The organism is Flavobacterium sp. (genome assembly GCF_039595935.1).
In the GTDB taxonomy this organism is placed as follows: Bacteria; Bacteroidota; Bacteroidia; order Flavobacteriales; family Flavobacteriaceae; genus Flavobacterium.
In genome coordinates this window covers 933,455-1,394,827 of the sequence record NZ_JBCNKR010000004.1, presented here as the reverse complement: position 1 = coordinate 1,394,827, position 461,373 = coordinate 933,455, and the positions used below count along the sequence as shown (strand labels likewise).

The 461,373-nt window shown below is 33.9% G+C and carries 369 protein-coding genes, 7 tRNA genes, 3 other RNA genes and 8 pseudogenes (2 of these 387 only partly in view); 183 read left to right on the top strand and 204 right to left on the bottom strand.

Annotated elements, in window-relative coordinates; all coding sequences use genetic code 11:
• From ABDW27_RS06015 to ABDW27_RS05995, 5 genes are all read left to right on the top strand, one after another.
• On the top strand, positions 1-145 hold the end of the coding sequence (locus ABDW27_RS06015) for a hypothetical protein (protein ID WP_343695048.1). Its footprint begins 230 nt before the window's first position; 145 of the gene's 375 nt are visible here — the last part of the coding sequence; its start codon lies off the left edge, out of view; it ends in the stop codon at positions 143-145.
• Between the two features lie 169 nt (positions 146-314).
• On the top strand, positions 315-1,397 hold the full coding sequence (locus tag ABDW27_RS06010) for an efflux RND transporter periplasmic adaptor subunit (protein ID WP_343695047.1): 1,083 nt from the start codon (positions 315-317) through the stop codon (positions 1,395-1,397).
• 59 nt (positions 1,398-1,456) lie between these two features.
• On the top strand, positions 1,457-4,624 hold the full coding sequence (locus ABDW27_RS06005) for an efflux RND transporter permease subunit (RefSeq protein WP_343695046.1): 3,168 nt from the start codon (positions 1,457-1,459) through the stop codon (positions 4,622-4,624).
• Positions 4,617-6,056, top strand: coding sequence for a TolC family protein (locus tag ABDW27_RS06000; protein ID WP_343695045.1), 1,440 nt, complete (start codon positions 4,617-4,619; stop codon positions 6,054-6,056). The genes ABDW27_RS06005 and ABDW27_RS06000 overlap by 8 nt, the downstream gene beginning before the upstream one ends.
• Positions 6,057-6,184: 128 nt before the next feature.
• Entirely contained in the window at positions 6,185-6,550 is a 366-nt protein-coding gene (locus tag ABDW27_RS05995) for a hypothetical protein (protein WP_343695044.1), read from the top strand.
• Between the two features lie 73 nt (positions 6,551-6,623).
• On the opposite strand, the gene ABDW27_RS05990 is transcribed toward ABDW27_RS05995, so the two are convergent.
• Positions 6,624-7,373, bottom strand: a complete 750-nt coding sequence (locus ABDW27_RS05990) for a DeoR/GlpR family DNA-binding transcription regulator (RefSeq protein ID WP_343695043.1) — start codon at positions 7,371-7,373, stop codon at positions 6,624-6,626.
• Positions 7,374-7,461: 88 nt separating this feature from the next.
• Between ABDW27_RS05990 and ABDW27_RS05985 the strand changes: the two genes are divergently transcribed.
• A complete protein-coding gene (locus tag ABDW27_RS05985) occupies positions 7,462-7,995 on the top strand; it encodes a 5'(3')-deoxyribonucleotidase (RefSeq protein WP_343695042.1) in 534 nt (177 codons plus the stop codon).
• A gap of 87 nt (positions 7,996-8,082) precedes the next feature.
• Here ABDW27_RS05985 and ABDW27_RS05980 read toward each other — a convergent pair whose 3' ends face one another.
• The 11 genes from ABDW27_RS05980 to ABDW27_RS05930 all read right to left on the bottom strand — a co-directional run bounded on the left by ABDW27_RS05980 (position 8,083) and on the right by ABDW27_RS05930 (position 17,671).
• Positions 8,083-9,435: a GH1 family beta-glucosidase gene (locus tag ABDW27_RS05980; protein WP_343695041.1), complete on the bottom strand. Its 1,353-nt coding sequence runs from the start codon at positions 9,433-9,435 to the stop codon at positions 8,083-8,085.
• A 427-nt stretch (positions 9,436-9,862) separates the two neighbouring features.
• On the bottom strand, positions 9,863-10,273 hold the full coding sequence (locus tag ABDW27_RS05975) for a hypothetical protein (RefSeq protein ID WP_343695040.1): 411 nt from the start codon (positions 10,271-10,273) through the stop codon (positions 9,863-9,865).
• 79 nt (positions 10,274-10,352) lie between these two features.
• Positions 10,353-11,420, bottom strand: a complete 1,068-nt coding sequence (locus ABDW27_RS05970) for a type I restriction endonuclease (protein WP_343695039.1) — start codon at positions 11,418-11,420, stop codon at positions 10,353-10,355.
• A 165-nt stretch (positions 11,421-11,585) separates the two neighbouring features.
• Positions 11,586-12,485 (bottom strand): hypothetical protein, encoded by a 900-nt coding sequence (locus ABDW27_RS05965; RefSeq protein WP_343695038.1) that lies wholly within the window; start codon positions 12,483-12,485, stop codon positions 11,586-11,588.
• A gap of 1 nt (position 12,486) precedes the next feature.
• Complete coding sequence (locus ABDW27_RS05960) at positions 12,487-13,758, bottom strand: ABC transporter permease (RefSeq protein ID WP_343695037.1); 1,272 nt, start codon at positions 13,756-13,758, stop codon at positions 12,487-12,489.
• A 3-nt stretch (positions 13,759-13,761) separates the two neighbouring features.
• Positions 13,762-14,157 carry a hypothetical protein gene (locus ABDW27_RS05955; RefSeq protein ID WP_343695036.1) on the bottom strand — a complete coding sequence of 132 codons (396 nt, stop codon included), beginning with the start codon at positions 14,155-14,157 and terminating at the stop codon, positions 13,762-13,764.
• Between the two features lie 15 nt (positions 14,158-14,172).
• Positions 14,173-14,442, bottom strand: a complete 270-nt coding sequence (locus ABDW27_RS05950; RefSeq protein WP_343695035.1) for an excalibur calcium-binding domain-containing protein — start codon at positions 14,440-14,442, stop codon at positions 14,173-14,175.
• Positions 14,443-14,450: 8 nt separating this feature from the next.
• Positions 14,451-14,675, bottom strand: a complete 225-nt coding sequence (locus ABDW27_RS05945; RefSeq protein WP_343695034.1) for a DUF4236 domain-containing protein — start codon at positions 14,673-14,675, stop codon at positions 14,451-14,453.
• A gap of 368 nt (positions 14,676-15,043) precedes the next feature.
• On the bottom strand, positions 15,044-15,712 hold the full coding sequence (locus ABDW27_RS05940; protein WP_343695033.1) for a response regulator: 669 nt from the start codon (positions 15,710-15,712) through the stop codon (positions 15,044-15,046).
• 6 nt (positions 15,713-15,718) lie between these two features.
• Positions 15,719-17,419: an ATP-binding protein gene (locus ABDW27_RS05935; protein ID WP_343695032.1), complete on the bottom strand. Its 1,701-nt coding sequence runs from the start codon at positions 17,417-17,419 to the stop codon at positions 15,719-15,721.
• 54 nt (positions 17,420-17,473) lie between these two features.
• Complete coding sequence (locus ABDW27_RS05930; RefSeq protein ID WP_343695031.1) at positions 17,474-17,671, bottom strand: hypothetical protein; 198 nt, start codon at positions 17,669-17,671, stop codon at positions 17,474-17,476.
• Positions 17,672-18,048: 377 nt separating this feature from the next.
• Here ABDW27_RS05930 and ABDW27_RS05925 point away from each other — a divergent pair, with 377 nt between their 5' ends.
• A complete protein-coding gene (locus tag ABDW27_RS05925) occupies positions 18,049-19,038 on the top strand; it encodes a hypothetical protein (protein ID WP_343695030.1) in 990 nt (329 codons plus the stop codon).
• 122 nt (positions 19,039-19,160) lie between these two features.
• Positions 19,161-19,583: a lipocalin family protein gene (locus tag ABDW27_RS05920; protein WP_343695029.1), complete on the top strand. Its 423-nt coding sequence runs from the start codon at positions 19,161-19,163 to the stop codon at positions 19,581-19,583.
• Between the two features lie 102 nt (positions 19,584-19,685).
• Here the strand turns inward: ABDW27_RS05920 and ABDW27_RS05915 are convergent, their stop codons facing one another.
• Both ABDW27_RS05915 and ABDW27_RS05910 read right to left on the bottom strand, forming a co-directional pair.
• A complete protein-coding gene (locus ABDW27_RS05915; protein WP_343695028.1) occupies positions 19,686-23,330 on the bottom strand; it encodes a PAS domain S-box protein in 3,645 nt (1,214 codons plus the stop codon).
• A 12-nt stretch (positions 23,331-23,342) separates the two neighbouring features.
• Complete coding sequence (locus ABDW27_RS05910) at positions 23,343-23,792, bottom strand: response regulator (RefSeq protein ID WP_343695027.1); 450 nt, start codon at positions 23,790-23,792, stop codon at positions 23,343-23,345.
• Positions 23,793-24,298: 506 nt separating this feature from the next.
• On the opposite strand from ABDW27_RS05910, the gene ABDW27_RS05905 reads away from it, so the two are divergent.
• On the top strand, positions 24,299-25,735 hold the full coding sequence (locus ABDW27_RS05905) for a glycosyltransferase family 2 protein (RefSeq protein WP_343695026.1): 1,437 nt from the start codon (positions 24,299-24,301) through the stop codon (positions 25,733-25,735).
• A 52-nt stretch (positions 25,736-25,787) separates the two neighbouring features.
• On the opposite strand, the gene ABDW27_RS05900 is transcribed toward ABDW27_RS05905, so the two are convergent.
• The 3 genes from ABDW27_RS05900 to ABDW27_RS05890 form a co-directional block, all read right to left on the bottom strand.
• On the bottom strand, positions 25,788-26,177 hold the full coding sequence (locus tag ABDW27_RS05900; RefSeq protein ID WP_343695025.1) for a DUF5367 family protein: 390 nt from the start codon (positions 26,175-26,177) through the stop codon (positions 25,788-25,790).
• 4 nt (positions 26,178-26,181) lie between these two features.
• On the bottom strand, positions 26,182-27,012 hold the full coding sequence (locus ABDW27_RS05895) for an NAD(P)H-binding protein (protein WP_343695024.1): 831 nt from the start codon (positions 27,010-27,012) through the stop codon (positions 26,182-26,184).
• A 72-nt stretch (positions 27,013-27,084) separates the two neighbouring features.
• Entirely contained in the window at positions 27,085-27,993 is a 909-nt protein-coding gene (locus tag ABDW27_RS05890) for an AraC family transcriptional regulator (RefSeq protein ID WP_343695023.1), read from the bottom strand.
• Between the two features lie 177 nt (positions 27,994-28,170).
• Here ABDW27_RS05890 and ABDW27_RS05885 point away from each other — a divergent pair, with 177 nt between their 5' ends.
• The 4 genes from ABDW27_RS05885 to ABDW27_RS05870 all read left to right on the top strand — a co-directional run bounded on the left by ABDW27_RS05885 (position 28,171) and on the right by ABDW27_RS05870 (position 32,984).
• Complete coding sequence (locus tag ABDW27_RS05885; protein WP_343695022.1) at positions 28,171-28,752, top strand: TetR/AcrR family transcriptional regulator; 582 nt, start codon at positions 28,171-28,173, stop codon at positions 28,750-28,752.
• Between the two features lie 65 nt (positions 28,753-28,817).
• Positions 28,818-30,008: an MFS transporter gene (locus tag ABDW27_RS05880; RefSeq protein ID WP_343695021.1), complete on the top strand. Its 1,191-nt coding sequence runs from the start codon at positions 28,818-28,820 to the stop codon at positions 30,006-30,008.
• Between the two features lie 409 nt (positions 30,009-30,417).
• Positions 30,418-32,280 (top strand): T9SS type A sorting domain-containing protein, encoded by a 1,863-nt coding sequence (locus ABDW27_RS05875; protein WP_343695020.1) that lies wholly within the window; start codon positions 30,418-30,420, stop codon positions 32,278-32,280.
• A 68-nt stretch (positions 32,281-32,348) separates the two neighbouring features.
• The gene (locus ABDW27_RS05870) at positions 32,349-32,984 is read left to right on the top strand and encodes a sugar-binding protein (protein ID WP_343695019.1); all 636 of its coding nucleotides are present in this window, start codon (positions 32,349-32,351) and stop codon (positions 32,982-32,984) included.
• Positions 32,985-33,280: 296 nt separating this feature from the next.
• Here the strand turns inward: ABDW27_RS05870 and ABDW27_RS05865 are convergent, their stop codons facing one another.
• Positions 33,281-34,321, bottom strand: coding sequence for a substrate-binding domain-containing protein (locus ABDW27_RS05865; RefSeq protein ID WP_343695018.1), 1,041 nt, complete (start codon positions 34,319-34,321; stop codon positions 33,281-33,283).
• 320 nt (positions 34,322-34,641) lie between these two features.
• Between ABDW27_RS05865 and ABDW27_RS05860 the strand changes: the two genes are divergently transcribed.
• From ABDW27_RS05860 to ABDW27_RS05805, 12 genes are all read left to right on the top strand, one after another.
• The gene (locus ABDW27_RS05860; protein ID WP_343695017.1) at positions 34,642-35,550 is read left to right on the top strand and encodes a sugar phosphate nucleotidyltransferase; all 909 of its coding nucleotides are present in this window, start codon (positions 34,642-34,644) and stop codon (positions 35,548-35,550) included.
• Between the two features lies 1 nt (position 35,551).
• A complete protein-coding gene (locus ABDW27_RS05855) occupies positions 35,552-36,655 on the top strand; it encodes an aminoglycoside phosphotransferase family protein (RefSeq protein ID WP_343695016.1) in 1,104 nt (367 codons plus the stop codon).
• 5 nt (positions 36,656-36,660) lie between these two features.
• Positions 36,661-37,587: an NAD-dependent epimerase/dehydratase family protein gene (locus ABDW27_RS05850; protein ID WP_343695015.1), complete on the top strand. Its 927-nt coding sequence runs from the start codon at positions 36,661-36,663 to the stop codon at positions 37,585-37,587.
• A gap of 33 nt (positions 37,588-37,620) precedes the next feature.
• Entirely contained in the window at positions 37,621-38,994 is a 1,374-nt protein-coding gene (locus tag ABDW27_RS05845) for a sugar MFS transporter (protein WP_343695014.1), read from the top strand.
• Positions 38,995-39,223: 229 nt separating this feature from the next.
• A complete protein-coding gene (gene nagB / locus ABDW27_RS05840; RefSeq protein ID WP_343695013.1) occupies positions 39,224-41,152 on the top strand; it encodes a glucosamine-6-phosphate deaminase in 1,929 nt (642 codons plus the stop codon).
• 233 nt (positions 41,153-41,385) lie between these two features.
• Positions 41,386-42,768 (top strand): phosphoglucosamine mutase, encoded by a 1,383-nt coding sequence (glmM, locus tag ABDW27_RS05835; RefSeq protein ID WP_343695012.1) that lies wholly within the window; start codon positions 41,386-41,388, stop codon positions 42,766-42,768.
• Between the two features lie 609 nt (positions 42,769-43,377).
• Positions 43,378-46,632 carry a TonB-dependent receptor gene (locus tag ABDW27_RS05830; protein WP_343695011.1) on the top strand — a complete coding sequence of 1,085 codons (3,255 nt, stop codon included), beginning with the start codon at positions 43,378-43,380 and terminating at the stop codon, positions 46,630-46,632.
• Between the two features lie 12 nt (positions 46,633-46,644).
• A complete protein-coding gene (locus tag ABDW27_RS05825) occupies positions 46,645-48,117 on the top strand; it encodes a RagB/SusD family nutrient uptake outer membrane protein (RefSeq protein WP_343695010.1) in 1,473 nt (490 codons plus the stop codon).
• 70 nt (positions 48,118-48,187) lie between these two features.
• Entirely contained in the window at positions 48,188-49,555 is a 1,368-nt protein-coding gene (locus ABDW27_RS05820) for a DUF4832 domain-containing protein (RefSeq protein WP_343695009.1), read from the top strand.
• A 26-nt stretch (positions 49,556-49,581) separates the two neighbouring features.
• A complete protein-coding gene (locus ABDW27_RS05815) occupies positions 49,582-50,454 on the top strand; it encodes a PKD domain-containing protein (RefSeq protein WP_343695008.1) in 873 nt (290 codons plus the stop codon).
• A 158-nt stretch (positions 50,455-50,612) separates the two neighbouring features.
• Positions 50,613-51,710: a DUF5009 domain-containing protein gene (locus ABDW27_RS05810; RefSeq protein WP_343695007.1), complete on the top strand. Its 1,098-nt coding sequence runs from the start codon at positions 50,613-50,615 to the stop codon at positions 51,708-51,710.
• Between the two features lie 58 nt (positions 51,711-51,768).
• A complete protein-coding gene (locus ABDW27_RS05805; RefSeq protein ID WP_343695006.1) occupies positions 51,769-53,139 on the top strand; it encodes a Gfo/Idh/MocA family oxidoreductase in 1,371 nt (456 codons plus the stop codon).
• 104 nt (positions 53,140-53,243) lie between these two features.
• On the opposite strand, the gene ABDW27_RS05800 is transcribed toward ABDW27_RS05805, so the two are convergent.
• Positions 53,244-54,725 carry a PLP-dependent aminotransferase family protein gene (locus ABDW27_RS05800; protein WP_343695005.1) on the bottom strand — a complete coding sequence of 494 codons (1,482 nt, stop codon included), beginning with the start codon at positions 54,723-54,725 and terminating at the stop codon, positions 53,244-53,246.
• Between the two features lie 67 nt (positions 54,726-54,792).
• Here ABDW27_RS05800 and ABDW27_RS05795 point away from each other — a divergent pair, with 67 nt between their 5' ends.
• From ABDW27_RS05795 to ABDW27_RS05760, 8 genes and pseudogenes are all read left to right on the top strand, one after another.
• The gene (locus ABDW27_RS05795) at positions 54,793-56,658 is read left to right on the top strand and encodes a TonB-dependent receptor (protein ID WP_343695004.1); all 1,866 of its coding nucleotides are present in this window, start codon (positions 54,793-54,795) and stop codon (positions 56,656-56,658) included.
• Positions 56,659-56,915: 257 nt separating this feature from the next.
• Positions 56,916-57,293: a hypothetical protein gene (locus tag ABDW27_RS05790; RefSeq protein ID WP_343695003.1), complete on the top strand. Its 378-nt coding sequence runs from the start codon at positions 56,916-56,918 to the stop codon at positions 57,291-57,293.
• 119 nt (positions 57,294-57,412) lie between these two features.
• Positions 57,413-57,811: pseudogene (locus ABDW27_RS05785) on the top strand (IS1595 family transposase); the annotation flags it as partial.
• Positions 57,812-57,993: 182 nt separating this feature from the next.
• Complete coding sequence (locus tag ABDW27_RS05780; protein ID WP_343695002.1) at positions 57,994-58,797, top strand: DUF2490 domain-containing protein; 804 nt, start codon at positions 57,994-57,996, stop codon at positions 58,795-58,797.
• Between the two features lie 97 nt (positions 58,798-58,894).
• The gene (locus tag ABDW27_RS05775; RefSeq protein ID WP_343695001.1) at positions 58,895-59,599 is read left to right on the top strand and encodes an acyltransferase; all 705 of its coding nucleotides are present in this window, start codon (positions 58,895-58,897) and stop codon (positions 59,597-59,599) included.
• Between the two features lie 10 nt (positions 59,600-59,609).
• On the top strand, positions 59,610-59,990 hold the full coding sequence (locus ABDW27_RS05770) for a hypothetical protein (protein ID WP_343695000.1): 381 nt from the start codon (positions 59,610-59,612) through the stop codon (positions 59,988-59,990).
• 152 nt (positions 59,991-60,142) lie between these two features.
• The gene (locus ABDW27_RS05765) at positions 60,143-62,833 is read left to right on the top strand and encodes a PAS domain-containing protein (protein ID WP_343694999.1); all 2,691 of its coding nucleotides are present in this window, start codon (positions 60,143-60,145) and stop codon (positions 62,831-62,833) included.
• Positions 62,834-62,835: 2 nt separating this feature from the next.
• Entirely contained in the window at positions 62,836-63,291 is a 456-nt protein-coding gene (locus tag ABDW27_RS05760) for a response regulator (RefSeq protein WP_343694998.1), read from the top strand.
• Between the two features lie 3 nt (positions 63,292-63,294).
• On the opposite strand, the pseudogene ABDW27_RS05755 reads toward ABDW27_RS05760, so the two are convergent.
• From ABDW27_RS05755 to ABDW27_RS05720, 8 genes and pseudogenes are all read right to left on the bottom strand, one after another.
• Positions 63,295-63,372: pseudogene (locus tag ABDW27_RS05755) on the bottom strand (helix-turn-helix transcriptional regulator); the annotation flags it as partial.
• A 73-nt stretch (positions 63,373-63,445) separates the two neighbouring features.
• On the bottom strand, positions 63,446-64,162 hold the full coding sequence (gene pgl, locus ABDW27_RS05750) for a 6-phosphogluconolactonase (RefSeq protein ID WP_343694997.1): 717 nt from the start codon (positions 64,160-64,162) through the stop codon (positions 63,446-63,448).
• A pseudogene (zwf, locus tag ABDW27_RS05745) lies at positions 64,143-65,676 on the bottom strand (glucose-6-phosphate dehydrogenase). The gene pgl and the pseudogene zwf overlap by 20 nt, the downstream one beginning before the upstream one ends.
• A 26-nt stretch (positions 65,677-65,702) precedes the next feature.
• Positions 65,703-67,112, bottom strand: coding sequence for an NADP-dependent phosphogluconate dehydrogenase (gene gndA, locus ABDW27_RS05740; RefSeq protein ID WP_343694996.1), 1,410 nt, complete (start codon positions 67,110-67,112; stop codon positions 65,703-65,705).
• Positions 67,113-67,531: 419 nt separating this feature from the next.
• Complete coding sequence (locus tag ABDW27_RS05735) at positions 67,532-68,440, bottom strand: helix-turn-helix transcriptional regulator (protein WP_343694995.1); 909 nt, start codon at positions 68,438-68,440, stop codon at positions 67,532-67,534.
• 283 nt (positions 68,441-68,723) lie between these two features.
• Positions 68,724-69,539: an oxidoreductase gene (locus tag ABDW27_RS05730; RefSeq protein ID WP_343694994.1), complete on the bottom strand. Its 816-nt coding sequence runs from the start codon at positions 69,537-69,539 to the stop codon at positions 68,724-68,726.
• Positions 69,540-69,835: 296 nt separating this feature from the next.
• Positions 69,836-70,233: a transfer-messenger RNA gene (gene ssrA / locus ABDW27_RS05725) on the bottom strand.
• A 267-nt stretch (positions 70,234-70,500) separates the two neighbouring features.
• Positions 70,501-71,703 carry a serine hydrolase domain-containing protein gene (locus ABDW27_RS05720; protein ID WP_343694993.1) on the bottom strand — a complete coding sequence of 401 codons (1,203 nt, stop codon included), beginning with the start codon at positions 71,701-71,703 and terminating at the stop codon, positions 70,501-70,503.
• Positions 71,704-71,944: 241 nt separating this feature from the next.
• On the opposite strand from ABDW27_RS05720, the gene ABDW27_RS05715 reads away from it, so the two are divergent.
• A complete protein-coding gene (locus tag ABDW27_RS05715; protein ID WP_343694992.1) occupies positions 71,945-73,147 on the top strand; it encodes an NAD(P)-dependent oxidoreductase in 1,203 nt (400 codons plus the stop codon).
• Between the two features lie 113 nt (positions 73,148-73,260).
• Here the strand turns inward: ABDW27_RS05715 and fumC are convergent, their stop codons facing one another.
• The 3 genes and pseudogenes from fumC to arsC all read right to left on the bottom strand — a co-directional run bounded on the left by fumC (position 73,261) and on the right by arsC (position 78,288).
• Positions 73,261-74,646, bottom strand: a complete 1,386-nt coding sequence (fumC, locus tag ABDW27_RS05710) for a class II fumarate hydratase (protein WP_343694991.1) — start codon at positions 74,644-74,646, stop codon at positions 73,261-73,263.
• 722 nt (positions 74,647-75,368) lie between these two features.
• A pseudogene (locus tag ABDW27_RS05705) lies at positions 75,369-77,851 on the bottom strand (outer membrane beta-barrel family protein).
• A 92-nt stretch (positions 77,852-77,943) separates the two neighbouring features.
• Positions 77,944-78,288 (bottom strand): arsenate reductase (glutaredoxin), encoded by a 345-nt coding sequence (arsC, locus tag ABDW27_RS05700; RefSeq protein WP_343694990.1) that lies wholly within the window; start codon positions 78,286-78,288, stop codon positions 77,944-77,946.
• Positions 78,289-78,403: 115 nt separating this feature from the next.
• On the opposite strand from arsC, the gene ABDW27_RS05695 reads away from it, so the two are divergent.
• Both ABDW27_RS05695 and ABDW27_RS05690 read left to right on the top strand, forming a co-directional pair.
• Positions 78,404-79,357: a CPBP family intramembrane glutamic endopeptidase gene (locus ABDW27_RS05695; protein WP_343694989.1), complete on the top strand. Its 954-nt coding sequence runs from the start codon at positions 78,404-78,406 to the stop codon at positions 79,355-79,357.
• Positions 79,358-79,364: 7 nt separating this feature from the next.
• Positions 79,365-80,405 (top strand): AMP-binding protein, encoded by a 1,041-nt coding sequence (locus ABDW27_RS05690; protein ID WP_343694988.1) that lies wholly within the window; start codon positions 79,365-79,367, stop codon positions 80,403-80,405.
• A 358-nt stretch (positions 80,406-80,763) separates the two neighbouring features.
• Here ABDW27_RS05690 and ABDW27_RS05685 read toward each other — a convergent pair whose 3' ends face one another.
• The 3 genes from ABDW27_RS05685 to ABDW27_RS05675 form a co-directional block, all read right to left on the bottom strand.
• Positions 80,764-81,978, bottom strand: coding sequence for a methyltransferase domain-containing protein (locus tag ABDW27_RS05685; protein ID WP_343694987.1), 1,215 nt, complete (start codon positions 81,976-81,978; stop codon positions 80,764-80,766).
• Positions 81,979-82,126: 148 nt separating this feature from the next.
• A complete protein-coding gene (locus tag ABDW27_RS05680; protein WP_343694986.1) occupies positions 82,127-84,097 on the bottom strand; it encodes a KUP/HAK/KT family potassium transporter in 1,971 nt (656 codons plus the stop codon).
• A gap of 132 nt (positions 84,098-84,229) precedes the next feature.
• Positions 84,230-85,531 carry a hypothetical protein gene (locus ABDW27_RS05675; RefSeq protein ID WP_343694985.1) on the bottom strand — a complete coding sequence of 434 codons (1,302 nt, stop codon included), beginning with the start codon at positions 85,529-85,531 and terminating at the stop codon, positions 84,230-84,232.
• 238 nt (positions 85,532-85,769) lie between these two features.
• On the opposite strand from ABDW27_RS05675, the gene ABDW27_RS05670 reads away from it, so the two are divergent.
• The gene (locus ABDW27_RS05670; RefSeq protein ID WP_343694984.1) at positions 85,770-86,831 is read left to right on the top strand and encodes an oxidoreductase; all 1,062 of its coding nucleotides are present in this window, start codon (positions 85,770-85,772) and stop codon (positions 86,829-86,831) included.
• 81 nt (positions 86,832-86,912) lie between these two features.
• On the opposite strand, the gene ABDW27_RS05665 is transcribed toward ABDW27_RS05670, so the two are convergent.
• The 5 genes from ABDW27_RS05665 to ABDW27_RS05645 all read right to left on the bottom strand — a co-directional run bounded on the left by ABDW27_RS05665 (position 86,913) and on the right by ABDW27_RS05645 (position 89,942).
• Positions 86,913-87,368 (bottom strand): sensor of ECF-type sigma factor, encoded by a 456-nt coding sequence (locus ABDW27_RS05665; protein ID WP_343694983.1) that lies wholly within the window; start codon positions 87,366-87,368, stop codon positions 86,913-86,915.
• Between the two features lie 18 nt (positions 87,369-87,386).
• The gene (locus ABDW27_RS05660; RefSeq protein ID WP_343694982.1) at positions 87,387-87,806 is read right to left on the bottom strand and encodes a hypothetical protein; all 420 of its coding nucleotides are present in this window, start codon (positions 87,804-87,806) and stop codon (positions 87,387-87,389) included.
• A gap of 33 nt (positions 87,807-87,839) precedes the next feature.
• Complete coding sequence (locus ABDW27_RS05655; RefSeq protein WP_343694981.1) at positions 87,840-88,382, bottom strand: sigma-70 family RNA polymerase sigma factor; 543 nt, start codon at positions 88,380-88,382, stop codon at positions 87,840-87,842.
• A 75-nt stretch (positions 88,383-88,457) separates the two neighbouring features.
• On the bottom strand, positions 88,458-89,681 hold the full coding sequence (locus ABDW27_RS05650; RefSeq protein WP_343694980.1) for a transcriptional regulator: 1,224 nt from the start codon (positions 89,679-89,681) through the stop codon (positions 88,458-88,460).
• 72 nt (positions 89,682-89,753) lie between these two features.
• A complete protein-coding gene (locus ABDW27_RS05645; RefSeq protein ID WP_343694979.1) occupies positions 89,754-89,942 on the bottom strand; it encodes a hypothetical protein in 189 nt (62 codons plus the stop codon).
• Positions 89,943-90,024: 82 nt separating this feature from the next.
• Here ABDW27_RS05645 and ABDW27_RS05640 point away from each other — a divergent pair, with 82 nt between their 5' ends.
• Entirely contained in the window at positions 90,025-90,405 is a 381-nt protein-coding gene (locus tag ABDW27_RS05640) for a nucleoside triphosphate pyrophosphohydrolase family protein (RefSeq protein WP_343694978.1), read from the top strand.
• Positions 90,406-90,698: 293 nt separating this feature from the next.
• Here ABDW27_RS05640 and ABDW27_RS05635 read toward each other — a convergent pair whose 3' ends face one another.
• Positions 90,699-91,769, bottom strand: a complete 1,071-nt coding sequence (locus ABDW27_RS05635) for a branched-chain amino acid aminotransferase (protein ID WP_343694977.1) — start codon at positions 91,767-91,769, stop codon at positions 90,699-90,701.
• A gap of 307 nt (positions 91,770-92,076) precedes the next feature.
• Here ABDW27_RS05635 and mnmD point away from each other — a divergent pair, with 307 nt between their 5' ends.
• Together mnmD and ABDW27_RS05625 are read left to right on the top strand one after the other, a co-directional pair.
• The gene (mnmD, locus tag ABDW27_RS05630; protein WP_343694976.1) at positions 92,077-92,742 is read left to right on the top strand and encodes a tRNA (5-methylaminomethyl-2-thiouridine)(34)-methyltransferase MnmD; all 666 of its coding nucleotides are present in this window, start codon (positions 92,077-92,079) and stop codon (positions 92,740-92,742) included.
• A 166-nt stretch (positions 92,743-92,908) separates the two neighbouring features.
• Positions 92,909-93,106 carry a hypothetical protein gene (locus tag ABDW27_RS05625; RefSeq protein WP_343694975.1) on the top strand — a complete coding sequence of 66 codons (198 nt, stop codon included), beginning with the start codon at positions 92,909-92,911 and terminating at the stop codon, positions 93,104-93,106.
• Between the two features lie 29 nt (positions 93,107-93,135).
• On the opposite strand, the gene ABDW27_RS05620 is transcribed toward ABDW27_RS05625, so the two are convergent.
• The gene (locus ABDW27_RS05620; RefSeq protein ID WP_343694974.1) at positions 93,136-94,083 is read right to left on the bottom strand and encodes a LysR substrate-binding domain-containing protein; all 948 of its coding nucleotides are present in this window, start codon (positions 94,081-94,083) and stop codon (positions 93,136-93,138) included.
• Positions 94,084-94,193: 110 nt separating this feature from the next.
• On the opposite strand from ABDW27_RS05620, the gene ABDW27_RS05615 reads away from it, so the two are divergent.
• From ABDW27_RS05615 to can, 4 genes are all read left to right on the top strand, one after another.
• Complete coding sequence (locus ABDW27_RS05615) at positions 94,194-94,673, top strand: Dps family protein (RefSeq protein ID WP_343694973.1); 480 nt, start codon at positions 94,194-94,196, stop codon at positions 94,671-94,673.
• Positions 94,674-94,806: 133 nt separating this feature from the next.
• Positions 94,807-95,088, top strand: coding sequence for a hypothetical protein (locus tag ABDW27_RS05610; RefSeq protein WP_343694972.1), 282 nt, complete (start codon positions 94,807-94,809; stop codon positions 95,086-95,088).
• A gap of 82 nt (positions 95,089-95,170) precedes the next feature.
• Positions 95,171-96,820: a SulP family inorganic anion transporter gene (locus ABDW27_RS05605; RefSeq protein WP_343694971.1), complete on the top strand. Its 1,650-nt coding sequence runs from the start codon at positions 95,171-95,173 to the stop codon at positions 96,818-96,820.
• Positions 96,821-96,939: 119 nt separating this feature from the next.
• Complete coding sequence (can, locus tag ABDW27_RS05600) at positions 96,940-97,575, top strand: carbonate dehydratase (protein ID WP_343694970.1); 636 nt, start codon at positions 96,940-96,942, stop codon at positions 97,573-97,575.
• Positions 97,576-97,624: 49 nt separating this feature from the next.
• Here the strand turns inward: can and ABDW27_RS05595 are convergent, their stop codons facing one another.
• Both ABDW27_RS05595 and ABDW27_RS05590 read right to left on the bottom strand, forming a co-directional pair.
• Positions 97,625-98,827: an LETM1-related biofilm-associated protein gene (locus tag ABDW27_RS05595; RefSeq protein ID WP_343694969.1), complete on the bottom strand. Its 1,203-nt coding sequence runs from the start codon at positions 98,825-98,827 to the stop codon at positions 97,625-97,627.
• A 109-nt stretch (positions 98,828-98,936) separates the two neighbouring features.
• Positions 98,937-99,464, bottom strand: a complete 528-nt coding sequence (locus tag ABDW27_RS05590) for a superoxide dismutase family protein (RefSeq protein WP_343694968.1) — start codon at positions 99,462-99,464, stop codon at positions 98,937-98,939.
• A gap of 215 nt (positions 99,465-99,679) precedes the next feature.
• Between ABDW27_RS05590 and ABDW27_RS05585 the strand changes: the two genes are divergently transcribed.
• The 3 genes from ABDW27_RS05585 (at position 99,680) to ABDW27_RS05575 (ending at position 101,220) form a co-directional block, all read left to right on the top strand.
• Positions 99,680-100,105, top strand: a complete 426-nt coding sequence (locus ABDW27_RS05585; protein WP_343694967.1) for an META domain-containing protein — start codon at positions 99,680-99,682, stop codon at positions 100,103-100,105.
• 30 nt (positions 100,106-100,135) lie between these two features.
• On the top strand, positions 100,136-100,657 hold the full coding sequence (locus ABDW27_RS05580; RefSeq protein WP_343694966.1) for a DUF4251 domain-containing protein: 522 nt from the start codon (positions 100,136-100,138) through the stop codon (positions 100,655-100,657).
• Positions 100,658-100,737: 80 nt separating this feature from the next.
• Entirely contained in the window at positions 100,738-101,220 is a 483-nt protein-coding gene (locus tag ABDW27_RS05575) for a hypothetical protein (protein WP_343694965.1), read from the top strand.
• Between the two features lie 76 nt (positions 101,221-101,296).
• On the opposite strand, the gene ABDW27_RS05570 is transcribed toward ABDW27_RS05575, so the two are convergent.
• The 8 genes from ABDW27_RS05570 to ABDW27_RS05535 form a co-directional block, all read right to left on the bottom strand.
• A complete protein-coding gene (locus ABDW27_RS05570) occupies positions 101,297-102,391 on the bottom strand; it encodes a glycoside hydrolase family 18 protein (protein ID WP_343694964.1) in 1,095 nt (364 codons plus the stop codon).
• A gap of 334 nt (positions 102,392-102,725) precedes the next feature.
• The gene (locus ABDW27_RS05565) at positions 102,726-104,531 is read right to left on the bottom strand and encodes an acyl-CoA dehydrogenase family protein (protein WP_343694963.1); all 1,806 of its coding nucleotides are present in this window, start codon (positions 104,529-104,531) and stop codon (positions 102,726-102,728) included.
• Between the two features lie 48 nt (positions 104,532-104,579).
• The gene (locus ABDW27_RS05560) at positions 104,580-104,930 is read right to left on the bottom strand and encodes a four helix bundle protein (protein WP_343694962.1); all 351 of its coding nucleotides are present in this window, start codon (positions 104,928-104,930) and stop codon (positions 104,580-104,582) included.
• Positions 104,931-105,058: 128 nt separating this feature from the next.
• Positions 105,059-106,240, bottom strand: coding sequence for an acetyl-CoA C-acyltransferase (locus ABDW27_RS05555; RefSeq protein WP_119792240.1), 1,182 nt, complete (start codon positions 106,238-106,240; stop codon positions 105,059-105,061).
• A 98-nt stretch (positions 106,241-106,338) separates the two neighbouring features.
• Complete coding sequence (locus tag ABDW27_RS05550; protein ID WP_343694961.1) at positions 106,339-108,729, bottom strand: 3-hydroxyacyl-CoA dehydrogenase/enoyl-CoA hydratase family protein; 2,391 nt, start codon at positions 108,727-108,729, stop codon at positions 106,339-106,341.
• Positions 108,730-108,763: 34 nt separating this feature from the next.
• Positions 108,764-109,222: a MarR family transcriptional regulator gene (locus tag ABDW27_RS05545; protein ID WP_343694960.1), complete on the bottom strand. Its 459-nt coding sequence runs from the start codon at positions 109,220-109,222 to the stop codon at positions 108,764-108,766.
• Positions 109,223-109,444: 222 nt separating this feature from the next.
• Positions 109,445-110,482 (bottom strand): WYL domain-containing protein, encoded by a 1,038-nt coding sequence (locus ABDW27_RS05540; RefSeq protein WP_343694959.1) that lies wholly within the window; start codon positions 110,480-110,482, stop codon positions 109,445-109,447.
• Between the two features lie 131 nt (positions 110,483-110,613).
• Positions 110,614-111,228 carry a hypothetical protein gene (locus ABDW27_RS05535; RefSeq protein WP_343694958.1) on the bottom strand — a complete coding sequence of 205 codons (615 nt, stop codon included), beginning with the start codon at positions 111,226-111,228 and terminating at the stop codon, positions 110,614-110,616.
• A 121-nt stretch (positions 111,229-111,349) separates the two neighbouring features.
• On the opposite strand from ABDW27_RS05535, the gene ABDW27_RS05530 reads away from it, so the two are divergent.
• From ABDW27_RS05530 to ABDW27_RS05470, 13 genes are all read left to right on the top strand, one after another.
• Positions 111,350-112,867, top strand: coding sequence for a TROVE domain-containing protein (locus tag ABDW27_RS05530; RefSeq protein WP_343694957.1), 1,518 nt, complete (start codon positions 111,350-111,352; stop codon positions 112,865-112,867).
• 1,051 nt (positions 112,868-113,918) lie between these two features.
• On the top strand, positions 113,919-115,340 hold the full coding sequence (locus tag ABDW27_RS05525; protein WP_343694956.1) for an RtcB family protein: 1,422 nt from the start codon (positions 113,919-113,921) through the stop codon (positions 115,338-115,340).
• Positions 115,341-115,494: 154 nt separating this feature from the next.
• A complete protein-coding gene (locus tag ABDW27_RS05520; RefSeq protein ID WP_343694955.1) occupies positions 115,495-116,292 on the top strand; it encodes a TatD family hydrolase in 798 nt (265 codons plus the stop codon).
• Positions 116,293-116,458: 166 nt separating this feature from the next.
• Positions 116,459-120,379, top strand: a complete 3,921-nt coding sequence (locus ABDW27_RS05515) for a hypothetical protein (RefSeq protein WP_343694954.1) — start codon at positions 116,459-116,461, stop codon at positions 120,377-120,379.
• Positions 120,380-120,594: 215 nt separating this feature from the next.
• On the top strand, positions 120,595-120,864 hold the full coding sequence (locus ABDW27_RS05510; protein WP_343694953.1) for a hypothetical protein: 270 nt from the start codon (positions 120,595-120,597) through the stop codon (positions 120,862-120,864).
• An 829-nt stretch (positions 120,865-121,693) separates the two neighbouring features.
• Positions 121,694-121,768 (top strand) — tRNA-Arg (locus tag ABDW27_RS05505).
• 20 nt (positions 121,769-121,788) lie between these two features.
• A tRNA-Asp gene (locus ABDW27_RS05500) sits at positions 121,789-121,861 on the top strand.
• Between the two features lie 133 nt (positions 121,862-121,994).
• Positions 121,995-122,068, top strand: a tRNA-Leu gene (locus ABDW27_RS05495).
• Positions 122,069-122,148: 80 nt separating this feature from the next.
• A complete protein-coding gene (locus ABDW27_RS05490) occupies positions 122,149-122,718 on the top strand; it encodes a DUF5565 family protein (protein WP_343694952.1) in 570 nt (189 codons plus the stop codon).
• 35 nt (positions 122,719-122,753) lie between these two features.
• The gene (locus tag ABDW27_RS05485) at positions 122,754-123,539 is read left to right on the top strand and encodes a hypothetical protein (RefSeq protein WP_343694951.1); all 786 of its coding nucleotides are present in this window, start codon (positions 122,754-122,756) and stop codon (positions 123,537-123,539) included.
• Positions 123,540-124,404: 865 nt separating this feature from the next.
• Positions 124,405-125,502, top strand: a complete 1,098-nt coding sequence (locus tag ABDW27_RS05480; RefSeq protein WP_343694950.1) for a slipin family protein — start codon at positions 124,405-124,407, stop codon at positions 125,500-125,502.
• A gap of 65 nt (positions 125,503-125,567) precedes the next feature.
• Positions 125,568-126,122, top strand: a complete 555-nt coding sequence (locus ABDW27_RS05475; protein WP_343695276.1) for a metallophosphoesterase family protein — start codon at positions 125,568-125,570, stop codon at positions 126,120-126,122.
• Positions 126,123-126,143: 21 nt separating this feature from the next.
• Entirely contained in the window at positions 126,144-126,689 is a 546-nt protein-coding gene (locus ABDW27_RS05470; RefSeq protein WP_343694949.1) for a 3'-5' exonuclease, read from the top strand.
• A gap of 59 nt (positions 126,690-126,748) precedes the next feature.
• Here the strand turns inward: ABDW27_RS05470 and ABDW27_RS05465 are convergent, their stop codons facing one another.
• The 3 genes from ABDW27_RS05465 to ABDW27_RS05455 form a co-directional block, all read right to left on the bottom strand.
• Entirely contained in the window at positions 126,749-128,527 is a 1,779-nt protein-coding gene (locus ABDW27_RS05465) for a long-chain fatty acid--CoA ligase (protein ID WP_343694948.1), read from the bottom strand.
• A gap of 178 nt (positions 128,528-128,705) precedes the next feature.
• A complete protein-coding gene (locus ABDW27_RS05460; protein ID WP_343694947.1) occupies positions 128,706-129,137 on the bottom strand; it encodes a hypothetical protein in 432 nt (143 codons plus the stop codon).
• A gap of 148 nt (positions 129,138-129,285) precedes the next feature.
• Positions 129,286-131,688, bottom strand: a complete 2,403-nt coding sequence (locus ABDW27_RS05455; RefSeq protein ID WP_343694946.1) for an outer membrane beta-barrel family protein — start codon at positions 131,686-131,688, stop codon at positions 129,286-129,288.
• A 233-nt stretch (positions 131,689-131,921) separates the two neighbouring features.
• Here ABDW27_RS05455 and ABDW27_RS05450 point away from each other — a divergent pair, with 233 nt between their 5' ends.
• Entirely contained in the window at positions 131,922-132,209 is a 288-nt protein-coding gene (locus ABDW27_RS05450; RefSeq protein WP_343694945.1) for a hypothetical protein, read from the top strand.
• Between the two features lie 201 nt (positions 132,210-132,410).
• Here ABDW27_RS05450 and purL read toward each other — a convergent pair whose 3' ends face one another.
• From purL to ABDW27_RS05430, 4 genes are all read right to left on the bottom strand, one after another.
• The gene (gene purL / locus ABDW27_RS05445) at positions 132,411-136,064 is read right to left on the bottom strand and encodes a phosphoribosylformylglycinamidine synthase (protein WP_343694944.1); all 3,654 of its coding nucleotides are present in this window, start codon (positions 136,062-136,064) and stop codon (positions 132,411-132,413) included.
• Positions 136,065-136,387: 323 nt separating this feature from the next.
• Positions 136,388-138,226 carry an endonuclease gene (locus tag ABDW27_RS05440; protein WP_343694943.1) on the bottom strand — a complete coding sequence of 613 codons (1,839 nt, stop codon included), beginning with the start codon at positions 138,224-138,226 and terminating at the stop codon, positions 136,388-136,390.
• Between the two features lie 185 nt (positions 138,227-138,411).
• Positions 138,412-139,011: a hypothetical protein gene (locus ABDW27_RS05435; protein WP_343694942.1), complete on the bottom strand. Its 600-nt coding sequence runs from the start codon at positions 139,009-139,011 to the stop codon at positions 138,412-138,414.
• 100 nt (positions 139,012-139,111) lie between these two features.
• Entirely contained in the window at positions 139,112-140,620 is a 1,509-nt protein-coding gene (locus ABDW27_RS05430) for a hypothetical protein (RefSeq protein WP_343694941.1), read from the bottom strand.
• Between the two features lie 246 nt (positions 140,621-140,866).
• Between ABDW27_RS05430 and ABDW27_RS05425 the strand changes: the two genes are divergently transcribed.
• The 5 genes from ABDW27_RS05425 to ABDW27_RS05405 all read left to right on the top strand — a co-directional run bounded on the left by ABDW27_RS05425 (position 140,867) and on the right by ABDW27_RS05405 (position 145,393).
• Positions 140,867-141,295, top strand: coding sequence for a PaaI family thioesterase (locus tag ABDW27_RS05425; protein ID WP_343694940.1), 429 nt, complete (start codon positions 140,867-140,869; stop codon positions 141,293-141,295).
• Positions 141,296-141,328: 33 nt separating this feature from the next.
• Positions 141,329-143,389: a M48 family metallopeptidase gene (locus tag ABDW27_RS05420; RefSeq protein WP_343694939.1), complete on the top strand. Its 2,061-nt coding sequence runs from the start codon at positions 141,329-141,331 to the stop codon at positions 143,387-143,389.
• The gene (locus tag ABDW27_RS05415) at positions 143,382-144,446 is read left to right on the top strand and encodes a chorismate-binding protein (RefSeq protein ID WP_343694938.1); all 1,065 of its coding nucleotides are present in this window, start codon (positions 143,382-143,384) and stop codon (positions 144,444-144,446) included. The genes ABDW27_RS05420 and ABDW27_RS05415 overlap by 8 nt, the downstream gene beginning before the upstream one ends.
• 88 nt (positions 144,447-144,534) lie before the next feature.
• The gene (bshB1, locus tag ABDW27_RS05410) at positions 144,535-145,251 is read left to right on the top strand and encodes a bacillithiol biosynthesis deacetylase BshB1 (RefSeq protein ID WP_343694937.1); all 717 of its coding nucleotides are present in this window, start codon (positions 144,535-144,537) and stop codon (positions 145,249-145,251) included.
• 68 nt (positions 145,252-145,319) lie between these two features.
• Positions 145,320-145,393 (top strand) — tRNA-His (locus ABDW27_RS05405).
• 233 nt (positions 145,394-145,626) lie between these two features.
• Here ABDW27_RS05405 and ABDW27_RS05400 read toward each other — a convergent pair.
• From ABDW27_RS05400 to ABDW27_RS05365, 8 genes are all read right to left on the bottom strand, one after another.
• Positions 145,627-146,475 carry a neutral zinc metallopeptidase gene (locus ABDW27_RS05400; RefSeq protein ID WP_343694936.1) on the bottom strand — a complete coding sequence of 283 codons (849 nt, stop codon included), beginning with the start codon at positions 146,473-146,475 and terminating at the stop codon, positions 145,627-145,629.
• A 92-nt stretch (positions 146,476-146,567) separates the two neighbouring features.
• Positions 146,568-150,620: a PAS domain S-box protein gene (locus ABDW27_RS05395; protein WP_343694935.1), complete on the bottom strand. Its 4,053-nt coding sequence runs from the start codon at positions 150,618-150,620 to the stop codon at positions 146,568-146,570.
• Between the two features lie 94 nt (positions 150,621-150,714).
• Positions 150,715-151,503 carry a hypothetical protein gene (locus tag ABDW27_RS05390; RefSeq protein WP_343694934.1) on the bottom strand — a complete coding sequence of 263 codons (789 nt, stop codon included), beginning with the start codon at positions 151,501-151,503 and terminating at the stop codon, positions 150,715-150,717.
• Between the two features lie 115 nt (positions 151,504-151,618).
• A complete protein-coding gene (locus ABDW27_RS05385) occupies positions 151,619-152,947 on the bottom strand; it encodes an aldehyde dehydrogenase (protein WP_343694933.1) in 1,329 nt (442 codons plus the stop codon).
• Positions 152,948-153,023: 76 nt separating this feature from the next.
• Positions 153,024-153,713 carry an RNA pseudouridine synthase gene (locus ABDW27_RS05380; protein ID WP_343694932.1) on the bottom strand — a complete coding sequence of 230 codons (690 nt, stop codon included), beginning with the start codon at positions 153,711-153,713 and terminating at the stop codon, positions 153,024-153,026.
• Between the two features lie 195 nt (positions 153,714-153,908).
• Positions 153,909-154,727 (bottom strand): 3-methyl-2-oxobutanoate hydroxymethyltransferase, encoded by an 819-nt coding sequence (gene panB / locus ABDW27_RS05375; protein ID WP_343694931.1) that lies wholly within the window; start codon positions 154,725-154,727, stop codon positions 153,909-153,911.
• Between the two features lie 50 nt (positions 154,728-154,777).
• Positions 154,778-155,971 (bottom strand): SH3 domain-containing protein, encoded by a 1,194-nt coding sequence (locus ABDW27_RS05370; protein WP_343694930.1) that lies wholly within the window; start codon positions 155,969-155,971, stop codon positions 154,778-154,780.
• 84 nt (positions 155,972-156,055) lie between these two features.
• Positions 156,056-157,483: an L-serine ammonia-lyase gene (locus ABDW27_RS05365; RefSeq protein ID WP_343694929.1), complete on the bottom strand. Its 1,428-nt coding sequence runs from the start codon at positions 157,481-157,483 to the stop codon at positions 156,056-156,058.
• A 320-nt stretch (positions 157,484-157,803) separates the two neighbouring features.
• Here ABDW27_RS05365 and ABDW27_RS05360 point away from each other — a divergent pair, with 320 nt between their 5' ends.
• Genes ABDW27_RS05360 through ABDW27_RS05350 form a run of 3 tightly spaced genes read left to right on the top strand, consistent with a single transcriptional unit; the run spans position 157,804 to position 161,103 of the window.
• Complete coding sequence (locus tag ABDW27_RS05360; protein WP_343694928.1) at positions 157,804-159,951, top strand: cation:proton antiporter; 2,148 nt, start codon at positions 157,804-157,806, stop codon at positions 159,949-159,951.
• A gap of 29 nt (positions 159,952-159,980) precedes the next feature.
• Complete coding sequence (locus ABDW27_RS05355) at positions 159,981-160,724, top strand: DUF2625 domain-containing protein (protein WP_343694927.1); 744 nt, start codon at positions 159,981-159,983, stop codon at positions 160,722-160,724.
• A 16-nt stretch (positions 160,725-160,740) separates the two neighbouring features.
• Positions 160,741-161,103 carry a VOC family protein gene (locus tag ABDW27_RS05350; RefSeq protein WP_343694926.1) on the top strand — a complete coding sequence of 121 codons (363 nt, stop codon included), beginning with the start codon at positions 160,741-160,743 and terminating at the stop codon, positions 161,101-161,103.
• Between the two features lie 83 nt (positions 161,104-161,186).
• Here the strand turns inward: ABDW27_RS05350 and ABDW27_RS05345 are convergent, their stop codons facing one another.
• From ABDW27_RS05345 to ABDW27_RS05185, 33 genes are all read right to left on the bottom strand, one after another.
• The gene (locus ABDW27_RS05345) at positions 161,187-161,867 is read right to left on the bottom strand and encodes a mutarotase (RefSeq protein ID WP_343694925.1); all 681 of its coding nucleotides are present in this window, start codon (positions 161,865-161,867) and stop codon (positions 161,187-161,189) included.
• Entirely contained in the window at positions 161,864-162,232 is a 369-nt protein-coding gene (locus ABDW27_RS05340) for a DUF1801 domain-containing protein (RefSeq protein WP_343694924.1), read from the bottom strand. The genes ABDW27_RS05345 and ABDW27_RS05340 overlap by 4 nt, the downstream gene beginning before the upstream one ends.
• Before the next feature lie 84 nt (positions 162,233-162,316).
• The gene (locus ABDW27_RS05335; RefSeq protein ID WP_343694923.1) at positions 162,317-162,784 is read right to left on the bottom strand and encodes an SRPBCC family protein; all 468 of its coding nucleotides are present in this window, start codon (positions 162,782-162,784) and stop codon (positions 162,317-162,319) included.
• Between the two features lie 115 nt (positions 162,785-162,899).
• Positions 162,900-164,096, bottom strand: coding sequence for a tRNA modification GTPase (locus ABDW27_RS05330; protein ID WP_343694922.1), 1,197 nt, complete (start codon positions 164,094-164,096; stop codon positions 162,900-162,902).
• Between the two features lie 58 nt (positions 164,097-164,154).
• Positions 164,155-164,736 carry a TIGR00730 family Rossman fold protein gene (locus ABDW27_RS05325; protein WP_343694921.1) on the bottom strand — a complete coding sequence of 194 codons (582 nt, stop codon included), beginning with the start codon at positions 164,734-164,736 and terminating at the stop codon, positions 164,155-164,157.
• Positions 164,737-164,895: 159 nt separating this feature from the next.
• Complete coding sequence (locus tag ABDW27_RS05320; protein WP_343694920.1) at positions 164,896-165,423, bottom strand: GNAT family N-acetyltransferase; 528 nt, start codon at positions 165,421-165,423, stop codon at positions 164,896-164,898.
• Positions 165,424-165,438: 15 nt separating this feature from the next.
• Entirely contained in the window at positions 165,439-166,563 is a 1,125-nt protein-coding gene (locus ABDW27_RS05315; protein WP_343694919.1) for a lactonase family protein, read from the bottom strand.
• A gap of 161 nt (positions 166,564-166,724) precedes the next feature.
• Positions 166,725-167,828 (bottom strand): MBL fold metallo-hydrolase, encoded by a 1,104-nt coding sequence (locus ABDW27_RS05310; RefSeq protein WP_343694918.1) that lies wholly within the window; start codon positions 167,826-167,828, stop codon positions 166,725-166,727.
• Positions 167,829-167,831: 3 nt separating this feature from the next.
• On the bottom strand, positions 167,832-168,254 hold the full coding sequence (locus ABDW27_RS05305; RefSeq protein ID WP_343694917.1) for a DUF1801 domain-containing protein: 423 nt from the start codon (positions 168,252-168,254) through the stop codon (positions 167,832-167,834).
• 5 nt (positions 168,255-168,259) lie between these two features.
• Complete coding sequence (locus tag ABDW27_RS05300; RefSeq protein ID WP_343694916.1) at positions 168,260-169,309, bottom strand: serine hydrolase domain-containing protein; 1,050 nt, start codon at positions 169,307-169,309, stop codon at positions 168,260-168,262.
• Between the two features lie 107 nt (positions 169,310-169,416).
• A complete protein-coding gene (locus tag ABDW27_RS05295; RefSeq protein WP_343694915.1) occupies positions 169,417-169,785 on the bottom strand; it encodes a nuclear transport factor 2 family protein in 369 nt (122 codons plus the stop codon).
• A 73-nt stretch (positions 169,786-169,858) separates the two neighbouring features.
• Positions 169,859-170,074, bottom strand: a complete 216-nt coding sequence (locus ABDW27_RS05290) for an ArsR family transcriptional regulator (protein WP_343694914.1) — start codon at positions 170,072-170,074, stop codon at positions 169,859-169,861.
• A gap of 7 nt (positions 170,075-170,081) precedes the next feature.
• A complete protein-coding gene (locus ABDW27_RS05285) occupies positions 170,082-170,507 on the bottom strand; it encodes a hypothetical protein (RefSeq protein WP_343694913.1) in 426 nt (141 codons plus the stop codon).
• Positions 170,508-170,570: 63 nt separating this feature from the next.
• Positions 170,571-171,485 carry a helix-turn-helix transcriptional regulator gene (locus ABDW27_RS05280; protein WP_343694912.1) on the bottom strand — a complete coding sequence of 305 codons (915 nt, stop codon included), beginning with the start codon at positions 171,483-171,485 and terminating at the stop codon, positions 170,571-170,573.
• A 12-nt stretch (positions 171,486-171,497) separates the two neighbouring features.
• Positions 171,498-172,394, bottom strand: coding sequence for an NmrA family NAD(P)-binding protein (locus ABDW27_RS05275; RefSeq protein WP_343694911.1), 897 nt, complete (start codon positions 172,392-172,394; stop codon positions 171,498-171,500).
• Positions 172,395-172,591: 197 nt separating this feature from the next.
• Positions 172,592-173,077, bottom strand: a complete 486-nt coding sequence (locus ABDW27_RS05270) for an SRPBCC domain-containing protein (protein WP_343694910.1) — start codon at positions 173,075-173,077, stop codon at positions 172,592-172,594.
• 114 nt (positions 173,078-173,191) lie between these two features.
• Positions 173,192-173,638: a hypothetical protein gene (locus ABDW27_RS05265; RefSeq protein ID WP_343694909.1), complete on the bottom strand. Its 447-nt coding sequence runs from the start codon at positions 173,636-173,638 to the stop codon at positions 173,192-173,194.
• Positions 173,639-173,707: 69 nt separating this feature from the next.
• A complete protein-coding gene (locus ABDW27_RS05260) occupies positions 173,708-174,121 on the bottom strand; it encodes a 3-hydroxyacyl-ACP dehydratase FabZ family protein (RefSeq protein WP_343694908.1) in 414 nt (137 codons plus the stop codon).
• A 98-nt stretch (positions 174,122-174,219) separates the two neighbouring features.
• Positions 174,220-175,077 carry a DUF4261 domain-containing protein gene (locus tag ABDW27_RS05255; protein WP_343694907.1) on the bottom strand — a complete coding sequence of 286 codons (858 nt, stop codon included), beginning with the start codon at positions 175,075-175,077 and terminating at the stop codon, positions 174,220-174,222.
• 68 nt (positions 175,078-175,145) lie between these two features.
• Positions 175,146-175,751, bottom strand: a complete 606-nt coding sequence (locus ABDW27_RS05250; protein ID WP_343694906.1) for a hypothetical protein — start codon at positions 175,749-175,751, stop codon at positions 175,146-175,148.
• A 33-nt stretch (positions 175,752-175,784) separates the two neighbouring features.
• Positions 175,785-176,381: an NAD(P)H-dependent oxidoreductase gene (locus tag ABDW27_RS05245; protein WP_343694905.1), complete on the bottom strand. Its 597-nt coding sequence runs from the start codon at positions 176,379-176,381 to the stop codon at positions 175,785-175,787.
• An 89-nt stretch (positions 176,382-176,470) separates the two neighbouring features.
• Entirely contained in the window at positions 176,471-176,677 is a 207-nt protein-coding gene (locus ABDW27_RS05240; RefSeq protein WP_343694904.1) for a helix-turn-helix transcriptional regulator, read from the bottom strand.
• A gap of 2 nt (positions 176,678-176,679) precedes the next feature.
• Positions 176,680-177,219 (bottom strand): hypothetical protein, encoded by a 540-nt coding sequence (locus ABDW27_RS05235; RefSeq protein WP_343694903.1) that lies wholly within the window; start codon positions 177,217-177,219, stop codon positions 176,680-176,682.
• 167 nt (positions 177,220-177,386) lie between these two features.
• Entirely contained in the window at positions 177,387-177,794 is a 408-nt protein-coding gene (locus ABDW27_RS05230) for a hypothetical protein (RefSeq protein WP_343694902.1), read from the bottom strand.
• A gap of 84 nt (positions 177,795-177,878) precedes the next feature.
• Entirely contained in the window at positions 177,879-178,268 is a 390-nt protein-coding gene (locus tag ABDW27_RS05225) for a DUF1801 domain-containing protein (RefSeq protein ID WP_343694901.1), read from the bottom strand.
• A gap of 11 nt (positions 178,269-178,279) precedes the next feature.
• Positions 178,280-178,711 carry a GNAT family N-acetyltransferase gene (locus ABDW27_RS05220; RefSeq protein WP_343694900.1) on the bottom strand — a complete coding sequence of 144 codons (432 nt, stop codon included), beginning with the start codon at positions 178,709-178,711 and terminating at the stop codon, positions 178,280-178,282.
• Between the two features lie 200 nt (positions 178,712-178,911).
• Positions 178,912-179,814, bottom strand: a complete 903-nt coding sequence (locus tag ABDW27_RS05215; protein ID WP_343694899.1) for an arginase family protein — start codon at positions 179,812-179,814, stop codon at positions 178,912-178,914.
• 138 nt (positions 179,815-179,952) lie between these two features.
• Positions 179,953-180,465, bottom strand: a complete 513-nt coding sequence (locus tag ABDW27_RS05210) for a TPM domain-containing protein (protein WP_343694898.1) — start codon at positions 180,463-180,465, stop codon at positions 179,953-179,955.
• 139 nt (positions 180,466-180,604) lie between these two features.
• Positions 180,605-181,279 (bottom strand): carbonic anhydrase, encoded by a 675-nt coding sequence (locus tag ABDW27_RS05205; protein WP_343694897.1) that lies wholly within the window; start codon positions 181,277-181,279, stop codon positions 180,605-180,607.
• 202 nt (positions 181,280-181,481) lie between these two features.
• Positions 181,482-182,444 (bottom strand): DUF6620 family protein, encoded by a 963-nt coding sequence (locus ABDW27_RS05200; RefSeq protein WP_343694896.1) that lies wholly within the window; start codon positions 182,442-182,444, stop codon positions 181,482-181,484.
• Positions 182,445-182,468: 24 nt separating this feature from the next.
• Positions 182,469-183,425, bottom strand: a complete 957-nt coding sequence (locus tag ABDW27_RS05195; RefSeq protein WP_343694895.1) for a hypothetical protein — start codon at positions 183,423-183,425, stop codon at positions 182,469-182,471.
• 12 nt (positions 183,426-183,437) lie between these two features.
• Entirely contained in the window at positions 183,438-183,683 is a 246-nt protein-coding gene (locus ABDW27_RS05190) for a hypothetical protein (RefSeq protein ID WP_343694894.1), read from the bottom strand.
• Positions 183,680-184,633: an SPFH domain-containing protein gene (locus ABDW27_RS05185; RefSeq protein WP_343694893.1), complete on the bottom strand. Its 954-nt coding sequence runs from the start codon at positions 184,631-184,633 to the stop codon at positions 183,680-183,682. Before ABDW27_RS05185 ends, ABDW27_RS05190 begins: the two co-directional genes overlap by 4 nt.
• 273 nt (positions 184,634-184,906) lie before the next feature.
• Here ABDW27_RS05185 and ABDW27_RS05180 point away from each other — a divergent pair, with 273 nt between their 5' ends.
• Positions 184,907-185,881, top strand: a complete 975-nt coding sequence (locus ABDW27_RS05180; protein ID WP_343694892.1) for an integrase core domain-containing protein — start codon at positions 184,907-184,909, stop codon at positions 185,879-185,881.
• 170 nt (positions 185,882-186,051) lie between these two features.
• Here the strand turns inward: ABDW27_RS05180 and lpdA are convergent, their stop codons facing one another.
• From lpdA to truA, 9 genes are all read right to left on the bottom strand, one after another.
• Positions 186,052-187,440 carry a dihydrolipoyl dehydrogenase gene (gene lpdA / locus ABDW27_RS05175; RefSeq protein ID WP_343694891.1) on the bottom strand — a complete coding sequence of 463 codons (1,389 nt, stop codon included), beginning with the start codon at positions 187,438-187,440 and terminating at the stop codon, positions 186,052-186,054.
• 489 nt (positions 187,441-187,929) lie between these two features.
• Positions 187,930-188,514 (bottom strand): NUMOD4 domain-containing protein, encoded by a 585-nt coding sequence (locus ABDW27_RS05170; protein WP_343694890.1) that lies wholly within the window; start codon positions 188,512-188,514, stop codon positions 187,930-187,932.
• A 226-nt stretch (positions 188,515-188,740) separates the two neighbouring features.
• Positions 188,741-189,505, bottom strand: a complete 765-nt coding sequence (locus ABDW27_RS05165) for a LytTR family DNA-binding domain-containing protein (RefSeq protein ID WP_343694889.1) — start codon at positions 189,503-189,505, stop codon at positions 188,741-188,743.
• Between the two features lie 501 nt (positions 189,506-190,006).
• Positions 190,007-191,326 carry a RagB/SusD family nutrient uptake outer membrane protein gene (locus tag ABDW27_RS05160; RefSeq protein ID WP_343694888.1) on the bottom strand — a complete coding sequence of 440 codons (1,320 nt, stop codon included), beginning with the start codon at positions 191,324-191,326 and terminating at the stop codon, positions 190,007-190,009.
• An 11-nt stretch (positions 191,327-191,337) separates the two neighbouring features.
• The gene (locus ABDW27_RS05155; protein WP_343694887.1) at positions 191,338-194,676 is read right to left on the bottom strand and encodes a SusC/RagA family TonB-linked outer membrane protein; all 3,339 of its coding nucleotides are present in this window, start codon (positions 194,674-194,676) and stop codon (positions 191,338-191,340) included.
• 21 nt (positions 194,677-194,697) lie between these two features.
• Positions 194,698-197,286, bottom strand: a complete 2,589-nt coding sequence (locus ABDW27_RS05150) for a zinc-dependent metalloprotease (RefSeq protein WP_343694886.1) — start codon at positions 197,284-197,286, stop codon at positions 194,698-194,700.
• A gap of 86 nt (positions 197,287-197,372) precedes the next feature.
• On the bottom strand, positions 197,373-198,983 hold the full coding sequence (locus ABDW27_RS05145; protein ID WP_343694885.1) for a histidine kinase: 1,611 nt from the start codon (positions 198,981-198,983) through the stop codon (positions 197,373-197,375).
• Between the two features lie 18 nt (positions 198,984-199,001).
• Positions 199,002-200,756 (bottom strand): ABC transporter ATP-binding protein, encoded by a 1,755-nt coding sequence (locus ABDW27_RS05140; RefSeq protein ID WP_343694884.1) that lies wholly within the window; start codon positions 200,754-200,756, stop codon positions 199,002-199,004.
• Between the two features lie 82 nt (positions 200,757-200,838).
• Positions 200,839-201,573: a tRNA pseudouridine(38-40) synthase TruA gene (gene truA, locus ABDW27_RS05135; protein WP_343694883.1), complete on the bottom strand. Its 735-nt coding sequence runs from the start codon at positions 201,571-201,573 to the stop codon at positions 200,839-200,841.
• A gap of 531 nt (positions 201,574-202,104) precedes the next feature.
• Here truA and ABDW27_RS05130 point away from each other — a divergent pair.
• On the top strand, positions 202,105-204,033 hold the full coding sequence (locus tag ABDW27_RS05130; RefSeq protein WP_343694882.1) for an SPFH domain-containing protein: 1,929 nt from the start codon (positions 202,105-202,107) through the stop codon (positions 204,031-204,033).
• Between the two features lie 203 nt (positions 204,034-204,236).
• Complete coding sequence (locus ABDW27_RS05125) at positions 204,237-204,731, top strand: metallophosphoesterase family protein (RefSeq protein ID WP_343694881.1); 495 nt, start codon at positions 204,237-204,239, stop codon at positions 204,729-204,731.
• A 7-nt stretch (positions 204,732-204,738) separates the two neighbouring features.
• Here ABDW27_RS05125 and ABDW27_RS05120 read toward each other — a convergent pair whose 3' ends face one another.
• The 3 genes from ABDW27_RS05120 to ABDW27_RS05110 all read right to left on the bottom strand — a co-directional run bounded on the left by ABDW27_RS05120 (position 204,739) and on the right by ABDW27_RS05110 (position 206,895).
• Entirely contained in the window at positions 204,739-205,503 is a 765-nt protein-coding gene (locus ABDW27_RS05120) for an ATP-binding protein (protein ID WP_343694880.1), read from the bottom strand.
• Positions 205,504-205,668: 165 nt separating this feature from the next.
• Positions 205,669-206,331, bottom strand: coding sequence for a response regulator transcription factor (locus tag ABDW27_RS05115; protein ID WP_343695275.1), 663 nt, complete (start codon positions 206,329-206,331; stop codon positions 205,669-205,671).
• A 147-nt stretch (positions 206,332-206,478) separates the two neighbouring features.
• A complete protein-coding gene (locus ABDW27_RS05110; RefSeq protein ID WP_343694879.1) occupies positions 206,479-206,895 on the bottom strand; it encodes a DUF4293 domain-containing protein in 417 nt (138 codons plus the stop codon).
• Between the two features lie 183 nt (positions 206,896-207,078).
• On the opposite strand from ABDW27_RS05110, the gene rho reads away from it, so the two are divergent.
• Positions 207,079-208,890 carry a transcription termination factor Rho gene (gene rho / locus ABDW27_RS05105; RefSeq protein WP_343694878.1) on the top strand — a complete coding sequence of 604 codons (1,812 nt, stop codon included), beginning with the start codon at positions 207,079-207,081 and terminating at the stop codon, positions 208,888-208,890.
• A 167-nt stretch (positions 208,891-209,057) separates the two neighbouring features.
• Here the strand turns inward: rho and ABDW27_RS05100 are convergent, their stop codons facing one another.
• The 7 genes from ABDW27_RS05100 to ABDW27_RS05070 all read right to left on the bottom strand — a co-directional run bounded on the left by ABDW27_RS05100 (position 209,058) and on the right by ABDW27_RS05070 (position 217,017).
• Positions 209,058-210,080 (bottom strand): M28 family peptidase, encoded by a 1,023-nt coding sequence (locus tag ABDW27_RS05100; RefSeq protein WP_343694877.1) that lies wholly within the window; start codon positions 210,078-210,080, stop codon positions 209,058-209,060.
• Positions 210,081-210,087: 7 nt separating this feature from the next.
• Positions 210,088-211,083, bottom strand: a complete 996-nt coding sequence (locus tag ABDW27_RS05095; RefSeq protein ID WP_343694876.1) for a DUF3667 domain-containing protein — start codon at positions 211,081-211,083, stop codon at positions 210,088-210,090.
• Between the two features lie 44 nt (positions 211,084-211,127).
• Entirely contained in the window at positions 211,128-211,901 is a 774-nt protein-coding gene (locus ABDW27_RS05090) for a dienelactone hydrolase family protein (protein WP_343694875.1), read from the bottom strand.
• A 98-nt stretch (positions 211,902-211,999) separates the two neighbouring features.
• Positions 212,000-214,198 (bottom strand): penicillin acylase family protein, encoded by a 2,199-nt coding sequence (locus ABDW27_RS05085; RefSeq protein ID WP_343694874.1) that lies wholly within the window; start codon positions 214,196-214,198, stop codon positions 212,000-212,002.
• 2 nt (positions 214,199-214,200) lie between these two features.
• Positions 214,201-215,052, bottom strand: coding sequence for a cyanophycinase (locus tag ABDW27_RS05080; RefSeq protein ID WP_343694873.1), 852 nt, complete (start codon positions 215,050-215,052; stop codon positions 214,201-214,203).
• Between the two features lie 13 nt (positions 215,053-215,065).
• On the bottom strand, positions 215,066-216,544 hold the full coding sequence (locus ABDW27_RS05075) for a M20/M25/M40 family metallo-hydrolase (protein WP_343694872.1): 1,479 nt from the start codon (positions 216,542-216,544) through the stop codon (positions 215,066-215,068).
• A gap of 20 nt (positions 216,545-216,564) precedes the next feature.
• A complete protein-coding gene (locus ABDW27_RS05070; protein WP_343694871.1) occupies positions 216,565-217,017 on the bottom strand; it encodes an Lrp/AsnC ligand binding domain-containing protein in 453 nt (150 codons plus the stop codon).
• 423 nt (positions 217,018-217,440) lie between these two features.
• On the opposite strand from ABDW27_RS05070, the gene rocD reads away from it, so the two are divergent.
• Positions 217,441-218,694 (top strand): ornithine--oxo-acid transaminase, encoded by a 1,254-nt coding sequence (gene rocD, locus ABDW27_RS05065; RefSeq protein ID WP_343694870.1) that lies wholly within the window; start codon positions 217,441-217,443, stop codon positions 218,692-218,694.
• A gap of 173 nt (positions 218,695-218,867) precedes the next feature.
• Entirely contained in the window at positions 218,868-219,317 is a 450-nt protein-coding gene (locus ABDW27_RS05060; RefSeq protein ID WP_343694869.1) for a DUF1810 domain-containing protein, read from the top strand.
• 165 nt (positions 219,318-219,482) lie between these two features.
• Here ABDW27_RS05060 and ABDW27_RS05055 read toward each other — a convergent pair whose 3' ends face one another.
• The 13 genes from ABDW27_RS05055 to ABDW27_RS04995 form a co-directional block, all read right to left on the bottom strand.
• Positions 219,483-220,877, bottom strand: a complete 1,395-nt coding sequence (locus ABDW27_RS05055) for a RagB/SusD family nutrient uptake outer membrane protein (protein ID WP_343694868.1) — start codon at positions 220,875-220,877, stop codon at positions 219,483-219,485.
• Between the two features lie 10 nt (positions 220,878-220,887).
• On the bottom strand, positions 220,888-223,866 hold the full coding sequence (locus ABDW27_RS05050) for a TonB-dependent receptor (RefSeq protein ID WP_343694867.1): 2,979 nt from the start codon (positions 223,864-223,866) through the stop codon (positions 220,888-220,890).
• Between the two features lie 329 nt (positions 223,867-224,195).
• Positions 224,196-226,127 carry a family 2A encapsulin nanocompartment cargo protein cysteine desulfurase gene (locus ABDW27_RS05045; protein ID WP_343694866.1) on the bottom strand — a complete coding sequence of 644 codons (1,932 nt, stop codon included), beginning with the start codon at positions 226,125-226,127 and terminating at the stop codon, positions 224,196-224,198.
• A complete protein-coding gene (locus ABDW27_RS05040) occupies positions 226,111-227,031 on the bottom strand; it encodes a family 2A encapsulin nanocompartment shell protein (RefSeq protein ID WP_073416579.1) in 921 nt (306 codons plus the stop codon). The genes ABDW27_RS05045 and ABDW27_RS05040 overlap by 17 nt, the downstream gene beginning before the upstream one ends.
• 105 nt (positions 227,032-227,136) lie before the next feature.
• Positions 227,137-228,057, bottom strand: a complete 921-nt coding sequence (gene cysK, locus ABDW27_RS05035; RefSeq protein WP_343694865.1) for a cysteine synthase A — start codon at positions 228,055-228,057, stop codon at positions 227,137-227,139.
• Between the two features lie 69 nt (positions 228,058-228,126).
• Entirely contained in the window at positions 228,127-229,782 is a 1,656-nt protein-coding gene (locus ABDW27_RS05030) for an arylsulfatase (RefSeq protein ID WP_343694864.1), read from the bottom strand.
• A 782-nt stretch (positions 229,783-230,564) separates the two neighbouring features.
• Positions 230,565-231,827 (bottom strand): putative sulfate exporter family transporter, encoded by a 1,263-nt coding sequence (locus ABDW27_RS05025; RefSeq protein WP_343694863.1) that lies wholly within the window; start codon positions 231,825-231,827, stop codon positions 230,565-230,567.
• Between the two features lie 344 nt (positions 231,828-232,171).
• The gene (locus tag ABDW27_RS05020) at positions 232,172-233,785 is read right to left on the bottom strand and encodes a sulfatase-like hydrolase/transferase (RefSeq protein WP_343694862.1); all 1,614 of its coding nucleotides are present in this window, start codon (positions 233,783-233,785) and stop codon (positions 232,172-232,174) included.
• Between the two features lie 88 nt (positions 233,786-233,873).
• On the bottom strand, positions 233,874-234,581 hold the full coding sequence (locus ABDW27_RS05015; RefSeq protein ID WP_343694861.1) for a rhodanese-like domain-containing protein: 708 nt from the start codon (positions 234,579-234,581) through the stop codon (positions 233,874-233,876).
• Between the two features lie 90 nt (positions 234,582-234,671).
• Entirely contained in the window at positions 234,672-235,739 is a 1,068-nt protein-coding gene (locus tag ABDW27_RS05010; protein WP_343694860.1) for a sterol desaturase family protein, read from the bottom strand.
• A gap of 332 nt (positions 235,740-236,071) precedes the next feature.
• Positions 236,072-237,994 carry an arylsulfatase gene (locus ABDW27_RS05005; RefSeq protein WP_343694859.1) on the bottom strand — a complete coding sequence of 641 codons (1,923 nt, stop codon included), beginning with the start codon at positions 237,992-237,994 and terminating at the stop codon, positions 236,072-236,074.
• A 29-nt stretch (positions 237,995-238,023) separates the two neighbouring features.
• Entirely contained in the window at positions 238,024-239,499 is a 1,476-nt protein-coding gene (locus ABDW27_RS05000; protein WP_343694858.1) for a RagB/SusD family nutrient uptake outer membrane protein, read from the bottom strand.
• A gap of 16 nt (positions 239,500-239,515) precedes the next feature.
• The gene (locus ABDW27_RS04995) at positions 239,516-242,641 is read right to left on the bottom strand and encodes a TonB-dependent receptor (RefSeq protein ID WP_343694857.1); all 3,126 of its coding nucleotides are present in this window, start codon (positions 242,639-242,641) and stop codon (positions 239,516-239,518) included.
• Positions 242,642-243,569: 928 nt separating this feature from the next.
• On the opposite strand from ABDW27_RS04995, the gene glp reads away from it, so the two are divergent.
• From glp to moaA, 9 genes and pseudogenes are all read left to right on the top strand, one after another.
• Entirely contained in the window at positions 243,570-244,742 is a 1,173-nt protein-coding gene (gene glp, locus ABDW27_RS04990) for a gephyrin-like molybdotransferase Glp (RefSeq protein WP_343694856.1), read from the top strand.
• Between the two features lie 119 nt (positions 244,743-244,861).
• Positions 244,862-245,608 carry a sulfite exporter TauE/SafE family protein gene (locus ABDW27_RS04985; protein WP_343694855.1) on the top strand — a complete coding sequence of 249 codons (747 nt, stop codon included), beginning with the start codon at positions 244,862-244,864 and terminating at the stop codon, positions 245,606-245,608.
• A gap of 228 nt (positions 245,609-245,836) precedes the next feature.
• Positions 245,837-246,412: a molybdenum cofactor guanylyltransferase gene (locus ABDW27_RS04980; RefSeq protein ID WP_343694854.1), complete on the top strand. Its 576-nt coding sequence runs from the start codon at positions 245,837-245,839 to the stop codon at positions 246,410-246,412.
• Positions 246,413-246,417: 5 nt separating this feature from the next.
• The gene (cobA, locus tag ABDW27_RS04975) at positions 246,418-247,206 is read left to right on the top strand and encodes a uroporphyrinogen-III C-methyltransferase (protein ID WP_343694853.1); all 789 of its coding nucleotides are present in this window, start codon (positions 246,418-246,420) and stop codon (positions 247,204-247,206) included.
• A gap of 2 nt (positions 247,207-247,208) precedes the next feature.
• On the top strand, positions 247,209-247,448 hold the full coding sequence (locus tag ABDW27_RS04970) for a MoaD/ThiS family protein (protein ID WP_343694852.1): 240 nt from the start codon (positions 247,209-247,211) through the stop codon (positions 247,446-247,448).
• Between the two features lie 10 nt (positions 247,449-247,458).
• Positions 247,459-248,529 carry a HesA/MoeB/ThiF family protein gene (locus ABDW27_RS04965; RefSeq protein WP_343694851.1) on the top strand — a complete coding sequence of 357 codons (1,071 nt, stop codon included), beginning with the start codon at positions 247,459-247,461 and terminating at the stop codon, positions 248,527-248,529.
• A gap of 230 nt (positions 248,530-248,759) precedes the next feature.
• On the top strand, positions 248,760-249,191 hold the full coding sequence (locus ABDW27_RS04960; protein ID WP_144219007.1) for a molybdenum cofactor biosynthesis protein MoaE: 432 nt from the start codon (positions 248,760-248,762) through the stop codon (positions 249,189-249,191).
• Positions 249,192-249,200: 9 nt separating this feature from the next.
• Complete coding sequence (gene moaCB, locus ABDW27_RS04955) at positions 249,201-250,115, top strand: bifunctional molybdenum cofactor biosynthesis protein MoaC/MoaB (protein ID WP_343694850.1); 915 nt, start codon at positions 249,201-249,203, stop codon at positions 250,113-250,115.
• Positions 250,102-251,108, top strand: a pseudogene (gene moaA, locus ABDW27_RS04950) (GTP 3',8-cyclase MoaA). Before moaCB ends, moaA begins: the two are co-directional and overlap by 14 nt.
• 262 nt (positions 251,109-251,370) lie before the next feature.
• On the opposite strand, the gene ABDW27_RS04945 reads toward moaA, so the two are convergent.
• From ABDW27_RS04945 to ABDW27_RS04935, 3 genes are all read right to left on the bottom strand, one after another.
• The gene (locus ABDW27_RS04945) at positions 251,371-251,976 is read right to left on the bottom strand and encodes a hypothetical protein (RefSeq protein ID WP_343694849.1); all 606 of its coding nucleotides are present in this window, start codon (positions 251,974-251,976) and stop codon (positions 251,371-251,373) included.
• Between the two features lie 377 nt (positions 251,977-252,353).
• Positions 252,354-253,784 carry a rubredoxin gene (locus ABDW27_RS04940; RefSeq protein ID WP_343695274.1) on the bottom strand — a complete coding sequence of 477 codons (1,431 nt, stop codon included), beginning with the start codon at positions 253,782-253,784 and terminating at the stop codon, positions 252,354-252,356.
• 268 nt (positions 253,785-254,052) lie between these two features.
• Positions 254,053-257,568, bottom strand: a complete 3,516-nt coding sequence (locus ABDW27_RS04935) for a molybdopterin-dependent oxidoreductase (protein WP_343694848.1) — start codon at positions 257,566-257,568, stop codon at positions 254,053-254,055.
• 168 nt (positions 257,569-257,736) lie between these two features.
• Between ABDW27_RS04935 and ABDW27_RS04930 the strand changes: the two genes are divergently transcribed.
• On the top strand, positions 257,737-258,441 hold the full coding sequence (locus tag ABDW27_RS04930; RefSeq protein ID WP_343694847.1) for a Crp/Fnr family transcriptional regulator: 705 nt from the start codon (positions 257,737-257,739) through the stop codon (positions 258,439-258,441).
• Positions 258,442-258,597: 156 nt separating this feature from the next.
• Here the strand turns inward: ABDW27_RS04930 and ABDW27_RS04925 are convergent, their stop codons facing one another.
• The 11 genes from ABDW27_RS04925 to nirB form a co-directional block, all read right to left on the bottom strand.
• Positions 258,598-259,218 carry a class I SAM-dependent methyltransferase gene (locus ABDW27_RS04925; RefSeq protein ID WP_343694846.1) on the bottom strand — a complete coding sequence of 207 codons (621 nt, stop codon included), beginning with the start codon at positions 259,216-259,218 and terminating at the stop codon, positions 258,598-258,600.
• Between the two features lies 1 nt (position 259,219).
• Positions 259,220-259,933 (bottom strand): endonuclease/exonuclease/phosphatase family protein, encoded by a 714-nt coding sequence (locus ABDW27_RS04920; protein ID WP_343694845.1) that lies wholly within the window; start codon positions 259,931-259,933, stop codon positions 259,220-259,222.
• 447 nt (positions 259,934-260,380) lie between these two features.
• Entirely contained in the window at positions 260,381-260,722 is a 342-nt protein-coding gene (locus ABDW27_RS04915; RefSeq protein WP_343694844.1) for a hypothetical protein, read from the bottom strand.
• Between the two features lie 165 nt (positions 260,723-260,887).
• Entirely contained in the window at positions 260,888-262,141 is a 1,254-nt protein-coding gene (locus tag ABDW27_RS04910) for an alginate export family protein (protein ID WP_343694843.1), read from the bottom strand.
• A 78-nt stretch (positions 262,142-262,219) separates the two neighbouring features.
• Positions 262,220-263,719, bottom strand: a complete 1,500-nt coding sequence (locus ABDW27_RS04905; protein WP_343694842.1) for an MFS transporter — start codon at positions 263,717-263,719, stop codon at positions 262,220-262,222.
• 94 nt (positions 263,720-263,813) lie between these two features.
• Positions 263,814-264,239 (bottom strand): hypothetical protein, encoded by a 426-nt coding sequence (locus tag ABDW27_RS04900; RefSeq protein WP_343694841.1) that lies wholly within the window; start codon positions 264,237-264,239, stop codon positions 263,814-263,816.
• Between the two features lie 7 nt (positions 264,240-264,246).
• Positions 264,247-264,906: a response regulator transcription factor gene (locus ABDW27_RS04895; RefSeq protein ID WP_343694840.1), complete on the bottom strand. Its 660-nt coding sequence runs from the start codon at positions 264,904-264,906 to the stop codon at positions 264,247-264,249.
• An 891-nt stretch (positions 264,907-265,797) separates the two neighbouring features.
• Positions 265,798-267,609 (bottom strand): ATP-binding protein, encoded by a 1,812-nt coding sequence (locus tag ABDW27_RS04890; RefSeq protein ID WP_343694839.1) that lies wholly within the window; start codon positions 267,607-267,609, stop codon positions 265,798-265,800.
• Positions 267,610-267,618: 9 nt separating this feature from the next.
• Entirely contained in the window at positions 267,619-268,203 is a 585-nt protein-coding gene (locus ABDW27_RS04885; protein WP_343694838.1) for a DUF4202 domain-containing protein, read from the bottom strand.
• A gap of 267 nt (positions 268,204-268,470) precedes the next feature.
• Positions 268,471-268,848 (bottom strand): nitrite reductase small subunit NirD, encoded by a 378-nt coding sequence (gene nirD, locus ABDW27_RS04880; RefSeq protein ID WP_343694837.1) that lies wholly within the window; start codon positions 268,846-268,848, stop codon positions 268,471-268,473.
• A gap of 254 nt (positions 268,849-269,102) precedes the next feature.
• Positions 269,103-271,616: a nitrite reductase large subunit NirB gene (nirB, locus tag ABDW27_RS04875; protein ID WP_343694836.1), complete on the bottom strand. Its 2,514-nt coding sequence runs from the start codon at positions 271,614-271,616 to the stop codon at positions 269,103-269,105.
• Between the two features lie 265 nt (positions 271,617-271,881).
• On the opposite strand from nirB, the gene ABDW27_RS04870 reads away from it, so the two are divergent.
• Both ABDW27_RS04870 and ABDW27_RS04865 read left to right on the top strand, forming a co-directional pair.
• Positions 271,882-272,661, top strand: coding sequence for an META domain-containing protein (locus ABDW27_RS04870; protein ID WP_343694835.1), 780 nt, complete (start codon positions 271,882-271,884; stop codon positions 272,659-272,661).
• A gap of 107 nt (positions 272,662-272,768) precedes the next feature.
• Positions 272,769-273,200, top strand: a complete 432-nt coding sequence (locus ABDW27_RS04865; RefSeq protein ID WP_343694834.1) for an META domain-containing protein — start codon at positions 272,769-272,771, stop codon at positions 273,198-273,200.
• Positions 273,201-273,256: 56 nt separating this feature from the next.
• Here ABDW27_RS04865 and ABDW27_RS04860 read toward each other — a convergent pair whose 3' ends face one another.
• Positions 273,257-274,546 carry a DUF2130 domain-containing protein gene (locus ABDW27_RS04860; protein WP_343694833.1) on the bottom strand — a complete coding sequence of 430 codons (1,290 nt, stop codon included), beginning with the start codon at positions 274,544-274,546 and terminating at the stop codon, positions 273,257-273,259.
• Between the two features lie 334 nt (positions 274,547-274,880).
• Positions 274,881-275,759 carry a LysR substrate-binding domain-containing protein gene (locus tag ABDW27_RS04855; RefSeq protein ID WP_343694832.1) on the bottom strand — a complete coding sequence of 293 codons (879 nt, stop codon included), beginning with the start codon at positions 275,757-275,759 and terminating at the stop codon, positions 274,881-274,883.
• A gap of 224 nt (positions 275,760-275,983) precedes the next feature.
• Here ABDW27_RS04855 and ABDW27_RS04850 point away from each other — a divergent pair, with 224 nt between their 5' ends.
• Complete coding sequence (locus ABDW27_RS04850) at positions 275,984-276,691, top strand: class I SAM-dependent methyltransferase (RefSeq protein ID WP_343694831.1); 708 nt, start codon at positions 275,984-275,986, stop codon at positions 276,689-276,691.
• Positions 276,692-276,781: 90 nt separating this feature from the next.
• Here ABDW27_RS04850 and ABDW27_RS04845 read toward each other — a convergent pair whose 3' ends face one another.
• From ABDW27_RS04845 to ABDW27_RS04830, 4 genes are all read right to left on the bottom strand, one after another.
• The gene (locus ABDW27_RS04845; RefSeq protein WP_343694830.1) at positions 276,782-277,243 is read right to left on the bottom strand and encodes a DUF3291 domain-containing protein; all 462 of its coding nucleotides are present in this window, start codon (positions 277,241-277,243) and stop codon (positions 276,782-276,784) included.
• A 118-nt stretch (positions 277,244-277,361) separates the two neighbouring features.
• Positions 277,362-277,640: a putative quinol monooxygenase gene (locus tag ABDW27_RS04840; RefSeq protein ID WP_343694829.1), complete on the bottom strand. Its 279-nt coding sequence runs from the start codon at positions 277,638-277,640 to the stop codon at positions 277,362-277,364.
• A 2-nt stretch (positions 277,641-277,642) separates the two neighbouring features.
• Entirely contained in the window at positions 277,643-278,245 is a 603-nt protein-coding gene (locus ABDW27_RS04835) for an NAD(P)H-dependent oxidoreductase (protein ID WP_343694828.1), read from the bottom strand.
• A gap of 390 nt (positions 278,246-278,635) precedes the next feature.
• Complete coding sequence (locus ABDW27_RS04830) at positions 278,636-279,622, bottom strand: aldo/keto reductase (protein WP_343694827.1); 987 nt, start codon at positions 279,620-279,622, stop codon at positions 278,636-278,638.
• 119 nt (positions 279,623-279,741) lie between these two features.
• Between ABDW27_RS04830 and ABDW27_RS04825 the strand changes: the two genes are divergently transcribed.
• A complete protein-coding gene (locus ABDW27_RS04825) occupies positions 279,742-280,587 on the top strand; it encodes an AraC family transcriptional regulator (protein ID WP_343694826.1) in 846 nt (281 codons plus the stop codon).
• Positions 280,588-280,681: 94 nt separating this feature from the next.
• Here the strand turns inward: ABDW27_RS04825 and ABDW27_RS04820 are convergent, their stop codons facing one another.
• Positions 280,682-281,443: a C40 family peptidase gene (locus ABDW27_RS04820; RefSeq protein ID WP_343694825.1), complete on the bottom strand. Its 762-nt coding sequence runs from the start codon at positions 281,441-281,443 to the stop codon at positions 280,682-280,684.
• 63 nt (positions 281,444-281,506) lie between these two features.
• Entirely contained in the window at positions 281,507-282,685 is a 1,179-nt protein-coding gene (locus ABDW27_RS04815; protein WP_343694824.1) for an acetyl-CoA C-acyltransferase, read from the bottom strand.
• Between the two features lie 239 nt (positions 282,686-282,924).
• Between ABDW27_RS04815 and ABDW27_RS04810 the strand changes: the two genes are divergently transcribed.
• The 4 genes from ABDW27_RS04810 (at position 282,925) to ABDW27_RS04795 (ending at position 283,833) form a co-directional block, all read left to right on the top strand.
• Positions 282,925-283,008, top strand: a tRNA-Ser gene (locus tag ABDW27_RS04810).
• Positions 283,009-283,022: 14 nt separating this feature from the next.
• Positions 283,023-283,097 (top strand) — tRNA-Pro (locus ABDW27_RS04805).
• Between the two features lie 35 nt (positions 283,098-283,132).
• A tRNA-Arg gene (locus tag ABDW27_RS04800) sits at positions 283,133-283,206 on the top strand.
• 105 nt (positions 283,207-283,311) lie between these two features.
• A complete protein-coding gene (locus ABDW27_RS04795) occupies positions 283,312-283,833 on the top strand; it encodes an AAA family ATPase (RefSeq protein ID WP_343694823.1) in 522 nt (173 codons plus the stop codon).
• Between the two features lie 59 nt (positions 283,834-283,892).
• Here the strand turns inward: ABDW27_RS04795 and ABDW27_RS04790 are convergent, their stop codons facing one another.
• The 8 genes from ABDW27_RS04790 to ABDW27_RS04755 form a co-directional block, all read right to left on the bottom strand.
• Positions 283,893-284,894 carry a type I glyceraldehyde-3-phosphate dehydrogenase gene (locus ABDW27_RS04790; RefSeq protein WP_343694822.1) on the bottom strand — a complete coding sequence of 334 codons (1,002 nt, stop codon included), beginning with the start codon at positions 284,892-284,894 and terminating at the stop codon, positions 283,893-283,895.
• 153 nt (positions 284,895-285,047) lie between these two features.
• Complete coding sequence (locus tag ABDW27_RS04785; RefSeq protein WP_343694821.1) at positions 285,048-285,986, bottom strand: ring-cleaving dioxygenase; 939 nt, start codon at positions 285,984-285,986, stop codon at positions 285,048-285,050.
• 278 nt (positions 285,987-286,264) lie between these two features.
• Positions 286,265-286,615 carry a hypothetical protein gene (locus ABDW27_RS04780; protein ID WP_343694820.1) on the bottom strand — a complete coding sequence of 117 codons (351 nt, stop codon included), beginning with the start codon at positions 286,613-286,615 and terminating at the stop codon, positions 286,265-286,267.
• Positions 286,612-287,232 carry a dienelactone hydrolase family protein gene (locus tag ABDW27_RS04775; protein ID WP_343694819.1) on the bottom strand — a complete coding sequence of 207 codons (621 nt, stop codon included), beginning with the start codon at positions 287,230-287,232 and terminating at the stop codon, positions 286,612-286,614. Before ABDW27_RS04775 ends, ABDW27_RS04780 begins: the two co-directional genes overlap by 4 nt.
• Before the next feature lie 56 nt (positions 287,233-287,288).
• The gene (locus tag ABDW27_RS04770) at positions 287,289-287,579 is read right to left on the bottom strand and encodes a GNAT family N-acetyltransferase (protein ID WP_343694818.1); all 291 of its coding nucleotides are present in this window, start codon (positions 287,577-287,579) and stop codon (positions 287,289-287,291) included.
• Positions 287,580-287,740: 161 nt separating this feature from the next.
• Positions 287,741-288,544 carry a 4'-phosphopantetheinyl transferase superfamily protein gene (locus tag ABDW27_RS04765; protein ID WP_343694817.1) on the bottom strand — a complete coding sequence of 268 codons (804 nt, stop codon included), beginning with the start codon at positions 288,542-288,544 and terminating at the stop codon, positions 287,741-287,743.
• Positions 288,522-292,532: an amino acid adenylation domain-containing protein gene (locus ABDW27_RS04760; protein WP_343694816.1), complete on the bottom strand. Its 4,011-nt coding sequence runs from the start codon at positions 292,530-292,532 to the stop codon at positions 288,522-288,524. Before ABDW27_RS04760 ends, ABDW27_RS04765 begins: the two co-directional genes overlap by 23 nt.
• Before the next feature lie 78 nt (positions 292,533-292,610).
• Positions 292,611-297,971 carry an amino acid adenylation domain-containing protein gene (locus tag ABDW27_RS04755; RefSeq protein ID WP_343694815.1) on the bottom strand — a complete coding sequence of 1,787 codons (5,361 nt, stop codon included), beginning with the start codon at positions 297,969-297,971 and terminating at the stop codon, positions 292,611-292,613.
• Between the two features lie 1,027 nt (positions 297,972-298,998).
• Between ABDW27_RS04755 and ABDW27_RS04750 the strand changes: the two genes are divergently transcribed.
• The 5 genes from ABDW27_RS04750 (at position 298,999) to ABDW27_RS04730 (ending at position 303,334) form a co-directional block, all read left to right on the top strand.
• Positions 298,999-299,424 carry a T9SS type A sorting domain-containing protein gene (locus ABDW27_RS04750; protein WP_343694814.1) on the top strand — a complete coding sequence of 142 codons (426 nt, stop codon included), beginning with the start codon at positions 298,999-299,001 and terminating at the stop codon, positions 299,422-299,424.
• An 11-nt stretch (positions 299,425-299,435) separates the two neighbouring features.
• Positions 299,436-300,173: a hypothetical protein gene (locus ABDW27_RS04745; RefSeq protein WP_343694813.1), complete on the top strand. Its 738-nt coding sequence runs from the start codon at positions 299,436-299,438 to the stop codon at positions 300,171-300,173.
• Entirely contained in the window at positions 300,170-302,362 is a 2,193-nt protein-coding gene (locus ABDW27_RS04740; protein ID WP_343694812.1) for a hypothetical protein, read from the top strand. The genes ABDW27_RS04745 and ABDW27_RS04740 overlap by 4 nt, the downstream gene beginning before the upstream one ends.
• A 459-nt stretch (positions 302,363-302,821) precedes the next feature.
• Positions 302,822-303,055 carry a helix-turn-helix transcriptional regulator gene (locus ABDW27_RS04735; RefSeq protein WP_343694811.1) on the top strand — a complete coding sequence of 78 codons (234 nt, stop codon included), beginning with the start codon at positions 302,822-302,824 and terminating at the stop codon, positions 303,053-303,055.
• A gap of 75 nt (positions 303,056-303,130) precedes the next feature.
• Positions 303,131-303,334 carry a helix-turn-helix transcriptional regulator gene (locus tag ABDW27_RS04730; RefSeq protein WP_343694810.1) on the top strand — a complete coding sequence of 68 codons (204 nt, stop codon included), beginning with the start codon at positions 303,131-303,133 and terminating at the stop codon, positions 303,332-303,334.
• Positions 303,335-303,406: 72 nt separating this feature from the next.
• Here the strand turns inward: ABDW27_RS04730 and ABDW27_RS04725 are convergent, their stop codons facing one another.
• Positions 303,407-303,874 carry a UpxY family transcription antiterminator gene (locus ABDW27_RS04725; RefSeq protein ID WP_343694809.1) on the bottom strand — a complete coding sequence of 156 codons (468 nt, stop codon included), beginning with the start codon at positions 303,872-303,874 and terminating at the stop codon, positions 303,407-303,409.
• 520 nt (positions 303,875-304,394) lie between these two features.
• Between ABDW27_RS04725 and ABDW27_RS04720 the strand changes: the two genes are divergently transcribed.
• From ABDW27_RS04720 to ABDW27_RS04595, 26 genes are all read left to right on the top strand, one after another.
• Positions 304,395-304,829: an adenylyltransferase/cytidyltransferase family protein gene (locus tag ABDW27_RS04720; RefSeq protein WP_343694808.1), complete on the top strand. Its 435-nt coding sequence runs from the start codon at positions 304,395-304,397 to the stop codon at positions 304,827-304,829.
• Positions 304,819-305,823, top strand: a complete 1,005-nt coding sequence (locus ABDW27_RS04715) for a mannose-1-phosphate guanylyltransferase (protein WP_343694807.1) — start codon at positions 304,819-304,821, stop codon at positions 305,821-305,823. Before ABDW27_RS04720 ends, ABDW27_RS04715 begins: the two co-directional genes overlap by 11 nt.
• An 18-nt stretch (positions 305,824-305,841) precedes the next feature.
• Complete coding sequence (locus tag ABDW27_RS04710) at positions 305,842-306,792, top strand: GDP-L-fucose synthase (RefSeq protein ID WP_343695273.1); 951 nt, start codon at positions 305,842-305,844, stop codon at positions 306,790-306,792.
• A gap of 82 nt (positions 306,793-306,874) precedes the next feature.
• A complete protein-coding gene (gmd, locus tag ABDW27_RS04705) occupies positions 306,875-307,999 on the top strand; it encodes a GDP-mannose 4,6-dehydratase (RefSeq protein WP_343694806.1) in 1,125 nt (374 codons plus the stop codon).
• Positions 308,000-308,323: 324 nt separating this feature from the next.
• Positions 308,324-309,784 (top strand): UDP-glucose 6-dehydrogenase, encoded by a 1,461-nt coding sequence (locus ABDW27_RS04700; RefSeq protein ID WP_343694805.1) that lies wholly within the window; start codon positions 308,324-308,326, stop codon positions 309,782-309,784.
• Positions 309,765-311,063 carry a polysaccharide biosynthesis protein gene (locus ABDW27_RS04695; RefSeq protein WP_343694804.1) on the top strand — a complete coding sequence of 433 codons (1,299 nt, stop codon included), beginning with the start codon at positions 309,765-309,767 and terminating at the stop codon, positions 311,061-311,063. Before ABDW27_RS04700 ends, ABDW27_RS04695 begins: the two co-directional genes overlap by 20 nt.
• Positions 311,064-311,180: 117 nt before the next feature.
• Positions 311,181-312,131, top strand: coding sequence for a hypothetical protein (locus ABDW27_RS04690; RefSeq protein ID WP_343694803.1), 951 nt, complete (start codon positions 311,181-311,183; stop codon positions 312,129-312,131).
• Between the two features lie 10 nt (positions 312,132-312,141).
• The gene (locus ABDW27_RS04685; RefSeq protein WP_343694802.1) at positions 312,142-313,152 is read left to right on the top strand and encodes a hypothetical protein; all 1,011 of its coding nucleotides are present in this window, start codon (positions 312,142-312,144) and stop codon (positions 313,150-313,152) included.
• Positions 313,149-314,120, top strand: a complete 972-nt coding sequence (locus tag ABDW27_RS04680) for a hypothetical protein (RefSeq protein WP_343694801.1) — start codon at positions 313,149-313,151, stop codon at positions 314,118-314,120. The genes ABDW27_RS04685 and ABDW27_RS04680 overlap by 4 nt, the downstream gene beginning before the upstream one ends.
• A gap of 28 nt (positions 314,121-314,148) precedes the next feature.
• The gene (locus ABDW27_RS04675; RefSeq protein WP_343694800.1) at positions 314,149-314,994 is read left to right on the top strand and encodes a glycosyltransferase; all 846 of its coding nucleotides are present in this window, start codon (positions 314,149-314,151) and stop codon (positions 314,992-314,994) included.
• Between the two features lie 9 nt (positions 314,995-315,003).
• The gene (locus ABDW27_RS04670) at positions 315,004-316,083 is read left to right on the top strand and encodes a glycosyltransferase (protein ID WP_343694799.1); all 1,080 of its coding nucleotides are present in this window, start codon (positions 315,004-315,006) and stop codon (positions 316,081-316,083) included.
• Positions 316,080-317,327, top strand: a complete 1,248-nt coding sequence (locus tag ABDW27_RS04665; RefSeq protein ID WP_343694798.1) for a glycosyltransferase family 4 protein — start codon at positions 316,080-316,082, stop codon at positions 317,325-317,327. Before ABDW27_RS04670 ends, ABDW27_RS04665 begins: the two co-directional genes overlap by 4 nt.
• A 13-nt stretch (positions 317,328-317,340) precedes the next feature.
• On the top strand, positions 317,341-318,627 hold the full coding sequence (locus tag ABDW27_RS04660; RefSeq protein WP_343694797.1) for a hypothetical protein: 1,287 nt from the start codon (positions 317,341-317,343) through the stop codon (positions 318,625-318,627).
• Position 318,628: 1 nt separating this feature from the next.
• Positions 318,629-319,795 carry a glycosyltransferase gene (locus ABDW27_RS04655; protein ID WP_343694796.1) on the top strand — a complete coding sequence of 389 codons (1,167 nt, stop codon included), beginning with the start codon at positions 318,629-318,631 and terminating at the stop codon, positions 319,793-319,795.
• Positions 319,792-320,904, top strand: coding sequence for a glycosyltransferase (locus tag ABDW27_RS04650; RefSeq protein WP_343694795.1), 1,113 nt, complete (start codon positions 319,792-319,794; stop codon positions 320,902-320,904). Before ABDW27_RS04655 ends, ABDW27_RS04650 begins: the two co-directional genes overlap by 4 nt.
• Before the next feature lie 29 nt (positions 320,905-320,933).
• Positions 320,934-321,473 (top strand): putative colanic acid biosynthesis acetyltransferase, encoded by a 540-nt coding sequence (locus ABDW27_RS04645; RefSeq protein ID WP_343694794.1) that lies wholly within the window; start codon positions 320,934-320,936, stop codon positions 321,471-321,473.
• The gene (locus ABDW27_RS04640; RefSeq protein WP_343694793.1) at positions 321,466-322,284 is read left to right on the top strand and encodes a glycosyltransferase family 2 protein; all 819 of its coding nucleotides are present in this window, start codon (positions 321,466-321,468) and stop codon (positions 322,282-322,284) included. The genes ABDW27_RS04645 and ABDW27_RS04640 overlap by 8 nt, the downstream gene beginning before the upstream one ends.
• A 7-nt stretch (positions 322,285-322,291) precedes the next feature.
• Positions 322,292-323,263 (top strand): UDP-glucuronic acid decarboxylase family protein, encoded by a 972-nt coding sequence (locus ABDW27_RS04635; RefSeq protein WP_343694792.1) that lies wholly within the window; start codon positions 322,292-322,294, stop codon positions 323,261-323,263.
• Positions 323,264-323,457: 194 nt separating this feature from the next.
• Positions 323,458-323,778: a glycosyltransferase gene (locus ABDW27_RS04630; protein ID WP_343694791.1), complete on the top strand. Its 321-nt coding sequence runs from the start codon at positions 323,458-323,460 to the stop codon at positions 323,776-323,778.
• 153 nt (positions 323,779-323,931) lie between these two features.
• On the top strand, positions 323,932-324,204 hold the full coding sequence (locus ABDW27_RS04625) for a hypothetical protein (protein WP_343694790.1): 273 nt from the start codon (positions 323,932-323,934) through the stop codon (positions 324,202-324,204).
• A 78-nt stretch (positions 324,205-324,282) separates the two neighbouring features.
• A complete protein-coding gene (locus tag ABDW27_RS04620; protein ID WP_343694789.1) occupies positions 324,283-325,056 on the top strand; it encodes a polysaccharide biosynthesis/export family protein in 774 nt (257 codons plus the stop codon).
• Between the two features lie 87 nt (positions 325,057-325,143).
• The gene (locus tag ABDW27_RS04615) at positions 325,144-327,483 is read left to right on the top strand and encodes a polysaccharide biosynthesis tyrosine autokinase (RefSeq protein WP_343694788.1); all 2,340 of its coding nucleotides are present in this window, start codon (positions 325,144-325,146) and stop codon (positions 327,481-327,483) included.
• Between the two features lie 32 nt (positions 327,484-327,515).
• Entirely contained in the window at positions 327,516-327,962 is a 447-nt protein-coding gene (locus tag ABDW27_RS04610) for a VanZ family protein (RefSeq protein ID WP_343694787.1), read from the top strand.
• A complete protein-coding gene (locus tag ABDW27_RS04605) occupies positions 327,932-329,332 on the top strand; it encodes an exopolysaccharide biosynthesis polyprenyl glycosylphosphotransferase (RefSeq protein ID WP_343694786.1) in 1,401 nt (466 codons plus the stop codon). The genes ABDW27_RS04610 and ABDW27_RS04605 overlap by 31 nt, the downstream gene beginning before the upstream one ends.
• A 17-nt stretch (positions 329,333-329,349) precedes the next feature.
• Complete coding sequence (locus ABDW27_RS04600) at positions 329,350-329,550, top strand: hypothetical protein (protein ID WP_343694785.1); 201 nt, start codon at positions 329,350-329,352, stop codon at positions 329,548-329,550.
• Positions 329,551-329,958: 408 nt separating this feature from the next.
• Positions 329,959-330,357 carry a hypothetical protein gene (locus tag ABDW27_RS04595; protein ID WP_343694784.1) on the top strand — a complete coding sequence of 133 codons (399 nt, stop codon included), beginning with the start codon at positions 329,959-329,961 and terminating at the stop codon, positions 330,355-330,357.
• Between the two features lie 73 nt (positions 330,358-330,430).
• On the opposite strand, the gene ABDW27_RS04590 is transcribed toward ABDW27_RS04595, so the two are convergent.
• Positions 330,431-331,858, bottom strand: coding sequence for a hypothetical protein (locus ABDW27_RS04590; RefSeq protein WP_343694783.1), 1,428 nt, complete (start codon positions 331,856-331,858; stop codon positions 330,431-330,433).
• Between the two features lie 79 nt (positions 331,859-331,937).
• Positions 331,938-332,387, bottom strand: coding sequence for a hypothetical protein (locus ABDW27_RS04585; protein WP_343694782.1), 450 nt, complete (start codon positions 332,385-332,387; stop codon positions 331,938-331,940).
• Positions 332,388-332,778: 391 nt separating this feature from the next.
• Between ABDW27_RS04585 and ABDW27_RS04580 the strand changes: the two genes are divergently transcribed.
• Both ABDW27_RS04580 and ABDW27_RS04575 read left to right on the top strand, forming a co-directional pair.
• A complete protein-coding gene (locus ABDW27_RS04580; RefSeq protein WP_343694781.1) occupies positions 332,779-335,055 on the top strand; it encodes a polyprenyl synthetase family protein in 2,277 nt (758 codons plus the stop codon).
• A 106-nt stretch (positions 335,056-335,161) separates the two neighbouring features.
• A complete protein-coding gene (locus tag ABDW27_RS04575) occupies positions 335,162-335,983 on the top strand; it encodes a phospholipase A (RefSeq protein WP_343694780.1) in 822 nt (273 codons plus the stop codon).
• Between the two features lies 1 nt (position 335,984).
• Here the strand turns inward: ABDW27_RS04575 and ABDW27_RS04570 are convergent, their stop codons facing one another.
• The 4 genes from ABDW27_RS04570 to ABDW27_RS04555 form a co-directional block, all read right to left on the bottom strand.
• Entirely contained in the window at positions 335,985-336,752 is a 768-nt protein-coding gene (locus tag ABDW27_RS04570; protein WP_343694779.1) for a ThuA domain-containing protein, read from the bottom strand.
• A 10-nt stretch (positions 336,753-336,762) separates the two neighbouring features.
• Positions 336,763-338,541, bottom strand: coding sequence for a glycoside hydrolase family 9 protein (locus ABDW27_RS04565; protein WP_343694778.1), 1,779 nt, complete (start codon positions 338,539-338,541; stop codon positions 336,763-336,765).
• 213 nt (positions 338,542-338,754) lie between these two features.
• Positions 338,755-339,693: an alpha/beta hydrolase gene (locus ABDW27_RS04560; RefSeq protein WP_343694777.1), complete on the bottom strand. Its 939-nt coding sequence runs from the start codon at positions 339,691-339,693 to the stop codon at positions 338,755-338,757.
• A 77-nt stretch (positions 339,694-339,770) separates the two neighbouring features.
• Positions 339,771-340,526 (bottom strand): hypothetical protein, encoded by a 756-nt coding sequence (locus tag ABDW27_RS04555; RefSeq protein WP_343694776.1) that lies wholly within the window; start codon positions 340,524-340,526, stop codon positions 339,771-339,773.
• A gap of 238 nt (positions 340,527-340,764) precedes the next feature.
• On the opposite strand from ABDW27_RS04555, the gene ABDW27_RS04550 reads away from it, so the two are divergent.
• Positions 340,765-341,868, top strand: coding sequence for a fatty acid desaturase (locus tag ABDW27_RS04550; protein WP_343694775.1), 1,104 nt, complete (start codon positions 340,765-340,767; stop codon positions 341,866-341,868).
• Positions 341,869-341,941: 73 nt separating this feature from the next.
• On the opposite strand, the gene ABDW27_RS04545 is transcribed toward ABDW27_RS04550, so the two are convergent.
• The gene (locus tag ABDW27_RS04545) at positions 341,942-342,598 is read right to left on the bottom strand and encodes a hypothetical protein (RefSeq protein ID WP_343694774.1); all 657 of its coding nucleotides are present in this window, start codon (positions 342,596-342,598) and stop codon (positions 341,942-341,944) included.
• A 350-nt stretch (positions 342,599-342,948) separates the two neighbouring features.
• On the bottom strand, positions 342,949-344,697 hold the full coding sequence (locus ABDW27_RS04540; RefSeq protein ID WP_343694773.1) for a CocE/NonD family hydrolase: 1,749 nt from the start codon (positions 344,695-344,697) through the stop codon (positions 342,949-342,951).
• Positions 344,698-344,775: 78 nt separating this feature from the next.
• Here ABDW27_RS04540 and ABDW27_RS04535 point away from each other — a divergent pair, with 78 nt between their 5' ends.
• Positions 344,776-345,426, top strand: coding sequence for a M15 family metallopeptidase (locus tag ABDW27_RS04535; RefSeq protein ID WP_343694772.1), 651 nt, complete (start codon positions 344,776-344,778; stop codon positions 345,424-345,426).
• Here the strand turns inward: ABDW27_RS04535 and ABDW27_RS04530 are convergent, their stop codons facing one another.
• The 9 genes from ABDW27_RS04530 to tsaD all read right to left on the bottom strand — a co-directional run bounded on the left by ABDW27_RS04530 (position 345,427) and on the right by tsaD (position 353,732).
• Complete coding sequence (locus tag ABDW27_RS04530) at positions 345,427-345,993, bottom strand: hypothetical protein (RefSeq protein ID WP_073416498.1); 567 nt, start codon at positions 345,991-345,993, stop codon at positions 345,427-345,429.
• Between the two features lies 1 nt (position 345,994).
• Positions 345,995-347,173 (bottom strand): class I SAM-dependent methyltransferase, encoded by a 1,179-nt coding sequence (locus ABDW27_RS04525; RefSeq protein ID WP_343694771.1) that lies wholly within the window; start codon positions 347,171-347,173, stop codon positions 345,995-345,997.
• 2 nt (positions 347,174-347,175) lie between these two features.
• A complete protein-coding gene (locus ABDW27_RS04520; protein ID WP_343694770.1) occupies positions 347,176-348,267 on the bottom strand; it encodes an AI-2E family transporter in 1,092 nt (363 codons plus the stop codon).
• Positions 348,268-348,371: 104 nt separating this feature from the next.
• Complete coding sequence (locus tag ABDW27_RS04515; protein WP_343694769.1) at positions 348,372-349,328, bottom strand: zinc metalloprotease; 957 nt, start codon at positions 349,326-349,328, stop codon at positions 348,372-348,374.
• A 307-nt stretch (positions 349,329-349,635) separates the two neighbouring features.
• Complete coding sequence (locus ABDW27_RS04510) at positions 349,636-350,139, bottom strand: TrmH family RNA methyltransferase (RefSeq protein ID WP_343694768.1); 504 nt, start codon at positions 350,137-350,139, stop codon at positions 349,636-349,638.
• 9 nt (positions 350,140-350,148) lie between these two features.
• On the bottom strand, positions 350,149-350,787 hold the full coding sequence (locus ABDW27_RS04505) for a DUF4159 domain-containing protein (RefSeq protein ID WP_343694767.1): 639 nt from the start codon (positions 350,785-350,787) through the stop codon (positions 350,149-350,151).
• A gap of 68 nt (positions 350,788-350,855) precedes the next feature.
• Complete coding sequence (locus ABDW27_RS04500; protein WP_343694766.1) at positions 350,856-351,830, bottom strand: integrase core domain-containing protein; 975 nt, start codon at positions 351,828-351,830, stop codon at positions 350,856-350,858.
• A gap of 169 nt (positions 351,831-351,999) precedes the next feature.
• Positions 352,000-352,707 carry a 16S rRNA (uracil(1498)-N(3))-methyltransferase gene (locus tag ABDW27_RS04495; RefSeq protein ID WP_343694765.1) on the bottom strand — a complete coding sequence of 236 codons (708 nt, stop codon included), beginning with the start codon at positions 352,705-352,707 and terminating at the stop codon, positions 352,000-352,002.
• A gap of 2 nt (positions 352,708-352,709) precedes the next feature.
• The gene (gene tsaD / locus ABDW27_RS04490) at positions 352,710-353,732 is read right to left on the bottom strand and encodes a tRNA (adenosine(37)-N6)-threonylcarbamoyltransferase complex transferase subunit TsaD (protein WP_343694764.1); all 1,023 of its coding nucleotides are present in this window, start codon (positions 353,730-353,732) and stop codon (positions 352,710-352,712) included.
• Positions 353,733-353,940: 208 nt separating this feature from the next.
• On the opposite strand from tsaD, the gene ABDW27_RS04485 reads away from it, so the two are divergent.
• From ABDW27_RS04485 to ABDW27_RS04465, 5 genes are all read left to right on the top strand, one after another.
• Positions 353,941-358,428: a translocation/assembly module TamB domain-containing protein gene (locus ABDW27_RS04485; RefSeq protein ID WP_343694763.1), complete on the top strand. Its 4,488-nt coding sequence runs from the start codon at positions 353,941-353,943 to the stop codon at positions 358,426-358,428.
• 310 nt (positions 358,429-358,738) lie between these two features.
• Positions 358,739-359,725, top strand: coding sequence for a 6-phosphofructokinase (pfkA, locus tag ABDW27_RS04480; protein WP_343694762.1), 987 nt, complete (start codon positions 358,739-358,741; stop codon positions 359,723-359,725).
• Between the two features lie 96 nt (positions 359,726-359,821).
• Positions 359,822-360,826, top strand: a complete 1,005-nt coding sequence (gap, locus tag ABDW27_RS04475) for a type I glyceraldehyde-3-phosphate dehydrogenase (RefSeq protein ID WP_057120708.1) — start codon at positions 359,822-359,824, stop codon at positions 360,824-360,826.
• A 122-nt stretch (positions 360,827-360,948) separates the two neighbouring features.
• Positions 360,949-361,800, top strand: coding sequence for an N-acetylglucosamine kinase (locus tag ABDW27_RS04470; RefSeq protein ID WP_343694761.1), 852 nt, complete (start codon positions 360,949-360,951; stop codon positions 361,798-361,800).
• Between the two features lie 10 nt (positions 361,801-361,810).
• A complete protein-coding gene (locus tag ABDW27_RS04465) occupies positions 361,811-362,185 on the top strand; it encodes a methylglyoxal synthase (protein ID WP_144339264.1) in 375 nt (124 codons plus the stop codon).
• Here the strand turns inward: ABDW27_RS04465 and ABDW27_RS04460 are convergent.
• Together ABDW27_RS04460 and ABDW27_RS04455 are read right to left on the bottom strand one after the other, a co-directional pair.
• The gene (locus ABDW27_RS04460) at positions 362,166-362,546 is read right to left on the bottom strand and encodes a RidA family protein (RefSeq protein WP_343694760.1); all 381 of its coding nucleotides are present in this window, start codon (positions 362,544-362,546) and stop codon (positions 362,166-362,168) included. The genes ABDW27_RS04465 and ABDW27_RS04460 overlap by 20 nt on opposite strands.
• A gap of 24 nt (positions 362,547-362,570) precedes the next feature.
• Positions 362,571-365,306, bottom strand: coding sequence for a putative LPS assembly protein LptD (locus ABDW27_RS04455; RefSeq protein WP_343694759.1), 2,736 nt, complete (start codon positions 365,304-365,306; stop codon positions 362,571-362,573).
• 49 nt (positions 365,307-365,355) lie between these two features.
• On the opposite strand from ABDW27_RS04455, the gene ABDW27_RS04450 reads away from it, so the two are divergent.
• The 8 genes from ABDW27_RS04450 to ABDW27_RS04415 all read left to right on the top strand — a co-directional run bounded on the left by ABDW27_RS04450 (position 365,356) and on the right by ABDW27_RS04415 (position 372,805).
• Positions 365,356-366,474 (top strand): N-acetylmuramoyl-L-alanine amidase, encoded by a 1,119-nt coding sequence (locus ABDW27_RS04450; protein WP_343694758.1) that lies wholly within the window; start codon positions 365,356-365,358, stop codon positions 366,472-366,474.
• A gap of 51 nt (positions 366,475-366,525) precedes the next feature.
• Positions 366,526-367,491, top strand: coding sequence for an MlaD family protein (locus tag ABDW27_RS04445; RefSeq protein ID WP_343694757.1), 966 nt, complete (start codon positions 366,526-366,528; stop codon positions 367,489-367,491).
• 6 nt (positions 367,492-367,497) lie between these two features.
• On the top strand, positions 367,498-368,832 hold the full coding sequence (locus ABDW27_RS04440) for a (Fe-S)-binding protein (RefSeq protein ID WP_343694756.1): 1,335 nt from the start codon (positions 367,498-367,500) through the stop codon (positions 368,830-368,832).
• Between the two features lie 133 nt (positions 368,833-368,965).
• Positions 368,966-369,757, top strand: coding sequence for a (Fe-S)-binding protein (locus tag ABDW27_RS04435; protein ID WP_184162348.1), 792 nt, complete (start codon positions 368,966-368,968; stop codon positions 369,755-369,757).
• Between the two features lies 1 nt (position 369,758).
• Positions 369,759-370,364 carry a hypothetical protein gene (locus ABDW27_RS04430; RefSeq protein ID WP_343694755.1) on the top strand — a complete coding sequence of 202 codons (606 nt, stop codon included), beginning with the start codon at positions 369,759-369,761 and terminating at the stop codon, positions 370,362-370,364.
• A gap of 60 nt (positions 370,365-370,424) precedes the next feature.
• Positions 370,425-370,907, top strand: coding sequence for an ABC transporter ATPase (locus ABDW27_RS04425; RefSeq protein ID WP_343694754.1), 483 nt, complete (start codon positions 370,425-370,427; stop codon positions 370,905-370,907).
• 310 nt (positions 370,908-371,217) lie between these two features.
• Positions 371,218-372,354: an N-acetyl-alpha-D-glucosaminyl L-malate synthase BshA gene (gene bshA, locus ABDW27_RS04420; RefSeq protein ID WP_343694753.1), complete on the top strand. Its 1,137-nt coding sequence runs from the start codon at positions 371,218-371,220 to the stop codon at positions 372,352-372,354.
• 28 nt (positions 372,355-372,382) lie between these two features.
• Positions 372,383-372,805 (top strand): protease complex subunit PrcB family protein, encoded by a 423-nt coding sequence (locus ABDW27_RS04415; protein ID WP_343694752.1) that lies wholly within the window; start codon positions 372,383-372,385, stop codon positions 372,803-372,805.
• Positions 372,806-372,979: 174 nt separating this feature from the next.
• Here the strand turns inward: ABDW27_RS04415 and ABDW27_RS04410 are convergent, their stop codons facing one another.
• Both ABDW27_RS04410 and ABDW27_RS04405 read right to left on the bottom strand, forming a co-directional pair.
• On the bottom strand, positions 372,980-373,477 hold the full coding sequence (locus ABDW27_RS04410) for a hypothetical protein (RefSeq protein ID WP_343694751.1): 498 nt from the start codon (positions 373,475-373,477) through the stop codon (positions 372,980-372,982).
• Between the two features lie 156 nt (positions 373,478-373,633).
• Complete coding sequence (locus tag ABDW27_RS04405; protein ID WP_343694750.1) at positions 373,634-374,458, bottom strand: UDP-2,3-diacylglucosamine diphosphatase; 825 nt, start codon at positions 374,456-374,458, stop codon at positions 373,634-373,636.
• 188 nt (positions 374,459-374,646) lie between these two features.
• Here ABDW27_RS04405 and aroC point away from each other — a divergent pair, with 188 nt between their 5' ends.
• Both aroC and ABDW27_RS04395 read left to right on the top strand, forming a co-directional pair.
• Positions 374,647-375,705, top strand: coding sequence for a chorismate synthase (aroC, locus tag ABDW27_RS04400; RefSeq protein WP_343694749.1), 1,059 nt, complete (start codon positions 374,647-374,649; stop codon positions 375,703-375,705).
• A 51-nt stretch (positions 375,706-375,756) separates the two neighbouring features.
• Complete coding sequence (locus tag ABDW27_RS04395) at positions 375,757-377,043, top strand: dicarboxylate/amino acid:cation symporter (RefSeq protein ID WP_343694748.1); 1,287 nt, start codon at positions 375,757-375,759, stop codon at positions 377,041-377,043.
• Between the two features lie 91 nt (positions 377,044-377,134).
• Here ABDW27_RS04395 and ABDW27_RS04390 read toward each other — a convergent pair whose 3' ends face one another.
• On the bottom strand, positions 377,135-377,263 hold the full coding sequence (locus ABDW27_RS04390; RefSeq protein WP_343694747.1) for a hypothetical protein: 129 nt from the start codon (positions 377,261-377,263) through the stop codon (positions 377,135-377,137).
• Positions 377,264-377,566: 303 nt separating this feature from the next.
• On the opposite strand from ABDW27_RS04390, the gene ABDW27_RS04385 reads away from it, so the two are divergent.
• Positions 377,567-379,753: a response regulator gene (locus ABDW27_RS04385; protein ID WP_343694746.1), complete on the top strand. Its 2,187-nt coding sequence runs from the start codon at positions 377,567-377,569 to the stop codon at positions 379,751-379,753.
• Here the strand turns inward: ABDW27_RS04385 and ABDW27_RS04380 are convergent.
• Both ABDW27_RS04380 and ABDW27_RS04375 read right to left on the bottom strand, forming a co-directional pair.
• Positions 379,750-380,997: a DEAD/DEAH box helicase gene (locus ABDW27_RS04380; protein WP_343694745.1), complete on the bottom strand. Its 1,248-nt coding sequence runs from the start codon at positions 380,995-380,997 to the stop codon at positions 379,750-379,752. The genes ABDW27_RS04385 and ABDW27_RS04380 overlap by 4 nt on opposite strands.
• Before the next feature lie 126 nt (positions 380,998-381,123).
• A complete protein-coding gene (locus ABDW27_RS04375) occupies positions 381,124-382,170 on the bottom strand; it encodes a formimidoylglutamase (protein WP_343694744.1) in 1,047 nt (348 codons plus the stop codon).
• Positions 382,171-382,267: 97 nt separating this feature from the next.
• On the opposite strand from ABDW27_RS04375, the gene ABDW27_RS04370 reads away from it, so the two are divergent.
• Complete coding sequence (locus ABDW27_RS04370) at positions 382,268-383,149, top strand: hypothetical protein (protein WP_343694743.1); 882 nt, start codon at positions 382,268-382,270, stop codon at positions 383,147-383,149.
• A gap of 201 nt (positions 383,150-383,350) precedes the next feature.
• Here the strand turns inward: ABDW27_RS04370 and hutI are convergent, their stop codons facing one another.
• Positions 383,351-384,586, bottom strand: a complete 1,236-nt coding sequence (gene hutI, locus ABDW27_RS04365) for an imidazolonepropionase (protein WP_343694742.1) — start codon at positions 384,584-384,586, stop codon at positions 383,351-383,353.
• Between the two features lie 135 nt (positions 384,587-384,721).
• The gene (locus tag ABDW27_RS04360) at positions 384,722-385,771 is read right to left on the bottom strand and encodes a glutaminyl-peptide cyclotransferase (RefSeq protein WP_343694741.1); all 1,050 of its coding nucleotides are present in this window, start codon (positions 385,769-385,771) and stop codon (positions 384,722-384,724) included.
• A gap of 88 nt (positions 385,772-385,859) precedes the next feature.
• Between ABDW27_RS04360 and ffs the strand changes: the two genes are divergently transcribed.
• From ffs to ABDW27_RS04335, 5 genes are all read left to right on the top strand, one after another.
• An RNA gene (gene ffs, locus ABDW27_RS04355) (signal recognition particle sRNA small type) lies at positions 385,860-385,957 on the top strand.
• Between the two features lie 276 nt (positions 385,958-386,233).
• Positions 386,234-387,037: an SDR family oxidoreductase gene (locus ABDW27_RS04350; protein WP_343694740.1), complete on the top strand. Its 804-nt coding sequence runs from the start codon at positions 386,234-386,236 to the stop codon at positions 387,035-387,037.
• A 17-nt stretch (positions 387,038-387,054) separates the two neighbouring features.
• Positions 387,055-388,137 carry a hypothetical protein gene (locus ABDW27_RS04345; RefSeq protein ID WP_343694739.1) on the top strand — a complete coding sequence of 361 codons (1,083 nt, stop codon included), beginning with the start codon at positions 387,055-387,057 and terminating at the stop codon, positions 388,135-388,137.
• 278 nt (positions 388,138-388,415) lie between these two features.
• Positions 388,416-389,072 carry a fructose-6-phosphate aldolase gene (fsa, locus tag ABDW27_RS04340; RefSeq protein WP_343694738.1) on the top strand — a complete coding sequence of 219 codons (657 nt, stop codon included), beginning with the start codon at positions 388,416-388,418 and terminating at the stop codon, positions 389,070-389,072.
• Positions 389,073-389,163: 91 nt separating this feature from the next.
• Positions 389,164-389,658 (top strand): hypothetical protein, encoded by a 495-nt coding sequence (locus ABDW27_RS04335; RefSeq protein WP_343694737.1) that lies wholly within the window; start codon positions 389,164-389,166, stop codon positions 389,656-389,658.
• A gap of 116 nt (positions 389,659-389,774) precedes the next feature.
• Here ABDW27_RS04335 and ABDW27_RS04330 read toward each other — a convergent pair whose 3' ends face one another.
• From ABDW27_RS04330 to ABDW27_RS04320, 3 genes are all read right to left on the bottom strand, one after another.
• On the bottom strand, positions 389,775-391,211 hold the full coding sequence (locus ABDW27_RS04330) for an MFS transporter (protein ID WP_343694736.1): 1,437 nt from the start codon (positions 391,209-391,211) through the stop codon (positions 389,775-389,777).
• 168 nt (positions 391,212-391,379) lie between these two features.
• Positions 391,380-392,081, bottom strand: coding sequence for a LytTR family DNA-binding domain-containing protein (locus ABDW27_RS04325; RefSeq protein ID WP_343694735.1), 702 nt, complete (start codon positions 392,079-392,081; stop codon positions 391,380-391,382).
• Entirely contained in the window at positions 392,071-393,123 is a 1,053-nt protein-coding gene (locus ABDW27_RS04320) for a histidine kinase (protein ID WP_343694734.1), read from the bottom strand. Before ABDW27_RS04320 ends, ABDW27_RS04325 begins: the two co-directional genes overlap by 11 nt.
• Positions 393,124-393,393: 270 nt before the next feature.
• Between ABDW27_RS04320 and ABDW27_RS04315 the strand changes: the two genes are divergently transcribed.
• The 10 genes from ABDW27_RS04315 to ABDW27_RS04270 all read left to right on the top strand — a co-directional run bounded on the left by ABDW27_RS04315 (position 393,394) and on the right by ABDW27_RS04270 (position 416,715).
• Positions 393,394-396,588, top strand: a complete 3,195-nt coding sequence (locus tag ABDW27_RS04315; protein ID WP_343694733.1) for a SusC/RagA family TonB-linked outer membrane protein — start codon at positions 393,394-393,396, stop codon at positions 396,586-396,588.
• 11 nt (positions 396,589-396,599) lie between these two features.
• On the top strand, positions 396,600-398,123 hold the full coding sequence (locus tag ABDW27_RS04310; RefSeq protein ID WP_343694732.1) for a SusD/RagB family nutrient-binding outer membrane lipoprotein: 1,524 nt from the start codon (positions 396,600-396,602) through the stop codon (positions 398,121-398,123).
• Between the two features lie 70 nt (positions 398,124-398,193).
• Positions 398,194-399,219 (top strand): glycosyl hydrolase family 18 protein, encoded by a 1,026-nt coding sequence (locus ABDW27_RS04305; RefSeq protein WP_343694731.1) that lies wholly within the window; start codon positions 398,194-398,196, stop codon positions 399,217-399,219.
• A gap of 328 nt (positions 399,220-399,547) precedes the next feature.
• The gene (locus tag ABDW27_RS04300) at positions 399,548-402,580 is read left to right on the top strand and encodes a SusC/RagA family TonB-linked outer membrane protein (RefSeq protein ID WP_343694730.1); all 3,033 of its coding nucleotides are present in this window, start codon (positions 399,548-399,550) and stop codon (positions 402,578-402,580) included.
• A gap of 10 nt (positions 402,581-402,590) precedes the next feature.
• On the top strand, positions 402,591-404,171 hold the full coding sequence (locus ABDW27_RS04295; protein ID WP_343694729.1) for a RagB/SusD family nutrient uptake outer membrane protein: 1,581 nt from the start codon (positions 402,591-402,593) through the stop codon (positions 404,169-404,171).
• 111 nt (positions 404,172-404,282) lie between these two features.
• The gene (gene nagB, locus ABDW27_RS04290; RefSeq protein WP_343694728.1) at positions 404,283-406,223 is read left to right on the top strand and encodes a glucosamine-6-phosphate deaminase; all 1,941 of its coding nucleotides are present in this window, start codon (positions 404,283-404,285) and stop codon (positions 406,221-406,223) included.
• Positions 406,224-406,379: 156 nt separating this feature from the next.
• Entirely contained in the window at positions 406,380-408,446 is a 2,067-nt protein-coding gene (locus ABDW27_RS04285; RefSeq protein WP_343694727.1) for a family 20 glycosylhydrolase, read from the top strand.
• Between the two features lie 468 nt (positions 408,447-408,914).
• The gene (gene chiA, locus ABDW27_RS04280; RefSeq protein ID WP_343694726.1) at positions 408,915-413,648 is read left to right on the top strand and encodes a T9SS-translocated chitinase ChiA; all 4,734 of its coding nucleotides are present in this window, start codon (positions 408,915-408,917) and stop codon (positions 413,646-413,648) included.
• A gap of 399 nt (positions 413,649-414,047) precedes the next feature.
• Positions 414,048-414,821, top strand: coding sequence for a TlpA disulfide reductase family protein (locus tag ABDW27_RS04275; protein ID WP_343694725.1), 774 nt, complete (start codon positions 414,048-414,050; stop codon positions 414,819-414,821).
• A gap of 274 nt (positions 414,822-415,095) precedes the next feature.
• Entirely contained in the window at positions 415,096-416,715 is a 1,620-nt protein-coding gene (locus ABDW27_RS04270; protein WP_343694724.1) for an ABC-F family ATP-binding cassette domain-containing protein, read from the top strand.
• Between the two features lie 152 nt (positions 416,716-416,867).
• Here the strand turns inward: ABDW27_RS04270 and ABDW27_RS04265 are convergent, their stop codons facing one another.
• Both ABDW27_RS04265 and ABDW27_RS04260 read right to left on the bottom strand, forming a co-directional pair.
• Positions 416,868-417,041, bottom strand: coding sequence for a hypothetical protein (locus tag ABDW27_RS04265; RefSeq protein WP_179005013.1), 174 nt, complete (start codon positions 417,039-417,041; stop codon positions 416,868-416,870).
• A 558-nt stretch (positions 417,042-417,599) separates the two neighbouring features.
• The gene (locus tag ABDW27_RS04260; protein WP_343694723.1) at positions 417,600-418,928 is read right to left on the bottom strand and encodes a hypothetical protein; all 1,329 of its coding nucleotides are present in this window, start codon (positions 418,926-418,928) and stop codon (positions 417,600-417,602) included.
• A 182-nt stretch (positions 418,929-419,110) separates the two neighbouring features.
• Here ABDW27_RS04260 and pyrR point away from each other — a divergent pair, with 182 nt between their 5' ends.
• From pyrR to ABDW27_RS04230, 6 genes and pseudogenes are all read left to right on the top strand, one after another.
• Positions 419,111-419,650 (top strand): bifunctional pyr operon transcriptional regulator/uracil phosphoribosyltransferase PyrR, encoded by a 540-nt coding sequence (pyrR, locus tag ABDW27_RS04255; protein WP_343694722.1) that lies wholly within the window; start codon positions 419,111-419,113, stop codon positions 419,648-419,650.
• A gap of 102 nt (positions 419,651-419,752) precedes the next feature.
• A complete protein-coding gene (locus tag ABDW27_RS04250) occupies positions 419,753-420,679 on the top strand; it encodes an aspartate carbamoyltransferase catalytic subunit (RefSeq protein ID WP_343694721.1) in 927 nt (308 codons plus the stop codon).
• A 222-nt stretch (positions 420,680-420,901) separates the two neighbouring features.
• A pseudogene (locus tag ABDW27_RS04245) lies at positions 420,902-421,230 on the top strand (ribonuclease Z).
• Between the two features lie 98 nt (positions 421,231-421,328).
• The gene (locus ABDW27_RS04240) at positions 421,329-422,234 is read left to right on the top strand and encodes a ribonuclease Z (protein WP_343694720.1); all 906 of its coding nucleotides are present in this window, start codon (positions 421,329-421,331) and stop codon (positions 422,232-422,234) included.
• Positions 422,235-422,417: 183 nt separating this feature from the next.
• Positions 422,418-423,062: a pyridoxamine 5'-phosphate oxidase gene (gene pdxH / locus ABDW27_RS04235; protein WP_343694719.1), complete on the top strand. Its 645-nt coding sequence runs from the start codon at positions 422,418-422,420 to the stop codon at positions 423,060-423,062.
• A 173-nt stretch (positions 423,063-423,235) separates the two neighbouring features.
• Positions 423,236-423,736 carry a CAP domain-containing protein gene (locus tag ABDW27_RS04230; RefSeq protein WP_343694718.1) on the top strand — a complete coding sequence of 167 codons (501 nt, stop codon included), beginning with the start codon at positions 423,236-423,238 and terminating at the stop codon, positions 423,734-423,736.
• A gap of 117 nt (positions 423,737-423,853) precedes the next feature.
• On the opposite strand, the gene ABDW27_RS04225 is transcribed toward ABDW27_RS04230, so the two are convergent.
• From ABDW27_RS04225 to ABDW27_RS04210, 4 genes are all read right to left on the bottom strand, one after another.
• Positions 423,854-425,788, bottom strand: a complete 1,935-nt coding sequence (locus ABDW27_RS04225) for an OmpA family protein (RefSeq protein WP_343694717.1) — start codon at positions 425,786-425,788, stop codon at positions 423,854-423,856.
• Between the two features lie 12 nt (positions 425,789-425,800).
• Entirely contained in the window at positions 425,801-426,718 is a 918-nt protein-coding gene (locus ABDW27_RS04220) for a type IX secretion system membrane protein PorP/SprF (RefSeq protein WP_343694716.1), read from the bottom strand.
• A gap of 158 nt (positions 426,719-426,876) precedes the next feature.
• A complete protein-coding gene (locus tag ABDW27_RS04215) occupies positions 426,877-439,521 on the bottom strand; it encodes an Ig-like domain-containing protein (protein ID WP_343694715.1) in 12,645 nt (4,214 codons plus the stop codon).
• 37 nt (positions 439,522-439,558) lie between these two features.
• Entirely contained in the window at positions 439,559-440,110 is a 552-nt protein-coding gene (locus ABDW27_RS04210) for a hypothetical protein (RefSeq protein ID WP_343694714.1), read from the bottom strand.
• Positions 440,111-440,606: 496 nt separating this feature from the next.
• On the opposite strand from ABDW27_RS04210, the gene ABDW27_RS04205 reads away from it, so the two are divergent.
• The 5 genes from ABDW27_RS04205 (at position 440,607) to ABDW27_RS04185 (ending at position 445,409) form a co-directional block, all read left to right on the top strand.
• A complete protein-coding gene (locus ABDW27_RS04205; protein ID WP_343694713.1) occupies positions 440,607-441,092 on the top strand; it encodes a histidine phosphatase family protein in 486 nt (161 codons plus the stop codon).
• A 5-nt stretch (positions 441,093-441,097) separates the two neighbouring features.
• Positions 441,098-443,176 carry a polyphosphate kinase 1 gene (gene ppk1, locus ABDW27_RS04200; protein ID WP_343694712.1) on the top strand — a complete coding sequence of 693 codons (2,079 nt, stop codon included), beginning with the start codon at positions 441,098-441,100 and terminating at the stop codon, positions 443,174-443,176.
• Positions 443,177-443,211: 35 nt separating this feature from the next.
• Positions 443,212-444,102, top strand: a complete 891-nt coding sequence (locus tag ABDW27_RS04195; RefSeq protein WP_343694711.1) for an exopolyphosphatase — start codon at positions 443,212-443,214, stop codon at positions 444,100-444,102.
• The gene (locus ABDW27_RS04190) at positions 444,102-444,662 is read left to right on the top strand and encodes a Crp/Fnr family transcriptional regulator (protein ID WP_343694710.1); all 561 of its coding nucleotides are present in this window, start codon (positions 444,102-444,104) and stop codon (positions 444,660-444,662) included. Before ABDW27_RS04195 ends, ABDW27_RS04190 begins: the two co-directional genes overlap by 1 nt.
• 168 nt (positions 444,663-444,830) lie before the next feature.
• Positions 444,831-445,409, top strand: coding sequence for an NAD(P)H-dependent oxidoreductase (locus ABDW27_RS04185; RefSeq protein WP_343694709.1), 579 nt, complete (start codon positions 444,831-444,833; stop codon positions 445,407-445,409).
• Positions 445,410-445,508: 99 nt separating this feature from the next.
• Here the strand turns inward: ABDW27_RS04185 and ABDW27_RS04180 are convergent, their stop codons facing one another.
• Complete coding sequence (locus ABDW27_RS04180; protein ID WP_343694708.1) at positions 445,509-445,925, bottom strand: DNA polymerase III subunit gamma/tau; 417 nt, start codon at positions 445,923-445,925, stop codon at positions 445,509-445,511.
• Positions 445,926-446,185: 260 nt separating this feature from the next.
• Entirely contained in the window at positions 446,186-447,271 is a 1,086-nt protein-coding gene (dnaX, locus tag ABDW27_RS04175; protein ID WP_343694707.1) for a DNA polymerase III subunit gamma/tau, read from the bottom strand.
• 196 nt (positions 447,272-447,467) lie between these two features.
• Here dnaX and ABDW27_RS04170 point away from each other — a divergent pair, with 196 nt between their 5' ends.
• The 6 genes from ABDW27_RS04170 to ABDW27_RS04145 all read left to right on the top strand — a co-directional run bounded on the left by ABDW27_RS04170 (position 447,468) and on the right by ABDW27_RS04145 (position 450,556).
• On the top strand, positions 447,468-448,043 hold the full coding sequence (locus ABDW27_RS04170) for a hypothetical protein (protein ID WP_343694706.1): 576 nt from the start codon (positions 447,468-447,470) through the stop codon (positions 448,041-448,043).
• A gap of 10 nt (positions 448,044-448,053) precedes the next feature.
• Positions 448,054-448,551 carry a LemA family protein gene (locus ABDW27_RS04165; protein ID WP_343694705.1) on the top strand — a complete coding sequence of 166 codons (498 nt, stop codon included), beginning with the start codon at positions 448,054-448,056 and terminating at the stop codon, positions 448,549-448,551.
• Positions 448,552-448,568: 17 nt separating this feature from the next.
• The gene (locus ABDW27_RS04160; RefSeq protein ID WP_343694704.1) at positions 448,569-449,078 is read left to right on the top strand and encodes a hypothetical protein; all 510 of its coding nucleotides are present in this window, start codon (positions 448,569-448,571) and stop codon (positions 449,076-449,078) included.
• A 13-nt stretch (positions 449,079-449,091) separates the two neighbouring features.
• Positions 449,092-449,589, top strand: a complete 498-nt coding sequence (locus tag ABDW27_RS04155) for a hypothetical protein (RefSeq protein WP_343694703.1) — start codon at positions 449,092-449,094, stop codon at positions 449,587-449,589.
• A 110-nt stretch (positions 449,590-449,699) separates the two neighbouring features.
• Positions 449,700-450,179: a BON domain-containing protein gene (locus ABDW27_RS04150; protein WP_343694702.1), complete on the top strand. Its 480-nt coding sequence runs from the start codon at positions 449,700-449,702 to the stop codon at positions 450,177-450,179.
• 5 nt (positions 450,180-450,184) lie between these two features.
• A complete protein-coding gene (locus ABDW27_RS04145) occupies positions 450,185-450,556 on the top strand; it encodes a LysM peptidoglycan-binding domain-containing protein (protein ID WP_343694701.1) in 372 nt (123 codons plus the stop codon).
• Between the two features lie 202 nt (positions 450,557-450,758).
• On the opposite strand, the pseudogene ABDW27_RS04140 reads toward ABDW27_RS04145, so the two are convergent.
• A pseudogene (locus ABDW27_RS04140) lies at positions 450,759-451,051 on the bottom strand (hypothetical protein).
• A gap of 125 nt (positions 451,052-451,176) precedes the next feature.
• On the opposite strand from ABDW27_RS04140, the gene rnpB reads away from it, so the two are divergent.
• The 3 genes from rnpB to ABDW27_RS04125 all read left to right on the top strand — a co-directional run bounded on the left by rnpB (position 451,177) and on the right by ABDW27_RS04125 (position 453,811).
• Positions 451,177-451,503, top strand: an RNA gene (gene rnpB, locus ABDW27_RS04135) — RNase P RNA component class A.
• 31 nt (positions 451,504-451,534) lie between these two features.
• Positions 451,535-452,785 (top strand): cation:dicarboxylase symporter family transporter, encoded by a 1,251-nt coding sequence (locus tag ABDW27_RS04130; RefSeq protein WP_343694700.1) that lies wholly within the window; start codon positions 451,535-451,537, stop codon positions 452,783-452,785.
• Between the two features lie 108 nt (positions 452,786-452,893).
• Positions 452,894-453,811 (top strand): 2-dehydropantoate 2-reductase, encoded by a 918-nt coding sequence (locus ABDW27_RS04125; protein WP_343694699.1) that lies wholly within the window; start codon positions 452,894-452,896, stop codon positions 453,809-453,811.
• 3 nt (positions 453,812-453,814) lie between these two features.
• Here ABDW27_RS04125 and ABDW27_RS04120 read toward each other — a convergent pair whose 3' ends face one another.
• The 5 genes and pseudogenes from ABDW27_RS04120 to ABDW27_RS04100 form a co-directional block, all read right to left on the bottom strand.
• A complete protein-coding gene (locus ABDW27_RS04120; RefSeq protein WP_008467912.1) occupies positions 453,815-454,009 on the bottom strand; it encodes a hypothetical protein in 195 nt (64 codons plus the stop codon).
• A 95-nt stretch (positions 454,010-454,104) separates the two neighbouring features.
• A pseudogene (locus ABDW27_RS04115) lies at positions 454,105-454,792 on the bottom strand (response regulator transcription factor).
• Between the two features lie 10 nt (positions 454,793-454,802).
• Positions 454,803-456,161, bottom strand: coding sequence for a HAMP domain-containing sensor histidine kinase (locus ABDW27_RS04110; RefSeq protein ID WP_343694698.1), 1,359 nt, complete (start codon positions 456,159-456,161; stop codon positions 454,803-454,805).
• A 575-nt stretch (positions 456,162-456,736) separates the two neighbouring features.
• Positions 456,737-457,342: an RsmD family RNA methyltransferase gene (locus ABDW27_RS04105; RefSeq protein WP_343694697.1), complete on the bottom strand. Its 606-nt coding sequence runs from the start codon at positions 457,340-457,342 to the stop codon at positions 456,737-456,739.
• Positions 457,339-458,160, bottom strand: a complete 822-nt coding sequence (locus ABDW27_RS04100; protein WP_343694696.1) for a DUF3822 family protein — start codon at positions 458,158-458,160, stop codon at positions 457,339-457,341. Before ABDW27_RS04100 ends, ABDW27_RS04105 begins: the two co-directional genes overlap by 4 nt.
• 315 nt (positions 458,161-458,475) lie before the next feature.
• Between ABDW27_RS04100 and ABDW27_RS04095 the strand changes: the two genes are divergently transcribed.
• The 3 genes from ABDW27_RS04095 to ABDW27_RS04085 all read left to right on the top strand — a co-directional run.
• On the top strand, positions 458,476-459,885 hold the full coding sequence (locus ABDW27_RS04095; RefSeq protein ID WP_343694695.1) for an AAA family ATPase: 1,410 nt from the start codon (positions 458,476-458,478) through the stop codon (positions 459,883-459,885).
• Between the two features lie 89 nt (positions 459,886-459,974).
• Positions 459,975-460,805 (top strand): 4,5-DOPA dioxygenase extradiol, encoded by an 831-nt coding sequence (gene ygiD, locus ABDW27_RS04090; protein WP_343694694.1) that lies wholly within the window; start codon positions 459,975-459,977, stop codon positions 460,803-460,805.
• Between the two features lie 290 nt (positions 460,806-461,095).
• Positions 461,096-461,373 carry the start of a class I SAM-dependent methyltransferase gene (locus tag ABDW27_RS04085; RefSeq protein ID WP_343694693.1) on the top strand. Its footprint extends 535 nt past the window's final position, so 278 of the gene's 813 nt are visible here — the first part of the coding sequence; it begins with the start codon at positions 461,096-461,098; its stop codon lies off the right edge, out of view.

Below are 461,373 nucleotides of genomic sequence, written 5' to 3'. Positions count from 1 at the left end.
TGTTTCGTATAGTTTAGTAGACACTTTGTATCTGGCACTTTCAGATCAGTCTGCTGCAAATGATTCCAATCGTTTTAAAATTTTCGGGCCATTCTCTGGTCATTCAAATCCTATCTACATTACTCAACGAGTATTAAGAATTTGATTTTATAGTATACATCGGTTACCAAAGTTGCAACCCGCATATTTTGTTGATGTATATTTTTCTACTTCCACTTATATGAATTAAGGTTCAGACTGAGGCTGACTGATGCATTTATCATCTTAAGAATCATTATTTCAAGCATTCAATCGCTTAATTTCCAAACTAAATCATGAAAAAAATTATCGTGTTCACGGGCTTAATGGCCCTAGTGTGCCTAACTAGTTGTACATCTAAAAAAGAAGAAAAAGAAGAAGTAGAGAAATTCACAGTTACTAATCCTGTTAGAATTGATACTTCATTTACTAAAGAATATGTTTCGCAGATTAAGTCTGTTCGAAATATCGAAATCCGCGCTCAGGAAAAAGGTTTTTTACAAAATATTTATGTTGACGAAGGTCAGTTTGTAAAAGCCGGGCAATTATTGTTCAGAATTATGCCAAACATGTATCAGGCAGAATTACTTAAAGCGCAGGCTGAACAAAAATCTACAGAAATTGAACTGCAAAATGCAAAATTACTGGCAGATAAAAACATCGTTTCTAAAAACGAATTAAGTGTTGCACAAGCAAAATTACAATCTGCAAAAGCAGAAGTTGCATTGGCAAAACTGCATTTATCATTCACAGAAATCAGAGCGCCATTTGACGGAACTATTGACAGGATTCCATTAAAACTAGGAAGTCTTATCGATGAAGGTGAATTGTTAACAAGCCTTTCAGACAACAGTCAGATGTTTGCTTACTTCAACGTATCAGAGCCAGAATATCTTCAGTATCAAACTGATGTAAAAGACCGCGCTGCAAGCAAAGTGAATTTGGTTTTGGCTAACGGAGAAACTTTTAAAGAAAAAGGAAATGTTGAAGTTATCGAAAGTGAATTCAACAACGAAACCGGAAATATTGCTTTTAGAGCAAGGTTCCCAAATTCAGGAAAACTGTTAAGAAACGGAGAAACAGGACAGGTTCAAATGAATGTTCCGCTTAAAAATGCTATTGTAATTCCACAAAAAGCAACTTATGAAATTCAGGATAAAAAATACGTTTTCATCGTGGATAAAAATGATAAAGTAAGTTCAAGAGAAATTACAATTACTGGTGAAATCCCTGATTTATACGTAGTAAAAAGCGGAGTTACTGAAAATGATAAAATTTTACTTGAAGGAGTTCAGAAAGTAAAAGAAAGTGATAAGATTAAATATGAATATCAATCGCCAAAAGAGGTAATTAATCACCTGCGTGTTAAAGCAGAATAATTTCTGTGTTGATTATCTATTGATTCGCATTTATTTTAATCATTAAAAAAGTATAAAAAATGTTTAATAAATTTATTCAAAGACCGGTACTGTCGATAGTAATATCGCTTATCATTGTCTTTTTGGGTGTACTTTCGGTATTAAATTTACCAATTACCCAATTCCCTACAATTTCACCTCCAATGGTGAATGTTACCGCAGATTATCCGGGATCTAATGGTGAGTTGATGATCAAGGCGGTTGTTATTCCTCTTGAAAGAGCTTTAAATGGTGTTCCTGGAATGAAATATATGGCTTCGGATGCCGGAAACGACGGTGAAGCTACTATTAAAGTGGTATTTAACTTAGGAACAGATCCTAATCAGGCGGCCATTAACGTTCAGAACCGTGTGGCTTCGGTTACCAATAAATTACCTCCATTAGTAATTCGTGAGGGTATTAAAATTACCCGTGAAGTACCAAGTATGCTTATGTACGTGAACCTTTATAGTACGGACAAAAATACCGACATGAAGTTCTTGTACAACTATGCTGATATCAACGTACTTTCTGAATTAAAAAGGGTAAACGGTATTGGTTCCGGAGATATCTTAGGTACACGTGAATATGCTATGCGTATCTGGCTGAAACCAGATCGTATGCTGGCTTATAAAATTTCTGCTGATGAAATAATGGAAGCATTATCAAGTCAGAGTTTGGAGGCTTCTCCGGGTAAAACGGGAGAAAGTTCTGGTAAACGTTCTCAGGCGTTTGAGTATGTATTGAAATATTCAGGGCGTTTTACAACAAAAGAACAATATGAAAATATCGTAGTAAAAGCCAATCCAAATGGAGAACTTTTAAGACTTAAAGATGTTGCCAAAGTTGAATTTGGAAGCTCGATGTATGATATCTATTCTAACTTGAATGGAAGACCTTCTGCGGCAATTGTATTAAAACAATCTTTTGGAAGTAACGCAAATCAGGTTATTGAAGAGGTAAAAGCTAAATTGGAAAAAATCAAACAAAAGTTTCCAAAAGGAATGGATTATGAAATTTCGTATGACGTTTCTAAATTCCTTGATGCTTCTATCGAAAAAGTAATCCACACACTTGTAGAAGCTTTTATTCTGGTAGGTTTAGTAGTATTCCTTTTCTTAGGAGACTGGCGTTCTACTATTATTCCGGCAATTGCGGTACCCGTTTCGCTGGTAGGAACCTTTGTGTTCATGACATTCTTTGATATTTCATTAAACTTAATCACATTATTCGCTCTGGTTTTAGCAATTGGGGTCGTGGTCGATGACGCGATTGTGGTTATCGAAGCCGTTCACGCCAAGATGGAAGAGGAGCATCTGTCGCCATTTAAGGCAACTAAAAAAGCAATGCACGAAATTGCGGGGGCAATTGTTGCTATTACTTTCCTTATGGCGGCAGTATTTATTCCTGTAGCGTTTATGTCTGGTCCGGTTGGAGTATTCTACAGACAGTTTTCTGTTACTATGGCAACGGCAATTATCCTTTCTGGTATTGTGGCCTTGACATTGACACCGGCACTTTGTGCTATGATGCTAAAAAATAACCACGGTGCTCCTAAAAAGAAAACCCCTATAAATATGTTTATAGATGGTTTCAACAACAAGTTTAATCTTGCTCAGGGTAAATATCAAAACTTATTAGGTAAAATTGTTACCAGAAGAGCGGTTACTATTGTGGCACTTCTTGGTTTCTGTGCCGGAACATGGTTAATAAGCAGTTCAGTTCCTTCAGGATTTATTCCGAATGAGGATCAGGGAATGTTCTATGCGGTTATTCAGACACCTCCGGGTTCATCGTTAGAAAGAACAAATAATATTGCAGAAAGAGTTCAAAAAATTGCTGAAACTATCGATGGAGTAAAATCAGTTTCTTCATTAGCAGGTTACGAAATTTTGTCTGAAGGTACAGGAGCCAACTCAGGAACGTGTTTGGTTAACCTTAAGGACTGGAGCGACAGAAAAGAATCTGTTGTTGAGATTATGCATGAAATGGAGGAAAAATGTAAAGATATTGCGGGAGCAAATATCGAATTTTTCCAACCGCCAGCTGTACCGGGTTATGGTGCTGCTGGAGGATTTGAGCTTCGTTTATTAGATAAAACAGGTTCTGGAGATTACAAAAGAATGGAGCAGGTTAATAATGACTTCGTTGCTGAATTGAACAGACATCCTGAATTATCTAACGTATTTAGTTTCTATAGTTCTAGTTTCCCTCAATATATGATGAAAGTAGACAATGATTTGGCACAGCAAAAAGGTGTTTCTATCGAAAATGCTATGAATACATTGTCAACTCTTGTGGGAAGTAACTACGAAATCAGTTTTATTAAATTCGGAATTAACTATAAAGTAATTGTTCAGGCATCTCCAGAATATAGAGCTTTACCAGAAGATATCCTGAAATTGTATGTGAAAAATGATCGTGACGAAATGGTTCCGTTTTCAGCTTTTATGAGATTAGAAAAAGTATACGGACTTTCTGAAATCACAAGACATAACATGTACACTTCTACACAAATTAGTGGTTCTGCTGCTGCCGGATATAGTTCAGGAACAGCGATTAAAGTAATTCAGGAAGTAGCGGCTAAAAAATTACCAAGAGGTTATGATATTGACTGGGCAGGTATTTCTGCCGATGAGGTTGCTCAGGGTAATCAGGCAATTTGGGTATTCCTGATCTGTTTAGGATTTGTTTACTTAGTATTAGCGGCACAATATGAAAGTTTTATTCTGCCATTATCAGTAATTCTTTCTTTACCAGCGGGTATTTTTGGAGCTTTCCTTTTACTAAAATTAACAGGATTAGAAAACAACATTTATGCTCAGGTTGCAATGGTAATGCTTATTGGTTTATTAGGTAAAAATGCCGTACTGATCGTAGAATTTGCGATACAAAGGCATGCAGCCGGAAAATCAGTTCTTGAAGCAGCTATGGAAGGAGCAAAAGAAAGATTCCGTCCAATTTTGATGACTTCATTTGCCTTTATCGCTGGTTTATTACCACTTGCATTTGCAACTGGGCCGGGTAAAATTGGTAACAGAACCATTGGTACTGCGGCAGCAGGAGGTATGCTTGTAGGAACAATTTGCGGAGTATTTGTAATTCCGGGCTTGTATTTCATTTTTGCTAAAATTGCCGAGAGATACAAACTGGTAAAACATGAAGAAGAAAATCCATTAACAGAAGAAATTGATAATAATCATGTATAAAGTTAAATTATATAAATACAGTATTGCATTAGGCCTATGTCTTGCCGTGGCAGCATGTAAGGCTCCTGCACCAGAAACAGCGAGTGCAAGCGCTCTGGTTCCTGAAGCATTTGGTGCTGTAAAAAATCAGGATACTACCAATACAGCAACGCTGCAATGGAAAGAATTCTTTAAAGATCAAAATCTGGTAGATTTAATCGATATTGCCCTGAAAAACAATCAGGAACTGAACATGACTTTGCAGGAAATTGAAATTGCAAAAAATGATATTCGAGTACGTAAAGGTGCTTTATTGCCAACTGTAGGAGTTCGTGCGGGTGCCGGAATTGAAAAAGTTGGTCGTTACACAAGTCAGGGTGCCGGCGACGCTACTACAGAAATTAAACCGGGAGTTGAAACACCAGATCCGTTACCGGATTATACCATTGCGGCTTATGCAAACTGGGAAGTTGATATCTGGAAAAAACTGCGTAATTCTAAAAAAGCAGCCGTAAACAGATATTTAGCAACGGTTGAAGGTAAAAACTTTGTAGTTACAAACCTTATTGCAGAAATAGCCGATTCTTATTACGAATTACTGGCTTTAGACAGTCAGTTAGATATTGTAAAACAAACTATCGAATTGCAGACAAACGCTCTTGAAATTGTAAAAGTTCAAAAGCAGGCTGCCAGAGCGACAGAATTAGGAGTACAGAAATTTCAGGCTGAGGTTTTAACTTCAAAAAGTTTAGAGTTTGATATTTTACAGAAGATTAAAGAAAACGAAAACAAAATCAACTTTTTGTTAGGACGTTATCCGCAGGAAATTAAAAGAGAGAAATCTAATTTTACAGATTTGCTTCCGGCAGCTGTAAACTCTGGAATTCCATCTCAATTGTTAACTAATCGTCCTGATGTGAAACAGGCAGAGTTAGAATTGGTTGCTGCTAAATTAGATGTAAAAGTAGCTCGCGCAGAATTTTATCCTTCATTAGATATTTCTGCAGCTTTTGGAGTTCAGGCTTTTAAACCATCTTATTTATTTACTTTTCCTGAATCATTATTGTATTCATTAGCAGGAGATCTTGCTGCACCGCTTATCAACAGAAATGCAATTAAAGCAGAATTTTCAAGTGCCAATGCAAGACAGCTTCAGGCATTGTACAATTATGATAAAACTATTCTGAATGCTTATTTAGAAGTTTCAACTCAGCTTTCTAAAATCGAAAATCTTCAAAAAGGATACGATTTAAAATCTCAGCAGGTTGATGCTTTAAACAAATCAATTGATGTTTCAAACGATTTGTTTAAATCGGCAAGAGTAGATTATTTCGAAGTTTTAATGACGCAGAGAGATGCATTAGAAGCTAAACTGGAATTAATTGATACTAAAAAAGAACAACTTAACGCTGCAGTTCATGTTTACAGAGACCTGGGCGGCGGATGGAAATAATATTGCCAATTAATTTGTAGAAAGAAAGCCTTTTAAGAGTAAAATCTTGAAAGGCTTTTTTGTTTATTAAATAGATTTAATTCTAAGATAAAAATATCTATATTTATAAAATAATAAAGCGTATTTCCATGAAAAAGTTTTTACTATTACTAATCGTTCTGTGCACATTTGGGTGTAAAAAATATGTTGTTTCATTTGAACAGCCAACCGATAAGAAGCTGGATAATTTAAAGATGGAAATTCTTCTGGATAAAAAGAAAATTCAGGACATTAATTTAAAAGCTGCAAACGGACTGCCTACTTATGAAACGATTGGGCTTTCGGTATCTGATGATGGAAAACACCAGCTTCAGGTAAAAGTAAAAGACACCGTATTTAATTATGAAATAAAATATCCCGAAGAGAAATATGTTTTGGTAACAGCCCATTTAAAAAACAATGGTAAAATACATGTTGGGATTTTAAAACAAGCTTATAAATACAGACTTCGTTGATAAAATGATATATAATTCAAAAAGCCTTTCGGAAGTAAAATTCTGAAAGGCTTTTTTTGTTTTATGCAAAGAACTATAAAATCGTGAGTCCCGTATTTTTATATGTTTTTAAAATCTCATCTTCCGGCGAAACGTTGGTTACCAATACATTGATATCTTTTATCGGGCAGACAAAATAAGATTCGGCAGTTTCTACTTTTTCAATAGAACTCAAAGCGATAACAAAATTAGAGTTCTGAATCATGTTCTTTTTTAACATCGAATCATCATATAAAATACCGGTAATGCCTCGTTCGTGATGAATACTGCAGATTCCTAAAATACAGACATCGGCTCGAAAATTTCTAAAAAAATCGATGGTTTCAATACTGGAAGTAGCAAAGGAAGTTTTACACATTTTTCCTCCGGCAAAGATTAAATCGATGTTCGGTAAATCTTCAACTAAAGCAGCAACAGGAAAACTATTAGTAATAACTGTTAATTTTAAATCATAAGGAAAACTGGCAACAAGAGCGACAGAAGTTGTTCCGCCATCTATAAAGACAACTTGTCCGTCTTTTAAATAAGAAATTGCTTTTTGGGCGATGATCTTTTTGTTTTCTACGTCGTGTTTTTCTCTTTTTCGATAATGCAGCGGAATAGGAGAAGGCGCAACTGCACCGCCTCGAACTGCTTTTAAAAGACCCTGATCTGAAAGTTCTTTTACATCACGTCTTATAGTATCTTCAGAAACGCCCAAAAACTCACTTAATTCTACTGATGCCGCACGATGCTCTTTAGACATATATTCTAAAATAGCTTTTTGACGTTCTTCCTTCTTCATTTATTTTGCGATTTAATATTGCAAAAATACATTTAAAATTGCAATAATTTGCAATTTTTGCATAATTTTACCGCAAAATAAATTTACAATGAGAAAGAAAACTATCGCAATTGACATGGACGGTGTGTTAGCCGACATTGATGCACAATTAATTGACCATTATAATAAAGCGCACGGAACTGCTTTATCAAAGGAAAGTATTAAAGGTTTAGCTTCTGATGCTGCTTTTGAAAAAAGAGATTTTATTCATGAACTTTTGCATTCAGAGAATTTCTTTAGAACACTGCCTGTAATGCCCGATGCTGTAGAAAGTTTGCTTGAATTAGATAAAGATTTTGAAATTTTTATTGTATCAGCAGCGACAGAATTCCCTGTTTCACTTTCAGAAAAAATGGCCTGGCTTGCAGAACATTTTCCTTTTATTAAATGGAACAATATTATTTTGTGTGGTAGTAAAAACATCATCAATACTGATTTTATGATTGATGACCATTGTAAAAATCTGGATTATTGTATGGGTAAACCTATTATGTTTACAGCCTATCATAATGTAAATCATACACATCACGTAAGAGTAAACAACTGGAAAGAAGCAGTTGCCATTTTAAAAGAAACATTATAAACTGTAAAAGGTTATAATTATTTGTTTTTTGAAGAGAAAAGCCTTTCCGTAATTACGGAAAGGCTTTTTATTTGAGAAGAATTTAGTTTAAGATAAAAAGTCTTTAAACCACAATCCTGAATTTTTGATGGTTCTCTTCTGAGTTTCAAAATCGACATGAATTAATCCAAAACGGGCGTTGTAACCTTCAGCCCATTCGAAGTTATCGGTTAAACTCCATACAAAATAGCCTTCAACATTTAGTCCTTCGCTTTTTGCTTTTAAAATCTGTTCTAAGTTATCCTGTATAAAATGAGTTCGCTTAATGTCAAATACTTTTCCGTTTGTTACCGTATCAGGAAAAGCGGCGCCATTTTCGGTAATGATGATTTTTTTGATGTTTTTATATTCGTTGAATTTTTTCAGAACATGGTACAATGCGGGTGGATAAACTTCCCAGCCCATTTCGGTAGAAATTACGTTTCGTTTTTCGGCACTTACCAATTCAGCACCAATATACGGAATCAATATGGCTGATTTTACCACTTCACGTGTGTAACACTGTAATCCGATGAAATCAAAATCGAAAGCGAGATTATTTAAATCATCTTCTAAAATATAATTGTTGAGTTTTTTTAGCACCGGAAGATCTTTCTGCGGATATCCTAATCCTAAAATGGGCTCAATAAAAGTGCGGTTCAGTAAAGTATCAACACGTTTTGCAGCTTCTATATCTTTTTGACTGTCCGTTGCCGGTTCAATATGTGTGCATGAAAATGTCGTTCCGATATTAGCATGCGGAATTTTGTTCCGTAATATTTTTGCACCTGCAGCCGTTGCCAGAGTAACGTGATGCATCGCTTTTAAATAATTCGTAATTCCTTTTTTCCCAGGCGCGTGAATACCCAGAAAATAGCCGGCTCCTGTAAATACAGAAGGTTCATTGATTACCATCCAGTTTTTGACACGATCACCAAAATATTGCGCGCAGACTTCGACATATTCTGAAAACCATTTAACAGATTCTCTGCTTGTCCAACCGCCTTTTAATTCGAGTTCATGAGGTAAATCCCAATGATAAAGCGTAATCCACGGTTCAATTCCTGATGCGAGTAATAAATCGATAATTTTGTTGTAATAATCAATTCCGGCCTGATTTACAGGATGAACTCCAGTTGGCATAATTCTGGGCCAGCTGATAGAAAACCTGAAATTCGGAATATTTAATTCCCGAATTAAATCAATATCATTTTGATAAGAATTGTAGAAATCGCAGGCAGTCAGTGCATGATCTCCGTTTTTAATTTTTCCTTTTTGAGAAGTAAAAACATCCCAGATAGAAGAACCTTTTCCGTCAGAATCATGCGCTCCTTCAATTTGGAAAGCGGCGGTAGAAACACCCCACAAGAAATCTTCACCAAATTGGTTTTTGTTCAAAAATGAGTTTTCAATTTTATTCATTCAATAGTACTTTCCTTTATTTTAAACGGTTTATTAGTGTAGGAAAGAAGATTGCATAGCTCTTAAAAAAAGCCATTCTTTGAATGATACCAGAAAATTTAGATTAAAGAATTTCATAACGATTAGTTTTATATCAAATTAAGAAAACTAATGTGAAATTATTGTAAACTCATTATTATCAAATGATTAAATATAAAAAATGGGAAGATCTAATCTTCCCATCCGCAAATTGTCAAACCCATGTTCTGAGCTTGTTTGAGCGTAGTTTTTACCACTTCACGACTGCAGGATGACAAACCTCTGCAATGTTCTTTGAGATGGTACTTTTTTGCACCACTCGATCCGCAGATATAAACACTGGTTTCTGGCGGTCGAAATGAACTAATAAGGATTAAAAGTAAGAGTAAAGTATATTTCATTGCGTATTTTATTTGACAATTAAATTGTATTCATTTCCTTTTTTATCAGTCGCTTTTAGTTTTCCGTAAGCAACCCACTCGGTATTGATTTCAATTTCTGCAACCGTATCACTGGTTAAAATTCCGGCACCGTATTTTCCGCTGACATTTATATTCCCAAAAACCGAATCGCCTTGAATGTTTATTCCTTTCACATCATAATTATATTCGTAATTCCCTGAATTTCCGGTTCGGTATTCATAATGATAGGTTTTATTTACATGATACGTTTTAGCTTCTTCCGGCGTAATTGTTTTGCGGTCATCTGGCGTAATTACCTCTTTATAAAATGGTTTTATTTGGGTTAGAGGAGGAGCAGAAGCCTTTTCGCAGGAATAAAATGTAAATAGTAAAAGTATGATGAAGTAGTTTTTTGGCATAGGCGTGTGGTATTTGGTTAGATTTATTAGTTTTTGGTGCGATAAATCTAATTAGAATTAAGCTTTTTAAAATGAGTATTTATACGGGATTTAATTCTGTTTCGTAAAGCGCAGCAGTTTCTAACAACTCTTTTTCATATTGATAAATGTCGTCAATTGATGATATTGCGATTTTAGCTTCGATTTTATTATTGTTGAAAAGACTTATATATTTTTTACTTCCATTAAGATGAAGTCTGCATAAAGGTTTGCGATTGTTATCGTCTAGCAGAATTCCAAAATAAGATTGTGTATCGCGATGTATGATTCTGCTGATTGGGAGGTTTCTTCGCAAAATAGCAACTACAATACGATAACCATCAAGTTCTTCTTCTGTGGTAACGATCTTATTATCATCTTCAACAGATATGATTTCTTCATCCTGCTGTTTGATGGTTTCCTTTGTAAGAGCAGCATTTAGGCGATCATTAATTTTATCATTGATGAATTGACTAACTGATTTTTGAACTAAATCTTTAAATTCGTCAACCACTTTTTCAGTTAATCTTCCGGTATAAATTCTGCTCGCAAATATTTTTGTAAAATCACTTGATGGACTTTCTAATTCTTCATTTATAAGTTTCTTAATTTCTTTAATGTATTTTAAAGAACTGGCATTGCTTACAATATTGTCTACATCAAAATTGGCTTTGTGAAATTTTGCAATTTCGTTTATTGTACTTTCTTTTAAATTGCTGATGTCAAATTCCAGAAATGGTTTTTCGTCCATTTTGTTTTGATCGTCCAGGTCAGTAAAAAACTGATAATGGATTCCGTTTGTTAAAAGAGCAAATCTGGTTTTGGTAACATGGAAATATCGGAACAATTGTGAATTATGAACCGTAAGTTTTTCTTTCCAGCTTTTGCATTCGACTATAATAATAGGCTCTCCGTTTTGAAAAATAGCATAATCTACTTTTTCTCCTTTTTTTAAGCCCAAATCGGCAGTAAATTCTGGAACAACTTCTAGCGGATTAAATGCATCATATCCTAAAACATGTATAAAAGGCAATACAAAAGCATGCTTAGTAGATTCTTCGGTTTCAATTTTACTTTTCAGCTGATTTATTTTATCTGCTAACGATTTTAGTTGAATATTCATTTCCATTGGTTTGTAGTTTTAAATTAATAATTCAAATGTAAAACCAATAAAAATCAGTGTTTTATGGAAATCCGTAATGTGGTAAACTTTTTAATTTTTTTTATAAAGAAGGTTTAAACAAAAAAAAGAGGACAATCAAATTCCTCTTTAAAATAGCGTCTATATGGTGTTTTATGCTTTTTCTAAAATAAAATCTTTGATAATTTTATCCATGTTCGAAGGCAGTTCTGCACTTTTAATCTCAAAATGACTGATTTTTATTTCCTTAAGCCATTTTGCCCAATATGCCTTGATTACTTTTTCTTCATACGGATTTTTTTTGTCTGGATTAATGCCTAAAACCAGCACTTCAAGATTCGATAAATTAGTATCTGTTTTAACAAAACCAAAATTTTCAGTTGTAAATTTCTTTTCCCAGTCGTTTGTATTTAAACCATTTTGTTTAATTAGTTGAGGCGTTAGATAACTGGATAAATTACCATTTTTAAATTTTGTTCCATCATAATACATATATCCGTCGGTTAAGATAACGAGGATATTTCTGTAGCCTTTCTCGACACATTGATCCTCTGCTTTGCTGTCGAAAAAATTCCAAATATCTGATCCAATATATTTATCGTCGTCAATTGCCGATTGGTATATTTTTGATGTCTTCGTAGCATAAGTTTCATTTATGGAATTAAGCAATTTTTTTGACGCATTATTTTTGTCTACCGAAATTTTTAACTGATCTGCGATTGAATTAATTTCCGGACTCTCTGGTTCAGGATTAAAGAATAACTGCATTTTATCATCAATCTGCCTCATTCTTTTTGACTTTAAATGCTGCGTAAAAGCTTCCGAAACAGATTTGATATATCCTAAATCTCTCTGATAAAACTCCATTGTTGGGTTTGGATTTTTTTTGAGACTTATGCGATCTGATAAATCAACCAAAATGCTGATATTGTAATTTTCAGAAACAGAGCTTTTTACTGCAGTTTCTTTTTCTTCATCTTTAGAATCTTCTTTACATGAAAAAAATAGAATCAGCAGCAATGACAGTGAAATCTTAAGTAAAGTATTTTTCATTTTAATTAATTTTAGAATATATCAATTGTTGAAAATCAGGATCAACTAAGTTTAATCTTCCTAAATGTTCTTCGGATAAATTTTCGCAGTTTTCCAGTAATTCTACTTTTTCTTTATGAGGTAAAGCGATCTCTGTATTTATGGCCTGAAACCATCCTTCTTTATATTGGTGATGATAATGTAGATATTCTTTTACAGGAAAAACAAAACCATCAATTTTGGCCTGCAGTTCTGATATTTTCCCGTTTATGGTCACAATCTGTTCTTTAAAACCATTTATTTTATTGATGTATTCTGATTTCAATTTTTCTAAATCGATCAGGTTTTCTTTTTTACCTCTTATAAAAGCTCTGATTTTATCAATGTTTTCAAATTCTTTCATTACAAAATCAAAAACAAGTCCCCAGATAATATACACCACGAATCCGGCAAAAATTATCATCCAAAATTCAGCTTCTCCCAAAGCGATATTCAAATTGTAAGGTGCAGAATCTGTAGTTTTATTAAACTCATATATTTTTTTCTCGATTTGATAAGCCAGGAGGGCATCAAATAAAAAAGTGGTAATAAATAAAGCGGCCATTCTTAGGATATTTTTTATGCCTTTTCCTTTTTGCACCATGTGAATTACATAACCTAATCCCATAAATACAAACGGAATTGTTACAACCAAAACACCTTCGAGCCAGCTTGCTTTAAAAGAATTAGTTAAAGCGTCGGCATCAAAAATTGCAGCCGTTAAACTATCGTTTGCAAATTCCTTGAAAAAAGCAGAATACGAAGCCGAAACATAAAAAACTAAAACATAAAGTGTAATAGGAAGAAGCAAAAACAAACCAATATAAAACTGGGCTTTCAAGCCTTTTCCATCTTCAATTCCGTATTTATCGGGATTACGTTTTACTTCGATAATTTCGTTTTTTATCTGATCGATATTTTCATTGATATCCTGTTCTTTTTTCTCATAAATACCAATTGCCGCTTCAGATTTTTTCAGCTCCGTTCTGTTTTTTTCCTGTTCTTCGCGATACGGTTGTTTTAATCTGTCTTGCTCCATTTTTTGTTTTCGGCATTGATCTTCAAAACTCATATATAAATTCTGGAGGCAGGCTTTTAAAACAATAGGTTTTCCGGTTGCTTTTACAGAAGCAGCAAATCCGCTTTGGTAATACGTAATTCTAATTTGTTCTCTGTCTTCTTCATTTTCTTCTGAAATTTTAAAAGAAGAACCTTCAGGTTTTTTTAAACTAAATAATTGGGTAAGTGTTTTCATAACTTATGCGTTTAGTTGACTAATAATTTCTTCTTTTCCGATGTTTTTTTGAACACAATCAATCAGATAATCAGATAAATCGTTGATGTTTTCTTCGACAAAATCAAATTTTCTGCAATACTTTCTCAGCATGTTTAATTCGTCATCGGTAATTTTTCCATCGGCCCAAATAATTCTCGTAAGATCGTATAGATATTCAATTTTTGTGTTTAAAGTTTCCGGAACAATAAATTCGGTATTAATTGGATTTAAGAAAAGCTTATCAAGCTCTTCTTTCGGAATTCCTCTTTCGTCTGCAAAATGATACAGCATTTGAAGTTCTAATACATCAAACTGATCATCAGATAATGCCATTTGATATAATCTTAAAAAATGACTTTTTAGTTCTAGTGTTATCATGGTTTGAATAGTTTTTTATTTTAAATTTTCACATGCTTTTCCGTCACCGTCACTATCTAGATTTTTATAACAGCTTTTATTACTGTTGTAAGTCGCTTGTGCCTGTGCCTGAGATGAAAAATCGGCGCAGGTTTTTGTTGGGCAGTTTGAGTTTGAACCTGAACTTGAGCCAGATCCTGAGTTTGAACTTTCATATGATGAATCGGATGATTCTGAACAAGAAATAACTAGTATAAAAATCGCTAGAATTGAAAATAGAAGTGTTGTAATTTTTTTGGTTTTCATGGTTAAAATTATTTTAGATTATAAATTAAAAATGTGATAAAGCCTGTAAAGACAAATAATACTAAACATCCGCTGTTTTGGTATCGAACTCCGGGAATTCCTGTTTTTGTAGAATAACCTCTTTTACTAAATGTTCCCATTTTAGTTCTTAAACTTGGAGAAATACCGGATTTACTAATATTTAATCCAAGTCCTCCTCCAAGATTTATTCTTTTTTGAAATCGAAAGCCCATGATTACTTAGCTTGTGTGGCAATCAGAGCAACAAGTTTTACAACCGTTTGATTTTGAGTAAGTTTTTTTTGCTTCACTCACTGCAGGTTTACAGTTTGAATAAAGACCAAGATATTTTTTACTTATAATACTTTTAAAGAATTGACATTCATCAGTATGAACTTCATGATCTCCGTTTGATTGAGCTGTGTTGTTTACATAATAATGTTTCATGATTTCTAAGGTTTTGATTAATATTAAATTGATTTATATTTCAAAAGTAAACCCAATCAAAACCAGTATTTTACGGAAATCCATAATCCGTATTTTTTTAGGAAAAGAAATAAAAAAAGCTCCCGAAGGAGCTTTAAAAAGGAAGTGAAGAGAATTTAAATAATCCCCATATCTTTTGTAATTGAAACTAAATGGATAGTATTATTAGCTTTAAAAAAGTCTTTGAGTTTAGCCAATCTTTTTTCTACGGCACTTTTACTGTTGGGTTTAATATTTGAGCTTTTGAAAATCTCGATGATTTCATCCTGAGAAGTTCCGGCAGATAAATATTTCAGGATTTTAATGTCGACATCGTCAATTTCGTAATTGTTTTTTTCTAAAAGTGAAGGAGCAACTTCAGGTGAAATAAATTTTTGATCAGAAGTCGAAATTACATTAATCGCTTTTTTTAGTTCTACTATACTATTTCGGCTTTTTAATACAAAAGCGTCAATTTCAGCATTATCAAAAAGAGATTTAATGCGAGGACTTTTATCTTCGATAGAGTAAGCAATGATTTTAATATCGGGTTGTATTTCTCTAACTTTTTGGATCAGCTCGTCGCCATTACTGATTTTTACTTCACGATGATCCTTTTTAAAAGAAAGATCACTAATTAATAAATCAAAAGGTTCATTATCCTGAATTGCTTTTCTTATTTTCAGAAAAGCATCGTCACAATATTTTGCGTGTTGAAAATTGACAATGTTGAGATCTTTTAAAGTTTGTTCGACAGCTAAATTAAATTCTTCAAAATCTTCGGCAATAATTACTTTTTTAAACATAAACTCTTATTTAGGCATTATTATTTTAGCTTTAAAACCTCTATCAGGTTCAGTTTCAAAAGTAATAGTTCCTTTTACAGCCAAAATACGGTTTTCCATATTTTGCAAACCATTTTTTATAATTTTTGATTTATCACAGCCTTTTCCGTTATCTGAGTAGTTTATAAATAAAGCATTTGAGTTACTTTCAAACTTTAAAACCACAACCGAAGCACCACTATGTTTTTTCATATTAACCATTAATTCATGCAGCACTCGCTGAATAGCTATCTTTTTTAAGTCTTCAACAGAATCCCAATTTACTTTTTCGATTCTGTTAATACTAACGTTAATTTCATTACTACTATAAGCAGAAAGCATTTCTTTTAAATTATTAAAATAATTTGTTCCGGTATCAATATCATTATTTTCTCTCGAAATACCTCTTACACGTGAATAAATATGATCTAGTTTTTGAACCAAAGCTTCTTTAGTGTTTTGAAATTCTAAAGGTTGTGTCTGTGTAAAAGTTATGGTGTTAAAAACATCATTAGCCAATCCGTCATGAATATCTTTGGCAATTCTGGTTTCGGTTTCATACGCTGTTTTTATTTCAACCAGCTTCGTTTTGTTTTTATAGTGTTTTCTCAAATAAGCCAGTAAAAAGAAAAGCGATACAATCCCGATTATATAGAAAATGTTTTGAAATCGGGCTCTCTGAAGCGATAATTCATTTTCTGCTCTTTCTAATCGAAGCTTTTGATTTTCATCTTTTTCTTTTTTAGAATCGTATTTTATTTTGGCAAATTTGTTTTTATAATTGTTCCTAACTTTTATTATGCTGTCGTTTATCGAAATATATTTTTGTCCGTATTGTATTCCGGCATCATTAGAAATTAAAAATGACAAAGCTCTCAAACGCTCGTCTACGCTATTAAATTTAGTTGCGATTTCGTAAGCGTTCTTTGCATATTCATTTGATTTTTTAATATCGGTTTTTGCATAAAATTCGGATAGATGAAGGATACTTTCAATACTTCCGTAATAATCTTCATTTTCGGTTCTAATATCGAGACTTTTATTCAGCATTGCTAAGCCTTTTTCTTTTTGACCAATTTTAAAATACGCAAAACCTAGATTATCAATTACTCTCGATTTACTTTTTATAGACAATATGCTGTCTGCATCTTTTTTATTTAAAATAGATTCTAAGATTTGGATAGCTTTATCGTATTTCTTTTGCTGGATATAAACTACGGCAATATTATTTAATGGTGATTGTTTACAAATAGGATCCGTACAATCTTTAATAGCTTCTTTATAATAATAAACCGCATCATCATAAATAGAAAGTTCTTTATCGGCAATTCCGAAGAAATTATTTATCGAAGCACTATAAATATCTTTTTTAGTAATGTATGGTAAGGCCTCAGTAAGGGTTTCTTTACTTCCATAGTAATCGCCATTTATTTGCTGGATGGAAGCCATTTGAATAAGATTATAGACAATATTAGCACTGTCTTTTATCTTTTCGTAAGCAATTTTAGATTTGTTGAAAGAGTAAAATGCACTATTGAAGTTTTTTTCCTGAAGTTTTTCTATCCCTTTTTCTCTTAATTTAAATGCCTCTTCTCTAATATTTTTGTCATTAATAATGACAGGTTTTTTTTCTGTGCATGAAAAAACAACCAGAGAAATAAAAAGGTATAAAAAAGGGGATCGTATCATAAAGAATACTTTCCCCGAAATTAATAATAAAAAATAAATTAAGTATTTTAATTGTTATTTTTTTGGTGGTGGTACCACGATTGGATCATCACCAGGTCCTGGAGGCGGATCACTCGCTTGTGTATTATCAGCAGGAATTACCTCTTTTTGTATTTCAGTTTTTTTAGCTTCTGTTTCGAATTCGTCAGCAGTGCAAGAAAATAATGTAGTTGATAACAGGACGCACGTTCCCAATAAATATAGAGTTTTCATTTTTTTAATTGATTAAAAATTAGACATGGGTATTGCAGGCCGGAACTATTTCCGGTTTTTTGGTTTTTTTGCAACACCATTTTTTTTGGGAAGTGAAGTGCGTAGAACAGTAAGATTTTTATTTATACTTCCCGGATAAACTCCGTCTTACGGTTTTCCACACTTTGATTTAAACTAGTTTTGTACATTTGTTTTTGACCTGCAGATCAAAGCGCTAACTAATTTTGTTGAAGCAAAGTAACGGCGGTTTTAGAGCTGCATGGATCGAAAAGTCGGGAAAGTCGAATATATTTTTTTAAAGTCGGGATAAGTTCGAAGAAGTAATAAAAAGTAGAATAAAGTACTTTAGAAAAGTTTTAAAAAGTTTAAAAATGCCTATGTCTAACTATACTTTTGAAGATTATAAAAAAGCTATTAAAGCTAAATATGAAGAGGAAATAGAAGGAGAATATTCTAATAATTTAAGTTCGCCAACTCCAGCAAACCTCAAAAAATTATGCATAAAAAGATTCAAATCAAATAATAGTAAAGATGACTTAACTACTTTTGAATCTTTTTTTGATTTTCCATTTGATAAGGATAAGAAAAATTTGTTCGGAGATGATGAAATGAACAAATTAGAAGCAGTTAAGAGATTTTTTTTAGGTAGAACAGAAAATCCTGCAGAAGATACGATTCAATTAGCTGCAATACTTGTAGACCTTCAACCAAGACCTTTTAGAGAATTTAGAAAGCAAATTGATCCAGATGATCAGGAAATCATAAATGACCTTAGAGACACTGAATTTTTTAAACCACAAAAGTCTTCTGATGATTTGATTGATGAGGTGGAAACCGCAAATTCTATGGATTCTGACTCAACTTTTACCGTTGAAGAACCTGAATTGTTTCAAAATCAAGAACCTGTGGCGACGAAAACATCTTTACCAATATCAACTTTTGTTACTATAGATGAAAAACCCATGTCTAAAGATGATAAACCAATATCTATGAAATGGGGATATTTAGGAATCACAGCTGTTATTATTGGATTAGGTTTAATTCTTTATTTAACCTTATCCAAAAAAGATTGCATACAATGGTCTGGTGACCATTATGACGAAGTAAGTTGTGATTTGAAAATAGAGGGAACAGGAACATTTAACTCACCTGAGCCTTATGATGAGAGAATTATTAATCTTAGAAGAATTAAAGTTTGCGATACAACAATCTTTTTTAAAAATGAAAAAGCTGTTGTTTGGTATGCTAAGGTGGGAGATAGTGTTGAGTTTTTTAACACACATGGAATGCATCCAGAAAACGGCAGAGCCTTAAGGCCTATTACTCAGTATATTATTAATAAGTATGTAGTAAAAAATAAAAAATAAAAATATTAACCTTTTGAAATAAATGCGATTTATGTAAAATATTCCTAAAATCATGGAAATTTCTGTAAGATTATACTTTTAATTTAGCATTATTAAATTAAATCAATAAAAAACAAATCGACATGAAAAGTAAAAACATATTATTCGTATTAGCCTTAAGCTTGGGAATGTTTGCTACGTCTTGCAGCAACGATGATAATGAAGGAGAAACAATTGTTCCGTTAGCAGGAAAATATAATCTTAGCCAAACAGGAACTATTGTTAATGGACAAGAAGTATTAGTAGATGCTCCGGAAAACCAGGAAGGATGCACTAGTAATAGAGATTATTTAGAATTAAAATTAAGTAATACAGCAGTTATAGGTGATTATAGTGGTTCAAATTGTGCTTTAGTAGAAACTACAGGAACTTACGTAAGATCTCATAATGATTTAACGATTACTATTGGTAATTCAAGTACAACCAGCGATATCATGAATTTAACTAATAAGGAGTTGAAACTAAAAGATAAAACTACTGGTGTAATTACAGTTTATACGAGATAAAAGCAAACTGAAAGTACTCCTAATTCAATCGAATCAGGAACAAAAACGGAAATGATTTAGTAAAGTCATTTCCGTTTTTTTATAATTTTATTTTGATGATTGTTACAGAGGAATATAGATGTCAAACGCGGCGCCTTTATTTAACTCGCCTTTTGCCGAAATGATTCCGTTATGGTTTTCGACAATTTTCTTTACGATCGCAAGACCAATTCCGGTGCCGCTATAATGATCCCGACCATGTAATCGCTGAAAAACATCAAAAATCTTTTTACTGTATTGAGATTCAAAACCAATTCCGTTATCAGAAATAGTAAGATGCCAGTATTTATTTTTCTTAGATAAACCTTTTTCTTCAAAATCAGAACCTTTGATGATTTCGTTATCTATTTTTATAACAATTGGAATATCAGGCCTTGAAAATTTAAGTGAATTGCTGATTAAATTATACAACAGCTGCCTGAATTGAAAAGGAATAATATTTACTTTGCCAATTTCATTACATTCGATAACGGCATTTTTTTGTTCTAATTCTTCTTTCAGATCTTCTTTTACTTCATCGATTATTTTAGAAAAATCTGTTTTCTCAAATTTTCTTTCCTGAATATTCGTTCTCGAGTACGAAAGCAAATCATTAATCAAAGTCTGCATTCGCTGCGCCGCATTTTGCATTCGCTGGAATTTATCCTTCCCATAATCAGATAAATTATCGTACTCTTTTTCCCTAATCATTGTTGCAAAAGTTTGAATTTTTCTCAAAGGCTCCTGCAAATCATGACTTGAAATATAAGCAAAAGACTGAAGTTCCTTGTTCATTTGCTCCAGTTCCGCATTTTTTTGTTCTAACTCTAAAGCATTTCGTTTAATCTTATCATCGGCTTTCTTTTTCTCTGTTAAATCATGTGTAACTTTCGAAAAACCAATAATATCATTGTTTTTATTGTGAATGGCAGTAATTACCACACTAGCCCAGAATAAACTTCCGTTTTTACGCACACGCCAGCCTTGCTGAACCGCACGTCCGGTCTCGCGAGCCAGCTGCAGGAGCGTATTCGGCAGATTACTTTTTTGATCTTCAGGCGTATAGAAAACAGCAAAATGTTTTCCTGTAATTTCCTGAGCTTTGTAGCCTTTAATTTTTTCGGCTCCCACGTTCCAGTTTTCTACAATTCCTTCATGATTCAAATACAAAATCGAATAATCCTGAACCTCTTCAACCATTAAATGATAACGTTCTTCGCTTTTCTTTAGAGACTCATACATCTGGCTTAACTCTCTCGTTCTTGCCGTAACCTGTTGTTCAAGTTCTTGAGTAAAAGCTTTTTCGGTATGAATATCTGTAAAGGCACCAACCCATTTCACAATTTTGTTATCAGCATCAAGAACAGGTTCTCCAATCACGGCATGCCATCTGTAATTTCCATCGTTTCTTAAAACCCTTACATCCGATCTAAAAACCTGACCTGTTTTCAGGCTGTGATTCCAGATTTTTATATTTTCTTTATAATCATCCGGATGAATCAAAGACTGCCATTCAGTATCGGCAGTAGGTTTTATTCCGGTATACTCAGTCCATTTACGGGATGCATACAATCCATTTCCTTTTTCATCCGTTTCCCAGATTAACTGCGGAATACTTTCGGTTAGAGAACGGAAACGTTTTTCACTTTCGGCAATTTTATTTCGGGCTTCGACTTTTTCTGTTACATCGATCATTGTAGCTCTGATGCCCGAAACCGTATTATCTGTTTCATACATTGGAGCATATTCAAAATCCATATAAAACAGCTGCTCACCGTTGCCGTCATTTATAAAAATTGGAGATTCAATTTCTGAATGAATTTTGCCAGTAGCAAAAACTTCTTCTAATAAACGACTGTATTTTTGATTGAGAAGTTCCGGAAAAACATCAAATAATTTTTTTCCCTGAACTTCGGTTTCCTCTCTTTTCCAGATATTTTTCAGTAAAGCCAGATTGGCAATTTCAATCACCATTTCTTTACCTTTCAAAATGGCTTTCGGAACTGGCGACTGCATAACAAGGTTTCGAAATCTTTTTTCGCTTTGTTCTAATTCCTGCTGGTGTTTTTTCTCTTTAGTGATATCACGTACAGTCCCAATTAGTTTATCAGGAATGTGGTTTTCGTCATAAAAAACCTTTCCTTTTCCTTCGAGCCAGTGAATCGATTTGTCATGCCAGATCGTTCGGGCTTCATAATGTAAATTTCCTGACGAAAGAGCATCTTTAAAAGCTTTATTTCGAATATGCATATCATCAGGATGCAGATGCTGTAATAATTGTTCGTGAGTTAAAACCACATTTTCCTTGTATCCGCCCACAATTTCAAGATACCTTTGCGAGTAATGAGGTTTTCTCGTTTTGGCATTCAGTTCCCAGGTTCCTAATTCACTGGCTTCAACAATAATATTTAAGCGGTCTTCGTTTTGTTCTATTTTTTTTCGGACTTCAACTTTTTCAGAAACCTCAGTTACAGTTACGATGATTCCGGTAATTTCTCCGGTTTCTTCTCTTAATGGATGATAAAGAAAGTCGAAATACCAGATTCCGTGTTTTCCATATCGGTTTAAAGGAATTGGAACTTCATTTCCGTGATACGGAATTCCGGTTGTTAAAACTCCTTTTAATAAAGAATCTACAGAATCTTTAACCTCCGGAAGTGATTCAAATAAAGGCTTTCCAACAAAACTTTTTTCTTCGCGATCGACAAGTTTAAGATAAGATTCGTTTGCAGATTCGACAATATAATTAGGTCCGCGTAAAATAGTAATTCCAAGCGGTGCTTGTTTTACGGTATCACGAAAACGCTTATCGGCAATTTCTATTTTTTTTGATGCCAGATGTAAATCTGTAACATCAGCACCAGTATTCATTACTGCATAAACATTTCCGTTCCTGTCATACAATGGCGTAAAACTATAATTAAAATAAAAAGTTTCGAGTTTATTATTTATCGTAATATCAACCCGGGCATTTTTATTATGAAAAGATTTTCCGGTTTCGAGAACACTTTCAACTTCTTGAAAAATAGTTTGATTATTTAATTCAGGAAGAATTTCTCTGTATGATTTTCCAATTACATCGTCGCCTTTTCCCCAAACTTTTATAATAGAATCATTGGCAAGTTCGATTCGCATTTCTTTCCCAACATAAACCGCAATAGGAAAAGGAGCATTTTCAACAATCTGTCTTATTTTCTGCTCACTTTCTTCAAGCTGTGCACGCGCTTCGACCTGATTTATAACTTCTTTTTTCTTTGCGGTAGTTTCAACAACTGTTACTAAAACGCCGCCAACTTCACCATTTTCAATGCGTATTGGCGAATAAGAAAAATCAAAATAACAGGTTTCAACAACACCGTTTTTATTCATCGGAATTACAAAATCAGGAAAAGAAATAGAATTTCCCTGCATTACCTCTTCAAACATAGGAGCTGTAATATTCCAGATTTCTGAAAAGGTTTCTTTTGGAGAATTTCCTAAAGCTTCAGGATGTTTATCAGAAGCAATAATTTTTAAAAAAGCATCATTGTACAGCTGTGTTAATTCTTTCCCCCATGCCATATACATCCCAAAAGGATTGTTGAGCATTACAGAAGTCATAGTACGCAGGCTCTGAGGCCAGTTTTCGGGATCACCCAAAGGCGTTTTGCTCCAGTTTTTAGAACGGATTAATTCTCCCATTTCTCCACCATCGGCTAGAAAATAATGTTCCTTATTTGAATGGCTCATTTGGAAGAAATTTTAGGGTTGAATTATAAATTCCGATCTGTCGGGCTGTTTAAAATCATTTTTAGATGCAGTAAGTAAAGCATTTTGTATAACTGATTTTAATTTTGAATAATCGCCCGGTTTACGAATATAATACGTTGCCCCTTTTTGATACATAACATCTACGATTTCAGTATCAAGAGAAGTAGAAAAAATAATAATTGGAAAATTTTTTAAAGTTTCTATCTGTTTAATTTCTGCAAGACATTCTGAGCCATTTTTTTTCGGCATATTCAAATCAAGAAATAATAAATCAGGAAGACTTTCATGAGAAGTATCAGTTAAAAAATCCATTAACTGTACCCCGTCATTAACCGTTACAAGAGTTGTTGCAAGTGATAATTCATCAAGGGCTTCTTCAAAAAAAGAGCAGTCATCGCTGTCATCATCGGCAAGTAAAATGTTGTAAATCTGGTTGTTCATGCGCAAATTTTAATTTATTGTAATACTAGAATCCATCTCATTTCTGCTAAAAATTGAATGAATAATGGCAGAAGTTTTAGTAAAGATTTCTATAAAATTAACTTTTTTAATTGACAATTAATAATCTATTTGACTTTATAAATTTTTGAAAAGGAATTTCAGAAAAGAGATTTAGAATTATTTTAAAATAAAACTTTATGTACTTAGACAATTTTACAGATAATTGACCGTTTTAATACTTTACAACACTTCTTCGCACATACGAAAAATCCTTTATTTTACGGCTCTTTACACACTTTAAAATGTATAAACATTCTACAAAGTGTAAAAATATTACACACATTGCTTTTTTGTGAAATTACGTAAACGGCTTAATTTCAGTTTAAAACCTAAATGGCATACCGCTTGCAAATTGTGAACATGTCACTCTTTAATTTTTTTGATGAAAAAAGAAAGAAGACGATTTGATAAAAGCCATTTTAGAGAATTAATACAAACAAACGGACATGGAAAGCGAAACAATTATCTCAAAACAATTTTACACAACAGGCGATATAAATAGTGAAGTAATAAGCCCATCAATTTTTAAAATAAACAATAACTCAACCACAAAACATATTGAAAGACCAAAGAGTACTTTTGGAACTCTGGTTCTTGTCGCTACATTTTTGCTGTTATTTGGCGGCTCTTTTTTAGTTCTTCAATTTCAGCCTGATTTCGATCAGCTGCATTTAGAAAGATTAAATTCTACTGGCGGAATGATTTTACTGATTGTTTCTGCAGCATTATTCCTTTTTAAAGGCGGAATGTTTTTATACAATCTTTTTCTTTATTACAAATACAAACCAATCGAATCAGTTTCTGATGAATTACTGCCAACTTGTACGGTAATTGTTCCGGCTTACAACGAAGGAAAACTGGTTTATGAAACTTTAATGAGTTTGGCCGACAGTGATTTTCCGGCACATAAACTTGAACTTTTGGCAATCGACGATGGAAGTAAAGATGACACATGGTACTGGATTCAGCAGGCAAAATTAAAATTGGGCGATAGAGTTTCAATTTTTCAGCAGCCTCAGAACAAAGGGAAACGTCACGCTTTATACCGCGGTTTTAATTTAGGAAAAGGAGAAGTTTTTGTAACTGTTGATAGCGATTCAATCGTAAAAAAAGACACGTTAAGAAATTTAGTAAGTCCTTTTGTTGTGGATGAAAAATGCGGTGCCGTTGCCGGAAACGTTCAGGTTTTGAACAATGAAAAAGCCATTTTGCCAAAAATGCTAAACGTAAGTTTCGTAATGAGTTTTGAATTCATGCGTTCTGCAGAAAGTGCACTAGGCTCTGTACTTTGTACGCCAGGCGCATTAGCAGCTTACAGAAGAAATGCCGTTTTTGCCTGTTTAACAGAATGGATCGACCAGACTTTTATGGGACAGCCTTCTGACATTGGAGAAGACCGTGCGATGACAAATATGATTTTAAAACAAGGACACCACGTTTTATTTCAGCGTAATGCGTATGTATTAACAAACGTTCCTGAAAATTATACCGGACTATATAAAATGTTTATCAGATGGGGAAGAAGTAATGTGCGTGAAAACATTATGATGGCAAAATATGTTTGGAAAGATTTTAGAAAAGAATCTAAAGTAGGCGCAAGACTTTTGTATACAGAACAATTTATAAGAATCTTAATGACATATCCTTTCTTTATTTTTATGTTCTATTTTATCGCCACACATCCTTTATTATTTGTGAGTTCAGCACTTTTAGGAATATTGCTGGTATCAACTTTTTCAGTATTGTTTTATGCCAGAAAATATTCATTGGGCGAAGCATTTTGGGCGTATTCTTATAGCGTTCTTTATACTTTTTCATTATTCTGGATTGCACCTTATTCGATCATTACAGTTCATAAAAAAGGCTGGTTAACAAGAGGTTAATAAATTCCACAAACTACTATTATATTTTTAATCCGCAAAAACTCCTGTTCCACTAAACAGGAGTTTTTTTATTATTCAGCTTTCGCCAAAGAAAAACAGAAAAGGCATTTACAAAAGCCAGAATCCATAAAACAGGACTTGCAAAAAAGCTTTCGTAACTTCTTCCATTCGGAATTTCGACATAAGGAACTGTAATAATTACATCAAGAAATAAAGCCGTAAGTGACATTATGATGCCAAGCCGGAGTCCGCTCATTTTGTAATTTTTTATATAATAAAACTCAGCAGAACCAATGGCAAAAAACACAATAAAAATGGTTGTCATAAACGACTGCCAGAAAAAAGCATCGTTTACAATTAGAATATTTTCTAAAATATAAAAAGAAAAACTAACGCCAGCCCAAACCAAAATCCCCGAAAATATTGCTCTGAAATATTTCATAACGCTAGTTTTCAGAATTCCAGATTCCCGTTTTGGCAGTTTCTTCTGCATAAGCACTAAAATCTTTAGCTTTTCTCCCTAAAACTTTTTCAATATCAAAAGTTACGCTCGAATTTCTTCCGTCGAGAACCTGCTCAAAAAGATAATTCGCCAGCCAGATATGATCTTCAGGAACCTGATATTTTCTAAGCATCTGCGTATATTCTTCTAAACTTAAACCCTGAAACGAAATATTTCTGCCGCTTGCATTCGCAATTTCGTTTACAGCATCTTTAAAAGTTAATAATCTCGGACCGGTTAAATCATAGGTTTTTCCGTTGTGGCTTTCGTCTAAAAGTACAGTTGTAACAACATCTGCAATATCATCGGCATCGGTAAAAGGTTCAAGCGCTTCGGCTCTTGGCAGAGCAACAATTCCGTAAAGAATAGGATCTAAAAAGAAACTTTCGCTAAAGTTTTGATTGAACCAGCTTGCGCGGATAATCGTCCAGTTTTTAGAATTTTTCTTTACGATTTCTTCGCAAATCTGCGCTTCTTTTTCGCCTCTTCCGGAAAGTAAAACTATTTTTTGAACACCCGATTTTGTGGCAAGCTGTGTGAAATTTTCTATTGCTTCTGCAGCAAAAGGAACCGCCAGATCGGGTTGAAAAGTAATATAAACCGTGTCAATATTTTTCACAGCATTTTCCCAGGTTTCGGGCTTTTCCCAATCAAATGGAATATTGGCATTTCGCGAACCTAAACGCACTTCAACTTCAGCATTATTTTCTAATCTTGCAGTAACTCTGCTTCCTGTTTTTCCGGTAGCACCCAGAATTAAAATTTTGATTTTCATATCAATATCTTTTTAAATGATTACTGATACAAAGTTGCTGCGATTAAAAAAGAATCATTTGTCGCAAAAGAATTATGATTTGTTTGAAAAGAACTGCTGTTTTACATCATTCGGGCGCATTCCAAATTTTTTATGAAAAGCATTCGAAAACGAACTCAGACTTTCATAACCAACTTCCCAAGCCGATTCCTGAACTGTTTTTTCGCTTTCGCGGAGTAATTCATATGCCTTATTCAACCGTTCTTCCTGAACATATTTAAAAACCGGAATTCCGAATAGTTCTTTAAAATTCTTCTTCAATTTATTGCTGTTGAGTCCCACCATTTGCGATAATTGCGTAATCGACGGAGGCGTAGAAAAGTGTGTTGTTACAATTTCTTTGGCCTGATACAATTTGTTTTTGTCTATTTCAGACAAATCCGATTTTTTATCAGAAGCCAAAAGCGCGTAGAAATGCGCCAAAAGTTCATTGATCTGGCTTTTTAAAAACAATAAACGTGTATTTCCGGTATACGAAGTATTAAATATTTTTTGAACAGCCAGCTGCATTTCGAGCGTCATATAAAAAGACGGACCTTTTACAAAATGTTCTTTCGGATTTAATAATTGCGGCAAATAACTTTCAAAAATTTCTCTTTCGGCTTGCGGAAGCGAATTAAGATTTTTTAGTTTCGTAAAAATACTAATCGATTGTAAAGGCTTATCAGGTTCGATTTTATGGGAGAATTCTACTTTTTGATTTCCAAAAAAACAAATAGCCAAACCCGTAGTGTTTTCCAGATATTTAGTTTGATTATTATGTTTGATTTCCAACTCAACATTGCCCGAACCATAAAAAGCAAAACCCACAGCATCGCCGTCAATTTCGCATTTTTGCACTATAGTTTTATTCGTATTCGATTGTTCTACTAAAACAATACAATCATGTAATTCTATAATATCAGTTGTCATAATTGAGGTTGAGGTTAGAATAAAAAGCATGAAAAGTTACTATTTATTTTTTAAATCGGTGTTTTTAAAAGCGTGATTTAGAATTTATTCGGAATAAAAAAACCTTGTTTTTACTTGGTTTTTAATGATTTATGAAAAATAAAATAAAAAATATTTGGATAATTAGACCGATCGGTCTAAATTTGCAGTGTCAAAATGAAAAAGATTATGAGTAAAGCAGAACGTACAAGACAATTTATTATTGAAAAATCGGCAGAGATTATCAATAAAAAAGGAATGGCAGGAACTTCTTTAAGTGATATTATGGAAGCGACAAAACTGGCAAAAGGAGGTATTTACGGAAACTTTGAAAGTAAAGAAGAAATTTGCAAAGAATCATTTTTGTATTTAAGATCGCAGTTAGCTGCCAAATTAGACAATGCAGTTTCGCAGGGAAAAACTGCAAAAGAAAAGCTTTATAAATTATTGGCGGTTTATGAAAATAAAAATAATATGACCGACGGCTGTCCCATTTTAAATTTTGGGATTGAAGCAGATGATACCAACCCTGTTATAAAAGAACAGGTAAAAAAAGCTATTGGCTCAGCGCAAAAAAGATATACGGATATAATTGAATTGGGAGTTAACAACAATGAACTATTGCCAGAAATTAATCCGGAAAAATTTAGTATTATGGCATTTACAATGATTGAAGGCGCTATTTTGTGCCGAAAAGTTTTTGATAACAATGACCAGATGAAAATTGTTTTAGAAATCTTAAAAAATGAATTCGAAAAATATGTTGTATAACATATTTTTTTTAAAATATTTTAGACCGAACGGTCTATTTTGTAATAAATTAATTAATAATAAGAATGAGAAATTTAAAAGAGGATCATAAAGGATTCAGCACCATATTGGCTTTGGCCTTAATTCCGTTATCAGGTTTTGCGACAGATGTTTATCTGCCTTCGCTTCCGGCAATGACAAAAGATTTGAATGTTTCAACATCGGCAGTACAGCTTACGCTGGTATTTTTTATGTTTAGTCTCGGTATAAGCCAGATTTTTATCGGCAGTATATTAGATAGTTTCGGGCGATTTAAAATCAGTATTGCGTCGCTGGCTGTATTTTCTATAACTAGTTTTATCATAGCACTTTTCCCCAATATATACGTTATATACGCGATGCGAATTATTCAGGGAATTGCCATTGCTTTTATCGTAATTGCGAAACGCGCTTATTTTGTAGATTTATTTAAAGGCGAAAAATTAAAAAGTTACATAAGTCTGTTTTCTATAATTTGGGCAAGTGCGCCTATTTTAGCTCCATTTTTGGGCGGATATTTAGAACACAGTTTTGGCTGGAAATCTAATTTTTATTTCCTTGGCGGATTATCTTTACTTATTTTATTTTTAGAACTTATTTACAGTGGAGAAAGTATCAAAGAACGTCATCCGTTTAAATTCAAATCGATAGCCAATACATATTCGAACATGCTGAAATCTAAGGATTTTACTTTAGGATTCGTAATTCTGGGAATCACTTTTGCGATCGTTTTAATGTTCAATTTATCAAGTCCGTTTATCATAGAACGCATTTTTGGATATTCGGCAATCGAAACCGGTTACAGCGCTTTATTGTCCGGATTATCAGTTATGATTGGCGGAATCACAGCAAAATCATTAATCAAAAAACCATTGGCAAAAAAAGTTGGAACAGCGATAACTATTCAGCTGATTTTAGCTTTACTCATGATTTTTACAAGTCAGTTTGAAAGTAATATTTATACGTTGGTTGCTTTTACAATGGGATTGAATATCTGCGGAGGTTTTATCTACAATATCGTTTTGGGTTATTGTCTAAGCCGATTTTCTAAAAATGCCGGAGTTGCCAGCGGATTAACCGGTGGTGGCGCTTATATGGTAAGTGCACTTTTTAGTTATAGTTTCGTAAATATTTATGCAGTAAAAAGTCAATTTTTATTAGGATTAGCGAACATCTCTTTACTCTTAATTGTAGGTGTAGTTTTTATCATTTTCAATAAATACAGATTGAAAAATTAAGACTCAGAATTACGAATAAAAAACTGCCTTTAAAACCTAAATTTTAAAGGCAGTTTTTTTATACTTCAAATTTTAAAATAAATTATTTTGTAGTATAATATTTATTTGTGCTCAAACACATTTTGTATTTATTCAAAAAACATTAAAAGCATGTAATAAAAAACTTTCAAAATATTAAAATTTTGTGTTCGAACACATTTTTTCTAATTATTTTCTTGCAAATTAGAATACAATATTTACTTTAGTCAGAAATAAGCTTTTTTATGTTATTCAAAAAGAATAAAATAGAACATTAAAACGATGTTTTTGAGTTCGAAATTGAAGTACAGAAAAAGCGTATTTGAAATAGAAAATATTGCAATATTCTATCTATAATTTTTTTTAGTTGTTAACCCAAAATATCAAAATTATGAAAGTCAAGAAAATTACATTTTTTATTTTATTCTGCTTTATACAAGGTTTTTCGCAAACCTATGTTTCTACAACAGGAAACGATACAACAGGAACAGGAACTGCCGCGCTTCCTTATAAAACGATTGTAAAAGGAGTTCAGGCCGCGCCATCTGGAGGAACCGTTTTAGTACTTTCCGGAACTTATGCCGTAACAGGTCCAATTTATGTTGGAAAACCTTTAACAATCCAAAAAAGCGGATCTGGAGCCGTTATTGTAAATGCTTCCGGATGGACAAGTACAGATACTTATGTTCTTGGAATCGTAAATACTAGCAATGTTACCATTGACGGTTTGACTATTTCGAACAAAATTGGAAACGGAAGTAAAGGAATCTGGATTTTGGCCAATTCTGGCGCAACAGCCAATTTAAATAACATCACAATCAAAAATTGTATTGTTAAAAATATCGGCTGGACCAGTAATAATCTTTCGGCAATTCCTGCAAACAGCGGTATTGTGGCCAACGCCATTAAAGTAGATGGTGGAAACGGAACTTATGCCATTACAAACGTAAAAATCGATAATAATGAAGTAAACAATTGTGCTACCGGCTGGGGAGAAGCTGTTACGGTAACAGGAAACGTAAACGGATTTTCGGTTTCAGGAAATACGGTTTATGATATTGCCAATATCGGAATTGTGGCTGCTGGGAATTATTTATCAACCGGAGCTTCAAGTAATAATCAGGCGCGAAATGGTATAATTGCTTCAAACGAAGTTTTTAATTGTATGAGTGCAGTTGCAAACAGTGCCGGAATTTATGTTGACGGAGCTTTAAACATTACGGTACAAAGAAATGAAGTTTTTAGATGTGGAGTAGGGCTTTCTGTTGGTGCAGAACAAAATACTTCAACCGGAAACGGCGGACTTTCTACAGGACATATTGTAAACAACAATTCGGTTTATAACAATGTAATAACCGGAGCAATTTTTGGAGGTGTTAACGGTTCTGGTTACACAACAAGTGTTGCGAATACCAAAATCTTCAATAATACTTTTTATAAAAACAGAACCGGTGCAACCATTAACGGAGTTACAACTATTCAAGGAACTTCGGTTGCTACATTGGCTGATAATTTTGGAGGTGAAGTACATTTTCAAAACAGTTCTGGAATCACTTATAAAAACAATATCATGTATGCAACGACCAATAAAAAAGCATTTTTAGCTTCATACGGATATACAATTTCAGGTTTTGTTTCAAACTACAATTTATATTACAGAGAAACAAATACTGATTTTATCATCGATTTAACGGGAACAAGTTTTAACGGAAGCTCAACAACTGGATCGTATAACGCGGCGCAGTTTGCCACAACAACAGGACAAGATGTTAATTCTGTAGTTGGTTTACCAGGATTTACAAACGCTGCAACTTTTAATTTTACACTGGTTTCTGGAGCTTTTGCGACAGATAAAGGAGATCCAACTTACAATTCGACTTATTCAGGAACTTTGGATTTTGATGATGATATTCGAAAAAGAAACGGAAGAATCGATATTGGATGTTCTGAACTTCAGACAGGATCAACAGCTAAAAAAGCAAATATCGCAGTTGCCGAAGAACAAACAGCAGCGAGTTTTTCTGTTTTCCCAAATCCGGCTTCAGATGAAATCAATATTAATTTCGGAAAAAGTGTCAAATCAGCTAATGTGATTTTATTGGATTTAAATGGAAGAGAGCTTTTAAAACAAGATTTCAGTTCTGTTGAATCAGCAAGAATTAATATTTCAGGTTTAAAGGTAAATTCCCAATTAATTATCCTTCAAATTAATGCTGATAACGAAATAACACACAATAAAATTTACTTAAAATAATGCAGTTCAGGGGCAGAAGATTTTTTCTTTTGCTCCTTTTTCTTTTTAAAATTTCGTACCTTTTTAAAATGAAAAATTACAATGTAAACCGAATCGAAAAAAACATTTTACAAATAAATGGTTTGGGAGATAATCCTTTTTGGAATCAGGCAGAAATTCTAACCGATTTTACTTCGCCCTGGAGCGATTTAGAACCTGAAAAAATAGAATTCAGATCGTTATGGGATACCGAAAATATGTATTTCTGCTACAAGGTTTATGATGATAACATACACATTGACAGACAAGACGATTCTATTGACAGTATTGGAGAATCAGACCGCGTAGAAATTTTTTTCAGAACAGATGAAAACCTGAATCCGTATTATTGTCTGGAAATTGATCCGACGCCAAGAATTATGGATTTTATGGCTTCTCCTAAAAAAAGATTTGATTTTGACTGGAATTGGCCAGAAAATAATCTGTCGGTGAAATCAAGTATAAAAAGCGATCATTTTATTGTAGAATTCTCAGTCAGCATTCAATCGCTGAAAAATTTTCAATTGATAAAAGATAACGTTATTGAAGCCGGAATTTTCAGAGCCAAATATATCAAACAAGAGAATAAACTTTTTGAACCAACGTGGATTACGTGGGTAAATCCAAATACGGAAACTCCAAATTTTCATATCGCCAGTTCTTTTGGAACGCTGATTTTAAAATAGCGAAGATTTAAACACATAGAGACATAGGTTTAAATGTGTAAAAAAAGAATATCAAAAAAAGAATATCAAAGAAACAAGTTTCTACACATAGTTCTCAAAGTTTGTCATCTCGACGAAGGAGAGATCTGCGCAAGAAACTCCGCATGAAAAATCGTCAATCTTTGTAGAGTTTCTTGTGCAGATCTCTCCTTCGTCGAGATGACAAGATTGTGTGTGTATTGATGCAAGTGAAATGCCTTTTAAGCACCACAAAAAACCTATGTTTCTATATGTTTAAATAAATACCCGCAAAGAAACTATAAAAAATAATCCTTAGCGTTCTCCGTATTTACAATATCAATTGGAAGTAACTTTTCAGGGCTGATTTCTTTTTCAAAAATAAAATGCTCAATCAAACTTGTCGTTCCAAGATAAGCCTGACGTTTCGGGTTTTGATGAATCAAAAAGTCTATCGTTTTATTGTTCAGATATTCCAGATTATTCTCTAATAAATCATAACCCACAAGCGCAATTTTTCTTTCAGGATTTTTCGAAATAATCTTCGCAACCTGATACGCTTTAGAAGTCGTAACAAAAAGACCTTCAATAGCTGGATTTGATTCCAGATATTCTTTTAGAGTAGTTTTAAACTGCGGATGTTTTACTTTGAAGGTTTTAACTTCGAATTTTCCTTTTTCAAGTGAATCAAAATAATCTCGGAAACCTTTCTCTTTTTCCTGCATGTGAATAGCGTTTTCGTAATCTTCATCAATATGAACAATTGCGATGGTACCTTTCTTAATCAATAAATCTAATAAACGCGCGGCGATTCTTCCACTTTGAAATAAATCCTGTCCAACAAAACTTTTGATGGCGCTCGATTTAAGCTGATTATTAAAAATACTCGAAATAATGCCTTTAGAATTGTAAGTTTCAATAGCGTCAAGAGCTTCTTTATGAAATAACGGAACAAGCAAAACCGCATCTGGAGATGAATTTAATACGTTTTGATTCGTTTCTACGAAAGAAGAAGTGCTAGTAGGATCAAAAAGGAAAACCTCCACTTTTACGTTAAAAGATTTAAACTCTTTTTTAGCTTCATTAATGCCATCAATGCAAGGCTGCCAATACGGATCGTTTGCAGAATCAGGAATTAGGACGCAGATAGAATAAATTTGTTTTTTCTTTAAGCTTCGTGCCATCAAATTAGGCTGGTAATCAATCTTGTCCAGAACTTCATTGACTTTTTTCAAAGCATCTTCAGACACTTTTCCTCTTTTATGCAAAACGCGGTCAACAGTCCCTTTTGAGACTCCCGCAAGCTCCGCAATATCCTTAATAGTATAAATCTTCTCCATATAGAAACAAATATATATAAAAATCAAATATGAGAAAATATTAAATTACATGTGTTCGAAAACATTTTTATTGTGTTCGAGCACATTTTAACACAATTTTCTTTTTTTATAAAATATTAATATATACTTTAGCCGAATATTAATCACATTACGCATGATATTAACGATATAATTGTCAGATTAATATTTATTTTTCATTTTATAAGAGAAATTTTCAATATCTAAAAATTACAAAATAACCGCTTTTATAAAACCATTTAGAAAAGCCGAAAAAAGACCAAAAACTTTAAAAATAATAACCAACTAATAATACTATTTAAATGAGCAAAAGTAAACCTACTCTCGTGATCCTGGCGGCAGGTATTGGAAGTCGATATGGAGGATTAAAACAGTTAGATACATTTACGCCCGAAGGAGATACCATTATGGATTTTTCGATATATGATGCATTACAGGCAGGTTTTGGAAAATTTGTATTTATTATAAGTAAAAACATTGAAGAAGAGTGTAAAGAAATATTCAATAAAAAACTGGAAGGAAAAGCTGAAGTAGGATATGTTTTTCAGGAAATTGAAAATGTTCCCGCACAATACTTAAATCCCGAAAGAAAAAAACCGTGGGGAACCGGACACGCACTTTTAATGGCTAAAGATGAAGTAACAGAAAACTTCGCCATCATAAACGCCGATGATTTTTACGGAAAAGAAGCTTTTGAAATTATGGCAAAAGCCTTGACAGAAATGGATAAAGAATCATACAATTTTAATATGATGGCGTATCTTTTAAAAAATACTGTTTCAGATCATGGTTTTGTTTCCAGAGGAGAATGTCAGGTTGATGAAAATAATTATTTAACCGATGTTACAGAACGCACTCACATCGAAAAAATAGATGGAAAACTGATGCGTAAAGACGATAATGGAGAATTTATTCCGATTGATGAAAATACAATCGTTTCTATGAATTTTTGGGGATTTACACCAAAATGTTTTGAGTTTGGAGGCGCACTTTTTGAGCAATTCCTAAAAGATAATGAACACGATTTAAAAGCCGAATTTTTTATTACATCTGTCGTAAACGAGATTTTAAAATCAGATAATGCGTCTGTCGAAGTGCTTCAGTCCAATGCAAAATGGTTTGGGGTAACGTATAAAGAGGATAAAGAAATAGTAAAAAAAGAAATTGAAAAGTTAAGAGCGCAAAAAGTTTATCCAACAAATCTTTGGTAATATGACAGCCGAACAACTAAAATTTATATTCGAACAGTTTGATCATATTGAGGTTTTCAAAACCTTTGAAGAACTGTCTTCCGGTCATATTAATGACACTTATTTGCTAACAACTCAAAGTGGTAAACAATTTATTTTACAGCGCATAAACGAAGGCGTTTTTAAAGATGTTCCGGGTTTAATTGCTAATAAAGTCAGCGTTAGTAAACATTTACAGAAGAAATTAAAACATTTGTCTGAAGCCGAATTAAAGCGCAGGGTTTTAACTTTTATCGGAACAAAAAAAGGCATTTTTTATTATCAGGATAAAGATGGAAATTTCTGGAATGTAATGGTTTATATTGAAGGAAGTCTGACTTTTGAAACCGTTAAAAATGAAGAAATTGCATATGAAGGCGGAAAACTTTTTGGTGAATTTTTAAATCTTACCAGCGATTTTGATGCCAGAAAATTGACAGAAGTAATTCCGAATTTCCATAATATGGCATTTCGTTATTCACAGTTTGATACGGCTTTAAAAGAAGCTTCTGGACAAAGAATCGAACAGGCAAAAATCTTAATTCAGAATGTTAAGGATTTAAAAGAAGAAATGCATATTCTTCAAAATTTAAAAGATGCCAAAAAAATTAAATTAAGAGTTACGCACAACGATACAAAAATTTCAAACGCACTTTTTGACCAAAACAAAAAAGGACTTTGTGTAATTGATACTGATACTGTTATGCCCGGAATTATTCATTATGATTTTGGAGATGCGATCAGAACTATTTGCAATACAGCGGCCGAAGACGAACAAAATTTAGATTTGGTAAACTTCAATCTGGAGTTTTACAAAGCGTATGTAAAAGGATTTTTAGAAAAAACGAATTCATCACTTTCGACATTGGAAATAAAATATCTTCCGCTTGGCGCAAAAACAATGACATTTATAATGGCACTTCGTTTTTTAACCGATTTTTTAAATGACGACGTGTATTATAAAACAGAATATCCGGAACATAATCTGGATCGTTCAAGAAACCAGTTTAAGCTGATTGAAAGTCTGTCGGAACAATTCAAAGAAATGGAAGATTATAATTTGAATTTCGTTGGATCATTAAAATAAAAAAAATGAAAAAATATGTAATTACCGGAGGTGCCGGTTTTATAGGAAGCCATATTGCCGAACATTTATCCAGTCAAGGACACGAAGTTTTGATACTTGATAGTCTTAGAACGGGATTCGAACACAATCTAAACGGATTAAATGTTGAATTTGTAAAAGGCGACATTCGCGATGAGAATCTGGTTAACGAAGTAATAAGCGGAGCAAGCGGTGTTTTTCATTTAGCAGCTTTAGTAAGCGTTCCGGAATCTCTTTTGAAAATCAAAGAATGTATCGAAATCAATACCATCGGAACAATTAATATTCTCGAAGCAGCAAAAAATAATGCAAATTGTAAAGTCGTATTGTCAACATCGGCAGCGAATTATGGAAACAATCCGGTTTTACCGAAAGTTGAAACCATGTTTCCGGAACCAATGACACCATATGCCATCACAAAGTTAGATGGAGAATATTATTTGAAAATGTATTTAGATCAATATCAGGTTCCAACAGCTTCTTTGCGATATTTTAATGTATTTGGTCCGCGCCAAAATCCCGAATCGGCCTATGCGGCGGCAGTGCCTATTTTTATTAATAAAGCACTTCAAAACGAGCCTATAACTATTTACGGAGACGGCTCGCAAACCAGAGATTTTATTTATGTAAAAGATGTTGTAAAAGCTAATATTCTGGCTTCGCAAAAAGGAAGCGAAACCTATAATGTTGCTTTAGGACATAGTACATCGGTTTTAGAACTTGCTGAAAAGATTATAAAAATCACCAATTCTAAATCGCAGATTAAGTTTTTAGACGAAAGACCCGGCGATATTAAACATTCTAAAGCAAATCCTGAAAAATTCAACCAATTAGGTTTTAAACCAGAGTATACAATCGATCAGGCATTAGAAGAAACGATTCTTTTTTACCATCAGCAATTAGTCAGTAAATAAATCCAAAATTAACCTAAAACCAAAACCAAAAATATGTCACAACTAGATCTTACACTAAAAAAAGAGCAAAACAGCACTTTGATTCCTATGGTTATTTTAACCTCATTGTTTTTTATTTTTGGATTCGTAACCTGGTTAAACGGACCGCTGATTCCATTTTTTAAATTAGCGTGCGAACTAACTGAATCACAATCGTATTTTGTGACTTTTGCCTTTTATATTGCCTATTTTGTAATGGCGATTCCGTCTTCATTTTTAATTGAAAAATTAGGTTATAAAAACGGAATTTCAGTTGGATTATTAATAATTGCCGTTGGTGCATTATTATTTTATCCCGCCGCTGAAGCCAGAACTTTTGGACTTTTCTTAATCGCTTTATTTGTAATGGGAACTGGTTTGGCAGTTTTGCAAACGGCTGCAAATCCGTATGTTGTTGTAATTGGTCCGCGCGAAAGTGCCGCAGCGAGAATCAGCGTTTTGGGAATTGCAAATAAACTGGCAGGTTTTCTCGCTCCGTTATTATTGACATCTTTGGTTTTGTCTAATATTGGAGATTATTCGGCTGATAAAATTGCCGTTATGACTTCGGTACAAAAAGAAGCGGCTTTAGATGCATTGGCTTTGCAATTGCAGTCGCCATATATTTATATGGCAGTGATTATGCTGGTTTTGGCTGTTTTGGTAAAATTTTCTCCACTTCCGGAAATTGATTTAGATGATGAAGGACAAGTAGAAAATCTGAGTATTTTCAAACAAATAAAAGCCGCTTTCAAACATCCGCAATTGGTTTTCGGCGTAATTACCTTAATGGTTTATATCGCTGCCGAAGTTTTAGCCGGAGATTCCATCGGTGGATTCGGAAAACAATTGGGAGTTTATGGAGAAAACGGCTCTTTCTATCTAAAACTGACTTCGTTTACTATGACTTTTATGGTTATCGGTTATATTTTAGGAATTACCTTGATTCCGAAATACGTTTCTCAGGTTTCTGCTTTAAAAGTTTCTGGATTTTTAGGACTTATTTTGGTTGCTTTAATCGTAATACTTTCTCCAAAAATTATGGTTCATTTACCGGGAATTCCACAATTACCGTTGATTATTATTTTGGTTGCTTTATTAGGTTTGGCAAATGCACTTTGCTGGCCGGCGATCTGGCCAATGGCACTTCAGGATTTGGGTGGATACACAAAAATTGGCGGTGCAATTCTGATTATGGGAATTATTGGCGGTGCCGTTTTTCCTTTATTTTACGGAATGATTGCCGACTCAATTAATGCTTCTAATGTGGCAGCGGGAATTACAGAAACCGCAAAAAGTGGAAATCAATTAGCCTATTTAATATTATTGCCAGCTTATTTAATGATTGTGTTTTTTGCTTTTAAAGGACATAAATACAGGAAATGGTAAGTAATGCAAAGTAGGTCATTGCGAGGAACGAAGCAACCGCGCTAAAAAAACTCGACAAAGATAGACACGCAGAACTTTGTCAAAGTTTAGATAAACACAAACATTTTTATTTCAACATAAAAAATCAAGCACTCAAATATCACATTTGATGTGTTCCAGCTCAACTTATGCCTTTTTTTAACCAAATGGCATTAAAAAATTAAACAAAAACATATTAAAAATATCCACAATGTTAAAAAGTAAAATAGACAAAGCAACAGGTTTCGAAAAGCGATTCGAAAACATCAATACTGTTGTTTTTGAAAATTCAACAGAAGCTTCAAAAGAAGTAGCAAAGGAAATTGCGGCTTTGATTAAAGAAAAACAAAAAGAGAACAAACCTTGTATTTTAGGTTTGGCAACAGGTTCTTCTCCAAAAGGACTTTATGCAGAATTGGTAAGACTTCATAAAGAAGAAGGTTTGAGTTTTAAAAACGTAATTAGTTTTAATCTGGATGAATATTATCCGATGGAACCCAATTCAATCAACAGTTATGTTCGTTTTATGAAAGAATTTTTGTTTGACCACGTTGACATTTTACCTGAAAATGCTCACGTTCCGGACGGACTTTTAACAAAAGAGCAAATCGCAGATTACTGTCACGAATACGAAGCAAAAATTGAAGCTTTAGGTGGAATCGATTTGCAGATTTTGGGAATTGGAGGAAACGGACATATTGGTTTTAACGAATCGGGTTCGCTTCAAAACTCAAAAACAAGATTAGTAGCTTTAGACCATATCACAAGAGTTGCAGCAAGTAAAGATTTCTTCGGATTAAACAATACACCAAGAACAGCTATTACGCTTGGAGTAAAGAAAATTATGGAAGCCCAAAGAGTTATTCTATTGGCTTGGGGAGAAGGAAAAGCTAATATTGTAAAAAAATCCGTTGAAGACGAAGTAACCAACCGCGTTCCAGCTTCATTTTTGCAGGAACATGATAATGCTGTTTTTATCTTAGATAAAGAAGCTTCTTCAAAATTAACGAGAATCAACAAACCCTGGCTGGTAGAAAAAATTGTCTGGACAGATAAATTAACTCGTAAAGCAGTATTAGGATTAGCATTAGACCTAAAAAAACCAATTTTAATGCTTACCGATGCCGATTATATCGAAAACGGAATGAGTGATTTATTAACAGATTATGGCCCTGCATACGATATCAACATTAAAATATTCAATAAACTTCAAAATACAATCACGGGCTGGCCGGGCGGAAAACCAAATGCAGAAGACACCAACCGTCCTGAAAGGGCAGAGCCGGCTAAAAAACGTGTGCTGATTTTTAGTCCGCATCCGGATGATGATATTATCAGTATGGGAGGAACCTTCATGCGTCTGCAGGAACAGGGACATGAAGTACACGTGGCGTATCAAACCTCTGGAAATATTGCTGTTGCAGATGATGAAGCGTTACGTTTTGCAAGATTTGTGATTGATTATAATGAGAAATTCAACATTAAAAGTGAAGAGGCTGATAACATTTACCAAAAAGCACATACATTTTTAGAAAATAAAAAGAACAGCGAAATTGATATTCCAGAGGTAAGATACATTAAAGGATTAATCAGAAAAGGGGAGGCTAGAGCAACAAGTCATTTTGTAGGTCTGCCAGACAGCCAGATTCATTTTATGGAACTTCCGTTTTATGAAACCGGCACAATTGAGAAAAAACCAATCGGACCAGAAGATATTCAGCTGACAATGGATTTGATCGAAAAAATCAAACCGCACCAAATCTATGCCGCAGGAGATTTAGCAGATCCGCACGGAACACATAAAGTTTGTCTGGATGCTATTTTTGAAGCGGTAAAAGCTTTAAAACCAAAATCCTTCATGAACGACTGCTGGCTATGGTTGTACAGAGGAGCTTGGCAGGAATGGGGAATTGATGAAGTTGAAATGGCGGTACCAATGAGCCCGGATCAGGTTTTGGCAAAACGCCACGGAATCTTCAAACACCAATCTCAAAAAGACGGAGTTGTTTTTCAGGGAACTGATGCAAGAGAATTTTGGCAGAGAGCTGAAGATAGAAACCGAGAAACGGCACAAGTTTACCAACAAATGGGACTTTCAAGCTACGCAGCAATGGAGGCTTTTGTGAGATGGCATTATTAAGGTGCTGAGGTTCTAAGATGCTGAGGTACTAAGTTTTGCCACTCCCGATAGCTATCGGGATAAATGGATTAAAAAGATTTTTAAAAGCTGCACTTAAATCAGAAACTGCTTTTAAACAAAGCTTTGCGGACTTTGAATTGAAAATTCAACTAAAAAACTACTTAGTGAACTTTGCGTAAAAACTTTGCGCGCTTTGCGGTTAAATTTTTTCACAGCATAAATATTATACAAAAATGGCATTAATAAAATCAATTTCAGGAATAAGAGGCACAATTGGCGGGGTTGTCAATGAAAATTTAACTCCGGTAAATGCGGTCAAATTTGCCGCAGCTTACGGAATGTGGCTTAAAAGTGAAAACTCAAATCAATCATTAACCGTAATTATTGGTAGAGATGCCCGAATTTCGGGAGAAATGATCAGTAATCTGGTTTCGAATACGCTTACGGGTTTAGGAATTAATGTGGTTGATATTGGTTTATCGACAACACCAACTGTTGAAGTTGCTGTGACTTTGGATAAAGTTGATGGCGGAATCATTATTACGGCAAGTCATAATCCGAAACAATGGAACGCTTTGAAATTACTAAATCATAAAGGAGAATTTTTGAATGCTGAGGCAGGAGAAAAAATCTTGAAAATAGCTGAAGATGAAAATTTTCTATTTGCAGAAGTGGACGATTTAGGAAAATACGAAAAGAAAGAAGGTTACATTGAAAAACATATTGACGAAGTTTTAAAATTAGCTTTAGTTGATGTTGAAGCGATTAAAAAAGCCAATTTTAAAGTAGTTGTCGATGCCGTTAATTCTACGGGCGGAATTGCGATTCCAAGTTTATTAGAAAAATTAGGAGTAGAATGTGTGAAATTATATTGCGAACCAAACGGACACTTTCCGCATAATCCGGAACCTTTAAAAGAACATTTGACTGATATTTCAGAATTGGTTGTAACAGAAAAAGCCGATTTCGGAATCGTTGTTGATCCAGATGTAGATCGTCTTGCAATTATATGCGAAGACGGTTCGATGTTTGGCGAAGAATATACTTTGGTCGCTTGTGCCGATTATGTTTTAGGAAAAATAAAAGGTGACACGGTTTCTAATTTATCCTCTTCAAGAGCGTTGCGAGATATTACTTTAAAGCACGGCGGAAAATATCAGGCAAGTGCAGTTGGCGAAGTAAATGTTGTAGAATTAATGAAAAGCACAAGCGCTATAATTGGCGGAGAAGGCAATGGCGGAATTATTTATCCGGCTTCACATTACGGACGAGATTCTTTGGTGGGAACTGCATTGTTTTTGTCGCATTTGGCACATCAGAAAATATCGTGCAAAACGCTTCGCGAAAGTTATCCGGATTATTATATGAGTAAAAGCAAAATTGAATTGACTCCGGAAATTAATGTCGATGAAGTTTTGGAAAAAATCATTCAAAAATTCAAAAATGAAAACCCGAATTGCATCGATGGAGTTAAAATAGATTTTGATGAAGAATGGGTGCATTTGAGAAAATCAAACACAGAACCAATCATTAGAATTTATACTGAAAGCAAGTCACAAAAAAATGCCGATGAACTGGCCGAAAAATTTATCTCGATCATTGAAAATTTGCTGTAAAATAATTGTTCAAAAACTGATACTGAATCGAATGTAAAATTTATTGTAAATCAAATAAAGTGTTGATTTTAAAATAATAAAAAAATCATTTGACTGCTGTTTTTAATTAAATGAATATCAAAATAAATGATTTGCTTTTCGGTTGATAATAAAATTTTTTAGACAAATTATTAAATTCTTACAATAGAAATAATTAAAAATCATAAGAATTTAATAATACTTTTTCTAAAAAATGTGCTCGAAAACACTTTTTTTATGTGCACGAACACATTTTTTTGATTTTGCCATTGTTTATTAAAAAATATTATTTAGTTTAGCCATAAGTAAGTCAAAAAACAGCTTTTTTTTATCCATTTTTTCAAGCTTAAAAATCAATTTTAAAACTCAAAAAAAGGACTTCAAAAAAATAAATAAGCAGCTGATTATTAAAAGAAAATAAATATCAAATAAGAAAAATAACCAAACTCAACAAAAACAAAAAACAGACAAAAATTATGAAATCAAAAAAAACATAACCGACCCATTTCGCTTTGCGTTTGAAAAAGCCTTAACCAATTTTTACTCACGCAAAGTTGCTTTTTACATTAACCATTAACTAACCAGAATAATATGAAAAAAAGTAACAAGTTACTATACGGTAACTATCAGGAAATAAAATTTAATTTAAAGACATTACTCACGGTCTTATTTCTGATAGTAACTGTTGTAAAAGTAAATGCGGCTTCTTCTACAGAAAACGAGAAAAAGTCAGAAATAATAAATAAAGAGTCAGAAGCAGATATTACAATTAAAGGAATTGTTTTAGATGAATTGGGACAGCCAATGATTGGAGTTACCATTTTGCCAAAAGGATCTTCAAGAGGAACAACAACAGATTTTGACGGAAGTTATACAATCGTAGTTCCTGCTGCTACAGAAGCACTTTTGTTTTCTTATGTAGGTTACGAAACAAAAGAAGTTGCAATAGCAGGCCAAACTACAATTAAAGTTTCATTAGTTCCATCGTCAAAAAGCTTAAATGAGGTAGTTATTGTAGGTTATGGAACTCAAAAGAAGAAAAATGTATTAGGCGCAATTTCTTCAGTAAAAGGAGAAACGCTGACTTTATCTTCTGCACCTTCAGTTTTAACGGCCCTTCAGGGGAAAGTTGCCGGTTTGCAAATTGCTCAAAACAGCGCGCAGCCAGGAGGAGGATTTAATATCCAGATTCGTGGAGCAGGTTCTATTAACGCAAGTAATGATCCTTTAATAGTTATAGACGGATTTCCGGTTACAAATTTAGAACAGCCGGGAACTGGAAATCGCTACAATGGCGGAACGCAAAGTATTTTAAATTCATTTAACCCAAATGATATCGAATCTATTGAGGTTTTAAAAGATGCGAGTTCAACAGCAATTTATGGAGCCAGAGCTGCAAATGGTGTAATCTTAATTACGACCAAAAAAGGAAAAGAAGGCGATGTAAGAGTGGATTATTCAGGTTCTTATTCTTATCAGGCTTATAATAATGCGTATGAAGTTTTAGATTTAAAAGAATGGATGCAGTTAAGAAACGAAGCTGCAAAAGAAAACTGGGAGTTTATTAATAAAGTGTATCCGTATTCACCAAAAACTCTGGAAGAAGCAAATGCTGCTCCGGTAAACGGAATTCCGTACAAAAGACTTTATTCTGATGAGCAAATCAGAAACGCAGGAAGAGGAACAGACTGGCTTGGACTTGTAACGAGAGACGGAATGATCGAACAAAATAACCTTTCGCTGCGTGGAGGAACAAAAACTACAAAATACTTTTTATCAGGAAACTTATTCAATCAGGAAGGAGTTATTAAAAATTCTGGTTTAAAGAGAAGCACTTTACATTTCAGCATTGATCAAAAACTGACAGATTATATCAATTTTGGTATGAATATGACCAAAAGCCGAATCAAAAATCAAAACTCACAACTTGGCGGCGATCAGTTTGAAAATTCAGGAATCATAAGATCAGCGATACAACAGAGCCCGGAAATTTTAGCCATAGATGAACTAGGAAATTATCCAATAAACCCGGATAATGCTTTAGAACCAAACCCGTATTCATTATTAACCATTTCTGATGAAGGTGTTATCGATCGTACATTAACAAATTTCTATGCAGAGATAAAACCAATTACGGGACTTACAGCAAGATTTCAGGCCGGTTTTGATCAGGGAAATTCAAAAAGAAGTACTTACCTGCCAAGAACTACTTTGTACGGGGCTTTAGAAAATGGTAAAGCAACGATAAATTCTCAGGAAAAAAATGATGATTTGTTTGACTTCACATTAAACTATACAACAAAAATAATGGAAGACAATACTTTTGGTCTGATGGTAGGTTATTCGCAGCAAACTTATAGAACAGAAGCGGCTACATTAGGAAACAGCAATTTTATTACAGATGCTTTTTTATGGAATAATATTAATGCCGGTGCAGGAACAAAAGTTACAGCATCATCAAAATCTGAAAATAATTTTGTGTCTTATTTTACCAGATTCAATTATTCATACAAGGATAAATACATGCTTACATCGACAATTCGTCGTGACGGAGCGAGTGTGTTTGCAAAAAATAATAAATATGGATTGTTTCCGTCAATTGCAGTAGGTTGGGATGTTTCTCAGGAATCATTCATGAGAAAGATAAACGATTATGTTTCTCAGCTTAAACTTAGATTTGGATACGGACAAACAGGTAATGCTTCTATTGGAGGAAGCGCTTTTGGAGCTTTCTACGCACAGCCGGCTTACTTAAATCCAGATGAATCGATAATAATTGGCGTATTCCCTTCAAGACTTGAAAACCCTGATTTGAAATGGGAAACAACAACAGAAAAGAATTTAGGTCTTGATTTTGAAATTTTAAACAGAAGAGTTTCAGGATCGGTTGAAGTTTATGACAGAGTAGTTTCTGACTTGTTAACTTTAAAACCAATTAATAGTTATCAGGAAATCAACACCGTTTGGGCAAATATTGGAAGTACACAAAGTAAAGGTGTTGAGGTTACATTAACTACTAAAAACATTGATAGTCCAGATTTAAAATGGAATACGACTTTTACTTATTCACAATTTAGAACAAACTGGAAAGAACGTGCTCCAGACTGGAAACCTTCAGTTTATATGAATTATAATGATCCTGTTCGTGCACAATACAGCCAAATTGCAGATGGTGTTATGCAGATTGGAGAAGTGGTTCCGGCGCAGCCAGATTTATATCCGGGACAAATTAAAATTAAAGATCTTAACGGTTTTGTGAGAGATGCGAACGGAAATCCGGTAACGGATGAAAATGGAGTATTCTTAAGAACTGGTGCTCCAGACGGCAAAATTGACGAAGCTGATACTGTTTTATTGGGTTCATCAGATCCGGATTTTGTAGCAGGTTTAAGCAATACAATTATCTGGAAAAACTTTCAGTTAAACTTTCAGTTTAATGGAATGTTTGGAAGAAAAATTGTTGATCAGACTGATTTTGCTTATGGCGTAACTGCAGTAGGTGTGGCACAAAATGGTAGAAATGCCATAAGAAGTATTTATGACAGATGGACTCCGGATAATCCAACCAATACGCGTCCGGGTTCGCATTTTGGATATACACAATATGGTTCAGGAGATTTCTTCCTGCAAGACGCTTCATTTGTTCGTTTACAAAGTGTTTCACTTAGCTATAATTTTCCAAAAAAATGGTTTGGAAAATACATGCAGGGAGCAGCAATTAGACTTGACGGGCAAAACCTTTTTACCATTACAAAATATGATGGTATAGATCCTGAAACAGATGGATATGCAGCAGCTTATCCAAATGTAAAAACATACACAGTAGGTATTGATCTTAAGTTCTAATAAAAAAGAGATATGAAAAATTTAAAAAATTATATAGTTGTATTATTGATGCTTGCCTTTTCCGGATGTAGTGAAGATCTGGAGTCTATCAATTACGATGAAATTAACCCGAGTATTTTTCCAAGCTCGGAGGCTGATATTCAGGCTATAGTAGCTTCTGCCTATTATCCGTTAAGAGGTTCATACGGAAACGGAATCCACTCTACTTCAGAAAACGGATTAATGTTTATGCTGGATGCAACTACAGAAATTCTCCAAGGTCCTTACGGTGTGCAGCAAGAAGCTTCTCTGCACAGTTATAAAGTAACGTCGACAGCGTTTACCCGTTTTTATGATGTGTTTTACAACAAAATAAGCGGTATGACTTTGAGCATCGACAGAATCCAGTCATCAAATGTAAATGAGTTGATAAAAAAGCAAGCTATTGCTGAAATCAAATGCGCAAGAGGATTATTGGCTTACGAACTTTTTGATTTATACGGACCGCTTGTTGTAGCGCCTTTAGATGTATTAAAAAATCCTTTGAAAGAAGAACCTTTGGCAAGACTTACAAATGCACAAATGGTAAGTTTTATTGAAAATGATTTGAAAGACGCTGCAGCAGATTTAAAATCTCCTGCCGAAACTGCTTACGGAAGATTCAGCAGCGGAATGGCAAGAATGATTTTGATACGATTATATCTTCATGAAAAAAGATGGGCAGAAGTTGAGGAACAGGCTAATGCTATCATGGCAATGAATTATTACGCATTAGAATCAAATTATGTTGGTTTGTGGGATGTAAAAGCGCCTGTTGACAGCAAAGAGGTAATTTGGGCAGTTCCGGCAGATTATGCAGGAACAAGTGAAAACCAATGGCAGCTAATGGCGTTACCAAATAATTTCCCGGGCCGCGGCGGTTACGGAACTATTCAAAGCTCCTGGACTTTTTATGATTCTTTTGAAGCTACAGATATTCGTAAAACAGCACTTGTTGCCGAGTTTACAGGAACTGATGGCGTAACATATAACAGACAAAATCCTGCAAACTATATGCAGTTAGGACCAATTCCGTTAAAAATCGATCCGGATGCAGCCAGAACAACAGCATTAACAACTGTAGATATTATTGTATATCGTTATGCCGATGTTATTTTATCAAAAGCTGAAGCATTGGTAAATAAAACCGGAACGCCAACACAAGAAGCAATTGATTTGGTAAACATCGTGAGAAAGAGAGCGCAGATCAGCGAAATTCAATTAGCTGATTATAACACGCTTGCCAAATTCAACGATATGATTCTTTTAGAAAGATCTCACGAATACTGGTGTGAAAACGGACAATATCGTTCAGACTTAATCAGACACGGAAAATATACAGAACATGCTCTTGCCTTAAACGGTTCAGCAAGTCAAAGTGCCCCTTACAAAGCTTTAATGCCATTTTCTTTAGAAAGAATAAGCGAAGGCAAAGGTAAATTTATTCAGAATCCTGGATATAATTAATTTAAAGACAGACGGATATCACAATTGGTGAAGGAATAAAATAAATCAGGATAATTTAATTATACAAAAAATGAAAAATTTACTAATGTTAATCTGCCTTTTTCTAAATGTCGCGTCAAGCTGTCAAAGCGATGGAGGTGATAAAAATGATGGCGGAGAAGTAGACGGAACTTCAAAAGTAACGTATACCGCTTCCAACGAAGTTTTTACAAATCCGGAACGTGGATTTATGCATACGTGGCAGGTAAATTCAGAAGGTGCGGCAATGACTGCTGCATCTTTAAACAATCTGAAAAAAGAAAACGTAAGCCTTATTCTGCGTTTGTATTATTTGGAAAAGTTTAAAACTTCGGCTTTAAGCCAGACACAATTAGATCTTATCAAAACTGATTTTATGCGTCTTAGAGAAGCTGGATTAAAATGTGTTTTACGTTTTGCGTATACAGATGCACAAGATGGTTCTGATGCTTCTGTGGCTGTAATTTCAGGACATTTAGATCAGTTGAAACCAATTCTGGAAGAAAACAAAGATGTAATTGCTTTTGTTCAGGCAGGATTTGTTGGAGCTTGGGGAGAATGGTATTATACTACAAACCAGCTTACAACGCCGGCAAATAAAAAACTGATTATAGACAAGCTTTTAGCATCTTTTCCAAAAGAAGTAAAAATTCAGTTAAGAACTCCAAAAATCAAACAAGATTACGTTGGAACAACAATAGCAATGGACGCGACAGCTGGTTACGGAACTTCAAATACTGCTCGTTTAGGTTTTCATAATGACTGTTTCATGGCAAGTGTAGACGATTACGGAACATATATAGACATTACTTCCGAAAAAACATATATAAGCAATGAAGCATTGTATGTGCCAACAGGAGGAGAAACTTGTCCGCCAACAGATGTTCCGGTTGCGAGCTGCAGTACAGCCGAAAAAGAAATGTCTCTTTTGAAATGGACGTATTTAAATCTTGATTATTACGGTCCGGTTTTACAGGAATGGAGAAACAACAACTGCTTTACGGATTTTGAAAGAAAACTGGGTTACAGACTTTCATTAGCATCATCAAGTCTTAAAAAAGAAGCAGCTGTAAATGGTACTTTAGAGTTTCAGGCATTATTAAATAACGGTGGTTTTGCTCCGGTATACAATCCTAAAAATGCTTATTTAATTTTAAGAGCAACTTCTGGCGGAACAGTTTATAAGAAAAAGTTAAACTTCGATGTTAGAAAAGTAGTGCCAAGAGTAACGTACGATTTAAAAGAATCGGTGAGCTTATCCGGAATTCCGGCAGGAACTTATGAATTGTTTCTTAAGATTGAAGACAGCTCAACAAAACTAGTTGACAGACCTGATTATTGTATTCGTTTTGCCAATACTGGAGTATGGGAAACTGCAACAGGTTTCAATAAATTATCACAAACGGTTATCATTAAATAGTTATCAAAACATTTAAATTAAAAACCATGAAAAAAATAAAACTAACCAAATACATAACATTGCTAGCCGCTTTGTTATTGCTAACGGCTTGTTCGAGCGATAGTTCGTCAGACGATTCAGCAACAAAACCAACCGCAGATTTTTCATTTACAAATGATGGAAGTACGTTCACTTTTACCAATCTTTCAACAAACGGAACAAAATACCGTTGGGATTTTGGAGATTTATATTATACATCCGGAGAAAAAGATCCGGTTTATACCTATAAAATTGGAGGTGAAATCAGAGTTTCTTTGACCGTAACAAACGACAAAGGCGAAGAAGCATTCATCACCAAAACTATAACTGCCCCAAGAATTATTATTATAGATATTAAAATCGACGGAAAATTTACAGATTGGGATGATGTTGCCGTAACCGATCAAAATACATCTGGAAATGGTTCTATCCAAAAAATTAAAATCTGGGCTGGAGGTCCAAATGTAAATGTGTATTTAGAAGGAAATAAAAAAATGCTGATGGAACTGGTTGATATGTACATCAATACCGATGGAAATACTCAAACGGGATTCTTACACAGCAATTGGTCACAAGGTTCTGGAGCTGAATTTTTATTCGAAGGTCCGGTTGTAACCAACGGCTGGGGACAATTCTACAACCACACCGATCCAAACGGAGGCTGGGGCTGGGCCGGAATTGCAGGTTCTGGAGCCAATTTAAAAGCGTCATCAATTGTTAGTTTGAATGACACCACAAATGCTATCGAATTCAGCATTCCGAAATCACAATTAGGAACATTAGGAAGTTCAATAGGAATTGCCATTACCGAAATGAATTCAGGCTGGGGATTAGTTGCCAACTTCCCTGAGGCGCCTAAGTTTTCTACACTTCAATTGTAGTTTGTCATCGATAGCCGATCAAAATGTGCCATTTGGCGAAGAGTTTTTTGGAGATTAATTTTTTAAGCCAAATGGCATAAGCTATCGAGTTTACATAATTAAAATAATCCCGGTCAATTAAATATAATCCGGGATTATTAAAAAAAGAAATTGAGAATATGACTAAAACAATTGCAAATAACCGATTAATGTCGGTAGACGTACTGCGAGGATTTGATCTATTGATGATTATAGTGGCAGACCGATTTTTCTATAATTTGAATACTGCAGCAAATACAAGTTTAACAAAAACACTTGCCGACCAATTTGAGCATCCGGAATGGATTGGTTTTCATTTATATGACGTTATAATGCCTTTATTCTTATTTGTTGTTGGTGTTGTAATTCCGTTTTCATTAGGAAAAAGAAGCAAAGAAACGTATTCAGATTTTAAATTATACCGACACATTTTAAAACGATTTGTCGTGCTGTTTATATTGGGATGGATTGTGCAGGGAAATCTTCTTGAACTAAATATTTCAAAATTTCACATTTTTAGCAATACGCTTCAGGCCATTGCAGTAGGCTATTTATTTTCGTGCATCGCTTATTTGAATTTATCAAAAAGAGGAAGATATATCTTTTTTATAATTTGCCTTGTTTTATACGCCGTATTATTATCAATTCCGAGCTACTTTGGTCACAATTTCGAATTATTACCAGAAAAAAATCTCCCAATATTTATCGATCAGCAGGTTTTCGGACCATTTTACGATCAAACGCAGTATTCCTGGCTTTTAACAGGTTTAGGATTTACAGCCACAACATTATCAGGATTGTTTGCCGGAGAATTGCTATTATCTTCTCTTTCAAGAAAAAAAATAGCACTTTACCTTTTCTTAATCGGAGTAACTGCAATTATTCTGTCATTAATAATTGGTATCTGGCATCCCATTATCAAAAAAATATGGACAAGTTCATTTGTAATTTTTTCATCAGGAATCAGCTTTGTTTTATTAGCTTTATTCTATTGGGTTGTCGACGTTCAGGGTTATACAAAATGGGCTTATCCATTTAGAGTAATTGGTCTAAATGCAATTGCAGCTTATGTTGGGTCGCATGTTTTTAATTTCTCCTTAATAGCCAAGCAGATTTTTTTTGGGTTTGAGCAATTTACAGGCGCTTATTATGACGCATTTTGCGACTTGGCCGGTTTTGGAATTCTTTATTTCATACTTTGGTATATGCACAAAAACAAAACCTATATAAAAGTGTAATAAAACAAATGGTTACAAATAAAACGTTCAAACAAAAAATATCATTAAAATAAACAAAATGAAAAGCTTAAAAATTTTATTACTAGCATTTTTGCTATTCAAAGTCTGCGATACATCGGCGCAGCTTATTAAAACCAAAACACCAAAAAGAGACAAAGGGCAAACCGATGTTTTACGTTTGGCAACACCAGCAATTCCGCATGTACGTGTAGCAGTTATTGGTCTGGGAATGCGCGGTACGGGAGCCGTAGGACGTATTCCGCATGTTCCCGGAGTAGAAATTGTAGCCTTATGCGATATGCTTGAAGAAAGAACAAAAGCAGCAAACGATACTTTGGCCAAACTTGGAGCACCAAAAGCACAGGAATTTTTTGGAGAAGATGCCTGGAAAAAAGTAACAAAACTAGATAACGTTGATTTGGTTTATATTGTAACCGACTGGAAACACCACGCTAATATTGCAGTGCAGGCCATGAAAGACGGAAAACACGTAGCTGTAGAAGTTCCGGGAGCTTTAACCATGAGCGAAATCTGGGACATTATCGATACTTCAGAAAAAACACGTAAACACTGCATGATGCTGGAAAATTGTGTGTATGATTTCTTCGAATTGACAACATTAAACATGGCGCAACAAGGAGTGTTCGGAGAAATTCTTCACGCAGAAGGTTCTTATATTCATGGATTGCAGCCATATTGGGGAAATTACTGGAACAACTGGAGAATGGATTACAACCGTAAACACAGAGGAGATATTTACCCAACACACGGAATGGGACCTGCTTGTTTAGCACTAAATATTCACAGAGGAGATAAAATGAATTTTCTGGTTTCTATGGATACAAAAGCAGTTGGAAATCCGGCTTTTATAAAAGAAAAAACAGGAGAAGTCGTAACCGATTTCAGAAATGGAGATCACACAATGACGATGATTCGTACCGAAATGGGAAAAACAATCCAGATTCAGCATGATGTTACAAGTCCGAGACCTTACAGCAGAATGTATCAATTATCTGGAACAAAAGGTTTTGCTAATAAGTATCCGGTAGAAGGTTATGCAATTGATGCCAAAGAAGCCGGAGCAGAAATTGCTAAAAACTATCAAAATCTTAATGCCGAAGAATATGTTTCTGAAGATGTAAAAAAGATTTTAATGGAAAAATATAAAAATCCAATCGTAAAAGATATCGAAGAACTGGCTAAAAAAGTAGGAGGTCACGGCGGAATGGATTTTATTATGGATTACAGAATGTTTTATTGTCTGCAAAAAGGACTTCCGCTTGATATGGACGTTTACGATTTAGCGGAATGGTCTTGCTTAAGTCCGTTAACAGAAATCTCTTTAGACAACAATTCGGCTCCGGTTGAAATTCCGGATTTTACACGCGGAAGCTGGAAAAAATTAAATACAGTTGAGTTTTCTAAATAAAACTTATTAAATGGGCATTTAGTTTTTTAGTGTTAATATTGTTAGTTATCCAAAAGCCTGTAAATCCCGAATTTACAGGCTTTTTTGTATAGTTTTTAAAATGACTAAATAGCTTCGATAGATTTACACAAAATAGAAACAGCTTTTTCCATTTCCTCTTTTTCTAAATGTCCAAAACCCAATCTTGTGGCGGTTAAATCTTTAGTTTGATATAAAATGGTTTTGGGCAGAAACAAATCATTTTTGGCGCATTCTTTTTGCAGCGTAATCAAATTAAATTTATCAAGCCATTCAATCCAAACCGCCAAACCTCTTGCAGGAACTTTAAATTTAATTTTGCCTTTCAGTTTTTCATTCAATAAGGAAACAAAATAATCGCGGCGTTCTTTGTAGATTTTTTTATTTTTTTTCGAAAGCCTGTGCACTTCGCCTTCGTTAATCCATTCCGTTAAAACCTGTTCTTTGAGAACGTCAATTCCTGGTTCGAGAATATTTTGATGTTTTTCTAATTCAGAAATAAATTCGGGAGGAGCGGCCACAAATCCATAACTAAATCCGGATGGAAGTGATCTTCCAAACGAACCGATATAAACCACTTTTTGATTCGAATCAAAAGCCGCCAAAGGCAAAATTGGATTATTATCATAATGGAAATCAAAATCGTAATCATCTTCCAGAATCACAAAACCATATTGATTGGCAAGTTCCAGTAATTCTTTTCTTCTTTTGGCACTTAAAGAAATAGTTGTTGGATAATTATAATTAGAAGTCAGATATAAAACCCTGATTTTGGTTTCTTCACAAATTTCTTTTAATCGATTCGTATCAATTCCGTCCTGATCGACGGGAATTGTAATAATCTGCGCTCCGGTATTGGTCAGCGTCATGTTTGAAATATAATATCCCGGAGAAGCCACAACCACTTTATCACCTGGAGAAATCAGCACTTTTGTAACCAGATACAAACTAATTTCATGACTGCTTGTTGTCAATAAATCTGCAGTAGAAATGCGTAAACCGCGCGTAAGGTTTAAGTAATTTGAAAAATGGATTTTAAAATTGAAATGCGACCGAATTTGAATCTGTTCGTATGTTTTTGAAGTTTTTTGTCTTTTTAATTTTGAAACATACAGGCGTGCCAAAATATCATTTTGAACCAATCTTAAATCCGGCATTCCGTCATTAAATTGATAAGTAAGATTACTTTTTTCGGTAGGATTTTCAAGAATAGTTGAACGTCTGAATTCAAAACCAATGTTAACTTCTTCTGTTTTATTTCCCTTTTCAATTATAAAATCTTCACTAATTTTTTGTTTATGCTGAGAAAGAATAAAAGTTCCTTTGTTGGGAAGCGTTTCAATCCAGCCCTGCGATTCTAAATCCTGAAACGCTTTTATTAAAGTATTTCGGTTTACAGACAAAAGTTTACATAAAATGCGAGTTCCCGGTAATTTTGTTCCTTCGGGAAGAAATCCGGTTTGTATTGCTTTTATAAATTCAAAAACGATCTGAAGATAAATTGCCGTGTTTTCTTCCGGCTTAAGCCGAATAAAACTTTGAAAAGGAATTTGAACCGGACCACTCATAATTATAAAACTGGTATACTTTATTAGTACGGCAAGGTACTACTTTTGCAAAAAAATTAAAACCAGAATGAAAAAAATCTATTTTGCTATTACAGCATTAATATGTACCAACTTTTACGCCCAGACAAAAAGGGATTCTATTATAGAAATTGATGAGGTAATTATTCATGAAAACCGTTTAAGCACGCCAATTTCAAAACAAAACAGAAACGTTTATGTTATTAGTAACGAAACGATTAAAAAATTACCGGGAAGAACGCTTCAGGAAGTTTTGCAATATGCAAACGGAGTTGATATCAGACAAAGAGGACCTTTTGGAGGACAGGCCGATATAAGCGTAGACGGAGGAAGTTTTGAGCAGACTGTTGTTTTGTTAAATGGCGCGAAAATAATTGACTCTCAAACGGCTCATAATATGCTTAACCTGCCTCTTCCGGTCGAAGCAATTGAGAGAATCGAAGTTTTGCGTGGTCCGGCTGCGAGAATCTTCGGAATCAACAGCTTAACGGGAGCGATTAATATTATTACTAAAAAGCCAACAAAATCAGGAGTTTTATTGAGTACTTACGCAGGTTCTAATTTTGAAAAAGATTCTGACGATACCGGAGATACATTTTTTGGGACTGGAGTTCAGGTTGGAGCTGTTTTAGGAAAAGAAAAACAACAGCATTCTATTTTTGCATCTCACGATAAAAGCAACGGATACCGCTATAATACAGGATTTGAAAACAATAAAATCTTGTATCAGGGAAATGTTCAAATCAATGATTCTAATGAAATTTTAGGTTCGTTTGGTTATGTAAAAAACGGATTTGGTGCAAACGGATTTTATGCAGCCCCTGGCGATAAGAATTCTACCGAAATTGTGCAGACAACTTTTGCTAATATTCAGTCTAAACATTCTATTACAAACAATTGGAAAATTATGCCAAGAGTTACGTACAGATATAATTATGACGATTACAGATATTTAGGAAATAATAATTTAAATGTTGGAAGAAGTCAGCATTATACCAATTCTATTGCGGCAGAACTGAATTCTTCGATCAAAACAGAAAATGGAGAAATTGGTTTTGGGGCCGAATTTAGAAACGAAGATATTCATTCGTCTAATATTGGTGATCACGACCGTGAAAATGTGGGACTTTATGCAGAATACAGAACGTCTTTTTTTGAGAAATTAAATGTGAATTTAGGAACATATTTAAATTATAATTCAGATTATAAATGGCAAATTTATCCAGGACTTGATGCGAGTTACGAGTTGACAAACGAGTTTAAGGTTATTGCTAATGTGGGGACTAGTCAAAGGATTCCTTCGTTTACAGACTTGTACTTGAATCAGCGTCCGGGAAATATCGGAAATCCTGATTTGGTTTCTGAAAATGCTTTTCAAACAGAATTCGGATTTAAATTCAACAGAAAATCTTTAAGCTTAAACGCTAATTATTTTTACAGAGAAATAAGCAATTACATCGACTGGACCAGAATGGTAACAACTGTGCCGTGGCAAAGTCAGAATTATGGAGATTTAATTACAAACGGAATCAATATGCGCGGATCGTATAGTGTTAATTTTTCTAATGATTCTAAATTGAATTTCACTTTAGGATATTCTTACCTGGATTCTAAATTTAAAGATACACGCCCGGAACCATATTCTAAATATTTAATTTCATCTTTAAAGCATCAGGTAACCAATACAATAGATTTTCAGCACAAAGATTTTTCAGTTTTACTGGCAACCCGTTTTAACGAAAGAGTTACCGGAGCTTCTTACTGGATTAATGATGCGAGAATTAGTCAGTCTATCAAGAAATTTACAATTTTCATTGATGCTCAAAATATATTTAATACTACATATTATGAAGTTGGAGCATTTCCTTTACCGGCAAGATGGTTTAGTTTAGGAGCAAAATTTGTTACTTTTTAAATTATAAAAGAGTTAGTTATAAAAAAGGGAAAGATTGTTAAATATCTTTCCCTTTTTTTATACATGATATTTTCTAACTTATTCAAAATCTGTAAGTAAGGAGTTTTATTACAAATTTTATTTTATCGTAAGAAAAAGTATTTATAAAAAAAACAAATTAGGTACGCATTGCGGATAATTTAAGTAAAATCAGATCTATAAATTTGTGTAAATCCACAAGAAAAAACTTTTTAGAACTTTAAAATATACCAAAAACTATGTCTGATTTTTTAAAACAATTTGGAGAAGATCTCAAAAAAAATGTACCTGGTTTTATCGCAGTTTCTGTAGCCGAAATTAATAGCGGAATGTCATATTATTCTCAATCAGCCGTAAGCGACTTTGATCCCGAACTTGCATCTGCATATAATCTGGAAGTTGTAAAAGCCGAAATGAATGCTATAAAAGCCTTAAAATTACAAGGTCAGGTAATCGATAATGTCATGATTACTCTTTCGTCTCAAATTCATATTATAGACGTATCTGACAATCAGGAATATTTTATTTATTTGGCAGTAGATTCAAGTAAATCAAATTTAGGTATGACAAAATCTATACTCAATAAATACAAAAAAGAAATTGCCCACAAACTGTAATAATACTTTTATAATTTTAAAAGAGGATTTTCGTATTTGAATTTCCTCTTTTTTGTTTGTTATAGTTTTGATGTATCCAGATTGTTTTATATTTAATTTTTCAAAGCAATTTTTAATAAATGGAATTACGGAAATACTTCGAAAAATACAATGATGAAGAAACCTGCATTGAGGAGTTTAAAAACAAACGACTCGAAAATGGTTTGTTTTGCAAAAAATGCGGACACGATTCACATACTTTTAGAAGAGTAGATTTGAAATTTCAATGTAAAAAATGCAAAAACAGAGTCAGCCTTCGATCTGGTACTGTTATGGAAAACTCCAATCTGCCCATAAAATACTGGATGATCTGCATCGAATTAATGACACTTTCTAAAAGAAAATTTTCTATTTTACAACTTCAATATTTATTAGGACATAAGCGTTATGAACCCATTTGGTTAATGGTTCAGAAAATTCGTCTGGTAATGCACGAACGAGATGAAAAATATACTTTGCGCGCTTATTCTGAATTTGATTCAGAGTTTCTTAGAGAAATTGAAAAACTTACTTTTTCAAAAAAGAGAAATGAAAATCAATAAAAACTTGGTTTCATATTATAATCTGCAACCTATAATCTTTTAAACATAACTGGATGAGCTTTTATCTTTGTTGTACCGCTGTATAGAAACATTTTCTTTAAATAGGTAAATTGAGATTTATGAGCATATTTAAAAAAAGCTTCATCATTTTATTTTGTATAATTACTGTACAACTTTTAAAAGCACAAGATGCTCCGTATTCTATGGGTTTTATTCCCGCGTCTATTGAAGAAGGAGATATCGCTTTTCCGATATACGATAAATGGCATTTGAGCGGACAGGTTGATTTTCAATTAGTAACACAAGGAGCGTATACTAATGGTAATCCTTTCGAGTACACACAGCGCGTTGTTGTAAGACCCTGGATTATGTATTCCGGGTTTAAAAAAGTAAAATTATGGCTGGGTTATGCTCATAATCAAAAGTATGCTGTGGAAGAAGCCGGAAATTATGAAACACTCGAAAACAGGCTGATTGTAATGGGAACTTTTTCTCAGGATATGCCAAAAGGATCTATTTTTGAACAAGTGCGTTTTGAAACCAAATTTTTTGACGACCGAAATGGCGTTCCGCAGACAATTCCCAGATTAAGAGCTAGATTCGGTGTCAATCATTTTCTTCGTCAAACAAAAGAAAAACCTATTTTTCTGGCACCAAATCTGGGATATTATACAGAATTGATGCTCAAGTTTGCTTCAAAAGATTATGCCGATGAGCATTTTGATATCTTCAGATTATCAGTTTACTACAGTGCCGGAATTACACCAAATCTTCATTTTTTAGCTGGAATTATTGGGCAGATGCAATTACGAACAAACGGAACCCAGTTTGATGTTTATTACGGCCCTATGGTTTCAGTAAAATACAGTATCAGACCAAAAGAAAGAGAAACTTTTGACAGCGTTGACGGCGGCGCTGACTAAATCTGCATTTTGATTTGATTATTAATTTATATAATTTGCGACAACAGTAAATTCGGTCTATAAGCCATTTAAATTAATCGCATAGTTATAAATTATAATGAATACAAGCAATTCTTCCGGAACAATTTTAAAAACCAAACAACATTTTGAAATTCTCGACGGACTCAGGGGAATTGCAGCTTTAGCAGTAGTAGTATTTCATTTTATGGAATGGATTTTTACCGATCCAGGCCAGAATTTTATCGGACATGGTTTTCTGGCTGTTGATTTCTTTTTCTGTCTTTCCGGATTTGTAATTGGATATGCTTATGACGACCGCATTGCAAAAATGGGACTTCGCAATTTTTTTATTTCCAGAATTATAAGGCTTCATCCGCTTGTAATTGCAGGATCTGTATTAGGTTTACTGGCTTTTCTATTTGATCCGTTTGGGGGACATCTCGAATTGTACAGTTCAGGAAAAATTATTCTCACTTTTATCTGTTCTATATTTCTTATTCCGTTTCCTGCAATAGAGGATCGCGGTTTTAACTTGTTTAGTTTCAATGCGCCTGCATGGTCACTTTTTTGGGAATATATAGCCAATATTGCTTACGCATTTATACTTTTTAAAATTAAGCGTAACATTTTGTTGTTGTTAACACTGCTTTCTGCCGGAGCCATTTGTTATGTTGCTTACAGTTCAGGTAATTTATTAGGAGGCTGGAGTGGTCCCACATTTTGGGATGGCTGTGCGAGAATATCTTATTCTTTTTTAGCAGGATTATTAATTTACAGATCGAATTGGATCATCAAAAAATAAATTCGGTTTTTTGGGGCTTTCCATACTTTTACTTTTGGCTTTTATAATGCCTTTTTCAAAATTCAACTGGATTTTTGAACCTCTTGTAGTATTGTTTTATTTTCCGCTTCTGGTTTCTTTAGGTGCTGGAGCAGTTTTAAAACCAAGTCTCAAAACGGCTTGTATATTTTCGGGACAAATTTCTTATCCTTTATACATGACACATTATGCCGCGTTGTGGATGTTTGGAAACTACTATACTAATTATAAACCATATACTACTCAATTGGTTATAGTCGTTGTTAGCGGCGTAATTTTATTGCTTGGATTTGCTTATCTGGTAATGAGATTTTATGATATTCCTTTTAGAAAATATTTAAGTGATAAAAGGAAAAATAGACTTTCGAAATAAAATTAAAACAATAAAAGATATTCTTTTAGCAGTAAATTATATAAGAATTTCTTCTTTAAATGTAACAATGCAGAATTTGTAAATAATTACTTTTCCTCAAAATTGTTATATTAACATTACAAATACATTCATACATACTTTAAAAAGCACCAATGACGGCAGCAGAAAATAATGATCTCTTTCAAACCGTTTTTAACTCTGCTGCAAACGGAATTGCGGTACTGCAGTCTTTGTATATTGAGAAAGGAAAATTAGAAGATTTTTCAATATTACTTTTTAATGATTATACAAAAATCTGGATTGGTGATATCGATTATAAAAACAAACGATTCAGCGATGTTTTTCCTACGACAAAAGAAAACGGAATTCTCGAAAAATTTCTCAATACTGCCCAAACCGGAATCACAGCTAATTTTGAATGCTGGTATGACGGCGAAGGAATACAGCGTTGGTTTAGATTCACTTCTGTAAAACAAGGCGAATTACTTGTTGTAACTACAGAAGATATTACAGAAAGAAAACAAGCCGAGATCACGCTGAGTAATGCTTTAATCGCGGCTGAAAAACAAAAACGACTTTATGACTCTATTACCAGCACAACGCCAGACTTGGTATATGTGTTCGATTTGTCTTATAAATTTACGTATGCTAATAAAGCCCTGCTCACCATGTGGGGAAAATCTGCAGAAGATGCTATTGGAAAAGAATTAAGAGAAAATGGATATGAAGACTGGCATGCAGAAATGCATGAACGAGAAATTGATGAAGTTGTCTCGACAAAAAAAGCGATCAGAGGAACGGTATCTTTCCCGCATGCTGAATTAGGGAGGAGAATTTACGATTACATTTTTGCTCCGGTTTTAAATGAAAATGGAGAAGTAGAAGCAATTGCAGGAACAACGCGTGATATTACTGAAATAAAGCTGGCAGAGGAACGACAGTTTTTATCGAGAAAAAAAATTGAAGAAAGTGAGGCGAGATTAAAATCGATGATCGACCAAACGCCTTCTCCAACTTTGGTTTTAATGGGTGACGATTTAGTAATCGAACAGATTAATAAACACATGCTCGCCATGATTGGCCGCGGTGAAGAAATCATCGGGATGCCTTTAATAGATGTTTTGCCGGAATTAAAAGGGCAGTATGTCTGGACTCAGGTTCAAAAAGTTTACAACGAAGGAATTCCTTTTGATCAAAGCGAAGTATTGGTTCCGCATAATCGTACAGGCGTAATGCGAAACTATTATTATAATCTCGCTTATCGTCCTTTGGTAGAAGGAGAAAAAATAACAGGAATGATTCAGGTTGCGGTTGACGTAACCGAACAGGTAGAAGCAAGAAAAAAAATGGAAGAGAGTGAAAATCGATTCCGTGCTTTAGTAAATGCATCTTCTGATGTTGTTTATCGCATGAATGCCGACTGGACTATAATGAGTAACCTCGAAGGAACCGAAATGGTATCAGATACAAATGGGCCGCTTTTAAAATGGATAGATACTTATATTCATTCAAAAGATCGGGAAAGAGCTGTAAGTCTTATAGCAGAAGCCATCACAAATAAAAAGATATTCGAACTTGAACATCAAATTTTAAAAGAAGATGGTGAAATTGGATGGGCATTTTCGAGGGTAATACCAATACTTGATTCTCAAAATAATATAATTGAATGGTTTGGCGCTTCAAGTGATATTACTTCACAAAAAGAAGTACAGCAGATTATTAAAGAAAGTGAAGAAAAATTCAGGCAGCTTGCCGATCTTGTACCGCAAATAATCTGGACAGGTCAGCCAGACGGGTTTATCGACTATTATAATAAACGCTGGTATGAATATACCGGTTTTGATGAAAATCAATTTGGAGATGCGAGCTGGGCTCCTATGATTCATCCTGATGACGTATCAGCTGTATTGGAAGTTTGGTATCAATGTGTGCAAAACGGACTTCCATATCAACTTGAATTACGGTTAAAGAAAGGAAATACAAACGAATACAGATGGTTTTTAAGTAAAGCTGTGCCTGTTAAAGATGCGAGAGGGATTATCATTAAATGGTTTGGTACCTGTACCGACATTCACGAACAAAAAACTATTACCGAAAAATTAGAAATTCTGGTTAATGACCGTACAAAAGAATTAAAACGTTCAAACGAAGATTTGCAGCAATTTGCCCATGTTGCTTCTCATGATTTAAAAGAACCGGTTCGAAAAATTAAAACATTTACAAGCAGACTCGAAGATCATCTTGACGGAAAGATAGATGAATCGGCATCGAGATTTATTGAAAGAATTCATGTTGCCGCAGATCGAATGTACAATATGATCGATGGCGTTCTGGCTTATTCTAAAATCAATGCCGATCTGCAAAAACCAACTTTAGTTGACCTTAATGAAATTATAAAAAACATTGAGATTGATTTAGAAATCGCCTTGCAGAAAACAGGAGGCAAGATTGAATATTATAATCTTCCAGCGTTAGAAGGAGCCTCAGTACTTCTATATCAGCTTTTTTATAATCTTATCAATAATTCTATAAAATTTGCCAAAAATAATGTGGCGCCGCAAATAAGAATATCTTCAAAAATAACAGCCCGTGAGAATCAAAATTTTGCCGTAATTTTGTTAGAAGATAATGGAATTGGTTTTGAACCTGAACAGGCAGAGAGAATCTTTGAAACCTTTACCCGCCTTAATTCTAAAGACAGTTACGAAGGAACAGGTTTAGGATTAGCACTTTGTAAAAAAATAGCAGAACGACACGGAGGAAATATAGTGGCAGAAGGTAATGAAAATGGTGCTGCTTTTATGATAACGCTTCCCTTACAGCAAAATGAAAATGATATTTAATTATGGAAAAGAAAATAATTTTATTGGCAGATGATGACATTGATGATACAGAAATGTTTTGTGAAGCATTAGAAGATATAAATGAGAATATTGTTTGTCATTGTGCCGTCAATGGTAACCAAGTATTTGAAATACTAAATTCGATCAATGAAAAACCGGAACTCATTTTTCTGGATCTGAATATGCCGATCATGAATGGATGGGACTGCTTGAAATTACTGAAAAAAGACAGTAATTATCAGGATATTCCGGTAATTATGATTTCAACATCTTCACATAAAAAAGATATGGAAGCTGCCGCTGGTTTAGGTTCCATTTGTTATTTTGTTAAACCCAATAATTTTAATGATTTAAAAGAAGTTTTACGAATCATTACTTCCAATTTAGGACCGGATTTAAAAGAGGCTATTGTTAATTTACTCAACAAATCTAAACATATTTTTACCTGTAGTGATTAAGGACTAATTTAGATTTCTAAATTCTAAAGGCGTTTTTCCAGTTCTTTGTTTAAAGAGTTTATTGAAATATTGAGGATATTCAAAACCTAATGATAATAAAAAAGCCTGTAAATATTACGATTACAGGCTTTTAATATTTTATAAGACAAATTGTTTAATTAGTTCCCGCAGCAATTTTATCTACAAGGAACAACAACTCTCCAGAAGTTGGTTTAATCAACTGCATCGGATAAAGTGTCGGATTATATTCTCCTGCAGTAACTTCTTTTAAGGCATGTATTTTTTTCTCTCCAAACGCTACTACGACAATTTTTTCTGCTTTATTGATCAATGGCGCAGTAAGTGTAATACGATACATTTTTTGAGGAGCTAAATAATAAGCATCAACCCATTTGGTTTGTTCTTCTAAAACTGCTTCACCAGGGAAAAGAGAAGCCGTATGTCCGTCGTCTCCCATTCCTAACAGAATAAGATCGAATTTTCCTTCCTCGCCTAAAACTTTTCTGATTGACTGTTCGTATGTAACCGCATATTCTTCTGGTGTAACGCCATCTTTATACATCTCAAAAATGTTTTCTGACGGAATAGGAACGTGGCTTAACAAAGTTGAATAAGACATTTTTGCATTGCTCAAATCATCGGTAAGCGGAACCCAGCGTTCGTCTCCCCAGAAAATGAACACTTTACTCCAGTCTATTTTGTTTTTATAATCATCAGAAGCTAATAATTTATAAATTCCTGCCGGAGAAGAACCTCCTGTAAGAACAGCTGTAAACTGACCTTTTTCAGCAATTGCTTTTTGAGCTGATGCCGTAAATAAATCTGCAGCTGTTTTATTAATTTCTTCTGTATTATTGTGTATCTGTATCATCTAAAAGTTCTTCTTTTGTTTGTGTGTTCGGAATCCATTTGTGTCCCTGACGGGCTAATAATTCATCCGCTTCTTCAGGTCCCCAGCTTCCTGCTTTGTAATTAGGAAAATTGGTTGGCGCAGTAGTTTTCCAAACTTGCTGAATTGTATCAATTGCATCCCAGGCTTCTTCTACCTGATCCCAGCGCATAAATAGAGTAGGATCTCCTAACAATGCATCGGCAATTAATGTTTCATAAGCTTCTGGTGACATTGTTGAGCAGGCAAAATAATCAAAAACCATTTCGGCAGGCCTTAAAGACATTGATAAACCTGGTTTTTTGGTCATAAACTGCAGTTTAATGTCCATTGAAGGCTGAATGTTGATAATCAATCGGTTTGGTGTCATTCCTTCTTTTCCATAAGAAAATGAAGAATGCGGAACAGGTTTAAACTGAATGATAATAGAAGATTGTTTTTCTTCCATTCTTTTTCCGGAACGCAGGTAAAACGGAATTCCCTGCCATCTCCAGTTATCCAAATAAATTTTCATTGCCACATATGTTTCTGTATTAGAATCTGGAGCAATTCCTTTATCCTGACGGTATCCCGGAACCGGAGTTCCTTTTATTTCACCTGCAGCATATTGGCCTCTTACAATATAATGATCTACTTCTTCTGGTTTAATACGACGAATCGATTTCAAAACATCAGCTTTACGATTACGAATGTCATCAGCATTTAATGAAGCAGGCGCTTCCATAGCTGTCATACATAAAATTTGAAGTAAATGGTTCTGAATCATATCTTTTAAAGCCCCGACACCTTCGTAAAATCCGCCTCGTTCTTCAACGCCCACTTCTTCTGCAACGGTAATCTGAACAAAATCAATAAAATTTCGGCTCCATAAAGGTTCGAACATTGAGTTTCCGAAACGGAAAGCTAAAATATTCTGAACCGTTTCTTTACCTAAATAATGATCAATTCTGTAAATCTGTTCTTCTTTGAAAGTTTCAGAAAGCATTTCGTTCAATTCGATTGCAGAAGCTTTATCGTAACCAAAAGGTTTTTCGATAATAATACGATCTTGTTTCGGATTTGCCGCAAGTCCAATCTTTTTGATATTACTTGAAATTGTCGAAATAAAAGAAGGCGTAATTGAAAGATAGAAAAGACGATTAGCACGTTCGCCAAAAGCCAGATCAAAATTGTTGATTTTTTCGTTTAACCCAATATAGGATTCTTCTTTGTCAATATCAAGACTATGATAAGTTATATGAGAAAGAAATTTTTCTGTTTCAGGATCCGAAATTCCTTTTTTTTCTTGAAAAAAGATTCAGGTTTTCTAAAACATAGCTGCGAAAATCTTCATTGGTTTTTTCTGCTCTTCCAAGAGCAATAATCTGAAACTTTTCAGACATACGTCCGTCAAGATACAGATTTTGAAAAGCGGGAAAGAGCTTTCTCTTTGCCAAATCTCCGGTTCCTCCAAAAATAACAATGATTGTTGGATTCTTAAGTTTATTTTTAGTCATTGTGTGTAGTTGTGTTGCTTTAAGTTTTATTCAGACCATTGTGTGTGGAAAACACCTTCCTTGTCGATACGCTCGTACGTGTGAGCTCCGAAGAAATCACGCTGCGCCTGAATTAAATTTGTTGGCAGATTTGCAGATCTGTAAGCATCAAAATAAGCTAATGAATTCATTAAACCTGCAACAGGTAATCCTTTTTGAACTGCAAACTGAATTACGGTTCTCATTCCGGCTTGGTTTTCTGTTAATTTTGAAGCAATTCCAGCATCTAAAAGTATATTTGGCAAATCTGATTTAGTAACAAATGCTTTTCTGAAATCTTCTAATATTGTTGCACGAATAATACACCCACCGCGCCAGATTTTAGCAACAGTTTCTAAGTTTAATCCGTAATTATATTCTTTAGAAGCCGTATGAAGCTGCGCTAACCCTTGCGCGTAAGTCACAACAATAGAAAGGTATAATGCAGATTTTAATGCAGTAATTGCTTCACTTTGAGAAACATTTGTTTCGCCGGCATTCCAGATTAATTTTTTAGCAGCTTCAATTCTTTCAGGCTTAGTTTTAGACATATCGCGCATGTTAACCGCTGCGTCGATAGTTGGAACCGGAACCTGCAGATCCATAGCGTTTTGCGAAGTCCATTTTCCTGTGCCTTTAGATCTTGCCCAATCTGAAATTTTATTGATTAAAAGACTTCCGTCTTCGTCTTTTTGTTTTAGAATTTTTCCGGTGATTTCGATCAAATATGATCTAAGATCATCAGTTTGGTTCCATTCTTCGAAAGTTTTCTGAATCGTTTCGTCATCCAGATTATAACCTCTTTTCATAAGGTCATAAATCTCAGAGATTAACTGCATGATTCCGTATTCGATTCCGTTGTGAACCATTTTTACATAGTTTCCGGCAGAACCGTTTCCAAGATATTCAACACAAGGCTCGCCGTCTACTTTTGCTGCAATCGCTTCAAAAATAGGGCGAAGTCTTTCGTATGCTTTTTGATCACCTCCCGGCATCATAGCAGGACCGAAACGTGCGCCTTTTTCTCCTCCTGAAATTCCCATTCCGAAGAAATGAATTCCTTTTTCAGATAATTCTAAAAATCTTCTGTCAGTATCAGTGTAAAAAGTATTTCCGCCGTCGATAATAATATCTCCTTTATCTAAATGAGGTAATAAGCTAGCGATTGCGCTGTCAACAGGTTTTCCTGCAGGAACCAATAACATAATAGCTCTCGGCTGTTGAATAAGCTCAACGAAATGTTTTACATCCGTAGTAGCTTCAATAGTGTGATCAGAATCGGCTTCTTGCTGAAGAGAGTTTACTTTTTCGGTATCTAAGTCTAGACCAGCCGCCGCGAATTTATGGCTTGCAATATTTAAAAGCAGGTTACGGCCCATTACACCGAGTCCTACAATTCCAAAATCAAATTTGCTCATAGTTTTTAATTAACTAAATTATTAGAAGAATGTTTTAGCAGCAAAAAGTAAGAGAAAGTATGGTAAATCTTTTTCAATCAATGTTTTGCGGAAAAACATAGTTTATTTTAATCTTACATTTTAAAATGTAGACTGCTAAGTTAGAGAAAAATGATGAAAAATGAGGGGTAAAATTGTACGGTTTTAGGGTTTATTGTGATAGTTTTTTAAGTGTGGAAATTATACTTATTTTAAAGCTTGCGACTTTAAAAATGTATTTATGATTTATAAGTTTTGATACTTTTAGAATTAAAAAAAGCCTGTGAAAAATAAAGTTTACAGGCTTTTTTACTGATGATACAAAAAGATCGAAGTTGAACGCTTGATGTCTCCTCTTATTTATTTAACAGAATGTAATAATGTATTCACGATGTTTACATTTAATTTTGACTCCTGTATTCTTGAGGAGTCAATCCTGTTTTGTTTTTAAATAACCGACTAAAATAATGCGGGTAATTAAATCCTAAAGAATAAGCAATTCCATTAATTGATTCTGTTTCACAAAGCAATAATGTTTTCGCCTTTTCAATGATAAAATTATTTATGTGGTCTTTTATAGAATAACCGGTTTCTTTTTTTAATAAATCACTTAAATAATTTCCAGAAAGATATATTTTTTCTGAAAAGTATTCTACTGAAGGTATTCCTGATTCTGTAAACTTTCCATCTTTATAATAACTGCTCAATATTGTATGAAATTGGCTGACAACATCTGAATTTTGTGATGATCTGGTATTAAATTGTCTCTCATAATAACGTTTGGATAAATTTAATAACAATTCTAAAGAAGATGAAATTACAGTTTGGCTGTGATTGTCAATACGTTCAGATATTTCGTTTTGAATCATAGACTTACAATCTGTAATAGTCTTTTGTTCCAAATCTGACAAATGAAGTGCTTCATGTACATCGTAAGAGAAAAAACCGTAATTATCAATGTTATTTCCTAATGAGTTATTTCGAATTAAATCTGGATGAAAAAATAACATCCATCCTTGTATTTCATCTAATTTTTGTGATTTTGAAACTGACTGCACTTGATTAGGTGCTGTGAAAATTAGCACGCCTTCATCAAAATCATAAGTATTTCTTCCGTATTGTAAACCACAGCTTTTGTCTTTTAAACCAATAGTATATAGTTCTGAGGTATATTTTACACCAATAAAATGTTCTGGTATTTCCCATTTTGAGACATCAACGATACTAATCAAAGGATGAGTTGGTTTATCAAACCCAAAAACCTGATGCAGTTGGCTAATTGAGTTGATGGTATTAATTTCTTGTTTCATTTCACTTACGATTTTCGATGCGTTGTTTTGAAATATTCATTGATACTGAAATTCAACTTGTGTTTAAAATTTTATATAGTCGGAATAAATGCTCCACAATAATGCAGAATTTGCTTCTTGAACTCTTTTTTAAATCACATTGTATTTATTTTAAAACTTGTCAAACCTTATAAAACCTTATTTTCAAAGGTACAATAATCCTAAAATTTTATAAACTTAATTACAATGCATTAATGATTATTGATTTATTGTATTGTTTGATTGTGCACTCTTTTAAAATTATTTAGAGTTGGCTCATTAAAATTTTATCAAATATTTTATCTCCCAAATTTAAACGCATCCAAACCATTGGTTTAGCCATAAAACCTACAAGATAACGTGTTTTTGGTTTATTTGTATTGACTATTTTAAGTATTGTTTTCGCTATTACATCTGACTTAGATCCTAGGTTTTTTTCATACATTTTTTTACTTGATGCAATAAGCTTATTTGTTAAACCTGAGTAAGCTCCGTGCAAAGAAAATTTGCTGATGTTTTGCAGCATAATATCTGTCCATTCGGTTTTGATAATTCCAGGTTCTAAAACTACTACGTTGATATTGAATTCTTTCAATTCAATTCTTAAACAATCGCTAAAGCCTTCTAAGGCATGTTTACTCGCATGATACCATGCACCCATTGGAGTGTATAATTTTCCGCCCATTGACGAAGTGTTGATGATGGTACCTGAATTAGCTTTGCGCATGTATGGAATAATTTTTTGAGTTAAAGATGCTAATCCAAATAAATTGACTTCGAATTGTTTTTTGGCTTCTTCCATAGGTACATCTTCCACCGATCCATAGAGTCCATAACCAGCATTATTCCAAAGCACATCAATTTTACCTTCTTTTTGGATAATGCTGTCGACTACTTTTTGAATATCTTTTTCGCTGGTCACATCCATTTCTATTGGATTTCCTCCTAATTGTTTCAAATCTTGCATTTGCTCAATACGTCTTGCTAGTGCATAGACTTTGTGCCCTTGATTAATAAGTACTTTAGCCGATTCTTTTCCCATTCCTGAACTGGCACCTGTTATTAAAATTACTTTTTTCATTTTCCTAAATTTTTAATGTTATAAATTATTTACACTGCAAATTTAGTTTGGAGAATACGGATGAATTAACACAGTAAAAGGAATAGCTAACACAAATTACTGAATGTAGAAGTTTGAATTTAATCAGGAATGTTTAAGATGATTTTACACTGTATAATAATATTTTAAGCCCTAATGATCAATCTGACAGACTAAATGTAAAATTTTTGTCGAAAGATTTTCTGATTGCAAATTAGATTTGAGTTATGAGTACTTAAAAAATAAAAGGGAAGATATATTAAAATATCTTCCCTTTTCAGTGGAGTCGCCGGGAATCGAACCCGGGTCCAAACAAGCAACTAAAGAGCTTTCTACACGCTTATTTCCTGATTAGATTTTCGATGTTAAGCTAGGCCAGAAACAGCCACCGAACACTTATCTTCTTAATTTTCGAAATCCACCCGAAGCTCATGGATATCTAGGTTTATTTTTACGGTTCCCCTGAACGGAACGCCACAAACCAAGGCTTTCCAGGAGAATCCAGCTTCCCTACCTTGTAGAGACGTGGCGCAATCGTACTATGATTCGGATTATGCAGCTAAAGCGTAATTATTTTCGCCGTGTAAAAGTTTGAGATCTTATATTTACGAGCAAGGTCTCAATGCTCGACGTGCTTACTGTTCAATTCGACTCGCTGTCAAAACCAGTCGACCCCAAAAAATAAGTCTGCAAATTTATACTATTTGAAATTACTTTCTACTAAAATTTTCAGAAAAATTTGTAAGTCATAAAGTCCAAAGTCGAAAGCCAAAAGTTGAAAATCAAAAAGTGAAAGTTGTAAAATTTTTAAAGTCAAATACTTGTTTGCTATTGCTTCTTCTTATTTTCCTCAATTGGGTTGTTTGAAAAAGGATAAAGTCAATATTAGCAACTATTTTTGAGACTTTACGACTTTTGACTTTCGACTTTATGACTATTAGTTTTACTCTTCGTCTTTAAAATTAAAAGGATAATCTCCAAAAATTGGAGCCAGTTTACGAACCGCATAAGTATTTCTTGTCATTTTGTTAGACAAGGCGATGATCGTAACATTTTCTTTCATTAAAGTAATATAAGAAGAAGTATTTCCATGCCACCAGCCATTATGGAAATAATAGTTTTGACCCGTTTCCCAATTAATCATTCTAATTCCTAAACCGTAATTTTTAGTTCCTTTGCGTTCATTACTATAACCTGTATACACTTGTTTTAGCAATTCAGGTTTTAAAAAGTCAGGCGATTGTCTTGCTCGGTCAAATTTTAAAAGATCTCTAACTGTTGAGAAAATATTTTTATCACCGTAAACATTGTCAAGATAATCAAAACCAATTTCAACACCATTCCCTTTATAAGACGGAACAATTTTTTTTCTGTCTTTGTCATCATCAAAAACATAGGTATGTGTCATTCCCAAAGGTTTAAAAATCATTTGAGACATCGCTTCTTTATAACTTAAACCGGTAATTTTTTCTATAATTAAAGCCAGCATCGCATAATTGGTATTGCAATATCCAAAACGTGTTCCGGTTAAAGATTCTAAACCAACGTTCTTAGTAGCCAGAATATCTAAAATGTCTTTATTAGTCAATTGATTATGTCTGTCCCAAACCGATTTGTCATGATCTGTAAAATAAGCATAATTACGCATTCCGCTGCGATGATTTAAAAGCATTCTGATAGTGCATTCTTCGTATGGAAACGTTTTTAAAATAGTATTTACCTTTTGGTCTAAATCTATTTTTCCGGCGTTAACTAATTTTAAAACAGCCGTAGCCGTTAAAACTTTGCTGACAGAAGCAATTTGTACAGGAGTATCAGCTGTAATTTTTGTGCCTTCATTTTTATTGGCAAAACCATTATATCTTTCAAAAATTATCTGACCATTTCGGGCTACTAAAAAGCTTCCGTTCATGCTGTTGTTAGGCCAGTTTTTATTGTAAAAATGATTTATTCTGCCTATTACCGAGTTTTTATATGCCTGAGAAATTTTTGGCTCAGGACCTAACGGTTTCATTTTAGGTAAAGTATCTTCGACTGTAGGTGTAGTGGCAGTTTGTGTGTTTTTGTCTTTACCACACGAACTTAATACTAGTATAGAAAAAAGTATTTGTGGTATCTTTGTTTTTTTAAGTAAAATCATTTTCATCGTTCTTTAAAAACAAATATATCGAATTCAATTTTGTTGTTTTCGCAATTTTAAACCGTTTACAGAGGTTGTTTTAACATAATATTAACTATTGTTTTTTTTATTTCTTTGTTTTTCAGCCTCTAACGTTTTGTATGCATTCTAAATAGCAATTTAGAAAGGAAATTTTAACTAAATTTGTTATATTTGAAACAAATACGATGTAAAAAGTTATATTATTAAATGCTTTAAATCTAACTAAATGAAATTTGGAATAATAAAAGAAAGAAAAAACCCACCAGACCGAAGAGTTGTTTTTTCTCCAGATGAGCTGGCTAAACTAAAACAGGTTTACCACGAAGCTTCAGTTGAAGTTGAAAGTTCAGATATCAGAATTTTTTCAGATTCTGAATATAAAAACATGGGAATTACCGTTACTGAAGATGTCTCAGATTGTGATGTTTTATTTGGTGTAAAAGAAGTTCCTGTTGAAAATTTAATTCCAAATAAAGCGTATTTCTTTTTTTCGCATACCATTAAAAAACAGCCGCATAACAGAAAGCTGCTTCAGGCAATTTTAGAAAAAAATATTGATTTGTATGATCACGAAACTATAGTTGATTCGCTTGACCGCAGATTAATTGGTTTTGGAAAATATGCCGGAATGGTTGGTGTTTATAACGGAATTCGTGCTTTCGGAATTAAATTTGAATTATTTAAATTGCCTAAAGCCGAAACTCTTTCAGGAAAAGAAGATTTGATAAAGCATTTAAAACGTATCACAATGCCAGCCTTGAAATTTGTCGTTACCGGAACCGGAAAGGTTGGGAGCGGAGCCAAGGAAATTTTGGATGCTATTAAAGTAAAAGAAATTACGGTTGATAATTACTTAACCAAAAAATATGCTCAGGCAGTTTATGTGCAGTTAGATGTTTTAGAATATAACAAACGTATTGACGGTCAGGTTTTGGATTTTAAAGATTTTGTTGAAAATCCACAGGACTACACTTCAGATTTTGAAAAATTTACTAAAGTTTCAGACATTTATTTTGCGGGTCATTTTTATGCAAGTGATGCTCCTATGATTTTGACCAAAGAAATGCTGAATGCAAGCGATTGTAAACTAAAAGTTGTTGCTGATATTTCCTGCGATGTAAACGGACCAATTGCGTGTACAGTTCGTTCTTCGACAATTGCAGACCCATTATATGGATATTTTCCTTTAGAAGATAAAGAAGTAGATTTTTTCCATCCGGCAGCGGTTGCGGTTATGGCAGTTGATAATCTTCCGTGCGAAATTCCTAAAGATGCCAGCGAAGGTTTTGGAGAACAGTTTATGGAACATGTAATTCCGGCTTTCTTCAACGGAGATAAAGACGGAATTTTAAAACGCGCGAAAATCACCGAAAACGGAAAATTAACAGAAAGATTTAGTTATCTGCAGGATTATGTAGACGGGAAATAATTATTAATTGTGAATGGTTAATTATTAATGAAAAATAGCTTTCTAAATTTTAGAAAGCTATTTTTTTATATAATGATGATTTGATAATTAACCATTAACCATCAACAATTAAATTAAACCATATCCTCCGGTTTTACCCAAGCATCAAAATCTTCGGCAGAAACGTAACCTAAACGAACAGCTTCTTCTTTAAGAGTTGTTCCGTTTTTGTGAGCAGTTTGAGCGATTTCGGCAGCTTTGTAATAACCAATTTTTGTGTTTAAAGCTGTTACCAACATTAAAGAATTATCTACTAATTCTTTAATACGTTTGTGATTAGGTTCGATTCCCTGAGCGCAATGTTCGTCAAAAGAAACGCAGGCATCGCCAAGCAAACGTGCTGATTGAAGGAAGTTTGCTGCCATAACAGGTTTAAAAACATTTAATTCATAATGTCCCTGCATTCCGCCAACTGCAATTGCCATATCGTTACCAATGACCTGAGCGCAAACCATTGTTAAAGCTTCGCATTGCGTTGGATTTACTTTTCCAGGCATGATAGATGATCCCGGTTCATTTTCAGGAATATGAATTTCGCCAATTCCGGAACGCGGGCCGGAAGCCAGCATTCTAACATCATTAGCAATTTTATTTAGCGAAACAGCCAGTTGTTTTAATGCTCCATGAGATTCAACAATGGCGTCGTGAGCCGCCAAAGCTTCAAATTTATTTTCGGCAGTTACAAAAGGATGATTGGTAAATTTTGCAATATATTCGGCCACTTTTACGTCGTAACCTTTTGGAGTATTTAATCCGGTTCCAACTGCAGTTCCTCCAAGGGCAATTTCAGATAAATGGGCTAAAGTGTTTTTTAAAGCTTTTAATCCGAAAGCCAATTGCGCTGCATATCCGGAAATTTCCTGTCCTAAAGTTAAAGGCGTTGCGTCCATTAAGTGTGTACGTCCGATTTTTACAACATCTTTAAATTCGGCAGCTTTTTTAACTAAAGTGGCATGTAGTTTTTCTACTCCCGGAATTGTAGTTTCGACAACCATTTTATAAGCGGCGATGTGCATTCCGGTTGGGAAAGTATCATTTGATGACTGCGATTTGTTTACATCATCATTTGCTTTTATAAATTGTTCGCCCTCACCAATTTCAAAACCTTTAAGAACCTGAGCACGGTTGGCAATTACTTCATTTACGTTCATGTTACTTTGCGTTCCTGAACCAGTCTGCCAGATTACAAGCGGAAACTGATCGTCTAATTTTCCTTCCAGAATTTCATCGCAGACAGCTGCAATGGCATCTCTTTTTTCGATTGGCAAAACACCTAAATCATAATTGGCATAAGCGGCTGCTTTTTTTAGATACGCAAATCCTTCGATAATTTCATGTGGCATCGAACCTGAATTTCCTATTTTGAAATTATTACGTGAACGTTCTGTTTGTGCACCCCAGTACTTATCGGCAGGGACCTGAACTTCGCCCATGGTGTCTTTTTCTATTCTGTATTTCATTATAATTATATGTAAAAAGTTATATGTAAAATGTGATATGTTTATTGAAAATGAAGTTCTTTTGAAAACGGATGCCCTAGCTCTGATGGCAGCGGCATCCTTTTTGTTTTTTCTTTAAAAACAAAAAGATATAGCGGACAGCAGGTTTCAGCTCCTTAAAATACTCATGTTCTTCTAATTTAGATAGTTGAATAATATTCGGAAAAAATCCTTATTTAAAATGAGTATAAATATACGTATAAATGTTATTTAACGAAAATTGATTTAGATTTTATTGCTGAGGAAAAATATATACCCTACATTTGTCGTAACATTCAAAAATTCCGGAAAACATGTTTGAATTTTCACAGTACTTAGGCTTTTTACTTTTCTTAACCATACTAACTATAGGGTTTTGGTTAATGTTTTTCTTAGTTGGTTTCGTATCTTACTGGGTTACGGGTGCTAGCTGGGAAATGTTCAAAGAAAAGAGAGCTAAAAAAAGACAAGAAGAACAATCAATTTAATTTAAATTGATTTCACTAAAAAAGAACCCAATTGGGTTCTTTTTTTTTGCTTTAAAAAAGAAATTTCAATACTAAAAATCCAGATTACAATTTTACTCGGAAATACTAAAAAAAGAAATTCCAAATCCCAATTATAAAGTTGGAATTTGGAATTTCTTTTATTCGAATTTATCTCAAAAAGAAATTGGAATTTCAATATTGAGATTTAAAAGTTTTTTATCCCGGGAAATCGCCGCCGCCGTCTCCGCCGCCCTCGTTTCTTGGCTGTGCATTTTTGTCTCTTTCACCTTTTGGTTTGTTGAAACGGTAAGTGAACGATAAATTGAATTGACGTTTACGGAACTGCATTTCGCCGTATGATTTTTGACTTTCACCAGTTACATCATTTGTAAGATAAGTATAAGATCTCATGATTCTGGAATTGAAAATATCACTGATGTTAAAAGCAATTGTAGCTTTGTCTTTCATGATATCTTTACTTAAAGCAGTATTCATAGAAAACTGATCTAAATTTTTCCCTGAGCTGTTTTTTGTTCACCGTTATAAGTACCGTTTAACTGCCAGTCAATTTTGTATGGTAATGTAATTTTTGAATTTGCTCTTGCAAACCAAGTGTTAGCTTGATTATCAAGATTTTGAACAACCGTATTTCCATTTGTATCAATGTAAGTGTTCTCTCCGGTTGTTTTTACATTGTAAAGATTAAAGTTGCTGTTTAATCTCCACCACTTGAACGGAGTATAATTAAATGTAAACTCAAAACCAAATTTTTGCTCGTGTCCTAAGTTAATAGGTCTGCTTAAAATAACCGGAATTCCGTTTACATATTGACCATTTGGAGTTCTTACAAAGCTGAAAACATCTTTTGTATCTTCAAAATAAGCTGAAGTATTAAAAGTTACTTTGTCCCAGCGTTTGATGTAACCAATATCATATTTGTCTGTTAAAGACGGATCTAAGTCTGGATTTCCCTGAAAAATATTAACGTTGCTTGAGTAGTTAACAGCAGGGTTCATAAAACGTCCGCGAGGTCTTGTTAAGCGTTTACTGTAACTAGCCGAGAAATTACTTTGATCTGAAATTTCATAACTAATAAAAGCACTTGGAAATAAGTTGTTGTATTTTTTAGTGTTGAAATCGCTGTTGTCTAATAAATTTACATGAATATCAGTGTCTTCCCAGCGTAAACCAAATAAATAAGAGAATTTGTTTATTTTGAAACCGTATTGGGTATAAAGAGCATTAATATTTTCTTTGTATTCTAATGTATTTGATAAATTAGGATCTTTTACATAGGTATTATTTGCAGGGTCGTATTCTGTGACGTAATATTCATTACTTAAGTCGCCAAAACTTCCTTTATATCCAGCCTCAAACTGACTTCCTTTTCCTATTGGCAATACATAATCTGCTTGCACCTGTACTTGTTTTTGTACCTGATCGTTTAAGGTATTATTGAAGTTTGGAGAAGCTGTAATTTGGCTGTCACTGTCATCAGTATTTCTTGAAATCGATAAATCGGCCGTAAGTTTGTGACCTTTATCGTTGAAATTTTTGATGAAATTAGAAGTATACTCTACGTTTTGACTTCCTGTATCTCCATTATTCAAACGAGATGAAGTTCCAGTAAAATTATGAGCAGCGTCAAAATTATTATAATTGATTAAATCTGTCGTGTTACCTGAATTGTTTTGATAATTGATGGCATTTGTCCAGTAGGTGTTTGGTGCAATTGTCCATTCTATACCAGCTCTCCCGTTAAATCCGTCTGATTCTCTTTTGGTATCACGATCTTCATCTAAGAAACCTTTTGGAGTTCCATCAGCATTAAGGTAAGATGTATTAGTTAAACCACCGCCTTCATTAGTTCTGTGGTTATATCCTAAAGTTGTAAAATAGTTTAATTTTTCTGTTTTATAATTTAGGTTTGCAGTTAATCCATACGTTTCCGGAATACCTGTTGAAGCAATAAAAGTTCCGTTAAGACCTTGATTTTTACCTTTTTTAAGAATGATATTGATAATTCCAGATCCACCTTCGGCATCGTAACGCGCAGATGGATTTGTAATAACTTCAACTTTATCAATGGCATCTGCAGGAAGCTGACGTAAAGCCTCGGCAACATTTATCGCATTTGAAGGACGTCCGTCGATTAAAATACGAATATTATCACTCCCTCTTAAACTAACATTTCCTTCAGAGTCAACAGAAACAGAAGGAACGTTATCCAAAACGTCGCTTACAGTTCCGCCTTTTACCATCATATCCTGACCAACATTGTAAACTTTTTTATCTAGTTTAATTTCAACTGTTGATTTATCGGCACGAACCACAACTTCACTCAATTGTGCAGCATCTTCAGATAAATTGATGCTGCCTAAATTAGTATCTCCTTCAATGCTTTTTTGTTTAATTTCTGTAGATTTAAACGAAATGAATTCTACTTTTATATCGTAAGTTCCCGGTGCTACGGCAACTTCAAATTCTCCTTTAGGATTTGTAATTCCACCGGCGATTACTTTTGTATCATTAGGAGCCATGATCGAAATAGTAGCATATTCAAGCGGCTGCTTGCTTACTTTTTCGAAAACTTTTCCGGTAATCTTAACTTTATTTCTTGCAGGCGGTCCTTGTTGTGCGTAGCTGTAAAAGCCTGTAAGAAATAACACAAGCATTACGGCAAAATTGATTTGTTTCATTTTTTCTGGTTTCTTTTTCTTCTTAGACGGCAAATTTACTTTTTGGTTTAAAGAGAAAGATCATAAAAAAATGTTAATTGATTATTTTATAATCAATCTAAAAAAGAAGCCACTTTCTCCAAATCTCTCCCAATAATTGCTTTTCCATCTTTTACAACGATTGGTCTTTCGATTAAAATGGGGTTATCTGTCATAGCCTGAATTATTTCGTCGTCGTTTAAATCTTTGCCTTTATAATTATCGATCCAGATTTTTTCTTTGGTTCTGACTAATTCTCCTGGTTTTAAATTTAATTTTTTAAGAAGTTCTTTCAATTCGCTAAGAGTCGGAGTATCGGTTAAATAAGGAATTATCTCATATTTTTGTTTAGTGTCTTCAATAAAAGCTAAACAATTTCTTGATTTTCCGCAGCGGGGGTTATGGTAAATTTGTATCATTTTGTTATATTTAATGTCTGTTAAAATAAGATCTCATAAAAAGTGTTCTTATTTAGTACAACAAAAATAGGATTTACTATTTAAATCAAATTCTCATTTTAAAAATTTTAAGTTTATGTTTTTAGAACAAGGAGTTAAGCCTGGAAATTTTTTTTGGAAATATCTTTTAGGATCCGTTATTATCATCACAGCGTCATTTATAGGTCAGATTCCTTTTTCAATTGCGGTTCTTTATAAAAGTTATAAAGAACATTCCGTTTTCCCTACAGACAATGATTCGGCTTTAAAAATGTTTGAGCCCAATCTTACTTTGTTTTTGGTAATGCTGTCGTTTGTTTTTGCTTTTGCAGGGATTTATTTTGTGGTAAAATATATGCACCATCAAACACTTTTATCTATTACTACTAGTAGAAAAAAAGTCGACTGGAACCGCATTTTCTTTTCTTTTTTGTTGTGGACTATATTCTCTGTAATTAGTTTTTTTATTCTTTATTTTCAGTCTCCGGAAAAATTTGTGTGGAATTTTAAATTAGTTCCGTTTCTAATTTTAGTTGTTGTTGGAACTATTTTAATCCCCATTCAAACCAGTACCGAAGAATATGTTTTTAGAGGATATCTTTTGCAGGGTTTCGCCAATTTAGCAAGAAACAGATGGTTTCCTTTAATGATGACATCGCTTATATTTGGTTCAATGCATATTCTTAATCCTGAAGTAACCAAAATGGGTTACATCATTATGATTTATTATATAGGAACAGGATTGTTTCTTGGAATTATTACTTTGATGGATGACGGGATGGAACTCGCATTAGGATTTCATGCTGCAAATAATCTTATTGGCGCTTTATTGGTAACTTCAGACTGGTCTGTTTTTCAAACGCATTCGATATTTAAAGACATGTCTAATCCTTCTGCCGGGGCCGATGTTATTTTACCGGTTGTAATTGTGTATCCTATTTTGCTTTTTATTTTTAGTAAAAAATACAATTGGACAAATTGGAAAGAAAAACTTACAGGTAAAATTGAAATAAAAAATGATGAAATAACTGAATTTTTAAACTTAAATTAAATATATCATGCCAACTTTAACTCATAGAAATGTACATAACTACTTTAAACTGGATGGTTATCATTTAAATGCCGCAGATTTGTGCCGAATTGGTTATAGTTTTATCAAAGAAGGTGATGCATACGAAAGAGCTATTGGTGAATTTTTTCTGGATTGGTTTGATCATAAAGAGTATATCGAAATGACAACTTCCGGAACTACAGGACTCCCGAAACTGGTTAGGTTAGAAAAACAAGCCATGATTCAGTCGGCATTGGCAACGGGAGATTTCTTCGGTTTAGAACCCGGAAATAAAGCTTTGCTTTGTCTTCCAACTCAGTTTATTGCCGGTAAAATGATGCTTGTTCGAAGCTTAATTTTAGGTTTAGAACTGGATATTGCTGTTCCGTCTACAGAGCCTTTGGCTTATAATAATAAACAATATGATTTTGCGGCGATGGTTCCGTTGCAGGTTCAAAATTCGCTTGAAAAACTAGGAAATATAAAGAAGTTAATTATTGGAGGTGCAAAAACCGACAGTGATCTTATGGAGAAACTTCTGCCGTTTAAAACGGAGATTTACGAAACTTACGGAATGACCGAAACGATTACTCACATCGCGGCCAAAAGAGTAGGAGAAACTGCTTTTACGATTTTACCAAATGTGAAAATTGAAAAAGATGATCGAGGATGTCTGGTGATTTATGTTTCTTCAATTTCTGATGAACCTGTTGTTACAAATGATTTGGTTGATTTAATAAATGAAAATCAATTTGTGTTTTTAGGAAGAATCGACAATGTTATTAATAGTGGAGGAGTGAAGCTTATTCCGGAACAGATTGAGGCCAAATTAATTGGTAAAATTAATAACCGTTTTTTTGTAACGGGTGTTCCTGATACTGTTTTAGGTGAAAAACTGATTTTGGTGATTGAAGGAGAAAAATATGATTTTTCGGAAGACTTTTTTGATGATTTAGGAAAATTTGAAAAGCCGAAAGAAATTGTTTTTGTTCCGAAATTTAAAGAAAACGAAAACGGAAAGTTATTGCGAAAATCGAGTTTGGTGTAGAAAAATTCCAAATATTTTAAATTCCAAATTCCAATTTATAGTTGGGATTTGGAATTTTTTGTTTTGGGGATATATAATTCATTTAGTCCCTATGGGACATCTGATGGAGACGGAACATTTTTTTCTACCGATATGTAACTCCTAACGGAGTTTTTCCAGATTATCTCGCAGAGTTTTCTAACGACATATAATTCGTAACGAAGTTTTTCCCAAACTATCTCGTAGAGATTACATATCGGTAGAAAAATACATGCAATAAAAAAATGTCCCGTAGGGACTAAACTTTTAAAAACAAAAAATTCCAAATCCCAACTATAAATTGGAATTTGGAATTTAAAAATATTGAGATTTTATAATTTTATTTCTTACGCTCTAATAATGCCATATAAAAACCATCAAAACCAGATTCAGAAGCTAATAATTTACGATCTTCTACAAAAGTAAATTGCTGCCCGATTTCTGTTTTCAGGAATTTTTGAACTTGCTCCTGATTTTCAGAAGGTAATACAGAACAAGTTGCATAAACTAATTTTCCTCCAGGTTTTACAATTTTCGAATAGCTTTCTAAAACTTCACTCTGAACTTTACGAATGTTATCGATAAATTCAGGCTGTAATTTCCATTTAGAATCCGGATTTCTTTTTAAAACACCTAATCCGCTGCAAGGCGCATCAATTAATACACGATCTGCTTTTTCATGTAATTTTTTGATCACTTTTGTAGTGTCAATAATTCGATATTCGATATTAAAAGCACCATTTCTTTTGGCTCTTAATTTTAATTGCTTTAGTTTGCTTTCGTACAAATCCATTGCAATCAATTGTCCTTTATTTTCCATTAAAGAAGCAATATGCAATGTTTTTCCTCCGGCTCCGGCACAAGTATCAACCACACGCATTCCAGGTTTTAAATCGAGGAAACCGGCAACTAATTGCGAATTGGCATCCTGAACTTCAAAAAGCCCTTGTTTGAAAGCATCTGTTAAAAATACGTTGGCTCTTTCTTTTAAAACTAAAGCTTCCGGCTGATCTTTTAAATATTCTGTTTCAATATTCAAATCCATCAAAGTATTTCTCAGGCTTTCTTTAGTTCCTTTAAGCGTGTTAGTTCTTAAAATAACTTTAGCAGGCTGATTTTGAGCGGCGATTTCTTTTGCCCAAACTTTTTCACCTAATTCTTTTACACCTAATTCATCCATCCAGTCCGGAATAGATTCTTTTAAAGCTCTAACTTTTGAAAGTTCGTCAAAACGCCCTTTTATTTTTCTTTCCGGAGTTCCTTCAAGTTGTCTCCAATCCGGAATTGGATAACCTCTTAAAACAGCCCAAACTGCAAACATTCTCCATAAATTGTCTCTGTCGTAAGGTTCTTTTACTTCTGCAATTTCTGCATATAAACGTTTCCAGCGAACAATTTCATATATCGTTTCAGCAACAAACTTCCTGTCAGAACTTCCCCAACGTTTGTCTTTTTTTAAGGCTCTTGCTACCACTTTATCTGCATATTCTCCTTCATTGAAAATTGCATTCAAAGAGTCGATGGTAGTATAAACTAAATTTCTGTGTAATCTCATTTCTAATATTTGAGGTGCAAAGGTACTATTAATTGATTGAAAGTTAAATTTTTAATTGTGTATTGTTGTTTAGCTTTCGTTTTAAAATAAAAAACACTCTGATAAAAATTTTAAAAGAGTGTTTTTAATTTGGTTTTCTGCGTGCAGATTATTCTTTTGTAATTCTTGTCAATCCAATATTTTCAGGAGCATGAAGCACCATCGGGAATTTCTCTATTTTAACAGAGCTGCTGTCTAATCCAAAAGCTCTTTCCTCAGATAAACTTAATTTTTTGATGAAGAAATAAGAGTTCATGATAATGTTTTCATGCCATCTTAAATCATTGTCATTTGATAAGAATTTCTCAGACAATACAAATTTAAAGTCTCCAATAATATTGTTTTTATTTAAAGATTCGTATCGGCTTGTGATATCAACTTCACCACGTTTTACCATGTCACGAATTACTTCTCTAAACATTAAATTGATTTTAGTAGGCTCTCTAAATCCTAGATTAAAATCGATTCTGTAAATATCATCTTTTGCAATCTCGGTAACTTTATATTGTGTTTTATATGGTTCAGTAAGAATGTTTACGTGTACAAACCAATAGATATCAGCTCTTTTTGGTCGTTTTTGTAAAATCGAATAAATTACTTTTTCCTCTAATTCGTCAACACGGTTCGCATTGGTCATATAAACCAAATGTGTTGCGTATTTAGGAATAGATAAGTCCTGACTCAATTCGACTAATACTTTTTTGTAATCGTCAATTTTGATGATTTTAGTATAGCTTTTGTTGATTTTCTTAGCTAAATACCAAATTGTCATTACTGAAATAAGTAAACTGGCAATGATTAAAGTTACGAAACCTCCATCAATAAATTTGGTAATGTTGGCAATTAAGAAACTAAATTCAATCAATAAATAAATTGTAATAAGCGGTACCATAAAGTATAGTTTTACACGCTTCATGATTAAATAATAGTTCAGTAAAATAGTTGTCATGATCATGCACAAAATAATGGCAAGACCATAAGCATGTTCCATATTACCAGATTCTTTGAAGTGTAATACAATACCAACACAGCCAAAAAATAATAACCAGTTAATTGACGGAATGTATAATTGTCCTTTTACCTCAGTAGGATATTTAATTTTTACTTTAGGCCAGAAATTTAAGCGCATTGCTTCATTTATTAATGTAAATGATCCACTAATAAGAGCTTGAGATGCGATAACAGCAGCTAAAGTTGCAACAACAATTCCAAATGGTAAAAACCAGTGAGGCATTATTAAATAAAAAGGATTGTCACCTCCTAATTGTCTTAATGTTTTTCCAACGTGATGTGTTAAATATGCAGCCTGACCAAAATAGTTTAATACTAAAGTTGCTTTAACAAATATCCAGCTAATTCGGATGTTTTTTCTACCGCAATGTCCCATGTCTGAATATAAAGCTTCAGCTCCGGTTGTACATAAAAACACTAATCCAAGAACAAAAAAACCTTCTGGGTGAACTTGTAATAAATGATATGCATAGTATGGATTAATGGCTTTGATTACTTCTGGATGATGAATAATCTGAATCAATCCTAAGGTTCCTAACATAGCAAACCAAATTAGCATCATAGGAGCAAAAAACTTCCCTACTAGTTTGGTTCCAAATTGTTGTATCGTGAATAAAACAAATAAAATTGTAATTACAATACCAACAATCGTATCGGTTTTCATTGTTGGATAGAAAGCTCTAATTCCTTCTACAGCAGAAGAAATCGAGATTGGCGGTGTTATAATACCATCGGCCAGCAGCGCACTTCCTCCAATGATAGCGGGTACAATGAGCCATTGAATTTTTGTTTTTTTAACTAATGCATAAAGTGCAAAAATTCCACCTTCGCCATGATTATCGGCGCTTAAAGTGATAAGAACATACTTTATGGTGGTTTGTAATGTCAAGGTCCAGAAAACACAAGAAATACCTCCTAAAACAATATCAGTATTTATAATGTCTCCACCAAGAATGGCCTTCATTACATACAAAGGAGATGTACCAATATCTCCATAAATAATCCCTAATGTTATCAATAAACCCCCAATAGACAACTTACTATGTAAGTTTTTATGCGATGCGCTCATGTATATTTTTAATAAAAGACGGTTGCAAATTTACTGTTTTAAAATAAATTAGCGACAATTATAATTAAAAAGATAAAAAAAAGCACAATCCCCAAATTGTGCTTTTAATTTTGAACATTAATTGAGAGATTCTTAACCTCTTCTTCCGCCTCCTCTAGAGCCGTTACCGCTTTCTCTTTGCGATTGTCCGCCTCTTGATTCCTGACTCATACGTGGTGATTCAGAACGTTGAGGAGCGCTTTGCGGTCTAGAAACATTAGAATTAGATCTGTTTTCAGAGTAGCCTCTTGGTGCTTCTGTTCTTTGAACTGGAGCTGACTGAGGTGTGCTGGCTCTGTTTGATGAACTTCCTCTGTTTTCAGAATAGCTTCTTTGCGGCTGATTCTCTTGTGTAGATGTTCTGTTTGTATAATTTCTGTTTTCAGAATTTCCTCTTGATACTGATGGGCTAGAATTGTTTCTTCCGTAATCAGGTCTTTGAGTGTTTTCGTTTCTTGCCGGAGTGTTTACATTAGCAGAGTTGTCTCTGTTGTTATTTGTTACACGATTTGTGTTGCTGTAACTTCTATCAGATGTATTTCTGCCAGAATTGTAATCTCTGGTTGTGTTTCTGTTTTCTACAGAAGCCGGACGTCCGTTATTAGATCTGTTATAATTGTAATTGTTTGAATTTCTGTTCACATCTCTGCTGGCAATTCTTCTTTGATCTAAGTCATATCTGTTGCTTACGTTAGAATGTCTGTCAGCAAAACTGAAGTTTGGTCTCATTCTTTCATAACCATAAGTACGTCTTGTTTCGTAAATAGCAGGAGCTCTGTAGCTTCTTCTAGTGTTTACATAATTGTAACTGTTATGTACATTAATACATACATTTATGTTGTTTCTGTATCTGTAAACAGGATAAGGTCTCCATGCTGAATAATACGTTGGGTAATAACCCCAATACCAAGTTGAGTAATAAGGTCTGTAATTTGTAACCCAAAATGAAGTATAAATTACCGGTACTACACTGTAAACAGGCTCATAAATGTAATTGTCTCCATATAAGTAAGTATTACCTACAACCTGAACACTTACTTTGTTATAATTGTCTCTTTCAACATCAATTGTAGCAACATCCTGATAAACATCACGGTCAAGTACAGCCTGAATAATTACAACGTGAGTTCTGTCTTCTACAGATTCGATTACACGTAAATAATCTACTTCGTCATCTCCATTTAAATCAAGGTTAGAAATTTGATATTTAGGATCGTTTAATCTTCTTTCAAAATCCTGAAGGTTAGCAGATTCACCAAACATCGAAGCTACTGCTCTAAGGTCTAGGTTATCGCTTATATCTGAGTTTTTTGCATAAACAGTAGTTTGGCTTTGCGCTCCGCAAGAACTCAAAACTGATGTTACAAGTGCTATAAAAAGTAATTTCGTTTTCATGATAAAATCATATTAAATTATTTGTATTAGGAGATATCCAATTACTGTGCCACAATTTTGTTTTTCTATCTTGGTATTTGTAATAGTCATTAAATCAGTTGTTTGTGTTTTTGTTCAATTGTTGTTTGCTATTTATTAAACAGAAAAAAATGCTGTAATATTATTACCTGAAAAAAGACAAAACCTATTTTGATATGTTATAAATAATTGTATTTTAGCATTAACAAATCTGATTTATATGAAAAAACTAATTTTATTTTGCGGTATTTTTATTTTATTGATGTCTTTTGGAACATTTAATAAAAAAACTGAGGTAAGACCTGGTGGAGGCTTTACATCAATGACAATAGATACTTTGTTTAAAGATAGAATTAGTATAAGAGCCATTGTAGTTGATAAAAATAAAATTTGGTATGGCGCTGATAATTCTCGTTTTGGATGTTATGATTTAGACAAAAAAGAGAAATTTGAAGAACATATTTATCGTGATACACTTAAACTCGAATTTAGAAGTATTGCTCAAACTTCAGATAATATTTTTCTTTTAAGTGTTGCAAATCCAGCGTTACTTTACTCAGTTTCAAAAAAAGACAGAAAAGTAAAATTAGTTTACAAAGAAGTTAATCCGAAGGTTTTTTATGATAGTATGCAATTTTGGAATGATAAAGAAGGAATTGCCATTGGAGATCCTACTGAAGATACTTTTTCTATGATTGTGACTCGTGATGGAGGGGAAACATGGACTAAAATATTATCTGATAAACTGCCGACAAATGCAGTTGGTGAAGCGGCATTTGCAGCAAGTAACACGAATATTGTTATAAATGGAAATGATACATGGCTGGTTTCCGGAGGAAAAAAAGCACGTGTTTTTTATTCTCCTGATAAAGCAAAAACATGGAAAGTTGTTGACACACCCATCGTACAGGGAAAAGCCATGACCGGAATTTATACAGCAGATTTTTATGATTCTAAACACGGATTTATTGCCGGAGGAGATTATGATCTGCCAAATAAAAAATCAGGAAATAAAGCTTTTACAAAAGATGGCGGAAAAACCTGGGAATTAATAGGGCAGGATATGGGCTTTGGATATGCATCTTGTGTTCAATATGTTCCCGGCGGAAACGGAAAAGAAATTATTTGTGTAGGTTCTGAAGGAATTCAATATTCTCAAAACGGAGGCGAAAACTGGACACAATTATCTACTGATACAAAATTTTTTACAATACGTTTTGTTAACCGAAATACTGCAATCGCTGCAGGATATAATAAAATGGTCAGACTCAATTTTAAATAAAAAATGAAAAATAAAAAAGCCCCTAAATAAAGTAAGTATTATTTAGGGGCTTTTTCGTTGTTGTTTCTTCTTCAAAGGAAATTATTTCCCTGCTTTATCGCGATACTGTTTTAGCAATTTTCGATTAAAATCATCTTCAGATTTTTTAAGCTTTAATATCTTTTTTGCCGGTAAAACCTTTTTAATGCTGGTCATAAACTTTTCACGCAAAAGATATAATTCTTTATCCGTCGTTTCAATTTGTGATAGCAATACAACGGCTTCTTTCTCTGAAATAGAATTTAAATTGTCGTCGTCTAATTTTTTCAAATAAGTTTTCATTTTGTCGTGTCTCAATTCAAATTGCTTATCGTCGTAAGCATTATAAATTGGCCAAAACTTCTCTGCTTCTGTAGGTGTCAATTCTAGCTCTGTAGTTAAAAATGAAACCTTAAATGCTTTAATCTTTTCACGTTTTTCATCTATTTTATCACTTTGAGCATAAAATGAAAAAGTAACTAAAAACAGAAGTAATGCTAATATATTTTTGATTTTCATATTTGTATAATTTTGTTTTTACTCAGAAATTAGATTTTCAATATTTGGATTAGAAGCTAAAATGTCTTCTAAAGTTTCTTCATCTTCAAGAGCTACACTTTTATTTAGTTTGTCAATGTCTTTTGTATCTAATTCTTTCATTAAATCATATTGATTCAAATTTGACTGATAAGCTAAATAAGTTTCTAATGTTGCTTCATCAAGTTCTTTCGATGCTTTATAATAATGGTTTGCTGTTGGAATTAAAAAAGCAATAAAAACTGCAGCCGCCGCAGCAATCGAAATAACTTTTCTGCGTTTATATAGCGGAATTACTTTTACTTCTTTCTCTTTTTCAATCTGCTCAAAAACCTTTGCTGAAAGAGTATCAAAGTAATGATCCGGAGTTTTAAATCCCGGCGCTATTTTCGGTTCGTTTTCTAATTTAAATTCTTTCATAATGCTTATAAGATAAGGTTTGCTATAAAAGGTTTAATTTGTTGTAACATATAATTCTATTTTTTTTACCGCATGATGATAAGATGCTTTTAATGCACCTACTGAAGTTCCTAAAATTTCAGCGATTTCTTCGTATTTTAATTCTTCAAAATACTTCATCTTAAAAACCAGCTGTTGTTTTTCCGGCAGTGTAACTATTGCTTTTTGAAGCTTGATCTGGATTTCATCTCCATCAAAATAAGCATCTGATTTTAAATTGTCGATCGTTTTATTCTGTAAATCCTCAGAAGTAATGCCTTTTAATTTTGCTTTTTGGTTTAAAAAAGTCAAAGCTTCGTTTGTTGCGATTCGATACATCCAGGAAAAAAGTTTACTTTCTCCTTTAAAGTTTTTTAAATACTGAAAGACTTTTACAAAAGTATTCTGCAAAACATCATCTGCATCATCATGATTCAAAACAATGTTTCGAATATGAGAATACAGCGGTTTCTGATAATCAGATATAAGTTTTTGAAACGCTGAATTTTGCGTTTTAGGATCTAATAATTGTTGTATAAATTCTTTTTCGTCGATCAAACTTTTTGATTTATCAAACTTTATAATCAGTTAGATTGAATTTTATTCAAAAGGTTTAATCGGCCTTTTAAAAAATTAAAATTCAGAGTCCTCTTCTGGTTTTGCAGCCGGAGTCGCCGGCGGTGCAGCTGCAGGTTTTGGTGTAACCGGTTTTTTAACTACTGGTTTTGGAGTTGTTGTAGTTGTGGTAGGAGCTGCAGTTGCTGGTTCTGTACCTGTCGATACATCAGTTCCTGTTTGAGGCTGATAATCAGGTGTTGTAGTTTGAACCGGAACAACTTTTGGTTTAATTGGGAAATAAATTTCTGTAATTAATTTCGACGGACTTTTTACATCTAATTTACTTGCTGTCAAAATTTCAAGATGTGACCAGCCTAATTCAGGTATTATTTTTTCATTATTAATATAAGCTGTAGTTTTTGCGATAGCTTCGGCTGAATGTGAATAATCTCCATTTAAAGTTGTTTTTACAGCATCAAATCCATTCAGTTTTCCTGATAGAATATCGCTTCCAGAGCTGATTGATATTTCTTTATTGATTGGTAAACAAATAGAAATCTTTGCCAGTCCTTTTGCAGTATCGTAAGTATGATAAATAATAAAAGGTTTCCCGTTTGCGCTTAATCCGTTAGTTTCGCTAAAATGAATAAGTTTAGGAATTACGACTCTTGCGTTTTTGTTAACCTTAGAAATTTCACTTGTAAAAGTTTGTTTGATATAAGGAGTTTCGGTTTTTTTAACTACACCGTTTACTTTTATAGCATACGTTTTAGTTTCGTAATCCAGATTTTTGTCAATGTTTACAAGGCTTTTTTCGTAAATAGTCCCAATAACTTTATCCGAACCTCCGTTTAACGCTGTATAGATTTTAAACAAAAAGCTCATTGTTCCTTTTGCTTTCCAGGTAACTTTTGTTTTTCCTGCCAAAGTATCTTTAAATGTCCATACAACATCAGCTTCTGTGCCGTCGTATTTGATTTTTTGCTCAATGCTTTCTCCATCTTTTGTTTTTAAGGTAATAGCATTTCCTTCTCCTTCTTCTCCAGACCAATAAAATGCACCTCCATTACCGCTGGTTTTATTAGGATAAGTATAGTTTAAAGTTGAATCTTCGACTGCCCACGACTCAAAATCTTCGTAATTTCTAAAATCATTTACATAATTATAAACGGTTGCTTTTGGCGAATTGATTACTTTACTTCTTTCTACAGAAAAAATCCCTTTTTGGGTAGCAACAAAAACGGTAAGAGCGACTAAACTTAATAATAGTAAAAGAAATAAATATTTTAGAATCTTCATTGGTGCAGGTTTTTCGTAAAGTTATAAATTTTATTGGGAGTCTAAACTAATAACTAAAAATAATAGGTTGTATTATCTTTTTAAAAAGATTTTGATAACAAATAAAAGAACAATAAAAAGTATAAAGGCAAGCAATACTTTGTAATTTCCTTTGTAAAATATTTTATGAAGAGCAAGATCTTTACGGTAAGCAAAAATCATTATGATTACAAATGCGATAAAAAAACAGAGCGCGAATATTAATTGTCCTTGACTAAACATACTTAAAAATTATTTTTGACAAATTTAGAGAATTGTATGCGATTTGTTGCTAATTTGGCATCTCAATTAATAGAATAAAAACATGAAAAAACAACTTGACGCAGTTACTGAATTTCATACTGCTTTTAAAATAGGTCACAGCCAGACTCCAATTGCTGATTTAGGAGAAACTAAAAAATTGCTTCGTTATAATTTGATGAAAGAAGAAAACGAAGAATATCTTGAAGCGGTTAAAAATAATGATTTGGTTGAAATTGCTGATGCTCTTGGAGATATGATGTATATTTTGTGCGGAACTATTATTGAACATGGTTTACAGGATAAAATTGAAGCTGTTTTTGACGAAATCCAGCGTAGTAATATGAGTAAACTTGGCGAAGATGGAAAACCAATTTATAGAGAAGACGGAAAAGTAATGAAAGGCCCAAATTACTTTAAACCTGATTTTTCGAAGTTGTTGTAAAAGATTAACCGCAAAGAACGCTAAGGTTTTTTTTCTGTTGTTCTTGTTAAAGAGGAAAGTTCGCAAAGCTTTGTGTCATTTTTGTCATTTCGACGAAGGAGAAATCTACGCAAGTAGCTTGACAAAGATTGTCGATTTGCAATGAGGAGTTTCTTGCGCAGATTTCTCCTTCGTCGAAATGACAAGATTGTGTTTAATCTTAGTAGTTTTTGCTGAAAATTAATAATAAACGAAATAAAAAACCCGACAAATTTTTAAAATCTGTCGGGTTTTATTTTTATTCTGATTTTGGATTATTGTACTTTAACTGTCCATCCGTAAGTATCTTCAGAAAGTTTGTTTTGAAGACTTGTTAGTTTTTCTTTTAAGAATGAAGCGTATGAGTTTTCAATTGGAGCCATTTCATAATACTCATCTTTATATGAGAAACCTTTGATAACGCTGATTACCGCAGCAGTTCCTGCTCCGAAAATTTCTTTTAAAGAACCATTTTTAGCAGCTTCAACTAATTCTGAAACAATTACCGGACGAACTTCTACATTTAATCCTTCTTTTTCAGCCATTGTGATCAAACTTTTTCTGGTTACACCATCTAAAATTCTTTCGCTTGTTGGAGCCGTTAATAAAGTATCATTAATTCTGAAGAAAACGTTCATTGTTCCTGCTTCTTCTAATTTTGTGTGCGTTGCGTCATCAGTCCAGATAACTTGTTGGAAACCATCTTTGTTTGCCAAATTTGTTGGGTAAAACTGTGCAGCGTAGTTACCGGCAGCTTTTGCAGCACCAATTCCGCCATTTGCAGCTCTACTGTAATGTTCAGCAATAATTACTTTAACTTCACCGCCATAATATGATTTAGCAGGAGAAAGTAAAATCATAAATTTATATTCATCAGAAGGGTTTGCAATAACGCCAGGGCCTGTTGCAATCATAAACGGACGGATATACATACTTGCTCCGTTACCTCTCTGAATCCATTCTTTATCAATTTTTAATAATTCGTATAAACCTTCCATGAAAATATCTTCCGGAATTTCTGGCATTGCCATACGAACAGCAGAACTGTTTAAACGTTTGTAGTTTTCATCAGGTCTAAACAACCAAACATCATTATTTTCATCTTTATAAGCTTTCATTCCTTCAAAAATTGCCTGACCGTAATGAAAGACTTTTGAAGATGGATCCATCAAAATAGGAGCGTAAGGCTTAACGACCGGATTTTGCCATTGTCCGTTTTTGTAATCACATTCGAATAAATGGTCTGTAAATACAGCACCAAAACTTAAGTTTTCAAAGTCTACAGAGCTTATCTTAGACGATTCAGCTTTTCTGATTTCAATTTTGCTTGTTTGAGTTGTACTCATAATTATGTAAAGTTTATCTAATTTGTATTTTCAGCAGATAAAAACTAACGTAATGATCTGGTGAAGAATAGGTTTTTATAAATGCAAAATTACGGAAAAATATATTATTTGCTTGGTAAAACTGCATTAATTCCTGTGTTTGACTGAGATTTATTTATCTTATAATAAACCTAAAATTTTAGCGAAGTTTTATAAAGAATTTATGAAAAAAGTATCGTTTTTTAAGGCTTTACGCATTTGTTTTAATTAAATTTGACTGCTAAAATGGACTGAAAATCAGGAAATCGCCATTATAAAATTCGAAATTGTGAAAAGAGAAATAATTAAAACGCTAGATGGTTCAACGACAATTCATTTGGAAGAATGGAATGAAAATTACCATTCAAAACATGGTGCAATACAAGAAGCAAAACACGTATTTATAAAGAATGGATTGTCATTATTTGAGAATAATCCAGTTTCTATTTTAGAAATAGGTTTTGGTACTGGTTTAAATGCGTTTATTACTTTTTTAGAATCTGAAGAAAAACAACAGCAAATTGATTATTTTGGGGTAGAAGCTTATCCGATAGATGAAAATGAAGTGCTGCAGATGAATTATGTTTCTGAACTGGATGCATTGAAATTTGACAACATTTTTGAGAAAATGCATAAAACAGAATGGAACAAGAAAAACGAAATTAGCGCCCTGTTCTCGTTAACTAAAAGGAAACAATTTTTTGATGAAATTGACGATTTTGAAATTTTTGATTTGATTTACTTTGATGCCTTCGGATATCGTGTGCAGCCGGAGCTTTGGAGTACTGAGATTTTTCAAAAAATGTACAATAGTTTAAAACCAAATGGGGTTCTTGTAACTTATGCAGCAAGGGGAGTTGTAAAAAGAAGCATGATTTCTGTTGGGTTTACAGTCGAAAAATTAGCTGGCCCACCTGGTAAACGAGAAATGTTTAGAGCCTTTAAAAAGGTTTAAGTGAGTTATTTAGAATTATTCTATATTGATTTATATGTACTAAGAAAACGTATTCGTTGATAAAGTTTTTAAAAAAATAAGTTAAAAAGAAACTTTATATGTGATTAATGTTTACATTTGGTGCGAGTTTAAAAATATAGATAACCCCCAAAAATCTTATTTTATTATGTCAAAAATGATGTTTGATTACACGAAATCAATACTTGAAAGAGTAAGTTTCGATCCGGTACTTTTCTACAGAGAATTAGAAAAAGCTATCAAAACCCTGTTACCATACGAAATGGAGCAATTACAAGAATGGTTATTAAATTTTATTATTGAAAAACCAGAATTAAAACCAAGTCTACAGCTAATTAAAGTATAAAAGAAAAGGAGCCAAATTGGCTCCTTTTTTTATGCTTGCTTTTTTTGCAGAGGACTAATGATTTGAACATTCTGAAAAACAATGGCGCCTTTTACTACGCCGGCAATTGTAGATCGAATGGCATCGATGATTTGCATTTTTAATTCGCTCTTTGGGTAAATTAAACTTACCTCTCGGGCTGGTTTTGGTTCCTTAAAGTTTCGTAGTTTCAGTTTATCGGATTCTTTTAAGTCTAAGGTGTGCAAGTACGGAAGTAATGTTGTGCCCAAACCTTCGTCGGCTAATTTTATCAGAGTTTCAAAACTTCCGCTCTGGATTTGAAAATTAGTTTGATCGATATCAGAACCGTTTTTACATAAATTTAAAATTCCGTCTCTAAAACAATGCCCATCTTGTAAAAGTAAAATTTCATTCAAATTCAGGTCAGCAACTTCAATTTCTTCTTTTTGAAAACTGTGATGATGTTCCGGAATATAAGCTACAAAAGGTTCGAAGTATAAAACAATCTCTTTTATTTTTTCATCTTCAAGCGGAGTGGCAGCAATGGCAGCATCCAGATGGCCGTTTTTAAGTTTTACAATAATTTCTTCGGTATTAAGTTCTTCTATAAGTAGTTTAACTTTTGGATATTTCTTAATGAAATTATTTAAAAACATTGGTAAAAGAGTAGGCATAATGGTTGGGATAATTCCTAAACGAAATTCGCCTCCTATATATCCTTTTTGCTGCTCAACAATATCTTTGATTCTATCAGCTTCATTTACAATGTTTTTAGCCTGATTTACAATCTTCTGCCCAATATCTGTAAGCTGAATTGGTTTTTTACTTCTGTCGAAAATTAAAATATTAAGTTCTTCTTCAATTTTTTGAATCTGCATACTTAAGGTAGGCTGTGTTACAAAACACTTTTCGGCAGCAAGTGTAAAGTTTTTGTGTTCTGCAACTGCTAACACATATTGTAATTGAGTTATCGTCATTTTGATAGTAATTTGTGATGCAAAAATAAGTAAATATAATTTTTTTTTATAATTTTTTTAAAGAAGTTACTTTAAATTTGTAGTAAACTTAGTGATAAAAAGTAAGAATTATGAAAACAAATATTTTAGGATTACCTGTAAAAGAGTCAGAATTATTAGTAAAAGAATTAAATGTTCTATTGTCGAATTTTCAGGTATACTACCAAAATTTAAGAGGAATTCACTGGAATATTCGCGGAAAACGTTTTTTTGATTTACATGTTAAATTTGAAGAATTATATACAGATTCACAATTAAAAATTGATATGATTGCAGAAAGAGTTTTAACAATAGGAGGAACTCCGTTGCATACTTTTGAAGATTATATTAAAAACAACAAATTAACAGTTGGAAAAAATATTTCGAATGATGAAAAAGCAGTTCAGTTAATTGTTAATTCTTTATCGGATTTATTGAAAATTGAAAGAGAAATTTTAGCAAAATCAGGCGAAATTAACGATGAAGGAACAAATTCCATGATGAGTGACTTTATTGCTGAGCAGGAAAAAACAATCTGGATGATGAATGCATGGCTGGATGAAACAATCTAATTCGTTGTAATATAATATATTAAAAAGCAGAATAATCGAATTTGATTGTTTTGCTTTTATATTTTTGTTAAAAATGTATAAAATTTTTGCTCTGTCGCTTTGATTTTATTTGTTTAACGCTATTTTTGTTTCGATGAAAATATTAGCACGCATATTATTATTCATATTTATTGCCTTTTTATCGACGCCAACAATTGTTCAGGCGATAAAAAAAGGGAATAGCAGCTGTGTGTCTTTTAATTTTTCTGAAGAAGAAGTTCATAAAGAACTTAAATCTGTAGTTCATCCTTTAATTTTAGAGCACGAAGCACCGCTTCCTCTTTATATCCAAAAGAAAACGATCGTTTCAGGAAATATCGTTAAGCTGGATAATATTTCTCCGAGCATATTTGCTCCACCTCCCAACTTAGTATAATACTTCCGATTATTTAAAAAACAACTGTATTTAAATTCTTAAATACGGAAAGTTTTAATGTATCCATTTTTAGTATTGTATTATGACAAAAAAAATCAATCTTTTTGCCAACCTTAAGTCTGACTTTGCCTCAGGTTTAGTGGTTTTTTTGGTGGCTCTTCCGTTGTGTTTAGGTATTGCAATGGCATCCGGAGCGCCGTTATTTTCTGGAATTATTGCTGGTGTAGTTGGTGGTATTATAGTAGGATATTTAAGCCAGTCACATATTAGTGTTTCTGGACCTGCCGCCGGTTTAACAGCTATTGTATTAACAGCTATTACTGATTTTGGTGCTTTTGATGTGTTTTTGCTGTCCGTTTTTATTGCAGGACTAATTCAATTGGCATTAGGATTTTTAAAAGCCGGAAGTATATCCAATTATTTTCCAACAAACGTAATTGAAGGGATGCTTGCAGGTATCGGAATTATTATTATTCTAAAACAGATTCCACACGCTTTTGGTTACGATGCTGATTTTGAAGGTGATCAGGCTTTTATTCAAAATGATGGAAGCAACACCTTTTCGTTTTTATTTGATATTTTAAATCATATTCAATTAGGTGCAGTTGTAATTTCAGCAATTTCACTTGTAATATTGATTTCATGGGATAAAGTTCCGTTTTTAAAGAAGTTAAAATTAGTTCCGGGAGCATTAGTAGCCGTTATTTTAGGAGTTTTGCTGAATGAATTTTTTATCTCTTCAGGAAGCTCTCTGGCAATTGCAAAAGAGCATTTGGTTTCTTTGCCTGTTCCAAAATCTTTTGATGATTTTAAATCAATTCTGATTATGCCAAATTTTGCAGCGATATCAAATCCGCAGGTTTGGATTGTAGGAGTTACAATTGCCATAGTGGCTTCTATCGAAACACTTTTGTGTATTGAAGCATCTGACAGAATGGACGTTCAAAAACGCTATACTGATACTAATGTTGAGCTTAGAGCACAAGGTATTGGAAACATTGTGAGTTCACTTTTAGGAGGTCTGCCAATGACATCGGTTGTAGTTAGATCATCTGCAAATAATAATGCAGGCGCAAAATCAAAAATGTCAACCATTATTCATGGGGTGCTTTTAATGATAAGCGTTTTGTCTATTCCTGTGATTTTAAATAAAATTCCATTAGCAACACTGGCTACAGTTTTAATTTTGGTTGGTTATAAACTAGCGAAGCCAGCAACCTTTATGCATTTCTGGAAAAAGGGAAAATACCAGTTTGTCCCATTTATAGCAACTTTGGTCTTTGTGGTTGCAACAGATTTGCTTAAAGGAGTTGCTCTGGGGATTATTATCAGTATCATTTTTGTTTTGAGAGGAAACTTAAAAAGAGCTTATATCTTCAAAAAAGAAGAATATGAGGATGGCGACATCATTCATATCGATTTAGCTCAGGAAGTATCTTTTTTAAATAAAGCGGCGATTAAACAAACTCTGAGTGAAATTCCACAGAATTCGAAAGTAATCATTAATGCACATGATACAGAATATATTGCACATGATGTTCTGGATTTAATTCGTGAGTTTAAAGAAACCAGAGCTATTGATGATAATATCAAAGTGAAACTAAAAGGTTTTAAAGAAGCATACGAATTAGAAAATACTCCCGATAACAATAACCATGTTACAATAGAACATTATTATGACGTTGCAAAACGCGCATTAGTAAAAAGGGAAGAAGTAAAAGAAAATTTTTAAACAAATTATATCAATAAAGATATTTATCAGGTTTGAGAAATGTCAAAAAATAAATAACTTTACAAAAGTCTTTTTTGACATGCTGAAGCATTGATAATACTACAAAAAAATAAAAAGAAATGAGAAAGTTTTATGAACAAATATTGGAGAACAATAAAAAATGGGTCGAAGATTCTTTAGCAAAAGACCCTAACTATTTTGCTGATTTAGCAAAAGGACAGTCACCTCCTTTATTATGGATTGGATGTTCTGACAGCCGTGTACCTGCAAATGAAATTATTGGGGCAAAACCTGGAGAGGTTTTCGTTCACCGTAATATTGCAAACATGGTCGTGCATTCTGATATGAATATGTTAAGTGTACTGGATTATGCAGTAAACGTTTTAAAAGTAAAACACGTTATTGTATGCGGACATTACGGTTGCGGTGGTGTAAAAGCCGCAATGGGAAATCAATCTGTTGGAATTATCGACAACTGGCTTCGTCACATTAAAGATGAATACCGTTTGCATGATAAATATCTAAATTCTATTGAAGATGAAGACAAACGTTTTAATGCTTTTGTAGAAATCAATGCAAAAGAGCAGGTTTATAACTTAGCAAAAACTTCGATTGTACAAGGAGCCTGGAAAACAGGTCAGGATTTAATGCTTCACGGTTGGGTTTACGGTTTAAATTCAGGTTTTGTAACTGATTTAAATGTAACCATTAGTTCTAATGAAGAACTTGACCAAGTTTATCAATTAGATCTTTAATAGTTAAATATAGATAAAATAAAAAATCGCCTTAAATAGGCGATTTTTTTTATTCGTTCTCATCAAGATTTTCGTTAAATGCCGATGGCAGCATTGTTGGAATAAACTTAATTAATATAGGCAGTAACAAACTTCCGCCCGGAAGTAAAAATATTGTTAGCGACGGGATTGTTTTACAAATATCCAAAAGCTGTTTTTTTACTTTTTTCTTTTCTTTGGCGTCCAAATCTCTTGTTGTAGAGTAAGCCAGCAAAACCATCAATTCTTTACTCTGAACAATCTCTTTAATCAATCTGTTTTTATTTCTTATAATCAGTTTTACAACGCTGTGCGTCATCTGATCATAGAAATGTTTAACAGGATTTGAATAATTAAAATAAGGGATTTTCTTTTTATGGGTTGTAATAAAAGTATGCGTTGTGTCGATACTTTTGGTTACAAAATCATCTCCAACACCCATCATAGAACCTAAAGAATACAAGAAATATGATTCTTCATTTTCTACAACACCATCGCTCCATAAAGCCATTCCAGCCATGTCGATTAAATAATAATGCTCTAATCGGTTTTTAAAATAATCAAGCTGTAAAGTTTCTAAGGTGTCAACTGTAACTTTCGAAAATTTAGAATAACGTATCGAAGCTTCAAAAAGTTTAATCAATAAATCGTCGTGCTGAGATTTTACGGTTTTAGTTTTTAAAGCCAAACCCACAATTCCAAGCACGGTTTCTTCAATTCTTTTTAAATATTTTTCCGGAATTACGCCATGTTCCAAATATTGTCTAAACGCCAGAACATCAATAAACAAAAGTGCATTAGTAACTAAATGCGAAAAGTTTTTACTGATGATACTGTCATTGGTTTGTACTCTTTCATCGATTATGGTTTCTAATGAATGAGACGGCGTATCTTTTGGAAGCAGAATTTTAAACAAATTAAAACCTTCCGGATTCATTTGTTTATAGAATTTTACAGCTTCAGCAATAAAATTATTGGGTTCAGAATTTCTTTTTTCTAAACAAAAAACGTGGTAAAGTGTATTTAATAAGGCGACTTTAGAAATTTCGGTTTTAAACCAGCCTTTTATCGGAATTGGAATTTGAGAATCAATTGCAATAATGTGCCCGTAGATAAAACCGGTTTCTCTCACTTTATAGTAAAAGTAGTCTGGAGTTTCAAAAGGAATTGCTTCTGAAAACTTCTGTTCACTAAAAAATTTATCTATCCAGCCGTGTGCTGATGGGTTAATCATTGCTTTGAATTTATAGCTGCAAAGCTATATCTTTTTCTTGTTTTAGAAGAGAATAAAAATAAAATAACCACTACATTTTTGTGAAATATAGTGGTTATCAGTGTTTTTCTTATTTTATGATACCTGCACAGGCAACTCTGCCGCCTGCATTTCCTGTTGGCTGAGTGGTAAAATCATCTGTTCCCTGGTGAACAATTAAACCTTTTCCTAAAACATCTTTTGTTGCATCACCACATCCAATACACCATTCATCAGTAGTCAGAGTAATTGTTCCGTTACCTTTTGCATCTGCAGTAAAGTTCCCGATATCACCTTTATGATATTCTCCAACTCCCCATTTTCCGTGTTTTTTAAAAGTAGGATTCCAGTGTCCACCTGCTGAACTTCCGTCTGCTGCAGTACAATCTGCTTTTTCATGAATATGTATAGCATGAACTCCAGGCTGTAAACCAGAAACTTTTGCAGTAAAAGTTACTTTTCCGTTTTTTTCAGTAAAAGTAGCAGTTCCGCCTACAGTACTGTTGCTTTTTGGTTCTAAAGCAACCGTTAGGGTTTTAGCATCATTTGATTTTGTATTAGTCTTACAGCCAATGATTAAGGCTGTAATTATAGCGAAAGATACGATCAATTTTTTCATATATAAGGGCATTTTAAATTAAAGATTAAGTAAATTTAACATAAAATAACGGAATACTTTAACTCTAAAAGTTAAAAAAAAGTCAAACTATACGTGCTAATTTAATATCAATTGAGCGCATAACCCAAAAATATTGTTTAAATTCGTAATAGTTTTAACGAAAAATTTCTGAAACTATACTTTTCTAATTCGTTCATATTTAATTCTTTAATATTATGATGAAAAAGATTTTTATTCTTGTTGCTTTTAGTTCGATACTATTTTCATGCAAATGCAAAAAGACAGATACGGTTTCTAAACTTGATGGAACCTGGGAACTAAATTATATCACCGGCCCAAAAATTACTTTCGATGGTTTGTATCCCAATAAAAAACCAACGATAAGTTTTAATACAAAAGAAAATCAGGTTTCTGGCAATAGCAGTTGTAATAATTATACCGGAAAACTAGTCATAGACGGAAATAAAATTGATTTTACCCAGCCAATGGCCATGACAAAAATGATGTGTCTGGACGGGCAAGGTGAACAAACCTATATGAGTACGCTTCAAAAAATAACATCATACGATATTACAGATGATGGTAAAAGGCTGAATTTCATCTCGGGAGATATTGCAATGATGCGATTTACGAAAAAATAAATTTCTTTAATAATCTAAAATTGGATACACATGAAAACGAAATTATCCATTTTACTACTATTATTGTGCTTTTTGAATTTTTCTGTTTCAGCACAGCAAAAAAGCAAAAAAGAACTAAAAGCTGAAAGAGAATTGCAAAAACAAAAAGAAATTGAAGCTTTGATCGATTCTAAAAATTTTGTTTTTGAAGCCCAAAAAGTCACTCCACAAGGCGGGCGTCTTATTATTTTGGATTATAATACGTATTTCTTAAAGTTTAATGCAGAGAAAACAACATGCGATCTTCCGTTTTTCGGACGTGGTTATAATGTGGGATACGGCAGCGACGGTGGAATTAAATTTGAAGGGACTCCAGAAAATATGAAGATAGAGAAGAAGTCAAAAAATTATAGAGTGAGAGCTACTGTTAAAGGCAAAGACGATGTTTATGATTTGTTTTTTACCATATTTTTTGATGGAGGTGCGACACTTTCGGTAAATAGTAATAATCGTGCTCCAATTTCTTATGATGGACAAATAAGTGCTCCAAAAGCTGAGGAAGATAAAAAATAGAATAAATTGTTTTGAATCCCATTTTAAACAAGAATATTTAGAATGCATAATTATTTAGAAACACATTAAAAATCAAAACTATGAAAAAATTAAGTCTTATTTTTATTATGGCAATTGCCACGTTTTCATCTTATGCACAATCTACATTTAAAGAAGATGTAGAAGTTTTACAAAGTCTTTACGGAAAATCTAAAAATGATTTGGTAAAACAGTATATGAATTTGTCTGATGCACAGTCTGCAGCTTTTACAAAAGTCTATGATGATTACGAAACACAGCGTAAAGCTCTCGGACAAGCTAAATTTCAATTAATTAATGATTATGCGGCCAATTACGGTACTCTTACTGATGCAAAAGCTGATGAATTGGCCAAAGGAACTTTTAAAAATCATATGGCTTATGAAAAATTATATTGCAAGACATACAGCAAAGCTAAAAAAGCAATTGGAGCTATAAATGCTGCTAAATTTATTCAGTTAGAAGTGTATTTGCAAACTATAATTAGAGCAGAAATTTTAGAAATTATTCCTTTTATAGGAGAATTAGATAAATCAAAGATTTAATAAAACTTATATTACAAAACAAAAACGGCGGTTATTAGAAAAATAACTGCCGTTTTTTTATTTGTTTAATCGAAATTTATTTAGCGGTTTTAACTTCATAAATTGCATTTACCATTCCGTTGCGGAAACTATCCAAAGTTAATTCCCAGAACATGATTCCGCCCAGTTTTTTAGACTTTACATATTCAGTTTTGGCTTTAATAGATTTAATATCGTCAGAAGTTGCAAATGTTTTTGTTCCTTCATTATACCAATAAGGTGCTTGAGCTTTTTCATCATAAAAATATTTCCAGCCGTTTGCTTCTGTGTAAGTTGTAGCATAGTTTTTAAAATCAGCACCTTGAAAATGTTCTCCTGCCTGATACAAACCGTTATTGATGTTTTCTACATTTTTCCATTGTCTGGTATAAAATGCGCCTCCAATTACCAATTTTTCAGCAGGAACTCCAGCTTTCAATAAAAATTTAACAGCTCTGTCTGTAGATTCTTCTTTTGGATTTGTACTGTATAATGGAGTGTGATGTCCAGTTACTTTAGAATATCCGTTTACTAAATCATAACTCATAATATTAATACGATTAACTAATGGTGCAACGGCTTTCCAGTCGATAGATTCATCTAAATATTTTTGAAAACCTCCGGCAGCAAAACTTAATTCGTATTTTTTACCTAAAGTTGAACGTAAAATTTTAATTAATTCTGTAAAATTAGGTTTATCAGCAGGCTGGAATAAATGTCCAGGAAGACCTTCGATTGCAGGATATTCCCAGTCAAGATCTAAACCATCAACTTTAAAATAATCGCTTACTTCTTTTACCGATTTAGCAAATTTCAAACGTCCATCAGCAGTCGAAAAAGCATCTGAACATGGTTCGCAGCCGCCCCATCCGCCAAGAGATAAAACGATTTTTAATTGTGGATTTTTAGTTTTTAGTGAAACTAAATGTTTTATAGTAAGAGAATCTTTAGAAGAATCAACGATTAGTTTACCGTCTTTTAAATGACAGAAACTAAAAATAATCTGATTTAATTTATTGACTTCATACTCGTCAATTAGTTTAGAATCACCAGTGTAATAAGCGATGATGTCAAATTTTTTATTCTTCTGCGCAAAAATGTTTGTGGAAAAAAGGCAGATAGATAAAAAGGCAATTAGGCTAATTTGTTTCATTTTATGTTTTTTGAAGATTTAAAACGCTAAATATAAAACATTAGAAATTAAATTTTGCTATTAATCTTGTAACATAACCGCAATTTTAATAAAGATTTGTGAAATTGGGTTTAACCATATAAGTGATAGAAGTTCATTTAGGTACAGCTCAATAACACTAGAGAAACTTTGTCAAAGTTTAAAACTTTGACAAAGTTGGTCAACAGTAAAAAATACATTCTTTTAAATGAACTTATATAACTTATATGGTTCAAAAAAAATAAAAAAATAAACCCGCACAGTTTCGGACAAGTGCGGGTTTATAACAAATTAAAAGCTAAAAACTATTTTGAAATTAGAAGCAGTATGAATTTTCTGCAACTAATTTTTCTGCAATTTTTTCTCTTAACGCTACCACGTTTGGCAGGTTAGTATATTTAGTGAAACGTTTAAGTCCCATTAACATCATACGTTGTTCGTCTCCTTCAGAGAAAGAAGCAATTCCTTCTTTACCTCTTAAGTTTACGATATCTACAGCTTTGTATAAGTATAATTTTGCCATAGCAATTTGCTCCTGAACTTTATCTTCTCCTTGAGATTTAGCTAATTTCTCAGTTCTCAATATAGTACTTTCCGCCATGTAGATTTCGATTAAGATATCAGCAGCAGCCATTAATAACTGTTGGTGAGAATCTAATTCAGGACCGTATTTTTGAACAGCGCTTCCGGCAACCATTAAGAAAACTTTTTTCAAGTTAGCCACGATTACTTTTTCTTCTGAGAATAATTCAGAGAAATCTGGAGTATCAAAAGATGGAATTCCCATTAGTTCTTCCTGAACTTTCATTGCTGGTCCAAGTAAATCAACGTGTCCTTTCATTGCTTTTTTAATCAACATACCTACAGAAAGCATTCTGTTGATTTCGTTTGTTCCTTCGTAGATACGAGCGATACGAGCATCTCTCCACGCACTTTCCATCGGAGTATCTTCAGAGAATCCCATTCCTCCGAAAACCTGAATACCTTCGTCAGAACAGTTTTGAACGTCTTCAGAAACAGCTACTTTCAAGATAGAACATTCTATAGCATATTCTTCAACACCTTTCAATTCTGCTTCTTGATGACTTGTACCTTCCGCTTCACGAGCAGCAATTCTGTCTTCAATGTCTTTTGCTGCACGGTAAGAAGCACTTTCTCCAGCGTAAGCGTTAGTTGCCATTTCAGCTAATTTAGAACGGATAGCTCCAAAAGAGGAGATAGAAGTATTGAACTGAATTCTTTCGTTAGCATATTTTACCGCTCCAGAAGTAACTCTTCTTTGAGCATCAAGACAAGCAGCAGCCAATTTAATACGACCAACATTTAAAGCATTCATTGCGATTTTGAAACCGTTTCCTCTTTCAGATAACATGTTTTCAACCGGAACTTTTGTTTCGTTGAAGAAAACCTGACGAGTAGAAGAAGCACGAATTCCTAATTTATGCTCTTCTTCATTCATAGAAATTCCGTTTGAAGGATCGTTTTCTACGATGAAACCTGTAATGTTTTTATCATCTCCAATACGAGCAAAAACGATGAAAACGCTGCAGAATCCTGCATTCGAAATCCACATTTTTTGACCTGTGATAGAGTAGTATTTTCCGTCTTCAGATAAAACTGCTTTAGTTTTTCCTGAGTTAGCATCAGATCCTGCGCCTGGTTCAGTTAAACAATAAGCTCCAAACCATTCTCCAGAAGCCAATTTCGGAACGTATTTTTTCTTTTGTTCTTCAGTACCATAAAGTGTAATTGGCATAGTTCCAATTCCAGTGTGAGCACCAAAAGCAGTTGAGAAAGAACCTGTTGCTCCAGAAATATAGTCGCAAACCAACATTGTGGAAACAAATCCCATTCCTAATCCACCGTATTCTTCAGGAACTGCAACTCCAAGAAGTCCAAGTTCTCCAGCCTTACGCATAGAAGCTTCTGTATACGCATAATCTTTTTTCTCAAAACGATCTTTATGCGCCCATAATTCTTTGTCTACGAACTCCTTTACAGAGTCACGCATCATTAACTGCTCTTCTGAGAAATCTTCTGGTGTGAAGATGTCCTCGCATTTTGTTTCTTTAACTAAAAACTGACCACCACGAGTCACGTTTTTTTCGATTGTATCTGCCATTTTGTTTTTGTTTTTTATAAAAGATGAAAGAAGCAAGAAGCAAGATTTTTAATCTAACTTATTTATGAAGCCTGTGGTCATCTTTTGAAATTCAATTATTTTGTTCTCTATTTCTACTGTTTTTGTTTTGGATAGATAATCATTTTGACAAGCTATCAACAATTGTGTTTGTAATTCAAATGACGAGCCTAAACTAATATTCAAATAATGCTGAAAGTGTTTATTTCCTCTGTTTGAACCTTCAGCAATATTAGAAGGCATTGAAACAGAACATCGATTCATTTGATTTGACAAACTATAGGTTTCTGACTTTGGAAAAGTAGACGTTAGTTTATAGATATCATTTGTAATTTCCATAGCTAAAATCCAAATTTTCAAATTCTTAAAATTGTGTTTCATGTTTTTTGAGGCAAGATAAGAAGAAAAATTAAACGTAAGTTTTTTACTACTTTTTAAAAATCCATTTCAGACTAACTTTTCATCCCAAATAGAAAGTCTTTCCTCTTGCTTCTTTCCTCTAAAAAGTCTTATAAAACCTCATAGATTCCAGCGCTTCCTTGTCCAGTCCCCACACACATAGAAACGATTCCGTATTTATTGCCTCTGCGTTTCATTTCATCAAATAACTGAACAGAAAGTTTAGCTCCTGTACATCCTAGAGGGTGTCCTAAAGAAATTGCTCCACCGTTTACGTTTACGATTTCTGGATTGATATTTAATTCACGAGTTACTGCTAAAGCTTGTGAAGCAAAAGCCTCGTTTAACTCAATTAACTCGATATCATTCAATGTTAATCCCGCTTGTTTTAAGGCTTTTGGAATAGCTTTTACTGGTCCGATACCCATAATTCTTGGCTCAACACCAGAAGAAGCAAAATTTACCAAACGTGCAATTGGCTCAAGGTTTAATTCTTTTACCATTTCTTCGCTCATGATTAAAACGAATGCAGCACCGTCGCTCATTTGAGAAGAGTTACCGGCAGTTACACTTCCGTCAGCAGCAAAAACTGGTTTTAAACCTGCCAAAGCTTCTTTAGAAGTTCCGGCTCTTGGCCCTTCGTCTTTGTTTACAACGTATGATTTAGTTTCTTTTTTACCATTTTCATTGATGAAAGTCTGCTCAACAGTAATTGGAACGATTTGTTTGTCGAATTTTCCTTCTGCTTGCGCTTTTAAAGCTTTCATGTGAGAGTTGTAAGCAAACTCATCCTGATCTTCTCTAGAGATTTTATATTGGTTAGCAACCGCTTCAGCAGTTAAACCCATTCCCCAGTAGTAATCTTCGTGACCTGCAGCAGCAACTTTATAATCCGGAGTTGGTTTGTAACCTCCCATCGGAATATAACTCATACTTTCTGCACCACCTGCAATGATACAATCTGCCATTCCTGATTGGATTTTAGCAGTCGCCATTCCGATAGTTTCTAATCCAGATGCGCAATAACGGTTTACGGTAACACCAGGAACGTCTTCTACTTTCAATCCCATCAAAGAGATCAAACGTCCAACGTTCAGACCTTGTTCTGCTTCCGGCATGGCATTTCCTACCATAACGTCGTCGATACGTTTTTTGTCGAAATTAGGCAGTTCGTCCATCATAAACTGAATGGTTTCAGCTGCTAATTCATCAGGTCTTTTAAATCTAAAAACACCTTTTGGAGCTTTTCCAACCGCTGTTCTATATGCTTTTACTATATATGCTGTTTTCATTTGTTTTTGTTTTTTTAAGATTTATTAGAAGAAAGAGGCAAGAGAAAAGACAAAACTTTGTTTTGAAGTCTTGTTTCTTGCATCTTTCTTCTTATTCTCTAATTACGAAGCGGTTTTCCTTTAGTTAACATATATTGAATACGCTCCAGAGTTTTTCTTTCTGTACATAAACTCAAGAAAGCTTCACGTTCGATATCTAATAAATATTGTTCAGATACTAAAGTTGCTTCAGATAAATCACCACCAGCCATTACATAAGCCAGTTTGTTAGCGATTTTCTTATCGTGCTCAGAAATGTATTTTCCAGCCTGCATTTGATCCGTTCCAACTAAGAACATTCCAAGAGCCTGTTTTCCTAGAACTTTAATATCGTTTCTTCTGATTGGTTGTGTATAGCCAGCTTCAGCTAATAATAAAGCATGTTTTTTAGCTTCAGCGATCTGACGATCTTTGTTTACTACGATAATGTCTTTTCCATGTTGAAGAAGTCCAGTATCAAAAGCTTCATAACCGGAAGTCGAAACTTTAGCCATAGCGATTGTTAAGAAATACTCTTGAAGAACGTTCAATTCCACGTCGTTTTTGCGGAATAAATCAGACGCTCTTAAAGTCATTTCTTTTGAACCACCACCGCCAGGGATAACACCGACACCAAACTCAACTAATCCCATGTAAGTTTCTGCAGCAGCAACAACTTTGTCAGCATGTAAGCTCATTTCGCATCCACCACCAAAAGTCATTCCGTGAGGAGCCACTACAACTGGAATAGAAGAGTAACGAACGCGCATCATTGTATCTTGGAACAATTTAATTGCCATGTTCAATTCGTCATATTCCTGCTCAACGGCCATCATGAAAATCATTCCGATATTAGCACCAACAGAGAAATTCGCTGCTTGGTTTCCAATAACTAAACCTTGATATTCTTTTTCAGATAAGTCGATTGCTTTATTGATAGCCTGAAGTACATCGCCACCAATTGTATTCATTTTAGATTGGAATTCTAAGTTCAAAATTCCGTCTCCTAAATCCTGAATAATTGCTCCACTGTTGCTCCAAACTTTTTTGCTTTCGCGAATGTTGTTCAGAATAATGAATGAATCTTGTCCAGGAACTTTTACTTGTGATTTTGTTGGAATGTTATAGAAATAAGTCGCTCCTTCTTTTACAGAATAGAAACTTTCGCTTCCAGAAGCCAGCATTTCAGTAACCCATGCAGCAGGCTCTAAACCTTCTGCTTTCATGATTTCAATTCCTTTTTCAACACCAATTGCATCCCAGATTTCGAATGGACCATTTTCCCATCCAAATCCAGCTTTCATAGCATCATCAATTTTGTAGAATTCGTCTGTGATTTCAGGAACTCTGTTTGAAACGTAAGCAAACATTCCAGCAAAACTCTTACGGTAGAATTCACCTGCTTTATCTGTTCCTTTTACTAAAACTTTAAAACGATTGATTGGTTTATCAATAGTTTTAGTTAATTCTAAAGTAGCAAAATTTGCTTTTTTTGCAGCTCTATATTCTAATGTATTTAAGTCTAAAGAAAGAATATCTTTATCTACTTTTTTGTAAAATCCTTGTCCAGTTTTGCTTCCTAACCAATTATTTTCCATCATTTTGTTGATGAAATCCGGAAGTTTGAACAATTCGTGTTGCTCGTCGTTTGGACAGTTTTCATAAATACCGTTGGCAACGTGTACCAAAGTATCCAATCCAACAACGTCAACCGTACGGAAAGTAGCCGATTTTGGGCGACCAATTACTGGGCCAGTCAATTTATCAACTTCTTCAATAGTTAATCCCATTTCTTTCACTAAATGGAATAAACTCTGGATTCCGTAAATACCAATTCTGTTTCCAATAAACGCCGGAGTATCTTTTGCAACAACCGAAGTTTTTCCTAAGAATTTAGATCCGTATTCGTTTAAGAAATCCAATACTTCAGTAGAAGTTTTTGGCCCAGGAATAATTTCAAATAATTTTAAGTAACGCGCAGGGTTAAAAAAGTGAGTTCCGCAGAAGTGCTGTTGAAAATCTTCGCTTCTTCCTTCACTCATAAAGTGAATTGGAATACCAGAAGTATTAGAAGTAACTAAAGTTCCCGGTTTACGGAATTTCTCGATTTGTTCAAAAACTAATTTCTTAATGTCTAAACGCTCTACAACAACCTCGATAATCCAGTCAACATTAGCAATTTTTGCCATATCGTCTGTCGTATTTCCAGTCGTAATTCTATTTGCGAATTTTTGACTGTAGATAGGAGATGGTTTTGATTTTAATGAATTCGCCAAATGTTCGTTTACCACACGGTTGCGAACGGCTTTACTTTCAAGTGTTAATCCTTTTTTAGCTTCAGCTTCGGTCAGTTCACGCGGTACAATGTCCAGAAGTAAAACTTCGACACCAATGTTAGCAAAATGACAAGCTATACCTGAACCCATAATTCCGGATCCAATTACAGCAACTTTTTTAATTGTGCGTTTCATATTGTTATTATTTGTTTGTAGGAGGAAAAGAATATTATTCTTTTTCTGTGTTTTCTGTTTGATTAAATATGTTTTTGTCCTGAATTAATTCATTAATAATTTCAGAAACTTCGATAAAATGTTTCAGTTTTTCGTCTGATACATGTTTTCTAACCGTTTCATTAAATTTCAGAACTGTATTTTTAGATAAATCTCTTTTTTCTTTTCCAAATTCGGTTAGGTAGATTAAAACACCTCTTCCGTCGCTTGGGTTTTTCTTTCGAACAATCAAACCTTTTTCTTCCATAGATTTTAAGGTTCTTGTTAAGCTGGTGGCTTCCATTCCCATTCTTGGGCCAAGAGCTGTTGACGGAGTTCCTTCTTCCTTATCCATACTTAAAAGAGCAAATCCTGTTGCCATTGTTGCATCGTATTTTGCAGCTTCTTCGTTATACATTCTTGAAACAGCCTGCCATGTCGCTCTCAAAATATAATCTATCGTTTTATCTTTCATAGGTAACTATATCGATTTCAAATATAATTAAAAAATACTATGCATGCATATAATTTTTTAATAATTTTTTGGTTAGTTAAAAAATGCCCCTGATTTAGAGGGGTTTTGGTCGTTTATTTAAAGTGAAATATACTATTCTTTTTTTAGATTTTAACATTTTTTATATGTGAAAAATCCTTTTTTTGTTTTTAAAACGCTTTTAATTCTGTATTCTTTAAAAAATTATGCATTTAATTCATTAGAGTTTTCAGAATCGTAACGTAAAAGTGCATCTTGAAGTACCTTTTTCATTCGGTTTCTCAGACCTTCAGGTTTTAAAATTTCCATACAATTTCCGAAACCTAATAAAAGACGCTCCATTTCATAATTCGGAATAACGAACAAGTTCAAAATAATACTTCCGTCTTCATTTTCCTTAATTATGCGTTGAGAAGTATGCAGAGGTTTTGTGATCACATAAGGTGCATTTGAAGCATCCACCCAAACTTCAATTCGTCTCGCTTTTAATCCAGAATTGACCGTAACACCAATTACATCCTTATAATAGGCATCTGCATCAAAATCTTCTTCTAAATATGGAAGTGTAAATTCGTAATCAATAGATATAATTCTGTCGAGTGCTAAATTGGTAATAGGCTGCGACTCTTTTTTCTTCCCGATTAGAAACCAGCGATTGTTGAATTCCTTTAATATAAAAGGATGAAAATGAAATTTTGTTTCTTCTCTGGATTTAAACGATTTATAGGTAATAATCAAAACCATTTTCTTGATAATCGCCTGATAAATTTCATCCAGATAATGAAGTCCTTTTAATTTTTCGTTTTTATCCAGATAAATAACGGGTTTGGTATGCGACTTTTCGGCGTAGATTTTATCTTCTAATCGCTGTAAAATATCAGATACATCATTAAAAAGAGAGAAATCTTTAAACTGTTTCAACATCGAAACCGTTTCAGTCAAAACATTCATATCCGTTTCCGTCAGCGGAATATCGGTTATGGTAAAATCTTCGTCTTCATATTTATAATACTTTTTATCGTAAACCACGATTGGCGCATTATAACCCAGTTTTTCACTTCGCATCAATTGAATATCCATTTGAATAGTTCGCTTGCTGATTGGGTTTTGTCGGCCTTCATATTCAAATAAAGCTTCAGAACAGCATTCAATTAAATCTTCTAAAGTCCATTGCCGGTATTTATTCTGCAGACATTTATCGATGGTTTTGTATCGAATTAAGGCATTTTTGTTTTGTGACATGGTTGTGTTGTTTAAACGTAGAGACGCAATTCATTACGTCTAAACATTGTGGATGTTCGTTGTGGATAATCATTGGCTGTGCGTCTAACATTGTGGATACATTCGTTGTGTAGACGCAATGAATTGCGTCTCTACATTAATAATGAAATCTCTTTTTCAATATTAATTCTCGCTTTCTCTTCATATAAATTACGGAATTCATCGGTTTGAAAAATAAACTCATTTTCCAAAAAATGCTTCAAGGCTTTCGCACGCCCGGGCTTGTATAGAAAATCAGGATAAATGCGATATTCTTTTCTGATTTGTTCGAAATAAATTTTATAATCATCCCAATCTTTAGCGAGAATTTTCAAATCAAAATCAATTAGCCAGTTAATATCTTCAATTTCATTTTGCGGATGTTGATGAGTTGCGCAGATCGCATCAAAAACCAATTGTTTATTCAGATTGCTATTTTCAGGTAAAATAGCCAAAGCATATTCAGCACTTTTGAGTTCGTTATCTTTTTTAGAAGCCGAATAAACAAAATCATGATAAAAGATTGAAAATAATATTTCGTCAGGATTTTGAAGTTTGTCCCGATACGTTTCAAAACTGGCAATCATTTCTTTTAAATGCGTGAGATTGTGGTAATGCCTTGATTTTTTGGAATATGCCTTTTCTAAATCCAGCCAGTTTTGCTGAACTTCATTTGCTGAAAAGCCAATATTAGGGAGTAATTCAGAATAAATTTCTTTTAAATTCATCTTGTTTTTTACTCAAATTTAAAATTCTTTTTTTACTGCGCAAAATAATTGCGTAGTGGTTTTGAAATCTTTGCTCAGGAAATAAAACAATAACCATTGTCTAATTTTAAAACCAGAAATTATGAAATTCAATTTTTTAGCAAAAGAGAAAAACAACATAGTTAATCACGAAAATGCACCAGCTTTTTCATTAACATCAGAATACGAATTGTACGCAGCAGTTGTAACAACAAGCTTAAGTGCTTCATTTTATGAAAAAGATACCACTCGTTTAGAAAGAATACAAAGCTTAATCAAAAAAAGCAATCCGGTATTTGTGGCAAAACTTGCTGTTTATGCCCGCAACGAAATGCACATGCGTTCTGTGCCATTAGTTTTAATAGTAGAATTAGCCAAAATATATTCTGGCGATTCATTAATCAGTAAAATGATTACACATGTTATACAACGTGCAGACGAAATAACAGAATTATTGGCTTATTATCAAATGGCAAACGAACGAAATGGTGTTAAGAAATTAAACCGTTTATCAAAACAAATACAAAAAGGTTTAGCCGTTTCGTTCAATAAATTTGACGAATACCAATTCGCAAAATACAATCGTGATGGTGCAGTAAAATTAAAAGACGCTTTGTTTTTGGTTCATCCAAAAGCAAAAGATGAAGCACAACAAGCAATATTTGATAAATTGGTAAACAATACTTTGCAAACGCCATATACATGGGAAACTAAATTGTCACAATTAGGTCAAATCAAATTTTATAACGAAACTGAAAAACAAAGAGCATTCAAACAAAAATGGGAAGAATTGATCGATAGCGGTAAAATAGGTTACATGGCATTGTTACGTAACTTACGAAATATCTTAAGCGCCAATGTTTCAGGTTCTCATATGAAAAAAGTATGCGATTACCTTTCGGATGAAAAAGCAGTCGCCAACTCGAAACAATTGCCATTCCGATTTTTAGCAGCGTATCGTGAAGTGAAAGATTTGAATTTCAAATTTACTTCTATGGTTTTAGATGCTTTAGAAGATGCCGTTATGGCAAGTTCACAAAATATAAAAGGTTTTGATGTAAACACATCAGTTGTAATTGCGTGTGACGTTTCAGGTTCAATGCAGCAGCCAATTTCTCCAAAAAGTAAAGTATTGCTTTACGATATTGGTTTGATGTTAGGTATGTTAATGCAAAGCCGTTGTGAGAATGTTGTGAGCGGTATGTTTGGTGATCGTTGGAAAATAATCAACATGCCAAAACGAAGCATATTAGCCAACGTTAACGAATATTACAAGCGCGAAGGTGAAGTAGGTTATGCTACAAATGGTCATTTAGTTTTAGAAGACTTAATAAGCCGAAAAGAAATTGTAGAGAAAGTAATGTTGTTTACAGATGTTCAAATGTGGAATAATGCTTACACAAAAGACTCATTTGCAAACTCCTGGAACCGATACAAAAGTATCGCACCAAACGCAAAATTGTATTTATTTGATTTGGCTGGTTACGGTCATTCCCCAATAAACATCGAAAAAAACGATGTATATTTAATAGCCGGCTGGTCAGATAAAGTTTTTGATGTTTTGAATGCTTTAGAAGATAAAAAGAGCGCGTTGAATTACATCAACCGAATAGAATTGTAAATTTTAAATATACTGCGCAAAATAATTGCGCAGTATCATTTGAATATTTGTAAAAGAAATAAGTTCATTGAAAATATAGAAAAAAACAAGTACCGTAAAAAAGAATTACTTCGTGTCGTGGGTTCAATTCCCATCATTTTAATTTAAAAACTAGAGATGTAGCTCAGCTGGTTAGAGCAGAAATTTCTTTTTGAATGTTGTCTTGTTTTAAAAAAAACATTGGTGTCGTAGACAAGAGTTACTTCGAGGGAACTGTATTACAGGTTCGAATCCTGTTCAGATAATCTGATAGTGTAAGTGGTAACACGCATAAATAGTCTCTTGTCGCTCATAACCCGATAAAATAAAAAGAATGTCGTAAATAAGAGATACTTCGTCACCATTTAGGGGAGGAATAACGAAGTTGTAAAATCAGCAAGGTTATCCAGTTCGACTCTGGCAAAGACAAAGCCCCGCCCAATTCTCTTGTTGTTTGTAACTTCTTTTAAAAAATGAAAAATGTCGTGTGTAAAGAGCTACTTCGTTCAAAAAATAACTCTTGCCAATTATTACTTTTTCAAAAAATAAGATGCCGTGTATAAAGTGCTACTTCGTTGGTTGATTTATTAGGTTCGAGTCCTAAATTATCACTTATACAATATTGCTCTTAAAAAAAAGAGTGTCGTCAGGAAATGGTTACTTCGTTCCAAAGAAAATTAAACCATTCCTAAATGTTGCCTCTTTAAAAATTAAAAAAATAGATGTAGAAAAAACACTATGAAAATAAAGATTAAACACACAGTATGTCATTTCGACCGAAGGGAGAAATCTGCGCAAGTAACTCTACAAAGATTGGACTCTCGTTACGGAGTTACTCGTGCAGATTTCTCCTCCGTCGAAATGACATAAAATGAGAAAAAATCATTTTAATCTGTAGCTAAATAAAACTTTGCGTCCTTGCGACTTTGCGAGAAAATTGCTCGCTAATAAATAAAAAAAACTTAGTTTTAAAACCTAAGCAAAATAACTGCGCAGTAGTTAGTAACCTTTGTACTATCAAAAAAACAAAAACATGAAAACCCAAATAAACGGTACAGACATATTAGAATTAGGATTTCCAGAAGGAAAAATAATCGGGATTGCCTTAAAAATAAACAGCAAAAGAAACGGATTCACAAGAGACGAAATGATCACAAATTTCAAAAACGTCTTAGAAACTCCGGAAAACTATATAAACGATAAAATCTTCAGCAAATTGGCTGTTGCTTTAATCGAAAAATCGAATGAAAAACCAGAAGATTTTATTGCTTTAAATGAAACTCCGAATGCGTATTCAGCTTACGGATTAGATCATATCGAAGACGGAGCCAGAAAACAAATGGAAGTGGCCATGAAATTGCCTGTGACGGTTGCCGGAGCTTTAATGCCAGACGCGCATCAAGGTTACGGATTACCGATTGGCGGAGTTTTAGCCACAAAAAATGCCATTATTCCGTATGGAGTTGGAGTTGATATTGGGTGTAGAATGGCGTTGTCGGTTTATGATATTCCTGCAGCTTTTTATTTTGAAAACGAAGCTAAATTCAAAAAAGAATTAATCGCGAATTCTATTTTTGGAGCAGGTCACGGATTTCACGGTCAGTACAAATCAGATCACGCGGTTTTAGAGAACGATACATTTAATATGAATCCGTTTGTGAAGAACTTAAAAGATAAAGCTTGGTCACAATTAGGATCTTCAGGTGGTGGAAATCACTTTGTGGAATTCGGAATCATGGAATTTGCCAAAGACGATGCGGTTTTGAATATCCCAAAAGGAAAATACGTCGCTTTGTTAACGCATTCCGGTTCACGCGGAATGGGAGCAACGATTGCCGGACATTATACTAAAATTGCCAAAGACGAATGTAAACTTCCAGAAGTAGCAAAAAACTTAGCGTATTTGGATCTGAATTCGCAATTAGGACAAGAATATTGGTTGGCAATGAATTTGGCAGGAGATTACGCTTCGGCTTGTCACGAGATTATCCATAACAAAATGGAACGCGCTTTGGGAGCAACGATTTTAGCCAAAGTCGAAAACCACCATAATTTCGCCTGGAAAGAAACCTGGAACGGCGAAGAAGTGATCGTACATAGAAAAGGAGCAACTCCAGCCGGAAAAGGCGTTATGGGAATCATTCCGGGAAGTATGACCGCACCGGGATTTTTGGTGAGAGGAAAAGGCGAGGAGAACGCTATAAATTCAGCTTCACACGGAGCAGGAAGACAAATGAGCAGAACCCAAGCGATAAAAAACATCACACAAACCGAAATGAAATCAATCCTGAAAGATCATGGCGTTACACTTATCGGAGCAGGTCTAGACGAAGCCCCAATGGCGTATAAAGATATCAATCAGGTCATGGAAGCGCAACAGGATTTAGTTGATGTAGTAGCGAAGTTTACACCGAAATTGGTTAGAATGGCAGATGATGGAAGCCGTGAAGACTAAGAAGAAGCAAGAGGCAAGAGGCAAGACTTTTTAGATTTTGTTTCCTGCTTCAGAAATTTTAAAAATGTTTAGAAAAGAGAAAAGCAAGAGAAAAAGAATAAAAATCAAAAAGTCTTGCCTCTTGCTTCTTTTCTCTACAAAATCTTAAAAAAAAATGAAATATATAGACATAGGAATCAACCTAACCAACAAACAATTCCAAAACGACATAGACGATGTCGTACAAGACGCGCTCGACGCCAATGTATCGCAAATGATACTCACGGGCACCAGCGTACGTAATAGCGAAGAATCTGCAAAGATTGCGAGACAATACCCGGGCGTGTTGTACGCTACGGCGGGCATACATCCGCATGATGCAAAGAGTTTTGATACGCAGAGTATTTCGAAACTCAGGAAATTATTAGAACTGAAACATGTCGTTTCAGTTGGCGAATGCGGACTCGATTTTGATCGTGATTTTTCGCCCCGAAACAAACAGGAAGAATGTTATAAAGCCCAATTAGAATTGGCTATTGAAGTACAGAAACCGTTGTTTTTGCACGAAAGAAGCGCTTTTAGTTCGTTTATGAATATCACAAAAGACTATTTACCGAAACTGCCAAAAGCCGCTGTGCATTGTTTTACAGGAAGTCTGCAAGAAGCCAAAACCTATCTCGATAACGGATTTTATCTGGGTTTTACGGGAGCCATTTCAGATGCCAAACGTTTCAGCCATTTAAAAGAAGTCATTCAGTACGTACCGCTCGACCGAATGATGATTGAAACCGATGCGCCGTTTATGCTTCCTAAAAATGTACCAAACAGTCTCTTGAAGAAATACCACGAGCGCCGTTGCGAACCTGCTTTTCTGCCATATGTGGCCGGAACAATTGCACAGTTTAAAGGGATTACTTTGGCTAAAGTGGCGGAGGAAACGACTCGGAATTCTAAAAGTTTTTTTGGGATTTAAGATTATTAATTTGGCTTTTAAATCAGGTGTTTGTACTTGGTTTGAAGGCTTTTTGATTATATATATTTGAAAAATCACAAGATTAAAATTAGTGAGGAAAACCGTAAGATTAAATCTTATATAATTAATAACTTTCGCTGTTCTAAATTTAAATAAACGCATATCTATGACAGAATACATAAACTCAAATATCTTAGTTTTATTAGCTATCCTAATAATTATGTGGTCTTTTAAGAGAAGTAAAAAGTTCTTAATAGATAAATTTGAAATGTTAAAAGAGTTTTTGATTAAGTGTTTACAGATACTGTTTAAAAATACTATTGATTATCTAACTAAAGTTGAAATTATCTTATATAAAGATAATCCAGTCAAAAATCAATTGTCACTTGAAGATTTGACTGCAAATTTGCCTAATGAAACAAGAAACAATCAGATAAATAAATATCTTGATGCTTTATCTTTTGCAATACACAATGAAAATGTAACAAATATTGCTTTAACTGGCGGATTTGGAACAGGTAAAAGCACAATCATTAACGAATTTTGTAAAAGAAATAGAGGTAATGAATATTTACATATTTCTCTAGCAAGTTTTAAAGATGATAAATCGGATGAAAAATTAATAGAAACGAGTATAGTTCAGCAAATTCTTTATTATGAGAAAAAAATAAAAATAAAAGAATCTTCATATAAAAGAATTGATTTTACTAAGCCTTTTCGAAAATTAATTTTCATATGCTTACTGACATTGTGGTTCTATTCTTTAATTTTTTTATTTTTTGAAGGGATTAATAAAAAGCTTATTCTCTTTAAAGGAATTAGCACAAATACAGAATTTATACGATTATTTTTTATTACTGGAATATTTTATATTTTTTATAAATCATTTGATAAAATAAAGAATTTAAAACTCTCAAAATTAACTCCAAACACTCTTGAAATAGTTAATGAAAAAACAGATAAAGATCTTTCTGTTTTTAATAGAAACATCGATGAAATAATTTACTTCTTTGAAAAAACTAATACGAATATTGTTATTGTTGAAGATATTGATAGATTTAGTGATGATGTAGCTATCAAATTATATTCTAAAATTAGAGAACTTTCTATTTTAATTAAACAGTCTAAGGATGTTATTCAGCCAGTTAAGTTTATTTATTCAGTAAAAGATGAATTAATTTTAGAAGATAAGACAAAGTTTTTTGATATAATTGTTCCTGTCATACCAATTACTGATTATAGTAATTCAAAAAATATGTTTCTTTTAAAATTAGAAAGATTTTTTCAAAAGGAAGAAAATGAAAGTGCGGTTGTCATAGAAAATAAAAGTTTTTTAGATAAAAATTTCATTTCCGAAGTTTCTAATTATGTGTATGACATGCGTACAGTTATCAATATTTGTAATGAATTTAAATTGTACAACGAGATTTTAATTATTGATAAACCTAGTATTGATAAAAATAAACTCTTTGCAATTATATTTTACAAAAACATATTTCCAGATGATTTTGCGAGAATTCAAAAAAATGAATCGAAACTGCATCGAATTTTTAAAAAAGATTTTAAAAAAGACAAAGATTTGGAAAAAATTATTGTGGGAATTGACGATCAGTTGAAAGCTAAAATTGAAGAAAAGAATGAATTGGAAAAATTACTGAGTAAACAAGTCTTGAGAGATGTAAACGAGCTAAGAAAAATTTATATTTTTAATTTGATGGTGTTAATTGAGGAAAAACATTTGCAAAAAATTATAGATATAGAGGGGATGAAGTTGAGTGATAACCTGATTACTGATGAAAATTTCGAAAAAATAAAAGAATCTCGTAATATTAAGTTCAGTTATGATTATGTTAGAAATCATAACTCAGGTATTTCTTTTAAAGATGTTGAAGATGAAATGGATAGCGAATTAACATATAATAAAAGGGTAAAGCTGATTAATGATTTTCATGAAAATAAAATAGCTTTATTAGAAAGGAAAATTCTTTTTTTAAATAATGAAAAACAAAATATTAAAAATTTAAGTTTATTTGAATTATGTGAAAATTATAGTGAAGGAGTTGATCACTTTTTAGAACTAGTTTATTCATCTAAAATATATAGAAATGTTGATGGTAAAGAATTTATTGAAAATAAAGTAAATCCTAACATTAGTTTATTTAAATATCTATTCAAAAATGATTATTTAAATGAAGATTTTATAGAATACGTCTCATACTTTCATCCAGGTTCACTATCTTCCAGTGATCATAAATTGATGATGAAAATAAACCAAAATGAAACTACCTCTTTTGAAGAGAAAATTGAAAATGTAGAAAATTTGGTAAAGAACATAAGAGATATAAGATTTAAAAATAAATCTATATTAATTTATGACATTTTGCAATTTTTATTAAAAGAGTCCCAAAACCCTAATTTAAGAAATGAAAAACTTGATTTTGTTTTGGATCAGATAAAAAATTATCATGATGAAAGTGTTTACTTTATTGAAAGTTTTTTAAAAAGAATAAGTAATGATAATGTTACTCTGACTAATTTTTATTTTGAAATAACTAAATGGGACAAATTCTGGCATTTTGTAGAAACAAAACTTTCTCAAGATTTAAGAAGAATTATTCTGCTTGATTTAATTCAATTATTTTCAGATGACATTGGCAATAAGACTTTGATAAAGTTGAATAAAAATAAAGGATTAACAAATTTTATTAATTTAGATAAGGATTTACTTAAAGATGCATTTGAAAGAATAAATACAGATCATTTTATAAAAACTTTACAGGTTTTACAAGTTCAATTTACTTCAATAACTTATTCTGAAAAAATTAAAAACTTATTATTAAAAGTTTACCTGCACGATTTGTATCAAATTAATATTGACAATTTAAATCTTTTTTCTAAAATAGATAAAAAATATGATTACGATGTGAACAAGTTTTTTAATTCAAATTTTGGATTTTTAAAATCTACCGAAACATCAAATTTATATATAAGAATAAGCAAAAATTTAAAAGAATATGTGGAAAATGTTTATTTAGCTATTGAAGAAAATGTAAATGAAAAAGCTGATGATGTTTTGTACCTTTTAGAGCAAAATGATAAAATACTAGATTTAGAACATAAATTAAAAATAATACAAAAAGGATTTACAGACAAATTAAATTCTTTTGATAGTATTCCCGTAAAAGAAATTCAAACATTATTAATTCAGAGAAATAAAATTTTCTCTTCTTGGGAAAATATTTTAGAATATTATAGTTGGGAAAGTTTGTTTGATTCAGATTTGATTGTTTTCTTAAATGATAGTGATAACTATACAAAAATATCTGTTTTAGGTATTTATGAAAAAGAAGATGTTTTATTTGGTGAAAATAATTCATGTGAAGATTTTATTTATGAACTTATAAACGATGAAAATCTTTCACAGGATTCTTTTGAGGCAATCTTTGCGGAATCAGGAGAATTTGTTTTAAAATCAAATAGAATAAATATAGATTCTAGGATTTCATATTTGGAAGAAAGAGTTTTTTTCGTGCTTGACGTAGAAGAGTTCGATTCATTATTTAAAAATAATAAAGATGTTTTAGTTAAATTAATTATCTCATATGAAGATAGTTTTGTTTCAGAGTTAGGTAATTATAGTTTTGATATTGAATTTTTAGAACAATTGCTTGATTCTGAATTAAGTATTGAATCTTTAGACAAAATTATTATAGAAAAAGAAGTAGAAATAATTAAAACTGAAAATTTAGAATTTTTGCAAAAAATAGCTGAATTTTATTTGAAAAATAAATCATTGAATTTAAGTTCAACATTATTTAAAAAACTAATCACAGTTGATTTTGAAGAATCTTATAAAATTAGTTTATTTAATTTAGCTTTTTCTGATGAAAATAATGAATATGATATTTGTGATTTGTTAGAAAAAATGGGAGATAAATTTGTTGATATTGTAAATGATGTAAAAGTATCTTTTGATTTAAATGAACAAAATGAAAGATTTCTTAAAATTTTAGAAGAGTATAGTATCATTTCAAAATTTACTAGAAGTAAAGCTAAAGGAATATTGAATGTTTTTTATGAAACTTAATTATTTTGTGAGTTATTTCTTTCTTTTTAAAATAAAAACTTATATTTGTTCTGTCAAAATAAATCTAGGATTATATCCTGAAAACTTAATATAAGTTAATAATAAGCGAATCCCTCACTCACGTTGAAGGTGCTAGTGATAGCCCTAACGCATTTCCTAGAGATGTTTTGACACAACCGAAAATGAGGGATTTCGTGCGTTTAAAATTTTCCGTTATGTCAAAAGAAAATCAAAAACCAACACATCGTGATGTAGTGCCATCCGTAATTAATTTCCTTTCAGACGAATTGTTTGAGGGAGATTACAAAGAACAGCCCCTGTATTTGCAGGAAATCTTCGAGCTCTTAATGCATACAGAGTTTGGCGACGATATCAATTTAAGGCACAAAATCCTAAGCTGTTTAAGAACCAGCCGTAATCTGGCAGAAACGTTATCGCCATTTTCAGAGAAGCAGATAAAAAAAGCTTGTCTCAATAAAAGCTAATTTGTTATAAAAAATATATTTTCAGTATAATTTGTTAAATTATCACAAAATATACTACATTTGTATCTGTAATTAATAAACAGAAAAAATACATATGATACTTTCAGTAAGCAAAAATTTTGAACAATTAGCCGGAGATTTTCCAGTTGAGGTGTTTGGATGCAATATGTATTTTTATGAAATTGAAATGTAGATTTTAGAGTTTAACTCAACATAAAGTATAAAAGCGTCCTGATTTCGGGACGCTTTTTTTGTTTTTAAGCATTTCGATTTTGGTTAAATAGCACTTCGACTTCGCTCAGTGTGACAAAAAAATGTTTCGACTTCGCTCAACATGACAAGAAAAATGATAAAAAAGACACCATAACTAAAAATAATTAAAAAAATAATTGACCAAATGTTTAATGCATAAACTAAATATTGAAATATAATCTTGAAAAGTAATCTGATGAGAGACAGTCATTTGATACAAAAAGGAATCTGCACCAGTATGCGGACAAGGATTTCTATGTTTTAATTTTAAGTATAACTATTTGATAATCAATAAAATAATTTTAAAAATGATTTGGATAATTGATTTTTTCGACTTTATCTTTGCCGAAGAAAATTTGAAAACAGAAATTCAAATATCAACAACGATTTCAAAATATAATACAACATATAAAATGGCTTTACATAACAACATATATAACACACAACTGCTAGACCCAAGGTTTGATCTTGGACGTTTAACAACACAGGTGCATTAATACAGGCAATAGGATAGTTATATCATATTGAATTTATAAGCACCTTTAACCGGGTGCTTTTTTTATGCCCAAAAATTAATGATTTTGTAGCTCAGCTGGATAGAGCGTCTGCCTTCTAAGCTAGATGATCGAAGGTTCGAATCCTTCCAAAATCACTCGTTCTCTAGAAGGAACTGGCTCATTGGGGTTACTGGCTAACCTTCCCGACTGTCTCTCGGGAGAAACGGGTTCGACTCCCGTATGAGCCGCTTATTTGAAGGTCCTGAGGTTCTGAGGGACTAAGGTACTGAGGAAGGTGCAGAGGTACAAAGTTACATAGGCGCAAAGGTTAAAAAAACTTAGCCTCTTAGTTCCTCAGAACCTCAGAACCTTTAAAAAAAAGCAGGAATGGCGCAATTGGTAGACGCGGCTGACTTAGAATCAGTTTTTTGAGAGTTCGAGTCTCTCTTCCTGTACTAAACGATAATAAGTTGCAAAGAGAAAAAACTTAGCCCCTTAGTATCTCAGCAACTTAGAACCTATAAAAAAAATAAATATGAAAAAGATAAGCACATTGTTTGCTAAAGACCCAAATAACTTAGCAAGAGTAGTAAATAAAATCAATGCAGAAAATGCATGGGTAATAAACGGAGAAGCAATCGCAACGAGAAAATTTGACGGTACATCTTCGGCCATTATCAACGGAGAATTATACAAAAGATTCGACGCCAAAAAAGGACGTACGATTCCGGAGAATGCGATTCCGTGTCAGGAAGCAGATTTAATTACAGGACATCACCCGCATTGGTTAAAATGCGATCGTTCAAAATCTGAAGACAAACATTTCTTCGAAGCATTCGACCGCTTAGAAGATAAAGCAGACGGAACATACGAGTTATGCGGACCAAAAGTTCAAGGTAACCCTGAAAAGTTTGAGAAACATACTTTGGTAAAACATGGAAGTGAAATTCTCGATTTTGTAAGTCTTGATTTCGATGATTTAGAAAAAGTATTATCAGAAAATGATATTGAAGGAATTGTTTTCCACCATATTTCAGACGGAAGAATGTGCAAATTAAGAAAAACAGATTTCGGAATCAAACGCCTAAAATTCGAAGCCGTTTAAAAAGTAAAAACAAGTAACATTTAAAATTAAAAACGATGAAACAAAAATACAACCGAATTGCCCTTGTTGGAATTGAACAGGAAGAATACGACATTATAAAAGCCCAGTATTCAGGACATATTATCTGGCACCAGTCTATACCTAAAATTGTGGTTAAAGATGAGGTTTTGTATATGGAAAAATCGATTGGAGTTGGAATGTTACCTGTAGATAAAGTGGTCTATTACGGAATTTACGATAATGATTTTGATTTTATTACAGGTCTTGCGATCTGGAATGGCGATTGTTATCCAAAGGCTTCAGCAATGCTGGACTGCCGTTTTAAAATTCCTTGTCTGGTAAAAGCGTTGTCTCTTTCAAGATTCAGTGCTCCACGCGGATTTATAAGTGCGGGCGCTTCTGTAAACACAACCGGAGATACAGTTGCAAAATGGGGAAACTGGCATTGTGGTGAAAACAAACATCGCTTTACCGGAGAATGGGAAAGCGAATTTACCGCAACCATTGAACCTTATTTTGAAGGTGAAGCCGTTAGAATTATGATGATTGGCGAAACGTATTGGCAGATAAAACTGGAAGGTGAGGATTGGTTAAAGTCAATCCATCCTGATAATGCCAATTTTATGCCTGTCGATCAGGATTTGTTAGACGATACGCTTTACATCAAAAATGTTTTGCAAATGGATATGATAGGAAATGACTATATCGTTGCAAAAGACGGTTCTAAATATTTATTAGAAGTCAATCATATTCCGAATATAACCCGATTTGAAGAGGTTAGGCAAGTCTATTTATCGACTGTAATAGAATGGATTAACTAAAAGTTTTTGCACTGCGCAAAATTACTGCGCAGTGTAATTTGAATATTTGTTCAGGAAATAAAATAAGTTCTTTTATAAAATGAAATGCATCAAAGTTTAGGCTTTGATTAAAAATATCAAACAAGCCCAGTTGCGTGTTTCTGTATAGCACCATTGTAGGGAACTTTCCGCGAAAGCGAATTATGTTTTTCTATACAGCTTGGTTTGGAGGTTTTCGGGTGGTTTTCCAAAAAACTATTCCACCAAGATCTATGGGTCATGGGTTCGACTCCCATTCGCAGCAATGCGATAGCTCAGTACGGTTAGAGCAATAGAAGTCAACGCAGGTTCGATTCCTGCACTACTCCCTATGGGGTAGTTGGACGAGCGGTAAGTCAGCAACAGGCTCAAAATCTGTTTCAAGAGACCATCACTCTTAAAAAGATGACCAGAAAAAAACTGATTTGTCTTTGTCAGTGAAATTAAGATTTTCGAATCTAAAATTTCACACTCATGATAAAGCCAGTGCGAAAAGTAATGTTTTTTGAAATACTTGTTTTCTTTTCGATTTGATTGTGAAGATGATTTGGGGATCGTCTCTGCAAAATACAATTGAAAACAATTCGGGTAAACAAATTACAAACTCTTCATCCGTTTTTTCGGAGGAGAAAGGCAAAGAGGTTTTTTTATTAAAAAGTTAGATGTTAGAAGTAAAAAGTTAGAAGTAAGAGAATAGAGTAAAGAACATAGAATAAAGATTTTCGACTGTTCTACAACTTGAAACTTGAAACAAAAAAGACCTGAAACAAAAAATAAAAATATAGAATAAAGATTTTCGACTGTTTCACAACTTGAAACAAAGAAAAACTTTAAACAAAAAAATACCATGATTAAAAGAATTAAAATCGAAGGTTACCAAGTGGGCTTGGTTTTCGAAAACAGAAAATTAGTAAAAGTATTAGAAGAAGGTTTGTACTGGATTTTTGGAGATAAAAATGTAATGATTTATGATATGAATGCCGTTTTTCACACACCATTAGAATTGAACATTTTATTGCAGAATGAAGTTTTGGCTTCAATGCTTGAAGTTGTTGAGGTTGCCGATAACGAAATTGTTTTGCATTTCGTAAATGGAAACTTTAAAGGCGTTTTAACTCCGGGAAGACATCCTTTCTGGAAAGGTATTGTAACAAATGAATTTACAAAAGCAGATCTTTCTAAAATTGAAATTACAGAAAATGTTCCAGTAAACATTTTAGAAAGTAACCAGTTAAGATATTTTATAAGAAAGTTTATTGTAGCAAGCAACGACAAAGCTTTGTTGTTTGTAAACGGGAATTTCGTAAAAGAATTAAAATCAGGAACTCATTACTTTTGGAATAATGCGACTACAATCGAAGTTAAAACGGTTGATATCAGACAACAGCAAATTGAAATTTCAGGTCAGGAATTGTTGACTAAGGATAAAGCAGGATTAAGAATCAACTTTTTTGTGAGATATCAGGTTGTGGACATTATGAAAGCTTTGGTCGAAAACAAAGATTTTGAAAAACAATTGTATGTTGTAATGCAATTGGCTTTAAGAGCTTTTGTTGGGGGATTGACTTTAGATGAATTACTGGCTAAGAAAGACACTATTGCCGAATTAATTTTGGCCGAAGTGGCAACTAAAATTGAAGACTTAGGTTTGAAGATTTCTGATGCCGGAATTCGTGATGTAATCCTGCCAGGAGATATGAAAGAAATCATGAATCAGGTTTTGGTTGCCGAGAAAAAAGCACAGGCCAACAGTATCATGAGAAGAGAAGAAACCGCTGCAACAAGAAGTTTACTCAACACAGCAAAGCTGATGGAAGAAAACGAAATGTTGTGGAAATTGAAAGAGATGGAATACGTTGAAAAAATCGCCGATAAAATTGGAGAAATCACAATTTCCGGAAGCGGAAACGTAATTGGTCAATTGAAGGAAATCTTCGTGAAATAAAGAAAAACCATCAACGGAAACGCTGGTGGTTTTAGTTTAAAAATTAAATTTAAAAGAATCAAAAAATATTTTTTACGTCTGATCATCATTTTGGTCATACGAATATAATCAGGTTTAGCGAGCGTCCTTTTGCCACCGTTGAAGAAATGGATGCGGAGCTCATTAGGCGATGGAACGAAAAGGTAAGTCCGAGAGATATTGTGTATCATTTAGGTGATATTTCTTTGGCGAGACCAGAGCGAACAAAAGAAATTTTAGATCAGTTAAACGGATCAATTTTTCTTATAAAAGGCAATCACGATAAATCGGCATTAAGTTATGCTAAACGATTTGAGTGGATTAAAGATTATTATGAATTAAGTGTTGAAGATGCAGATGCACCAAACGGAAGACAGAAAATAATCTTGTTTCACTACGCCATGAAAGTGTGGAGAAGTTCATTTCGAGGAACATGGCACTTATACGGACACTCACACGGACATCTGTATAACGATGAAACTTCACGTTCTTTTGATGTTGGCGTGGACTGCCACAATTACGAACCGCTTTCTTATGATGAAGTAAAAGCTCTCATTATGAAGAAAGATTGGAAAGCTCCTTTTGGAGACAGAGAATTATAAAACATTTAAAAATCAGAAAAAATGAAAACTACAGATAAAATTATCATCATTGATTTAGAAGCCACATGCTGGCAGGGCGCGGTCCCGAAAGGTCAGCAAAATGAAATTATCGAAATCGGGTTAGCCGTTTTAGATTCACAAACAGGACAAATTACCAAGAACAAAGGCATTTTAATTAAACCGCAGCGTTCGCATGTGAGTCCATTTTGTACAGAATTAACAACCATTACTCAGGATTTACTGGATAAAAACGGTGTAAGTTTTGAAGATGCCATTAACGAGTTAATCGACGAATATAACCCCGATTTATATACTTGGGCAAGTTACGGTCAGTACGATCTGAATATGCTTAAAAAACAATGTAAATCGTTTGGTATTTCCTATCCAATGGGAGACGAGCATATCAATGTAAAAGAGCATTTTGCCGAAAAGTTTGGTCTGCAAAGGTCAACCGGAATGAATGGCGCTTTACAGATGCTGAATATTCCGCTGGAAGGAACACATCACCGCGGAATTGACGATGCCAAAAACATCGCCAAGATTTTACATTGGTGTCTTCGTAATTAATTAAAAAAGGCTGTCTTATTAAGACAGCCTTTTTCTTTGGTTAAAAATATTTTGGTTTATTAATTGTTCCCGTATATTTTAGCGTAAAGATCTTTATAAATCTCTTTAATAATTTTACGCTTTAATTTTAAAGTAGGAGTAAGCTGCCCGCCGTCGATAGACCAAACATCCGGAGTCAATTCAAAACGTTTTATTTGTTCCCAGTGTCCGAATTTTTTGTTGATGCTTTCTACTTCTTCATCAATACGTTTGATAACCTCTGGGTTTTGACTAATTTCCTTATCAGAATTTCCTAAAGTAATTTTGTGGATTTTTGCCCATTCTTTTACAAATTCAAAGTTTGGCTGAATAAAAGCGGCCGGCATTTTTTCGCCTTCACCAATAACCATAATCTGCTCAATAAAACGAGATTGTTTCATAGCATTTTCGATCATTTGCGGCGCAATATATTTACCTCCCGATGTTTTGAACATTTCTTTTTTACGATCTGTAATTTTTAAGAAACCTTCGCTGTCGATTTCACCAATATCCCCAGTATGGAAATAACCATCCTGCAGCGCTTCGGCAGTTTTTTCAGGATCTTTGTAATAGCCTAACATTACGTTTGGACCTTTACAAAGAATTTCTCCGTCTTCGGCAATTTTTACTTCAATATTACGAATTGGTTTTCCAACAGTTCCAATTTTAAATCCTTTGTTTCTTTGATCGTTAACGGCAATTACCGGAGAAGTTTCAGATAAACCGTAACCTTCCATAACCGGAATTTCTGCAGCAGCAAAAACTCTTGTTAAACGAGGTTGTAAAGCGGCACTTCCGGAAACCATTAAATCTAAATTTCCGCCCAAACCTTCTTTCCATTTGCTGAAAATAAGTTTGCGGGCAATTTTTAACTGAAACTCATACCAGGCACCATTAGCTCCGTATGGTTCGTATTTTAAACCTAAATCAATAGCCCAGAAAAACAATTTTTTCTTAATGCCTGTTAATTCAGCTCCTTTAGCATAAATTTTATCGTAAACTTTTTCTAAAAGTCTTGGTACAGCCGTAATAACGGTTGGTTTCACTTCTTTTAAGTTATCACTAATTTTATCAATCGATTCTCCAAAATAAACTGAAACACCATAATATTGATAGATATACAAAATCATTCTTTCAAAAATATGGCAGATTGGTAAAAAGCTTAATGAAGTACTTTTTCCCGGATCAAAAGGAATTCTAGGTGCACTGTCTAAAACATTCGAAACAATATTTTTGTGCGAAAGCATAACTCCTTTAGGTTTTCCTGTAGTTCCTGAAGTATAAATAATAGTCGCTAAATCATCTGTTTTAATGCTGTCTTTTCTGGCTTCAACTTCATTTTGGTTGCTTTCGTCTGCACCTAAAGTTAATAGCTCTGACCAGTGTTTGCAACCCGGGATTTCATTAAAAGAATAAACCTCTTTTAAAGTGGGCACATTGGCTCTGATAGCCTGTACTTTTTGATAAACTTCGTCATCAGAAACAAAGCAGTAAATACTGCCGCTGTGATTTAAAATATATTCGTAATCTTCTTCGGCAATCGTTGGATAAATAGGAACATTTTGAGCACCAGTCTGCAAAATACCAATATCCATCACATTCCATTCAGTACGGTTATTTGAAGTGATTAAAGCAATTTTATCATCTTTTTGAACGCCCATGCGCAATAATGCTCTCGAAACAGCATTTGCTTTTGCAATATATTCTTCGCTAGATGTTTTTTCCCAGACTCCATTTTTTTTGGTTGCCAGAGCAACTGGAAGGTTATAAGTTTCTTGTTGATAATAGGGAAAATCAAAAAGGCGTGTGATTGAAACCATGTTTAATATATTGAATTTTACTGCAAATTAAATAAAAATTAAGTATGATTTTTTATTTTATGGAATTTTATGGGAAAATTTATAGAGACTATTAAAAATCAACGAAAACGTTTTCTTTTTTATAGCAAAAAATCCCAAAAATCAAGAAATATTTAATTTGCGACGATATTTTAAGAGGCTATTGTACGTTATAATCTTCGTATTCTTTTACTCTTTCACCCATTAAAAACATTTTTTTCTTGGCGAAATGAATTGAAAATTGCGAATAAAACCATTCATTACCTTCAACTGGTCTGTACCAAAAGGTGTATGATTTACTGTTGAAACCTTCTTTAAAGATAGGAGTTCCTTCTTCTGTACACTCAATTCCCCAATTGATTTTTTGTTTGCTCAAATCATCAGCTTGTATAGAACCTGTTCCGTCTGGATTTAAAATGGTAATAGGCTGTTTCATACCGATAGGAGCATATGTTCCCTGAACCGGATAGCCAATTGTAGTAGTAATGTAACGTTCTTTAGAATTATGGGTAATTACATTTACTTCAACTTGAGAATATGATTTTGAGGCGATAAAAAATAATGTAATAAATAATAATTGTACGGCTTTCATTTCTATGTAGGATTAAAGTGCTTTTGGGTATCGGTATAAAATCAGCGGCAGATTTTATGTAGCGAATATAACTTAAATTTTAATAGAAATTTTGAATCTAAATAACAAGAATGTGTTTTTTTTACATTTTATAATCTTCCGGCCAATTTTATTCTGTAGAAAACTGATTTTCGAGCAGTTTTTCTTTAAAATCAGATTTAAAAGTATAAGCAAAGGTAAGCATCACGGCGCGTGTATCTGATTTGTTTATTCGGGTATTGCTGAATAATAACGTATTGTTTTTGTATCCGCTTTCGAGTGTGTTAAATACATCTGTTACAACCAATCCCAAACAGGCATTTCCTTTTCCTAATTTTTGCTGAAATCCCATATCGATATTATAAATTGGAATTCGTTCTCCCTGCGCCGTTGCCAAAGCTGAATTGTAGTTCCCGATAAGTTGCAGTTTTCCACCTTTCCACGGCACAAAATTATTAATCATTTTTCCGTACCAGTTAAAAGCATCACTTACAGTATCTTCCGTTAGGTTAGAAGCATCTATATGCTGATGGAAAGCTGTTATGCTAATGTTGGCATCATAAAAACTAAATGGTTTTAAACTAAAAATAGTTTCTAAACCATAGGTTACAGTATTTCCTATATTTCTGGGTTGTAACAAAACAACGCCATTATCCTGAAGTTCTGCATATTGTCTTATAGCATCTTTTGCATTTCTGTAAAAAGCATTAGCTGAAAAAGAATAATTTGTCCAGGTTTTATTATAACTCAATTCGCCAATATGAACAATTTCGGGTTTTAAATACGGATTTCCTCCGTGTGGATTCAATGCGTCTGTAATATCAATAAACGGATTCAAATCATCTAAATCCGGGCGATTAATACGTTTGCTGTAGCCTAATTTTACAAATTCATCCTGTTTTAAATTTAATTGTAAAGAAGCTGCTGGAAACAATTTTAAATAATTATTACTAAAACGGTCGCTATTGTTTTTCGTTGCTCCCGTGTTAGAAACATTTTCTGCACGCAAACCTAAATTGTATTTCCATTTTGGGTTTTCCTTATCGCCGGTAAACGAATTCAGCATTCCGTAAACAGCATTAATCTGTTCGTTAAATTTAAAAGAATTGCTCGCTAAAGGATTTATAACATAATTACCATTTTCGAAATCAGCACTTTCAAAATCAGAATTAAAAAAACGGAATGTTCCTTTATAACCGGTTTCTACAATTGCTTTTTCTGAAACTGGAAGTGTGTAATTAACGATAGCATTAGAAATATTTTCGTTTTCATAATTATGAGTTCTTTGTAAAAAAGCATCGCCTATTTGCTGATGATATTGGTCATAATTATAGGTGTCAATATCTGTATTTTCTTTATGTTTTCCGAAAGAAGAAGTAATAGAACCAGAAAGGCTTTTTCGATCATCAGAGAATTTTCGATCATAAGTAAAAGCCAATTCGCCTACTTTTGAGCGTTCTAATTCTAGTGAATGTCTTCTGTTATCAGAAAAAAACTGGTTCGAACTGGTATTTACACCCGTATATAAAGTTTCGTCGTTATCCTGAGTTTCGAAATTTCCTAAGGCTTCAAACGAAAAAGTGTTTCTTTCATTTGGAGTAAAATCGACGTTGAATTTTAAATTCTGCAAACCTTCTTTGCGTTCGTCATTTCTGTTTTGATGGATATAATGTTCATCATCAATAAAATAATTAGTGCGATCAGCCTTTATTTTTTTAGTTCGTCCGGCAAAGCGATTATCATAGCCCAAACCAAAATTCCATTTTTCGGTTTTATGGTTCAAAAGCACAGAACTGTTTATTCGTCCTTTGGCACCAAAACCGGTTCCCAGCACAACAGCGCCATTCAGTCCGCTTTGATTATTTTTTTTAAGTTTAATATTGATGATTCCGCTTTCTGCATTTGCATCATATTTTGCCGTAGGATTGCTGATAATTTCGATACTTTCGATACTGCTCGCAGCAATTTGGTCCATGTTGGTAATAGCTGAGTTTTTACCATTAATTAAAATCATGGGCGATTTTCCTCTTAAGGTAATTCCGCCTTCTGCATCGACTGCAACAGTTGGAATGCTTTTTAGCATATCGGTTGCTGTTCCGCCGGCTTGAGTGATATTCGAAACGGCATTAAAAATTAAACCCTCATCTGTTTTTTGAATTTGTTTTTTTTGAGAATTAACTACAACAGCATTCAATAAATTCGTGTCATTTTTTAAAACAACGGTACCAACAGAAATAGGCGATCCTGTAAAATTAATTGTTCTGCTGTCGGTTTTATATCCAATTAATTTCAATTCGAGTAGATATTTGCCTGCCGTTATATTTTCTAAAGAAAAATGCCCGGAAGCATCCGTTATGGTATAGTTTGCAATTTTTGTAGAATCGGCAGCGTTTTTTAAAATAACATCAGCAAATTCCACAGGAAGTTTTCCGTCAGTAATTGTTCCGTCTAAAGATGGATTTTGCTGTCCAAAACTGAATTGGCTTACAAGAAATAAAGTAAAAAGGAGTATATTTTGGATCATTTTTTTCATGAGACAAAGATATTTATCTCCATAAATGAAGCTATAAAAACCACCTTAAGATATCATTAAACTAGTCTTACGTATACATTAGAGTCTGGTTAAGAAGAAAAAATGGGGATTTTTCCCCTTTCAAAAACAGTAGTTTACCTTGTATCTTTACTTTAGGCTTGTTCTATTTTTACGCGGATTTAAATGCGGAAGCCGAAAAGCAAAAGAGTAGGTACTAACTAAATTTTAACATCATGGAAACTGCCTTCTATTTAGCAATGGGCTGGTGCGGAACCAAATACCCAGGCTGGTGGAAACGTTTTTGGAAAAGTCCGTCGCCACCGCCGCCGGATCCGGAACCCTGGTGGACAATTGTATTAATAGGAATTGGGCTGGTTGCGGGGGCTGCCGGTGGACTATTCTTTAGTAATGCAATTGTTGAAAACCAATTTTTTGCAGGCCAAAATGCAGTTGCTTCGGGGTTATTTGCTTTTGGAACTGCCAATATTGTAACCGGGATCGCATCGGCATTTAAAGACTGAAAATAAAAATGCTTCGGCTTAGGGATAGCGTCGGGGCATTTTTTTTTATGTTTTAGCCACTAATTATTATTTTTAAAAATAGCCACAGATTAAAGGATTAAAATAATTTTAAAAACTTAAAAAAATCTGTGATAATCCCTTTAATCTGTGGCAAAAAAAAAACGCCCGATAAATTCGGGCGCTTCTTCTGAAATATATTTCTTAGTTTTTCTCAATCCATTTTCTGGCATTAACAAAAGCTTCGTGCCAAGGCGAAACCTCGTCATTTCTATCTTTTGGATAATGCGCCCAGTTCCATTGGAAAGTCGAACGCTCAATGTGAGGCATCATAACCAAATGTCTTCCAGTTTTGTCACACATCATAGCCGTGTTGTAATCAGAACCATTTGGGTTTGCAGGATATCCTTCGTAAGCATATTTAGAAACAATGTTGTATTGATCTTCAGAGTAAGGCAATTTGAATTTACCTTCTCCGTGAGAAACCCAAACTCCTAAAGTGCTTCCTGCTAAAGTCGATAACATGACTGAGTTATTTTCCTGAACTTTCACAGAAGTAAAGATACTTTCGTGTTTCTGGCTTTCGTTATGAAGCATTTTTCCGTGAACTTCGTGTTCTGGATTAATAACTTCCAATTCCATAAACAACTGGCAACCGTTACAGATTCCAACAGAAAGAGTATCTTCTCTTTTAAAGAAATTATCTAAAGCTGTTTTTGCTTTTTCGTTGTACAAGAAAGCTCCAGCCCAACCTTTAGCAGAACCTAAAACGTCTGAGTTAGAGAATCCTCCAACAGCTCCGATAAATTGAATGTCTTCAAGAGTTTCACGGCCAGAAATTAAATCCGTCATGTGAACGTCTTTTACGTCAAAACCTGCCAAGTACATAGCATTTGCCATTTCACGCTCAGAATTACTTCCTTTTTCACGGATAATGGCTGCTTTTGGTCTCGGTTTAGACTTGTCGATTTCTGGTTTCTTTCCTGTAAAATGTGCAGGGAAAGTATAATTTAAAACCTGATTTTTATAGTTTTCAAAACGCGCCTGAGCTCTTCCGTTTTTAGATTGTTTTTGATCTAATAAATAAGAAGTTTCGAACCAAACATCTCTATAAGCTTTTATGTCTAAAGTCCAAGGTCCAAGGTCTAAAGTCTCAGTAGTTGTCGCTTTTCCTAATTTGAAAAATTCGATGTTGTTTGCATTTAATTTAGCTTCAACAGCAGCATCAGATTTTGCCTGGAATACGATTCCGATGTTTTCTGCGAAAAGGATTTTCAATAAGTCTTTTTCCGCGAAAGCGCTGAAATCAATTTTAGCTCCTAAATTCACATCAGCAAAACACAATTCTAATAAAGTAGTAATTAAACCACCGCTTCCGATATCGTGACCTGCTAAAATTTGGCTTTCGCCGATTAATTCCTGAACTGTATTAAATGCGTTTTTAAAGAAAGCCGAATCTTTAATTGTAGAAGTTTCGTTTCCAATTGTATTTCTGATTTGTGCAAAAGACGAACCTCCAAGTTTGAAATCATCTTGAGACAAATTGATATAATAGATTGAATCTCCGTTTTTCTGTAAAACAGGTTCAACTACTTTTCTAATATCTGTACAGTTTCCAGCCGCTGAAATAATAACCGTTCCCGGCGCAATTACTTCATCATTTGGATATTTTTGTTTCATTGAAAGTGAATCTTTTCCTGTCGGAATATTGATTCCCAATTCTATAGCAAAATCTGAACATCCTTGTACAGCATCGTATAAACGCGCGTCTTCACCTTCGTTTTTACAAGCCCACATCCAGTTTGCAGATAATGAAATACCTTTTAACTGATCTTTAATTGGAGCCCAAATAATGTTTGATAACGATTCTGCAATAGCATTTCTACTACCTGCAACAGGATCAATCAAAGCCGCAATAGGAGCGTGCCCAATAGAAGTGGCAATACCTTCTTTTCCTAAATAATCCAGAGCCATAACTCCAACATTATTCAAAGGTAATTGTAACGGACCTGCATTTTGTTGTTTGGCAACTTTTCCTCCAACACAACGGTCAACTTTATTTGTTAACCAGTCTTTTGAAGCAACTGCTTCTAAACGTAAAACGTCTTTTAAGTAACTTTCGAAGTCATTTGCAGAATAAGCAACATCAGCATATTTTCTGTCGATTGTTTTGTCTGTCATAACCGTTTTTGGAGAACTTCCGAAGAAATCTTCTAAAGCATAATCCATCGGTTTTGAACCATTTGATTGCGATTGGAAAGTAAAACGGTGATCTCCCGTTACATCTCCAACCTGATACATTGGAGAACGCTCTCTGTCAGCAATTCTCTGTAAAGTATCGATATCTTTTTGACCAATAACCAATCCCATTCTTTCTTGAGATTCGTTACCAATAATTTCTTTTGCAGAAAGAGTAGGGTCGCCAACTGGTAATTTATCTAAATCGATCAAACCTCCAGTTTCTTCAACCAATTCAGAAAGACAGTTTAAGTGTCCACCCGCTCCGTGATCGTGAATAGAAACGATTGGATTGTTGTCGCTTTCTACTAAACCACGAATCGCGTTAGCAGCACGTTTTTGCATTTCAGGATTTGAACGCTGAATCGCATTTAACTCAATTCCTGAACCAAAAGCTCCTGTATCTGCAGAAGAAACCGCAGCACCACCCATTCCGATTCTATAGTTTTCACCTCCAAGAATAACAATTTTATCGCCTTCTTTTGGTTTGTGTTTGATAGATTGATTTAATTTTCCGTAACCAATTCCACCCGCTTGCATGATTACTTTATCGTAGCCAATTTTTCTGTTTTCTTCTTCATGTTCGAAAGTTAAAACAGAACCTGTAATAAGCGGCTGACCGAATTTATTTCCAAAATCAGAAGCTCCGTTTGAAGCTTTGATTAAGATATCCATTGGCGTTTGGTACAACCATTTTCTTTCTTCAACAGCATTTTCCCATTTTCTGTCTTCTTTCAAACGAGAGTAAGAAGTCATGTAAACAGCAGTTCCGGCTAATGGCAACGATCCTTGTCCTCCGGCTAAACGGTCACGAATTTCTCCTCCAGAACCTGTTGCAGCTCCGTTGAAAGGCTCAACTGTTGTTGGAAAATTGTGTGTTTCGGCTTTTAAAGAGATAACTGAATCAAATTCTTTTATTTCGTAAAAATCAGGTTTGTCTGCCGATTTTGGTGCAAATTGCTGCACTTTTGGTCCTTTTACAAAAGCAACGTTGTCTTTGTATGCAGACACAATATCGTTAGGGTTTTCCTGAGATGTTTTCTTGATTAATTTGAAAAGAGAAGTTTCTTTTTCTTCTCCGTCGATCACAAATGTTCCGTTGAAGATTTTGTGACGACAGTGCTCTGAGTTTGCCTGAGAGAAAGCAAAAATCTCTGAATCAGTAAGTTTTCTTCCTAATTTAGTCGAAAGATTGTTTAAGTAATCAACTTCTTCTTCGCTTAAGGCTAAACCTTCTACTTTGTTGTAAGCTGCGATATCATCAATTTCCAAAATTGGTTCAGGCTGAATATTGATCGTGAAGATTTCCTGATCTAATTCGTTGAATTTTTGAAAAAGCATCGGATCGAAATCATTGAAATCTGCCGTTGCTGGGTGGAATTCTTCAATTCTGATGATTCCTGAAATACCCATGTTCTGAGTAATTTCTACCGCATTTGTACTCCATGGCGTGATCATAGTGGCACGTGGACCAACAAAAAAATCCGTCAGTGCGGATTTTTCGATCTTATGCGAGTCGGCAAAAAGCCAGTTTAATTTTGAAATGTCTTGAGCTGAAAGTTCGTTTTGCGTTTGTACTGCAAAAACTGTTTTGCTTTGGTTTTCAAAGAAATGGATCATTGTGATGTGTAGTTTGTTGTATTGAGTTGCAAATTTAATGTAAATAAATAGCAAGCGCAAATTTGACAACAAACTCTTTTAAAAAAAATGAACTTGCTCTGAAATTAGACTAAAAATTAAGAATTTATCCGTTTTTTATTGAGGTGCTAAGTTACTAAGATGCTAAGGATCTAAGGTTTTTTTATGTACTGAGTTTTTTTGTTTCACGCAGATTCAGCAGATTGTGCAGATTTAATGGGTTTAGAGTTATTAATAAATCTGTGTCAATATTTATTAAGTTTTCTTAATCTGCAATATCTGCCGAATCTGCGTGAAAAAAATATTTAGTTGATGATTATTTTCTTGATAATCACTTCTGAGTCTTTAATGATTTTAACAGCATAAATTCCACTAGAAAGATGACTTACTGAAATTACAGAATCTGTTGTGTTTTGTTTTTCGAAAACTTTCTGTCCTGAAAAAGAAAGAATTTCTATAGAATATGGAGATTCCGGATTGTCTAAAACAATATTGAAAATTCCGTCAGAAGGATTTGGGAAAACCACAATTTCATCTGAAAGTTCCACAACTTCTTCTGCAGGTTTAACCATTTTGCTAGCTAAATTATTGCAGGTATCCTGAGAGTACGAATCCCATTGAGCACTTAAATTAAAAGTTGTACTTGGAGAAGTAACAGTCGATTTTCTTCTTAAAGTTACATCAATGGCAAAATTGGCAGTTCCGCCATTAAAAGTTCCGATGATGTCTATTAAAACGCCATTCTTGAATAAACCTACAGCGTCATTTCCGTTAAAAGTCAATTCAGTTGCCGTTGTTGAAATGTTCGCAGAACTTGGAGAAAAACAGCTTGAAGAAATAGAACTGTTTACAATTACAAATTTGCTTCCGGTTGCTAAAGTTCCGCTCAAAGCCAAACCGGTACTCCACGAACCAGAACCATTAGTTTGTTTTTTAATGGTGTAAGCCGATAAACTAACAGAACTTCCTGTGTTGTTGGCAATTTCTAAAGCTTTGTTGTTTCCAGAACCTTCAATGTATTCAGAGAAAAGCAAATCGGTTGCAGTTCCGCCTGAGCTGTTTGTTGTAACCGAAATTGTATTGCTTGAAGATGAAGTATTTCCGGCAGCATCTTTTGCTTTTACATAAATAGAATAAGCTGTGGAAGCTGTTAAACCTGTAATGGTTGCTGTTGTGCCAGAAACAGTTGTTTTTAAAACACTATTTGCATAAACATCATAACCTGTAACGGCTACATTGTCTGTAGATGCTGTCCACGAAAGTGAAATTGAAGTCGAAGTTTTTGAAGTCGAAGCCAAACTTGTTGGAGCAGTTGGTGCCTGAGTATCTCCAGAAGGAGTTCCGCCCCAAATTTGATTTACATATTCAGGATGATCGATAAACGGATTCCGATTGTTTTGACGAGCATAAATGGCATTATTTCTGGCAATTTCTCTCGCGCTTACAGGATCTTGTGCATGCCAGGCTAAAAGCACATTTAAAAAAGCGGTTGTAAAAACCTGGTTGCTTGAACCATTAAACATAGCATAAGAATATCCGGCAACTGTATTTTCATATCGCGTTGCAAAATAAAAATACATTCTGGCAATATCGCCTTTAAAAGCATTGATTGGTTCAAAAACAGTTCCAGAGTATCCAGAAACAGAACTTGATCCTAATTTGCTTCCGTTTTGAGAAGTATAAGTTGCAGTACTAACAGTTCCGTGTGGATAGTTGGAACGCATTCCGTTTACTTTTCCGTCAGTTGGCGTAATAAAATGCGCATCAGCAACCATTGGTGACTGTTCGTTAAAAACCGATTGTGGAATAATGTGTTCTCTGTTGTAGCAATCACCTTCTGCAGAATAATTTCCGCATCTTTGCGTACTTCCTGTGCTGTAATTGTAAGGATCTGTTCCTGATGGATTTTCAGAATACATGTCTAAAACTGTTCCGTCATTTTCATAAAAATTATCAACGTCAGAAGTTTGGTATGTGGTGTATAAACCAGCATATCCATTATCAGTATGACCTTTAATAATATTATACAATTGAGTTTTTAAAGTGTAACCCGTTCCGGTTGCAGTATTGTAATAACCGGATGGAATTTGGGCAATGCCAATTGCAGAAAACAACAATAACAGTAAAAAGTAGTTTTTTTTCATAAAAATAGGGGTTTTAGGTTTGGTTGAAATACTTTTTAAAAATCTGATTTTTAGAATTTTAAATAAGTATTGTAGCAAATCTATTACTTTTATGAATACGAAACGTTAAGCGATGTTTATTTTTAGGTATATTTTCTTACTACCGATATTTAGTGCCTAATGGCACTGATTTTTATACAGAATAACTATTTTCTAACTGACTTTTGTATAGAAATTAATTTCTTAAGTGCTTTTTTATACTCTTTATCAAAGTTTTTGCCGTGATCGTCTTTTATCTTAACATTATAATCAAAAATCCGATTCTTTTTAAGTCCATAAAATAGCAGCCAATCTTCTCCGGATGAAATGTAACTTTCAATAATATTATATTTTGAATTGTATCTTGGATTTTTGATTTCGTCAAAATCAATTACACGTTTGAAATTATTTGCTTTAGGATTGTACAAATAAAGGTTGTAAGTCCAGTTACTTCTAACATCCGAAATGTTTTGAATTAAAATATCCTTGAAATTATCGTTGTTATAATCTATGAATCTTATTTCCTGGACAAGGCTAAAAATAGAATCTTTTACTAAAACTGAATTTTTTCCATTTAGTTTTTGACTGATAATAAGGATTGAGTTTTTTTCACCATCATATCCATCTTTTTCAGTTTCAAAATTTATAAGTTTTATTGTAATTCCTTTGTCTTTATAAATAGAATCGCACTTAATAGTTTTTGTGCTCTGAGCAAATGTAAAAATACAAGTTACAAGAAAAATGATGGTTAAAAAACTTCTTTTCATTAGATAATATTGAATTTTTAAACATTGAGACTTCTTAGATTTGCTGACAAAATTCACGCAAAACTTAAATTTCTTATATCACTTATATGGTTTAAAAATTTTACTTTGGAAAATCTTTACTTTGATAAGCGCCCAAATCAGGAGGTGAAGTTCTGGTAATTCCTAAAATATCAAGCGGAATGATATATGCCTGATTCCCTTTCGCGAAAGCGGAAGAAGTTTTATCAATATTCAATTGATTTTTAGAAACGTTATAAAACTTCGGATTTTCATTTAAAATGATGTTGTTATAATGTTCCGTATCAGTTTTAAATTGATAATCAGCATTTGATGTGTTGCCAAATTTCAACAGACAATTATTTAACTGGTAAACAAAGGCGGCACTTGTATTTTTTTGTAAATTAAATTCATTCGTGCTGGAGCCGTAAATAATACAATTATTGAAAGTAGCCTGTGTTAAAGGATTTGTTTCCGGAGTTGCTCCTGCCAGACTATTACTTAAATTAACCGCAAAATGTGAACTGTTTTGCCAATTATTGTTGAAAGTACAATGTGTAAAACTGTAACTTCCGCCATATACGCAAGATAAACCCGAAATCCCGGCATAATTAATCACGATATTTTCCCCATTGATATGAGCATTTTGAGCCAGAATTCCGTATTCGACGCAATTGTAAATTTGTGTGTTTTTAATTTGAATGGTATTTAGCGGATTTTTAAAATCTAAACCAACAACGGCATTTTTTAATGTTAAGTGATTGATCGAGTGATTCGTACTTCCATTTGCAAAAATTACTGATTTCCATTGTCCGGGAATATCAGAATAAAGAGATTCCAAACGATCGCCTTCAAAAATAACTTCTTTTTCAAGTTTTTCGGTTGTTGAAATATCCCCATTAATTTCAAGAGTAGCTTTATCTCCAACATATAAACCAGAATTAGCATGAAAATGAACTCGCGCTCCAGCTTCAAAAGTTACTGTTTTATTTTCCGGAACTCCGGCATAGCCGTAAATAACATACGGTTTTTGTTTGGTAAAAATCAATTCATTTCCGTTTTCGGGATCATTTTCGTCAAGATAAAATCCGTCAACGTCTTTACCGTCAATTTGGATTTTTTCTTTCGTTCCGTCGGCATTTTGTTTTGGATAAAGAAAAACAGCATCCTGAATCAAGGTTACCAGTGCAACTTCCTGAAGATTAGCGCCGCTGTCAAACTGAATTTCATCGGTATATAAAAAATCTGTCGGGTCAGCATCAGTAATATCAGCAGTAGTTTCTATGAAAATATACAAACTATCTTTTGCTAAAAGCGTAACGTCTTTAAATATTTTTCCGTTAGTGCCGGTCATTCCGTCAACCGTCATTCTGTATTTTGAGTTTAATCCTTTTTTAAGCTGAATAATCGGAATCGAAATATCGTTTTTACTTCGGTTATAAACTTTTAACTGATAGGTACTTGAACCGATATTTTTAAAAACGGTATCCAGATAAACAGTATCTTTTGAAAACTTTAAATCTCCGGTACTGGCAACGGTATCAAAATCAGTTCGGCAGGAACTAAAAGCCAGAATTATTCCGAAAATAAAAAGTACAAAGTATTTACGCATTTGAATATGTTTATTTTTTTTTGCCACAGATTAAAAGGATTAAAAAGATTTTCTGCGCAAAGCAAAAAAAATAATCTGTGAAAATCTGTGTAATCTGTGGCTCAAAAAAGCCAAAGATTAATTTTGTTTCTTTTTGTAAAAATAGCAAAAAACTTACATGTTTGAAGTTGAATTTTAATTTTAGAATATGATTTTAGATTTGTATCTCATCTTTTCTTTAATTTTACGATTTTAAAGTCTATTTTAATGAACTATACAAAAGAACAAATTATAGCATACTGCAATGAGTTTTCTAAAAACACGTTGATGGAAACGCTAAAAATTGAATATATCGACGCCGGAGAAGATTTTTTAACGGCAAAAATGCCAGTAAATCCAAGTGTTCACCAGCCAATGGGACTGCTTCACGGAGGCGCTTCGGTAGCGTTGGCAGAAAGTGTAGGAAGTGCGGCTTCTCATTTTTTTATAAATCCAAAAGAACAGGAAGTCCGCGGAATCGAAATCTCGGCAAATCATCTAAAAAGTATTCGCGATGGTGTGGTTTTTGGTACAGCCAGAATTATTCACAAAGGAAGAAGTCTGCATTTATGGGAAATTAAAATTACGGATGAAGCCGAAAATTTGATTTCGCTTTGTAAGCTTACCAATATTGTTTTAGACAAAAAGAAAATTTAAAAAATCCTGCATAATCAAATCTTCTAAAATTTAATGACCCAAAATTACAAAGCCCCGATTTCTTCTACTTTCAAAAAAATGACCACAAAAGCGATTCTTTCTGTTTTGTTCTTTTTATTAGTTTACATTCTCCTAATCCTTTGCGCAATAGGTATTACGGCCTTAGCGGTTGTGGGAGGAATAGCTATTATAGCTATAAAACCAATGTTTGTAACCATTATGATTGGAGCAGGATTATTGTGCATGGGATTACTTGTTTTGGTTTTTCTTTTCAAATTCATGTTTGTAAAACATAAGGTAGACCGCTCTCATTTAATCGAAATTACTCGTGCAGAAGAACCAAAATTATTTGCTTTTATAGATGAAATTGTAAACAAAGTTCAAACAGATTTTCCTAAAAAAGTGTATTTATCATCTGATGTAAATGCTTGTGTTTTTTATGATTCTACTTTTTGGAGTATGTTTCTGCCTATCAAAAAAAATCTGCAGATTGGGGTTGGACTTGTAAATTCAGTTTCAGAAATTGAGCTTAAAGCTATTTTGGCACACGAATTTGGACATTTTTCTCAAAAAAGTATGAAAGTAGGAAGTTATGTTTACAATGTAAATCAAATTATTCATAACATGCTTTACGATAATGATTCGTATAATTCTATTGCCCAAAGCTGGGGAAGTGTTAATGGATATTTTGCCTTTTTTACTATGGTTGCCGTTAAAATTGTAATTGGAATCCAGTGGGTTTTGCAGCAGGTTTATAATGTTGTAAATATTAGTTACCGCGCTTTATCGAGGCAAATGGAATTTCATGCTGATGCAGTTGCGGCCAGCGTTACAGGATCAAGACCTTTAATTACATCGTTATTAAGATTAGATCTTGCAGATCATTCTTTTAATACAGTTTTAGATTATTACGGAAAGAAAATTCCAGATTCAATCGCAACAGAAAACTTATATCAGCAGCAGTCATTTGTAATGAATTTTATTGCCACAAACAGCAATTTACATGTTGAAAATGATTTACCTCAATTAACTCCGGATTTTTTAAACAGATTTAATAAATCAAAACTGGTTATCGAAAATAAATGGGAAACTCACCCAAGTACCGAAGATCGAATTAAAGAATTAGAAAGGTTAAATCTGGATGTAACAAACGATAGTAAAGCACTGGCGATTGGATTGTTTCAGGATGGATTTGCATTGCAAAGTAAATTTACCAATAAACTCTTTTCGTCAATAAAATATTCTAACGCAGTTGTTTTTCATAAAAACGAAGATTTTATTAATGAATATGAAAAAGATTTTTTCACGAATTCATTTAATGAGATTTTCAATAAATATTACGATAACAAAAATCCTGAAGTTTTTGATATAGATTTATTAGGAAAAGAATCTTCAAATAAAGATCTTGAAGAATTATTCAGCAATTCGGCTGTAGATTTGGTTTACAATTCTATTTCATTAGAAAATGATGTCAATGCATTAAAACAAATTGCAGGCGGGAATTTTAAAATAAAATCATTTTCGTACGACGGACATAAAATGTCTTCTAAAGATGCTCAGGAATTAGTAAACGAACTAGAACTGGATTTGAAGAAAATTAAAGAAGACGTTCTTGAAAACGACAAACAAATTTATTCTTACTTTTTAGCTTTAGCAGATAAACAAGATAAAGGCGAAGAATTAAAACAGCATTATAATGACCTTTTTCAGTTAGATAAAAGCTACGATGAAAAAATCGGTTTTTATATTAATATGATGAATGCCTCTGAATTTATCTACAGAACCTGCACAGTAGATGTTATTGAACAAAATATGCGTTTGCTTAAAATTGAAGAAGATAAATTTAAGGATCAAATAGAAAAAATACTGGAAGATAATATTTATAGAAAAGCTATAACAATCGAAATGAGAGTTGCTTTTAATAAATATTTATCTGAAGACTGGAAATATTTTAATGTAAATGAATATCTGGAAGAAGTATTAAAATTACTTTCAGAATCTTTGAATAATTATCAGACTGTTATATCAAAAACATTCTTTCAAACTAAAAAAGAGCTTTTAGAATATGAAGCTCAACTTTTAAATCATGAATAATTTTTTTTCAAAAATAAAACAACATTACAATCAAAATTTACCTTTTGTAATATATTCTAAACCCAATACATCAAGTGTTTTTGGGCTTTTGCAGCAAAATGACACTTTATATAAAATTACTGATTACAGCGAAAAAGGATTTGTTTTTGCCTCTTTTGATGAAAAACAACTTGTTTTAATTCCTGAAAGCGAATCGGAAATTATTACGGCTGAAAAAGAAATTACAGCATTTGAATCAACAGAAATTGATGATTTGAATTTTGATGCTGAAGCTAAAAAGCAATATGAAAATTTAGTTTCAAAAGGAATTGAAGCCATTAAAAATGAAGAATTCAAAAAAGTAGTTTTATCCCGAAGCGAAAAAGTAAATTTATCTGAATTTGATTTTTCTGAAACGTTTCAGCATTTGGTTCAATTATATCCAACTACTTTTTGTTATTGCTTTTTTCATCCTAAAATTGGATTTTGGATGGGAGCAACGCCAGAGCAGCTTTTAAAAGCAAACGGAAATGTTTTTGAAACTACAGCTTTGGCCGGAACGCAAAAAGCCAATCTGGAAACTGAAATTCGCTGGGAACAAAAAGAAAAAGACGAACAGCAATACGTAACTGATTTTATTGTAAAACGTTTACGTGAAGTTGCCAATTCAGTTGTGGTTACAGAACCATATAGCTTAAAAGCCGGATCGATCTGGCATATAAAAACGGATATTTCGGGAGTTTTAAATGAAAATTCGACTTTAGAAGAAGTTATCGATACACTGCATCCAACGCCTGCCGTTTGCGGACTGCCAAAGAAAAAAGCAAAAGCATTTATTATTGAAAATGAAAATTACGACAGAACTTTTTATACGGGTTTTCTGGGCGAATTAAACAGCAGTTTTGCCGGCAGTAAAACTAGTTCTGATTTATTTGTAAATTTGCGCAACATGCAAATTCAGGATAAAACAGCAATTTTATACATGGGCTGCGGTATTACAAAAGAAAGTGTTCCTGAAAAAGAGTGGGAGGAAAGCGTCAATAAATCAATGACGATGAAAAGAGTTTTGAAAAAATAGTTTATAAATTGTTTCAGGTTTCAGGTTTCAAGTTTCACGTTCTGTTGACAACTTGAAACCTGAAACTTGAAACTTGAAACAAAAAATAATGAAATTAGACATATTAGCCTTTGGCGCACATCCTGATGATGTAGAATTAGGTTGTGCCGGGACAATTTTAAAAGAAGTTTCCTTAGGGAAAAAAGTAGGGATTGTGGATTTAACACGCGGCGAACTAGGAACGCGTGGAACTGCTGAAACGAGAGATCAGGAAGCAAAAGACGCTGCAAAGATTTTAGGCGTTCCTGTACGTGAAAATTTAGGGCTTCGTGATGGTTTTTTTGTAAACGATGAAAAGCACCAGTTAGAAGTCATAAAAATGATTAGAAAGTACAAACCTGAAATTGTATTGTGTAATGCAATTGACGATCGTCATATTGATCACGGAAAAGGAAGTAAATTAGTTTCTGATGCTTGTTTTTTATCTGGTTTGATGAAAATCGAAACTTCGATCGACGGAGAGAAACAAGAAGCCTGGAGACCAAAAGTAGTTTATCACTATATTCAGTGGAAAAATATTACTCCAGACTTTGTAGTGGATATTACAGGTTTTGAAGAAAAGAAAATTGAAGCTATTATGGCATACAAAACGCAATTTTATGATCCGAATTCAAAAGAGCCTGCAACACCAATTACGAGTAAAAACTTTTTTGAGAGCCTAAATTATCGTGCGCAGGACTTAGGAAGACTAGTTGGAAGAGATTTTGCAGAAGGTTTTACTGTTGAAAGGTGTTTGGCAGTCAATAGCTTAGAAAATTTGTTGTAATTTTTTCATTTTTTTCTTTGTAGAACTCAACCTTTGTTATATATTTGCACTCGCTAAGCAAAAAAATGGTGGTTGTAGCTCAGCTGGTTAGAGTAGCGGTTTGTGGTGCCGCGGGTCGCCGGTTCGAACCCGGTCAGCCACCCAGATTTAAAGCCTTGAAGAAATTCAAGGCTTTTTTTGTTTTCTGCAGAAAACAAACTTCAATAATAAAAATTCCAAATTCCAATTTTAAAACTTTATTGCTTTTCCAATTTGGAATTTGGAATTTGGGATTTTTGAATTGGAATTTAAATGATTATTAGAAATTAAAAAGAAATTAAAAAGCCCGACTGTTAAGTCAGGCTTTTCTGGTGGTTATTATATTTGGCTTTTGTATTATCTAATTTCTTCAAAGGTTGTACCTTGATTAATATCTCCAGTTTTAAAACCTTTTTTAAACCAGTACATCCTTTGTTCTGATGTTCCGTGTGTAAACGAATCCGGAACAATTTGTCCCTGCATTTTGCTTTGAATAGCGTCGTCTCCAACTGCATTGGCGGCACTTAAGGCTTCTTCTATATCTCCGGCTTCTAAAACCTCCTGGTTATCATGTGCCCAGACACCTGCATAAAAATCGGCTTGTAATTCTAATGCTACTGAAAGTTTATTGGCTTCAGCCTGACTTTTTCCTTCTTGTTCCTGATGCATTTTGGCAGATGTTCCTAATAAAGTCTGAACATGATGTCCAATTTCATGAGCAATAACATAAGCAATCGCAAAATCTCCGCCTTCTGCACCAAATCTTGTTTTGAGTTCTTCAAAAAATCCTAAATCCATATAAACTTTTTGATCTGCCGGGCAATAAAATGGTCCTGATGCAGATGATGCACCACCACAGGCAGTTTGTACTGAACCTTTAAAAAGTACTAATTTTGGTTTTTTATAGGTCATGCCATTTTCGGCAAATATCTTTCCCCAGGTGTCTTCTGTTTTGGCCAAAACGGATCTAACAAAATGGCCCATTTCTTCATCTTCTTTGCTTAATGGAGCTGCAGCTTCAGTTTGGGTTTGTCCGCCCTGCATTTGTTCTAAAACAGGCGTAATCATTTTTGCATTTTCGCCGCCAAAAATATTAAGAAGCAGAATAATAATTCCGATAACACCACCTCCAACGGCTATTTTTCCGCCAGAAACAGATCTTCTATCTTCTACATTATCACTTTCTCTTGAACCTCTCCATTTCATATTAAATTGTATTTAAGCTTTTTGTGTTTTTTCTTGTACGAATTTATATAATTTTTGGGAATTACTTAAGATTTCAAATGATTAAGTTTTACTTATTTTAACCATTTTACTAAAGTTTCTTCTACAGAACCTTTCATGATAGGTTTCGAGATATAGTCGTCCATTCCGGCAGAAATACATTTATTGCGTTCTTCTTTCTCAGCACCAGCTGTTACGGCAATAATCGGAATATCTTTTCCGGCTGTTGTATTTCTAATGGCTTTTGTTGTTTCGTAGCCGTTCATAATTGGCATTTGAATATCCATAAAAACAAGAGTCGGATTGATACTTTCAAATTGTTTCACAGCTTCATAACCGTTTTCACATTCAAAAATGAATGCATTGCTATAGAGGTTTTTTACAATTGTTTTAAGGAGGAGCATATTAACCTTATTGTCTTCAACTATTAAAAATCGTATATCTCTGCCATGAGTTTCATCAGGATTTTCAATAGCCGCCGTACTTAAACCTTTTAGTTCGTTATTGTATTTTTCGTTTATGCTTTGATTGCTAGTTTTTAAATTCAAATCAAAGAAGAAATTACTTCCTTCACCAATTTTACTTTCCAACTGTAATCGGCTTTCCATTAAGGCCAAAAGCTGATTGGATATGGTTAATCCTAAACCGGTTCCACCAAATTTTCTTGTGGTAGAACTATCTGCCTGAGAAAAAGCTTTAAAAATCTTCTTTTGGTTTTTTTCCATAATTCCAATTCCGGTATCAATTACAGAAAAACGAATTGTGCAGTTGTTGTTTTTATTTTTTTCTAAAACCGAGACATTCAATTTAATAGAGCCTTCATTGGTAAATTTTACAGCATTTGAAAGCAGATTGATCAAAATTTGTTTTATTCTTACGATATCGGTCCAGATATATTTAGGAACATCCGGATCAACATTCAATTCCAGCTGCAGATTTTTCTGATTGGACTCAAAAACAATTAAATCAAAAACCTGTCCGAGTACTTTTTTGATGTCGTATAAATCAATAAAAAGCTCCAGTTTTCCGGCTTCAATTTTAGAAAAATCAAGAATATCGTTTATGATTTCCAATAATGAATGTGCTGATTGATTAATGGTTGTCATGTATTTTTCCTGAATTTCTTCTAATTCAGTTTTCATCAATAAATGTGTAAAACCAATAATTCCATTCAGAGGAGTTCTGATTTCATGCGACATATTGGCCAAAAAGTCTGATTTTGATTTATTTGCGGCTTCGGCTAATTGTTTTGCTTTAATGGCGTCTTCAGTTTCTTTTTTATTGGTAATATCAAAGTAAATTCCACCCACAAATTCAATTTCGTCTCCTTTTTTAATTACATCTCCAAATTCTTCTACCCAAATGTATTCGCCGGTTTTGCGTTTAATTCGGTAAACATTATGCAAAGGAATTCCGTTTTGAAGGTTATCAATTTGATTGTTAATTACTTCGTCACGGTCGTCATGATGAATAAGAGATAAAAACGAAAGATTGTTTTCGATGAATTCTGTTTTTGAATATCCGGTTAAGTTTTGAATTTCGTCGTTAAGGAAAATTTTAGTCGAAAAGGCGTCAAATTTTGATAAATAAACTGTTCCCGGAATATTATTGGCTATTAATTTGAATTTCTCTTCGCTCTCGATAATCTTACTTTCGTTTCGGTTTCTTTCTAATGCCGACGAAATATTATTGGCCAAAACCTGAAAGATGTAGATTTCTTCTTCAGACCATCTTCGTTCTTTTGTGCAGTCATCAAAACCAATAAATCCGGTAAAAATATCGTTGATATATAACGGCAGAATTAAGATTGATTTTATCTCATTATTAATCAATAATTGCTTAAAAAATCGATCTTCGAGTTTTCGGGTAAAAGTGTTTACAATTCGTTTGTTTTTTGCAGCCTCAAAAATTTCTATGAGATTATCTTCGGTCATGTGCCGCAAAGGTGTAATTTGATGCGGAATTCCTTTTCTTGACCATTTGTATTTTTGAACAACAGTATTAGTTGTGAAATCTCTTTCGTAGTAAAATATATGATCTGCCTTAGAAGCTTTTCCAATTAAATCATAGGTTTCCTGAAACATTTGCTCCGTAGATTTGCTCAGTAAAAATTTTTCTGTACAAAGTGAAAGTGCAGATAATAACTGACTTTTAAATTCTAATCTTCGCTCTGTTTCTAATCGCATCTGCATCGAAATGGCAAGTGAAATTACATCAGAAATAGTTCTGGCATAATTGATGTCTTCATTGTCCCAATCTCTTTGTTCGACAGTGCTTTCAAAACACACTACTCCCGCTAACTGTCCGCTTAAAAATATTGGCACATCAAGCATGGATTTGATGTGGTTTTTGGTAAAATAAAGTCTTTCAAATTCAGAAGTTTCTAACTTATTAAAAACATCCGGAGCATTAATAATGGCTTTGTTTTTTAAGGTTTCAAAATAAATTGGATACGATTCTTTGTCTAGAATATTTTTATCCGTCAGGTTTTGATTATCAATACTGTATAAGTTTTTGCAGGAAATGAGATCTTTGGAGTATTTCCAAAAGCTGACTCTGTTTGCTTTGCTTACTGTCGAGGCTTCTTTTATTATATAATCGATAACGTTTTTTAAATTGTTGTAAGTGCTAAAATCTGTTGTCGATAATTTTTTGGTAGAATTGTTATAAGCCTCGATTTTTTCTAAACGTCTTTTTTTCTCGTTTTCGGCATTTTTAATTTCGGTAATATCTCTGGCAATTCCGGCAAAACCAATAGTTTGGTCTAAGTCATTTTTGCGAATGATAATCTTTTGCGAAATCCATAATTCCTGTCCGTTTTTCTTTAAAATCGGGAGTTCTATAATAGGGAATTTATTTCCGTTGTTTTCAAAATTTTCATAAAAATCTACAGCAGTCATAGAGTAGCTTTCATGAATAAAATTTGAATAATGTTTTTGAATTATTTCGTCTTCGGCATAGCCTAAAAGCGAATAGGCGATTTCATTTATAAAAGTAAAATGACCTTCTGCATCCACTTCAAAAATAATATCTGTAGCGGTTTGAATTAGGTTTTTGTATTGATCCTGTACAATAATCTGTTCGGTAACATCCTGACCGATACTGATTATTAAGTCATCAGAGAATTTTTTGTCTTTCCATTGAATGTATTTATATTCTCCGTTTTTATTCTTTAATTTACGGGTGTAGATTTTATTTTCTTCGTGGTTTATTAAATAGTTGTTTTCGTTGTAGGTGCTTCCTTTGGTCAGTTTCCAAAAATTCAAACCCATAACTTCTTCCGGCTGATATCCTAAAATGGATGTTACAGTTTCGCTGCAAAATAGTATTTCTCCTTTTTGATCTGTTGCAATTGTTAATGAATTTCCTTTATGAACAATTTCGCTGGCAAATCTGAAATTATCCCTGTTGTTTTGTAAAACGGCATATTTTACCTGATTGATAATGAAAATCAGAATGCAGAAATTGATTAGTAATATAGTTGATTTTAAAGGAATTAGGTGGAATGCAATGGTGGCAATAAGAAACAAAAAAACGAGACCTACAAAAAACCAGTAAATTTTTATGGGTTTTAAAATGTTGTATGAAAAGAAAAAAGAGATTAAAAATACAATTACCGGTACAACATCATTGTATAGAAAAATAATATTATAACAGACATAACTGATGTAAATAAAGAAACTGAAAATAAAAATCTGCTGAATTTTATCTCTCAGCCATTTTACTTTATCAATTATTAAATAGATCAGAAGTACTGAAAAGCCAATGGAAACATTTACAACAAGTAAACTTTTTGGTCTGATTTTGAAAATTTCATTGATGATTTCAATTACAATAACTGCAATTCCAAAAAACAGAATATAAAGCTGATATTCTCTCCCAACAGTGTCTGCTTCTTTTTTCTTTTCTATGAAATTTCCAATTTTAGCTTTAATTCTGAAAAACTGATAAACCAGCAATCCCAAAAAGCCAAATAATGAAAGTCCAAGAATAATAAATTTGGGATTATTGTAAAAAATGATATCTGAATTGAAAACATACCAGACTGCCATGATTGATTTTAGGGAATTGCCAAAATCAGCAATTCCTGAAACCAATAAATTGAAAAAACTATAGTCGGCTGCCATAGATTTTGAGGTATGTTTGGTTTTGTAAATAGCAATTTTTAAATTCTAGTAATAAAAAGTTGGTTATGCTTTTTATAAAATATTAGAATTTATTTTATTCTAAATCCGATCTTCCAATTGAATCAATCGGATCTCGTTTTTCTTCATTATCAAAAATTGAAAAATAGGCAGCATAAGTTACAGAGGTGCTAAAAACAGCTGTAAAAAACAGCCCTACAACACATGCAAAAATACCTACCATTGCGCCAATATAGGCAACTATAAAAAGTCCGAAAATGGTTATTGGATTTTTACTCACTAAAATTATACTCGATTTAATGGCTTCGAAAACATTCAGGCCGCCAAAAACGATTAAAGGAATCGCAAAAAAAGTAAAATAAGAAATGAATAAAGATAGGGCAGCACCTAAGTAAAAAATTCCCAAACTGTCCAGAGAATAATTAAGTAAGATGCTTAAAAAGCCTAATATAAAGGCAAGTGAAAATAAATGAAAGAAATACTTGGGTCTATAATACGTAAAAACAGTCGAAAAATTGATTTTTTCGTCTATATCAGCACACTCTGCTGCTTTAAGAAAACCTGCACCAATTGGAGTAAACAATGCCGTAATAAATGTTATTACTCCCATTATAGTGAGATATTCAACAGAAACTGTATTTCCTAACGCCTTAATGTAATTATCAACAAGACCTTGTAAATTGCCATAAAAAGCACTTAAAATAGTAAAAAAGCCAAAGAAAATAAGGGTTAAAATCAACATTATTACCCCAGAATATATTGCAATCTTTTTATAGTTTTCAAATGCATGATTAAAAACATTAGAAAAATCTATCGAATAGCCGTCTCTTTTGATGGCATCAATTTGCTCAAGTGTAGATTTCATTTTGAAAAGTAAAGTTGTATTATATTCTTTGTTTTTATAATAGTTGTCGTAAATATAATATTTTAAATCAATTTCGAATAAAAATCTACTAAGATTACTAAAATTGTTTAGTAATTTAAAGCCAGTCTAAAATGCGTTTTATTGAAGCGAGTTTATCCTTATAAGGCGCGTATCGCATAGGTAAATCAAGCCAATTCCCTTTTTTTACGATTGCTTTGTGATGAGAAAAAATATCGAAGCTCAATTTGCCATGATAAGCCCCAATTCCGCTGTGGCCAACACCGCCAAAAGGCAGTCTTTTATTAGAAAAATGAACAACTGTATCATTAATACATCCGCCTCCAAATGAGTAATTTGCGATTAATTTTTTGGCAAACGATTTATTTTCGCTAAAAATATAAAACGCGAGAGGTTTTTCGTACTTACTTATTACGTTATGGATATCGGCTGCTGTTTCATAAGTGAGAATTGGCAAAATCGGGCCAAAGATTTCTTCTTTCATAACCGCACTGTCCAGATCAGGATCTTCAATTAATGTTGGAGAAATATAAAGTTTTTCATGATTGGTTTCTCCGCCAAAAATTACTTTTTCCCGTTCGATCATTTGATCTAAACGAACCCAGTTTTTGGTATTTATTATTCGGGCGAAATCAGGCGATTTGTCTATTTTTTTTCCGTATGCCTTTCCAATTTCTTCCATTAAAAATGAAATAAAATTGATTTTCATGTTTTTCTGAACCAGAATATAATCGGGAGCAATACAGGTTTGTCCGGCATTAATGAATTTTCCCCAGACGATCCTTTTTGCTGCTAATTTTAAATCGGCAGTTTCATCAATAACACAAGGATTTTTTCCGCCTAATTCAAGAGTTACCGGAGTAAGGTGTTCAGCAGCAGCTTTTGCTATAATTTTTCCAACAGAAACACTTCCGGTAAAGAAAATATAATCCCAGCGCTGAGCTAATAATTTGTTAGAAACTTCTACACCGCCTTCATAAACTTCTACATGATTAACATGGAAAGTTTTTTCGATAATTCTGGCAATTATGGATGAAGTATGCGGCGTAAGTTCAGAAGGTTTTAAAACCACTTTATTTCCGGCGGCAACGGCAGAAATCAGCGGACATAAAGCCAATTGAAACGGATAATTCCACGGAGCAATGATTAATACATTTCCGTAAGGTTCTTTATAAATAAAATCTGAAGAAGGAAAATTTAGAAGAGATGGAAAAACGCGTTTAGGTTTTGCCCACGAACTAAGATTTTTAATAGTATCTTTTAATTCTGAAATTACATAACTCGTTTCAGTTACAACCGATTCAAATTCAGGTTTTTTAAAATCATCATACAGCGCTTTTATAATTAAGTCTTCGCTTTGTTTAATGTTATGCAATAACTTTTTGAGCGTTTCTTTTCTGTATCCGATGTCGTTTTTGAAATCCATTTTATGATCAGCTTGTTTTTTAGGATATGCAAGTTAATCGATAAAAATTAAAAAATTAACAATTTAATCATAAAAATCATACCGCATTCCAAACAGTTTCATCAGGTACAGGAGCAATAATTGTTATGTTTTCTTTAGTTACAGGGTGAATAAAAACAAGTTTTCTGGCATGAAGATGAATTCCGCCGTCAGGATTGCTTCGGTCAAAACCATACTTTAAATCTCCTTTTATAGGTGAGCCAATGGCTGCCAGCTGTGCCCGTATTTGATGATGACGCCCTGTGTGAAGATTGATCTCAAGAGCAGTATAATTTTGAAGTTCTTTTATGATTTTATAATCCAGACTTGCTAATTTACTATCTGGAACTTCTTTTAAATGTGCTTTTGAAGTATTATTTTTTTCGTTTCTTTTTAAGTAATGAACCAATTTTGAAGCCGCTTCAGCAGGTTTATTTTTTACAACAGCCCAATATGTTTTTTTAGTTTCACGATTACTAAATAATTCATTCATTCGTGATAATGCTTTGCTGGTTCTGGCAAAAACCACAATTCCCGTTGTGGGTCTGTCCAGACGATGAATTACCCCTAAAAATACATCTCCTGGTTTGTTGTATTTCTCCTTAATGTATTGTTTTACAATATCTGATAAAGGTTTATCACCAGTTTTGTCTCCTTGCACAATATCACCCACACGTTTGTTAACCACAATAATGTGATTGTCTTCGTGAAGAATTTGAAGATTATTTTTATCTGAAACTATTTTCATGAGATTAGACTTGCTTAGATTTTTAGATTCTAGATTTGAAAGAAGTTTGGCTAAAGCCTTTCAATAGATCTAAAAACAAACCTCCAGCTAAAGCTGGAGGCAATTTATGTAAACCTTTGAACCTTTTGCTGCTTTGCCACTTTGAACCTAAAAATCTTAGTATCTCAGAACCTTAGCAACTTAGAATCTTAAAAATTAATATTGTTCCCCAGAATTAGGAAAATCACTAGACTTAACATCAGCTGCATATTGGCCAATTGCTTTTGTCATTAGTTCGTATAAATTTAGATAGCGACGTAAGAAACGCGGACTAAATTCATTATTCATTCCCAGCATATCATGAATAACCAAAACTTGTCCGTCAACACCGCCTCCGGCACCAATTCCGATAACTGGGATTGAGATGCTTTTTGCAACTTTTTCAGCTAAATCAGCAGGGATTTTTTCAAGAACAACTGCAAAACATCCTACTTTTTCAAGCATTTGAGCATCTTCGATTAATTTTTCTGCCTCTTCTTCTTCTTTGGCACGAACACTGTATGTTCCAAATTTGTAGATAGACTGAGGTGTTAAACCCAAGTGACCCATAACCGGAATCCCGGCATTTAATATTTTTTTGATTGATTCTTTAATCTCTTTTCCGCCTTCAAGTTTTACCGCATGTCCGCCGCTTTCTTTCATAATTCTGATAGCAGAACGTAAAGCTTCTTTTGGGTCAGACTGATAACTTCCGAAAGGTAAATCGACTACAACTAAACCTCTTTCTACAGCGCGAACTACAGATGAAGCGTGATATATCATTTGATCTAAAGTAATTGGCAAAGTCGTTTCATGGCCCGCCATAACATTTGAAGCAGAATCTCCCACCAAAATCACGTCGACTCCGGCAGTATCAACAATTTTAGCCATTGTATAATCATACGCCGTAAGCATAGAGATTTTTTCTCCGTTGCTTTTCATTTCAATTAATGACTTTGTTGTGATTCTTTTATAATCTTTTTTTGCTACTGACATTTTAAGTTTTTTTGATAATGTAAAAGTATTGAATAATTGTAAAAAGGGAATCAGCAATAAAAGAATATTTCGACAGAAAATAATTTTCCGTCTTTAAATTCGATTCTAAATTGACTGTCTTCCATCATGATAGCATAATGATGCGGTGATTTTAACGAAGCGTCGATATAAGTTCCGTATTTCTCAATGAAAGCTTTTTCGGACACCGAATTATCTAAAACTGAATTGGCATTTATGATAAGCTTGTTGTTTTCGTTAATGTAAACCTTAACTATTTCAGCCTGATTTTTCTTTTCATCAACAGAAGTTTCTAAATCAGGATAATAATAAAATAAATCACTTAGGTAAATACCGCATTCATCACTGATATTGGCTTTTTTAGCGGGTTTTCCAAATATCTTTACTAATTCTGTCTGCGATAAATAAAAGGATTTTGTTTTGGTGCCTTTTAAACTGAATTCGGCTTTTTTGGAGAAGGCAATAATTTGTTCTGCTGTTTTAGATTTCATCAAACCTTTGACTATAGCCATGTTCAATTCGGTTTCAGCAAGAAGTTTAGGATCATTTAATTGTTTTACAACTTCATAATAACGTTGATAAGCCGGTGTTAAAGTTGTTTTATCACTATTCCATGCTAATTCAACAATGCGTTCACTGATTGTTTTGCGATCCGGAATATTGTTTACATCTAATTTGTCAAAATCTTTGAGTAAAGCGTTCATGTTAGGTCTTTTTCCAACAAATTTTCTTAACGTAAACATTATGTATTCTTCCTTAAAACCACCGGATAGGTTAACCCATTCATTTTCATCTTTTGGAAGATAATCAATAGAAACAGCATCGCCGGTAAATAAAATTTCTCTAACCTTTGAATTTCTGTCAGGAAGCGCTCTGGCTTTTAAGCCCGCAGCTAATATAAAAAGGTGATTACTGCCATGATAATGATCTCCGCCAAAAAGAATGGGATTTTCCGGGTCTACGGTTTTTATATCACCCGCATTTAAAGATGTAGAAATGAATTTAGCCGGAACATATCCTTCAGAAAAATTATCAGCTTTGACTTTGTACCAGCCATTTTTGCTGTCAGATAACAGTTGTACCTGAGCCCCATATTTAAAATAACCTAAAAAATCAGAGGTATTTGTACTGGTATACAAACGAGTATCTGAATTAATAAAATAGGTTTCCTGTGAATGTGATAGAAGTGAAAGAAATAATGCAATTAGAAAGTAAAGTTTTTTCATGAAAAAATAATTCTTAGAGAAGTTTTAGCCACAGATTAAAAGGATTCAAAAGATTTTAATCTGTGGCTAATATTTTTTTAAATTTTAGCAATCTGCCATGTTTACTGCAATGGCAAGACCACCTTCTGAAGTTTCTTTGTATTTAGAATTCATATCTTTTGCTGTTTCCCACATTGTGCCAATCACTTTATCAAGAGGAACTTTTGCATTTTTAGAATCGGTTTCAAGAGCAAGTTCGGCTGCGTTTATGGCTTTTATAGCGCCCATGGTATTTCTTTCAATACACGGAATCTGCACCAAACCGCCGATTGGGTCGCAGGTTAAACCTAAATGATGTTCCATTGCAATTTCGGCAGCCATTAAAACCTGAGCCGGAGTTCCGCCCATTAATTCGCAAAGTGCTGCTGCTGCCATCGACGACGAAACGCCAATTTCTGCCTGACATCCGCCCATTGCTGCAGAAATGGTAGAACCTTTTTTAAAGATACTTCCAATTTCGCCGGCAACCATCAAAAATTGTTTGATTTCTTTTTCGCCTGCATTATGGTTTTCGATCACCATATAATACATCAAAACCGCCGGAATTACGCCGGCACTTCCGTTAGTAGGAGCCGTAACTACACGTCCTAGCGAAGCATTTACTTCATTTACGGCCAATGCAAAACAGCTTACCCATTTTAAAATCTGGCGAAATTTTACTTCGGTTTTTCTAATTTCCTGAAGCCAGGACTGCGGATCAGTGTAATTTGATAAGCCAATTAAATTTTGATGCATATCAAAAGCGCGTCTGCGAACATGTAACCCGCCAGGAAGAATTCCTTCTGAATGACATCCTATGTACATGCATTCCAGCATGGTGTTCCAAATACGCATTAATTCGGAATGAATTACTTCTTCAGAACGCATTGATTTTTCATTTTCATACACAATTTCAGAAATCGATTTGTTCTCTGAGATGGTATAATTTAAAAGCTCAACCGCATTTTGAATTGGAAACGGAAAGGCACATTTTATAACTTCTTTTATTTTGGCATTTTCACGCTCTTCTTTCACTACAAAACCACCGCCGATTGAATAAAAAGTCGATTCATATTGAGAATCATCATTTTTATAAGCCGTAAATTTTAAGCCATTCGCGTGAAAAGGAAGAAAGTCTTTATTGAAAACAATGTCCTGAAGAAAATAAAACGGAATTTTATATTCGTTTGCGAGATTAATCTCGTTTGTGTCTTCGATAGTTTTAATAATTCCGGCAATATTCTCAACCGGAATATATTCAGGATCCTGACCGCTTAAGCCCAGCATAACAGACAAATCTGTAGCGTGTCCTTTTCCGGTTAAAGAAAGAGAACCGTACAAATCGACTTTTACACGGGTAACCTGATCTAAAATAGACTCACTTTTTAACTCTTCTAAAAAGCGTTCTGCGGCTCTCCATGGACCCAAAGTATGTGAACTTGAGGGACCAACGCCAATTTTAAGCATATCAAAAACAGAGATACATTCTTCCATTGTTCAATTTTTGTTAAGACAAAGATAATTGAATAATGCAATGAAGAGTTATATTCGAATGTTAATCTTGCATATTTGTTAAAAAAGATATTAAATTTTAATAATTCGGCAACGAAATAAATTTAATTCCTTAATATGGCGTTTTCGTAAAAAGTTAACCTTTTTTCGGTATTTTTGTAAAGATGCAACCATCTAAATCTGCTGTTTCTTTTAATTACCCAGAATTTAAAATTAACCGAAACTTCAGTTAATTTCGTTTTAATTCTACCAATGTCTTTTTACGAAAATTTTAGAATACCACAAAAAGATAAAATTACATTATGATAGAATTTTTCAAGCATTTTTTACACGAATTTGAATTACCTCTCAGCAATCCGGTATTGATTTTTTCGCTTATACTTTTCATTATCCTGCTGTCGCCGATTTTACTTAAAAAAATAAATATTCCGGGAATTATCGGATTAATTATTTCAGGAGTTATTATTGGTCCGCACGGATTAAATATTCTGGCGAAAAACTCTGCCGTAGATTTATTTTCAACGATTGGTCTGCTGTATATTATGTTTATTGCCGGACTAGAATTAGATATGAACGAGTTTAAAGCCAACAGAAACAAGAGTTTATTATTTGGTTTTTTCACGTTTATTTTCCCGCTTTCCATTGGTTTTCCGGTTTGTTTTTATTTGCTGAAATATGATTTTAACGCCAGTTTTTTAACAGCAAGTATGTTTGCAACGCACACTCTGGTCGCTTATCCGATTGTGAGCAAACTCGGAATTGCAAAAAATCAGGCAGTTGCTATAACTGTTGGAGGGACAATTTTAACCGATACAGCCGTTTTGATTATTCTGGCCGTAATTATGGGAAGCAGTCAGGGAAATTTAAATCAGGCTTTCTGGATTAAGTTAGGAGTTTCGCTGGCCATTTTCTCAGCCATAATGTTTTTACTGATTCCGAGAATCGCCAAATGGTTTTTTAAGAAGTTAGAAAGTGAAAAACACGCCCATTATATTTTTGTATTATCTGTCGTTTTCTTTGCCGCATTTTTGGCAGAAGTAGCAGGAGTAGAACCTATTATTGGCGCTTTCGTTGCCGGTTTGGCTTTAAACCCTTTAATTCCGCATTCATCGGCTTTAATGAACAGAATTGAGTTTATAGGGAATTCATTATTTATTCCGTTTTTCCTGATATCAGTAGGAATGCTGGTTGACATTAGCGTTATTTTAAGTGGACCAACGGCTTTAATTGTAGCGGGAACTTTGAGTGTTGTGGCTATTTTTGGAAAATGGATTGCGGCCTTTTTTGCTCAAATTGTGTTTAAATATACCAAAACAGAAAGACAGCTTATTTTTGGATTAAGCAGTGCGCATGCCGCCGCAACTCTGGCTGTGATTTTAGTAGGTTTTAAAGCCAAGATTCTGGATGAAAATATTTTAAACGGAACCATTATTTTAATTCTGATAACGTGTATTGTGGCCTCTTTTGCAACAGAAAAAGCAGCTAAAAAAATTGCAATTTGCGAAGAAGAGATTTCGCATGAAAAAGAAGGAAATGATCAAATTTTAGACGAACATATTTTAATTCCGCTGGCAAAAACTTCGGCGACAGCCAGTTTATTAGATTTTGCTCTTTTAATAAAAGATAAAAAATCGTCAAATCCGGTAACACTTTTAACGATAGTTCCTAATAACGATCAGGCTGAGAAAAATATTCTGAAATATAAAAAAGCAGTCGATAAATTTGTCATTCAGGGATCGGCTTCAGAAGTAAAAATAAATACAATTGCCAGAATCGACCATAATCCAGCGAGCGGAATTGCCAGAACTTCTAAGGAAATTATGTCTGATATCGTTATTATCGGCTGGCCGAAAAAAACAGGTTTCTTAGATAAAATTTTTGGAGAAAATGTAGATTCGATTATCAATAATGTTGATAAAAGTTTATTTATCTGCCGATTTCAGCGAAATTTTATTGAAGAAAAAAGGCTGGTATTTATTTGCCCGCCATTTTCTGAAAGAGGTGTAGGATTTCAGCTTTTATTGCAAAAAATCTGCAGGTTATCACAGGAATTAAGCATTCCGATTGTAATTTATGCCGAATATAAAACGCATCAAACCATTCAGCAGATCGCTAATGACCTGCGATTGAATGCTAAATTAGGTTTTAAAAGCGTAACAGAATGGGATGATTTTGAAGCAATTTCAGATGAAATTAAACCAACAGATTTAATCGTTTTCAATTTATCGAGAAAAGGTTCCGTTTCTTATCATTCTATTTTTGACAGACTGCCTCAAAAATTCGAAAAATTCTACAGCGATAATAACATCATACTAGTTTATCCGCAAGATGACCGAAAAGAAAGCGCTATGGATGCTTACGAAGATTTTACCGCTACACCATTAACAAAAAGTATCGAAGCAATTGAACAGATTGGTCGTGGTTTAGGTAGTATTTTGAAGAAGGGGTAATTAAGTGATAAAGATTTACATTAAATTAAATGATAAAAAGATTTCTATTACTGGCATTGATTTTAATAAATTTTGCAGCGATTGGACAAAATAAGATGAAAGAAGTTAAAGAGCTTATTGATACAAATGACCCAGGCTGGCCTATTGTGGAAGATTGGATAAAAACTGCAAAAAATAAAGTAGAAATTTTACCTGTTGATGCAACAAAAGCAAAAGAGGCCTTATATAAAACGCAGGTTACAACCCGTTCGATTTTGGGAGCAGTTGTTTATAATACCGGCGGACTTTTAATTGATGGTGGATGGATTCGCATTCTGGGTTCAGGAAATGCTAAATTTAATCGTTCTGTTCCTGATTGGAATAAAGGAAAGTCGTTTAATGAATTTGGAGAAGTCCCTTCGTTTTTATTAATTGCAGATGATGCAATTGGAGGTTTTTTTATGCTGAATGGAGGAGGATTAGGTAATGACGTTGGTAAAATTTATTATTTCTCTCCTGATAATCTCGAATACGAATCACTTGATATTACCTACTCTGAATTTATAGGTTTTTGTTTGAATAATGATTTGGATAAGTTTTATGAAGGAAACAGATGGAACGGATGGAGAGAAGAAGTTTCGAAATTAAAAGGTGATGAAGTTTTTAATTTTTACCCTTTTCTATGGACTGCAGAAGGAAGTGACATAAATAAAAGTTTACGCAAAATCATTCCAATTCAGGAACAATATAGCTTGAATATTGATTTGCGTAAACAGCTTGGATTTGATAAATAATATCAAAAAGAATAAAATGAACCACAACATAAAATCAATACGACCATTTATAGGATCTAAGAATTTCGAAACCTCAAGAAATTTTTATCGTGATCTGGGTTTTGAAGAAGTAGTTTTAGAATCTAATTTCTCCGTTTTTAAATCGGGAGAAATGGCTTTTTATCTACAAGATTATTATGATAAAAACTGGATTGAAAATACCATGATTTTTCTGGAAGTCGATGATGCAGATCGCTATTATCAGGAACTCTCAGCCTTAAATTTAACTGAAAAATACGGAGTAAAATTAACGCCAACGCGCCATTTAGATTGGGGAAGCGAATGTTTTCTGCACGACCCGTCTGGAGTTTTATGGCATTTCGGAACTTTTAAAAAATAAGTTTGACACGAATTACACTAATTTACAGTAATTTTTTTTAAACTTAATTCGTGAAAATTAGTGTAATTCGTGACGAAAAAACGTCACAAATTAAAATCTTTTAAATGAATTGTGTTTTCTTCTCTCTGATACCAATCATTAAAAACTAATTCTAATTTTTCAACTTTAAATTCTCCAAAATTATAATCTCGAAACTGCTCTGTAATTTCTATTAATTTTTCAGGATTTTGAAGTTTTTCAGTAAAACGCATTACGGTTGAGTGTGCCGTAGAAATAGAATAACGACTGTCGATACTTTGTTCTAAAGCCGAATTTTTAAAATTCTCCCTAAGTTTGTCTCTTAGATTATTTAAAGTTTCATCAGAAGGAAATCCCTGAATCATAATAGCCGAATTGGAAGCGGTAACACCTTTAAATCCAATTGTAATGGAACCTAAATTTTCTAGACTTTTTTCGATGATTTTGATGTAATCTTCAATATTAATTTTATCTAAACTAAAACCTTCATAACACGAAATAATCGACATTATCGTAACGTGTATATCTCCATTAGGATAATAATATTGTTTAGAATCAAGTTTTTTTAATTTGTCTAAAAAGAGCTGAATATTAGCTTTTATTTTTTCGCTGGGGCGGAGGAGAAGCGTAATTCCAAAACGAGAATCTGAAACATCTTTTATTTTTGAATCTAAAATATAATTTCCGCTCAGAATAGCTTCTTTAGAAGTTTTGTAAAGTTGATTGTAATGTTGGGTTAAGTTCATTTCTTTTTCGCCTTTTCCAAATTTTCTTTCACTCTAAATTTCACAATTTTAGTGATTAAATCATAAGGCATTTTTTCTTTTAAAGGAAACTGAACAGAACCTTTTCCTGATTTGTATTTAGAAAGTTCAGAAGCAAAAGCTTCGTGACCGCTTGGCAACGCATAAAGTCCGATATGATTTTTAAATGCCGCGAAATAAACCACGATTCCGTTTTGCTCAAAAGCCGGCATCGAATAACTGATTTTTTCTTTGGCATCAGGAGCTGCTTTTTGAATCGTCATTCTCACTTTTTCCAATATTTCCTGAACCTCATTCGGAAATCCACCAATATATTCGTCTATGTTTTCGGGTTTTTTCGTGTCCATGACTTTTTATTTTTTTGTTTCAAGTTTCAGGCTTCAGGTTCTGACTAACTTGAAACAAAAAAAACTTGAAACCTGAAACCAAACCTATGCTAATCCTTTCGGAAATCTGTCTAAAACTAAATTCAATCGTAAATTATGCTCTAAATAGGCTTTTGCACCTGCTAAAACTAACGTAAAACCTTCTGTTGAATTGCGAACCTGATCGATTATTTTATCTGTATCGCCTTTTAAGCCTGAATTTGTGATGCTTACAAAAGTTTCATTTTCATTCAACGGAGTAAAAATCCATTCTACTAAAGTAGTTTCATCCGGATTTCCCCATTCAATCACAATTTTCTTATTTTCCTGTAAAACCAAAGTTTTGACAGTAAGTGAAAAACCATACATTTCCCACGTCCATTCTGTTTTTTGATTTTCTTCTAATTTTCCGGAACCTTTGGTAAACCAAAACTTGCGGGTAATTTCCGGGTCAATAAAAGCCTGAAAAACTTCTGAAACAGGTTTCCGAATCAGCATTTCGGCTTTTGCGAATTTGTTGTTTTCTGTTTTCATTTTTTTCGACGTTAGAGGTTCTATTTAAAATGTATTATTTTGAAGTACCTAATTTAGGAAATAAAAAAAGCTTTACAGGAATTTGTAAAGCTTTTATGAAATAAAATATTCTTTTTTAAAATAGAGTATATCCGAAAATAAGCGAAACACTTTTATAATCAGATGACCATGCGCTGTATTTAGCCAAAAGATCTCTGGAAAGCCCCATTCTGATTTCTGCACTGTATCTTTTTTGATAATTGTAACCCAAACCAAAAGCAAAACTTCCGGGAGATTCAATTTTTAATTCGTTAACAGGACCATTAGTACTTTTAAATGAGGCGTCTTTATTTAAAGTTAAATCTAAAGCATATTGACCGTTGATGAATATTTTTGAATTATTATTTAAGAAAAAATAATGCCTGATTCCAATAGGTATTTCGATTGAACTATAATCAACTTTTGACGTCATATTTTCCTGTAATTTTTCAGCTTTATAAGATTGGTAGGTTGGTTCCAGAATAATTGCCCATTTATTTTTATTAAATGGCATGATAAACTCAGCTTCTACACCTAGTCTAAATCCAATTTTGTTTCCAAAATTAGTATTGTATGAACTCATAATGTCATTTTGAGCAGAATAAGTTGAAGACTTGATACCAGGTCTGATAGTTAAATTAAACAAATCTTTCTTTTGTGTAGTTTCAAAATTCGTAAACTCAGAGTTTTGACATTGATTGTATTTTGCAAAAATTTTAGATAAATCCGTCTTTTTATAATTGAGATATTTAACGCTTTGAATGTTAATACTTTCACATTTTAATTCTGTATAGATTTGATTTCTAAATGTGTTGTTTTCTCCTATTTCAGTATCTGATATTTTATAAGATTTCCAAATTAATTGTGTAATAGGTGTATTGTCAGTCTTAAAAAAGAAACGGCTGATATCTGAGTTTTCATATTGATATAAATTGGCTTTTCCTTCAATTAAAACTTTCAAAAATAATTTTTCTTCATTGAATTTTGGACTTTTATCATAATCCAGTTCGCTTAAAATTGTTCTTGAACGGTCAATATTTACAGTTTGTCTTACGTATTTTGAAACATTATAAATTCCGAATTCTTTCGACTGTGTAATATTGATTTTTTGAGATTGATCTTCTAGGTCTAATTTGTATTCAAATTCATTAGGATTATTACGCCAGTCTAAATTTTTAATAAGACATTCGGTTTTTTTATCATTGTTGTCTATAAAATAGCCTTTTTCAAAATTTATTTGAGAATAAGAATGCATGCTTAAAATAAAAAGCAGTAGCAATAATGGTTTTTTCATTTTTGAATTAATGGTTGGTTTTATTTGTTTTCGGATTGCGAATATATATAATTATAATTTAAGAGGTTTTCTTATCAATCCATTTTCCAACAGTAGGAGCAACGTAATTTTTCATTTGTTCTAATAAATCATCAATATCATCGCTAACCAAAAGCATGTTTTTGTTTACTTCTTTCAAAAGACCTTTTTCGGTCATTGTTTCAAGTAATTCTAAAAGCGAATCATAAAAGCCGCTAATGTTTAAAATAGCAATTGGTTTTTTATGAAGTCCGAGTTGAGCCCAGGTAAGCATTTCAAAAAGCTCTTCCAGAGTTCCAAAACCACCCGGAAGTGCAATAACGCCATCGCATAACTCACTCATTTTGGTTTTTCGCTCGTGCATACTTTCTACCAAAATCAATTCTGTTAAGCCCTGATGTGCGATTTCTTTTGATCTTAAAAAATTAGGAAGAACACCAATTACGGTTCCGTTTTCGCTCAATGCACCATCGGCGACGGCTCCCATTAAACCTACGTTCGCACCTCCATAAACCAAACCAATATTTTGTTTGGCCAGAGTTTTTCCCAGTAATTCTGCTTGTTCTTTATATATTTCTTCGGTACCAAAACTCGAACCGCAAAATACAGTGATATTTTTCATTTGTTTTTTTGTTAAATGTGAGAAGTTAAATGTTAGAAGTTAAATGTTAGAAGTTAAATGTTAGAAGTTAAATGTTAGAAGTTAAATGTTAGAAGTTAAATTTGAGAGGATAAATATAATTTGTTTACATCTTACTTTTCACTAATCACTTTTCACTAATTACTTCTTACTCAATAAATATTCAAAATGCGGTATGTTTATGCCATTGCTGCTAACAACCATAGTGTTTATTTTTACTGCGCCTAATTTTGATACGGCTTTTTGTGAACGGAAATTTTCTGCTCCGATATGAAAAAGTATTGAGTCTACATGTTGAAATGCATAGTCAATCAATAATTTTTTAGTTGAATTATTATAAGGACCGCCCCAATATTTTCTGGAAATAAAAGTATATCCAATTGCTACACTTGATTTCTCAGGATTATAGTCGTAATAACGAGTTGTGCCCATTATTTCATTTGTCTGCTTATCTAAGATTAAAAATGAACCTTTCGAATTTATAGCGGCTTCAAAAAAAGACTGAAATACTTCTTTTTTATAGCGGTCTTTCATTGGGTGCTGTTCCCAAATTAAAGGATCTGAAGCGACTTTATACAATTCTTCAAAATCACTTTCTTTTAACGGAACTAATTTTGTAATTTCATCTTCCAGAAAATCTGGTTGTAAATTGAAATATGGTGTTGTCATTTTTTAGTTTTTTTGTTAGTATTTCTTAATCTGTACGCAGGAAACATTTTCCATTTTTATTTGTTTTCCTGTTTTTTTAAGTAGTCCGGTTTTAGGATTTCTTCTAAAAACAATTACATTTCCTGTAATCACATTTGATGCAATTAGAAATTTACCACTTTCATCGATTGTAAAAACTCGCGGATGTTTTCCTAAAGTCGATTGATAACCAATGTTTTTCAAGAGACCGTTTTCATCTATAAAAAATATGGCAATGTTGTTTTCTTTGCCGCGGTTTGTGGCGTACAGAAATTTTCCGTCTGGAGAAATATGAATATCAGAGCTTTCAAATCCGTCTTTTATTTTATCAGTATGTGTGGCAATACGCTGAATTTTATTTAAAACACCCTTTTCATACTTATAAACACTGATTTGTCCGGCCATTTCTTCAATGCAATAACCAAATTTTTGATTTGGGTGAAAAGTAAAATGCCGCGGTCCGGCTTCTAAATCAGTTTTTGTAAACGAATTTTGCGTCTCGATCAAAGGTTTTTTCAGATTTTCATCAAAAGCATAACAACGAATTTTATCGGCTCCTAAATCGGGTAAAAATAAATAATCGAATTGAGGTGAAAATACAGCAGAGTGTACATGAGATCTTGTTTGTCTTTCCTTATGTGTGCTTCCGTCAGCATATTGAAAATTCTGTGCGATTGAATCGATTTTTCCATTTTCTAAAATCGGAAAAACTGAAACACTTCCTTCTGTGTAATTTGCATTTGAGAGCCATTTTCCGCTTTTATGTACAGTAACATAAACCGGATTTTCGCCGCCGCTTCGCTGACTGTTTAAAAATGTCAGGCTTTTGTTTTCAGGATTAAATTCAAAACTCGTTATACTTCCCGCATTTGGCGTTTTTGTATCTGTACAGGCATAAACATATTTTCCGTTAGGAGAAATCGTCAAATAAGATGGATTTACAATGTTTTTAACCGCCGTAATTTTTGTCAGTTTTCCATTTAAAGTATCCAATTGAAAAACCTGAATCGCTTCTGCTGTTTTATCTCTATTATACGATCCTAAAAAGACATAGGTATTTTGCGAAAAGAGATTCGATGCAAGCAAAAAAAATATTATAAATAAGTTTATTTTTTGTTTCATTTTTTTGTCTCAGGTTTTTAAGTTTTCAAGTGTTGTCAGGCTGAGCGAAGTCGAAGACCTTTGCGTGCCCTTCGACTTCGCTCAGGGTGACAAAGGAGTATTTTAGTTTTTTTGTTTCAAGTTTCAGGTTTTCCTAAAAATCTAAAATCTGCAATCTAAAATTAATTCACCCCTTTCCACCATTGTTTAAACTCTTGTTTTTCGTTTTTCAGTTCGACTAATTCACCAATCATTGGCGTAATTAACGGAACTGGATTTTCAGAATTAGCGTTCAGTTCAGAAACTTTAATCAAAGGCTCATCCCAGGCATGCAGTGAAAGAGAAAATTTAGAAGAATGCACAGGAAATACCCGTTTTGCTTTAAGATCTTTAATTGCTTTTATAACATCCTCGGGCATATTGTGAATATATTTCCATTTTTGATTGTACTGACCATTATCTAGTAAAGCAATGTCAAACGGACCGTATTTATCTCCAATTTCGGCAAAATGTTTGTCGTAACCGCTGTCTCCGCCCAAGTACATTTTAAAATCTTTGGCTTGCAGAACAAATGAAGTCCATAGCGTGTTGCAGCGTTTAAAACTTCTGCCCGAAAAATGTCTTGAAGGAGTTGTATAAAGCGTTAGATTTTCATCTAATTCAATTTTTTCAAACCAGTCTTTTTCGATAACATTTTCTTTTGGAAATCCCCAAAATTCAAAATGTGACCCAACGCCAAGTGCAGTAATAACTTTTTTGATTTTAGGTTTTAATTCCAGAATAGTTTTATAATCTAAATGGTCGTAATGATCGTGTGTTATCAATAAATAATCAATTTCCGGAATATCATCGGCGGTATAAATATCGCTTCCTTTAAATGATTTTGTTGTTCCCGAAATAGGAGAGGCGTTACCGCTGAAAACGGGATCAATTAAAAAACGTTTTCCTTCAAGCTGAATATAATAAGAAGAATGCCCAAACCAAACCAAAACATCCTGATCGAGAGGAAGTTCAAGCAAATTAGTTTTAATTGACGGAATTAAATCTGTTGGAACTTTTCGGTCTACTTTTTTGAAGAGAAATTCGAATAAAACGCCGATAAAGCTTTCTCCTTCTGCAAGATCTGGTGTAAAACTCTGGTTTTCGAATTTTCCGTTTTTATATTGGGGTGATTTTTCGATTAAAGCTAATCTTTCACCGGAAGGTTTTTTTCCGAATTTTGGATGCTGTAAAAAATTATAAACGATAAGAACTATTACTAATAATAGAATTAAGAATGTGATCATTTTTTATTTTGAAGGGTATAGATTTAGAGTATATTCAATTGATAACAAAATTATCTTTTTTAAAATTTCAATATCAATGTCGGCTAGTTTTTTAACATAAATACAGGCTTTAGAAACTTTGTATTTCCCTAGTTTCGAAAAAAGTTCTTCTCTTTGATTTTCGGGTAAATAGAAATAAATAGTCGTTGCTGCTTTTCTGGGAGAAAAAGCGGCCAGTGGCGCATCACCTTCATGTCCTGTGGCGTATTTATAATGATAAGCTCCAAAACCAATAATGCTTGGTCCCCACATTTTAGCCTCAAAACCTGTGATTTCTGTCATTATTTTTACCAACTCAAAAGCATCATTTCTTTTAGCTTCACTGTCTACAGCATTTATAAAATCGATGACGCTGCTTTCTGTTTCTGTGGTTTTATTTTTTGCCATTACTATTATTTTTTTTGAACTAAATCGCTTTTCAACACAATATTTTTGATTTTAAATTCAGAAATATAGAACAAATCCCGATTTTCATTCATTTGATTTTCTAAAACAACTAAACTGACACCGCTTTCCGGGAAATACAAATTTACAGAAGAAAATCCGTCGCCCAGACCTGTATGACCAACATATTTTACAGCTTCTTTTTCGATAATTTTAATTCCGTATCCGTAACCTTCCTCAGCTTTTCCAAAGAAATTATGCTGTGCTGAAATCGTATATTTCAACATTAATTGATAGGTTTCAGGTTTTAGAATTTTTCCTTTATGAAGATTATTATTCCAGATCGATAAGTCGTTTACAGTAGAAACAATTCCATCAGCACCTAAACTTTGAGGCGTAATTTGAGTTGAAGTTACCGGTTCTAAAACATTTTTTACATTGTAATATCCCTTTGCAAGATTTTGTATTCTGTCTTTAGAATAGCAAAATGTATTGTTCATTTTCAGCTTTTTGAAGAGTGCATTGGCAACTTCTGTATACGTTTTTTGAGTGCTTAATTCAACAATTTTTTCGACAAGGCTAAAGCTTAAATTTCCATAACTAAACTGAGTTCCGGGTTTAAATGCCAAAGGTTTTTGCAAATCGACAATTCCGTGAGTATGATTTAAAAGCTGGTGAACTGTAACCGAATCTGCCCAGGACTGTGTCAATTCCGGAAGGTATTTTTTAATTGGAGATTGTAAATCAACTTTGCCTTTTTCAACTTCTAATAAAAGTAAAACCGCCGCAACCTGTTTACTGTTTGACATGATTTCAAACTGAGAATCTATCATTAAAGGTTTCTTAGTCTCAAAATTGGCAAATCCTTTTGCTGCCGAATATAGAGTTTTTCCGTTTTTCGAAATTAAAACTACGCCATTAAAAACCGGAGAAGTGCTATTAATAACAACACTGTCGATTTGTGCGCTGTAATTGTCTTTTTTCTGAGCAAATGAATTACAGCCTGAAAAAAGAAGAATCAATGAAAAGAAGAAAAAGGTTTTAGATAGAAAGTTCATTTTGTAATCTTGGTTTTTTGGGTTTTTAGTCTCGTTTTTTAGTCACAGTCACAGTTTTCAACTCATAATTAATTATTAATTATTAATAATTAACAATAACCATTAAATCAAAACATTCCATTTTCATTTATTGATTCAGATGGAATTGGCTGTCCTAAATCCCAGAGCTCTATAATTTTATTTTCTTTAAATTTTAAAATATGAACAACGGCAAAACCAATATCAGTTGGAGTCTGCTGCAAATGCGAATGCACCGCAACCAGATTATCATCTTCTAAAATATGATGAATTTTAAAAATTTTATGGGGATTTTTTCGGGATGATTCTTCCATGGCCAGCATTAAAGTTTCGCCATCACCTTTAAAATGAGAATTATGGTGTTTGAAATTTTTGCCTACATACAATCGGAATGCTTCATGCGAATGTCCGCTTGCAGCAAGCTTTAAGAAGTTTTGAGCAATTTCTTTCTTAGTCATAATTTAAAGATTTAAAAGCAAACTAAGGTAAGAAATTTAGGAGTACGTTTTGAATTAAAAGAAAAAGGAAATTCTATAAGTCTTCTGCTTTTATCTGAGAAAGATCAATACTTAATTTAGCGAATTCTTTTTGTCCTAAATCAGTAATATAAAAGTGTTTGTCAGCTGGGTTTTTCCTGGCGATCCAGCCTTTTTCAGCAAAAGTTACGGCGAGCAGCTGACCCAGTTTTCCGCCAATGTGACTGTAACACATTTTTGCAGGTTTTTGCTTGGGTGTTTTCTCGCTCATAATCTAATTATTCTGTTTTTTTCTGTTTTCTGCAGGCCAGTTTTAAAGCCAGATAAGCCGTCGGTATATAAGCAAAAACTAAATCTACTATTGTAAACCAAATAGGAGAGGGAAGAGAACACACCATTACGATTCCTCCAAAAAGAAAAAAAGCACCAATACCAAGAGCTAATTTCTTCTTATGGTTTATGGCAATTAATGCTGTAGTAACGGCACCAAAAAAGGTTCCTGTTGCGTGGGCTAAAAATGGAAAAAGAAAATGCTTTATTTCGAATAGATGCATGGTGTTTTGAAGTCCTGTCATTGTTTTATTATCGACTCCATCCGGAAGCGGAATCCATGACTCGCCTAAAGCAATGATACTCATATTTACTAAACTTCCAACCGCTATTCCGGCTATTACAGCTAAAGTATTCCTTAAATAAGGATCCATAATTTTTATTTTTTTTTGTTCTTACGAATATAGGAAAATTATGATTCTTTATATTTATTTTTTTTAATTGAAAGATTGTCGGAATTCTAAAGGCGAAAAATTGGTCTTGGTTTTGAATAATTTACTGAAAGATTGTTGATGTTCAAAACCCAATTCAAAAGCAATTTCGCTTACGGTTAAGTTTGTCGTCGAAAGTTTTTCTTTTGCTTTTTCGATTAGTTTATTGTGAATATGCTGTTGGGTGCTCTGTCCCGTAAGATGCTTTAATAATCCGCTTAGATAATTGGGAGAAACATTTAAGTTTTCGGCTATAAAATGTACAGTTGGAAGTCCTTTTTCTGCCAGTGAATCCTGATTGAAATAATCGTCGAGAAGTTTTTCTAAACGTGCCAGAATTTGATGATTGCTTATTTTGCGGGTTATAAACTGTCTGTTGTAAAAACGTTCTGAATAGGTGAGTAATAATTCGATTTGCGCAATAATTACATCCTGACTGAATTTATCGATATTAGATTGATATTCCTGCTGAATATTTTTCATAAGATCAATAACCATTTTTTCTTCTTTATCAGAAAGATGAAGCGCTTCATGAACGGCATAGCCAAAATATTCGTATTGCTTAATTTTCTGCGCAAGCGGTGTATTCCATAAAAAATCAGGATGAATCAATAACGAATAACCTGTATGCTGTAATTCAGAATTTCCTTCAATTGAAAAAACCTGTCCGGGCGCTATAAACAGCATTACGCCTTCTTTAAAATCATATTCCTGCTGGCCGTAGCGCATTTTGGCATTGGCGTTTCTTTTTAATGCAATGGAATAAAAATCAAGAATGAGGCTTTTGGGTTCTTGTTCGTTGAGATATTTTAAATCTTGAAAATTGTAAACACTTACAAGCGGATGCTCAGGCTTTGGCAAATCTCTAAACTGATGAAATTCGCTGATGCTTTTTATTCGATGTGGTTGCTGATTTGCCATAGCCTAAGTTACCTATTTTTGGTTATAAATTGCTGCAAATTCTTTGGCATATTCTGCCATTTTTGTTTTTCCTAATTGAGCTGGACGATTTGCATAATAATCTGCTCCCAGAGTATCGTTGTATAGTGCAGCATACATTTCAACAAGACCTTTTGCGATTTTAGGCTGCATTCCCACAGAAATTAATCCGTTTAAGGTTTCTTCATCGCTAATTAATTTCCACTCTAAATTTGGTTTTCCTATGGCTTCGCCCAGAATTTTTACGGTTTCGTGTCCGGTTAATTCTTCGCTGGCTACATAACGAATTTTTTTGCCGTCAAGCGGAGTAGTAAGTTCTTCGGCAATAGCGCTGGCAATATCATTGGGAGAAACCCACGGAATTGTAGAATCGGCTCCATAATTTGCCGCAATAAATCCCTGATTTTTGATTGAAGGAATGTAAGCCAGCAAATTGTAATAAAATGATGTTGGACGCATAAATGTTATCGAAACATCTGAAAGCTGGTTTAAAACGCTTTCGATTTCATTATAACGCTGAATAATTCCTGATTTTTCTTTTAAATGTGCACCAATACTGCTTAAAAATACAACTCTTTTTACGCCAGATTTTTTAATAGCTTCTGCATAATTATTCCCGATTTTGCGGGTAAATGCATCTAAATCCAAATTCGGATCAAAATAATTCGCACGCGGAATCATGCAATAAACGGCATCTGCACCAGTAAAGGTCTGGGTTAAAAAACTCAAATCATTTACAGAACCAATAGCTGCTTTTGCGCCTAATACTTCTATTTCTTTTTGTCGTTCGTTACTGCTTGTAATAACTGTAACCGAATGTCCTTTTTGAACTAATTCTGCCGTTAATGGCTTGCTGATGTTCCCTAAAGAACCTGTAATTATAATTTTCATAAGTTCTAATTTTTGATATTACAAAGTTGCGGAACATCAAAAACACAGCTGTAGTCAAATCTATGATTGTTGTAGCTTAAAAGTGGCTAAGGTTCTAAGTTAGTAAGATGCTAAGGTTTTTTGCCACAGATTAAAAAGATTAAAAGGATTAAAAGGATTAAAAAATCTAAGTTAATCCTTTAATCTGTGGCAAAACTTTAATTTTGAGATAATTTCTTTTCGTTTTCGGTTTGTGGTTTTCCAGTTGCGTTTGGTTCACCTTTTCCGGTTTCAATTAGTTTTTTAAGGCTGTTTTGAATGTAGTTTGTCCAGGCGTTGCGGCAAATTTCGAAACATTCATATTCTGAAGTTAAGCCGAAATGTGTAAAACGAAGTTCTGTTTTTCCGTCTTTTTCAGAAATTTCAAAAGTGGGTTTAGTACCTGTCCATTCTGTTTTGTCTTCTGTAAATTTAAAGTAGTTTTCTTTTACGAGCCAGACTATTTTCTGATTCGGAATTACTTCGATTAATTGTACTTTGCAGTGATGAATATCTTCGTAATGATAATCAAACTCATCATTTAAATTAGCTGTATTGCCTTCAATTTCTTCTGACCACCAGCCTCGCACATTGGTAACGGCTTTAAAAACTTCCTGAGCAGATTGATCGACTAATAATGCGGTTGTAAAATCTATAGCACTCATTTTTATTGATTTATAAAATTAGTAAAGTAAATTTACAATCTAAAAATCAATTGATTAAGGTGTTTAAAAGACAATTTTAAGGTATGTTTCGGACAAAGTTAATTAACAATAATTTTATAAAGCCAAGTCTAATAAAATATAAGCACCAATAATTACTAAACAAAATGCAGCTAAACTAATAAGACCAATCAAAACTGTTCTCCAGCCTCCAAAAGTTTCACCTCCATTTTCTAAATGCTTTTTGATATCTTTTTCTTGATATTTTTTTATAATGAAAGAAGCTATTCCAGTATAAATAATTGGAAAAATAATGTTTGGAATATTAATATTCTCGGGAATTGAAAATATAAGAAGAATGACCAAGAAAGAAGAAAGAATTGTAATTAACCAAGTTTTTTTTGCTTTTTCCTTATCACCAAAAGCTTTAAAATTTTCTGCTAAACAATAACCGGCAACTAACGGACCGCAAAAAAAGGTTCCTAGTCTAATTTGTTTTTCTGTATAAATTTTTTCTGTTGGTATTTCCTGAAAAACTGAGTCTTCAGTATTGTGATTTTCCATATCTATTCTATAAATTCTTTGCGAAAGTATAAATTTTATTTGTAAGAATAGTTTTATTTAAAAAATATTTCAAGAAATTTTCACACACATCCAGCCTGCTTTCAAAATGGGTTTGTTGTCAATATAAGCAGTTCCTTGTTGTTTGATTATTTTTTCGCTTAAGCGGATGTTTTCTACTACAAATTTTATTTCATCACCAAATTTTGCTCCACTGTAAAACTCAGCATTTTCAATGCTTACTAAACCAAATACACCATCTGCTACTCCTAAAAGCTTTACTCCTGCGCCTCCGCATTGTGCCATTGCTTCGATTAAAATAGTGCCGGGAATAAATTCAAAATCAGTAAAACTTCCTTTTAGCCAATTGTCTTTTTCTGCAAATGTTTTAGTGCCTATTATTTCCTCTTTTGTATAAGATAGTATTTCGTCGACAAAAAGGAAGGGTGGTCTATGCGGAATTAGGTTTTCAATATTTTGTACCATGACAGCCGTTTTTGTTCTATGCAAGATACGGAAATTTTTTAGGCCGGAAGTTTTTCTAATTGAATGATTGTATCAATATTTTGATACGCAATCAAAATCTAATCGGGCTGAACATTAAGTACTACGCGTTCCGGTAAAATTATTGCCATTTCTCGTTCGCATACCCATTTTGACCCGCTTTCAGTTCCTTCAAGAGTATTTCCGTTTTCTATTACATCGCCATATTCAAAAACATAATAAACATAGTTCCAGAGAAGATTTGCTATATCGTTGGCCTCAAATTCGAATTCTGAGAATTTAATTTGAAAATCGGGAAGTCCAAAAGAATGAAGCCCAACGCTGTCCATTATAAGTTCATTATTTTCGGAATCAGAAATATTGTATAATCTTACATTGCAAAGTATGTCGAGAATTGAGTTATGTCCGCTTTCCCAGGCATCAATAAATTCAACAGGATTTATTATTTTTTCTGCATGAAATGAATAAATAGCGTTTGGCTGTGTTATTTTGGTCACTGCCGCTAAAAATTCCATATACAAATTGAATCTTTCTTTATAAGGCAGAGTTCTGGACATAAAATCAGTAACTAATATTTCGTAATTACAATTTCGGACCATTTCTTCCGCTTCAGGCCAATGCCAGTTTTGCTGAAAAGCAGTGTCAGGAATTTCGACTTCGAATTTCCCATCATCTGGAACTGCAATAAGACATTGCGCCGGAATTGTCGCGTCTGCCAGTTCAATTTGAAAATCAGAAAACTGAAATATAAAAGATTTGTCTTTGCTGACGTTTTCTACATTATCAAAATGCTTTTTTAATTCGTCTAAAATTTTGTCGCCATCTATTTTAGGTTCATCGATAAACAATAGTTTGCAATTAAGCATTTCGGCGTAATTTTCTAATCTGTCTTCTTCGTTATCTTCGGGTTTGTTTTTTGAAAAATTGAATAATTTCATTGGTTTATATTTTTAGAAGGCTTAGTTTTATTATTTCATTATATCCATTCTGCAGGTTTTCTCATTTGTTATTTTTGAGTGTCTTCTTCATTTTTGCCAGAAAGCCATAATTCAAATTCGTTACTTTTTATGCTTTCAAATTCCTTTGGAATCATAAATAGAAAAATTACGGCCCAAAATTGTAATATTATTTGAGAAAGACTTAGAATTCCGTTCAATGGAAAATTGGTTAAATTAAAAATTAAAGTACGTATAGAACCTAATAATCCAATTGAAAATAATACTAAAAGAAGAACTTTTAACTCACGCCCTTTACGAACAAAGTATCCTAGAATTACAAGAAAAATAAAAGCTATGCTAGCCGGAATAAATTCAATTTTAGTGTCTACATACATAGCTACAATTAAGTTTATTACTCCTAGAGCTATCGAAATAAAAATAAAATTTGATGATTTTATATGATTTTCATGTATCGGACGTATTTTTTTTTCTTCCTTTTTATTAATCAGTAAATTAATGGAATCTATTTCTTCATCTGAAAATTGACGCCCTCTTTTTTTAAGTATTTCAAAGGCAATTTTAGTGGCTTCGGGAACAAATGTGGTTTCGGGCTTAATATATTTTTCCAATTCAAAATCAGACATCTTTTCTAATACACTTTTCTTTACAGCCATTTTAAAATTAATTTTAATTCTAAAATAATTTATTTAAATGAAATACTGCTTTATTTTCCTGCATATGTTTTCAATCTGCAAAAAATGATTTTCCATAACTTTTTCTAATTCAAGAGTTCCGCCCAGAATAAGCATTTCTTTATTATTGAAACGTTTTCCTAAACGATCTTCCAGCATAATGGTTTCCATGCTTTGTGCCATTTTAATTTCGGTTAAAAAATCATTTGGATGTCCAGCGGTACAAATAACAAGTCCAAACGGAATGGTTTTCATTTTTGGGAAATTATCCGTTTGTCCGTAGGCATATCCAGCTGAATAAACCCGGTCGAACCAGCCTTTTAATTTTGCCGGACAATCGCTCCACCAAACCGGATACAGAAAAATAATGCAGTCGGCTTTTTCTATTTTTTCCTGTTCTGCCAAAACATCTTCTGAAATGGGCAGATCAAGTTTTGCAAAACCTTCTCTGTCATATTCTTCTTCAGACATATCACTCTGGAAATTGGAAGCGTATAAATCTGAAATTTCAAGATTCCAGTTTTGTTTTGCTATTTCTGATTTCAGCTTTTCTAAAACCTGAAATGTATACGATTTTTTGCTCGGATGGCTGTAAACGATTAAGATGTTCATTTTGAGGTTTGATTTAGAAAATTATGAAATCAAAAAAGAGAACGCGAAGTTCTCTTTAATACGAAAATACAAATAAAAATTCTATAAAATTATTTTTCCACATATTCTAAAATATCTCCCGGCTGACATTCGAGAACTTTGCAAATTGCTTCTAATGTACTAAAACGTACCGCTTTTGCTTTGCCTGTTTTTAGGATGGAAAGATTTGATAAAGTGAGATCTACTTTTTCTGAAAGTTCATTTAATGACATTTTTCGTTTGGCCATCATTACGTCTAAATTTACTATTATGGGCATAACTATATGGTTAATTCGCTTTCTTTTTGAAGTTCGATTCCTTTTGCAAAAAGCTGTGAGATAAAATATAAAATTCCGGCAAAAAATAAGAAAGCATCACCAAGCCCGATATGTTCTGTAAGATTTGGAAGCGGAATGCCTATTGCTGTAAATTTTTGAGTATAATTTGCTATTACGTTGCTGAAAATACCCACTAAAAATGAAAACGCACTCATTTTTTGAATCAGTTTTCCGATGGTTTCATGAAACGGACTAACATAATTAATTTTAAGGAAAATTTGAATTACCGAGTAAAATACCAAAGCTTCGAGAATTGTAATTATGGTTATAGAGAAAACCATAATAGAATAATCTACAACATCATACGCTTTTAATTGAGACAGATCTAAACCTAATTGAAGGTTCTTTGCTCCAACTTCGTTGAAAAACATACTAATTCCGTAAGAGGTTAAAAGTGTACCTGCTTTAATACATAGTCCAATAAAAGCAATCCACGACATTACGTTTAAGAACTTTAAAATGTAAGTTGATTTTGTTGACATAATATTTTGATTTAAAATAAGTATGCAGTAAATATAGTGATTTATTGTTTATCGATAAATATTTTTTATTTATTAATTAAAATTTGTTCTTAATTAAGTTGTTATGAGTTATGAGTTGTATTATACACAAAGAGTGAACTCATAACTCATAATTCCTAACTCTAAACTTACTTAATGCGTTCATACTCTAGTGTCGAACAATCTGCGCATTCTTCTACGAGGATTAATCTTTTGCCCTTAATTTCATAAGAACGGTCTATATAAAATTCCTGTGTAAGAGAATTGCCTTTATCGATAACAATCATTTTTCTGTCTCCGCCTAAAATTGATTTTTTGATAGCGATATAATAATTCTTTTCATTGATAAGTGTGGCGCCTGCGTAGGTTTTTACTTTTTTTTCTGAAAATTCAAGCACCGTTTTTTGAGTTATGTCTTCTGGTGCATTAGGACCGCCAAATCCTCCGGTTTTTTTAACCAGACTCCATCTGCCTTCTAAGCGATTATTGTTAGAGTCATCATCATTGTTGCAGGAAAGCAATAAAAATAAAGCGAATAATAGTAAAACATTTTTCATCGGTATACAATTTAGGTTAGTTAATTTGTAGATGAAAAAAAGCTAAATAGTTGCGTTAAAGTGATTTGAAAATGGAATTTGAAGTTATTTCAAACGTATTAACTGGCCTTTTCGTTTTACTATATTTTTATAATCCCATTGAATATTTCGGGCTTTTTCGAGCCATCTTTTTAAATCATCAATATTAATTTGGTCAGATGAAGTATAACGGGCTTCGGCGGCTTTAAAGCTGCCTTCGTTTTGAAGTTTTGGTTCATCAAATGATTGTCCGCTCCAGAAAAGCAATCGCACAGAATCTTTTAGTTTACTGTAACCGGCAACCGGATTTCCGTCTAAAAACCAAACCGGATGCCGATGCCATATTTTGCTTTCGGCTTCATGCAGAAATGCATTAATTTCTGAACTTAAAATATCACATATTTTTTTGTCTTCGATATTTTGAGAATCATTGTATTCCTGAATTTCTTTGCTCATGATTTTGATTTTTAATTAATATCTTTTGAAAGCTCAAATAAAATGTAAGTTCCGTTTTCAGAACGTCCTTTTGTTTTCTCGATAAATCCTTTTCTTCTATAAAATTCTACGGCTTTTATATTCTCTTCTAAACATTTTAAAGTAAGCGGAAGTTTAGTTTTTTGAATAGCGGCTTTTATTAATTCGGTTGCAATTTTTTGGTTTTGATATTCCTCATCGATATATAAATGATGAATGAAACTATTCGGCATCCAAATCGAAATGAATCCAACTGGAACATCATCGATAAGAGCTACGAGAATGTCTTCTCCGCGTGTATGTTTTTCAAAGTCATCTAATTGAAATTCCGAAATATCTAGCCACGAAAAAGTTCTTTGTCTTTCTTTTAAAAATAAAGTTTTTAAAGGTTCAAAATCACTTTCTCTAATTTCTACTATTTTCATTAAATGATAAGTTGTTGATTTTGATTTAAAAGTAGTTTTTTTATTTGAAATGAGTACGTTAAATTTCTTATGAAACCGTTTTGCGTTAGGGATGGGAGCGGCATCCTTTTATGGCGGGGTTCGCCATAAAAGATACAGTGGACAGCCCGGCCGTAGGTAACGCCCAGATTATTATAAGAAATGTTTTGTTTCGACTGAATTTAGTTGCTAAAATGTGTATTGAAAGTCGAAGTAATATTAGCAACAAAATCTTTTGTGTATTGTCCTGTTGTGTCTAAATCCGGATCTAGAATTGTAATTTCAAGTCCGCTTAGTTTTTCATTTTTAAATAGATAGGAGGTAAGTTCATTAAATTCATCGTACGTTAAACCGTCTGGAGTTCTGCTGTCTACACATGGCATTATTAAGTCGTTTAGTACATCGACATCGATATGCAGCCAGAAACCGTCTAAATTTTTATTTTCGATTTCTGAAAGGAATTTTTTTACGCAATTGGCAATGCCTTGTTTGCGAAGTTCCTGAAGGCTGATATAAGTTGCAGATGATTTCCTGATTTCATTTTCGTATTCATCGTCGTATTCGCGATTGCCCACGCACCAAAGATTATCTTCTTTTATATACGGAATTAAATTTAAAATATTCGTAAGTTTTTCAGGACCGTTTCCTGTCACGATAGAAGCTGCCATTCCGCCAACGCCGCCGGTTTCAGATAAAGAAACGTCCATAAAATCTGTATGGCCGTCAAGGTAAAACAATCCGTAATTTCCTTTTTGTTTCAAAGCCATGGCAACACCTAAAAGTATGCTGCAATCTCCGCCTAATACAAACGGAAATTTATTGGCACTTAGCAAATTATTTATCAAATACGCTTGCTCTCTGGAATATGTAACAAGAGAATCTGCGTTTAAAATATTGGTTTCGGGATCTTTAAGATTGGAATATTTCGGCGGATCTACGCGTATGATATTTTTAGCATTTATGGTTTTATGCAAATTATGTTTCCATAACCAGTCGGGCAAACGATTTACGCCAGGTTCTTTTCCGGGTTGAGGTTCTTTTAAGCCTAAATTGGAAGTGAATTCAACGATACTGATATCTTTCATAAAACTGTTATTTATGGATAAAGTTATTAAAATTAATTTCGAAGGAAATGTTTTTTAACAGTTGAAAATGAAAAAATCCGATCTGTTTTCACAAATCGGATTTTGCTATTTTGATTATCAGTTTTTGATGAAAATGAATTAATAGGTTTTTAGTTTAGCCATAATCTGCTCGATAGCGAGTTCTAAACCTTTGCCATAATCTCCTTTTTTAAATTCAGGAACGGCGTAGGTTGTTATAATGCCCTGTGTATCGTTGTCGCTTAATTTGTAACGAATAAGATCGATACTTTGTACCTGAATCTGTCTTAATTCTTTGCTTACTACAATTAAAATAGTGGGATCTAGTTTTGGATCTTTTGCCAGATATTTATCTAATTCTAAAGCATAATCCGGAAATGTAGTGTAAGGTTGTATTGATGAGATTGTTACGACAGTAATTTTATAAAGAAATTGTTTTTCAAATGCTTTTAAAGTAGTTGTAAGACTTGTTATCTGATCAGGTTTTAGGATTTTTTCGAAATCATTTACATAATCATAAGGTCTTGCAAAAACGTTTTGTGAGTCTGAAACGGTATTTTCTTTTTTTGTTTGAGAAGATAATATACTTGATGAAAACAAGGTTATTAAAGTAATGAAGAATATTTTTTTCATCGCAGGCGAAGATTAGATTTGGTGTCGCAAAAATACCACTTTATTGGCTTATGAAAAAAAGATAAATTAGATATTTAAAGAAAAAAAATCCGGATTGTTTTTTGCAATCCGGATTTTGTTTAATTGGTTTTTTAGGATATTACAATTTTGTAACTTTTCCTGTATGAACATCATAGCGCATTGAAACGATTGTCGCTTTATGTTCTTTTACGATAGGATTGTCCTGAACCATCTTTGCTGAATGTTTAATATTGGCGTCTATGGCACCTAAATAATTGCTGGCTTTTGGAGAAATTTTATCAGCTTCAATTTCTTCATTTTCCTGAGCGATAGTTTCTACAATATTATCGATATGGTTGAAGTGCTTTTTGTAAGCTCCGTCTTTATCATTTATGTAAGCTTTAATAGCTCCGCATTCTGTATGGCCTAAAATGACTATTAATTTGGCATCAAGATGTTCTACAGCATATTCGATACTTCCCATGTCGATATCAGAAATTAAATTTCCGGCATTTCTAATTACAAATAAATCCCCAATTCCCTGATCGAATACAATTTCCGGAGAAACCCTGCTGTCTGAACAGGTTACGATAACGGCAAATGGTTTTTGCCCGTCCTGATTTGCTAAAACAGTTTGTTTATCCTGATGCGGATGAAGTGATTTTCCGTCAAGAAATCTTTGATTACCGGTTAATAATTGTTCCAGGCGGTCCGCCTTATTATTGTCGTTTTTAGCAGTAACTGGTTCTTCTTGTTTTTTACAGCCTAATACAGAAAGAAGAACAAAGCAAAGAAGTATAATTTTTGTTTTCATTTTGCAAGTTTTTAAAATTGATTAAATGAATATTGCTTAAAAAATGCAATGCAAAATTATCGGGCTCAAAATCTTTTTTTTGCCCATAGAAGTCTTTTTTCTGTTAAATTAAATTTTTTTAAAACCAAGTAAAGTTAGTGTAAAAACAAAAAAAATCCGATTTGTAAGGAACAAACCGGATTTTATATTGATAAAAAGGATGTTAGAAATTTACATCATCCGCAATATTTCCGCCTTGTTCAGCAGCAAATTTTGCAGCATATTCTTTTTGTTTTGCCTGCTGGTAATCATGGAATTCTGTAATATCTGCCGAATTCCAGTTTTGATTTTGCTCCGTCATCCACTGCATTGCCACAGATTGGAAATCAGCTAAATTAATTCCGAAATTTTCCAAAATCCATTGCGCACCGTCAAGTCCGTACTCGTAAGCAGCTTGTCTTGCTCCGGCCAATTCTTCGTAGAAATAACGGTCTGTTTTAATTCTTTCTAAATTTGCTGCGCCTTCTTCAGAAATCTCTGCTTTTAGGTTTTCTAATTGAGGAACTGTTACGTTCTCAGCATAATATTGTCCGAATAAAGTGGTAACGGTAAACGAAGTATCTTCGCCCATACGCTGTGGCCAGATTGTGTTTAATTCTTCCCAAACAACTGGTTCAAATCCCATTGCTTTACAAACTTCAAGATAATCAACTCCTGCACTTATTTTAAGGCACATTGCTGTATACGTTCTTAAATCTACTCCGTGAACTGGCTCTAGAAACGGATTGTTTTCGTCTACTTTTACAAAACCAGAAGTTTGAACTCCGCTGTATTTTAATGAATTTGCGTGCTCAAAACGAATCATTTGGTCAGAATCGCAGTTGTTCCATTCTGTATAAACTGTTCTTCTGTAATTGAAATATATGTTTTGAATGTCTTTTTCGTCAAGGTTTTCTCCGCTTGCGCGTTCGTCTGCAATCCATGCTTCGGCTCTTTCAGCTACTTCGGCATCAAAATCTTCTACAGAATAGTGTGTTCCGTGTAATGTTTCCGGATCATATTCAACTTCCTGATAATTATCTTCATAATCATTTTCATAATTGTCATTTGAAGTTTGTGTCTGCTCGTAATTTTGTTTTTCCTGTTTGCTGTCTCCAGTTAGAGCTCCAAAAAGTTTTTTAAACATTTGTTGATTTTTAGTGATTAATAATTATTTATTGCGTATTTGATTTTCATACATTTTTTCATTGTGCTCCTTTAAATCAGGCGTAATTTTATTCCATTCGTCGTACATCGCACGAAGATAAATTTCATAAAGTTTTGGAGCATTTTTGATTACAAATTGTCTTTGTTCTTCCAAATCATCCATTTTTGCCTGAATTTCGCTCAACACTTTTTTATCTGATTCATGAATTTTACTCAAACTCAATTCATGACGCTGATGATACAATTCACGTTCTTTTTTGTCTTCGGTTTCAAAAGCTTCGTATAAATGAGCTGTTCTTTGTTCGGCTAAACCTCTTGCGATATTCTGCAGATTTCTTGCCTGAGTACTTGGTGCAAAAGTATTTTGTGTTTTGCAATATGGACATGAAATATAGGTTTCGATTAAAAATATTTTTTCGATTTCGATATTTCCGCCGCATTGTGTACAGCTGAATTTATTTTTGATGGCTTCGTATTCGTCTAATATTTTTTTGTATTCGATTTCAAGATCGCGTTCCTGAGTTTTTTCGAGCTGTTTTCTCCAATAATCGAATTTTTCGTCAAAATCATTATAGCGATCTGAACAGGCGCTTCTAAAATCTGAAAGCAAATCATGATTTTTGTCCAGAACAGAAATCTGTGAATCCAGATCGTAATAAATACTGTCAATTTTTTCTTCGTAAGTATCTCTGGCTTTGTCTCTAATATTATTTAACTGGCCGTTTACGCCAGAATATACTCTTTGAAAAGTTCTTTTGTACATATCCTCATCCTCCTGTAAAACTTGTTTTAGTTCAGGAACTGAGGCTGTTACCAGTTCTTCCATTTTGGCTTCAAGCTTTTCTGCAAATGAAAACCATCTTGTTTGTGTTTCCTGAAGTTCTGCGTACCATTCCGGCAAGGTTTCTTTATTCGCTTGTTTTTTTTCTGAATCTTTTGATTTATTAAATAGTCCGAACACGTTATATGATTTTTAAATTGAATTATCTTCTTTTTTAATATAAACTCCGTCTGTCAGTTTTACGGTAATAAACTCGAATCCGCAATAAGCGCAATGTGTTACGCCGTCTTGTTTTGCTCTTCCTGCCCCGCAGTTTGGACAATCTCTGACGTTCATTTTGGCATCGTTAATTTCCATTTCTCCGCCATAATTAGTCTGGCTTTGAGCTTTTTGTTTTAGTCTGTCTAAAAACGAATTGACTTTTTTCTCTTCCATCATAATTGGCTTAATAATTCGGATTTTTTTGTTTTGAATTCATCTTCATCAATTAAACCGGCATCAAATAAAGATTTTAGTTTTTGAAGTTTAGATGTTAAGTCATCTTTTACTTCTTCTTTTGGCGTTTCTTTATTTTGCTGTAATTGATTTAAAAGAATTCCCATACTTAATGCATTTTGGGTTGCATCATGAAGCGCTGTTCCTTTGTCTCCAATTGCCGTTGCGGTATTGAATTTGGTAAATTTATCCATATCGGTTACCATATTCATATTGGTGATTTTGTCGTAATGTGCCGTAACTTCTTCAGGAAGAGTAACGCTTGTGATTACAAACTGTGTTAATTCAATTCCGAATTGAAGAAAATATGGTTTTAGATATGGCTCGATTTTTTTACCCAATTGGGTAATATTTCCGGCTACATCTGTTACGGTTATGTTTTCGTTTGCTAAAACTTCTCCAAATTTTGGCGCAACAAAATCTCTTAATTGATTTTGCAATTCAAAAATGGTTAGCTGTTGATAGGTTCCTGCATATTGACGGAAAAACTTGGCAACATCAACAATTTGTATATCAAAACTTCCGAAAGCGCGAATTCTGATTTGCCCAAATTGTGGATCGTTCAGCAGAATAGGAGCGGGAGTTCCCCATTTATTATTGATGAATTGATGTGTGTTGAAAAAGTAAACGTCAACTTTAAACGGACTTTCGAAACCGTATTTCCAGCCTTTCAGCTTGCTTAAAATTGGAATGTTTTCTGTAGATAAGGTATGAAGTCCCGGTTGATAAACATCGGCAAGCTGGCCTTCATTTAAAAGCATTACCAGCTGGCTTTCGCGAACGGTTAATTTTGCTCCGTTTTTTATTTCTTTATCTTCATCATAAAATTTCCACATTAGTAAATTAGGGTCACTTGTTGTGGCTTCGATTATTTCTATAAAAGGTAATGTCATAAAATCTTATTTATAAAGAATAAAAATAAGAATTATAAGACGACTACGATGTTTTTTAATGTGAAGTTTTTAACAAATTTTTCTTTATAAAATTTAAAGATTAAGATATTTGTTTGAGTATTGTCATTTCGACGAAGGAGAAATCTGCGCAAGTAGCTCTACAAAGATTGGTGCCTTTCTTTACGGAGTTACTTGCGCAGATTTCTCCTTCGTCGAAATTGTAAAGGTTAGATATTTCGGTAACAAAATTTACCTTTAATAAATTTTGTTGCGATGAGAAATAACAGTCAGGATTCAACATTAGAGAGAAACTATTTAGAGAAGTATCGTTTTTTAATAAAAGAATATGAGCAAGTAAAAAACAAGACTCATCCGGTGCATAAAAAGGCGATGGATTTTTACAAGGCAAATGACACCTGCAGAAAAAGCTTCTTAAAGTATTATAACCGTTATAAGCAGAGCGGTAAGTCTTTGGATCTGCTTCCTCAGAAGCGTGGTCCAAAATACAAGACAAGACGTCCTCTGCCATTTATAGAACGAAAAGTAATTGAATTAAGGGAAAAAGGAAACAACAAATATGAAATTGTTAGTATCTTAAAGCCAAAATTAGGAAAAAACACACCTTCATATTCAGGAGTTTATAATATTTTAAAGCGTAATAAAATAAACAGGTTAACTCCGAAGATTAAAAAGAATCATCAAAAAATAATCAAGGAAAGAATGGGACAGCTTGGTCATATTGATTGTCATCACTTAAGCAAAAGCATCATAAAAGGAGAAAATCGAAAATTGTACCTAGTATGTATAATTGACGACTACAGCCGGATTGCCTGGGCAGAATTAATCCCAGACATCACTAGTTTAACGGTTATGTTTGCGTCATTAAAATGCTTAAACATCTTAAGCGATCATTATGAGATAAGATTTGAAGAGATTTTATCTGACAATGGACCTGAATTTGGAATCAAAACCAGCCAGCAGAAATATAACCATCCTTTTGAGAGAATGCTTATGGAATTGGGAATTGTTCACAGACATACAAAACCTTATAGACCACAGACAAACGGGAAGGTCGAACGCTTCTGGCGAACTCTTGAAGATGATCTGCTCAGAGAAACTGATTTTGATTCTTTGGAAGAACTAAAAGAAGAATTATTACAATATTTATATTACTATAATCACGAAAGGCCACATCAGGGAATTGATGGAAAAAAGCCAATCGAAATGATAAATCCGTTACCGAAATAAGTGACTTTTACAGAAATGACAAAGATTGGGGATTTGCTTTGTGGAGTTTGATTGTGTATACGAGTGCGATTCCTCGTTCCTCGGAATGACAAAACAAAAAAAATCCGACTTGTTTTCACAAATCGGATTTTTAAATTGAAAATTATATATAACCGTAAAACGGTATATTTTTACAAGTGAATTACTTCGCCGTAAGCATCAGCTACAGCTTCCATAACAGCCTCGCTCATTGTTGGGTGAGGGTGGATAGATTTAAGGATTTCATGACCTGTAGTTTCTAGTTTACGAGCTACAACTGCCTCAGCAATCATATCTGTAACACCTGCACCAATCATGTGGCATCCTAACCATTCTCCGTATTTAGCATCGAAGATTACTTTTACGAATCCGTCAGCATTTCCGGCAGCTTTTGCTTTTCCAGAAGCTGAGAATGGGAATTTACCAATTTTTAATTCGTAACCTTTTTCTTTTGCTTGTTTTTCTGTTAAACCAACAGAAGCGATTTCCGGAGTTGCATACGTACAACCAGGAACGTTTCCGTAATCGATTGGGTCTACGTGAAGACCTTTAATTTTTTCAACACAGTTAATTCCTTCAGCAGAAGCTACGTGAGCTAAAGCCTGACCCGGAGTAACGTCTCCAATGGCATAGTATCCCGGAATGTTAGTTTCGTTGTAAGCGTTTACTAAGATTTTATCTCTGTCAACAGCGATTCCAACTTCTTCTAAGCCAATGTTTTCAATGTTTGTTTTGATTCCAACTGCCGAAAGTACAATATCAGCTTCTAAAACTTCTTCTCCTTTTGCAGTTTTAACGAAAGCTTTAACTCCAGCTCCTGAAGTGTCAATACGCTCAACAGAAGAGTTTGTCATTACTTTAATTCCTGATTTTTTCAAAGAACGCTCAAATTGTTTTGAGATATCTTCGTCTTCTACAGGAACTACGTTTGGCATAAATTCTACTATAGTAACATCTGTTCCCATTGAGTTGTAGAAGTGAGCGAACTCAACTCCAATTGCTCCAGAACCTACGATAATCATAGATTTTGGCTGAGTTGGTAATGTCATTGCCTGACGGTAACCAATTACTTTTACACCATCTTGTGGTAAGTTTGGAAGTTCGCGAGAACGAGCTCCAGTTGCGATGATGATGTGATCAGCGCTGTATTCTGTAACTTTATTATCTTTATCAGTAACGTCAAGTTTTTTTCCCGGTTTTAGTTTTCCAAAACCTTCAATAACGTCAATTTTGTTTTTTTTCATTAAGAACTGAACTCCTTTGCTCATTCCTTCAGCAACACCGCGGCTGCGTTGAATAACTGCTGGAAAATCTTTGTCGAATTCAGAAACTTTTAATCCGTAGTCAGAAGCGTGTTTTAAATAATCAAAAACCTGAGCTGATTTTAATAATGCTTTTGTTGGGATACAACCCCAGTTTAAACATACACCACCAAGATTTTCTTTTTCAACTACAGCTGTTTTAAAGCCTAATTGTGAAGCTCTAATTGCTGTTACATATCCTCCAGGACCACTTCCTAAAACAATAACGTCGTATTTCATTTTTTGTGTTTTTAGTATTAACTATCGAAAATGAGATTTATAGGTTCCGAAACTCACTTGTCGATTTTCTTTTGTTATTTGTGCTTGCGAATTTAATGATTTATTTTAAAAACAGTATCATGTAAAAAAGTAAAATGTGAGATGTTAGTTGTGAGATGTTAGTTGCGAGATAAAAGAAGCAAGAAACAAGATTTATAGAATTTGAGATGTTATCCGTTTGTCAGGCTGAGCGAAGTCGAAGCCTTACTATTTGTAAAATAGCTCTTCGACTTCGCTCAGCCTGACACAAATTATTAAAAAAGTAAAGCCACAGATTATTAGGATTAAAAAGAATTTTTAAAAATCCGTTTAATCTGTGTAATCTGTGGCGATATATTTTGTTGTCATGGAGCTATGTGGAAGAACTTTGCGTGGGCTTCGACTTCGCTCAGCCTGACAAAATAATTATTAATTAAGCTTCATTAACCGTTAACAATTCTCAATTAATAATTAAACTTTCACGTGTCCCCAGTTTTCGCCGCTGGCAATTCTGCGAATCTGCATTTCGCTTACGCCGAATTGTTTAGCGATCATTTTTAGACGTGTTTTTTGTTCTGGTCTTGCTAATATTTTTTTGATCAACATGACTTTTGTGGTAGTTAATTTTCGTCCGTCGGCTTTTAGATTGTGTTCAATCAGGTTTTTCTTTGCCTGAATTACTCGCGGACTTTTGCGGCTGTGTGCCATCATTTCCTGTTTTGTTGCCCAGCGTAAATTATTTACGTCATCGTTGCTTCTATTATAATCCAAATGAAGAACATAAGTTTGATCTTCGGATTCTTTCGGAATAAAATATTGGGCAACTAATTTGTAAAGAAATAAGTATTTGTTGATGATTTTATCATCTTTTTTAACCTTAAATCTAAAAGTTGGATATCCATCGCTTAAACCGCCTTTTAGGATTCGGCCGTTTTCAATTTCGTCGGTAAAACTTATTAATCTTCCTCTGTTTGAAATTGCGTATTTAAGTTGCAGTGATGCGTTTATTTCTATTTCTTTGAATTCTTCGTTAGGGTAAAATCTGTTATGTGGCATTTTCTTTTTCATTTAAATTTTGTCTCTCAAAGATAAAGAATTCCGAAACGAAGAATGCTATTGTGCTGGTTCTGAACTATCAATTTTATGATTCTTATAACGCTATTTTAACTTTTTAAAATGATTTTGACAGTTTTTAGACAGATTTTAATGGCTAAATTAAGAATAATTCAGTTTTTGAATTTTCTCTCAAATGGTAAATTTTAAGAAAAAAGAAGACTTTGATTTATTGATCAAGCCAGTTTTTGAAGTTGTTGATTTCTTTTTTGCTGATGATTATAGGATCATTTCCGATAGGTGGAACATTCAGAATCAATTCGATTTTTTGATGTGAATGTTTTACAACTTCTTTTATTGTATTTCGGTTTACGATATATTTTCGGTTTATTTTAAAAAATATAAACGGATCGAGACTATTTATAATATCTGTAATCGTACTATTATATAAATGACTGTTGCCAGATTTTACATAAATAAATAAGTGTTTTCCTGATGCGGCAAAATAGGTGATTTCGGACTCGTTTACTGAAATTAATTTATAACCGTGGTTTACCAAAAAATGGCGTTGTATTTTGTTTGTTTCAGGATTTTCGATGGCTACTAAAGACTGCAGTGTTGCATCGGCATTAAAACTTTCTTTAATTTTTTTGAATTTGCTCAGCGCTTCTAATAATTCCTGTTCTTCAAAAGGTTTTAAAAGATAATCTATTGTAAAATGTTTGAAAACCGAAATAGCATAAGAATCATAAGCGGTAACAAAAATGACAGGGCAGGAGATGGTGGCTTTTTCGAAAATTTCCAGACTTTTTCCATCGCCTAAATGAATATCCATAAAAGCTAAATCGACATTGTTTTGTTTAAAAAAGTCGACGGCTTCTTTTACAGATTTTAAAACTGCAATTTCGGCAATCTGCAAAATGTCCTGCTGCTCTAAAATAGATTTTAGATAACTGGATGCAAGATATTCGTCTTCGATAATGGCAATTTTCATTTTCCTTTTGTGATAAAGTTTTTAAGAAGCTCTTAAATAATTTTTGCAAATATAATTGTCTATAGTTTTTTTACAACAAGTTTTTATAGGAGTTTGTAGTTTTGTTGTGATTTAATCTTATTTGTTATGTTTCACATATTATATGGGATTCAACGACAGGTTATGGATTGTGAATATATTGTGTTCCCGTGGTTGAAACCACGGGCTATGTTTGTTAAGCATTGGTAAAAATTTGTGTTTTTATTTTAAATATAGCCTGTGGTTTCAACCACAGGAAACTTTGGTTTTAAACAACTGGTACGGATTGTGAATATATTGTGTTCCTGCGGTTGAAACCGCAGGCTATGTTCTTTCTTAGAGTTAATGAAAAATATAGCCTGTGGTTTCAACCACAGGAAACGAATCGAGATTTCACGTGCCATGTCTTTGATATTTATAAAAGCAAAAAAGAGGCTCAGTTTTGCAACTGAACCTCCTTTTAAAAAAAACAATAGGTAAAACTTATAGATTGGGATTGTTTAATCTCGCGTCTGCCGGGTAAATAATGGTATATCGCGGATCGTTTTGTATCAATGTGTAATTGTCACCGTCAAAAGTGTGAACGATTTGTTTTTGAGATGTTCTTCTTAAATCAAACCAACGCTGTCCTTCAACTGCAAACTCACGTTGTCTTTCTGCATAAATGAAGTTTGTTAAATCTGCTGTATTCATTGCATTAACTTCGATTTCAAGTTGTACATAAGCCGCTGCTGTGTATCTGTTTTTGATAAAACTTAAAACAGTTGTTTTAGCATCCGCAATGTTGTTCAGTTTTAATGAAGTTTCAGCTTTTGTTAAATACAATTCAGAAGTTCTGAAAGAACATTTTTGATCATCATTTCCACCTTTTTGAATTCTGTAGCGGCTTCCGCTTGCTAAAAAGTAAAGAGGAAAACGTAAATCAGTTGTTTTGCTGTAAGCTGCAATTAAATCTGGGGAAGCGTAAACAGCACCTTTTAAGTTGTTTATTAAACCATCTTCAAGAGCTAAAATAGATTCTTTTGAATCGTATTTTGTAGCAAGAACCGGAGTTGCTTTTAAATCAATTAAAGTGCTGTTAATTGCTAATGCTTTATTTGCAGCATCAAGTGATTTTTGCCATTGTTGTACGTATAAATAAATACGGCTTTCTAAACTGTACAAAGCAACTTTAGTAAAACGATAGTTTAGACCTTTTGTTTGAAAATCTTTATTGATAAATTTTTCAGCTTCCTGAGTATCAGAAATAATTTGATTGTAAATTACTTCTACACTTTGAGGTACATAAGCCTGCTCTAAATCAATCTCTAAAGCTAATGGAACTCCTTTGTCTGAATTTGCAGTTGCAGCATTGTAAGGTTTTCCGAAAAGGTTAATTAAGTCAAAGTAAGCCATTGCTCTCAATGCATAAGCTTCTCCAATTAATTGGTTTCTTTCTTCAGATACTTCTAATTTTTTAGACGCTTCGTTAATGATTACGTTCGTATAAAAAATAGTTTTGTATAAATCAGCGTATTGAAAAGTAGTTGTAATACGATCCGGATTAGCATCTTTCCAAATGTGAATATCTCTATAGTATGTTACATCATCACTAAATTCATTCAGCATTAATTCGTCTGTACGAAGTGCCGTTAATGATTTGTGTTCAGGATATACATCATATCCTTTTGTTAAAACTGCGCGGTATTGATCTAATGTTTCCGGAATTACACGCCCAATAGGCTGAATATCCAGATAATCATCACAGCTTGTTACTGCAAGTGCTGCAGCAAAAAGTAGTATATATTTTGAGAATTTTTTCATCTTTAATTTTATTAGAAAGTTACATTACATCCTAAAGTGAATGATTTAGGAACTGGTTGTGCATAAATGTTTCCAAAAGTTTCAGGGTCAAAGTAACCTTTGTAATCAGAACTGATTACGAATAAGTTTCTAGCCTCAACATTCAATCTGATGCTTGAAATGTTAATTTGATCTGTAAACGCTTTAGGGAATGTATATCCTAAACGCATACTGCTTAATCTCATATAACTCATTTCGCTAACCCATGTATCTAAATAATTGTAAGTTGGGATTTGATTTCCTCCAGAATACCATAAATATGGCATGTAAGAATCTCCTGTCCAAGTATCTTTACCATTAATTCCAGGTAAGTTAGAAGATGTATTAGTTGGTGACCATGCATCTAAAATATCTCTACTGTAGTTTTGTCCTCTGTCAACCAAAGTTCCGTTGTAAGGAGGAGTTTTTGTAACAGTTTGTTTAATATTGAAAGAAGCAGCGATTGTTAAATCAAAATTACTAACTTTAAAAGTATTGGTAATACCACCTGTAAATTTAGGATCTCTGTCTCCTAAGTATGTAAATAAATCTCTAAACTCAGCTGCAGATAAGTTTGATTGAACTAATTCTCCAGGGAAGAAGTCAGCAAACGGATCATATAAACCAAAGAATGTTTGAGAGTTTACAGTTTCTCCTTTTTTATTGATGAATAATGGATATCCGTTTTCGTCAATTCCATTAGTTTTAAATCCAAATACAGCGTTTACAGGACGTCCTTCTCTGTTTGGTAAATAATCAGTGTCACGTACTTCGATACGGTCTATGTTACTTTTGTTATGAGAGAAGTTAATACTTGTATTCCATTGAAAGTTAGGACGATCAATATTTTTTGTAGATACAGTAATCTCGTAACCTTTGTTAGTTACTTGTGCCCAGTTCATATTTGTATATTCAAAACCATTTTCTAACGGAAGTGCTCTTAAACCAATTAAGTCAGAACTTTTTCTTCCGTATAAATCAGTTACAAGACTAATACGATTGTTGAATAAACCGATATCAGCACCAACGTTTGTGTTTGTTGTTTTTTCCCAACGTAATTTTTGATTAGGCGGACTGTCAACATTAATAATTTGCTCATTTTGTCCTGGCAAAATAACAGTTGTTCCAATAGTTCCCATTACATAAGGAGAAGTATTTTTATCAATATTTCCTTGTAAACCGTAAGAAGCACGAAGTCTTAAGTTAGAAAGTGTTAAGTTATCTTTTAAGAAATCTTCTTCAGAAACAGCCCAAGATGCAGATGTTGACCAAAGTGGTAAATATTTGTATTTAGGATCTACACCAAATAAATCTGAACCATCATATCTCACACTTCCAAAAACACTATATTTTCTGTTGTAAGTATAAGCTGCAGTAGCGAAGAAAGAAGCAAATGCATTCTCATTTTGAGATTTAGCATATTGTTTATAATCTGTTTCTTTAGCCCAGCTTGCGTTAGGGAAAACAATTTGCTGTGTAGTTAAGTTTTTCTCGTCAAAACCAAAACCTTTTGTAGCAATAGATGTTGTGTAGTTTCTTCTTAACTCATTACCAACCATTGCTTCAATTTCGTGTTTTTCAGCAATTTCAGTTTTGTAGTTAACCATTGTTTTTAGGTTATACTGAAAAAAGTCTGTATTTGAGTTTTGAATAATACCGCCTTCAGGAAGGAAATAATTGTATGCTCCGTTAGAGAAATAACGTGATTTTTCCTTTTGCTTTCTAGTATAATAAGTGTCTTTTCCAGCAAATTTTTCACTAGCCGTGTTGTCTAATTGTAAACCTAATTGAGACGTTACTTTTAAGTCTTTTGTAAGCTTATATTCAGCATCTAATAAAGCTTTTACAGCTCTTGTTTTTAAATCGTAAGAAGTATTGTTTCTTTCTTCGATAATATTAAAAGGAACATAACGACCAGAATAACCAGTAATGTCCGGATCATATTTATAACTTCCATCTGCATTATATGGAGTTAAATATGGATTTACGTTTCTTGAATAATTTGATGGGTTTGTAAACGCATCTGTATCTGTAAGGTAAGATGTAGTTTTGTTTTCAGAACCAAAAATACCAACACCAACTTTAAATTTATCTGTTATTTGGTAGTTGTTTTTTAATGTTAAGTTGTAACGTTTGAAACCAGTTCCAATAGTTGCTCCTTTTTCATCATAGTAACCTAATGAGAAATAATAATCTGATTTTTCTCCACCACCAGATAAACTTAAACCGTGCTGCGTATTGATAGCAGTTTGGTATAATAAGTTACCCCAGTTTGTATTATTTCCTCTCAAAGAGTTGATAGATTGTTGTGTTGCAGGGCTTAAAGCTGAAAATCCGCCAGCTCTGTAAGCGTCTAATTCACCAGCTCCGTTTAAGATACGAGAAATATCTCCACCTGTATCTCTGTAAGTTAAGTCAGCGCGACTTGCTAAACCAAGTTCAAAATCAACTTTTTCATTTGAATCCATCAGGTTTAATTTTGAGAACTGAGGTCTTTGTGTGATAAAAGTATTCGTATTGAAACTTACTACCATTTTACCAGCTCTACCTTTTTTAGTAGTTACCACGATTACACCATTTGCAGCACGCGCACCGTAAATAGCAGTTGCAGCTGCATCTTTTAAAATCGTAATATCTTTAATATCGTCTGGGTTTAAACCTGCAATAGAGTAGTTATTTAATACATCGATATTATCTTTATCATAGTTTTTAGGAACTTCATTTCCTTCTAATGGTAAACCATCAAGTACCCATAAAGGATCTTGTGTACCATTAAGAGAAGCTGTACCCCTGATTCTGATTTTTGCAGGTGCTCCTGGTGCTCCAGATGGTGTACTTACCGCAACTCCGGCAATTTGTCCAACTAATAACTGGTCAATGCTGGAAACTCCAGTCTGCTGAATTGCAGCCATGTCGATTTTAGAAACTGCAGCAGTAAGTTTTCTTTTCTCAATTTTTTGGTAACCAGTTACTACAACCTCCTGAAGTTTTGCCGTTTCAGATGTTAAGTTGATTGTATAATTCTTTTGAGCAGAAAGTTCAAGCGTATACGATTTGTATCCCATGAAAACAACTCTCAAAGAAGTAATGTTTTTTGAAATTTTCAAAGAGAATTTACCGTCGAAATCTGTAGTAGTTCCGATTCCTTCACTTTGAATAATACCTGCCATGGCAGTTTTATTTGAGATGGAATTGTTCTCAACAAAGATCGATGCACCTGGAATAGGCGACAAGTCAGCTTCGTCTTGAATGATCCCCGTAATAGTTCGGGTTTCCTGCGCATAACCTGCGATGGCCAGGAACAGCAGTAGGGCATGTAGAATTTTTTTCATGTTTTGGGTTTGGGTTATGTATTAAAAGGTTGTATTGTTCAAAGCTTTGTCGATTCGTTGTATTAAATCGCGGTAATGATTTTGGGTCGATTGATCTCCGGTACTTCTTTTTGTTCTTAATAACTGAAGTACTTTACTCAATTCTCCCTTTTTATCAGATGTTACTTCTGTAACTCTTTTTAAGAAAGAATTATTAATGTTTCTCGCCATATGTGCATCATCTGCAGAGCATAAATGAGGCATTTGTAATGTTTCTTGTATTTGGATTGTTTTTTTAACATCCGTTTTTTCAAATAATTTATTTGTCGAAACAATTAAAACATCTACATAGTTTTTTTGTGTCATTCGTTCTAAAATGCTCAGCGATTTGTTTTGAATAGTTCCTGCAAATACACTTTGATGTAATTTTTGGAATAAATCATTTACGGTAAAAACCTTCTCATTGGTTTTATTTCGCTGGTATAATTCATTTTCTGTCATTCGAAGTAAACGGTCATCGCTGAATAAGCTATACATAACGTCGTATTGTAATGCTCTTGACATTGTGTATGGTGTGTATTCATAAGGGCCAAAAGGAGAATCTTTCAGCGGATTTGTTTTGTCTAAAACATCATTAAAAAACAACCATTGCGGAATTGTAATTACATTTTTAACTAAATAATCTACCGCTCTTTTTTGCATTGCTGCAGGAACCGGAACATAACTTTGTTTGTTATCGCCATGAACCGTTGGGTTTAAGTAAACACCGCCAATATTGGTTAATACATGACCATTGTACGTTTGCCATTGTCCGATAGCTCCAATATACAGTTTACCGGTTTCGTAATAAGACTGATCTTTATCGTAAGACCAGTTTAAGATATTATCTACAACACGTTTTAAGTTTTTCAATCCGTACTCGCTTGCTTTTACGGCATCGTTTCCTAAATCTTCAGACTGTGAACGAGGATCGATATCAGAGCCTTGCTCACCGTAAAAATAAATCGGGTCGTTTTGATGTTTTGCAATAGCTTCGTTTAGTCTTGCCGTTTCATTTTCGTTTGGACCGTACCATCTGTAACCCCATTCGATTGCGTATTTGTCGTACTCACCAATTTTTGGAGTAATTACAGTTACGTTATCTTCCGGTTGTGCTACATAATTGTATCGGGCATAATCCATGATAGAAGGAGCAGTGCCGCCCATTTTTGCCGTGAATTCTTTAGAACGTAAAGACTCAACATCATAAGCGAAAGAAGCGCCCATATTATGTTTTAATCCAAATGTGTGTCCAACTTCGTGAGACGATACAAAACGAATCGCTTCTCCCATGTGTTCCTCACTAAATACATTTCCTCTTGCTTTTGGATCAATTGGTCCCGTTTGGATTCTCATCCAGCTTTGAAGCGAAGTCATAACATTGTGCCACCAAATAATGTCGGCTTCAATAATTTCTCCGCTTCTTGGGTCAACAACCGATGGTCCCATAGCATTGGATTTAGGCGATGCTGCATACGTAATAACCGAATAGCGAACATCATCAACGTCAAAGTCTAAATCTTTTTCAGTAGGTTCTTTTGCAATAATAGCGTTTTTAAAACCCGCTCTTTCAAAAGCTGCCTGCCAATCGAGTACCCCATCAATAATATATTTTCTCCATTGTTTTGGAGTCGACGGATCGATGTAATAAACGATTGGTTTTTTCGGCTCTACTAATTCACCTTTCAAATATCGCTCTTCATCTTCTTTCTTTGGTTCTAAACGCCAGCGCGTTATCAATTCTTTTTCAAGCATTGCCTGCTGTGCATCGGCAAAATACCAATGCTTTTCAGAAAAGAAACCAATTCGGTTATCAGAAAAACGAGGTTTCATTGGAGTTTTATCCAATAAAATAATATTAGTTGTCACACCAAGCGTAATTGGTAATGACGATGTGCCATCGCTGAAAGAAGTTGTAAGTTGCGATTTTACAACAATGTTTTTAGGGAAAGCTTTTAAACTTTCTATATACGATAAATCAGATTTTACAGAACCTCCAATACCAGTGTTGCTCAAAACATCATTGAAGCTTTTTTGTTTTCCGTCAAAAATCTTATTTACTTTAATTACTACAGCGCTCGAATCGTTATTTTTAGTTTCAATATCAAAAACTTCAATAACAGATTCAGAGAAATTATCAATTACAGATGCTGTAATGGCATCTTCTTTTGGTGAAGAAACTTTAGGAACATATGTTTTTACCCAAACTTTCTTTGCAATTGTATCTTTATAAAAAGAAATGATTTTGTTTTCATAATTCATTCCTTTATTTAAACCAGCCTCGTTAATTTGGAAAGGAACTTGTGATAATTTATTTACAATCAGAAATTCTCTTTTAAATAAACTATCCTGAATTTCGAAATAAACATCAGTCTTAACCTGAATGATGTTAAATAGTCCTTTTTTTAGTGTGCCTTTTTTTACAAGGTCATTATATTTTTTTCCTTTTTTGGAATCAGTAGAATCTTTTACAACTTCAGTTTCTGTTTCTTTTTTCTTTTTCTTTTGCGAAAGAACTGTAACAGGAATGAATAATAATAAAATTAGTAAGCAAAGTAATTTTACACTATGCAGGAATGCCTTTTCCCTCATTTTGGTGTTAAGTTTAAGTTAATTTTTCATCGAAACTATTCGAATTTAGTTCAGAAAAAAAACAAAACGGAGTGAATGGCTTTTTTTTAGGAGTGAATGGATATTAAAGGCAAAATACATACGAAATTGCCGTCTTTTTCTGAAGTTTGTAAATTGGTTCTTGAATAAAAAGTATAAATGCTTGACAGGTATTTTAAACCAAAATTAGTGCTGGGTTCGCTGTGAGCCTTTTTTTGAAGATTATTGCTGATAATAACCTGATCTTTTTGAATCAGAATCTCTGTCGTAAGCGGATTTTCCTGCGTAGCCATATTATGCTTAATAGCATTCTCGACCACAACCTGAAAAGCCAGATACGGAATAAACTTTTCTAAAGCTTCCTGATCTTCGATTTTTATAGAAAAAATTAATTCTTCTTTAAAACGGGTTTGCTGTAAAAAGATATATTTTTCGATAAACAATAATTCATCCTTTAACGGAACAATATTCTTTTCCGGCGGATCTATCAAATAACGATAAATGCGCGAAAGATTCAATGTGAATTTTTGTGCCGTTTTTACATCGCTTCCTACTAACATATATAAGGAGTTAAGCGAATTAAACAAAAAGTGCGGATTAATCTGCTCTTTTAAATGCTGCAGCTGAATAAGGGCTTTTTCTTTTACGATTTTTTCGTTCTCAACCAGAAGTCGGTTTTTTTCTTTAATAGCGATTCCTTTTTCTCTGTATGCGCGTCTGTTGGCATAAGAAAATAAATAAAAAATCAACAATAACATTACCGTTGTGATCGAATAAATCCAGGTTGAATATTTTTTAACCAAAAAAACATTTTCATTGTCAATCATTTTCGGAAAACTAATGCAGATATACCAAGGCAGATTTTTAACATCTAACCTTGTTGTAAAACTGATAACATCCAGTTTTAAAAATTCAGACATCGTAATTTTTTTAGTGTAATCCAATTTTAAAAAATCAGATGCCGAAGTATTGGCGGGATCTTTTTTATAAGTAAAAACCGTATCTGATGGCTCAATAGCCGAAAAATCATAAATATTTTTTCCTATAAAGGTAGAGTCAGGGTGATAAACACATCTTCCTGTGTTGTCAAATACAAAAGCATAATTAGAAGCCGCTTTGTCAAAAGTCGCAAAATTATCATGCAATTTTTTTAAGTTGATGTCATAGCCGCAACGAACCGTTGTGTAGTTTTTGGAAATGATTTTAAAGTAAACTCTCCAAACCCATTCTTTTCCTTGTTTAATTACAGTATTGCTTCGCGTAGTGTTTTGGTTTTTAGAAATAAATTCGGCAACGTCTTTTTTTATTTCATCAGAAACAGAATCGTTTCCAAATTCTATTTTTTCATCATTAATCTGAAACCAGTTATCAACTATCATTAAATTGATGGACTGAACAGACGACAGTACCTTTATGTTAGCAGATAAATTAGATTTACTACTGATTTTTAAAGCATGTTTGATTCTGTTTTCCTGTTCCAGAAACCTCGAAAATTCCCGCGACATTAATTCATGTTTTTTAATGAAGTTCAATCGCGCCTCACTTTCATTTGCTTTTTGTGTAACATCAGTAATCAAATTACTTAACATGTAAACAGAAGAAACGATAATAAGAATAGAGACGATAACGTAAATTACGAAAGCACGTCGGGATGTTATTTTTTTTAATCTAAATCTCAAAAAAGTATTTTATATAAATTAATTCGCAACCGAAAATTGAGAATCGTATAAGTTTTTATAATAACCATCAGTTTTTGTTAATAACTCCTGATGCGTTCCTTGTTCCACAATTAAACCTTTATCCATTACGACAATTTTATCAGCATTTACGATTGTTGCCAATCTGTGTGCAATAATAATTGAAGTTCTTCCTTTTGTAATAGTTTCTGTTGCACGCTGAATCAATTCTTCAGAATACGTATCAATAGACGAAGTTGCTTCATCCAAAATCAAAATACTCGGATTACTTACATACGAACGTAAAAATGCAATCAGCTGTCTTTGTCCAGACGAAAGCATAACACCGCGTTCCTTAACATCAAAATCATAATTATCAGGAAGGCTCATAATAAAGTCATGAACACCAATTTTCTTGGCAGCATCCAAAACCTGTTCGCGTGTAATTTCCGGATTATGAAGCGTAATATTATTGTAAATCGTATCGGCAAACAAAAACACATCTTGCAGTACAACCGCAATTTGTTTTCTTAAAGAAGCCAAAGTATAGTTTTCTATATTTTGCCCGTCGATATAAATTGTTCCGCTGTTAATTTCGTAAAAGCGATTCAGTAAATTAATAATTGTAGATTTTCCGGCTCCGGTTGAACCTACAATTGCAACGGTTTGCCCGGAATCTACAGATAAATCAATTCCTTTGATTACTTCTTCTTCTGGAATATAACTAAAACGAACTTGATTAAACTCGATACTTCCGTTAAAAACCGGAGCTTCAATTTTTCCCGTATCCTGAATATGATCCTGCGTGTCGATAATATCAAAAACACGATTTGCCGCAATCATTCCTAATTGCATCTCATTGAATTTATCTGCGATTTGTCTTAACGGATTAAAAAGCATTCCGATAAACATGGTATATGAAAATAAATCTCCAAAGGTGGTGAAATTATCTCCGTTCAAAATTTTAAATCCACCAAAAACTACAACCAAACCTAAAGTAATCGACGAAATAATATCGGCAATAGGGAAGAAGATCGAGTTGTACAAAATAGTTTTAATCCAGGCAACTCTGTGTTTATCATTTATAACTCTGAAATTTTCGGCTTCGATTTTTTCTCTGTTAAAAAGCTGAACGATTTTCATTCCCGTTACACGTTCCTGAACAAAAGAATTCATATTGGCAATCTGCGTTCGCACTTCCTCAAAAGCAACCTGCATTTTACGTTGAAAAATCCTAGTAATGTAAACCAGAATTGGCATTGCAACGACAACAATCCAGGTCAGTTTCCAATTCATATAAAACATAAAAATCAAAACCACGAGCATTTTCATCAAATCACTTATAATCATAAATAATCCCTGACTGAAAATACGAGCAATCGATTCAATATCTGAAACGGATCTGGTAACCAATTGCCCAACCGGAACCAAATCAAAATATTTCATTCTAAAACTTAAAATATGTTTGAAAAGTTTGTTTCGAATATCTTTTACAATATCCTGTCCGAGCCAGTTGGCCCAATACACAAAATAGAACTGAGAGAAAACTTCCATTAATAAAACACCTCCCATTAACATAATATATAGGAGTAAACCCGTTTTATCATGAGTCTTGATATAACCGTCGACCGTTTGTTTTAATAAATAAGGTCGAAGTGCTGCAAAGATAGAGAGCGAAACCGCAAAAATAATAACGCCATAATAACGCCATTTATAAGGTTTCGTATATTTTAAGATTCTTTTGAATAATCCGGTATCAAATGCTTTTGCTTTCATTGATTTTTAAGCTTTAAGCTATAGGCTATAAGCTGTAGGCACAAGAATGTAAAGCTTAATGCCTAAAGCCTATAGCTTACAGCTATAAATAATCGTAATAAATTTTGGTTAAATATAAACCATGTGCTGGGACAGAAAACCCGGCTTTTTCTCTGTTTTTGCTGGCAATAATATTTTCAAAATCAGCCAGCGTAATTTTGTGTAATCCTATATTAATTAAAGTTCCCACAATCGCCCGAACCATATTTCGTAAAAATCGGTTAGCTGAAATTGTAAAAACCAGTTTATTGTTTTCTTGTTTCCAATAGGCCTCAAAAACCGTGCAGTCAAAAGTATTAACATCTGTATTTACTTTTGAGAAACACTGAAAATCGGTATGGTTTAATAAAATTTTAGCGGCTTCATTCATCAAATCAACATCCAGTTTTTGATTTACATACCAGCTCAATTCTTCTAAAAACGGATTTTTTATGGTATTAATATGATATTCGTACGTTCTTTTTGTAGCGTCAAATCGGCAATGCGCATCATCGTGAACAGGAATCAAATTGTAAACCACAATATCTTTTGGTAAATACGAATTCAGCTTATGTACCAAAACCGGAATATCAATTGATTTTTCTAAATCAAAATGACCATACATTTCCTCAGCATGAACACCAGTATCAGTTCTTCCGGCGCCCATAACATTTATGTCCGAATTTAGTAAAACTGAAAGGGCTTTGTTTAAAGTTTCCTGAACTGATGATGCATTGGGCTGAAACTGCCAGCCATGATAATGAGTTCCGTTATAAGCAAAATGAATAAAATATCTCATTTAAAGGTTCTGAGGTTTTTTTAAAGGTACTGAGGTACTGAGGTGCAAAGGTACAAAGGTTTTTTTGAAGATGCTAAGATTCTGAGATGCTAAGGTTCTAAGATTTTTTTATGAGGTTCAAAGAAACAAAGGTTCAGAGGTTCAAAGGTTTTTTTATCCTCAATTAATGTGTAGAGACGCACAGCAGTGCGTCTAACGTCAGATTGGAAAATTGCACATATATATTATATAGGTATAATATTTTCTAATATTTTAAAACCGATAAGCCCCATTTCAATAAAATCTAAAAACAAAAACTTAGAACCTTAGCACCTCAGAACCTCACAATCTTTGTTAAAATTCACTAAAACCCAAAATGCGAGTCATAGTTTGTTCAGCAAAAAATCGTGTCAGAAATTGACAATTCCAACGATATAATCGAAATCATTTTTTAACATTTTTAGCAAGAAAATTCCAAATGTTAATTTTAAAAATATTTCATTTTAACAGATGATATTTCTCCTATGTTTGCACTACTAAATATCAAAAACAATGAATGAAATTACTTCTTATTGGTGGATACTTTTAATAGTATTTGCCATTCTTTTTTACAAATTTATTTTACGTGTTTTCTTCGGAATGGTGATCGTTCCTGAGGATAAAATTGGTTTGGTAACCAAAAAATTCGTTTTGTTTGGCGCAGACAAATCATTGCCTGACGGCCGAATTATCGCTACAAAAGGCGAAGCAGGTTATCAGGCAAAAACACTGGCTCCGGGTTTATACTGGGGAATGTGGATCTGGCAGTATTCTATAGATATGACCAGCTTTACTTTGATTCCGGAAGGAAAAATTGGATTGGTTTTAAGTAAGGACGGAAAGGAAATTCCAACCGGACGAATTCTGGCCAGAAGAGTAGAAAGTGACAATTTTCAGGACGCAACAGCTTTCTTAGATAATGGCGGACAAAAAGGACGTCAAACTGCTTTTATTACAACAGGTTCGTATCGTATAAATACGTTTTTGTTTGAGATTGTAATTGCAGATCAAATCAAGATTTTTGAGAACATGATTGGTATTGTAACGGCTCTTGATGGTGAACCAATTCCGCAGGGACAAATTGCGGGTAAATTTGTTAACGATCATAATAACTTTCAGGACTTTGATAAGTTTTTGGAACATGGCGGAAATCGTGGTTTACAGCCTCAGGTTATGTTAGCCGGTTCTTATTATATAAACACTTGGGGAGTTTTAATTGAGCAAAACCCAATGACGGATGTACCAATTGGTTATGTTGGAGTGGTGATTTCTTACATTGGAGAAGACGGACAAGACGTTACCGGAGATACTTTTAAACACGGAAACATTGTTTCAAAAGGTCAGCGTGGAGTTTGGATGGAACCATTTGGACCTGGAAAATATGCGTTGAATAAATACACAACAAAGCTAGAAGCAGTTCCAACAACAAACTTAGTTTTAAACTGGGCAAACGCACGAAGTGAATCACACGATTTAGATAAAAACTTATCGACTATCACAGTTCGTTCAAAAGACGGTTTCCCATTCAATCTTGACGTTGCACAAATTATTCACGTTCCGGCGGCAGAAGCTCCAAAAGTAATTGCACGTTTCGGAAGTATGAATAACTTGGTTTCTCAGGTTTTAGAACCAACAATTGGTAACTATTTCAGAAACTCGGCTCAGGACAGTGATGTTATTTCGTTCTTGACAACCAGAAAAGAGCGTCAGGAATCGGCTAAAAATCATATTAAATTAGTTCTTGATGAATACAACGTAAATGCAGTTGATACCTTAATTGGAGATATTGTTCCGCCAGATTCATTAATGAAAACTTTGACGGACAGAAAACTGGCTGAAGAAGAGCAAAAAACGTATCAAACCCAAAGAATGGCGCAAGAACAGCGTCAGGGAATGGAGAAAGAAACGGCAATTGCTGATATGCAGAAAGAAATTGTACGTGCTTCTCAAAGTGTTGAAATTGCTCAGCGTACTGCAGATGCTACAGTTAAGAAAGCAGAAGGTGATGCAACAAGTTTGAAACTGAATGTAAACGCCGAAGCAGAAGCAACAAAAATGCGTGCAAACGCTGAAGCGGAAGCAACAAAAGCAAGAGCAGGAGCGCAGGCAGAAGCAACAAAACTGAACGCAAGTGCAGAAGCTGAAAGAATTTCGAAAACCGGTCTTGCAGAAGCTGAAAAGATTATGGCAATTGGTAAATCAACTGCCGAAGCATACCAACTTCAGGTTAGTGCAATGGGCGGCGATAACTTTACAAGATATAAAGTAACTGAGGAAATTGGTAAAGGAAATATCAAAGTAATTCCAGATGTTTTAATTTCCGGAAACGGAGGTTCTGACGGTTCAATCAGTGGTTTGTTAGGATTAAAACTAATGGAAATGATGGACACAAAAGACACTAAGGATTTGAAAGAAGTTAAAAATCATAATCCGAAGAAATAATAACAATGCAGCAGACCCGACAGTTTTTTAAAACCTGTCAGGTCTAAACCAACCGTAAATAAAATCCGATCTGTTTTGTTTTTGCAGATCGGATTTTTTGTATTTATAAAAAATGAAAATATACCGAAAGACGCACTGCTGTGCGCCTCTACAGAAAAACCTTTGTATCTTTGTTTCTTTGAACCTTTGTCCCTTAAAAAAGAATGAAAAAAATCCTCCTTCTTTCCGATACTCACTCTCATATTGACGATGTCATTTTAAAATATGTCAATCAGGCCGATGAAGTCTGGCACGCAGGAGATATAGGAGATTTGCATGTAACAGATACGATAAAAGCATTAAAACCGCTTCGTTGCGTTTACGGAAATATTGATGATGCAAAAGCAAGAATTGAATTTCCGCTGCATAATAGATTTTTATGCGAAAATGTTTCTGTCTGGATTACACATATTGGAGGTTATCCCGGAAAATATAATCCAGCTATTAGGGAAGAAATGGCTTCAAATCCGCCTAAATTATTCATTTGCGGGCATTCGCATATTTTAAAAGTGATGTTTGATAAAAAACATAATCTGCTTCACATGAATCCCGGTGCAGCAGGAAAAAGCGGATTTCATCAAATGCGAACCATGCTTCGTTTTGTTATCGATGATGATAAAATAAAGGATTTAGAAATCATAGAAATCGGAAAAAAATAAAACCTGATTAATGTACAGGAACTTTTATTTTTATTGATGTCCCCGAATTTTCATCAGGACGTGAAATAATCGAAAAACTTCCCTTTAGTTTTTTAATTCTAACTCGTATTCGGTTTAAACCAAAACCTTCAATTTCATTAGGTTTTTCGGTATTAAAACCTTTTCCGTCATCGTGAATAATGATAATCAGCCGGTTTTTGCTTTCATTAATAGAAATTTGAGCAGTTCTCGCATTGCTGTGTTTTATTATATTATTGAACAATTCAGAAATCACGAAATATAGTTTTGTCTCAAATTTTTCAGCATATCTTGTGTTGTTAGGTACGGAGCTGAAAAATTTAAATTCCATACTCGAATTAGAATTCTTTTCACACAAATCTTCTAAAGCATAAATTAGCCCGAAACGTACCAAAAGTGAAGGAACAAGTTCATGTGAAACATCTCTCAATAAGTCGTGTGCTTCTGTTAAAATAGCTTTTGCTTTTTGAATTTCTTCAGACTGAATGTTGTTTTTTGTCGTAAAAACATTCAAATGCAGTCCGGCAGAAGATAATAGAGAATTGATGTTGTCATGCAGGAAGGCTGCAATTTTCTTTTGCTCGGTTTCCTGACTGTCAATGCCAGCATTTATAACATCTAAAAGGATTTTTTGCTTTGTGTCTTTTCGCTTAATTTTTTGTTTCAGTTTGTTATTCTGATATACCAAATAAAGAAGAAAAATTAAGATAATAGTAATAACAATTGATAAACTGACAAGTTTTTTGTTTAGCATTTTTTCATTAGAAATACTTGTCTTCTCGAATTTTTCTACAGAACTAACCTTTGAAATTTCGAAAGTAATAGTGCGCTGTACAGAAAATATATCACCCGATGAGATGAGAATAATGAGCGGTATCAATAATCTGTAAAAAAACATATGAATTGTTTAAAATTTTGATTATGAATTTACTAAATTGTTTTTTAATGCATATTTAACTAATCCTATAGTGTTTTTTATGTTCAGTTTTTTCATGATGTTTTTTCTGTGAGTTTCCACCGTGTTTATACTGATAAAAAGTTGTTCACCTATTTCTTTTCCGCTGTATTCTAAACAAATCAAAGTTACGATTTCAATCTCACGAGGACTCAAAATAGGATTTTCGGTATATATATCTTTCTTTGGTTTTGGAGTATTAAGTGTAAATGTATTGAATATTTTTTCCTTTACAGCATCAGAATAGTATTCCTGATCCTGACAAACTGCTTCAATGGCCTGAATGATATTTTCTCCGGCGCATTTTTTGGTTAAATAACCTTTGGCCCCTAATTTCATCACTTCTTTGATAATTTTTAAATCATCATAACTGGATAAAATAATTACTTTACATGGAAAACCTTTTTCGCTGAATTCTTTCAGTACTTCGATTCCGTCTTTTTGAGGCATACTAATATCTAAAATTAAAATATCTGCCTGATCCTTTACAACATCTTCATAAATAGAAGTACCGTTTAGAGAACTACCCGCAACTTCAAAATTTGAAACTGTTTGTAATAAATTAGCAAGACCATCAATAAGTACCTGATGATCATCTGCAAGATGTATCCTTATTTTGTTCTTAATCATTGTTTTTGGAAATATGAATACAAAATTAAAGAGGAACAGGAACTGAGGATGCCACTTTAAGGTCTTTTTATATCATTTCAGGGCACAAAAAAACCCGAATATAAATTCCGGGTTCTCTTCGCACAAAAAATTAAGTTTATAGGTTTATCTCAATCGGTCTACAGATTTTACAAGATCTTCGTCCTTTTTGATGGCCTTATTAGCAAGAACTAATAACACGATAGCAACAATTGGAAGAAACATCCCAATACCTTTCTCAGAAACAGTTTCAGCTGTTTCTCCAGATAAATTTAGAGAACGATAAACAAATAATCCTAATAAAATTAAATTTAATATTATGTTCAGTCTGTTCATCACAAACTGATTTTGTCTCTTTTTGAATGAAATAATACTGATAATAGTCAGCATTGTGCTTAAACCTAATAAAACAGTGTAAAGCTGGCTTTGCATGAAATAGAAAGCTTTGCCTGTATTTAATGTCCAAAGCGGCATAAAAAACATTAAAACCCCTGTAACAACAAAGGTAAGAATTAAATATACGGTTTGAATTCGTTGTAACATAACTTGAAATTGTTTTACAAAAATATATTTTCTTTTTTTAAAATACTATTGTATGATTAAATTTTATTCGTATTATTGCATCATAATACCGTAAGCACTTCATACTGCGGTCAATCGAAAAAAAATATCTACCTATTCTTTTTACAGTATTTCCTTTAAAATAATTAAATTCATAGAACATTCATGTTTGATATTTCTGCATTAAAAGAAATGAAGCTTTCTGAGCTTCAAGAAATAGCTAAGTTAGCTAAAACTATAAAGATTAATGGCGTTAAAAAAGACACTCTGATTACTCAGATTTTAGCGCATCAGGAGGCGACATCAGCACCGCCCGCAGAAGCTATTGCAGAAAAAGAAACAAATACTGATAAGCCAAAAAGAGCCCGAATTGCTCCGGCTAAAAAAACGGTAAATAAAAATGCACCGGTTCTGGAATTTGATGCTGCGGAGGAATCTCCAAAGGAAATTGAAACTCCTGAGGCTGTAGAAGAAAACCAAAAAACAGAAGCTGAACCTGTATCTGAAAATAAAACAACAGAGAAAAAAGGAACAAAAGTTGTAAAATTCAACAAGTCGGCTTATGAGAAAAAAGTCGCTTTACAAAAGGAAAAAGAAGCTGCTAAAGAAGTAATTTCTACAGAAGAAATCGCAGAAAATATTACAACAGCGCCAGTTGCTGAAAAAACTGAAAATACTGCTCCGGTTAAAAAGATTAATCCTAATCAGAATAAAAACCAAAATCCCAACCAGAATCAAAATCCGAATCAAAACCAAAACCCAAATCAAAATGGGAACGGAAACGGAAATAATGGGAATCATCAAAACCAAAACAATAAAAACAAAAAGAACAACAACAATTTCAGAGATTCAGATTTTGAATTTGACGGAATTATCGAAAGTGAAGGTGTTCTTGAAATGATGCCGGATGGTTATGGATTTTTACGTTCTTCTGATTATAATTATTTAGCTTCACCGGATGATATTTATTTATCGACTTCACAAATCAGATTATTTGGTTTAAAAACCGGAGATACTGTAAAAGGTGTGGTTCGTCCTCCAAAAGAAGGCGAGAAATTCTTCCCTCTTGTTCGTGTATTAAAAATCAACGGACATGATCCGCAGGTAGTTCGTGACAGAGTTTCTTTTGAACACCTGACTCCAGTTTTTCCTTCAGAAAAATTCAAATTAGCCGAAAAAGGCAGTTCTATATCTACCCGTATTATCGATTTATTTTCTCCTATCGGAAAAGGACAGCGTGGAATGATCGTTGCACAGCCAAAAACGGGTAAAACAATGCTTTTAAAAGATATTGCAAATGCAATTGCTGCTAATCATCCAGAAGTTTATTTAATCGTTCTTTTGATTGATGAGCGTCCTGAGGAGGTTACAGACATGCAGAGAAGTGTTCGTGGAGAAGTTATCGCGTCAACTTTTGACAGAGAGCCGCAAGAACACGTAAAAATTGCTAATATCGTTTTGGAGAAATCAAAACGTTTAGTAGAATGCGGACATGATGTTGTAATTTTATTAGACTCTATTACACGTTTAGCAAGAGCTTATAATACAGTTCAGCCGGCATCTGGAAAAGTATTAAGTGGAGGTGTTGATGCAAATGCATTACAAAAACCAAAACGTTTCTTTGGAGCGGCAAGAAATGTAGAAAACGGAGGGTCGTTAAGTATCATTGCAACTGCATTAACTGAAACAGGTTCTAAAATGGATGAGGTTATCTTTGAAGAGTTTAAAGGAACCGGTAACATGGAACTTCAATTAGATCGTAAAATTGCTAACAAGCGTATTTTCCCTGCAATCGATCTTACTTCTTCAAGCACACGTCGTGACGACTTATTACTTGATGAGAAAACATTACAAAGAATGTGGATTATGCGTAAATATCTTTCAGATATGAACCCTGTAGAATCTATGGATTTTGTAAACGATCGTTTCAAGAAAACAAAGAATAATGAAGAGTTTTTGATTTCTATGAATGACTAGAAGAGGTGCTAAGGTTCTGAGATGCTAAGATTCTAAGTTTTTTTTTCTTTGACTTTAAACTTTAGTTCACAATATAAAAAAGGGATGAGTTTATAAAACTCATCCCTTTTTGTTTCTATCTTAGGACTCAGTAACTTAGAACCTTAGCATCTTAGAACCTCAGAACCTTATTTAATCGGTTTATCAACTACCGGTCTGTTCTCTCTGTTTGCTAAATCCCAGGCAAGTACAAAAGCAAGTTTTGCCCTTTTAGTTAAAGCGTCGTATTCGATTTTTTGAGGTTCGTCGCCTTTACCGTGGTAATCTTCGTGAACTCCATTGAAGAAAAAGATAGCCGGAATACCATGTTTAGCGAAGTTATAGTGGTCAGAACGCTCATAAAAGTGATTTGGATCAGCAGGGTCATTAAATTTAAAATCTAAGTCCATTTTGATGAATTTTTCATTTTGAGCCACAACTGCATTATGTAAGTCAGAAGATAATCTGTCAGCACCAATTACGTAAACATAATTGTTAGTATTAGCATGCTCAACATCACGACGTCCGATCATGTCAATGTTGATGTCTGAAATCGTGTTAGCGATTGGAAACAAAGGATTTTCAGAATAAAAACGAGAACCATGTAAACCATGTTCTTCACCTGTTACATGCAGGAATAAAATAGAACGTTTTGGACCGTGGCCTTGTTTTTTTGCTTTCGCGAAAGCTTTTGCCATTTCGATAACCGCTACAGTTCCAGAACCATCGTCGTCAGCTCCGTTATAAACTTCACCATTTTTAATACCAACGTGATCGTAATGAGCAGAAATTACCAAAACTTCATCTGGTTTTTCAGAACCTTCGATGAAAGCCCAAATGTTTTCAGAATCAGGTAAATTTTGATTACGTCTTGCATTTAAATACGAAGCAGGAATATGCTGGTAATAGTCTGTTGCGCCTTTCGGAAACGAAATACCGCTTTTTTTGTATTGTTCAATCATGTAAAGACCCGCTTTTTTCTGTCCGGCAGAACCTGTTTCACGACCTTCCATTTCATCTGAAGCAACAGTGTAAAGCATTTTTTTAAGATCTTTTTCAGAAATATATTTAATGTATTTCGTTGGGTCTGAATTGTCTTTGGATACTACCGACTGCGAATTCTTACATGAAAAAGCAGAGGCAATTAATAATAAGACTAAAAATTTTTTCATTTTGGTATTAGTGTAAATTAATGAATGTGTATAAAACATAAAATATGAGTAAAAATAGAATAAAAAAGGAGTTTATGATGAATAACATAACGCTTTTAACAAATGATACGATTCTGCTTTCTCCATAAAAACGATGATGTGCAGGATAAAAATAATAACACATCCATATTGCGCCAACAAAATTGGTTATACCAGAAATGAAACTTATAGGACTGTCTTCTCCAAAGAATCCCACAATTCTGTCTATTATAAACATAATGAGGAAAATGAGCAGCAGAAATGAAAAATAATGAAGGGTAAAAATTCCGTGATCAAAATAATACCATTTCTTTTTATTGTGGAAAAGCCACAAGAAGAAAGCAAAAAACGGCATTATGATAAAAAGAATTTTAGGAATATTATGGAAAAACGATTCGATGAATTTTTCTATAATTTGTTTTTTGGTATTGTTTTCGGTAACATGAACCGATTTTTCATAAAGCCAGTATTCAAATTCTGAAAGCTTTTCATCTTCTTTGCCGTATTTCTGAATTGAATCAATTTCTTTCATCGATTTTAATTCAAAATGCGTCTTGTATTTAGAATTTTCAGCTTTTTCGCCCTTTTCAACTTTTTCCTCTTTTTTGTCCTGATTTACAAGTGAGGTAGAAATTTCTTTTTCACCTTTATTAATTTGATCACTCACTTTGCTTGGAAACATGGCAATTAAAAGGAAAGTAATAAAACTAATGAAAATATAAAGACGAACAGGAGCAAGGTACGACAAACGTTTTCCCGAAAGATATTCTTTAGTTAAGGTAGAAGGTTTGAAAAGAAGGTTTTTTATCGTTTTCCAAAAGGCATTTTCATAATGCGTTAAATCTTCAAAAAAGTGAACAAATAAATGATGAAAAGTTTTTCTGGAATCTGAATTTTCCTGTCCGCAGTTTGGACAAAATTTTTGCTCAACAACATGCCTGCAGTTTAAACAGGTTTTGTCTTCTCTAATTTTGTTATGTGACATTGGTTATTTTAGTTGGTTTTGATTTGGTATAGTTTTATAGAATTTTATTTTTTAAGAACTTCGTTTAGAAAAAGCTGTAAATGGTCAAAAGATCTTTTAGCCGCGACAGCATTGTAAGCAGCGCCTTTCGAATTATCATTTCCGGCTTCAGGATTTGTAAATGAGTGTACCGAATTTGCATAATAAATCATTTGCCAATCGGCTTTAGAATCTCTCATTTCCTGCTGAAAAGAAGCGATTTCTTCTTTTGGAACAAACGGATCATCGGCTCCGTGACAAATTAAAACTTTAACCGAAGTTGGTTCTGTTTTTCTGGCTGTATCTTTGCCTAAACCTCCATGAAATGAAGCAACACCTTTTACATTCAAATGTCCGCGAACAGCTTCAAGAACTCCGGTTCCTCCAAAACAATAGCCAATAGCCACAATATTATCTGCATTTGCTCCGGATTTTATTAATTCCTGCAAAGCTGCATTGATTCTTTTTTGATACGCTTCGTAATTTGTTTTATAAAAACCAGCTTGTTTTCCTGCTTCGCCTGTATTTTTTGGATAGTTTCCTTCACCATAAATATCAGCGATAAAAACATGGTAGCCTAGTTTTGACAATTCTTCTGCAATTCCTTTTGAGGCATTGTCGATTCCTAACCAGGCAGGAAGAAGTAAAATTCCGGGATTGTTACTGCTTTTTTTAGCAGATTTAATAAATAAGCCATTTAAAGCCTGACTTCCCTCAGAATATTTTACGGATTTCAGTTGTGCATTCATAGTTGTTGAAAACAATGTTACAGCGATAAGAAGTATGATTGAATTTTTCATTTTTTTACAATTTTTAACAAATATCAGAAATAATATGTTACAAAAAAACCTCGAGAGCTATTTCACGAGGTTTATTTAACATATTTCTTCGAACAAAATTACTTTCCGGGATGATAGGTTCGTTCGGCATTTTTAAGAACGTTTTCTTTATAAAATAAAACATCTTTAAATTCTCCGTTTCGATACATTTCGGATTGATCAGTAAAATGTTTCGAATTTATATCGCCGCTGTTGCCGCCAGCGAGTAATGATTTTGCTTTTATTTTTGAACCAAATTCAACGGCACAGACAAAACTGTTTCCATTATATCCGTATCGTTTTTTAGAATTATTTTGATAATTGGCTTTAAAAGAAGGCAGACTTCCCCATGAACCCGGACCGTAACCTATTGGTAAACTTGGTTTTGAATCATCGTATTTTAAATCAATTTCACCGCTTGTACGCTGAAAACGATTAATTTCTCCCCAGGCTATTTTCCAGGTTCCCCATTTAATGTTGAGGTCTTTTATAACGGTTTTAAGTTGCGGAATCATTTGAGCAACAGTGGCATCTTTGGCAAAGTTTTTAGTATTTTCTACCTGATCTAATTCTCCTTCGTCAATATAAGCTTTTTGAATAATAGGGTCTAATTTATAAGCCCATTCAACGGCTAAAGTTGTCGCAACAGAATTTTCTTTAGCATAATAATCCCAGTTTTTTAAAACAGAAATTGGTTCGGCCAATTCAGCATATTCTGGAGATTCTGGTTTTATATTTTTTTCGAAAACATTAATCAGACTCGGAATCAATATTTCAAAAATGGATAATTTAGTATCATATCCATCAGCAATAACTTTGTCTAATGTGTATTTTTCGCCTTTGCTAAAGATTCGAACAGCGTTTACACCTCTAAAATTTTCGCCGTCCGGAGCCATATAAGGAATATAATCTTCTTTTTTCGGACTATTATTTCCTGCAACAGAAAATGGCGTAGAATTACAATTTTGAAGCCACCCATTTGTTGGATTATATACATGAACGGTTTCGTTTACATCATGCAATCCTCTCCATTGTGTTGAAGAAATTGATCCGTCAATAACTTTTGACCAGTTTAAGCTTTTGTCTCTAATCGGAATAAAGTTTCCGTGCCAATACGCAATATTTCCTTTATTATCGGCATAAACCGTGTTGTTAGATGTATTTGCTTTTAAGTCCATTGCTTTTTTATAATCATCAAAACTGGTCGATTTGGTTCTAACCCAACTCTGAATCAAACTTGTCATGGAACGATTATTCGATTTTAAACTAATCCATTTTCCATCGCGTTTAGCCATAATTGGACCGTTGTTGGTAGCATAGGTTTTGAATTTCTTCGGAATTAATTTTCCGTTTTGAAGATATTTTATGGTGATTTCTTTTTCAATAACAGGCAAAAGTTTAGAATCGAATTCGTAAAAAAGTTTTCCGTTTTTATTCGTGATTTTTTCAGCATACATATCGGCAACATCAACATTTGAAGAAGTATGCATCCAGCCGCAGTTTTCATTAAAACCCTGATAAATAAAAAATTGTCCCCAGGTTACTGCGCCGTAAACGTTTAAACCTTCTTCACTTGAAATCTGTACTTCGGGTCTGAAATAAAATGTTGTATGCGGATTTATATATAAAATCGAATTTCCGCTTTCTGTTTTTGAAGGAGCAAACGCAAAACCATTTGAGCCTGTCTGCACATATTTTTCCCTTTCAACATAAGCGACTTTATCATTATTTCCAGAATAAAAAGCTTTGAGTTCGCCTGTAGAAAGATCGGCAGTACTGATGGCGCCAATACTTCCGTCCGTCCAAAGCAATGGAAACCACGGTTCAAAATGCGTTAGAAGCGCGGGTTTTACTTCTGGGTGTTTATAAAGATAAAAATTGATGGCATCGGCATAACTGTTTAAAAGTTTTTTCAGCCAGTCAGGCGCTTTTTTATAATCGGCTTTTGCCTCATCAATATCAATTAAAAGTTTAATTTCTAAATCATTATATAAAACGGATTCGCCTTTAATTTCAGAAAGGCGTCCCAGTTTTTCGATATAATTCATTTCGATTCTTTTAAAATCATCTTCGCATTGTGCATACAATAATCCAAAAACAGCATCAGCATCGGTTTTTCCGTAAACATGCGGAATTCCCCAATTATCGCGAATAATGGTAACTTTTTCTGCTAGTTTTTCCAGTCGGTTAATTTCTTTCGTGCTGATTTTTTGTGCCGAAATTTGAAAACTGAAACAGATTAAAAAAGTTATATTTAAGATTTTAGAATACTGAAACATGTTTATTTGATATTAAATTTTTGTCCGGCTGTGTAAATGCTGACGTCTAATTTTTCAATAGAAACCAAATTGTCTTTTTTAGTTTTTATAATGCCTTTCGGGTTTTTAAAAACAATAACCTCACTTTCTCCCGCAACTTCTACTTTATTATTTCTCACAATAATTGCGGTAGCTTCATCAATTCCAATTCCGGTTAAGTTTGGAAATTCAATCAAAGCCGAAAGTAAACGATTGTAACGGTTTCTCTTTAAAAAATGCTGATCAATAACAACGGTTTTCAATAAACCTAAACCTTCAATTGTTTCGAGATTGTCGTATCGGATAGAAGAAAAAGTCCCTGTATATTCTTTTTGTAATTTTTGGTTTCCGGTAATCATTTTTTCAGACATTACGGCTGCTCCAGCGCTTGTTCCGGAAATGGTACTTCCGTTTTCATACGCTTTTAAAATGGCTGTTTTAATTGGAGTATTATGAACGACTTTCATAAAACGGGTTTGATCGCCGCCGCTTATAAAAATCAATTTTGCTTTTTGAACAGAATCTGTCAGGGTTTTATTTTGAGCCGTTTCTTTGTTAAAATTCAGCATCACAATTGGGTTTGACGTTAGTTTTACCATTTGTGTTTTAAAAAAGATAAACGAGCTGTCAGGCTCTTCGCTTGACATTGGTAAAACTACTATATAATCTTTTTTGCCTAGTTCTGCTACATCCAAAACCTGCTTCATTAAATCATCAGAACGATCACCTCCGCCAATAATAAATAATTTTCCCTTGGGATTTTGCGCCTGAACAAAAATGCTTGTTAGTAGCAAAGAAAGAATCGTAAATGATCTGAAAAGAAGTTTATTTTTCATGGTTTATCTTGGTTTAGTTTTGCTGATTTTCAATGAATTTTAAGAGAGAATTATTAACGATAAAAAGTACATCCTGCATTTTATCTGAATCTACTTTTGAAGCAATATCGCGAGGCGTATGATAATCGTCGTGAAAACCGCTGAAAAAGGTCAAAATCGGAATTCCTTTTGCAGTAAACGATGCATAATCACTTCCCGAATGTCCGTTGGTTTCCCATAAGTCCAGCGTAAATGGATTTTGAAGTTTAGCGTTGCTTTCGCTGACGATTTTCTTTAAATATTCGGTTTCTTTTTGAGTTCCGATGCTTAAAATTCTATGAGCTTTATCCTCGGGAGCACTTCTTGAAATCATATCCATATTAATGCAGAGAAGGATTTTTTGATTTTTTAAATTCAAATTCTGAGCGAAATATTCACTTCCTAAAAGTCCCATTTCTTCGGCAGTCCAGGCGGCAAAAAGAATATTATATTCAGGTTTTATGTTTGATTCTGACCAGTTTTTTGCCAAAGCCAGCATTCCAGAAGTTCCCGAAGCATTGTCATCGGCACCATGATAAATCGAATCATTTTTAATTCCTAAATGATCATAATGTGCGCCAACAATAATAGTTTTGGTTGTGTCTTTTCCGGGAATCATTCCCAATAAATTTGCAACAGGAAAAGTTTCAGATTGTAATTCTATCGAAAAATTGATTTTTACTTTCTGTAATGGAGTAGAAGCAAGGTTGTCTTTTAATGGAATATCAGTTTTAGAGAATAGACTTTCGGCTGTTTTTTTACTAATTCTAAAAACAGGAATTGCTTCTGATTTTGAATTTTCTAAAGAATGAAAAACTTCATTTTCTTTGTTGATTTCTGGTTTAAAATTTTCTTTTTCAATAATGATTAAAGCAATCGCACCTTTATTAATGGCGGTTTTTAGTTTTGTTTCTTCTAAATCATTTTCTTCGGGAAAAATGTTTTTGAATTTTTTATAAGTTGCTGAAGTACTGTCTTTATCACTTGGAAATCCGTTTAATACGACAACAATTTTATTTTTTACATTTAGTCTTTTATAATCTTTATATTTTTCTTTTGGTAAACTTAAACCATAGCCGGCAAAAACTACTTCAACTTCTTTTTTACTTATAGAATGTGAAGTTGGAGTAATTTCAAAATCTCTTTCAGAAGAAAGGGAAATGATTTCCTGATTTCTTTTTTTGATTTCTAAAACTGCTTTTTTTATCGTATGTTCTTGAATTTTAAAAAACTGAAAATAAGTTTGTTCTTTACTATAAGCTTTAAGATTGTATGAAAGCATTTTCAATCTAATATAGTCGGCTGCCTTGGTGCCGCCTCTGGTATTCGGTTTTCGGCCTTCCATCGAATCTGAAGCCAAAACATTTAATGTTTCAGAAAAATCATTTTTCGTAGGATTTGAAACCGTCATTTGCGAAACAACTATTGATTTACAAAAGAATAATGTAAAAAAGATAAGTACTCGTAAACGCATATTTCACCAGATAAAATTGATTATAAAATGATATTTCTTTTAAAAGCGCAGCCCAATTCTATAATCGAATCGGTTTTGGCAATTCCGGGAATATTGTCGATTTTTTCGTAAAGAATTCTTCGCATGTGTTCGTGGTTTTTTGCCACAATTTTAATGTAAAGTGTAAACGAACCCGTTACATAATAACATTCTGTGATTTCAGGAATGTTTTTTAATTCTTCGATAATTCGGTTAGAATCAGAATCTTTATTTAATGTAATTCCGGTAAATGAAGCCCAGTCAAAACCAATTTTTTTCTCCTGAATAATGGGTTTAATCCCGCCAATAATTCCTTGTTCCATTAATCGGTTAATGCGCTGATGTACCATTGTATTTGATATTTTCAAATTAGCGGCGATGGAAGAAAAAGCCATTCTGCCGTCTTTTTCTAATTCCTTAATTATATTGATATCAAATTCGTCTAAACTGTCCATTTTTAAAGTTAATTTTTATTTTTCAAATTTTTGTTTGAAATAAATTATTCGTGTTATTATATAGTCCCTATGGGACATTTTAATGTTATTTCATTCTTTTTTTCTACCGATCTGTAACTCCTAACGGAGTTATTTGTCATTCATTTATTTCAAAGGTATCTCGTAGAGATAAAATATCGGTAGCTTTAAATATAACGCCCCAGCAATTAGTCCCGTAGGGACTACACTACATAACCATAAAAGTAGCTATTTTTTTTAATAAAAGATTATAAAGACAAAATTTCTAAAAAATAAATTTGATTTTAAATTGCTTTAAAAATAAATATTTTGACTTTTAATTTATTATTATAAAGTCAAAATATGTATTTTAAGCTTGTAGATTTAGAAAATTTATTACTTTTGTTTCTTTAAAAGTTAAATATCATGACACATACAGAAAACGCACTTTCGTCAAAATCAGAAATTTTGATTGAAAAAGAGAATAAATACGGAGCTCATAATTATCATCCGCTTCCTGTGGTTTTAGAAAGGGGAGAAGGTGTGTATGTATGGGATGTTGACGGGAAAAAATACTATGACTTTCTTTCTGCTTATTCGGCAGTAAATCAAGGACATTGTCATCCTAAAATTGTAAAAGCAATGGTAGATCAGGCGCAAACATTAACGCTGACTTCTCGTGCTTTTTACAATGATAAATTAGGAAACTATGAAGAATATGTAACAAAGTATTTTGGTTTTGATAAAGTTCTGCCCATGAATACTGGCGCAGAAGCTGTTGAAACGGCTTTGAAAGTATGCAGAAAATGGGCTTATGAAGTAAAAGGAATTCCTGAAAATCAGGCGCAGGTTATTGTCTGCGAGAATAACTTTCACGGAAGAACAACTACAATCATTTCATTTTCGAATGATGAAACGGCTCGTAAAAACTTCGGTCCGTTTACAGACGGATTTATAAAAATTGAATACGATAATCTTGAAGCGCTTGAAAAAGCTTTAGAATCATCAAAAAATATCGCAGGATTTTTGGTTGAACCAATTCAGGGAGAAGCCGGAGTTTATGTTCCGTCAGAAGGATATTTGGCGAAAGCAAAAGCGTTATGCGAAAAACACAATGTTTTATTTATTGCAGATGAAGTTCAGACAGGTATTGCCCGTACCGGAAAATTATTAGCGGTTCATCATGAAAATGTGCAGCCGGATATTTTAATTTTAGGAAAAGCAATTTCTGGGGGAGTTTATCCGGTTTCGGCAGTTTTGACAAATGACGAAATCATGAATGTTATAAAACCAGGTCAGCACGGATCTACTTTTGGAGGAAATCCTGTTGCGGCTGCGGTTGCAATTGCTGCTCTTGAAGTGGTGAAAGAAGAAAAGCTGGCCGAAAATGCAGAACGTTTAGGTGGTATTTTAAGAGATGGATTGAATAAAATTGCAGAAAAGAATAATCTGATTACGCTTGTTCGTGGTAAAGGTCTTTTGAATGCAATAGTTATTAATAGTGGTGAAGATTCTGATCTGGCGTGGGAAATCTGTTTAAAATTTAGAGACAACGGATTATTGGCAAAACCAACTCACGGAAATAAAATTAGATTTGCTCCGCCTTTGGTTATGACTGAAGATCAAATTAAGGAATGTCTTGAAATCATTGAGAAATCATTGAATGAATTCAAATTATAAAGGGTTTAATTATTTATTAGGAAAGCCGCATTTTTATATGCGGCTTTTTTATGAGGTCTAAATTATATAACAACGGATGAAAATTATATAACTTATAGAGGAACTTCCTGAGTAGTTTTGGATATCTGATTTAAGACAAAAAAGATTTGTTGAACCTTATAAATTTATCGAAGATGGCTTACGGAAATAATGATTTAACGCGTTTTTTAGATGCTCAAAACAAACTTTACCTTACAGCTTATTCTGAATTGAAAAAAGGGAAAAAAGAAACGCACTGGATGTGGTTTATTTTTCCGCAGATACAAGGATTAGGAAAAAGTGATATTGCAAAATATTACGCTATTGCTGATCTTGATGAAGCACAAGCTTATTTGAATCATCCTATTTTGTCAAAACATTTGGTTGAAATTGCTCAGCTTTTATTAAATTTTAAAAAGAAAAAATCTATTGAAGATATTCTGGGAGAATTAGACGCTCGTAAACTGCGTTCGTCTTTGAGTCTTTTTTCGCAGGTTGAAAATGCAAACCCAATTTTTCAGGAATTATTAGACACTTTTTATTCGGGAGATTTAGATCAGGCTACTTTGACAATCGCTCAGGGATTAATGAAAATTTCAGCTTAAACTTAAAAACCGATAATTATTGACAGAAAAAATACTTTTCAATTTTATATATTTTGAATCTTAAATGAAAAAACCATTCTTTGGGGGGAATGGTTTTTTCTGTTTTATAGAAATAAAAAAAACATCTGCAGTGACAGATGTTTTTTAGTTTTAAGAAAGTTTAAATTAAATTCTGTATCCAGGATTTTGAGTGATTTTTTTGTTTGCGTCTGTTTCTTTTAACGGAATTGGAAACACTAATTTATCAGCATCATAAGTTAATAAAAGAGGATCACCATCTGGTGTTTCAGTTAAAATAGAACGTTTTGTTCTTTTGATATCGTGAATTAAAAATCCTTCCATTCCCAATTCTAATTCTCTTTCCAACAAAATATCATCAATTGTTACTGCAGTTAAAGCATCTGCATGCGCTCTGCCTCTAATAATATTGATGTCATCAAGAGGTGTATTGCCAATTGCTGTTCCTTCTTCAAGATTTCCTTCTGCTCTGATTAAATACATTTCTGCCAGACGAATAATTCCAACATCAGCAAACTGATCTGTATATTTAGATGTCAGGATTCTTCCGTTATCTTCATTTTCATATATAAAATCTGCTCTGTCATCAGGACTACTGAATTTATTTAGATAAGCATCACGAATAGAAAAATCCCCGCCGCGTCCTCCATTACCTTCAGAAGCATAAAAAGTTACCGCATCATTTACACCAGTTTGTTTGGTAATTTGAATGGCAAATACATCTTCTATTTGATCTGTGTCGTGATTAAAAGCAGCCGCATAGCTCTGAGATAAACCGTGTCCGCTGTTTTCAATAACATCATTTGCAGCATCTCTGGCTAAATCATATCTTCCTTGTTGTAAATACACTCTCGCTAATAAAGCCTGTGCGGCATATTTATCGGCATAAAAACCATTTTCTTCCGGTAAGTTGGTATAGGCAAGGTTTAAACCGTCAATAATAACTTTGTAAACTTCTTCAACCGTACTTCTTTCTTTTGAAAGATCTACGCTGAAATCATAAATAGCATTTGGTCTGATGACAACTCCTAATTGATTGTTAGTCTCGCCGCTTTCATATGGTTTTGCAAAGAAACGAACCAAATCAAAATAGGCTAATGATCTCAAGAAATTAGCCTCGCCAATCATAACAGCTTGTCTGTCCGGATCTTTTACTTTGTCGATATTTTCGATAACCGTATTAGATGCATTTATAATTTCATACAACCTGGCATACGTTCCTTCAATAATAACGTTGTCAGACAACATATTTTTGCTATACATTTGTCTTAATTCTCCAAAAGTACCTCGCCATCTTAAATCGGTTGTACTTAAAACTCCGGTTACACCAAGTAAATCTGCGTAAAGTAAAACACGTCCGCCGTAAGCATTTCCGTTTGCAGCTAGAGCGTAAGTTCCGGTAAGAACGTTTGTAACTCCAGTTTCTGTGCTTAAGGTTGTATCGGCGTCTTCTCTCTGTTTAGGATCTAAGTCTAATTCATTTTCACAGCTTGTAAAAAAAGCAGCTAAAAATATAAATAGGATTAATTTATTTGCTTTCATCTTGTTCTTTTTAAAAATTAAAGTTTACACCAATTGCAGTTGTTCTTGCCGGCGGTGCTGAGTAAAAATCTTCTCCAATTCCTGTATCATCTCTTCTTGCTTCAGGATCATTACCTTCATAATTGGTAAAAGTCAATAGGTTAACAGCTGTAAAGTAAACTCTTAAACTGCTCATTCCTAAATCTTTCAAAATATCTTTAGGAAGCGTGTAACCTAAAGTTAAATTTCTTAAACGAACAAAATCAGCTTTGTCTAAATAACGAGAAGAATCCTGAGTTCCGTTTGATCCTCCAAATCTGGCTTGCGGTACATCTGTAATATCGCCAGGTTTTTGCCATCTGTTTAACTGATCTGCTGTCTGGTTGTCAAAATAATCAGCTGCAGTCGATTGGTAAATTCCCGCTGAATTATAAATACTTGCGCCCCATTCTCCCTGAAATGTAAAGGTAAAATCAAATCCTTTGTAAAGAATAGTATTGGTTAATCCAGACATTAAAGTAGGGAAAGGATTTCCTGCTATAATACGCTGTGCTTCGCTATAATCGCTTGTTTTAGTACGATCAAGTGAGCCATCTGCTTTTTTAGTGTTTTTGTAAAATAAAGCATCTCCATTTTCTGGGTCAACACCAGCATATTCCACTAAATAGAAAGATGAAATGTTTTCGCCGACTCTGTTGATATTATAAGAAACGATAATATCTCTGTTATCATTTGGAAGCGATTTTACTTTTGACTCATTTGTTGTGATATTGAAACTTGTATTCCATTTAAAGTTTTCAGTATCAATATTTTTAGTGTTTAAAGTAACCTCAAAACCATTACTTCTAATTTTTCCAATATTTTTATTGATAGAAGCCGCTCCTGAACTTATTGGTAACGGAACTTCAAATAATAATCCGTCCGTATCTTTTTGGTAATAATCAGCTTCAAGTGTAAATCTGTTTAAGAAACCAACTTCGATACCAAAATCTGTTTGAGCTGATTTTTCCCAAGTCAAATCGTCATTTCCAGGCTGATCGAAAGTAAGACCTGATTTCAAATTATATGGATTTGGTCTGTAAAGCTGACGAGAAGCAAAATTCCCGATTTCGGCATTTCCTAATTTACCCCAGCTTCCTTTCACTTTTAAATTCGTCAAAACATTACTGTTTTTTAAGAAGTCTTCCTGAGAAATAACCCATCCGGCAGAAAACGCAGGGAAAACTCCAAATCGTTCATTTTTTCCAAAACGAGAAGAACCGTCACGACGAATACTCGCTTTTAAAAGATATTTGCCCATGTAAGCATAATTCAATCTTCCGAACTGAGAAACGAAAGCGTAATCAGTTTCATTTCCATGGCCTTCGTTTACTTCGGCACCACCGTCAACAGTTTGGAAATCATCACTTGAGAAATAAATACTGTTTACATCCTGATATCTTCTGTTGTATTTGTTGAACTCCATACCTGCTACGACATTCAAATTATGTTTTTCTGCAAATGTCTGATCGTAGGTAAAATAGTTACTCGAAACATAATTTTCTGTATTAACAGAAGTTGCAAATACAGCTCCATCTGTAGCCATAAAAGGAGCATTTTTCCCTTGCCAGTAATCTTCTGTCTGAGATAAAAGATCGTATGAGAAATCAGAATTAAATTTTAATGAATTAAGAATTCTAAACTCTGCAAAAACTTTACCTGTAAGTCTGCGCATAATCGTTTTCCAGAACGTATTGTCTTTTGCTAAAAGGTAGTTTGAATATTCTGTATTTGGGTTTGCGCTTCCATCTTCTAATCTTGCCGGCGAAATAGGTGCTTGTGCAACAGACTGCAATGGAGAAGAGAATGAGTTGTCATCCTGAACTCTGTGAATTAAAGATCTAGAAAAACCAAGATTCATTCCTAATGTTAAACGATCTGTAACTTTATGAGATACGTTTGTTCTTGCCGTAAATCTTTCTAATGTATTACTGTCTACAATACCTGTTGTGTTGTTGTACGCACCAGAAAAGAAATATTTTGTTTTTTCATCTCCTCCAGAAGCAGAAAAATCAGCATCTGTAGTATAACCGGTTCTTAGGGCAATATCCTGCCAGTCTGTATCGACTTCGCCATTTCTCCAGTCGGTTCCCTGAGATAAATATTCTAACTCATCTTCAACAGATTCTAAGTCATTTACGTTTCTTCCAGCTTCCTGCAATAATTCAACATATTGTTTTGCATTCAGCCATTTTCTTTTATGAGTAGCTTCGCTGACACCTTGTGAAAGATTTACGGTAAAAGTTCCTTTTCCTTCTCTTCCTTTTTTAGTCGTAATTAAAACAACCCCGTTTGCTCCACGCGCTCCGTAAATTGCAGCAGATGAAGCATCTTTTAAAACGTCAATAGATTCAATCTCATTTGTACTTAAAGTCAATAATGGATTTGTTGGCGCTCCGTTGCTGGATTCATCGTCATTAATCAACGGAATTCCGTCTAAAACATACAAAGGCTGTGTTCCCGCACTAATACTCGCCGCACCGCGCACACGAATATTAATACCTCCGTCAACCTTACCGTTTGTCTGCGTAATCTGAACTCCGGCTAATTTTCCAACCAAAGCATTCTGTACATTTGAAACTGGAATCTGTTGAATATCTTTTGCCGTTACACGAGCGATATTATCCGTTAAATTTCTTTTAGACTGCGTTCCGTAACCTACAACAACTACAGCTTCAAGTTCGTTTTGAATTTCAATTAATTCAATTTTAATATTGTTTGCAGCCGGAACTTCAACAGTGTTATAACTTACATAACTTACAACCAGTATTTCGCCTTTTTTTGCAGCGATTTTAAAAATACCATCAAAGTCAGTTTGAGCACTGACATTTTTTCCCTTTACAATAATATTTACTCCGGGAATTGGTAATCCTTTTTTATCTGTTACTTTTCCTGAAATAGATTCTTGTGCTGCGGCTATTTGTACAAATACCAAAAACAGCCACAAAAAGTGTTTTAATTTAATTTTCATGTTCATTTCGTTTAAATTAGTCTCTCAAATATCCTAATTTAATGTTAATTTTTAATGGTTTTTTAACATTAAAAATAACAAAAATATCATGTTTTGTGATATTGATAACTTTTGTATACGTGTTTGTTGGTTTTTGATGAATATTGTTTGATTTTTTGATAAAAATGTAAGGAAGAATATCTGCGTTAAAAAAACAGGCATAAAAAATTAATTGAAAATAATTGATTTTAATAAAAAAGCGACTGTTTTATAACAATCGCTTTTCAGGGTATAATTACTTAAAATATCAAAAAAAGCAATTATCAGTTTGAGAAGAAAATCTCTTATTTTTAGAATCTCACTTTTTTAAGTTCCCAAATGGTTTTTATAAAAGTGTCGACATCTTCAGTTGTATTGTAAAATGCTAATGAAGGACGAACGGTTGTTTCGACTCCCATTCTGCGCAAAATAGGCTGAGCACAATGATGTCCGGTTCTTACCGCAACGCCTTCTTTATTCAAAGCCTGTCCGACCTGATCGTTTGAATAGCCTTGTAAATTGAAAGACAATACACTGGCTTTATCTTTTGCAGTTCCAATCAATCTAACGCCCGGAATTTCTTTCAAAAGTCTGGTAGCATATTCTAACAAATAATGCTCGTATTGACCAATTGCTTCAATTCCTAATTTGGTAACATAATCGATTGCTGCACCAAGGCCAATGGCATCGGCGATATTTCCTGTTCCGGCTTCAAAACGATTCGGAGCTTTATGGTATTTTATTTCCTCAAAAGTTACATCCTGAATCATATTTCCGCCAGATTGATACGGCTGCATTTCGTTTAGCAAATCTTCTTTTCCGTATAAAGCTCCAATTCCAGTTGGACCAAATAATTTATGTCCAGAAAAAACCAGCCAATCCGGATTTAAATGCTGAACATCAACTTTCATGTGCGAAACCGATTGTGCACCGTCGATTAAAACTTTTGCTCCGGCTGCGTGTGCCATTTCAACTATTTTTTTTGCCGGCGTTACCGTTCCCAATGCATTCGAAACTTGTGTAAAAGCGACCAGACGTGTTTTTGAATTCAATAGTTTTGCATATTCATCAAGCAGAATTTGTCCGTCATCGTCAACTGGAATTACTCTTAATTTCAAACCTTTTTTGTCAGCAAGACGTTTCCACGGAACAATGTTCGCATGATGCTCCAGATTACTCACAATAATTTCATCTCCGGAATTTAAATTCTGTTCGCCCCAGGTTGAAGCCACCAGATTTATTCCTTCTGTTGCGCCTCTCACAAAAACAATTTCGTTTACAGAAGAAGCATTCAAAAACACTTTTACTTTTTCACGAGCCGCTTCATACGCATCAGATGCACGCGCAGCTAATTCATGTGCCGCACGGTGAATATTTGAATTTTCATGTTCGTAGAAATACGCAATTCTGTCAATAACCGATTGTGGTTTCTGCGTTGTTGCCGCATTATCAAACCAAACCAAAGGTTTTCCGTTTACGGTTTCTCTAAGAATCGGAAAATCCTTTTTTACCAAAGCAGCGTCAAAAGAATGACCTTTAAAAAGATTAATTTCTTTATGTTCGAAAGAATTTCCAACAATTATATCGGTACTTCTTTTATCAAAAGCAAAAGGATTCTGATCTAAAAAATAGTATGAATTTGTTGTTTCATTTCCGTTTAACGGAAAATCTTCACGTTTCTTAAACTGTGTATCAACCGATGCCAAAGCAGCCTGTAATTCAATCTCAAAAGAAGAATTCTCGGTTTGAAATGGCAGATATTGATGGTTCAGTGAAAATCCCGAAAAAAGACTTTCTTCATTTAATTGAGGAGTATTTCCATTTTTTAAATTTGCATCATAAAACCCGTTATGCGGATTGTTGATATTTAAATCATGGTTTTCCTCAACTCCCGAAGAAGAATTCCTGTTTTGCGGATTAAATCCTGCTCCGGCATTTGGGTACAAAGCTGAAGCTCCACTTCCGTAATTTATTACTGATGGAGAAGCTCCAAATCCACTAAATGCTGGCGGAGAAGGCGAAGTACTCGACGGGCTTACAACTGGAATCTGACCAAACTGATCAAGATTTCCGGCATGCAATATCGTTTCTGCAATTTTTGTCGCACGAGGATGTTCTGACTTATCCGGACTTAATGAAATTTCTTTTGGAAATTCATTTGGTAAAGCTTTAAACAACTCGTTTGCCAGATTTTGCAAATCGTCGATACTTGGTAAACCGTTGTTGTTAATATTTGTACTCATGATACTTTCCTATTTCTACGTCTTCTAAAACAGCAATAGCATCATCTACTAAAATAGCCAGAGAACAATAAAGTGAAACTAAATACGATGCAATGGCTTTTTCATTAATTCCCATAAAACGAACTGATAATCCAGGAGATTGTTCGCCTTGTAATCCCGGCTGAATTAATCCGATAACACCCTGACGGCTTTCTCCGGTTCTTAAAAGAATGATTTTTGATTTTCCTTTTTCGATTGGTAATTTATCAGATGGAATAAGCGGAATTCCTCTCCAGGTTAAAAACTGAGAACCAAATAAAGAAGTTGTTGGCGGCGGAACACCACGACGCGTACATTCGCGACCGAAAGCTGCAATTGCTAAGGGATGCAAAAGGAAAAATCCCGGTTCTTTCCACACTTTTGTCAACAATTCATCAAGATCATCCGGAGTTGGTGCGCCTGTTCTTGTTTTTATAATTTGAGAAGGTGCAACGTTGCTCAATAATCCGTAATCTTTGTTATTGATTAATTCGCTTTCCTGACGTTCTTTGATTGTTTCGATAGCCAGACGAAGCTGCTCTGAAATCTGATTATACGGTTTGCTGTACAAATCAGAAACACGAGTGTGAACATCTACAATTGTTTGTACAGCAGCCAGATTGTATTCTCTTGGATTATCGATATAATCTACGAAAGTGTTAGGTAAAACTCTTTCATCACGAGCCGAACAATCTACTTCGATATGGTTGGCGTTTTTTACTTTATTCAAACGAAATACGCCAGATTCTACAGGAACCCAATGTAGTAAATGCGTTAACCAGCGTGGAGTAACGGTTCCAATTTGAGGAACGGTACGAGTTGCAATTGCTAATTGTCTTGCAGCAACATCGCCTAATGCGGTCTGTTGTTTTTCTAATTCTGCCATAGTTTTAAGGTTTTTCGGTTAATTATTTTATTTTTGATCAATTCTAAGATTTAATTCTTAAAATTACGGGTTTTGTTTTATTGTAATATTTTGGTTTTTAATTTTTTATGAGAAAAAATCAAATAATTCTTCAACAGAAAGATAGCGTTCTCCAGTATCATAATTGAAAGTCAGAATTACGGCATCTTCGGTAATATTTTTCAGTTTTTTTGAAACCGCAGCCAATACCGCTCCAGTTGAAATTCCTCCAAAAATTCCTTCTTCTTTTGTTAATTTTTTAGCAAATGAAAAAGCGTCATTTTTTTCAATAGTCACAATTTCATCAATATATTCTCTGTTAAAAACTTCGGGAATAAACCCGGCGCCAATTCCCTGTAACGGGTGAGGAGCAGGAATTCCGCCGCTTAAAACCGGCGAAAGCGCAGGTTCTACCGCAATCGTTTTTAAATTTGGAAAATGCTGTTTCAGAATTTTAGAAACTCCGGTAATATGTCCGCCCGTTCCAACTCCGGTAATTAAATAATCAATTCCGTCCGGAAAATCGGCTAAGATTTCCTGTGCCGTTGTTCTTTCATGAACTTCAACATTGGCACGATTGGTAAATTGCGAAGGCAGAAAAGAATTTTTAATTGTGGCCGCCAGTTCATTTGCTTTTTCAACCGCTCCCGAAGTTCCTTTTTCTCTCGGAGTCAAAACATATTCTGCGCCGTAAGCTTCGATAATTTTTCGGCGTTCAACGCTCATCGATTCCGGCATTACAATAATAACTTTGTAACCTTTTACGGCAGCCACCAGCGAAAGCCCGATTCCGGTATTTCCCGATGTTGGTTCAATAATGATAGAATCCGGATTTAAAATTCCTTTTTTCTCGGCATCTTCAATCATTGCCAGTGCAATTCTGTCTTTGATACTCGATCCCGGATTTGCTTTTTCTAATTTAATCCATACTTCATGGGTTTTAAAAAGCTTGTTCAGCCTAATGTGCGGCGTATTGCCAATGGTTTCTAAAATGTTTTGATATTTCATGTGTTTGATATTTTTAAATAGAATAAAATGAATTCCTAACCCTGATAGTCTTTCATTTTTTTGATTAAATTACTTTTTAAGTGCTGCACCGCCCGGCATTGTTTCTGGTTTTAGTTTAAATTTACTGTATTCTACAACCCCGGTTTTATCTGCCCATTCAAAATAAGAAGCCGAAAGTTTGTTGACAATTCCCGGATTTTGCTGCGCGACATTTGTAGTTTCGCCTCTGTCTTTTTCAAGATCATACAATTCCCATTCGTAAGAAGGATAAATCGAAACCAATTTCCATTTTCCGTCTCGAACGGCTCTGTTTCCTGCTCTTTCCCAAAATAATGGTACGCCTCTATCGACCTGTGAAACATTATCAAATAAAACAGGCAACAAACTTTTTCCAACCAAAGCGTTTGTCGTCACACCATTATATTCTTTTGGGTATTCAATTCCTGCCAACTCGTAGAAAGTAGGAGCGAGGTCAATAATATGTCCGGTTCCTTTATCGATTCTTCCCGCTTTTATTTTGGATGGAAACCACGCAATAAACGGTGAACTGAAACCGCCTTCGTGCATATTGTTTTTATATTGCTGAAGCGGTGTATTCGATAAATAAGCCCAGTTTTGTTCCTGATAATCAAAAGAACCCGAAGTTCCTACAGGTCCGTCATTTCGAACCAAACCTCTTCCAAGCGGATTATAAGTATTGAATCCGCCCTGAGCACCATTATCTGAAATGAAAATAATCAGCGTGTTTTTATCTTTTTTAAGCGCTTTTAATTTGTCCAGAACTTTGCCAACGTTTTGATCCATATTATCGACCATTGCGGCGTATACTTCCATTTTAGCTTTCCAGAATTGTTTTTCGTCGTAAGACAATTTATTCCATTCCGGAACTTCAGGATCTCTTGGTGAAATACTTTGATCGGCAGGCAAAATTCCGCTGGCTTTTAGTTTCTGGATTCTTTTTTCTCTTAAAACATCCCAGCCTTCATCAAATTTCCCTCTGTATTTGGCAATATCAACAGGTTTTGCCTGAAGCGGCCAGTGAGGGGCAGTAAAAGCTAAGTATAAAAAGAAAGGCTTGTTTTCCTTATTTTGTTCGTCAAGAAAAGTCACAGCATTATTCCCAATTTCATCTGTAAAATAATACGAATCATCTTTTGGATGCAGTTCTTCGTTATTACGAATTAATTTTACCGGATAAGGTGTTTTTCCAAAAGGCAAAGGTTTGGTATCAAAGTAATTTGAAGCGCCTTTTAAAATTCCGTAAAACTTATCAAAACCTCTTTGGTTGGGCCATTGTGCCTGATCTTCAGAACCTACATGCCATTTTCCGGATAAAAGTGTGCTGTAACCGCCGGAACGGAAAACTTCTCCCAAAGTCAAAGATTCTTTGTTTAAATAGCCCTGATAAGCCGGTAAACCTAAATTGACATCAAAAAATCCAACTCCGGCTTTGTGCTGATATTGTCCGGTTAGGAGGGAAGCTCTTGTTGGCGCACAAATCGAGTTGTTGTAAAATTCGCGTAAGCGTAAACCTTCTGAGGCCAGCTTATCCAGATTTGGTGTTTTTATTTCTGAACCATAATTTCCTAAATCTGAATAACCCATATCATCGACCAAAATCAAAATAATATTGGGTTTTGACTGTGTTTGAGCTTTCGTCTCTTGAGAAGTAAAAGCTCCGGTTAAGAGAATGGAAAACAGAAGTTTTGTAATTTTTGTATTCATCGTAATGTGTTTTTTGTCTGTTGTTTTTTGTTTTTAAGTGATAAATGTTCTTTAAATCAGGTCATTTCTGTTGCCGCAGAAATGACCTTTGGTAATCAAAAAGAATGTTAGTTTGTCGTCTCCATTTTCATTTTTGATTTAGTATAGCGTAACATCTTCTGAAACATAAGTTTCAAATGATATTTCAGTAAAATTGGGATGAATGAAGTTCGTTTTCATATGTTTCGATTTTAGTTTTAATCTGATTCAAACGAACGTATAAGGAAGCATTAACAACAGCTGCACATATAACAAGAAGTGTTATAAGTATGTTTTTTACGAAGAATGTGGTACGTATTGTTAACTGTTGTTTTCAAAATGTAAGTTTTTAATTTTAAACTCTACTAATTCTATAGACAAAGTTATATTTAAAAATGTAAAATCCAAATTAATCTTTACTTTTTTTGAAAAAAAGATTTGATATAATAGGGTGTACGTGTATTTTTTTGATTTAGTTTATTGATTTTTAATATTTTAATTAAGATGATGAAAAAATACAAAGACATATTGGAGGTTTTTACAGAGATTTTTATTAGGAAGGGTTAGAATCTCGCAAAGCCGCGAAGGCGCAAAGTTTTAATTTCACGCAGATTTTAAAAGATTTAAGCAGATGTACGCAGAGATTTTATAATTAAATCTGCTACAATCTGCTGAATCTGCGTGAAAAAAAATCTTTTTAATTCTTATAATCTGTGGCTATAAATAAAAACTTTGTGCCTTCGCGCCTTTGCGAGAGATGTTGTTTAGTTGCCAAAAAGCAAAAACGCAATAATCAAAGTAACAATCACATTGAATAATTGTGCAATTAAAAAAGCATACAAAGGTTTACGACTATTATTACTTAGTAAATCTTTAAAATTAGTTTCTAAACCAATACTTGTAAAAGCCAAAGCAAACCAAATTCCCTGCAGATTTTTCAAACTGTCTTTTGCACTGTCTCTGGTTTCGGGAGAAATTAAAAAGGAAAAGATTAAAGAAGCGGCAATAAATCCGATTACGAATTTTGGAAAACGTTCCCAGATTACTTTTAAGGTTGGTTTTGATTCAATTACTTCAGATGAAGTGTTATGTGAATACGTCCAATAAACCGAAATCGCAAAAGCGGCTAATCCCAACAAAACATTTTGGGAGAATTTTACAATCGTGCTGATTTTTAAAGCGGTTTCTCCAACCAAAGTTCCAGAAGCTACAACCGCTCCGGATGTATCGATACTTCCGCCAAGCCAGGCTACGGTTACCTCTTCTGGGAAATTGAAATATTTAGCAATCATCGGCATGAAAATCATCATTGGGATTGCGGTTACCAAAACGATCGAAATAACATAAGATAATTTCTTAGAATCGCCTTTTATAGCGCCTGAAGTGGCAATTGCTGCAGAAACACCGCAAATAGAAACGGCACTTGAAATCATCATCGTTAATTCGTCGTCGACTTTTAGTTTTCGGCAAAGCCAAAAGGCAAAATACCAGACGGATATCACAACAACCAATGCCTGAATTAAGCCTAATGAACCTGCCTTTAATATATCTGAAAAAATAACTCCGGTTCCTAATAAAACCAATCCGATTTTTACAAAAACTTCTGTAGAAAGTGCGGATCGAAACCATTCCGGAAGTTTGAAGAAATTTCCAATCGCCAAACCAATTATCAAACTAAAAATAACGGCTTCGAGATTGATGGATTTTATGGCTGAATTTCCGGCGAGAATCAATGCAATTAAGGTTAAAAGATAAACTATCGGAAAAGTAAAAAGAAAATATTTTACAGATCTTCCAATAAAAAATGCCCCGATTGTGCCAATTGAAATGAGGTATAAAAACTGAATTAAAAGTATTTTAAGATTTACAAAATCAAATACATTCGTAAATAAATCTGCAGTATTCGACCAGCTGAAAACGGGAACTTCGGGAAGAAATATAAAAAGAGAAATTCCGATGATTATAAATCCCAGAATAACGACTGTCCAGTCTTCGTGGATATTAAATTGTTTGGATTGAGTTGACATCTGTTTTTGATTTGATTATTCTAAGAATTATTGATTCTAAGATTTTATATTAAATTGCCTCCAGCTTCAGCTGGATTTAAAGAATTTGTACATTAAAAAGCTATTAATAGCCTCCAGCTTTAGCTGGAGGTAACTGATTTGCAAATAGAAAAGGCTTTAGCCGAATAAAAAGTTTGGCTAAAGCCTTTTGCATCTTCAATTTTAAACCTCCAGCTAAAGCTGGAGGCAATTGATTGTTTTATTTCCTGCAAGGTTTCCAAAACCTTGTAGGTATTAGTTATTAATATAGAATTTAAAATGAAAGACCTACAAGGTTTTGAAAACCTTGCAGGACTGCTTTAATTTTACAAATCAACAAAGTATTTTTGTTTGCCAAAGTCGAATTCATAATAAGTAAGATTTGGCCAAAGCGGTTTAATTAATCCCTTTTCCCAAGTTTGTAAAGCAGTTTGTAATTCTTTTACTTTTTGAGGATTTCTTGAAGCCAAATCTGTCTTTTCAGATTTGTCTTTAGATAAATCATACAGCCATTTTTCATGTGTTTTTCCGCTGATGATTAATTTCCAGTTTCCGCTTCGAATGGCTTTTGCATCGCCGGAACGCCAGTATAAATCTTTGTGCGCTTCTTTATTGTTATTGACAACGTCGACCAAATCAACTCCATCATAAACTCTGTCTTTTGGTAAACCAGAATACGTAACAGCAGCAATTGTGCTGAAAATATCCAATGAACTTACCGGAGTTTTGTAAACAGTATGCGGCTTGATTTTTCCCTTCCACGAAAGTGCAAAAGGAACATTTATTCCGCCTTCAAAATGAGAAAATTTTCCGCCTTTTAAAGGAGCGTTCGTTGTTGCAAAAGTATAATCGGCACCGCCGTTGTCACTTATAAAAAAGATTAAAGTGTTTTCTTCTAAACCTTCTTTTTTAACTTTTTCCCTAATTCTTCCAACCGCATCGTCAAGTGCGCTGATCATCGCAAAATAAACACGTTTGTTTTCGTCTTTTACATTCAGGAAACGATCGTAATATTTTTTACGAACTTGGAAAGGCGTGTGTGGTGCATTAAATGGAACGTAAAGTAAAAATGGTTTGTTTTTATTTTTGTCGATAAAAGCTTCGGCTTCGTCAGCAAATGTTTCGGTTAGATATTTTTTATCTTTAATAATAGTTGTGTCACGGCGAATTTGCCCAGTTCCGACACGGCCGTTGCCCCAAATTGTTTTATCGGTAAAATCTTTGTGATGATGATTGATAATGTCCGGATTATCATCTTCGGGCGTGTAAAGTGAAAATGCCTGATAAAATCCATAATGGTAATCAAAACCTCGGTCTAAAGGAAAAAATCCTTTGTTGTGTCCCAAATGCCATTTTCCGATAATTGCCGTATTGTAACCTTGTTTTTTGGCTAAATCGGCAAACGTAATTTCAGATTTTGGTAAACCTTGTGTGGCTATTGAAGCTTCATTTGGGTAATTTATTTTATTATTTATTCGCCAGTTGTTGGTATTAATTACATACTTAAAAGCATAATATTCGAGGTTATTTTTTGGATAACGATCTCCGGGTTGATATTCATGTCCAAAACGTTCCTGATAACGACCAGTTAATAATCCCGCGCGTGAAGGCGAACAAATGGATGCAGAAACATATCCGTCGGTAAAAGTAACTCCAGATGCTGCCAGAGAATCAATTTGCGGTGTTGGTGTTGATTTTCCTCCATAAAGAGAAATATCATATTTGCCTAAATCATCGGCAACGAGAATGATGATATTTGGTTTTTTTTCTGAAGTTGTATCTTTTTGAGACAGAAATGCTGCTTTTCCCTGAGCTAGTTTTTCATCGGGTTTTATTAATGTTCCGTCTGTATTGATGGGCCAGAAAAGAAATAACGCAATAAACGAAAGGATTATAACGATAGGGAGAACGATCCCGGTTATTTTTTTATAGTTTGCCATTATGGTTAGTTTAGTTTATTTTGAAATTTTCGATAATATTTGTCATTTCTCCTTCGTCGAAATGACAAATGGAACGTGTTTTCAGGCTTTATTTCGAAGCCAAAGCCACATCAACATCATTTTTTAAATCGCCTAAGCCGTCTTTTTTGAAAATGATTTTGCCATTTTGATATAAAATCAAAGTTGGAAAAACTTTTACGGTTTTTAAATCGGCGATTACCTGTGGACTGGTTTCTAACTCGATTTCTACGATTTTTAAGTTTTCACCGTATTGCGCTCTGATGGTTTCCAGAACTGGTTTTACTTTTATGCAGGCACCACAATATTTTGAACCGATATCCACCAAAACAGTTTTGTTATCAGCAATGATTTTATTGTATTCGGATAAAGTCAGTTTGCTTTTAGTATTGACATAAAAAGGTTTTCCGTTTCCAATCCAGTTAGCAATTCCGCCTTCTAAACTGTAGGCTTCTTTAAACCCTTTTTTCAATAAATCATCGGCAAGCCAAACGCTTCTTCCGGCACCAATGGAGTAAGTAAAAACGGGTCTGGATTTGTCTAATTTTGCTACTTGTTGGTCATAATCTTTTGATTCTAAATTAAAATTAACTGCGCCGTTAATATGGTTTAAAGCAAATTCTTCGGGACCGCGGGCATCGATTATCTGTGGGTTTTTCTCAGCCTGAATTTTACTGTAATAAACATCTAATGAAACGGTGTTTGAACTTTTATTCTGCGAAAAACCTACAATTGTAAAAAGCAGGATTAATGTGGTAATTTGTATTTTATTTTTCATGATGGAATAGTTTGGATAAAAGCTGGCAGTGTATTCAGGGTTAATTTTGAATACACTGCCGCGCTTTATATTTTTATTTTCATTTTAAGATTAAACCTGCTCTAAAACCGGAGCTGGTTCTGCAGTTTCTATTACTTTTTCTACAGGTTTAGCTTTTAGCGGAAATGCCAGTACGCCTTCGGCAAGGGAACTTCCTTCTTTTTTAGATTTGAAAATTGGCCACAAAAATTGTGCGTACCATTCTTCTTGCTTGTATGATTTTGTTCCGTAAGATTCAGGGAATTTACGCGTGATTAATCCAGTTCCGAAAATCATATCCCAAATGAAAAACATGTTTCCGAAGTTTCCTTTGAAATGTCCAACTCCATCTCCGCTAGTATCTGCGTGATGCGCGTGGTGCGTTGCCGGAGTAGAAATCAATCTTTCTAAAACCCATGCAATTGGGTGTAAAACTTTGTATTTGTAAAATGGTTTGTCCCATGCAATACTTGAATGTGCGCCCAAAGTGATGAAACTTTTGATAACTAAAACGAACAGAGCCGGTAATCCTAAACCTAAATAGGTTAAAGTTGCTGTCAAATAAATTTGAGAAAAGAAAACTGTGTAGATAAAGTTTTGTCTTGATGCCATTGCCATTCCCATGTATGGAGCAGAATGGTGTGTTCTGTGAAAACGCCATAAAAATGGTACCTGATGATGTAATCTGTGGTACCAGTATTGTGTTAAATCATCGGCAATTGCGATTAGGAAAAATCCTCCCCAAAACGGAACCCAAGATAATGTATTAGCCAAATTTGGCAGTAAATAGGGTAAAGCTGTTAAGCTGAAAAAAGCAATTACCGGTGGTAAAAGTAATTTTGGAGCTAAGAAACAAACAATATCAATTTTACGTTCTTCGCCCGTCCATTCGTCATCGTATAAACCTGCAGCAAATTCTATAATTCCCAAAACGACCATGAAAACGGTTAATCCCCAAGTGCGGATATTTTCGAATGCTGGTTTTGCAAATTCTAAAAATGAAGGCAGTGTAATATGAGAATCGCTTACAGCACCGCCTGTTAATTTAAAATAAAGGTAAATTGCCACAACTGGCAGTGAATAAATGAAAAAACTTATTGTTAAGTCTCTCGTTAATTTTTCTTTTTGAACTATCGCCATGATTTTTTATTTTAAAAATTGATTAATAATGGTTAATCCTCCGGCTAAAATTACCAGCGGTACTAAAAACAAGATTATCCCAACGACAATCTTTTTTCCTATAATTTCGTAATCTACTCGCTTCATGATCTTAAAATTTATTGTGTTGTGTGTTGTTGAAAATCAGTGAATTATATATGAATTGTAAATTTAAATAAAAAACTTCTATATCTATAGAATTAGTAGTATTTAAAATATATCTTTTTTTATCAATTTTGTTATTTATTTATAATTCTTTCAGAAAGTTAAGAGCAAAATCTGCAAGGCTAAAAAGCCCTGCAGATTTCTATAATCTAATTACTGCTTCCGGTTTCACCAGGTTTAGAGGCTTGTTTTACTAAATCCTGTAATGTTTTACCTTTTTCTGCACCGGTATTGTGGATTCTTCTGTTGTAAACATCCTGCCAGTCAATCAATGGATAAACATTGTTTTCTTTTGCCTGTTCATCAAAAAGTTTTTGAAGTTCAGCCAGTTTTTCAGGGTATTTTTTAGCAAGGTTGTTACGCTCGTTAAAATCTTCGTTTAAGTTGTACAATTCCCAAACATCGGCATCAAAATTACTTTCAGCCGGTTTTTCGTTTTTGCCTAAAGATTTTTTTACAGCAAATGAATCCGGTAAGTGCGCTGCCGCAGCTTTCCATCCGTCTTTGTAAATCGCTCTGTTTCCAAAAATGTAGTAATATTGAACTTTGTGTAAAGATTCAGCTTTTGGATTATCAATAGAAGCCTGAAATGATGAACCCTGAATAATATCTTGTTTAATTCCTTTGATATATTCCGGAGCTTTAATTCCTACGATATCCAAAGTTGTTGGCAGTAAATCGGTTACGTGGCTGTATTGATTTCTGATTCCGCCCTTGTCTTTAATTCCGTTTGGATAAAAAACAATCAGCGGATTGTGCGTTCCACCTTCAGAATGTGCATCTTGTTTCCAGTTTTTGAAAGGTACATTTGTAGCCTGAGCCCATCCTAAAGGGTAATTCGTATTTAAACCTTTTGGAGTTCCGATTTCATCAATATTGGCTAAGTTTTTCTTCAGATTTTCTTCATCAGATGTGCCTTGAGAGAATAAACTTTGGTTGATTGTTCCTTCTGTAGTCCCTTCTTTACTAGCACCGTTATCTCCAATAGCAACAAAAATCAAAGTGTTGTCTAGCTGACCGCTTTCTTTTAAATAATTTACAACTCTTCCTACTTCATAATCAGTGTAAGTTAAGAATCCGGCATACACTTCCATAAATCTTGCATACACTTTCTTTTGGTCCGGAGTTAATTTTTTCCAGTCTGTGATTAACGGGTTGCGCTCTGGTAAAACAGCATTAGCAGGAATTACACCCAATTTCTTTTGGTTAGCAATAACCTCTTCGCGGTAAGCATCCCATCCTTTATCAAATTTTCCTTTATATGGATCGCTCCATTTTGTAGCAACCTGATGAGGTGCATGTGCTGCTCCGGGCGCATAGTATAAAAAGAATGGTTTTCCGGGTGCCGCTTTCTGTTGTTTTTGAATATAACTGATGGCTTTATCCGTAATTAATTCGTTTAAATGACGTCCGTCTGGTTTAATATGTACCTGATCTTCTACTAAATCCGGATTGTACTGATCGGTTTGCGAACCTAAGAATCCGTAGAAATGATCGAAACCTTTTCCGGTTGGCCATCTGTCAAACGGTCCTGCATCTGATGCGTCTTCGTCTGGAGTTACACCATATTTACCAACGGCAAAAGTGTTGTATCCGTTTTCACGTAAAATCTCAGCAATTGTTCCTTTATCAGAAGGAATTCTTCCATCCCATCCAGGAAATCCTGCCGATAAAACAGTGTGTGAAAATCCGCTAACGTGAACTCTTCCTGAATTTCTTCCGGTTAATAATGCAGCACGAGTTGGCGCACAAATTGCAGTTGTATGGAAATTTGTGTAACGTAAACCGTTGTTTGCCAAATTATCAAATGTAGGCGTGCTGATTAAACCTCCAAAAGCACTTGAAGCTCCAAATCCAACATCGTCTAATAAAATCCAGACAATATTTGGCGCACCTTTTGGCGCTTTTACCGGGTCTGGCCAGTATTCTTTAGAATCTGCCAGAGTTTTACCAATTGTTCCTTTGAACTCTTGCTGCTCTTGTGCAAAACCAAATTGTACTGCCAGCAATGCTGTAATCAAAAGCCCTTTTCCAGAGCTTTTGATCGTAAAGTTATTTCTAAAATTTTTCATTTTTAATAGTTTTTCGGTTGTGTTTATAATTAATAACCAGGGTTTTGCGGCAAACCAACTGGATCAATATTTCTTTCACTTTGTGGAATTGGGTAAAGATTATTTCTTTCTGAAACGGAGTTTTTGGCCGTAACTTTTTTCACTTCAGTAACCAAAGTTCCCCAACGAACTAAGTCAAACCAGCGCTGTCCTTCCTGAACAAATTCTTTTTTACGTTCTTCCTGAATCGCGGCTCTAAAAGAGGTTTGGTTTAATCCCACTAAATCAACTGTTACATCCGGAGTTGTAATGGCTTTTCCGTAAGCTCTTCTTCTTACCTGATTAATTAATTCGTAGGCTTCTACTGTTGGTGCTCCGTTTTGCTCATTTATGGCTTCTGCCAAAGACAATAAGATGTCTGCATAACGAATTATAGGAAAATTGATCGCTACGTTTGCCGGAGTTGCCAAGTTGGTCAAATCCAGATATTTTTTGAAAATTGGTTTAGGAAAAGTATAAAGCGTTCCAGTAGTTGGATTTAGTAATTGTTTGGCATAACTAACATCTCTGCGGGTATCTCCAGGTTGATAGATATCATAGAATAAAGCTACATCTGAGATAATATCAGCAGGTTCAGTTGCTGTAAATCCGGTAAAAGATGTTGATTGAAAAGTACTTCCGCTGGAACCGTTTCCTGCCTGATTTGGCTCAAACTGAACAGAGAAAATATGTTCTTTTCCGTTCTTTTTTGTTTTCGTAAAAATGTCCTGAAAGTTTTCGAACAAAGCATATCCGTAACCTCCATTAATCACTTCTCTTGCTTTTAAAATTGCATTTGGCCAATCTTTTCTAGTCAAATATACTTTTGCTAAAATGGCTTTTGCAGCTCCGGAAGTCGCACGTCCCGCATCAGCAGCAGTGTAAGTTGCAGGTAAACTTTCAGCATCTGTTAAATCTTTGATGATTTGAGCATAAACTTCGTCTACAGTTGCTCTTTTTGATTTTAAACTTTCTAACTGAATAGAAGTTGGTTCATGAAGCACAATCGGAACACCTCCCCAAATACGAACTGCCTGAAAATAAAGTAATCCGCGGATAAATTTAGCTTCGTTGATTAATCTTGTTTTTACAACTTCAGATCCTGAAACCTGAGGAATGTTATCAATAGATACATTGGCTCTGTTGATTCCTGCATAAATTTGTCTCCACGCCACCTGAACACGGTCATTGGTTGCATCATGCGTTAAACTGCTCATGGCTCTAACCTGAGGGTTTGTTGCAGAAACTCCTGCTGCGGCATAATCAGAACCCATATCGGTAAGGAAATAAAGGTTTCTTCCAAATAAACTCTGCTCTCCCGGATCAAGGCTTAAAGAAGCGTAAACCGCTGTTACACTCGCAACGGCATCATCCTGAGTTTTAAAGTAATTATCTTCGGTTACAAATGAGGTTGGCGTTACCTCAAGGTCGGTGCACGATACCAATAAACCGGCACTTAAAAGGAATGTTATTATAATCTTTTTCATTTTATATTTTTTTTACTTAGAAAGTTACGTTCAAGCCGGAGATGAATGTTTTTGAGTTTGGATAAGAACCAAAATCAATTCCCGGATATAAGTTGTTTTGTTCGTATGAACTTACCTCAGGATCATAGCCAGAGTATTTCGTCCAGGTCACTAGATTTTCTGCGGAAACATAGAATTTCACGCTTTTTGCTCCCAGTTTTTTTGAAGCGCTTTTTGGTAAAGTATAGCCAAGAGTGATTAATTTTAAGCGTAAGAAAGAAGCATCTTCTACATAACGTTCAGAAACAATTCCCAGTGGAGAACTTGATGCCCTCGGGATTTCATTGCTTGGATTTGTTGGTGTCCAGCGGTCAACAAGAGCAGTTGAAGCATTTGTTCCAAGAGTTGAAATTTCTAACTGCTGATTTAAAGCGTTGAAGATTTTTGCGCCATAAGAACCCTGAAAAGAGAAATTCAAATCAAAATCATTATAAGAAATCGAGTTGCTGAAACTTCCAACAAATTTTGGCTGAGATGACCCTAAGTTACCTTTATCAAGTGCTGTTATTACACCGTCTCCGTTAGTGTCAACATATTTTCTGTCTCCCACTTTAGTATTGGCTAAACTGTTGATTTTTGGTTGAGTATTCACTTCTTCCTGTGTCTGGAAAATTCCGTTTGTTCTGTATCCCCAGAAAGTTCCTAATGGCAGTCCAACTTTTACCGTAACTGGCTGCTGCTGCAATAAAGATCCGTTTGGCACAACTGGGAAAAACTGATTAACTCCGTTTCCAATAGCTACTACTTTGTTTCTGTTGGCAGAAAATACAAGGTTTGAATTCCATGAAAAGTTTTCTGTTTTTAGGTTTTCTGTATTTAAACCAATCTCAATACCTTTATTTTCAACACCTCCAATATTTTGAAGAACACTTGCATATCCTGAAGTCAACGGCACAGGAACGCTGATTAACAAATCGTTTGTTTTTTTGTAATACACATCAAAAACAAAATTGATTTTTCTGTCTAAAAGAGATAAATCTAAACCAACATTGTATTGTGTTGTTTTTTCCCATTTCAAATCAGAATTTGCTAATCGGGTAGGAGCAAGTCCGGTATATAATGTTCCACCAAAAGAATAATTTACAGAACCCATTTGAGCTAACGCCAGATAGTTTCCAATTTCCTGATTTCCTGTTGTTCCGGCTGTAAGTCTAAGTTTAGCTTCGGTTACACCTTTGATATTGCTTGCAAATTCTTCATCGGTAATATTCCATGAAAAACCTGCAGATGGAAAATAACCCCAGCGTGATTCAGAACCAAATCTTGAAGAACCGTCTGCACGTCCGGAAAGTGTAAAATTATATTTTCCTTTGTAAGAGTAATTTACTCTCGCCAGCCATGATTTTAAAACGCTTTCGTAAGCATCACTGTATGGTTTTACGGCCACACCATCTTGCAAAGCATTATACGTATTGGCATCGTTTACAAAAGTATTAGCTCCTGCTGTAACCACTTCACCTTGCGTATATTGCAATGTGTAACCGCCTAAAGCTGAGAATTTATGGTTTTCACCGAAGTTGGTATTATAATTCAGCGTATTTTCATTTAATACAGAACTTACCAATCGGTCTCCAACAGCGGCAGAACCTTTTGTTCCGGCACCATTTGAGGTATTCGCAGGCGCATAATAATTTTGTTTTGTATCAATAACATCGCCGCTTACCGCAACTTTAGCGGTTAGTTTTTTGGTGATTTTGTATTCGCCAAACAAACTGGTAAGGATTCTGTTGATTTTAGTTTCGTTAATCGTATTTTCCAAATCGTTAATTGGGTTTGGAACATAACCATTTACAGAAGTCGCATAAGGGTTATTGGTAACATTGTAACTTCCGTCTTCATTTCTAATTGGTACAACCGGAGCAGTTAATAAAACACTAACAATAGGGTTTGGGTTTCTTCCGCCGCTGCTGTTACTTGCTATACCGTTTGAAACAGAATTACTGTAGTTGGCATTTACACCAAATTTAAAGTTTTGTGAATAGTTTTTTTCATAGTTAACACGAAGTGAAATTCTTTTAAAATCAGATCCCAAAACAATTCCTTCCTGATCAAAATATCCGGCAGAAATTGCATATCGTGATCTTTCATCTCCACCTGAAAATGACAATTGATGGTTTTGAACCGGAGTGGCTTTTCTAAATGCTGCCGACTGCCAGTCGTAACTTCCTGAAGTTTTGAAAGCTTCAATCTGCGCATCCGAAAAAGAAGGCGCCTGACCAATACTTGCCTGAACATCATTTCGTAAACTTGCCCATTGGCTGGCATTCATTATACTAAGTTTTTTTGAAATATTCTGAACTCCAAAATAACCTTGATAAGAAATATTATCCTGTCCTTTTGTTCCTTTTTTAGTGGTAATAATTACAACACCATTTGCGCCACGCGAACCGTAAATGGCCGTTGCAGAAGCATCTTTTAAAACCTCAATAGATTCAATATCAGAAGGATTTATGGTAGACAAAACATTTAAGCTTGCTCCAGCATTTGCTATTCCGGTAGAACTGTTGGCATTGTCATTATAAATTAAAATTCCGTCCAGAACATACAAAGGTTCGTTACCTGCTGTAATTGAGTTTCCACCACGAATACGTACGCTTGAAGATGCGCCCGGACGACCCGAACTTTGTGTAACTACCACACCAGAAACAGCTCCGCGCAGTAAGTTATCTGCTGATGAAGTTACCTGAGATAAATTAGCTTTTGGAACCGATGCTACAGAACCTGTAATATCTTTTCTCTTTTGAGTTCCGTAACCTACAACAACCAATTCGTCTAGTTCTTGTCGTTCTTCTTTTAAGTGAATGATTACCGGATTTTTCTCTACTATGATTTCCAGTTTCTTATATCCTATATAACTTACTATTAAAGTATAAGGAAATTTCTGACCGGTTTGAAAATAAAATTTTCCTTCAGCATCTGTTACAACTCCGTGAGTTGTACCTTTAATTGTTACTGATGCACCTATAATTGGCTGATTTGTAATATCATCGACTACCGTTCCGTCGAGTTTAGATTGAATAAGCGGTGTTGTATTTTGTGCCTGAAATTGCAGGGATGTTAACAAAATTGTAACCCATAAAATGAGGTTTATATTTTTTTTCATTTCTTTGTAATGGTTTAAATAATTAACAAGGCGCCCTGAGCACTGAATTTTCAGCACTCTGATTGTTTCCTTGATTTAGTGATAAATGTTCTTTAAGCCTCGCCATTTCTGTTGCCGCAGAAATGGCTTTTTTTATTTACAGCAGCAGCTTTGCATTGTTTTCATTTTGTCTTTTTTTAGTTGGTTAATTATTTTCTTTTTAAAATATAGGTACATTTCAATAAATCCTTTTACAGCAATTTTAGTGCAGTAATTAGATGTTCGTAATTCAGTAAAAGTAATTTGGTGGTGAAATAGGATTTCGTTTGTAGACTTAAATGCGTAATATCTATTAACGAATACATTGCGTTAGGAATTAGCAACAGAAGCACATATAACAACAGCTGTTATAAGTATCATTTTTAGGAAGAATGTAATACGATATGCTTTCGGTTGTTTTCACAATATAGTTTTTTTAGTTTGAAATACTATTTTTAAACTCTACTAATCCTATAGACAAAGTTAATTTTAATATAATAAAAACCAAAAAAATGTTTACTTTTTTTTGAAAAAGAAAGCAGAGTAACAGTAAAAGTTAGGTGAAAATAACACCTTAATGCTTTATTTATAAAGGCTTACATGTGTTTTTAGTATTTTTTAAAATGTTAAATATTTTTTTAATACCATTCTTAAATTGTAGTATTTTATACTTATTTTTTAACTTATAATATTCCTGATTTTGAGAAATAGAGCGAAAAAAATGATTCAAAAATTCTGATATGACACTTTCAAGCAAAATTTTAGTAAAAACTAAACTCATTTTTAAAGTTGGTTTTGAATAAATTAGAGTAATTTTATAGATATTAAAATAAATTAAAATTTTTTATTCACCGTATGAATAAATACTTATATTTGTAATAAGTATTTATACGTAGTTTTATTTTTTGTAATGATAGAAGTTAGTAAAGCCATCGAAATAATTGAAGCAAACAGCAGAAAAATGCAAACGAAGCTAATCCCGATTAGCAAAGCATTAGGTTATGTTCTGGCAGAAAAAATAATTTCACCCATTAATATGCCTCCGTTTCGCCAGTCAGCTATGGATGGATATGCTTTTACACACAGCATTCGTCATCAATATGATGTTGTTGGAACTTCACAAGCTGGAGATCATTCAAATATAAAACTAAAAGCAACTGAAGCAATTAGAATATTTACAGGCGCTTATGTTCCAGATGATGCAGATACAGTAGTAATGCAGGAACATGTAATGGCAAATGAAAATTCAATTTTAATTGCCACAATGCCGGATAAATTGTCAAATGTGCGTCCAAAAGGGGAGCAGATAGCAAAAGATGATATTGTTTTTGAAGCCAACACTTTGATTACGCCTGCAGCAATTGGTTTTTTGGCCTGTTTAGGAATAACGGAAGTTGAGGTTTATAAAAAGCCGAAAGTGGCTATTTTGGTTACTGGAAATGAATTAGTTCAACCGGGTAAAAAACTAAAAAAAGGAAAAATATTCGAAAGTAATTCCGTTATGCTTGAAGCTGCACTTCAAACAATTGGAATACAAAAAACGAAAGTTTACAGAGTAAAAGATAATTTAAAAGCGACTAAAAAAGCACTAAAAGGTATTCTGAAAAAATACGATGTTGTGTTAATTTCCGGTGGAATCTCAGTAGGCGATTATGATTTTGTAAAAGAAGCATTATTACAAAATGAGGTAAAAGAGCTTTTCTATAAAATCAATCAAAAACCCGGAAAACCAATGTTCTTCGGATCTAAAAATGAAACTTTAGTTTTTGCTTTACCAGGAAATCCAGCTTCGTCGTTAACGAACTTTTACATTTATGTTTTACCGTCAATAAAAAACAGAATGGGATTTTCTGAAATTCATAAAACAAAAGTAGTCCGAAAATTAAACTCGGATATTAAAAATGATACAGGAAAAACATTGTTTCTAAAAGCAAAATACGACGAAACCAATGTTACAGTTTTAGACGGACAAAGTTCAGCAATGCTTAATACGTTTGCCGTAGCCAACAGTTTATTGATCGTTCCTGAAAATGTTGAAGAATATAAAAAGGGACAGTTAGTAACGTTGCTGCCGATTGACTAAATTTTAGAATTCAGATTTTAGATTTTTTAGTGGTAAATATGAAAAGCGGTATATAAATAAAAACATACGGCAATTACAAAACGATTAAACAATTAACCAAATAAACGATTAAACAAAAAATGAGCCTATTAAGTTCCGAAAACATACTATTATTCAGTTTTGCCTTAATTGTAATTGCGTTTTTATATTCAAGCGTTGGACATGGTGGAGCTTCGGGATATTTGGCTTTGATGAGCATTTTTGCATTTCCGGTTTCAGTTATGAAACCATCGGCTTTGCTGTTGAATTTGTTTGTTTCGAGTATTTCGTTTTTGTTTTATTACAGAAATAATTATTTCAAACCCAAGCTATTTTATCCGTTTGCAATTGCCTCAATTCCGACAGCATTTATTGGAGGTTTTATAACTTTAGATAATGCGATTTATAAAATTATTTTAGGAATTGTATTGGTTTTTGCGGCTTTAAGATTGTTTGGCGTATTTAATTTTAAAGAAAAAGAAGAAGTAAAAATTAACCTTCCGTTTGCATTAGCAATCGGATTTGCGATAGGATTATTATCAGGAATGTTAGGAATTGGCGGCGGAATTATCCTGAGTCCGATTTTATTATTTCTGGGTTGGGCATCGGTAAAAGAATCGGCGGCAATTTCGAGTTTGTTCATTTTCGTAAATTCATTTGCAGGAATGTTAGGATTTTTTTTAGGAGGAAAAACAATTCCGATGGAAAGTTTTTATTTAGTGCCAATCGCAGTTGTAGGAGGAATGTTAGGCGGATTTTATGGTAGCGGCTCTTTCTCTAACAGAACTTTAAAAATGGTTCTGGGAACAGTAATTTTAATGGCAAGCGTGAAATTGATTTTTCCTTGAAATATTAAATCGTGAATTTCTGTTGTAAAGCTTTTTAGCCACAGATTTCACAGATTAAAAAGGATTTTTATTTGCCACGAATTAATTTTTGATTTTTAAGAATAAAAAATTGTAAAAATCCGTGTAATTTTTAGCAAAAGAATCAAGACAAAGCATTTTAAAATATCTTTTTAATCTGTGAAATCTGTGGCAGAATAAATAGAAGAAACCTGAAACAAAAAGATAATCATGGAAACAACATTAACAACATTTATTCTTTGCGGAGGAAAAAGCTCCAGAATGCAGTCTGAAAAAGGCTTGGTATTGTTTCAGGATAAACCATTTATAGAACATATAATTCAGGCGATTTTGCCGATTACAGAACAAATAAAACTGGTAACAGCCTCAAAAGAATACGATTATCTTGAATATGAAAAAATACCCGATCTTATTTTAGACAAGGGCCCAATAGGAGGAATTTATACGGCACTGACACATTCTGAAACCGAATTCAATTTGATTTTAAGCTGTGATATTCCGCTTATTTCAACAGAATTATTACGAGAGCTAATTTCAAAACATACAGAAGAAGCCGGAATTACGGTTTTTGCTTCAGAAAGTAAAACACATCCGTTAATTGGAATTTATTCAAAAAAAATTCTTCCAATTGTAAAAAGCGCAATTGAAAATGATGAATTAAGAATGATGGATTTGTTGGCAAAAGTACCACATCAGATTATCAAAATAGAAGAAAGCGAGAACTTTCCTTTAACCAATATTAATTCGGCCGACGAATTAAATGACCTGAATATCAATTTAAGTTAAGGATTATGCAAAACTTAAAAACACCAAAATTAACAATTGTAGGCGCAGGTCCTGGCGACGCTGAGCTGATTACAATGAAAGCCATAAAAGCTTTAAAAAGTGCCGATGTAGTTTTGTATGACGCTTTGGTCAACGAAGAATTATTAGAATATGCATCAAATGCCGAAATTGTTTTTGTTGGAAAACGTCTAGGCTGTCACGCATACACACAAGATCAGATTAACGATTTGATTGTTTCTATGGCAAAAACTCATGGACATGTGGTTCGTTTAAAAGGCGGTGATCCGTTTGTATTTGGAAGAGGAAGTGAAGAAATTGAATTTGCAGAAGATTTCGGAATTGAAACCGCTATTGTCCCGGGAATTTCATCAGCTTTAGGGGTTCCTGCTTCGGTTGGAATCAGTTTGACACAACGAAAAGTAGCCGAAAGTTTTTGGGTAATTACCGGAACAACTTCGGCACACGAATTATCAAAAGATGTTCATCTCGCTTCAAAATCGGCAGCAACAGTTGTGATTTTAATGGGAATGCACAAACTGGATGAGATTATTTCGATTTATCAGGAAAATAGAAATGATGATTTGCCTATCGCTATCATTCAAAACGGAACGAAAAATTCTGAACAAAAAGTAATAGGAACTATAAGTACAATTACTAAATTGGTGGCTGAAAAAAACATATCATCACCGGCTATTATTGTAATTGGCGAAGTGGTTAGAAATACATCAAGCTGGATTTCTTATTTTCAGGAACATTTTGATGATGAATTCATTTTTCAAAATTTAAATTTATAAAAATGATTGAGGTTAAATATTTTGGAGCTATAGCTGAAAAAACAAAATGCGAATTCGAAAAGTTATCTTTTTCTGAAGAATTATCACTGCAAAAATTATTGCAGGATTTAGATGAAAAATACCAATTTGAATCGCTTTCATTTAGCGTGGCCGTAAATCAAAAAATAGTTTCAAAAGAAGCAGAATATGATTTGCAGACAAATGATATTGTGGCGCTATTACCACCGTTTGCCGGAGGTTAAAAATTAATTTATGAATGCATCAAACCGATATAACCGACAAATAATTCTTCCTGAAATAGGAGAAGAAGGTCAGGAGAAATTATCAAAATCAAAAGTTTTGGTAATAGGCGCTGGAGGTTTAGGAGCCGCAATTCTGCCGTATCTGGCTGCAGCTGGAGTTGGTGAAATTGGAGTTGTAGATGAAGATAATATTGAGATTTCAAATTTGCATCGTCAGGTAATTTACAGAACTTCTTCAGTTGGAAAATCAAAAGCAGAAGAAGCCAAATTGATGATTTTAGAATTGAATCCGCTAGTGAAAGTAAATGCTTTTGCTGAGAAATTATCAGGTAAAAATGCCATTTCGTTATTTGAAAATTATGATATTATTGTTGACGCAACAGATAATATTTCGATTAAATATTTGATAAACGATGCTTGTATTGTAACCAGCAAACCAATGGTTTACGGATCAATTTTCAGGTTTCAGGGACAAGTTTCGGTTTTCAATTATCAAAATGGACCAACGTACAGATGTTTGTATCCGGATGAAAACAGTAACGCATTAAATTGTGAAGATGCCGGAGTAATAGGAATTTCGGTTGGAATTATCGGAATGTTTCAGGCAAATGAAGTCCTAAAAATGATTCTCGGAATTGGAGAGGTTTTAAATGGTAAAATATTAGTTTATAACATTCTGAATAACGAACAGCAAAAGTATGATTTTGATAAAAGTGATTTTCACATAATAAGCAGAGAATCATTCGAAGAAAAATATAATAAATGCAAAGTTGAAGAAGTGAGTTTTGAATCGGTTTTGGATGAAATAAACAATAATGAAATTCTTTTTATAGATGTTCGAAATCAAGATGAATCACCAAAAATCAGTTTAAAAAATCAAATTCAGATTCCGTTGATGAATTTGGAAAAGGAAATTGAAAAACTAAATAGGAACCAAGTAATTTATATTTTCTGTCAATCTGGAATTCGAAGCAAAATTGCAGCAGAGTTACTTCATAAACATCAATTTAAAAATATAAAAAGTGTTGCTGGCGGTGCTTTGGCAATGAAGCAATTATTAAAAGAAGAAATAAAAATATAACTACAGATTTAACATACAGTTTGTCATTTCGACGGAGGAGAAATCTCCGCAAGTAACTCCGCTTAGTAATTCGCCAATCTTTGTCGAGCTACTCGCGCAGATTTCTCCTCCGTCGAAATGACAATATTGAGACTAAATTTACTATTGATTTTAATTCGCGAAAATTAGTGTAATTAGTGGCAAAAGAAAATCCTTTTAATCTGTGTAATCTGTGGCAAAAAAACATAAAAATGAGTAAAAATGTATTTGTAGAAGGACCAATTTCTCCTGAATTTATCGCCGAATCGATTGCCAAACATCAATCAAAACACACAATTGGAGCGCATAATATTTTTCTGGGACAAGTTCGTGCCGATGTGATTCACGATAATACAGTCGTGGCAATTGATTATTCGGCTTATACGGATATGGCAAATGAAGCTTTGTATACGATTAGAGAAAAAGCTTTCGCCAAATTCGATTTGACCTGCATGCATATTTATCACAGTTTGGGTGTCGTAAAAGCAGGCGAAATCTGTTTGTTTGTCTTTGTATCGGCAACGCGTCGCAAACAAGTTTATGAAGCGACAGAAGCAATCGTAAACTGGATTAAAACTGACGTTCCGATTTTTGGCAAAGAAATGTTTGAGAACGATACATTCACCTGGAAACAAAATACCTAAGAAAATATAATGGTAGATATTACGCATAAAATAAGCACTTTAAGAAAAGCAACAGCAACTGCAATTGTAAAAGTCAGCAGACAAGAAACAATTGACGCCGTGGTAAATAATTTAGTGCCAAAAGGAAATGTGCTCGAAATGGCAAAAACGGCTGGATTATTTGCGGTAAAAAATACACATTTATCGATTCCAGATTGTCACCCGCTTCCAATTGAATATACTTCTGTTGAATTCAATATTGAAGGATTAGAAATTCATATTATTTTCAATGTAAAAACTGTTTACAAAACCGGAGTTGAGGTTGAAGCCATGCACGGCGCATCGATTGTAGCGCTTACGATGTATGATATGCTAAAACCAATTGATAAAGAAATTGAGATTTCAACCATCAAATTAATTAATAAAGAAGGTGGGAAATCTTCTTTCAAAAATAAATTTCCGAATGCTATAAAAGCGGCAGTTTTCGTTTGTTCTGATTCTATTTTTGCGGGTGACAAAGAAGATCGTTCAGGAAAAACAATTGTAGAAAAATTAGAGTCTTACGGAGTTGAAACTGCTCATTACGAAATCATTCCGGACGAATTAGATATTATTCAGGAAAAAACAAAAGCTTTCGCTAAAGAAAATCAACTGGTAATTTTTACAGGCGGAACAGGTTTGTCTCCACGAGATGTAACACCAGAAGCTTTGTCGCCAATTTTAGAAAGCAGAATTCCGGGAATCGAAGAAGCTATTCGAAATTATGGTCAGCAGAGAATGCCGTATGCAATGTTATCCAGAAGCGTTGCAGGAACTTTGGGTAAAAGTTTAGTTTTAGCTTTGCCGGGTTCAACAAACGGAGTAAGAGAATCTATGGATGCTGTTTTTCCGCATGTAATGCACGTTTTTCATATTTTAAAAGGAAAAAATCATGACAGCCTTTAGCACTATTTTAACGGATGGTTTTGGGCGCAAACATAATTATCTGCGCATTTCGCTGCTGGAAAAATGCAACCTGCGTTGTACGTACTGCATGCCAGCCGACGGAATTGCGCTTTCTCCGAAAGCCAGTTTAATGACTGCCGATGAGATTTTTGCAATTGCTCAGACTTTCGTACAAAATGGTGTTGACAAAATTAGGTTAACAGGTGGAGAACCTTTATTAAGAAAGGATTTTCCAGAAATTATTGCCAAATTATCGGCTTTAAATAGTTCACTTTCGTTAACCACAAACGGAATTTTAATTGACCGTCATATCGAAACTTTAAAGCAGTTTAAAGTAAAAAAATCAATTTGAGTTTAGATACTTTGGTTTCGTCAAAATTTGCCTCTATAACGCTTCGAAATCAGTTTGAAAAAGTAGTTGACAATTTGCATTTGCTCTTGAATCATGATTTTCAGGTAAAAGTAAATGTGGTTTTGATAAAAGGTTTTAATGATAACGAAATTGTCGATTTTGTCAAACTAACACAGTTTCTTCCAATTTCAGTTCGTTTTATTGAGTTTATGCCTTTTGCCGGAAACGAGTGGGATAGAAGTAAAATGGTTTCCCAAAAAGAAATTTTATCATTAGTTGAAACACAATTTTCATCAGAAGAAATCCAAAAACTGGAAGACGAAAAAAACTTTACTTCGAGAAATTATAAAATAAAAGATTTTCAGGGTGATTTCGGCATTATAAGTTCCATCACAAATCCATTTTGTGATAGCTGCAACAGAATCCGCTTAACGGCCGACGGAAAAATTAAAAACTGCCTTTTTTCCAATTCTGAAACGGATCTTTTAACGTCTTTTAGAAATGGTGAATCCATCACAAATTTAATTGCTGACTCTATCCAGAATAAAAAGAAAGTCCGCGCCGGGATGGTTACAATTAACGAAATGAACGATCCGGCAAAACATTTTGATAACCGAAGTATGATTGCAATTGGAGGGTAGAAATTGATTGTTGATTGTGAATAGCCCTTCGACTTCGCTCAGGGTGACATGACGTTTTTTAGGCTGACCAGACTTGAATTCTTAACCGCATAGTTTTGTCATTCTGAGGAACGAAGAATCTCCGCAAGTAACTCCACACAGTGATTACCAATTTTTGTCGAGCTCCTTACGAAGATTCTTCGTTCCTCAGAATGACAAATTGAATGGGGCAATTTATAAATATAAAAAAAGGCTCAACTCATATAGTCAAACCTTTTTCAAATTATTTTTTCTTTTTAGCTTTTGCCTTTTTTTGTGATTTAGCTTTCTTTTTAGCAATTTTTTTCGCTTTCACTTTATCCTTTGCTTTTTTCGCTTTTTCTTTTTTCTTAGCCTTAGCTTTTTGTTTTGCCTTTTTAGCTTTTTCTTTCTTTTTGGCTTTTTTAGCTTTAGCTTTTTTCTTTGCGGCTTTCTTTTTCGCTTTTTTCTTTTCTTTCTCTTCTTTTGAAATTTCTTCGACAGCGATTACCGGTTTTGTGGTTTCTTCTTTTACCTGTGAAACTGTTGCAGCAGATTTATCTTCAGGTTTAACAGCTGGTGTCAATACTTTTTTTGCAAGAGTTCTTCTTGCAGCTGGTTTAGGAGTTGTAGCAGCAACAGCTTTTACAGCTGGTCTGGCAGGAGTTTTTACTGTAGATGTTGTAGCAGCTTTAGTAACAGAAGCAGCCGGAGCTTTAGTCGCAGCAGGTTTCGCTGGTGCAGCTTTACGAACTGGTGCTTTTTTTACTGGTGCAGTTTCTGTTTTTGCAGGTTCGGCAGTGGGTTGAACAGTTTCTGTAACTGGTGTTTCAATTTTTTCGGGAGTTGTTTCGTCAGTCTTGTTTTCCATATTATTATGTGCTTTTAATGAGGATGATTATCAACAATGTAACTAAATTGTTAACTTATAGTTAAGTAAAGATAATTATAAAACAAGTCTTGCAATGTTAAGTTTTTCTTTAAAAATAGATGTTAAGTTGTTGAAAGTTAAATGTTTGAATTTTAGGGTAAAATAAAAAATGAAAATTTCTTAACAATTCTACATGAAAAAAAGGGAATTGATTGTGAATTATGAGTTATGAGTTATGAATTGTTAATTGTTAATTGTTAATTGTTAATTGTTAATTGTTAATTGTTAATTGTTAATTGTTAATTGTTAATTGTTAATTGTTAATTGTGAAGCTACTAACTCATAATTCATAACTCATAACTAAATAATAGGCTGATTTAATTTACAGGAATTTCCAGAATTTTAAAATTGCTTTTTGGAGCTTCACATAACGGACAGCAGTAATTGTCGCCTAAATCAGTAAAAAGAATGCCTTTTGGAATTCCCTGACTTTCATCTCCATATTCTGATTTATAAAGTGTTAGACATTCCTGACATTGGTAAATATCTAACTGAGGTTTTTCTTTTTTCTGTTTATTTTCTGTAGTTTCTGAAGTTGAATTTCCAAGTTCATCGAAATATTTTCGGCTTAATTCAATTAAAATTGTTGGCAGTTCAAGCTTGTCAATATCTTGCGAATGCACAATGTACTCGCGTGTGTTTGGATCGAAATTTTTCGCAAATAGCACATTATAAGTATCACGGATTTTGATTGATTCCAGATCTTTTGGAAGTTCATTTTTTTCGATTACAATCGAAGTAAAATAATGTCCGTCGCGATTGTACTCGGATATTCCGAAATTTAGTCCGTACGTACTAATGTCGAATTGATCGAGTGTGCGAACCAAAAATGTTTTTAAATTCAACGCCCATTCCATTGCAACAGGTAAGTGCCAGTTGAGTTCTAAAAGGGAATGTCGAACGTTGATTCCTCTTTTGCCAAGAAATTTTTCCCATTCGAGTTTTCTGTCTTTCGGAATTCCTTTTATAATGAAAGATTTCCAAGGGGTGATTGAGATTTTTCCAATTTTGCATTCAAAACACAAATCACACATTTCTTTCAGGAAATCTAAATCGTAAAGATTATTTCGCCAATACAATCCCAGCCAGTATTGATCGATTCCCATTCTGTTCATTCCCTCATAATACGGAAAAGGATAAAACGGAATATTTAATGGTTTATTGATTGTTCGGTTATTGGTATCCAGAGCTTCACTAACGAGAGCAAAAAGGACTTCAATATCGATTAATTCTTCCTGGGATATTTTTTCGATTTCATAATAAATTTTAGCGAGATCCCAGCTGTAGATTAAAACGGGATAAACTTCCATTTTTTCCCATTTTGGTAAACGAATATATAAATACCAATAATCTTCATGTTCTGAAGCAATAAAATTCAAATGTCCGGTAAATAAAGGAACCAATTGCTGTTTCGGATCAGTTATATTGACTTTTAGTTTAGGCTGTTCTTTAAATTCTTCTAAAATATATAAAAACCGATTTCCGGTTAACCAATTGGTATTTCTGAAAATATCGGTTGAGACATATGATGAAACAATATTATTACCGCTTTTCTGATCAGGATAAACAAAATGATGTTTGCCTAAAGTGGTTTTATCCAAAGATTTAAAACCTTTAGGAAAAATAATATCCTGTCTGGAACCAAAAGAAATGGAATCCAAACCTTCTTCTAAAGCGATATTTACAACCTCTCTAAGTTCTCCCGGCGAAATAACGCCTCCTTTTACTATTAATCTTGTTAACTCCATTTTGTTTTTCTTTGTTTCAGGTTTCATGTTGCTTTACTTTGAACAATTTTATCGCAAAGTTCGCAAAGGGTTTTCGCAAAGTTTCGCAAAGGTTTTCTTTGCGTAAAGTTATTTTCTCACGAAAAAGTTCACAGAGCTATGCGTTAAATCTTTACTGAATGCTTTGTGGACTTTGGCAACTTAAAAAAATAAATTAAAAATTCTTTGCGAAACTTTGCGAAAAACCTTTGCGAACTTTGCGGTTAAATCGACACAATTCAACAAAAAACTACTTACATTTCGCGAGTATCTCCTTAACCTCTGTTTTACAGCTTCCGCAGCCTAAACCTGCGCCTGTGTTTTTACATAATTCGGTAAAATCATTTACACCGCTTTTAATAGTTTCTTCAATGTTTCCGGCTCCAACCTGACTGCAGGAACAGACTAATTTTCCTAAAACTGGTTTTGCATTCGAGCTTCCTCTTAAAAGCGTATTTCGTTTATCTGACAATTCGATTTTGCTTTCGATCATGGTTTTGAATTCGGCAAACTCGTTTTTATCGCCCATTAAAATCGCACCGACCAAAAGATCATCTTTAACAATACATTTTTTGTAATAACGTTTTTTGAGATCGGTAAAAACAATTTCTTCATACGAATCGTCATTTTCAGGCGTTTCAATATCGCCAATACTGCAAAGATTAATGTCTTCTAATTTTAGAATATTCATTAAAATCGAACCTTTGTAATAACTGCTGATATCACCTGCTAAAAAGTTGGCCAGAATATCAGCCTGTTCTTCAGCAGCAGAAGTGATTCCGAAAAGTTTATTGTTAAATTCGGCTATTTCGCCAATTGCAAAAATATCAGGATTAGAGGTTTGCAAATATTGATTGACTTTTACGCCGCGTCCGCACACCAAACCGCTTTCTCTGGCAATTTCAATATTCGGAATCGTTCCAATTGTATACACAATCGCATTTGCTGTTAAGATTTTACCGCTTTTTAGCGCAATTTCGATTTCGTTTGGATTATCGGTTTCAAAAACGGTACTGACTTCATTATCAAAATAAATCTGAATATCACGAAGCTGAACTTCTTCCGCTAATAATTTACTTGAAATTCGATCGAGCTGACGTTCCATCAAACGAGAAGCCCTTTGAACTATAGTCGTTTTTACTTTTTTGTGTTTTAAAGCAGCGGCTAATTCCAAACCTAATAACCCGCCACCAATAATCACAACGTGCTGTTCTTCAGGCGGAAGATTAGTGCTGTCAAGATGTTTTTTTAAACGATCAGCATCTTCTTTTCTTCTAACGGTAAATCGGCCGGGAAGATGCAGCTGTGCATTTTCGGGAATAAACGGACGGCTTCCTGTAGCCAGAATCAATGAATCGAAAGTATAGGTTTCGCCCAAACTGTCTTTTATAATTTTGTTTTGAGTGTCTATTTTATCAATAGAAACTCCCGCTTTCATGGTTATTTTTAACTTGTTGAAAGTTTCACCATCTTTAACTTTTAAAAGTTGTTCCCAGCTGAATTCTCCCGTCATATATTCGGGAAGTAAAACACGATTGTAAAACGGATTTATTTCATTTGAAAAAACAATAATTTCGTCAGTAGTATTGAATTCACGATAGTTTTGAATGAATCGGAAGGAAGCTGCGCCAGCTCCGACAATTGCAATTTTCTGAAATGGTTTTACATATTTTTTTATTGAAACTGTGGTAAACTTAAAATCAGGTTCTTTTGAAATCGGATCGACAACGGTATTTGTTAAATTGTTCGTTCGGTTTAAATCATTTTCGAGTTGTTTTCCCCAATGCATTGGCAGGAAAACCACTTTTTCTTTAATAGAATCGGTGACTTTTGCTTTTACTCTGACCTCACCATTTTTACTGGAAACGGTTACAATATTTCCGTTTTTAATATCATTTTTAAAAGCATCAATTGGATTTATTTCCAAAACCGGACTCGGAATATGCGTCAATAATCGAGATACTTTTCCCGTCTTAGTCATCGTATGCCATTGGTCGCGGATTCTTCCAGTTGTTAAAATAAAAGGGAATTCGGTATCTGGCTGAACAGATGTGTTTTCTATTGAAACGGGAAGATTAAAAATCGCTTTTTGCGAAGGCGTATAGAATTTTTTATCCGTAAAAAGTCTTGGCGTTCCGGGATGATTATAATCGGGAACAGGCCATTGAAAAGTACCTTCGGTTTTTAAACGATTATAGTTTAAAAATGAAATGTCAATATTCGTGTTTTTAGTAAGGGCACAATGCTCTTTGTAGATTTCTTCGGCATTATTAAAATTGAAACCGTTGAAATTCATTTTTTTAGCAAAACGAATTAAGATTTCAATATCTGGAAGTGCTTCTCCGGGCGCATTAATTCCTTTTGGCAGATATGAAATACGACGTTCAGAATTGGTCATTGTTCCTTCTTTTTCCAGCCAGCCTGCAGCAGGTAAAAGTAAATCGGCAAATTTTGCAGTATCCGCATTATGCGAAATATCCTGAACAACCACGAATTTAGCTTTTTGAAGTGCTTTTTCGATTCTTCTCGAATCTGGTAAACTTACTAATGGATTGGTACAGATAATCCAAACGGCTTTCATTTTTCCCGATTCCAGTGCTTCAAACATTTCGGTTGCGGTTAAACCCGGTTTATCTGAGATTTCATCAACACCCCAAAAATCAGCAACTTCTTTTCGATGCGTTGGATTTGCAATGTCTTTATGCGCAGCCAAAAGCGTTGCCATTCCGCCTACTTCACGTCCGCCCATTGCGTTGGGTTGTCCCGTTAAAGAAAAAGGGCCAGAACCTGGTTTTCCTATTTGCCCCGTTAATAATGATAAATTTAACAATGCGGTGTTTTTATCAACTCCAACGGCACTTTGGTTTAATCCCATTGCCCAAAGCGAAATAAATCCTTTGGCTTTGCCAATAAGATCTGCAGCAAGTTTTATATCGTTTACCGAAATGCCGCAAAGTTTAGAAGCTTTTTCAAGTGAAGTGCCTAAAACTAAATCTTTATATTGTTTGAAATTTTCTGCGTGATTTTTTACAAAATCATGATCTACGTAGCCTTTTTCAATAATACGTTTGGCAATAGCGTGATATAAAATAATATCTGAACCCGGAATAATCTGCAAATGCAAATCGGCGAAAGCGGCAGTATCAGTTCGTCTGGGATCGATAACAATGATTTTTGTTTTCGGATTTTTCTCTTTGTGTTTTTCTAAACGTCTAAATAGAATAGGGTGGCACCAAGCTGGATTTGCGCCTGTGATTAAAAACGTATCGGCCAATTCAATATCATCATAAGCAATTGGAACCGAATCTTCTCCAAAAGTTTTTTTATAACCTACAACAGCAGAACTCATGCAAAGTCGGGAATTGGTGTCGATATTATTGGTTTTTAAAAAACCTTTTACGAGTTTGTTTACCAGATAATATTCCTCGGTTAAACATTGTCCTGAAATATAAAATCCAACACTGTCCGGTCCATGTTTTTTTATTATAGAAGAAAAAACAGCCGCCGCGCGGTCCAGAGCAGTGTCCCAGCTTACACGCTCAAGCGGATACGATTTACTGCCGCGCATTTCCGGATATAAAATTCGGTCAGAAGTATCGTTGACTACGTAATGCAGATTCATTCCTTTAGAACATAACATTCCTTTATTTACCGGATGATCTTTGTCTCCTTCTACCATCACACCGTTTTTGGCATCATTGGTTACAATTATACCACAGCCAACGCCGCAATACGAACAGGTAGTTTTGATTTTGGTATTTTGCATTAGAGTACTTTTTTAGATACTAATTCTGAAATCTATTTTAGTTGTAAATAAATCACGTATACAAAAATAAGTATTTTTACGTATAAATACTTATTTTTTTGAATTTATTTTTTTATTTTTGATGTAATAAAATGAGCAATAAGAAATTAGTTTTTAAAATTAGGACTCATGAAAGAAGAACAAACCCTTTGTTATTCTTGTGCCAATGAAAATTGTTTTATCAAGAAACACCTGCATTTGGAGCAGATGACAGACTATGTTGCTAAGAAACAGCATGTAGTCTGCAAAAAAACAGATCCGTTTATTGTGGAAGGTGCACCTTTGCAGGGACTTTATTTTATTTGTAAAGGAAAAGCGAAAACCGTAAAAACAGGAATAAACGGCCGTGAACAGATTGTTAGACTTACTACAAATGGTGATATTATTGGTTTTCGCGGATTTGCAACCAATAAAAAATACTTAATTGGTGCTTATGCATTGGAAGATACTCTTTTGTGCAATTTTAGCAACGAAACTATGCTGGAGATTTTGCAGCATATTCCGGAGTTTACTTATGCTTTGATGCTTTTTTATGCCGAGGAATTAAACAAAAGTGAAAACAATATTCGTAAAATTGCTCACATGAATGTTCGCGAACGTGTGATTGATTTGCTGCTTTATATTCATCGCAAGTTCGGACAAATCAATGGTTTAATTGATATTGATCTTTCGCGAAAAGAAATTGCTGATTTTGCAGGAACTACTGAAGAACAGGCTATTCGAGTAATTTCAAGTCTTAAAAAAGAAGCTTTGATTCAGACTGTTGGAAAACGAATTGGGATTTTGAAGGTTTCTGCTTTACGTGCAGAAATTATGGAGCATAAATATTTTTGATTTGAGGCTCTAAGTTGCTAAGGATCAAAGGTTTTTATTTGTGGGATATAAATATTTTAGAGGTTTATTACGTACTAATACGTATGTATTTTCAAAAATAAGAAATTGAGTTTTTTTGTAGAGACGCACCGCAATGCGTCTCACGACGAATGTAATTTATTTTTTTCTTCCAACAAATCGAATTACAGAACCCGTTCCGTTATGGAATAAACCTTCGCTGAGTTCAATTTCTTTTTCTTCCAATTCGATGATTTCATAATTTGGAAAATCGGTTTTGATTTCTTCTATTGAAAAAAGAGATTCAATGTCTTTTGGCCCGCCCACTTTTTCGTTTTTTGTTACGTATTCCAAATGTTTTTTACTGAAAGCTTCAAAAATAATAATGCCGTCTTTTTTTAATAATGTATCCAGGTGTTTATGAATATCCGATTTGATTTCTGCTGGAAAGTGAGCGTAAATTAAAGCAATACAGTCAAATTGTGATTCCTGAAAATCTAAAGTTTCCAGTTCGCCAATTTGATAATCGATTGAAACGTTGTTTGCTTCAGCAAGTTTTAAGGCTTTGTTTCTGCCTTCTTCGCTAATATCAAAAGCAGAAACTTTCCAGTCTAGTTTGGCCGCAAAAACGGCATTTCGACCTTCGCCTTCAGCGGGAAAAAGAATGGTTCCCGGATTTAATTTTTCCAGTTGTTCTTTTAAGTAATTGTTGGGTTCTTCGCCGTATGCAAATTCTTCGGTGCTGTAACGGTCATCCCATCTTTTTGTCCAATTGTTCATTTTACAAATTGAATTTAATTATTATAGGTTTATGATCACTAAGCGTTGTCCATTCTTGATAAGTTCCTATTTGAACGCTTTCTAAGGCTTCAATAAAATCATTAGAAGCAAAACAATAATCAAGATGATAAGGCTTGTTTTCGTGTCTATAAAGATATAAAGTTGGATGCTCTTCTTTGCCCTGAATTTGATTAAAATATTTATGATAGGTACTCCAAATATTTTTCTCTGCCAATTTGTTTACAACCGTTGTGTGGTTACCTTCTCTTCGGGGTTTATCCCAAATGGTGTTGCTGTTGAAATCTCCAATTAAGATGGTTTTAGTTTCTTTAATCAGATTTTCATAATAGTTAATGGCTTTCCAGACTTGGGTAACATATTGTCCGTCTTTGTCCTCGGGATTATTTGCCCAGACCGCAAATAGTGTAAAATCGATTTTTCCGCCTGTTACGGAAATTGGTAAAATATTTTTAAAATTAGGATTGTGGCATTCTAACAATTGAAACCGATAATCGCTATATGAGAAAACGCCAACTCCTTTATGCGGATTTGTTCCGTACCAAAGTATGTCGTTTGGCAATTGAACATTCGGTGAAAATTTTAATTTTTCCGGGTTTTCACATTCTGAAATTACAACAATATCAGGATTATGAGCGAGAATGAATTCTGCTTTTTTTCTGAATGCCATGTTGCAGTTCCAGGCTATGAGTTTCATTTGAGACTAAATTTTTGATTTTCTATTTTGTAAATTATTTCAGCAAGCTTTCTTAAATTTTTTTAGTTAATTTATGAAGAATATATAACATGATGATGAAATTTATGCATAAGGATTATTAATAGTTAAATAGAAAGTTTTTATAAGAAATAACTGGTTTATTTAAAGCGAAAAATGTACCTTTGTATAGTAGTTAATAATTAAAAATCTAATCTATGTGTCGCCGGTTCGAGTCCGGCTATCTCCACTAATTACTACACTTTTATGGGGGTATAGTTCAGTTGGTAGAACAGTAGACTTATCAAAAAAAGAGAGCTCTAAAGCTCTCTTTTTTATTTTATAATTTATGAAAATTTAAACGCATTAAAAGTATAATTTTAATAAAATTTTTTAACTCGTTCTTTAATTTTTTTAAACTGTTATTAAATTAAAAAATCTTTTTAAAACTTATCCAACAAATTTTGTTTCACCACTGTTAACATCAATTTCTGCAAAATTATGTTTTCCGATCACTATAAGCAGCTTGTCTGAATTATAACCTACATATCTAATTTCAGGTTGTCCCTTTTTAGGTTTTCCGCAAACCGAAATTACATTAGTCTGCCATTGCAATTTGCTTCGCTTGTATGCTGAAATGGTTTGTAAATCATTTTCAACATAATACACTATGTTGTTTTTTTTGATTCCTCTTTTTTGCGTTTTTGCAAAGTTAATTTCAGAGTTTTTTGAAATTAAATCATCATTGTATTTCTGACCAATGCCAGGCTGCGCTACAATGAAAGTTAACATTGATAGTTTTAAAAATTGTTTCATAAGGTGAGATAGAATTGGGGTTCATAATCTGCTCAAATATAAATAATTAAAACATATATTAGCTTTTTATTAAGAAAAAAAAATACCCTTTTTTAAGAAATAAAAAAAGGGTAAAATTTATAGGTTTATTTTGAAGAAAAATTATTTTTTCCAGCTAAAAATTCTTGGATTTACAGATATCGATAACCAGGCCCAATTATTAGTATGACCAGCATCTCCGTTTTTAATGAATTCCATTGTTTTAGAACCAAACATTTGAGAGTAACCTCCTGTAACCGTGATGTCTTTTTTGAAGTTATAACCAAAAGAAGCATCGATCTCAGTTCCTAAATACGAATCCATTTTTTCATTTAATGGCGTAACCACATCAGCAGCAGATAAAAACACATGCGGACTTAAACCAAATTGCCATTTGTTTACATTGTAGCTTAATTTGATGAAGGCATCTTGTAAGCCCACACTGTTTAAGTGGTTTCCAACATAAAAGTAATCCATGAAACCGTTAAAACCGTGGTTGGTTCCAAAAATAGGATTGAATGATTTAATCACAGTACTTCCGTCATTTGTATCTTTTCCGGATAAAAATTCATATCCTAAACCAGCTTTAAAAGCATCTGTAACGCTGTAATTGAAATTAGCAGCAGCATTCCAGGCGCTGACTTGTCTGTCTGTGCTTTTTCCGGTTTGACCGTAGAACCAAAGATTACTGTCAATTTTACTTGTTTTGTAAGCTAAATAAGGCCCGAATGTTTGTTTGTAGTCAACTAATAATTTAGCATCAGCATTCGCATATTCATAACCCGTATTTAACGCCAAAAAGCTTAAGCCAAAAGCATCACTAAATTGGTTATGATACCATGCATATTGCAAAGCTTTATAATTGGCAACAGTATAAGGTGTTTGAACAGTGTTTTCGGCTGTAGAATTGTAAGCACCTCCAAAATCTAATTTCTGTTTTTCAGTATGAAAACTCACAATAAAAGCATCGTGGCTTTGTGCTTGCTGCGCCCAGTCCATTTCACCCAAAATACGCTGATTATCGTATGAAAGAACCTGACGTCCCATTCTGGCGCTCCATTTTTCGGTAAAATTGTATTGTGCCCAGGCTTCAAAAACAGCAACTCCATTTTTATCAGAAACAGTTGCAGTAGGAACATCTCCCCAGGTTCTGGTATTTTGAAGAGTCAATTTTACTATTAAATCTTCTTGTTTGTAATTGAAATTTAAACGAGAACGTTGAGAAATTTGCGAAGTTCCTTTCTGACCTTCCGGCAAAAGTGTTTTATACCCATTTCTATATTCAAAACGTGGTCTTACTTGTAAATTTACGTCTAGTTCCTGAGCTTGTACAAAAGCACCGGTTGCTAAAAGTAAAAACAAAATTATTTTTTTCATAAACTGGTAATTTTTTTGATGGGTAAATTTATAAGAAAAATAAGCCTTTATTAATGATAAATGCCATTATTTTTCATTTTAGTTTACAGCTGGTATAAGTGCTTGTTTTTCAGTTGATTTTTCTGGTTTTGGTTGTTTTTGTTTAATTGTTTTGGTGATTGTATAATGCATCCAGACCAAACAACCTGTTGAAAAAAGTAATATAAAAATCCAGGAACTAGACCAGATTCCAGTTGCGGTTAATAAATATCCAAAGATTATCGGCCCAAAGAAACCGCCTAATCCGCCAATCATTCCAACCATTCCACCCACAACTCCAACTTCATTAGGGAAATATTCCGGAATATGTTTGTAAACAGCCGCTTTTCCAATTCCCCATGAAATTCCAATCAGAATTACCAGTATAAGGAAAACCCACATATTGGCATCAAACTTAATCACAGTGATTCCTTTTGCCAGAAGTTCTTTTTTCTTTACACTTTGGTTTTCTGCAACAACAACTTGCTGCCACGAAGTTTTGGTTGGAAAAATAGCATTTTCGGCAAGGTTTTCTTTTTTCTGAGCCACTGCAAAATCGGTTTCGCCTATTTTGATATTATCGTTACTTACAGCGGTGATAGTTCCTTTTTTAGTTGCCAAAACTCCAGGACCTGTTGTTGTAATTTCCATTTTCGGAATAGCCAGTAAAGCACTTAATGCTACTGATGATCCTAAAACCCAATACATTACTTTTCTGGCTCCGAATTTATCTGATAAATAACCTCCAAATGCTCTGATTACGCCAGACGGAAGGCTAAACATAGTGGCAAATAAACCGCCCATTACTAAACTGGTTTGGTAAACGTTCATAAAGTTTGGTAAAAGCCATTGTGAATACGCAACAAAACAGCCAAATACTAAGAAATAATAAGCTCCAAAACGCCAAACTCTTTGAGATTTTAACGGAATAAGCATTTGTGAAACCGTTTTGGTACTGCTTTCTGGTTTTTTATTTTGAGTGAAAAGTAAAAACGCAACGCCAATTACAACTAAAGAAATTGCATAAATAATTGGAAGTATTTTCCAGCCGTTTTGAGGATCATCAACAGAAAAATGATTTAATAGGGAAGGAGCAAGAAAAGTGGTAATAGCTGCACCGGCATTTCCCATTCCGAAAATTCCTAAAGCGCGTCCCTGCCATTCTTTTGGATACCAAATCGAAGTATAACCAACTCCAACTGCGAAACTTGTTCCAACCATTCCGAAGAAAAAACTAAGTAAAGCAAACATAAAAAAACTGTCGGCATAAGGAAGAAGAAACAACGGAATAGAACTCAATAATAATAAAAGAGAAAAAACATATTTTCCGCCAAATTTATCGGTTAATATTCCGATAGGAAGGCGCATAATTGATCCTGTTAGAATTGGAATTCCTAAGAGCCATCCAACCTGAACCACGTTCCAGTGGAAAATTCCGTTATCGACTAAAAAGGTTACTAAAACCCCGTTTAATGTCCAGCAGGCAAAACACACTGTAAAAGCCAATGTATTTAAAAACAAAATCTTGTGAGATTGCGATAATGAGTTTGTCGTTTTCATAGTACTTATATTTTTATGTAAAAATAAGTACTATAACTTAGTAAAAAGATGCTAAAACGCAGTTTTTGAAAAATAATTACGTATTTATACTTAATTATTTTTTTCTTCTTTCAATTCTTGCCCAAGTGGTTTTTAAAATAGTTTCATCATAATTAATATCTTGAACAATCTCTTTTTTATTTTCTGAAACAATTATATGTTTTGAAGGAAATATGACATTAAATGAAGGTGCCTTTTCGGGAATTACATTAATGGTTTCGTTAATTGCATATTTTTCTGAATTGCACAAATCCAAAGCTCTAAAGGTTTCTCCTTTTGTTGTTTTTACAATTGTTATTGAAGCAAATGCAAGAGTTCCACAAAGAGCTGAGTTTGGAATATAATCTAAAACAATAGCTTCTTCACTATGTTTTAGCGTAAAGAGTTTCCAATTTTTAGTAATTGAATCAGAATATTGTTGAGAATAGATATTTAAACTTAAAATGAAAATTGCAAAGGTATATTGTAGCAGTTTTTTCATTTAAATCTTAGATTAAGGAATATTCAGCAGCTTTGTTAGAAAGCTCCATCAAATTTTTCACTTTTAGTTTTTTCATCAGGTTAAAACGGTGAACTTCGGCAGTTCGTTTGCTGATGTCAAGAGCTTCGGCGATTTCTTTATTTCCTTTTCCCGATAATAAAAGCGTCAGGATTTCTTTTTCTCTTTTGGTAATCATCATTTCGTCGCCTAAATTTTGTTTAGGTTCTAATGAATTGGAAGGATTTGTTAATTGACCAATTAAGATAGAAGAAATGTCTCCGCTGAAATATTTTCCGCCAGCAGAAACGCTGTGTAGTGCTTTTAAAAATTCTTCTTTTGATGAACCTTTTAGTAAATAACCATCCGCACCCGCTTTGATAGATTTCAATACGTATTCCTCCGATTCGTGCATCGAAAGCATAATGATTTTTACAGGATTGTTTTCGCTTCTAAGTTTTTCTACTAATTCGATACCCGTCATATTGGGCATACGAATATCAGCAATAAGTAAATCGGGTTTAGTCTCCGCAACTACTTCAAGTGCATCAGCACCATCGATTGCTTCGCCTACAACCTCAATGTTTGCTTCATTTTCCAATAAAGATTTGATTCCGTCTCGAACAAAAACATGGTCATCAGTCAGCACTACACGAATGATACTACTCATAATTTACTTAATTTAGATTCTGGTTTTTTACGTATATTCATCTATAACGAAGATGCTAATATACGTACTTTTTTATTTTAAATTCCAATTTTCTTAAATTCCAAATGACAAGATTAAAAAATCATTAGAAAATTAAACTCGAACTAGATATAGTATTGTCAGGCTGAGCGAAGTCGAAGCCCACATAAGTAGCTCTACAAAGATTGTCTATTAAGATTGTGTGGGCTTCGACTTCGCTCAGCCTGACAAGAATGCGTGGAACTTTGTCAAAGTTTTTTTTGTTCAGTTTGTCATCCTGAGGAAAGAAGGATCTTTGTAAGTAGCTCGACAAAGGTTGTCGATTTTGATTGTTGAGTTTCTTGCGAAGATCCTTCTTTCCTCAGGATGACAAGATTGTGAATGGTTTTGCATGTTTATGTGAAAATTTGGTTTTCAATTCCCTCCAGTTTTAGCTGGAGGTTTTGGTAGATAAAACAGTTAGGGCTTTAGCCAAATGCATAAGTTTGGCTAAAGCCTTTTGTGATGCTTGCTTGTTTACCTCCAGCTAAAGCTTGAGGCAATTGAATTGTTTTTGCTATGAGTTACGATATAAAATAAATTTTCTTCTGAAAACGTCTGCTCGCGAGAGGGATAGGAGCAAGCTACCGAAGTAGCGCGGATAGCCCGACAGCATTAGGGAAAGTGGGCGAATATAGACAAAGTTTGATAGCCCACTTTTTCTAATACTGGCTCGCCCCAATTAATTGGATAATGTTTGCGGAGTTTCTTTGCGTGGGCTTCGACTTCGCTCAGCCTGACAAAAATACGTGGAACTTTGTCAAAGTTTAAAACTTTGACAAAGTTTTCTAACCGTAAAGTGTTTGGAATTTGGAATTTAAAAAATTGGAATTTCTATTTAAGAATAGGAATATTAAAAGTAATTCTCGTTCCTTCGCCCGGGATTGAGTTAATGAAAACACGCCCATTAATGTATTGGATTCTTTCTTTCATAAATAGAAGTCCCATTCCGGATTCGCTGTTGCGTTTTTTGTCGACGGAATGAATGTCAAAACCTTTTCCGTTATCATCAATAATAATGCTTAACAGAGATTCGCTGTGTGAAAGCTGTACAATAATATGCGAAGATTCAGCATATTTAATAGCGTTGTTAATGGCTTCCTGAGTCAGACGATAAATATTGATTTCTATTAACGAATCTAAACGCTGGTCAAAATCGGTTTTGTTATAAAAAAGGATTTCTTTTCCGGTAAGTTTAGAAAGTTCCTGCGTAAGTTTTGCCAAAGAAGAAACAATTCCGTGATCACTTAATTCAGGCGGCATTAGGTTGAAAGTGGCCGTGCGGACACCTTTTATAATGTCAAGCGAAAGTTTCTTTAAATACTCAATTTTTTGTTCGGATTTTTCTCTGTCATCCAGATTGATGCTTTCCAGACTAAATTTTAATCCGGTAAGCATTTGACCAATTCCGTCGTGAATTTCTTTAGCTATTCGGTTTTGTTCATTTTCTTGATTTTCAACAATTTTACTCGATATAATCTTTTGCTGATTGATTTTTTCTGTAGTGTTTTCGAGATTTAAACGTTCAACTTCTCGCTGTGCTTTTTTACGTTCGGTAATGTTGAAACAAACAATCAAAAGTTCCAGTTCGTCTTTTTTGATCATTACGGGAACCATCGATAAATCGAGCCAGATCGTTTGATCTTCTTTGTTTAAAATATAGATTTCGCCCTGCCAGCCGCTTCGTTGTTTTTCGAAAATCAGGCGGTCAAAATTTACCTGTTCTTTTTCGTCAACAGTTAAAACTTCAGAGAATTTTTTGTTTGATGAGAATTTGGTGTAATTGAGCAGTTTGGCAAATTTTTCTCCAATATGAATAATAGAACCATCGGGTGCAATTCGACAATACAATAAAGTATTTTCCATTGCATAATTGAGCGATTTGAGTTCTTTTACGGAGTTTTCTTTTATTTCACTTAGAATTTCTGTGTCGTATGCCAGTTTTAAAGCTTTCTTTTCAGAAGATAAAAGCTTGGCGATTAACTTTTCGATTTTCTTGTTGGTTGGTTTAAAAATGAAGAAAAATTCTAAAAGTAAAACCAGCAAAGTAAAACCAAAAATCCAATATTCTATTTTACGCTGTTCAGTTACTTTTTCGTGCGCTTCCAGATCGTATTGCGTTACAATTTGATTCATTTTAGAAAGAAAAGAACCTTCGTTTTCTAAAATAATCTGTACCAGTTTTTGATTTTCTGAAGGCTGTTTTTTCTGTTTTAAATTAGACAGAAAAACATTGGTTGTCTGCGCAATTTTATTGAAAATCGGGTTGATTTCCAGATATAATTTAGCAAGTGTTTCTGATTTTTCTTTTGGAAAAGCCAGACTGTCATTTCCGTTTTCGAGTGCATTTTGGTTCTTTTTCCAAAGTGCTAAAACTTCTTCTAAATGTGATATTTGTTTAGCAGAAGCGGTATCAGAAACGTAATGCAAAATCAGAACTTCCTTTACGATTTTCTGACTCAGCATTCGCTGTTTTCCTGAAAAGTTAATGATTTTAGAATCGCTTAACTGTTGGTTCAGGTTATATTGTACTAAAACCTGACTAATGATTATGGTTAAGGCAATAGTAAGAAGTGCAAAAAAATACAATCGGCGTAAATTTTTGAATGTGATTTTGTCTGCAGCTTCCTGATTGCTTTTCTTCATATAATCAGTTTACAATCCCAAAGAAGCTTTTATGAGATTTAAGTTTTCTTCAGAATAATTGATTTTTAAGGCTTCCTGGTGTCCTTTATCAGACATTTTATCCCAGGTTTTCTTGATGATATTTTTTAGTTTTTCTTCGTCGTGTTTGTGAACGAAAGGTTCTAAGTAATATTCTAAAAACACCAGACAAATTACATCTTCTAATAATTGAGTTTCTGCATCTTTTTTTAGCAGTTTCTTTTCAATTAAAAAGGAAACACGATCTATAAATGCTTGATCGTAACCAGCTTTTACCAAAATTTCTGCAGTAGTTTTTGCGTGGAATTTTTTTAATTCTTCTCTCCATTTCAAATAACCAACACGATCCATTGGGTAAGATTCGCGGGCAACCTTCCAACGGCAGATGTGCTGAGCTTTTGAGGCAATTTGAATTTCTTCGGATGCATTCGGCTCAAACTCCATCAGTTTTTTGTACATCCTGTCAGAATACAATAATTCTTTTGGATATTCTTTGTTTTGGTCGGTTTCGATGTTTGGATCCTGAGCGTTTTCAGCATCAATCCATTCGCTTGCTTTTTGGAAAGGTGTAGTCATTTTTTGGTTTGATAATAGATTTCAAAGATACGGAATTAAGTTTTTGCGGGTACTTTTTTTTAACACATAGAAACATATATTTGTTTGTGGTTAAAGGTGTTTCACTTGCATATATTCACATAGTACAGCACGTCATTTTTGTCATTTTGACGAAGGAGAAATCTGCGCAAGTAGCTCTACAAAGATTGACGATTTAGATTACGGAGTTACTTGCGCAGATTTCTCCTTCGTCGAAATGACAAGATTGGGTGTATTGCTTTGTGTAAACTAATCTAAAAACCCAACAAAAACTTCATCTTCTACAATCTTAACGGGATACGTCGCAATTTTAAAATCGTCGCCGTTCAGGTTTGAGCCATCTACAAGCGAAAAAGTCTTTTTATGCATTGGACACGCAATTTTCGGAATATCGTCTGCAGAACCTGTCATTCCTCTTGAAAGTACCATTTCCATTTTGTGTGGACAGGCGTTTTGGCAAGCATACCATTCGTTTCTTCGTGTGAAATTGAAAATGGCGATTTGTTTGTTTTTGTATTTGATGCATCCGCCTCGGTTGGTCGGGAAATCTTCAACTTTACCTGCTTTGAACCAAATTGTTGCATCGCTCGCGTGAACTGTTTCGTATTGATTTAAGATTTCTTCCATTTTGATTGAGTTTTGATTTCCTGTTTCTTAGCCCTCTTTTTACATTCAAGAGAGATTTGATGGCGCAGTAAAAAAGAGGGTAAGAAGGACAGCAAACGTTTAATTTATTTTTTTTTTGGAGCTTTATGGTTTAATATAAAGACGCTTTTTTTGAATTTGAAATTGCTCGCAAAGGCGCTAAGTCGCAAAGTTTTTTTCTTAAGTTTTATAATTTTACTCTGCGACTTTGCGTCTTTGCGAGATTAAAACATTTTTCACAACCAAGCTTTTGGCATCTTTTGATCTCTTAGTGGAACAAAAACGGCATTGTCGTCTTTTTCTTCTGAGTTTATAAAGTGATTGAAACGTTTTAATAATCTTGGTTTTTCAAGAACTTGTTTCCACTCACATTCGAAAGTGTTTACTAAAGTCTGCATTTCGGCTTCTAATGTTTCGCAGATTCCTAAACTGTCTTCGATAATTACTTGTTTTAAATAGTCTAAACCGCCGTCTAATTTTTCTAACCAAGTTGAAGTTCGAATCAGCGGGCCAGCGGTGCGGATGTAATACATTAAGAATCTGTCCATATATTTAATTACGGTTTCTTTGTCGATTTTCTCCGCTAGTAAAACAGCGTGTTTAGGATTTGCACCACCATTTCCCGCGATGTATAAATTCCATCCGCCTTCAACGGCGATTAATCCGAAATCTTTTCCTCGAGCTTCGGCACATTCGCGAATGCAGGCCGAAACACCACCTTTTAGTTTATGAGGAGAACGGATTCCTTTATATCTATTTTCTAGTTCAATGGCAAATCCTGCGCTGTCGTCCATTCCGTAACGGCACCAGGCATTTCCAACGCAGCTTTTTACAGCACGAAGCGATTTTCCGTAAGCGTGACCGCTTTCAAAACCATTGTCGATTAAGACTTTCCAGATTTTTGGCAAGTCGCTTAAATGTGCTCCGAATAAATCAACTCTTTGTGCGCCTGTGATTTTAGTATACAAATCGAATTGTTTTGCTACTTCGCCAATTATGATTAGTTTTTCGGCAGTAATTTCACCTCCGGCAACTCTTGGAACTACCGAATAAGTTCCGTTTCGTTGAATATTCGCCAAAAATCTGTCGTTTGTATCTTGTGTTGTGACATGTTTATTTGCTGTATCATTGTAGATACTAGAGAAAATGGAAGCAACAACAGGTTTGCAGACTTCGCATCCGTCGCCTTTTCCGTGATGATCGAGAACATCATAGAAATTCTCGTATCTGTTGATTTTTACCAAATCGAATAATTCCTGACGTGTGTAGCTAAAATGCTCGCAAATAACCTCTTTAACTTCTTTTCCTAAAGATTTTTGTGTCGCTTTTACCAAATCTGAAACCATTGGTTTGCAGCCACCGCAACCCGAAGTTGCTTTAGTTGCTTTTACTACATCTGAAAGTGAAGAACAGCTTTCGTCTAAAATTTTACAGCAGATTGCACCTTTCGTTACATTTTCGCAAGAACAAATTACAGCTGTATCCGGCAAATCCATAACGCTTCCCATAGAAGAACCTTCAGAACCGTCGCGTGAACCTAAAATCAAATCTTCCGGATTTTCAGGCAGAGCCATTGCATTATTATAAATCTGAAAAAGAGAGTTATAATCGCTGGAATCTCCAACCAAAATTCCGCCTAAAAGGGTTTTAGAATCTTTGGTAACATTGATTCTTTTATAAACACCGCTTAATTTGTTTTCGTAAATAATGGCGGTTACATTTTCATTTTCGACAAAAGGATCACCAAAACTCGCAACTTCAACACCAATTAATTTTAATTGTGTCGACATATCGATGGTTTCTCTCATGGTTTTTTCACCATTTAAGATTTGCTCAGTAGCAACATCAGCCATTTCGTAACCCGGAGCAACCAATCCGTAAATGTTATGATTGTAAAGCGCTGCTTCACCAATCGCAAAAATAGAAGGATCTGTGGTTTGCATTTTGTTGTTTACTACAATTCCGCCTCTTACGCCAACTTCTAGTCCAGAAACTCTAGCCAGTTCGTCACGAGGTTTGATTCCCGCAGAAATAACTAGCATATCAACTTTTAGTAATTCGTCGTTGGCAAACATCATTCCGGTGATGCTTTCTTTTCCGTCAATATATTGTGTGGCTTTATTAAGATGAATTCCGATATTTAATTCTTCAATTTTTGACTGAAGCATATCACTCGCGCCTTGATCTAATTGTCTTGGCATCAGGCGAGGAGCGAATTCTACAACATGCGGATTTAATCCTAAATCTCTAACGGCTTTTGCGGCTTCAAGTCCTAGTAATCCTCCGCCTAAAACTGCAGCTTCGGTAGCGCCTTTTTGTTTTATTTTTTTAGCGTAAGCCATAATTGCATCCAGATCTTCGATAGTTCTGTATACAAAAACACCTTCTTTTTCTACACCTTCAATTGGCGGAACAAAAGCAGAAGATCCAGTTGCCAAAACTAAGTAATCGTACGTATGTGTTTTGCCTAAGTGCGTATGAATTGTTTTCTGATCACGATTGATGTCTGTAATTAATTCAGATGTGTTGAGAATAATGTTGTTTTCAGCATACCATTCACTTGTTGAGAGTGAAAGATTTTCGGCTGTTTTTCCACCAAAATATTCACTTAAGTGAACACGATCATAAGCGCGTCTTGGTTCTTCACCAAAAACGGTAACCTGATATTTTTCCTGTCCGGATTTTGCGACAAATTTTTCACAAAATTTATAACCAACCATGCCGTTTCCAACTACTATTACTCTAATCATGATTTCTTTAGTTAAGTATTACTATGCAAATATAAGTATTAATACTTATAAAAATACGTATTTAATTTATTTTTTAAGTTAAAATCGATTTTACTAATAAGTATTTTATCTTAATCTTTTACGTAGTGCGGGTTTTATAAGAAACAGGTTGGTTATAATTATTTAAAATTTGAAAAGATTCTAAATAAGAAATTGAAAATATTGTTGTAAATTCATAAGAATTTTACTGTATTTTGTTAAAAGATATAGCTTCAAATACAACCTTATGAAAAAGATAATTTCAATTTTGCTTTTATTTTCTTTAATAATAAGCTGTAAATCTACGGCAGGCAAAACTTCAAATACACAAAACATTTCTGAATATGGAACACAGGAAGATGAAATGAAATATTATTTTACAGCAACAGGAAATGAACCATTCTGGGGCTTAAAAATGGGAAATGAGGAAATTGTATTTACTTCTTTGATTCCGGGAAAAGAAAAGCTCGTTTTTCCGTCCGTTGATGCAATAAAGGCAATGGATGCCAATGTTAAGATGTATAAAGTCAGCAATGAAACTTCAACCGGAACAATTACGATTCAGCAATTAGATTGCCAGAATTCAATGTCTGGTATTATTTCTCCTTATAAAGTTTCGATAGAAATTAAAAATAATTCTGAATTAGAAACCAAAAAGATAGGCGGATGCGGAAAATATAATACAGATTATCGCTTACATGATATTTGGGTTTTGGAAGAATTAAATGGCTTTAAAGTTTTTGTAACTGATTTTCAAAGAGAATTACCAAGAATAGAAATCAATTCATCTGAAAATAAATTTATGGGTTATGGAGGTTGTAATGCCATAAGCGGTACCATTTTTTATGAAAAGGATTTAATTCGATTTTCAAAAGTTATTTCAACCTTAATGGCGTGTGCACCGGGAAATAAAGAAGGTGATTTTACGAAAGCATTGCAGAGTACTACTACATATTCTATTGAAAATAATAGACTGACTTTATCAAATCCTACGGCTAAACTTTTGGTTTTTAAAAAGGTAGATTAAAATGATTTGTAAATGTCTTAATTTGTTTTAAAAATAACTTTTAGTATTCATACAAACTTTTTGTTTAAAATATTTTTGTAAAATAAAACTTATAAAACTTATTTTAAATGAAAAGGATTTTAATGCTGATTGTTGCAGTAACTTTAGTTTGCAGCTGTAAATCTAGTAAAACTACAAATTCAACAGTATCAACTAACGAAAGTGCTGCTGAAAAGAAACTACAACAAACCTGGGTTTTAGAGAATTTAAACGGAAAAGTGATTACTGACAAAGATTTTGCAGTTTCTCCAAAACTGGTTATGGGTTCATCTAATTTTTCAGGAACAACAGGATGTAACGCTATTAAAGGAGATTTAACTTCAAAAGGGGAAGGAAAACTTCAGTTTGCGACTATTACATCTGAAACTAAAAAGTGTGAAGCAAAAAAAGAAGGCGAGTTTTTGCAGTTATTAAGAACAACTTCAGGTTATTCCATCGATAACAACAAACTTTATCTTTCTAATCAGTTTGGACTGACAATGTCTTTCAAAAAAGGTTAATTCATAAAGGCTTCGAAATCTATCGAAGCCTTTTTTATTTAAAATATTGTATTGAATTATTCCAATAGTTCTTTTGGCTCATTATCTTCTTCATTTTCATCCTCAATAAAATCAAGTTCAAGGGCTTTTACGCTTTGAACCGCATTTCCTGCAATACCGCGAATTGAGCCGTACATTCCCAACGTATTATGTACTACTTTTTCGATTTGTTTTTCGCGCTGTTTCCAGATTCTCTGCATCGCTCTTTTTTCTGATTCGAGATCATTTTGCATTTGCGTAAAACCTTCTACAATTCCTTCAATCTGCAAACGAAATTCGTTGCTGGTTAAAAAATCATATAACATCGACATCTTGTCTCCTTTGTTTTCCTGTGCCTGAACAGCCTGGTTGATCTGAATAAGCGACTGACGTAAAACAGCACTTAAACCTTTAAATTCTTCATACGTACATATCCAGATTCCGTCGCGCATGCCCATACGTTCCATTCCGGACGGCATTACTTCGGTTACCAAAACCCCGATATTGGCTCTTTTAGTTCTAATATCGTTTTTGAATTTTTCAATCCACGAAGGCTGAAATGCTTTTGTTCTTTTGCTTTCGTAATAAATAGAACCACAGTTTTGATGTTCGCGTGTATTTACAATCTGTAGACAGTCGGCGCCATTAGCACCTTTTTTAACTTCGTCAATACTGTCAAGAGGGAAATTATTAGCCAGCCATTCTTCAATCGCTAATTCCATTATTTCGCCTTGTAACTGCATAGAACCTTGTTCCTGCTTGCGTTTCATTTCTTCCGTCAGCTTTTTTTGTTCTTCAAGCTGTTTCTGAAGTTCTTTGAATTTCAGTTCGTTTTTATCGTCTTCTTGTTTTCTGATTTTTTCACGTTCCAAAGCCAATTGAGCGTTCAACTGCTTTTCAGCTTCGGCTTGAATGGCTTCTTTCATTTCCAGTTTTTCGCGTTGTAATTTGGCGATTTCACCTTCCATTTTATTCAATTCTCTGATTTTTTCTGATTTTTCAGAGAGTTCTTTTTCCATTAAAAGCAAACGATCTTTATTTTCTTCTTCGAGTTTGGCTTTTAGTTTTTCAGAAATTTCTTTTTCGGCTGTTTTTTTCTCACGTTCTAAACGTTCTGCAAAAAGTTCATTTTCTTGCTTTTTCTTCGCTTCAAATTCAGCTTTGGCTTTATCCAATTGTTCGTTTTTAAGCTCTAATTCACGGTTTTGAATGTTGGCTTTTTGTTGAAATTCTTTACGAATACTATCTTCTAATTGATGTTTTAAGACATCATTTACGTCGATAGGAGTTCCGCAGTTTGGACACTGAATTGAAGATTGCTCAGCCATTTTATATTGAGATTTTATTGTAGAATTTGAATTTGCTAAGATATTTAAAAGTTCTCTTTTTGCGATGCGGATTTCTGTACTAAATTGTAACGAATTTTTGTTATGGCACGAATTACTCGAATTAACACTAATTTTTTATGCCACTCCTGATAGCTATCGGGATAAAAGGATTAAAAAGGATTTTGTTTGAGACGGCTGACTATTCTCATTTTTGTCATCCTGAGGAACGAAGGATCTCTGCGACGTTTTTCCACAAAGTTAACCTCTTTGTAGAGTTACTTGCGAAGATCCTTCGTTCCTCAGGATGACAAACGCTACGATAACTTACTAAAAACTATTTTTTCTTCAATAGAAAATTAACAGCCGATTGAGTAATCTCAGAATCATCTTCTTTCGAAGTTATAATCGAGACATTAGTATATAAATTCACTTTCTTCAATTCAATAAAACCAATTTCAGAATCTTGATTATTCTTTGTAATATTCGAAGGAACAATCGAAATTCCTAATCCGTTTTTAACTAATTGTACGATCGAATTGATGTTGTTGGCTTCGTGAATGATCTTCGGCGTAAAGCCATAAAAGGCGCATAATTCTAACAAAACGTCATGATAATGAGGTGCGTAATCTTTATTGAAGAAAACGAATGTTTCATTTTTTAATTTTAACATCTCATTTTCCGATTTTATCTGGAGTGATTTTTTATTGTAAACCAACGAAAATCCATCCTGAAACCATAAATCGGATTTTATTTTAGGCGACTGAATTGGCGAACGTATAATTCCCATTTCGATTTTTCCTTGTTCCAAAGCATCAATTTGCTTGGTTGTTGAAATCTCAAAAAGTTTGAAATTTACATACGGGAATTGTGTTTTTAAATGTTTAATTAAATCTGAAATCACAGCAGAATAAATCGAACTGATGTAAGCGATTCTGAATTCTCCTGAAACATTTTCGGCAATCTTTTTGGTTTTTATAGAAATGCGCTCCAGGTTCTGAAAAAGCTCTTTTACTTCTTTTTCAAAATACTTTCCTGCTTCGGTAAGTTCTACTTTTTTATTGTTACGAATAAAAAGTTTCGCCTGAATTTCTTCTTCCAGTTCAGCAATCTGCCGACTTAATGGCGGCTGTGAAATAAAGAGTTTTTCTGAGGCTTTGGTGAAATTCAGTTCTTCGGCGACAGCCAGAAAATATTTTAAGTGACGTAATTCCATGATACTTTAAAAGTATTATTAATTGATAAAAATAGTATTTTTAAAGTATTTATTAAAGAGATAGTTTTGAAAAATCAAAAAATAATTCTCTCGCAGATTTAGCAGATAGGGCAGATTATTAATTAATTTTAGAAATCATTCTTAATCATACATATTCCGATCAATAATAGCAAAAAAGATCCCCTAAATCTGCGAGATCTGCGAGAGATTAAAAAACAAAGACAATGAAAAAATCAACTATTGCAGAAATTAAAGAAAGGTTTGACAATGATGTCGAACGATTTTCAAATTTAGAAACAGGCCAATTGTCTACAATTGATGCTAAAATTTCTTTAGAATTAATAACCGAAGCTTCAAAACGAATTGTTCCAAATGCAGCCCATGTTTTGGATATTGGCTGCGGCGCGGGAAACTATACTTTAATGATGTTGTCTAAATTGCCAAATTTAAACTGCACTTTGGTAGATTTAAGTTTGCCAATGTTAGAAAGAGCTTTTGAAAGAGTTTCGGCAGAAACCAAAGGAAAAGTAGAAATCAAGCAAGGTGATATTCGTGAAGTTGATTTAGAAGAAAACAGTTTTGATATTATCTTGGCTGGAGCAGTTTTGCATCATTTAAGAGACGATCAGGATTGGGAAACTACTTTTACGAAGTTATTCAAATTATTAAAACCCGGCGGCTGTTTAATGATTTCAGACTTAATTACTCAAGATACAGAATTATTAAACGAATATACATGGCAGCGTTACGGAGAATATTTGGAAGGAATAGGAGGAACGGAATACCGTAAAAATGTTTTCGATTATATTGCCAAAGAAGATTCACCAAGATCAATGAATTACCAATTGGATTTGATGAAAAAAGTAGGTTTTAAAAGCGTGGAAATTTTGCATAAGAATATGTGTTTCGGAGCTTTTGGTGGAATTAAATAGTTTTTTTCGCCACGAATTCACGAATTTATTTTTTTTTAATCTATACGCAAAGCATTTAAAATAATTCGTGAATTCGTGGCGAAAAAAAAATTATGCGATTTGCTTAGGAGCTGGAAATTTGGTTCTTAAATCAAAAACCAGTTCTGATGCTCCGTTTTGCTGTAGATAATCTAATTTTTCAACTGCTTCTTCAAGGGTTGGAATATGACCAGCAGGAATCCACCACATGGCTGTGTGTGCTTTTCCGAATTTCTGAAACCATTCTTTTCTGCGTCTTAAAAATTCGCTGTGAAAAGTTTTATACATATAATGTTCCAGAGTTTCAATGTTTTCCCAAACCGAAACATTTACAATTATCTGCTCGTCATTGTATGGGTTTAAACTTGTGGCGTTGTAGCTATCATCTTTTAAACGCCAGACAAAACCTTCGCTGTTTTCGGCTAAAGTATTTACTAAATCTAAGTTGTCTACAAATTCTTTCATGATTGGATCGTTGATGTCGACACCTTTGATTTTGGCAATATTGATTTCTGCTAGATGATAACTGCTCATATTTTTGGATTTTCTTAATATTAAGCAATTTAGCTTTTTTCTTTTATAGCCACGAATTCACGAATTTATTTTTTTTAATCTATGTGCAAAGTATTATGAATTTGTGGCTATAAAAAACTTATAAAATCTGTACGGTTTTATAAACCTGAATTGGTGCAGAAGTTAATGCTTCGCTTTTTGCAATAAAATCCTGTAAATGTGGCTGATTGTTATGAATGTCAAGTCCGGCTTGATCTTTCCATTCTTCCCAAATAATGAAAACATTTTCAGTATTGTGAAGATCGTAGCGAATGCAGGCTTCTTCTTTTCTGGTTTCTGTAACCAATTGTTGAATTAGATTTTTGACTTCTTCAATATTTTCTTGTTTACTTTTTATAATTGCGGTGATTGAGATCATGATTATAAAGTTTTAAAAGTTTCTTCTAAGTGTTTGGTGTAATTTTCTTTGAAGATGACAATGTTTTCTGCAGTTGCACCTTTTTCAACGTCGTGGAAATGGAAACCGTTTAATTTTTCCATTCCTACAAATTTATTCATTTTATGAAAGCCAAACATAACTCCTTCATCAACAGATGTTTCTTCGAAAAATTCTCCCGGAATTGTAAAAGCTGTTGCAGGCGCATTCCAACTTGTGGTGAGCATGTATTTACGTCCGTGCAATTGCCCGCCTGTTCCGTAATTAATGTCAGGGTTTACCCGGCTTCTTCCGTCGCTTTTGTAAATTCCTTTGTTGTGTCCGGCTGTGAAAACGTCGTCGATGTATTTTTTGAAAAGATTTGGTAATTGAAACCACCAAACTGGTGTGTGATATATTACAACATCTGCCCAAACGAATTTTTCTACTTCTTCGTCTAAATTAAAGTCTTGTTTAATGTCGGTTGTTTTTATTTCGTAGTTTTTGCTTTTTAAGAACTCAATTGTCCAGTTTGTAACAGTTTCATTGAATTTTCCGCCTGAATGGGCAAAGTTTTGACTTCCGTTGATAATAAATATTTTTTTCATTTTTAATTATTGTTTCTTTTGAATTCGTGATGCGTGAGGGATAGAGGCGGTATCCTTTTGTGTAATGAAATGAAACAAAAGATATAGCCGAAAGCCCGACCCGGAGGGGCACGCCCAAATTCTAATTATTTAATTTTTTGAGAGTTTTTTTGAAACACATAGAAACATAGGTTTCTTTGTTGATAAAGACGTTTCACTTGTTTTAACAAGCATAGTCAGCACAATCTTGTCATTCCGAGGAACGAGGAATCTTCGCTAGAAACTCTACAAAGATTGGTAATTAACTATATGGAGTTACTTGTCGAGATTCCTCGTTCCTCGCAATGACAAACTTTGAGAATTTTATGTAAGAAGCTAGTTTCAAAAACTATGTTTCTATGTGTTTAAATATTATTTTAATTTCGAAATAGCCTGATTAATAAAATCAAGTTCTGAAGCTGATAAATCGAAATCCATTGTTTTGGCGTTTGAAATGGCTTGTTCGGCATTTCTCGCTCCGGCTAAAACAATTGTAATTCCTTTTTGTAAAGTTGTCCAGCGTAAAACTAATTGTGAAATTGAAATGTGTTTTGCATTTGCCAGTGAACTTAATTCTTCAACCAATGTTTTTACTTTTTGAACATCAAACTGGCCGAAATATCCATTTCTGTGATCGTTTTCTTTTAGTTTACTGTCGGTGAAATATTTTCCGGTTAATAAACCTCTTTCCATTGGACTGTAAGCAATAATTCCGATGTTTTCCTGAATCGTAAGCGGTACCAAATCAGTTTGAATGGATTGATTCAGCATACTAAACGGAACCTGATTTGAAGCTAATTGAATTGTTTTTTGTGCTTCTTTAATTTGTGCTGTATTGTAATTACTAACTCCGGCTGCTCTGATTTTTCCTTGTTGGATTAGAAGTTCTAAAGCTTCCATAGTTTCCTGAATTGGAGTAGTGGAGTCTGGCCAGTGAATTTGCAATAAATCGATATAATTAGTTTGAAGACGTTTTAAGCTTTCTTCAACTTCTTTTATTATGTTGGCTTTTGAAGCGTATTTGTAAATTTGTATTTTTTTTCCATTGTCGTCAGCGTCAAAAAAGAAATCGCCTTTTCCATTATTGCTTCCGTCCCAAACCAAACCAAATTTGGTTAACAATTGTACTTTTGAACGGTCCTGAGATTTTAAAGCTTCGCCAATCATTTCTTCGCTTAAACCAAATCCGTAAAAAGGAGCAGTGTCAATTGTGGTTACGCCGTGGTCGATTGATGCGTGAATAGAGTCGATTGAATCTTTCTTTTCGTTTCCGCCCCACATGTTTCCGCCAATAGCAAATGCACCGTAAGTTATAGTTGATAATTCTAGTTCTGAATTGCCTAATTTTCTATATTCCATGATGTTAAAATTGATGTCTTAAAATTATTTGACAAAATTATACCATTTTTTTAACTGTTAAATTGTATAATTTTGTCTTTTTTAGGTATATTTGCATCCTGAATTAATTGCTGCAGATTATGAAAAAAGAAAATTTATACGAACCGTTTACAGTATCTTTTGAAACATTAGATGAATATCCGGATGTTGGAGATCGCCATAATTTCTTTGAATTGGTTTATATTTTGGGCGGAACCGGAACGCAGTGTATCAATAAAAATATTTTTAATTATGATGCGGGACATATGTTTTTACTGACGCCTGAGGATTGTCATAATTTTACAATTGAAACCAAAACAAAGTTTTTCTTTTTGAGATTTAATGATATTTATTTGAAGAATTCTAGTCTGCAAAATGAAAATATTCAGCGATTAGAATATATTCTGCAGAATGCTAATCATCAGCCGGGTTGTATTTTAAAGAATGATGCCGATAAATGTTTGGTAAAAGTAATGGTGGAAGCGATTATTCGTGAACATCAGGATAAAGATGTGTACAATCAGGAATTGATTCAGCAATTGGTAAATACCTTGATTATTATTGTGGCAAGAAATATTGCGAAGTATTTACCGGAACAGGTAAATATTAATTCTGAAGCCAGAGCAATGGATATTCTGCAATATATTCAGACTAATATTTATTATCCTGAAAAGATTAAAGCAGAATCGATAAGTGATTATTTCGGGATTTCGAATACGTATTTAGGACGTTATTTTAAGAAACATGCCAGTGAAACCATGCAGCAATATATCAGTAATTATAAAACAAAACTTATTGAACATCGTTTGCAGTTTAGCGATAAACGTATTAACGAAATTGCGTATGAATTTGGTTTTACTGATGAAAGCCATTTTAATAAATTCTTTAAAAAACAAAGAGGGAATAGTCCTTCGGAGTTTAGAAAGACGATTCGTGTTAGTGCATAAACACGGATTTCACCAATTTACACTAATTTTTTAGCCACAGATTTCACTGATTAAAAGGATTTTTTAATTTGTGTTAATTCGTGGAATTTGTGTTTTAAATAATCTTCTTAATTACGCGCAATTTGTGAGTATGTTTTTTAAGTTCGGGATTGTAAATTCCTAAATGGTCTAAACGATCAATGCGTACTTTTCCACTTGCGTGAATGATGTAATTGTTTTCCATAATGATTCCAACGTGGATAATGTTTCCTTCGTCGTTATCAAAAAAAGCTAAATCGCCAACTTCGCTTTCTTCGATAAAACTTAATGGTTCTCCTTCGAGTGCTTGTTGCGAGGCATCACGATGAATTTTGTATCCGTTTAGTTTGTAAACCATTTGTGTAAAACCAGAACAATCGATTCCAAAAGGTGTTTTTCCTCCCCATAAATATGGCGCATTTAAGTACATAAATGCAGTGCTTATTAATGCGCTTTTAGGTTTTAGACCACTGGTTTTAGTTCCTTCAAAATCAAAATTAGAAGTATTGATTTCGCTGTTATTCAAAAATGCTAAAGAAGCACCAAGCGGAATTGGTAATAGCAGATTATCCGGAGCTGTGATGTAATCAATTAAATCAGCGTTTAGAATTATAGGCTCTTTGCTTAATTGATTGTATTGCTCCTCAGAAATTACCTGATATTGTTTAGAATCGACCCAGCCTTCATAATCATCAAACTGAATTTTTATTCGGGCCCATTGATTTTGGCGTTCTAAAATTTCGATGTGTTCACCAAACAAAAGCTGAGTAACGATTTCACTTCTGTCACTGGCTTCGGCTCGTACGGGTACTATGGCAAGATTGCAAATTCCAAACATTTAAGGAAATTTATAAAGTTGAAAAAACAGGAGCTAAAAATAACTCCTGTTTTAAAGTATTATTTATGCTCTTTCGATAACAATTGCTGATGCGCCGCCCCCACCGTTGCAAATTGCAGCAGCTCCGGTTTTTGCATTGTTTTGTTCTAAAACATTTAGTAACGTTACAATGATACGCGCTCCGGAAGCTCCAAGAGGATGTCCTAATGAAACAGCACCACCGTTTACGTTTACTTTATCGTTATCTAAATTTAATATTTTTGAATTGGCTAAACCTACTACAGAGAAGGCTTCATTGAATTCGAAATAATCAACATCTCCAATTGCAATTCCGGCTTTGTTTAAAGCTTTTGGTAATGCTTTTGCCGGGCTTGTAGTGAACCATTTTGGTTCCTGAGCAGCATCGGCATAACCTTTTATGTATGCTAAAGGTTTGATTCCTAATTCAGCAGCTTTTTCTTCAGACATTAAAACTAAAGCAGCAGCACCGTCATTAATTGTCGAAGCGTTTGCAGCTGTAACTGTTCCGTCTTTTGTAAAAACAGGAGCAAGGGTTGGAATTTTATCTAATTTTACATTAGTATATTCTTCATCTTTAGAGAAGATAATTGGTTCGCCGCGTCTTTGCGGAACTTCAACAGGTACTACTTCGTTGTCAAATTTTCCGGCATCCCAGGCTTTTGCACTTCTCTCATATGACTGAATAGCAAATTGGTCCTGTTCTTCACGGCTGATGTTGTATTCAGTTGCACACGAATCAGCGCAAACTCCCATTGCGTTGTTATCGTAAGCATCTGTCAAACCATCTTTTTGCATTCCGTCGAGCATTGTAGCCGGACCAAATTTATTTCCGGCACGCATTTGTACGTAGTGAGGAATTAAGCTCATGCTTTCCATTCCGCCGGCTACTACAATTTCTGCATCACCGCATGCAATTGCCTGTGCGCCAAACATTACGGCTTTCATTCCAGAGGCACAAACTTTGTTTACTGTTGTGGCAGCAACTTCGTTTGATAATCCGGCAAACAGGGCAGCCTGACGCGCTGGTGCTTGTCCAACTCCAGCCTGGATTACATTCCCCATGAAAACTTCATCGACTAATTTTGGGTCAAGGTTAATTTTTGAAAGGGCTCCTTTTATAGCAGCAGCGCCTAATTTTGGTGCGGGTACGGTAGATAACCCTCCCATGAAACTTCCGATAGGTGTTCTAACGGCAGAAACGATAACAACTCTTTTGTTCATTTTCTGTTTAATAATAGTTAGTAAGCAAATTTACTCTTTATTTGAATAAATTCAAATTTTGTATTGAAACGGTGCATTTTTAAATTTAAGATGAAATTTTTGTTAATTCTATATGTTTGATTGTGAAGTTGTTTTGAAAAAAGATTGAAAAAAGATTAAAAAAAGCAAAAAAATAGTTGTGAGAAATAGAATGTTGTTATACATTTGCAACCGCAAAACAGAACACGTTTCTTGAGCTTGGAGAGGTGCCAGAGCGGTAATGGAGCAGATTGCTAATCTGTCGACGGGTAACCGTCGCCAGGGTTCGAGTCCCTGTCTCTCCGCTTAGATTTTGCCTCGGGGTGTAGCGTAGCCCGGTTATCGCGCCTGCTTTGGGAGCAGGAGGCCGCAGGTTCGAATCCTGCCACCCCGACTAAAACTTTAAGCGATAAAGTTTTAAAAATTAATGGACGCATAGCTCAGCTGGATAGAGCACCTGCCTTCTAAGCAGGCGGTCGAAGGTTCGAATCCTTCTGCGTTCACTTCAAAGGACAATCATTTTTGATTGTCCTTTTTTGTTTTGTACCTAATTTGATTATTTTTAGTTGTTTTAATGATTTTTAAAATGATTAAGAAATAGTAATGATATGAGAATAGCTATACTAGGAGCTCATTTGACAGGTAAAACTACATTAGCAGAAAGACTGCATGAATCTTTTCCTGACTACGACTTTTATCAGGAGCCTTATTTTGAATTGCAGGAAATGGGAGTTGTTTTTTCTGAAATACCTACTGCGGATGATTATAGGATGCAGTTGGAATATTCTTTAAAACAAATCGTAAGAAGTGGTACAGATGCTATTTTTGACCGTTGTCCGATTGATCTTTTAGCCTATGTTCTGGCAGTTGATAATACATTCGATTTTCAATTTATATATAATAAAATTCAAAATGCAATTAATACAATTGACGTTTTTGTATTTGTTCCCCTGGAAAAACCCGATCGAATTTCATGCTCACGCTCTGATTTACCCGAACTTAGATCTGAGGTTAATGATATCCTTTATGAATTAATTAGTGATTTTGATTTAGAAGTAATTGAAGTCAAAGGAAATTTATCTGAAAGATTTCATCAAATTCTACATCAAATTCAGCAGTTAAAAAATTAAAACCATCAAATAAACTAAAAAGCTGTCTAATATTAAGATAGCTTTTTAATTGTCTTGAATTAGATTTTTTCAGCAATGTATTTTGCTACTTCGGCAAGACGATTGGAGAATCCCCATTCATTATCATACCATGCAGCTACAGAAAGGAGATTTCCTTCTTTAGCGGTAAGCGGCAAATCAATTATAGAAGAATGCGGATCGGCAACAATTCTGGCAGATGTCCATTGATCTTCTAAAACATCCATAACACCTTTTAGTGGTCCTTCAGCAGCAGCTTTTCTAAAAACGTTATTTACTTCTTCTACAGTACAATCTTTAGTCGTTACCAGATTAAGTTCGGCAATACTTCCTGTTTTTGTAGGTACGCGATAGGCTTTTCCTGTAATTTTTAAATCTTTCCAGATAAACTGTAAAGCTCTCGCAGCTCCAGATGAAGACGGAATTATATTTTCTGCCGCAGCCCATGAATCACGTCGGTCTTTCATTGGCTGATCAGTTAGAGATTGCGTGTTGGTATAGGAGTGAACGGTTGAAAAAAGACCGTATTCGATTCCGAAATTTTCCTGAATTACTTTTACTACAGAAGCCAAAGCATTTGTAGTACAGCTTCCCATACTAATGATTTTATGGTTAGCGGCATCAAATTCTTCTAAATTAATTCCTTTTAAAAGTACAGCATCACAATCAGCAAGTGATTTACTTGGTGCGCTCACTAAAACATATTTAGCGCCTTTGTCGATGTGTTTTTGTGCATTGTCTCTTGTTGTGGCACGTCCTGTACAATCTACAACGAGATCAACTCCTAAAGCTTTCCAGTCCGGGATTTCGAGTTTAGAATTTTTGTACGGAATTTTTCTGCCTCCAATAATAAAATTTTCATCAGCTGTTTTTACTTCTTCGTGCCATCTTCCATAATTGGTGTCGACACTAAAAAGTGCTCCGAGCATGTCAATATCCTGAATGTCTGCAATAACTTCAGGAACAAAAAGATTGTTTTTTAAAGCCACTCGGAGGAATTGTCTTCCAATTCGGCCAAATCCGTATAATGCTATTTTTGCCATGATATAGTATTTTAATAATTGTTTGTTCAGAGAATTATATTCGGCACATAGAAAACGTGATTTAAAGAGAATCTGTTTTAATGTGTTGTTTATTAGGTTTTTATAGTAAAAATACTCTTTTTTATGTGTCTATGCGCCGAAATTGTTTTTTGATTAATTAATTTTAACCAAATGATCTTCAATACTTTTTCTGTGTGCTTCGTATTGTGCAGGAAGTTTTAAGTTTTTACCTAATTCTTCTACGCTTTCATCTACAGTAAATCCAGGATTATCGGTAGCGATTTCAAATAAAACCCCGCCCGGTTCTCTGAAATACAGAGAGTGGAAATAATTTCTGTCGATTTGAGGTGTAATTGACAATCCGTAAGCTTCTACTTTTTCACGGAAGTGCATTAAAATTTCATCATTTTTTACTCTAAAAGCCACGTGATGAACTGTTCCGTTTGCACCAAGTCCGCGTTTTTCATCGGCTAATTCCACCAAATCTACAATGGCTGCATTTTCTACAGCATCTGTTGCGTAACGATAGCGATTTACTTCCTGATCAATTAATTTATAACCAAAAATTTCAATTAAAACAGCAGCAGTTGGTTTTATATCGTTTAAAGTCAAAGTAATGTTATGAAAACCTTTTGTAGCCACATCAGCTTTTACTTCATCGGTTTCCCAAGGTTTTCTGTTGTCTTCTGTTTTAGATTCGATTAGTTCTAATTTTAAACCATCGGGATCTAAGAAAGTAAGATATTTTTCTCCGAATTTTTCAGCAGGTTTATTATAGATAACATTGTGTTTTTCAAAACGTTCCTGCCAAAAATCTAAACTTCCTTTAGGAACAGAATATCCAATTTCTGTTGCCATTCCGGAACCTTTTCTTCCTTGCTGGATTTCTGCTCCCCAAGGGAAAAAAGTTAAAATTGTTCCGGCGCTTCCTGTTTCGTCACCAAAGTAAAAATGGTATGTTCCGGGATCATCAAAATTTACTGTTTTTTTAATAAATCGTAATCCTAATATTTTTGAATAAAAGTCAAAATTGCGTTTAGCGTCACCTGCGATTGCAGTAATATGGTGTAGACCTAAGATTCTATTTTCCATGGTATTGTAATATTTAATGTTATTGATTTTTTGTTGATTTCTTATACAAATTTACCTCCATTATCCTTCTGGATCGATTAACCTAGATTAAGAAATAAGAGACCGTTTTTTGTTATTCACAAACTAGTAACCAAATAATATTCCAAGTACGGTAAATGGTTGTCATGTAGAGTTTTATATGTGTCGTGAGTTTTTTGAAATTACGATATTTCGTAATTTCATGAATGAAGCCGTTTTATTTAGAAAATAGATAAAAAAAGCCGACTAACAGCCGGCGTTTATAATTTGATAAATATTGATTTTCGAAGTTTGGGTTCGATATTTTTGGTTTTGTGTCCTTTTCCTGTGGTATCTTCGACCAGTAGAATTGATCCGGTTTCAAATTTTCGTTTTTCTCCTAAAGAAGTTTCAATTTCTACACCGCCTTCCAATAAAACAATATATTGTCTATCCGGAGCATTGTGAAAATCATAATCGTAAGAAGGACTGACTTCTCTAAAAATGATGGATTTTACCGGTTCATCATCAGACAGAAATCCGATATCGCCGTTGTTTTTTAATGGAACTTCGAAGTCTTCAAAATGACTTTCTCCATTATTGTCGCTGTAAACACGCGTAATCTGTATCATTGTTTTGAAAAAACAAGTTCGTTAGCAAGGTTTACTTCATCCTGACTGATTGTATGTCCCAGGTTTGGATAGATTTTTTTGGTAACATCAGCGCCTAATTTTTTCATCAGGACTTCGGTTGCATTTACTCTTTCTACCGGAACATGAAAATCAGGATCGCTTGTTCCTATAAAAACCGGCGTATTTTCGAAGTTTCCTTTATAATGATTTTCATAAACCTGATCGCCAATAAGTCCGCCGGTAAAAGCAACAACACCTCCGTATTTAGCCGCATTTCTCGTTGTGAATTCCAAAGCAAGACAGGCACCTTGTGAAAATCCGAGAAAGTAAATATTCTCTTTTTCAATTCCGTTTTGCTGAATTGCAACCACAACCTGATGAATAGCTTCTAATGAGTTTGAAAATGAAGGTTCGTTTTCATTTAACGGTGCTAAAAAAGAATACGGATACCAGGTATTGTTTTCTGCCTGAGGAGCTACCAAAGCAAAATCATTAACATTAAGATGTTTTGCAATGGAGAGAATATCATGAGCACTTGCACCGCGTCCGTGAATCATAACCAAAGCTTTTTTGGCTTCATTTAAGGGTACACCGTCTGTTAAAATTTCTGTATTCATAAGTTTTGTTTTTTATTACGCTTGAATAATTTTTTCAAAGTCTCAATCTGTAGTAATTATTTTTTCCAGATATCCTGATATTCATCCGGATGTCTTTTGAATTGTGCATGTACATACGGACAAAGTGGTAAAACCATTAAATTGTTGGCACGTACATAAGAAACCATTTCTTCTAATAATTTTTTGGCATAACCTTTTCCTTCTGCTTCGGGTTCAACTCCGGTATGATAAACCGTTAATAAATCAGGTTTAATACTTACGGTCATTTCGCCTAACTTTTTTCCGTCAACATAAAGGTTAAAAGCGCCGTGTTTTTTTTCGTCTAATTCTAGTTTTATAGTTTCCATATATTTTGATTTGATGGTTGTTGTTAAATTTCTTTTACAAATTTAGGAAAGAAGTAAAAGCTTGCAGGTTAATGTAGATTAAGAAAAAATATATATCCTCTAAAGCTACAAAAAGCCACTCGAAATGAGTGGCTTTTTGTTTTTATATTTGGTTTGGGTTTTTAATAATTCCTCTTATAAGTCATCTCCAGCAAACTTTCCAAACTATTAGGAATATGACACAAAGACAAATGATTAGAAGCTGTCGGCAGTCCCTCAAATGCCACAGCGCCCATATAATGATCAGCAAAATCAAAACTATGAACCTGCCAGTTTTGAGTGTTTTTTACCCTTTTAAATTCTAAATTATGCTGGCCGTTTGTGCTGGGAATATATTTAAAATCTTCATCAATTCCTTTTCCCAGAGCTTTTACAAAGGCTTCTTTGCGTGTCCATAACGTATAAAAAGCGTTTTGTTTATCATCGGCATTTTGAATTAACTCTCTTTCATGATCGTCGAAAATATCCGGAAGCAGGTCTGTAAATTTGAAATCTTTCGATAGATATTCAATATCCAGTCCTATCATTTTACGTGAAACCGCAATAGCAGCATAGTCTTCAGAATGTGAAATATTAAAATGCAGCCACGGATGCGAAGCTAAATAGGGTTTTTTATTAAAATCATAATCGAGATAAATTTTTTTTACATCAGATTTTGTGTAGGCTCCCAGAAGAAGTTTTAAAATGGATCGATATATAATGAACCGATTTTTGTCTATTTCTTTATAAAATCGCTTTGCTTTTTTTATTTCGGGAGCATTAAGGAATTGTGATAAATTAGATTTAAATTCAAAAAAATCAGGTAGATAAATAATATAAATAAGAATATCGCCCGCATGCAAAGAATATTCTTTACCCGAGACTAATGTAATTCTCTTTATATCCGAAAAAGTAATAAAGAGTTTAGATGTTTTCGTGCTTTTCATCTAGGATATCTTGAAGTAGTCTCGCTAAAACAATATCATTTGGCGGTGCTACGATATCCAAATGATTTCCTGAAATATTATGAATTGTCACTCCTCCTAAAGCAGCTTTTTTCCATCCAAGATGTGTAGGGTCTAATTTGTAGTTGTCATCATCTTTTGATCGAAATAAATCAACCTTAATACTTTGCGGTTTAAGGTGATAACGATCGACAATTTTTCTAACTAAACCATCGGCTTCTATAAACTGTTCCAGCGCTAATGCTTCTTGTTCTGTCATTACTTTTTTCTTGCCGAAATGTCTTTGTAAAATGTACTCTTTTTTGCCGTTAATGCGCATTTTAAAAGCTTTCCAACTTAAGAGCATTTCTTTTAAGAAATCCAGTCTTCGGTGTGTAATGTCAAAATATCTTACGAGTTGTTTTCGTCTGTAACTTCCATAATAATAAGAAGAATCTACATAAGAGTCGAGCAGGGCAGTTAAGCTTACTGTTTTTCCGAGCTCTTTTAACTGACGTGTCATTTCAAAAGCCACAATTCCACCAAAAGAAAAACCGGCCAGCGCATAAGGCCCTTTAGGATTTACTTTTATAATAGCTTCTATATAGTGTGCTGCCATGGCTTCAATAGATTCGTACCATCCGTCAAAGCCTTTTGGTTTAGTTCCCTGAATACCGTAAATAGGCTGATCGTCATCAAAATGTTTACTTAAATTCATGAAATTTAAAACATTAAGACCAGCTCCATGAATAATAAACAACGGCACTTTGTTTCCTTGTGGTTTTATAGGAACGAGACAATCTGAATAAATTTCGGTTCCGGTATTTAATAATTTCGCAAATTTTTCAACAGTTGAATATTTAAACAATGCAGATAAAGGAATTCGTTTTCCAGTATGTTTTTCAATTTCAATCATCACTTTTACACCTTTGATTGAATGCCCGCCCATTTCAAAAAAATCACTAAAAATATCAATGTTTTCGATATTTAAACTTTCTTTCCAAATGGCGGCGACTATGTTTTCTTCTTCGGTGCGAGGTGCCGTATATTGAACTATTTTATTGGTTTTGTATTGAGATAATGCTTTGCGGTCAATTTTACCGTTTAATGTTGTCGGAATTTTTTCTAACAGATTAAAATCATGCGGAATTAACTGCGCAGGCAATTTTGATGTTAAAGTTTCACGCCACAACGGAATTAGATTTTCAGCATCTTTACTATCAGAATCGGGTACAATATGAGCAATAAGAAAATTTTCATTTGCCAAAACTACGGCATATTTTATACCATCAAGCTGTAATAATGCCTGTTCGACTTCGCCAGGTTCAATGCGGTGTCCTCTAATTTTTACCTGCTGATCAAGGCGTCCCAAACATTCTATTTCATTATTCGGAAGAAGTTTTCCTAAATCGCCCGTACGATACAATAAATTGTCTTTATGGATAGAAAATTTGTTTTCGATAAATTTTTCAGACGTTAATTCCGGTCTGTTCCAATAGCCTTTTGAAACGCCATCGCCGCCAATTGCAATTTCACCTATTTTTCCCGGAGCGACAAGCTGACCTTGATTATCAAGTATGTAAATTTGGGTATTTCCGATAGGATGGCCAATCGTAATCAATTTGTCATCGGCTTTTATTTGTTTTACAGATGACCAGATTGTAGTTTCAGTTGGTCCGTAAACATTCCACAAAGTATCGCATTTAGACAAAAGTTCTTTTGCAAGATCGGCTGGCATGGCTTCGCCGCCGCATAAAGCTTTAAGCGGTAGTTTTTCAGTCCAGCCTGAATCTAAAAGCATTGACCAGGTTGTGGGAGTTGCCTGCAGAAAATTGACGTTTTCTTTTTTTACTAATTCAAGCAAAAGTCGTCCGTCTCGTGTGGTTTCCTGATCGGCTAATAACAGTGTTGCACCTTTTAAAAGTGGCAGATAAAGTTCTAAACCAGCAATATCAAAAGAGATTGTTGTAATAGAAAGCAGTCTGTCATCTTCATTAATTCCGGGCTCTATAGCCATAGTGTAAAGAAAATTGACCAGATTTTTGTGCGTAATAGGCACTCCTTTTGGATTTCCCGTAGAACCAGAAGTATACAGTATATAAGCTGCATTTTCAGGATCAACAGTAAGCGGAAGCGGCTGCGGAGAATAATGCTGTAACGATTCCATAGCATCTTCTATAAAAAGCGTTTGCGGCCAGGTTGGCAAAGATGCAAATACGGTTTTGCTGGTTATTAAAACTTTTGCACTCGAATCTGTCAGCATAAATTCTAAACGTTCTTTTGGGTACTCTGGATCTAACGGAAGATACGCTGCGCCGCACTGCATTATGGCCAGTAAAGTATAAAGTAATTCAGGGCTTCTTGGAAAAGAAACAGCAATAAAATCGCCAGATTGAACGCCTTGCGATTTTAAATAATGTGCTAATTGATTTACGTTTTGATGTAATTCCTGATAAGTCGTTTTGATGTCATGAAACTCTAAAGCTATTTTGTTTGGCGTATTTTCTGCTTGTTTTAAAAGTAATTCTGTTAATGCCACATTTGGATAAGGCATTTCGGTATTGTTTAAAATAGCATATTCGGCTAAAAAATGACTTCCTATTGTATCAGATAATGGATTGTTTGGATTTTCGATTAATTTATTGAAGGTTTCTTCAAGCGTAACCATCATTTGCGTTATTTTTTCTTTTTTGAAAAGCGTAGTATTGTATGACCATTGAAATGAAGGCCCGTTTTTGGTCCTGAAAATATGAAGCTGAATTTCAAAAGTGGCAAATTGTCTTGGGTTTATTTTAAATTCATGCGTAAGTCCGGCAAATGAAAATTCGTTTTCGATATCCCGATTCATATCAACGGTTAATATAACCGGAACCAATGGAATTCTCGAAGGATCTCTTGGAACGGCAAAACTTTTAAGAAGATGACCAAAACTAACCTGCTGATGTTCGTAAGCATCAAAAAGCTCAGAATTTCTTTGTTTTAAATATTCTACAAAAGTGATGTCAGGATTAATATTACTTCGCAGGGGAAGAAGATTGGCACAATCCCCAATCAATTGTCGCATATCATAAAGTGTATTTCCGGATGATGGAAATCCTACCACTAAATCATTCTGACCCGTTATTTTGCTCAAAAAAACTTCAAATGCGGCAAGCAAAGTGGTCACAAGACTACAGCCGGCATTTATTCCTAAATTTTTTAATGAGTTGGTAATGGTTTCGTTTAACGGAAAATCAATGCGATCGCTATTATAAGTTCGCAATGATGGTCTCGGATAATCCAGCGGAAGCTCAAGTACCGGTGCCGATTCTTTATAAATTGAAACCCAAAATTCTTCAAGATGTTTGTATTCTGAACTTTCTGAAAAGGCATTAATTTTTTCTGCATATTCACTAAAACGTTCCGGAACAGGCAAAATTGGATTTTTGTTTTCAATGTAAGCAGAATAAAGTGTGCCAAGTTCCTCCAGTATAACATCAATACTTAATCCGTCGCCTACGATATGATGAATTGTTAAGGTTGCTAAATGCTCAAAATCGTCCATTTTTAGTAAATTAACTTTAAATAAAGGACCGTTAACAAGATCAAAAAGGGCGTTTACTTCTTGTTTGACAAAAGTGTCTATAGTTTGTTCTTTTTCAACAGATTTCACGTTAGAAAAATCATTTTTAGAAATTTCAAAATCAACATTACTGTAAATACACATAAAACGTCCGTCTGGACTAAACACAGCTCTTAACCCTTCGTGGCGCTGTATTAATGTTTTTACAGCTTTTTCAAATGTATCTATTGACAGTTTTCCTTTAAGTTTAATAGATACAGACAAATTGTAGGCTTTGTTGGCATCACTGCCTCCAAAAATACAATCCGTCCAGATTTCCTGCTGTGAATTTGTGGTATGGATTACTCGTTCAATTTCAGGCGAAAATGGATTAAATTGAATCGCAGTTTCAGTTTCCATTTCTGTGTGTATTTGAGGTTGATTTTCCATTGGTATGCTTTTTAGGTGTAGTTAGACAATTTTTAGACTGACAAATTAAATTGTCAATAGCTTGGTTTAATTGTTTGACTATAAAGTGTTTATTTTTGAATAGTTTCCGTTTTGAGTCGGATCTTTAATATACCAGGCCGGATTTCCGTTTTCATCCCGTCCGAGTTTACTGCCCGGCACAGGAGGTTCGTCTGCCATTATGGTATATTTTTTTGCAGAAGTATTATTTTCATGAAACTGGTGATCTTTGATTTTAGAAAGATCAAAAACCTTTTCTTTTTTATCATTGCCATTCACTCCGTTTGTTTTGATTCTGTTTTCAGAATTAAATTTTACCGGATCAAAATGTTCTACTTTCAGGTTTACAAATGATGCTTTTCCGTTTGCCGATGCATCATGAAGATTTTGAAGTCGATCTACTTTTTGACTTAATATCTGAATTTGCTGTATAATCTGTTCTAACAAAATTTGACTCTGGCCAGACGATAAGGATATTTCATTTGATACTGATGTTTGATTTGAAAATGAAGGAGTTTCAGCCGTTTGCGGCATAACGATTTCAGTTTCTTTATTCGGAACAATCTGCGGTTCTTCGGGAAGATTAAGTGCTACATAATCAGCTAAAAGTGATGGAGTAGAATAAGCCTCATTAAGTTGTCTGAAAGTAATAGGCAGATCAAATTCTTTTTTCAGTCTTCCAGATAATTGCGTTAGAGATAAAGAATCTAAACCTAACTCCAGAAATGTATTAGACGCAGATTCTTCATCATAACTTATTCCGGATGCGTTCATTATAATTTCTGAAATTTTAAGAAGAATAGCCTCTTTTCTTGAACTGCCTTCAACAGAAACGCTCTCTGTATGTATTGGAATTGATGCCGTATTAGAAACAGACGGCATATCTACATCATTATTTTTTTGAACCGCCATCGTATCAATTGTACTCAAAGGTTCAATCCAGCACGGTTTACGATCAAAAACATAACTTGGTAATTCAATTTTTTGTCTTTGTTGCTGATTATAAAATAATTTCCAATCCGGACTTATACCTCTAAGCCATAAATCGCCAAGAGTAGTAAATAAACTTGCATATTCGCTGTCTTGTTCTTCTTTTGGAAAATTGATACTCGAAAAAGCGGCAATGATTTTTCCGGCTGCCTGCTGGCGGGCTAATGTTATAAGAGTTTGCCCGGGACCTACTTCTAACAATATAAAATCTTCCAGTTCAAAGGCAGTATCCATTGCATCGGCAAATCGTACTGTATTTTTTAAATGATTAACCCAATATTCCGGACTTGTGGCTTCGGTATCTGTAAGCCAGGTTCCGGTTGCAGTTGAAATTATGGGCAGTCTCGGAACGCTTAATTTTATTTTTTCCATTTCACTTTTGAAAGAATCTAAAATCGGATTCATCATAAAAGAGTGAAATGCGTGGCTTGTTAACAATAGTTTATTTGGAATTTCCTGTGCATCAAGTTCCTGATTAAAAAGTGCGATATCTTCTTTTGTACCCGAAACAACGCAAAACTGATTGGAGTTTATAGCCGCAACTGAAAGTGTACCTGGAAGCAGTTCATACACTTTTTCGGCAGGAACTCTAACGGCCAGCATAGATCCGCCGGGAAGTTCACTTATCAATTGACCTCTTACGGCAACTATGTGCAAGGCATCTTCTAAACTCATAATTCCGGCTAAATGTGCAGCCGCAAATTCGCCTATGCTGTGCCCGCAAAGAAAAGTAGGTTTTATGCCCCAGCTCATCCATAATTGCGACAATGCATATTCTGTAACAAACAAACTTGGCTGCGTTAAGCGGGTATTTTTTAAACGTTCTTCGGCTTCTGTAGAATTTGTCTCAGGATAGAGAATACTGCGAATATCCAGTTTTAAATCTTTTAGTAATAAATCAGCACATTTGTCAACCGCATCACGATATACTTTTTCATTATCATACAATGTTTTACCCATTTGTAAATATTGCGATCCCTGCCCCGGGAAAAGAAATCCTAATTCTTCAGGAACACTTTTTAAAGTATGCGATTTAGTGCTTTTTGTTTTTAGAGAAAGTAATTTTTCGGTAGCATCATTTGTAGAATCAGCAATTAAAAAACTTCGCTGATTAAATTCTTCTCTGGTAATATTCAATGAATAAGCGATATCGGCTAACGGAATTTCTTTTGATTTATCAATGAAATGACCTAATGCATTTTCGTAACCTAATAAACTGTTTTTGCTTTTTGCTGACCACATTAATACCTGTAGCGGGCGTCCTGCTGAAGATGGTTGAGGTTTGGCTTCATATTCTTCAATAACGGCATGAACATTTGTACTGCCAATACCAAATGAGCTTACGCCGGCTCTTCTTATGCTGTCAGCTTTCCAGTCAATTAAGGTATTGTTGATGTAAAACGGACTGTTGTCAAAATCGATATTTGGATTTGGTTTAACAAAATTGACCATTGGCGGAATCTTTTTATGACGCATCGCTAATAATACTTTGATTAACCCGGCGACACCAGCAGCAGCCGTTGTGTGGCCCATATTACTTTTGATAGAACCCAGTGCGCAATAATTGTTTTTTTCCTGTTTTCCGTAAGCAATTTTAAGTCCTTCAATTTCTATTGGATCACCTACAGGAGTCGCAGTTCCGTGGGCTTCCATGTAACTAATTGTTGAAGGGGATATTTGCGCATCGTTAAAAGCACTGATAATGGCTCCGGCTTGTCCTTTTGGACTCGGTGCCATAAAACTGCCTTTGTCGCCTCCGTCATTATTTACACCAACGCCTTTTATTACGCCGTAAATAATATCACCGTCTCTTTCTGCTTCTTCGAGTCTTTTTAGTACAACTACACCGGCACCGTCGCTAAAAACAGTACCTTTTCCGGAAGCATCAAAAGACCTTGTAGAACCATCAGGACTTTTTATAAAACCATCATCATAAAGATGACCACTATTTATAGGCGATGTTACGCTTGAACCTCCTGCCAGAGCCACATCACACATTCCGGCTCTAATCGCTTTTACAGCTTCGGCGACTGCTAGTAATGAAGTAGAACAGGCAGAATAAACACTAACTGATGGGCCTTTTAAATTCAAATGATAAGATGTACGAGGCCCAATAAAATCTTTTCCGTTTACGGTATAAATCTGCAGTTCGCCAATGGAACTTTTTAATTCTTTATTTAAGAAAATATTGTTTTCATAATACGTATTGATCTCACTGCCAGAATATACACCAATGCTTCCTTTGTAATGTTTAGGCAAATGTCCGGCTTGTTCCAGAGCTTCCCATGAAATCTCCATAAAAATTCGTATCTGCGGATCCATAGCAGCGGCAAGCTGAGGATTTAATCCGAAGAAAAAAGCATCAAAAGTTTTAGCAGAAGGTAAAATTCCTCTTGCGCCAATGTATAATGGATCTTTTCGAAGACTTTCTGGCAGGCTGATATCCAGTTCTTCTTTGGTAAATAAAGAAATGGTTTCTTTGCCATCTCTCAGGTTTTCCCATAATTCTTCTATAGTATCAGAACCCGGAAATCTTCCTGCCATTCCAATTACGGCAATATCGGCAGAAGTGGTTTTGGAATTATTTTTTCTAAATTCAAATTCGTCTTCTTTACCGTTATTTTCGCTGTTGTTCTCTTCTAAAGAAGCAGAAAGTTCCTTGATTGTTGGATGAATATAAATTTTAGATACTTGTATTTCTTTTGATAAACGCTGTCTTATCGAGGTAACAACTTTTTGTGCCAATACAGAACTTCCGCCCATATCAAAAAAATCATCATCAATGCCGATACTGGATATTTTTAATTCTTCGCTCCAGATTTTTGCGATTTCTTTTTCTAAAATAGTGGTTGGTTTTTTAAAAAGAGGTGCAGAGTCCGGACGATTAAATTCAGGAACGGGTAAATTCTTTTTATCGATTTTTCCATTTGGAGTGATCGGGAATTCATCAACCCAAATATATTTGGAAGGAATTAATATTTCAGGCAGTGTTTTCGAAAGTGTTTCCTGAATTGTTTTTTCATCCAGTAATGGGTCGCCCGATTTTAAATAAGCAATAAGTTTGTCTTCGTTTCCAAACGAACTGCTCACAATTACGGCCGATTGTTTAATACCTGAAATAGTATTTAAAGTAGCTTCAATTTCGCCTAATTCAATACGATGCCCTCTGATTTTTACCTGATGATCGATGCGTCCTAAACATTGAAGATCTCCATTTGGTAATAATTTTCCAAGATCTCCGGTACGATAAAGAGTAGCGTTAGGCTCCGCTGAAAATGAATCCCGAATAAATTTTTCGGCAGTAAGTTCGGGGCGTTTCCAATATCCTTTTGCAACGCCGTCGCCGCCTATAACAATTTCACCAATCGTTCCTTCAGGAACTGTATGACCTTCTTCATCTAAAAGATAAATCTGAGTATTTGCAATTGGCGTTCCAATTGTAATTAGTTCATCATCAGACTGAATTTGTTTCACTGCTGACCAAATAGTGGTTTCAGTCGGGCCGTACATATTCCAGAGAGAATCACATTTTGAAGTTAGTTTTTGTGCAAGAGTCAAAGGCATAGCTTCTCCGCCGCATAATGCTTTAAGAGCGAGTGGTTTTTCCCAGCCGGAATCTAGCAGCATTTGCCAGGTAGTAGGAGTTGCCTGTAATATTGTGATTTGTTTTTTTTGTAAAAGACTAAGCAAAAGATGACCATCGCGAGTAGTTTCGTAATTGGCAAAAACTACCGTAGCACCTTTAATCAAAGGCAGAAATAATTCAAGACCCGTAATATCAAAAGAAATAGTGGTAATTGATAAAAGTCTGTCATCTGATTTTATGCCCGGTTCAATTGCCATGCTAAAAAGGAAATTTACCAAATTTTTATGTGTAACAATCACGCCTTTTGGTTTTCCTGTAGAACCGGAAGTGTACATTACATAGGCAGGGACTTCATTTGAAATTGTTATTGAAAGCGGCTGAGCTGTATGTTCATCAATTGTGTCAAATATGTCTTCGATTAATATAGTTTTTGAATATTCTGGCAGCGAAGCCGAAAGTGTTTTTGAAGTAAGTAAAAAACTGGCTTCAGAATCTTCAAGCATAAATTCTAAACGCGCCGACGGAAATTTTGGATCTAAAGGCAAATAAGCGGCACCGCATTGTAAAATAGCCAAAAGTGAAGCGGTTAATTTTGGAGTTCGCTCCATAGAGACAGCAACAATTTGCCCCGGAGAAATGCCTAGTGCAGAAAATGAGTTGGCGAGCTGACGGGTCATTTTTAGTAATTCAGCATAAGTGAGCTTTTCTTCTCCAAATTCTAAAGCTGTCGAATCTGAAAAAATTTCGGCTTGTTCTGCAAAAACTTCCTGCAGTGTAGTTTGTGGATACTTCATTTTAGTCCAGCTCTTCTCGTGGTCTAAATTATTATTGTTAGCTCTTTTCATTTTAAACTCTATTAAAATTAAAGTTGAACAAATAATATATTCAAGTTCATGTCAAACCAAATAAAAACACATCTTAAGTATTGATTTACAGTTTGTTGGTTGTAAATGGAACACCTTTTATTTACAATTAGTGTAGTTTAAAAATAAATAAATGAAAGGATTATAAGTAGTTGTTAATCATGGCTCAGGCATTTATTAAATTATATTTATGTATTGATAGTCAATATGTTAATCAAAAAAATAAAAATAAATTACTAATACTTGCATTCTCTGTATAAAGCTATTATTCTCGATGAATGGCATGTTTTAAATTATATACAGTATTTTTTTTAGAATAGATCAACACTTTTTTAATTCATCGAAAGTGTTAATTTTCTTCTTTAAGAGGGATGTATTTTATAGAGATAAATTTATCGCCAAATTTGTACGTGAGATTATAATTTTAAAGACAATAATTCCTTATCAGGACCAATTTATCCTAAGTAAGGAAAACACCGTTTCTGATGTATTTTTTCCTGAAAAAACTTTTAGCTTTGTAGTTTGTAAGTTATTAGTAATCAATAAAATAACTGTTAATAAAATACGTATTTTTTTAAGAAAGACCCTAATAATTAAAAATTAAATAAAAAGCAATTTGAGGTATAATTTCGTGAAATAAACGAGCGTTATGATTGAAGTATCCATCAGGTTTATACTCAAAAATCTCAATATTTAATTTGGCTGTGTGATTGTTCAGTAAAACCAGTAAATGTTTCTTTAGCGAGCATGCTGGTAAAAGTAAGATTATATAAAAACACCATTTTCGGTGTAGGTAAATAGTCACTAAAATACTACATTTTGTGTAGTTAATCGGAAATAAAATTCGTTATATCGATTATTTTTTGCTATTAAATATTTTTGCAGTATAAATTATAAGCTTATAACGACTGTGAATTATTTAAACTTAAAAACTCTTAACCTACTCATATTTATGATGTTGGCTTTTTCTTTTAAAGGGATAAGTCAAAATACGCAGACAAACGATGTTATGGAAACTATAATCCCATCCGGAAGCAATGCAACCGGTACTTCAGGCTCTGTAACGTATTCAATCGGACAAGTTTTCTATACCTACATAGGGCTGCAGACTGTTTATAATGTAGCTCAGGGAATACAGCATCAGGAATCAGATGAAACATTGGGAAATCCGGAAATCGAAGAGCCGGAAACAAACATATTTGTTTTCCCAAACCCGGCACCTGATTTTGTTAATGTGAGCATGAAAGGGTATGAGTTAGAAAGCGGAGAGCGATCTTATAAGCTTTACGACATTCAGGGCAGATTATTAAAGCAAAACAAAATTGATCAAACTGAAACTCAGATTAGTTTAAATAATTTGAGTCCTTCTATCTATATACTAGCAGTATACGTTGATAATCAACTCTTGAAATCATTTAAAATATTAAAAAAATAAAAAGGAATACAATGAAAATTGCGCATACTATACTATTATTATTTGTAACTGTTACGTTTAAGGTTTTTGCACAGGCACCTGAAAAAATGAGTTATCAGGCCATTATCAGAAATCAGAATAATGACCTCGTGGCAAACTCAAGAATAAGTCTTAGAGTTATAGTGCATCAGGGAACTGCATCAGGAACTACTGTTTATCAGGAAACACATTCGCCTACAACAAATAATAATGGTTTGGTTTCTCTTGAAATTGGTACAGGAACAGCCAGTACAGGTACTTTTAGTGCCATTGCCTGGGACAAAGGTCCTTATTTTATAGAAACACAAGTCGATGTAGCGGGAGGAGCTAATTATAATATTATGGGAACTACTCAGCTTTTAAGTGTTCCTTATGCTTTGCATGCCAAAACTGCCGATAGAGTTATTGGCGGAACAAATACGCCGGTAAGAGCGGCGATTATTTCAGTGACTTCTTCCAGAAATGTGGCATCGACAGATGTAAACAATACAATAGAATGTACAGGAACTTCAACGATAACTTTAACTTCAGATTTTAGCAGTATGGTTATAGGTGATACGATTAATCTGGAAGCACACAATGGTGCGGTTTTAACCATACAGGCATCTTCGGGTGTATCTATAAATTATACTTCTGGCGGAAATGCAAAATTTACCAGTGCGGCAGGAAACGTAAGATTTGGTCTACTTAGAAAAACAGGTACTAACTCCTATATTATATCAGGACAATGAAAAAGCTGCTGTTTTTTTTACTCTTTACTACTGTAGTTTTTTCGCAAAACTACGAATATGCTATTGAGGAAGCTCCTGCAACGGTTCCTGAAGAACCAATAACAGGCGTAAATAATCAATTAGAAGAAATTGAATATTTTAAAGCCTATTTACTGCCGCTTGCACAAAAAGGAACTTTACAAGCAGCATTAGACAAATATGGTTCAGTACGATTAGAAAGAGGAGATTATTCAGGAGTTGATATTGTGATGAAAACCAATCAGCGATTATACGGTCATCCTACATTATCTAAAGTATCGAATATTAAAATTGCCGCCGGAAGTACAAACGTACATATCGAACAGCTTAATTTAGGAGATCGGACGGTTACTTTTGAAGCCGGTGCGGCTATAACCAATTGTGTTCTAAAAACCTTAAGATACGTTTACATCTCAGCAGTTGGCACAAAACTGGATAATAATGAACTGATAAACATTGGCGGACAAATTAAATTTGACTGCAGTGCCTCGGGTTATTTCAGAAATAATAAAATTATAAAACATCAGGCGCAATCCATTTCAAATCAATTAGTAATGAAAGGAAACAGCACCACTCCAAGCTATGGAAATGTGAACCTGCATTCTAATTATTTGACTCCTGCGGGTGATGCTACTGATATTGACGGACTGCAATCCGCTACGTTTGTGGGGGTTGACAGTGAAGGCTGGAATCTTAACGGGCAGGGAACAAAAGCGATGTTTACGGCTAAAAATATGGGTAATTTGAAAATTACTGATTTTGGCGGAGGAAATGCATATTCGGCAGTTCAAACCGGATCTTATGATATTGATGCCCAAAATGTGTTTTTCTTAAATAAATACCTGCGAACTTCAAATGATATTATATCAGCCAGAACCAATATGTTTTTAATTGATGGTGAAGGAACTTATAAAAGAGGAAGCGGAACCGTTACCGGATTTGACTTACTTGGAAATTTAGACAAAAGCAACGCCGTAAAATATAATGGAGTAGAGCAGACCAGTACCATAACCAATTCGGCTGTTGTATCTACAATTTCAAATACTATTTTAGGAACAAAATATACGCCTTGGGCAAGGCATTCATGGGAAACGTTACCAGACCCGTTAGGACCGAACTGGAAAACAGAAAGAACCGGAAAAACAGATCAGACAGCTTATATTCAGAATTTAATTGATACCAAAGGAATTGCAGAATTACCTGAAGGAACATTCTATATAGGATCGACTTTAAAAGTACATCTTGACGGAAATCATGGTATTATCGGGCAGGGAACCGGGAAAACGGTAATTGTAGGTTTAAAAGATGATTTTCCTTTGATTACGCTTGATACCGGAACCGATACTAATTTTATTTTAGCGTATTTGACATTGCAGGGAGGAAGCGTTGGTATTTATGCAGCTAAAAAGAGCGGCGTGGGAATTGGTCAGATTGCCTATACAAACATAAGGTTTATCACTTTTAGAGATCAGACTTACGGAATTCACATGTATCAGATTATGGGATTAGATAATAACTTTTTCGAATATCTGGGATTTGTTAACTGTAATAAAGGTCTGTTTCAGGAACCGTTATTGCCTTATGCCGGTGATTATAATACATCGAGTTATGTTGACAAAACCATGTTTTACAGAAATCAGTTTATAAATTGCAGTACCGCAATGTCTATGCAGGCAACAAGACCAGACAACTTAAATGCATGGGTAGATTGTAAATTCGACAAAGGTCAGACAGCGCTGGATATGGGAGCTCAAAATTATCCTATTATTGCCAATTGTGATTTTAGTAATTTTACCGGGACGAGTGTTATAAACAGTAATTCAATTTCTATTTACAGTTCTAAGTTTTACAACAATACATCGTCAAACGCGACTTTAAACGCTATGATTACATATATTGAAGGATGTACATTTTCAGATAGTTCAAAAATGTTTGCGCCCGTAATGTACAATTCTACATTTCATTACATCCTTAATTCAACCGTAAAAGGAGATGTAGTGGTGGCAAAACCATCAAATTTGTATTATGATTCTTCGGCGATTTATGTAAATTCTACATTATCAGCAAATCCAACTTTAAGTAAATTGTTAGTAAATGTAAAAGTAGGAGTGCCAACTGTCATTATTAATACAACACCAAATCCATATCCGCAGTTTTTGGTAACGCAATAAAGAAGAAAAAAGATTCTTTAAAATTTAAAAAAAGAGGTTCCGGATTAAAACTTTAATCTGAACCTCTTTTTTTTTCGACCAAATCACGCTGAGTTCCTTTTTTTTGTAGGCTTATTCTGTTGAATTATCCCTTTTTTTACTGCCTCTAGCGACACTTTTTTCGACAATCAGACCTCAATTTTAAGACTTTAAGATGCATCAAATTGTATTTTATCGGATTTTAAAATCCATTGAACAGATTTATTATTATAAACTGAAAACAATATATATTTTTAATCACGAATTAAAAAGAATACTAAATAAAAACGATCAATTGGCTTTAAACTTTATTAATAATTAAACACTTACACTAAAAAGGTGGTTTTTTAATAAAGTATATTCAAAGTAGATTATTACGCCGATACACTTTTAAACGCCGGAATAATTTCAAAATAAGTATTATTTATATTTTTTGTTTTTATGAAATACAGTGTATACGAAAATATTAGAAAAATAAGAGAATTGAAAAATTTAACCAGAGAGTTTGTTGCCGCCGAACTAAAAATGAGTACTAGCGGTTATGGCAAAATCGAAAGGGGAGATGTTGATTTAACTGTTTCTAAATTAATCGAAATCTCCAAAGTACTAGACGTTTCAATAGAGTTCATATTCAAATTCGACGTTTCAATTTTCTTCAACCAAACCAGCAGGTAAATAGCTGGGATATAGTGACAAAACGTTTGTAACAAAACTTAAATAGATAACATCAATAATTTAAAGATTAAGATTATGGAAAATTACTACTTAAGAATAAAAGAGTATCGGTTGCTAAGTAATCATACTTCTGAATATGTAGCCATTCAAATGGAGATGAGCGTAAAAACATACGAAAAAATCGAAAATGGAATGGTTGACCTAAAATTGTCAAAACTGGACAAACTGGTTAAAATTTTAGGAATTAAAAAAAGCGAAATTTTTAAAATAAACAATTAAGATTTTAGATTGCAGACATCGAATCTTTGGTATAAAGAGGAAATAAATAATAAGGAATTAGAATATTTCTTATTATTTATGTTTTACTTTTAAAACATATCCTAAAGATTCCAGAATTAATACATAATGTGTTTTTGTAATGTCTTTTATTACAGCATTTTGATCACAGAAAGGTCCGGAATTCAAATGTATTTTATCTCCAATTTGGTATTGCATAACCATTATTTCTTTCGCAGTATCACCACATTCAAGCCATTCTTTTATCGTTTCAATTTCCTGATCTTTTACAATAGCATGTCTTCCCAGCCAAAATAAATACCTTACAACTCCCGGAGAATGAAACACCAAATTTCTGTCTTTTTCAGGCAGCTGCACAAAAATATAATTATTAAACAAAGGCACTTCAACCTTTACTTTTCGGTCAGATCTCTGCTGTGTTTTTTTTATTACAGGGCAGTAGCAGTTTATATTAAACTTAGTTAATTGTTCGGCAGCTCTTTTTTCCCATTTCGGCTTTGTGTAAACTACATACCATTTCATAATCATTAATTTATTTATCGTAATTGTAAATTAGTTTTAAAATAAAGTAAGTTGTATGGGTGTGTTTTTTAGAATAATCTTTTTCAGTTTAAAGAGAAAAATTTCACTTTAAATATAGAGTGTAAATTTAATTTCAAGTCCCGAAAACACTCAAACCATTTCATGCTAATTTTTCCTTATTCAGGACATTTAGTCACAAAAACTTAATTTTTTATCTGTCTCATTATCATAATTTTATCTTAAAATATTGTTGAGTTCAGATTGCTGTTCCGAATTTAAAATTCAGGTTTTCAGCCAGAAGATTAAATTCATTTTAAGACAATCAAAAACAACGATTTTTTACTTTTTATACCACATATTTTTTTCTTTTTCTGAATAGTAAAAATGTAACTATTCACGGGGAACCCTTTTTTTAAATTTAAAAAATAACCGCCAAAACCCCAGTAAACAGGTTTATAATATTTTTCACAGATCATTACTCCATTCATAAACTGATTATTTAATTTAAAACATTAAAAAGATGAAAATTGGAATAACCTTTAGTGCTTTTGATTTGTTACATGCAGGGCATGTAAAAATGCTTGAAGAAGCGAAACAAAATTGTGATTATTTAATAGTGGGGTTACAGACAGATCCAACACTGGACCGCCCGACAAAAAACAAACCAACCCAAACGGTTGTAGAACGCTACATCCAGTTAAAAGCATGCAAATTTGTTGATGAAATAGTACCTTATGCAACAGAGCAGGATTTAGAAGATATCTTAAAATCTTTTACCATCGATGTGCGCATTATAGGTGATGAGTATAAAGAGAAAGATTTTACCGGCAGAGCGTATTGCGAAGAAAAAGGAATCGAATTGCATTACAATACACGCGATCATCGTTTTTCGAGTACAAATCTTCGTCATGAAGTATATCAAAAAGAAATTTTAATACACTCTAATGGCAATTAGCACTACAATTACTCATGTAGTTTTAACCGGCGGAATTGGCAGCAGACTTTGGCCCCTTTCCAGAAAAACACTTCCAAAACAATATCTTGAACTTTTTGACGGAGAATCACTTTTTGAAAAAACAGTAATTCGCAACGAAAATGATTCTACCAAAACGATAGTAGTTGGAAATATAGAAAACTACAAAATGAGCAATGCAATAATGTCAAAATTCCATAAGCATTTTACTCATATTGTAGAAGCCGTTCCTCGTAATACAGCAGCAGCCATTGCCTTTGCAGCATTAGCCTCAAAACCTGATGATATTTTATTGATTACACCATCAGATCATGTTATTGAAGGAAGAGATTTGTATCATAATGCTTTACGACAGGCTATTACATTAGCCAATCACGATTATTTAGTCACTTTTGGCATCAAGCCCACAAAACCGGAAACAGGATATGGCTACATTGAATTCGAAGACGAAAACGTAATTGCATTTCATGAAAAACCTGATTTTGAAACAGCAGTATCGTATCTTGAAAATGGAAACTATTTCTGGAACAGCGGACTTTTTTGCTTCAAAGCCGGAAAATATTTAGCAGAGCTCGAAAAGCAGGAACCAGAGGTATACAAAACTTCAAAAATAGCATGGGAAAATAATATAAATGGTTTTTTAGATTACGATTTGTCACTTCAGATTCCGTCAATTAGTATCGATTATGCGGTTATGGAGCGAAGTAAAGACATAAAAGTAGTTCCTGCCCATTTTGACTGGTCAGATTTAGGATCTTTTGAATCGGTCTACGATTATTTAGTTCAAAAAGGACACCCAATCGATGCCAACAAAAATATCGTAATAGGAACCTCAGTGCACACCACTTTTATTGGCGTTAAAAATTGCATTTTAATTTATACTTCAGATGCTTTGATGGTGCTTCAAAAAGAAAACTCGCAGGAAGTAAAACAAGTGTATCAGCAGTTAGAATCTATCGCTTCACCATTATTGTAAAATACAGCATACATTATGATCGATAAAAATGCCATTATCTATATCGCCGGACACAACGGAATGGTGGGAAGCGCTATTTGGAGAACACTTATTGCAAAAGGTTACCATAATCTTGTTGGAGCTTCAAGCAAAGAACTCGATTTAAGAAAGCAGAAAGCCGTTCGGGATTTCATCAGAAAAATAAAACCGGATGTTATTATAGACGCTGCGGCAAAAGTGGGAGGAATTCAGGCAAACAACGATTTTCCGTTTGATTTTTTGATGGAAAATATGCAGATTCAGAATAATCTCATCAATGAATCACATCGTCTGGCAGTAGATAAATTTATTTTTTTGGGAAGTTCCTGCATTTATCCAAAATTAGCTCCTCAGCCTTTAAAAGAAGAATACCTTTTGACAGCGCCTTTAGAACAAACAAACGAATGGTATGCTCTCGCAAAAATTAGCGGCGTAAAATTATGCGAAGCCATTCGAAAACAATATCAAAAAGATTTTGTGAGTTTGATGCCAACCAATTTATATGGCTTTTACGACAACTTCGATTTAAAAAGTTCGCACGTTTTACCTGCCATGATTCGCAAATTTCATGAGGCCAAAGAGAGCAACAATGCCGTTGTCACACTTTGGGGAACAGGAAAACCCATGAGGGAATTTTTGTTTGTAGAAGATATGGCAGAAGCGGTAGTTTTTGCTTTAGAAAATGAACTTCCGGATCATTTGTACAATGTGGGAACCGGAAAAGATTTAACCATTAAAGAACTCGCCGCCACCGTGCAGAAAATTGTGGGGCACTCCGGAGAAATTCTTTGGGACGATACAAAACCCGACGGCACACCGCGAAAATTAATGGATGTTTCTAAAATGCACAGCATTGGATGGAAACATCAAATTGAACTCGAAGAAGGAATTCAAAAAACCTACAATTGGTTTTTAGAAAACATCGAAAACTTCAAGCAAAAGGTTTATTAACCTTTTCAGATTACCCCATACTTAATCATTACGACTTTATAAATTTTGCGACTTTGCAGCATAATGCCTTTATAATTACATTATGAATCCATTGAAAAAAACAGCTCTGATTACAGGAGTTACAGGACAAGACGGGGCCTATTTAAGTGAATTTTTATTAGAAAAAGGCTATATCGTACACGGATTAAAAAGACGTACTTCATTATTCAATACAGATCGTATTGACCATTTATATCAGGATCCTTATGTAGAAAACAGGAATTTTATTCTGCATTATGGCGATATGACAGACAGCACCAATTTAACCCGCATAATTCAGGAAATTCAGCCCGATGAAATTTACAATCTGGCTGCCATGAGCCACGTGGCGGTTTCGTTTGAAACTCCGGAATATACCGGAAATGCAGACGGATTAGGCACTTTGAGACTTCTGGATGCGGTTCGTTTATTGGGCTTAGAAAAAAAGACACGCATTTATCAGGCTTCAACTTCAGAATTATATGGAAAAGTACAGGAAGTTCCACAGTCTGAAAAAACACCATTTTATCCGCGTTCGCCTTATGCAGTTGCCAAAATGTACGCGTACTGGATTACCATAAATTACAGAGAAGCTTACGGAATGTACGCCTGCAACGGAATTTTATTTAACCATGAATCGCCTATTCGCGGAGAAACTTTTGTAACACGTAAAATTACCAGAGCAACAGCCAGAATTGCGTTAGGATTGCAGGATAAATTGTATTTAGGAAATCTGGATGCACAGCGCGATTGGGGACATGCCAAAGATTATGTACAAATGATGTGGATGATTCTACAGGCCGATGAACCCGAAGACTGGGTTATTGCAACAGGAAAAACAACCACTGTTCGCGAGTTTGTGCGAATGAGTTTTGCCGAAGTGGGAATTGAATTAGAATTTAAAGGAAAAGGGATACGCGAAAAAGGTTTTGTAAAATACTGCAGTAATCCTGATTTTCAAATTCAGATAGGGACAGAAGTCGTAGCAGTAGATTCTAAATATTTCAGACCAACAGAAGTCGATTTATTAGTAGGCGATCCCACAAAAGCCAGAACCAAACTAGGCTGGAAATGCAGTTATGATTTACCCGCTTTGGTAAAAGAAATGATGCAGTCTGATTTAAAACTGATGGAAAAAGAACAGCATTTAAAAGAATACGGATATACCATCTTAAATTATTTTGAATAAGCCGAAAAACCAAAATAAAAAACCAGTTGAATTTTATTTAAATGCATAGTAACATAGATTTTACAGCTGAAAAGAGGCACTTCACTTGTATTAACAAACATAGTCTGCACAATCTTGTCATTCCGAGGAACGAGGAATCTTCGCGAGAAACTCTACAAAGATAGGCAATTCTCTATGCGGTCTTACTTACGAAGATTCCTCGTTCCTCGGAATGACAAGATTGAGAACTATGTGTTAGAAACGAGTTTCTTTTTAGTATTCTTTTATACAATTAAAATCTATGTTTCTATGTGTTTAATAAATCCTTCACAAAAAACGAACTAAATGAAAATCAAAAATATTTGCTGTTTAGGCGCCGGTTATGTAGGCGGACCCACAATGTCTGTAATAGCATTGAAATGTCCTGAAATAAAAGTGACAGTTGTAGATTTGAATCAAAATCGAATTTCGGCGTGGAATGCAGAAGATTTAGACAAACTTCCGGTTTATGAACCCGGACTGGCAGATGTTGTCCGCGAAGCAAGAGGCCGTAATTTGTTTTTTTCTACTGATGTTGACAGTGCAATCGAAGCTGCCGATATGATTTTCATCGCCGTAAATACGCCAACCAAAACGTATGGAGAAGGAAAGGGAATGGCAGCCGATTTAAAATTTGTAGAATTATGCGCCAGACAAATCGCCAGAATTGCTAAAAACGATAAAATTATAGTCGAAAAATCAACACTTCCGGTTCGTACAGCGCAGACTTTGCAGACTATTTTAGATCATACGGGAAACGGAGTAAAATTTGAAGTTCTTTCGAATCCTGAATTTTTAGCAGAAGGAACTGCGATCGAAGATTTACTGAACGCAGATCGTGTTTTAATCGGTGGAAACCAAACCGAAAGTGGCCAGAAAGCCATTCAGGCATTGGTAGATATTTATGCACACTGGCTTTCGCCGAAGCAGATTTTAACCACAAACGTTTGGTCTTCAGAATTATCAAAATTAACAGCTAATGCATTTTTGGCACAAAGAATTTCATCTATAAATGCTTTATCTGCTTTATGTGAAGTGACGGAAGCTGATGTTGATGAGGTCGCCGCAGCAATTGGAACTGACAGTAGAATTGGTTCTAAATTTCTTAAAGCTTCGGTAGGATTTGGCGGATCTTGTTTTCAAAAGGACATTTTAAATCTGGTTTATTTGTGCCGTTATTTTAATCTGCCTGAAGCAGCCGATTATTGGGAACAGGTTATTATTCTTAATGATTATCAAAAATACCGTTTTGCTAAAAATATTATCTGCTCACTTTTTAATACCGTAAGCGGAAAAAAAATAACTTTTTTAGGCTGGGCTTTCAAAAAAGATACGAATGATACCAGAGAATCTGCCGCAATTTATGTAGCCGAACATTTAATAGAAGACGGAGCCGAAATTCACGTTTACGATCCTAAAGTTTCTGAAGAACAAATTAAAACCGATATGCGCTATTTATGGGAGCTGAAAGGATTTTCTGAAGAAAAAATCAAATCAAAACTAAACCAGATTTTTGTTTATAAAACGGCTTATGAAGCGCTTGATATGGCACACGCAGCGGCAGTTTTAACCGAATGGGACGAATTTAAAACCTACAATTGGGAAACGATTTACACCAAAATGTACAAACCGGCTTTTGTTTTTGACGGACGTAATATTCTGGATTTTAAAAAATTAGCAGCAATAGGTTTTCAGGTAAAAGGAATTGGAAAATCAGGTTATTTGAGCGAAAAATTAAAAGAGGTAAATGAATTGGTCATTAGATAAAATAAAACAGCACCAGCATTTCGATAAAAGTTTAAATTTCATAAAACTGATTTCTATTGTAGGAAGTACAGAGATAGCAGTAAAACTAATAGGATTTGTATCAGGGATATTAGTCGTGAGAATGCTTCCGGTTCAGGAATATGCCCTATACACACTCGCCAATACCATGCTCGGAACTTTAGTTATGTTTACAGATTCGGGTATTTCAAATGGCGTAATGGCTTTAAGCGGAAGAGTCTGGAAAGATCAAAAAAAACTAGGCGTTGTTTTAGCCACAGGTTTAGATTTAAGAAAGAAATTTGCCTTAATCGCCTTAATAATTGCCACGCCAATCATGATTTATTTATTATTAAAAAATAACTCAGGATGGTTGTCAGCAGTTTTGATTTTTCTTTCTTTAATTCCGGCTTTTTATGCCGCTTTATCTGATTCATTATTAGAAATAACATTAAAATTACATCAGGATATTTCGAGTCTTCAGAAAAATCAATTAAGAGTGGCAATAGGAAGACTTTTTTTAATACTGGTAACGATATTTATTTTTCCCTGGACATTTGTACTCATTTTGGCTTCCGGAATTCCGCAGATGTACGGCAATTCAAAGCTAAAAATCATCAACACAAAATTCGCAGACTACAGTCAAAAACCAGATCTGGTAATTCGTAAAGAAATTTTAAGAATAGTAACCCGCATCCTGCCCAACATTATTTTTTACGCGCTATCAGGACAAATCGTAATTTGGATATTATCTGTTTTTGGCAATTCAACTGATTTGGCAAGTATAGGGGCTTTGGGCAGGTTCGCGGCGCTAATGGCTTTTTTTACCACAATATCAGGGACTTTATTTTTACCACGTTTTTCGAGATTAGAAAATGATAAGGAAACACTTCTAAAGTATTTTTGGTTTTTTCAAATGATACTTTTTCTCGCAGCTGGTTTTATCATGCTGATTGTATTTCTGTTTCCAGCTCAAATGTTATGGCTTTTAGGAGGTTCGTACAGTTCATTATCATCAGAACTTTTTTTAATAATGTTATCCAATTGTATTGGTTTAATAGCGGCAACGAGCGGTAATTTAATTGGCAGCAGAGGACATTTTTTAAATCCCGTATTCATAATTTCTTTGAATTTAGGTGCCGTAATACTAGCTTATTTTATTTGGGATTTATCAACCCTCAGAGGCATTTTGTACTACAGCATTTTTAACCAGTGTATTTCATTAACTGCTAATTATATTTTTAGTTTTTCAGTAATAATTTCTGCCAAAAAAATAGATTAAGAATTAACTCTAAACACAAGATTTGCAAACATAGCCCGCGGTTTCAACCGTGGGAACGCAAAGAAAATCCGTAATTGTTATCTCTTAATCTGCTCCCCATGGTTGAAACCACGGGCTATGTTAAAAAAAATAGAATCAAACATGAATAAATTACCAGGTCAGGGAGGTCTTACCAAAAAAATAACCGTTGCAAAAGGAAAAGTAAATCGGGAAAGATTTGCCAGAAAAGCAGCAGCAGACTTATCTCTTTTGGTATCAAAAGTCAGTAAAAGAAAAACCATTGAAATGGAAGTGGCCAGCTTTTCATCCTGTAATGATTTTCACGAACAGCTTTTATCTGTTTTATCCTTTATACGTTACGTAGGAAGACCCATAAAATGGACAATTTATTCGGACGGTTCTCATAAGCAGTCACAAATAGAGTTGCTCGAAAACAATTTTGATTTTCTAAAAGTAGACAAAGGACTAAACTGGAGTGAAATAGAATCGTTAAAAGGTTTATGCAAAGAAGAACTGGAACCTTATGAAAACTATTTAATAGATTATGCTAAAAAATTTCCGCTGGGTAAAAAACTGTTTTATTATTTAAATCATACAATAGAAAAACCCACGCTGTTTATAGATTCAGATATTTTGTTTTATGAACATGCCAATGTTTTAAAACTGATTTTAACCGAAAAACCAGCAGCAAATGGATGGTATATGCCAGATGTAAGCTGGGGTTGTCTGGACAGCCGATACAAAGCAGTAAACAGTGAACAAATTTATCAGGTAAACTCAGGATTTATATTCGCCAATTCAGCTTTTGAACATATAAAAGAATCTTTGGAATTTTTTAAAACCTACAACTTCATTTACGAATATTTTAGTGAGCAGACGGTTTATCATCATTTACTCAAAAACAATTCTTATATGCCCTTAACGCCTAAAACCTTCATTTTAGACTCAGGCGATCAATTTGATTTCTCTTATTTATTTACCCCAAAACAAATGGCCGTAAGACATTATACAGGTCCGGTTCGGCATAAAATGTGGCAGAAAAATTATAAATGGCATTTAGGCATATAAAATCAATCAGATGAAAAAAGGTATTGTTTTAGTGGCAAATTTAAAAAGTCAGTGGTACAGTGAAAATTTAATTTACTCCATCAGAAAAAGCGGTTGTGAGCTGCCCATTCGGTTAATACATTTTGGAGGAGAAAAAATCAATTCTCAATATATTTTAAAAGAAGCAGAGTTCTTAACCGTAGAAGATTTTTCAGAAGAAGCCAGAAACTTTATCCACAATCTGAGAAGTGTTTTAACAGAATGCCCAATGGGATTTTTATACCGTTTCTTAGCTTTTTTCTCAGATTGGGATGAATTTATTTATACAGATAATGACATCGTTGCCCTAATGAATTGGGAGCGTTTGTTTGAATTTTCAGAAGATTACGATTTAGTTCATGCCGATACAGAATACACCACCTGCGGTATTCACAATTACATACTTCCGGAAAAAGTAAAAGAAATTTTCGGGAGCGAAAGTTTAAATTCAGCCATTACAGCTGGACATATTTTGGTCAAAAAAAGCCAAAAAATGATTGATGATATGAATGCTGCAGTAGACTGGTTCAAACAAAATCCAGAAATTCCTAAAAAACACGATCAGTCCTTACTGCATATTGCGTCATTGATTGGAGACTGGAAAATGCTCAATTTATGCAAAGCACCATTCAACTGGCTGAGTTCATGGTCTGGAGATTACATAAATACTTTAGACTTGATTCATGCCATTCAGGGAGGATATAAACAAAATACAGAATCGTATCAATTTTGGTATTCTCAATTGTCTGAAGAAGCTCAAAAAACAATCGATAAACAATCATCATCATTTGCATTAGATGTACCTATAAGCCATTTACATTATTCAGGAAGAGGACGTCTGGGTTCAGAATCTATCGACGATTTAATGTACTCAAGCCAGACAGATAAAGAACGCATGATGAGTTTATATAAAGTGCAAAGCTCTGATTTATTTTATATTACCTATATCAGAAATCAATCGAAACGAGTAAAAAGAAGACTTAAACGCATATTAAATTTATGAATGCATCAGTTTGCACTATTTTCGAGGGACACTACCATTTTGGTGTAGCGGCACTTTCAAATTCTCTATACCAAAACGGATTTTCGGGCAATATATATGTTGGCTATCGGGGTTCGCTGCCCAAGTGGGTATTGAAAGGAGAAAAACAGCCCATCGGGAAATGGAAAGAAGCCATAACCTTAACTCCGGTGCAGGGAATAAACGTAATTTTTCTGCCCATAGTGACGAACTATAATATGGCAAATTACAAACCTGATTTTATGCTGGAACTATGGGAAGGGCCTGCAAAAGAAAATGAAGCCCTGTTTTATTTTGATCCGGATATTGTAATAAACGATTCCTGGTCGTGTTACGAACAATGGGTACATTACGGAATAGCACTTTGTGAAGATATAAATTCGCCTTTGCAGGAATTTCATCCGCGCAGACAAGGCTGGAAAACCTATTACAAACATTTTAATATCGACTTGCATTTTAAAAATGCTATTTATGTAAATGCCGGTTTTGTTGGTCTTCTTAAAAAAAATATCCATTTTTTAAAATTATGGATTCAGATGCAGGAACATATGGGACCTGCTATTGGCGGTCTGGAGAATTCTATTTTTCTAAATCAATCGTATAATTCTACGGTTTTAAAAAGAGAAGGATTTCAAATTTTTGATAAACCCGATCAGGATGCTCTAAATGCCGCCATAGAAGTTTATGAAGAACCTGTAAGTTACATTGGAAAAGAAGGAATGGGGTTTTCTAAAGGAAATTCTACAATGTCACACGGAATGGGAAGCCCGAAACCATGGAAAGCGCATCATTTACTAAGAGCAGTTCAGGGAAAAATCCCAAGAAATTCAGATGTTATTTATTGGAAATATTGCAGTTATCCCATACTGGCACATTCAAAATGGGAAATACAACGAAAAATTTTAGGTATTAAACTGGCCAAAGTCGTTGGAAGATTTTATAAAGTGTAATTTTTTTTCAAACGAATAAACAAAAATTATGATTCCAAAAACAATTCATATCTGCTGGTTTAGTGGAGAAGATTATACTCCGTTTATAAAAGAATGTATGGCAACATGGAAAGTTCATCTGCCTGAATTTGACTTACGAATATGGAATAAAGATAGTTTTGATTTTGATTCGGTTCCTTTTGTAAAAGAAGCTTTTGAAGCTAAAAAATGGGCTTTTGCTGCCGATTATATTCGTTTATATGCACTTTATACAGAAGGCGGTTTATATTTAGATTCGGATGTTAAAATATTAAAACCTTTTAAAGATGAATGGTTTGATTATGACTTTTTCAGCGCACACGAAATACATCCCGGATTATTTGAAGATGCCGGAGGAATGGAGCAGTTAAACGCCTCGTATCTGCCCAAAACAGAAGGCGAAATTATTACAGGTTTTGCTGTTCAGGGTGCTATTTTTGCTTCGGTTCCCAACCATCCGTATGTAAAAGATTGTTTAGAACAATATACCAATCTGCATTTGTTTAGCGACGACGGAACGATGAATTTAAAGAAAGTAATAATTGGTTCTGTAATAACGCCCGTTGCCGAAAAATACGGCTATACCTACCAAAACAAAAAACAGATTTTAAAAGACAATATGCTGATCCTGCCAGCTAATATAATAGTTGGAAATTCGATTTATTTAGACAGAGAATCCTACGCCATTCATTTAATAAACGGAAGTTGGAGGGGCAAAAAAGGCATTGAAAAATTCATGCATTTAGTGCGTAATCACTATCCGAGATTATTTCCGGTTGTCAATTTTATTGATAAAAGCGTTAAAAAAACCTACCGCACCTCAAAATACCTGAAAACAATTTTAACCAAAAATTAAAATTACAAGATGGAAATACTTTTCATTTGCGGTTCTGCTGAAATTGGCAATGACGGAGTAGGAGATTATACACGTCGTTTATGCGGTAAACTGATAAGATCCGGCCACCAGGCACAGATTTTATCCCTTTGTGATCATCAGGCAGTTTCTTTTACCAGTGAAATTCAGGTAGTCGAAGATATTGCCGTAACAGTTCATCGCATACCAATTGCCGCGCCAAACAAAGAACGCTTAATCTGGCTGCAGCATATTTTAAGAGAATTTGAACCCGATTGGATTTCACTACAGTATGTTCCGTATAGTTTTAATCCAAAAGGGCTGCCTTTCTGGCTTCCTTCTTATTTAAAAAAAATCAGAGGAAATCATAAATGGCATATTATGTTTCATGAATTATGGCTGGGTATTGACAGTGAATCTTCTATAAAACACAAATGCATTGGAAAATTACAGCAGGTAATCGCCAAAAAAATAGTACATAATACCAAAACTCATTTTATAAATACACAAAATAAATTATACCAGTTTTTTCTTCAGTCTCATAATATTCACGCCGAAATTCTGCCTATTTGCGGCAACATACCTTTAACAGCAGAAAAAAAAGAATCGGGAGAATTTGTTCAGTTTGTTTTGTTTGGCAGCATTCATAACGGAGCGCCTTTTGAAGATTTTATTAAAGATTTAGTCAGCATTTCGAATCGATTTGACAAACCTTTAAAGTTTGTTTTTATCGGAAAAAATGGCCCTGAACTGGTTAAGTATACCGCAATATTAGACAATCATAATGTGGCTTACGAAATTCTGGGCGTTCAGTCAGAAAAAGTAATTTCGCAGGTATTGAAAGACAGCGATTTCGGAATATCAACAACGCCTTATTTTCAAACAGAAAAAAGCGGTGTTTTTGCAGCTTATAGAGAACATCAGATAAATACAATTTGTGTTTCACGCCAATGGACACCAAAAAAAGGACAGTATGTAATTCCGCAGATTATTAAATACGAAAAAAATAATCTGAACATAACACCAATGAAGGTTGAGGTTTCAGACTTAAATAACATTGCCGCACAGTTTATTAATTCAATTTCTGTATGATGAAATTACTGGTATCTCATCCCACTTTAAATGCGAATTCAAAAAATCTCGTAGACGGACTTTTGAAAGATAAACTGCTTTTTAAATTATTTACTTCAATTGCGATTTTTCCGGGGCAACTTTTGTACAAATTAGGAAATACACCAAAACTAAAAGATTTAAAACGAAGAAGTTTAGATCAGAAATGGCAGCCGTACACAAAATCCAAATCTTTTTTTGAGTTCGGACGTTTACTGACCTCAAAGTTTAAGTTAGATTTTTTGATAACACACGAAAAAGGATTTTTCTGCATTGACAAAGTATATGAGAAACATGATAAATGGGTGGCAGATAATTTAGCCAAAGCCAAAAACGAAGGGCTTTTAGGCGTTTATGCATACGAAGATGGCGCATTATCAACTTTTAAACAAGCCAAACAATTAGGGCTTTATTGTATTTATGATCTTCCTATTGGATATTGGAAAAGCGCCCGTTTATTAATGCAGAAAGAATTTGATATAAATCCGGCCTGGTCAGATACGCTTATTGGTTTTAATGATTCACCGGAAAAATTACATAAAAAAGATCAGGAATTAGCTTTGGCTGATGTGATATTTGCCGCCAGCAGTTTTACCAAAAAAACATTAGAAGATTATAACGGAAACCTGCCGGAAATAAAAGTAATTCCGTATGGTTTTCCAGAAGTGACAAGAACAAAAAACTACGAACCGCTCACAAACCGAAAACTCAAAATTTTATTTATAGGCGGATTATCACAGCGAAAAGGTATTTCGTATTTATTTGAAGCAATAGAAGAAATGCCGGATGAAGTTGAATTAACCGTTGTAGGCAATAAAGCAATATCAGACTGCAATGCGTTAAATCAGGCTTTAGAAACACATAATTGGATTCCGTCATTATCGCACAATGAAGTTTTAGATTGTATGTACGATCATGATGTATTTGTTTTTCCGTCTCTTTTTGAAGGTTTTGGTTTGGTAATTACAGAAGCCATGTCGCAGGGAATTCCGGTTATAACCACCAATCGTACCGCAGGACCTGATTTAATAGAAAACGGAGTCGACGGATGGATTGTTCAGGCCGGATCTTCAAAAGCAATAAAAGAGGTAATTATCAAAATATTGGAAAAGCCGGAAATGCTAAAACAATTTGGACTTGCCGCTCAAAAAAAAGCTAAAACAAGACCATGGTCTGTTTACGGACAGGAAATGGCTGATGCACTTTCTTCTCTAAAGATTTTGTAAAAGATTAGAAATAATGGAAACAAAAATAAATCAGGAACAAGACTACAAATCCTTAAAAATAGCCATTTGGCTGTATTTTCTGCTTTGGATTTTTGAAGGCGCTCTCCGCAAATGGATTCTTCCAGGTTTGGCGACACCATTATTGATTGTACGCGACCCAATTGCTATTTTTATAATTCTGAGAGCTTTTTATCTCAACGTAAAATTCATAAACGGTTATGTAGTTTTAAGTTCCATTTTCACCTTATTGGGTTTAGCCATTACACTGACTTTTGGACACGGAAATCTATTTGTAGGGCTTTACGGCGCACGAATTATGTTAATTCATTTTCCGTTGATTTTTATAATTGGAACTGTTTTTACAAAAGAAGATATTCTCAAAACAGGACGTGTAATGCTGGTCGTGAATATTTTGATGACTTTGATCATTTATTTGCAATTTACAAGTCCGCAGACGGCTTTTGTAAATATTGGTTTGGGAGGAGAAGGAAGCGCCGGATTTGATGGCGCGATGGGGTATTTTCGGCCCTCGGGAACTTTTTCATTTACAACAGGATTATCTGCTTTTTACATTTTAGCCTCGGTATTTGTATTTTACTTTTGGCTTTCAAAAGAAACCTGCTCAAAGATTTTACTTATTTCCAGTACGATAGCCTTATTAATTGCACTGCCGTTAACTGTAAGCAGAACAGCAGTTTTAGGTGTTTTACTAGTTGGTTTTTTTGCCTTTATGGGTTCTTCAACCAGTATAAAATCAATAATCAGGCTGGTGTCGACAGCAGTTGTAGTTGTGATTTTGTTTGCTGTTTTACAAAAAACAACCACCATTTTTAATTTAGGAACTCAGGTTTTTATGAGCCGTGTAGATACCGCAAAAGGTCAGGAAGGAGGATCTATCGTAATGCGAACCCTAAACGGATTTACAGAACCCATAACCACATTATTAAACGCGCCTTTATTTGAAGGAAATCTGGGAATGGGAACCAATGCCGGAGCTCAGATGTTAACCGGACAGAGAAAATTTTTAGTTTCAGAAGGAGAATTAAATCGTGTAGGAGGAGAACAGGGACTTATTTTAGGCGGAGGACTTATTGTTTTAAGATTAGTTTTGGCATTTGGCGTATTTTATAATTCTTTAAAACTGCCTAACAGCTTAAAATTGCTGCCTTTAACATTTTGCGGAACCGCTCTGTTTTTAATCACACAAGGACAATGGGCTCAGCCGAGTATGCTGGGCTGCGCTGTAATAGCGACAGGATTATTAATAGCAGGTTTAAATGTTAAACTGAAAACAGAATAGTATGAAAATCGTACTTTTTACTCATCCTTCTTTTTTGCACCATCAAAGTATGCCGCGCTATGCCAATATGCTGCTAAATGGGATGAAAGAAAGAGGGCATGAAGTAGTGGTCTGGAGTCCCAAAGCAAGGTTCTATAAACTGCCTTTGATTAAATCTTTTAAAAAATGGCTTGGTTATATCGATCAGTATTTTGTTTTTCCTATTGAAGTAAAAATGAAACTGAGAAATTCATCAAAAGACACACTTTTTGTATTTGCAGATCAGGCGCTTGGCCCTTGGGTTCCGTTGGTTAAAAACAGAAAACACGTAGTACACTGCCATGATTTTTTAGCTTTAAAATCAGCTTTGGGAATGGTGCCGGAAAATCCGGTATCGTTTACAGGAAAACTATATCAGACTTATATAAGAAAAGGATTTTCTAAAGGGAAAAATTTTATTTCAATTTCCAAAAAAACACGTCGCGATTTGCATACGCTTCATTTAGGAAAAATAACCAATTCAGTTGTATGTTATAATGGTTTAAGCCGTCCGTTTGTTTCATTACCCAGACAATCATCAAGAAGTTTATTAGAAAACAAACTCAATATACTTTTATCACAAGGTTACATTATGCACATTGGCGGTAATCAGTATTACAAAAACCGAAAAGGTGTACTTGAAATTTATGAAACCTGGCGAAGCCGATACAATACTCCAATTCCGTTAGTTTTAATTGGAGAAGAACCTTCACACGATCTGGCAGTTTTACATAAAAAATCACCTTTTAAAGACGATATACATTTTGTAAACAATCTTTCAGATGAAGATATAAATAATGCCTATTCAGGAGCCATCTGCTTATTATTTCCTTCTCTGGATGAAGGTTTTGGATGGCCAATTATTGAAGCTATGGCTTCCGGCTGTCCGGTTATAACTACGAATAAACCGCCAATGAACGAAGTAGGTGGAATTGCCGCTTTTTACATTGAAAAAAGACCCGTTGATAATGCCCTTTGGCTAAAATGGAAAGAAGATGGGGCAAAAACCCTTGAAAAAGTATTGCGGTTAAACAGATTACAGCAAACAGAAACTATCGAACGGTCTTTTACACAGTCGCAAAAATTTACGACCGAATATTCTTTAAACGCTATAGAAGTGATTTACAAAGAACTTAATCAAATAGTATGAAAGTAATTCATTTTATAGCGGGAATTGATAAAGGCGGAGGAGGAACTACTGAGTACATGCGGTTATTGAGTACGGCGCTGCAAAAACACATGGAAATTGTCGTAGCAGCAAAAATAACTTCTAATCCCATAGATATTCCGAATGTAAGAATCAAATTTTTTAAAACCAGCGTTTTAAGATGGTTTAAAATGCTGAAAGAGTTTCGGAAATTTTTACTTGCCGAAAAACCCGACATAGTGCATATCAACGGAATATGGAGTCCACAAAACTGGGGGTTTCAAAAAAAAGCGCAGGAACTGGGAATTAAAGTCATAATTTCTCCTCACGGAATGCTGGAACCCTGGATAATGTCGCGGAATTCATGGAAAAAAAAACTCGGTATGTTTCTGTATCAGGAAAAAGCCATTCAGGAAGCAGAATTCCTGCACACGACCGCAGAAATGGAAGCCTTAAATATTCAGTATCTCGGTTTCAAACCTCCCATACATATTATTCCAAATGGTGTTGATTTGAATGATATAAAAGGAGTTAAGGAACATTACGGAACTAAAAAAATGGTTTTCTTATCCCGAATTCATCCTAAAAAAGGCATCGAATTATTATTAGAAGCCTGGCGTAATTGCAATACCGACGGATGGCTTCTCGAAATTGCAGGAAATGGAGATGAAAACTACATTTCTGTTTTAAGAAAAAGTGCCCGCAATTTGGGCAATGTAAATTTTGTAGGAGCAAAATATGGCAATGAAAAATGGAATTTTTTGCGATCAGCAGATGTAATGATCTTGCCTACTCACAGTGAAAATTTCGGGATTGTTATTGCCGAAGCGCTTGCTTTAGGTGTTCCTGTAATCACCACACAAGGCACGCCATGGGAAGATTTAGAAATTCATGAATGCGGCTGGTGGATTAGTTTATCGGTATCAAATCTGCAGAACATAATCGAAGAAGTAATGCATACTTCTCCAGCTGAACTTGAAGATATGGGACTTAAAGGAAGAAAACTGGTTGCCGAAAAATATGAGATAAAAGCCGTTGCCAGCCAAATGAACGATTTGTACAAAGAAATACTAAATAACCCGTTAGGCTTAATTCAAAAAAATAATATTTAACGCATAACGGGTTTTAAATAAAAACTATTTTGGATTTATCAACTTATAGTCATTCCTTCAGTTTAAAAAACAAAATTTCGAGACTGATCTGGAATTTTGCAAGGCTGATTCTGTTTCGTCCCTTTGCTTCCCGTTTATTTAAAAAATGGAGAGTTTTGGTTCTAAAATGTTTTGGTGCAAAAGTAGACTGGACTGCGCATGTATATGCCTCAGTAAAAATATGGGCTCCGTGGAATTTAGAAATTGGTAAAAATTCAAGTTTAGGACCTCAGGTTGATTGCTACAATCAAGGAAAAATAAGCATTGGCGACAATACTATAATTTCTCAAAAAACGTATTTGTGTGCCTCAACTCACGATTATACCCAAAAAGATTTCCCTTTACTATTAAAACCCATTACAATTGGAAACGGAGTCTGGATCGCTGCCGACGCTTTTATTGCGCCCGGAGTTTCAATCGAAAACCATTCTGTTATAGCAGCACGCTCCGTAGTGATTAAACATGTCGAAGAAAATGCCATTGTAGGAGGAAATCCATCCAAACTCATAAAATTTAGAAGCTTTGAATAAAATTCCCATTTCCGTAATCGTTTCTGTAAAAAACGAAGCGCAAAATTTACCCTCCTGTCTGGATAAATTAAAGCGATTTTCTCAAGTAATTGTAGTTGATTCAGGAAGTACCGATGATACCATAACTATTGCCAAAGCTATGGGAGCTGAAGTATTACAGTTTAACTGGAATGGCAAATTTCCCAAAAAACGCAATTGGACACTGCAAAACGCCAATCTGCAAAACGAATGGATTTTGTTTCTCGATGCCGATGAATTTATAACCGATGAATTTGCATCAGAAATAGAACAAAAAATAAAAGATCCGGCTTACAATGGTTTTACAATTCGGTTTGAAAACTATTTTATGGGCAGAAAACTCAAGTATGGATATGAATTTCAGAAATCGGCACTTTTTAGAAAATCCAAAGGCGCTTACGAAAAAATCGATGAAGATTTATGGAGTCATCTCGATATGGAAGTACATGAACGTCCTATAATTGAAGGCAAAGTGGGCGTTATTAAAGCAAAAGTGGTTCATAAAGATTTTAAAAGTTTAGAACATTATATAGACAAACACAACGCTTATTCGACCTGGGAAGCTCAACGATATTTGCAGCTAAAAAAATCTAAAAACACTTTTTTGTCCTTCAATCAAAAAATCAAATACGGACTTCTTAATACGGGTTTGCTTCCGGTGGTTTACTTTTTTGGCGCTTACTTTTTAAAACTGGGTTTTTTAGACGGAAAAGAAGGATTTTATCTGGCGCGTTTTAAGTCACATTACTTTTTTCAGATTCAAACCAAAATTGATTTAATCAAAAATAAATAGAATTACGATGAAAAGAATATTGATAACGGGAGGAGCCGGTTTTGTAGGTTCACATTTATGCAAGCGATTATTAAACGAAGGCAACGAAGTAATTTGTCTGGATAATTATTTTACGGGCGCCAAATCTAATATTATAGATTTACTGGATCATCCGTATTTTGAAATGGTCAGACATGACATCACGGAGCCGTATTATGCTGAGGTCGACGAAATTTACAATTTAGCTTGTCCGGCCTCTCCGGTACATTATCAGTACAATCCCATCAAAACCATCAAAACCTCGGTTATGGGAGCCATAAATGTATTAGGATTAGCAAAACGTGTTAAGGCAAAAGTGCTTCAGGCCAGTACCAGTGAGGTTTACGGAGATCCGCTTGTACATCCGCAGACCGAAAATTATTGGGGGCACGTAAATCCAATTGGTATTCGTTCTTGTTATGACGAAGGAAAACGCTGTGCCGAAACTTTGTTTATGGATTATCACAATCAAAATAAAGTGGCCATTAAAATCATCCGCATTTTTAATACGTATGGACCTAATATGAACCCGTCTGATGGGAGAGTGGTTTCTAACTTTATTGTGCAGGCCTTGCAGGGAAAAGACATTACCGTTTTTGGCGATGGTTTACAAACCCGTTCTTTTCAATATGTTGATGATTTAGTCGAAGGCATGATTCGAATGATGAATTCAGATCGTGGTTTTCTGGGGCCGGTAAACTTAGGAAACCCAAATGAGTTTACGATGCTCGAACTCGCTCAGGCGATTATTGAACTGACAGATTCTAAATCAAAAATTATTCATCTGGGTTTACCGCAGGATGATCCTAAACAAAGACAGCCGGATATTTCTCTGGCAAAAGAAAAACTAAATGGCTGGGAACCGAAAATACAGTTGCGGGAAGGTTTAGTTTCGACCATAAATTATTTCGACAAATTATTGTTAGAAAAGCACAAAGCAACATTCTTACAAAAACTATAATTTATTATAACAATGATTTTCTTCTCTATTTCCTTATTCAGGAAATTGTTCAACAATTTTTAGGTTAAAACTTTGATTTTTAATGGTTTTAACGACAATTGTGGTGCTTCGTCGAGAACTTTTTTTAGTGGAGTTCTTTTGTGTTAGATTTATATTGAAATTATGTAAAATTTTTATCTTAAAATATAATTATTATGAGAATTACCATAATCACAGTTTGTTACAATCGTAAGGCAACTATCGAAAAAGCCATCAAAAGTGTCTTAGCACAAAACTATCATGATATTGAATATATTATTATTGATGGCAATTCTACAGATGGTACAAAAGAAATAATAGAATCTTATAGAGACAAAATTTCCAAATATATTTCAGAACCAGATAAAGGCATGTATGACGCAATCAATAAAGGATTTCAGTTAGCAACCGGAGACGTAATTGGTTTAATGCATTCTGATGATGAGTTTTTTGACCGAAAAGCCGTTACAAGAATTGCCGCACGTTTTGAGTATTAACCCAATATTGACGGCGTTTACGGTGATGGCGTTTATGTTTCGAATGATAAAAATGAACGTCTTATACGCGATAGAATAGGCGGTTTTTTTAGCCTTAAAAGAATAAAAGCAGGCTGGCTTCCATTGCATCCAACCGTTTATTTAAAAAAATCGGTGATTGATCAGCATGGTTTATACAATCTGGATTTTAAAATTGCTTCAGACACAGAATTCCTTCTTCGTTATTTATACAAGTACAAAATCAATATGAGTTACATCGATGCCTATATCGTGAGAATGCGAATGGGAGGAATGAGTACCAGTTTTAAGCGTGCTTTTGAAGTTTTATATGAAGATTACAAGATTTATAAGTTTCATGGTTTGGCCGCAATAGTAGTTGTCTTTCTTAAAAAATCAATCGCTTTGAGGCAGTATATAGTCCATTAAAATTAAGATTCATGGGTTGAGAGTATGTTTGGTTTGAATAGAATTTAAAGGAATTAAATAACACTAAAATAGACTACGATGAAAATGAAAATTACTTCCCTGCCGATAATTTTATTGCTTTTAGTGATATTTCAGTCTTGCACTACCAAGAAAGAAATGCTGTATTTACAAGATTTAGATATGTATTCAAATTCTAATTTAAACTACGCATCTCCTAAAATACAGCCCAACGATATTTTAAAAATTGATATTGGAGATATTAACCCTCTCGTAGCAGCTCCTTTTAATATTAATAACTCTTCTACCGGCGGGCAAACATCGGTAGAAATGATGAAATTAACCGGTTATCTGGTTACTCCGCAGGGTAATATTACCATGCCCATTTTAAATGAAGTTAAAGTAGGAGGTTTAACACCAGCCAATGCCGAAGTTAAAATAAAAGAACGTTTGGTAAGCGAAGGTTATTTGGTAAATCCTACAGTACAGGTGAGAGTGCTCAATAATAAATTTACCATTTTAGGAGAAGTAAATTCTCCGGGAGTAATTCCTTTTAGCGAAGAATCTATCAGCTTGCTCGACGCCATTGGGCTGGCCAAAGATTTAACCTACTCTGCTATTAGAAAAGATATTCAGCTCATTAGAGAAGTAGATGGAAAACGAATGGTGTATCACATCGATTTAACCACTGCTTCGTGGATGTCGAATCCTAATTTTAGAATCAGACAAAATGATGTTATTGTGGTTACGCCAAACAAATTAAAAGTAAACAGCGGCGGTTTAATAAAAGACCCAATTCAGGTGTTAGGAATAACGGCATCTCTTTTAGCAGTTGTTTTACTGATCGCACAATAATAGAATTTAAAACAGTATTTCAGGAATAAAATTCTGAAGTACGATTAGAGTTAATAACCCGATTGTATATAATAAATTTAATAGGTTATGGATTTTAAAAAAGAATTTCTAAAGTATCTTCGTTACTGGCCGTGGTTTTTGCTCAGCCTGATTTTGTGTGTTGGCGCAGCCTATATTTTTATCAAAATAGTACCGCCAAAATATCAAACATCAGCCTTGATTTTTATTGATAAAAAGCAAGAAGATAAAAACAAAATCATTACTATTAGTACAGATCAAAAAAGTAATGAAGCGAATTTAGATGATGAAATCAGACTTATTACTTCTAATGAATTTTTACTGGGCATTGTAAAAAGGCTGAACTTAACAGCCAGCTACTTTGAAAAAGTATATACCACGCAGAATAATACTGTAAACGAAGTTCCGTTTGTTTTACAGCTTATCGTTTCTAAAGATTCTTTACCTCAGGTTTCGTATGAAATTAAAGTAGACAAAACAGGATTTACCATAACCGATCCTGCTGCCGAGAAAAAATTTAAAGTAAACGGATACAAAGGTGATGAAGCTGTTCCCGGACTGCCATTTAAAATCAGATTATCATCAAAAGCAAAAAAAAATCCATCGTATTATTTTGATAATGAATACAAAGTGAATTTTGAACCTACAGATATAGCTTTAAAAAACCTGAAATCTTCGCTTATTGTTTTATCTGATGAAAAATCAAAAGGAACAATTGAACTAAACCATATTGGTTCTGATCCGGTACGTTCCAGAAAAATTTTAAATGAAATTATCGTTCAGCTTGATAAAAGCATTGTAATAAATAAACAAAAAACATTTACCAATACAGTTGCTTATTTAAAACAAAGAATAAAAAGTTTTGCCAGAGAAAAAGATTCTATCGAAAGTGTAAAAGAAAGATATTTACAAAGCAACGACATTGGCGCAATGGACAATTATGTTGCCGAAAAAACAGCCGACAGAAGCCAGAAAAATGAAAGTGCAATGCTTAATGAAAGACAAATTGCACTGGCCAGTTTTGCACTAAACGACATCAGAAAATCAGATCCGGGACAAGCTTTGGGAACCAATTATAATTTAGAATCGGCAATAGTAAACCAGATGCTTCTAAATTATAATGCAAAACTCATGGATAGCGAATTGATCCTGCAGAGAGCACAAAAAAACAATCCGGCTTACATAAGTTTGATGACGCAATTAAAGGTTCAAAAACAAGAAATACTGAATTCGTTAGAAGGTTATTTAAACTTTTTAAATCAAAATAATATCGCAAACAAATCAGAAGAAAGCATTGCGGCTTCAAAAATTAAAAACATTCCTACTCAGGATAAAATATTGGGAAACATCAATAGCAACCTGAGTATGAAAGAAGAAACGTATGTGGCTTTATTGCAGAAAAAAGAAGAAGCCGTTTTGAATGGCGCTATTTTAGAATCGAATTTAAAAACCTTAAACGCACCCGAAACCAATTATTCAGCCATTTTTCCACAGCCTAAGTCATTTATGCTTGGAGCATTTTTGTTTGGATTATTATTTCCTTTTGGAATTATTTATGCCCGTTTATATTTTGACACCAAAATACATAATGAAGAAGACATTCAAAAAATAATTGCCAATATTCCAATTTTAGGACATATTCCAAAAATAAATACAAACGAAAAATTAGAAAATTCAGCCACTTCACATTCTTTAATTGCCGAAGCCACGCGTACTTTGGTTTCAAACGTGCGTTATTTACTTCACAAGAAAAAAGAAGACAAAGGAAACATCATATTGTTTACTTCTTCGATTCAGGGAGAAGGAAAATCTTTTTGTGCTTTTCATAATGCTGTAACAATCAGTAATCTCAATAAAAAAGTACTCTTAATTGGTGTTGATTTAAGAAATCCGCAGCTACACGAATATTTTAATATTGATAAAAATGTTTTAGGACTGACTAATTATTTGTCCAATAAAAATGATGACTGGAAAGGTTTTCTGCAAAAAGACACCAGTTATTCTAAAAATCTGGATATACTGTTTGCCGGAGAAGTGCCGCCAAATCCGTCACAATTAATTACCAATTCTAATTTTGAAGTGCTGATTGAAGAAGCAAAAGAACTCTATGATTTTATAATACTAGATACAGCTCCAGTCCAGATTGTATCAGACACGCTCAATTTCAGTCATCTGGCTGATGTTACGGTATTCGTAGTAAAATATGATTATACCGATAAAAATAATCTGGCCCACGTAAGCAATTTTATTAAAAAAGATCAATTAAAAAACGTTGGAATTCTTATTAATGCAGTGAATATGAAAACCGCTTACGGTTACGGCTACGGACAAAACTATAGTTATCAGTATCAGGAAGTAAAAGCCAAGAGACCCTGGTACAAAAGAAATCTGGGATTAAAAGAAGCATAAAGCGGTATTTTTTATCCAAAATAAAAAGCGAAATGCTAAAATTAAAAACTAGAAACATGTGGCAAAAAATAGTACTGTTTATACTGCTTTTAGTTATCGTTGTGGTTTTTTATTTTTCGTGGCTGCCGGATCCTAGTTTAAGAAGTGAAAGTTATCTGCCCCGATGGCTTTTAAACTGGAGTAATCGATATTACAATTTACGTACTGCTGTACCATTTTTAGCCGTTGGTTTTTTATTAGAAATCTACGCACAGGAAAGAAATTCAAATTATGCTAAAAATTTGAGTTTTGTACAAAACTTAGGTATTGCAGCTATAATAGTTTGTGTTGCCGAAGGAGGACAATTTATAATTCAAAAAAGAAACCCTGATGTAATGGATATTTTTTACGGAATATTAGGAAGTTTCATTGGAGGATTATGTTACAGTTTATTGAAAAAAATTAAGAAATGCGAAACCGACATAAATTTACCTTCATAATTTGCTGTGCTATAGCAGATATGATTGCTATGATATTGGGTACTCTGGTGTTTCTGAATTTTGCAAATGAAGAAAAAATTGGCTGGAATACTTTGTTTCTGGATAAAATGATTCCTATTACAATCCTGAGCTGGTTATTTTCGGTAACCTACTTTAGATTATACAGAATTGATGTTCTTTTTAGTTTAGAATGCTTTTTTCGTAACAGCTGGCGTGCTTTTTTTACGCAAAGAATTTTATGGCATAGTTATATTTTTATTTTTCAGGATAATGTGCTGTATTTCTTCGGGAGCCGTGCCAATTTGTTTCAGTTAAGCTTTTTATTATTCTATTTTCTGCTTTCCAGAATTTTGTTTACTCTGGTTATCAGTAAAATTAAAGGCTGGGTTTTTAAGCGTTATACAGTCGCCATATGGGGATTTAATAAAACCAGTATTGAGCTGGCATCGCATTTAGAAACGAATTCTTTTTTTATTGATTTTGTGGGTATTATCAACGAAAACTCAAATGTAGAATATACAAGCAACGAAGAATTTAGTGAAGCGCTTTCACAAGCCATTCACAAAGCATCCAATGACAATATAAATGAATTATACATTGTATCTAAACCTGATTTTATTTCAGATTTGAACTATTTTTTTGAGCTTGGGGATAAACATTGTATGCGCCTAAAATTTGTTCCCGATTTTTCATCCATCTCAAAAAAACATTTTAATTCAAGCCATTTAAATAATTTCCATGTTATAAAACCTCGTTTTGAGCCTTTGCAGAATGCTTATAACAGGTTGATTAAAAGAATTTTCGATCTTACGTTCAGTTTGTTTGTTCTTATTTTTATTATGTCGTGGCTTTATCCCTTAATTGCAATTTTAATTATGAGAGAAAGCAAAGGACCGGTATTATTTAGACAAATGCGTACCGGCAAAAAAAACGAACCCTTTTGGTGTTATAAGTTTAGAAGCATGTATATGAATTGCGGAGATGAAAGCCAGCAGGCCAGAAAAGGAGACGACCGGATTACGCCAATAGGAAGAATTTTAAGAAAAACAAGTCTGGATGAAATGCCGCAGTTTTTTAATGTTTTAATGGGAAATATGAGTGTAGTCGGACCGCGTCCGCACATGTTAAAACATACAAACGATTATAACGGACATATTAACAATTTTATGGTTCGGCATTTTGTAAAACCAGGAATTACGGGTCTGGCACAAGTTTCCGGACTAAGAGGTGAGACTAGAAGAGTAGTCGATATGAAACGCAGGGTAACTACAGATATTCAGTATTTACAGCGGTGGAGTTTAATTACAGATATTAAAATTTGCTTATTAACGGTTATTGTAACCTTGAAAGGAGATAAAAATGCTTTTTAAATTTAAAAATAGAAATTATGGACATTACTAATTACTTTATTGGTGTACTCACAGGAGTTTCCGTGACAACCTTTTTTATTGGAAAAGAGTGGTATAAATATTATACCAAATACACCATTCAGCAAAAACAGCTGGACCGGGTTTTGAAATTAAATGATAAAATCAAAAAAATAAAACATTTACATCCAGCAGAAACTCATAATCTTAATGCCGGATGAATTTAATTTCTTATTAAGTGCTTGCTAACTATATCTATAATAACCACTCAAAAAATAAACCAACTCTTAACTAAAAAATTAAAGCAAGTAAACTACTCTGATGCCTGAAAACTCTTCTTCTTTTTATTGAGGGAGAGTTTTATTTTACATTATTTCCTTTTTAAAAATCATCGCTATTGATCTGCCCTAAAGTCTTTTTGTTCTTTATTTTGAAGAATAAAAAGACTCTGTTATTTCTATTACTTATACTGATAGAAAGAATAAAGAGGAATTAATTTCTTTTGTCGAAAACAACACATTTTATACTTCTGACAACAAAAAAATAGTATAAGAAGCATAAATCATAATTCTAAGGAAATGATCAAGAAAAGAGTTTTAGTTAGGGATAACAAAGGGGTTTTTCTAAAAATGTTTAAGAGAAAATTTAAAAATGAATTTGAATTTTCTGCTGATTCTTTTTTATTAAAAAACGAGAATATGTCAGGCAGTTATGATTGTTCTGTGTTTGTAGTCTATGAATATTCAGAAATTGTAGATTTTTTCAAGCTCGACAATTTAAAATCAAATTCTATAATTTGTTTATTTAGTAAGCATCTATACAGCAGTTTATCTCTTATGGAAGGAATAAAAGATTTAATTTTGATTGATGCTTCAAAAACTAAAACAGAAGTTTTTGCAGACCTGAAAAACTATTTTAAAAAATCGTCAAATTTGCTTCCAAAATTGGGAGAAAAGAAATTTGTAAAATCTAAAAGACTCGAAAAACAACTGGAAATACTTCAAAAAACATTATTCTCCCGAATGTAATTACAGCCTTAACAATAAAAAATGCCGCCCAGTTTGAGCGGCATTTTTTGTATTCAAAAAGAAATAAATAAGTTTAACTCAACGCAATTTCTTTAATCGAAGAAATCGACGGAAGTAAAAAATAAGCCGTTCCGCGGGTTACCACAAATTGCGGCAGCGGTCCCTGAATAACAACATTATTTCCGTCTTCCATAGGAATGGTAAAATCAGGATCAACATTGCCCGGTAAAGGAACAATACGATTGGCAATCAATGGATCCTGCGGCGTATTATCAGCCGGATTAAACACGTTGCTGAAATTATTCATATTAATCCATCCGTATAGCGTTTCAAACTGACTGCTTAAATCTCCGCATAAAAATAAACCAATCAAACCCCTGTCGGCAGTTGGATCGATATTTAAAGGCGGTCCATACGGCATTCCTCGTCGTATGATACGCGGAACTGTATCTGAGCCTGCCACATCAACACCTTCATCGCGCGGATTTGAAACCCGGGTATGCGCAGAAAACGGACATTTTAATCCCTGCATATCATCTTTTGCATAACCAAAATCGGTGCTTTTTGAAGTGCTGTGTTCAGGATTTTCAGGCGAAAGCACCAATGGAGAACCATTTCTCCAGCGTCCGCACATTTTAGCAGCAAGCCATTCAGCCGTATATTCTTTTGTGTTTTTAATTTGTGGAGCAATCGTTTCTGATTGTGTTTCCAGAAAATTATTAAAAGCTTCAACATCCTGATACAAAATTCTAAACGCGTTATAACAGCCGTTTTTTGCAAATGCCGCTTCTGGCCCTGAAAGCGGACCCGGAATAGGATTTGGGAGTGTGCTGTAACCAATCAAAAAGTTGTTGAGGTCCTGTTGATCTGTACCTTGAGGATTTTGATTAAGATCAGGTTCATCAATAGAATCTCTGTAACTAAAATGAATATAATCTGAAGGGACAAGTAAATACTGCTCTAATCTGCCGCTTGGTGTTTGCAATGGTTTTAATTCAGTAACCGCACCATTAGTTTTTAGAGCAGCTTCATTTACTATGTCTACAATTTTATTTTGGGCAGTTGGGTTCATGGCATAAACGTGAACAACGCAATGCACATCCTGATTGCTAAACTTTTTATTCCACCATTCTGATGGATCACCGGCACCATAATCGCCCAAGGACTGCTGCGCATTATTAGGATCCCACGGGCCTTTTTTAAAAGTAACCGAAAAACTCGAATTAGGTACATCAAGTTCCGGTTTTACAATTCCGATTCCAATTGCCGAAAGACCAATATTCAGCATCATTTCTGGTTTTAAAGCGCCCCAGTCTACAGCACTTTGCAGGTACGGAAGCAAATCCTTAAAAAAGCCTTTTATAGCTTTTAAACTAGAACTCTGCTGATCGAATTTAAAAAGCATATGCACAGAACACGGATGCGTATATCCTTTTACGATAAGCCCTTGAATATCGTCTAATTCCGGCGTTGTGTTAAGCGTAGTTTGTGTGTAATTCATAAGATTAAGTTTTAATTAAAGAAAAAACAGCCGAATCAGATGATACAGCTGTAATTGTTTATTTGTTCTTATTTCTTAATTATTTAAACTTCGCAACAATCTGTTTTACAGATTGCGGATAAGCATAATAAAGATCAGCAGGATTGCTCAGGTTACGCTCATTAATGAAATTTGAGAAAATCGTATAAGTAATCTCATCCGGATTAGTTGGAAAATCAGCAGGTTTGTTTGCCCACAAAGTAATCAGAAGAATAAAAGCAGCTTTTATAGTAGTTGAGTTTTTGTAAAAAGCCTCTAAGTAAGAGTTCATATTACCATCAAATTCTGTGATCACTAATATCCCGGCATAACCTTTTCCGTTAGTATTTGGTACAAGAGCAATTCTTGCATAATGAACAATTGCCATTTTATCTAAAGCTTCTTTAGTGGCAGGGCTATTAAAGTTTTTATAAGCAGTTTCAGCTAATGTCTGTGCTTCATCAGTTTGATAAATAGGAACATACATTGTTAATGGATTCACGGTTTGCATAATAGATTTTGTTTTTGGATTTTGCTTACTCTTTTATCCCGTTTTCGGCTTCGCGGTGTTTTTTAAGTGATTATTTTCAGCCGAAAGTACTCGAGTTATAAAGCGGATTCCGAAAAAATGACACCAAACGGAGATTATTAGGCATAAAAGAGATTTTATGCTGAATAAATTTTATTATGCTGAGAGAAGTTTAGAGTTTTTCTGTCTATTTTATTAAATATAAATGTTAAATAATTGTAATTCAGTAAAATAGGTGTAAATACGTGAAGCAGAATTATTTGTTTGTATTAATTTTATTATAAAAAAATGCATTCTTTTTATAATAAGAAAGTAAAATTTTACAATAACTGATTGTAAATGAATTTGAAAAATAACTAATATCTCTGAAACCATGAAAAATGAAATGAATCCTCAGGAAACGAATTCAAAAGTTATTCTGGATCAACGCCCAACTACCTGGCCAGAAGAAGGAAAAATTGATTTAGATATTCATGATCTTCCACACCGTGGCGCAATTATAGAATGGTGGTATCAAAATTGTCATGTTACTTCAAAGGATGGCGATCGCTTTTCTTTATTTGCATCTTTTTTTAGATTAGCTTCTAAAAAAGATGAAGAATCAGATGATTATTCATACGCACATTTTATAATTTGGGCATTATCTGATAAAGTCAATCAAAAATATTATACAGATTCGCTTGTTGACCCAAGCATGCCGGCAGAATCGCTTAAAGTTCTGAATAAGAAAGAAGAAACAATTAATAAACAGTTTTATCGTGCCTTAAAAGAAGTTTATGCAAAAGGAAATGTGCCTTTTCCCGACAGACTTCTTAAAGAACCTGCAAATGTAGCTTTAGACAATCTTTTATTAGAATACGATCAAAATTCTTTTAAAAAAGACGAACAAGGAAATTATCATTTACTATTGGATAATCCGTTAGATCAAATAGAATGTAAACTGGAATTTACTCCTTTAATAGAACCGGTGCGACATGGAAATGAAGGAGAGTTATACGGAATATGGAAAGAAGATATGTTTTATTATTTTATTCCGAAGTGCAAAGTAAGTGGTGAAATTTTAATTCAAAACAAAACTTACAAAGTAGAAGGAAGCGGCTGGTATGATCATGAATTTAGTAAATCAGGAGACGAAACCGCCGTAAAAGATTTTAGACACGATATGTCCTGGGACTGGATATCGCTGCAATTGGATAATGGATTTCAAATGTCTTTATATGATCTTTTTGATAACACTAAGAATGGTGAATATGCTGGAGGAACCGGAATTATAATTGATAAAAATGGTAAAAGAATCAGCGTTGAGGATTACACATTTGAACCTGTAAAGCATTGGACAAGCGCGAGAACATTTATAACCTATCCTGTTGCGTGGGAGCTTGAAATACCAAGTTTTAACGTTTCTCTTTTTGTTGAGGTTGATTTTCCGGAACAGGAATTTATAACCACTCTTTCTATGCCTGCATTTTGGGAAGGAAGTATAAAGGCAGAAGGAAATTTTATGGGAGTTAAAGTTACTGGTGTTGGCTATTCAGAAAGAACCGGATTTAATACAAAAGAAAGTATTGAGAGTTTCTTAAAAGGAGTAGGAAAGTGCACGCAGGAAGTAGTAGAATCTTTACTGCCTTTAAACCCAACACAAGAGCAGTTTCATAAACTGGTTAATAGTCCGGTAGGTGTAGATTTTTTTAGTGAGGCAGACAAAGAACAATATATTACATCGGTTATTAAACCTATCAGGGAAATTGTCGATCGCAGTAAAAAAGCGTGGAGATCTTATGTACTGCTTGCCTGCATAGATGCTGTTGGCGGAAACTCACAGCCTTTTATCGATATACTGGCAATGCCGGAACTTGTACATTCAGGATCATTGATTGTTGATGATGTTCAGGATAGTTCAGATACGCGAAGAGGAGGTACGTCGCTGCATCATTTGTATGGAGAACCACTTGCGATAAATGCCGGAAATACATGTTACTTTCTTGGAGATTTAGTGGTAAAAAAATCACTAATTTCAGATGATGTAAGATTAAGAATTTATGAACTTTATTTTGAAATGATGAGAGCTGCACATGCCGGACAGGGTTTGGATATCAGCGGACTTCATTCACTTATGCCAGATGCGGTCAAGAATGGAGACAGTTCAATACTCGAAAAAAGAATTTATTCGATACATCGTTTAAAAACTGCTGCGCCGGCTTGTACTTTAGCCAAAATAGGAGGAATTATGGGTGGCGGAAAACCTCAGGAAATAGAAGCGCTGGCCAATTATTTTGAAGCAATTGGTCTTGCTTATCAAATAGTTGATGATGTTTTGAATTTGGAAGGATATGAAAACAACCTTAAAGATAAAGGAGAAGATATTACCGCTGGAAAAATTACAATGCCAGTTGCAAAAGCAATGGGTTTACTGACTTTAGACAAACGTGAATATATTTGGAAAACCATTCAGACAATGCCAAAAGATACGGCAGTAATAGCTTCTGTAATCAAATTGCTGGAAGAATGCGGCGCACTTAAACAATGTCGCATAGAAGCAGAAAATCTTATGGAAGAAGCCTGGAAAGAGGTAGAAAAAATAATACCGGATTCATTTTACAAAATAAGATTACGCGCATTTGGCTGGTTTGCTTTGAAAATAGAATGCTAAAATTTTATTGAGGTCAATTCTTGTTTTTTTTGAGTTAATATCACTTATCCGAATAATTTAAATTTATTCCATTAGATAAGAAATGGCCTCAATTTAAACTATAAAAATGCGCTTTAAATACCTGTTGACTTGTATTGTTTTATTTTCAATAAAAGTAAATTCACAAATTGTAGAAGAAAAAAAGAATTTCCGTGCAGCAGATTCGCTGCTAAAAGAACATAGTTTTTCTGTTCATCGTGATAATTATTTTTTAACCGGAATTCCATTAAACGAAGCCGTTACGAGAAATAATGCCGATGTAAAATATCAGGTTAGCTTTAAACTTCGATTAAATTCAAAACCTCTTTGGGGCGGATTTTTTCCTTATTTAATGTATACACAAAAAGCATTTTGGGATATTTACGCAAGCTCGAAACCCTTTTCAGAAATAAATTTTAATCCCGGCGTTGCCATCGTTCGTCCGTTTTATTTAAAAGGCGGAAGACTTACTTACGGAACAATTTCGCTTGAACACGAATCAAACGGAAGGGATTCTATATATTCCAGAACGTGGAATATGCTGGCTTTTTCATTAAAATCGCAGGTTTCTCCAAGATGGACAGTTGGATTAAGAGGCTGGATTCCGCTGGTCGATAAAGAAGACAATCCCGGATTGACCCAATATGTGGGTTATGGAGAAGCAAGCGCCACTTACCAGATTCAACCCGGAAGATGGAGCGCAGATGTTCTTTTTAGAAAAGGAAGCGGTCTTATCAATTACGGTTCTTTGCAGACGCAGCTGAACTGGAAACCTTATAAAGATGAGAATTATTATGTCACGCTTCAATGGTTTGTGGGCTATACCGAAAGTTTAATTGATTATCAGGAACATAAAAGTATGATCCGTTTAGGCTTTACCATCAAACCTGAAAACATGGGAATTTTTTAAATCATTTTTTATTTGCAGCCCAAAAAATAGAATTTCGCAAAAGAGTAGTGTAAGCTTCATTTTCGAATAATTCAGGAGCATGTCCCATAAAAATATAGACATTTCGGGATTTAAAATGATCGTTCGTCCAAACAACCGGATGATCGCCCATTTTAATTTTTGAATCAGGCTGATAGGTATTTTCATCAACAGAAGCCAAAATGTGAACATTTTCCCGAGGACTTTTATTATACGTATACCATTCTTCTTTATTTATTAAAAAATCGGTCGGAATTCCTTTCATAACCGGATGCAATTTATCTTCAACATTTACTTTCGCATTCGCAAAAGTCGCAATGTAATTCTCAAACTTTATTCCACCCATAAAATCCGAGAACCATTTCCACATCGGGTAACCATCAAATTCACCCAATAAAGTAGCGTGATGCAGACCAATCCAGCCGCCTTTTCCGCTGCTCATATATTTCTCAAAAGCTTTCATCGATTCTTCGCTCCAGGTATACGGAGGATAATCTAATTGAATAAAAACCTGATATTGTTTTAAAAATGCCTCGTTAATTTTTTGAGTATTTTCAATATAATCAATCGTAAAACTGCTGTCAATTGCCAGTTTGTTCAGCCATGGTTTTGCGGCTTGGGAAAATGCCAAATGATGTCCGCCATTTTCATATAAAACCAACGCTTTGAACTTTGTTCTTTTTGCTTTTTGAGCGGTGCAATTTCCCTGAAAGAAGAAAACTGCCATGAATATAATTAAGAAATTTTTCATTGTTTAAATTTTACTTTGAAGCCAAAGCTGTTACGGCTTGTAAAAACCATGCTGAATGCGGAATCCATTGTTCTGTCCAGCGCCATTCGTCATTGCCTTCAACATCCATTTTAAAATCAATTCCGGAACCGTCAGGATTTCCTTCTTTGCCGGTAATTCCGTTTGAGATTCCACCTTTTTCAGAACCATGCCCGTAATTAGAATGCATATACGGAACATTGGTTTCTCCAAATTGATATAAAAAGCAAACAGAATAAGGATTACAGCCTAAAATCCATGATAATTGCTGCGATGCGTATAAATCCAGCGGATTTTTTACAGCATCCTTTTTTGGAACAGAAACTAATTTTCCACCTTCAATTGCTGCTGTTGCCAGAGACGCTAATCTTGCATTTTCGCCCTGCCACCACCAGCCGGTTTCATTATCATGCGGAATAAAAAAACCATCTTGCACTTTATCATGAAACAAGAAACTTTGTCTCGCATAACCAAACGGGTTTTCTACATTTTGGGTAACAGCCAGATTATATACTAAAGCTTTTTTAATAACATTTTTTGCCTCGCTTATTTCTTTACTGTCTTTTTCTTTTTTCAAATAACGTGTTAATGCCACGACTGGTAAACCGGCATCGGCGGCATGCCAAAACGGACGATTGCCGTCGTTGCTTCTAAACCAGCCTTTATCGGTCATTCGGTTCTCCAATTTATGAGCCCATTTTCTGGCCTCATCTTTATAGAAATTATCATTGGTAGCAATCCATAATTCAGTGGCAGCCATTAAAGCACAATAGTCATCAATGATATTTTCTTTGCCGTCATCATCATATTTGGTATTATTTATAAGAAGATGAGCATAAGCACGTTTGGCTCCGTCTAAATATTGCTGAGAAGTAAAATCGCCGCTTTTTTTCCATTGTGAAATTCGGGCAAGAGCCGCAATCGCCATTCCGCCGCCTTCGCGAAAAGCAGACTGATATTCATCTGTAGTAACGCTATTGGCTTTTAAACCTACAATTCTTCTGGCAGATGGATCTTTGTCAAAATAACTGAAAACAATCATGTAAAAATAATCCTGATCAGATAGACATCTCATCATATAATCAGCTCCCCAAATGGCTTCGTTATCAAGAGAATCTTTTATTTTCCATTGTTGTAATTGTTTCGAAATGGTTTCAGAAGTATTAATCAGAGACCATGTTACTAAAGGTGTTTGCTGCGGCGATACAAAATTGGCATACGCCAGATGCGAAAAATACTTGCTCACATCTCCAGAGGCATCACACCATCCGCCGTGAACATCAACTCTTTTTGTACTGCCGTATAACAGCATTTTTTTGTCGGCGTCTAATTCTTCGGGAGTATTGGCTCTTTGTTTGTTGTAATAATGAACGATCGAAGAAATAGTTCGTTTTGCTAATATGTTTTCTTCAATAGCAAAAGAGGCCGACGTATAGATTTGATCTGCAATTTTGAAAGTGATTTTATAATTTCCGGGTTTTTCAAAAGATGAAAAATCAGCTTGGTAAAATATTTTTCCCAATTTCCAGTCTTCGACATTTTGCGCTTTTCCTATGGGTGCCGTAAAAACAGTTTTATTGGTTTTGGTATCAATAATATCAAAATTTCTATTTTCTGTTGGTTCTTTATATAAACCTAATATCGCTATTTTAGGACTTTTAGGATTATAACCTACCTGATTTACATAAATGATAGGTTCACCGCAATAAGCTGCTATAGAAAATAACAATGCAAATAGAACATATCTTAACTGTTTATTGAATTTTAGCATAATTGATTTGGTAATGGGTTTGGAGTTAAAATTTAAGATGCTGATCATCCTTATTTTAACAAGCAAATTACAAAAAGGATTTTTTTTAGACGATTTTCTAAAATCCTCCAAAACTTCAATAATTTCTTCTAACGCTTTTATTTATGCCTGATCTGCAAAAAAATGATGTGTATTTGATGGGCTTTTCAATACCAAAAATGCACAAAAAGGATACTAGTTTTTAGCAATTTCATCAATAATTATCTTTTGAATTTCTTCCGGTTTTTCCATTAGTACAGAATGTCCTGAATTTTCAAATTCATAGATTTGTTTCTTGGGTGCTTTTAGAATTTTAAAATACTCTTCGGCAATTTTATAATTTGTTTGAAAATCTTTTTTACCTACAATAAAATAAACAGGGCATTTTACTTTAGGAAGTTCTTTTAAAAGATTTTGACTGATGGCTTTGTTCCATGTAACCAGCCATGTATCGCTCCAGTTTTTTAGATATTCTTTAATGGCAGCAATGTTTTCTTCCGGAAGCGGCTGTCCGTCATAATAAAACATCCATTTTCTTGAAGATAATAATTGCTCATAGTTTTCAAAAGGAACTTTGATAGTATTTAATTCTTCTAATGCCTTGGGATTGTCTTTGGCATCAACTTTTAATTTATCAACAAGTAACTTCTCACTTTTAGTCTGGTCAATTACAGAACTAACAGAAATATAAGCATTTAAAAGCTCCGGATGTTTATCGGCCATGTAAAAACCTAAAACAGTTCCCCATGATTCGCCCACGAGATATAATTTCTTTTTATTGAATTTTTTTAGCAAAAGCTGAACGACTTCATAAGTATCGCTTTCCATTAATTCAAGCGTAATAGGTTCTGTAGATTTGTTTAAAGTCAATGTTCTGCCAGAATCTCTTTGATCCCATTGCACGACCACGAAATGATCCTGAAGTTTATTGGTAAAAGTTTCGGCCTGATTCATTCTCGAACTGCCCGGGCCGCCATGTAAAAATAAAATAATGGGGTTGTCCGGATTTCCTTTATAAGAAATAATCTGTTTTATTTTTCCGACTGATAAAGTATCGTACTTAATTTGGGTTTGTGAAAAAGATTTAGTTAAAAATAATGCAATAACAAGCAGCGTAAAATTTACTTTTTTCATTGGTTTATGGCAGTTAATTTAAGGTTTAGCAGAATTCTTTTGGTTTTACTAATGTAATGATTTTGATTAGTTTAATTCTATTCTAAAGTTAAATTTATAGCCGATAATACATTTTCTCTTGTTCCTTTTTTCAAATCAATAACATCAAATCTTTTGGTAGACGAAAAAGAGCCAATATCGCTGTCGCTGTTAATTAAAACGGCACCAACAAGAACAACATATTTGCAATTGTATTTTGTACCTTCAATCAATTCCTGAATTCGTTTGTCGATAGATTCGTAAATTATTTCTGTGGCTTCGTAAAGCGGAATTTCGGCTTTTAAGATTCTTTCTTTTTGATTGAAAAGAATTTGTTCGATAGTATTCATTTGATAATCAATCTCGGTAATGTGTCCCGGTTTAATATCATTCTGTACTAATTTGTGCAATGCGCCGTGAGCGGCACCACAGCAGCTGGAAGGTTTGTGTTGCCCAAAACGATTTATTTCCCCGATTTTTCCTTCCTTCGAAATTCCAATATGCGGACCATAGTAAATAAAAACCGCTCCATCATCAGGAACGTGGCTGGCAAAAGCCTGCATGCCAGTTAATCCAGTAAATGGAAAACCATCTAAGCCGCCCATTTTAAAAGGTCCCAGAAATTCATTTGCTCTTACCGGATATTGAATACTGTTTACATCATCGCTGCAAATGCTGTCTGCAAACATAATTTGTGCCGGTTCGAGATCCAGTTTCTCTTCGACATAATCAATAATTTTATTTATAAAATCAATGGTAGTTAAAGCATTAGGGTAGAATTTTCTAATGATTTGTAGTTTTTCTCTTTTTTTCATTCTTAAGAAATTTGAATGTAGGTAATCTGTAAAGTGATAACTGGAAATGTTATTTTCTGGCTTTACGTAAAGTTAAAGAAAATAGAGCTGATTTGAATATAATTACGAGTTTTATGTTTTTATCTGCAAAAAGTATCTGAATGAATATTTTGATTTTGTTGGCTGCAAAATTCTGTAAATCATATATTTTAACTTTTTTTTATTAAATTTGATATTACAATTTCTAGCAATATCGATTATGGAAAAATTAAAACGCCCGGTTTATCTAAAAGCTGGTTCTGATGATTTTTTTAAGAAGCTGCGCACAGAAGTAAATGACACTATTCTACAAAACTCATCATTGTACCTTTTTAACGTTATAAAATCACTAGGCCTTTTGGTTGTGTTTTTTCTATTTTATGGCTGTATTTTGTTTTTCGGAAACAGTACGCCGTTACTTTTCCTCTTTTATATTTTATGCGGATTTACCATGATTGTGCTTTTTATAAATGCCTTTCATGACGCTGCACACGGAGCTTTATTTAAAAAAGCCAAACACAACGAATGGTTCTTATATGTTTTAGAGCTTTTTGGAAGCAATCACTGGCTCTGGATGCGCCGTCATATCAATCTTCATCATGCGTACCCAAATGTTCCCGATTGGGATATTGATATAAAACAAAGCGACATTATACGAATTTTCCCGAATAGTCCGTTGTTTGAATATCATAAATACCAGCACATTTACATGTGGTTTATTTATCCGCTTTATAGTTTAAATTGGATTTATATTCGTGATTTCAAGGATTTTTTTGGGAAGAAAAACAATTACGTAAAAAAGGTTGTTGACGAAATTCCGACCAAACAAATTTTTATATTATTTGCAGCAAAAATTATAAATCTGTTCTATATCCTTTTTATTCCGATGATCGTTTTAAATCAGCCTTGGTATTTGGTTTTAGGCGGCTGGTTTGCCATGCATTTATCAGGAAGTGTTTTGGGAGTTGTAGCCTTGGTTTCTACCCATGTTGATGAAGATGCTAATTTTCCGGGAATTGACGAAGAAGGAAATCTTTCTGCAACCTGGGCTTTACATCAAATGATTGTGACAAAAGATTTTAGTACCAATAGTAAACTGGCCAATTTTTTATACGGAGGCTTTACACATCACGTTGCCCATCATCTTTTTCCGGGTGTTGGTCATACGTATTATCCGTATATAACGCCTATTATAATGCGTTATGCCGAAGAATATGATCTTCCGTATACTTCATATCCATTTTATCATGCCGTGCGCTCGCATTTTAGAATGCTGAAAAACAAAGGTGTTAATGAGAATATTTTTATGACGGGAGAGATTTGATTTTTCAAATTATTGTAAATATAAAAAAACTATTACCTATAAATCCGCTTTAGTAGTTGTTAGCAGGTAGTCATTATGATTCATCTGGATTCGGTCTTGGAGAATTTTCTATGCCATTTAAAATTAACGTTAGAACATCGTCGGATGTCTTTATGTCGGCGAAGTTTAATGATAATAATATTTTTACTTTACTTTTTAAATGATTATCAGGAATTTGGTCTGCTAATTTTAAAGATTCTTCAAATTTTCTATCATTCCTTAATTTATCAAAAAAATCTGTCATCAATTGTCTTGCTCTATTTGATTGAACAAAGAATAATGCTGAAACTGCATCAATTATTGTTCCGGAAATTAGTGTAATGAAAGCTTTTCCTTGTTGCATTATGGATACATCTGGTTTCACGGCCAATAAACTAATGACGATAATACAAAAGCCAATTGCTGCAAAAACTAAACTGAACCAAAAACTGATTTTTGATTGCGCAAGTCCTTGAGAATGATATTGTAAAAATAAAGCAAGTTTTTTATCATCAGAATTATTATCATTGTGTTCTGTCGGAATACCTTCTAAAATTGCCTCAGCTTCCTTTTCGTAACTATCATTAAAATCAAGTTTTATATTTCCAAACTTAATACGTCCGTTTCTGAAATAGATCAAAATTACTGTCAACACAGCTATTAAACTTATTATAATAGATAGAATTTGGGATGTATAATCTAGTGCTTCCATTTTACGTTATTTTAAATTATTAGGTGATTGCAGCTAACTTACATATATGTCTGAAGATTTTAGAGTTATTCTACCTAAAATTTAGTTACTATGTCTGACAAATGACAGTAGATTTTTATTTTCAAAAATAGGATTTTTATTTCATAAACTATCAAAATTACTTTCTATTGTTTTAATATTTTTCGTACTAACATACAGTGTAAATTTCTCTGATCTTACGACTTTGATGAATTAGGAGGAACGTGATTCTAAAATAATAGTGACATCAACTTAGTATCAAAAGTTAAACATTGCTTAAAAAATTCAAATCCTCTAGAAGATGGTTAGAATTCTATATCATCAAGGTAAAATCACCTCAAAACCGGAATCTTAACAAAACTATCATTATACCATTTTATCTGCAAAGGTTCTTTTGCATCCAGAATGGTTTCGTCACTAACGTCTTTTCCGGTTCCGTAATTCAATTGCGAAAACGGATTTTTGTTTATGGTAACAGCAATTAATAAACGACTTCCTTTGCTTAATTGTTTGCTTACGAAATGAGTGTTTGTAAAAGCAATAGTTTCAATTGTATTAGGTTCCAGCAATTGCCTTTTCTCAATATCTTTTGCATAACTCGCACGCCCAATGTAATAAGATAAATGAAAGTATTCTCCTTCTGGAGTAACTTCATAAAGTGTAACGCCCAAATCCATATCTTTTTTATTGATGCTGCATTTAATTTCGCCTAAAAAAGATCCATTTATAATAAGAGGTTCTTTTAAAGGTTCACTTATATAGAAATAGCCATCTTTTGTATCAACTTCTTTTTTTATAATCGGACTCGGATAGTAATTGTTATTGCTGTTTTGTCGGTCTTTAAAATCAACTTCCTGTGGTAAGAATTCTTTCTTTTTAGGTTTTTTAGAATCGGCCAGATAAAAATCTCCGGTTTTGTTGTTCGTTAAATAAAAAGTCAGGAAATCATTGTGCATTTTTTCAAATGATGGAGCGCTTTTCCATTCATTGGCACCCATAACTTCATAGTTGATTTTATCTTTTAAAACATCAGGTTTAGTTCCATTTTTCAAAATATAGTCAAACCATTGATAGGTAATTTTCTTAATATCAAACAAAGCATTAGCATCGACTTTATAATTATTTATAACCGCTTCTCCGCCAATCTGCGTTCCAAAATGTCCGTAAGGACCAATTATCAAATAAAAAGGCGTTTTCGGACTGTATTTTTGAAGTTCTTTTAAATAATATAAACTCGAATTTTGTGAATCATTATAATAACCATCAAAAGCCAAAACCGGAATATTGATCTGAGAAAAATCATTTTTATAAGGCGCCATTTTTTGCCAATATGCATCAAACGACGGATGTTTTATCCATTTTTGAAACCATCGGTTAGGTTCGCCGTCAATGCTGTCTAAAGTTTTGTAGGCTGTTCCGGCTTCCCACCATCTAAATTTTAAACCTCTAAAACGTGGTCGGTTATTATTGGTTACGGTATCCAGATATTTATTATTTCCAACATAAAAAGCCCATTCGTAATTTGGGTTTATGAAAACATTATTTTCCATCGGCAAACCCATTCCCGGTCTGTTAGCAACAGCAGGAACTATAGTTTTAAGTGCCGGATGCAGTTTTTTACAGGCTGCCCATTGTGTAAATCCGTTGTAACTTCCGCCATACATCCCGATACTTCCGTTACACCATTTTTGTTTGCTGATCCAGTCAATGGCATCGTAAACATCATTGGCTTCATCTTCATACGGGTTAATTTCGTTCGGGCTGAAACGCTTTCCTCGCGCATAAACCATTACGCCAATATAGCCTTTATCAACAGATTCCTTTATCGATTTAAGATCTCTGCCATTATCGCGAACATAAATAGTATATTGAAGAATTACCGCCTTTGGAGTTTCGTCATTCTTTTTTCGGGCAACCATTGCCGATAATATGGCGCCGTCTCTTGTGGTAATTGAAACACTGTCCTGAATATCATAATCACTTTCTTTACTGGCTAATTGGGCTGTTTTTGTTTGTTGTGCCGAAATTTGACAAACAATAAAAAATAAACTCAGAAATAAAAATAATGCTTTGTTATTCATAATCAGTTAGTTTTTCAGTTGAACGAATTTAATTATAAATTTATATATTTACTTATTAATGACTCAAATTATAACTTCATGTTACATTTTACTAAATTTTCTATTTTTTTAATGTTCATTTTAGGGATTTCTGCGAATGCACAAAACGAAGCTTATGCAGAACCTGTAGAACATAAAATTGAAGACACAACTTTTGTAAACTTAAAAGATTACAGCAAGGATTTTGTTTATGATATGAAATATGCCACGGAAGATAATTTCCTGAAGGCCAAAGTATATGATTGTGCAGAATGTTTTCTGCGTTTAAAAACCGTAAAAGCTTTGGTCGAAGCCAATAAGGATTTTATGAAAAAAGGTTATAAAATAAAGCTGTATGATTGCTACAGACCTTTATCAATTCAAAAGAAAATGTGGGAAATTGTATCGAATCCTGAGTATGTGGCAGATCCAAAAAAAGGCTCCATCCACAATAGAGGAGGAGCCGTTGATATTTCTATAGTTGATGCAAACGGAAAAGAAGTTGATATGGGAACTGCTTTTGACTTTTTTGGTCCCGAAGCCGGTCACAATTACACTAAGTTTTCTAAACAAATTTTAGCTAACCGAAAATTTCTTAAAAAAATAATGATCCAAAATGGTTTCAATTCTTTTGATTCAGAATGGTGGCATTATAATTTAAAAACCGGACTGAAAGATTCAGTTTCTAATCAAAAATGGAACTGCGAATAATTATTCAACGCATCTGATATTCTGCATGAAATACGTATTGGGCTGATACGTTTTGCCATTCAGTTCAGAAACTAATTCTCTTTTTACAATATAATCTTCAACATCAGTAAGATATTTAATTCGCATAATTAAAACCGGAGAGGTTTTTAAGTCTTCGTAATTGTCTTTCATAAACATGAAAATTCCTGTATTTACGCGGTTATCAAAACCTTTGTCATCGCGAATTAAAGTTCCGCAGTTTTCCTGATTAATATGAAGAAGTGTTACAATTTTTCCGTTTTCTAATTGTAAATACACTTTTGAATTTTTATCAAAACAGTTGGCTTTCAAAAAGTCTTTACTTTTTTGAATAAGCTGTAAGTTTAAAGTTGGTAAACCATCTGTCTGCGCAAGCGAAAAGAAAACGTAACTAAAAGTTCCGCCGAAGTTTTTTTCACTAATTAAATATTCGTTTGTTACTTTATAAGTTCCAATTGAGTCCGTTACGTTGGCACTGTATTCACAAGGTTTTTGAGCAAATGCGGTAAAGGTTAATAAAAAAAGAGTCAGGGTAATTAGTTGTTTCATTTTAGTTTATTTTTCTGCAAATTAAAACTATTTTGCTTTCATTTTTATCTGTTGTAAAAAAACAATATCTATTTCCTCCATTTTTTATTTTCCATTTTTTGCGAATGTTCTCAACCGTTTCAGGAAAATTGCGGGTTGTCACGTTTGCCTGCTGATTTTGCAGCTCATTTTTCATGTCATTTTTATTGTAAGAAATCACTTTTTCTATTTCAAAACGACGTCCCGGAAAATCAATTAAATCTTCTGAAGTATATAAATGCGAATGCTTATGAAGTTTATTTATTTTGAAAAAAGTGCTTACTTCGTCAAATCCGCCCGATTTCATTATAGCCGAATTGGGTTCGTAGAGATATTTTTGAGGAAGATGGTAAGATGGAAATTCAGTTTTGCCTAAAATAAATTCAAACATTTCAATTTTATCTTTTAAAATGTTGGCCGTTTTTAAAGTTATTTCGCCCGAATAATTTTTATGAATTTCAAAAAGCAATTCTTTAACTTCATTTTCAAGAGCAATAATATGAATGTTTTTGACAAACTTTAATTCTGATAAACCTGCCGAAATATCCAGTAAAGGTGCGGTTTTTATTAAAATAGAATCGGTTTTTTCAAAATAAAAATCTAAAGATTCCGGTACATTTGGCAAGCAGTCTTTCAGCATAAAAACTTTGCCTTTTGCATCATTTCGGCGTGATGGATCAATATAAATCCAATCCCATTTTATTTCTGATTCTTCTAAAACATTGGCCGAATCATCAGCATAAAAACGGCAGTTTTGAACTTTTAACTGCTCAAAATTATGTTTTACAATTGCAGATAAATCCTCGTTTATTTCGCAATGAGCAATGGTTTTAATTTTTTTAGAGAAATAAAAATCATCTACACCAAAACCTCCGGTAAGATCAATTAAACTTTCTCCTGAAATTAAAGATGCTTTATAAGCCGCTGTTTTTTCAGAAGAAGTCTGCTCAACAGAAATTTTACTTGGGTAAATAATATTTTCAGTCGAAAACCAGCTTGGGAGTTTGTCTTTGGCTTTTGCCTTTGCTTCAATTTGGTTTAAAATCAAAATCCAGTCAACATCAGGAAAAGGATTTTTTTGAAGTGCCAGTTTTGTTATGGATTCACTACTATTCAGCGTAATAAATTCCTGAATATCCTGGCGCAAAATTGAAGTGTTCAAAGCTAAATTCTTTCGGTTAAAACAGATATAATTTTATTGTTTGGAAAAAATTCTTTTAAAATAACTTTTATCATGGTAAAAAGCGGAACGGCGATAATCATTCCAACGATTCCAAAAGTAATTCCGCTGATTAAAGTAATCAGGAATATTTCCAGCGGGTGCGAATTTACACTTTTTGATGAAATTATAGGCTGGCTGATATTATTATCAATGGCCTGAACCAATAGAAAACCGATTACAACATAAATAGTAGTAGGAAGAATTTCAGATCTAAAATCCTGTCCGATTAAGCTAATCATGGTTAAAATAGCAGCTAAAATAGTTCCGATAATTGGGCCGATGTACGGGATGATGTTTAAAACGGCACATAAAAACGCAATAACAAAAGCATTTTTATTTCCGAAAATAACCAGAACGATTAAATAAAGAATAAACACAACGGTTAATTGAAGCAGAAGTCCAATAAAATAACGCGTTAAAAGATGATTGATTTTTGTGATTGAATTTAAAATTTTGTCTTCATTCGTATCAGGAAGGATTCTTCGGGCCTGATCTTTAAAGATATCCTGATCTTTAATGAAAAAGAAAGTAATAAAAAATACCGAAACTAATCCCATTCCCATATCGGCCATAAAATTCAAAATCGAATTGATAAAACCCGTAAAATAACTGAAATTCAACATCGAAGTAACTTTGGAATCTCGAAGCACTTTGTTAAGATCAAAATGCTGAATATTAAAATAGGTTTCGATGCTTTGTTCTGTTTCAATAAATTGAGTCTGCAGCTGATGGGTATCTAAAAGTGATAAATTATTGGCCTGAGAAATAATTAACGGTACAAATAAAAAGATAAAACCAATAAGCAGTAAAATAAAAATGATAATGGTTGTAGTTGCTGCAAATGAATTATTGAACTTCAATTTATTCTTTAAAAATAAAACTAACGGATTTGCGATCAAACACAATATTAAAGAAATGCAGAGATAGACAATTACAGTTTGTATTTCATATAAAAAGTATAAAACAATACCAATTATTAAAATAGTAGCCAGTGCTCTTAATATTCCGTTAGAAATAGTTTTTGACGTTATCATATTTAAATTTTAGACTATAAAAATAGGAAAAAGCTTTTAAAATTTTAGATATAACAAAAAAAAGCGAGATGTTTCCATCCCGCTCTTATTACCTGTTTCTTTAATTAAGGTTGTGCAAAAGAATTTCTTGGACCTCCTGATGCAAAAATTGCATTGATTCTGCTTTTTTGTCCGTTAGAGAACATGTACATTCCAGCATCATCAGTATAATCCATGTAGTTCATTGTCATCTCAACCGGAGTACCAGAACAAGTACTGTAGTGAGGATATGCAGGAATACCGTAGTTTGCTGTGTTATGAGTTGGAGTATCAGCTACTAAATCGCTTCCGCAAGTAGCATCTCCCCAAATGTGACGTAAGTTTAACCAGTGTCCAACTTCGTGAGTACCAGTTCTTCCTAAGTTGTAAGGAGCATTAGCAGAACCAGATAATCCGAAATATTTAGGATCGATTACAACTCCGTCTGTAGAAGAAGATCCTCCAGGAAATTGAGCATAACCTAAAATTCCGCCTCCAATAGTACAAGACCATAAGTTAAGTTTTGTTGTTGGAGAAGTTGGTGCTAAACCACCCTGAGCTGTTTTTTTCATAGCATCATTAGTTCCCCAAGAAGTTTTAGTTGTAGATTTTCTAATAACCTGATCTAAAACAAATGAGATTCCTACGTTTGCTTTTACACCAGCAAAAAGAGCAGGAACACTGTTAAAATCAGAGTTTAAAGCATTAAAATCTTTGTTTAAAACATCAATTTGAGATTGAATTTGTGTGTTAGAGATATTCTCTGCAGTTGTTCTGTACAAAACGTTTACTACAACAGGAATCTGGATTTTACCGTTTACCAATTTACCAGTAAGAATAGCTTTGTTTGTATAAGCCTCAATTTCGTTCATTCTGATAGCCAATGTTGGATCAGCTTTTAATTGCGCTTCTAATACATCCTGAGAAGCACAAGTACGTAAAGCAGGTTTTGCAGCTGCTTCTGAATTGGTTCCTTCAGTTTGGTCGTTTTGACAAGAAAACAGCACTAATGCTGTAATTGCAGTAATAATAACTTTTTTCATAAATAACGGGGTTTTTTGTTAAAAAATATTAGTTTTGGTTAACCAGAACGCAATTTTATAACAAAATCTTTTTGTAGCCAAATTTTTATATTGAATTATTTATGAGAATTTTAGCAAACCCTTGTGTGCTCTAGTTCTTACAAAAATGTTAAATTTATTTTTATGATGTAAATTCTTATTTATAAGTGTTTTGAGAGTATAAAAATGATATTTAGATTCAAAATTTAACCTTTTGGCAAAATCTTTATATAAATTTTAACATTTTTCTTACGTATTTCTACTTTTTTTCAAAGTGTGTTTTTTTATGTTAAAGAGCTGCAGAGGTGATTTCGTATAAAGCAATACTAGCAGCCTGTACAACATTCATGCTTGAATTTTTTCCAAACATATTTATGTGTACAATTTGATGGCAGATTTTTAAAAGTTCATCCAAAATGCCATCGATTTCACTGCCAATTAAAAGTGCCATTTTTTTATCTTTTGGAATTACAACTTCCTTTAAAGATTTGCTGTTGCTTGTAATTTCAAGGCCAATAATCTCAAAATCGTTTAGTTGTAGATATTCGATTAACTCTGAAGTTTCTTCGATAATTTGATGCGGTACATGAAGGTGCGTACTGCGGGAAGTTTTGTTTATTTTTCTAGGCGTAAGCGGAATATCTTTCCCCAGAAAAATAATATTTTCTACGCCAAAAGCCTCAGAAATTCTAAAAAGCGAACCAATATTCTGCTGAAAATAAATATGATCACAAACCAAAGTTATCGGAAATGTTTTTCGCTCAAATTGATTTTCTTCGTGAGTAAGTTGCATTTTTAAAATTTAGTTGGTAAAAATATAATTGATAATGTTGGCACCCATTTTTAAGGCTTTGTCACGAACATTTGCCGGATCGTTATGAACTTCGGCATCTTCCCAGCCGTCGCCTAAATCACATTCGTAAGTATATAATAAAACCAGTTTATTTTCTACGAAAATACCAAAGGCCTGCGGGCGGGTTCCGTCGTGTTCGTGAATTTTAGGTAATCCGTTTGGAAACGGAAAAGGTTTTTGAAAAATAGGATGATTGGCCGGAAGCTCAACTAAATTGTTGTTCGGAAATATCTTTTTGATTTCTTTTCGAATGTATTGATCCATTCCGTAATTATCGTCGATATGAAGAAATCCGCCACCGTTTAGATAATTTCTCAAATTTGAAATATCAGAATCGCTGAAAATCACATTTCCGTGTCCGGTCATGTGTACAAACGGATACGAAAGCAAATCGGGATTGCTTGGTTCAACAGTCGAAGGTTTTGCTTTTATTCGGGTATTAATTGTCGAATTGCAAAAGCGAATTAAATTAGGCAATGATGTAGGATTCGCGTACCAATCGCCGCCGCCGCTGTATTTTAGCAAAGCAATTTCTTGTGAAAATGAAGAGATTGAAAAAAGGAAAAACAGGTAAAATATTTTTTTCATGTAATTGTATTTTTTTGTCGCTTTCTTTTTTGTTACGAGTTGTTTTTTGTCATTTCTGTAAAAGTCACTTATTTCGGTAACGGATTTATCATTTCGATTGGCTTTTTTCCATCAATTCCCTGATGTGGCCTTTCGTGATTATAGTAATATAAATATTGTAATAATTCTTCTTTTAGTTCTTCCAAAGAATCAAAATCAGTTTCTCTGAGCAGATCATCTTCAAGAGTTCGCCAGAAGCGTTCGACCTTCCCGTTTGTCTGTGGTCTATAAGGTTTTGTATGTCTGTGAACAATTCCCAATTCCATAAGCATTCTCTCAAAAGGATGGTTATATTTCTGCTGGCTGGTTCTGATTCCAAATTCAGGTCCATTGTCAGATAAAATCTCTTCAAATCTTATCTCATAATGATCGCTTAAGATGTTTAAGCATTTTAATGACGCAAACATAACCGTTAAACTAGTGATGTCTGGGATTAATTCTGCCCAGGCAATCCGGCTGTAGTCGTCAATTATACATACTAGGTACAATTTTCGATTTTCTCCTTTTATGATGCTTTTGCTTAAGTGATGACAATCAATATGACCAAGCTGTCCCATTCTTTCCTTGATTATTTTTTGATGATTCTTTTTAATCTTCGGAGTTAACCTGTTTATTTTATTACGCTTTAAAATATTATAAACTCCTGAATATGAAGGTGTGTTTTTTCCTAATTTTGGCTTTAAGATACTAACAATTTCATATTTGTTGTTTCCTTTTTCCCTTAATTCAATTACTTTTCGTTCTATAAATGGCAGAGGACGTCTTGTCTTGTATTTTGGACCACGCTTCTGAGGAAGCAGATCCAAAGACTTACCGCTCTGCTTATAACGGTTATAATACTTTAAGAAGCTTTTTCTGCAGGTGTCATTTGCCTTGTAAAAATCCATCGCCTTTTTATGCACCGGATGAGTCTTGTTTTTTACTTGCTCATATTCTTTTATTAAAAAACGATACTTCTCTAAATAGTTTCTCTCTAATGTTGAATCCTGACTGTTATTTCTCATCGCAACAAAATTTATTAAAGGTAAATTTTGTTACCGAAATATCTAACCTTTACAATTTCGACGAAGGAGAAATCTGCGCAAGTAACTCCTCATAGAAAATCATCAATCTTTGTCGAGTTACTTGCGCAGATTTCTCCTTCGTCGAAATGACAAAACTGTAGGGTTTTTATTAACCTTCATTAAAAAACACCACACTATGACAAGCTACAACCGCCGCTGTTTCTGTACGTAAACGGGTATTTCCTAAAGTTACGGGCTGATATTTATTTTCGATAGCCAATGCAATTTCTTTTTCAGAAAAATCACCTTCAGGTCCAATTAACAAAGTGACATCTTCGTCTGGCTTTAAAGCTTCTTTCAAAGATTTTTTGTCGGTTTCCTCACAATGCGCAATAAATTGTAAACCGCTGTTTTTCTTTTTTATGAATTCTTTAAACGAAACAGCTTCATTTAATTTCGGAAGAAACATTTCATTCGATTGTTTCATTGCCGAAAGAATAATCTTTTCAAAACGCTCCGGGTTAATTACTTTTCGTTCAGAACGATCGCAGATTATGGGCGTAATTTCCTGAATGCCAATTTCTGTAGCTTTTTCTAAAAACCACTCAAAACGATCATTCATTTTGGTTGGCGCAACCGCAAGATGCAGACGAAATTTTGGTTCGGGAGATTTTTTTATCGATCGAACATCAACGATACATTTATTATCTGAAGCCAGTGTAATTTCAGTTTCAAACAATAAACCCTGACCGTTTGTAACATACAAAATATCCGAATCTTTTTTTCGTAACACTTTTATGATGTGTTTGCTTTCTTCTTTATCAAAAGAAAAACTTTCGGTTGTTTCGTCAATATCCGGATTATAAAATAACTGCATAATTAAAACTGAATTCGCGCTTTAGAAACTACTGAAGAATCTTCAAAACGTTTTGATAAATATTTTTGATAACCAACGATTCCAATCATGGCAGCATTATCTGTCGTATATTCAAATTTCGGAATAAAAGTTTTCCAGCCGTATTTGCTTTCGCTTTCTTTTAATGTATTTCTGATTCCTGAATTTGCCGAAACGCCGCCGCCAATAGCGATTTGTTTAATTCCGGTTTCTTTAACAGCCATTTTTAATTTGTCCATTAAAATTTCGATAATCGTATGCTGAATTGAAGCGCAGATATCATTTAAATTTTCTTCGATAAAGTTTGGATTTTCTTGTTTATTCTTCTGAATAAAATAAAGAATTGCAGTTTTTAACCCCGAAAAACTAAAATCTAATCCCGGCACTTTTGGTTTTGTAAACGTAAACGCTTTTGGGTTTCCTTCTTTGGCATATTTATCAATTAAAGGCCCTCCGGGATATGGAAGTCCTAATATTTTGGCACTTTTGTCAAAAGCTTCACCTACGGCATCATCAGTAGTTTCTCCAATAATTTCCATATCAAAAAAGCTGTTTACTTTTACGATTTGAGTGTGTCCGCCGCTAATGGTTAGTGCCAAAAATGGAAACTCTGGTTTATCGTAGCCATCTTCATCAATAAAATGGGCTAAAATATGAGCATGCATGTGATTAACAGCTATTAACGGAATGTTTAATGCTAATGATAATGATTTACCAAAAGAACTCCCCACAAGTAATGAACCCATTAAGCCGGGACCTTGTGTAAAAGCAATGGCAGTTAGCTGTTCTTTTTGTACATTTGCTTTACGAAGCGCAGCGTCGATTACGGGAACTATGTTTTGCTGATGGGCTCTCGAAGCTAGTTCAGGAACCACACCGCCATATTGATTGTGAATTAACTGATTAGCCACAACATTTGAGAGAACTTTATCGTTATGTAAAACTGCAGCAGCAGTATCATCGCATGAACTTTCGATGGCAAGAATAAAAACCTCTGAATTTTGCATATAAAGGCACGAATTTTGAATTATATTTGACAAATCAAATTTTTAATTTCTTTGATTTGAAGCAAAGCCCCAAAATTAGAGAATTTTTATCAAAAACAGCCGTCCTTTGTCTGTTCAAATTAAATTTATACAAAAACAATAATAATAAGCAGTTATCAAAAGAATTAAGAAAATAGTATCCAGAACCCTGATTGGCTTAATTTTACTTTTGCTGATACTTGCTATCACACTTTCTTTACCTGTCGTTCAGACCAAAATTGCCAAATATGTAACCGAAACTCTTAATACTGATTTTAAAACAGATATTACTATTGATAAGGTTGCGATTAATATTTTTGGCGGTGTAAAACTTAAAAAAGTCCTCATTCGGGATCATCACAAAAAAACGATGATCTATTCAGATATCATTACTACAGATATTTTAAGTATAAAACGTCTTATCGACGGCGATTTGCTTTTTGGTGATCTTCGTTTAACGGGGTTGATTTTTAATATCAAAACGTATAAAAAAGAAGATGAAAACAATATTAATAAGTTTATTAAATTGTTTGAAACGAAAGAAGAAAAGAAGCAGTCTGGCAAACATTTTCTTTTTACAGCTAAAAATGCCTACATCGAAAAGGGAAATTTCTCTGTTGTTGATGAAAATAAAAGAACACCTCGTTTTTTAGATTTTAAAAAGCTAAACGCTTATATCAGCGATTTTAAATTATACGGCCCAGATGTTACAACAATAATTCACAGGTTTTCATTTTTAGATCACCGCGGACTTTATGTTTCTAATTTTACCGGAAAATTCAGTTATACTAAAAAACAGATTCAGGTTGAAAATCTGGCAATTAAAACCAAAAGATCTTCAATTTACGGAAAAGCGATTTTAAATTATAAACCGGGAGATTTTCTGGATTTTACTGATAAAGTTCAGTTTAATGTAGCTTTAGATTCATCTTCAATAGCTTCAAATGATATTCGTTATTTTTATGACGGATTGGGCAAAAACCAGCATTTTAAAGTTAGAACAAAGATTAAAGGAACTTTAAATAATCTGAATTTGAATCGTTTGAGACTTAGTGATGCAAATGGTTCAAAAATCTTCGGAACAATTAATTTTAGAAATCTTTTAGGAACTAAAGAACAAAAGTTCTCAATGGACGGGAAGTTCGATAAATTAATTTCGAGCTATGATAATCTGGTGGTTTTGCTGCCTGGAATTTTAGGAAAAAGCCTTCCGAAAGAATTAAAAAGAATTGGGAAATTTAATATTGTTGGTAAAGCAAAAGTTTCAACAACCGCGCTGGAAACTGACTTTAAAATGGCGACTGATTTAGGAAACGGTAAAGTAGATCTTCATATGAATAATATGGATTTTATCGACAAGGCTTCTTATTCCGGAAATATAGTTTTAGATAATTTTGATGTTGGAACTTTACTGGGTCGAAAAGATATTGGCAGAACTACTTTAAATGTTGATGTTGACGGTGTTGGTTTCACCGAAAAATATTTGAATACTATTGTAAAAGGAGATATTACAAAGTTGTACTATAATAAGTATAATTACAGCAATATTGTTGTAAACGGTAATTTTAAGCTTCCTTATTATAAAGGACAGATTTCTGTAAACGACCCGAACTTAAACCTGACATTTGATGGTTTGGTTGATTTAAGTAAAAGAGAAAGCCGTTATGATTTTCATATCAATGTTGAAAATTCAGATTTGCGAAAACTGAAATTCATAAACGATTCGATTTCACATTTTAAAGGTGATGCTGTTGTACAGTTAACCGGAAATTCTATAGAAAATCTTCAGGGCGATATTTTAATTAAGGATGCTGAATATCAAAACCCAAAAGCGACTTATGTTTTTGATGAAGTAAAAGTTAGTTCAAATTTCGATGCCGACAGACTTCGTACTATTACGATTAATTCTTCTGACATTGTGGAAGGAAAAATTGTGGGGAAATTTCAGTTTGCTCAATTAGACAAATTGGTAATGAATTCCGTTGGAAGTTTATATACTAATTATAAACCTTTTAAAGTTAAAAAAGGACAGTTTTTACGTTTTAATTTTCATGTATATAATAAGGTAGTAGAAATGCTTTATCCCGAAATGAAAATTGATTCGAGTACAGTTGTACGAGGAAAAATCGATTCAGATTTGCAGGAGTTTAAATTTGGCTTTAGATCAAAACAAATCAGCGCTGAAAAAAACACGTTTGATAATATCAGAATCAGTATCGATAATAAAAACCCGCTTTATAATGCTTTCATTGAGCTGGATAGTATAAAAACGCCTTACTATAAAATTCGTGATTTCAATTTAATCAACGTAACATCAAAAGATACTTTGTTTGTTCGTTCGGAGTTTAAGGGCGGCGACAAAGGACAGGATTATTTCAATCTGGATTTATTTCATACTATCGATAAAAACAAAAACAATATCGTAGGAATCAAAAAGTCTGAAATGAAGTTTAAAGACTATTTGTGGTATTTAAATGAAAATGCGCAAAAGGATAATCAAATCGTTTTTGATCAGTATTTTAAAAACTTCACGATTAATAATATCGTTCTTTCGCACGAAAACCAAAAAATTGACCTGAATGGTGTTATAAAAGGAAAAGATTATAAAGATGTCGTCCTCAATTTTGAAGATGTAGACATCAATAAGATTACGCCTTTTAATTCGAAGTTTGTTTTCAACGGAAATTTAAACGGAAACATAAATTATAAGCAGAATAAAGATGTTTATCAGCCCACGGCCAGTATTGTGGTTGATCATCTCAATTTGAATAAAGTCGATTTAGGAACGCTTAATTTTGATATTTCCGGAGATCAGAGTTTTAGAAAATTCACGATCAATTCTTCTATAGTAAATGGTTTTGCAGAGTCGTTTAGAGCAAACGGTACTTTTGCGATTGAAAATAAAGAAACCATGCTGGATTTGAATTTAAAGTTAGAAGGATTTAATCTCGCAACTTTAGGTACAGTAGGCGGCGATGTTTTGTCTAATGTAAGGGGTTCTGTTTCTGGAAATGCGGCTGTGGTTGGGAATTTGAAAAAACCGGAAATCAACGGACGCTTGTATGTTGAAAAAGCCGGGATGACAATTCCATATCTTAATACTGATTATGAATTAAGCGACAGAACGGTTATCGATTTAACCGATGAAAAATTTCTGTTTAGAAACAACCAGTTAACCGATACTAAATTTGGCACCAAAGGATTGCTGAACGGAACTATAGAGCATCATAATTTTGGAGACTGGAAATTAGACTTAAATATAACATCAAAACGATTAGTAGCACTTGATACTAAAGACAGTGAAGATGCAGCTTATTTTGGAACTGCATTTATAAACGGAACGGCAAGTATAAAAGGTCCTGTAGAAAGCTTATTTATCAAGGTTGATGCAAAATCTGAGAAAGGCACAGAAGTTAAAATTCCGATTAGTAATGTGCAGAATTCCGGAGAAAGCAGCTGGATTCATTTTGTAACACCAAAAGAGAAATACAATCTGGCAAATGGTATTGTTGAAAAAACAAGAAATTATAATGGTCTTGAACTGGAATTTGATTTTGATATTACGCCAGATGCCGAAGTTGAAGTCATTCTGGATAGAAATTCCGGACACGGTATGAAAGGTAAAGGTTACGGATCTTTATTGTTTAAAATCAACACACTGGGTAAATTTAATATGTGGGGGGATTTCCAGGCATACGAAGGAACTTATAACTTTAAATACGGAGGTTTAATCGATAAAAAATTCGCAGTTAAAAAAGGAGGATCTATTATTTGGGAAGGAAACCCGATGAAAGCACAGCTTAATTTAGAAGCCGTGTATAGAACTACTGCCAATCCTGCGGTATTATTAGATAATTCATCTTTTAATAAAAAAGTACCGGTTGAAGTAGTTATTGGTTTAAGAGGAGATTTAACTAGTCCTGAACCTAATTTTGATATTCAGTTTCCATCGGTAAGCAGCGTGTTGAAATCTGAAATTCAGTATAAATTAGACGATAAAGATATTCGACAAACACAAGCTTTGTATTTACTGTCTACAGGTTCATTTATGAGTCAGGACGGATTTAATCAAAGCGATTTATCCGGAACATTTGCAGAAACGGCGGCTAGTTTGCTTGGTGGCATTATAAAATCAGATAATGACCTTTTTGATATCAACCTGAATTTCGTTTCGGCAGACAGAAGAATAGGTCAGGAAGCTGACGGACAGTTTGTTGCTAATATTTCATCGCAGGTTAATGAGCGTATTACAATAAACGGAAAAGTGGGAGTTCCTGTCGGCGGAGTAAACGAATCGGCAATTGTGGGAGATATTGAAATTTTATATCGTGTAAACGAAGATGGATCGATGAACCTTCGATTATTCAATAAAGAAAATGATATCAATTATGTAGGTCAGGGAATTGGATATACGCAAGGTGTAGGTATTTCGTATGAAGTCGATTTTGATACCTTTAGCGAACTTGTAAATAAACTTTTCAAAAGCCATAAACTCGAAAATGCCATAAAAAATTCGGATGAATTTCAGGATTCTAATCTAAATCCGGATTTTATTAACTTCAAAAACAAGGAAGCAGAAAAAGAGAAAGATAAAAAGAAGAATCAGGAAAAAGAAAAGGAAGAAAAACCGAAACCTCAAAACAATAATGAAGGGTTAATTCCTGATAACGACTTTTAGTTATTGTTAAAATGACTATAAAAAGAACCATTCGTTTCTGCGAATGGTTTTTTTTATGCTAATTTTAGAGTTTTTAGTTTGGTTTTGATTAAAATCTAATTCTTAATATTTTTATAACACTTCATTCGGGTATTGTTAATTTTACGGATTTAATTAAAAAAAGGGGTATTTATTATTTTATATTAAATTTTTGGTATCAAAAAACTTATTAACGAAAACGTTTGAATTTAACAGATTTTATTAATTTATAATAAACATAACGAGAAAACTGGTGAATGTTTGCTAATTTTACAACTTTAATACTTAAATAATGTCAAAAACAATAAAAAGAGTAGGTGTTCTTACCTCAGGAGGAGACTCACCAGGAATGAATGCTGCAATACGATCAGTTGTTCGAACATGTGCTTATCATAATATAGAATGCATAGGGATTTATAGAGGGTATCAAGGAATGATCGAAGGAGATTTTAAAGAAATGGGCCCTCGAAGCGTTAATAATATTGTAAACAAAGGAGGAACGATCTTGAAATCGGCTCGTTCAGTTGACTTTAGAACACCTGAAGGTAGAAAAAAAGCTCATGAAAACCTTTTAAAAGCCGGCATTGATGCTTTGGTTGTAATTGGTGGTGACGGAAGTTTTACCGGAGGATTAGTTTTTAATTCAGAATACAATTTTCCTGTAATGGGAATCCCGGGTACAATTGATAATGATATTTACGGTACAAGTTTTACTTTAGGTTACGATACTGCTCTAAATACTGTTGTTGACTGTATTGATAAAATTAGAGATACTGCAAGTTCTCACAACCGTTTATTCTTTGTAGAGGTTATGGGTAGAGATGCAGGTCACATTGCACTTAACGCCGGAATTGGTGCAGGTGCAGAAGAAATCCTTATTCCTGAAGAAGATTTAGGTCTTGACAGATTGTTAGACTCTCTTCAAAAAAGTAAAGCTTCAGGGAAATCATCAAGTATAGTAGTTATTGCCGAAGGAGATAAAATTGGTAAAAATGTATTCGAATTAAAAGATTACGTAGAAGCTAATTTACCTGAATACGACGTAAGAGTTTCTGTTTTAGGACACATGCAGCGTGGTGGTTCGCCATCTTGCTTCGACCGTGTTCTGGCAAGCCGTCTTGGTGTAAAAGCCGTTGAATCTTTATTAGAAGGAAAATCTAACTATATGGTTGGTCTTAAAGAAGATAAAGTTATTTTAACTCCGCTTGAACAGGCTATCAAAGGAAAATCTGAAATTGATAGAGAATTATTGAGAGTATCAGACATTATGTCTACATAATTATATAAGATATAAGTTTAAAAGAGAAAGAAGTTTATTGTGAGGAAATTAGACTTTGAATTAGTATAATAAAAACAAAAGCAAAAATTTAGTAAAATGTCAAAAGTAAAATTAGGAATAAACGGATTTGGACGTATCGGAAGAATCGTTTTTAGAGAGTCTTTCAATAGAGATAATGTAGAGGTTGTAGCGATCAACGATTTATTAGACGTAGATCACTTAGCTTACTTATTAAAATATGATTCAGTTCACGGTCGTTTCAACGGAACTGTTGAAGTTAAAGAAGGAAAATTATATGTAAACGGAAGAAACATCCGTATTACAGCTGAAAGAAATCCTGCTGACTTAAAATGGAACGAAGTTGATGTTGATGTAGTAGCAGAATGTACTGGTATTTTCACAACTATCGAAACTGCAAGCGAGCACTTAAAAGGAGGAGCTAAAAAAGTTATCATTTCTGCTCCATCTGCTGATGCTCCAATGTTTGTAATGGGAGTTAACCACGAAACTGCAAAAGCTTCTGATTTAGTTGTTTCTAACGCTTCTTGTACTACAAACTGTTTAGCTCCTTTAGCTAAAGTTATCCACGATAATTTCGAAATCGTTGAAGGTTTAATGACTACTGTTCACGCAACTACTTCAACTCAAATGACTGCTGACGGACCTTCTAGAAAAGACTGGAGAGGTGGACGTGCCGCAGCAATCAATATCATTCCTTCTTCAACTGGTGCTGCTAAAGCGGTTGGAAAAGTTATCCCTTCTTTGAATGGAAAATTAACTGGAATGTCTTTCCGTGTACCAACTGCTGACGTTTCTGTAGTAGATTTAACTGTAAAAGTTGCTAAAGAAACTACTTACGAAGAGATCATGGCTGTATTGAAAAAAGCTTCTGAAACTTCATTACAAGGTATCATGGGATTCACTGAAGATGCAGTTGTATCTCAGGATTTCATCTCAGATAAAAGAACTTCAATCATTGACGCTACTGCAGGAATTGGATTAAATTCTACTTTCTTCAAATTGGTATCTTGGTACGATAATGAGTACGGATATTCAAGCAAATTGATCGATTTATCTGTACATATTGCAGGTTTAAAATAATATTATATATTTTTACAAAATCCCGTTATCGCCAAGTAACGGGATTTTCTTATTTTGTTACGTCTTTAATTAATGTAAAAAACACACTTATTAAAGAAAAACTAATCCAAAAACAAAAAAAAATGAAATTAATAGTTGACAGTGGATCTACTAAAGCCGATTGGATTGCGATAGATGATAATGGAAAAGTACTATTCACAACACAAACATTAGGATTAAATCCTGAAATTCTTGACGGACCGGAAATCATCTCAAGATTAAACGACCGTTTTGATATTCTTCAAAATAAAAAAAATGCAACACATTTGTTCTTTTACGGAGCAGGCTGCGGAACAGACAGAATGAAAGAATGGTTGAAACAAATCTTTCAGGAGTATTTTTCTAACGCTATCGTAGATGTTCAGGAAGATACTTATGCGGCTGTTTATGCTACAACTCCAAAGGGTGAAGAAGCAATTGTATCGATCTTAGGAACGGGATCAAACTGCAGTTATTTTGATGGAAAAGTATTGCACCAAAAAGTTCAGTCATTGGGTTATATCGTAATGGATGACTGCAGCGGAAACGTTTTTGGAAAAGAATTAATTAGAAAATACTATTTTAATAAAATGCCAAAAGAATTAGCGGTAGAGCTTGAAAAAGAGTACGATGTTGATCCTGATTTTATTAAAAACAAATTATATAAAGAGCCAAATCCAAATGCTTATTTAGCAACTTATGCTAAGTTTTTAATTAAGCACAAAGACACTGAATTCTGCAGAAAAATTATTTTCAAAGGAATGAAATCTTTCGTTAAAAACTATATCAAACAATTTGATAACTGTAAAGAAGTTCAAGTGCATTTCGTGGGTTCTATCGCATTTTATTTAAAAGATGAACTGCAGGAAACATTTGATAAATACGAACTTAAATTAGGAAATGTATTAAGAAGACCAATTGATGGTTTAATTGCTTACCATGTCGCTAATCAATAGTTCCGGATTTATGGAAATTGCAATTATTGCACACGATGGTAAAAAAGCTGATTTGATTGATTTTTTGATTAAAAATGAAGCGATTCTTCATAATGAAAAAATCAAACTAATTGGTACCGGAACAACTGGAGGAAAAGCCGAAGCAGCGGGATTTAAAACGCAAAGAATGCTTTCAGGACCTTTAGGTGGTGATGCACAGATTGCAGGAAGAGTGGCAGAAGGAATTACCAATATGGTGTTCTTTTTTAAAGACCCGTTATCAAGTCATCCCCATGAAGCAGATATTAATATGCTGATTCGTGTTTGCGATGTGCATAATGTGCCGCTGGCAACAAATGAAGCAACGGCACAATTATTATTAGATGCTATTGCACTGCAATTATAGAAATCTCAACATTTACATTTTTTGGCAGACATGCCACTTGAACCGTTTCACGTGCTGGAGCGGTTTTTTCGTTAAAATAAGAACCATATACCGTGTTTATTGCACCAAAATTGTTCATGTCCATAATGAAGATGGTTGCTTTTACCACATTTTCAAAAGTCATATTTGCGGCTTCTAAAATCGCTGCAATATTCTCCATAACTTGTTTCGTTTCGTCATTAATATTATCCGTAACAAGTTCTCCGGAAGCTGGATTAATTGCAATTTGTCCCGAAGCATAAAGTGTATTTCCTGATAATACAGCCTGATTATATGGGCCAATAGGAGCCGGAGCTTTCTCTGTAAAGATTATTTTTTTCATAATAAATTATTTTAAGTCGACGAATTATCGATTTGAAGTACTGCGTTTATTCCATTTAATGTCACTAAGCATACCAGACTTAATTCCGATGAAAAAGTTCCAGTTAGCATTTGTTCCCATTGGATTCCAGTTAAAAGCCATTCTCCAGCTTAACAAATCTCTCTCAAAACGGAACTGAGTAAAAGTAACACCTTTTTGAACAAAATCATAACCGGTAGAAATACCGCCTTTCCATTTAGGAGTAATATCCATATTGGCAGAAATCATGATAGAGTTACCTGAAATTTTGTTTTCGCGGGCAGCGTTGGTATACGTTAAAGAATAAGCCATAGTCATATCCCACGGAATTTTCGAACTAAAGAATTCACTTATAGCATCATCTTCACGTTCAGGCTCATTGGCAAATTGACTGTTTCTGCTGTCGTTTAAGTCTGTATTTGTTCCGAATAAGTCATCATTACGACCTCCGTTACGCTGACTCTGTGAGTTTTTTTCTTTTCCGGTTCCCTTATTAGAAAAAGAGTAATTCATGGTAATGTTGGCACTTGTCATTCTAAACAAACTTCCGCCATTATCAATGTTGTATTTGTTTATCACGTTTCCGGCGTTGTCAATAGCATAAGGATTTAAAACTGCACCAAAATTGACATTCATTTTATTGTCAAAAAATTGCGTTCCACCACTTAAAACAACCGGCTGCCAAGCTAAAGTCTTTTTACCGTCGGCACTAAAATTATAACTTGTATTGAAGTTTAAATTGTTTAAAAGCATTATTTTCTTCGGCTCTGTTTTAGTACTGTCACTGTCTCGTACTTTGGCCTCAAAAGTATTACTTAAGGCAAAACCAACTATATTCGAATTATTTTGCCCGGGAGCACCATAAACACCATTTGCAAAACGCGAGTATTCATCTGTAGAAATTCTACCTGCTGCATCGACCGTATAATGGTCATAATAGCGTTCAAAACTCGGCGTATATGAATACGTAATACTCGGTCGCATAACATGTCGTATAGCCTGAATTCTTTTATCCTCACCAAAGTTGAATGTACCGTAAATAGTAGTTCCTAAATTGGTGCTTAAATTATAAGTTCTGTACGAGTCAAAACCATTTATCGTTTTATCTACAACTTTTCCTTCTGTAGAATCATAATTCTTTTCAATAGTTTTGGTAACCCAGGTTTCCTGATAATTAGTAGAGGCTCCGGCACTAAAATATTTAAAGATTTTGAAGTTAGTACTAATCGGAATTGTATGCTGCATACCAATTTGAGCATCTCTAAACATTTGAGGTTTAAAGAATAAAGAGTCATAAGTAACGATATTGTTTTTACCTGTTACATTATATTGCAGGTTGATGTTTTTGATAAAACCTTTTTTAACGCCGTCTTTTCCAACAAAAGGGTAAATACGGTCAATACTTCCCTGTAAGTTTGGTAAACTCATCTGAATTTGTTCTGTTTGCGTATTTTGTTGATGCGTAGCTGTCAACGATATACGCGATCCCGGAATCGTATTAAAAGTTCTGTTGTATGAAATAGATGAACTTAAAGTATTGTTCAGGTTTGAACCAATATTGGCCTGATTAATAGACTGCTTAAAATATTTACTACTACCCATGTTTACAGAGGCAGAGAAACTTGAATTAGGATTCGATTTTGAATCTTTTGAGTGCGACCACTGAATGTTGTAAATGTTTTGCTTCGAATAATCAGGATAACCTCTTTCACTGCTTATCAGGTTTTCAAAACGAATATTAACATTGCCTCGGTATTTATATCTCGTTGCATAAGCCGATTCAAAACGCATGGCGTAACTACCATTTGTATAATAATCTCCTAAAACAGTTAAATCATAATTGTCGCTTAATGCAAAGTAATAACCACCATTTTGCAGAGAGAAACCTCTCGTGTTAGAGTCATTATAACTTGGCACAATAATACCCGAAACGCTTTTTTCCTTACTTAAAGGGAAATAACCATATGGTAAGGCCAAAGGAGTAGGAACATCAGCAATAACCATTTGAGTTAAACCGGTAACGATTTTTTCACCGGGAACAAATTTGATCTTACTGGTTCTGAAATAATATTCAGGATTGTCAATATCCTGAGCCGTTGTAATACGTGCATCTTTTAAATAGTAAACAGAATCGTTTTCTTTTTTGGTAACGGCCGCTTTAATATTTAATTCGCCTTGTTTAGTTCTTGAATTATAAATTAAAGCTTTTTTAGTTTTAAAGTTAAAGCGGATGGAATCCGGCTGTACTTCGTTTGAACCTTGTTTGAAGTTAGGAAACTGCGTTAAAACCCCGGCTGAATCTTTAATTCTCCCGGCATACACTTCATCTTTTTCATAATTCAGAACAATTATACCTGATTTTAGCTCCACATCTTTATAGTAGAGTTCAGCTTCATTATATAGCGTAATCAGTTTTTTCTTCTGATCGATTTTAGCGTAGTCTTTTGCCTTGTATCTAACCTTTCCGTCCAAAAAAGTCTTTGTAGGTCTGACAGTATCAAGTTTGATAGTATCATTTTGAGTTATTTGAGGCTTATCTGTTTGTTTTGCAGCTGGTAACGGCTTTTTTTTAGATTTTATCTCCTGCGAATATAAATTACCACATCCTAAAGTTAGGAAAAATGATATTAAAACGATATTAAATAAGTTTGTCTGCAAAGGTTTAAATGCTATTTTTGTAAAATTATGGCTTGTTTTTTGACATGTCAAACTTACATATAATTTTTTGGCAAAAATAATCAATTGTAAAAATTATAACAGCTGCGTTTTATTAAAATTAACTTTTAAATTTATGAATGGTTTAAACAAAATTAAGGTAATCTTTACTTTATTTCTAACAATAACGTCATTTTGCACATATAGTCAATCAAATGTTTTTAAAGTAACACTTGATGCTGGTCATGGAGATCACGACTTTGGTGCAGTTTACAGCGGACGGATTGAAAAAAATATTGCCTTGGCTATTGTTTTAAAAGTGGGGAAAATTTTAGAGCTTAATCCAAATGTTAATGTAATCTATACTCGTAAAACAGATGTTTTTATCGATTTGGTCGAAAGGGCCAATATTGCAAACAGAGCCAATTCAAATATTTTCGTTTCAATTCACTGTAATGCCAATAAAAATACGGCAGCAGACGGAACAGAAACCTATGTAATGGGTTTGAGTAAAGTAGCGTCAAATCTGGAAGCGGCAAAGAAAGAGAACTCGGTAATTACGTTAGAGAAAGATTATAAACGTAAATACGAAGGTTTCGATCCTAATTCGCCGGAATCAATGATTGGAATGACCTTAATGCAGGAAGAATATCTGGATAACAGTATTTCATTGGCAAGCAAAATTGAAGATAATTTTGAAAGACTTGGGAAAAAAATCAGACAAGGCGGTGTAAAACAAGCCCCATTTATGGTACTTCATAAAGCATATATGCCAAGGGTTTTGGTTGAAACAGGATTTGTTTCTAACCCAACAGAAGGAAATATTTTAAATTCAGAAGAAGGTCAGGACGATATTGCAAAAGCCATAGCCGAAGCTATTTTGAGTTATAAAAGAGAATATTTTGGAACAGGCACACCAGAAGCAATGGAAGCTAAGCCTGTAAGAGATACTTCAACACCAAAGAAAACAGCAGTGGTAGAAGCGGCTAAAAGTGCTCCAAAAGGAACATTTTTTAAAGTACAGCTTATAGCTAGTATTAAAAAAACACCTTTAGAACCTAAAAACTTTAAAGGGCTAAAAAATGTAACCATGATTTACGAAAACAACATTTATAAATATTTTTATCAGGAAACTTCTGATTATGAAGCGGCCAAAAAATATCTGGAAGAGGCTAAAAGTAAGGGGTATGGCGCATCCTTTTTAATCGCGACAAAAGACGGAGAAAAGATAAGTATTCAGGACGCAATCAAATAATCGTCACAAGTTCGAATATTTATAGTAATTTTGTAACAAACACTTAGAATTTTGAAAATAACAAGAGAAATTAAAACGGCTGTATTAGTCATCGCATCAATTTTATTATTTATTTGGGGCTACAGTTTTTTAAAAGGCAAAGACCTTTTTACAAATTATCACACATTATATGTTCAATATGATAATGTTGAAGATTTGTCACCATCTGCTCCCGTTACTTTAAACGGACTTGCTATTGGTAAAGTAAGTAAGATAACTATCGACGAACATACCGGAAAATTATTAGTTGAATTGCAATTAAAAACTGATTTTCCTATTTCTAAAACCAGTAAAGCAGCTTTGTATTCGCCAAGTTTAATTGGAGGAAAACAAATCAAAATTATTCCAAACCTTGCTGATAAAGAACCATCAGAAGACGGTCAGACATTAGAAGCGGCTGTTGAACTTGGTTTAACAGAATCTTTAGGCGGAAAGATTGCGCCAATTGAGGATAAGCTTAATGCAATGCTTTTAAATATTGATAAACTGGTTACAGGTTTAAACAATGTTTTAGATAAAAAAGGACAGGACGATTTAAAGAAAACTTTAGCAGAACTAAGCCAGACAATGGAGCAGTTTCATAAAGCATCTGGAAGTATCAATAACATTTTAGATACAAACAAAGCGCAGATAAACGGAGTCGTGACAAACTTTAATAAAATGTCAAGCAACTTTAACAAAATATCTGATTCTTTAAACAAAGCAGATCTTGGAAAAACGGTTCGTAACCTAAATCAGACTTTAGCAAAAGTAGATATGCTGATGACTAATTTGAATTCTGGAAAAGGTACAGCTGGTAAAATATTAAACGACGAAGCTCTTTATAATAACCTTACAAAAACTTCAAAAGAACTTGAATTGTTATTACAAGACGTGCGTTTATATCCAACCCGCTACGTGAATGTTTCTCTTTTCGGAAAGAAAAACAAACCTTATGTAGCACCTGCTGAAGAAACAAAATCAACTGATAAAAAATAATTGTAAATGAGTTATTTAGATAATATTTTATTCGCCATACTTCTTGTCGTAGGTTTTGGTTTTTTTGCAGCGAGCGTAAAAAAAATCATCCGCAACATTAATTTAGGAGTTGACGTAGATAGAAAAGATAATCCTAAAGCTCGTTGGAAAAACATGGCTATGATTGCTCTTGGGCAGTCAAAAATGGTGAGACGCCCTGTTGCCGGAATACTTCATATTTTTGTTTATGTAGGTTTCATAATTATTAATATCGAATTACTAGAAATTATAATCGATGGATTATTAGGAACTCATAGAATTTTTGCACCATATTTAGGTGTAGTTTACGATGTTTTAATTGCTTCATTTGAAATATTGGCCATACTGGTAATTTTTGCTGTTACTGTTTTTTGGTTAAGAAGAAACTTTATCAGACTGAAACGTTTTATACATTCTGATTTAACAGGATTTCCTAAAAGTGATGCAAACTACATTTTGTATTTTGAAACTGTTTTAATGATTTTGTTTTTATTGATGAACGCCTCAGACCTTCATTTACAAAATGTTCCGGGAGGAGTTTTTCATAAAGCAGGAAGTTTTCCAATCAGTCAGTTTATAGCGCCAATTTTCAACGGAATGTCGAATGAATTGGTTGTAATATTATTTGAAACATTTTGGTGGCTGCATATTGTAGGTATTTTGATTTTTATGAATTATTTGTACTTCTCAAAACACTTACACATTCTTTTAGCATTCCCAAACACGTATTTTGCTAATTTAAAACCAGAAGGACAGTTTGATAACTTAGCTTCAGTTACTAATGAGGTTAAATTAATGATGGATCCAAATGCTGATCCTTTTGCAGCGGCTCCGCCCGCAGATGAGAATGCAGCACCGGCTAAATTTGGAGCAAGTGACGTTCAGGATTTAAACTGGGTTCAGCTTTTAAATGCATACACTTGTACTGAGTGCGGACGTTGTACCTCTTCTTGCCCTGCAAATCAAACGGGTAAAAAATTGTCTCCACGTAAAATTATGATGGATACAAGAGATCGTTTAACTGAGGTTGGGAAAAATATTGATGCTAATAAAGGTGTTTTTGTTCCAGACAATAAATCACTTTTAAACGATTATATTACTCCTGAAGAATTATGGGCATGTACGTCTTGTAATGCTTGCGTAGAAGAGTGTCCGGTAAATATCAGTCCGTTATCTATTATTATGGATATGCGTCGCTATTTAGTTATGGAGCAGAGTGCTGCGCCAATGTCATTGAATGCAATGATGACTAATATCGAAAATAACGGTGCGCCTTGGCAATACAGCCAGCAGGACCGTTTAAATTGGAAAAACGAGAATTAGAAATAACGTTTAACCGGTTATTTATGTAACCGTTTAATCGATTTTAATAAAAGTATCAAGGTTTTTTAGTAAGGTTATGTCAGAGAGAGCGATTAACCAAATAAACGATTAACCGATTTAACAACAAAAGAAGATGTCAGAAAGTTTAGTAGTGCCAACAATGGCAGAAATGCTTGCCGAAGGAAAACAGCCAGAGGTTTTGTTTTGGGTAGGTTGTGCAGGAAGTTTTGATGATAGAGCAAAAAAAATTACCAAAGCATTTGTACGTATTTTAAATCGTACTAATGTTTCGTTTGCAGTATTAGGTACAGAAGAGAGTTGTACTGGAGATCCTGCAAAAAGAGCCGGAAATGAATTTTTGTTTCAAATGCAGGCCATGATGAATATCGAGGTCTTGAATGCTTATGAAGCAAAAAAAATCGTAACAGCTTGTCCGCATTGTTTTAATACATTAAAAAATGAATATCCTGAATTGGGCGGAAACTATGAAGTTATTCATCATACAGAGTTTTTAAAATCATTAATTGATGATGGAAGACTTACTGTTGAAGGCGGACAGTTTAAGGGAAAGAAAATCACTTTTCATGATCCGTGTTATTTAGGAAGAGCCAATAAAGTTTACGAAGCACCAAGAGATTTAATCCAGAAATTAGACGTTGAATTAGTTGAAATGAAACGTTCTAAAGCAAATGGATTATGTTGTGGAGCAGGAGGAGCACAAATGTTTAAAGATGCAGAACCGGGAAACAAAGAGGTAAACGTATTACGTACAGAAGACGCTCTGGAAGTAAAGCCAGATATTATAGCAGCGGGTTGTCCGTTCTGTAATACAATGTTAACTGACGGTATCAAACATGAACATAAAGAAGGCGAGGTAAAAGTAATGGACGTTGCTGAATTAATTGCTAATGCGCAGGATTTGTAATATGAAGAAAGTTGTTTTATTTATTATCATCTTGCTTTGTAATATTAGTGTTTATTCTCAAGATGTAATTGAAGTTGTTGCAAAAGAAACTTGTAGCTGCCTGGAAGCAAAAAAAGCAAAAAATCCTAATTTATCTGCCGAAGACTTTAAAGTTGAAGTTGGCGTATGTATGATTAAAAGTTACTCAGATCATTTATCAGAATTTAAACCAGAAGATAAGGTGAATTTTGATGATGATGAAGGGATGACTAAATTAGGAGAGAGCGTAGCTATTAAAATGTTGCAATTTTGCCCTCTTGTTATAATGGAATTAGGGAAGAACGAGATTAAAGACAAAAAAGAAACTCAGCAGCAAGATTTATCTCTTTTAGGAGAAGTGGTAGATATTAAATGGGAGCAATTTGTTACTTTACAGCTAAAGGATAAAAATGGTAGAAATTACAATCTTCTTTTATTAGATTCTTTCGATACGGCCTCTTTACTAACCAATAATGAGATTAAGAAAAAAGATAAACTCAAAGTAAGTTATACAGAAATTGAGTTATTTGATGCAAAAAGCAAAGAATTTAGATATTTTAATATCCTTTCAAAATTAGAAAGACAATAAATTTCTAAGTAGTAAGATTTTAATTTTCTTGGCTTAATATTTAAAATCTAAAATTAAAAAATGTATATACCTTTTGAAAATTTACCTGGTGAATCAAGAATTTGGATTTACCAATCGAACAGAAAATTTTCTGAGGAAGAGTTTTCTGAAATCGAAACTGATTTAAAAGCTTTTGTAGAAGATTGGGCTGCTCACGGAACTAGCCTTGAAGCTTCATTTTTGCTAAAATACAATCGTTTTATAATATTAGCAGTAAATCAGGAAGTGCAGGCTGCAACCGGATGTTCTATTGATAGCTCTGTAGAATTTATTCAGGGATTAGAAAAAAAATATAACGTTGATTTATTGGATAAAATGAACGTTACTTTTAAACTTGGAGAGCATATTGCACATAAACCATTAATTGATTTCAAGAAAATGGTAAAAGATAAAGCAGTAACCGGAAACACAATTGTGTTTAATAACTTGGTTACGAATATTGAAGAATTTAATGATGCTTGGGAAGTTCCCGCTGCCGACAGCTGGCACAGCAGATTTTTCTAAGAGAAATTGATAATATATTTGAAAGGCATGAAATTTTAGATTTTGTGCCTTTTTTGGTTTTTAATACGTGTTAAACCCGACAGGTTTTTAAAACCTGTCGGGTTTTGTTGTGTAAACTTTGTCAAAGTTTTAAACTTTGACAAAGTTCTCATCAAAGAAAAATACAAGTTTACCCACACTTTGCTCAATAAGTAAGCCTTAGATTTTTAGAAGCTTAGAATCTCAGCACTTAACTTTTACAAAAATCTAACAATTTAAAACCCCAATTAAACGTGATTTTTGAGTACTTTCGTAGAATTAAATTTAATACATGAAAATAGCAATAGTTTGTTATCCAACGTTTGGCGGTAGTGGGGTAGTAGCCACTGAGTTAGGTCTTGAATTAGCCAGACGCGGACACGAAATACACTTTATAACTTATAGTCAGCCAGTAAGATTGGCGCTTTTAAATCCAAATGTTCATTATCACGAAGTAAACGTTCCTGAATATCCTTTATTCCATTATCAGCCTTACGAATTGGCCTTGTCAAGTAAATTGGTTGATATGGTTAAATTATACAAAATAGAAGTTCTACACGTGCATTACGCAATTCCGCATGCTTATGCAGGTTATATGGCAAAACAAATGCTTAAAAACGAAGGAATTAATCTTCCGATGATTACAACGCTTCACGGAACTGATATCACGCTTGTTGGAAATCATCCCTTTTATAAACCTGCAGTAACTTTCAGCATCAATAAATCAGATTATGTAACTTCGGTTTCCCAGAGTTTGAAAGACGATACTTTGAAATTATTCAAAATCAAAAATAAAATTAAAGTAATTCCGAATTTTATTGAACTGGATAAAGTTAGAAAAGATCCAACCGAGCCTTGTCACAGGTATGTAATGGCTAAAGCAGATGAGCGAATTGTAACGCATATTAGTAACTTTAGAAAAGTAAAACGTATACCGGATATTATTAAGATTTTCTATAATATTCAGAAAGAAATGCCAGCCAAATTAATGATGGTGGGTGACGGTCCTGAAAAAGAAAGAGCTGAAGTTTTGTGTATGGAACTTGGAATCTACGACAAAGTAATTTTCTTTGGAAATAGTAATGAAATCGACAAAATTTTATGCATGACCGATTTGTTTTTACTGCCATCAGAAACTGAAAGTTTTGGTTTGGCGGCTTTAGAAGCTATGGCATGCGGTGTTCCTGTAATTTCCAGTAATTCAGGCGGACTTCCAGAAGTTAATTTTGATGGTGTTTCGGGATATTTAAGCGATGTTGGAAACGTTGATGAAATGGCTGCAAACGCAATTAAAATATTAAAGGACGATAATACGTTAAAAGAGTTTAAGGCTAATGCATTAGAAGTGGCGAAGAATTTTGATATAAAAAACATTCTGCCTAAATACGAGGCTTTGTATCAGAGAGCAATTGACGATTATAAAGAGTAAGAACATTAATTTAAAAAATTTGAACGTAATGAAAAAAGTAATTTCGGTTTTAGTAATTTTTGTTTTGGTTTCCTGCGGTGCAAAAAAATCAACGGGATCAACAGCTTTATACGAAGTTTTAACAGAACAGTCTGATGGTGGTGGAAATATCAAATTCTTTGAAATTTTGACAGAACCTAATGAAATCAAAATGCTGGAGAATGATCCGCTTTTGACGGCAAAAATGAAACAGGCTGACATTGCCAATTCTAATTATGTGATCCTAAATATGGGTGAGAAAAACACCGGAGGATATTCTATTGGAATTGAAAGTGTTGAAGAAACTGATAAAAATATCATCATTACAGTAAAAGAAAAAAATCCGGCTCCGGATGCAATGGTAACACAGTCTATTACTTATCCTTATACGGTTGTAAAAGTGCATTCTAAAAAGGAGATTATTATCAAATAGTGTTAGAACTAAAAAGTTAGAGGTTAAATGTCAGGCTGAGCGTAGTCGAAGCCCGCTCGTGATGCTTCTATCTCTTAAATAGCCCTTAGGGTGACAATCATTATAATTAAAACATAAAAAAAACCTGTCGCATTAAACGACAGGTTTCTTCTTACAATTATTTTTTATTTTTAATTAGAATCTGAATTTAACGCCTAAACCAACGTCAAATCCAAAGTTATCGTCGTCATAATAACCAGAACCAATTTCAGGTCTTGCATCTAATGATAATGTAATTGGCACTTCTTTAAATCTATATTCGATACCAATATCTCCAGCTGCAAAAACATAAGTTCCGCTATCATTGTATCTGTAATTGTTATTGTAATAATCATGATCCCAAGCAGCTAAACCTCCACCGACACCAGCATACCAGTTAAATCCGCCATCGATATTCCAAACCCATTGGTAAAGAGCAACACCTTTAATGGCATCAACATCGCTGCTGTTTCTCCATCCTAAATCAAATTCAAGTCTGTTTTTTTGATTTAAACCAAGTTGGTAGGATACTTCTCCTCCAAACCCGTTATTGTCTCCTAAACGTAATCCTAAAGCGTGCTTCGAAATTTCTTGCGATTGAGCCGTAAATGCTAATCCAAAAAGCATAATGGCAGATAATATTATCTTCTTCATAAAAATGGTTGATTAATTTTTGTCAAATTTAGATTTCCTTACTTATGAAGAACGTATAACATTTTTAGAAATTGTTATATAATTCACATTTTTTTGAATTTTTGATGCATACAAAAGTTAAAAACAACGTATACAGGGCTTTAAACGTAGGTTTGCTTATTTTTTTAAAATAATATTCGAAAGCATTTGAGATGTTAGATTGTCTTCCATTTCAAATAGGTTTTCTTCTTCTGTAAAATGAGTATGAGTATACGAATATAATTTCCAGCGCTTTTTATGATATTCGAGTGCAGTTAAATTTTCAACCCAGTCTCCAGAATTCAAATATAAAGTAGAGCCGTGTTTATTTTCTTTAGTAAGGATTTTAGGTTCGTGAATATGACCGCAGATTACATAATCGTAATTTTTCTCTATTGCCAGATCTGTTGCAGTAGTTTCAAAATCTGAAATAAATTTTACAGCTTTTTTTACACTGGCTTTGATTTTTTTGGAGAAAGAATAAGGTTCGCGTCCTAATTTAGCCAGACACCAGTTAGCAAAGCGATTCATTAAAATTAGATAATCATAACCTAATCCACCCAGTTTTGCAATCCATTTAGAATGTTGAACAGAAGCATCAAAAACATCTCCGTGAAAAATCCAGGCTTTTTTATCGTCTAATTCTAAAACTAATTTATCGACCAAAGAAAAATTGCCCATATTCATGTCGCTGAATTTTCGAAGTATTTCGTCATGATTTCCGGTAATGTAATACACTTTTGTGCCTTTTGAAGCCATTCCAATAATACGCTGAATGACTCTCAAATGCGCTTTCGGAAAATAAGATTTTCTAAATTGCCATGCATCAATTATATCACCATTTAAAACTAAAGTTTTAGGTTTAATGGTTGATAAATAGTTGTTTAGTTCTTTAGCGTGGCTTCCGTAAGTTCCCAAATGGACATCAGAAATAATGACCAGTTCGACATTTCGTTTTTTCAATTTTTCTCAATTTGAAGTTCAGCAAATGAAAGAAAATCTCACATAATTTATTTTATGAAAAGGTTATTAATCTGGAGACAATTTTAATAAATTGTGATTTTTAAAGTGTTTAATCTTTAATTAATATTACCAATTTTTAATTTTTTAATTTAATTCATAAAACTTACATTTGCTCAAAACAAATTACAATGGCAGGAAACAGCTACGGCACCCTATATAAAATAACAACATTTGGAGAATCGCATGGTGAAGCTTTAGGCGGAATCATTGACGGTTGTCCGTCAGGAATAGAACTTGATTTTGAAGCAATTGAAGTTGAAATGTCACGAAGAAAACCGGGACAGTCAGCAATTGTAACCCAAAGAAAAGAACCAGACGCGGTTCAGTTTTTATCTGGAATTTTTGAAGGAAAAACGACCGGAACACCCATTGGTTTTATTATTCCAAATACCAATCAAAAATCAGATGATTACTCTCATATAAAAGATAATTACAGACCAAGCCATGCTGATTATGTATATGATCAAAAATATGGTTTTCGTGATTATCGCGGCGGCGGAAGAAGTTCTGCACGCGAAACTGCCAGCAGAGTAGTAGCAGGCGCAATTGCAAAACAAATGCTTCCTGAAATTAAAATTAATGCTTACGTTTCTTCTGTTGGTCCAATTCATTTAGATACACCTTATCAGGAATTAGATTTCTCAAAAATAGAAAGCAATCCGGTTCGCTGTCCTGATGAAAAATCAGCAGCAATTATGGAAGAATATATTCGTGATATTCGTAAGCAGGGAGATACCGTTGGAGGTGTTGTATCTTGTGTAATTCAAAATGTTCCGGTTGGTTTAGGTGAACCTGTTTTTGATAAATTACATGCTGAATTAGGAAAAGCAATGCTGTCTATCAATGCAGTAAAAGGTTTTGAATACGGAAGCGGTTTCTCTGGCTCAGAAATGAAAGGCAGCGAACACAACGATTTATACAATCCGGACGGAACTACAAAAACAAATCTTTCAGGTGGAATTCAGGGCGGAATAAGCAACGGAATGGATATTTATTTCAGAGTGGCTTTTAAACCTGTTGCGACTATCATGCAGACTCAGGATTCTCTCGATAATAAAGGAAATATTACACCAATGACCGGAAAAGGACGTCATGATCCGTGCGTGGTGCCTCGTGCAGTACCAATCGTTGAGGCGATGGCTGCGATTGTTTTGGCTGATTTTTATTTAATCAACAAAACATATTAGTAAAAGTAAGACAGTGAGGGTCTTATATTTTAATAATTAAAAAGTAAATTAATGCAAATTACAGAAACTAAGAAAAAATCATTTATTAAAGGATTAACCGGGCAGATTTTAATTGCAATGTTCCTTGGCGCAGCTCTTGGAATTATTTTACATCATTATATTTCGCCAGAAGCGGCACAGTCTTTTAGTACCAAAATTAAAATGCTGGCGACAGTTTTTATCCGTTTAGTACAAATGATTATTTCTCCTTTGGTTTTTACTACTCTGGTTGTTGGAATCGCAAAATTAGGAGATATAAAAACGGTGGGTAGAATTGGAGGAAAAGCACTTGGATGGTTTTTTACGGCTTCGTTTATCTCATTATTAATTGGTTTGTTTTACGTTAATATTTTAGAGCCTGGAGTAGGTCTGAAATTAGGACACGTAGATATGGCTTCGGCTTCTGAAGTAACAGCTAAAACACAAAATTTATCTTTTGAAAACTTCGTTGAGCATATTGTTCCCAAAAGTATTATTGAAGCAATGGCAACTAATGAAATTTTACAAATTGTAATTTTTTCTATTTTCTTCGGATTAGCTGCAGCTTCTTTAGGAAATACTGTAAAACCAGTAATTGGCGCTTTAGACAAAATATCACATATTGTATTAAAAATGGTAAACTATGTAATGAACTTTGCTCCAATTGGAGTTTTTGGTGCCATTGCAGCCGTTTTTGCTGTACGTGATGCAGAAGAATTATTAATTACGTATTTTAAATTTTTCGGTTCATTCTTATTAGGAATTGGAACATTGTGGGTTGTTTTAATCGCAGTTGGTTTTATTTTCTTAAAAGGAAGAATGATCGAATTATTAAAACGCATCATTGGGCCTTTGGCAATTGCTTTTGGAACAACAAGTTCAGAAGCTGTTTTTCCTAAGTTGACAGAAGAATTAGAAAGCTTTGGCGTAAAAGACAGAATCGTGTCATTTATGCTGCCGCTAGGATATTCATTTAACCTTGACGGAAGTATGATGTACATGACTTTTGCCAGTATTTTTATTGCGCAGTTTTACAATGTACATTTAGATTTAGGAACTCAAATGGCAATGCTTTTGGTTTTAATGCTTACGAGTAAAGGAATTGCGGGTGTACCGAGAGCAAGTTTAGTTGTAGTTGCAGCAACCTGCGGAATGTTTAAAATTCCGGTAGAAGGAATTGCATTGATTTTGCCAATTGACCATTTCTGTGATATGTTTAGAAGTGCAACCAACGTACTAGGAAATGCACTTGCAACTTCGGTTGTTGGGCAATGGGAAAATGGAAATGAAGAAAATTTTAATACAATAGAAGAAAAATAATTTATTTCTTTTTGAATATAAAAAAACCGTAACAGATTTTGTTTGTTACGGTTTTTGATTTTTATAAAGCTGATAAAATCAACTAGTGAATTTATTTTGCAGCAACTTTACCTTTTCTTGCATCTTCACTTTCTTCAGGAGTATCTCCTCCAGTGATTGCTTTTTGTTGTGCTTTTGTTAATTTTTCTGTTTCTTCAAATTTTGAAAGGTTATCTAACATATTTTTTGGATTTAATACTCCAATCTTTTAAACACTTGGAGTTTGTGTTTTTTGGTTTTGTTAAAAATAATATTATTTTTTATTTATTTAAGTTTTTCTTTGAATATTTTTCAGATATGTTGATGGAAAAATGATTGTGTATTTTTTGTAATACCTCAATGTTTCTTATAAAATTCTACCTAAAGCCTTGCAATAAATATCAAAGAAAAAAGAATGATTATTTAATCTTTCATTATTAAGGTAAATACTATTATTGTGTAATTATTATAATAATGTATATTTGAATAAACATACGCCCAAATTATGCTTCAGTATAGATTTTGTTTTTTAATTTTTGCTTTTCTAAACATATTTAGTTCTGAGTCGTCAGCTCAAAACCAAATTGTAACTATTGCAAAAGTTAAAGATTTAACACAACAAGCTTGTGATTATTTGGACGAAACTAATTACGAAAAATCCTTAAAAAAATCTGGAATTGCTCTGCAGTATGCATTTGATATTAAAAATGATACTTTAATTTCAAGAAACTACAACATCATAGGGATTAATTTTCATGATTTAGGCGAAATCAACAAAGCCATCTTTTTTTATAAAAAAGCGTTATACTATGCCGAACGATCTAATATTGTGAGTCTTAGGATGATGATTACGAGCAATTTGGGAAACCTGTATTTTTTTGAGAAAAAAATGTACGGTCACGGAATTGCCTATTACAAAGAATCATTAAAATTTGGTAAACAGCAAAAATATCAGAAAGAAGTTGCTATAACTAATCTTAATATTGTCTGGTCGTACTTTAAAATTGGAAATTATAAAGCAGGATTACCTTATTTACTTTACATAAACAAACATGAAAATGATTTAAAAGGAAAATCGGATGATGTTGCTTTAAACTTTTTAAATGGAATGTACTGGTCAAGTGAAAATGACACTATTAACGCCGATAGATACTTTAAGAAAGCGATTTCAAAAGATGATTCAAAAGGCGAAAAAGCTGATTTAGCATATGCACATTTAGAATATTCAAGATTTTTAAATAAAATAGGTAAGCATAAAGAAGCTTATGATAATCTAATCATTTACAATAAAATTACCGGAGAACAATACAGTGAGGAAAAACTAAAAAAAGCTTCTGTGGCTGGTTTAAACCTGGAACTGGATGAATATAAAAGACAAATTGAGAAAATTGAAAATGAAAAAACAGCCCAGTCCCAGAGTCTCAAAAAATCACGAATTATAGTAATCCTGTTTATTTTAATCTCATTTATACTTCTTTTCCTAATTGTTACGTTAGTTAAGAATATTGGGTTAAAGAAAAAACACAATTTAGAGCTCGTAAAAGCAAAAGAAATTGCCGAAGAAGCCTCGTTGCTCAAAACTCAATTTATTTCTACTATAAGCCATGAATTACGTACTCCGCTGTATGGTGTTGTCGGAATTACAAATATGCTTCTGGAAGAACATAAAGAATTATCGCAAAGCCAGCATTTAAGCGCCTTAAAATTTTCGGCCCGATATTTATTGTCTTTGGTAAACGATATTCTGCAGATTAATAAAATAGAAGAGAATAAAGTGGTTTTGGAGAGTTTAACATTTAATATATCGGATGAAATTACAGTAATTAAAAATTCACTGTCATTTTTGGCTCAAAAAAATAATAATAAAATTAACGTCGCTATCGATGTTGATATTCCTGAGTATTTGATTGGAGACAAACTTCGTTTAGCGCAGATTTTGATGAACTTGGTAAGTAATGCATTGAAATTTACTAAAGACGGAGAAGTTGAAATAATCGTAAGACTTGACAAAGTAGAAGGGAAATTTCATTATCTGGACTTTTTAATAAAAGATAACGGAGTTGGAATCGCCGCTGTAGATCAAAACAAAATATTTGAAAAATTTGTTCAGGTAGGAAGAAAAGACGAAGATTATCAGGGCACAGGACTTGGTCTTAGTATTGTAAAAAGATTATTGGGACTTTTTGGAAGCTCCATTACTCTGGAAAGCGATCTGGGAGCCGGAACTTCATTCTCATTCGTCATTCCTTTTGAGCATGATCCTCAAAAAACGAAGAAAATTATTGAAGATATTGAAGTTGATTTAACTTCGAGTGATATATATAAAATTCTTATTGTAGAAGATAATCAGATCAATCAGTTAGTGACCAAGAAAATTATCGAAAAGAACAACTTTGTATGTAAAGTAGTAGACGATGGTTTTGGTGCTCTTACTATATTAGAAAATGAGCAGTTTGATCTTATTTTGATGGATATTAACATGCCGCTGATGAACGGATTCGAAACCACAAAAAGAATTCGTCAGCTGGGCTTAAAAACACCAGTTGTTGCATTGACAGCTTTTGATAAAGACGAAATCACAGATGAAGCCATTTCTGCAGGAATGAACGATATAATTGTGAAACCTTTTGAACCGGTTAAGCTCTTTAAAATTTTAAATTACCTAATAAACGAATCAAAAAACGCTGGTTAATACCAGCGTTTTTTATTCTTTTTAGAAGTATTTGATTTTCTCGATTTATGAGCACCGCCGCTTCTGTTTGAGTTTTTCGGTTTTTCTCCGGCTTCAGGACTTCCGGCATGCCATTGATACGGATGGTCTGAAATAATTTTTACATCAACTTTTATTAATTTCTTAATATCTTTCCAGTAAGGCTCTTCGTCTTTTCCGCAGAAAGAAATCGCAATACCGCCATTTCCGGCACGTCCGGTACGACCAATTCTGTGCACGTAAGTTTCAGGAATATTTGGTAAATCAAAGTTGATAACATACGGAAGCTGTTCAATGTCAATTCCTCTGGCAGCAATGTCAGTAGCAACCAAAACACCAACTTCTTTGTTTTTGAAAGCATCCAGAACACGTTGTCTCGCATTTTGCGATTTGTCGCCATGAATAGCTTCGGCCGGAATATCTTTTTTACGAAGTGCTTTTACAACATTATCAGCACCGTGTTTTGTTCTTGAAAAAACAAGTACGTTTGATAAATTTTCATTTTTGATCAAATGATACAGCAGGTTTCTTTTTTCTGTTTTATCAACAAAATAAATACGCTGTTCTACATTTTCTGCAGTAGATGAAACGGGAGAAACTTCAACTCTCTCAGGATCCTGCAGAAACATTTCTGCCAATTCAAGAATAGCAAGAGGCATTGTTGCAGAAAACAATAAAGTTTGTCTGTTTTTTGGCGTAAGTTTTACAATCTTTTTTACATCATTTATAAAACCCATATCCAGCATTTGATCCGCTTCATCTAATACTAAAGTATGCAGATGATTCAAATCAAGAAAACCTTGTTTATGCAGATCTAATAATCGGCCGGGAGTCGCCACCAAAATATCAATACCATTTTTTAAAGCATCAACCTGCGGATTTTGTGAAACTCCTCCAAAAATGGTCAATTGCGTTAAATTGGTGTATTTAGAATAAGTATCAAAACTCTGTCCAATCTGAACAGCCAGCTCACGTGTTGGTGTTACAACAAGCGCACGAATTTGTTTTGCTTTTTTTGATGAACCAACAATTCGGTGTAATTGATGTATAATAGGAATTGCAAATGCTGCAGTTTTTCCGGTACCTGTTTGAGCGCAGCCAATCAAATCACGTCCGGATAAAACAATCGGAATAGATTTTTCCTGAATTGGAGTAGGGTTTGTATAGCCTTCTTCAAATACAGCTCTTTGTATACTTTTTGAAAGTGATAAATCTTCGAATAACATATCTTATTAATTAAGAATTTTTAGTTTTAAGTACTAAAATCTGTGCAAAGATAGGTTTTATTCAGTCAATCGTTTATTTGAATCTTTTATTATTTGGGAAATATGCGGTTTTAAGCCGCTTGCTCTTCATTGGGTTTTCTCTTTTTCGTTATTGGCCTTGATAAAATCGGTAATCAAATAACCAATTAATTTTCCAATTAAATTATTGTTTGGAGAATCGGCTAAATCTGGTGCACCTTCGCAGATATGCAAATAAGCTGCATTTCTATTCTGACCAAAAAATGTAATAAATCGTCTTAATTCTTCGACCGAAAAACCGCTTATAGTCATAGCACTGCTGGCAATATTTGGAATTGCGTCAAGATCAATTTCAATTCCAAATGAATCGGTTTTAATAAATTCAAGAGCTAGCGCCATTTCTCTTTCAAAATCTTTTTCTTTACGAATATTTACGCTGTCGTAAGTATTATAACGAACACGATCTTCAAGTTTTTTAATAATGTCTAAAACACTTTTTGAAGTATAATTTTCATGAAGTCCGAAAATGAAATATTTTTTTAGAAATCCTTCTTCATACGCATACGAGAAACCATTTCCGCTATGGCGCCCTTCCAGAATTCTAAAATCAGAATGGGCATCAAAATTAATGGCGTTGATAGGTTTTCCTTTGGCTAAAGCCGAACCTTTAATGTTACCGTAAGCATTATTATGTCCGCCTCCTATAATAATTGGCGTTTTACCTGCTTTAATTATAGTAAAAATGATATGCGAAACCTCTTTGTCAATTTTTTCAACCAGCTGACTTAGTTTTGAACGATCATCAATGTCATTAAAATCTAAATTTTCAACATCGCGCATTTCCTGAGCAACATCCAGCTGCCCCAGAACAATAATCTGACTTCCTTTAGAAAAACGGTTATGCTGAATATTGGCAATACTTTTAATTGCATTTTCCCATGCCGAAGCTGCTCCGGGTCTGCCGTAATTAGCACGCACCCCAATATCTTCCGGAATTCCTAATAATACATACTTCGCCTCCGATTCGTGCAAAAATTTGATTTTATCAGCTCCTTTTGGAATGACAATCATTTTTTCGCCGAATTTTATTTCACCACTACGATGATTTGTGACTTTTGCCAAATCATTGACAGTAAAAGGAACTAATTTCTCCATGAAAAAAATTTATTTTCCAAAAATAATATAATTGTTACAACTTACGTTATTAACATATATTAATTCTTAAATTTGTTATTAAAGAAAATTATTCAATATGGAAAACCCAAAGAACAACAACAATTCAAGTCTAAAAGCGGTAATAGCGGTTTTAGCAGTCCTACTGATTGGTAGCTTAGTGTATATTTTTAAACTTTCTTCTGATACTGAAGTAGTTAAAACGGAATTGACAACGTCAATGACAGAAAAAGAATCTGTTATGAAAGATTTACAGGAATTAAAAGCAACGTATGATGCTGCAATTGCTGAAAACACGTCAATGTCTGATGAATTAATTCAGGAAAGAGATAAAGTTGTCGCTTTAATGGCAGATTTAAATAAATCTAAAGGCGACGTTTCTAAATACAGATCTCAAGTTCAGGCAATGCAGGGTAAAATGAAAACTTTAGTTGCTGAAAACGATGAGCTGAAAAAACAAAATGGTGTTTTGACAACTCAAAGAGACAGTACAATTGTAGTTTTAGGAGAGTCTAAAAAATATAACGAAGTACTTGTAGGTCAAAATGAAGAGCTGGCAAAAACAGTTGAAAGAGGTTCTAAATTATCAATTTTAAACACTAAAACTGCAGCTTACAAATTAAGAAGCTCTGGAAAACAAATTGAAACAGATAAAGCAAGCCGTGCTGATGTTTTAAAAATTAGTTTTACTATTGCTGAAAACCAAATTGCAAAATCTGGTGATAAAACGTATTATGTACAAGTTATTGATGCTAAAAACAATGTTTTAGGAGATAAAAAAACAGAAAGTTTTGGTGATAACTCATTAACTTACAGTTTCAAAACTACAGTTCAATACGAAAACAAATCTGTAAATGTTGTACAAGATTTACCAGGAAAAGATTTCGTAAAAGGAACTTACTTTATCAATGTTTTTGATAACGACGAATTAGTTTCTAAAACTAGTTTCAGCTTGAGATAATATTCAATCTCGCAAAATAAATACCACATAAAAAAGGTCTGCAGATTTGTTTGCAGACCTTTTTTTGTTTAATGAAACTTTATAATGGTTTCCCGTGGTTGAAACCACGGGCTATGTTTTTCTTGAGGAATTTAATGATTGTAAGCTTTTGACAAAGGGAGCGGTTTCAACCGCTGCGGTCAATTTTATAATATATTGTTATTAAATAATTTCGCCCTCAATAATTACATCTTCAATCAAATTGCTTCCGAAAGCATAAGGAATTTGATAATAAGAAGAAATGGGTTTGGTTATAATTAAATTGGCTTTTTTACCTTTTGTAATACTTCCGTGAGTTTCAGAAAGTCCCATTGCGTAGGCGCCGTTTATTGTGGCAGCATTTATAGCTTCTTCCGGAGTCATTTTCATTTTAATGCATGCTGTTGCAACAACAAAATTCATATTTCCGGATGGAGTAGAACCCGGATTGAAATCGGTGGCTAATGCTAAAGGCAGCCCGGCATTAATCATCCCGCGGGCCGGCGTGTACGGAATACTCAAAAAATAAGAACAAGAAGGCAAAGCAACCGGCATTGTTTCGGTATTCTTTAAAGCTTCAATATCTTCCGGATTCATTATTTCGAGATGATCGACAGAAAGAGCCTTAAATTTAACACCAGCCTGAATTCCGCCAATAGAATTAAACTGGTTTACGTGGATTTTTGGCTTTAAGCCGAAATCAATTCCCGCCTGCATGATTTTTTCTGTTTCTTCTACAGAAAAATAACCGCTTTCGCAGAAAACGTCCACATAATCCGCTAGTTTATTTTGAGCAATTTCAGGAAGCATTTTCGTGATGATCTCATCAATGTAACCTGTTTTATTTTCTTTGTAATGAGTGGGAAAAGCATGTGCGCCCAGAAAAGTTGCTTTTATAGCAATTGGATAATTTTCGGCCAGTTTTTTAATAACACGAAGCATTTTTAATTCGCCTTCAATTGTGAGTCCGTAGCCTGATTTTATTTCAACCGCTCCGGTTCCTAGATGCATTACTTCTTCTAATCGAAGTTTTGACTGCTCGTAAATTTCTTCTTCAGAAGTTTCATTTAATTTTTTAGCCGAATTTAAAATTCCGCCACCGCGATTGGCAATTTCTTCATAAGATAATCCATTAATTCGGTCTACAAATTCCTGTTCGCGATTTCCAGCATACACAATATGCGTGTGGCTGTCGCACCAAGTTGGAAGCACGACACGACCAGCAGCATTAATAACTTTATCAGCTTTGATTTCAGGAAGATTTTCCATAGAACCAAAATCTGCGATTATATTATCGTTTAGTATTAAAAATGCATTTTTAATAGTCGGAAGTTCTGCCATTTCAGCTCCCGAAACTTTAGAAACGGAAGTTTCACGAACCTGAAGCAGTTCTTGTATATTTTTTATTAATGTGATCATTATATAGATTTAGTATTTTGAGAATAGTAAAAAACACAAATTTCACAAATTATCACGAACTAATCCGTGAAATCTGTGAAATTCGTGTTTTACTATTGGAATTTGGAATTTAAAATTTTGAATATTGTTTCAATATTATTCAGAAACGGTAATTTCGAATATTTTTTCCCAGTATTTTCCGGTAACAAAAATTGTTTTGGTTTGCGGGTTATAAGCAATTCCGTTTAAAACTTCGGCTTTTGGAGCTTTTATGAATTTTCTTAAACCTGAAAGATCCAGTATTCCTTCAACAGCTCCTGATTTTGGATCTACAACTGCAATAGCATCTTTCTGCCAAACATTTACATAAAACTTACCATTAATTAATTCTAATTCGTTAATGGCTTTAATTTTTGAAGAACCAGAATAAACATTGATATAATCAATTAATTTTTGAGTATTTGGATCCATTTTCCAGATTTTCTCAGTTCCGTCAGAATGATAAATATATTGGTCATCATGTGTCATTCCCCAGCCTTCAATATCTTTATCATATTTAAAGGTTTTTTCTAGTTTCAATGTTTTTGCATCATAAATGAAACCCGTTTTTTCCTGCCAGCTTAATTGATAAATTTTTCCATTGATAAAAGTAATTCCTTCCCCAAAATATTCTTTTGGAAGATCAACCTGCTTGATCACTTTTCCGGTTTTATAATCAACAGATCTAAAATAGGAATCTTCTTTTTGACCAGTACTTTCAAACAAAACACCATCATGAAATTCTAAACCTTCTGTAAAAGCTTCCGGGTCATGCGGAAAAGTGTTGATTACTTTATACTTTAATAATTTAGGCTGAACATCAGAAACTAATTCAATTCGTTTTGTTGCGTCAGATGAATCTCCGCCAAAATATGCTGTCGCTTTTAAGTATTGATACCCTAGTTTTTGATCTTTTAATTCAAATTTAAATTTTTCAGCCCCTTTTGTACTTCCTACTTTTTTGTCGTTAACAAAGTAAACAATGCTGTCAATTTCTTTCGAATTTGGGTTTAAAATTCCAATTGAAACTGCTTCTTTTGGAAGAAAATGTGCTGGAAAAGCAGAATCATCAATAGTAAATAAAGAATTTTCACCTTTTTTTGTACCGTTACATCCAATTAATGTAATTCCTAATAAAATGACAGTTAGGAAGTTATATTTTTTCATAGTTTAAAATTTGAATAAGCCAATATACGACGATATTTTTATAGCAACAAAGCTCTTGCAAAAATATAAAAAGATTGTATATTTGCACCGGCAAGTCCTACACGACCAGCTCCTGCAGACTCCCCCAGGATGGGAACATAGCAAGGGTACGCGGTTGAGCGGTGCGATGTAGGTCGCTTGCCACTTTTTATTTTTTAGAATTTGTATAAAAGTAGTCTTCCTTCGGGAGGATTTTTTTATTTTTACCCCTTTGGGAAGTTAGATGTTATATGTGAAAAGTTATATGTTATATGTGAAAAGTTAAAAGTTAAAAATTTAACTAATACATGAAATCAAATAATAGAAAATTACATTTAACTTATATCATCTAACTAATAACTTCTCACATATAACATATAACTTATAACTTTTCACATATAACATCTAACTTGTAACTTATAACATTTAACATCTAACCTACAAATGAATAAAGTCGTTTTAATTACCGGAGGATCCTCAGGAATTGGTAAATCAATTGGAGAATTTTTGCACGCTAAAGGTTTCGTTGTTTACGGAACAAGCAGAAATCCTGAGAAAGTATTGAATTCAGTTTTTCCTTTAGTGGCTTTAGATGTTCGAAATGTAGAATCTATTAAAACTGCCGTTAATAAAATTATTGAGACTTCGGGCAGATTAGATATTGTAATTAACAACGCAGGAGTTGGAATTACAGGACCTTTGGAAGAAATTCCGACAGAAGAAATTAAAAACAATTTTGAAACTAATTTCTTTGGTCCAATTGAAGTAATGAAAGCTGTTTTGCCGCAAATGCGTGAACAAAAATCAGGTTTGATCATTAATATTACTTCGATTGCAGCTTACATGGGATTACCCTACAGGAGTGTATATTCGGCATCAAAAGGCGCTTTAGAATTAATTACTGAGGCTTTAAGAATGGAAGTAAAACAATTTGGAATCGAAATTACAAATGTTGCTCCTGGAGATTTTGCTACTAATATTGCTTCTGGGCGTTATCATGCACCTGTAATAAAAGGTTCTGCTTACGAAAAAGTTTACGGAGATACTCTGGCAACTATGAATGAACATGTTGATGCGGGAAGTAACCCAAATGAAATGGCTGAAGCTATTTTTAAAATTATACAAAAAGGAAACCCGAAAATACATTATAAAGTAGGGGTTTTTATGCAAAAGTTTTCGATTGTACTAAAACGAGCGCTTCCGGATAAGGTTTATGAAAAAATGTTGATGAATCATTATAAGTTATAAAATTATTAAAACCTAAAATGAAATACCTTTTACTGCTTATTACTATTGTTTTTTGTTCTTGTTCTCCAAAAATAAGTACTTCTGTTTCTGAAAAACATGAGAAATTGAATGAAACTGAGAAAGTTGTTGTTTTTAACTCCAAATCTGAGCTTCCGGCAAGTTATAGTAAAATTGGAACTACCAAAATTGGAGATACTGGTTTTACTACAAATTGTGACTTTGTAACCGTACTTGAAAAGGCAAAAATAGAAGCACGCAAAAGCGGTGCTAATGCATTATTAATTACAGAGCATTTGTATCCACATTCTTTCGGAAGTTCTTGTCATCGAATTACCGCAGATTTATTGAAAATTGAAAATGTTACAGATTATAATAAGCCTAAAATTGTCAAAGATTCTGTACCGGCGACTAATAAATCCAAGATTGTTTTGGATGGAACTAAACAATATAATTTAAATAATTACGGAAGATCTAAATCATCCTCAAATTTTTTAATATCAGCAAATATAGGTCAGAGTTTTAGAGTTGCTTCGTCACCGGATGGATTAAATTCAGCACAAAAAAAATATTACAGAGATTTGAAATCGGGATTGAGTTATGATTTAAGTGCTTATTATCTTAAAGAAGGAAAAACGGGATTTGGTTTGAAATATAATGTTTATAAATCTTCGGGAACACTTAATAATCAGCAAATCACATTAAATGATGGGACGATTGTTACGGGCGGTTTTAGTGATGACATTACGATTTCATTTATTGGGCCATCATTTATATTGACAGAAGATGAACATGCTAGAGTTGGTGAAGCTAATTTAGAGATAGCAGTTGGATATATGTCTTATCAGGATAAAGCTAAAGCAGTTGGAGTTCCATTTAAAATAACGGGCTCTAATTTAGGTGTGGTAGGCGGAATGGGGTATCATTTTAGAATAACACCTCATTTTTTAGTAGGACCGCAAGTTAGTTTTGTTGGAGGAGTTTTGAAAAAGTTAAAGTACAAATATGCAGATGGCAGTACGGAAACTGTTAAGCTTGATGATGAGGAATTTGAAAATTTATGGAGAATTGATTTGTCTGTAGGGGCTAAATTTAGATTCTAAGTTGTAACTTTTCATTGAATTTGGGTGACTGCTTTTTTGTAATGAGTAAATTTAGTAATAAAAAATACTAAGCAATTGTACTCTTTGGCGGGTTATAATTAAAAAATGTAAAAAATACACTTATTTTTAACATATAATTTTAAAATGGTTTTAATTTTAAAAACGTTATTGATATTGATTTTGTAATTTTGCAGCTAGATTTCTTTAAATAGTTTATTTGAAGAAAAATTTACAAAAATAGAAATACGAACAAACCATTTTTAATTAAACAAATAATTATGAAATTTTTTATAGACACAGCTAATTTAGCTCAAATTAAAGAAGCACAAGCTTTAGGTGTTTTAGATGGAGTAACAACTAATCCGTCATTAATGGCTAAAGAAGGAATTACAGGAAAAAACAACATCTTAAAACACTACGTAGACATTTGTAATCTTGTTGAAGGTGATGTAAGTGCTGAAGTTAATGCTCTTGATTATGATGGAATGATCAAAGAAGGTGAGGAGTTAGCTGAATTACATGATCAAATCGTTGTGAAACTGCCTATGACTAAAGAAGGTGTTATGGCAGCAAAATATTTTTCTGATAAAGGAATTAAAACTAACGTAACTCTTGTGTTCTCTGTAGGACAAGCTATTTTAGCTGCAAAAGCAGGAGCTACTTATGTTTCGCCGTTTGTTGGACGTTTAGATGATATCTCTACAGATGGTTTAAACTTAATTCAGGAAATTAGAGAGGTTTATGATAACTACGGTTACGAAACTCAAATTTTAGCAGCTTCTGTGCGTCACACTATGCATATTGTGAACTGTGCTAAAATTGGTGCTGATGTTATGACTGGACCACTTTCTGCAATTTACGGATTGTTGAAACACCCATTAACTGATATCGGTTTAGCTCAGTTTGTAGCTGATTTTGAAAAAGGAAACAAGTAATCCTTAGATACTTATAAAAATTAAAATCGTCTTTTTTCTAACGAGAAAAGGCGATTTTTTTTACTTTTATATAAAACTTAAACTGTTGATTATGAAAGTAATATTGGTTTTCTTGTCTTTTTTTGCTGCCAGCTTTTCTATAAATGCTCAGGCAAAAGTAATTACTTCTGTAAACGATGCCGGAGATGTCGCTACTTATGAATTAGATTGTTCGGTCAAGTTTCAAACTTTGGCAAAAGGTCTACGGTATAATATTACCCGGCATGAATTTAAAGGCCCTGAAATGAAAAATAGTTATAGACTTCTATTGGTTATGGATGGATTTTATTCTAAAACTTTAAATAAAGAAATGACTATTTCAGCAGTTTTAAGTGATGGAACTGTTATTGAAGCTAAAAAGATTATCGAGGATGATGGTTTTTTTGACGGAGCCTGTACGTTGAAAATAAAAGATCCGCAGGCGCTTTTAAATGCAAATATTGATAAAGTTATTGTTCATGCTGATAAAGATGTTGTGTATCAATTATCAGCCCAGAATAAAGCTATTTTTAAGAAGAATTTGAATAATATTATTAATGCTAAGTAAAGCGACTAAGACTCTGAGGTGCTAAGAAGTTAAGTTTAACTTTTGTAAATAAAAAAATCCAAATTCCAGTTTTTAAAATTGGAATTTGGATTTTTTATATGGGTATTTCTGAAATTTTAGTGACCTCCAGATAATTTTTTGTCGAAATTGATTCCTTGTTTTTTAAGGATTCCGCTTACGCTCCAAGCATAGAATGCAAGGTAAGAGAAACATACGATACCAACAATATAACTTGCCTGAATACCAATGAATTCAGATACAAAACCTTGTAACCAGCTGATAACTCCACCACCCATAATCATCATGATCAAGAAGCTGCTTCCCTGGCTTGTGTTTTTTCCTAATCCGCTTACAGCAAGTGTAAAGATACATGGCCATAGCGTACTGCAGAATAAACCAACACTTGTGAAAGCGTAAACACTTACAATTCCAGTTGTAGCCATTCCGATAGCGATCGCAACAATACCTAAAGAAGAGAAGATTAATAACATTCTTGCAGGGTTTCCTTTACTTGCAATATCAGCCGCAATTAATACTAAAATGATTAATCCGTAAATATAAAATGGAGTTAAGTCGTGTTTTGCAATTGCATTTACCGTTAAGAACACACCAAAAGCTAAATAAGGAGCTACGAAACGTAAAATTTGCTGTAAGCTTGCTTTATCTGTAAAAGCTTCAATTGCACCTGTCCAACGTCCGATCATTAAACTCGCCCAGTATAAAGAGATATATGGAGCAACTTCCTGAGTTAAGAATCCTAATTTGCTTTCCATATATGCGGGTAAATTACTAGCTGTAGAAACTTCTACACCAACATAAAGGAAGATTGCAATCATTCCCATTATTAATTGAGGATATTGCAAAGCTGATTTTTTTGTATTAGCACCGTCAGCAGCAATTTCTTCTTCGATAAGAGCTGGTTTGTCAGGCAAAGATGAAAATTTAAGTAATATAGCAACTAATAAGAAAGCAAGTCCTAAAATTAAATAAGGGATTTTTACACTTTCGATACTTAAAGTTGATGATCCTGTACTTGATCCGAAGATAGCAAAACTTACGATTAGTGGCCCAATTGTAGTTCCTAAGTTGTTAATTCCACCTGCTAATGTTAAACGCTGAGAACCTGTAGATATTGGCCCTAAAGCAATTGCTAACGGATTAGCAACAGTTTGCTGTAATGAAAATCCTAAAGCTACTATGAATAAACCTGAAAGCATTAAAGGAAATGAACCTGTATTTGCTGCAGGATAAAATAATAATGTTCCGATTGCAGAAATAAGTAATCCTAATGATAGACCGTTTTTGTAACCAATTTTGTTAACTAAATCTTCTTTGATTAAAACTGAAATTCCCATGTATATTAAGGATCCTACTGTATAAGCAATATAGAATGCTAACGAAACTAATTGACTTTCTCCTTGAGATAAATTAAAAGCCGTTTTAAATACAGGAATTAAGATATCGTTACTGGCAGCAACAAAACCCCAAAAGAAGAACACGATAACTAGTGGGATAAACTGTCCCCATTTGGTTTGAACATTTTCTGAACTCATAATTGTAATAAGGTTAATTTTTTAATATTGTGTTTTTTGAAGACCGTAAATATATTTGTTACATGAATCAAAAAAAAATTATTGATTGAAAATAATGTTAAATTTAAACGAACAACCTTATTTATTCAACAATGTGTTAATTTATATGTAGTTAGAAATGTTAAAATTTTACTCGAGAATTCTATTTTTGACGTCTTTACTGTAATTTCTACCAATTGGAATGGTATAAGACTGAATCTGAATGCGGTTTCCTTCAATAGATTTTACCTTATTTAAAGCAATTACATACGATTTATGGATGCGCAAGAAGCGATCTCCCGGTAATTCTTCAGATAATGATGTCAAGGATTTGTGAGTAATATAGGTTTTATCAGGCGTTACAACTTTTATATATTCTTTCATTCCTTCGATAAAAAGAATTTCTTCAATATTAATTTTCATCATTTTTTTATCGACTTTGATAAAAATATGCGAGTCGCCTTTTGTGACATCAATTTTAATATTGTTTTTTAAATTGTATTCGGTTGTAATTTTATTAATGCATTTTATAAATCTCGGAAGCGGAATTGGTTTTACCAAATAATCCAATACGTCAAGATCGTAGCTTTCGGCTGCAAATTCCCTAAATGCGGTTGTTATGATAACTTTAGTTTTGTTTTCTATTAAACTAATTAATTCGAAACCAGTCATCATGGGCATATTGATATCCAGAAAAACGGCATCTACAGAAGTACTGTTTATAAAATCCAGAGCCTCTAAAGAATTATTGAATGTTCCGATAACTTCAAAATCTGTAAAATTGTTAAAGTAATTTTGCAGTACTTTGATTGCCAGCGGTTCATCATCAATCAATACACATTTAATTTTCATTATGAATAGGTATTTGCAAACGAATTATATAGTAATTCAGTTTTGTTTTATCTTTTAAGCTGAAATTATTTTTGTAAATTAATTTTAGTCTTTTCTTTGTGTTAACTAAACCAATGCCGCCTTTAGACTTAACATTTTGTGAAATTACAAAATTATTTAAGATTTCAAAATCTAACATTTTATTGTCAGTAACCTTACAATTGATTTTAATTTTAAAGTTATTATTGTTCACTCCGCCGTGTTTAAAGGCATTTTCAACCAATGAAATGAAAATCAGCGGCGGAACAACCACATCTTCTATATTTGATTCTAAATTGATTGTAACTTCTACATTCTCAAAACGTAACTTCTCAATTTCAATATAATTCTGAATATAATCAATTTCTTTTATCAACGGAACAAATTTGGTTCCTTTTACATCATACAGCACATATTCCATCAAATTTGAAAGTTTGATAATTACATCCGGAACTTTATCCGAAGATTCCAGAGATAAGGCATATAGATTATTTAAGGTATTGAAAAAGAAATGCGGCTGAATTTGATTCTCTAAATATTTCAGTTTGATTTTAAACTGATTTTCTCGCAGCGATCTGTTTCTTTCTCTTTCTCGAAGCCAGGTCAAAGTTAGATAAACTGATGAAGCCATGGCCAAAACATACAATTCGCCAATACAAACGGCAACGATATGATTTATTTCAAAAGGATGATATTCACGATTCGCTTCTGGCCAGATATTTTCGGATACTATATAATAGGTAAGGGCAGTTTTTAATAAATAAATTCCAAAAAGACTTACCAACAGCCAAAAAGTGTAGGTAATATATTTTTGTTTTAATACATATTTAGGTACCAAAACAAAAAGATTGAAATATACTAAAGGTATATGCAGCGAGAATTCAATTAAGTTCGATTTAAACGAATAGGGATAATCATTAAAATAAGCTCCCCATCGTAAAAAGTTGAGAGTGAAATAAGAACCCCAAAACCAAATATGGTTTTGAAGTTTAATATCAAATTTTAGTTTTCGAATTTCGTTCAACTTTTATTTAACTTTTTATTATTATTTGCAAAGCGCTGTAATTACTGTGCAACTTTACACAATTACTGGGTAAATCGCAATTCTTTTGAATAAAATTTTGTAAAAAAACGATATTGATATTTTATTTTATTGGGATAACGTTTTCGTAAAACATAATGTTGAATGTTTTATGTCGTTTGTTTAAAAATTCAAACCGTTTGTATAAAATATTTTTTTTAACAGTACCTTAACAATAAATTTATCGCTTAACTAATCAAAACCATGATAAAAATGAAACAAATTATGTTGATCCTTATGGTTGTCTTTACGGCGCAATTGTCTGTTGCGCAGGTAAAAACAGTCAAAGGTTTGGTAAGCGATCAAAATGGATTGCCGCTGCCAGGAGTAAGTATTCTTATTCAGGGTACAAAAACGGCCAGTCAAACTGATTACGACGGTGTGTATACGATTCAGGCATCTGCAGGAGATGTTTTAGTGTTTTCGTATATTGGTATTAAAACTAAAACTGTAACAGTTGGCGCTTCTTCTACAGTAAATGTTGTGTTATCTCAGGACGCACAAAATCTGAATGAAGTTGTTGTTACGGCGTTAGGGATTAAGAGACAGAAAAAAGAATTGGGTTATGCAGTTCAGGACGTAAAAGGAGAACAGTTAAACAAAGCCATTACGACTAATGTAACTTCAGCTCTATCAGGAAGAATTGCCGGTGTTGATGTATCTATACCTGCTACAGGTGTTGGAGGAAGTACCAGAGTTATTATTAGAGGTATTTCTAGTATTGGCGAAAGTAACCAGCCTCTTTATATTGTAGATGGGGTTCCTATCGATAATTCAGGATTGAATAATGATAGCGCAGCAACAAGTAAATGGTTTGATGGTCGTGATAACGGAGACGGTATTTCGAGTATTAATCCAAACAACATTGAAAGTTTAACAGTACTTAAAGGAGCTGCTGCTGCGGCTTTGTACGGTTCTCGAGCTTTGAATGGTGTAATTTTAATTACAACTAAAAAAGGAAGTAAAGGAAAAATTCGTGTAGAATTAACTAGCGGAGTAAGTTTTGACAAAGTAGATGCTAAATATTCTGATTATCAAAATGAATATGGAACAGGTTCAAATGGTGCTTTGCCAGATCCTGCAAAGGCTCCAACAGAAATCTATGGTTATACAACAAATGCATGGGGTCCAAAATTCTCTGAATCAGTAGGACAACAAGTGAAAATATTTGACGGTTCTATGAAACCGTATGCAAGAGTTGACAATAATATTCAGGATTTCTTTAAAACCGGAGTTACTACAACAAATGGTATTGCTATTTCTGGTGGAAATGACAGCGGATTTGTACGTTTTGGTTTCAATAACCTAAAAAATAATGACGTCGTTCCAAATTCTGGGTTAGAAAGAAACGATGCAACTTTAAACGCTACATTAAAATCAGAGAAATTTACATTAGATGCTAATGTGAATTATATAGCTGAAAACACAAACAACAGACCAGCTCTTGGAGATTCTCCTAATAACGTTGGATATTCATTAAGTGGTTTAGCTCCAAATATTGACCAGGCTTGGTTGAAAAATTATCAAAATGCAGAAACAGGTCAGATTTATCCATGGAACAGCAATGTTTATTTGTTAAACCCATATTTTGTAACAGAAGCAAATCATAATACATCTTTAAAAAATCGTTTTATCGGAAATGTTACTGGAACTTACCAATTGAAAAACTGGCTTGCATTAACTTTCAGAACGGGTCTTGATACGTATGGTTTTAGTTCAAAAGATTTTATGGCGGCAGGAAGTACATGGCCAGGAAGAGACGAAGGATATTTAGGTTTAAATAATATCAATGTATCAGAAATGAATACAGATATTATTGCTACTTTAAGCAACATTAAATTAGCAAATGATTTAACTTTTTCTGGAATTTTAGGTACGGGTAGAAGAGATTTTAAAAGAGATCAAAATTCAAGATTTGGAACAAAAATTATTGAACCGGGTACTGAATACATCAGTAACTTTGTAAATAAGACAGAAAATGCTCCTGTTGTAACTCAAACAAGAACAAATTCAGTTTACGGATCAGCAAAATTAGATTATAAAGGATATTTATATGCTGAGTTTACAGGAAGAAATGACTGGTTTAGTGTGATTTACAGTGGAGATGAAAGTGCTTTTTATCCGGCAGGTTCGTTAGGTTTCGTATTCTCAGATGCATTTAATATTCAAAATGATACTTTCTCTTACGGTAAATTTAGAGCATCTTTGGCACAGGTTTCAAACTCACCGGGAGCTTATAAAAATGCATTAAACTATACTACTTTTTCTTCATACGACGGGCAGAGTGTTGTAAATATTAAGAATACAGCGGCACCAAACCCTAATTTAACATATCAGTCAAAAACAGGAGTTGAGTTTGGTCTTGAAACAGCTTTCTTCAAAAACAGATTAAGAGCTGATATTACAGTTTATCGTGAAGATACATCAGATCAAACACTTGATTTACCTTCATCTGCAACATCAGGATATGAGTACATTTCTGTAAATGCCGGAAAATTACGTAACGAAGGTATTGAGTTGTTTTTATCAGGTACTCCAATTAAAACAAACAGCTTTGAATGGGGAATTGATTTGAACTTCTCTAAAAACAAAAACTCAATTATTTCATTACATCCAGACATTAATACGTATACTATTTCTGAAGCTCGTTGGGCTGGAGCAGCTGTTGTGGCTCAGGTTGGCGGTCAATACGGAACTATTATGGGTAGAGATTTCTTAAGAAATGAAAATGGAGACAAAGTAGTAGCTGCAAATGGTTTACCATTATTTACAGATGAAAAAGTAGCTTTAGGAAAAGGACTTCCTGACTGGGCTGCAGGTTTAACAAATAGATTTACGTATAAAGGAATTACGCTTCAGTTCTTAATCGATATGAAATTTGGGATGGATGTATATTCTATGACAAACTCATTAGCAGCTACAAAAGGACTTTTAGATGTAACTACAGAAGGAAGAGATGCTTACAACCATGCCAGACAAGAAGCAATTGCAAACGATCCGAACTTTAGCCAGTCTACATGGGTTCCTACAGCAGGTTATGTTGCAGAAGGTGTTGTAAATACAGGAACGGCAGCAAATCCGGTTTATGTAAAAAATACAAAACCTGTAAATCCTCAGGATTACTGGAATACAGTATTCAACAATTCACCAGCGCCATTCGTTTATGATGCATCTTATGTGAAATTGAGAGAGATTAGTTTAGGATATACAATTCCATCAAGTGTTTTTGGAGATAAAATAAGCTCAATTTATGTTTCGGCATTTGCAAGAAACGTATTGACTTTCAATAAAGATCTTCCAAATATTGACCCAGAATCAATGTATACTTCTGGAAACGGACAAGGATTCGAATATGGTTCATTACCATTTAGACAGTCGTACGGTTTTAATATTAAAGTTGCATTCTAAAAAAAGAAATTATGAAATTTAAACAAATAATTATAGCCGCACTCACATTGTTTACTGCAGTAGGCTGTACCGATAATTTTGACGAACTGGAAAAAGATCCGGTTGCGTTATCTGCAAATCCGGCTGGGCAGCTTACGTTTACCCAATTGTGTATGTCGGGTGACGGGTTTTACCAATGGAGAACCAATTTAATTTATTCAGGAGGTTTTGTGCAACATTATGCAGGTGCATGGAACGTGACTGAATTTGGAAGTAAATTCAAAAAAGATGACGGTTATGCAACTGCACTTTGGAGAAATGGTTACCAAAATGAATTAAAAAACGTAGTTGATATTTTGGATAAAACTAGTGGGGATCCAGCTGCTGTAAATATGAATGCTGTTGCAAAAATTATGAGAGTAATGGTAGCACAGCGTATTACTGATATTTACGGAGATATTCCTTATTCTGAAGCTGGATTAGGTTTTTCTAAAGGAATCGTAACGCCTAGATATGATACTCAGGAAGAAATCTATACTTCATTTTTTCATGATTTAGAAGAAGCTTACAATCAGTTAAATGCTAATGGCGGATCTGTAAAAGGAGATTTATTCTATGGAGGTGATATTGCAAAATGGAAAAAATTAGCTAATACATTAAGATTACGTCTTGGAATGAGAATTTCTGAGGTTAAACCGGCAGAAGCAGAAAAACAGGTAAAAGCTGCTTTAGCGGCAGGAGTTTTTACAAGTAATGCTGATAACTGTATCATGAAACATTTAGATGCTACTTTTAATGATGATCCTGCATCGATTGATTTTAGAGGAAATGGATTAGCGTATGCACTTGTTGGAAATGAAAACGGAGATCACTTTAGTACTTTAGTTATTGACTTTTTAAGAGATAACGGAGATCCAAGATTACCAATGTACGCAACTCCAAAAACAACAAGCAGCCTTGCTTGGGGAGCACCATTGCAGCCAGGTGAAACACCTTATGAAGGCGTAAAACCAGGATTATTTCAATGGGAAGTTCCAATGGGAGCAAGTTCAACATCTGGAATTCAATCTTATTTCAAACAAAAAACTACGCCTTTCTTGCATGTAAGTTATTCAGAATCTCAATTATTACTTGCTGAAGCTGCATTTAGAGGCTGGGTTACAGGTTCTGCAGCAGATTATTACAAAAAAGGAGTTGAAGCAGGTATTAAGCAGTTAGAAATTTATGGTGCAACACCGGCAACTCAAGCTGCAATCGATACTTATTTAAATGCTAAACCACTTGTAGCTGGACAAGAAATGAAACAAATTTCTACACAACTTTGGATTACGTATATCTTTAATAGTATTGAAGCGTATTCAAACTGGAGAAGAACAGGATTCCCAGTCTTAATTCCAATTACAAATCCAGATTCTGAAACAGGAGGAGTTACGCCAAAACGTTTGTACTATCCTAATGATGAAATGCAGAAAAATGAGAAAAATTATAAAGAAGCATTATCGAGAATGGGAGGAACAAATGACTGGTTGAATAAAGTTTGGTGGGATGCCAATTAAATAAAATCCTAAACATATAAAGTTATGCCTAATGAGGTCATATTTTCATTCTAATTAAATTCAAACAATTATGATAAAAAATAAAGCCTTATTAGGCATCCTTTTTTATATAAGTTCTCTTTTTTCAGTATATAGCTGTACAAGTGAAAAAGAACATGATTCTAAAGATTCAAAAATCAAAACAGCAAGAGTTGTTGGTTATTTATCTACAGATAGTTTCAGTAAAATTACTTCGATTCAGTTTTGTAAATTGACACATTTGAATATTGCATTTGCAAATCCGGATAAAAACGGAAATATAGTTTTTCAAGGAGATATTGATGCAGTAGTTAAATATGCAAAATCGGCTAATCCAAATCTTATTGTAAGTATTTCGCTCGCAGGCGGAGTTATTTCAGAAGAGCAAGCTTCAAATTGGTCGTTTTTGATTGATAAACCAGAAAACCGACCGGCATTTATTCAAAATATTTTAAAATTTGTCAAAGACCATAATTTAGATGGAGTTGATGTTGATCTCGAATGGGACGCTGTAACATCTGGCTACAGTGGTTTTGTAGTTGAATTAAAAAAAGGTTTAACTGAAAATAAGAAACTTCTAACCGCAGCATTGCCAAACAATACCCGATTTGAAAATATAAATTCATCAGCATTGAATGCTTTTGATTTTATAAATATCATGGCATATGATAGTACAGGACCATGGAGTCCAACTAAAGCAGAACAGCATAGTTCTTTTGAATTTGCAAAAAACGGAATTGATTTTTGGCATAAACAACAGAATGTTCCAAGTGAAAAACTGACTCTTGGAGTTCCTTTTTACGGATACAATTTTACTTATCCGGAAGTTACGAGTTCTACTTTCGGACAAATTGTTCAAGCAGGATCACAATTTGCGGATCAGGACGAAATAGGAAAAATATATTACAACGGGAGGTCGACAATTTCTAGAAAAGTCGAATACGCTGCTGAAAATACAGGAGGAATAATGATTTGGGAATTAGCACAAGATTCTTTTGGTGAATATTCTTTGCTGGATGTTATTCATAAAAAATATACCAATTTAAAATTTAAAACTTCAGGTATGTGCGGAAACTAAAAGTCTCTCTTACAAGCTTTTGAATTAGTAAGTTTTTCGCTTCTTTTTAATTATTAAAATTAATAAGAAGCGAAATTTTTTATATAAATATCGGATTTTTAAATATTTGTGAATATTGAATATTTTTTAATGAATTGTAAAGTTTTTAGAATAAAATCGTCGTAAATGCTGTTTTTTGTGCTTTTTATAGAAACGAATACGTTTTCGAGTAGCGGATTATTGAATGATTTATGTCGTTCGTTTAAAAATTGCAGCTGTTTGTATAATATATTTTTTTTAACAATCCCTTAAGAATAATTTTACCTCATAACTAACAAAATAAATAAACATGAAAAAAATTTTCTTAATCTTTATGATTGTTTTTACTGCGCAGGTTTCGCTTGCTCAGGTAAAAAATGTTAAAGGTGTGATTACAGATTCTGATGGGATGCCATTACCAGGTGCATCTGTTGCTGTACAAGGAGGTCAAAAAGGTGCTACTACCGATTTTGATGGTTTGTACTCAATTGAGGTTCAAAAAGGACAGACATTAGTTTTTAGCTATGTTGGTCTTGAAACACAAAATATAGTTGTAGGCGATGCTGCTACAATTAATGTGAAAATGCAGATAGCGGCATCAAATGCACTTACAGAAGTTGTTGTAACGTCATTAGGTATCAAGAAAACAAGAAAATCTTTAACTTATGCAGCTCAGGAACTTAAAGGTGAAGAGTTAACAAGAGTAAGAGACGTAAACGTTATTAATACTATTGCTGGTAAAATTGCCGGTGTTGCTGTAACTAAAAGTTCAAGTGGTACAGGTGGATCTACAAAAGTAGTTATTCGTGGTAACTCTTCTGTTTCTAATAACCAGCCTTTATATGTTATTGATGGTATTCCTTTGTATAACGGTACTTCAGGACAGCCAAATGACAGTTTTGGTAGTACAGCTACTGGTAACCGTGATGGAGGGGATGTTGTTTCGCTTATCAATCCTGATGATTACGAAGGAATGACAGTTTTAAAAGGTGCTGCAGCTTCTGTTTTATACGGTAGCCAGGGAGCAAATGGTGTTATTTTGTTATCTTCTAAAAAAGCAAAAGCTGGAAAACCATTACTTACTGTTTCATCAGTAACAACTTTTGAAAGTGCTGCTTATTTACCAAAATTCCAAAGTGATTATATCGCAGCACCAGGGGCTGACGAAAGCTGGGGAGCAAAACAAAAAACAAAAGATCATGTAAAAGATTTCTTCGAAACAGGAAATACTCAAATTACATCAGTTGGTTATTCTACTGCTGCTGAAAATTCTTCTACAGCATTTACTTACTCTAATACTTCAGGACAAGGTGTTATGCCAGGAAACAGTATTAAGAAAAATAACTTTGGTATTCGTCAGACTGCTAAATTCTTTGATGATAAACTTCTTTTTGCTGCAAATGCAAATTATACTTCTCAAACAATCATCAATAAACCAGTAAACGGTTTCTATTTCAACCCGCTTACAGGAGTTTATTTAATGCCAAGAGGAAATGACTTCAATTATTATAAAAATAATTTCGAAGTTTTTGATCCAAACAGAAACTTAATGGCTCAAAACTGGATGACTAATAGAGATATTATGCAAAATCCATATTGGGGAATCAACAGAAATAAATCTGAAGATAAAAACAACTTTTTCAACGGAGCATTATCTTTAACTTATAAAGCAAACAATTGGTTAAGCATTGCTGCAAGATATAGCTATAATAGAATTGAGAGTGGTTTCGACAAAAAAATCTACGCTACTACACAAGGAACAATTTCTCATATCAATGGTAGATATTATGTAGAAAATACATTAAGTACACAACGTTATGCAGATTTAATTGCAACGATCAATACAAAAATTGGAGAAAACTTTAGTTTTAACGCAAACGTAGGTACAAGCGTTAATAATACTTTAGGAAATCAAAAAACCATCCTTGATTCAGGAATTGGTGGAGGTTTAAAATATGCTAACTGGTTTACATTGCAAAACTTCAACAACAATTCTGGAAATTACCAAACAATTGATAATCAAAAAGAAGTACAATCAGTATTTGCTGCTACAACTTTTGGGTACAGAGATATGTTATTCTTAGATCTTGCTGCTAGAAATGACTGGTCATCAACTTTAGTTAATACAAAAGATGCAGGATATTTCTATCCATCTGTAGGTTTAACAGCTATTCTTAGTGAAATGGTTACTATGCCTGAGTTTATTAATTATGGTAAAGTACGTGCAACTTATGCAGAAGTAGGAAATGATATTTATCCTTTCGTAACAGTTCCAACTTACTACTACACTCCTGGTGTTACGGATCCGAAACCAAAAGTAGCTCCAAAAGAAGGAACTTCATTAAAACCAGAATTAAAATCAGAGTATGAGCTTGGTACTGAGTGGAGACTTTTCAATAACAGATTCAATTTTGAATTATCATACTACAACTCAGAAACTAAAAACCAATATTTACAAGTTGTTGCTCCAAAAGGAAATGCACTTGGTGTTGATTTCTACGGAATTAACGCAGGAAGTATTGAAAACAAAGGTTTTGAGGCAGTTGTTACAGCAGGAATCTTTAGAGGAGAAAAATTCTCTTGGGATGCAAGTGTAAACTATTCACAAAATAAGAATAAAGTAAAAGAAATTCCAACTGAATTAGGAGGAAGAGTAAACTTAACAGAAGCAGGTGTAAACAGTTACAGATATGCTTTAATTGAAGGAAGACCATTTGGGGTTATTGAAGGTATAAACATCAAAAAAGATGCTCAGGGAAGAATGTTGTTAAATGATGATGGAACTATTCAAAAAACAGATTTTGAAGAAGTTGGAAATTCTAATCCAGATTTCATGTTAGGTTTCTCTAACTCATTTAAAGTAGGTTCATTCTTTGCAAATGTTTTAATTGACGGACGTTTTGGTGGTGAAGTAATGAGTTTAACTCAAGCTCAAAACGATGCATTTGGTGTATCTAGAGCAACTGGTGATGCTAGAAACGCTGGTGGTGTAAAAGTAAACGCAGTTAGAGCAAGCGACGGAACTCCGGTTTCAACAATGGATGCACAATTATACTATACTCAGGTTGGTGGTAGAGCAGGGATTACTGGAGAATATGTTTATGATGCTACAAATGTTAGTGTAAGAGAAGTTTCTATCGGATATAATTTCAATGCTAAAAAATTACCATTTATTCAAACGGCTAGTATTTCATTAATAGCAAGAAATTTATTCTTTATTTATAAAGATGCTCCGTTTGATCCAAACATTGCATTAAGTACAGGCGAAGGATTACAAGGTGTTGATATTTACGGATTACCATCTACAAGAAGTATCGGTCTTAATTTAAATGTAACTTTCTAATACTAAAAACATGAAACTAAATAAAATAACAAAAGCAGCTATCTGTATGTCATTGCTTGCGGCAGTAGGTTGTACAGGAGATTTTGAAGAAATAAATACCAATCCTAACGGTATTACACCTGAATTATTTGAACAGGATTTTAACCATATTAAAGGAGGTTTTGCTCCAATGTTTAACAATATTTATGTATATACTCCAGAATGGGTATATCAATTACAGCAAAACTTAAATAGTGATATTTGGTCTGGTTACATGGCAACTCCTACTGGATTTGCAGGAGGAATAAATAATACAACTTATGCATTAGTTGATGGCTGGAACGGATTTATCTGGGATTATGCATACAGTAACGTAATGTTTAATGCGTATGATATTGCTCAAAAATCGAAAGGAAAATACGATCAGTTTTATGCATTGTCATTAATCCTGAAAGTAGAAGGAATGCACAGATTAACAGATACCTTTGGACCAATTATTTATTCTAAATTCGGGTCGACTGAATCTACAATCGAATACGATTCACAAGAAGAAGTTTACAACCAAATGTTCAGCGAATTAGATTTTGCTGTAACAGAATTAACTAAAAGAGTTGATGCTGGTGAAGCTACAAGTTTTGAATCTACAGATTTATCTAACTACAAAGGAGACTATAAAGCATGGGTTAAATTTGCAAATAGTTTACGTTTAAGATTAGCAATGCGTATTGTGAAAATAAACCCTGCATTAGCAAAAACTCAGGCAGAAAAAGCTGTTGCTCAAAAGTTTGGAGTATTTACAACAAATGCGGATTTATTTAAAATTGTATCTCCGGTATATAATAACCCAATCTCAACAATTAGCGGTGCTTGGTTAGATATCCGTATGTCTGCTGATATGGAGTCAATTATGGGTGGATATCAAGATCCTAGAATCGAAACTTATTTTGATCCTTCAACTCAATTCCCTGGACAATACAAAGGAGTTCGTACAGGAATTGATATCGCAGCAAAGTCTGATCACCAGGATTTCTCTGGAATTGGAGCTGTTGTTAAAACTAAAGAAGTAGTTTTAATGACTACTGCAGAAGTTTATTTCTTAAGAGCAGAAGGAGCATTAAGAGGATGGAATGTAGGTAGTGACGCTAAAGCATTATACGAAGCAGGTATTACAGCTTCATTTGAGCAGCGTGGTGCTGCTGGAGCCGCTGCATATATTGCAGATAATACAAAAACTCCAAAAGCGTATGTTGATCCTAATTTCCCTGTAAATAATTCTCCAGCTGTAAATAATGTTACAATTGCTTGGGATGCTGCTGCTACAAATGAGGTAAAACTTCAAAAAATCATCACTCAAAAATGGATTGCTAACTTCCCAGAAGGACAAGAAGCTTGGTCTGATTACAGAAGAACTGGTTATCCAAAATTATTCCCGGTACTTAAAAACTATAGTGGAGGAACAATTACAACTGAGTTAGGTGTACGAAGAATCAACTATGTACAGTCAGAAAAAGCTGGAAACTCTGGTGGTGTTGCTACAGGAGTTGCTAAACTTGGAGGACTAGACAACGGAGGAACAAGAGTTTGGTGGGATAAAGCAGCGCCTAACTTCTAAAAAACATAAAAATTTAAGATTTTAAGTTTGGTTAGTAAATGGTATAAGCAGTGAAAATTGCTTATACCATTTCAAAAACCAAAATTGTACATACCAAAAAAAGAAAAAGAAATGAAAAGTGCTTTAGAAATAAAACCTGATATCAGCTATAAAAGCGCCGGGAAATTTGAAGAAACACGATTTGAAAAAATTCATAACGAGATCTTCAAAAGTTCTGCTGAAGCATCTATAATTGTAGCGCAGGAAATTGCTCAGTTAATTAGATCTAAGCAGGAAAAAAATAAATCTTGCGTGCTTGGTTTGGCAACAGGATCTTCTCCTATAAAAGTATATGAGGAATTAGTGAGAATGCACAGAGAGGAAGGACTGAGTTTTAGCAATGTAATCACTTTTAATTTGGATGAATATTATCCAATGAACAAAGAGAACAATCAGAGCTATCATTATTTCATGCATCAGCATCTTTTTAATCATATTGATATTAAACCTGAAAATGTTAATATTCCTGATGGTACAGTTTCTATTGATGAACTAAATCAATATTGTATCGACTATGAAATGAATATTAAACAAGCTGGAGGTTTAGACTTTCAGTTATTAGGAATTGGACGTACAGGTCACGTTGGTTTCAACGAGCCGGGTTCGCATATCAATTCCGGAACAAGAATTATTACACTGGATCATATTACAAGAGTAGATGCTTCGTCTGACTTTAACGGAATTGATAATGTTCCGAAAAGAGCTATTACAATGGGAGTTTCTACAATCATGAGATCTAAAAGAATTGTATTAATGGCTTGGGGACAAAACAAAGCCGATATCATCAAGAGAACAGTTCAGGGTGATATTAGTTCAGAAGTTCCTGCGACATTTTTACAAAACCATCCAAATGCAACATTTGTATTAGATCAGTCAGCGGCATCAGAATTAACACGTTTTAAAACGCCTTGGCTTGTTGGAGAATGTATTTGGACACAAGAATTAAAAAGTAAAGCGATTGTTTGGCTTTGCCAAAAAACAAATCAATCTATTTTAAAACTGACTGACCGTGATTACAATAATAATGGAATGTCTGACTTATTAGCACAAGAAGGTTCTGCTTACGATTTAAACATCAATATGTTTAATGTATTGCAGCACACTATTACAGGATGGCCGGGTGGAAAACCAAATACAGACGATTCACATCGTCCGGAAAGAGCCAATCCTGCAAAAAAACGAGTTATCCTTTTCAGTCCGCATCCAGACGATGACGTGATTTCGATGGGAGGAACTTTTTCAAAATTGATTAAACAAGGTCACGATGTACACGTTGTATATCAAACCTCTGGAAATATTGCGGTTACAGACGACGAAGCATTGAAATTTGCTGAGGTTTGTAATGATTTTACAGGTGGAAATCTTCCAAAAGATATCAACTTCAAATCTGTAATTGAATTTTTAAACAACAAATCAGAAAATCAAATCGATTCTCTTGAAGTTAGAAAATTAAAAGGATTAATCAGAAGAAGAGAATCTTACGCAGCAACAAGATACATTGGCTTAAAAGATGAAAATACACACTTTTTAGATCTTCCGTTTTACGAAACAGGACAAGTTAAAAAGAATCCGTTAGGACCGGAAGATATTGCTATCGTAAAAAATATTATTGCTAAAATAAAACCACATCAGGTATTTGCTGCGGGAGATTTGGCAGATCCGCACGGAACGCATGAAGTTTGTCTGAATGCTATTTTTGCAGCGATGAAACAATTAAAACCAGAAAAATACATGGACGACTGCTGGTTATGGCTTTACAGAGGAGCTTGGCACGAGTGGGATATTCATGAAATTGATATGGCAGTGCCGCTTTCTCCATCAGAAGTATTGTTGAAGCGTCATGCTATTTTATACCACCAGTCTCAAAAAGACAGGGTTATGTTTCAAGGAAATGATTCTCGAGAATTCTGGGTAAGAGCAGAAGATCGAAATAAAAATACAGCTATTCTGTATGACAAATTAGGATTGGCAGAATACGAAGCTATTGAAGCTTTTAAACGATTTGATTATTAAAGTTGTTTTTTAAACGATTCGGGTGAGAGCGAATCAAACCACAAAATTCAGATTGACCTCAACGCGAAAGTGAGGTAAGCAGAAGTCTTTCTGAGTTTTGTTTTTATCTAATTTAAATGGATGTATTAGGAAAACATCCAACCAAAAAAAATTAAAATGAAATATTTATTTGTACTACTATTAGCGGGTGTAACAGCGGGTGCTCAGGTTAAAAAAGAGCAGTTGAATTTGATGCCCTGGCCTCAAAACGTTGTTGTTAATGATGGAAATTTTACTTTAACCAAAAACTTTAAAGTAAACATTTCCGGAAATCCAAATCCGAGAATTTTTGGAGGAGTAACACGTTTTTTACGCCGACTAGATGGTAGAACAGGTATTTTTTTCGAACAAGGTTTTATTACAAAACTAAACGAATATCCAAATGCTGAATTACAGATTAATTGTGATAAAAGCGGAAAAATAGGTTTGTATGAAGATGAAAGTTACAGTTTAGATGTTAAGGCAAACAAAATTACAATTCATGCAACAAGCGATTTAGGAGCTTTACATGCATTAGAAACTTTATTACAATTAGTACAGAATGACAGTAAATCATTCTATTTTCCGGTTTCGCAAATCTCAGATTTTCCAAGATTTACATGGAGAGGTTTAATGCTGGATGCGTCAAGACATTTTCAGCCGGTTGATGTTGTTAAAAGAAATATCGACGGATTGGCTGCTATGAAAATGAATGTTTTTCACTGGCATTTAGTTGATGATCAGGGTTGGAGAATTGAAACTAAAAAACATCCAAAATTAATTGAATTAGCTTCGGATGGATTGTATTACACACAAGAGGAAATTAGAAATATCGTAAAATATGCCGATGAGCGCGGTATTTTAATTGTTCCTGAAATAGATGTTCCGGGTCATGGATCTGCAATACTTACGGCTTATCCGGAAATTGGAAGCAAAGTGATTACACTGACTGGTGGGACTTCTGAAAAAAACATTCAAGGTACAGCAATTAGTACCTATGGAATTGAAAGAAATGCCGGGATTTTTACCCCAACATTAGATCCTTCAAATCCTAAAACGTATAAAATTTTAAGTGAACTTTTTGATGAAATATGCCCATTATTTCCCGGAGATTATTTTCATATTGGGGGAGATGAGAACGAAGGGAAAGACTGGGATGCAAACCCAAAAATTCAGGAGTTCAAAAAGAAACATAATTTAAAAACGAATCACGAATTACAAACGTATTTTACGATGCAGCTGGCTCCAATGCTTAAAAAACATGGAAAACAGTTGATGGGCTGGGAGGAGATTTTAACCAAAGATCTTTCTAAAGAAGCCATAGTACATTCTTGGAGAGGTCCAAATGAAGGTGTTGCTGCTGGACAATCGTTAGTTGATGCAGTAAAAAAAGGATATAAAACAGTGCTTTCAAATGGATATTATATCGATTTAATGTATCCGGTTGCAAGTCATTATTTAAATGATCCAATGCCAAAAGGAGCTGATTTATCTGCAGAAGAAAAAGCAAGAATTCTAGGTGGTGAAGCAACAATGTGGACAGAACTTACAACGTCTACAACAGTAGATTCAAGAATTTGGCCAAGAACCGCTGCAATTGCAGAAAGACTTTGGTCAGCAGAAACCGTTACAGATTTGGCAAGTATGCGCAAACGTCTGGAAAATGTTTCTTTTAGATTAGAAGAATTAGGTTTAACACACATTAGAAATAAAGATGTTATTCTGAGAAATATTTCAAATAACCAAAAAACAGATGTTCTTGAGGAATTCTCAAATGTTTGTGAACCATTAAAAGGATATACAAGAAATAAAGGCGGAACAGAATATCAAATGTATTCTCCGTTTACACTTTTTGCAGATGCATGTACTCCTGATGCTAAAGAATCTTTAGCTTTTAATGATGCAGTAGCACAATATCTGGCAAATAAAACAGAAGATAATAAAGCAAAAGTTACATCATTTTTCAATAAATGGATTGCCGTAAATAAAAGTTTAATTGATTTAAGTGCCAATGCGCCTTTAGTACAGCCAATCTTGCCTTTGTCAAAAAAACTAAGTGACGCATCGCAGGAATTACTGCTTGTTTTAGATAATAAATCGACTTTGAAACCAGCAGATTTAAAAAGTTTAATAGAACAATGCAATACAAAAGATCATGCTGACGTAGAATTGTCAGTTTATGAGAGTTTAAAGAAATTAATTTAAAGGTTTGGTTTGAATTAGTATTTAGTAAGTTTAAGTTACCACTATGTTTTAAAAGTGTTGATTGTCTCTGCCAGAGCTTTCTGGCAGAGGTAATTAAAATGAACTTTTTCTAATTCCTTTCGAGTCTTGCAGAATAAAAAACAAAAAATAACCACTAACGGAGTATTAACATTTAAAAACCAAATAGAGAGAATACCTTAAAACATGACAAAAAAAGAGTATAGATTGATGAGTAGTCCCAAATTTATCATTTGTATTTAGATTAATTTTTTTAAAAATTATAAATAAATATCAATCACTACTATTGGCTAATGATTATGAAAATCAGTAATAGTAATATTTATCTATAGAATTTAATTTGAGTTATTTCCAATCGACGCAGCCTTCCAACCTGTGTTGAGCGAAACCCAGCAGTAAAAACTGCTTCGGCCCAATTATTTATTTTCTATTAACCAATATTTATTAATTATGAAACATTATTACAGATTGCTCTTTTTGTTACTGTTTCCCCTGCTTGCGTTGGCCCAACCTGCCCACGGAAAGAAAGTAGTGGGGTATTATGCACAATGGTCTATTTATGCCCGGGATTTCAATGTTCCGAAAATTGATGGAAGTAAATTGACGCATTTAAATTATTCTTTTTATGGCACAACGTATGATCCGGCACATCCGGAAAATACAAAATTGAAATGTTTGGATACCTATGCCGATTTTGAGCATATGGAAGGTGGAATTCCTTGGGATGCTCCGGTAAAAGGAAACTTTTATGACTTAATGAAACTTAAACAAAAGTATCCGCATTTAAAAATTTTAATATCTGTAGGAGGATGGACAAAAGGTCAGGATCTTTCTCCAATTGCAGCAAGTCCGGTGGCTAGGGCAGCTTTAGCAGCAGATATGGCAAATTTCATTACAACTTATCCGTTTATTGATGGTTTTGATATCGATTGGGAATATCCTCTTTCAGGCGGAACTGACGGTACAGAAATTGTGAACGGATCGCCTGTTCCTCCACAAAAATACAGCCCTGATGATAATAAAAATTTAGTGCTTTTATTAAAAGCTATGCGTCAGGCAATGCCAAATAAACTTGTTACGATTGCAGCAGGAAACAATGTTCGCAAAGTAGCACAGCAGTATTTAGGACCTAATAACAGAGCACAATACGGAATGACTGAAGATATTTCGACTTATTGTGATTACATTACGTATTTCGGATATGATTTTGGTGGAAACTGGTATGATAAAACATGCTACAATGCGCCTTTATACGCAAGTGGAAATCCAAACGATCCATTATACGGTGCGACACAATCAGAATCATTAGATGAATTAACAAATCAATATTTAAACGTAATTGGTTTCCCGGCAAATAAATTAATCATGGGATTACCATTTTACGGAAAAAAATTCGATCACGTTGCTACTAACTCAACAAACGGATTATTCGTTTCTGCACCAAGAGATATTGTGGGAGGATGTACAAATCCGCAAAACCCTATCGGAACTTGGGATGGTTCAGGAGCGTGCGAACGTTCAGGAAGTATCGAAATTTGCGATTTAGTCGGAAATCCGGTTACCAATTCACATCCTTACTTAGACCCAAATACAATGCAAGTTACTGCAAGTGCAGCTTCTGCAGGTTGGGTAAGATATTTTGACAATACTACAAAAGTACCTTATTTATATAATGCTACTACAAAAGAGTTTATCTCTTATGAAGATAAGCAGTCAATGGATTTAAAAGTTCAGTATATTAAATCAAGAAACTTAGCCGGAGGTATGATTTGGGAATTATCTCAGGACACAAGAGGTTCAATTCCAAACTCATTATTAACTCAGGTAGATACATCATTCGGAAGTGTTGTTCCTGGAACAGTAAGTATTTCTGGTTCTGCAAAAAATGGATCAGCTTTAGTTACTGATGTTACAGTTGAATTACGAAATGCAAGCAATGTTGTAATTCAAACCGTAGTTTCAGCTACAGGAAATTTCACTTTCAACAACTTAACTTCTGGACAAAACTATACAGTTTCAGCATTAAAAGCAACTTATACCTTTACTCCGGTAACTTTAACAAATGTTGTAGTGAATCAAACAGGAATTATCATCAACGGATCACAGCCAACTTACACAGTAAGCGGAACAGTTCTTAACGGAAGTACAGGAGTTTCTGGTGTAACAGTTTCTGCAGTTTCAGGAAGTTCAACATTAACAGCAGTTTCAAATGCCAGCGGAGTTTACAGCGTTGCAGGTTTAACAGCTGGATTAAATTATACAGTTACTGCTGCAAAAACTGGATTTTCATACACCCCGGCTTCTACAGTTTACAATGCAATAGATTCAAACAAAACGTTGAATTTCGCACAAGGACCAGTAGTTGTAACTTATACAGTAAGCGGAACAGTTCTTAACGGAAGTACTGGAGTTTCTGGCGTAACAGTTACAGCAGCTTCTACAGCAGGAAATGTTACAGCAACAACTAATTCAAGCGGAGCTTATACACTTACATTAGCTTCTGGCGGAAATTATACAGTAACAGCTGCCTTAACAGGACAAACTTTTACTCCGGCATCAACAGTTTATTCTAATTTAAATGCGAATAAAACATTAAACTTTACTCAGGATGTTGTATCAACTTCAAGTAAAATCAGCGGAACTGTTAAAAACGGAACAACTCCGGTTGCTGGTGCAAAAGTAGAAATTGTTTTACCTTGGACAGACAACACGCATAACTGGAAAAGTGTTCTAGCAACAACAGATTCACAAGGAAAATACAGTTTTGATAATTCAGTTATAGACGGATATTCACAAATTACAAGTTTAAAACTGAATACATGGCAAAACGGAGAAGTAAATTATTATCCAAATAATTTAGCAAACTTCGCGGTTCCTGCAAACCCAACAGTTTACAACTTTAATACTAGTGCTACAGCAAAAACAGCACAAGTTCAGGCAAATTTAATCAGCGGAACAGTTAAAAATGGAACAACTCCTGTTGCTGGTGCAAAAGTTGAGATTGTTTTACCTTGGACAGATAACACGCACAACTGGAAAAGTGTTTTAGCAATAACAGATGCATCAGGAAATTATACTTTTGATAATTCAGTTGTAGCAGGTTATAACCAAATTTTAAGTTTGAAATTAAATACATGGGAAAATGGTGAACAGACTTATTATCCAAATAACTTAGCCAATTTTGCAGTTCCAACAACGCCAACAATTTATAATTTTAATAGACAAGCAGTTGTTACGACTAAACCTGTGGTTAACATTACAGCGCCAACAGCTTCGTCGATTGCTATAAATTTAGGATCATCTATTAATTTTGTTGCAACTGTTGGATTAAGTGCTTCTGATGCTACTACAATCTCATCTGTTGTATTTAGTTTAGACGGACAAACCATAAGTGCTACGAATTCTTCAGGAACTTATACATCGACTTGGACACCAGCAGCAAATCAGTTTGGAGTTTCTCATACTTTAACTGTTACAGCTACTGCATCAAACGGAACAACAGAATCAAAAACATATAGTTTTACATTAACTTGTTCAGGTGCAAACTGTCCGAATACATTACCAACAATTACTTGGAATTCACCATCGAATACTACGATATACCAAAGTTCTTTCCAGGTTGTACCAATTTCAGTTACAGCTGTTGATAGTAACGGATCGGTTTCAGGTGTTACGATCACCATAAACGGTGGTACATATAACATGACAGCGGGTACAAACAATACGTATACTTATAATTTTACACCATCTGCTTATCAGGATTATCCAGTTGTAATCAAAGCAACCGATAATCAATCTGGAGTAACTACCTTAAACAATACAATTAAAATTGCTACAGTAAGCGGTAATAGATTCATTCCGCTTCCATCTAAAATTATTTTAGGATATGCACATTCTTGGGAAAATGCGGGAGCTCCATTCTTATATTTCTCTCAAATGGTGGGAAGTAAATTTAACGTAGTGGATTATGCTTTCGTAGAAACAGTTAATCGTGACGGTTATACGCCAATATTAACTACAAACGATAATAGATATTTGACGAATGGTGTTTTCAATAAGCAATTGTTGAAAAATGATATTAAATCTTTAAGAGACAGCGGTGTTCCAGTTATTGTATCTATTGGAGGTCAAAATGGTCATGTTGTTTTAGAGAATGTTACTCAGAAAAATATTTTTGTTAATGGTCTAAAAGCCATTATTGATGAATATCAATTTGATGGAGTTGATATTGATTTTGAAGGCGGATCGATGAATTTTAGTGCAGGAAATTTAAGAGATATTTCTTATGCGGGTATTTCGGCTTATCCAAGACTAAAAAATGTAGTTGATGCTTTCAAAGAATTAAAAGCTTACTATGGCCCTGGATTCTTATTAACAGCAGCTCCTGAAACGCAATACGTACAAGGAGGATATACTACTTATACGGATACTTTTGGTTCTTTCCTTCCAATTATTCAAAACTTACGTAACGAATTAGATTTGTTAGCGGTACAATTATATAATACAGGAGGAGAAAACGGATTAGATGGTCAATATTATGGATCAGCTAAGAAATCAAACATGGTAACTGCTCTAACAGATATGATAATCAAAGGATATAACATTGCTTCAACAGGAATGCATTTTGATGGTTTACCAGCTTCGAAAGTTTTGATTGCCTTACCAGCTTGTCCGAGTGCAGCAGGAAGTGGTTATTTAACACCTCAAGAAGGAATTAATGCCATGCATTATTTAAGAACCGGAACTACTTTTTCAGGAAGAACATACACTATGCAGCCAGGCGGTCCATATCCTTCTTTAAGAGGATTAATGACTTGGTCTGTAAACTGGGATGCCTCTTCTTGTGGTAATTCATCTGAATTGTCTAAAGCGTATGCCGCTTATTTCGCTTCGCAGTCAGCAGCAAAAACATTAGCACTTGATGATATTTCTTCAAAAAATACTGCAACGATAGCATATTTCAAAAACAATGCATTATCAGTTTCAAATGAAAACGAAGAGATTGCACAAGTTGATGTATTCAACATATTAGGACAAAATATAGTAAGTCACAGAAATGTTCAAAACAATAAAGAAGTATTGCTTCAGAGCCACAGTTTCTCATCTAAACAATTGTTTTTAGTTGTAGTAACAGACAAATCCGGAAACAAAAAATCTTTTAAAGTAATGAACTTTTTAAACTAGAATAAATGCTTAAAAATTTAGAAATAAAAAATTTGGGACGGTTAAAATTGAGTTTGGTTATTTATGTTTTAACTATTTTTATTTCGAATAAATGCTGTGAATTGAGGTAATTTGTTATTTGGTTTTTGCCTCAACTAGCGCATTATGAACCCGACAATTTTATTGTCGGGTTTTTTTTATGTAATAAAGCAAACACAATCTTGTCATCTCGACGTAAGGAGAGATCACACTAGTGAATCGATAAAGATTGGAAATTTTCTTTGCGGACTTTTTTGTGCGATCTCTCCTTCGTTGAGATGACAAATACAAAATTTGAACTTTGCGTTCTTTGTGAAAAACCTTTGTGTTCTTTGCGGTTAAAAATTGTACTTTTGATTCCGGAATTATCGAATAAACTTCATGAAGAAATCATTCAACATAATAATCGCTTTTTTAATTTTTGCAACTTCTTTCAGCCAAAACAAATTCGGAAATCCCGAAGTCAATCCAATTCAAATTCAAAAAACTTTTGGCGATTGGTCAGCGTATCAAAGCAAGAATATAATGCTTTCGAGAGATTTTATTGCGTTTGATTCTGCTTCAAAAGAAATTTCAAAAGAAGCCTTTTTAGATCAATTAGCAAATGGAAATTTCATCCCAATCCGATTAAAATCAGATGATGGAATTTACTATTACAAACTATTCAAAATTCAGCCAAAAGCCGATACAAGTATAAAAGCAACAATCAATCAAATCGGTTTTGATGCTTTTAAAAATTATAAAATGGAAGGAACGGCTTTTCCGCAATTTTCATTTAAAGATTTAGAAGGAAATTTGGTAACCAACGAATCCATGAAAGGGAAAATTATCGTGATAAAATGCTGGTACATTCACTGTACACCTTGTATTAGAGAATTTCCTCAAGTTAACAAACTAGTTGAAGAATATAAAGACAGAAAAGACATTGTTTTTATGAGTTTAGCCGAAGATTCAGCAGAGCAATTAAAAACATTTTTAGCCAGAAAACCACTTTCATATTCTGTAATTCCAGACATGAAAGAATATATGAATGAAGCTTTGCAGTTGAATTCTTTTCCAACACATTTTATTCTGAACAAAGAAGGAATGATTGCAAAAGTGCTTCCAAATTTTGAAAGCCTTGAAGTGGCTTTAGCGAAAGAAAGTAAACTTTAGCTGAATTAAAGACACAGTTTGTCATTTCGACGAAGGAGAAATCTCCGCAAGTAACTCCGCAACGAAAGTCCAATCTTTGTAGAGCTTCTCGTGCAGATTTCTCCTTCGTCGAAATGACAAGATCGCTTGACGATCAACAGCATAAAACAAAACTCTGCGCCTTCGCGACTTTGCGAGAAACCCACACCAGCATAAAAAACCTTAGTCCCTTAGCATCTTTGCAACTTAGAACCTTTTTCACTACTTTTGCACCAAATTAATTAAAAAGACATTCATGTTAACAGTCAATAATTTATCAGTTCAGTTTGGTAAAAGAATTTTATTCGACGAAGTAAATACTACGTTTACTCACGGAAATATTTACGGCGTTATTGGAGCAAATGGTGCAGGAAAATCTACTTTCTTAAAAGTAATTTCAGGTGATATTGATCCAACTTCTGGTCACATTCATTTAGAGCCGGGAAAACGTATGTCGGTTTTAAACCAGAACCACAACATGTTCGACGAGCATACTGTTTTGGAAACCGTTTTAATGGGAAATAAAGTTCTGTACGCTGTTAAAAAAGAAATGGATGAACTTTATTTAGATTATAATGATGCCAATGCAGACAGAATAGGTGAGTTACAAGTTCAGTTTGAAGAAATGAACGGATGGAACGCCGATTCTGACGCTGCAGCAATGTTATCTAACTTAGGAATCACAGAAGCAGATCATTATACTTTAATGAGCGATATGGAAGGAAAAATGAAAGTACGTGTGCTTTTAGCGCAGGCACTTTTTGGAAATCCTGATTTGCTTATTATGGATGAGCCTACCAACGATTTGGATTTCGAAACAATCGCTTGGTTAGAAAATTTCTTAGCAAACTATGAAAATACTGTAATCGTTGTATCTCACGACCGTCACTTTTTAGATGCGGTTTGTACACATATTTCTGATATTGATTTTGGAAAAATCAATCACTACTCAGGAAACTATACGTTCTGGTACGAGTCTAGCCAATTAGCGGCAAAACAACGTGCACAGCAAAACAAAAAAGCAGAAGAGAAGAAACAAGAGTTGGAAGAATTTATTCGTCGTTTTAGTGCAAACGTAGCGAAATCGAAACAAGCAACTTCTCGTAAAAAAATGATTTCGAAATTAAATATTGCCGAAATCAAACCTTCAAGCCGTCGTTATCCTGCGATTATTTTCGATCAGGATCGTGAAGCCGGAGATCAGATTTTGAATGTAGAAAACTTAGCTGCATCTGTAGATGGAGAAGTTTTGTTTAAAGATGTTGATTTGAATATGGCAAAAGGCGATAAAATCGTTCTTTTCTCTAAAGATTCACGTGCAACAACTGCTTTCTATGAAATCTTAAATGGAGAACAAAAAGCAGATTCTGGAACTTTTGACTGGGGAATTACAACCAACCAAGCGTATCTTCCAGCTGAAAACCATAAATATTTCGAAAACGATTTGACTTTAGTGGATTGGTTACGTCAGTATGCTAAAACAGAAGAAGAGCGTGACGAGGTATTTATTAGAGGCTTCTTAGGGAAAATGATTTTCTCTGGAGAAGAAGCTTTAAAAACGTCTAGAGTTTTATCTGGAGGAGAAAAAGTACGTTGTATGTTGTCTAGAATGATGATGGAGCGTGCTAATGTATTAATGCTAGACGAGCCTACAAACCACTTAGATTTGGAATCTATTACAGCTTTCAACAACTCATTGAAAAACTTTAAAGGTTCTGTAATCTTCACAACGCATGACCACGAGTTCGCGCAAACTGTTGGTAACAGAATCGTAGAATTGACACCAAATGGAGTTATCGACCGTTATATGACATTTGACGAATATCTTGATGATGAGAAGATTCAGGAACAAAGAAAAAAGATGTACAATCTTTAATTTTTGAAATTCCAAATTCCAAATTCCAAATTCCAATTTTTGACTTTACAACTTTGTCAAAGTTTTAAACTTTGACAAAGTTTCACATCCATAAAAAATCCCAAACTCTAAGTTTAATTGGAATTTGGGATTTTTTTATTGATAATTGATAACTATTTACTGCCGAACATTTTTGCAAAAATCCAGATGATAATCGCAACAACAAAAATTACGATAAATATCCCGAATCCCATTCCGGCTTTAAAAATGTCTCCAACTAATTCACAGCTTGTAAATGAAAATAGTATTACGAATACCATTAACAATCTTAGTATTTTATTTTGCATGATTCTGAGTTTTTAAATTTGTTTATTAAAATTACTTCGAGAATTAGGAAAATGTGTTATAGAATTTTTTGGAAATGTTTTAGGATTTGGATTTTATAATTTTCATTTCTAAAATGACAAGTCCAGTAATTACAACTATTTCTGCTAGAAAGTAAATAATCCCAAAAATAGAAACGCTTTCATAATTGTAAATTAAAATGCCAAATGTTAGGATGCAATAAAGAATGTTAGCTGTACAGATTATTTTTAGAAATGGTTTCCAATTTTGTTTGACTAAAAAATAGTAACTGAGGGAATAAACAAAAAATGCGAATGCAATAATTGAAAGGTATTCGAAAATATCTTTTGGTAAGCCGAAAAAGTCATTGAAATTTCTAAGTATAAAAAAGAGTATAATGGAAGTAAGCAATGCTCCAAAGCTATCTAATAGAAAAATATTTTTAGGTTTTGTTAGATAGCTTTGGAACATTGGTTTTTTTAGTTTTAGAGAATCAGAAAAATTTGTTATAGAATTTTTTGAGAATGTTTTAGGATTATCTCAATAATTTTTTTTTAAAATCATGGTTTAACAGCTTTAGAAAGTTTTTCAACTAAATCACCAATTTGAGTTAAATTAACATTCCCAGATTTTGAACTCTCTGAAAAAACTCTTTTTCTTAGAGGATCTTTGTGGATTTCTTCTAAAGCCGTTTTTATGTAATGAATGTATTCGGCATTATCTTCACTACAATTCTTTTTGAGTTGCTCTGAAAAACCGACGATAGATTTAGCAAGTACCATTTTATAAGCGTAATCTTCAATTATATTTTTTTGTCTTATATATTGATTTGCACAAAAAATAGCTCCAATAATTGGAAAAGGTAATAATGAAACCCTTGCAATAAATATAAAAGTATCATCAGTGATTTCTGTTACGATCCAAATGCCAATGGATATTGATGTAATTAAACATAAAATAGCTCCAGTTATCCAGCTTCCAAAAATCCATTTATCGTTTGCTTTATTATATTGTACTTGAAATGAAGCACTAATGCCTTCAGCAGTCTTATAATTTAGGGCCTGTTTAGCAGAATCAATTAAATTTTTAGCTTCATTAATTATGTTTTCTCTCTCTGATTCATATTCTGCTAATTTTTTAGAATTTTCTTCTGTAGCAAATTCTAATTCTGTTAATTTTTTTTCTCGATCTTGAACTTTGTTTGCAAAAGATGCAATTAACTTTTCATTTGATTTACTTTCGTTAGTGGATAAAGTTATAGCTTGTAAATTTTTATTTGCTGTTGCTCTTACAACTGAGAGTTCGTTAGTATAAATTTTTATCTTTTCTGATTCTGAAATTAATTCATCTCTTCGTTTTAATATTATTTCTAATTCATTTTCGATTTTTTCTAATTTTTCTTTTGAAGAAGTAATATTTTCATTTATTGTTTCGTTATCAGATTCAATATTTTCTTTAGTAGTTTTAATTAATTCTAAATTTTCTTGAGCTTCAATTTTAAGTCGAGAAATATTTCCAATTTCTTGTTCGAATTCAATTTGGCGTTCTGTTGTGTTTCTAATATTAAAGCTTCTCAATAGTATTTTTAAAGCTTCGAATTGTGATATATAATTGTTTGGAGTTTGAAAATATGTATTTATTACGTCTAGATAATTATGAATAGTGCTTCTTTCGGAATAGGTTGAAAGCGCTAAGAATTTATTTGGAGATTTTGCTAAAGTTGTAATATCAATAAGAAGATTTTCAATTCCTATAATAAGTCCTTTGTATGTGTATTCATTTTCACTTCCATATGTATTGTCTTTGTTTTCTCGAATTGGTGCAGTTTTGATTTTATCTCGAATTTCATCACGAATAGTTCTAATATTTTTAATAGAGGTTGTTTCCATGGTTTAATAAGTTAGTTTTTGGTATCTCGCTAAAATATAGATTTTTAGCTTTAAAATGTAATATGTTTCTTGATATTTAAAAAAAAATTAGGAAATCGATAATAAAATATTTTCCAACCCCAACACCCCAACAAATAAAATCAGATTCCGTATATTTGCGCAACCAAACATTACAATCACTTATGAGTCAAAAAGTATTACTTAATTCGAAAGAAGTTACTATCATACTCCATCGTTTGGCTTGTCAGTTGATCGAAAAACATCTTGATTTCTCTGAAACTATTTTAGTGGGAATTCAGCCAAGAGGCGTTTTTTTAGCTGAACGTTTAAAACAAATATTAGAAAACGAATACCAAGTTCCTGAAATTTCTTTGGGGTATTTAGATATTACTTTCTTTAGAGATGATTTTCGTAGAACTGAGAAACCACTAGAAGCTAATAAAACCCAAATCAATTTTATAGTCGAAGACAAAAAAGTCATTTTTATCGATGACGTTTTGTTTACAGGAAGAAGCATTCGTTCTGCCTTAACTGCCATTCAATCTTTCGGAAGACCTTCGGAAATTGAATTGTTAGTTTTAATAGACAGACGTTTCAGTCGTCATTTACCAATTCAGCCCGATTACAGAGGCCGTCAGGTAGATGCTATCAATGGTGAAAAAGTAATAGTGAGCTGGAAAGAAAATGACGGCGAAGATGTTGTTCACTTGGTGACAAATTAGTTTAATCGGTTAACCGGTTAATTGTTTAATCGGTAATAACACAGATTAAGCGATTAAAAAAACGATTAAACAATTCAACGATTAAACAAATAAACAATACAAATGAAAGAATTAAGCGTAAATCATTTATTAGGAATAAAATATATCAACGAGAATGATATTAACCTGATTTTTGAAACGGCAGATCATTTTAAAGAAGTCATTAACCGACCAATTAAAAAAGTTCCTTCATTACGAGATATTACCATTGCCAATATTTTCTTCGAAAACAGTACAAGAACCAAACTTTCCTTTGAATTAGCGCAGAAACGTTTATCTGCAGATGTGATCAGTTTTTCTGCAGCTCAGTCATCAGTTAAAAAAGGAGAAACTTTGATTGATACTGTAAACAATATCCTTTCGATGAAAGTGGATATGGTTGTAATGCGCCACTCCAATCCCGGAGCGGCTTATTTTTTATCTAAAAACGTTAAAGCCAGTATTGTAAATGCCGGAGACGGAGCGCACGAACACCCAACTCAGGCTTTGTTAGATAGTTATTCTATCAGAGAAAAACTAGGCGATGTTGCCGGAAAAAAAGTAGTTATTGTAGGCGATATTCTACATTCGAGAGTTGCCTTATCCAACATATATGCTTTACAAATGCAAGGCGCAGAAGTAAAAGTCTGCGGACCAAAAACATTGATTCCGAGATATATCGAATCACTTGGAGTTACGGTTGAACCGAATTTAAGAAAAGCTCTTGAATGGTGTGACGTTGCGAATATGCTTCGTGTACAAAACGAACGTATGGATGTGAATTTCTTCCCATCTACACGTGAATATGCACAACAATACGGAGTTGATAAACCGCTTTTGGATTCTCTTGGAAAAGAAATCGTAATCATGCACCCGGGACCAATCAACAGAGGAGTAGAGATTACTTCTGAAGTTGCAGATTCTGATTATTCTGTAATTCTAAATCAGGTTGAAAATGGTGTAGCGATTAGAATGGCGGTTATTTATCTTTTGGCTTCTAAGATTCAATAGTTTTGTTTCAAGTTTAAGGTTTCAAGTTGTTGGAACTTGAATATCCGAATGTCACCCTGAGCGAAGTCGAAGGGCATTTAAGTGACAAGAGCTTCAACTTCGCTCAGCCTGACAACTTGAAACCTGAAACCTGAAACTTCAAACCTGAAACAACAAATAAAAAAACTTCGTACCTTAGCGCTCTGAAAAATCAATTTTTATATTAGCCCCACAAATTATAAAATGAAAGTAGATCAAAAAGGACATACCGTTACAATTAAAGATACGCAGGGCGATTTTAATGGCTTTGTAGAAAAAGTAACGCAGCAGTTTAAAACCTTTGAAAAAAGCAATGTTATAATCGATTTGTCTTCTGATGAAATATCAGAGAATGATTTAAAAGTTTTTTTACCGCTTGCAAAACTTCAAAAAAAGCAAAAAAATCGTTTGTAATTGTTGCTTCTGATCTTGATTTTAATGCCGTTTCTGATAAATTAGTTGTGGTTCCTTCTTTACTTGAAGCGCACGATATTATCGAAATGGAAGAAATTGAAAGAGACCTTGGGTTTTAGATTTTAGAATATAGATTTTAGATTTTAGATTGTTGAAAAACTGAAATTTAAGATTTAACAATATTTAAGAATCTAAGATCTAAAATCAACAATCTAAAATGAAATTAACCATACTTGGCTGTTATGCCGCAACTCCCAGAACGCTTACTAACCCCACTTCGCAGGTTTTAGAAATTAAAAACCGTTTGTTTTTAATTGACTGCGGCGAAGGAACTCAGGTACAGCTTCGAAAAAATAAGATTAAATTCTCAAAAATTAATCACATTTTTATTTCGCATCTTCACGGTGATCATCTTTATGGGTTAATCGGAACTATTTCAACTTTTTCTCTTTTGGGAAGAACTACCGATTTGCATATTTATGGCCCAAAAGGAATTAAAGAACTTATTCTTCTTCAATTAAAATTGACTGAATCCTGGACAACTTACGATTTGTTTTTCCACGAATTAGAGTCAAAAGAAAGTGAAGTTATTTTTGAAGATAATCGTGTTATTGTCAAAACAATTCCGCTAAAACATCGTGTTTATACGAATGGGTATCTTTTTCAGGAAAAGCCTGCTGAAAGAAAACTAAATGTAGAAGCTGTTCAGCATTATAATATTCATGTTGCTTATTACCAAAAGATTAAAAACGGAGGAAATGTTACTTTGGATGACGGAACTGTTATTGAAAATGAAAAACTGACTTTTGATCCTGAACCGGCAAAAAGTTACGCCTTTTGTTCTGATACAGTGTATAATGAAGCAGTAATTCCGATTATTGAAAATGTGGATGTTTTATATCATGAATCTACTTTTTTAGATTCGGAAGCTAAATTAGCTGAAAAAACACTGCATTCAACAGCAAAAGAAGCGGCCACTATTGCTTTAAAAGCCAATGCAAAACAATTAATTTTAGGACATTATTCTACTCGTTATGATGGTTTGGAGCCATTTAAGAAGGAAGCTGAGGAAATTTTTTCGAATGTGCTTTTAGCTGATGATGGTCTTAGTTTTGAGTTATAATTTAAAGCTCTAAGGGGCTGAGGTTCTAAGGTGCTAAGTTTGTGAATAGCTGTCACCCTGAGCGAAGTCGAAGGGCTTTGTGGTACGAGGGGCTTCGACTTCGCTCAGCCTGACAACCTTGAAACCTGAAACAAAAAAATCTAAAATCTAAAATCTAAAATCAACAATCTAAAATAATAAATCATGAGTGATTTAAGTAATTATAGAAAATCTTACGAGAAAAGTGAATTATTAGAAACCAATATTCCCGAAGATCCGATTAATCTTTTTAACAGATGGTTTCATGAAGTAGAAGATTTTGGCGGAAGCGGTGAAGTAAATGCCATGACCGTTTCGACAATTGGTCTGGATGGATTTCCTAAGTCTCGCGTGGTTTTATTAAAGAAATTTTCTGAAGAAGGTTTTATCTTTTATACCAATTACGATTCTGAAAAAGGAAAAGCTATTACGGCTAATCCAAATGTTTGCTTGTCATTTTTCTGGCAGGAAATGGAACGTCAGGTTATTATAAAAGGAATTGCACAGCGAACATCTGAAATTATTTCGGATAATTATTTTGATTCTCGTCCAGACGGAAGCAAACTTGGTGCGATTGTTTCTCATCAAAGTGAAGTAATTCCATCCAGAACATTTTTAGAAGAAAACTTAAAAAAACTGGAAGCTGAGTTTGAAGGAAAACCAATTCCACGTCCGGATAACTGGGGAGGATTTTTAGTAACACCACTTCAGGTAGAATTTTGGCAGGGAAGACCTAACAGGCTTCATGACAGAATTCGTTACACAAGCCAATCTGATTTTTCATGGAAGATTGAGCGTCTATCTTCTTAAATTGTAAGATTTTTATAGTATTTTAAAAATAAATTATGTATTTCGTCGATTATTTTTGTAGTTTAACGGTAAAATGAATACGTTTGACCCATAATAAATGAGAGAAATTGTCACATAATATTTTAAAGAATTTGCCCCAACATTTACTTTAAAGCTTTAAACTACTAATGATTATGAGAAAGATTATGTGCGCCATGGTGTTCATTGTGATGTCTGTCACAATGAACTCATGCTCTGCAGATAGCGTCGAGGGAAATGAAAGTAGTACTTCTACTGCACAGTTAATTGCTGACTATAACTACAATACATCCGAACTGGAGACCATGCAGTTAATAAACGAATACAGACTTAGTATTGGTTTAAAAGCTTTGCAAACAAGCAATCACATTTCTAACAAATGCGAAGAACACAATCAATATATGATTGCGAATAATGTTGTAAATCATAATGATTTTACAGCTCGTTCGAACAATATTATAAGCGTTCTTGGTGCCAAAAAAGTAGGCGAAAATGTGGCTTATAACTACAAAACATCTGAAGCTGTTTTACAAGCCTGGCTTGCTAGCCCGGGACACAAAGAGAATATCGAAGGCGATTATACTCATTTTGGTATTTCGGTTACTACAGATGCTAATGGGAAAAAATATTACACCAATATATTCGTAAAAATTTAGACAGAAACATTTGAACTGGTTGGTTAGTTTGTCGTTACAATTCCTGATTTGTAATGACGTTTATTAAAAAAGCTGTCTATTTTTAGACAGCTTTTTTAAGTTTATGTATATTCTATTTTATAAACCTGTAATAATAAATTCACTTCTTCTGTTCATTTGATGCTGTTCTTCTGTACAGTTTACATCATCAGAGCATTCGTTTACAAGTTCGGTTTCGCCATATCCTCTTCCGGTTAATCGTTCTCTTGCTATACCATTTTCAATTAACCAGTTAACAGTTGATTTGGCTCTTCTGTCTGATAATGACTGATTGTATTGATGTGATGCTCTGCTGTCGGTATGCGAACGGATATCAAGTTTCATAGTCGGATTTTGATTTAAAACATCCAGTATTTTCTCTAAATCTAATGCCGCTTCAGGTCTAATATTCGATTTATCGAGATCGAAATAAATCATTCGTATTCCGAAACATTTTCCAAGATTATCACCAATTGTAACCTTGCAGATTGATTTTTCAAGTGCAATCGGAAGACTTGTTTTTCCTGATGTTTCTGGTATACTCACGTTGACTTCCTTGGTTGAATATTCGGGTTTTTCAGCTCTTACACTATAGTTTTTTCCACATTCAACGGCAAAATCATATTGTCCGTTAGAGTCTGCAACCGTAGAATTTTTTATACGTTGCATACCATCATACAGAGTAAGTTTAGTTCCCGGAAGTACAGCTCCTGTTTCGGCATCTGTAACTACTCCGTTTAATTCCTGAACACATTTTAATCGTTTGGTTTCTAAAAACTTGTATATATCATCAGAACCCAAACCGCCATCTTTGTTTGATGAAAAATAGCCTCTTCTTGTAACAGGATCTATTATGTAGGCAAAATCATCTTTCGGCGAATTAATATCATTTCCTAAGTTTTGGATATCACTTATTGATCCGTCGGTTTCAATTTGACCAACAAATACATCAAGTCCTCCAAGTCCGGGATGTCCATCTGAAGCAAAATAAATTTCATTTTCGCTGGTTACATAAGGGAAAGTTTCTTTTCCTTCGGTATTAATGTCTTTTCCTAAGTTTTGTGGAGTTCCATAAACGCCATTACCATCAATGCTTACTTTGTATAAATCAGATTGGCCAAGTGATCCTGGCATATCAGATGCGAAATACATTGTTTTTTCATCTGGACTCAAAGCCGGATGTGCCGTACTGTAGTTGTCACTTGTAAAAGGCAGGGCTTCTACATTTGTCCATTTTCCGTTTTCAAGTTTTGCTTTGTAAATTTTTACCAAAGTAACTTTATTGGCATCTTTTCCTTTTTTTCCATCTGCAAAATTGTTTCGGGTAAAATATACGGTATTGCCGTCTTTGGTAAATACAATTGTAGATTCATGAAATCTTGAGTTTACAGTAGATCTGATTTTATTTACTTTTGATGTAGTATCGGTTTTAGTATCCGCATTGGCATCATAAATATTGGTAAAATACTCGCCTGTCCATTTGTGTTTTCTTTTAGTGAAATTTCCGGTATCTCGGGCAGAAGCAAAATATATTTTATTGTTGTAAATAAAAGTTCCGTAATCTGAATATTTAGAGTTAATGCCTGCATTTTCTATGTTGTAACGACCAGAATTTGCTTTTATCTTATCGAGATAATTTACATTATTTCGATAAAGTTTTGCTCTTGAATCGTTTTTATATTTAGCATTAAACTCACTTAGGATTTTATTTGCTTTATTAGTCTGTCCGGTTGCTTTAAGTGATTGAGCATATCTGTAATAATACTCGGCTTCCGGAGATGGGTTTACAGAAAAGAGTTCATCATACCATTTTGCCGAACCTTCAAATTTTGAATTAAAATAGTATGAGTTGCCTATTTTCTTAAATAAATCCTCAGACTTATATCCTTTATTTGCGACGCGTTCATAGGTTTTAATAGCATCAACATAGGCATAATTGTCGTAGTTTTTGTTACCCGATTTTATTTTTGACTGCTGTGAGTAACCGCAGAAAATATCAAGAATTATTAAACAAAGAAGAGTAAAATTTTTCATAATATCTAAATTTTAGAAGAAACGAGGAGTTGTCATTTTGCTGCTGTTTTTTAAGAATTCGTAGCGCAGATAAATCTCATGCGATCCTGAATTGTAATTATTTAAGTTTGTGGTCTCTCGGTCATAACCATATCCTAAATAAAGTCCGTCTGTAATTTGAAAACCCACTATCGCACTTATGGATGCACTCCATCTGTACGAAACCCCGGCTACAAATTTTTCGAAAAACATAAAGTTAGCAGAGACATCTACCTGAAGCGGCGCTCCTTCAACCATTTTAACTAAAGCGGCCGGTTTGAACTTTACATACTCTAATTTATCAAGATCAAATACATAACCTCCCATTAAATAATAATTGATTTTTTCTTTGTAAATGGCTATGTCGTTGTCATCGTATCTGTTTGTTTCAATAAAATTTGGAACAGATAAACCTATATAGGCTTTAGGTGAGTGCCAGTAAATTCCGGCACCAATATTAGGTGAAAATTTACTGTCTAAATCCTGAAATTGAGGATCGTTTTGATTCTCCGGATTTAGTTTATTAATGTCTAAATTGAATAAATTGGCAGTTCCTTTTAAACCAAATGAAAGTTTGAAATCAGGAGATGTTTGAATTGTATATGAAATATCTGCTGATATTGTGTTTTCATTAGTAGGGCCAATTTTATCATTTACAAAAGAGAGTCCAACTCCTAATCGGCTGTTATTTATTGGTGTGTTGACAGAAAAACTAGCAGTTTCCGGAGCCCCATCTAAACCTACCCACTGAGTCCTGTATAATCCAAATATACTCAATGCACCTCGCGAACCTGCGTAGGCCGGATTTACATTAATTGGATTGTACATATACTGAGTATACTGTGCATCTTGTTGTGCATAACCACAAAGGGTTACAAACATAATGACGAAGAAAAATAATTTTGTTCTCATAGTAGATGTGTATTATTAATTATTACTCGTAGATTTCTTAATTATTTTCAAATTAAAAAAGCCAACATTCTTTGTATATTCAAAATTAAGTATTTTTTTACATTTTTTATTGTAACTCGCTACATAACAATGTATTATGTAGTGAGTTTAATCTGCTTTTATTTAGATAGATATAAATATCCGTCCTGCTTATTATTTTGAATTACATTATTTCCATCTAACGATTTGTAATTAAGAATGTAGAAATAAGTTCCGGTTGGCAGTCCATCAGATTGTTTTACTGTTGTTCTACCTCTTGATTTTCCGTCAAATGCATTGGTTGTGTTATTGTAATTTGTAGTTTCAAATACTAATATTCCCCAACGATTGTATATCTCTACAGTATTTCCTGGATAACAGGTTAAATCATCAATACTATCAATTACGAAGACATCATTTATTCCGTCGCCGTTTGGTGAAAAAGCGTTGTGTACCAATATGTTTCCGCAGGCTAAAACTCTGCAGTCATCATTGATTTCCATGTTTAGCAATATGCTTCTTGGACAATTTTCGTCGACAATTTGATATTCGAATGTGTAATTGCCAAGTGTTAAGCCAAACGGATTAAGTATACTTCCGACTAATGCATTACTGTTGTTGGTATCAATCCATGTTCCGGTAATTGGGGTACCTTCCGGAAGCAGATTTGATAGATTAACTAGTGATGAATCATCGTTACAAGCCTGACTGGTGATGTTTGTAATTCCATTTGGAACAACAGTTATGGTAATTGTTGCGTTATCACAATTTTCGCTGTCTAGCTTGTCACAAATACGATAGCTGTAAGTATAAGTTCCCGGTGGAGTTAAACCAGATACAGTAACATTTCCTGAATTATCAATTACAATATTCGGATCTGTTTTTTCATCGTTTTGATTTTCGGCAAGCAGTGTAAAGTTTACAAGTTCTAACGTAGCCGGAACTTGTCCTTTAAAATCATTGCTTAAAACATTTCCAATCAATCCAAAAGTATAACAGCCAATGTTATCGTAGACGTCGTCATTAGCTGCAACCGGAGTAGGAGCGGCAAGTACAACTACAGTTACAATTGCTGTATCGCAGTTTCCGGCATCAGCATTTTCACAAATTTGATACGTTAATGTGTATGTTCCGGCTGGTACATTTGGTGCAACATCTACAGAGCCATCAGGATTTAATGTCAATGTATTTGTTGGATCTGGTGTTACAATGGTAAGCGTAACATCATTTGGATTTACCGGATCATTATTTAAAGTATCATTGTTGAAAACATTTGTAATATTGGTAACTCCTGCCGGTGCTGTTATGGCTGGCGGATTGTCGTCATTAGCCACAATTGCAAATGTTGGTCTTGCTGTACAATAAGGATCTGCCGGAGGATAGTTTATAGTGATCGTTTCGCTTGGATTAACAGATATTGTTAAGTTAACCGTTGGGCGTAATGATTCAAACCCATCAGCTGCCTGAATCCATTTGTTGTTTTGGAAAACCCATCCTGGCCAGTCGATGCCATTTCCTGATTCGTCTACTAATGCTCCAGGCCATAATACACGACCGCTTAATGGTAAATTCGTCATAGTGGTAATTACCGTATTTTGTGCATTTGCCCAGGCAATTGTTACTCCATTTATTGGAGTGAAATTTACCGGAGTTACAGAATAATCAACATAAGGTACATCGTTTACACAAATTGCTGTTGCTGTAACGGTCATAACTGGTGCTTCAATTGTTATGGTAACAGTTGCCGTATCGCAGTTAGAAGTTTGATCTGCTTCGCAAATTTGATATACTAATGTTAAAGTACCTGTTGGGGCATTTGGTAAAACATCTAAAGAACCATCAGGATTTAATTGTAAAAATTCATTTGGTGTTACTGTTGTTACAATCACCTCAGATGCGGTTACCGGATTGCCTTCAAGTGTATCATTCAACAATACATTTAATACATTGGTTGTTGTATGATTAACACCTGCAATTGGTCCTGCGCTATCGTCATTGGCAACAATATCCTGATATTTTTTACAGCTTATACCAAAGTCAGCATCTAAATGAACTAAATCTTCTGGTGTAACAGTTACGATATAACTGCCTGCTGTAGTGGTAGAACAAACAGTATGTAATTGCGTTTTATCTTTTTTAGCGGTTACTTTTTTATCTGCCGCATTTGGAAGCACTTTTACAAGTCCTGTTTCGCCCAAAGCATTAGCCATAGCATCCAGATTAGCATCTTTAACTAATTTTATATTGTAATTGCCATACGGATTTTCACTCGCTGGTCTGTCTCTCCAGTATCCCTGAATTCCAATTATAACTTCTTTATGATATCCATTTGGTCCATCAACTATAACGTTTGGACTCAATGCATTTCCAAATCCGCCGGCATTTAATTCGCCTGAATTTGAAGGCCCTTGATAGCTTCCATCACCGTTTAAGTCAATCCATTCTAATAAACTATAGTCAATTGCGCCATTTTCATCTGGAACATTTTTAGTAACGACACCATCATTATTAGCATCATACCATTCGTCCTGAATACCATTGCTGTTTGTGTCATACCAAACATAATCACCTAATACTGGCAGATTGGATGGTCCGTATTCAAAATTATGTTCCTGGAATTTACAATCTTCAAGTGTTGTAAAGAACAAACTTGAGTTTACAGGATATAATTGATAAACATTATTCAGGTTTGCATCTTGTACCTGAACTAAATAACTTCCTTCTGGCATTCCGGTGAAATTATAACTTCCATCAACTCCGGTTAAACGTAATAAAATTGGTCCGGTAGTAGATCCTTGCGGAATTAAGGTAATTGGCACGTTGGCAATTCCTGTATTAGTAGTTACATTGATCACATATCCAGATATTTTTATAGTGTATTCTGGTTGTGTAATAACTACTGTAGTTGTTGCAGTACAGGTTTCGCTTTCGCCATTTACAACTGCTGTTGCAGTAAGTGTATAAGTTCCAGCTGGTAAATTAGTGTTACCCACAATTTCGTTTTGAGCATTTTTAATAACAACTACGGCACCAGGGCTGCTGGTTACTAAAATTGAACCATTGCTTTTTCCAAAACAAGTTGCGTTTGAGGCTATACCTGTAACAAAAACTTTGTTTTCGACTGTAAAAGTTTGAACTAATTCAGTTTTGTTTCCTGAACAGTCGGTTAAAGTGTAAGTTCTGGTTAATACATAAGCATTTCCGTCGCAGCCGCTTGCTCCATTATTAGAATCACTAATAGTGATAGTAACGTTATTACTGCAGTTATCGGCAGCGTCGATAATATCCTGCGGACTTGCTGCTGGAATTTCATTAACGCTTTGCAGACCTGCTACATCAGCTGGAGCAGTTCCTGTTGGCGGAGTAGTGTCTTTAACTATAATAGTTTGAGTGTGCGAAATTACATTTCCACCACAATCGCTGGTAGTCCATTTACGTGTTAAAGTATAATCTGTGCCACATTCGTTAAGAATATCACTTTTAGTTTCAGAGAATACAATTGGTAAATTTCCATTGCAGTTATCAGAAACTTCCAAGTTTGCTGGTTCAGGAACAGCGTCACAAGAAACAGTAATATCTGTTGGAAGGTTTCCGATAAAAGCTGGTGAAGTTGTATCCTGAATTGTGATAACTTGTGTAAAAGTTTCAGAAGTATTACCACAGTCATCTTTTACAGTCCAGGTGTTAGTATAAGTTCCAGAATTTCCACATCCTTCAGAAGCTACAAACTGTCCACTAATTTTTTCAATGTTAGAAACATCAGCATCACAAGCATCAGAAGCAGTTGGGAATAAAGCCTGAGCTGATGCTAAAGCTTCCGTATTACTGCATTCTATAGTTTGGTTTAAAGAACCGGCCTGAGTTGTCCACGCTGGAGCAGTAGTATCCTGAATTATGATTACCTGAGTAAAGGTATCAGAAGTATTGCCACAGTCATCTTTTACTGTCCAAGTGTTGGTGTAAGTTCCAGCGTTTCCGCATCCTTCAGAAGCTACAAACTGTCCGCTTACTTTTTCAATGTTAGAAACGTCAGTATCACATAAATCAGAAGCAGTTGGGAATAAAGCTTGGGCTGATGCCAAAGCTTCCGTATTACTGCATTCTATTGTTTGGTTAAGAGAACCTGCCTGAGTTGTCCAGCTTGGAGCAGTTGTATCCTGAATTGTGATAACTTGTGTAAAAGTTTCAGAAGTATTACCACAGTCATCTTTTACATTCCAGGTGTTGGTATAAGTTCCAGAATTTCCACATCCTTCAGAAGCTACAAATTGACCGCTAATTTTTTCAATATTAGAAACATCAGCATCACAAGTATCAGAAGCAGTTGGGAATAAAGCTTGTGCTGATGCCAAAGCTTCCGAATTACTGCATTCTATTGTTTGGTTAAGAGAACCAGCCAGAGTTGTCCAAGTTGGAGAGGTTGTATCCTGAATTGTGATTACTTGCGTGAAAGTATCAGAAGTATTTCCACATCCATCTTTAACTGTCCATGTATTAATGTAAGTTCCAGAATTTCCGCAACCTTCAGAAGCTACAAACTCTCCGCTTACTTTAGTGATATTAGAAACATCAGCATCACAAGTATCAGAAGCAGTTGGGAATAAAGCCTGAGCAGATGCCAAAGCTTCCGTATTACTGCATTCTATTGTTTGGTTTAAAGAACCAGCCTGAGTTGTCCAGGTTGGAGCAGTTGTATCCTGAATTGTGATTACTTGTGTGAAAGTATCAGAAGTATTTCCACAATCGTCTTTTACAGTCCAGGTGTTGGTATACGTTCCGGCGTTTCCGCATCCTTCAGAAGCGATGAATTGTCCGCTTACTTTTTCAATATTAGAAACATCAGAATCGCATAAATCAGAAGCCGCTGGAAACTGAGCCTGAGCATTTACTAAGCCTGAAACATCGCTGCATTCAAGCGTAACATTTAAAGAACCAGATTGAGTTGTCCAGGTTGGTGCTGTAGTATCCTGAATTGTAATTACCTGAGTAAAAGTATCAGAAGTATTTCCGCAGTCATCTTTTACAGTCCAGGTGTTAGTATAAGTTCCGGCGTTTCCGCATCCTTCAGAAGATGTGAATTGTCCGCTTACTTTTTCAATATTAGAAACATCAGTATCACAAGCATCAGAAGCAGTTGGGAATAAAGCCTGAGCTGATGCTAAAGCTTCCGTATTACTGCATTCGATAGTTTGGTTTAAAGAACCAGCCTGAGTTGTCCAGATTGGAGCTGTTGTATCCTGAATTGTGATTACTTGTGTGAAAGTTTCAGAAGTATTTCCGCAGTCATCTTTTACAGTCCAGGTATTGGTATACGTTCCGGCGTTTCCACATCCTTCAGAAGCGATGAATTGTCCGCTGACTTTAGTGATATTTGAAACATCAGCATCACATAAATCAGAAGCTGCAGGGAATAATGCCTGAGCTGTAGCTAAAGCTTCCGTATTACTGCATTCTATTGTTTGATTAAGAGAACCAGCCTGAGTTGTCCAAGTTGGAGCTGTTGTATCCTGAATGGTGATTATTTGTGTGAAAGTATCAGAAGTATTACCACAATCGTCTTTTACAGTCCAGGTGTTAGTGTAAGTTCCGGTGTTTCCGCATCCTTCAGAAGCGATGAATTGCCCGCTTACTTTTTCAATATTAGAAACATCAGCATCACATAAATCAGAAGCAGTTGGGAATAATGCCTGAACAGATGCCAAAGCTTCCGTATTACTGCATTCTATTGTTTGATTAAGAGAACCAGCCTGAGTTGTCCAAGTTGGAGCTGTTTTATCCTGAATTGTGATTACTTGTGTAAAAGTTTCAGAAGTATTACCGCAGTCATCTTTTACAGTCCAGGTGTTAGTATAAGTTCCGGCGTTTCCACATCCTTCAGAAGCTGTGAATTGTCCGCTTACTTTTTCAATGTTAGCAACGTCAGCATCACAAGCATCAGAAGCAGTTGGGAATAAAGCCTGAGCAGCTGCCAAAGCTTCCGTATTACTGCATTCTATTGTTTGGTTAAGAGAACCTGCCTGAGTTGTCCAGCTTGGAGCAGTTGTATCCTGAATTGTGATTACCTGCGTAAAGGTATCAGAAGTATTTCCGCAGTCGTCTTTTACCGTCCAAGTGTTAGTGTAAGTTCCGGCATTTCCGCAACCTTGTGAAGCAGTAAATTGTCCGCTTACTTTAGTAATATTTGAAACATCAGCATCACATAGATCAGAAGCAGCTGGGAACTGAGCCTGAGCATTTGCTAAACCAGAAGCATCACTGCATTCTAAAGTTACATCTAAAGAACCAGCCTGAGTTGTCCACGCTGGGGCAGTAGTATCCTGAATTGTGATTATTTGTGTAAAAGTATCAGAAGTATTACCGCAGTCGTCTTTTACTGTCCAGGTGTTGGTGTAAGTTCCAGAATTTCCACATCCTTCAGAAGCCACAAATTGACCGCTAACTTTTTCAATGTTGGAAACATCAGCATCACATAAATCAGAAGCAGTTGGGAATAAAGCTTGGGCATTTGCTAAGCCAGAAGCATCGCTGCATTCAATTGTAGCATTTAAAGAACCAGCCTGAGTTGTCCAAGTTGGCGAAGTGGTATCTTCAATTGTTATAATTTGAACAAAGCTGTCAGTTACATTGCCACAGTCATCTTTAGCAATCCAGCTATTGGTATAAGTTCCTGAATTTCCACACCCTTCAGAAGCTGTGAATTGTCCGCTTGTTTTTTCATAAGTGACGATTGAACAATTTGCAGTAGCTGCCGGAGCTTGATTTTGAGCATTTTGTAAACCAGCAGTATCACTGCATTGTAAGGTTACATTTAAAGTTCCTGCTTGTGTAATCCATGTTGGAGCTGCCGTGTCCTGAATTGTGATTACCTGAGTGAAAGTAGTTGAGGTATTATTACAAAGATCTTTTGCTGTCCAAGTGTTAGTGTAGGTTCCAGTACTTCCACAGCTGCCTTTTTGTAGTTCACCACTTATTTTAGTATAAGTTATATCTCCATTACAGTTATCAGTTGCAGTAGGAGCTTGATTTTGTGCATTATTAAAACCTTCTGTATCTGAACATTGTAAAGTAACATCTAAAGAACCAGCCTGAGTTGTCCACGCTGGAGCAGTAGTGTCTTGAATAGTGATTACTTGCGTAAAAGTATCAGAAGTATTTCCGCAGTCATCTGTTACAGTCCAGGTGTTGGTGTAAGTTCCGGCATTTCCGCATCCTTGTGAAGCAGTAAATTGTCCGCTTACTTTAGTAATATTTGAAACATCAGCATCACATAAATCAGAAGCAGCTGGGAACTGAGCCTGAGCATTTGCTAAACCTGAAGCGTCGCTGCATTCAAGCGTAACATCTAATGAGCCTGCGGGAGTTGTCCACGCTGGGGCAGTAGTATCTTGAATTGTAATAACTTGTATAAAAGTCTCAGAAGTATTTCCGCAGTCGTCTTTCACAGTCCATGTATTGGTATATGTCCCGGCATTTCCACATCCTGCAGAAGCAACAAATTGCCCGCTTACTTTTGTAATGTTTGAAACATCAGCATCACATAAATCAGAAGCAGCTGGGAACTGTGCCTGAGTATTTGCTAAACCTGAAGCGTCGCTGCATTCAAGCGTAACATCTAATGAGCCTGCGGGAGTTGTCCACGCTGGGGCAGTAGTATCCTGAATTGTGATTACCTGAGTAAAAGTATCAGAAGTATTTCCACAGTCATCTTTTACTGTCCAGGTGTTGGTATACGTTCCGGCATTGCCGCATCCAGCAGAAGCTGTAAACTGTCCGCTGACTTTAGTAATATTTGAAACATCAGCATCACATAGATCAGAAGCGGCAGGGAACTGAGCCTGAGCATTTGCTAAACCTGAAGCGTCGCTGCATTCAAGCGTAACATCTAAAGAACCTGCCTGTGTTGTCCAGCTAGGAGCAGTAGTATCCTGAATTGTAATTACCTGCGTAAAGGTATCAGAAGTATTGCCGCAGTCATCTTTTACAGTCCATGTGTTGGTGTAAGTTCCTGCATTTCCACATCCAGCAGAAGCAGTAAATTGTCCGCTTACTTTAGTAATATTTGAAACATCGGCATCACATAAATCAGAAGCAGCTGGGAACTGAGCCTGAGCATTTGCTAAACCTGAAGCGTCGCTGCATTCTAAAGTTACATCTAAAGAACCAGCCTGAGTTGTCCAGGTTGGAGCAGTAGTGTCTTGGATAGTGATTACCTGAGTAAAGGTATCAGAAGTATTTCCGCAGTCGTCTTTTACTGTCCATGTATTAGTATATGTTCCGGCATTTCCGCATCCTTGTGAAGCAGTAAATTGTCCGCTTACTTTAGTGATATTTGAAACATCGGCATCACATAAATCAGAAGCAGCTGGGAACTGAGCCTGAGCATTTGCTAAACCTGAAGCGTCGCTGCATTCTAAAGTTACATCTAAAGAACCAGCCTGTGTTGTCCAGCTAGGAGCAGTAGTATCCTGAATTGTAATTACCTGCGTAAAGGTATCAGAAGTATTGCCGCAGTCATCTTTTACAGTCCATGTGTTGGTGTAAGTTCCTGCATTTCCACATCCAGCAGAAGCAGTAAATTGTCCGCTTACTTTAGTAATATTTGAAACATCGGCATCACATAAATCAGAAGCAGCTGGGAACTGAGCCTGAGCATTTGCTAAACCTGAAGCGTCGCTGCATTCTAAAGTTACATCTAAAGAACCAGCCTGAGTTGTCCAGGTTGGAGCAGTAGTGTCTTGGATAGTGATTACCTGAGTAAAGGTATCAGAAGTATTTCCGCAGTCGTCTTTTACTGTCCATGTATTAGTATATGTTCCGGCATTTCCGCATCCTTGTGAAGCAGTAAATTGTCCGCTTACTTTAGTAATATTTGAAACATCGGCATCACATAAATCAGAAGCAGCTGGGAACTGAGCCTGAGCATTTGCTAAACCTGAAGCGTCGCTGCATTCTAAAGTTACATCTAAAGAACCAGCCTGAGTTGTCCAGGTTGGAGCAGTAGTGTCTTGGATAGTGATTACCTGAGTAAAGGTATCAGAAGTATTTCCGCAGTCATCTTTTACTGTCCAGGTATTAGTATAAGTTCCGGCATTTCCACATCCAGCAGAAGCTGTAAATTGTCCGCTGACTTTTATAATGTTAGAAACATCAGCATCGCATAAATCAGAAGCAGCTGGAAACTGAGCCTGAGCATTTGCTAAACCTGAAGCATCGCTGCATTCTAAAGTAACATCTAAAGAACCAGCCTGTGTTGTCCATGTAGGAGCTGTTGTATCCTGAATTGTAATCACCTGTGTGAATATATCAGACATATTACCACAGTCGTCTTTTACCGTCCATGTATTGGTGTAAGTTCCGGCATTTCCGCATCCTAGAGAAGCTGTAAATTGCCCGCTGACTTTAGTGATATTTGAAACATCGGCATCACATAAATCAGAAGCAGCAGGAAACTGAGCCTGAGCATTTGCTAAACCTGAAACATCACTGCATCCTAAAGTTACATCTAAAGAACCTGCCTGTGTTGTCCATGTAGGAGCTGTTGTATCCTGAATTGTAATCACCTGTGTGAATATATCAGACATATTACCACAGTCGTCTTTTACCGTCCAGGTATTGGTATACGTTCCGGCATTTCCACATCCTTGAGAAGCAACAAATTGGCCACCTACTTTAACGATATTAATTACACCAGAACCACAGTCATCATAAGCTACAGGAAATAAGGCTTGAGCATTTGTTAAACCAGAATTATCGCTGCATTCTAAAGTAACATTTAGAGAACCAGCAGGAGTAGTCCATACAGGTTTACTGGTATCCTGAATAGTGATTACCTGAGTAAACGTGTCAGAAATATTACCACAGTCGTCTTTTACAGTCCATGTGTTGGTGTAAGTTCCGAAATTGCCGCATGATGGAGAAGCAGCGAATTGTCCGCTAACTTTTTCAATATTAGAAACATCATTATCACATAAATCAGAAGCCACAGGGAACTGAACCTGAGCATTTGTTAAACCAGAATTATCACTGCATTCTAAAGTAACATTTAGAGAACCTGCCGTAGTTGTCCAAGTTGGCGCTGTAGTATCCTGAATCGTAATTACCTGAGTAAAAGTTGTTGAGGTATTATTACAAACATCCTTTGCTGTCCAGGTATTCGTATATGTTCCAGAGTTTACACAAATGCCGGCAGTAAAAGCCCCGCTGGTTTTTGTATAAGTTACAGTTCCTCCGCAATTGTCAGTTGCAGTTGGCGCCTGATTCTGAGCAGCAGTCAATCCAGCTGTGTTACTGCATTCAAGCGTAACGTTTAAAGAATTTGCTGCAGTTGTCCAGGTTGGCGCAGTTGTATCCTGAATCGTAATTACCTGAGTAAAAGTTGTTGAGGTATTATTACAAACATCCTTTGCTGTCCAGGTATTAGTATACGTTCCAGAGTTTACACAAATGCCGGCAGTAAAAGCCCCGCTGGTTTTTGTATAAGTTACAGTTCCTCCGCAATTGTCAGTTGCAGTTGGCGCCTGATTCTGAGCAGCAGTGAATCCGGCTGTATTACTGCATTCAAGTGTAACGTTTAAAGAATTTGCTGCCGTTGTCCAGGTTGGTGCAGTTGTATCCTGAATAGTAATTACCTGAGTAAAAGTTGTTGAGGTATTATTACAAACATCTTTTGCTGTCCAGGTATTAGTATAAGTTCCAGAATTTACGCAAGAACCAGCAGTAAAAGCGCCGCTTGTTTTGGTATAAGTTACCGTACCGCCGCAGTTATCAGTTGCTGTTGGTGCCTGATTTTGAGCAGCAGTTAATCCAGCTGTATTACTGCATTCAAGAGTAACGTTTAAAGAATTAGCAGCTGTAGTCCAGGTTGGTGCGGTTGTATCCTGAATAGTAATTACCTGAGTAAAAGTTGTTGAGGTGTTGTTACAAACATCTTTTGCTGTCCAGGTGTTAGTATAAGTTCCGGAATTAGCACAAGAACCAGCAGTAAAAGCGCCGCTTGTTTTGGTATAAGTTACCGTTCCGCCGCAGTTATCCGTTGCTGTTGGTGCTTGATTTTGAGCAGCAGTCAATCCGGCTGTATTACTGCATTCAAGCGTAACGTTTAAAGAATTTGCAGCTGTAGTCCAGGTTGGAGCCGTAGTGTCATTAATAGTAATCGTTTGTACAGCAGTAACATTTCCACAACTAGTTGTAACCTTAAAAGTTCGGGTTACCGTTATGGGACACGTTCCGGTTGAAGTATCAGAATACGAAATGGTATAACTGCCAATTGAACCACTGTTTGATAATGAACCTCCCGCGGAATTCAATTGAGCAAGTGTAATATTTGTACTGGCTGTACTATAAGGCAGTCCGGTAATGGCTGCTGTACTGCATCCTGAAATAGATGCATTTGCAGGAGCAACTAAAGCTGCTGCCGGACTAATGGTTACGTTTGAATCTGCCGAAGTTAATTCGCAATTTGTAGTGCCATTTTTTACTTTCACTTTATAAACTCCGCTTGCAGTTACAGTTAAGGTCGAAGAAGTTTGTCCATTTATAACAGTATTATCTTTATACCAAACATAAGTTGGCGAAGCAGCATTTGTTGTAGCTGTTAAAGTAGTAGATCCGCATGCTGTTAAAGTTCCTGTAATTACAGGCGGACAAGGAACAAAGTAACTCGGACTGCTTATAGCTTTTGAATCGTTGGCACAAGATGAATTTTGATAATTCAAAGTCGATGTACTGACAGTCTGGTTTCCACAGGCACTTCCCGTTGGAGTTAATTGATAATTTAAAGTAATAGTTTCTGAGTTTAAAAAATCAGTATTCCATGTAATTACTTGTCCAGATAATGAAGCGGTTCCTTTACTTGTGGTAATTGAGCCTATTGTAAAACCGGGAATAATAGTTTCTTTAGTAACTAAACTTTGAGCAACCCATGAAATTTGAGTAGCAATTTGATTATAAATAGAAGTTAAATTAGCTCCGCTTTGTGTAATGTAAGCAGCACTTCCCTGAATATTATCCAAAGTATATTTAGCAATATTCTGATCGCTGTTATTGGTATTTATATTTCCGCTGATACCTCCAAAAAGTCCTACGGAAAATACCTGATTGTTATACACAACACTTGATTTTGTAGTAGTTTTGGCATTTGTAGCAGCATTTATTGCATCTGTAACACATTGAGATGTTTTACTAACATTACAACTCGTATTTCCGTTTGTACCTGTTACATTGGCAATACCATCTGTTAGTAAGATTATGGCTCTTGCCGTATTGCAGTCAAATCGGCCATTGGCTTCCAATTCAGTTTCAGATCTCACAATTCCGGCATAAATGTTAGTTGAATTTGTAGCCTGCAATGAATTAATCTGATTTGTAATCAGTGTTACACCATTGGCATCAAGATAGGTAAGTCCAATCTTTAAAGTTGCTGTTGTACTATAAGCAACAATTGCAATTCGGTTTTGTGGGTTAGCTTTTGCTTGATTAAGAAATGCTAATGCGGCATCTTTGGCGTAATCCATAGAAGTTTTTAAATCTCCGGGAATTGTGTTACCCATACTACCCGAGATATCAATTGCCAGAATCACATCTGAATTTCGGGTAATTGGATTTGCACCGGTGATATCTACTTTTACATTCACAATACCGCAATTTGTTGGGTTTGCCGTTACAGTTTTGCTAGTAGTTATAGTTTGTGCTAAGCCAATTGATGTTGACAGAAGAAATAATACAACAAATTGTATTTTTTTTATATCTCGTAAAAAATTGCTTAAAGAGAGTAATAGTTTTTCCATTTTTAATCATTTTAAGAGAATACTTGATATATTGTATTTAATCATTAACAGGATTAATGATGTAAGTATGTAAAACAGTATCAACAGCATAGCTGGAACAGTTTTTTGAAGTCGCGGTAATCTGGCTGCAAGACCATCTTTGTACCGTAGTATTAGCAGGAATCGTAATGTGGACATAAAAATTCAGTGACTGCCCAGCGCTTAACGTTATTTCGCTTAGAGAATTTCTTCCATAATCTATAAAGTCAGTATTGATGGTTACATTTCCCGAAGTAGAGCTCCCGTCAGTATTAGAACAAGAGGCGTTGACGTTCTTAGAACTCAAAATAAACGTATCTTCAGAAGAGCCGCTATTCGTCAGAATCATAGAGTAATACGTTCCATCAAGAGGAGTACTTCTGATGTTTCCATTATTTTCAACAATCAATGTTGCGCTGCACGAACCCGATTGTGCTAATGAAATTGTAGTAATTAAAAAAAAGAGTAAGAGGAATAGTTTTTTCTTAAAAATGTTCTTTTTGAAGGAAAAAATATACTTACAATTGTTAACAAATTTCACTGCTTTTTGAAGAGTAGATGTCGTTCTCATAATTTAGGATTTTTGTTAGTGGTATTCGATGTTTTTTAACATAATCAAAATTATATGAGAGTTTTTCTATTTGATTTTTTTTATCTGTAACTAACCTAAAAACTCGTTTAAGTGCTGTTTTTTTCTTAAAAATTGACTCAAAAAATTATTTTTTTAACTAATTTGATTAAAATTTCAAGTAGATTTTTCTTTCATTTTTAATAAAAATATGGTGTTTGGTCGAGTGTAAATGGTTAAAATATAATTATTTGGTTAATTTATTGCTGATTTCTAAATATCGATCAAATGCATGTTTTTGAGGATGAAGTACATTTTTTTTAAAAAACACAAAAAATGATTTTTCAATTATTTGCTTTTTTAGAATCATTTTTACTTGTTAAAATTTTGTTTAAATGTTAACAGAAATAAAAAAAGGAAGAGTATTAAAATTTCTTTTGTAAATTAGAACTTCAATAAAATCGCAGCCATTTTTGCGGTTTTTTTAAACACTCTGCTTATGAAAAATTTAATCTTAATACGTCATGCAAAATCAAGTTGGGAAGCTCCGTTGAAAGATTTCGACAGACCTTTAATGAAGAGAGGAATTTTAGATGCTCATGAAGTTTCAACCAATATTTCAAAATATCTTCCTAAAACCTATATAATCTGGAGCAGTACCGCAGCGCGTGCTTCAGAAACAGCTTTAATTTTTGCACAAAACATTTCATATCCCATAGAAAGTATTGTTTTCAAAGACGATCTTTATACTTTTGATGAAAGGCAGTTAGAAAAAGTTATCAAATCATGTGATAATAGTTTAGAAAGCGTTATTCTTTTCGGACATAACGAGGCTATTACAAATTTTGTTAATAAATTTGGGGATGTTTTTATTGATAATGTTCCAACTTCGGGCTTTGTATCATTACAATTCGATCAGGAAAGCTGGGATGAAATCAATAACGGCAAAACCAATAAAACAATATTCCCCAAAGATTTAAAATAATTACAGTGTACGAACAGAAATATATCGATAGAGAAAAAAGCTGGTTAGCGTTTAATGCAAGAGTACTTCAGGAAGCGGCAGATAATACCGTTCCTCTTTTAGACAGACTGCGATTTGTTGGAATTTTTTCAAACAATTTAGATGAGTTTTTTAGAGTTCGATATGCCGCCATTCGTAGATTAAGTCTTTCCGGAATTTCAGGCGAAAAATATCTTGGAGGGGTTTCTGCACACCAATTAATTAAAGACATTACAGAAATCGTTATTCAGCAGCAATCTGAAAGTTTACGTATTTTAGGTAATATAGAAAGCGAGCTCGAAGCCGAAAATATCTTTATCATAAACGAAGATCAGATTACACCAAAACAGGAATGTTTTCTGAAGGACTTTTTTATGCAGAAATTAAGTCCGGAATTGGTTACCATTATTCTGAATGATCTTGCTGTTTTCCCGGTTTTAAAAGATACTGCCGGATATCTGGCCGTTCGTTTAGAATTAAAAACCGATGAGGTTCGTTACGCTTTAATTGAAATCCCAAAAACAATCAACAGGTTTGTCGTACTTCCGTCAGAAGACGATAAACAATATGTGATTTTAATTGATGATGTTATTCGTTTAAAACTAAAAAACATCTTCAATATATTTGATTACAAGAGTGTTTCGGCACATATGATTAAAATTACGCGAGATGCACAGTTAGATATCGACAGTGATTTGAGTAAAAGTATGCTCGAAAAAATTGCTTCATCAGTAAAAGACCGACGTATTGGTGAACCCGTACGTTTTATTTACGACAGTTTAATCGAAGAAGATACTTTGCGTTTCTTTTTAGATAAAATGAAAATCGTAGAAACCGATAGTATTATTCCCGGAGGTAGATATCACAACCGCCGCGATTATATGGATTTTCCAAATCTGGGTCGTTACGATTTATTGTATAAACCAAACGAACCCTTACCCGTTCCGGGCTTAAGCCTTGATGGAAGTATTCTGGAAAAAATAAACAAAAAAGATTATCTGGTACACGCTCCGTATCAGTCATTTGCTTATTTAACGAAGTTTTTGCGAGAAGCCGCTTTAGACCCTAAAGTTACCAGTATAAAAATTACTTTATATCGTTTGGCAAAAAACTCGCAAATTATCAGTTCGCTGATAAACGCGGCAAAAAACGGAAAAAAAGTAGTCGTACAAATCGAGCTTCAGGCACGTTTTGACGAAGCTTCGAATATTTCCTATGCTGAACAAATGCAGACAGAAGGTATCGAACTTATTTTTGGAATTAAAGGTTTGAAAGTACATAGTAAAATTTGCGTTATCGAAAGAGTTGAAGACGGAAAAACACGCCGTTACGGATTTGTTTCAACAGGAAATTTCAACGAATCGACAGCTAAAATTTATACAGATGTTACGCTGTTTACATGCAATCAGGGAATTTTAAAAGACGTTTCTAAAATATTTGAATTCTTCGATATCAACTACAGAGTACACAGGTACAAACATTTAATAGTGTCTCCACATTATACCAGAGCCAAATTTGTTAAGCTGATTGATCGTGAAATTCTCCATGCATTAGCAGGAAGAAAAACATTCATAAAATTAAAAATGAACAGTTTATCTGATTTTAAAATGATCGACAAACTGTATGAAGCAAGTAATGCCGGAGTAAAAATCCAGCTTCAGGTAAGAGGAATTTGTTCTTTGATTCCGGGAATTCCGGGAATGAGCGAAAACATCGAAGCCATAAGTATTGTAGACAATTATTTAGAACATTCCCGAGTTTATATTTTTGGAAATGCGGGACTTAATGAAGTCTATATTTCTTCAGCCGATTTCATGACCCGAAACCTCGACGGAAGAGTAGAAGTAACCTGCCCGATTTACGACCACGAAATTAAAAAAGAACTAATCGATAATTTCAACATTGCCTGGAAAGGAAACGTAAAAGTAAGATATCATTCATATAAGCTGGATAATAAGTATAAGCCTCGAAATCATCATGCCCCATTTAGAGCACAATTTGAAACCTATAAATATTATCAAAATAAAATAGCGGTACTAGAAGAGGTTCCTCAAAAAGTAGACTAAACAAATAAAATTCAATTACAAATCATAAAGTGAGCATGATTAATATTAGGAAATTTGCAGCAATAGATATTGGATCAAACGCCATGAGGCTGCTGATATCGAATGTTGTAGAACAAGAAGGAAAAGAACCGCAGTTCAATAAAAGTTCGCTTGTTCGTGTTCCAATTCGTTTGGGACAAGATGCCTTTACCGTAGGTGAAATTTCACCCGAAAATATAGATCGAATGGTGGATGCCATGAAAGCATTCAATCTTTTGATGAAAGTACATAAAGTAGAACGTTATATGGCATTTGCAACTTCTGCAATGCGCGAAGCCTATAATGCCAAAGAAGTTGTGGCTTTGATTAAGAAAAAAGCCGACATTAAAATTGAAATTATTGATGGTAAAAAAGAAGCCGCAATTATAGCTTCTACAGATTTACACCATTTATTAAAAACAGACGAAACTTATCTTTTTGTTGATGTTGGAGGTGGAAGCACAGAGTTTACTTTATTCTCTGACGGAAAAATGATTAATTCAAGATCATTTAAAGCCGGAACCGTTCGATTATTGAATAATATGGTTCATGATGTGGTTTGGGATGAAATCGAAAAATGGATTAAAACCAATACAGCCGATTATGAAGAAGTTACGTTAATTGGTTCTGGAGGAAACATCAATAAATTGTTTAAAATGTCTGGAAAACAACAGGAAAAACCGCTTTCATACATTTACATCAATTCACAATATGCCTTTTTAAATTCATTGACTTACGAGCAAAGAATTGCCGAATTAGGTTTAAACTCTGACCGTGCCGACGTAATTATTCATGCAACCAGAATTTATCTTAACGCAATGAAATGGAGTGGTGCACGCCAGATTTTTGTTCCAAAAATTGGACTTTCTGATGGAATCGTAAAAGCAATGTATTACGGTAAAATTTAATGAAATCAGTTTTTCAGTCAATTCAGGATTTTTCTACAGATGAATTATCACTTTTAGATGATTTAATAACGTTTCGTACACTGAAAAAAGGAGAACTTTTATTGACAGAAAATCAGGTTTGTAATGAAATTGTATTTATAAAAAAGGGAATTTTACGTTCCTTTTTTTATAATCATAAAGGTGATGAAATCACCAACTGTTTCGCTTTCGAAAATGAATTTATGGCTTCGTTTGCCAGTTTTATAACTGGAGAAAAAGCAGAAGAAAATGTTCAGGCATTAGTAGATACTGAGTTGCAGATTTTAGATCGTAAAGCACTTGAAATACTTTATCAATCAGGTTTTAACTGGCAGGAAACCGGACGAAAATTAACTGAAATAGAATTTGTAAACCTCAATAAAAGAATGATTTCTTTTCAGAAACTGTCCGGCGCTCAGCGTTACGAAGAATTATATAATAATCATCAAAAATATCTGCAGTTAATTCCGCTGCAATATTTAGCTTCCTATTTAGGAATTACTCCAAGGCATTTAAGCCGAATTAGAAAAGCTGTTTTTTAATTTCTCGCAGATTTTGGAGATTCAACAGATTTATTTTTAATATTTTTGAAATATAATCTGCCTAATCTGCAAAATCTGCAAGAGAAAAAAATAAATCTTACCAGTTTTTAAGGACATTTGTCCAGTAAAATAAATAAGCCGAATAGTATTTTTGATCAAAACATTCACATGAAAAAAATACTAATCATAAACGGGCATCCCAATCCTGACAGTTTTAATTTTGCTATCGCTGATGAATATCAAAAAGGAGCAATCGCTTCCGGAGCGGTTGTAGAAACCATTACAATTGCGAATCTAAATTTCAGCCCGAATCTAAAATTTGGTTATCAAAAACGAACAGAATTAGAGTCGGATTTATTAGAATCCTGGGAAAAAATAAAAAGAGCCGATCATTTAGTCTGGATACATCCCGTTTGGTGGGGTGGGCTTCCGGCAATTACAAAAGGATTTATAGATCGTTTGTTTCTGCCCGGAATGGCATTTCAATACAGAGAAAATTCTGTTTGGTGGGATAAATTACTAAAAGGAAAAACAGCACACATTATTACAACTTTAGATCAGCCGAGCTGGTATTACAGATTGTTTTTTAGAAGACCAAGTGTAAATCAATTAAAAAAATCAACCTTAGAATTTTGTGGTGTAAAACCTATAAAAGTAAGTTATATTGGTATTATAAAAGGTTCAAATGATTTGCAAAGAGCAAAATGGCTGGAAAAAATCTACAATTTCGGCTTGAAAAAGAAATAATGTTTTTGCGATTAATTACACAAATTGGCACGAATTGTTTCAGTAATCTTCGCATAAAGTAATTAGTGAAAATTTGTGTAATTCGTGTCTAAAAAACGATTAAGTATGTAAATCTAAACCAAATGTTGAACGTAAAAGTTCAATGTTTGGATTGATTTCAAGAAGACGATTATAACGATCCTGATCGTTGTAACTTCTTTTCATCTGCACCTCTTCGTTTACAATAACTTCAATTGTGATATCGTGATTGTGCAAATGTCCTTTTAAATATCCTAATAATCCATTTACCTGACTTTCAAAATCAAGTTTAGAACCTTCATTTGGCAGTTCATAAGTAATTCTGGTTCCGTCTAAAACAGGATCATTAATCAACAGGATAGATTCCATGATCTTAAGCCCTTTTTGACCTAAACGCTCCGCATATTTGTTCCAGTACAAAAGCATATCCGTTTCGTTAAATTCCTCAGTAGGTAATACAGATGAAGGCTTAACATAGGTTTTTCCGCTTTCTTCCATTTCTTTTTTCTTTCGGATACTCGCCAGAGAGAAAGCAGAAACTTTTTGTTCACCATTTACGTCAGCTCTCGGAATTACTGGAGCTTCGACTTTAGGAATTTTAGGAATAGCTGTATTTACAACAGGAGAATTATCAGCATTGTTATTGTCATTTTGATTGACATTAACAGTAACTTTTTCTTCCGTATTTGGAATTTGGGGTTTTAAATTTGGAACTTCAACAATAGAAAAGCTTCCATTTTTATAATAAGTAGGAGGAATTATGAATTGCTCAACTTTTTTTTTTCTCCATCAAAGTTGATAGAGGCTAACTGCATCAGACATAATTCGACTAACAAACGCTGATTTTGACTTAATTTGTATTTTAAATCACAATCATTAGCAATGTCAATTCCTTTTAATAAAAATTCCTGAGAACATTTCTGAGATTGTACGCCGTACATTTGCTGCGCTTGTTCTCCAACTTCTAATAAAGCGATTGTCGAAGGTGTTTTACTTACCAGCAAATCTCTAAAATGAGAAGCTAATCCGGCAATAAAATGATGTCCGTCAAACCCTTTTGCCAGAATATCGTTGTACGCTATTAAAAGTTCCGGAATTTTATTTTCAAGAATTAAATCAGTAACGGTAATGTATGTTTCGTAATCTAAAACGTTTAGGTTTTCAGTTACGGCCTGACGCGTTAAATTAGTTCCGCAATACGAAACCACACGGTCAAAAATAGACAAAGCATCACGCATGGCACCATCTGCTTTTTGAGCTATAATGTGCAGTGCATCATCTTCAAAATTGATTCCCTGACTTTCAGCAACATCAGCCAAATGTTCTTTAGCATCTTTTACCGTAATTCTTTTAAAATCAAAAATTTGACAACGAGATAAAATCGTTGGAAGGATTTTGTGTTTTTCTGTCGTAGCTAAAATAAAAATAGCATGTTTTGGCGGTTCTTCTAATGTTTTAAGAAAAGCATTAAAAGCGGCAGAAGACAACATATGAACCTCGTCAATGATATATACTTTATACTGTCCTGTTTGCGGCGGGATTCGAACCTGATCAATTAGGTTACGAATATCATCAACCGAGTTGTTTGAAGCAGCATCCAGCTCAAAAACATTAAATGCAAAATCTTCAGTTGGATCGTCATATCCGGGCTGGTTTATTTTACGTGCCAAAATACGCGCGCAGGTTGTTTTACCAACTCCACGAGGTCCGGTGAATAAAAGAGCAGAAGCCAGGTGATTGGTTTCAATAGCATTCAACAAAGTGTTGGTAATGGCTTTCTGACCCACAACATCTTTAAATGTCTGAGGACGATATTTACGTGCCGATACTACAAATTGTTCCATATTCTTCTTTATTCGATAGCAAATATAAAGTATAATTTAATGAATTAAAAATTTAAAAATTGAAAGATTTTTAAGTAGCTGAATAGCGCTATTTTGAGGAAATTTATTTATTTGAGTTTTAAAATTTTTCAAATTAAAAAAACAGTATTTTAGCCATAACCAAAATCATATTTCTATAAACCAACTAAAAACTGTAATGGAAAAATTAACCTCCAAAATTCTTAATTTAAAACCAATCACTTTAATCCTTTTTTTTATTATTCTGCCTTTTATTGCGTCAATCATAACTGGAATAATGCAGTTTATAGGCATTTTTGCCAATTTTGAATTTATCTTTCCTCTAATTTTAATTACACTAACTATAGCCGGAATAATTTATTTTGTCTGGGTTTGGGGAGTTATGTATTATATTGAAGAAAAAGCAGCATTAGATAAAAAGTATTTTAAAATTGCATATTGGATATTTTTCTCTCATGCTATAATTAGATTTATATTAGGTCTGGAAATGGACATAACAAAAAATCCAATTTTATTAGAAAACTCAACATGGACAATTCTTGAAATTGCAGGAAGTTTATATATGATGTTTGTATTTGCCAGCTATATTTATATAAGTTACTTTGTTGGTAAAAAAATCCATTCCTTACAAGAGAACAGCCGCACTCATGAGCTCCTTTATTTTGCTGCCGTATGGTGTTTTCCTATTGGAATTCCTCTTTTACAGGCCAGATTATTAAAGCAGAAAACAATTTTTGATTTGATTTTGAAATAATAATTTGTCGATGAAAAAATATATAATATTAATTTTTCTTTTTTTAAGCTTAAGTGCTTTCGCTCAAAATAAAACTGACATTGATAAAAATTGGAAGAGTCTTAAGAAATCTTTTATTCTTAAGACTGAAATAGTTTTAAAGCTTACTAATAAGCTTCGAACGGCTAAAGTAATTGAGAAAACAGAATTAGATAAAACGGTTTTCAATGCAAAAAAGCTAAAAGTTACATGCGAAAATGAAGTTTTAAATAGAGAATCAGTTGATAAAGTTAAACAAGGAAATGACGAATTAAATACTCATTTAGTTAGAATATTAGTTACTTTAGAATCTGATTTTAAAATGAAAACCAGTAATGAAGTGCTTTCAATCAATGATCAATTGTCAACAACAGAGGAGCAAATTTTTACCAGAACTAAAAAATATAATGATAGCTGTTTAAGTTTAAATGAAACATCTTTAATTTTTAAAACAACTTCTAATACTCAGTCTCCAGAAGTGAAATTTTAAGTTTTATCAAATTTTATATGAAACAATATACACTTGAATTTAATACACTAAACTTAAAAGTAAAAAAATCACCATTCATTATTAGGTTGATAACGTATGTTTTAAGCTTTTCTTTTTTTGTTTTTCCGGTATTAGGAGTTATCGTAAGTATTGCAGGCGGTGGTGGGATGCATATTGGTTATTTTTTCGCAATTGGGTTGTTTGGTCTTTTGGGATTTTATCTTCTTCGAGTTTCATTGTGGAATACTTATGGAGAAGAAATCATAGATTTTTTGCCTAATAAAATTATTTATGAAGCTAATTACGGCTGGTTTAAAGATGCTAAAAAAGAAATAGAATTAATTCATCCACAGTATTCGCATAAATCTGTTGGTTATGAAGAAGATAATGAAGCTGTTTTGATTATTACCTGCGGAAATGCCGAAATAGAAACAGTTGTAAAACTTCCGCTAATTCAGGTTCAGGAATTAATTTCGGTTTTAAATAATAGTACGATTTCAGCTGGTGCTGAAACTGTAAGGGTATAATTTAGATCAAATCATGAAATCTTTAAGTATTTCAAAATCGGTTATTTTTCTGTTAGTATTACTAAACTCAGTAAATTCATTTTGTCAAACTATGACTTCAAATCAAACTCATTTTTTAAAAATCACAAATCAATTTTCTGTAGAAGATTTTGAAAAAGTCAAGGAATTTATTTTAGAAAAGGGAAACAGAAAGACATACAGAAATTTAGACAATAATAATCCGTATTATGATTTTGGAAAATTTGAAAGTTATTTAGGTGCTGATATCGGACAGCAAAACATCTACAATGATCCAAAATTATCAGATTTTAATGAACTCACTTTAAAAGATAATAACAATTATTTTAAAATTCTAATTGTTAGAAAAGGCGATATTCAGGCTTTAAAAAGAGGAATTCTAGACGGAATGAAAGAAAATGAAATCTATTTTGTAGATATTTATCAGACAGGATTTATTAAAATCCCCGATTCGTTATTAGATTACTTAAAATATTTAAAAGAAATAAATTAATTACTTTCTGCTTTTTACTGGAAAAGATATAACACCCGCAAGAATATCCTATAATGTTTTGGTAGTTAATCTATTTAATTTTAAATAGTTAATTATTAAAATATTATGTTATGAAAATTCAATCGATTTTATTAGGAACGGGGCTTGCCTTTTCTTTACTGGCTTGTACTCCTAAAGATGCGGATATCGAAAAACAAATCAACGAAAAATTAAACGATACACCTGGAATTCACGTTACGGTACACGAAGGTGTTGCTACGATAGTGGGAACCTGTGATGATGAAGCTTTTAAGAAAAATATCGAGAAATCTGTTAAATCAGTTCAGGGGGTTAAAACAGTAGTCAATAACTGTCAGATTCCTGAGCCAAATGTAGAACCAGCGGCGGCGGCAGTTATAATTAATTCAGATGCTGATTTGGATAAGTCTGTAAGCAAAGTAGTTAAAGCTTATGATGGAGTAAGTGCTACTGTTGTAGGTGGTGTAGTAACACTTTCCGGAGAAATCAAAAGAGATCAACTGCAGTCTTTAATTCAAAGAGTACAAGAATTAAAGCCAAAAAAAGTCGATAACAAATTAACTATTAAATAAATGTCATGAGTTTACAAGATAAATACAGAGAAGTAACGAATTTAGCTGAAGAATTGCAAATTGCTGATTTACAAGTTAGAGAACATGGAAATGTTTTATACATTGACGGTACAGCAAAATCGGCTTTAGATAAAGATAAACTTTGGAATGCTTATAATAAAATTGATCCTGATTTTAGATCAGCAGATATGGTATTGAATATTGACGTTGCAGAAGGTGTTTCAAGAGAATATACGGTTGAAGTAGGAGATTCTCTTTCAAAAATAGGAAAAGCCTACGGAGTTTCCTGGCAGGATATTTACGAAGCCAATAAAGATATAATTACAAATCCAGATTTAATTCAGCCTGGTTGGAAATTAAAAATACCAACAGTATAATTTAAAAAGTTCTTCTATGACGAGCTTTTTTATTTTTTAACCGCAACAAAGTTCACAAAGTCATTGTGAGGAACGAAGCAATCTCATGAAGAAATTCGACAAAGGTTTACCAAATTTTAAATCATTTCGACGAAAGAAGAAATCTTAGTAGTTGATTTTCAATCTTCGTCGAAATGACAAAATTGGATGTAATCATTATTAATTACCTTCCCCTAATACTTAAATCAAATAAAAACTTAGCAGTTTCCTGATCTGAATCGGCTGAAAAGCCAGCAACATAAACTCCCTTTTTTCCGGAAGTAGATTTAATTCCGTATACAACTGCCTCATCGCCAGGGTCTGATTCCCCTTCGTATCGATACACATGAACAATTTCAAATTTCTCAGGATTTTTTTAATCACATCTGCATTTCGATTAAAATCGCATGTAAATCCTTTCTCATTCAATTGATCTAAAGCCTTTGAAACAGTTGCGTAATGATACATTCTTTTCATAGTAATTGAATTTAAAAATTATGGAATTTTAAAGATAACTATTTTAAAATTAAAATGTTATGTAAATCCAAGTGAATTCAGAAATTTAAAATTATTATTCTTCGTTCATAAAGTGTTACTTTTGCAGCGCAGACCGCCTTATCGCCGTTCCAATTAGGGAGGGAGGAAAGTCCGGACACCACAGAGAAGCATAGCGGGTAACGCCCGTCGGTTCTGTCGTTTTTTGGAACGAGAGGATTAGGACAAGTGCAGCAGAAAGTATGTACAGGTAAGGCTGTAGTGAAACCAGGTAAACTCTATGCGGTGAAATACCAAGTATATCAGCATTTAAGGGCTTCTCGTCCGTTGTTGAAGGGTAGGTAGCTTGAGTTCCGGAGTAATTCGGAATCTAGATAAATGATAAGGCCTCGATTTATCGGGGACAGAATCCGGCTTATAGGTCTGCATTTTTTATATATTTGTGAAACTAACTAACCCAATTTCATGAATATTTCTACTCCAAACCCTGCATCTAAAACAAACAAAAGCCTTTTTCGTGTTGTAATTACCAATCTTACTTTTTGGGTTTTGATTGCCATTATTGTTGGAGTTTTACTGGGTCATTTTTCGCCCGAAAATGGCGTGAAAATGAAAATTGTTGGTGAAAAGTTCGTTGATCTTATCAAGCTTTTTATCGGGCCGATTATTTTCCTGACGATTGTTTTGGGAATTTCGGGAATGGGAAACCTTAAAAAAGTAGGCCGAATTGGTGTAAAAGCTTTAGGTTATTTTGAAGTTGTTTCGACAGTTGCGCTTGCTATTGGAGTTGCGGTTGCTTATATTTTTAAACCGGGAAAAATTGATAAATCTGGATTGACTCTGGGCGATGCAAGTCAGTACACCAATAGTTCTGCAGAACATTTTTCATGGCTCCAGTTTTTCTTTTCTAATTTTACATTACAGGTTTTATTGGCGGCCATTGTATGCGGAATTGCTTTGAATTTTTACAAAAAAAGAGAACAAACAATTTTAGTTTTAGAACGAATTTCAAATGTCGTTTTTACAGGATTAAAATATGTAATGTATCTTGCCCCAATTGGTGCATTTGGCGGCATGGCCTATACAATAGGTAAATTTGGTTTAGCAACTTTAATTCCGCTTGGTAAACTAATGCTCTGCGTTTATTTGACAATGGCACTTTTTGTTTTTTTAATTTTGGGAAGTATTTTGAGATATTACAAAATCAGTATTCTTTCAATTTTAAAATATATAAAAGAAGAACTTTTGCTGGTTTTAGGAACTTCATCTTCAGAAGCGGCTCTGCCAAGTATTATGGTAAAATTAGAGAGAATGGGATGCAGTAAATCGGTTGTGGGATTGGTGATTCCAACGGGTTACTCTTTTAATCTTGACGGAACTTCGATTTATTTATCGATGTCGGTCATATTTCTGGCGCAATTATATGATGTGCATTTGAGTTTCTTCGAAATTTTAACAGTAATTGGAATTTTGATGATTACTTCGAAAGGAGCGGCAGGCGTTACCGGAAGCGGATTTATAGTTTTGGCTTCGACATTAACAGCATTGCATAAAATTCCGGTAGAAGGTTTGGCTTTTTTGCTGGGAGTTGATAAATTTATGAGTGAAGCCAGAGCAATTACAAACTTGATAGGAAATACAGCAGCAACTATAATCATTTCGAAAACAGAAAGGGATTTTACAGAGTTGAATTTGAATCCTGTTTTAGAAGAATAAATTAATGATAGTTTTTTGTCTTCCTGAGCGAAGTCGAAGGATCACAAGTGTTTAAAATTAAGAAATGCCCTTCGACTTCGCTCAGGGTGACATTCAAAAAGTAAAATCATGAAAAGAATAGCAATTTTAGGACTTGGAGGAGTAGGCGGTTATTTCGGCGGACTTTTGGCGAAAGCCTATCAAAAATCTGATGATGTTGAAATCATTTTTATCGCACGCGGTGAAACTCAAAAAGCAATTATAGAAAATGGATTAAAGATTGTAACCGATGATTCTGAAACAGTAGTTTATCCAAATTTAGTTTCAAACGATGCTTCAGAAATTGGTCAGTTAGATTATTTAATTTGTGCAACCAAAACGTATGATATAGAGGAAAGTTTAACTTCCTTAAAAGAATCTATAAACAAAGAAACCGTAATTCTTCCATTATATAATGGCGTTGATGCGCCAGAAAGGATTCAGAAATTATTCCCTGAAAATGAAGTTTTGCAAGGCTGTGTTTATATTATTTCGATGATTTTTTCGCCAGGGACGATTCGAAAAATTGGATTTTATGAAAAATTGTTTTTTGGTTCTAAAACGGCTTCATTTTCAAAGTTAGAAGAATTACAAAACATCTTTATAAAAGCAAAAATTGAAAGTTATTTAGTAGACAATATCGAAGAAACTGTTTGGGAAAAATTCATCTTTATTTCTGCTTTGGCTTCCACAACAGCATATTTAAATCAGAATATCGGAGAAATTTTGAATAACACAGAATCTAAAGTAACTTACATAGAACTGCTTCATGAAATTGAAGACGTTGCGCAGGCAAAAGGTTTAAAACTGCCGCATGATATTGTAGCCCAAACCATTCAAAAATTAGAAAAATCGCCTAAAGAAGCGACTTCATCAATGCATAGAGATCTTGTTGCCGGAAAAAATACCGAAGCTCTTTCGCTGGTTCAATTTGTAGTAAACGAAGGGAAAAAGTACGGTGTAAAAACACCGCTTTACGAGAAAATTGCCGGCATTTTGATTCAATAATTTTTAGGATTCATCTTTTGTAGTTCTAACCAGACTAATTCCTGACATGAAAAATACGATTCCTAAAATTCCATAAATAATTAATGATTTAATGTCTCTGGTTTCTCCAGATGTTCCGGCAAAAATCACAGCCGTATAAATAAGTCCTACAATTCCGAGGATTGTCAATAATCCTCCGAAAAATCTTTTTAGGTTCATGATTATCAGATTTAAAATTTATAATCAAATTTACCTCCTCAGATCTTAATTGTTGTTATACAATTGTTTAGTAAACTTATATGATTTGCAGAAACTTATTTTTGAATTTTAAATTCCAATCCAATATTGCGTACACTTTCGATACGAATGTTAGGATCTGAATTAAAATATTTTCGAAGTCTGCTGATAAAAACATCCATGCTTCGACCAGAAAAATAATCATCTTTTTTCCAGACAGACATTAAAATTTGATCTCTTTTTAAAAGCTGATTGTGGTTTAAATACAAATATTCAATAAGTGAAGCTTCTTTCTCCGTAAGCTGCTGAACGTGATTTTTGTTATTAAGAGTCAAACGTTCATTATCAAAAATATAGGAACCTATTTCGATTATATTATTCCCTTCCAGGCTTCTTTTTTGTTCAATTCGTTTAAGTATATTATGCAAGCGCAAAACCAGTTCGTCGACTTCAAAAGGCTTTGCGATATAATCATCTGCGCCCAATTTTAGGCCAATGATTTTGTCTTCTTTTAACTTTCTGGCTGTTAGAAAAATAAATGGAATTTCGGGATTGATTGTAATTATTTTCTCAGCCAGCGAAAAACCATCCATTTTAGGCATCATTACATCAAAAATGCAAATATCAAAAGTCTGGTTTTTAAAATAGTTTAAAGCAATTTCGCCATTTTCTGCCCAGATCACTTCAAATTGATTGAGTTCTAAATACTGTTTTAAGATTGCTCGCAAAATCAAAATCATCTTCAGCTAAAAGTAATTTTTTCAAAATAAGGGAATTAAACTTTTAATAAAATAATAAACTGAGCGCCTTTTCCTAAATCGCTGATAACATTTACCGAACCCTGATGTGCTTTTACAATTTGATCAACATAATACAAACCTAAGCCTAAGCCTTTTGTATTGTGCAGATTTCCTTGTTCGACACGATAAAATTTTTCGAAAAGTAAGGCTTGTTTGTTTTTGGCAATACCAATTCCGTTGTCAAGAAAGCTTATTGCAAATTGTCTTTCTACAATTTCTGTTTTTACGATAATGGTATTCGAACCATATTTTACAGCATTTTCCAAAACATTTAAAAGTGCCGTTGTTAAATGAAATTTATCCAGAATCAAAATGGTTTTCGAAGTTTGAAAATCAGTTTTAATCTCAATTTTTGGAAAAGTAATTTTAAAATCATTTACAATTGTCTGCAGGAAATCCTCGGCATTGATTTTTTCTTTTTGAAGTTCGATTTCATTTTCTGCCAAAGAATTTGCCATAACCTGATCGATCAGACTCTGAAGACGATTGTTCTGACGGGAAATAGTATTGACAATATTGGTGAAATTTTCGTCGTTATCGCGAATGTTTTTCTGCTCCAGAATTTTAGTAGAAATTCCTAAAGTTGCCAAAGGAGTTTTGAGTTCGTGCGTAATGTTGTTGATGAAATCAGTTTTTACATCACTAACTTTCTTTTGTTTTATCAAAGCTTTTAAAGCAATGACAAACAAGGTAATAAGCGTAAGAATCGACAATAATGACAAAGCGAGAACAAAGGCCATTCGTTTTAAAATTATCATTTCCCAATCGATAACCGAAACGTACATCGAGTCTTCTGTCAGTAATTTATATTCCTGATTTTCAAAAGTTCCATTCGTTGTTCCAACATAATTCCGAACCAAAAAAGCATGATTTAATGAAATCAGGTTTCCGTATAATTTATTTTGAATAAAAGGTTTTTCAGAAAAAATAGTATCGGCTTTTTTAGTGTTTTGGTACAAAATAAATTTGTTGAGTACAATCGCAAAATCAATTTTAAAATTTGGTAAATCTCTTTCAAATTTTCTTTGTATTTGTGCCGTTAAAGCGCTTCGGTATTCATTTTCTAAAATTCCGTTTTTAATGTCAGTTTTAGATTTTTTCCCCTGAAAATATTTCTCTGATAAACTGGTGTAAAGTGCTTCTTTTTTAGAAACTAAAAACGAATCTATATCGCTGTAATTATTTGAAATTTGAGCAATTTCATTTTTAATCTGCGTATGAAACTGTGCCACTTTATAATCATAAGTGGTTTTTACCAAATAGCACTGCACAGTCGACAAAACAATAAGCGCGACTACTGAAAAAGCTATTAATAAATTGATTCTTTGTTTCATTTCTTTGAAATTTATGGCTTGCGGATTTTACGGATTAAACGGGTTGACACAGATTGTATTTTATTTTTCTCGCAGATTTTACAGATTTAGCAGATAAAATAATCCGCTAAATCTGTAAAATCTGCGGGAGAAATTATAACACACTAATAACAGGGATGAAACGGGTTTGCGTGGGTTTATTTTTTAAGATTAAGTTTAAAAATAATCTGTGTAAACCCGTTTAATCCGTAAAATCCGTGATCCATTTTCTCAACCCAAAAATAAAGCTTTTATGGAACAAAAATGACGTTAACTCCGCATTAACCTTCAATTAACCTACGCAGGGCATTTTTCGAAGCATTTTTGCATCATCACAAAATCAAAAAACTTTTAAAAATGAATATTTATCTGTTATTAAAACTTCTTGTTGCGCTTTTGCTTTTTTGTCTTTCAATCACAGCGAACTTTTAAAATAAAATTCCAAAAGATTCTATTTGATAAAAAGATTTTATGTTAAGATTGGTACTGATTCGGGTAAACTTAGAATTAGATAGAAATAAAAAATCCCGCCTTATAAGCGGGATTTTTTTATGATGTTAACCTTCGTCTTCTTCGGCAACTTTTAAAGGCAAATCGCCTTCAAGTTCTTCTTCGTCATCTGTCGAATTTAATTCGAAGAAACTGAAGTAGGAACCTCCGTAACTTTTCTGAAATGAAAAATTACTCATATGGTCAAGTTTGGTATATTTAGAATGTTCAATAATCATCATTCCGTCTTCTTCTAATAAATCTCTTTCGAAAACAGTCAGTACGATTTTTTCAAAAACAGCCTGATCCAATCCGTAAGGCGGGTCTGCAAAAATAATGTCGTAAGTACTTTTAGCATTATCTAAAAACTTAAAAACGTCACTTTTGGTAGCCGCAATATCAAAATCAAATTCTGATGAAACTTGTTTAATGAATTTCACACATCCAAAATCACCATCTACAGACGTAATTGGCGCGCTTCCGCGTGAAGCAAATTCAAAACTGATATTGCCAGTTCCTGAAAATAAATCCAAAACCTTTAAGCTGTCAAAATTGAAATGATTATTTAGAACATTAAACAATGCTTCTTTACTCATATCAGTCGTTGGTCTTACAGGTAGATTTTTTGGCGGATTAATTCGGCGCCCTTTGTATTTTCCTGAAATGATTCTCATGATTGAAATAAGATATAATGTTTTTGATTCTGAGCTGTGGTATAATTGTTTCTTTCTTTTAAAGTACTAACGTCAAGAAAAGAAATATTACGAACGTATTTGTAAGCAATTGCATAATACGGATCATTTTGCTGTATGGTTCCAAGCAATTCGAGCTGAAAAATTTCAGGATTCAGATTCAATTGTTCAGCAGTAAAAAGAATGTAATAAATAAAGTCTTCAGGAGTTTGATATTCAAAAGAGTTGAATAACAATAGTTTTTGGTTTTGTACAAGAATAATCTCAAAATGATTTGGATTGAAGTTGACTACCATTTTTTTGTCGTCGTTGTTTTTTGACGCCTCCAGGATTTTTTCGACTAAAATGCTGTTTACATGTTTGTAATCAAACGAACCAACATTATCAATTAAAAAGTTATTGATGTTAATGTACGGAATGTAAACCGAATGCATATCGTAATTAGAAATTTGGTCGAATGTAAAAAAATCGGTATCAAATACTTTAGTTGTGTACTGGAGGTAACTTGCCAAATAATCTTCATCAAACAAAGGCGTTGGCACAAAAGTCGAAAGATTATTATTGTGAATGACTAAAATATCATCGTAAGTTTCTTTTAATTCAGGATGATTTTTAAATGCCGAAGCGTATAACTCCTCAATTTTATTTTGATTTTGAGCAGCATCAAACTGAACTTCATTAAAAGCAGTTATGGTATTGTTTAAAGTATCAAAGCAGCAAAATGAAAATCCGTTCAGTGAAACCTGAATCGAAAGTTTTTTGTAATTCTTTGATGTGATATTAGTATTGTGTAATGACATAATTGATTTACAATTCGTTACCTGTTTTGTTTCAATAAAGAATTTAAGGCGACTACAAACTTACAAATTAAAAAGTAACTAATATACTTGCAATTTTAAAAAACAATATTACAAGAAGGTTAGCGAAGTATTATCGTTGCGTTATTTTTTAACCATATAAGTGATATAAGTAAATTTAAGCTTACAGAATTTTAAGCCATATAAGTTCGTAGAACTAATCCCGAAGTATAAAACTTAAATAACTTCCATCACTTATATGGTTTAAAATTGCCATTACCATTTAAAAAAACGAACTTTGTGTTTCAAATTTACTTTATGAATTCAGCATTGTTTTACGGCGTTTTACAGAAAAGATTTCCGTTTGCACCAACTTATAAACAGGATATTTTTTTTCAAAAAATTGCTATTTTTTTAACCGAACCAGAAAACCATACCATTTTTGTACTAAAAGGTTATGCCGGAACCGGAAAAACAACTGTGATTTCTACAATCGTAAATAATCTGAGCGACATTAACAAAAAATTTGTTTTGCTGGCACCCACCGGACGTGCAGCAAAAGTTATCGCCAATTATTCGAATACGGCTGCTTTTACAATTCACAAAAAAATATATTTTCCTAAAAAATCATCGGGTGGAGGAGTGGCTTTTACAAAACAGGTCAACAAACACAAAAACACTATTTTTATAGTCGATGAGGCTTCGATGATTTCAGACAGTACTTTAGACAGCGGTTCACTTCTGGATGATTTGATCAATTATGTTTATTCAGGACAAAATTGTAAAATGATTCTTTTGGGAGATACGGCACAGCTTCCACCGGTAAATCTTGATATAAGTCCGGCTTTAGATATTCATACTTTGGGCGTTCATTATGATAAAGAAATTGAACATATTGAACTGGATGAAGTAATGCGTCAGGAAGAAAGTTCGGGAATTTTATTCAATGCGACTGAATTGCGAGAACTGCTAAAAGAAAGCTTTATTACGGAGTTTAAATTCAATGTCAAAAAGTTTAAAGATATCGTTCGTTTAACGGATGGTTATGATATTCAGGATGCTATAAATACGGCGTACAGTAATTACAGTATTGAAGATACGGCTTTTATTGTTCGTTCAAACAAAAGAGCAAATCAATATAATGAGCAGATTCGAAGCCGAATTTTGTTTAAAGAAAGTGAACTTTCTGTTGGCGATTTTTTGATGGTGGTTAAAAACAATTATTTCTGGCTGAAAGAAAGTGACGAAGCCGGATTTATTGCGAATGGTGATATTATTGAAGTTTTGGAGCTTTTTGGAATCAAAGAATTATACGGTTTTAAATTTGCCAAAGTCAAAATCAGAATGGTCGATTATCCTAACCAAAAACCTTTTGAAACAGTTTTGATTTTAGATACCATAAACAGCGAATCGCCTTCATTAACGTATGAAGAATCAAATCGTTTGTATGAAGAAGTAATGAAAGATTATGAAGATGAGCCAACAAAATACAAAAGATTTCAAAAGGTAAAAGAAAACGAATATTTTAATGGTTTACAGGTTAAATTCTCTTATGCTATCACGTGTCATAAATCGCAGGGAGGCCAGTGGAATACCGTTTTTATCGAACAGCCTTATCTGCCAAACGGAATCGATCATGATTATATCCGCTGGCTTTACACGGCTATGACGCGTGCTAAAAATAAGCTATATTTGATAGGATTTAAAGACGAAAGTTTTGAAGAATAAAAACACGGATTTCACAGATTTTCACTAATTATTTTAGACTTAGAATTTGTGTAAATTAGTGCAATTTGTGTTATAAATTCTATTAGGAAATGACAACACTAAACGATTTACATTCGATTTCATCAACGTTTTCGAATACAGATAAAATGCCGGTTCTGTTTTTAGGACATGGCAGCCCAATGAATGCTATTGAAGAAAATCAATTTGTAGAAGGTTTTCGAAACCTGGCCAAAACACTTCCGCAGCCAAATGCTATTTTATGTGTTTCGGCGCATTGGTTTACCAAAGGAACAAAAGTAACTTTTATGGAAATGCCGAGAACTATTCATGATTTTGGAGGTTTTCCGCAGGCACTTTTTGATGTGCAGTATCCAGCAAAAGGAAGTCCTGAACTGGCTTTGGAAACTAAAAAAGTATTGAGTCCCGTTGAAGTCGAATTAGATGAACACTGGGGATTAGATCATGGAGCGTGGAGTGTAATAAAACATTTATATCCAGAGGCAAATGTTCCTGTAATTCAATTGAGTATCGATTATACTAAATCCGGACAATATCATTTTGAACTGGCGCAGAAATTACAATCACTGCGTCATAAAGGCGTTTTGATTATCGGAAGCGGGAATATTGTACACAATTTACGTTTAGTTGATTTCAGAAATTTTGATAAAGATAATTATGGTTATGACTGGGCAATTGAAGCTCGCGAAACCGTAAATAATTATTTATTGGATGGAAATTTTCAGCCTTTAATTGAGTACGAAAAAATGAGTAAAGCGGTCCAAATTGCAATTCCAACTCCTGATCATTATCTGCCCTTATTGTATACTTTAGGTTTAAAAGAAAAATCAGAAGAATTGAGTTTATTTAATGATAAGCTTTTGGCTGGTTCATTGAGTATGACTTCTGTAAAAATAGTATAATAGTATTTGTTTCCAATCGTTTTCCATTTTTGTGATAATGGTCTAAAAGTTTATAATCTGCACAATTTGTTAAAAAAATAAATTATTGAGATAGTAAAATGTTTCATGTAAATTTGTTTATTTTTACATAAGTAATTGTTTGTCAGTTGATTATTTTGTTTGTGTCTTCTTTTTAAGTAGTTTTTAAATGCCTTTTGTGATTAACTGGTGATAATTTAAAAAACGATAGAAGGTGTTTACAAATTAAGTAAGAGTGCGGCATCAGCACTATAATCACTGATAAAACTAAGATGAATCCAAACAAGGCATTATGGGAAAAAGGCGATTTTACGCGCGTTGCAGAATCTATGAGAGAAAGTGGTGCGGAATTGGTTGCTAAAATTGGAATTAAAGAAAATAATAACGTTTTAGATCTAGGCTGTGGCGATGGTACTACCGCAATACCTTCAGCAAAATTAGGAGCCAATGTTTTAGGTGTTGATATAGCAAGAAATTTAGTTGAAGCGGGTAATCTTCGGGCAAAAAAGGAAGGATTGGATAATATTGTATTTCAAGAAGGTGACGCAAC

Coding starts and splice junctions, on each gene's coding strand:
- aroC (WP_343694749.1), top strand. CDS start 374,647: ATGGCAGGAAACAGCTACGGCACCCTATATAAAATAACAACATTTGGA.
- ABDW27_RS06010 (WP_343695047.1), top strand. CDS start 315: ATGAAAAAAATTATCGTGTTCACGGGCTTAATGGCCCTAGTGTGCCTA.
- ABDW27_RS04600 (WP_343694785.1), top strand. CDS start 329,350: ATGGACATTACTAATTACTTTATTGGTGTACTCACAGGAGTTTCCGTG.
- ABDW27_RS05905 (WP_343695026.1), top strand. CDS start 24,299: ATGGAAAGCGAAACAATTATCTCAAAACAATTTTACACAACAGGCGAT.
- ABDW27_RS05485 (WP_343694951.1), top strand. CDS start 122,754: ATGAAACAAAAATACAACCGAATTGCCCTTGTTGGAATTGAACAGGAA.
- ABDW27_RS05420 (WP_343694939.1), top strand. CDS start 141,329: ATGACCCAAAATTACAAAGCCCCGATTTCTTCTACTTTCAAAAAAATG.
- ABDW27_RS06000 (WP_343695045.1), top strand. CDS start 4,617: ATGTATAAAGTTAAATTATATAAATACAGTATTGCATTAGGCCTATGT.
- ABDW27_RS04985 (WP_343694855.1), top strand. CDS start 244,862: ATGAGCCTATTAAGTTCCGAAAACATACTATTATTCAGTTTTGCCTTA.
- ABDW27_RS04300 (WP_343694730.1), top strand. CDS start 399,548: ATGAAAAAAATTTTCTTAATCTTTATGATTGTTTTTACTGCGCAGGTT.
- ABDW27_RS05570 (WP_343694964.1), bottom strand. CDS start 102,391: ATGAAACAAATTAGCCTAATTGCCTTTTTATCTATCTGCCTTTTTTCC.
- ABDW27_RS05825 (WP_343695010.1), top strand. CDS start 46,645: ATGAAAAATTTAAAAAATTATATAGTTGTATTATTGATGCTTGCCTTT.
- ABDW27_RS05110 (WP_343694879.1), bottom strand. CDS start 206,895: ATGTTACAACGAATTCAAACCGTATATTTAATTCTTACCTTTGTTGTT.
- ABDW27_RS04850 (WP_343694831.1), top strand. CDS start 275,984: ATGAAAAAATCAACTATTGCAGAAATTAAAGAAAGGTTTGACAATGAT.
- ABDW27_RS04240 (WP_343694720.1), top strand. CDS start 421,329: ATGAAATTAACCATACTTGGCTGTTATGCCGCAACTCCCAGAACGCTT.
- nagB (WP_343694728.1), top strand. CDS start 404,283: ATGAAAAGTGCTTTAGAAATAAAACCTGATATCAGCTATAAAAGCGCC.
- ABDW27_RS05535 (WP_343694958.1), bottom strand. CDS start 111,228: ATGAATTTAAAAGAAATTTATTCTGAATTACTCCCTAATATTGGCTTT.
- ABDW27_RS05660 (WP_343694982.1), bottom strand. CDS start 87,806: ATGAAAGAATTTAAATTAGAAAACGAACCGAAAATAGCGCCGGGATTT.
- ABDW27_RS04460 (WP_343694760.1), bottom strand. CDS start 362,546: ATGAAAAAAATAATCTTTACAGAGAAAGCTCCGGCTCCTATTGGCCCA.
- ABDW27_RS04285 (WP_343694727.1), top strand. CDS start 406,380: ATGAAATATTTATTTGTACTACTATTAGCGGGTGTAACAGCGGGTGCT.
- nirB (WP_343694836.1), bottom strand. CDS start 271,616: ATGATTAGAGTAATAGTAGTTGGAAACGGCATGGTTGGTTATAAATTT.
- ABDW27_RS05765 (WP_343694999.1), top strand. CDS start 60,143: ATGACGGCAGCAGAAAATAATGATCTCTTTCAAACCGTTTTTAACTCT.
- ABDW27_RS05900 (WP_343695025.1), bottom strand. CDS start 26,177: ATGAAATATTTCAGAGCAATATTTTCGGGGATTTTGGTTTGGGCTGGC.
- ABDW27_RS05925 (WP_343695030.1), top strand. CDS start 18,049: ATGTCTAACTATACTTTTGAAGATTATAAAAAAGCTATTAAAGCTAAA.
- ABDW27_RS04230 (WP_343694718.1), top strand. CDS start 423,236: ATGAGAAAGATTATGTGCGCCATGGTGTTCATTGTGATGTCTGTCACA.
- ABDW27_RS05590 (WP_343694968.1), bottom strand. CDS start 99,464: ATGAAAAAATTGATCGTATCTTTCGCTATAATTACAGCCTTAATCATT.
- ABDW27_RS04670 (WP_343694799.1), top strand. CDS start 315,004: ATGGAAATACTTTTCATTTGCGGTTCTGCTGAAATTGGCAATGACGGA.
- ABDW27_RS05715 (WP_343694992.1), top strand. CDS start 71,945: ATGAAATTTGGAATAATAAAAGAAAGAAAAAACCCACCAGACCGAAGA.
- ABDW27_RS05665 (WP_343694983.1), bottom strand. CDS start 87,368: ATGAAAATCAAAAATATATTAGCATTACTTCTGTTTTTAGTTACTTTT.
- rocD (WP_343694870.1), top strand. CDS start 217,441: ATGACACATACAGAAAACGCACTTTCGTCAAAATCAGAAATTTTGATT.
- ABDW27_RS04265 (WP_179005013.1), bottom strand. CDS start 417,041: ATGCAAAATAAAATACTAAGATTGTTAATGGTATTCGTAATACTATTT.
- ABDW27_RS04635 (WP_343694792.1), top strand. CDS start 322,292: ATGAAAAGAATATTGATAACGGGAGGAGCCGGTTTTGTAGGTTCACAT.
- ABDW27_RS04370 (WP_343694743.1), top strand. CDS start 382,268: ATGGAAAACCCAAAGAACAACAACAATTCAAGTCTAAAAGCGGTAATA.
- ABDW27_RS05330 (WP_343694922.1), bottom strand. CDS start 164,096: ATGAAAAAACCATTATTGCTACTGCTTTTTATTTTAAGCATGCATTCT.
- ABDW27_RS05845 (WP_343695014.1), top strand. CDS start 37,621: ATGTCACAACTAGATCTTACACTAAAAAAAGAGCAAAACAGCACTTTG.
- ABDW27_RS04155 (WP_343694703.1), top strand. CDS start 449,092: ATGAAATCTTTAAGTATTTCAAAATCGGTTATTTTTCTGTTAGTATTA.
- ABDW27_RS04815 (WP_343694824.1), bottom strand. CDS start 282,685: ATGAACAAAAGAGTTGTTATCGTTTCTGCCGTTAGAACACCTATCGGA.
- ABDW27_RS05885 (WP_343695022.1), top strand. CDS start 28,171: ATGAGTAAAGCAGAACGTACAAGACAATTTATTATTGAAAAATCGGCA.
- ABDW27_RS05365 (WP_343694929.1), bottom strand. CDS start 157,483: ATGGAAGAATGTATCTCTGTTTTTGATATGCTTAAAATTGGCGTTGGT.
- glp (WP_343694856.1), top strand. CDS start 243,570: ATGATAGAAGTTAGTAAAGCCATCGAAATAATTGAAGCAAACAGCAGA.
- ABDW27_RS04995 (WP_343694857.1), bottom strand. CDS start 242,641: ATGAAAAAAAATATAAACCTCATTTTATGGGTTACAATTTTGTTAACA.
- ABDW27_RS04920 (WP_343694845.1), bottom strand. CDS start 259,933: ATGAAACTCATAGCCTGGAACTGCAACATGGCATTCAGAAAAAAAGCA.
- ABDW27_RS04690 (WP_343694803.1), top strand. CDS start 311,181: ATGTTAAAAAAAATAGAATCAAACATGAATAAATTACCAGGTCAGGGA.
- ABDW27_RS04105 (WP_343694697.1), bottom strand. CDS start 457,342: ATGAGAATCATTTCAGGAAAATACAAAGGGCGCCGAATTAATCCGCCA.
- nagB (WP_343695013.1), top strand. CDS start 39,224: ATGTTAAAAAGTAAAATAGACAAAGCAACAGGTTTCGAAAAGCGATTC.
- ABDW27_RS05830 (WP_343695011.1), top strand. CDS start 43,378: ATGAAAAAAAGTAACAAGTTACTATACGGTAACTATCAGGAAATAAAA.
- gap (WP_057120708.1), top strand. CDS start 359,822: ATGTCAAAAGTAAAATTAGGAATAAACGGATTTGGACGTATCGGAAGA.
- ABDW27_RS04165 (WP_343694705.1), top strand. CDS start 448,054: ATGAAAAAATATATAATATTAATTTTTCTTTTTTTAAGCTTAAGTGCT.
- ABDW27_RS04330 (WP_343694736.1), bottom strand. CDS start 391,211: ATGAGTTCAGAAAATGTTCAAACCAAATGGGGACAGTTTATCCCACTA.
- ABDW27_RS04425 (WP_343694754.1), top strand. CDS start 370,425: ATGTATATACCTTTTGAAAATTTACCTGGTGAATCAAGAATTTGGATT.
- ABDW27_RS05980 (WP_343695041.1), bottom strand. CDS start 9,435: ATGAATAAAATTGAAAACTCATTTTTGAACAAAAACCAATTTGGTGAA.
- ABDW27_RS04210 (WP_343694714.1), bottom strand. CDS start 440,110: ATGAGAACGACATCTACTCTTCAAAAAGCAGTGAAATTTGTTAACAAT.
- ABDW27_RS05645 (WP_343694979.1), bottom strand. CDS start 89,942: ATGTTTAGTCAAGGACAATTAATATTCGCGCTCTGTTTTTTTATCGCA.
- ABDW27_RS04395 (WP_343694748.1), top strand. CDS start 375,757: ATGCAAATTACAGAAACTAAGAAAAAATCATTTATTAAAGGATTAACC.
- ABDW27_RS04980 (WP_343694854.1), top strand. CDS start 245,837: ATGGAAACAACATTAACAACATTTATTCTTTGCGGAGGAAAAAGCTCC.
- ABDW27_RS05585 (WP_343694967.1), top strand. CDS start 99,680: ATGATGAAAAAGATTTTTATTCTTGTTGCTTTTAGTTCGATACTATTT.
- ABDW27_RS04905 (WP_343694842.1), bottom strand. CDS start 263,719: ATGAAAACGACAAACTCATTATCGCAATCTCACAAGATTTTGTTTTTA.
- ABDW27_RS04530 (WP_073416498.1), bottom strand. CDS start 345,993: ATGAAACAACTAATTACCCTGACTCTTTTTTTATTAACCTTTACCGCA.
- ABDW27_RS05675 (WP_343694985.1), bottom strand. CDS start 85,531: ATGAAAACGAAATTACTTTTTATAGCACTTGTAACATCAGTTTTGAGT.
- ABDW27_RS04860 (WP_343694833.1), bottom strand. CDS start 274,546: ATGGCTGAGCAATCTTCAATTCAGTGTCCAAACTGCGGAACTCCTATC.
- ABDW27_RS04915 (WP_343694844.1), bottom strand. CDS start 260,722: ATGTTAACTTTCATTGTAGCGCAGCCTGGCATTGGTCAGAAATACAAT.
- ABDW27_RS05140 (WP_343694884.1), bottom strand. CDS start 200,756: ATGAAAGCAAAAGCATTTGATACCGGATTATTCAAAAGAATCTTAAAA.
- ABDW27_RS05890 (WP_343695023.1), bottom strand. CDS start 27,993: ATGCTTTTTATTCTAACCTCAACCTCAATTATGACAACTGATATTATA.
- ABDW27_RS04505 (WP_343694767.1), bottom strand. CDS start 350,787: ATGAAAAAAATATTTTACCTGTTTTTCCTTTTTTCAATCTCTTCATTT.
- ABDW27_RS04100 (WP_343694696.1), bottom strand. CDS start 458,160: ATGTCATTACACAATACTAATATCACATCAAAGAATTACAAAAAACTT.
- hutI (WP_343694742.1), bottom strand. CDS start 384,586: ATGATCACATTAATAAAAAATATACAAGAACTGCTTCAGGTTCGTGAA.
- ABDW27_RS05820 (WP_343695009.1), top strand. CDS start 48,188: ATGAAAAATTTACTAATGTTAATCTGCCTTTTTCTAAATGTCGCGTCA.
- glmM (WP_343695012.1), top strand. CDS start 41,386: ATGGCATTAATAAAATCAATTTCAGGAATAAGAGGCACAATTGGCGGG.
- ABDW27_RS04520 (WP_343694770.1), bottom strand. CDS start 348,267: ATGATAACGTCAAAAACTATTTCTAACGGAATATTAAGAGCACTGGCT.
- ABDW27_RS05220 (WP_343694900.1), bottom strand. CDS start 178,711: ATGAAAATAGTAGAAATTAGAGAAAGTGATTTTGAACCTTTAAAAACT.
- fumC (WP_343694991.1), bottom strand. CDS start 74,646: ATGAAATACAGAATAGAAAAAGACACCATGGGCGAAGTTCAGGTCCCT.
- ABDW27_RS05540 (WP_343694959.1), bottom strand. CDS start 110,482: ATGTCACAAAACAAAAATGCCTTAATTCGATACAAAACCATCGATAAA.
- chiA (WP_343694726.1), top strand. CDS start 408,915: ATGAAACATTATTACAGATTGCTCTTTTTGTTACTGTTTCCCCTGCTT.
- ABDW27_RS04655 (WP_343694796.1), top strand. CDS start 318,629: ATGAAAATCGTACTTTTTACTCATCCTTCTTTTTTGCACCATCAAAGT.
- cysK (WP_343694865.1), bottom strand. CDS start 228,057: ATGAAATATCAAAACATTTTAGAAACCATTGGCAATACGCCGCACATT.
- ABDW27_RS05335 (WP_343694923.1), bottom strand. CDS start 162,784: ATGAAAACAGAAAACAACAAATTCGCAAAAGCCGAAATGCTGATTCGG.
- ABDW27_RS05945 (WP_343695034.1), bottom strand. CDS start 14,675: ATGGGCTTTCGATTTCAAAAAAGAATAAATCTTGGAGGAGGACTTGGA.
- ABDW27_RS05130 (WP_343694882.1), top strand. CDS start 202,105: ATGAATGAAATTACTTCTTATTGGTGGATACTTTTAATAGTATTTGCC.
- ABDW27_RS04150 (WP_343694702.1), top strand. CDS start 449,700: ATGAAAATTCAATCGATTTTATTAGGAACGGGGCTTGCCTTTTCTTTA.
- bshB1 (WP_343694937.1), top strand. CDS start 144,535: ATGAAATTAGACATATTAGCCTTTGGCGCACATCCTGATGATGTAGAA.
- ABDW27_RS04500 (WP_343694766.1), bottom strand. CDS start 351,830: ATGAGAAATAACAGTCAGGATTCAACATTAGAGAGAAACTATTTAGAG.
- ABDW27_RS05530 (WP_343694957.1), top strand. CDS start 111,350: ATGAAATTCAATTTTTTAGCAAAAGAGAAAAACAACATAGTTAATCAC.
- dnaX (WP_343694707.1), bottom strand. CDS start 447,271: ATGGAACAATTTGTAGTATCGGCACGTAAATATCGTCCTCAGACATTT.
- ABDW27_RS04510 (WP_343694768.1), bottom strand. CDS start 350,139: ATGCAACTTACTCACGAAGAAAATCAATTTGAGCGAAAAACATTTCCG.
- ABDW27_RS04580 (WP_343694781.1), top strand. CDS start 332,779: ATGAAAAATGAAATGAATCCTCAGGAAACGAATTCAAAAGTTATTCTG.
- ABDW27_RS04120 (WP_008467912.1), bottom strand. CDS start 454,009: ATGAACCTAAAAAGATTTTTCGGAGGATTATTGACAATCCTCGGAATT.
- ABDW27_RS05760 (WP_343694998.1), top strand. CDS start 62,836: ATGGAAAAGAAAATAATTTTATTGGCAGATGATGACATTGATGATACA.
- ABDW27_RS04595 (WP_343694784.1), top strand. CDS start 329,959: ATGTTTAAGAGAAAATTTAAAAATGAATTTGAATTTTCTGCTGATTCT.
- ABDW27_RS05385 (WP_343694933.1), bottom strand. CDS start 152,947: ATGGATTTCAAAAACGACATCGGATACAGAAAAGAAACGCTCAAAAAG.
- ABDW27_RS04125 (WP_343694699.1), top strand. CDS start 452,894: ATGAAAAGAATAGCAATTTTAGGACTTGGAGGAGTAGGCGGTTATTTC.
- ABDW27_RS05170 (WP_343694890.1), bottom strand. CDS start 188,514: ATGCCACATAACAGATTTTACCCTAACGAAGAATTCAAAGAAATAGAA.
- ABDW27_RS04550 (WP_343694775.1), top strand. CDS start 340,765: ATGGAAAAATTAAAACGCCCGGTTTATCTAAAAGCTGGTTCTGATGAT.
- ABDW27_RS05265 (WP_343694909.1), bottom strand. CDS start 173,638: ATGGAAAATCACAATACTGAAGACTCAGTTTTTCAGGAAATACCAACA.
- ABDW27_RS04545 (WP_343694774.1), bottom strand. CDS start 342,598: ATGGAAGCACTAGATTATACATCCCAAATTCTATCTATTATAATAAGT.
- ABDW27_RS05400 (WP_343694936.1), bottom strand. CDS start 146,475: ATGAAATGGAGAGGTTCAAGAGAAAGTGATAATGTAGAAGATAGAAGA.
- ABDW27_RS05260 (WP_343694908.1), bottom strand. CDS start 174,121: ATGGTACAAAATATTGAAAACCTAATTCCGCATAGACCACCCTTCCTT.
- ABDW27_RS05060 (WP_343694869.1), top strand. CDS start 218,868: ATGGCTTACGGAAATAATGATTTAACGCGTTTTTTAGATGCTCAAAAC.
- ABDW27_RS05205 (WP_343694897.1), bottom strand. CDS start 181,279: ATGAAAACAAAAATTATACTTCTTTGCTTTGTTCTTCTTTCTGTATTA.
- ABDW27_RS05970 (WP_343695039.1), bottom strand. CDS start 11,420: ATGGAAATGAATATTCAACTAAAATCGTTAGCAGATAAAATAAATCAG.
- ABDW27_RS05295 (WP_343694915.1), bottom strand. CDS start 169,785: ATGACTAAGAAAGAAATTGCTCAAAACTTCTTAAAGCTTGCTGCAAGC.
- ABDW27_RS04325 (WP_343694735.1), bottom strand. CDS start 392,081: ATGAAAATTAAATGTGTATTGATTGATGATGAACCGCTGGCAATCAAA.
- ABDW27_RS04310 (WP_343694732.1), top strand. CDS start 396,600: ATGAAATTTAAACAAATAATTATAGCCGCACTCACATTGTTTACTGCA.
- ABDW27_RS04540 (WP_343694773.1), bottom strand. CDS start 344,697: ATGAATAACAAAGCATTATTTTTATTTCTGAGTTTATTTTTTATTGTT.
- arsC (WP_343694990.1), bottom strand. CDS start 78,288: ATGATACAAATTTACCATAACCCCCGCTGCGGAAAATCAAGAAATTGT.
- ABDW27_RS05070 (WP_343694871.1), bottom strand. CDS start 217,017: ATGGACAGTTTAGACGAATTTGATATCAATATAATTAAGGAATTAGAA.
- ABDW27_RS05625 (WP_343694975.1), top strand. CDS start 92,909: ATGTCAAAAATGATGTTTGATTACACGAAATCAATACTTGAAAGAGTA.
- ABDW27_RS04465 (WP_144339264.1), top strand. CDS start 361,811: ATGGAAATTGCAATTATTGCACACGATGGTAAAAAAGCTGATTTGATT.
- tsaD (WP_343694764.1), bottom strand. CDS start 353,732: ATGCAAAATTCAGAGGTTTTTATTCTTGCCATCGAAAGTTCATGCGAT.
- ABDW27_RS05005 (WP_343694859.1), bottom strand. CDS start 237,994: ATGAAAAATTTTAGAAATAACTTTACGATCAAAAGCTCTGGAAAAGGG.
- ABDW27_RS05465 (WP_343694948.1), bottom strand. CDS start 128,527: ATGGTTTCAATCACACGCCTTTTTGATTTTCCCTATTATCAACAAGAA.
- ABDW27_RS05810 (WP_343695007.1), top strand. CDS start 50,613: ATGACTAAAACAATTGCAAATAACCGATTAATGTCGGTAGACGTACTG.
- ABDW27_RS04855 (WP_343694832.1), bottom strand. CDS start 275,759: ATGGAATTACGTCACTTAAAATATTTTCTGGCTGTCGCCGAAGAACTG.
- bshA (WP_343694753.1), top strand. CDS start 371,218: ATGAAAATAGCAATAGTTTGTTATCCAACGTTTGGCGGTAGTGGGGTA.
- ABDW27_RS04270 (WP_343694724.1), top strand. CDS start 415,096: ATGTTAACAGTCAATAATTTATCAGTTCAGTTTGGTAAAAGAATTTTA.
- ABDW27_RS04590 (WP_343694783.1), bottom strand. CDS start 331,858: ATGAATTACACACAAACTACGCTTAACACAACGCCGGAATTAGACGAT.
- ABDW27_RS05520 (WP_343694955.1), top strand. CDS start 115,495: ATGAAATATATAGACATAGGAATCAACCTAACCAACAAACAATTCCAA.
- ABDW27_RS05860 (WP_343695017.1), top strand. CDS start 34,642: ATGAGCAAAAGTAAACCTACTCTCGTGATCCTGGCGGCAGGTATTGGA.
- ABDW27_RS04170 (WP_343694706.1), top strand. CDS start 447,468: ATGGAAAAATTAACCTCCAAAATTCTTAATTTAAAACCAATCACTTTA.
- ABDW27_RS05790 (WP_343695003.1), top strand. CDS start 56,916: ATGTCTGATTTTTTAAAACAATTTGGAGAAGATCTCAAAAAAAATGTA.
- ABDW27_RS05695 (WP_343694989.1), top strand. CDS start 78,404: ATGTTTTTAGAACAAGGAGTTAAGCCTGGAAATTTTTTTTGGAAATAT.
- ABDW27_RS04870 (WP_343694835.1), top strand. CDS start 271,882: ATGAAAAAGATAATTTCAATTTTGCTTTTATTTTCTTTAATAATAAGC.
- ABDW27_RS04160 (WP_343694704.1), top strand. CDS start 448,569: ATGAAACAATATACACTTGAATTTAATACACTAAACTTAAAAGTAAAA.
- ABDW27_RS05020 (WP_343694862.1), bottom strand. CDS start 233,785: ATGGCAAACTATAAAAAAATAACCGGGATCGTTCTCCCTATCGTTATA.
- rho (WP_343694878.1), top strand. CDS start 207,079: ATGTTTGATATTTCTGCATTAAAAGAAATGAAGCTTTCTGAGCTTCAA.
- ABDW27_RS04450 (WP_343694758.1), top strand. CDS start 365,356: ATGAATGGTTTAAACAAAATTAAGGTAATCTTTACTTTATTTCTAACA.
- ABDW27_RS04620 (WP_343694789.1), top strand. CDS start 324,283: ATGAAAATGAAAATTACTTCCCTGCCGATAATTTTATTGCTTTTAGTG.
- ABDW27_RS04750 (WP_343694814.1), top strand. CDS start 298,999: ATGGAAACTATAATCCCATCCGGAAGCAATGCAACCGGTACTTCAGGC.
- ABDW27_RS05120 (WP_343694880.1), bottom strand. CDS start 205,503: ATGCTAAACAAAAAACTTGTCAGTTTATCAATTGTTATTACTATTATC.
- ABDW27_RS04470 (WP_343694761.1), top strand. CDS start 360,949: ATGAAATTAATAGTTGACAGTGGATCTACTAAAGCCGATTGGATTGCG.
- ABDW27_RS05545 (WP_343694960.1), bottom strand. CDS start 109,222: ATGAAAGATAAAACGATAGATTATATTTTGAGAGCGACATGGCAGGCT.
- ABDW27_RS05640 (WP_343694978.1), top strand. CDS start 90,025: ATGAAAAAACAACTTGACGCAGTTACTGAATTTCATACTGCTTTTAAA.
- ABDW27_RS04830 (WP_343694827.1), bottom strand. CDS start 279,622: ATGGAATATAGAAAATTAGGCAATTCAGAACTAGAATTATCAACTATA.
- ABDW27_RS04765 (WP_343694817.1), bottom strand. CDS start 288,544: ATGAAAAGCACGAAAACATCTAAACTCTTTATTACTTTTTCGGATATA.
- ABDW27_RS05560 (WP_343694962.1), bottom strand. CDS start 104,930: ATGAAACACAATTTTAAGAATTTGAAAATTTGGATTTTAGCTATGGAA.
- ABDW27_RS05000 (WP_343694858.1), bottom strand. CDS start 239,499: ATGAAAAAGATTATAATAACATTCCTTTTAAGTGCCGGTTTATTGGTA.
- ABDW27_RS05095 (WP_343694876.1), bottom strand. CDS start 211,083: ATGTCACATAACAAAATTAGAGAAGACAAAACCTGTTTAAACTGCAGG.
- ABDW27_RS04335 (WP_343694737.1), top strand. CDS start 389,164: ATGAAAGTAATATTGGTTTTCTTGTCTTTTTTTGCTGCCAGCTTTTCT.
- moaCB (WP_343694850.1), top strand. CDS start 249,201: ATGGTAGATATTACGCATAAAATAAGCACTTTAAGAAAAGCAACAGCA.
- ABDW27_RS05155 (WP_343694887.1), bottom strand. CDS start 194,676: ATGAAAAAAATTCTACATGCCCTACTGCTGTTCCTGGCCATCGCAGGT.
- ABDW27_RS04740 (WP_343694812.1), top strand. CDS start 300,170: ATGAAAAAGCTGCTGTTTTTTTTACTCTTTACTACTGTAGTTTTTTCG.
- ABDW27_RS04835 (WP_343694828.1), bottom strand. CDS start 278,245: ATGAAAAAAATATTTATTATCAACGGAAGTCAAAACTTTGCCCATTCA.
- ABDW27_RS04745 (WP_343694813.1), top strand. CDS start 299,436: ATGAAAATTGCGCATACTATACTATTATTATTTGTAACTGTTACGTTT.
- ABDW27_RS04585 (WP_343694782.1), bottom strand. CDS start 332,387: ATGCAAACCGTGAATCCATTAACAATGTATGTTCCTATTTATCAAACT.
- ABDW27_RS04735 (WP_343694811.1), top strand. CDS start 302,822: ATGAAATACAGTGTATACGAAAATATTAGAAAAATAAGAGAATTGAAA.
- ABDW27_RS05285 (WP_343694913.1), bottom strand. CDS start 170,507: ATGGATCCTTATTTAAGGAATACTTTAGCTGTAATAGCCGGAATAGCG.
- ABDW27_RS05800 (WP_343695005.1), bottom strand. CDS start 54,725: ATGAGTGGTCCGGTTCAAATTCCTTTTCAAAGTTTTATTCGGCTTAAG.
- ABDW27_RS04890 (WP_343694839.1), bottom strand. CDS start 267,609: ATGAAGAAAAGCAATCAGGAAGCTGCAGACAAAATCACATTCAAAAAT.
- ABDW27_RS05985 (WP_343695042.1), top strand. CDS start 7,462: ATGAGAAAGAAAACTATCGCAATTGACATGGACGGTGTGTTAGCCGAC.
- ABDW27_RS05555 (WP_119792240.1), bottom strand. CDS start 106,240: ATGAAAACAGCATATATAGTAAAAGCATATAGAACAGCGGTTGGAAAA.
- ABDW27_RS05305 (WP_343694917.1), bottom strand. CDS start 168,254: ATGGCAAAAAATAAAACCACAGAAACAGAAAGCAGCGTCATCGATTTT.
- ABDW27_RS04760 (WP_343694816.1), bottom strand. CDS start 292,532: ATGGAAAATCAACCTCAAATACACACAGAAATGGAAACTGAAACTGCG.
- ABDW27_RS05345 (WP_343694925.1), bottom strand. CDS start 161,867: ATGAACTTAACCCAACATTACAATCAACTTTACAAAACTTCTAAAGAA.
- ygiD (WP_343694694.1), top strand. CDS start 459,975: ATGACAACACTAAACGATTTACATTCGATTTCATCAACGTTTTCGAAT.
- ABDW27_RS05775 (WP_343695001.1), top strand. CDS start 58,895: ATGAATACAAGCAATTCTTCCGGAACAATTTTAAAAACCAAACAACAT.
- ABDW27_RS04560 (WP_343694777.1), bottom strand. CDS start 339,693: ATGAAAAAAGTAAATTTTACGCTGCTTGTTATTGCATTATTTTTAACT.
- ABDW27_RS04375 (WP_343694744.1), bottom strand. CDS start 382,170: ATGGAGAAATTAGTTCCTTTTACTGTCAATGATTTGGCAAAAGTCACA.
- pdxH (WP_343694719.1), top strand. CDS start 422,418: ATGAGTGATTTAAGTAATTATAGAAAATCTTACGAGAAAAGTGAATTA.
- ABDW27_RS04865 (WP_343694834.1), top strand. CDS start 272,769: ATGAAAAGGATTTTAATGCTGATTGTTGCAGTAACTTTAGTTTGCAGC.
- ABDW27_RS05450 (WP_343694945.1), top strand. CDS start 131,922: ATGGAAACTGCCTTCTATTTAGCAATGGGCTGGTGCGGAACCAAATAC.
- ABDW27_RS05920 (WP_343695029.1), top strand. CDS start 19,161: ATGAAAAGTAAAAACATATTATTCGTATTAGCCTTAAGCTTGGGAATG.
- ABDW27_RS04960 (WP_144219007.1), top strand. CDS start 248,760: ATGAGTAAAAATGTATTTGTAGAAGGACCAATTTCTCCTGAATTTATC.
- ABDW27_RS05685 (WP_343694987.1), bottom strand. CDS start 81,978: ATGAGATTACACAGAAATTTAGTTTATACTACCATCGACTCTTTGAAT.
- ABDW27_RS04680 (WP_343694801.1), top strand. CDS start 313,149: ATGAATGCATCAGTTTGCACTATTTTCGAGGGACACTACCATTTTGGT.
- ABDW27_RS05515 (WP_343694954.1), top strand. CDS start 116,459: ATGACAGAATACATAAACTCAAATATCTTAGTTTTATTAGCTATCCTA.
- ABDW27_RS05510 (WP_343694953.1), top strand. CDS start 120,595: ATGTCAAAAGAAAATCAAAAACCAACACATCGTGATGTAGTGCCATCC.
- ABDW27_RS05215 (WP_343694899.1), bottom strand. CDS start 179,814: ATGAAAGATATCAGTATCGTTGAATTCACTTCCAATTTAGGCTTAAAA.
- ABDW27_RS05290 (WP_343694914.1), bottom strand. CDS start 170,074: ATGAGCGAGAAAACACCCAAGCAAAAACCTGCAAAAATGTGTTACAGT.
- ABDW27_RS05045 (WP_343694866.1), bottom strand. CDS start 226,127: ATGAGTACAAATATTAACAACAACGGTTTACCAAGTATCGACGATTTG.
- ABDW27_RS04130 (WP_343694700.1), top strand. CDS start 451,535: ATGAATATTTCTACTCCAAACCCTGCATCTAAAACAAACAAAAGCCTT.
- ABDW27_RS04770 (WP_343694818.1), bottom strand. CDS start 287,579: ATGGAAACTATAAAACTAGAATTAGACGAAAAAAAACACGGCGCTTTT.
- ABDW27_RS05310 (WP_343694918.1), bottom strand. CDS start 167,828: ATGATCACATTCTTAATTCTATTATTAGTAATAGTTCTTATCGTTTAT.
- ABDW27_RS05125 (WP_343694881.1), top strand. CDS start 204,237: ATGAAAAAAATCCTCCTTCTTTCCGATACTCACTCTCATATTGACGAT.
- ABDW27_RS05635 (WP_343694977.1), bottom strand. CDS start 91,769: ATGAGTACAACTCAAACAAGCAAAATTGAAATCAGAAAAGCTGAATCG.
- ABDW27_RS05100 (WP_343694877.1), bottom strand. CDS start 210,080: ATGAAAAAATTTTTAGTCTTATTATTAATTGCCTCTGCTTTTTCATGT.
- ABDW27_RS05190 (WP_343694894.1), bottom strand. CDS start 183,683: ATGATGGAAGAGAAAAAAGTCAATTCGTTTTTAGACAGACTAAAACAA.
- ABDW27_RS04945 (WP_343694849.1), bottom strand. CDS start 251,976: ATGGAAAACAAGACTGACGAAACAACTCCCGAAAAAATTGAAACACCA.
- ABDW27_RS05965 (WP_343695038.1), bottom strand. CDS start 12,485: ATGAAAAATACTTTACTTAAGATTTCACTGTCATTGCTGCTGATTCTA.
- can (WP_343694970.1), top strand. CDS start 96,940: ATGAGAAAGTTTTATGAACAAATATTGGAGAACAATAAAAAATGGGTC.
- ABDW27_RS05990 (WP_343695043.1), bottom strand. CDS start 7,373: ATGAAGAAGGAAGAACGTCAAAAAGCTATTTTAGAATATATGTCTAAA.
- ABDW27_RS04730 (WP_343694810.1), top strand. CDS start 303,131: ATGGAAAATTACTACTTAAGAATAAAAGAGTATCGGTTGCTAAGTAAT.
- ABDW27_RS04190 (WP_343694710.1), top strand. CDS start 444,102: ATGAAATCAGTTTTTCAGTCAATTCAGGATTTTTCTACAGATGAATTA.
- ABDW27_RS06005 (WP_343695046.1), top strand. CDS start 1,457: ATGTTTAATAAATTTATTCAAAGACCGGTACTGTCGATAGTAATATCG.
- ABDW27_RS05720 (WP_343694993.1), bottom strand. CDS start 71,703: ATGAAAATGATTTTACTTAAAAAAACAAAGATACCACAAATACTTTTT.
- ABDW27_RS05960 (WP_343695037.1), bottom strand. CDS start 13,758: ATGAAAACACTTACCCAATTATTTAGTTTAAAAAAACCTGAAGGTTCT.
- ABDW27_RS05780 (WP_343695002.1), top strand. CDS start 57,994: ATGAGCATATTTAAAAAAAGCTTCATCATTTTATTTTGTATAATTACT.
- ABDW27_RS05325 (WP_343694921.1), bottom strand. CDS start 164,736: ATGAAAAATATCACTGTATTTTGCGGTTCGAGTTTTGGTACCGAAGAA.
- ABDW27_RS04535 (WP_343694772.1), top strand. CDS start 344,776: ATGTTACATTTTACTAAATTTTCTATTTTTTTAATGTTCATTTTAGGG.
- ABDW27_RS04555 (WP_343694776.1), bottom strand. CDS start 340,526: ATGAAAAAAAGAGAAAAACTACAAATCATTAGAAAATTCTACCCTAAT.
- ABDW27_RS04930 (WP_343694847.1), top strand. CDS start 257,737: ATGAAAGAAGAACAAACCCTTTGTTATTCTTGTGCCAATGAAAATTGT.
- ABDW27_RS04260 (WP_343694723.1), bottom strand. CDS start 418,928: ATGGAAACAACCTCTATTAAAAATATTAGAACTATTCGTGATGAAATT.
- ABDW27_RS05880 (WP_343695021.1), top strand. CDS start 28,818: ATGAGAAATTTAAAAGAGGATCATAAAGGATTCAGCACCATATTGGCT.
- ABDW27_RS05615 (WP_343694973.1), top strand. CDS start 94,194: ATGAAAACAAATATTTTAGGATTACCTGTAAAAGAGTCAGAATTATTA.
- ABDW27_RS05085 (WP_343694874.1), bottom strand. CDS start 214,198: ATGTTTCAGTATTCTAAAATCTTAAATATAACTTTTTTAATCTGTTTC.
- ABDW27_RS05165 (WP_343694889.1), bottom strand. CDS start 189,505: ATGAAAATTGCCATTATCGAAGACGAATATCTTGCATCCAGTTATCTA.
- ABDW27_RS04185 (WP_343694709.1), top strand. CDS start 444,831: ATGAAAAAAATACTAATCATAAACGGGCATCCCAATCCTGACAGTTTT.
- ABDW27_RS05210 (WP_343694898.1), bottom strand. CDS start 180,465: ATGAAAAAAATATTCTTCATTACTTTAATAACCTTGTTTTCATCAAGT.
- ABDW27_RS05230 (WP_343694902.1), bottom strand. CDS start 177,794: ATGAAAAATGTTTTACTATTATTCGCTTTATTTTTATTGCTTTCCTGC.
- ABDW27_RS04225 (WP_343694717.1), bottom strand. CDS start 425,788: ATGAAAAATTTTACTCTTCTTTGTTTAATAATTCTTGATATTTTCTGC.
- ABDW27_RS05930 (WP_343695031.1), bottom strand. CDS start 17,671: ATGAAAACTCTATATTTATTGGGAACGTGCGTCCTGTTATCAACTACA.
- ABDW27_RS05855 (WP_343695016.1), top strand. CDS start 35,552: ATGACAGCCGAACAACTAAAATTTATATTCGAACAGTTTGATCATATT.
- ABDW27_RS05395 (WP_343694935.1), bottom strand. CDS start 150,620: ATGGCAGCCGACTATAGTTTTTTCAATTTATTGGTTTCAGGAATTGCT.
- ABDW27_RS05180 (WP_343694892.1), top strand. CDS start 184,907: ATGAGAAATAACAGTCAGGATTCAACATTAGAGAGAAACTATTTAGAG.
- pgl (WP_343694997.1), bottom strand. CDS start 64,162: ATGATACAGATACACAATAATACAGAAGAAATTAATAAAACAGCTGCA.
- ABDW27_RS04910 (WP_343694843.1), bottom strand. CDS start 262,141: ATGAAAAAAATAATTTTGTTTTTACTTTTAGCAACCGGTGCTTTTGTA.
- ABDW27_RS04575 (WP_343694780.1), top strand. CDS start 335,162: ATGCGCTTTAAATACCTGTTGACTTGTATTGTTTTATTTTCAATAAAA.
- ABDW27_RS05850 (WP_343695015.1), top strand. CDS start 36,661: ATGAAAAAATATGTAATTACCGGAGGTGCCGGTTTTATAGGAAGCCAT.
- ABDW27_RS04430 (WP_343694755.1), top strand. CDS start 369,759: ATGAAGAAAGTTGTTTTATTTATTATCATCTTGCTTTGTAATATTAGT.
- ABDW27_RS04440 (WP_343694756.1), top strand. CDS start 367,498: ATGAGTTATTTAGATAATATTTTATTCGCCATACTTCTTGTCGTAGGT.
- ABDW27_RS05370 (WP_343694930.1), bottom strand. CDS start 155,971: ATGAAAAAACTTTACTTTCTAATTGCATTATTTCTTTCACTTCTATCA.
- ABDW27_RS05255 (WP_343694907.1), bottom strand. CDS start 175,077: ATGAAATTATTCAATTTTTCAAAAAACAAACCCGAAGATAACGAAGAA.
- ABDW27_RS05895 (WP_343695024.1), bottom strand. CDS start 27,012: ATGAAAATCAAAATTTTAATTCTGGGTGCTACCGGAAAAACAGGAAGC.
- ABDW27_RS05440 (WP_343694943.1), bottom strand. CDS start 138,226: ATGAAAAAAAACTACTTTTTACTGTTATTGTTGTTTTCTGCAATTGGC.
- ABDW27_RS05795 (WP_343695004.1), top strand. CDS start 54,793: ATGAAAAAAATCTATTTTGCTATTACAGCATTAATATGTACCAACTTT.
- ABDW27_RS04940 (WP_343695274.1), bottom strand. CDS start 253,784: ATGGAGTTAACAAGATTAATAGTAAAAGGAGGCGTTATTTCGCCGGGA.
- ABDW27_RS05550 (WP_343694961.1), bottom strand. CDS start 108,729: ATGAAACGCACAATTAAAAAAGTTGCTGTAATTGGATCCGGAATTATG.
- ABDW27_RS04755 (WP_343694815.1), bottom strand. CDS start 297,971: ATGAAAAGAGCTAACAATAATAATTTAGACCACGAGAAGAGCTGGACT.
- ABDW27_RS05870 (WP_343695019.1), top strand. CDS start 32,349: ATGAAAAATTACAATGTAAACCGAATCGAAAAAAACATTTTACAAATA.
- ABDW27_RS04685 (WP_343694802.1), top strand. CDS start 312,142: ATGAAAAAAGGTATTGTTTTAGTGGCAAATTTAAAAAGTCAGTGGTAC.
- ABDW27_RS05915 (WP_343695028.1), bottom strand. CDS start 23,330: ATGAGCCATTCAAATAAGGAACATTATTTTCTAGCCGATGGTGGAGAA.
- ABDW27_RS05940 (WP_343695033.1), bottom strand. CDS start 15,712: ATGTTTAAAAAAGTAATTATTGCCGAAGATTTTGAAGAATTTAATTTA.
- lpdA (WP_343694891.1), bottom strand. CDS start 187,440: ATGAAATACGACGTTATTGTTTTAGGAAGTGGTCCTGGAGGATATGTA.
- ABDW27_RS04410 (WP_343694751.1), bottom strand. CDS start 373,477: ATGAAGAAGATAATATTATCTGCCATTATGCTTTTTGGATTAGCATTT.
- ABDW27_RS05320 (WP_343694920.1), bottom strand. CDS start 165,423: ATGACAACACCATATTTCAATTTACAACCAGATTTTCTGGAAGATGAA.
- ABDW27_RS05360 (WP_343694928.1), top strand. CDS start 157,804: ATGATAGAATTTTTCAAGCATTTTTTACACGAATTTGAATTACCTCTC.
- ABDW27_RS04925 (WP_343694846.1), bottom strand. CDS start 259,218: ATGAACAATTGGACAAAAAGATGGGATGACCGTTACAGCACCGAAGAA.
- ABDW27_RS05620 (WP_343694974.1), bottom strand. CDS start 94,083: ATGACGATAACTCAATTACAATATGTGTTAGCAGTTGCAGAACACAAA.
- purL (WP_343694944.1), bottom strand. CDS start 136,064: ATGATCCATTTCTTTGAAAACCAAAGCAAAACAGTTTTTGCAGTACAA.
- ABDW27_RS05910 (WP_343695027.1), bottom strand. CDS start 23,792: ATGAACAACCAGATTTACAACATTTTACTTGCCGATGATGACAGCGAT.
- ABDW27_RS05435 (WP_343694942.1), bottom strand. CDS start 139,011: ATGAAAAGAAGTTTTTTAACCATCATTTTTCTTGTAACTTGTATTTTT.
- truA (WP_343694883.1), bottom strand. CDS start 201,573: ATGAGATATTTTATTCATTTTGCTTATAACGGAACTCATTATCATGGC.
- ABDW27_RS04675 (WP_343694800.1), top strand. CDS start 314,149: ATGATTCCAAAAACAATTCATATCTGCTGGTTTAGTGGAGAAGATTAT.
- ABDW27_RS05200 (WP_343694896.1), bottom strand. CDS start 182,444: ATGTTTAAAAAACTTTTTGGAGCTCTAACTGGAGACAGCAAACAGGAA.
- ABDW27_RS04780 (WP_343694820.1), bottom strand. CDS start 286,615: ATGATACAGATTACGCGTGTTTACAGCGACAATAATGGAGAAAGTCAT.
- ABDW27_RS05460 (WP_343694947.1), bottom strand. CDS start 129,137: ATGAAAGCCGTACAATTATTATTTATTACATTATTTTTTATCGCCTCA.
- ABDW27_RS04305 (WP_343694731.1), top strand. CDS start 398,194: ATGATAAAAAATAAAGCCTTATTAGGCATCCTTTTTTATATAAGTTCT.
- ABDW27_RS04820 (WP_343694825.1), bottom strand. CDS start 281,443: ATGTTTGGAATTTGCAATCTTGCCATAGTACCCGTACGAGCCGAAGCC.
- ABDW27_RS05050 (WP_343694867.1), bottom strand. CDS start 223,866: ATGAAAATTAAATTAAAACACTTTTTGTGGCTGTTTTTGGTATTTGTA.
- ABDW27_RS05275 (WP_343694911.1), bottom strand. CDS start 172,394: ATGAAAATTATAATTACAGGTTCTTTAGGGAACATCAGCAAGCCATTA.
- ABDW27_RS05055 (WP_343694868.1), bottom strand. CDS start 220,877: ATGAAAGCAAATAAATTAATCCTATTTATATTTTTAGCTGCTTTTTTT.
- ABDW27_RS04220 (WP_343694716.1), bottom strand. CDS start 426,718: ATGAGAACAAAATTATTTTTCTTCGTCATTATGTTTGTAACCCTTTGT.
- ABDW27_RS04385 (WP_343694746.1), top strand. CDS start 377,567: ATGCTTCAGTATAGATTTTGTTTTTTAATTTTTGCTTTTCTAAACATA.
- ABDW27_RS05975 (WP_343695040.1), bottom strand. CDS start 10,273: ATGCCAAAAAACTACTTCATCATACTTTTACTATTTACATTTTATTCC.
- ABDW27_RS04610 (WP_343694787.1), top strand. CDS start 327,516: ATGCTAAAATTAAAAACTAGAAACATGTGGCAAAAAATAGTACTGTTT.
- ABDW27_RS05955 (WP_343695036.1), bottom strand. CDS start 14,157: ATGATAACACTAGAACTAAAAAGTCATTTTTTAAGATTATATCAAATG.
- ABDW27_RS05075 (WP_343694872.1), bottom strand. CDS start 216,544: ATGCGTTTACGAGTACTTATCTTTTTTACATTATTCTTTTGTAAATCA.
- ABDW27_RS05935 (WP_343695032.1), bottom strand. CDS start 17,419: ATGATACGATCCCCTTTTTTATACCTTTTTATTTCTCTGGTTGTTTTT.
- ABDW27_RS04180 (WP_343694708.1), bottom strand. CDS start 445,925: ATGGAAGAAAGCGGAAAAACCTATGTTAAGCCTTCATCTGTATTACCT.
- ABDW27_RS04840 (WP_343694829.1), bottom strand. CDS start 277,640: ATGATCTCAATCACCGCAATTATAAAAAGTAAACAAGAAAATATTGAA.
- ABDW27_RS05080 (WP_343694873.1), bottom strand. CDS start 215,052: ATGAAAAATAAACTTCTTTTCAGATCATTTACGATTCTTTCTTTGCTA.
- ABDW27_RS05340 (WP_343694924.1), bottom strand. CDS start 162,232: ATGGACACGAAAAAACCCGAAAACATAGACGAATATATTGGTGGATTT.
- ABDW27_RS04215 (WP_343694715.1), bottom strand. CDS start 439,521: ATGGAAAAACTATTACTCTCTTTAAGCAATTTTTTACGAGATATAAAA.
- ABDW27_RS05240 (WP_343694904.1), bottom strand. CDS start 176,677: ATGCCCATAATAGTAAATTTAGACGTAATGATGGCCAAACGAAAAATG.
- ABDW27_RS05865 (WP_343695018.1), bottom strand. CDS start 34,321: ATGGAGAAGATTTATACTATTAAGGATATTGCGGAGCTTGCGGGAGTC.
- ABDW27_RS04720 (WP_343694808.1), top strand. CDS start 304,395: ATGAAAATTGGAATAACCTTTAGTGCTTTTGATTTGTTACATGCAGGG.
- ABDW27_RS05350 (WP_343694926.1), top strand. CDS start 160,741: ATGAACCACAACATAAAATCAATACGACCATTTATAGGATCTAAGAAT.
- ABDW27_RS04785 (WP_343694821.1), bottom strand. CDS start 285,986: ATGGAAAATAGAATCTTAGGTCTACACCATATTACTGCAATCGCAGGT.
- ABDW27_RS05150 (WP_343694886.1), bottom strand. CDS start 197,286: ATGAGGGAAAAGGCATTCCTGCATAGTGTAAAATTACTTTGCTTACTA.
- ABDW27_RS04360 (WP_343694741.1), bottom strand. CDS start 385,771: ATGAAAAAATATAACTTCCTAACTGTCATTTTATTAGGAATTACATTA.
- panB (WP_343694931.1), bottom strand. CDS start 154,727: ATGTCAGTAGCAAAAAAAGATTATAAAAGAATCACAACAAAGTCATTA.
- ABDW27_RS05490 (WP_343694952.1), top strand. CDS start 122,149: ATGAAAAAGATAAGCACATTGTTTGCTAAAGACCCAAATAACTTAGCA.
- ABDW27_RS04790 (WP_343694822.1), bottom strand. CDS start 284,894: ATGGCAAAAATAGCATTATACGGATTTGGCCGAATTGGAAGACAATTC.
- ABDW27_RS04495 (WP_343694765.1), bottom strand. CDS start 352,707: ATGCAGTTATTTTATAATCCGGATATTGACGAAACAACCGAAAGTTTT.
- gndA (WP_343694996.1), bottom strand. CDS start 67,112: ATGAGCAAATTTGATTTTGGAATTGTAGGACTCGGTGTAATGGGCCGT.
- ABDW27_RS05605 (WP_343694971.1), top strand. CDS start 95,171: ATGACAAAAAAAATCAATCTTTTTGCCAACCTTAAGTCTGACTTTGCC.
- ABDW27_RS05670 (WP_343694984.1), top strand. CDS start 85,770: ATGAAAAAACTAATTTTATTTTGCGGTATTTTTATTTTATTGATGTCT.
- ABDW27_RS04935 (WP_343694848.1), bottom strand. CDS start 257,568: ATGCAAAATACCAAAATCAAAACTACCTGTTCGTATTGCGGCGTTGGC.
- ABDW27_RS05950 (WP_343695035.1), bottom strand. CDS start 14,442: ATGAAAACCAAAAAAATTACAACACTTCTATTTTCAATTCTAGCGATT.
- ABDW27_RS05610 (WP_343694972.1), top strand. CDS start 94,807: ATGAAAATATTAGCACGCATATTATTATTCATATTTATTGCCTTTTTA.
- ABDW27_RS04825 (WP_343694826.1), top strand. CDS start 279,742: ATGAAAAAAGAAAATTTATACGAACCGTTTACAGTATCTTTTGAAACA.
- ABDW27_RS05595 (WP_343694969.1), bottom strand. CDS start 98,827: ATGATTAACCCATCAGCACACGGCTGGATAGATAAATTTTTTAGTGAA.
- ABDW27_RS05300 (WP_343694916.1), bottom strand. CDS start 169,309: ATGAACTTTCTATCTAAAACCTTTTTCTTCTTTTCATTGATTCTTCTT.
- ABDW27_RS04970 (WP_343694852.1), top strand. CDS start 247,209: ATGATTGAGGTTAAATATTTTGGAGCTATAGCTGAAAAAACAAAATGC.
- ABDW27_RS05650 (WP_343694980.1), bottom strand. CDS start 89,681: ATGAAGATTCTAAAATATTTATTTCTTTTACTATTATTAAGTTTAGTC.
- ABDW27_RS05425 (WP_343694940.1), top strand. CDS start 140,867: ATGAACTATACAAAAGAACAAATTATAGCATACTGCAATGAGTTTTCT.
- ABDW27_RS05270 (WP_343694910.1), bottom strand. CDS start 173,077: ATGAGTGCTATAGATTTTACAACCGCATTATTAGTCGATCAATCTGCT.
- ABDW27_RS05415 (WP_343694938.1), top strand. CDS start 143,382: ATGAATAATTTTTTTTCAAAAATAAAACAACATTACAATCAAAATTTA.
- ABDW27_RS05480 (WP_343694950.1), top strand. CDS start 124,405: ATGATTAAAAGAATTAAAATCGAAGGTTACCAAGTGGGCTTGGTTTTC.
- ABDW27_RS05010 (WP_343694860.1), bottom strand. CDS start 235,739: ATGGCGATAGTTCAAAAAGAAAAATTAACGAGAGACTTAACAATAAGT.
- ABDW27_RS04295 (WP_343694729.1), top strand. CDS start 402,591: ATGAAACTAAATAAAATAACAAAAGCAGCTATCTGTATGTCATTGCTT.
- ABDW27_RS05090 (WP_343694875.1), bottom strand. CDS start 211,901: ATGAAAAATTCAATCATACTTCTTATCGCTGTAACATTGTTTTCAACA.
- ABDW27_RS04415 (WP_343694752.1), top strand. CDS start 372,383: ATGAAAAAAGTAATTTCGGTTTTAGTAATTTTTGTTTTGGTTTCCTGC.
- ABDW27_RS04570 (WP_343694779.1), bottom strand. CDS start 336,752: ATGAAAAATTTCTTAATTATATTCATGGCAGTTTTCTTCTTTCAGGGA.
- ABDW27_RS05525 (WP_343694956.1), top strand. CDS start 113,919: ATGAAAACCCAAATAAACGGTACAGACATATTAGAATTAGGATTTCCA.
- ABDW27_RS05040 (WP_073416579.1), bottom strand. CDS start 227,031: ATGGCAGAATTAGAAAAACAACAGACCGCATTAGGCGATGTTGCTGCA.
- ABDW27_RS04775 (WP_343694819.1), bottom strand. CDS start 287,232: ATGAATACAGAAATTTTAACAGACGGTGTACCCTTAAATGAAGCCAAA.
- ABDW27_RS04660 (WP_343694797.1), top strand. CDS start 317,341: ATGGAAACAAAAATAAATCAGGAACAAGACTACAAATCCTTAAAAATA.
- ABDW27_RS05160 (WP_343694888.1), bottom strand. CDS start 191,326: ATGAAAAAATTCTCAAAATATATACTACTTTTTGCTGCAGCACTTGCA.
- ABDW27_RS04565 (WP_343694778.1), bottom strand. CDS start 338,541: ATGCTAAAATTCAATAAACAGTTAAGATATGTTCTATTTGCATTGTTA.
- ABDW27_RS05380 (WP_343694932.1), bottom strand. CDS start 153,713: ATGAAAATAGTTTCAGATAAAAATAATCTTCAAATTCTTCACGAAGAC.
- ABDW27_RS05580 (WP_343694966.1), top strand. CDS start 100,136: ATGAAAACGAAATTATCCATTTTACTACTATTATTGTGCTTTTTGAAT.
- ABDW27_RS04110 (WP_343694698.1), bottom strand. CDS start 456,161: ATGAAACAAAGAATCAATTTATTAATAGCTTTTTCAGTAGTCGCGCTT.
- ABDW27_RS04665 (WP_343694798.1), top strand. CDS start 316,080: ATGATGAAATTACTGGTATCTCATCCCACTTTAAATGCGAATTCAAAA.
- ABDW27_RS04885 (WP_343694838.1), bottom strand. CDS start 268,203: ATGACTACACCTTTCCAAAAAGCAAGCGAATGGATTGATGCTGAAAAC.
- ABDW27_RS05280 (WP_343694912.1), bottom strand. CDS start 171,485: ATGGCAAATCAGCAACCACATCGAATAAAAAGCATCAGCGAATTTCAT.
- ABDW27_RS04845 (WP_343694830.1), bottom strand. CDS start 277,243: ATGAGCAGTTATCATCTAGCAGAAATCAATATTGCCAAAATCAAAGGT.
- ABDW27_RS05250 (WP_343694906.1), bottom strand. CDS start 175,751: ATGGCTGTAAAGAAAAGTGTATTAGAAAAGATGTCTGATTTTGAATTG.
- ABDW27_RS04350 (WP_343694740.1), top strand. CDS start 386,234: ATGAATAAAGTCGTTTTAATTACCGGAGGATCCTCAGGAATTGGTAAA.
- ABDW27_RS04795 (WP_343694823.1), top strand. CDS start 283,312: ATGAGAATAGCTATACTAGGAGCTCATTTGACAGGTAAAACTACATTA.
- ABDW27_RS05235 (WP_343694903.1), bottom strand. CDS start 177,219: ATGTCAACAAAATCAACTTACATTTTAAAGTTCTTAAACGTAATGTCG.
- ABDW27_RS05225 (WP_343694901.1), bottom strand. CDS start 178,268: ATGAGCAAAGAAATTCAGGAATACAATGATTCTCAAAATATCGAAGAC.
- ABDW27_RS05730 (WP_343694994.1), bottom strand. CDS start 69,539: ATGAAAAAAGTAATTTTAATAACAGGTGCCAGTTCAGGAATGGGAAAA.
- ABDW27_RS05030 (WP_343694864.1), bottom strand. CDS start 229,782: ATGAATACAAAAATTACAAAACTTCTGTTTTCCATTCTCTTAACCGGA.
- ABDW27_RS04630 (WP_343694791.1), top strand. CDS start 323,458: ATGAGAATTACCATAATCACAGTTTGTTACAATCGTAAGGCAACTATC.
- ABDW27_RS04345 (WP_343694739.1), top strand. CDS start 387,055: ATGAAATACCTTTTACTGCTTATTACTATTGTTTTTTGTTCTTGTTCT.
- ABDW27_RS04515 (WP_343694769.1), bottom strand. CDS start 349,328: ATGAAAAAAGTTATTATTACTGCAATTACAGCATTAGTGCTGTTTTCT.
- ABDW27_RS05995 (WP_343695044.1), top strand. CDS start 6,185: ATGAAAAAGTTTTTACTATTACTAATCGTTCTGTGCACATTTGGGTGT.
- ABDW27_RS05690 (WP_343694988.1), top strand. CDS start 79,365: ATGCCAACTTTAACTCATAGAAATGTACATAACTACTTTAAACTGGAT.
- ABDW27_RS04725 (WP_343694809.1), bottom strand. CDS start 303,874: ATGAAATGGTATGTAGTTTACACAAAGCCGAAATGGGAAAAAAGAGCT.
- ABDW27_RS04605 (WP_343694786.1), top strand. CDS start 327,932: ATGCGAAACCGACATAAATTTACCTTCATAATTTGCTGTGCTATAGCA.
- ABDW27_RS05455 (WP_343694946.1), bottom strand. CDS start 131,688: ATGAAAAAAATGATCCAAAATATACTCCTTTTTACTTTATTTCTTGTA.
- ABDW27_RS04250 (WP_343694721.1), top strand. CDS start 419,753: ATGAAAGAATTAAGCGTAAATCATTTATTAGGAATAAAATATATCAAC.
- ABDW27_RS05315 (WP_343694919.1), bottom strand. CDS start 166,563: ATGAAACAAAAAATAAACTTATTTATAATATTTTTTTTGCTTGCATCG.
- gmd (WP_343694806.1), top strand. CDS start 306,875: ATGAATCCATTGAAAAAAACAGCTCTGATTACAGGAGTTACAGGACAA.
- ABDW27_RS04205 (WP_343694713.1), top strand. CDS start 440,607: ATGAAAAATTTAATCTTAATACGTCATGCAAAATCAAGTTGGGAAGCT.
- ABDW27_RS04715 (WP_343694807.1), top strand. CDS start 304,819: ATGGCAATTAGCACTACAATTACTCATGTAGTTTTAACCGGCGGAATT.
- ABDW27_RS05470 (WP_343694949.1), top strand. CDS start 126,144: ATGAAAACTACAGATAAAATTATCATCATTGATTTAGAAGCCACATGC.
- ABDW27_RS04615 (WP_343694788.1), top strand. CDS start 325,144: ATGGATTTTAAAAAAGAATTTCTAAAGTATCTTCGTTACTGGCCGTGG.
- ABDW27_RS05015 (WP_343694861.1), bottom strand. CDS start 234,581: ATGAAAAATAAAATACAAATTACCACATTAATCCTGCTTTTTACAATT.
- ABDW27_RS04145 (WP_343694701.1), top strand. CDS start 450,185: ATGAGTTTACAAGATAAATACAGAGAAGTAACGAATTTAGCTGAAGAA.
- ABDW27_RS05735 (WP_343694995.1), bottom strand. CDS start 68,440: ATGAAACAAGAAATTAATACCATCAACTCAATTAGCCAACTGCATCAG.
- ABDW27_RS05805 (WP_343695006.1), top strand. CDS start 51,769: ATGAAAAGCTTAAAAATTTTATTACTAGCATTTTTGCTATTCAAAGTC.
- ABDW27_RS04650 (WP_343694795.1), top strand. CDS start 319,792: ATGAAAGTAATTCATTTTATAGCGGGAATTGATAAAGGCGGAGGAGGA.
- ABDW27_RS05875 (WP_343695020.1), top strand. CDS start 30,418: ATGAAAGTCAAGAAAATTACATTTTTTATTTTATTCTGCTTTATACAA.
- ABDW27_RS05565 (WP_343694963.1), bottom strand. CDS start 104,531: ATGGCAGATACAATCGAAAAAAACGTGACTCGTGGTGGTCAGTTTTTA.
- ABDW27_RS05390 (WP_343694934.1), bottom strand. CDS start 151,503: ATGAAATCTACACTTGAGCAAATTGATGCCATCAAAAGAGACGGCTAT.
- ABDW27_RS04965 (WP_343694851.1), top strand. CDS start 247,459: ATGAATGCATCAAACCGATATAACCGACAAATAATTCTTCCTGAAATA.
- ABDW27_RS05680 (WP_343694986.1), bottom strand. CDS start 84,097: ATGAGCGCATCGCATAAAAACTTACATAGTAAGTTGTCTATTGGGGGT.
- ABDW27_RS05355 (WP_343694927.1), top strand. CDS start 159,981: ATGATAAAAAGATTTCTATTACTGGCATTGATTTTAATAAATTTTGCA.
- ABDW27_RS05815 (WP_343695008.1), top strand. CDS start 49,582: ATGAAAAAAATAAAACTAACCAAATACATAACATTGCTAGCCGCTTTG.
- ABDW27_RS05575 (WP_343694965.1), top strand. CDS start 100,738: ATGAAAAAATTAAGTCTTATTTTTATTATGGCAATTGCCACGTTTTCA.
- ABDW27_RS05245 (WP_343694905.1), bottom strand. CDS start 176,381: ATGAACATCTTAATCGTTTACAGCCATCCGAGCAAAAAATCGTATACA.
- cobA (WP_343694853.1), top strand. CDS start 246,418: ATGCAAAACTTAAAAACACCAAAATTAACAATTGTAGGCGCAGGTCCT.
- ABDW27_RS05185 (WP_343694893.1), bottom strand. CDS start 184,633: ATGACATTACCTTTTATAGAAATAATCGAAGCCACAACAAGTGACCCT.
- ABDW27_RS04380 (WP_343694745.1), bottom strand. CDS start 380,997: ATGTTATTCGAAGATTTATCACTTTCAAAAAGTATACAAAGAGCTGTA.
- ABDW27_RS04195 (WP_343694711.1), top strand. CDS start 443,212: ATGATTAATATTAGGAAATTTGCAGCAATAGATATTGGATCAAACGCC.
- ABDW27_RS04900 (WP_343694841.1), bottom strand. CDS start 264,239: ATGAAAAAACTGCTACAATATACCTTTGCAATTTTCATTTTAAGTTTA.
- ABDW27_RS04095 (WP_343694695.1), top strand. CDS start 458,476: ATGAATTCAGCATTGTTTTACGGCGTTTTACAGAAAAGATTTCCGTTT.
- ABDW27_RS04390 (WP_343694747.1), bottom strand. CDS start 377,263: ATGTTAGATAACCTTTCAAAATTTGAAGAAACAGAAAAATTAACAAAA.
- pfkA (WP_343694762.1), top strand. CDS start 358,739: ATGTCAAAAACAATAAAAAGAGTAGGTGTTCTTACCTCAGGAGGAGAC.
- ABDW27_RS04275 (WP_343694725.1), top strand. CDS start 414,048: ATGAAGAAATCATTCAACATAATAATCGCTTTTTTAATTTTTGCAACT.
- fsa (WP_343694738.1), top strand. CDS start 388,416: ATGAAATTTTTTATAGACACAGCTAATTTAGCTCAAATTAAAGAAGCA.
- ABDW27_RS04700 (WP_343694805.1), top strand. CDS start 308,324: ATGAAAATCAAAAATATTTGCTGTTTAGGCGCCGGTTATGTAGGCGGA.
- ABDW27_RS04435 (WP_184162348.1), top strand. CDS start 368,966: ATGTCAGAAAGTTTAGTAGTGCCAACAATGGCAGAAATGCTTGCCGAA.
- ABDW27_RS04695 (WP_343694804.1), top strand. CDS start 309,765: ATGAATTGGTCATTAGATAAAATAAAACAGCACCAGCATTTCGATAAA.
- nirD (WP_343694837.1), bottom strand. CDS start 268,848: ATGGAAGAAATCTTAAATCAATACGAAACAGTTCACGCGAGCGATGCA.
- ABDW27_RS05430 (WP_343694941.1), bottom strand. CDS start 140,620: ATGCGTAAATACTTTGTACTTTTTATTTTCGGAATAATTCTGGCTTTT.
- ABDW27_RS04315 (WP_343694733.1), top strand. CDS start 393,394: ATGAAACAAATTATGTTGATCCTTATGGTTGTCTTTACGGCGCAATTG.
- ABDW27_RS05025 (WP_343694863.1), bottom strand. CDS start 231,827: ATGTCAACTCAATCCAAACAATTTAATATCCACGAAGACTGGACAGTC.
- pyrR (WP_343694722.1), top strand. CDS start 419,111: ATGAGTCAAAAAGTATTACTTAATTCGAAAGAAGTTACTATCATACTC.
- ABDW27_RS04895 (WP_343694840.1), bottom strand. CDS start 264,906: ATGAGTAGTATCATTCGTGTAGTGCTGACTGATGACCATGTTTTTGTT.